Raw genomic sequence first — 461373 nt, forward strand, 5'->3', positions numbered from 1 at the left:
TTGCGCGGGGCGAGATGGGCGCGCGGGTTGAAACGTCTGACAGCCGCCTGGTTTCCCGCCTGGCGGCGGCGTTTAACGGAATGGCGGAACATATCCAGCGTCTGGTGGGGGTACAGAGAGAAATGATCCACGCCGTCTCACACGAGCTGCGAACGCCCGTGGCCCGCATCCGTTTCGGGGTACAGATGATCGAAACCAGCCGGGATCCGGACGCCCTGCAGAAACAGCTTGACGGTATCGATGGCGACATTCAGGAACTGGATGAGCTGATTGACGAGATCCTGACCTATGCCCGGCTGGAGCAGGGCGGGCCGGTGTTTGCTCTGCAGGAGTGTTCGGTTACCGATATCGTGCGCCAGGTGGTGAGTGAGCAGCAGCTGATTCGCACGGAACACGTGATTGAAGCGGATATCGATGACGAATCCGAAGCCTGGTCGCTCTCCGATGTTGAACCGCGTTATCTGCACCGTGCAATCCAGAACCTGGTGGGTAACGGCGCCCGTTATGCCGCCAGCAAAGTGAGAGTTCACTGCCAGTTGGACGAGGACAACTGCCGGATTGATGTGGAAGACGATGGCCCCGGTATACCGGAGGAGGACTGGGAAAAGGTCTTCACCGCCTTTGCCCGGCTGGACGACAGCCGTACCCGCACCTCCGGCGGCTATGGCCTCGGGCTTTCAATTGTTCGCCGTATTCTCTACTGGCACGGCGGGCAGGCCTTCGTGAGCCGCAGTGAAGACCTTGGCGGCGCAAAGTTCAGCCTGGTCTGGCCCCGCAAGAAACCGATTGAACCGTCGTTATGATTCATCTGTGTAGGTGAAAGGACGTTACTTATGCCTCAGTATCTGCTTGCCATTGACCAGGGAACCACCAGTTCCCGCGCCATCGTTTTTGACGCCTCGGGTCATTCCGTTGCCACTGCCCAGCAGGAGTTTCATCAGTATTTTCCTGAAGATGGCTGGGTAGAGCATGACGCCCGTGAAATCTGGGAGAGTACCCTCGCCGTCTGCCGTGAGGCGCTCAAGTCCGCCGATGTCCCACTGTCATCCGTTGCCGGTATCGGCATCACCAATCAGCGCGAGACCACGGTCATCTGGGATCGGAAGACCGGCGAGCCCGTTTATCGCGCTATCGTGTGGCAGGATCGTCGCACCGCCTCGCTCTGCACCAAGCTCAAGTCCGACGGACATGAGGATACGGTGGTTGATCGCACCGGTCTGCTGATTGACCCTTATTTTTCCGCGACCAAAATTGCCTGGATTCTGGATAATGTCGATGGCGTGCGCGCCCGCGCCGAGGCCGGTGAGCTGGCGTTCGGAACTGTTGATAGCTGGCTTTTGTGGAACCTGACGGCAGGGCAGTGTCATCGCACCGATGCGACCAACGCGTCGCGCACGGCTCTGTTCAATATCCACCAGCAGGACTGGGACGAAGATCTGCTGAAGCTGTTTCGTGTGCCGCGCTCGTTACTGCCCGAGGTCCTGGATTCGGCTGCGGACTTTGGCCGGACCGACCCTCAATGGTTTGGCGAGTCACTGTCGGTAGCCGGTATCGCGGGGGATCAACACGCGGCGCTAATAGGCCAGGCCTGTTTCACCCCGGGCATGGCGAAGAGCACATACGGTACCGGCTGTTTCCTGATGGTAAATACCGGGTCCGAGGCGCCCCGCTCGGAGAACCGACTGCTGACTACCATGGCCTACCGGCTGAACGGAAAGCCATGCTACGCCATGGAAGGCAGTATTTTTGTGGCGGGGGCCGCGATGCAGTGGTTGAGAGATGGCCTGAAGCTGATCAGCCACGCCAGTGAGTCCTCCCGCTACGCGTCCGAGGTGGGGGTTGAGAACCCTGTCTATCTGGTGCCCGCGTTCACCGGGCTGGGAGCCCCTCACTGGGACCCTCATGCCCGTGGCGCCATTATGGGGCTGACACGGGATACCGGCATTGCCGAGATTGTAACCGCGGGGCTTCAGTCGGTGTGCTATCAGACCAAGGATCTGGTGCGCGCCATTCAGAACGACGGTACGTCACTGAAATCCCTGCGCGTGGACGGTGGCATGGTGGTAAACGACTGGCTGATGCAGTTTCTGGCAGATATTCTCAATGTACCGGTCGAGCGGCCCCAGGTGACGGAAACCACGGCGCTGGGCGCTGCCTACCTGGCCGGCTTGCAGACCGGCATCTACGAGAATCTTGAGCAGATTGCCGGGTTGTGGGAGCGGGAGCATTATTTCGAGCCGGCGATGAAACCAGTGCTGAGGGAATCGCTCTATGCAGGATGGCTGGATGCGGTCGAGCGGGTATGTAACAACTGAAAGCTGTCAGACTCTTTCGAAGGCAATCAGGTGGTCCGCTTCAACGCGAACGGGCACATGCTCGCCCAGGTGAAAATCCAGGTGGCTGCGAAACAGCGCCTCAAATTCCGTATCTTCCGAGCAGCGGAACCGGTAGAGCGTGGAGGTACCTGCAAACGTCTTTTCCACCACCTTGGGCCTGAGGTCGGAATCGGCGTCGTAAACAATGTCGTCAGGGCGGATCAGCACATCCACTAGCGTGCCGGGGTTCCATGGGTAGGCCCGGTTGCCACTGATCACGCCCAGTTCCGACTCGATGGTATCCGGGCCGAGGGTTTTGCCCGGAATAAAGCCGCCCTGACCCACGAAGCCCGCGACGAACCGGTTGGCCGGCTCGTGGTAGAGGTTATAGGGCACGTCCCACTGCTGAATGCCACCGTCCTTCAGGACGGCAACCTGATCACACATGGCGAAGGCTTCCTGCTGATCGTGGGTGACCAGTATCGCGCTAATGCCCAAGGTTTTCAGAATGTCCCGCACGTCCAGGCTCAGCCGCCGGCGCAGGTCTGCGTCCAGGTTGGAAAAGGGCTCGTCCAGCAGGATCAGGGTAGGTTCCGGGGCAAGAGCCCGGGCGAGGGCGACACGTTGCTGCTGGCCGCCGGACAACTCGTGAGGGTAATTATTTGCCAGGTCCTGGAGGTGGACCACCTGGAGCAGCTCACCGACCTTCTGTTTTTTCTCGTCCCGGCTTTCGCTGCGCAGGCCAAAGCCGACGTTCTCAGCAATGGTCAGGTGCGGAAACAGCGCGTAATCCTGGAACACCATTCCGATGCGGCGTTTCTCGGGGGCAAGAGTCTGGCCCGGCAGGCTGATGGACGAACCCTGCAGCCGGATCTCACCACCGTTGAGCGGCAGAAACCCTGCCAGTGCCCGAAGAATCGTGCTTTTACCGCAGCCGCTGGGACCCAGCAGGCAGCCAATGTCCCCGTGGGACAGGGCGAAGCTGACCTCCTTGACCACTGAGCCGTCACCGTAACCGCAAGACAGATTGTTGACTTCGAGAAGCCAGTCGTCGGGTTGGGTCAGGCTTTCGATCATCGGATCAGTCCAGGCGGTTGAGGATCAGGAATTCAAGCAGTGCCTTCTGGGCATGCAGGCGGTTCTCGGCTTCATGCCAGACCACGGAACTGGCATGTTCCATCATGTCTGCCGAGATCTCCTCGCCTCTGTGGGCGGGCAGGCAATGCATGAACAGGGCATCCCTGTCAGCGGTGGCCATCAGTGCCGGATTAATCTGATAGTCACTGAAAGCCTTTTCCCGGGCTTTCTGTTCGTCTTCCTGGCCCATGGAAGCCCATACATCGGTGACCAGCAGGTTGGCGCCCCTGGCCGCTTCCGCCGGGTCCCGAAGGATCTCGACGCGGTCAGAGTGAGTTTTCAGAAGCGACATGTCTGGTTCATATCCCTCAGGACAGGCCACGCGCAGGTTAAAACCGAACTGGTCTGCGGCATTGATGTAGGACTGGCACATATTGTTGCCGTCCCCGATCCAGGCCACGGTTCCGCCGCGTATGCTGCCCCGGTGTTCCCGATAAGTCTGCATGTCGGCCAGAAGCTGGCAGGGGTGGTAGTCGTCCGTCAGGGCATTGATGACCGGTGCCCGCGAGGCGGCGGCAAATCGCTCGACGATGTCGTGATCGAAAGTCCGGATCATCACGGCGTCGACCATGCTGGAGATAACAATGGCAGAGTCTTCCACCGGTTCTCCGCGACCCAACTGGGTGTCTCGCGGTGACAGAAACAGTGCTGAGCCGCCGAGCTGTGTCATTCCGGCCTCGAAAGACACCCGTGTGCGTGTGGATGATTTTTCAAAAATCATTGCCAGCACACGGTTTTTAAGGGTCTCGCGCACAACGCCCTGGTGCCATTCTTTGCGAAGCTTTGAGGCGTGGTCGAGCAGAGCTTCCAGCTCGTCAGGGCTCAGGTCATTGAGAGTAAGAAAGTGTCTTGCCATGAAATGGCCCTTCATTGATCTATGGACGCGTCGGAACTAGCTGCTGTGTTGTGTTTGGCGTTGTGCCTGATACTGTGCCTGGCGAGCGGCGGCCTGCCTTGCAGAGGGCCACAAGTCTAGCGGGTCAGCGGTTTGATGACAACGCCGCAACACGGGCTGATTGGTCTTTGGTGTTTGGTCCGGATCAGGCGAGCCGTGTACAATAGGGGTAAGTCGTTGCCAGCAGGCAACACATGATTCCTGCGTGAGGTAAGTGTCAATGGATATTAACGAAACCATCAAGAACCAGCTTGAAGAAAACCCGATCATTCTTTACATGAAAGGCTCGCCCCAGCAGCCCCAGTGCGGCTTTTCAGCAAAAACCTCCCAGGCGCTGATGGCCTGCGGTGAACGTTTCGCGTTCGTTAATATCCTGGATAACCAGGAACTGCGCGAGGCGCTCAAGGTTTACTCGAGCTGGCCGACCTATCCCCAGCTCTACATCAATGGCGAGCTGGTCGGGGGCTGCGATATTATCCTCGAGATGTCCGAGAGCGGCGAGCTTGCTGAGAAAGTCAAGGCAGCCGCAAAACAGGCGGAAGCCTGAGTCCGGCAATTGCCGCCAGTCAGAATGTATATCTGACCTCCACCCTGAATCTCCGCCGGCCTCCTTCGGAAGTCGGCGGCTCGGGGTAGGGGCTTGCCGATAACGCCGCCCGGTAAACCCGCCTGTCCAGCCCCTCGTTACCTGATGATTTTGTGATTCTCGCGTCGATCAGCGCGCCGTTGGCCATCAGGTTCAATTCCAGTTGCACTCCCAGCACCTGTCCTTTTTCGTATTGGTCCAGCTTTGGAATTTGTGCTTTGCGCGCAATGGTCTGAACCAGAAGCGAAAGATAAGCGCTCTCTTCGCTGGGCGCTTCGGACTTGAGCGTCACTTCCTGTTCCGATTCTTCCTGCCGTACAGACTTTTGCCCCGCTACACTCGGGGCCGACTGAAGGCTGCCCTCTGACTGCTGCGGCTGTGTCTCCCTGAGGGGCTGCGTTTTGCTGTCAACCGTGGTCTCAGGGGCTTCGCTTCCGGAGGGCTCCGGAACTGTACGGGTTTGTGGTCGCGATGTTCGGGGAACGTCCCGCGTCGGCTGAGTTGCCAGAATGTCGTCAACGGTGAAGGGCGTTACTCGGACCGGAGCACTGGTTTGCGCGGGGGCACTTTGAGTTGCCGGAGTGCCGGCTTCAGGAACCAGTTGAACCCTGACCGTTACCGGATTGTTGTTGTGTTCCGGCAGGTCAAACGGAAAGCTTGCCATCAGCAGAGTATGAAACAGAAAGGCGACCGAGAGCGCCAGAGTAATCCGGTAGGCTCCCGGAAGACCGGTGCTTTGTTCGTGCTCCAGCATTTAGCCTATCCGGTCTTGCTCCGCAGACTGCCGACGACGGCATCCAGCGCCCGGTCGATCAGGGCGCCCTGTTCGAGGACGGTCAATCGGCCCCGGCGTAACTCGTGAGCCAGATCAGAGCGCGTTTTCTCGATCACCTTGAGCCCCATCCGGTTGACGAACACGAAGCACTCCGCCTCCTCGATAATGGCTGAAAGTTTACAGCGGAAGCTGGCGCCGTTGACCAGATTGAACTCGACCCAGTTGCCGATCTCGATCTGGTCAATCTGGGCTATGTGCTCGGCAATCGCTGCGTTTTCAAGCTCCTGCTGGCGCTCAATCGCCGTCTGGGGCCCCTTGGGCTCTTCGTCCTCGGTCTCTGGCGAGTCTTCCATGGCTTCGACCAGGGCATTGGCCCGGAAGGCTTCGGTCAGCTCGTGTTTCAGGTCGGCCATCATTTCGTCAAGCTTGGAAGAGTTATAGGACACTTCCTCAAGACCGGACCTCAGCGATTTTAATAGCCCAGGCACCACCCGAACCCACTGGTCCCGTTCCTGGTCTTCCTGGTGCGGGTGCAGGCACCAGATCAGGTCATCAACCACCCGGACCGTCTGCGCCCAGCGGTGCTCGACATCGTCCCGCAGATAAGCCAGAAACATTACCCGACTCCAGCCGTTCAGCAGAATGTTTCGCACCGGCTCATTGAGCTTGTAGCGGGAAAGCTTCTTCTGAAGCAGCTTATCGACGGTTTCCTGCGCTTTCTGTGATTTGATGCGGCCGCGCTCTGACTCGCGGGTGCGCTGCTCAACCAGGGATGATTTGCGATTTTCCCGAGCCAGAAACTGATCGAATTCGTCGCCCAATGTCTCGAAAAGGCTTACATCACCATCGAACTCGTTGAGGATGCGGGCGACGATAGAGTGTATCTGGTCATACAGTTTGTCCCGTGACTTCTCATCACTGTCGCTCCAGCCTATCCCCGCGCGAGCCAGGCTGTTCAGAAGCCGGCGGGCGGGGTGGGTGGCCTTGCTGAAGAAGGTCTTGTCCTTGATCACCACCTTGAGAATAGGAATCTGAAGGCGGCTGATCAGCACCTGAACGGGCGCCGACAGGTTGTAGTCGTCAAGAATGAACTCGAAAAGCATGGAGACCAGGTTGATCAGGTCCTCGTCCATTTCGTTCAGTGCGGGTTTCTTGCCCTCTTCGGTGGCGTTTGTCTGTGCCAGCAGTTGCTCAACCACCGAGCGCAGGTCGACCATGGTCGGCCTGCCTTCACTGAGGTTGCTCCAGTTGCGGATTTCAGCGGTTTGCTGGGGAAGCGCACTGAGCAGGCTTATCAGCTCTGCGCCACCAATAACCTGAATGTTGGGGTCGGCGGATCTCGGGACCTGTCCGGAACTGGCGCGTTGAGAAGCCAGCATCTGTCGGATCTGGTCAAACATCTCGCCTTCATGGTGGCCCTGGGCGCCGGAAGTCGCGGCGGCGGGGTCCGTGCTATCGCTTGCCTGGGCTGTGCCTTCCTGGCCGGGCCTGTCGTGCTGCTTGCCAGTCTTGCCGTGGTAGCGGAAATTGGGGATAACGCCGGCCTGGACAAGAATCCGGTTGGCCTCATCCAGCAACATGCCCAGATTGGATACCACATAGCGATCAAACTGCTTCAGCAGAATCAGTCGCTCCCGAATCTGGATTTCCAGGGCTTGAATGGCTTCGACAAAGGCGCTGCAGAGGTGTTCCGGTGACATGGGGTTGACCGGTGTTTCCTCGGTCACACCCGGATAGATTGAACTGAACCGGGCTTGAAGCTGCAGCAGGGGCCCCTGAAAGTGAACCTTTGATTTGGAAATCATGGCGTTCAGCGCGACCTGCTCTTCAAGGTCGTCGTCGCCCACAAGGGAAAGGCTATCAGCGCTGGCTGATTGGGACGCCAGGTCTTCGGTTGCTGCAGCGCCGCTTTGAGGTGGGTGCGAAAACAGCTGGCTGACGGCGTTCTGAAAGTGTTTTTCGACGCCTTTGCGCTTTATGCGGATTTCACGCATGGCTTCAAAGTAGCGGTTCTGTTCGTTGTTACTTCTGGCGTTGTTGGCCAGTTCGAACAACGAATCATCCACTGCGTCAAAGGCACCCTGCAACAAGTCTCCCAGCCCGGCCACAACGGTGTCGCGGATGCGTACAACCTCAGTTGGCAAGGGGCTTGAGCTACCGGCTTCCCGGTGCTCCCGGAGAAAATGTATGCCGGACTGCTTGTTCATGGCCGACTCCTGTGTGCGCCTCAACCGGCTGCAAAACCGAGCAGAATCTGTTTGATCTTTTTTTAGAACAATCTACCGCATTTTAACACGCGGTGACATAGGCGAGTGTGAACAAAATCTGATCACCCGTCCACAGGATCAACAAAAACAGGCAATGGCCTATCGTGCAGCCCTTTTTTTCTTTCGTTTGATCGGATGGACAATGGCAGCCTTCACCACATTGTCCTTTATCTGGAGTACTTCTACCCGGTGCCCGCCTACCCTCAGGCAGACGTTGGTATCCGGAATGTTCTCCAGTGTTTCGGTGATCAGTCCGTTCAGGGTTTTGGGGCCGTCCAGGGGCAGTTTCCAGCCCAGGGTCTTGTTGATGGTGCGAACGGCGGATGTGCCGTCGATGATAAAGGTGCCATCGTCCTGAGGGATGATGTCCGGGCTTGTGGAGGCGTAGTCCGTGGTGAACTCACCCACAATTTCCTCAAGGATGTCCTCCAGGGTTGCCAGCCCGAGAACGTCGCCGTACTCATCCACCACCATGCCAAATCTTCGCTTCTCTTTCTGGAAGTTGATCAGCTGGGTGTTCAGCGGTGTGCTTTCCGGAATGAAATAGGGCTCCCGGCAAAGCTGCATCAGCATCGCCTTGTTGATGTCCTCCTGATGCAGCAGTTTGGTTGCGTTGCGAAGGTGAAGCACGCCCTGGATGTTATTGATGTCGCCCTTGAACACCGGCAACCGGGTATGTTGACTGCTTCGGAGCTGGCGCAGGATGGTGTCGAGGTCGTCTTCCAGATCAATGCCCACCACCTCGTTTCTCGGCACCATGATGTCATTGACGGTGACTTTCTCCAGGTCAAGGATGCTCACCAGCATGTCTTTGTGCTTGGTGGGAATCAGGGCACCGGCTTCGTTGACCAGGGTGCGCAGCTCCTCACGGCTCAGGTGGTCAGTGGCGGCGTCGTTTGCTGATACGCCGAGCATCTTGAGAATGGCGCCGGTAAACAGATTGACTGCCCAGACAACGGGATACAGCAGTTTGAGCAGAGGCCCCAGCACATGGCTTGCAGGGAAGGCGATTTTCTCGGGAAATAACGCTGCCAGGGTTTTCGGTGTGACCTCGGCAAAAATCAGTATGACGATGGTGAGCATCACCGTGGCAATGGCGATACCGGCATCGCCCCAGATCCGGATGGCAATCACGGTGGCGATAGAAGAGGCAAAGATGTTGACGAAGTTGTTGCCGATCAGAATCACACCGATCAGCTGGTCCGTCCGGTTCAGCAGTCCCTGGGCGCGCTTGGCACCTTTATGGCCCGTCTTGGCCATGTGCTTGAGGCGATAGCGGTTGAGCGACATCATGCCGGTTTCGGAACTGGAGAAGAAAGCTGAAAGCAGAACCAGGCCGGCCAGGATGATAAACAGCGCGGTGAGCGATGTCTCGTTCAAGAAAAAGAGTCCTTTCGTAGCGGGGATGAAGTTAAGGTGGTGTTTGCGGTGTCTGGTGTCAAGTAATGGTCGCCGGGATCTGGGGCGTTCATACGCCGCGCTGGAAAATCAGCTCGAGGACGAACTTGCTGCCATAAAAGGCCATCATCAAAAGGGCGCAGCCCGCCAGCGTCCAGCGGCTTGCGGTAACGCCGCGCCAGCCCCTGATGTACCGGCCGACCAGCAGAGCGATGAATACCACCAGCGACAGCAGGGAGAACACGGTTTTGTGGGCCAGATCCTGGGCAAACAGGTCTTCCACGAACAGGGCTCCGGTGGCGATTGCCAGAACCAGCAGCGTAACGCCCGCCCACACCAGCTCGAACAGCACTGATTCCATGGTCTGGAGTGGTGGCAGGTTTCTGATCAGCAGGCTGTTATAGTTACTTTTCAGGCCCCGGTTCTGCATATACAGAAGAACGGCCTGCAGCGCTGCCAGGGTAAAAAGGCTGTAGGCGGTAATCGAGAGCGCGATATGAGACAGCATGCCGTAGCTGTATCCGGGCACGGCGCGGGACGATGAATGGTTAACCAGCACCATTATTATGGTCAGCCCCGCCAGTGGATAGACCCCGAGAAAAAGACTTTGAACCGGCTTGCGGAGATTCAGGATCAGTAGCAGAAAGACAATCAGCCAGGAAATAAGAACCGAGCTGTGGAAGAAGCCGAAATCAAAGGCGCCCTGACGGTAGACGGTCTGGGCCGTCAGTAGGCCATGGCTGGTCAGCGCGAGGAGGCCGATCAGTGAGGTTATTGCCGTATTGGTGTGGACCCTGCCACGGAAGCTGAGGGCCTGGAGGGCGGTGCCAATGCTGTAGAGCAGTAACGAGGTGACCGCGAGGATCAGCGTTCCCATGACTTCCTTTAACCACATTCAAACAGAGAATCGGCGGGGATTGACACCGATTTGACCGGGCTGGTCGTTTCAAGGCGCTAGTCTGGTTATAATGTCGCGATTATGCAACAGGAATCAAGGAGACCGACTGGGTTTCTCCTTGTTTTGCAATCAATTTATCCGGGTACGGAAGATCAGCATGTTTGAAAACCTTCAGGACAGACTTTCCGGCAGTTTGCGCAAAATCTCGGGCCAGGCGCGACTGACCGACGACAACATCAAGGAGACCCTGCGGGAAGTTCGCATGGCTCTGCTGGAGGCAGACGTCGCCTTGCCGGTCGTCAAAGAGTTTATCGAAGGGGTTCGTCAGCGCGCGGTTGGTCAGGAGGTCCAGCGTAGCCTGACGCCCGGCCAGGTTTTTGTAAAAGTGGTCCAGCAGGAGCTGGAGCGGGTGATGGGGGATGGCAACGAGTCCCTGAACCTTGCTACCCAGCCGCCTGCGGTGATCATGATGGCGGGTCTGCAGGGCGCGGGTAAGACCACAACGGTGGCCAAGCTTTCCCGTTTCCTTAAAGAGCGGCAGAAAAAATCGGTGATGGTGGTCAGCGCGGACATATACCGTCCGGCGGCGATTCGCCAGCTTGAAACCCTGGCCGGGGAGGTGGGCGCCGAGTTCTTTCCCAGCTCCGCCGATCAGGATCCGGTGGATATCGCCAATGCCGCCATGGACGCGGCCCGTAAAAAGCATATCGATGTGCTGATTCTCGACACGGCGGGCCGGCTGGCCGTTGATGAGCAGATGATGGGCGAGATCGGCCGGCTCCATAAAGCCGTTCAGCCCATCGAAACACTGTTTGTTGTTGACGCCATGACGGGTCAGGACGCGGCGAATACTGCCAAGGCCTTCAACGATGCGCTTCCTTTAACAGGTGTTGTTCTTACCAAGACCGACGGCGATGCCCGCGGTGGTGCGGCGCTGTCTGTTCGCCACATTACCGGCAAGCCCATCAAGTTTCTGGGTGTGGGTGAAAAATCCGATGCGCTTGAGCCATTCCATCCGGATCGGGTGGCGTCGCGGATTCTGGGTATGGGCGACGTGCTCTCCCTGATAGAGGAAGCCGAGCGCAAGATTGACCACAAGAAAGCCGAGAAGCTCACCAAGAAGATCAAGAAAGGCAAGAGTTTTGATCTGGAAGACTTCCGCGACCAGTTGCAGCAGATGAAAAGTATGGGCGGCATTGGCGGTCTGATGGATAAGCTGCCGGGTATGGGGCAGATGGCCCAGATGGCCCAGCAGCAGGTCAATGACAAGTCTATGGGGCAGATGGAGGCGATCATCTGTTCCATGACGCCCAAGGAACGCCGTTACCCGGATGTGATCAATAATTCCCGCAAGCGCCGTATTGCCTCTGGCTCTGGCACCCAGATCCAGGACATCAACCGCCTGCTTAAGCAGCACAAGCAGATGCAGAAAATGATGAAGAAGTTTGGCAAGAAAGGCGGAATGGCTAACATGATGCGAGGCCTTGGGGGTATGATGCCGCCCGGCGGTGCAGGAGGCGGTATGCCTCCCCGCGGACGTATGTAGAAACCGGGACGTTTTCCCTGTTTTCTTTGGCGTTTAATTAGCATAGAATAGCGCCCCTTTCGAGTATGGGTCTTCGCGCCGGCCAGTGTTTTCGATGCTTGGCGGGTGTGAATCGTACAAAGTTCGTACATCAGAACAGGATATTGGTCGAAATGGTTATAATCCGTTTGGCTCGCGGCGGCTCAAAGAAGCGCCCGTTCTATCATTTGACAGTCACTGACAGCCGCAAATCACGCGACGGTCGTTTCATCGAGCGTGTTGGCTTCTATAACCCGGTCGCTCGTGGCCAGGAAGAAAGCCTGCGTGTTGATCAGGATCGCGTAAATCACTGGCTGAGCCAGGGCGCCCAGACCAGCGAAACGGTTGCGAAGCTGCTGAAAGACGCTGCCGCCGCCTAGTGTAAGAGTAATAAGCGTTTACCGGGGTGCCGACATGACTAAAGATTCGCAGGAAACTGTGATTGGTCAGATTACCTCGGTTTTTGGGGTCAAAGGATGGCTTAAAGTCTATTCCTACACGGATCCCAAAGACGGAATTCTCGATTATCAGAACTGGATTCTGGTCCACAACGGTAAACGGATTTCTGCAAAGCTTGAAGAAGGTCGTCGTCAGGGTCAGGGAATCGTGGTCCGGCTGAAAGGTATCGACGACCGGGATGTTGCCCGCACCTATTGTGGCGCCGATATCACAGTCCCTACAACTGAATTGCCGGAATTGCCCGAGGGGGAATTTTACTGGCATCAGCTCGAAGGACTGACGGCTTACACGGTGGACGGTCAGTGTCTGGGTTTGGTCGATCATATGATCGAGACCGGCGCGAACGATGTGCTGGTGGTCCGCGCGACCGATGCGTCGATTGATCAGCGTGAACGCCTGATTCCCTACCTGCCAGACCAGGTGGTAAAGCAGGTCTCGCTGGCAGAATCGACAATCACGGTGGACTGGGACCCGGAGTTTTAGGGGTGTGGATTGGCGCAGTCAGTCTGTTTCCCGAGATGTTTGCCTCGGTCACTGACGTTGGAGTAACCGGCAGGGCGTTCCGGGACGGGTTATTGACGTTTCAGACGTGGAACCCGCGGGACTTTACCCACGATCGCCATCGAACCGTGGACGATCGGCCCTACGGTGGCGGCCCGGGAATGCTGATGAAAATTCAGCCCCTGAGGGACGCGATCCACGCTGCCAGAGCTGCATCCCCTGGCAGAACCTGCGTGGTGTATCTGTCACCCCAGGGTGAGCCACTGAATCAGAAGGTGGTCGAGTCGCTGGCTTCAGAGCAGAATCTGATACTGGTGGCAGGCCGCTATGAAGGTGTTGATGAGCGCCTGATTTCGGCGGAAGTCGATCGGGAAGTGTCGCTGGGCGATTTCGTGTTGTCCGGTGGCGAACTGGCAGCCATGGTTGTCATGGACGCGATTACACGTCTCATCCCCGGAGCGCTGGGTCATGCGCAGTCGGCAGAGCAGGATTCCTTTGCAGACGGATTGCTGGATTGTCCGCACTACACCCGGCCTGAAGTCTATGAAGGCCAGACAGTGCCGGAGGTTTTACTGGGCGGTCATCATGATCAGATCCGGCGTTGGCGGCTCAAGCAGTCGCTGAGGCGAACCCGGGAGCGACGCCCCGACCTGCTCGAAAAGCGGGTGTTTACGGATGAAGAGCGTGAGCTACTGGAAGAAATTTTAAACGAACCGGGTGCCTTCGAATCATCAGGGCATTAAAGATTGGGTATCAGGAGCAATACGATGAGCGGCAAGAACAACATCATCAGTCAGATTGAAACAGAGCAGATGGCCAAAGAAGTTCCGGCCTTTGCACCGGGCGACACCGTGGTCATTCAGGTTCGCGTAACGGAAGGCAACCGCGAGCGTCTGCAGGCGTTCGAAGGCGTTGTGATCGGTAAGCGGAACCGCGGCATGAACTCTTCTTTCACCGTGCGGAAGATTTCCTACGGCGTTGGCGTTGAGCGTACCTTCCAGACCTTCTCCAAGCTGATCGAAAGCATCAGTGTGAAGCGTCGCGGTGATGTTCGTCAGGCCAAGCTTTACTATCTGCGTGACCTGTCTGGTAAGGCAGCTCGCATCAAGGAAAAGCTGGGCTGAGCATCCACCAGTGCCCAGGGCAGTGGATGGTAAGACAGTGAAAGGAGAAAAGGCGGCCGATGGCTGCCTTTTCTTTTATGTATGACCGATAAACGCAGAACCCGGGAAATCGTGCGGGCGCCGGATGCGGCCATCGTTGAGCGCTTCTGTGATGCCATCTGGCTTGAGGATGGCCTGGGTGAGAAAACCCGCCAGGCCTACCGAAGCGATCTGGAACGGCTGGCGGCGTGGCTGACGAAGCAGCCAGGCCAGCCTTTCTTGACGGATGTCTGCCGGGGCGACCTGCTGGGATGGATTTCCAGCGGGCTGGCGGACGGCTTCAAGTCGTCCACTGCGGCAAGACGCCTGTCGGGGTTGCGCCGGTTCTATCGCTACCTGCTGCGTGAGGGCCTGATTACCGAAGACCCGACTCTGCGGATAGACAGCCCCCGTTTACCCCAGAAATTACCGGATTCGCTCTCGGAAGATGACGTTGAGCGTCTGCTTGCGGAACCGGACCCGGAGCTGCCCATTGAGCTGCGGGACAAGGCCATGATGGAAATACTGTACGGCTGCGGTCTGAGGGTTTCCGAACTGGTGGCGCTGACGGTGGACGAGGTAAACCTGCGGCAGGGGGTCATCCGGATTATCGGCAAAGGCAATAAAGAGCGCCTGGTACCCATGGGGGAAGAAGCCGTCGACTGGCTGCTCAGATATATGCGCCACGGCCGCAAAGAGCTGCTGAAAAGCCGGCCCTGCGACGCGCTTTTTCCAGGTAACCGGCCTGCGGCGATGACGCGGCAGACCTTCTGGTACCGGATAAAGCATTACGCCCTGCGCGCGGGGATTCGCAAGCATTTGTCTCCCCACACCTTACGGCATGCCTTTGCCACCCACTTGCTTAACCACGGTGCTGATCTCAGGGTTGTGCAGATGCTGCTGGGGCACTCCGACCTATCGACAACCCAGATATACACTCATGTGGCCCGTCAGCGCTTGCAGTCCCTGCACCAGTCTCATCATCCGCGGGGCTGACAACCGGGCAGGCAGTGGCGTGACGCTGGCAAATTGGTGATGGGCAGGTTACTTTTGGCTTCTTGCCAGTGAACTTTAACGGTGCCTTTCTGTCGCAGCCTCTGCCGCTTCTGGCCCGAACTCTCTTAACCCTGGATGACCGGAAAAGTCTATGCCCACATATAAAATGCCCGCTCTATTGAACATCTGTCTGGCTGCAATGGTCTCTGGCCTGTTCAGTGTTCAAACAATGGCTGGTGAAGCCGAAGACGCTATTGCAAAAAAACTCTCCGCGGCAATACCGCAACTGAACATTACCGGCGTCAGCAAATCTGAGGTGCCTGGCCTTTACGAGGTATCGAGTACCAATGGCGGCAGCATTCTGGCCACTGAAGATGGTCAGTATCTGCTGACGGGCGATGTGCTCAAGGTAACTTCCCAGGGCATTGCCAACCTGTCGGAAGAGAAGCGCCTGAGCGAGCGAACGCAAACCCTGGCCGAGTTCGGCCAGGAAGGCATTATCAGCTATCCGGCCAATGGCGAGCAGAAGGCCTCCATTGCCGTCTTTACCGATATTGATTGCCCCTACTGCCGCAAGTTTCACGACGAAGTGCCCCAGCTCAACGACATGGGAATCACGGTCAACTATTACGGATTCCCCCGCTCCGGGCCCAATACACCATCTTTTGCAAAATATGTGTCGGTATGGTGCTCGGACGACCAGCAGGCTGCGATGGATGCCGCCAAGCAAGGCCGGAGCATCGACAGCAAGACCTGCGAGAACCCGGTGGCAGACCAGTACCAGCTTGGGCAGCAGGTGGGCGTGACGGGAACACCGGCAATCATTCTGGACAATGGCCAGGTGGTGCCCGGCTATCGTCCTGCCAAACAACTGGCTGAAGTGTTGGGAGTGCTGTAAGCGACCCGCTCTGACGGGGTTATTCGGGCGGGCATTTACCGTTATACTGTCGCTCGCTTGAGCAACCTATCGGGAACAGAGGTGAAAGTTTGAAACAGGTCAATGTCGGAATCTGCGGATTGGGCACCGTCGGTGGCGGTACATTCAACGTTCTGGAGCGTAACGCAAAGCTGATTTCGGGCCGCACCGGTATTGATATCCGGGTTGCCCGGGTGGCGACCCGCACACCCAGAACCGATATTAATCTGGGCGATATTCCCTTCAGCACCGATGTGTTCGATGTGGTTAATGATCCCTCAATCGATGTGGTTGTGGAGCTCATCGGTGGCTATGACACCGCGCGGGAACTGGTGATGTCGGCCATCGAGAAAGGCAAGCACGTGGTCACCGCGAACAAGGCGCTGATTGCTGTGCATGGTAACGAGATCTTTGCCGCCGCGGCGAAGAAAAACGTCATCGTTTCCTATGAAGCCGGTGTTGCCGGCGGTATTCCGGTAATCAAGGCGGTCCGTGAGGGCATGGCGGCAAACCGGCTGGACTGGATCGCCGGCATCATTAACGGCACCGGCAATTACATCCTCACCGAAATGCGTGCAGGCCGTGAATTTGCCGAAGTGCTCAAGGAAGCCCAGGCCCTTGGCTACGCTGAAGCGGATCCGACGTTTGACGTTGAAGGCATTGATGCCGCGCACAAGCTCACCATCCTGGCCTCCGCCGGTTTCGGTGTGCCACTGCAGTTCGAAAAGGCCTACACCGAAGGCATTTCCGAAATTACCCCTTATGACATTACCCACGCCGAAGTTCTGGGTTATCGCATCAAGCATCTGGGTATTGCCCGTCGCCGTGAAGGCGGCATCGAATTGCGCGTGCATCCAACGCTGGTTCCCCGGAGCCATCTGATTGCCCAGGTTGACGGCGTACTCAATGCGGTCCTGGTGGACGGCGATGCGGTCGGCCAGACCATGTACTACGGTCCCGGCGCAGGCGACGAAGCCACGGCATCAGCGGTGATCGCGGATATCATTGACGCTGCCCGTACGGTGGCCGCGGCCAGCGACCAGCGGGTCCCGTATCTCGGCTTCGAGCCAGAGGCGATGGAAGACCTGCCGGTGCTGCCAATGGAAGATATCCAGTCCGCTTACTACCTGCGGATCACTGCGATGGACCACCCCGGCGTACTTGCCAAGATCGCCTCGGTTCTGAGCGAGCATGGCATCAACATCGAATCCATCATGCAGAAAGAATCCGAGTTCAAGGACGGGCGCATCCCGGTCATCATTCTGACCCACACGGTTCAGGAGCGTCAGATGAACCGCGCCATCGAGGAGCTGGAAGCGCTGAGCGATATTGATGGCCGCGTTGTCCGCATCCGCGCTGAAAATTTCGAAGGCTAGACCCTCAGTTTAGAGAGACATACACGGTGAGATACATCAGTACACGGGGCCAAGCGCCCTCGGTGGGTTTTGAGGATGTCCTGCTGACCGGGCTGGCCCCGGACGGCGGCCTCTATGTTCCCGAGTCCCTGCCGCACTTCAGCCTGGAAGAAATTCGCAGCTGGCGGGGACTGTCCTACAGCGAGCTGGCATTCAACGTCATGCACCCGTTTGTGGACGACGCCGTGCCGGAGGAAGACTTCCGGGCGATGCTCGACGAAACCTACAGCGTGTTTGCCCATCAGGCGGTGGCCCCGCTGGTTCAGCTTGATACTAACGAGTGGGTGCTAGAGCTGTTCCGCGGGCCCACACTGGCGTTCAAGGATTTCGCGCTGCAGTTGCTGGGTCGGCTGCTGGATTACGTGCTGGAAAAGCGCCAGCAGCATGTGGTCATCATGGGTGCGACCTCGGGGGATACCGGTTCGGCAGCCATCGAAGGCTGTCGCCGCTGTAAACACGTGGACATTTTCATTCTGCATCCCTATGAGCGGGTGTCGGAAGTCCAGCGTCGGCAGATGACCACCGTCAAGGGCGACAATATTCACAACCTGGCGGTGCGCGGCAACTTTGACGACTGCCAGCGCATGGTCAAGGCCAGTTTTGGTGACCAGTCGTTTCTGGGCGGCAAGACCCAACTGGCGGCGGTAAATTCGATCAACTGGGCGCGGATCATGGCCCAGATCGTCTATTATTTTCATGCGTCCCTGGCTCTGGGCGGTCCGGACCGGAGCATGGCGTTCTCCGTGCCCACCGGCAATTTCGGCGATATTTTTGCCGGCTACTTGGCCAGAAACATGGGGCTGCCCATCTCCCAGCTGGTGATTGCCACCAACCGCAACGATATCTTGCACCGGTTCATGAGCGGCAACCGCTATGAACAACAGACGCTGGAGCACACGCTGTCACCCAGCATGGATATCATGGTCTCCAGCAACTTCGAACGGCTACTGTTTGATCTTCATGGCCGTGACGGGGCGGCGGTTAAAGAGCTTTTGGAGAACGCATCCAAGGGGCCGGTGACGATTGAAGACTATCGCTGGAAAGCGGCGCGTCGGCTGTTCGACAGTGACGCGGTGGATGATGCCAGCACAACCGAGACCATTCGGGATATTTTCGAGCGCAACGAATACCTTCTGGATCCCCATACCGCCATCGGTGTGCGGGCCGCCAGAAACTGCCGCCGCGACCCGTCGGTACCGATGATTACCCTGGGCACTGCCCATCCGGCCAAATTTCCGGATGCGATTCTGGAATCCGGCGTGAAGGCCAAACCGGAACTCCCGCTGCACATGGCGGACCTGTTCGAACGGGAAGAGCAGTACACGGTACTGGACAACGATCTGCCCAAGGTCCAGGAATTCATTGCCAGGCACTGGAAAAATACCTGAGCGGCATGACACCCAAAAAAATCCTGCGTCGCCCCGGCCCGTCTGATAGCCAGCCGGACTGGGGCCACAACCTGCCTCCACTTCTGCGACGCCTCTACGCCGCCCGCGGCGTCACCTCTGACGAACAGCTCAGCTACACCCTCAAGCATCTTGCCTCTCCGATGGAGCTACAGGGTATTGATCGCGCCGTCCAGTTACTGGCGACCGCCATTATTGAGAAACAGAGCGTGATGGTGCTGGGGGATTTCGACGCCGACGGCGCTACCAGCACTGCTGTGGCCATGCTTGGTCTGGGTATGTTGGGCCTTGAGCGGGTGGATTTCCGGGTACCGAGCCGGTTTGCGGACGGATACGGCCTTACACCGGGCATTGTAGAAAGGCTGAAGGAAGAGGGCGCCCTGCCGGATCTGTTGGTCACCGTGGATAACGGCATTGCCGCTATAGAAGGGGTGCGGGCGGCAAAGGATCTGGGCATCAATGTGGTGGTCACCGATCATCACCTGGCGGGGGAGGTGCTGCCGGATGCCGACGCCATCGTTAATCCGAACCAGCCCGGCTGTCCCTTTCTGAGCAAACACGCCGCCGGCGTTGGCGTGATGTTTTACGTGCTGACCGCACTGCGCAAACATCTGCGGGAACTGGATAAGCTACCGGTGCCGGAACCCAATCTGGGCAGCCTGCTGGACCTGGTGGCCCTGGGCACCGTGGCCGATGTGGTGCCGCTGGACCATAACAACCGGATTTTTGTCGAGCAGGGCCTGCGAAGAATCCGACAGGGAGAAGCCAGGCCCGGGATTCTGGCGTTGCTGGAAGTCGCCGGCCGAGACCACACGGAAATCAGTTCTACCGATCTGGGCTTTGTGGTCGGCCCACGTCTCAACGCCGCCGGGCGTCTGGATGACATGAGCGTGGGCATCGCCTGCCTGCTGGCGGACAGCCGGGATGAAGCCATGAGACTCGCCCGGGAGCTGGATACCTTCAACCGGGAACGCCGGACGATCGAAAAAGACATGAAAGCCCAGGCCCAGGACCTGTTAGCGTCCATGTCCCTGGATCTTGAGGGGCTGCCATGGGGCCTGGCCCTGTTCGATACGGACTGGCACCAAGGCGTGATTGGTATCCTGGCCGCCCGTATCCGGGAGCAGACCCATCGCCCGACCATTGCCTTTGCGCCGGACGAAAATGGTATCGACATCAAGGGCTCGGCGCGGTCAATCCCGGGCCTGCATATCCGCGATGTGCTGGCGGTGGTGGATGCTCGTCATCCGGGCATGATGAAAAAATACGGCGGCCATGCCATGGCTGCCGGTATGACCATGCTCCGGGATGATCTGGATGCCTTCAGCGAGGCCTTCGACCGCGCGGTACGCGATACCTTGCGAGCGGAAGACCTGGAAGCGGCCATCACCACCGACGGCCCGCTGAATCCTGACGAACTCCATCTGGATACTGCCACACTGCTCAAGCGCGCTGGCCCCTGGGGACAGCATTTCCCGGAGCCGCTGTTTGACGGCAATTTCCGCGTGGTCAGCCAGCGCATTGTCGGCGAGAACCACCTGAAGCTGGTGCTGCAACCGGAAGACGGGGGTGGCATCATCGACGGCATTGCCTTCAACACCGGCCCGGAAGTGCCTGACTACACCCGCACCGGCGCCCGGGTGGTCTACAAGCCTGACGCCAATACCTTTCGTGGCCGGACCAATCTGCAGTTGTTGATTGATTACCTTGAACCTTTGGAGTAGCTGACCTTTCAGGACTGGGAGTCCGGGGGGTGGAACGAGGGTGGAAGCTCTTTTCTTTCGGGAAAAGAACTCGCTTCGCTCAGACACCTTTATCCCTGCAGAAAAGGGCCTCCACCCCCGTGCCGATCGGACTCTTGCGGTAACTCCTAGCTTTCGGGCGTTGGGAGGTCGTGACCGCCCGGCGCCTGCACCAAGCTTAAAACCACTGGCTGATTTAATGACCGATTTCCGGTAGAATCTCGCGTCTGATTTTGATCGCTCTCATTTCCCAATTGCGAGTAAGGCATTCATGGAAATTAATCCCATTGTTACGAAGATAAAAGAGCTTCGTGAGCGCACTGAAGCGCTCAGGGGGTATCTTTGACTACGACCAGCGAAGTGAAAGACTGACCGAAGTCGAGCGTGAACTGGAAGTACCCTCAGTATGGGAAGACCCCGAGCGGGCCCAGGCGCTGGGTAAGGAACGCTCCGATCTGGAATTGATTGTCCGCACCATCGACAACCTCACCACCGGCGTGAACGACGCAGACAGCCTGCTTGAAATGGCCGCCGAGGAAGAGGACGAAGGTACGGTTGCGGAAATAGAAGCCGATCTGGAAAGCCTGGACAAAGAGCTGGAAAAGCTTGAGTTCCGCCGTATGTTCTCCGGCGAGATGGACTCGAACAACGCCTATATGGACATACAGGCCGGTTCCGGCGGCACCGAAGCCCAGGACTGGGCAAACATGCTACTGCGCATGTATTTGCGCTGGGCCGAGCACCGCGGCTTCAAATCCGAGATCGTCGAGCTTCAGGAAGGGGATGTGGCCGGCATCAAGAGTGCCACCGTTCATATTCAGGGTGACTATGCCTACGGCTGGCTGCGCACGGAAACCGGCGTTCACCGCCTGGTGCGCAAATCGCCGTTTGATTCCGGCAATCGTCGTCACACCTCCTTTTCATCGGTGTTTATTTCGCCGGAAGTGGATGACAGCTTCGAGATCAACATTGATCCGTCCGATCTGCGGGTCGACGTTTACCGGGCGTCCGGCGCCGGTGGTCAGCACGTTAACCGGACCGAATCCGCGGTGCGCCTGACCCACAACCCGACCGGTATTGTGGTGGCCTGCCAGGCTGGCCGAAGCCAGCATCAGAACAAAGATCAGGCCATGAAACAGCTCAAGGCCAAACTGTATGAACGTGAAATGCAGGAGCGTAACGCGGCGAAGCAGCAGGCCGAAGATGCCAAGGCCGATATTGGCTGGGGCAGTCAGATTCGCTCCTACGTGCTGGATGATGGCCGGATCAAGGACCTGCGTACCCGGGTCGAGACCAGCAACATCCAGAACGTGCTGGACGGCGATATCGACAAGTTTATCGAAGCCAGTCTGAAGATGGCGCTGTAACCGGCGCCGGCAAGGCCGTTTTGATTTCCGACAGCTTTAACATTCCCGAAACAATCCCGATTTTAGTGAGCCAACATGACTGACCACCCACAGAACGCACCGCAAGAGGACAACAAGCTGATTGCCGAGCGCCGCGCAAAGCTGTCTGACATGCGTGAGCAGGGCAATGCCTTTCCTAACACCTTTCGTCGTGACGCTTCGGCCGCCGAGCTGCAGGCAAAATACGGTGACAAGACCAAGGAAGAGCTTGCCGAGATGGGCATTCAGGTGGCGGTTGCCGGTCGCATGATGCTCGACCGCAAGGCGTTCAAGGTGGTTCAGGACATGACCGGCCGCATCCAGATCTATGCCACCAAAGACGTGCAGAAAGACACCAAACACTGGGATCTGGGGGACATCGTCGGGGTACGTGGAATCCTGTGTAAATCCGGCAAGGGCGACCTGTACGTCACCATGGACGAGTATGTGCTGCTGACCAAATCCCTGCGTCCGCTGCCAGAAAAGCACAAGGGCCTGACGGATACCGAGGCCCGGTATCGTCACCGCTATGTGGATCTGATGGTCAACGAAGACAGCCGTCGTGTGTTCTTTGCGCGGTCAAAAATCATCAACACCATGCGCCAGTACTTTACCGACCGGGACTTCATGGAAGTGGAGACACCCATGCTGCAGGTCATCCCCGGTGGCGCAACGGCGCGGCCGTTTGTGACCCACCACAACGCGCTGGGTATGGATATGTACCTGCGCATCGCCCCGGAACTTTTCCTGAAGCGCCTGGTGGTCGGCGGCTTTGAGCGTGTTTTCGAAATCAACCGCAACTTCCGCAACGAAGGTCTGTCGACCCGGCATAACCCCGAATTCACCATGGTGGAGTTCTACCAGGCCTATGCTGACTACAACGACCTGATGGACCTGACCGAAGACATGCTGCGCACCATTGCCCAGAAGGTCCTCGGCACCACGACCGTGGTCAACACCCGCACCCTGGCCAACGGCGAGGAAGAATCGGTGGAGTACGACTTCGGCAAGCCTTTCGAGCGCCTGACCGTGGTCGACGCCATCCTGCGCTACAACCCGGACATCCGTGCCGAGCAACTGGCCGACGACGCCGGCGCCCGCAAGGTGGCCGAAGAGCTTGGCATCAAGCTGAAAGACAGCTGGGGCCGTGGCAAGGTACAGATCGAAATCTTCGAAGCGACCGCCGAGCATCGCCTGCTGCAGCCCACCTTCATCACCGACTACCCGAAGGAAGTGTCACCCCTGGCCCGCTGCAAGGACAACGACCCGTTCGTGACCGAGCGATTCGAGTTCTTCGTGGGTGGCCGCGAAATCGCCAACGGCTTCTCGGAGCTGAACGACGCCGAAGACCAGGCCGAGCGCTTCCGTGAGCAGGTGGCCGAAAAAGATGCCGGCGACGACGAAGCCATGTTCTACGACGAAGACTACGTCATGGCCCTGGAATACGGGCTGCCGCCCACCGCAGGCGAGGGCATTGGCATCGACCGCCTGGCCATGCTGCTGACTGACAGCCCGTCCATCCGCGACGTCATCCTGTTCCCCGCCATGCGCCCGGAACATAAAGCGGACCAGACCAAAGCCAAAGAGGCCGAGTAATCATGCACCCCGCGGACGAGCTGGCAGGCCACCTGCGGCCAGACCGCGGGTGGCTTGAAAACCTGGAAGGCGAATTCCGCCAACCCTACATGCGGGCACTGGCGGAATTCCTGGCCGCCGAAGACGCCACCGGCAAAACCCTGTTCCCGCCCCGGCGATTCGTATTCAACGCCCTGAACAGCACGCCCCTGGAAAACGTTTCCGTGGTGATCCTCGGCCAGGACCCCTATCACGGCCCCGGCCAGGCCCACGGCCTGTCGTTCTCCGTCCGCCCCCATGTTCCGAACCCCCCGTCACTGCAGAATATCTTCAAAGAACTGCGGGAAGATGTTGGCTTCTCACCGCCGGATCACGGCTGCCTGCAAACCTGGGCAGAGCAGGGCGTGTTGCTGCTGAACACGGTACTGACCGTTGTCCAGGGCCAGGCAGGCGCCCACCAGGGACAGGGCTGGGAAACGTTCACGGACCGTGTCATCGACCTGGTCAATCGCGAGCGGGAAGGGGTGGTGTTTCTACTCTGGGGCAGCCACGCCCGCAAGAAAGGCAAAAGCATCGACCGCGGCCGACACCTGGTTCTGGAAGGTCCACACCCGTCACCTCTGAGTGCGTATCGCGGTTTCTTCGGGAGCAAGCATTTCTCAAAGGCGAACGAGTGGCTCGAACAGAAAGGTAAGCAACCGATTGATTGGGCGCTGCCATCAAAACAAGAACTGTTGAAGCGCTACGGCAAAGCCTGAACTCCAGTAAGTGGGTTGGCCTTACCAAACCGTGCGGAGCCATGGATGGCGGAGCCCGAGCGTACATGGAAGTATTTACAGCGTGTTAGGGAAGGCCGACCCACTTGCTGGAAGGCCCCCAAGGCAACCAAACTAACGAGAGTCGCTTACTTCAAAAGCGCCATAGCCGCTTCCATCTGGGCATTCAGGTCCTCTTCCTCGTTCATATCCGCTTCCGGATCCAGCCCCAGCCGACCGAACGCCGAAATCGAATGGCGATCAATCTCGTTCCAGGGATGATCCATGCCTGAAATCAACTGCAAATTGGCGATCATCACCAGATCAGCGTAATCCGCAGACGGCACCTCACGCTGGAAATTGGCAAATTCCAGCGGCACATTCTGTAGCTCCTTGGGGAAATCCCACTTCTTCAGAATGGCAGCGCCAATACGCGGGTGAAGCTCATCAATCACATTATCCAGCATGATACTGCTGATCTGGATATCACTGTCCTCAACGTAGCGCAGAATGGGCAGCACCCCAATCAGGTGTACCAGCCCCGCCAGAGTCGCCTGGTCAGGCTTCAGCTTGGTGTAGTTCTGGGCCAGTACGTGACAGACGCCTGCCACCTCGGTACTGGTCTGCCAGGTAGCGCGCAGACGCTTGTCTATCATCTCCGACGTGGCCTGGAACATCTGCTCCATGGCCAGACCCATGGCCAGGTTACTGGTGTAGGCCATACCCAGCCGGCTGACTGCCATGTTCAGGTTTTCAATGGCCCGGCTGCCCCGGAACAGCGGGCTGTTACAGACCCGGATAATCCGCGCGGAAAGCGCAGTGTCGTTGCTGATAACCTTGACCAGATCCAGTATTGCCGAATCCTCGTTCTCGGCAATTTCCCGCACCTGCAAAGCCGCCTCGGGCAAGGTTGGCAAAACGAGCTTGTCGTTTTCGATGGCATTGGTCAGATCGGTTTTTATTGTTTCAACAATATTCGACATGGTCAGTCACGGTCCGCGCATTGTTAGAGACTTGGCCGCCCCGGCCGGTGAAGAGATTGAGGGTCGGGGCGAATGTTTAAGATGTGCAGTCAGTTATAGCAAATTTTGAGGATTCTTCCTGTGATCTTATGTATCAGGATTCGGCGGGCTGCTCCCGCTCCGGCACGGCATAAGGCAACGGGAGTTGTTTTAGCAGTATGCCAGGCGCATGTTTGAGTGCCAGGTCTGAGTCTGAGGCATCGTGTCTTACCACCGCAAGACATTCCGAATGACCATCAGACAGTTGCACGGCATTGACAATCTCGCCCACCGCCTTGTCGTTCCTGACGAGCGCCATGCCGGGCGACAGCCGCTCGCCTTCAGCAGGGCACCACAAGCGGAACAGGCTCTTCTTGAGCTGACCAAGAAAATGCATGCGGGCAATGACTTCCTGACCGGTGTAACAGCCCTTTTTAAAGTGCACGCCACCGAGATGTTGCCAGTTCAGCATCTGGGGCACATAGCTTTCCCGGGTGTCCGGCGACAGCGCTGCCACGCCGGCCGCGATCTCCGATGCTTGCCAGGTAACGGGCTGATCTTCTCTCAGGGCGTCCAGCGCTTCCCGACACTCGGCGGACATTTCACCAGTCTGCCAGAGTTCAAAACGTATCAGCCCGTCACCGGTATCCATGGTGCGAATCAGGCGACCGCCGGGAAAGCCAAGAGAGTCTCCCGGAGCCGGCAGTTTTCCCACCGGATCCTCCGTGACTGCTTCGGCCGCCGGCTTGCCCAGCAGTCCGATTAGGGTCGCGCTCTCATCCACCTCCATCGACGTGCCGCGAAACAGCATCAGGTATTTGCGCAGATGGCTGATGGTGTCTTCCGCTAATGACGCCGGCAATGCCATCAGCACATCCTCGCCGTCCCGGACCATACGGGTCAGGCAGTAGGCGCGCCCCTTTGGTGAACAGGCGGCCGCTCTTGGTGAATACCGCTCGGTGACATCCGCCATCTGCTGGCTGAACTGCCCTTGCAGGAACTTGTCGGTGCCCGCGCCGGAAACCCGCACAATCACCTGGTCAGATACAGTGATACGTGAGGCATCCGGTAACGGGAATGTGGCGACCGGAGCTTGCGGGTCAGACATGACGTTCTCCTGAACTATTGGCTTTGAGTGGAACGCTCGCCCGCGGACCCCAGACGCAACCAGGCTCTCAACTGGCGGTGCAGGTCACCGGCGATGTTTCCGGGGCTGTCGACGGACTGCCCGTTTCTGGCCCACAGTAACACTGAACTCGACTTGTATGTGGCGTCATCAGGATTGAGTTTCAAGATTATCAGGGCGGGATAAAGCCTGCTCTGTGGCCCGACGCTGGCAAGGAACTGCATGCCATTGCGCTGTTGCACCTGTAACCCTTGATCAGTGATGGTCAGGCGGGTGATGGAGCGTTCCAGGCAAAGGCGCCCGTTGAGGTTCCACTGGTACAGGGCCCCGGCCAGGGCAATTGGCAGCAGCATCAGGAACGAAACGCCATGGGTTCCGGCAAGGATCAGAATAAAGCCGCAAAGTACCATCCAGGGCAGGGCCGCCAGACAACCGACCCTCCCACTCGGACGAAGCGGAATATCAATCCGGCTGGACACGGCTGAGAATAATATCAACGATGCGCTGGAGGTCCGGGTCATCGGGCCGGTTTCGTTGCATGAACCATTCAAACATATCGTTGTCTTCGCAGGTGATCAGCTTGTGGTAGCAAGCCTGATCTTCAGCGGGAAGATCGCGGTAGGCCTGCTCCAGAAAGGGTATGAGCAGAACGTCCAGCTCAAGCATGCCTCTTCGGCTATGCCACCATAGGCGATTGAATTCGGCGTTATCAGACGCGTTATCAGACATTGTGCCTCTCGTTTAAGCGGTCGATGTTCGATGACTGAACTATCAGGGCCTGGGGCTCCGGTAGGTCGAGGGAGTCAGTATGGTGTCTTTTGCCTCATTGAGCAGGCCGGGGAAGTCCAGAGTGTAATGCAGGCCCCGGCTTTCACGGCGCTGCAGGGCCGAGCAGATGATCAGGTCGGCAACGGTCACCAGGTTCCTCAGCTCCAGCAGGTCATTGGAGACCCGGTAGTTGCTATAGAATTCCCCTATTTCCCGCTCCAGCAGGTCGATACGGTGTTTCGCCCGTTGCAGACGCTTGGTGGTCCGCACGATGCCCACATAATCCCACATGAAGTGTCTGAGTTCGTCCCAGTTGTGGGAGATTACCACGTCTTCGTCGGAATCCCGTACCTGGCTTTCATCCCAGTCCGGCGCCTGCGGTGGCGCCGGAATGTCGGATTCCCGGCGGGTAATGTCGGCGGCGGCCGCGCGGCCGTATACAAGACACTCCAGGAGGGAATTGCTGGCCATGCGGTTGGCGCCATGAAGGCCGGTGAAGGCGGCCTCACCCACCACGTACAACTGATTGATGTCAGTGCGGGCGCGTTCGTCGCTTACAACACCGCCGCAGGTATAGTGGGCAGCCGGTACCACCGGTATCGGTTCCCGGGACATGTCGATGCCGAAGGTCAGGCACTTTTCATAGACGGTAGGGAAGTGGTGTTTGATGAAGTCCCGGGATTGGTGGCTGATATCAAGGTACAGGTGGTCGGCACCCAGGCGTTTCATCTCGTGGTCAATGGCCCGGGCAACAATGTCCCGGGGAGCCAGCTCTGCCCGTTCATCGAACCGGTCCATAAAGCGTTCACCGCCGGGTAGCCGCAACACCCCGCCTTCACCCCTTACGGCCTCGGTTATGAGAAACGACTTGGCATGGGGGTGATACAGGCAGGTGGGGTGGAACTGGTTGAACTCCATATTCCCGACCCGGCAACCCGCGCGCCAGGCCATCGCAATGCCATCGCCGGAAGCACCATCGGGATTGGTGGTGTAGCGATAGGCCTTGCTGGCGCCGCCGGTGGCGATGATGGTAAAGCGGGCGCGGAAAAGCTCAACGTGGTTGTCTTCCAGATTAAGGATGTAGGCACCCACGCAGGCATTGCCGGGCAGAGCCAGCTTCCGGTTGGTGATCAGGTCCACCGCTACCCGGCGAGACATCAGGTGGATGTTTTCCCGTGCCATCGCCTGGGATGCCAGGGTCGTTGACACGGCGTGGCCGGTGGCGTCGGCGGCATGAATAATCCGACGGTGGCTGTGGCCACCCTCCCGCGTCAGGTGATACTGGGCTTGCTCGTCGCGGCTGAAATCCACGCCGCTGTCGATCAGCCAGTCAATGCTTTCCCGACCGTGCTCCACGGTAAATCTGACGGCGTCTTCATGGCACAAACCGCCGCCGGCGTTGAGCGTATCGGTGATGTGGTTTTCCAGCGAGTCGGTGTCGTCCAGCACCGCTGCAATGCCGCCCTGGGCCCAGAGGGTCGCGCCGCTGCTGATGTCGCTTTTGCTGATCACTGCTATCTGAAGGTGAGCCGGCAGATTCAGGGCGACCGTCAGCCCTGCTGCGCCGCTGCCAATTATCAGTACATCGAATTCGTGGGAGTGTGGCATCAGGTTGTTATCGCGGGCCATAATGTGGTTGTGTATTGAACTAAACTTTGCGCCTGCTGTCTATTTGGCCGAACGGGATGCCGCAGTTTAAACGGCATGAAACGGAATCGGACGCTGGGCAGGTGCATGAATACTCCAAGTCGCATTTACTCCGGCCAGTCGGCTGGAGCCCATCGGAGGCCGGGCGCTTCGTCCATGACAGCGGATTCTGAAAAGTACAAAGAGGACCAGAGCGACAGCCAGACGGACCTCCAGCTGGTGCGGAAGGTTCGTCATGGTGACCGGTCGGCGTTTGATCTGCTGGTGGTCAAGTACCAGTCCAGGGTTGCCTCCATCATCGGACGTTATGTGTACGACCAGCCGGAAGTGATGGATTTGACCCAGGAAACCTTCGTTAAGGCGTTCCGTGCTATTGACCGTTTCAGGGGCGACAGTGCCTTCTACACCTGGCTCTACCGGATCGCCGTTAACACGGCTAAGAACTTTCTGGAGTCCAGGGCGCGCCGGCCCCAAAGTGGCGCTGATGCGGCCGATGCAGAGAATTTTGAGGATGGCTTCCGGCTTCGGGATACGGCTTCTCCGGATCGGCTGTTGCATAGAGACCAGTTGGAGCGGGAGCTGGAAGCTGCTATCGCGGCTTTGCCGGAAGAGCTCAGATCAGCGTTCCTGCTGCGCGAATACGATGGACTGAGTTATGAAGATATTGCCGGGATTCTTGAGTGCCCGATCGGCACGGTGAGGTCCAGAATATTCAGGGCGCGGGAGTCGGTTGACCGGCACCTGGGCCCGTTACTGAGCGACACGCGGACTTAAAGAGGTTGCATCCCATGGATGATCGTCTGAAAGAAACCCTGTCAGCAATGATGGACGATGAGGCTGATGAGCTGTCGGTTCGTCGGTTGCTGTCCCATGATAACCAGGATGAAGTATGCACCCAGTTCCAGCGTTGGCAGCAGGTGCGTGATTTGATCCAGCACAGGCATCCGGCCGTTGACTCCATCGATGTGAGCGAGGGCGTACGGGATGTGCTTGAAGGTCAGGGCCGCGCGCCCGGTCCATTACCGAAACCCATGCAGATTCCATTGCGCCAGACCTGGAAGTGGCCGGCGGCTGCGATGGTGGCTCTCGCTCTTGCCGTGGGATTCAGCGCCGGTGCCGGATGGAACTCGGATCCTCTTCAAACAGAGCAGGCAGCTGCGGCCGCAGAGATTCCCGATCTTTCACTTCAGGGACTGGACGAGCAGCAACGTGAACAATTGAACCGCTACCTGCTTAAACATGCACAGCACAACAGTATCGGCGCCAGCCACGCGTCGGTTGGGTACGCGCGGGCGGTGAGTGCCTCGGGGACCGGTAACTGATGCGCTTTTCCCGATGTCTGCTTTTTACACTTCTTTCGTCTCTTGCATTGCCGGCGTTTGCGGCGGCGGAGGGCCCGAGAGATCCGGAATACTGGTTGCAACGGATGGGGCCGGCGCTGGCGAAAACCTCCTATCAGGGTGTGTTTGTTTACGTCCGGGGTGATCAGGTCAGCTCCATGCAGATAGCCCATCGTTTTCAGAACGGGCAGGTTGAGGAACGGCTGGTGATGCAGGATGGCAAGGCCGGCGAGATTGTCCGCAAGGGTATGAATGTGGTGTGTGTCCTGCCGGAGCAGGGCCGCCTGGAGCTGAATCACGTGATGCCTTCGGGGCCGTTTGCAGGCGCCTATACCCGTCAGCTTGCGCCGGTTGGCCGGTTTTACCGCCCCGAGGTTGCCGGGGATGACCGCATTGCCGGGCACGAAGTCGTAAAGCTCATGCTCAATGCCACCGACAGCCTTCGATACAGCCATCAACTCTGGCTTGAGAAGTCAACGGGCCTGCCCATCAAGGGCAAGGTATTGTCCGGCTCGGGCCAAGTACTGGAATACTTTCATTTTACCAGCCTGACACTGAGTGACAGTCTGCCGGATCAGGCGTTCAGGATTCAGTCAGAGGGCCTTGAAGTGAGCAGAACGCTGTTACCACAGGCGTCTTCAGAACCCGACGCCGGCGCAACAAACAATAACGGCTGGGCCCTGGGCTGGAAACCGCCGGGTTTTCAGCCGGTGGCTGCCACGGTCCCGGGCAGTGAAAATGCCGTGGCCTTCTCTGATGGACTGGCATCGTTCTCCGTGTTCGTGGAGCCGGCGACGGGGATTGAAATGCCATCTGGCTCCTCAAAAATTGGCGCTACCACGGTCTATATGCAGAAGCTGGAAAGTAAACCGCAGGAGTTTCTGGTGACCGTGATCGGGGAGGTGCCGCTGGAAACGGCGCTAAAGGTAGCCCAATCCGTAACCATTGAGGACTCAGGTGTTCTCGGGAGCGCTCAGCCGTGATCACGGAGACGGGAAAAGTGATTGCCCTCAAAGGACAGAAAGCATGGGTACAGACCATCCGGGCCAGCGCCTGTGAGTCTTGCTCGGTACGTAACGGCTGTGGCCAGCGCGTGCTTGCCAGTGCCTCCAGCGGCCGGGCAAATCAGGTGCTGGTTGATAACCATCTCGGTGCCAGGGTGGGCGATGAAGTCACTGTTGCGATCGCCGAATCGGCGCTGCTCTCGGCCTCGTTGCTGGTCTATGCCTTGCCGCTGCTGCTGATGGTCGTGGGCGCAGTGCTGGGACAACAGTGGTTTCCGGCTGAGGATACCGGGGCAATCGTCGGTGCCATTGGCGGGTTGGCCGGCGGGTTTGTTTTCGCCCGGTTTGGCCAGTCCCGCGTGGGCGCCCGCTTCGAGCCCGCACTGGTCAATATTGTGCCCGTCAGTCAGATGCCGCCAGGATGAAGCTTTGGTAAGGCTGTTGAAATTAAGTCCTCAGCCCACACAGTAAATTGAATACCGATGTTTAATGGGAGTTCGGAATGCAGACGATTAACCCTCTCCGCCAGTCTATGCTGGTGATGGTCTTTATATTCGCGGTGCTTGCTCCTGCCGTTTCGGCCAGCAGCCTGCCCGATTTCACTGATCTGGTTAAGGACAATTCAGCTGCCGTGGTGAATATCAGTACCACTACAGAGCGCAAAACCGCCGGTGGCGCGCAGGGCAGCCCGTTTGACCAGCGTCAGTTCGAACAGCTTCCGGAATTTTTCCAGGACTTTTTCCGCGGTCCCCAGTCGCCCTATGGTGGCGGTGGTCCCGGTCAGCAGGCCCCTCGTCAATCTATGGGGTCCGGTTTTATCGTGTCCCGTGATGGCTACGTGCTCACCAACAACCATGTTGTTGAAGGCGCGGATGAGATCATCGTACGGTTGAATGACCGCCGTGAACTGCCCGCCAAGCTTGTGGGCACCGACCCACGGTCAGATATGGCCGTTCTCAAGATTGAAGACTCGGAAGACCTGCCGGTTGTGCAGATCGGCAAGTCCGAAGATCTTGAAGTGGGCGAGTGGGTGCTGGCTATTGGCTCGCCCTTCGGCTTTGACTACACGGTAACCTCAGGCATCGTGAGCGCCCTGGGTCGGTCCCTGCCGTCCGAGAACTATGTGCCCTTCATACAGACGGACGTTGCCATCAATCCCGGTAACTCTGGCGGCCCCCTGTTCAACATGGACGGTGAAGTTGTCGGGATCAATTCCCAGATCTACACCCGCTCCGGTGGTTTCATGGGCGTGTCCTTTGCCATTCCCATCGATACTGCCATGAATGTGTTCCGCCAGATCCGTGATGAAGGTTCGGTATCCCGAGGCTGGCTTGGCGTACTGATCCAGGAAGTGAACCGGGATCTTGCACAGTCCTTTGGTCTGGACAAGCCGCGTGGCGCGCTTGTGGCCGAGGTCATGATGGATTCTCCGGCCCGGGCTGCAGGGCTGAAGCCGGGCGATATCGTGCTTGAGTATGAAGGTGAGCCGATCACGCTTTCCTCCGATCTGCCGCCAATGGTGGGTCGCACGCCCGTGGGCGAGACGGCGACTTTGAAAGTCATGCGCAATGGCGACATCATCACCGTGGAAGTGGAAATCGGCCAGTTGCCAGAAGAGGGTGAGGTGGCAGGCAAGTCCCAGTCACCGGACAACAACCAGCCGTCGTCCGCGCCACTTGGGCTGACGGTAGAGCCAGTACCTCAGGATATTGTCGATGCCTGGGGGCTGTCGTCCGGCGGTGTTGCAGTAACCCGTGTGGCGCCGGGCCCGGCCCGGGACGCCGGAATTCGCCCCAGCGACGTGATTACCGAGCTTAACCGCAAAAACGTCAGTTCGGTGGAAGACTTCCGGCAAGCCGTGGAGTCACTACCTGACGACAGCGCGGTATCAGTCCGGGTTGTTCGCCAGGGCAGGCCTTTGTATCTGGTCATGAAACCCTGACCGACAGGTTGCTCATTTAAGTGATGACCGAAGGCCCCCGGAGCTGTCGATGGAAACGACAGGCCCGGGGGCTTTTGTTATAATCCCCGCAAACAACAACGCTGTTCAGGGAACGGACTAGACGGTCATGATGAACAACAGGGAATTTCCGCTACGGACCCTTCTCAGGCCCCGCTATTCATGGGTAGCCTGGTTTTTGCTGGTCGCCTCGCTTGCCGTTACGTTTCTGTTGTGGGAGGTTTCCATCCGTCTGGTGGATGACCGTACACAGGCCCGTTTCAAAACCCAGTCTTTACAGCTTAAAACGGCCATTGATGAACGGCTTCTGAATTATGAGCAGGTGCTGGCGGGAAGCGCAGGTCTTTTTGCCGTTGCCGGCGAGGTTAGCCGGGATGAATGGCACGAATATATCGAAAAGGTGGATATCAACCGCTATTACCCCGGCATTCAGGGGATTGGTTATGCCCAACGGGTTGATGTGCGGCAGATGGCCGAGCACATTGCTTCCACCCGTCGTAACGGCATCTACAATTATCTGGTCAGGCCCCTGAGCAGCGGCCCGGATTACTATCCGATGGTCTATCTTGAGCCGGGAAGCGAGCGAAACCAGAAAGCCCTTGGCTATGACCCGTTCAGTGATCCGGTACACCAGGTGGCCATGGAAGCCGCCCGCGACAGCGCCAGGCCAAAGGTGACCGGCAAGGTGGTACTTGTTCAGGAGGAAGTGGCCGAGGATCAGGCCAGTTTTCTGATGTATTACCCGGTTTACCAGGGCGGAGTGGCACCGGACAGCCGGTTTGAGCGGCAGATGATGCTCTCGGGTTTTGTGTTCAGCGCGTTCCGTATGAACACCTTGCTGGACGGTATTGTCGGTCTGATTTCCCCCTTCCTTGACGTGAAGATCTATGACAACGGCGTTGTCTCCCGGGAGACGCTGATGTACGGCTCGAATCTTGGCTCCCTTGGCAATGACTTCAGCTTTGAAATGAGCCAGACCATTTCCCACGGCGGTCGGGACTGGTTGCTGCAAACCCGGTCGACGCCGGCCTTTGATTACCTTGCAGCGGATCCTCGGCCCCCGATTGTGCTCAGTGCTGGTCTGCTGATCAGTCTGCTGCTCTTCGGATTTGCGCTGACCCTGACCCGCAGCCGGATCATGGCGCAGAACAGTGCGGGCCGTTATCGGGCCATCACCGAAGGGGCAGCCAATGTCACCCTTGTGCTGAAGAAAAACGGCGAGCCCGAATACGCCAGCCCCTCCAGCCGAGACATTCTGGGCTTTGATCCGGATCAGGTTTCCAGCATGGATCTGAAATCCAAGGTCCATGAAGATGACTGGCCCAAGTTGAAGGCGCGATTTGAAAAAGCCAGGCGTATGCCCGGCAAACAGATGTCTTCTCTACAGGTCAGGGTGGTGGACGGGGAAGGGCAGTGGCGCCACCTGGAAGGCACCTTTACCTCCATGCTGAGAGTGCCCGGTGTGCGGGGTGTGGTGCTTAGCCTCCGGGATCTGACCCAGCTGAAGACAGCCCAGTCGGAACTGCATCAGCTTGCGTTTTACGACCCGCTGACCGGGCTGGCCAATCGCCAGCTGTTCCGTGACCGTCTGGATCATGTGGTCCAGCGCAGCAAGCGGAACCAGGAACCGGCAGCGTTGATGTTTCTGGATCTGGATGGCTTCAAGCGCATCAATGACACCCTGGGCCACGACGCCGGGGACGACCTGCTGAAACAGGTGGCCCAGTGGCTGCTCGGATGCGTGCGGGAAGATGACTCGGTCGCCCGGCTTGGTGGCGATGAATTTGTTGTCCTGCTTTCCAGAATCAGCAGCCCGGATGCCGCTGGCAAAGTGGCGGATACCATCCTGCGCCGGTTGTGCCAGCGGATTCGGCTGAACGACCACGAGGTCGGGGTCACCGTCAGTATCGGGATCACCATGATCCCCCACGACAGCGAAGATCCGATTACTTTGATGAAATACGCCGATCTGGCCATGTACCGGGCAAAGGACATCGGCCGCAACGCCTATCAGTTCTTCACGCCGGCGATGAATGCCCAGGCCGCCCGCCGTCTGCTGCAGCAGGAGGAATTGGCCAGAGCGCTGGACGAGGACCGGTTTGTGCTGCACTACCAGCCCAAGGTTGAACTGGACAGCCAGCGGGTTATCGGTGTGGAAGCCTTCCTTCGCTGGCATCATCCGGAAAAGGGTCTGGTGAACGCTCAGCAGTTTATTGGTCTGGCGGAAGAGACCGGCTTGATCATTCGCCTGGGCGAACTCGCCCTGCGCCAGGCCTGCATTCAGGTTCAGGCTCTGGAGAGGGCAGGTTTTGAATCTCTGAGGATGGCGGTCAACCTGTCGGTGCGGCAACTGATGGATTCCGGCTTCCTGGATATGGTTCGCCAGGTGATCGTGGAAACCGGCGTGTCGCCGGACCGGCTCGAGCTGGAAATGCCGGCACAACTGCTGAATGAGGATTCGCGGTACATCCATGACCTGCTAACGTCCCTGCATGATCTGGGCGTCTGTCTGATTCTGGACGATTTCGGTACCGGTGCCTGTTCCCTGGTGTCCCTGCAGCAATTGCCTCTGGACGTTATCAAGATTGATCATCGCTTTATCCGCGATATTCCCTACAATGTCAGCGCTACCGATGTGGCATCCGCCGTTATCGCGCTGGCGCGCAAGCTGCACCTGACCGTTGTGGCCGAAGGGGTAGAAACACCGCAGCAGCTCGAATTCCTTCAGGGCGCCGGTTGTGCCCAGTGCCAGGGCAACCTGTTCAGCTACCCGTTGGACGAGGATGCTCTGATTGGCTTCCTGATCCGGCAGTACGAAAGCCCGCTGATTTCCTGATCATGGCAATGCAGCCCTGTTACCGGTAAAATCACGCCGTTCCCGGGGGCAAGCTCCCCGGTGGTGGCCTTTCCGGCCCAATTCTTCGTTCTACTTGAGTAGCCTTTGTCTGTGACTGAACTGAGCCGAATCCGTAACTTTTCCATCATCGCCCACATTGACCATGGTAAATCCACGCTGGCGGACCGTTTTATCCAGCTCTGTGGCGGCCTGACAGATCGGGAAATGAACGAGCAGGTTCTTGATTCCATGGATCTTGAGCGTGAGCGTGGCATCACCATCAAGGCCCAGAGTGTCACGCTCAATTACACCGCCCGTGACGGTATCGAGTACAAACTGAATTTTATCGACACCCCCGGTCACGTCGACTTTTCCTATGAGGTTTCTCGGTCGCTTTATGCCTGCGAGGGCGCACTGCTGGTTGTGGATGCCGGGCAGGGTGTCGAGGCACAGTCTGTCGCCAACTGCTACACCGCCATTGAGCAGGGCCTGGAGGTGGTACCGGTTCTGAACAAGATGGACCTGCCCCAGGCAGAGCCGGACCGGGTGGCCCAGGAAATTGAAGACATAATCGGTATCGAAGCCACTGAAGCCGTGCGCTGCAGTGCGAAAAGCGGCATGGGCGTGGAAGACGTGCTGGAAGATCTCATCAGACGGATTCCGCCGCCGGCCGGCGAAGTGGACGCACCACTCCAGGCCCTGATTATTGACTCCTGGTTCGACAATTACCTGGGCGTGGTGTCGCTGGTGCGTGTCACCCAGGGCACGATCAAGAAAGGCGATAAGATTGTAATCAAGTCCACCCAGAAGGGCTGGACCGCGGACAAGGTGGGTATATTTACCCCTAAACCCACGGAGACCGGCGGCCTCCATGCTGGTGAGGTGGGCTTTGTCATCGCCGGTATCAAGGATATTCATGGTGCCCCCGTGGGCGACACTATCGTTCAGCAGAAAGACTGGGAAAACATCCCGCGCCTGCCCGGCTTCAAGAAGGTCAAACCGCAGGTTTACGCAGGCCTTTTCCCGGTCAGCTCTGACGACTACAACGATTTCCGGGATGCTCTGGAAAAACTGACCCTGAACGATGCATCGCTGTTCTTCGAACCGGAAAGTTCGGATGCCCTGGGTTTCGGCTTCCGCTGCGGTTTTCTTGGCATGCTCCATATGGAGATCATCCAGGAACGGCTGGAGCGCGAGTACGACATCGATCTGATCACGACCGCGCCAACAGTTATCTATGAAGTGGTCACGAAACAGGGTGAGACCGTGACCGTGGCCAACCCCTCAAGCCTGCCGGATATCGGTTCGATCGAGGAAATGCGTGAGCCGATCGTCGAGGCTAATATTCTGGTTCCCCAGGAACATCTGGGGAATGTGATCGCGCTCTGCGAAGAAAAGCGCGGTATCCAGAAAAATATGCACTTCCTGTCGACACAGGTTCAGGTGACCTATGAACTGCCCATGGCAGAAGTCGTCCTGGATTTCTTTGACCGGATCAAGTCGGCCAGCCGCGGTTTCGCATCACTGGATTACCACTTTGTGCGTTTCCAGGCGTCAAACCTGGTTCGTCTGGACGTATTGATTAACGGAGAGCGGGTGGATGCGCTGGCGCTGATTGTCCACAAGGAGCAGTCCCACTATCGCGGGCGAGCCCTGATCGACAAGATGAAAGAGCTGATTCCCCGGCAGATGTTTGATATCGCGATTCAGGCGGCCATTGGGAATCAGGTGGTTGCAAGGGTGACCGTCAAAGCACTGCGCAAGAACGTAACGGCGAAATGTTATGGCGGTGACGTCAGCCGGAAGAAGAAACTTCTGCAAAAGCAGAAGGAAGGCAAAAAACGCATGAAACAGCTGGGCAATGTAGAGGTGCCGCAGGAAGCATTCCTTGCCGTACTGAAAGTGGATAAATAAAAGGCATCTGAATGGATATCAATTTTCCCCTGGTCCTGGTTGTTTTGACCTTCACCACCGGTCTTATCTGGCTGCTGGATATCCTCCTGCTTCGTAAGCGGCGTCTGGCGGCTCAGCCGGAAGTGGGCCATGCGGAAGATCTGGAAGAGCCCAAAGAACCCTATCTGGTCGAACTGAGCCGGTCTTTTTTTCCTGTGCTGGCCATTGTGCTGGTGTTGAGGTCCTTTCTTGTCGAACCTTTCCAGATTCCGTCCGGCTCCATGCTGCCAACGCTTGAGGTAGGCGATTTCATTCTGGTGAACAAATTCGCCTATGGCGTTCGCCTGCCCGTTGCCGGCACCAAAATCCTGGAAGTAGACGACCCCGAGCGGGGTGACGTGATGGTGTTCCGTTATCCCAAAGACGGCAATACCAACTATATAAAGCGGGTGGTGGGCGTACCCGGCGACCGTATTCGCTACCAGGATCAACAGCTTTTTGTGAACGGCGAGCTGGTCGAAACCGATTTTGTGGCCCGTCTGCCCCCGGTTGAAATGTATCGTGAGTACCTGGGCGACACTGAGCACATGATTTTCCGCACCATGGGACGCACCGGTAGTAATGGCGAAGGCACATGGGTTGTGGGTGAGGAAGAATACTTTGTCATGGGCGATAACCGTGACAACAGCAATGACAGTCGCTACTGGGGCATGGTTCCGGATGAGATGGTGGTGGGCAAGGCATTTGCAATCTGGATGCACTGGCAATCGCTGACCAGTCTGCCATCCTTTGATCGTGTAGGTGGCATTGATTAATGGCGTTGAACTCCAGGGGTATACCGAATATGAAGCGAAACAGTCTTTCTTCCATGCACAGGCAATCAGGCGCATCCGCACTGGTTATTCTGATCATGGTCCTTTTCTTTGGCGGCCTGCTGACGCTGGCGTTGAAGCTAGGGCCCGCCTACCTGGACGATAAAACCATCAGCGAGGCGGTGGAAAGCATTCGTGACACCGAAGGTCTGTCCCAGATGGGACCCGCCCAGATCCGCAGCCTGATCAACAAACGGCTGATCGTTAACAACGTCCGCAGTCTGGAGGCTGAAGCCATCACCGTCGAGAAACAGGGCGATGTGGCCGTCATCAAGGTAGAATACGATTATCGCACCAACCTGTTCAGCAATGTCGATGCAATTGTTCATTTCAAGCACGAGTATGAGATGAGCGGCCAGTGAATTCCCAACCTGATCTCGAAGAATTGCAGCGTAGACTGGGTTACCGGTTTCAGGTGCCGGAACGACTGTTGCTGGCGTTGACCCATCGCAGCCACGGCAACCAGAACAACGAGCGCCTGGAATTTCTGGGTGATTCTATTGTGAACATGGTCATTGCCGAATATCTTTACCGGCATTTCGAGAAGGCCCGCGAGGGCCAGCTCAGCCGTCTGCGTGCCCGTATGGTCAAGGGTGTGACGCTGGCGGAAATCGGGCGTGAGTTCGAACTGGGCAAGTATCTCCGACTGGGCTCTGGAGAGCTGAAAAGCGGCGGATTCCGGCGGGAGTCGATTCTGGCGGATGCCGTGGAGTCGGTCATCGGAGCCATCTACCTGGACAGTGATTTTCATACCTGCCGGGAGCAGATTCTGCGCTGGTTTGAGCCACGACTGAAAAAACTGGACCTTCAGGATACCCAGAAGGACCCGAAGACCCGTTTGCAGGAATACCTTCAGTCACGGCAGTTCCCCTTGCCCCGGTACGATGTGATGTCTGTCGACGGTGAGGCCCATGCGCAGACGTTTCATGTGTCCTGCGCACTGCCGTCTCTTGATCGTAAAACCTCCGGTGTTGGCAGCAGCCGCCGCATTGCCGAACAGGAAGCCGCCCGCAACGCCCTAAAACAACTGGGTGTGGAGAACGACTGATGAATGATATTACCCGTCCGGAAAACCCGGACAGCCGATGCGGATTCGTGGCCATTGTTGGTCGCCCGAACGTGGGCAAGTCCACCTTGCTGAACCATATCCTGGGCCAGAAGCTGAGCATCACGTCCCGCAAACCACAGACCACGCGACACCAGGTGTTGGGGATCAAGACCGAAGGGCTTTCCCAGGCTATTTACGTGGACACCCCGGGTATGCACGAAGAAGAACCACGGGCACTGAACCGGTATATGAACAAGGCAGCCACCTCTGCGCTCAAGGGCGTGGATGTGGTGGTGTTTGTGGTTGATCAGATGTCCTGGACCACGTCCGACGAGATGGTGCTGGAAAAGCTCAGCAGCCTGACATGCCCGGTGATCCTGGCGGTTAACAAGGTCGACCGCATCGAACGCCGGGAGTCACTGTTGCCCCATCTGGAGATGTTGTCGAAGAAACGGGATTTTGCCGAAATTATCCCGTTATCCGCGTTGAAAGAGATGAATCTGGCCCCCCTTGAAGAAACTGTGGCCCGTTTTCTGCCCGTGAGCGTGCATTTCTATCCCGATGATCAGATTACCGACCGCAGCGAGCGCTTTATGGCCTCGGAAATGGTCCGCGAGAAGATCACCCGGCAGTTGGGCGCCGAGCTGCCTTATTCCGTCGCTGTCGAGATCGAGGAATTCCGGCAGGATGGGAAAACCCTGCACATATCCGCCCTCATTCTGGTAGAACGCGAGGGCCAGAAGAAAATCATTATCGGCGATAAGGGCGAGCGCCTGCGCCGAATCGGCCAGGAAGCCCGGGTTGATATGGAGCGGCTGTTTGACGGCAAGGTTATGCTGCGCCTCTGGGTCAAGGTGAAGCGGGGCTGGGCCGACAGTGACCGGGCGCTTAAAAGCCTCGGAATGAACGACTTCTGAGCCATTCATGAGCAGGCCAGTTCAGCAGGAGCCGGCGTACGTTCTTCATCGCAGGCCTTACCGCGAAACCAGCCTGATGGTTGACCTGTTTACGCTCAACGCGGGCCGAGTAACGGTGATTGCCCGCGGCGCCAATTCCGCCCGCAGCCCTCTCAAAGCCCAGCTCCAACCCTTCCAGCCACTGCTGCTGGACTGGACCGGGCGAAGTGATCTCAAGACCCTGACCCAGACGGATGTCCGTCCAGGCCCCTCGTTGACCAAAACGCTGGCGCTCTATAGCGGTCTGTATATCAATGAGCTTCTGCAGCGAACGCTGCCTCTGGCGGATCCCAATCCCCGGCTGTTTGCCGCCTACATCCAGCTTCTGGAAGATCTGTCACGGGTGTCGGACGTTGAACCGGTGCTGCGACGGTTTGAAAAGGCCTTTGCCGGCGAGCTGGGTTACAGCTTCGCCTGGGACCAGACCACCGATACCAATGAAGAAGTGGTAAACCACGGCCAGTATTACTACGATCCGCAGCAGGGCATTCTTGCATTGCCATCCGAGACCGCCCGCCTGCAAGGGCTCTCGGGCGAGGCGCTCAGGGCTCTGGCCGCGGGCGACCTTGAATCAGTGGAGTGCCGCCGGGTGGCCAAACGGGTGACCCGTGTGTTGGTGGACTTCCTGTTGCAGGGTCGTGAACTGAACAGTCGCCGGCTATTTTCCAGTCATCTTTCCAGCTCTCAAGGAGACCGCAATGACCTCTAGTGCCTCGAACAGCCCGACGAACGCCCGCGTTCTGCTTGGTGTTAACATCGACCATGTCGCCACCCTGCGCCAGGCTCGTGGCACCCGCTACCCGGACCCGGTCCAGGCGGCGTTGCTGGCAGAGGAAGCGGGAGCGGACGGCATCACCATCCATCCCCGGGAAGACCGGCGTCATATCCAGGATCGGGACGTGTTCCTGCTCAAGGAAACACTGAACACCAAAATGAACCTGGAAATGGCGGTAACCGATGCCATGCTCATGTTCGCGGAACAGATCCGTCCCGAGTGCGTGTGTCTGGTTCCGGAGAAACGGGAAGAACTGACCACCGAGGGCGGGTTGGATGTGGAAGGCCAGGAGGCCCGGGTGGCAGAGGCTTGCGACAGAATGGCCCGGATTGGCGCCGAAGTATCCCTGTTTATCGACCCGGACCGGGCCCAGATCGACGCGGCCGTGCGTTGCGGCGCGCCGGTGATCGAACTGCACACCGGAGAGTATGCTGAAGCGGACACCCCCGCAGCGGAGAATGAGGCGTTTGACCGAATTGCCAAAGCACTGGCCTACGCCCGTAAAAAAGGATTGATCGTAAATGCCGGTCACGGCCTGCATTATCACAACACCGAGCGGGTGGCTTCACTGGCGGGCATTAATGAATTGAATATCGGGCACGCGATCGTTGCCCGGGCGCTGTTCGTCGGTCTGAAAGAAGCTGTTCGGGACATGAAGGACATCATCCATCGCGCTAACCAGTAAACCGGCTCTGGCTGACCCGTCTATTCCGTGGTTGCGTCCTGATGCTGGTTTCTGAACAGGCGCTGCCAATCGGTCTGCTCACTCCAGATCAGCAGCCGCTCCATGGCGGCCAGCAGCTGTTCTTTCTGGTATTCCCTGTCAGCCGTTTCCTGCTTCAGAGCGGTTTCGAACTGGTTGGCTGCGGCCCGCAGCTCCGGAACACCGCAGTAACGTGCGGCGCCGTGCAGCTTGTGAACGCATTCAAGCAGGTCCGCTAACCGGTTGTCAGACCAGAGCGCCTCGACCCGCTCCGTATCCGTGTGCAATTGCTCCACCAGCATGCTGAACAGTTCTTCCGCCAGGTCGGCTTTGCCAGCAGCCAACTGAATGCTCTCTGTTACGCTGACGCAGTCTTTCTGCTTTTTGCGGGTGGACGGACGAATCGCGCGACGGGTCTCGGTCAGTTCCGGAACCTGAGAGGGGCGGCGCTGCGTGTCGGGCTGGCAGACATAGCCGGTGTATTCCCGGATGGTCTGTTCCAGTTGGGTGTTGCTGATGGGCTTTGGCAGATAGCCGTCAAAGCCCTGGCGAGTCAGTCGCTCCTGTTCATCGGCCAGGGCGTGGGCCGTCAGCGCAATTACCGGTGTGCGTTGGTGATTGCCGTCCATCTCCCGCAGGCGCTCGGTGGTTTCAACGCCATCCATGCCTGGCATCTGAAGATCCATGAACACCAGATCGAACGGGCCCTGCCGGGCCTTGCTCAGAGCCTCAAAGCCGCTGCTTGCGCCCTCGGCGTGCACCTTACAATCGTTCAGGAGCGTCATCACCAGCTTCAGGTTGGCCTCATTGTCGTCCACTGCAAGAATGCGCGGAGCTCTGGCAGAGCCACTGGGCTGGAGCGGCTGCTCCTGCCCGTATTCAGGCAGGGTTGGCTGATTCTGTGTAATGCCGTGAATCAGAAGCAGCAGCTCGTTGTAGAAAGAGTCCCGGCAGACAGGCTTGGTCAGGTGTCCGCTGGCCAGACCCGAAAGCGGAGTGTCATGGGTGTCCAGGGTCGGAGTCAGCAGCAGGGTGCGGCAGTCGCGTTCCAGTTCAAGGGTGCGTACCAGGCCGCAGTACTGGCTTGAATTGAGCAGATGGCGGGTTATTCCGATAATCGCAAGGGCATAGCCGGCCTGATCCCGCTGGGCTTCTTCAATCTGTTCCTGCAGCGCGCCAGGCGATGACACGCGGTCGACTGTCATGCCCCAGTCCCTCAGTATATGTTCCACCGCCAGTCCCGTGGTTTTCTGATGATCCATATAGATCACTCTTTCCCCACGCAACGCATCCCTGGGAGACACCGGCTCACCGGTAGAGGACAGCTCCGAAGTGAGCGTAAACCAGAAGGTCGAGCCTTTTCCAAGCTCACTTTCAAGGCCGATATTGCCGCCCATTTCTTCCACCAGGCGTTTGGAAATAGCCAGCCCCAGCCCGGTTCCTCCGTACTGTCGGGCGGTTGAGGCATCGGCCTGACTGAAGGCATTGAACAGGGATTGCTGCTGGGCCCGGGACAGCCCCACGCCGGAATCGGAAATGCTCAGACGCAGGGTGATGCGGTTGGATTCCTTGTCCTCCTCCTCAAGGCTCGCCCGCAGCACCACTTCGCCGGTTTGGGTAAATTTGATCGCATTGTTGACGAGGTTGGTGATGACCTGCTTTACCCGCAGAGGGTCGCCCATCATGTTGTCCGGTACATCGTTGTAGACCAGTGGCACCAGGTCCAGGTTTTTGCTGTGGGCCGCTGGCGCAAGCATCACCATGACTTCTTCCACGATATCCCGCAGTTGGAAGGGGATGCGGTCCAGAATCAGTTTGCCCGCCTCGATCTTGGAGAAGTCCAGGATGTCGTTGATGATGGTCAGCAGGATTTCCGAGGATTTGCGGATGGTGCTCAGGTGGTCCCGCTGCTGGCGTGGCAGCGGGCTTTTCAGCAACAGGTCGGTAAAGCCGATAATGCCGTTCAGCGGCGTGCGTATTTCATGGGACATATTGGCCAGGAACTCGGATTTGATGCGGCTGGCCTCCAAAGCTTCCTTGCGTGCAAAGTCCAGTTCGATGTTCTGGATTTCGATGGTTTCCAGTGTTTCCCGCAGGTCTTCGGTGGCCTGGTCAATGTTCTGCTGCATTTCGGCCTGAGCTTTGCTTAGTTCTCCGGCCATGGCGTTCAGGCCTGATTCAAGCTGCTCGAATTCCGGGCCGGCCCCGGTGTATACACGGGTGTCCAGCTTGCCTTCTTTGAGCTTGGCCACGGCTTCGTTCAGCTCGAACACCGGGTCGGTAAAGGCCCGACTTAACCGCAGGGCAATAGCCAGGCTTAACAGTACGCCGCCGAGCACCAGCAGAAGCGAAATCAGCAGGGCCTTGTAGGTTTCCTTTTCTGTCCGCACGTGGGACATCTCGACCATGACCCAGCCAATCGGCTGCTTGCCCCGCCCGCCCATGGCCTGGCGGGATTCCGGGTCGAGCATGCCTTCTATCATCAGGTCCTGAAGATGAACCGGGCTGACAAAGACTGTACTGTTTTCGCGGGTGATCTGCGTGGGTTCGGGACTTGCCAGGGCCTGTTCGCTGATATCGTCCGGACCACCGGGGCCGGTATGGAGCAGGCGCTTGCCTTCGCTGTCGAAAAAGGTAATGGAGCGAACATCCTGCTCTTCCAGCAAGGCATTGGAGAGACTGCTGAGCAGGCTGCGGTTAGCGGTAAACAAGCCGTATTCAGAGCCGGCCGAGAGTTGACGCGACAGGGATTCACCGCGGTCTTTCAGCAGGCTCTCGATGTTGTTCACCCAGCTGTAGGTAAAGAACAGACCCAGCATCAAAGTGGTCAGTAGCGTGGGGACGAGTGTCACCACCAGTACTTTTTTGCGAATGCCCCAGCGTCGCATAGCGTTTTCCTGATTTGCCCGGACTGAAGTCCGGCCAGCCGATCATCCCTGTCAGAATAGCTGATTTCCGTCGACGAGACGGTGTTGATGTTCGCGGTTATAGCCCCAAGTCATGGATATAGCTATATCCTGTATTGGGCGGCCACGGCCATTGCGCGTATCATGCGAGGCCGAAGTGTATCACCAGAAGGTAAGCGCATGCAGTTTCCGACCATTGAAGATTATGTTGGGCACACGCCACTGGTCCGCCTCCAGAGGTTGCCGGGTGACTCCAGTAATGTGATTCTGGCCAAACTTGAAGGTAACAATCCGGCCGGGTCGGTCAAGGACCGCCCGGCCATCAGCATGATTCAGGAAGCCGAACGACGGGGGGAAATCCATCCCGGGGATACGCTGATTGAAGCCACCAGCGGTAATACCGGCATTGCCCTGGCCATGGCGGCTGCCATCAAGGGTTATCGCATGAAGCTGATCATGCCGGAGAACCTGAGCGAGGAGCGTCGCGCGTCCATGCGCGCTTACGGCGCCGAGATCATCTCGGTCACCAAGGAAGAAGGCATGGAGACCGCGCGGGATCTTGCCCAGCAGATGGAGTCCGAAGGCAAGGGCAAGGTGCTGGACCAGTTTGCCAACCCGGACAACCCGCTTGCCCACTACCGCACCACCGGCCCGGAAATCTGGGAACAGACCTCAGGCAGAGTGACCCATTTTGTCAGTTCAATGGGAACGACTGGCACAATCATGGGGGTGTCCCGGTATCTCAAGGAGCGCAATCCCGATATCCGCATCATTGGATTGCAGCCCAAAGACGGCGCCTCGATTCCCGGCATCCGCCGCTGGCCCGAACCTTATCTTCCAAAGATCTTTGACGCGACGCGTGTTGACGAGATTCTGGATATCGGTCAGGAGGAGGCGGAAGAAACCATGCGCGCTCTGGCCAGCAAAGAGGGAATTTTCTGTGGCGTCTCTTCCGGCGGCTCGATTGCGGCTGCCCTTAAATTGTCAGAACAGGTTGAAAACGCCGTGATCGTTGCCATCATCTGTGACCGTGGCGATCGCTACCTGTCTACCGGTGTTTTCCCGGCCGCCTGAAACCCAGTAAGAGATTGATTCATGAGTAAACGACGCAGGAAGCCGCTTCCCCAGGAGCCCGTGCGCTGCACGATAGAAACTCTCAGCCATGACGGCCGCGGCATTGCCCGGGATAACGGCAAGACCCAGTTCGTCGATGGGGCCTTGCCGGGCGAGACGGTGATGGCCAAGGTTGTCGGCTCGCGCAGCAAGTTTGACGAGCTGCGCGCGCTGGAGGTTCTGGAATCCTCTGACCAGCGGCTGACACCTCCCTGTGATTTTGCGGATCTTTGCGGCGGCTGCAGTCTCCAGCATATGGCCGGCGATGCGCAGATTCAGTTCAAGGAACAGACTCTGCGGGAACATTTTGCCCATTTTGGAGGCATAGAACCGGAGGAATGGGTGTCCCCCATGCGTTCCGAGCCCCTGGGATACCGGCGCAAAGCCCGTCTGGGCGTGAAATACGTGCCGGCCAGAGAATCGGTATTGGTGGGCTTCCGTGAGAAGCGCAATAGTTTTCTCACCGACATCGACCGTTGTGTTGTGCTGGACCCGCGAATCGGTGAGCGCATCATGCCGTTAAGGGAACTGCTGCACAGCCTTGAGGCCTTTCGCCGGGTTCCCCAGGTGGAAGTAGCCTGCGGTGATGACGCCGCGGCCATGGTGTTCCGGAACATGGACGAGTTGAGTGAAGCCGACACCAATGCGTTGATCCGTTTCGGTCAGGCCCACGATTTGCATATCTATCTTCAGCCGAAAGGCCCGGATACTGTCTACCGGATCTGGCCGGAATCCGGCCCAGAGCGACTGAGTTACCGGCTGGAGGAGTTCGACCTTACGCTTTCGTTCCATCCCATGGACTTCACCCAGGTGAATGCGGAGCTGAATCGCAATATGGTTCACCGGGCGATCGAATGGCTGGATGTGCAGCCGGATGAGCGGGTGCTGGACCTGTTCTGCGGGCTGGGTAATTTTACACTGCCATTGGCCCGGAAGGCGGCCCACGTGGTTGGTGTGGAAGGCGATGAGTCAATGGTCGTGCGGGGGCGTGAGAACTCTGAGCTGAATCAGCTGTCGAATCTCGAATTTCACGGTGCCGACCTGCAGGCAGACTTTACCCGCCAGAGCTGGGCCGTTGAGGGTTTCGACAAGATCCTGATCGACCCGCCCCGTTCCGGTGCGCAGGAAGTCTGCGAGTACCTGACGGCATTCGGTGCCCGGCGTGTTGTCTACGTGTCCTGTAATCCGGCCACGCTGGCCCGGGATGCAGGGGTGATGGTGCGCAACGGTTATCGACTGGTGCGGGCAGGGGTCATGGATATGTTCCCACATACCACCCATGTGGAGTCCATGGCGCTTTTCGAGCGCAGGAACTGACAGCGGGAAGAACAAAAGCACGATGGTCAAAGTCCGAGAAGAATATACGGTTTCCGGTGATGGCACGGTCGACATCGACCGCTGGGTTGGTCAGATTGAGTCCCAGACCCATCTGGAAAATCCGGATCAGTTTCGCCGTGCCTGCGAGTTGGCTGCCGAAATTGATGTGAAGGCGGTGCGTGAAGACCGCATCTGGGCCCCCGGCACCAGCAGTTTCCGCACCGGTATCGAAATGGCCCAGGTGCTGGTAGAGCTGCATCTGGACCAGGCCAGCCTGGTCGCCGCTATTCTGTATCGGGCCGTGCGTGAAGAGCGTATTCCACTGGCGGACATCCGCAAGGAGTTCGGTGATGAAATCGCGGGGCTGATCGACGGTGTGCAGCAGATGGCGGCCATATCGTCCATTCACCATCCGCTGAAGGGCAATGTCCTGGGGCAAACCGAAGGCCAACTGGACAACGTCCGCAAAATGCTGGTCACCATGATTGACGATGTCCGGGTGGCGCTGATCAAGCTGGCGGAGCGGACCTGCGCGATCCGTGCCGTCAAAAACGCGCCGGAAGAAAAGCGGATGCGGGTGGCGCGGGAAGTTTTTGATATCTACGCGCCCCTGGCGCACAGGTTGGGCATTGGCCATATCAAGTGGGAGCTTGAGGACCTGTCTTTCCGTTACCTGCACGAGACTGCCTATAAAAAAATTGCCAGGCTGCTGGATGAAAAACGGCTTGACCGTGAGGATTACATCAAGCGGGTAATTGCTGCGCTCCAGGAAGAGCTGGTTGCCTCCGGTATCGAGGCGGATCTATCCGGCCGGGCCAAGCACATTTTCAGCATCTGGCGGAAAATGCGCCGTAAGGGTATCGATTTCTCGCAGGTTTACGACGTTCGTGCGGTGCGGATTCTGGTGCCGGAGGTACGCGACTGTTACGCCGCCCTGGGCATTGTCCACACCCTGTGGCGTCATATTCCCAACGAATTCGACGACTACATCGCCAACCCCAAGGAAAACGGATACCAGTCGCTGCATACTGCGGTGATCGGACCCGAGGGCAAGGTGATGGAAGTGCAGATTCGTACCCGTTCCATGCACGAAGAAGCCGAGCTGGGCGTCTGCGCCCATTGGTTATACAAAGGGATGGACCGGGGCAACAAGTCGGTGGGTTACGACGCCAAGATCAACTGGCTGCGTCAGGTGCTTGAGTGGCAGGAAGAGCTGGGTGATATCTCCGGGCTTGCGGACCATCTCAAATCGGATATCGGTTCAGATCGGGTTTACGTGTTCACTCCCGAGGGCCATGTGGTGGATTTGCCCCAGGGTGCAACGCCGGTTGATTTTGCCTATCGGGTGCACACCGAGATCGGCCATGCCTGCCGTGGCGCCAAGGTCAATAACCGCATTGTGCCGCTGACCTATCCGCTGCGCACGGGCGACCAGGTGTCCATCCTTACGTCCAATAAGCAGGCGCCCAGCCGTGACTGGCTCAACCCCAGTCTTGGCTATATCCAGACCTCCCGGGCCCGGGCAAAAGTCACGCACTGGTTCAAGCAGCAGAATCGCGAGCAGAATATCGCCGATGGTCGCGCCATCCTGGAAGACGAATTCAAGCGGCTCTCGCTCTACGACATTGATCTGGACGAACTGGCCCGCAAGGTGAATTACCCGGCGGCGGAGGATATGTTCGCGGCGACAGGGGCCGGAGATCTGCGGCCCACCCACGTGGCGAATGTGGCCCAGCAGATGCTGGAGCCCAAGTCCGAACAGCTGGACCTCAAGCTGAGCTCGAAACCACGCAAGCCCTACGATACCGAAGCCGATATCCAGATCCGCGGTGTGGGTAAGCTGAAAACCCAGGTGGCCAAATGCTGCAAGCCGCTGCCGGGAGACCCAATCGGTGGCTACATCACCGTGGGTCGTGGCGTGACTGTACACCGGCAGGACTGCCTTACCTTCCTCAATCTCAGGGAATTCGAGCCGAATCGGATCATTGAGGTCAGCTGGGGCGGGCAACCGGTGGCGGTTTATCCGGTGGATATAGAGGTGGAAGCCTACGACCGCTCGGGCCTGTTGCGGGATATTACCCAGGTGCTGTCCTCGTCGAAGAGTGACGTGCTGGCCATGAACACCATCTCCAACAAGGACGAGAACACCGCGACCATGACCGTGACCCTGGAAATATCCAGCCTCGAGCAACTGGCGCGCCTGCTGGCCCAGATTCGCAACCTGCCCAACATTATTGATGTCAGGCGGAGGCGGGCGTGACCTATTCCGTCGACGATCTGAAATACCTCATGGCCCGCCTGCGGGACCCTGACACCGGTTGCCCCTGGGACACCCGCCAGACCTTCCGGACAATTGTGCCCCATACCCTGGAAGAGGCCCATGAAGTGGCTGATGCCATAGATCGGGAAGACTATCCCCATCTTGAGGATGAACTGGGAGATCTGCTGTTTCAGGTGATTTTCTACAGCCAGATGGGGCAGGAACAGAATCACTTTGATTTTGATTCGGTGGTGGACAATCTGGTCAGAAAGCTGGTCCGCCGTCATCCCCACGTGTTCCCGGAGGGCACCCTTAATAGCCGCATTGATCCGGGCAACCGGCCGGGTGAAGACTGGATCAAGGCAAGCTGGGAGCGTATCAAGGCCGAGGAAAGAGCGCTCAAACCAGAGGCCGTAGCGGATGATAGCCGGCTCAGTGGTATCGCCCGAACCCTCCCTGCCATGGTGCGCGCTGAAAAGCTTCAGCGCAGAGCCGCCAATCATGGTTTTGACTGGCCGGACATCGAGCCGGTGTTCGAGAAACTCCACGAGGAAATCGATGAGCTCAAAGAGGCCTGGTATGACGCTCGTTCAGGCCGGGGTGAAGTGGAGGCGATAGAAGACGAACTGGGTGATCTGCTGTTTGTCTGCGTTAATCTGGCACGGTTTATGAAGATAAATCCGGAACAGGCGCTGAACAGCACAAATCATAAATTTGAAGCCAGATTTCGTGCTATTGAACAGCACCTGGAAAAGGAAGGTCGCAATTTTGACGACGAGACGCTGGAAGCGCTAGATGTCGTCTGGCAGGCTGTGAAAGGCGTTGAGAAAAAGGCTGACAAAAAGGGCAAAAAAGGGATAAAAAATAACGGATAAGTACAATCCGTTACCATTATACCTGCACCGGGCGTGACCGCTTCGTCTACACTTTGGGTTAAGGATGCACTCCGTTAGTGCACCGGTGGGCCACCAGAAAAAAAGCAGGAGTAACGGCACCATGAAAATTAAAGATCTGGTCAATTACTGGGACAAGCATGCACGAGGGCGCCTGACCCGCGATGCCTACTATGCCAACCTGTCCGACCAGCATCGCAAGCGGCTTGAGAAACTGGCTGCTCTCTACCCGATGAAATCCTCACAGGATCTGATGCGCGATCTGATTTCCGCTGCACTGGATGAGCTGGAAACCAGCTTTCCTTACGTCCAGGGTTCCAAAGTGGTGGCGTTCGATGAAGACGGCTTCGAAATCTATGAAGACAGCGGCATGACCCCGCGCTTTATCAGCCTGAGCCAGAAGCACATCCAGGATCTTAAAGCCCGCCAGTACGAATCGGTGGCTTGAGGAAGGCCGGCTGGCCGCCTGAAATGGGCCAGCGCTGATTTCTCCTGCGGGGTGGTTGAACATCACCCCCGATGAGCATCCCTCGCTCTATTTATCCTTGTTTTCCAGTTTGTCCTTCAGCGGGCTGAGCCTGACCAGGTCGTCCAGCGCTGCCGCAATCATGTCATTCAGAATGTCCGCCTCTGAGCGGTCCGGGTAGAGTTCCGCAAGGGCGGCAATGCGCGCGGCATCTTCCAGTGGGAGTCTCAGGTTATAGTCGTGACTGCGTTCAACCGGTTCTTTTTCGCTTTCCCAGTGCTTGGGCAGATCGGTTACTTTCATGAATACTCCTTGCGGCAAAAGGCGTTAATCGTTATTAGTATCCTTAGTTTACTTCGCTTCCGTCAATTTAAAAGGACGCTATTGTGACAGAGCTGCATCCCGAACTCCGAGAAAACGTTCGAATGCTGGGTGAACTGCTGGGGCAGAGTATTCAGCGCCATCCGGGACAGGAATGCTACGACCTGATTGAAGAGGTTCGTGCTGCCGCCAAGGCAGACCGTCGTCAGGAAAGCGGGTCCGGACAGCGCCTGGTCAACCTGCTGGGCAAGCTTGGCGATGACGAGCTACTGCCGGTTACCCGCGCTTTCAACCAGTTTCTGAACCTGGCAAACCTTGCCGAACAGTACCACAGCATCCGCCGCAAACGGGGCCACGAGTCCGACCTTATGGTGGAGTCGTTAAGCGAGGTTTTTCACCGGTTGATGGACGGCGGTGTCAGCCCAGACGAGCTCCACAAACGGGTGTCGGAGTTGCGCATCGAATACGTGCTGACAGCGCACCCGACGGAGGTGGCCCGCCGCACGCTAATCATGAAATACGATGAAATGTCCGACTGCCTGGCGCGGCTCGATCACGAGGATCTGCTGCCCACCGAGAAAGAGGAAATAACCGACCGTCTGACACAGCTGGTCAACGAAGCCTGGCACACCGATGAAATCCGGCATGAGCGGCCAACGGCGGTGGACGAGGCGAAGTGGGGCTTTGCCGTCATCGAGAACAGTCTCTGGACCGCGCTGCCCAAGTTTCTCAGGAGTCTGGACCGCGCGCTGTCCGAGGCCACTGGCAATGGCCTTCCGCTAGACGCCACCCCCATTCGCATTGCGTCCTGGATGGGAGGCGACCGGGATGGCAACCCCAACGTGACTCACGAAGTTACACGCAAGGTCTTTCTTTTGGGCCGCTGGATGGCGGCGGATCTTTACCTGCGGGACATTCAGTCGCTGCGGGCCGAGCTGTCCATGTGGCAGGCCAGCGACGAACTCAGAGCCGTGGTCGGTGACTCCCGGGAGCCCTACCGTCAGGTCCTGGCAGACCTGCGCGAGAAACTCATCAGAACCCGCGACTGGGCGGAAGCCCGGATCGAGGGCAAATCCGCGGATGATACCGGCATCCTGTTCGAGAACAGCGATTTCACCGGTCCCCTTGAGCTGTGTTATCGCTCACTGGTGGATTGCGGTCTGGAAACCATTGCCAGGGGGCCTCTGCTGGATACCCTGCGCCGGGCCCACACCTTTGGCCTCCCGCTGATCCGTCTGGATATCCGGCAGGAATCCTCCCGCCATGCCGAGGCGGTGGCGGAAATGGTGGACTACCTGGGGCTGGGTGACTACCTGGCCTGGAGCGAGGACGAGCGCCAGGCGTTCCTGGTCAAGGAGCTCCAGGGTCGTCGACCCCTGGTGCCCCGGAACTGGACACCGTCGGAGGAAGTCAGGGAGGTGCTGGCCACCTGCGAAGTGGTGGCCAAGCAGACGCCGGAAGCGCTTGGCTCCTACGTGATTTCCATGGCCAGCAAGCCCTCGGATGTGCTGAACGTCATTCTGCTTCTGCGAGAGGCGGGTATGACCCACCCCATGGGCGTTGTGCCGCTGTTCGAGACCCTGGACGATCTGCGTGGCGCACCGGACAGCATGGCAGCCCTGTATGAAGTGGACTGGTACCGGGAATACTGCAAGGGCAGCCAGGAAGTCATGATCGGGTATTCGGACTCGTCCAAGGATGCGGGCCAGATGATGGCGGCTTGGGCGCAGTATCAGGCCCAGGAGCAGCTTACCGAGGTGGCCGGGCGTTACGGGATCCACCTTACCTTGTTCCATGGTCGTGGTGGCACGGTCGGCCGGGGCGGCGGCCCAGCCAACCGGGCCATTCTTTCCCAACCACCGGGCTCTGTGAACGGCAGTTTCAGAATTACCGAGCAGGGCGAGATGATCCGCTTCAAGTTCGGTCTGCCGCGGCTGGCGGAGCAGAGCCTGACGCTCTATACCACGGCAGTCATTGAAGCCACCCTGGCGCCGCCCCGTGGCCCTGAACCGGAGTGGCGCGAGGCCATGGACTGGCTGACGGAACGCTCGCTCAATGCCTACCGTTCGGTCGTGCGGGAAAACCCCGATTTTGTGCCCTATTTCCGCCAGGTCACGCCGGAACAGGCGCTGGGCAAGTTGGCGCTGGGTAGCCGGCCCGCCCGCAGAAAGCCCGGTGGTGGCGTGGAGAGCCTGCGGGCCATTCCCTGGATTTTCGCCTGGACCCAGATGCGGCTGATGTTGCCGAGCTGGCTGGGCAGCGATGTGGCACTGAAAGAGGCCTTTGCCAACGACAAGGTCCCCGTACTCCGGGAGATGATGGACCACTGGCCTTTCTTCAAAACCTATGTCGATATGCTGGAGATGGTGCTGGCAAAGGCTGACCTCCGGATCGCCAGTCACTATGAGAAAACCCTGGCGGATGATCCACAGCTGCTGAAATTGGGGGAAGATCTGAGGGAGCGCCTGCGCGGATGTATTAGTCATTTGCTGGAACTCAAGCAGCAGGACACATTGCTTGAGCATGAGCCGGTCTTTGCCCACTCGATGAAGGTGCGAAACCCCTACACGGATCCGCTACACTATCTGCAGGCTGAGCTGTTGAAGCGCGATCGCGAAAGCGAGGGTAAGGGTCAGGTTCCGGAGATGGTCGAACGCGCTCTGAAGGTTACAATGGCAGGCATTTCCGCGGGTATGCGTAATACCGGTTAGCGTGCATAACAACAAAGAACTGGCAGAATAGGAGAGCTTCCTTGCCAATAGCACCCAGACTCGAGCGTTTTCTGAGCCTCAAAGGCATTCCCTTTCGGGAACTGCCGACGGAGCCGGCGGCAAATTTTGACGCTGCTGTGACCGCCTCCGGGCGATCTCCCGACGAGTTTGTTCGGGCCAGTCTGATGATTGATATCAACGGTCCGCTGATGGTGGTGCACGCCTACAACAGCAATATCGACCCGGAGCTGGTGCACCGGCTCACGGGTCGTCGCCTCCAGCCATTGACCGCGCGCCAGGCGGCCCGGCTCTTCCTGGACTGTGATGCGGGCTTTATCCCACCGGTGGGCGCGTCCTACGACATTCCGGTTGTGGTTGATGACGACGTTTTCGGTTATTCCAGAGCTGTTATGGCGAGTGGTGCCGATAATGCCCTCTTGGAATTGGACCGAACCTCTCTGGCGAGGGCCCTGAGCGGAGCAACGTCCGGGCATGTGGTGATCCGGGGGCAGAACAATGGGGAAAGAGATGCCCTGACTCTCGAGGAAGTGGCCGATCAGCTCCAAAAGCTATACCGACTGCCGCCCATGCCTGCCCTGGCTCTAAGGATTCTCAGGTTGACGACCAACACCGAGGCATCCGCGAAAGAGCTGGCCGACCTGATCGAATTTGATCCCAGCATGACGGCGCAGATCATGCGCTATGCCGGTTCGGCGCTGTTCAATTATCCCGGCCAGATCAACTCGGTACAGGAAGCCGTGACCCGTGTTCTCGGCTTTGACCGGGTGGCTCACATCGCCTTGGGTATTGCGTCGGTCCGGGCATTCGAGATTCCCCGCAAGGGCATGCTGGGCATGGATGAGTTCTGGCGGCATTCACTCTACTGTGCGTTTCTGAGCCAGCGCCTGGCATCACGTTGCGGTGAAGACAAAGGGCTGGCCTACCTTTGCGGCCTGCTTCACAATTTCGGACTTCTGCTGATCGGGCATCTGTTCCCCTCCGAATTCGACGAATTGAACCAGCTCCGCGAATCCAACCCCGAAGCCAGCATGCAATCCCTGGAGCAACAGGTATTCGGCGCCGGTGACCGGCAGCAATTGCTGGCGGTCGGGCACGGTGCCATTGGCGGTATCCTGCACCGCCTTTGGGAACTTCCAGACCCCGTCGTTAAAGCCGCGGGCATGCACCAGCACCCGGACTACCACGGTGAGCACGAGCAGTATGTGCTTATGGTGCAACTGGCCAATGGGCTGCTGAAAGAGCGCAACATCGGTGACGAGTTCAATCCTGACGATCTGCCGGCCCTGGCTGAATCGCTCGGCCTGACGGAGCAGGATCTTGACACGCTCCGGGACGAGGTCGAGCAGGTTTCCGGGGATCTGGACGCGCTGGCCCGATCCCTGTCATCCTGACGCCCTGTTGCAAACTCCGGAAATGAGTATCTGTGTTGCCCATACGACGGAGGTCCACTTTCTCTGGGGGGTGCGAATTCGTATAATGCTTGGCTTTCTTTGTCAGGTACCGGTGTCAGAGACCCCCTATCTGAACCCTGCCGGAATCGCACCGGAATGAGAGGATGTCGCAAAGCCCGAGGGTTTTGCCGCAGCTTTTCTAACGATAAAGACTATAACGGGAGCAATACCTATGAGAATCATCATGTTGGGCGCGCCAGGCGCCGGCAAGGGGACCCAGGCCCAGTTCATTACCGAGCGTTTTGATATTCCCCAGATCTCCACCGGGGACATGCTTCGGGCGGCGGTCAAGGCCGAGTCTGAACTGGGCAAGCAGGTCAAGGAAGTGATGGCCTCTGGTGGTCTGGTTTCTGATGACATCATTATTGCGTTGATCGAAGAGCGGGTTAAGCAGCCTGACTGCAAGAACGGGTTTTTGCTGGACGGATTTCCCCGCACCATCCCTCAGGCCGAGGCGCTGAAGGATCAGGGTATTGCCATCGACTATGTGGTCGAAATTGCCGTTGACGATGAAGAGATCGTCAGCCGTCTGTCCGGACGCCGGGTGCATGAAGCCAGTGGACGGATCTATCATGTCAAATACGATCCACCGAAATCCGAGGGTAAGGATGACCAGACCGGTGAGCCTCTGATGCAGCGTGAAGACGACAAGGAAGAGACCGTTCGCAAGCGCCTTCAGATCTATCATGAACAGACAGCACCTCTGGTCAATTACTACCAGGACTGGGCGAAAAGCGATCCTGCCAGCGCGCCAAAATACGTTCGGGTTGAAGGCGTGGGCGGCCTGGATGACATCCGCGACCAGATTCTGACGCAACTGAAGTAATCCTGTGAACCTGCTTGCCGTCGATACATCCTCGGAAGGATGTTCTGCCGCGCTGATCTGTGGTGGGCAGGCAACCGGCCGCTCGGAAATCGCTCCCCGCGGCCACACGCGTCTGCTGATGCCGATGATCCGGGGGCTGTTAACCGAAGCCGGCATCACGCCTGCTGATCTTGATGCACTGGCCTTTGCCTGCGGCCCGGGTTCGTTTACTGGTGTACGCATTGCCACCGGTGTTATCCAGGGGCTGGCTTACGGGCTCGAGATTCCGGTTGTGCCGGTATCGTCACTCCAGGCTGTAGCCGCGGGCGCTGTGGAAAGATTTGGTCTGGCAGACGGCGATGGTGTTGCCGTTGCCTTTGATGCCCGCATGGGCGAAGTCTACTGGGCCTGTTTCCAGTGCCGCTCTGGCCGGCCGGAACTTCTGGGCGCCGAGCGCGTGTGCCCGCCCGCAAACGTGTCCCTTGCGGCTGATGTAACCCGCTGGTGGGGTGCAGGTAGTGGCTGGGCCCTGCAGCAGGATTTTCCGGCTGACGTCGTGGCTGCGATGGTCTCTGTAGACGACAGCCTGATTCCCCAGGCCAGTCGCGTCGCGCAGCTTGCGTCCGAGGCCTTTGTTGCAACGGGCGGCGTTGCGGCTGCCGAAGCTCAACCGGTCTATATCAGGGATGAAGTGGCGTGGAAAAAACTACCCGGCCGCTGAGTTTCCCGTCTTTTCCTACCATACGGATCTGATCTCCATGGAATTATGGCAAATCATTGTGCTTGCAGTGCTGCAGGGAGTGACCGAATTTCTGCCCATCAGCAGCTCGGCGCACCTGATTCTGCCCTCCCAACTGCTGGGCTGGCCGGATCAGGGGCTGGCTTTCGACGTGGCGGTTCATGTGGGCACTCTGGCGGCAGTGATCTGGTATTTCCGCCAGACCGTGGCCCAGCTTACCGGTGCCTTGTTCGTGGATACCACCCAGCGCCGCATCGGCCCGGATAGCGGTCTGGCCTGGGCGGTGATTGCAGGTACCATACCCGCCGGCCTGGCTGGCATCCTTCTTAACGATGTTATTGAAACCACACTGCGCTCGGGGCTCGTGATTGCCACCTCCACCATGGGCTTTGGTCTGGTGTTGTGGTGGTCAGACGCGGTCGGTCGCCGTGCCCGGTCCCTGGATAGCCTGAGGCTGAAAGATGCTCTCGTGATTGGTGTTGCCCAGGCTCTGGCACTGATTCCGGGAACTTCCCGTTCCGGCATTACCATTACTGCCGCACTCTTTCTGGGGTTTAATCGCGAGTCGGCGGCACGTTTTTCATTTCTGCTTTCAATTCCCCTGATTCTTGCCGCAGGGCTGCTGAAAACCCTTGAGTTGATCGAGCAGGGTGGGGCCACCGATTGGGCCGGCATTGCTCTGGGAACGGGGCTGTCTTTTATCAGCGCTGTCATCTGCATCCACCTGTTCCTGACCTTTCTCGAGCGCCTTGGCCTCCTGCCCTTTGTGATTTACCGCCTGCTGCTGGGCGCGATCCTGTTCCTGATGTTGCTGTAACAAATGCTTTCATAACAGGTGCTTTTAAATCACTCAGGTATCTTCCATAATCTGGATTCTGTGACTGATAACCCGGTGTGGCATCGATGATCGGCGGAATTAATCCCAACAGTAACCTGGCTTACCAGGCTGGCAATAACTCGCCCGCCCGTGAGCGTAGTGATGTGGCCCGGGCGCCGGCGTCGACCGCGGACGACAGCCAGGCCCGCGTTCGCCGTGACCTTGCCGATGCATCCCCTGCCGCCGTTGAATCCCGCCCCGGTTCGCCGTCCGACTCTACAGACCGTCGGGTTGAGGCACGCCGTGCCGCTGAGGATATCCGCCTGGAACGATTCCGGGCCGATGATGTCCCACTGAATACCTCCCGCGCTCTGGCTACGTTTGCGAACGTAGCTGCCCCTTCAGAAGCTCCTGACGGCCTCATTACCGGCATTGATATCCGCGTTTGATGGTTTCCACGCCTGACCCATCCGGTCTGGCCATCGGCCACAGTGCCCTGGGCGATGCCTGGCAGGCGAAGGCGCTGGCGGAGGATCTGGCGGTTCCCTTTCTGGGACAGGTGAAACCAAAACAGGTGAACAGCGCCTCGCTCCTGCTTTATTCCGATGATCAGGGCCTGTCCCTGCAATTGACCGGCAAGGGCGCTCCTGGCCCGGTCCGGGCGGAATTTGTCAGCGGTAAGGCCGGTTACCGGCGGGAGCACGGCGGCGGAACCGGCCAATTGATCGCCAAAGCCGTGGGCCTGCAAAAGACCAGACAGACCCTGCACATCCTTGACGCCACCGCCGGTCTTGGGCAGGACGCTTTCGTGCTGGCGTCACTGGGGTGCCAGGTTACGCTGTTTGAGCGTTCGCCAGTCATTCACGCGATCCTTGCGGATGGCCTGGCAAGGGCAGCAATGAATGAACAGTGCGCCGATATTGTCGGGCGCATGCGCCTTGAAGCCGGAGACAGCCTCGAATGGCTTCAGAGGCGAGAGGCAGACTCAGTGGATGTTGTCTATCTGGATCCGATGTTTCCCCACCGGGACAAATCAGCTCTGGTAAAGAAAGAAATGCAGGTGTTCCGACAGGTGGTGGGGGATGATGACGATTCTGACGCCCTGCTCGAGGCGGCCCTCGCAGTTGCCCGATACCGAGTTGTGGTCAAGCGCCCCCGCAAGGCCGAGCCGCTGAACGGCCCGGCAGTCACAGCGCGTATAGAAGGCAAGAGCAGTCGCTTTGACGTCTACTCCCTGAAGGCATTGCCGACCGCCACCTGAATCGGTCAGGCGCCCAGCATGGTTACCTGCTGGATGGCCTGGCGCTTCTCCACGCTCAGCACCAGACGGGCATCTTCCGCCACTTCATCCAGTGCCTCGCTGTAGCAGAGCAACCCGTCCTCATCCCTGGTGACGACGCCGTTGTTCTGCAGACTTTTGATAAAGTTGCGGAACAGGGTCTTGTCGAAGAACTCCGGCGCGTTCAGGCCGAACAGGATCGACATGCGTTCGGCCAGCAGGGTGCACTGGTCTTCCAGTTCTTCCGCAGTGACCTTGCCGGACCCGTACCGGCGCAGCACGCCAATGGCGATGTGGTAGCGCTCGAGGGTCTGGATAATGAAGCGGGACAGCACACGCAGGCGCAGCATGGCGTCGGTGCCTTCTTCCGGCCGGCTGACAATGCCTTTGCCCTCTTCGAACAGCAGCCCCTTCTGTACCAGCACGTCGACCCAGTTATTGATCACTTCCGGGATGTCTTCATTGGAATATTTGAGGAACAGCTCGGATTTCAGGTAGGGGTAGGCGACCCCGGCCAGGAACTCGATCTTTTCGCGGCTCAGGGACTGCTTGTTCTCGAACAGGCTGGCGATCAGCGACGGCAGCGCAAACAGGTGCTGGATGTTGTTCCGGTAGTAGGTCATCAGAATGGCGTTGCTGCCTTCCAGCGCGATGATGTCGCCAAGTTTCTGGGGCTTGCGGGTGATCAGGCCCATGTTCTCGCAGTAGGCCACCCAGCTCTCGCCGTTGCCTTCTGGCAGAGTTACTGTGTCGGCGTAAGGGTAGCTACTCAGCAGGTCAGCGTACTGGTCCATCAGGCGTGTCAATTGCATCTCGTCCATCGCAAGCCGTTCTGCGCCCAGCAGCGCCGTGGCGGTCAGCCCGATGGGGTTCACCGCAACCGAGGCGTTAATATGCGACGCGACCCGGCTGGAAAGCTCGCTGACGACTTCGTTCAACCAGAGCGGCCGGTATTCCGGGCCATAGGCTTCCTGGCGCCAGCTGGGATGCACCTCGTCCAGCACGTCTGCCAGTGGGATGGCTTCGCCGAAGTTCACCGCCACCTGTCCGAAGGAGTTACTCAGTTTCCGAACGGTTTTGGCCAGGGTGAAGATGTTCTCTTTTTCCTTTTTCTTGCCCCGCAACTCACCCAGGTAGGAGCGACCTTCCATAACCTTTTCGTACCCGAAGTAGACCGGCACGAAAACGATGGGTTTGCGATGGTCCCGCAGGAAGCTGCGCACTGTCATCGACAGCATGCCGGGGCGGGGCTGAAGCATGCGCCCGGTGCGGCTGCGCCCGCCTTCCACAAAGTACTCCACGGAATAGCCGCGGGAGAACATAACGTGCATATATTCGTTGAACACGGTGGCGTAAAGCGGGTTGTCCTTAAAGCTGCGGCGCATGAAGAAGGCACCGCCACGGCGGAGAATGGGCCCGACGATTGGCATGTTCAGGTTGATGCCCGCGGCAATGTGCGGTGGCATCAGGCCGTTCTTGTAGAGCACATAGGACAGCAGCAGATAGTCGATGTGTGAGCGGTGGCAGGGCACATAGACCACGGCATTATCCTGAGCGGCTTCCTTTGCCACGCCGATATTATTAACGGCAATGCCTTTATAGATGCGGTTCCACAGCCATGACAGCACCACTTCCAGAAAACGGATGGTGACAACCGACATGCTGGCGGCTATTTCGTCGGCGTACTTGTACGCTTTCATCCGCACCTTTTCAGGTTTCATGTCTTTCTCTATCGCTGTCTCCCGGATTGCCTCCTTGACCGCCGGCGTGCGAATCAGGCCGCCCACCAGAGTGCGGCGATGGGACAGGTCCGGGCCCAGAACCGCCTGGCGAACCCGGCGGAAGTGGGTACGCAGAATTCGGGCCAGTTTGCGGTTGGCCCGCTCCTGGCTGTGTCGATACTCGGAGACGACCTGTTGCAGAGACAGGGGCGCGTTGAACTGAACATAAGTGCTGCGCCCGTGAAGCAGAATGATCAGCAGCTTCTGCAGTCGACCGGCCACGGACCAGCTGTCGGACAGCACCAGCTTGACCAGCGACTTTTCCTTGTCCGGCGAGCGCCCCCAGAACAGTGATACCGGTACGATCTGCACATCCTGGTCCGGGTGTTCCAGGCCGTGGTGAACCAGTGCCCTGAATTCGCTGGTCTGAACCGGTGTGCGCCGACGCCGCGAGCGCCCGTTACTGCGTCCGTAGAGAAAGAAAAACGAATGGTTGGGGCCGTTTTTGACCGGCAATGATGACTCGGCGCCGGGCAGATTCGCGCGAAGCACTTCCTGCTCCAGCACCAGGCGGCTGGACAGGGACGCGTACTGCAGAACGTAGCAAACCGGTTTGTCGGGATCGATTCCCAATGCCTCGGGATCAGCGCCGCTGACGTCTGTTCGAACCCAGAGAAACAGGATCTTGCGCAGAAACGTCAGGATCAGGCTGTAAAGGCCCTGAAAAAATCGCATATAGGATGGCTCCGGTTCACCAAAACAGGCGCTAAGTTTACTCGCTTGCGAGAAGCGCTGAAAGCCGTGTTCGCGTTCGGTTGTCCTGCGGGTGTGTGGTACATTTCAGACTTTAAACCAATTCTTTTCTGGATTCTGACTATGACGCAGTGGACTCCCGGTTGGTCTGAAGCAAGCCCGGCCGCTTCGGATTTTGTCCTGGCGGTTGCCGACGGGCAGATTGCACGTCCCCGTGAGGGATGGCTGCACAGCTGGGAAGCCATTGAGCCCCTGACAACCGGCGCTCTGGGGCCGGTGTACGTAGGGCAATTCAGTGATCGTCCCGTCTTCGCTGCGGAGGTGGCAGTGGCCGGTCTTCCGCAGACTGCGGAGCTGGTGAGCCTTCGCGATGCCCTGATCCTGACGGAGCAGGCGCCAGCTGAACTCTTGAGTACCGGGTTCCAGGTATTGCAGTGGTGGCGGGATCACCAGTTTTGCGGCCGCTGTGGATCTACCACCCAGAGTCATCCGCGGGAGAGAGCCCGTTGGTGTGAGATCTGTAGCATCCCCTGGTATCCCCGGTTGGCACCCTGCATCATCGTCGTGATCCGCCGTGGCGATACCCTGCTGCTGGCCCGTTCGTCGCGCATCAAGCGGCACTTTTTCAGCCTGATCGCCGGCTTCGTGGAGCCCGGGGAAAGTATTGAAGCGGCGGTTGCCCGGGAAGTGAAAGAAGAAACTGGGCTGGACGTGACAGGCATCCGCTACCAGCATTCCCAGCCCTGGCCGTTTCCCCACCAGCTGATGCTGGGTTTCTTTGCCGACTACGCCGGTGGGGAGCTGGTTCTGCAGGAAGATGAGCTGGCCGAGGCGGACTGGTTCCGGCCCGGTGAATTGCCGCCGGTCCCTCCGGTAACCACCATTTCGGGTCGGCTGATCCGGTCCATGGAGGAAGAGATTCTGGCGTCGGGGACATCCTCGTGACCAGTCCGCGGGTGCTGGTATTTGACTCCGGTATCGGCGGGCTAAGCATTGCCGGCTGTATCCACCGGGCTTTGCCATCCGTGCGTCTGGTTTATCTGGCGGACAGCGCTGGGTTTCCCTATGGCGGCCAGTCGGAAGCCGTGGTGGTTGACCGCAGTCGGACGCTCATCCGCCAGGCCCTTGAAGACTTTCCCTGTGACGTGGTGGTGGTGGCCTGCAATACCGCCAGCACCGTGGTGCTTCCTGCGCTCAGGTCGATGACGAACATCCCGGTTATCGGGGTGGTTCCGGCCATCAAGCCGGCGGCAGGGGTATCGTTAAACCGCCGTATCGGCATTCTGGCTACGCCCGCAACCGTTGCCAGGCCGTATCTCGCCGGGTTGATCGACGACTTTGCCAGTGACTGCCTGGTCGAGCGTATCGGCCTTCCGGACCTGGTGTGCTGGATCGAGGGTCAGGTCTGCGGCGAGACGCTGCCCTCGGAAGCGTTGAGCGAGGGACTTCAGCCTTTCCGGGATACAGGGGTGGACACAGTCGTTCTGGGCTGCACCCATTACCCACTGGTGGCGCCACTGCTGAAAGAGCTGCTGCCGGAGGTGAAGTTCTGGGTGGATTCCGGCGACGCCATTGCCCGTCGGGTGATCTGGCTGCTGGAACAGGGTGGATATGAACCTGATGATCAGGCCGCACCCGAACGCCAGATGCCTTTCGAACAGGTTCTTTTTACCGGCCGTTTGCCGGCGGGGCTGGAGAAATATCTGGAGGAATTGGGGCTGCCGGCCGGCCAGTTATTGGGCAACTGGCCGGCAGAGGGCAGAATCAGATCAGCCGGGTCAGCCTGAACATGGCAAGGAATTCCAGCGCCGGGATCGAACGGCGATGACAGCAGTAAGTCTTGAATACCTCACCCCGGAATCGTGACTTGGTAAATTCCAGCCCCTTGAAGTTGTAGAGGAAATTTCCTTTCTCATACACCCCGTGCATGATCTTTTTCAGCAGACGGCTTTCCTGGTGCTCCGTTTCCGAGTGCAGCGACAGGGGGATCAGCCCCAGGTCCAGGAAGGGCACGCCTTCTTCCCGGAATACTTCCATGGCGTGGGCCATCAGTGTATAGAAAATGCCCTGACGGAAGTCCGCATTGGCCCGGGAAATATTGGGCACGTAGCTGACGATCTCGTTATTGCGATAGATCGGGTCGAAGTAGATAAAGCCAACGGCTTTTCCGTCCTGGTAGGCGTAGAAATGGCGCTCGTTTTCCCGGTATTCCATTTCCATGGGACGGATCAGAAAGCGGATTTCCTTGCTTTTGCACTTGCGGGTGCGAATCCACGCGTCAGAGATTTCCCGGGTGTGGTCATCACTGAAGCGTTCCTTGACGGAGATTCCGTTTTTTTCGGCCTGGTTCAGGGCGGTTCTGAGAATCTGCTTTTTCTTGCCTGACAGCGACCAGCTTTTCAGATTGATGCGGGATTCGCTGCCGAACTGGGTGCCATAGAGACCGAAACGACGGTAGAGAAAGTCGACGACCGGCTTGGAAACCTGAATATAGCAGGCGTTGGGGAAACGCTGATGGAATTTCTCCAGGATAACCTCGAACTGCTCCGGGTCGGCGACCGGGTCCGACAGAACAAAAATCCCGCCCCATTTGCGCATGTAGGCAATGTAGCCGATGCCTGGTACATCGAAATAGGCCATGCCCGGCTGCAGGGTAGAGAATGACTGGGAGTGCAGACCGTGCTTTTTCAGGTAGCCGACCCGCTCGGAGTGGGTAAACGCACCTGCGTCGGTTGATCGTATGCCGTCCAGCGATAGAATCTGATCCGTCATTGTGAATTCTCCCCTGTTATTGTTTTAGTGCCCTTCCAGTCGTTCGGCCATCAGGCCCGCTTTTGCCCGAGAATTGACCAGTAGCAGTTCATGTTCAGCAGTTTGAAATGCTTCTTTTCGGTGACATCCAGGCCAAGGCGCTGCATGTGCTCGGGGTAGTTGTAAATCTTGTGGAAGGCATTGTTGGCCAGCAGCCAGAAAGTGAAAACGGCCATGTACCAGTAGAGCTTCTTGAACATCCGGGCAACGATATTGCCGGTGGGGTAGCAGAAGTCGCCTACGACAATCCGTGCCTCTGGCTTGCCCAGGCGGATCAGGTGTTCCAGAACCCGCACCATCATGTCCTCGTCAAAGACGTTCAGGAAAAAGTTGGCCACCACCATGTCGTACTGGTCGTAGTCGTCAACTTTCATGATGTCGCTGTGGATGCGACGGATAGTCAGATGCGGCGCTTCCTCCTGCTGGGCATCACCAAACTTGCGCAGCATGGTTTCCGACAGGTCGACAACCGTGACGTCGGCGCCGAGCTCCGCGGCGCGAATGGCATCGCGGCCGTGGCCTACCCCGGCGAAGAGAATGCGGTCGCCGGGTTTGACGGTTTCCACATCCAGCATGGCGGTCTTGCAACGGTGGATGTTCTTGCCGCTGTACAGGTTGCTGAGAAAATCGTAGACCGGTCCGATGTATTTGTATTTATCGCGCATGCCACTTCCGCCTGTTCAGATCGATTCGGGGATTTCCCGAGAAAGCACTTAATGATTTGAGCTTAGAGAAGTGACAGGTCCAATTGTGTGCAGTACTGCGCATTTCCGGATACACAAAGTTACGCTTGGCAACATTTTGCAAACCAGATCAACATTTTAAATCAGACTGTCCGACAATGGATTATCGAAAAACAGAGCCATTGGAAGAGGGCTAACGCGGGGGTGTTCTGATGGGTATTTCGCTCAGAAAGAAGCAGCGCGGGCGGGTACTTGACCCAGGATTTTTTCAATGACCTCTTTCGGCCGGGCCGGGCCGTAGTAAAAACCCTGCACCTGATGGCATCCGAGATTTTTCAGATAGGCCAGCTGTTCATCAGTTTCCACGCCTTCGGCCACAATTTCCAGGCGCAGGCCGTGAGCCATGGCAACAATAGCGTTGACGATACAGGCCTCGTCTTCGCCGCTGCGGATGCCTTTGACGAAGGACTGGTCCACCTTGAGGGTGTGGATGGGCAAGCGGTGGATATAGTTCAGTGACGAATAGCCGGTGCCAAAATCATCAATTGCAATACGCACACCCAGGTTAGCGAGTTCCCGCAGCTTCTGACTGATGTGCTCCAGGTCTTTCATGATCACGTTTTCCGTGATCTCGATTTCCAGGTTTGACGGCGGGAAATGATGCACGCGAAGCTGGTCCATCAGGGTGCTGACAAACCGCGGGTGTTCAACCTGTAGGGGCGAAAGATTGACCGCAAGCCGCAGGTCCTTGTGGCCGTCCCGGATCCACTGACCAACGTCGCGGCAGGCAATATCCAGAACCCGTTCACTGAGGCGCCCGATCAGTTTGGTCTCTTCCGCCAGGGGCAGGAAGTCCCGAGGATAGAGCAGGCCCTGTTCCGGATGTTCCCAGCGCACCAGAGCTTCCAGACCGACTACGCAATCGGTGGTGGAGCACACCTGGGGTTGGTAGAAAACCCGCAGTTCATCACGATCCAGCGCCAGCCGCAGATCCCGCTCCAGGTTGAGGCGGTCGGCCGTATCGACCGACATGGTCTCTGAGAAGAATCGGTAACCGTCCTTTCCCCGCGCCTTGACGTGGTACATGGCGATGTCGGCGTTCTGAATCAGCTGATCCATGGAATCCCCGGCCTCGGGGTAGATGGCAATGCCAATGCTGACGCCAACGAACACTTCGTGACTGCCGAGCTGGAACGGCTCGCGCAGGGCGGTGATCAGCTTTCTGGAAATCTGGCGGGCGTCTTCATGACTGTGGATCGACGGCAGCAGCAATGTGAATTCATCGCCGCCAAAGCGGGACAGGGTGTCGCCCTTGCGCAGGCACTGCTCAAGGCGATGGGTGACTGCCTGAAGGAGTCGGTCGCCCATGGCATGCCCCAAGGTATCGTTGATCACCTTGAAACGGTCCAGGTCCAGGAACATCACCGCCAGTTTCTGTTCGCTTCTGCGTGCGTGGGTAATGGCGAGATCCAGACGGTCCTTGAACAGAGCCCGGTTGGGGAGTCGAGTTAGCAGGTCATGGTAGGCCTGGAAGTTGATAAAGGCCTCGGCCTCCTTGCGTTCGGTAACGTCCCGGGCGGTGCCATAGTAGCGCGCTTCGCTGCGGTGGCTGATCTCTCCGTCGTCCTGGGGCCAGGTCTCGGGAGATATGGGAAACGCGGTAATCTCAAAGTGTCGCGTGGCCTTGCGGCTGCCACGGGTTTTCAGCCGTACCTCAAGGGTTCTGGGGTTGTGGGCGGAAATATTGGGGCCGGTGAGGGCATAGGTGCCCCGGGCCAGATCACGGTTGTCGAGGATCTGACGAAAGTGCCGCCCCAGAAGTTCAGACTGCTGATATCCAAGCAGGCTTTCGACCTTGCTGTTCACGAAACAGAAGCGGCCCCGCTCGTCGAGCATGAACACGATATCCGGCGAGCTGTTAACGATATAGCGGTGCAGTTCCTCAGATTTTTCCAGCCGCATGCTGACGTGCTCGTGGGCACGGATCAGCGAACACTTACTCAAAACATTGTGTACGGTGGCCAGCAGTTCTTCGGGGTCAAAGGGTTTGCGGATGTAGTCCAGAGCGCCGCGGCGGAGGGCCCGGCTGACCGCGGCGAAGGAGCTTTCACCGCTGACAACAATCACCCCGCAGTCAGCCTGGGCCGCAGAGAGTTTCTCCATGACATCAAAGCCGTCCACGTCCGGCATGCGAAGGTCGAGCATGGCAAGATCGAAGGTGTGGTCCTTGATCACCCGGAGCGCCGCGCGGCCTCCCTCGGCTTCCGTCACGTCATGGCCTTCCTGCGTGAGCAGTGAGGACAGGCTTTTGAGTAACCTCGGGTCGTCATCAACCACCAGGATTCGTGCTGCCTGTCGTTCGCCAGGAGTCTTCTCGATGCTCACAGGTGTCATGTCAGTTCGCTCGTCGTCTATTCTTCAGCCACTTTGTTTTTATCTGCCATCGGAAACAGCACTCTGAATGCCGTTCCCGCACTTCCTGTGCGGCAGTTAACGATGCCCTCCATGTCATCCACAAGTTGTTTCACAACGCTCAGACCCAGGCCTCCATGGCCCCGGCCTTTGGTACTTTTAACCGGAGAGAAAAGGTTTCTCTGTATGTCGGGGGACAGGCCCTCTCCGGTATCTGATACTTCCAGCTCGACCCAGGTGCGATTACTTTGCCACACCGGCGCAACGCTACGAATACTTACCTTACCACCGTCTGTCATATCGTCCAGAGCCTCGGCAGCATTGCGAACCAGGTTGATAACGATCTGTCGGACAATGGCCGCGGGCGCTGCGATTGTTGTTGGATCTTCGCACAGTTGTAAGCTCAAAGTCTTTTTTTCGTCGCTGAACAGTCCGTCTTCCAGCAGGTCCCGCAGAACCTTGAGTTCTTCATTGAGATCGCAGTCTTCCGAGTGCCCGGCGCTCGGATTGTGCCAGCTCTTGCCGATCTGTAGCAGCAGGTCACCGGCGCGGTCCAGTTCTTCACGGATGACGTCCAGTTGCTGGTGCACATCGGTGTCGTCCAGTCGGTTACGCAACTGGTAGATATACTGGCGGATGATGGTCAGCGGATTACTGACTTCATGAACCTGACGGCGGATCGCCTGTTGCGCCAGTTCGTCGGTCATGGCGTCCTGACGGTTTTCGGCACCTGCCTGAAGATCGCTCAGTACCCGGGATAGCTGAAAGCAGAATAGCCGGCCGATTTCCTCTGCCTGCTGCGCCCCCTCGGTGTCGGTGCCGATGATGAACACGCCGGCGCATCGATCGCCCCCGGTTACCGGTAGCGCCACCAGCGAGGGAGCATGCAACAGGTTCATCAACTGGCGGTCGAGAACGCTGGGCTCCCGGTCGCCCAGAATGAGCGGGGCGATGGTTGTGTAGGCTTCGGTCAGCAGGCTGCTGGCAGGGCTGGCACTGACGCTCAGGTCTGCGGGTTCGCCGTTGCTGGCGGAATACAGGGTCAACTCATTATCCGTGCCACCAAAATAGAGTGAGGGCAGGCCGGTGATCAGCGTCAGGCTGGTGACCGTTGCGGCGAGACATGCCTGGGTGCTGTCCTGCAGCGGAGACAGGTCAAGGGCCTGTGTTGCCATGGCCTGGCGCAGAACCGTCTGTTTGAGTTTCTCATGAGAGGCGCGGGCGTCATAATCCGCTGAAAGAGGGATCCCCAGAGACTTGGCAACCCCCTCGACTTCCTGATCAATGCGGCGGTTGATTTCCCGGGTCAGCTCTTCGTTTAGTCCGAAAATAGTGCCGGCGGCTGCAATCCCGGCGGCATCTGACTGGGCCAGCCTTGTCGCCAGGCTGATCAGCTTCACCAGGTGGCCGGCATCGCGGATGTCTGCGGGCAGTGCCTGCTGGTAAAGCATGGCATCGGAAGCCATGGGGCCAAGGCCCCAGTCACTCACCAGCTTGGCGGCGATTTCCGACTGATGGTCAAAATAGTATTGCTGGATATCGCCCGGCGGTGTTTTCAGGGCAATCAGCTCACCAACGTTGTGCAACATGCCCAGCATGAAGGCCTGGTCCGGCTCGGGGTAGCGGGTCAGGGTGGCCAGGGCCCGTGCGGTCATGGCGGTAGTGAGGGAGTGCCGCCAGAAATCCCGCAGTTGCTGCCACTGGTCAGCTCCCAGTTCGTAGAGAATCTGACGCAGCGCCGCCGTCAATACGAGGGTATGAAAACGGTGAGTACCCAGGCGCAGTAGCGCCTGATCAATGGATCGTATCTGGGTATAGGCGCCGTAGAGAGAAGAGTTGGCCAGAGCCAGAATGCGTGATACCAGGGCCGTATCGGCAGAAACGATTTCGCTGATGGTGCGATAACTTTCCTCCTGATGACAGGCTTCCAGGGCACGAAGGGTTACCTCCGGCAAACTGGGAAGCTGGATGTCAGGAGCGATTTCCATAAACCTGCCTGTCCTTTGGCCTGGCCTTTTTGCCAAGTCTGACTGTTTATTGATCACCAATCATTTTGAGATTAGTCAAAAAAACGCATTATTAAAGAGTTAGCGCTGGTTTTTTGAGCAAAGTATTAACCAGGATGTGACGCATGTAAACTTTTTACACGTATTTTTTTCCGCTTGCGACCGTTTATTTGAATGTTTATGGGGCCCGTTTGGCTACAGTCTTTCAATCGTTACGGGTACACTGTTTTGAATACTCCAGTTTGGTTTATTAAAGCAAAGGCTATGGACTCGCTCGCTGATCAAAAGGGACTCATGACGGATCGCACTTCAGCCCCACAGGCTCGCAGGCAGCCCAGGACGCTGGCCATTACCGGTGGCAAGGGCGGCGTGGGCAAAACCTCTGTGGCGCTGAACCTCGCACTGACTCTGGCCCGCGACGGGTCGAAAGTTCTGCTGCTGGACGGCGACACGGACCTTGCCAATGTCAGCATCATGCTGGGGCGCTACCCGCAACGTACACTAGCTGATGTGATGGCCGGTACCAGTTCGCTGGAAGACGTCATAATGACGGCGGAATATGGCATTCATATTATTCCCGGCGCCTCCGGGGTCGACCAGTGCGTTGATATGGAGGCTGCAGACAGCCTGCGGGTGCTGAAGGCACTGTCTCAACTTGAAAAGCGCTATGACTATGTGATCACCGATACCGCCTCCGGCCTTCAGGCCACTGGTATGCACATGATTGCAGCGGCGGAACTGGCTTGCGTGGTGGTCACGCCGGATCCGGCTTCACTGACCGATGCGTTTTCACTGATCAAGCTGCTGATTCGCCGAGGCTACCGCCGTACACCCAGCATTCTGGTGAATATGGCCCAGGGAGCCAGTCAGGCGCGAACCGTTTTTCAGCGTCTTGAAGGGGCGGCCCAGCGACACCTTGGCATTTCGCTGCATTATCTGGGCGGTATCTGGCGGGATGAAACCCTCCGCCAGTCTGTTCTTAATCAGCGTCCTGTGGCGCTGCTGCCCGAATCCGATCCCTCCTGCCGCCAGTTCCGCAGTCTCTCGGACATGCTGAATGTGCGCTTCCGGCAGATCTCTCCCAAGAAGGCAGGTGTCGCCGCCTACTGGTACAGGGTGTCCGGCAAGGGCAAGGTGGCAGAGCCTTCAGCTGTATCAGAGCCTTCAGCTGGATCGGAGCCTTCAGCAAGCACCCAGTCCGCTCCGACATCATCCGAGCCCGAGGCGGTTGCCGAATCGGATATTCAGGCCTGCCAGAGACTGATCGGGGATCTGAGCGAATTGATCGCCGCCAGTGGCGATGCATCATTGCTGCGTTATGAGGCGTTTAACCGGTTTTTTGCACTCTTGGGGCGCACCATGGATGAGGACACGGTTGAAATCCTTCAGACCGGTTTGGCCTCTCTGCCGTGGGAAAATCTCAACCAGGATCAGCGCCGCCAGTTCGCGACCCACCTGCGCCATCTTGCCAGGGAGGTCGAGCCGGTTTCAGCTGCCGCCAGGGCGTCAGCGCCGACACCACCTGCCGCATCCTCGCGTCAGGAGCCCTACTACGATCGCATCAGCTTTGGCGAGCAGAGCCGCCTGATCAGGGCCCTGAAGGAACAGCCTTCCGACATCACGCTGGATCAGCTTCTGCGATCCCTCTCCAGAGACGACAGGGACCGAAACTGAGCAATATCGCGCGGTTTCGGAATGTCTGTAGAAATACGTCATTTTATTAACGATTTTTGTAGCGTAATTTTGCTGTGTGTCACCGCGCCGTCATGGCACCTGTGTAAAAATGATGTCTGTATAAAAATTGGCCTACAAAATGCAGTTCATGGAATGAACAGGCGTTGACCTTTCCCGCAGTCGTTGAAGCACGGTCGCGGACAAATACTTCTGCAAACACATTTGGATGAGATGGAGTTCTCGATATGGCGAATAAACAGACCACCTCTGGGGAATCAGCCTCAGGCGTTCTGGAGCAACTGAGCGGTAAACACGTGCTGATTACCGGCACTACCGGCTTTTTGGGCAAGGTTGTGCTGGAGAAGCTGATCCGGGCAGTACCGGAGATCGGCGGCATTCACCTGCTGATCCGTGGCAACCGGAATCACAGTGATGCCCGCAGCCGCTTCCTCAACGAAATTGCCACCTCGTCTGTTTTCGATCGCCTGCGGCACGAAGATAACGATGCCTTTGAGTCCTTCATGGATTCCCGAATCCATTGTATAACCGGCGAGGTTACCGAACCCCGCTTTGGAATGGACACAGCCGCATTCAAAAAGCTGGCCGGCAACATTGACGCCTTTGTTAACTCTGCCGCCAGCGTCAATTTTCGTGAAGAACTCGACAAGGCCCTTCAGATCAACACGCTCTGCCTCAACAACGTGGCAGCTCTGGCCGATCTGAACCCGGACATGGCCGTCATCCAGGTGTCCACCTGCTACGTCAATGGCAAGAATTCCGGCCAGGTCACCGAGTCCGTCATCAAGCCCGCCGGCGAAGCCATTCCCCGCAGCACCAACGGCTACTACGAGATTGAAGAGTTGGTACATCTGCTGGAGGACAAGATCGCCGACGTTCGGGCCCGCTATTCCGGGAAGGCTCTGGAGAAAAAGCTGGTGGAACTGGGTATCCGTGAGGCCAACCAATATGGCTGGAGTGATACCTACACCTTTACCAAGTGGCTGGGCGAGCAGTTGTTGATGAAGGCGCTGGCCGGCCGGTCACTGACCATCCTGCGCCCGTCGATTATCGAGAGCGCCCTGGAAGAGCCGGCGCCGGGCTGGATTGAGGGCGTCAAGGTGGCCGATGCCATCATCCTTGCCTATGCCCGCGAGAAAGTGTCGTTGTTCCCGGGCAAGCGCAGCGGCATCATTGATGTGATACCGGTGGACCTGGTCGCCAACGGCATCATCCTGTCTATGGCAGAAGCGCTGGCGGTCCCCGGTAAACGGCGCATCTACCAGTGCTGCAGCGGAAGTTCCAACCCACTCTCGTTGGGTGAGTTCATTGATCATGTCATGGCGGAAGCCAGGCACCACCACGACGATTACCAGCAGCTGTTTTACCGTAAGCCCACCAAGCCGTTTCTCGCGGTCAATCGCCGGCTGTTCGATATGGTGGTCGGAGGACTTCGCGTGCCCCTCTCTTTTGCCGATCGGGCGTTGCGGCTGACGGGCCAGAACCGGGAGCTGAAAATGTTGAAGAACCTGGACACCAGTCGTTCACTGGCGACCATTTTTGGATTCTACACAGCGCCTGACTACATCTTCAGAAACGATTCATTGCTGGCGCTGGCCTCGAGAATGGGAGAGCTGGACCGTCTGCTATTCCCGATCGATGCCCGCCAGATTGACTGGTCTCTGTATCTGCGAAAGATCCATATCGGTGGTCTGAATCGCTATGCTCTGAAAGAGCGGAAAGTCTACAGCCTCCGCTCCGCAAAAACTCGCAAAAAAGCGGCCTGAAAATCGCCCTGCCTTCGACTGAGTTTGCCGGGCATCTTGCCCGGCAAACGCCTTGTTGTTTCCGGGACTGCGTCTATCCTTAAAGCAGGTCCCGAAGCAAAGGAAATCCCGCAAGCTGTTACTCTGGTCCTGACCAAAACTGTCGGCGCATTAGTACGTTAGTCTAATTCATTGTTCACTGGTGCGCGTGTTGAACTAGAGTCATCCGTCTTCAGGGCCTTCGAGCCCGCACGCTCAGAACTAAAAATAATCAACAATTACGACAGACTTTGACTCTGAATCGAAAAGGGGAGTGCTATGACTGCTAAACAGGTGTATCCGGTTAGCCCGGAGGTTGCAAAACGGGCGCTGGTCAATCAGGAGCAGTATGAAGAAATGTACCGCCAGTCGGTTGAAGACCCGGAAACCTTCTGGGGCGAACACGGCAAGCGGATCGACTGGATCAAGCCCTACAGCAAAGTCAAAAACACCACGTACGATTACGACAACCTCTCCATAAAATGGTTTGAAGACGGCCAGCTGAACGCTGCGGCAAACTGTCTTGACCGTCACCTGGAAAAGCGCGGTGATAAAACCGCCATTATCTTTGAAGGCGACGACCCCGCTGATTCGCGGCACGTGACCTATCGCGAGCTTTATGAAGAAACCTGCAAGTTTGCCAATGTGCTGAAAAGTCAGGGTGTCAAAAAGGGCGATGTGGTGACCATCTACATGCCCATGGTGGTGGAAACCGGCGTCGCCATGCTGGCCTGTGCCCGCATAGGTGCCATCCACTCGGTGGTGTTCGGCGGTTTCTCGCCGGAAGCTCTGGGTGCCCGGATTGCCAACGGCAAGTCCCGGTTCGTAATAACCGCGGATGAGGGTGTTCGCGGTGGTCGCAAGATTCCGCTCAAAAAGAATGTGGACGCTGCGCTGACCAAAGAAGATGCCGCCAAGGTGGACACGGTTATCGTGGTCAAGCGCACCGGCGCTGACGTGCCCTGGAAAGACGGCCGCGACGAATACTACGAAAACCTGATGAAAGGCGCCTCCACCGACTGCCCGGCCGAGCCTATGAACGCGGAAGACCCACTGTTCATGCTGTATACCTCTGGCTCTACCGGCGCGCCGAAAGGTGTTCTGCACACCACCGGTGGCTACATGGTGTTCACCTCCATGACCCACGAATACGTGTTCGACTATCATGAAGACGATGTGTATTGGTGTACCGCCGACTTTGGCTGGGTGACCGGCCACAGTTACATTCTTTACGGGCCTCTGGCCAATGGCGCGGTTACCGTACTATTCGAGGGCGTACCCAACTATCCGGATACCTCACGGATGGGTCAGGTAGTCGACAAGCACCAGGTGAATATCCTCTACACGGCGCCAACGGCAATCCGTGCGCTGATGGCAGAGGGTGAACACTGTATGGACGGCACTAAACGGGACAGCCTGAAGCTGATGGGTTCGGTTGGCGAGCCCATCAACCCGGAAGCCTGGGAGTGGTACCACCGGGTCATTGGTAACAGCAAGTGCCCGATTGTGGACACCTGGTGGCAGACCGAAACCGGCGGCATCCTGATCTCGCCGCTTCCGGGCGCCACTGACCTGAAGCCCGGTTCCGCTACCAAACCGTTTTTTGGTGTTAAGCCCGCTTTGGTAGATAACGAAGGCAAGCAGCTGGAAGGCAAGGCGGAAGGCAATCTGGTCATTCTGGACAGCTGGCCGGGCCAGATGCGCACTATTTTCGGCGACCATGAGCGCTTCAAGCAGACCTATTTCAGTACCTATCCGGGCATGTACTTTACCGGTGACGGTGCCCGCCGCGACGAAGACGGCTATTACTGGATTACCGGTAGGGTAGATGACGTGCTGAACGTCTCAGGCCATCGCCTGGGTACCGCCGAGGTCGAAAGTGCCCTGGTGGCGCACAACAAGGTCGCCGAGGCGGCGGTTGTTGGCTATCCTCATGACATTAAGGGACAGGGCATCTATGTCTATGTCACCCTTGTTCACGGTGAGGAACCCAGTGAGGAGCTTCGCAAGGAGCTGGTGCAGTGGGTTCGGCAGGAAATCGGCCCGATCGCGTCACCGGACGTAATCCAGTGGGCTCCGGGCCTGCCGAAAACCCGGTCCGGCAAAATTATGCGGCGCATTCTGCGAAAGATTGCGTCAAACGAACACGATCAACTGGGGGATACCTCCACACTCGCGGATCCGGGCGTGGTTGATGATCTGATCAGTGGCCGTGAAAACTCTTGAGGAAAAATCTGAATGTCACAATCCATTATCGTCGCTGATGATCATCCCCTGTTTCGGGCAGCCCTGAAGCAGGCAGTCAGTCAGGCGGTACCTGATGCTGAAACAGTGGAAGTGGACAGCATCAAGGCGCTACAGGCAGCGGTTGAGTCGCATCCCGATGCAGACCTGGTGCTTCTCGACCTCAATATGCCGGGCGCCCACGGCTTCTCCGGGCTTGTCTTCATGCGGGGGCAGTACCCGGGGCTGCCGGTTGTGGTGGTTTCAGGTTCAGAGGAAATGCAGGTGATGCGGCGGTCGATTGACTACGGGGCGTCGGGTTTCATTCCGAAATCGGCGCCTCTGCCGACCATCACCAAGGCAATCCAGGCGGTCCTGGAAGGAGATGTCTGGTTGCCCGATGGTGTTGCCGACAAACTGGAACGGATGCAGTCCGACACCACTGACTTCTCCGACAAGCTGGCATCGTTGACGCCCCAGCAGTTCCGGGTGCTTGGCATGTTGGCGGAGGGGCTGCTGAATAAACAGATTGCCTATGATCTGGATGTGTCGGAAGCCACCATCAAGGCTCACATCACGGCGGTTTTCCGCAAGCTGGGCGTACGCAATCGCACCCAGGCGGTGATCGCCATCCAGCAAATGGAAATCGATCCCTCCGATACCTCGCTGTCAGGATAAGGCTGGCCGTCAGGCGCCGCAGTTCGTCGGCTGCGCCTGGCCAAACAGTTGGTTGGCAGTACTCATGTGGTTTTTCAGGGATTCAATCCGGCTGTCGTGGTTGGGATGGGTCGACAGAAACTCCATCGGCTGCGAGCCGGAAGCCTGAGCCATGTTCTGCCATAGCTTTACACTCTGACCCGGGTCGAAGCCGGCCCGGGCCATGATTTTCAGTCCCATCAGATCAGCTTCTTCTTCATGGGCCCGGCTGAAAGGCAGGGTAATCCCCAGTTGCGCGCCGATGCCCAACGCCTGCTGGATCTTGTCTTCGGCAATTTCACTTTCGGCGAACAGCCCCACCACCATCATCACCGCCTCAACGCCCATCTGCTGGGTCAGGCGTTCATTGCCGTGACCGGCCATCACATGGGCAATCTCGTGACCAATGACTGTCGCCAGCTGGGCTTCGTTTTCCGCCAGCCGAAGCAGCCCTGAATGCACCCCGATCTGACCGCCCGGCAGAGCGAAGGCGTTGGGGGCGGGATTATCGAAAACCGCCACCTGCCAGGATTCCGGCAAGGGCGCACCGGGATATTGGGCTTCCGCGGCTTTTATAAGCTCCCGGGTAATGCACTGGACCCGGCGGTTGATCGCAGGCTCGGAGATGACGGGGTTCTGCTGTTTCATCTGCTCAAAGCTGTCCTGGGCCATGTCGGCCAGAACGTTTTCGGGAACCAGCGCCAGTCTGTTCCGGCCGGTGGGGGATTCCTGGCAGCCGGTCAGGAGTAACACGGCCAGCAAAGCGAGGATCAGCGACTTCAAGTTTAACTCCGGTTTGTGAATGACCAATGGCAGTACGCACATTATGGCGATTTCCAAAGGCTAAAGGAAAGTAACTACAGTTGTACTCAAAACTATAAATTAATTTTCTATACGGCAATGAAAGTCATTGTATTATTGTCAGTCATCCTATAAATTCAGCGCACATATGTACTCTGAAATATATTGGATGGAATAATCATGAACGCTGCTTTACAACCTGAGCCGACGGTGGCGACATTCGGTGCGCCGGACGAGCGTGCCATCAGGGACCGGATGCGAAAGGAATTGCCGGCGGACACCTTTCAGCCGCAGACCCGGCGGGTTGTCTGGTTTCTACCACTTCAGCTTCTTACCTGGGGTGGTCTGACGACCATACTCACGGCGGGCCTGGCCTGGTACTGGAATCTGGCGCTGGCAGTGCTGGTGGGGCATACCATCGGCTGTCAGGCGTTTCTGGCGCACGAGGTGTTGCACGGTGCCCTTGGCATGAGCAAGCGCTGGCAGAATTTCTTTGGCTGGCTGGGGTTTGGTCCTTTTGTTGTGCCGCCGGAGTTCTGGCGCAAGTGGCATAACGTGGTCCATCACGGCAACACCAATATGGGCGACGCCGATCCGGACAGTTTCGGCACTATGCGCCGGTACCAGGCTGACCCGAAACAGAAAAAGTTCACACTTCTGGCGCCGGGTTCAGGCACCTGGTACAGCTACCTTTTCCTGTTCTATTCGTTCACCTTCCACGCTCAACTGGTGCTCTGGCTTCAGGCCAGAAAGCGCAAACAGTTCCAGGGATTCAATCGGCGCAAGGCGATTCTTCAGTCACTGATGTGCGTGGGCGGATGGGCAATACTGGCGATCGTATCGGGGCCGCTGGCGGTCTTTACGGTTGTGGTTCCGTTCATGGTGGCGAACGCGCTGGGGCAGGGCTACATACTGACGAACCATTTCCTGCGGCCACAAACGGCGACCAATAATCCGCTGGATAACTCCATGAGCCTGCGGAGTCGGCCGCTACTGGACCGTCTGCATTTCCGCTTCAGCCATCATGTGGAGCACCATTTCTTTCCGAAAATGGCGTCCAACAAGGCGCCGCGGATGCGGAAATGGTTGGAGGCTAACTACCCGGAACGCTATGTGGCCATTCCCCACGGCACCGCGCTGAAGCTGCTGTATTCAACGCCACGGGTTTACCAGTCGGCCACGGAGCTGGTGGACCCGAACAGGCCTGACCGAGTGGTAGATCTGCTGCCTTTACAGCAGCAGTACAAGGCGGGCTAGAGCAAGGGCGCGTCAGCCCTTGCTTGCATATCCCAGTTTCTTGTCCACCAGATTGAACAGTTCCTGGCCTTTGTGCCAGCGGTCCAGGTTGTCCAGGAACTGGTCGGTCAACGCCCGCTTCCAGCCGATGAAATCGCCGGACATATGGGCCGTCATGATCACGTTCTCCATATCCCAGAGTGGGTGATCGGCGGGCAGGGGTTCTTCTTCGAAAACGTCCAGGCCGGCACCGGCAATGTCGCCGTTGTTCAGTGCCTTCACCAGATCGTCGGTTTTTACCACCGGGCCACGGCCGATGTTGATCAGCCGCGCGGACTTTTTCATGGCGCTGAAGGCTTTGGCATCAAACAGGCCTTCGGTCTGTGGGGTCAGCGGCGCAGCAATAACAACGAAATCCGCCAGTCCAAGCTGCTCGGTGAGGTCGTCGTTGCCGTGAACCGCCACAAAGTTTTCGTCGTGTCGGGGCGTGCGGGCAATGCCGTGGGGTTTGAGGCCGGCGGCTTTACACAGCCTGGCGATCTGCCCGCCGATGGAGCCGGCTCCCACTATCAGAACGGTCTGACCTTCCGCCCGCTCGGTGTCCCGGTGCTGCCATTTGTGCTCAGCCTGAAGTCGCAGTGATTTCGGGAAGTCCTTGGCAAACATCAGAATAGTGCACAACACATACTCCGCGATGGTGCGGTCGAAGATGCCCCGGGCATTGGTAACGGTGACATTGCCCTCGATGAGATCCGGAAACATCAGTGCGTCTACGCCGGCACTGGTGGCATGAATCCATTCCAGTTTGTCAGCGGAGGGCCAGGCCGCAGCCAGAGCCTCGGTACGGAAGTCCGTCACCATCATCACGTTGGTGCCGGGCAGTGTGTCATTCAGCGTGGCCTCGTCCCAGGCGAAGCGGACTTCGGCGCGTGCCTTGAGCGCATCCATTCCGGGTGGCTCCTGTTCCCCGGGTGCTGTCAGAACGGTTACAACCGGCTTGGTGTTTTGAGTCATCTGTCCTCCCCTGTGAATGCGGCTCGCATCAAGCCTACAGTCTGGTATCTACCCATGCAGGGGTCAACTGGAAGGGAGCTTATAAAAGCCCTCTTAGCCTAAGGTCTGAGACCCGGTCTGACGGTTTTTGCAGAGGTTTTTCCACTCACCGGAATCTTTCGGTCTTTATCTCTTGTACGGCCTGATCATACTGGCTAACCTGCCAGTAGACTCATTATTCCAATTCCTGCCCAAGGGGTGTTATTTATGGCCGGAACCGTCAATAAAGAAACCAATCAGGCGACGCCGCGGAAAGTGAAATACCGCAAGACCAAGGCGAGCTGGAATCCTGCCATGCAGGCGGTCCCGGTTCCCGGTATTCGCCGGATGGTGAACCTGGCGGCGACCATGAAGGATGTCATTCATCTTTCCATCGGTCAGCCGGATTTGCCCACTCCACCCCACGTGATCGACGCCTATGTTGACGCGCTGAAGGCAGGGCAGACCGGTTACACCATGGACGCCGGTTTGCCGGAGTTGCTGGTTGCGTTGCGGGACTACTACAGCAAGCGATACAACCGCAAGCTGACCCGCGACAACATTCTGGTGACCAGTGGTGCAACAGAAGCCATGTACCTGGCCATTTCCGCCACATCTGCACCGGGCCGCCAGTTTATTGTCACCGACCCGTCCTTCCTGCTTTATGCGCCTTTGATCCGGATGAACGGCGGCGAGGTGAAGTTTGTGCCGACCCGTGCGGAGAACAACCACCAGCTGGATCCGGATGATGTCATCCGCGCCATGGGTTCTCGCACCTTTGCGTTGATCCTGAATAACCCCAACAACCCCACCGGGGCGGTTTACCCGCGCAGCACGGTAGAGACCATTATGGAAGAGTGTGCCTATCGGGGCATTCAGGTCTATGCCGATGAAGTGTATGACCACCTGGTATTTGACGACGATGATTTCGCCAGCGTGCTGAGCTGCTCCATGGACCTGGACAACGTCATGTGCATGAGCAGTTTCTCCAAGACTTACAGTATGGCCGGTCTGCGGGTCGGCTGGGTGATCTCCAGCCAGGCGGCGATCAAATCCCTTCGGCGCTTTCACATGTTCACCACGTCTGTGGCCAACACGCCATCCCAGTTCGCCGGCGTGGCGGCACTGACCGGTGACCAGCAGTGTGTCACGGACATGAACCAGATCTACCGCGAGCGTCGGGATAAAACGGTAGAGTTGATCGAGCAGACGCCCTATATGACCGGTTACAAGCCCGGTGGTGCTTTCTTCGCGTTTCCAGACCTGCCACCCCATGTGGATGGTTCGGATGTCTGCCTGCGCATGCTGAAGGAAACCGGAGTCTGTATGGTGCCGGGGGATGCCTTTGGTGAGCACTGCACCAATGCTGTCAGAATCAGTTTCTCCACCACCTGCGAGAAGCTGGAGGAAGCCTTTGACCGCGTCATCCCCTGGATGGCGAAGCAGCAGTTCTAACCATGTCGGCGCTTGATTCGGTAGTGGTGCAGTGCCCTTATTGCTGGGAAATGCTGGATATCAGTGTGGACCCATCAGTGCCGGATCAGGAATACGTCGAAGACTGCCAGGTCTGCTGCCAGCCCATCGTGGTTCACGTGGTGCTGGATGAAGACCTGGTTCCTACCGTAAACGTCTGGGCCGAAAATGACTGAACAATTCCGTAAATGGCGCCTGCTTTTCGCATCAGTGTTCATCGCTGCTGTGGCAAGCGGCTGCGCCAGCTTCTCCCCCTACTCGGTATCAGAGGGAACCATTGAAGGTTATTTGCAGGACGCCGTCGCCGAGTTTGATCGGCAGCAGTTGGAGAATGGTTCGCCGCTGGGACTGTCCCTGAGCAATGCAGATATAACGTTGGGACCGGACGGGCGGGATGTTGCAGTGATTGATCTGACCGGGCAGGTATCGCTCAACGCCCTTATGATGAAGCTGCCGGTGGACATCTACCTCAAGGTTGAGGGCGCGCCGGTCTATGACAGCGAGGAAAAGGCCATCTATCTTCGTCGGCTGCAATTGCTGGACAGCCGCATTGAGTCGACCTTTTTCAAGGGCGATCTCAAGCCGGTGACGGATAACGTGATGCGAGTGGTTGCCCAGATGCTGGAAACCATGCCGGTGTACCGGCTGGATGAAGGCAACGCGACCCAGCGCATGTTCGGCATGGTGCCACTGGATATCCGGGTGGCACCGGGTCGCATTGAGTTCATAATGGCCGAGTAGCCGTTACCCGGCCCCGTTCAGTCTTTCGCAGATTGCATCGCCGATCTCACGGGTTCCACGACGCTTCCCCGAGTTCTCCGCCAGATCCGCGGCCACCGCATCAAACAGAGCCTCCCCTGCGGCCTTTATTGTGGGGTCCTGGCGGCCAAGCCAGTCCAGCATGCGGGCGGTGGTGAACAACATGGCAGTGGGGTCTGCCAGGCCTTCGCCGGCGATGTCCGGAGCACTGCCGTGGGTGGGCTCGAACATGGAGGGCATATCTGGGTCGTCCGGGTTCAGGTTGCATGATGGCGCCACACCCATACCACCGGATAGCACTGCCGCCAGATCTGTCAGAATATCGCCCTGCAGGTTGCTGGCCACCACCACGTCAAAGGTCCAGGGCGCCTGCACGAATTTCATGCAGGCAGCGTCCACCAGTTCATGGTGGGTGGCCACGTCCGGGTACTCTTTTGCCATTTCCTCGAAGGCTTCGGAGTACATATCACCCCAGTAACGCAGAGCGTTGCGTTTGGTGATCACGCACACCTGGCTTTCACAGGTTTTGCCGTCCAGGGTTTTGAACTGGCGAGGGGTGCCCGCCTCTGCGCGCTCTTTGGCGCGTCTTCTGGCCTGCTCGAAGCCGTAACGGATAATCCGGTCAGTGGCTTTGCGGGTGAAGACTTCCATTTGAGTGGCCACTTCGTCCGGCTTGCCCTTGCGCAGGCGCCCACCCTGGCCGACATATTCACCCTCGCTGTTTTCACGGATAACCAGCATATCGATATCTTTTGCCCGCTCGTCCGCCAGGTATTGCCTCGCACCTGGCAGAAGGCGCGCCGGGCGCTCGCACACCCACTGGTCGAACCCTTTGCGCATGTCCAGCAGCGGCGCCAGGGAAATGCTGTCTGGTAGCAAGTAACGGTTCGGGTTGGAAACCGGGCCGGGGTCGCCCAGTGCGCCCAGCAGGATGGCGTCATAGGCCCTGAGCTGGTCCAGCGCGCCTTCCGGCATGGACTCGCCGTGCTTTTCATGCCAAGCGTGGGAAGGCCAGGGCAGGTTTGTCCACTGCAGCGGCAGCTTGTGTCGGGATGTGAGCAGTTCCAGGCAGCGTACCGCCTCTGCGACAACTTCAGGGCCGATGCCGTCCCCGGGTGTGACCGCAATGCGGAAATTCTTTGCCATACCTGCTACTCCTTTACGTTGATTCTGTCGTAAACCTGATTGTGTGATTCAGTGTAGTCCTGTGAGATTCGGTTTCCACACGATTTAACACGATTGGCATTTTACGATCTGTATTTAGTGTCTATAGTTGCATTCGAAAGACCTGAATCGTATTCAGTCGAAGATGAAATTGAACCGGAGTTCAAGTGTCAGAAACAAATGCTGTATTCCCGGAAAAGCTGTTTGACGAATCAAACTGTGATCAGTGCGCTTGTGGTGAAGGGCTGGATTTTTCTTTCACTTTCGCATTCCAGCCCATCGTAGATGCCGACAACAAATCCGTCTATGCCTACGAAGCTCTGGTTCGCGGGCCGGAAGGGGAAAGCGCCTGGAGTGTACTTTCCCAGGTCAACTCAAAGAACCGATATTCCTTTGACCAGATCTGTCGGGTGAAGGCGGTAAAACTTGCAGCCCGCCTTGATATGCAGGCCATGCTCAGCATCAACTTCATGCCCAACGCGGTCTACAACCCGGAGTACTGCATCCGCACGACTCTGGCCGCAGCGCAGGCGGCAAAGTTTGATACCCGCAAAATCATCTTTGAGCTAATCGAGACAGAAGACCTGGATTCACTGGATCATCTGGTCAACATCATCAAGTCCTATCAGCAGATGGGCTTCAAAACGGCGCTTGACGATTTTGGAACCGGCTATTCTCGCTACAACATCCTGATTGCCAGCCCGCCGGATATTCTCAAACTGGACATGGGCCTGATCCGGGATATTCACCGGGTGCCAAACAAGCAGGCGGTGGTTGCCGGCATTATGACCATGATGAGCCAGTTGGGTGGTAAAGTACTGGCTGAGGGAGTGGAAACGGAAGAAGAGTATTTCTGGCTGCGGTCTCAGGGGATTTCCCTGTTTCAGGGCTATCTGTTTGCCAAGCCCGGTTTCCAGATGCTTCCAGAGCCCTATTTCCCGGATTGATTCAATCCTTCTATGAATTGAGGAAAGCCGTTTGTTCTATCGTTTGATCACTGTTGTCGGCGGCCTTGTCTTTGTTGTGGTGCTGTACGGGCTGGTGTGGTTTTTCTGCAAGCAGTTTCTGCAACGCCATGGTGTGACCGATCAACTGGCCGACCGTACCACAGTGCTGGCCACCTGGACCTTTGCCGGAATCAGTGTAGGGCTGGTGCTGTTTGTGGCTGGCGCTTTCGTGCTTGGCCCTTATGCCTTCTACCGAACCCTGCGCGGCCATGATGCGCCGGTGTCGGACGGTGCTGCCATCTTCTGGGGGCTGGGGGTTGTCGTCGCGTCGCTGCTATTAACGGCCACCGGGTTTATGGGCTTTCTCAAGCTCGTTGGCGCCTACTGAGCCCGAAACAGGCTCAGGCAATCTCCCGCAACAGTTCCCGGAACCAGATCAGCGCCGGCTCCCGCTCGTAGGCCTTGTGCCAGTAAAGATGCACATCAATGGCGGGCAGGTCCGCCGGCGGCGTGAGAATGGCAATGTCGGCCCGCTCGGCAATAATCCTGGCGTAGGTCTCGGGCATGGTCAGCAGCAGGTCCGAATTTTCCACCACACGGCAGGCGGCGTAGTAGTGCTGGCACCGCAGTCGTATCTGCCGTTGCACCCCGAATCTCGACAGCTCGAAATCCTCAATACCCGGTCCTTCGCTGCGAGAAGACACCAGCACATGTTTTGCTTCCAGATAGCGATCCATGGTCATGGATTCCTTCGCCAGCCAGTGATCTGCCCGGGCCAGCACAACCAGTCTATCTTTCCGCAGCCGCTCGTGCGCGGTCTGATTGCTCACCGGTAACAGCACGTCCACGGCAAAATCCAGCTTGCCTGCTGCAAGCTGGGTTTCCATATCTCTTCTGGGGATGCGCTGGCTGCTGATCTCAAGCTCAGGGTAACCTTCCAGGCGGCTGATCAGTTGAGGTAGAAAAGTGGACTCCAGAACATCCCTTAGTGCCAGGGAATAGGTCTTGCGCTGACTGGCGGGGTCGAATGCGTGAAACTGATTCACCGCGCTCTGGATCTGGGTCAGCCCCGGCCGCATGGATTCCAGGAATCGCCGGGCCAGGGGAGTGGGCACCATCTGATTCCCCTGGCGACTGAACAGCGGGTCATCAAAATGTTCCCGCAGCCGCGACAGGGAATGGCTGACCGCAGGCTGGGTCAGATGCAGAGCTTTCGCTGCACGGGTAAGGCTGCCTTCTCGATAGATAGTGTCAAAAACGTGCAGCAGGTTCAGATCCAGCCGGTTGAGGGCCATCCCCGGTTTCTCCTGTTAATAAGCATTGCTTATGTGAAACGATAAGAAAAATTCAGTCGCGTAATAGTATCGACAAATCTAGACTGATTCCATATCGATCAAACTGTTGATCAATCTATTGATCCGAGCAAGAGGATACCGCGATGGACTTTACCATTTCCGAGAAAGGCCAGGACTACCTGAAGCGTGTGAAAGCCTTTATGGAGAAAGAGATTTTCCCCATTGAGGAGGAATACCATCGTGAGCTGATGGCCCAGGAAAATCGCTGGGTGGTGCTGCCTGTTATCAAAGAGCTGAAAGCCAAGGCGAAAGCTGAAGGCCTCTGGAACATGTTCTTCCCGGATGAGAAGAATGGCTGCGGCTTGCTGAACTCCGATTACGCCCTGATTGCCGAAGAAACCGGCCGAAGCTTCATCGCTCCGGAAATCTTCAACTGCAACGCGCCAGACACCGGCAATATGGAAGTGCTTATCCATTACGGCTCGGAAGAGCAAAAGGCCGAGTGGCTGCCGAAACTGCAAAGCGGTGAGGTACGCTCCGCCTTTTGCATGACCGAGCCTGCGGTGGCCTCTTCCGACGCCACTAACATGGAAGCAACTGCAGTTGTGGAAGGAGACGAGGTAGTCCTGAATGGTCGTAAGTGGTGGAGTACAGGCGTCGGCCATCCGGACTGCAAGGTCGCCATCTTTATGGGCCTGACCGACCCGGATGCCCATAAGCATCGGCGCCATTCCATGGTACTTGTGCCCCTGGACACCCCGGGCGTCAAGGTTGAGCGCATGCTGCCGGTGTTCGGCGCGTATGACGAGCCCTACGGCCACGGCGTAGTTGCCTTCGACAACGTTCGCCTGCCGAAGAGCGCCTTTATCGCAGGCCCCGGCCGCGGCTTCGAAATCGCCCAGGGCCGCCTCGGCCCGGGCCGCGTTCACCATTGCATGCGTGCCATCGGCGCCGCCGAACGCACGCTGGAGCTGCTGATCAAACGCGCTACCAGCCGAGAGGCCTTTGGCCGCCCGATTGCCAAGCTTGGTGGCAACCCGGACATCATCGCCAATGCCCGAATGAATATTGAACAGGCGCGCCTGCTGACGCTGAAATGCGCCTGGGCGCTGGACACCAAGGGTATTTCCGGTGCCCTGCAGGAAGTTTCTATGATCAAGGCGGTGATTCCGAAGATGCTTCAGCAGATCGTGGATGATGCCATTCAGATTCACGGTGGTGCAGGTGTCAGCGACGACGACTTCCCGCTGACCCAACTGTTTGCCTATGCTCGGGTTCTACGGCTGGCCGATGGCCCGGACGAGGTTCACCGGGCTATGGTTGCTCGCCTTGAGCTGGCTAAGTATCGGAGCTGAGCGTATTGCCCATAGGCTTTTACACAGTGGAGGTCGCCGGCGGGATGGTTTGGCTTTTGATGTGTCCGGAACAGCTGACTGATATGTCTGGCAGCAGCTCTTCCACCAGAGCCAAAAGAACGCGAACTCAAAAGTCTCAAACGAGGAAAGAACCAGAATGACACAGCGAGTATTTATCACCGGCGGGGCTAGCGGCCTGGGCCGGGCAATTGCATTGCGTTATGCGAAAGAGGGCGCAAAAGTCTGTATCGGGGATATCAACCCGGACCAGGGTGCTCTGGTTGAGCAGGAGCTGAACAAGGCTGGTGGTGAAGGCTACTATGTTGATTGCGATGTGCGCCGACTGACGGATCTGGAGAAGATCTGTGAAGACCTGACCAATAAATGGGGTGGCATTGATGTGGTGGTGAACAACGCTGGTGTCGCCTCGGCGGGTTCCATCGAAGACACCACCATGGCCGATTGGGAATGGATCATGGACATCAATGTGCTGGGGGTCGTTCGGGGTTGCAAAGCCTTCACGCCGCAGTTCAAGAAGCAGGGCGCTGGTGCATTTGTGAACGTTGCCTCCATGGCGGGGCTGATGCTGGCGCCGCTGATGAACAGCTACAACGTATCCAAAGCCGGTGTTATCGCGCTGTCGGAAACACTGAGTCAGGAACTTCGCCACAGTGGTATTCACGTCAGCTGCGTTTGCCCTGCGTTTTTCCAGACCAACCTAACCAGCACCATGCGCACTGACATTCCCGGTGTTCAGCAGAATATCAATAAACTGATGAAGCGTTCTGGCGTCACCGCCGAGGACGTCGCTGACGATGTTTTCCGGGCCGTTGCAAACGGTGACTTCTGGGTTTTACCGCACGTCAAAGAGCGCCGTATGTGGTTGCTCAAACGCCACGTACCCAAGGCGTTTGACTGGCTGATGCAAAAGGAGAGCGAGCGCTGGATGAAAAAGATGGGCGGTGCTGCTTAACTTCTATCTGGCCCACACCGGATAAAAAGCAAGAAAAGAGGAGAGTCCTGAATGACTCAGATTGATCAGGCGGTCGATATTCGCGAAGGCGAAGAGCTGGATGTGGCCGCCGTTGACCGCTTTATGAAACAGGCCATTCCCGACCTGGAAGGCAGCCCGGCGATCAAACAGTACCCCGGTGGCGCCTCTAACCTGACCTATCAGGTGGATTACGGCGATCGCTCCTACGTGTTGCGGCGCCCGCCTTTTGGGCACATCGCCAAATCCGCCCATGACATGCTGCGGGAAGCCAAGGTCATGCGGGCGCTCAAACCGGTCTATCCCTACGTGCCCAACATTATCGCCATCTGCGACGATCATAACGTTCTGGGCTGCGATTTTTACGTCATGGAGCGGCTGAAAGGCATCATCCTGCGACAGGATTTCCCCAAGGATCTGGAACTCAGCGAAGCCGACACCCGCAAGCTGTGCCTGAACGTTATCGACAAACTGGTGGACCTACACCAGGTAGATGCCAAAGGCGCGGGACTGGATGAACTGGGCAAGGGCGCCGGCTATGTTGAGCGGCAGATTCGCGGCTGGAGTGACCGTTTCCGCAAGGCCAAAACCGACGATGTGGGTGATTTCGAGCAGGTGATGGGCTGGCTCAACGACAAGATGCCTGATGATATCGCCCAGGTGGTGATCCACAACGACTTCCGGTTCGACAATGTGGTGCTCAATCCGGACAACCCGTTTGAAGTGGTCGGCGTTCTGGACTGGGAAATGGCCACCATTGGCGACCCGCTGATGGACCTGGGCAACAGCCTGGCTTACTGGATTCAGGCGGACGATGAAGGCCCCTTCCAGATGCTGCGTCGCCAGCCCACCCACCAGCCGGGCATGCTGTCCCGCAAGGAAGTGGTCGCTTACTACGCCGAGAAATCCGGGCTGAAAATCGACAACTTCGACTTCTACGAAATCTACGGCCTGTTCCGGCTGGCCGTGATTGTTCAGCAGATCTACTACCGCTTCTATCACGGCCAGACCAAAGACAAACGCTTTGCCGCCTTTGGCCATGCCGCCAACTACCTGGAGAAGCGGTGCCAGCGATTGATTGAAGCGAGCGATCTGTAATGGCGACGATTTATCTGATCCGCCATGGCCAGGCCAGCTTCGGCAAGGAGAACTACGACCAGCTTTCGTCGAAAGGCTGGGAGCAGGGCCGGGCTCTCGGGCGCTGGCTAAAGAACAAGGTAACGCCGGCGGCGGTGTTCGGCGGCAATATGGAGCGCCACCGGGAAACGGTTGAAGCCATTACAAGTGGTTTTGGTGAGTCGCTGCCGAACATGCAGTCGGTCGAGGGGTTTAACGAGTTTGATCACACCCAGGTGGTGGAGCGTTATCGCCCGGAGTGGGCCGACCGGGAGAAAATGGCGCGGGATCTGGCGGCTTTCCCCAAACCCGCAAGTGCCTTCCAGCAGGCATTCGAGAAGGCCATGGGTCGTTGGGTGGGTGGCGAGCATGATGACGAGTATGCGGAAACATGGCCGCATTTCCGTGCCCGGGTTCTAGCTGCCCTCGATGAACTGATTGAGTACGTGGATGGCGGCGACGTGCTGGTGTCCACCTCCGGTGGTCCGATTGCAGTGATTGCCCAGCACCTGTTGCAGTTGAGCGACCGTAAGACCCTGGAAATGAACAGCGTGATCGCCAATTCCAGTGTATCCCGTGTGCTGTATTCCGGCCCGCGCCGGACCCTGGCCGTGTTTAACAACTACAGTCATCTGGAGGCGGAAGACCCCTCCCTGGTGACCTTTCGCTAACCACCGAAACCGTTCAATAACTGAGGGACAGCATGAGCAAACCAGACCTGTTTGATATGAGTGGCAAAGTCGCCCTGATTACCGGCGCCAGCCGTGGTATCGGCGAGAGTATTGCCCGCACCCTGGCCGCTTACGGCGCCCATGTAATCGTCAGCAGCCGTAAAATCGATGGCTGTGAAGCGGTTGCCAGCAGCATCCGTGATGATGGCGGCAGTGCCGAAGCCTACGCCTGCCATATCGGCGAGATGGATCAGATCGAAGACATCTGGAAACACATCGAAACTACCCACGGCAAGCTCGACGTGCTAGTGAACAACGCCGCAGCGAACCCTTACTTCGGGCCGATTGAGGACACCGATCTGGGTGCCTATCACAAGACAGTAGACGTGAATATTCGCGGCTATTTCTTCATGTGTGCCCGTGGCGCGCAGCTGATGAAAAAGGCCGGCGGCGGTTCCATCATCAACGTCGCGTCCGTAAACGGCGTGAACCCCGGGCATTACCAGGGCATCTATTCGGTGACCAAGGCGGCGGTGATTTCCATGACCCGCTCTTTCGCCATGGAACTGGGCCAGCAGAAGGTTCGGGTGAATGCGCTCTTGCCGGGCCTGACCGACACCAAGTTTGCCAGTGCCCTGACAAGCAACGAAGCTATCAAGAAACAGGCCATGGCCCATATTCCGATGAAGCGCGTAGCGGATCCGGATGAAATGGCTGGCACGGTGCTTTATCTGGCATCGGGCGCGTCCAGTTACACCACCGGCGCCTGCATCAACGTGGATGGTGGTTATCTGACCATCTGATCGGTCAGTACTGGCTGACCTGGCCGGCGGTGCTCTCGCCGGTGCAGGCGAGAGTGTTGAAGTCACCCCGCAGGGAAGAGGCCCGCTCCAGCAGGAAATCTAACTGGTCCGGGTCCGCCTCCTGCAGGAGAGACGTCATCAGCGAGGCCATGGCCTCGCGGCTCTCGGCCATCATTGCCTGATACCTGGGGCCGCGCACCACGTCATTGTTGTCGATGAGGTAGTCGACTTTCTCTCCGAAATCGTCCTGATTTCTTTGCTCCAGGGCATCCAGAAGTGCCGTTTGCCAGTTCCGGCGGCCCTCCAGCCAGATTTCGGTCTGTTTGCCCCGGGCGTCTGACCACTGCTGCACAGTTTCGACTTGCTGTTCGTTCAATTCGCCCAGCCAGCGCTCGACCCTTTCCCGGGTTCGTTCGGCCCTGGCTTGCCGGGTCTGTTCCGGGTTTTCCGCCAGAAACTCCTCCTCCAACTCAGCCTGACTTTCAGCCATATTGTCCGCAAGGGCCTTTACCTGTTCGTCGGAAAGGCTGGAGAGCAGGCGGGTGGCAGCGGGTTTGGCCCGGTCCATCAGAGGCGGAAAAAAGGAGAACAGCTGTTCCTGATGATGGGCAACGGTGGCCTGATCCAGGTCGCCGGACCGGACATCCTGCTTCAGCTCAGTAAGCCAATCTGAGTATCTGGGCAACTGGGTACTGCAATGCCAGTCCCGAATATTCCGTACATCCCGTTCCAGTTGGGCTTCCTGCTGGTCGGTCATGGGGATGTAATCATCCACCCACCAGACAATGCCCCAGTCGGCGTATTGGTAGGCCAGTTTTGTCGAGCTGCAACCTGTCAGCAGCAGCGCCAGGCCCGCAAGCACGGCGACCGCTTTTAGTCTGCCCGGTAACGAAAGCAATAGAAATTTCATAATTTATTTGGTTACTCACCTGAGTCGGCCAAAACGGCTGTCGAACATTCCATGATGTGCTCGTTGACAAGCTTAGCCATTTTATACGACTGCGCCTATTGATCAGATGCGGACCGAGAGGCGACAGGCTTCAAGAGGTACGGGGCTGGGCTAACAACTGTAAACTGAACTGTAAAATACTGTAAATCTGATTATCCGCGACCCCCGTATTTGCAAATGCGCACAATTCAGGGACTGACATTGTGCAGGTTCGAACCATTTAACCCTGGTAATCAACCTCTGCAATTCAGGAGCGGATAACATGAAAATAAATTTTGCAGTAGCCATAGCTTTGGCCGGAAGTTTTCTGGTGGCCGGATGTAGCGATAGTGATGGTGTTGCCCCGAAGGGCCCTACAGCCAATGTAAGAGTGCTACATGCTTCGCCGGACGCGCCGGCTGTTGATGTGGCGATAGATGGTGATGTTGTGCTGACCAGCGTCGAATTCCAGCAGGGAACAGGCTATCTTGAAGTGCCTGCAGGCGCCCGCGAGGTCAGTATTCTGGTCGGTGGCAGCGAGGTGCTGAGCGAGACCTTTGATGTTCAGGACGGTGAATCCTATTCGATTATCGCCCAGGACGTTGTAGCAAATCTTGATTTGGTGGCTTTGAACGATACGGATCGCCGGGCAAACGGCACGGCCGATGTTACCGTGGTGCATGCCTCTCCTTCCGCAGGTGACGTGGATATCTATATCACCGCTGCCGGTGACCCATTACCGGGTACAACACCGTTGGACGATGTCCCGTTTGGCACCAACGCAACCCTGGGAAATCAGCCGGCGGGCGACTACCAAGTAAGGATTACTCCAGCTGCAGGGACGGACGTCGTGTATGACTCGGGGACCCTGCCCATCAGCAGCGACGTAACCGCAGTCGCCGTGAACAGTGTCAAGGGTGTTTCCCCTGTGAGTCTGTTGATCTGGGCCGAGGCGAATCCGGCCGTCACAGCAGTGCTGGATAACACCGCGGAAGTGCGTGTTGTTCATGGAGTCGAGGATGTGGCCGTCGACGTATTTGTGGACGGGGATGCGGTGGCGAGTAATTTCATGTACACCAACGTCTCTGGCTACCTCGTGGTACCGGCGGGAGATCGTGACGTTGCGGTTGCGCCGGCAGGACAGGGTGTTGGAAACGCCCTGGCCAGTCTGTCGGATACACTGACTGTCGAACGTGGCGAATCCTACACGGTCATTGCTGCCGGAGACTCCAACAATCTTTCCGATACCCAGCTGATTGTATTGGGTGATCGCCGGTCTGCTTCAGACGACACCCAGGCCGACGTAAGGCTCGTGCATGCGGCAGCGGCGCCTGGCGCGCAGCCAGTGGACATTTTTGTGCTTCCGGCTGGTCAGGCTCCGGTTGTCGGTGATGACACCTTTGGAGATGTCGTAATTGGTCAGGATACGGGCTACACCAGCCTTCCTCCGGCCTCCTATGATGTGACCATCTCGCCCGACGGTACAACCACACCGGCGATTTCAGTCCCCGGATTGAGTCTTGCTGCGGGTGATGTGAAGACGGCGATCGCAATCGGCGCAAGCGATGGCACTCTGGATGCGTTGCTTTTGGACGATCTTCGTCCTTGACGGAATTGGTTATCGATTGATTGCCTGAAAATAAAAACGCCCCGTCTCGACGGGGCGTTTTTATTGAATCGATGTATCCGGATTGGCTGGAGTCGCCCGCGACAGGGTCGTGCCCGTCGGCGGCCTGAAATGAAGCGAATACAGCACCCGGTCCAGCACCGCCTGGCCGTTCCAGGCCGGATCGTTGTTGACCATGCCAACTACTGCCCAGGTGGTGTTGTTGCCATCACGGGTAAAGCCGGCAATGGAGCGTACCCCTTCCAGGTAACCGGTCTTGATCCGGCCTTCGCCGTCCATGCCGGTGTTTCTGAGTCGGCGGGCCATGGTGCCGTCCAGGCCGATCAGTGGCAGGGAGGTTAACAGGTCTGCCGAGAAACGGCTGTTCCATGCCAGCTGCAGAATCTGTGCGCCCTGACGGGCACTGATGCGACCCTCGCGCGTCAGCCCGGCGCCGTTTTCAATGACCATACCAGCGGTGTTGACGCCTTTTGATTCCAGCCACTCGGTGATGATTCGTACGCCGGTGACACGGTCGCTCTGCTCTTCGTCGGCCCGATATTCCGCGCCGATGGTCAGCAGCAGCTGGCGGGCCATGACATTGCTGCTCCACTTGTTAATGTCCCGCACCATGGAGGCCAGATCCGGGGACGTAGTGGTCAGCAGCAGGCGGGCCTCTTCCGGTGTTTTCCCCAGGCGGTCCCTGCCGGTCAGTTCAATGTCCAGATCGGCAAGCAGCGAGCGAATCATCGACGCGGTGTATTCTTCCTGAGGAAGCAGCGACAGATAGCCTGAGGTACGACAGCCTCTGGGCAGATCGCCGTTAACCCGGACGGTGACCCGGCCATCGTCGTGGAATACCGGTTCCCATTCAAAATAGCGGCGGGCCGGGCAGGGGGCTTCGGCGCTGGAGGTTACGCGATTATCAATCACGATCTGTTTCAGCGCAGGCGTGCTCCAGGCCTGGGTGCCCCGCTCGTCAGACCGCACCTGGAAGTGGATCAGGTTGAGGTTGCTCAGATAGGGCGACGGCTGCACCAGAAAGGGCGCGTGGGGGTTGTCGCCGTTGTCTTTGAAGACGGGCTGTTCGTCTGTTAGCTGGAATACATCGCCGTCCAGCACCAGGTCACCCTTGATGGTGCTGATACCCATGCCCTGAAGCTCGCTCAGCAGGGTCCAGAGCCGCTCGATGGTTAGCTTCGGGTCGCCCCCCATGTCGACATAAAGATCACCTTCCAGGGTGTCGCCAGTGAGAGTTCCGTCAGTGAGGAAACGTGTATCCCAGCGGTAACTGGGGCCCAGCAGTTCCAATGCGGCGTATGTGGTCACCAGCTTCATGATCGAACCGGGGCTCATCAGCTGATCGGCGTTGATGTATTGCTCGATGCCGGGGCCGTTTAGGGGAATCGCGGCCATGCTGAGTGCTTCCTCGCTGTTAAGCGAGTTCTCGGCATAGTCCCGCATCTGGCTTGTCCAGGTGTCTATGGGTTTGCCGGAAGTGCCCGTACTTTCGGCACTTTCGTCCGCGCTGACCGGGGCAGCAGCTAAGGACATAACCAGTGCCAGCGATAGACCCGCAAGCATTGCCTTCAGGGATGGCCTGACGGCGAGGCTTCCGGACTTCCGGTTGTCCGTGTTCTCTTGTCTGAAGACTGATGGCATCATGCGGCGCTGACTCGGTGTTTCGATGTACGTTAACAATAGCCCATATTGGTTCAGGCTACTATGTGATTTGGCTCTACATGACGTTAAAAAATGCCAGTAGTGCCGCTGTTTTTATTGCCGTTTTGTTACCCTGTGTAAGTATCGATGTTCAGCGTTTCAAGCATCGCGGATGCGAAAGGACTGTTTCAAAAGGATTCATTAATGATCAAAGCAATCACCCATAACCTGAATGTACTGGGTTCGGTTACCACTTCCTCGTTGACTGCCTGGCGGGGGTGCCTTGTAGTGCGGCCGGTGGCGCAGCCCGAAAAGCCTCTGGTGCTTTACGATATGGAAGCCTGCCCATACTGTCGGCGGGTTCGCGAAGCGCTGACGGCTTTGCATCTGGATGTCGAGATTCGTCCCTGCCCAAAAGGCGGCCGCAAGTTTCGCAGTGAAGCCGAGGCGCTGGGCGGTAAGCAGCAGGTTCCGTTGTTGTCCGACGAAAATACGGGGGCTGTGCTTTACGAGTCAGCGGATATCGTCGCCTATCTGTTCAAGACCTATGCAAACCGGCCGGTGCCGAAATACTATCGTTCGAAAGTTCATCAGAGTGTGCTGGGTTCAATCGCTTCGGCGGTCAGTGCCATGCGGGGACAGCGGGCCCACCCGGCGAAGGCGGTAGGGCAGCCGCTACACCTGTGGAGCTTTGAGGGCAGCCCCTATTCCCGCCTGGTGCGGGAACGGCTTTGTGAGCTGGAAATTCCCTATACTTTGCATAATCTAGGCAAAGAACACTGGACCGAGGTGGGGCCGGCAAGGCAGCGGATAAAGCCGGGGCCCTATACGCCGGTGCCAGGGGGCAAGCGGGATGAGTTTTTCCAGGTACACAAGCGGGTGCAGGTGCCTTATCTGGAAGACCCCAACACCGGGGAAAAGCTTTTCGAGTCGGCCAGGATTCTGGAGTACCTGAATTCCCGCTACGGGAACTGATTACGCCCCGGGGCTGTCAGGCTCGTTACTGTCCACCATTCGTCCAGGCAGCATATCCGCGAAGGAGGCAAAACAATGGGTCTGAACAGACGTAGTTTTCTTCTGGGTGCCGGTCTGACCGGGCTGGCACTGAACTCACCCTTGTTGTTTGCAAATGCCCCGGAAATGCCCGGCTCGTCTCCGATTACCCGCAAGATTGCGGGTACCGGCGAGTCCATTCCGGCCATTGGCATGGGCACCTGGATTACGTTCAACGTCGGTGGCGATCCGCAACTGGTGGCGCAGCGGACCCAGGTACTGAAAACCTTTTTCCAGTGGGGCGGCTCCGTGGTGGATGGCTCACCGATGTATGGGACGGCGTCGGATGTGGTTGGGCAGGCCCTGGATACGCTCAATGCCCATGACAAGATATTTGCGGCAACAAAAATCTGGACCGGGGATGAATCCGAAACCCGCGAGGCAGCCGCCCGGTCGCTTCAACGCTGGGGCGTGGAACGTTTTGATCTGCTTCAGGTGCACAACCTGGTGGCCTGGCAGGGTCACCTGGAAACCCTGAAAGCCATGAAGGCCGAGGGCGAGGTGCGTTACATCGGCATCACCACTTCCCACGGCCGTCGACATCGTGAGTTTGCCCAGATTATGGAGCAGGAGCCGATTGATTTCGTCCAACTGACTTATAACGTGCTGGACCGGGAAGCCGAGGAACGGCTGCTGCCCCTGGCCCGGGAACGGGGCATTGCGGTGATCGTGAACCGGCCGTTCCGGGGTGGTTCGCTGTTTTCGCGTTTCCAGTCGGAGCCGCTGCCGGACTGGGCTGCTGAGGCCGGCGTTAAGAACTGGGCTGAGTTCTTTCTGAAATTTATCATCTCCCATCCGGCGGTCACCTGCGCTATTCCCGCGACAACCAGCATCCAGCACATGAAAGAAAATATGGGCGCCATGTATGGCGATCTGCCATCCCCCGCCCAACGACAGCAGATGGCGGACTACGTGAGGTCGCTGTGAATCCCGGCCTCTGGCTGAGCTATTCCCTGCAGGATTTTGTGATGTTCGGACCCCAGGTGTTCTTGAGGCTGTTCATCAGGATTAATCAGGACTTATGGCCGTATCCGGTCTTGGCGCTGCTGGTGGGTCTTGCCGTGCCGGCGCTGCTAATGAACCGCCAATGGTGGACCGGACGTCTGGCCATGCTGCTGGTCGCGGCGGCCTGGTTCTCCAGCGGCTATGGCTTTCTGGTGGGCTATTTTGGCCCGATCAACTGGCCGGCGGCCTGGTTTGGCTGGGCGTTTGTCGCCCAGGGTGGTTTGCTTGCGCTGTTGGCGGTCAGTGGCGCATTCTCCCGGTCGAGTCGGCAAATTGCGCTGATGACCGCGTTCTGGCTTCTGGCTTCGCTTGGCCTGCCATGGCTGACGGTTGTCGAAACCGGCCAGTGGCAGGCGCTGGCAGTCTTTGCCCTGGCGCCAGGCACCACCACCGCTACTAGTGTGCTGGTGGCGGGGCTGCTGCAGGGTCCCTGGCGTTGGATCTATCTGATCATTCCAGTGCTGTGGTGCCTTTTCAGCGCCGCCATCTTCTGGGTACTGCAGACCTGGTGGCTACTACTGTTTCCTCTGGCCACGCTTTTGCTGGCCGTTACCGGTTTATGGCTCAGTCCCAGGTCGGCGCGAAGCTCGGGTTAGCAATGCGCTCGTTGCGGTCCAGAGCGTCGATCCGGGCGATTTCCTCCGGCGTAAGCTCCACATCAAGGGCGTCCAGGTTTGCCTTCTGGTGGCTGGGCCGTGTTGACGATGGAATCACCACAATGCCCCGCGAAGCTACCCAGGCAAGTGCAACCTGTGCCGGGGTCAGGTTGCGGGCCTCCGCAATCTGGATCAGTGTCTGATCTTCCATAACTTTGCCCACGGCAAGCGGCATATAGCCGGTGACGGTGATGCCCAGCTTTTGCGCGTGGTCCACGACCTTTCGGTTGGCCAGAAACGGATGCACTTCCACCTGGTTGGTCATGATGGCGTTCTCACCAAGAATGCTTATGGCCTGGTCCATTTGGGTACAGGTAAAGTTCGATATGCCGATATGCGTCGTCAGACCCTCTCGCTGGGCGTCTCGAAGGGCGCCCAGGTATTCCTCCATCGGCACTTCATCATCCGGCGATGGCCAGTGAATCAACGTGAGGTCCACATGGTCGGTTTTCAGCCGCCTGAGGCTCTCCTGCAGACTGTTGATCAGATCGTGTTTGGCGAGCTGGTCATGCCAGATCTTGGTGGTGAGGAAGACCTCGCGGCGGGGAATGCCGCTGGAAGTGATGCCATCACCCACCTCGGATTCGTTCTCGTACATCTGGGCGGTATCGATATGGCGATAGCCCAGGGATAGTGCGCTTTTTACGGCGTCCCTGGCTTCGTTGCCTTTCAGACGAAAGGTGCCCATGCCAATTCTTGGAAGTGCGCTCTCTGTCATTTTCGTCTCCTCTGCAAGCCCGTTGTATAACCATAAGTGGACGCGGCTGCCTGGTTCTTCAAGTGGCCCGCCGTTATCATGTGCGGCTTGTGAATTCGCAGCGTTAGAACAGGGTGGCTATATGATGACCGGGCAGTGCCTTTGTGGCAGCGTCAGCTTTGAATACGACGGACCGCTGGGTCCGATTGCCCTGTGCCACTGCAGTCAGTGCCGTCGTGCCCACGGAAGTGCATTCTCGGCCAGTGCGCCGGTACAGAAAATCCGTTTCCGGTTCATCACCGGTGAGGAAAGTATCCGGGAGTACGAATCGCGTCCGGGCAAATACCGGGCCTTCTGCCAGAATTGCGGCAGCCAGCTATACAGCCGGGTGGACGCCATCCCGGGCATTCTTCGCCTGCGGGTCGGCGTCATTAACGAGCCGCTGGGCAAGGGCCCGGCCCAGCACGTGTTCGTCGGCTCAAAGTCTGACTGGTTCGAAATTACCGACCAGATTCCGCAGTTCGAGAAGACCGAGAGAACCAACGATCCCCATTAGGGGCGAGGCCCGGCCGGGGATCACTTGGCCGGCACCATCCGGTATACCTTGCCTTTGCTGGAATCCGTCAGCAGCCAAAGTGCCCCGTCCGGTCCCATATTGACCGCGCGGATACGCTCGTTCAGGTCCGGCAGCAGGTCTTCCTCCTGCACCACGTCCTTGTTATCAAACCGCAATCTCACCAGCTTTCGCATTTTCAGCGCCCCGACAAACACGTCGCCCTGCCATTCAGGAAACAGATCACCGGTGTAGAACGCGATGCCGGAGGGTGCGATGGACGGGTCCCAATAATGCAGCGGGTCAGTTATCCCCGGCATGGTGGTTTTGTCTGAAATCGGGATGCCGCTGTAGCCTATGCCATAGGTGACTTTGGGCCAGCCGTAATTTGCGCCTGCCTTGAGGACGTTCACTTCATCCCCGCCACGGGGACCATGTTCATGGGTCCAGATCTCACCGGTCTGTGGATGCCGGGTCATGCCCTGGATGTTGCGATTGCCATAGGTGAAAAAGGTGTCGTTCACTGAATCATCAGTCAGGAACGGGTTTCCCGGCGCCGGTTCGCCGTTGATCGTCAGCCGGTGGACGCCGCCCGCGTCGTCGCGGGTGTCCTGGGCCCGTGGTTTATCGCCCCGGTCGCCCACCGAAATGTAGAGGTTGCCGTCGCTGTCGAACTCCATGCGTCCGGCAAAGTGCCGGCTGGTGCCGCTGCGGGGCAAGGCTTCAAAAATAACCTCAACGTCCTGTAGTCGTTCACCGTCAAAACGGGCCCTGGCCACCCGGGTGGTCATGCCTTCAGAGTTGCCATGGGCATAACTGAGAAAAAGCAGGCGATTGTCGGCAAACTCCGGGTGCAGCAGCACATCCAGCAGGCCGCCCTGGCCGGCAACAACCAGCTCAGGCACACCGGGGATCGGTTCGGGCTGCAGTTTGCCGTTTTTGATCAGCCTTAGTTGCCCGGCCCGCTCGGTGATCAGTTTTGAACCATCAGGCAGAAAGGCCAGGCTCCAGGGGTGGTTCAGGCCTTCGGCGACGGTTTGCAGGCGGAAATCGGCAAGGTCCGATGAAAATGTCTGCTGGGCCAGGGCGTACGAGCCGAAGGCCACCCCTGCCAGAAGAATCAGCGTCCTGAAGATGAACATGGTTGTCTCCCTACCAGTCTGCCAAATAATTTACTCTAAACCATTATAGACTCGCAGTTCGAGACTGGATGACCGGCGGACCAAAACGGTTGGTCCGCGAGAAGGTGCCAAGATCGTTGAACCGAACCCCGTTTGCCCGCATCACCCGGTGCGCTTTCGCAGCTGTTAGTTGGCGGATGTAGAACGGTTCGCCCACGACAAAATGATGGATAGCGTGGGTGCTTCCGAAGTTGAAACAGAACAGCTGGAAGGGCCACAGGAACCAGGCATTCAAGACCTGAGTCTGTTTCAGCAGTGAATCCACGTCGCCATAGTAATGCATGCTGGAGCTGATGAAGTTCAGGCAGAAAGAGCGCAGGTAAAATGGGGCGATCAGGACGACGACCACATTATTGACGTACGCCATGATGCTTTCGGTTGTCGCGGACCACGCGATCGGCGCGCCGGCTGCGGCGGCCATGCCGTCGATCAGATGGAAGGCCAGAAAGCCATACCAGGTGAGGGCGCAGGCAACCGCGAAGGGAAAGTTGGCCGCCAGAATGCGTAATACGAAGTGCAGCTTTTTGCCTTTGGGCGCGGCCACCAGCGCGCGGGTAATGTTTCCCACAAGCGTGTCGTACATGACCAGCCAGCGCAGCCAGTTACCGTAGGGCTGACCGTTGCCGATGCCTTGCTCTTCGCGATCTTCGGCAGTGCCGGACTTTTTATGATGCAGGAAGTGCAGCTGACGACGAATCCAGGGGTTGATGGTGCCTGGCCTCAGAGCCCAGCATACCAGCAGCATCCCGTTATGGATGGGCTTATTGTTTTTGAAGTACTGCTTGTGGATCAGGTCATGTTCCAGTTCGTGCAGTAGCGAGGTCAGAAAAGCGACCAGCGGAATGCAAAGCCAGGCGCTGATGGCACCGACCCAATAGGCCCAGCCACTGGCGACGATGCCGGTTACGGCAAACAGGAAGATGCCCAGCCCCACGGCGTTCTTGTTTCGCATCCAGGGATACTGGCTCCGAATGTCCTCGCCGCTTTGGCGGATAACCTGGCAGATCTCATCAATCTGCTGTTGTTCGGACCGGTTTGCACCGACGTCTGTATCCGTCATCTATTGTTCTCCTGAGACTCGGTTTTAACGCGGCTGGAAAGCCGAAGCGTGCACATGGGTGTTGGTGAGCTAAAGGTAGAGTGAAGTGGCGATAAAGGCCATAATAATGAATAATATTGGCCGTTTTACCATTGATTAATGGCCACTCTGGCTATCGAATGCGGGGAAACACTGTGTCAGATTTCGAGAATCAAACCATTTTTCCGGCAGCCGAGCTGTTCCTGATTCGTCGATATATGCGCGCGCAGGGCTTTTCGCCAGGGCAGTGGTTGCTGGGGACCGGGCTGGACGAGGAAGCAATCGGTCGGCCGGATACGCTAGTGTCCTCAAACCAGTTCGATATCGTTTACCGCAATGTCTATCGGCTGGTTGAGCGGCCGGAGGTGGGACTGCATTTTGGTCTTTCTCTGAACCTTTCGCGCTGGGGCATGCTGGCGATGGCATTGATCTGCGCCCGCTCGCTGGGCGCGGCTCTGGAAACGGCCAACACCTATCGCACACTGCTGCGCAGTCGATTCAATCTCCACCCTGAAGTTGAGGGGCAGTCCGTCTGCATCACCGTAACACCGAGAACTGACATGACGTTCCCGGTGAATCCTTCGTTTGCTTACGAAATGCTTCTGGGAACACTTCAGAGCCAGATCAGTGACCTGTTGGGTCGAGCTTTCAGGTTCCAGCGCGTTGCGCTTCACTATCCGCCTCCGAGTCATCACGGAGCCTACCAGCGATACTGTCACTGCCCGGTTGAATTTGACGCGGCGAAAACGGTTTTGTGGGTGGCGGTTGAAGACATGGAGCGCGCTCTGCCACTGGCTAATCGAGTGGCGGAATTGCAGGCCAGGGCGGTGTTTGAGCAAGAAATCGAGCGCGTTGCCCAGGTGGAAAGTGGCGACATTGCCTGGCTGGTGCGCAACGAACTTGGCCGGGATCAGAGGTTGCCGCTCCCGACCCTGGACGCCATGGCAGAGCGTTTGGCCATGAGTTCTCGAACCTTGCGTCGACGGCTGAACGAGGCCAATACCCGTTACCGATTGCTTTGCCAGGAGCACCAGCTTCAACTGGCGTTAAATGAGTTGGCCAGAACGCGGCAACCCATCAGTCTTGTTGCGGCCAATTGCGGGTTCAGCGATCCGGGCAGTTTTCGGTCGGTTTTCAAACGATGGATCGGGATGACGCCGCGGGAGTACCGACTGCAGTTCGGGGAGGGTTAGCATAGCCACCCATCAGAGGGTGGCTATGCCAGACTTCAGCTGATCGATCAGAACTCGTAACTCAGAGTGCCGATAACGGTTCGTTTGCTGCCGATGAAGCAGTCACCCCGAGCCAGACAGGAGCTGAAGTAGGTTTCGTCGGTAATGTTGTTCACATTCACTGCCAGTTCCCAGCGGTTAATACCGTAGGCGACCATGGCGTCCCAAAGGGTCTGGGATGGTGTGCGGATTTCATCGGCGCCGCCCCAGCTTTCGCCCTGGTAGCGCAGACCGGTCCCGACCCGAAGGCCTGGCAGGCCTGCAGCGGTCAGATCGTGCTGCGTCCAGATCGAGGCCGTCTGCTCCGGAATGGCAGCCAGACGTGCACCTTCGTTGGTGCCTTCCTTGACCTCTGTGTCGGTGTAAGCGTAGTTGGCGATCAGATCCCAGCTTGCAGTGACTTCAACCTTGGCTTCCAGCTCGACGCCCCGGGCGCTGGTTTCGCCGTTCTGGATCTGATTGTTCGGATTGTTCGGGTCAGGGGCGCGCCGGTTTTTCTCCCGCAGATCGTAGATGGTTGCCGTGTAGAGGCTATCTGAGCCGCTGGGCTGGTATTTTGCGCCCACTTCCACCTGTTCGCCTTTCAACGGCTCCCAGGGATCGCCGTTATTGTCCAGGCCCGTAATTGGCTGGAAAGACTCGGAGTAGCTGATAAAGGGTGTCAGTCCGGAAGCGAACTGGTACATCAGGCCGACACGGCCGCTGGTTTGTTCATCGGTGAAGGTTCTGCCGCCTTCGGTCTTGTTTTTTGCGTTGTCGTAACGAAGACCCAGCACCGCAATCCAGCGATCATTGATAGTCATTTGGTTCTGGGCATAGAAGCCGCTCTGGATGACCGTGTTTTCCGGTTTGTCACTGAAATCGCTGGCGGTCAGTGGGGTGTAGTTGCCGTAGACGGGATCGAAAACGTTAAGATCGCCCACGTTTTTCTTATAGGCTGAGCGTCCATCACTGACGGCATGCTGATAGTCCCAGCCCGCCAGAAAGGTGTGGTCCACATTGCCGGTGGTGAAGAGCGCTTCTGCCTGATGATCGGCCGTCAGCGAATCAAGGTTGGGTTTGTTGGCATAGGCCACCCGCGCAATGTCACCGTTGGGCTGCAATTCCGGGGTGAACTGGGGATAAATGGACTGGTAGTCCACTTCGCTTTCCGAGTAGCGAAGGTTCTGGCGCAGAGTCCAGGTCGCGTTCAGGTTGTGGCTGAGCAGCGAGGTAACGGCGGTTTCCTCGGTGTTATACCGGTCGAAGTCCGGCTCACTGATAAACAGATCTATGGGAATCTGCGGCAGCCCGTAAGGCGAGGGTTTCAGGGTGCCTTCAATTGGCAGGAACTGCGCCGTCGTGCCGGTTCGATCCTTCTGATGCAGCGCCATCAGGGTCCACTCAGTCCGATCGTTGGGGCGCCAGGTGATTGAGGGCGCAAGAACAACCCGGTTGTCCTCAACCTTGTTGACCTGGGTATCGCTGTCACGGCCAACCGCAATAAACCGGTATAGTAGAGAACCATCGTCGGTCAGAGCTCCGGTTGTATCAATTGCTGCCTGCTTCCTGGCATTGTTTCCGAGCTGCAGCTCAAGCTGGGTCTTCTGCTCTTCCTGGGGGCGTTTGCTTACCAGGTTGATAATGCCGCCAACGTTACCCTGACCATACAGGACGGACGAAGGGCCCCGGACAACCTCAATCCGTTCCAGTAGGAACGGCTCGGTCCGAGGGCTCTGGTAGAACCCGAAGGTTTTTTTCAGGCCATCAAGAAAAATAACAGGGTCGCCGCCGCGGACTGATTGCCAGTCCCCGCGGCTGTCCAGCCCATACTGTTCGGCGCCAACGCCCACAGTATATCGCAACGCTTCCTGCACGCTGGTTACGCCCTGGTCATCCATCTGATCGGCGGTGACCACAGAGATGGACTGCGGGGTTTCGGTAATGGGCGTGGAGGTTTTGGTCGCGCTGCGGCTGTTCTTGGCGACATAACCGTCCACGGGGCCGGTCGGGTCCTGGTAGGCGTTGGTGGTTACGTCCAGGGGGCTGAGGGTTTCCTGGGCCTGAAGGGGCAGGCCGAGGGTCGCAGTGAGGGCAAAGCTGGCTGTCAGAAAGGGGCGCATTACTTCGTTACCTTGAACTCGAAGGTTAATGGATTGAATGCGCGTATAGTAATGATAAGTATTCGTATTTGCAATAAAGAATGCCGTGGTTTAGCCCCTCTGGCAGGTTCCGGTCGACAAAGGCTCAGGCACGGCCATGACGGCTGAGCCCCCAGAGGAAGTAGAGGCCACCCACCAACGCCGCCAGCAGCCCGGCGGGAAGCTGTGCCGGATAAATGACAACCCGGGAAATATAATCGGCCAGGCCCAGCAACAGCCCGCCGGCGAGGGCCGCAACGATCAGTTGCCGGCCAATGGTTTGCTGGCCCAGTACCCGTGCCAGGTGCGGGGCGATCAGGCCGACAAAGCTTAAAGGCCCGATCACCACGGTTGCAGATGCGGTAAGCAGTGCGGCAAGCAGCAACAGCAGAATCCGAGCCTTTACCACCGGCAGACCTAGTGAAGAAGCCGACGTATCACCGAGGGGAAGAATCGTCAGTGGCCTCAGCACCAGCACCAGGGTGGCAGTGATGGCGAGAATCAGCACCATCAGGCTCATTGCTTCGGTTTCGGAGACCAGCCAGGTTGAGCCATACATCCAGTTGAGCAGTTGCGAGGCGACGGTGCCGCCGGAGGCCATCACCAGTCGCAGGCCGGCGTCCATGAAGACGTAAAGTGCTAGGCCGCCCAGCAGCAGCTGATTGCCGGCGAAGTTGTGTTTCCGGGCCAGCAGAATCAGCAGCCCCAATGCGGCAGCCGCACCAAGCGTCGCCCCGCCGAGTTGCCCGGCGCGACCTAGATCAACTCCTGACAGAACGATCAGCACCATGACGACGGCCGCACCACCACTGATCCCCAACATTTCGGGGCTGGCCATGGCATTGCCGGTCATCCGCTGGATCAGCGTACCGGCTAGCCCCAGCGCTACGCCGGCCAGAATGGCCGCCAGCATTCTTGGTCCGCGCCATATCCATGCTTCATCCCATTGCGTGAGGGTAGTCCAGTTCCAGCCTTCCAGTCCCGGAGACCAACCCATGGAAATAACCATGGTAACCAGCAGCAGCGCAGCCAGAGTCCCCGCGATCACGGTGACCGGCCGACGTGAAGGCAGGAAGCCGGCTGGGCTGGATTCCTGCCCCGGCATGTGATGACTGTTTTTGAAACCCTGCAGCGCCATCAGGATTATCGGGCCGCCGATCAGGGCAGTTGTGGTGCCGGTGGGCACCAGTGAACCGTCGCCCCAGGTGGACGCCCAGTGAGCCAGGGTATCAGCCAGAAGCAGCAGGCCACCGCCCAGCAGTGTGCCCCAGAGTAGGCGTGACGTCAGGGTCCGGGCACCCAGCAAGCGGGCCAGGACCGGTGCCGCAAGACCGATAAAGGCCACCACGCCGACCCGGCTGACCACCGTTGCCGTCATCAGTACCACCAGCAGCAGTGCCAGCACCCGAATCAGTCCCACCTTTGCCCCCAGCGAACTGGCCGAGGTCTGCCCCAGCTGCATGACTTGCAGCGGGCGCATCAGCAGTAGCATTAACGCGGCAATCACCAGAACCCTTGGCCAGAGTTCCATGAATGGCTGCCAGTTATTCTGAACCAGGGAGCCGGCACCCCAGATGAACAGGTTACCGAGCCATTCTCCCTTTAGCAGCAGGAAGGCCATGTTGACCGCCCCCATAAAAAAGGTGATCACCAGGCCGGCCAGAATCACCGTGACCGGGGAAAATCCAAGGCGCCAGGTCAGCGCGATGACCAGCCCGATGGCCAGCAGGCCGCCGGCAACGGCGACCAGGTCGGGGCTGAAGGCCAACAGCCCCGGGAAAAACAGCGTAGCCAGCGTGACGCCGAACTGGCCACCGGCTTCCACTCCCAGTGTGGTCGGGGAGGCCAGGGGGTTGCCCAGTATCTGCTGCGTTACCGCGCCGGCCAGCCCCAGGCCACAACCGATAAGAATCGCGATGGATACTCGTGGCGCCCAGCTGAAATGGGCCAGCACCGACCGGTAATTGTCTTCATTGAAGGTCCAGAACGTAGCCAACAGACGCGCCGGCTCAAGCTCGCCGATCCAGGGCGCGGCGCTGGCCAGCAAAGCGCCGAGCCAGAGTAAGCCGGCTGCCAAAGGTAAGGCCGCAGGCAAGGCTGGTGGCGCTGATATTGTGGTAGGTTCAGCAGAGTATTCACCGGACATTATCGGAGCCTCCGGCCAGCAGACTGTCTGTCAGCAGGGTTGCCAGTCTCTTGACGGGGAAAACGCCGCCAAAGGGCCAGACAGGTTCAATCCGGTAAATCTGTTCGCGCTGAACCGGCGGCAGGTAGGTCCAGAACGGGCTGGCGGACAGTGTCTCTGCCAGGCCTGGCAGGGTAGGCTCGATCACCACAATGCGGCTGTCGGGGTAGGGTGCAATGGCCTCCAGCCCGACCACCGAGAACCCCCAGTAATTACCCTGGTGAGGCCAGGCGTTCTCCAGACCCAGCGCTGTCAGTGTTCTCTGGTAGAGTCCGTTGGGCGCATAGATCCGAACGTGGCGGTCGTCCAGAAAATTGACCAGAGCGACGGGTTGTTCAGTCAGCCCCGCTTGCTCCAGCCGGCGTTTCTGGGTTTCGAGGGTCTGCTCGATATCCCTGAGCACCGATTCCGCCTGTGCTTCCCGATTCAGCATGTCGCCCAGTGTCGTCAGCATTTCACTGGCTTTTGCGAACGGTTGGCTGTCCTGTTTGTAGACGCTCACAACATAGGTTGGGGCGATGCGCTGAAGAAGCCTGGCGGCGGGTGCCATTTCCGAGCTGGTCACAATCAGGTCCGGTTCAAGCTGGGCGATGGCCTCAAGGCTCGGGGCAACCCGGGCGCCCACATTGGCAACCCCTTCAGGCAGCTCCGGTTCTTTTACCCATACTCTGTAGCCGTCCCTGTCTGCTACGCCGACCGGTTCCACGCCAAGTAGCAGCAGCGCCTCGGTTGCAGCCCAGTTCAGGGTGACCACCCGCTTTGGTGTTTTGTCGAGAGTCAGCGTGCCCTGTTCGTGCTGCCAGGTGTCTGCCAGGGCAATGGCCGGCAGCACAATGAGCGCAAGGATGATGGTCAACAGGCGCGCCAGCGGGCCCTTAGTGAACATAGGAAACCCACTGCCCGGGCGCCCGCTCCATGACACCCATGGGCACACTGTAAATGGTTTCCAGAGTCCGGGTGTCCATGATATCCCGGGGGCTGCCATCGGCGATCAGCCGGCCGGATTTCAGGGCCACCAGACGGTCACAGAAACGTGCCGCCAGATCCACATCATGCAGCACCACGATGACCGTGAGTTCCCGTTCCGCGGCAAGGCGATGAACCAGGCGCAGCGTCTCAACCTGATGTTTAACGTCCAGAGCGGAAATAGGCTCGTCCAGCAATAAACACCGGGTCTGCTGGGCCAGTAGCATGGCAATCCAGGCTCGCTGGCGCTCGCCCCCGGACAATGTGTCCACCGAGCGGTGGCGAAAGGGAGCCAGGTCGGTATCGTCTATGGCCTGGTCTATCAGTTGATGGTCTTCGGTGTTGTAGCGACCCAGTGGGCCCCGCCAGGGATAGCGCCCCAGTGCAACCAGCTCACGCACCGTCAGGCCATCAGTACCAGGGGGATGTTGAGGCAGGTAGCCCACTTTGCGGGCAAATTCCCGCGCGCCGGTGGTCTGGAAGGGTTTGCCGTCCAGCCTTGTGTCGCCGGAGGAGGGGGCAAGCTGCCTGGCCAAAACCTTTAGCAGGGTGGATTTACCGGAGCCATTATGGCCGAGCAGTCCAGTGACCTCGCCCTCATGAAAGCCAAGGCTGATATCGCTGAGGATAGCGTTGTCACCGATCTGCACATTCAGGTTGGATACGTCGAAGAAAGCAGGCATGCGGGCTCCAGAAAAACTGAGGCCCGCAGGATAATCTAAATGCGAATCACTATCAATATATTGATTAGCTGGCCTTAAATCAGACCTGCCCGGTCTGCACCCGCCACTGGGCGGTATAGGCTCCGTCCTGTTCAAGCAGTTCCTGGTGGGTTCCCTTTTCAATCACCTTGCCGCCTTCGACCACCGCAATGGTGTCGGCCTCCACGATGGTGGACAAACGGTGGGCGATCATGATCACGGTGCGGTTATGACCGATGCGTTTCAACGAGCGCTGAATGGCGGCTTCGGTCTCATTGTCCACGGCGCTGGTGGCCTCATCCAGCACCAGAATGGGCGGGTCCTTCAGCAGGGCTCGGGCCAGGGACAGCCGCTGGCGCTGGCCACCGGACAACCGGATTCCGCGTTCGCCCACCGGCGTTTCCAATCCTTCCGGAAGGGCTTCAATGAAGGACCAGGCTTCCGCTGTTTTCGCCGCTTCAATGATCTCGGCATCCGAGGCAGCGGGATTGCCGTACGCCAGGTTTTCGCGAATGCTACCCTCGAACAGGTAAACATCCTGGCTGACCAGCCCGATGGCGCCGCGCAGGGAATTGAGGGTGACGTCCCGAATGGGCTGGCCGTCAATCCGGATTTCGCCCTGGCCGGGGTCATAGAACCGCAGTAGCAGTTTGATCAGCGTGGACTTGCCGGAACCGGTCGCGCCGACCAGCGCCAGGGTGTTGCCGGCCGGAACCGTCAGGCTGATATTGCTGATGCCGGCACCGCTGGATGCATAGTGGAAGCTGACGTTGTCCAGCTCGACCATGCCCTTTACCGGTGACTGCAGCGCCTTGCTGCCTTCGTCCCGAACATGCACGGGCTCGGCCAGAAGGTCGAGAATACGCCGTGTGCTGGCCATTGCGCGCTCGAACAGGTCGATCACCTCGGCCAGGCCGGTCAGGGGCCAGAGCAGGCGCTGGGTCAGAAACACCAGTACGCCGTAGGCGCCGACGTTGAGTTCACCCTTCAGCGCCATCATCCCGCCTACCGTAAAGGTGGCGAGGAAACCGGCGAGAATGGCCATGCGAATAATCGGAATGAAGGCGGAGCTAATGCGGATAGCCCGGCGATTGGCCTCCACATAGGCCTCGCTGCTTGCCTTCAGGCGCTCCGCTTCCCGCTGCTCGGCGGTGAAGCTCTTGATGGTGGCAATGCCGCCCAGGTTATTGGCCAGCCGGCTGGAAAGGTCACCAACTTTTTCCCGTACATCTGCATACAGTGGCCCGGCCTTGCGTTGGAAGTAGAAAGCGCCCCAGATAATCAGCGGAATCGGGGTAAAGGCCAGCAGGGCGATCAGTGGTGAAAGTACAAAGAACACCGCGCCCACGGCGACCACGGTGACCACCACCTGGATCATGGCGTTGGCACCGCCGTCCAGGAAGCGTTCAAGCTGGTTAACGTCGTCGTTCATGGTGGCCACCAGCTGGCCGGAGCTGCGGGCTTCGAAGAAGCTCATGTCCAGGCGCTGGGCGTGTTCGTAGGCATCCTGCCTGAGATCCGACTGCAGCCGCTGGGCCAGATTGCGCCAGAGAATCTGGAACAGGTATTCAAACAGGGATTCGCCGGCCCAGATGAAAAAGGTGAGCACCGCCAGAATGGTGATTTGCTCCTGGGCGGTCTCGAAGCCGAGCCCGGCGACAAAGCTTTCTTCCTGGTTGACCACCACGTCGATGGCCACACCGATCAGGATTTCCGGCGCGATATCGAACAGTTTGTTGATGATCGAGCAGGTGGTGGCCGCGATGATCTGTCGGCGATATCCTCGAGCGTATTTCAGAAGGCGGGCCAGGGCGGAGAAACTGCTGGTGGCTTGGTATTCGTCGCTGGTCATGGGGCGCTCTTGACGGTGATCGTAAAGGGGGGCCGCAAGGGGGCGGCCCTTAAAAAAGAAGCAAAGGGTAGCTGCTTCGAAGATCAATTAAAAGAGAATCATTATCATGAAAGGGCTCTGAGCCCCGGTCATTCAGCGTTTCTGGTTGCGTTGCAGCCAGCGGTCCAGTTTGTCGGCAAATTCCTTGCGGTCGGTCTGGCTGAAGGGCGCTGGCCCGCCGGTAACCTGGCCGGCGCTGCGCATTTCTTCCATGAAGTTGCGCATGGCCAGGCGCTGGCGGATATTTTCTTTGGTGAAGGCCTGTCCCCGCGGGTTGAAGACGTCGGCGCCTTTTTCGATGGCTTCGGCGGCCAGGGGAATGTCCTGGGTGATAACAAGGTCGCCTTCGTGCATCTGGTCCATGATTTCGTTGTCGGCGACGTCAAAGCCCTGGGGCACCTGACGGCGTTTGATGTAGGGGCTGGGGGGCAGGGTGATAACGTGGTTGGCGATGAATGTGGTGTCGATCTGCCAGCGGGCGGCGGCGCGGCAGATTATCTCCCGGATGGGAACGGGGCAGGCGTCGGCGTCGACCCAGATTGGCATAGTGGTTCCTTCATGAAATCCTATTTTGGGCAGTTTACCTGTTGTCGTTGTGAGCCTGCCAATTGGAATCCGCGTATTTGTTAGAAGGCCTGCAGATTGAGCGGGCTTGCAAGGTTGGGACAGGATCCGGAGATAGCTCCGCGGAAGTGCGGGTTGGCCCCGCTTGGAGGACATTGAAAATGAAAGCTCGGATTGTTTTAGCAGCGGTCTTACTGTTCGTTATAAGCACGAGTTTTGTGGCGCCGCGCGTGAGTCAGGCGAACGAGGCTGCCGCCTGGGAAGCCCTGCGTAACGGGGACGCGATTTTAATGATGCGCCATGCCTTGGCACCGGGAACGGGTGATCCTGCCAACTTTGAGTTGGGTGACTGCAGCACGCAGCGGAACCTGAATGATGCCGGGCGCGAGCAGGCCCGGTCCTGGAAGCCGTTTCTGGCTGAACACGGCATTACCGAAGCGCGGGTATTCAGTAGCCAGTGGTGTCGATGTATGGATACCGCGACAGAAATGGATATGGGTAAGGTCACCGAGTGGCCGTCCCTGAATTCGTTCTTCCGGGATCGTAGCAGTGCGTCAGAGCAGACCCGTCAGACCATCACGAACGTGAACACCCTTGAGGACGGAGCACCGGTGATTCTGGTGTCTCATCAGGTGAACACCACGGCTTTGACCGGCATCTACCCATCCTCGAATGAGGGCGTGATCCTCGCCAGGCCATTGACTGAGAATCCCACCATCCTGGCGCGGGTGATGCCGGGGCGTTAATCCGGCTCAGCCAGCTGCGGCCTGGACCTGTTGTTCCAGCTCGCGGGTAAGGGCTGGTTCTAGATTCAGGGCGCTGGCGAGCTGATCCAGCCAGGCGCGTTCCATGGGGTTCTGGTCGTCGATAATCGCAGCGCTGACGATGTAGATCTCCCGGCTTGCCTGGGGTGAGTCAGCGCTGCGGGCCAGGGTCCGCGCGTCCAGCGGGGCGTCGAACTGTTGCTGGATCCAGGCATGAAGTTCGTCGTCCGGTCTCAGGTTTTCGATTTCCCGGGTCAGTAGCGCACGCTCGTCGCCATCGATGTGGCCGTCGGCGCGGGCGGCCATGATCATGGCTTGCAGGATCTCCAGCCCCCGTCTTTCCTGTTCCTGTCCCTGGAGCTGTTCCAGTGGTTGACCCTGGGATGACGGAGCGTAAGCTCCGCCTTGAGCATTCTGGTTGCCCGCCTGGTAGCTCTGGTAGGCCTTCCAGGCGAGTACGCCCACTCCCGCCACGGCGCCATATTTCAACGCTTTGCCGCCCATCTTCCGACCGCGCTTGGAGCCTACCATCAGACCAAGTGCGCCACCGCCAAGCAGGCTTTTCATATCAATGCCCGAGCCTGAACTGTCAGCCCCTTTATATTGGCCGCTTTGGGCCTGCTTCATGACCTGATTCAGCACTGACATGACGTTCATGATTCGCTCCTGTGCGATGGGTTCGCGGATTGTCGAAAGTACCAGTATAGGAAGCCAGCGTTTCCGGTGCATGGCAGCAGAATTACTCTGTTGTCATTCAAATGCCCGTTAAGTTCCCCAGAGGCAAAGTCGTGTTGATGAATTGCTCCGGATCGACTAAATAATAATCAGGGCACCTTGGTGTTCTCTGATGATCCCGACAGCGTGAGACCCACGCTCAACAACAAAACGATCAGCCTTGATGCTGCCGGTACGTCTGCCACAAGCGGGCCTCCAGGAACGCAGCAGGACCTTTTACCCAAGGGCAGGGCGGGGAGAATGGGATGAAGACAATCCACGAGTTTCGTGTGGATAGCACCTGCTATCTGGACGATCAGGGGGCGCCGCTGGGCGACCTGCCACCACAGGCTGAAGACACCGAACGGGTGCTGGCCGCCTACCGCAACATGGTGCTGACCCGCACCTTCGATTCCAAAGCCATCGCACTGCAACGCACGGGGAAATGCGGTACGTATCCGTCTGTGCTGGGCCACGAAGTGATTGGTACTGCCATTGGTCAAAGCATGTCAAAAGACGATGTGTTTGTGCCCTATTATCGTGACCAGGCGACCCACATTCTGCGAGGCGTATCGCTGACCGAATTGCTCCTTTATTGGGGCGGAGATGAGCGCGGCAGCGCCTGGAAAGACTGCCCGCATGACCTGCCGATTTCGGTACCCATCGCTACCCAGTGCTGTCATGCGGTCGGTGTTGGCGCCGCGATGCGAATCCGTGACGAGGCCCGGGCTGTGGTGTGTTGCATCGGCGACGGGGGCACCTCCAAGGGGGATTTTACCGAGAGCATCAACCTGGCCGGTGCCTGGCATCTGCCGGTGGTGTTTATGGTGATAAACAATCAGTGGGCCATTTCCACACCCCGTAGTATTCAGACCGGGGCGGAGACCATTGCCCAGAAGGCGATTGGTGCAGGCTTGCCCGGGCATATTGTGGACGGCAACGATTATTTTGCCGTGACCGAGGCGCTGGACAATGCGCTGGAACGGGCACGGGCGGGGAAAGGCGGCGCGGTGATTGAAGCGATGACCTATCGCCTGGGTGATCATACGACCGCTGATGACGCCACCCGTTATCGCTCGTCCGACGATCTGAAACAGGCGTGGGAGAAAGACGGCATCAAGCGCCTGCAGAATTACCTTCACAAGGCCGGATTCTGGACGCCGGAGAAAGAACAAAGCCTGCAGGCTGACTGCCGGAAAACCGTCGACGAAGCCGTGGATGCCTATCTTGCCACCGAAGCCGAGCCGCCCACGGCGATGATGGATTATCTGTTCGAAACCCTGCCCGAGGCGATGAAGCAACAGCGCGAGCGGATTGCTGCCAAATACCGGGGAGGTGCGCTATGAGTACTTCAGACAGCCGCGACGTTACCCTGGTGGAAGCGATCAACATGGCTCTGGCCTGGGAAATGGAACAGGACGAGTCGGTGGTGGTGCTGGGGGAGGATATCGCCACCAACGGCGGCGTTTTCCGAGCCACAGCGGGGCTCAAAGAACGGTTTGGCTTCAAGCGGGTGATGGATACCCCGCTGGCGGAAAATCTGATTGCCGGCACGGCCATTGGCATGGCGACCCAAGGGCTCAGGCCGGTTGCCGAATTCCAGTTTATGGGGTTCATCTATTCGGGGATGGAGCAGATCATCAGCCACGCCGCGCGAATGCGGAACCGCACCCGGGGCCGCTTGCACTGTCCGCTGGTGTATCGGGCGCCCTTTGGCGGCGGGATTCACGCCCCGGAGCATCATTCGGAAAGCACCGAAGCACTCTTCGCCCACATTCCGGGGCTGCGCGTGGTGATCCCCAGTTCACCCCAGCGAGCCTACGGCCAGCTTCTGGCGGCGATTCGCAATCCGGACCCGGTGATCTTTCTCGAGCCCAAGCGAATCTACCGCGCGGTGACCCAGAGTGTGGAGAACAACGGTGAAGCCATTCCTCTGGATACCTGCTTCACCCTGCGTGAAGGCAGCGACGTGACGCTGATCAGTTGGGGCGCTTCCATTATGGAAACCTTGCAAGCGGCGGATCGGCTAACCGAGCAGTCCGTGTCGGCCGAAGTGATTGATGTAGGCACCATCAGCCCGCTCGACCGGGAAACGCTGCTTTGTTCGGTGACCAAGACCGGGCGGGCTGTGATTGTGCACGAGGCCTGTCGCAACGGTGGCGTGGGGGCGGAAGTGGCCGCGTCTATTGCCGAGGGCGCTTATCTCGAGCTGAAGGCGCCGGTGGCCAGGGTGACCGGCTACGACACGGTGATGCCCTATTATCGTAACGAGCAGGCCTATCTGCCGCAGGTGGACGACATTGTAGAGGCGGCCAGGAGGGTCATGGCGTTATGAAACATTTCAAACTGCCCGATCTGGGCGAGGGTCTGCCAGAGGCTGAAATCGTTGAATGGCATGTGAAGGTCGGGGATACGGTGGAGGTGGACCAGGTACTGGTCAGCGTTGAAACCGCCAAAGCGATTGTGGAAGTGCCATCGCCCGACGCCGGAACGGTCGCCAGGCTGTTCGGTGAGGCAGGGGACATAATCCATACCGGTGAACCCCTGATGGCCTACGAAGGTGAAGACGACGACAGTGGTACCGTCGTCGGTGAATTGAAAAAAGCTGATACCGGAACCCGCAAAGACAGCTTCATCGTCGGTGCCGCCGAATCCAGCAAGCGGGCGCGGGCCAACCGGGCGAGCTACCGGACGCGGTCGTTGCCCGACGCGGAATCCCTGCGCGGTACCCGCCGTACCATGGCCAAGAACATGGCAGCTTCCCACGCTCAAGTGGTACCGGTGTCGATTTTCGAGGATGTGGATATTGGCGACTGGAAACCCGGAACCGACATCACCATGCGACTGGTGCAGGGCATTGCCAGCGCCTGTGAGACCTCGCCGGTGATGAACAGCTGGTTCGACGGCGAGACCCTCAGCCGACGCCTGAAGGACGAAGTGCATATCGGCATAGCTGTGGACACGCCGGAAGGGCTGTTTGTGCCGGTGCTGAGGGATGTAAACCACCGCACCATGGCTGATCTGCGCAAAGGGCTGCAGAATCTGAGGGACGCGGTCGCAACCCGCAAGATCCCGCCCGCCGAAATGCAGGGAGCCACCATCACCCTGTCGAACTTCGGTACCATGACCGGCCAGTACGCCAATCCTATTGTGTCACCGCCGCAAGTCGCTATTATTGGGGCCGGTTCCATCCGTGAGAAGGTGGTTGCCCGCAAGGGAAAACCTGCCGTGCGCCGCGTGTTGCCCTTGTCCGTTACCTTTGACCATCGGGCGGCCACCGGCGGTGAAGCCTCCCGATTTCTGGGAGCGCTGATTCAGGCGCTGGCAAAACCATGATGCCGTGACAACAGAAACCCGACAGCGAGACGCCATGACAAGCTTCAGAAACCTGGTTGCAGCAGCACTTATCGGTGTCGCTGCACTCCCTGTATCTGCCCATTCCATCAGCGAGGGTGACATCACCGTTACCCATCCGTGGACCCGCCCGACGCCTCCCGCGGTTTCTATTGGAGTGGGCTATATGGCCATTTCCAATAACGGAAAAACGGAAGTTACCTTCACCGGCGGTAAAACGCCTAAAGCCAAAGCCGTGTCCATTCATCAGAGCAGCATGAAGAACGACATGATGACCATGAAGCCGGTGCCTGATGGACTCCCGATTCCCGCCGGTGAGACCGTGCTGTTGGAGCCGAGTGGCTACCACCTCATGCTGGAAGGTCTGACCGGCGCCATCACCAGCGGTGAAACTGTTCCCATGACCCTGACCTTCGATGGTGCCGGGCCTGTGGAAGTTGAACTACAGACGATGGACATGGATCCGACAGAGCATAAGCACTGAACTGATAGAGTCACTTCCTCGCCCGATCCAGCATTCCGGATCGGGTTAGTCCCCGAACAGGTCAACGGAGATGAGACGTTCGAACTTCAGCTTCTGCACCTGGCCGATATGGATGGTTCAAATGTGGACGCCCTGGCCAATGTCGGTCCCATGGCGGCCATTGTTGACGGGCTGCGCAAGCAGTACCCGGACAGAACCTTGTTTGTCAGCTCTGGCGACAATTACATCCCCGGTTCACGTTACACCGCCTCAAGCGACGATTCCTTCGCTGCGGTAACCGGCGTCGCCACCCCGGGGGATGGCCGTGCGGATATTGCGTTTCTGAATGCCATGGGGCTGGAAGTGTCCGCCGTGGGTAATCACGATCTGGACAGTGGAACCAGTGCTTTCGCCGGGCTGATTTCCGCGGATGGGAATTGGCCGGGAGCACAGTTCCCCTATCTGAGCGCCAACCTGGATTTTTCCACCGACGCCAATGTCAGCCCTCTGGTGGTTGCAGATGGCCAGGAAGCCAGCGCGATTACCAACAGCCTTGCGGCTCATACAGTGGTAACGGTTAATGGCGAGCCCATCGGTATCGTCGGTGCTTCCACACCCACCCTGGAAAACATCACATCCACCGGGGACATCGCGGTTTTACCAGCCAATGACAGCGTTTCCGGACTGGCCGTTGAAATCCAGGCGTCTGTCGATGAGCTGACGAATGCGGGCATCGACAAGATTATCCTGCTGGCCCATATGCAACAGATTTCCGTGGAAAAACAGTTGGCTGGCCTGCTGGAGGACGTAGATATCATTGTTGCGGGCGGATCGAACACACTGCTTGCGGATTACAATGACCGGCTGCTTGCCGGTGATACCGCAGCGGACACCTATCCGTTGCTGTATAACAGCGCGAAGAACGAGCCCGTTCTGCTGGTCAATGTCGATGGCGACTACAAGTATCTGGGGCGGTTGCTGGTGGAATTCGACGGCGAAGGGCGGGTACGTCTGAACAGCCTGAATCCGCTGGTCAATGGTGTCTATTCGGCGGAGCAGGAAACGGTGGCCGCTGTCGGTGGCAGTGCCAATAACACCGTGGATAACATCGTCGACGCCGTCAACGACGTGCTGATTGCCCAGGAGAGCACGATTCTCGGCAACACGTCGGTCTACCTGAACGGTCAGCGCTCATCCGTGCGATCTGAAGAAACCAATCTGGGTAATCTCACGGCAGATGCCAACCTCTGGTACGCACAGCAGTACGACGCAACCGTCGAAATCTCTATCAAGAATGGCGGCGGCATCCGCGCTGATATCGGCAGTTTCGCCTTCCCGGCGGGCTCGACTGACGTGGCTGATCTGGAATATTTCCCCCCGGAGGCATTCCCGGCGGCGGGCAAGGAAAACGGCGATATTTCCCAGTTTGATATTCAGAGTTCGCTGGCTTTCAACAACAACCTGGCGCTGGTCGATGTGACGGCACAGGAACTGAAGGACATTGTCGAGCATGCCATCACCACGGTTGGTGCAGGCGCCTTCCCTCAAATCGGGGGCATGAGCTTCACCTATGATCCGGATGCCGCGGCAGGCAACCGTGTGATGGAATTGAGTGTTGGTGCGACAGTGGTCGTCGCTTCCGGTTTGGTGCAGGCTGTCGGTCCTTTCCGTCTTGCCACCCTGAGCTTCCTGGCTGACGGCGGTGATGGTTATCCGATCCCTCAGACCAACAGAGCAGACCTGGTTCTTGACGCAACCGTTGCCACCAGTGTGGATATGAGCGCGGACGACCCCGGCGCTGCCAACTTTGCGGATACCGGCACCGAGCAGGACGCCCTGGCGGAATATCTGCAGATGCTCTTCCCGAATGACGGTTCACCGTTTACCAACGCTGACACAATTGCCGAGCCTTCGGCCAGCGATACCAGAATCACAACGCTCTGATCCGGGGTGTTGATCTGAACAAAACAGCGGTCAATTCGACCGCTGTTTTTTTTGCATCAGTTTTCTTCTGATGCCCAGCTGTCGAACGCCAACTTTGAAACCCGCTCGATCTCGTCTTCTGGTATAGCGTCAATATCGCCCAGCTCGAGTTTGTCGTAGTGGAATGCGTAAAGCCGTGAGGCGAACTCGGTAATCGGCAGGGAGGCTTCCCCGCGAATTTCTCCATGGCCCCGGGTTGAGCAGTTAATGCCCTGGCCCCAGTCCTGGCCACTGTCGTTGTTGGGGTTGAAGAAATACACCCGCATCTCGTTATCGGGGCTGAGGCAGACGCGCTGGATCACAATGGCATGACGCCCGACGAAACGGGCGGCGCTGTCGGTGACGGCGATGCCGGCGGGCTGTGGGTGAATCAGCGGCATGTTGTCGTTGTAGAAGGGGTGATAGCTGGCGTAGAAATGCCGGATGAACCCATCATAATCCGTGATTTCCCCGGTGGTCACGTCGCTGACCACCTTGAAGCCGTGGTTGACCCACCAGCCGTAAAACTCGGGGTTGATCCAGCGGTGAGCGTCGTCGTCCCGATCGCTGCATCGGCGCCACATTTCCCCGTAAATCCGGTCAAGGTGGGGAATCAGGATCAGTGAGACCGGGTCGACGTCCACCGGGTTTTCGGTCACCAGTCCGGCTTCCAGATCCTTGGAAGACACTTCTTCGCCCTCGAACCGTATCAGGATTTCGTTATCCCGCGCGGCCCAGGCCAGAAGCTGCAGCAGATAATCGGCTTCGTGATCAGCCCAGAGCGACAGGCCAATGGCGGACTGGCAGCTGGGGTTATTGCCCTGGCCAACCCCAAGAGGCTGCCCCAGCAGATTCAGCACGCCCGCCAGCAGAAACACCCGGGGACGGTGGGCATCACCAAACACCGAGCGTATCAGCTCCCGGTTTTCGTCCGAGACCCGTAGTTCGATCTGTCTCCAGAGCGCCTGGGCAACCGCTGGTGTGAACAGAGAGCCCCGTTCCAGCATCATGGTCAGGCCATAGACGGCCTGGCAGGTCTCCGGATGGATGGCTTCATCGATCAGCTTCTTGACCAGCTGCGTGTAGCAGACCAGGTCGTCCCGTCCGGTCATGGTCAGGCCCAGTGCCTCGGGCAGGAGGTCGTCATTACCCCGTTCCCGCAGAAAACGGATGAAGACGGCGTGATAGGGCGAGGCCAGGCCGGTGTCGTGCATGGTGTCGGCGAAGCTGGACGCCTCCCTTGCCAGGGATTTCTCGTCCATTTCGCCCAGTCTGTCCAGATAGTCGGCCAGGCCGGGATCTTCTTTGCTGCCGGGAGTCGGTCCGAAAAGCGTGCGCACCAGCCGGGCCGCATCCTCATTGCCCGAGGTATCCAGCGTCGGGTCGTAAAGACATGTGGCAATCTGCCCGATCATTTCACGGATGCTGTCCACCTGAACCGGTCGCTGCTCCAGCAGGCGCCATACCTCGTCCACCAGGCTATCCAGCAGGCTGGCATAGCCCAGATGGTCCACCAGGTACTGGTAAAGCGACTGCACAATCTCACCCAGTTGTTTGGGCCGTTCCCGGTCTGCTTCGGACAGGGTGCCGGATAGCAGATCCAGATTCAGGGCCATCACCTGGGTCAGAAAGTGTGAAGCCTGTTCCGCTGAAATGCCGGGATGGAAATAGTCGCCACGGACCACCGCCAGCATGCGCAGCTCGCTGATGCATTCCACAATGGTCGTGACGGCGCCTGATGCCCTGAGTGACTGCTTGGCCAGCACCGGTTTTAACAGCGCAGGCCGCGACCAGTCGCTGGTCCCGAATATGCCGGCGGCCTCCAGGGTGGCAATACGGCGATAGAGCACATCAAAACCGCCGGGCATGGTCATCAGCTGACGCGCTCGTTCCAGCAACCCCATGCTTGAGGCCCTGTTATCAGACCGGCGGGCGCGGGCGAATTCGGCAATGGCGGCGTCAAATTGCATTGACGCATTGGCTAAAGCAGGATTAGCGGATAGGCTCAAACGTGGAAATCCTTGTTAATGTGATCGGGATACAGGATCAGGGTAGCCATAATATAACGCAAGGCAAACGGGCGGGTTCGTTTCATTATGTTTCCATGGGGCGCGCATCCTGGCGGTAATCGGACAGAAGGAGTTGCAATGAAAACCATCGGGCTTTTGGGTGGAATGAGCTGGGAATCCACCCAGTCCTACTACCGACTACTCAACGAAGCAGTGCGGGAACGCCTTGGTGGCCTTCATTCTGCACGATTGCTGCTCTACAGCGTGGATTTTGCCGAGATAGAGGCCCTGCAAAAAAGCGGCGACTGGGACAGGGCAGCCGACATTCTGTCAGAAGCGGCCCGCTCGCTTGAAAAGGCGGGGGCGGATTGCCTGCTGATTTGTACCAATACCATGCACAAAGTGGCTCCACAGGTGGCTGCGAGTATTGACATACCGCTACTGCATATCATGGACGCTGTTGGTGATTCGGTGATAGCCGACGGACTGGATTGTGTTGGCCTTCTGGGTACCAGATTCACCATGGAGCAGGATTTCTGTATCGAACGGCTGGCATCAAAAGGGCTCCGTGTGCTGGTGCCTGAGGAATCGGAGCGTGAGCAGATCCACCGGGTGATTTTTGAAGAGCTGTGTCTTGGTGTTGTTGAACCCGGGTCCAGAGATCAGTTTCTGGGTATTATTGAGGAACTTCGCGCGCGCGGCGCGCAGGGCATCATTCTGGGCTGCACAGAAATTGGACTGTTGATTGCGCCAGAGGACACCAATGCGGCCCTCTACGACACCACCGAACTGCACGTGGATCTTGCCGTTGGCTATGCATTAAAGAACGACTGAATAATTCGACCCACCTTCGAGGAGCTGCCCAGTGACAGCTTATTTTGTTCAGGCATTCATCTATCTGGCCGCTGCGGTTATTGCTGTGCCAATGGCGAAGCGTTTCGGGCTCGGGTCGGTACTCGGTTATCTGGTTGCCGGTGTCGTCATTGGGCCCGCTACCGGGCTGGTTGGCCAGGAAACCACCACCATTCAGCATTTCGCAGAATTCGGCGTTGTGATGATGCTGTTTCTGGTGGGTATGGAGCTGGACCCGAAAGCACTCTGGGCCATGCGCATAAGGCTGCTTGGTCTGGGTGGATTGCAGGTGTTATTGACCGCGGCGGCCGGAACCCTGGTGGCACTCTGGCTGGGTCTGGTATGGCAAACGGCGCTGACCGTCGGGTTTGTGTTCGCTTTGTCTTCAACAGCGATAGTGCTTCAGACACTGAATGAAAAAGGTCTGGCGAAAACAGAAGGTGGGCGAAGCGCGTTTTCGGTGCTGCTTTTCCAGGACATTGCCGTTATTCCCATGCTCGCCATCATTCCCTTGCTGGCGCTGCCTGAATTGATGGATGGCAGTTCTGCCGCAGCGGCGGAGCACTCTGAGCTCAGTCTTGTCGCAGACCTTCCTGCATGGGCGCACGGCGTTGTTGTTGTCATTGCCATTGCGCTGGTTATCGTGGGCGGTTACTTCCTGAGCCGTCCGCTCTTCCGGTATGTGGTCAATTCTGGGTTGCGGGAAGTCTTTACTGCGACGGCCCTGATGCTGGTCATCGGCATTTCCGCATTGATGAGTCTGGTGGATCTGTCGCCTGCATTGGGCGCTTTCCTGGCGGGCGTCGTGTTGGCCAACAGTGAATTCCGTCATGAGCTTGAAGCCAACCTTGAGCCGTTCAAGGGGCTTTTGCTCGGGCTGTTTTTTATCACTGTCGGAGCCGGTATCAACTTTCAGGTTTTAGCGGACGAGTGGGCGCTGGTGCTTTCCCTTGCGGCAGCCGTTCTGCTGGTGAAGGCGCTGATCCTTCTTGTTCTGGCTCTCATTTTTCGCATCAAGGGCAGTAACGGTTGGCTGTTCACGCTGGGGCTGGCCCAGGCCGGTGAATTCGGTTTTGTGCTTTTGACTTACAGCCAGCAGAACAGCGTGATACCGGCTGACCTTGCCCAGATTCTGTCGTTGGTTGTGGCGCTGTCCATGTTCCTTACGCCGCTGCTGTTCATTATTTACGACCAGGTTGTACTGCCCCGTTACCGGCGCAGGAAAAATGATGAGAGGGAAGCCGATCTCATAGAGGAAACCGCACCGGTCATTGTCGCAGGTGTGGGTCGATTCGGTCAGATAGTCTGCCGGCTTCTGCGTGCCAACAACATCCCGATTGTGGTGCTCGATCACGAAATCCAGCAGATCGACAACGTCCGTCGTATCAATATCAAAAGTTATTTTGGCGACGCCAGCCGGCCTGAATTGCTGGAAACTGCAGGAATCAGCGAGGCAAGGTTACTGGTGGTCGCCATTGATGACCGTGACCGCTCAACCAGAATGGTCGAGCATGTGAAAAAGCTCTATCCAGGCGTCTGGGTATTGGCCCGGGCGTTTGACCGTGGTCACGGCTACGAACTGAGGGAAGCCGGCGCCGATGATGTGGTCAGCGAAACCTATCATTCGGCCCTGGAACTGGGCGGCCATGCATTAACGGCCATGGGGGTGCATCCACTGCGTGCCAAACAGATGACCTGGGCGTTTTATGAAAACGAGGCGGCCCACGAAGATGAGCTATACGATGCCTGGCGGGAACTGGAAGAGGGCATCAGTTTCAGTCCGCGTTACGGCGAACTGTTTATGAAGCTGGAAGAGGCTCTGAGTTCGGTGATGCAGAAAGACTGGGATGAGCCAAAACAGGAAGATGTGCCCGTCTGGACGCCACCGGAAGCAGAAAAAAAGGCGTGACCGTTGCCGGCCACGCCTTCTCTTACTTGCAGAGTGATTACTTCAGATCAAAGCGATCTGCGTTCATCACCTTGGTCCAGGCTGCAACGAAGTCTTTTACAAACTTCTCTTCGTTGTCGTCCTGGGCATAAACCTCCGCGTAGGCACGAAGGATGGAGTTGGAACCAAACACCAGATCAACACGGGTCGCGGTGAACTTGGTGTTGCCGCTCTTACGATCCACGATGTTGTACGAGTTTTTGCCCGTGGGCTCCCAACGGTTCGCCATGTCGGTGAGGTTCACAAAGAAGTCGTTGGTCAGTTGGCCAACGCGATCCGTGAACACGCCGTGCTTGGTGTCACCATAGTTGGTGCCCAGCACCCGCATACCACCGAGCAAGACAGTCATTTCAGGCGCGGTCAGGCCCATCAGCTGGGCGCGGTCCAGAAGCATTTCTTCCGGCTTGACCACATAGTCCTTCTTCTGCCAGTTACGGAAACCATCGGCCAGGGGCTCCATAGGCTCGAAAGACTCTGCATCAGTTTGCGCGTCAGTGGCGTCACCACGGCCTTTGTGAAAGGGCACGTGTACGTCATGGCCGGCAGCCTCGGCAGCCTTCTCGACGCCCAGGTTACCGCCCAGAACGATGACGTCAGCAATGCTGGCGCCGGTCTCGGCAGAAATCTTTTCGTACACCTTCAACACTTTGGCCAGGCGGCCTGGCTCGTTGCCTTCCCAGTCTTTCTGCGGTGCCAGACGGATGCGCGCACCATTGGCGCCACCACGCATATCGGAACCGCGGTAAGTACGAGCACTATCCCAGGCGGTGGTGATCAGCTCGTTCAGGCTCAGGCCGGCTTCCTCGATTTTCTCCTTGACCACTTCCTCGATGTAGTTGGTCTCGCCCTGGGGAACGGGATCCTGCCAGATCAGGTCTTCATCGGGTACACCCGGGCCGATGTAACGGGATTTCGGGCCCATATCACGGTGAGTCAGCTTGAACCAGGCGCGGGCGAAGCAATCCTGGAAGTATGCCGGATCCGCCATGAACTTCTCGCAGATCGCGCGGTACTTCGGGTCAACTTTCATCGCCATGTCGGCGTCGGTCATCATCGGCCGGACACGGGTCTTCATGTCCGTAGGATCAACCGGCATGTGCTCTTCTTTAATGTCGATCGGCTCATACTGGTTGGCACCGGCCGGGCTCTTGGTGAGCTTCCACTCGTAGCCAAACAGCAGATCGAAGTAACCCATGTCGAATTTGGTCGGGTTGGTGGTCCAGGCGCCTTCGATACCGGAGGTCACCGCATTGGTGGCTTTGCCATCCAGATTGGGGTTCATCCAGCCGAAGCCCTGGGTTTCCACGTCTGCGCCTTCCGGCTCCGGACCAAGAGCGTCCGCATCGCCGTTACCGTGTGCCTTACCGACGGTATGACCGCCGGCTGTCAGGGCAGCCGTCTCTTCGTCGTTCATCGCCATACGGGCGAAAGTGGTGCGCACCTGTTCAGCCGTTGCCTGAGGATCAGGGTTACCGTTAACACCTTCCGGGTTCACATAGATCAGGCCCATCTGGACGGCAGCCAGCGGGTTTTCCATGGTATCGGGCTTGGTGACGTCTTCGTAGCGACTATCTGAGGGGGCCAGCCATTCTTTTTCCGCACCCCAGTAGATGTCCTCTTCCGGGTGCCAGATGTCCGCACGGCCGTAAGAGAAGCCAAAGGTTTTGAAACCCATGGACTCGTACGCAACGTTACCAGCCAGAATGAACAGGTCGGCCCAGCTGATCTTGTTGCCGTATTTTTTCTTCAACGGCCACAGCAGGCGACGGGCTTTGTCCAGGTTGCCGTTGTCTGGCCAGGAGTTTAGCGGAGCGAAACGCTGGTTGCCGGTGCCGGCACCACCACGGCCATCAGCCAGGCGGTAGGTACCCGCCGCATGCCACGCCAGACGGATCATCAGGCCGCCGTAGTGACCCCAGTCAGCGGGCCACCATTCCTGGCTGTCAGTCATCAGCGCGTGCATGTCCTTTTCCAGCGCTTCGTAGTCCAGTTTTTTGACTTCTTCACGGTAGTCAAAATCTTCGCCCATCGGGTTGGTCTTGGCGTCGTGCTGATGAAGAATGTCGAGGTTCAGGTTTTCAGGCCACCAGGCCTTTACGTTCCCGTGCTCTTGGGTGTGCGAACCGTGCATTACCGGGCACTTTCCACCGCCCGCGCTGTTATTCTCGCCCATATCTCTCTCCGATCATGACTGGTTTGTTGTGAACTACTTATCTCAGACTTGGGTTTTGAGGTCGGGCCAGTGACGGGAGCGGTGATGCATCTGGACATCACGTCGGGCCAATGACCACTGAGATCTTACAGTTATAGCAATGGTTATCCATTGTCACAATTAAGATTTAGTGACTGTTGCTATAGCTTTCCTTTATCGGAAACGATTCCTCGTACATAGAAACGCTACGGCTGCAAACCCGTTAGTGGGTCACCTGTCAGAAATGAAAATCTAGTTGCTGTTTGAACATCGCGCCATTTTGTCGAGGAAAGGCGGGCTAAAGTGTCTGGAAATTTTACACAATGTCTATGTTGTGAGTGTGTTTTCTGAGCTAGCGGTTTGAAATCTTGACAGTTCTGTGGGTTGGCACGGGACATGCTGCTAAAAGAGCATCCAACCTGCCCAGAATCGGTGCCGGTGAAATCAAGGAGAGAAGAATCATGAGAAAAACAATTCTGGCGGCAGGCATTGCCACGCTGATTGCAGCGGGTCCCGCCTTTGGTGGGCTGACGCTTTCTGGAACGATCTTTGACAAGAAAATTGAAGACCCCGATTTTCAGGACGGCATCAGCGGGCTGACTACCGGTATGGTTGAAAGCACCCTGGGCGCCGATGGTAATCCTGTCTACGTTCCCGGTAGTGGTGGTGCTGTTGATAGCAGCGCGACGTTCAATAACTGGTGGCAAGACACGGCGGGCTCCAAGGCAATCAGCTTGAATCTGGGTGAGACAGCCCCCGGTTCTGGTTTGTTTGCGTTCAATGATTCTTCGTTTTTCCCCATTGATAACGAGCTTTTCGGCAACGAAGGCAACAGCCATAACTACCACTTCACCATGAAGCTGGGCGGCACTACGTCTTTTAAGTCCACTGACTCCTTCAATTTTACCGGTGACGATGACCTGTGGGTATTCATTAACGGCACGCTGGTCATGGACCTTGGGGGCGTTCACGCTCCCGTCAGCAAAACCATCACCGGCGCTGACCTGGTGGGCCTGGGGCTGGCCGAAAATACTGCCTACGATCTCGATATCTTTTTCGCTGAGCGCCACACCACCCAGTCGAATTTCAACATAACCACATCGTTCCGTGTTGAGGACCGTGTTGAAGTTCCTGAACCGGGCTCGCTTGCGTTGATGGGCTTGGGTCTTGCGGGTCTTCTGACCCTGCGCCGCCGCAGAGTCTAATCGCCCTGAGCAGGCCTGGCCTCAGAAGTCAGGCCTGTTCTATAGCTTTCAAAAGAGACTCCGGGCCCCAGGGCCTGGGGTCTTTTTCCTGTTGGTGCATTAAGTCCACGAGCTTCTGATTTACCGGCGCTTGGGCACCCAGCGATTCGGCCAGCCGCACCACTTCGCCGTTGATCCAGTCCACCTCCGTCGGACGACCGGCCTGGAGGTCTTCCCACATCGAAGAGCGTGCTACCGGGTCAATGGTCAGCATCTTTTTTGCGACGCGGGTGAACACCCAGTTTGGCGCCGACATCAGAACCGGGATCAGTCGGGTGGGCAGGCCGGTCAGGTTTATAGTGGGAATGCCGGCCTGTTTCAGCAACTGAAGCGTTTCTTTCTGGGCCATGGCCAGCACCAGCCGGTAATCTCTCTGGGAAAGCTCTTCCAGCAAGGGAACCCCCGACAGAGCATTTACCGGGTTGTTCAGGTTTAGCAGAAGCTTTGACCACATCACTGATTCGATATCGGGCCGAAGCTCAAGAGGCAGGCCGGCTTTGTCGAACCAGGGTAGGGCGGCCTGCAATATTTGGTTTTCTGCCGCCATCAGATGCCCTTCGGTGCCCTGGTGGAAATGCCCGGGCGCCTGTTGCAAGACGTTGAACGGCACCATGCCGGCAAGCACGGTGGCATTGGGCATGGACTTCTGGAGTTCCGACGCGTTCGATATACCATTCTGCAGGCTGATGACCGGCACACCGGCGCGTACGAACGGTGCCAGGGTCTGGCCGGCCTCTCGCGTGGCCGCAGACTTCACGCAGACCAGCACCAGATCGGCGCCTGCTGCCACATCGGCCGAGGAGACATACCGGGTCTCAGGAACAGAATGCTCGGCGCTGAAACCTTCGTAATCAGTGACTTTTAGCGGATGCTCTTTGAAGACGGCCTGCATTCGGGGGCGGCCGACCATAGTGACATCGGCGCCAGCCGCCAAAAGCCGTCCACCGATATAACACCCGATACTGCCTGCACCGAAAATCACTACGCGGTAGGCGTGTTCGCTCATCAAACTGCTCCGTGATATGAATCTGGCTTCATTCTATGCATGTTCCGGTTGAAAAGTCTTTTCCTCGCACCGCTGGTTTTAATTGGTCCTGCCCGTCACCATAGAGGAAGCTTCAATTGAAACCTTCAGCCACCAATTTGATAGAGGGTGCAAACGCTATGTCAGAGAAAAAGACCGCTGTGATCACCGGCGCCAATCGTGGAATCGGCCTCGAACTGGCCCGCCAGTTTGCAGACCGTGGGTTCGCCATTATCGGGGTATGCCGTCAAACTTCTGATGAACTCGATGCCGTTGCAGACACCGTTATTGAGGGTATCGACGTCACCATTGACGACAATGTGCAGTCTTTGGTCAGTCAGCTGAAGGGAACAACGATTGATCTGCTGATCAACAATGCCGGCCTGCTGCAGGACGAAAAGTTGGGCAGTATCGATTTTGATTCCATCCGTACCCAGATGGAAATCAACGCCTATGCTCCGCTTCGTGTTGCCGAAGCTCTTGCGCCTCGTATTCCGGAAGGCGGCAAAATCGCCAACATCACCAGCCGCATGGGATCCATTGCCGACAATGATTCCGGCGGGCGCTATGGCTATCGGGCGTCCAAGGCAGCCCTGAACGCCTTTGGCAAGTCTCTTGCGATGGACCTGAAGCCCCGCGGGATTGCAGTGGCGCAGCTTCACCCGGGTTATGTCCAGACCCGTATGGTGAATTTCGGCGGGCTGATTTCACCGGAGGAATCGGCAAAAGGGCTGGCGGAACGGATCGACGGGCTGAACCTGGAGAACACCGGCTCCTTCTGGCACAGCAACGGCGAAGAGTTACCCTGGTGATGCGCCGGTACGCCTATGTCCCGGCAAGCTAACCGGATCTCGACTGTCGCGGCCCTGGGCTTTCAAGGCGCTATCGCGCTGATTGGCTGGCTTGCCGTCTGGTTGATGGGCATTGGTAGCCTGTCTGCTGGTCTGGGCTGGGCGAGCGCTGTGGCCTGGGGCATTGGCGGCAGTCTTGCCACCTATGTACTGCTAAGCGCCCTGGCCCGTGCGCCAGGGCGTATCCGTGATTCCCTGTCAGGCCATATGCGCCAGCTACAAACCTTTGCGAACGATTATTCCTGGCCCGTTCTTGCGGGGCTTTCCGTGCTGGCCGGGGTGGGTGAGGAGTTGCTGTTTCGCGGGGCTGTGCAGGGCTGGCTCGCTTGGCACCTGAACGATGCTGTGGCCATTGTGCTGGCATCCATGCTGTTCGGCCTGGTTCACTACCTTTCGTTTACCTATTTCGTAATGGCGACAGGGCTTGGACTTGTGTTGGGTGTTACCTACTGGCTGACAGACAGCCTGCTTCTGGTGATGGTCTGGCATGGTGTGTACGATATGATCGCGCTGTACAGCCTGCGGCGCCACCCCCACTGGTTCGGTGTTCAATAGATTGTCAGATAATTTGAGAGGCACGGTGTGAACAGAGATTTTTTCAGAAAGGTGTTCTGGCCCATTCTGTATTTCTTCGAGAATGGCAGTGATGCCCAGTCCGCCGAGGGTTACCGCCCCTCCCACCGGAAAATACTGTTTGCCGTGGGGTTCCTGTTTTTCGTGCTGTCCATGGCCACGCTCTTTTTTGCTCTGATATACGGCACGCTGGGAGCGCTGTTCCCCATTATCGTGTTTTTTGCCATCAGCCTGGTCTGCGCAGTGGTCGCCACCCTGGGAAGCGACAGTGCGGTGGCGAAAATATGGGGTAATCAGCAATCGGGAAGCTGAATTACTGTTGTTTATTCACATAAATCAGAAAAATTGATTCGCGGAATAGCCGAACCGTTTCCATAATCAGGTCACTAAAACGATAACAAGCAGTGGTGATCCTGAATGACTGAGCGCAAAGAACTCCCGGGCTGGCGTTGGGGCCCGTTTACCTTCCGATTGCCGTTTTATCACTCAAAGCTCTGCTGGTCGGAGTTTCTTCAGGGGCTAATGGTGTCAGCCGCGACCGGCCTGGCATTGGTTCCTGTGATGATCGCTTACTTCGGTTTCAGTTTTGAAGAAGCCGTTGCCCTCTCAATGATCCATGCCTTTCTGATTGCCTCGGCAGTCATCGTGTTTGGCGAACCCTACGCCGGTGGCTGGATTACGCCCGCTCTGCCGCTGATCCTTGCGTTTGTGATCGGTGGCTATGAGGATCCGTCCAGCCGTTTTCAGGCCATGACTGCCCTTACGCTCGTGTTTACAACGCTGGTGTTTTTATTGGGCATCACCGGGCTGGGGCGACGATTTGTTATCTGGCTGCCGGAGACCCTCAAAGCCGGAATCATCCTCGGTGCTGCAATCGCCGCCCTCAAACGCGTCTTCATTGATGATGCAGACAAGTTTTTGCTGGAGCAGCCCATCGCGACTACTCTGGCCTGTGCCGTCTGTCTGGTGTTCACCTTTTCCCTTCCTATGCAGAAGCTCAAGGAACGCAGCCGGTTCTTCATGACTCTGGGTGCCCTGGGGCTGTTGCCCGGTTTTCTGATTGCGGCACTGGTGGGGCCGCTGGTGGGCGAAGTGAGTTTCGATATCCAGTGGGGCTTCATGATTCCGCCTCTGGGCGAGGCGTTCGCCAAGGCATCGCCATTGGTGAATGGCTGGCCCTCTATGGAAATGGTGGCCCAGAGTGTGCCTCTGGCGCTGATCGCCTACATCATCCTGTTCGGCGACATTGTCACCGGCAACGAAGTGCTTCGGGACGGCATGGCTGTCCGCAAGGATGAGCACATCGACATCAACCTGAATCGCACCCACTTCTCACTCGCCATTCGCAATGGCGTGATGGCGATAGTGGCGCCGTTCTTCCCCACCCAGGGTGCGGTCTGGACCGGCGTGCACGTGATTGTGGTGCAGCGCTGGAAGCAAGGGCCGGCAGCCATGGGCAGCCTTCACAGTGGCCTGGCGTCCTACTATCTGATGGGGCTGCCGTTCATCTACTTCCTGCTGCCACTGCTGACCGGTCTCAAGCCGCTGCTGGGCATTGCACTGTCATTGACGCTGGTGCTCACTGGCTTTGCCTGTGCCTACATCGCCATGTCGATTCCGCGCAGCAACGCTTCCCGGGGTACGGTGGTTCTGATCGGTGCGTCACTGGCCTTCTTCGAGCCCTGGATTGGTTTGTTGATTGGTGTGGTTGCTACCCTTGGGCTGGTCGGATGGGATCGCAGTCCGGACCCCATTCCCCACGATTGAGGGTGGTCCGCCGGAAGTCAACGCTATACAGTTGTGGTACAGCGTTGATAATGGAATGAACTATGTTGCGAGTTTCCGACTCGGTGACCCTTGGCGACTGGGAAATTGATTTGTCGCAGATCAGGGCGCAGGGTGCCGGCGGCCAGAACGTCAACAAAGTGGCGTCTGCCGTGCACCTGCGCTTTGATATCCCAAACTCAAGCCTGCCCCCTTTCTACAAAGAACGACTTATGAAGCTGTCGGATCAGCGCATCAGCAAAGAGGGGGTGGTGGTGATCAAAGCCCAGAAATATCGCACCCTGGAACTGAATCGCGAGGATGCTCTCGAGCGACTGAAAGAGCTGATTCAGGGCGCGACCCGTCTGCAAAAAGCCCGTCGGCCGACCCGGCCCACCAAAGGTTCCCAGCGGCGACGTGTGGACCACAAAACCCAGAAAGGGAAGACCAAGGCCTTGCGTGGCAAGGTGAAAGTCTGAACCCGGGAGGCCTGTCATGCTGATTGCCTATCGTGCCCGCGACATTGCCGAAGCCCACATTGTGTCCGGGATGCTGAACGCCCGCGGTATCGAATCCCACGTTGGCGGGCACTATCTGCAGGGTGCCATGGGTGAAATCGGTGCTGCCGGTTTTACCAATGTCCACGTGCAGGACGAGGATTATCCGCTGGCACGGGACCTGGTTGCCGAGTATGAAGCAAGCCGCCCGGAGGAAACCTCTGCCAGCGCTCCCTCCGGAAGCCGGGTTGAACGCTATGCGATCGGGTTTCTGCTGGCTGTGGCGGTGCTTGTTGCCGTTCTGGTGGGTGCCATTTGAGAGATACCTGCCCGGTCTGCGAACAGGCCGCGCCCGAGGAATTCCAGGTCGTCAAAGAATTCCGCTACCTTCGTTGTCCGGTCTGCCTGGCTACCCTGATGGCCCCGGAAAACCGGTTGGACAGCGCCCGGGAAAAGGCTGTCTATACCCTGCACGACAATAATCCGGACGACCCGGGCTACCGCCGCTTCCTGTCTCGCCTCTCGGAACCTCTTCTGGAGCGCCTGCCTGCCGGCTCATCGGGCCTGGACTTCGGTTGTGGTCCGGGGCCAGCCCTCGCCCGGATGTTGGAGGCTGCGGGTATGAAAGTGGCGCTTTACGATCCCTATTTCAGTCGCGACCAGAGCGCGCTTGCAAGCCGCTATGATTTCGTCACCTGTACCGAGGTCATCGAACATCTTTACCATCCGGCGGCCGTATTCCGGCTGCTGGATTCGCTGATCCGCCCCGGCGGCTACCTGGGGGTGATGACCTGTTTCCAGACCGACGATGCCCGCTTTGCCAACTGGCATTACCGGCGTGACCCGACCCATGTAGTTTTCTATAAAGAGGCCACGCTAAAGTGGCTGGCCGACCGCCACGGCTGGCATATGGACGTGCCGGCCAAGGATGTCGCGATTTTTACCAAGCCGCTCAGAACGTAGACAGCCCGGTTGCTTCCATGAACCGATACTGCCAGTAGCGCAGTCTGGAATGATCGGCCCAGGCCCGATAGGGCAGGCTCATCACGGCCGGGTTTCCTGGGCCGCTCTGCCACTGCTCCTCGAAAAAAGTATTCGCTTTGGCAATGCTGGAATGGCCCCGATAGGCCAGCACAAGCACATCGGTTTCCAGATTCAGGTCATCCAGATTGCGTCGGGTAAAGTTGGCGGAGCCCAGTAGCATCTGCGCCCGACCGTTTTTGTCCTGCCTTAACAGCAGCTTGCTGTGGCACTGTTCGCCGTGGGTGTTGCACCAGCGAACAGACACCCCGTTGTTGGTTAGCTCCATGGCGGTCTGACGATTGGGGATGCCGTTTTTCTTCCGACCGAAGGCGTCCTGGTTGGCGTCCAGCAGCACCCTGACAGCAACGCCCCGGCGGTGGGCCTTGACCAGAGCCAGTACGATGTCCCGGTGAGACAGATAGAACATGGCTATATCAAGCTGATCCCCGGGTTCGGCGGACGTGATCATTTCCAGAGCGGCGTCCCGGATGGCCGATTCGGTCAGGACTCGTATTCGCGCTTCTTCCGCCGGTGCAGCCTCGGGAATCCGGCCCAGGGCGTCGTCCACGGCACTGGTCGGTGCGTCAGAGAAGGCAAGTACGGCCCGCTCACTTCGCAGCAGGTCGGCAACGGCCGGACCCGCGAAACTCAGCCCGATGTTGCTGTGGCGGCTGCTGCCATCGTGAGGGTTGGCCGATGACACCAGCGCCCGGAATCCTGTGTCTCCCTCGGTCACCAGCACTTTGCGATGATTGGCCTTGAAATTCAGCAGGCTGAGATAACTGCGCAGCGTCACCGGTTGGTTGCCTATAGGGTTGGGCAGCCAGCCGGATTCCGCGGAATTACCCAGCCACTGGCAGCAAAGCCGCCAGATACCGGACCAGAGCGGGTTGCTGTCCCTCAGTGCTGTCAGCCTGGTCTGGACAACGGAAATGCCGGCTGCCTCAAGGCGCTGGAAGTTTTCAGACAGAAGGCCGCCGTAAAGGGTGTTGATAGGGTCGGTTATCACCACCACCTGCAGTTCCGGGAAGTTCTCGCGCTGGCGTATCAGCGCGTCGGTGAGCTCTTTCGCAAGCGGACGGTCTGCGCTGTCTTCGCCCCTGGCGCTGGTGCTGTTGTACAGGAACATATCCACCAGAATAAAACGCCTGGCCGAGCGCACCATCGCCAGGGCTTCATCGAAGATCTCGTGATCCAGCCGGGGGCCGCCGTTGCCATAGTCACCGTGGTGAAGCGTCTGGTCGATCAATAGCCGGGGTTTTATCAAAGGGTAGGTCTTACCTTTATAGGCAATGCCCGGGGGTAGGGGTTTGAAGGCGTGATACAGGCCGGTTCCGGTAATCGCCAGTATCAGAAGTGCCAACAGCAACTTGATCGTCATCGAAGATTTCCCTGTTTCTATATCAGTTTCCTTTCCAATTCAGCACTATACGTAACGCGAGGCATCAAGTCCCTTACCTGAACGTTATTGACCGGATTCTGCGCGCCAGGCGTTTGTGGCCCCGTGAAGCCAGTCCCAATCGAACAAACACTTACAAAAAACCTTCGACCTCTTCTATCGCCGGGCCCCGACAATTTCTAGACTGTCAGTTTACAAGGACCCAGGCTTGACCCGTGTGAACCCCTTGCGCTTTGTTTTGCAGAGAATTTTCAGCCTCAGGCTGCTTGTGGTTATCGCAGCGGTGGTGTTCGCCTTTGCCGGTGAATCCCTGTCGCTGCTCAGCTATGTAGATCGTCTCCTGTTCAGTGCGTTTGGCACGGCTTCCGTCACTGCAGAAGGCGCCTCCTTTGCCGTTATGCCCCCCGATGCTCTCAACGCTGCAATCAGTGCCCGTGCTCTGGACGAGCCGGCCTGGTCGCCCGCAGCGGTTCGAGGCGGGCTGATGGCGGTTGCGATGTTTCTGGTACTTGGCGTGCCGCGCCTGGGGGCCGCAGTCTCGCTTCCTGTGGTTCTGCTGGTATCCGGCGCTCTTGTGGTTTTGCAGGCCGCTTTGATGTTCTATCAGAACGCCTGGCTACCCCTGGGGGAAGTCGTGACCTTGCTGCTTGCAGGCTATCTGGTGATGCTGTTCTGGCTCCAGCCTCATCGGGTTATCGTATCGCTCACCGATAATGTCGTGGATGCCCGCACCCGCCTGGGCAAACTGCTTCTGCGCCAGGGCCAGCCAGACGATGCACTGGAAGTCCTGGCCGAGTGTCCCCCGGACGAGCACACCTTAGAGCTGCAGTACGACATTGCCATCCAGCAGGAACGCAAACGGCAGTACGATAAAGCCTGCAATACATTCCGGCAGATTCTGGCCAGCCGGCGTAACTATCGGGACGCCGCCAAACGTCTTGCGGCACTGGAGTCCATGGCTAACGAGGCAACCCGTGTCAGCGCTTCCGGATTCGACAGCACCCGAACCCTGGTCCTGCCCGAGCAGAGTCTCAGCCGTCCCACGCTCGGGCGCTATGAAATCGAGCGGGAAATCGGCCGGGGCGCCATGGGCGTGGTGTATCTGGGTAAGGACCCGAAAATTGCCCGCACAGTAGCCATCAAAACCCTCAGCTACCAGGCTTTTGACCCGTCCGAACTGAATGACCTCAAATCCCGTTTTTTCCGCGAGGCGGAAGCAGCCGGGCGCCTGAACCATCCGGCAATTGTGACGGTCTATGATGTGGGTGAAGAGGCAGACCTGGCGTTTATTGCCATGGACTATGCCCATGGCCAGCCACTCAGCGATTTCTGTCGTCCAGACCGGCTATTGCCTATCGGCACGGTACTAAAGATTGTCGCCCGCGTGGCCGAGGCCCTGGGTTATGCCCACAGCCAGAACATCATTCATCGGGATATCAAGCCCGGCAATATCATCTATAACCCAGACAACGGGGACATCAAGATTACCGATTTCGGCATCGCCAAGATTTCCGATGACTCCCGCACCCGCACCGGCAGCGTGATGGGCAGCCCGCTTTATATGTCGCCGGAACAGCTGAAAGGCCAGAAGGTGACCGGCGCGTCAGACACCTACAGTCTGGGTGTTACCCTGTACAAACTGGTCACAGGCGAGACGCCCTATCAGGGGGATACCCTGGCGGCGCTGACCTACCAGATTCTGAACAAGCGCCCGCGCAGCGTTCGGGAGTTCAACAAGGATCTGCCCAATGGCGTGGTGCGGCTGATCAACAAAGCCATCCAGCGGGAGCCGGAGAAACGCTTCGCCAATGCCGCCACCATGGCTGAGGCGTTGAAGCGACAGGCCGCCCGTGACGCAGAGGAGGTGTCCTGATGGAGCTTCTGATCTCCGGTCAGACCGATATCGGCGCCGTGCGCAAATCCAACCAGGATGCGATCGACTGGTGTCTCAATGACGGCTCCTCAGAGGCGCTGCTGGTCGTTGCGGATGGCATGGGGGGTTACCAGGGTGGTGAGGTGGCAAGCGCCATCGCCGTGGATACCCTGACGGAGGTGCTGTGTCCGACCCTGGGAGACTCTGCTTCCATTGAAAGCCGTGAATCCCTGGTGCAGTCAGCCCTGAACCTGGCCAGCGAGCGCATTGATGCCCGCAAAGCGCAGGAGCCGGAGCTAGCCAAAATGGGCACCACCATTGTGCTGGCCTGGGTGTCGGGTGATCGGGCGCTGCTGGCCCATATCGGCGATTCCCGATGTTACCTGTTGAGACAGGGCCGTCTGGAATGCCTGACGCGGGACGACACGGTGGTCCAGAACATGCTGGAAGATGGCAGTATCCGCGAGCGCGACGTGCCCAATGTGCCGTTTCGCAACGTGCTGACCCGGGCGCTGGGCGCGGCGGATATTACGCCTACATTCAGCGAGCTGACGCTGGAGTCGGGCGATCAGCTGCTGCTCTGTTCCGATGGTCTGACCGATGCGCTGGACGAAGGGGTATGGCTGGACATCCTGTCTGCTGCGGATTCGGTCGAGGCCGCGGTGAAATCATTGATCACAGCGAGCCTCGAGAGACAGGCAAAAGATAATGTGTCTGTGGTCCTGCTATCAACAAACTGAATCAGATCAAGCTGGAGGAAATAAGGGAATGGCGTCACTTTCGCAACTGGTAGACAGTGTGGTGGTCACCACCTTTGAAATTGACCAGCCCGAAGTCAGGCTGGGGCGTCGCGGTGACAATGATATCCGGATCGACGAGATTTCCGTCAGCGGCCATCATGCCGTGATTGAAAGTGTCCCCAACGCCTACCTGGAAGGCACGGTGGATTACTACATTACCGACAACAACAGCACCAACGGCACCTTCGTGAACGACCTTCGCATCAGCGAACGCCAGCGCCTGAACAGCAACGATATCGTGCGCATCGGCTGGAACGAATTCCGCTTTGTTGACGAGGATGAAAACGCGATGGAGAAGACGGCCTATATTCTGGACTAGCGGTTCTGTAACACCAGGTCGCAGAAACGCTGCAGCAGGGAAGAAGCGTGGGGCGCGTCGTCGACCTGGTCTGTAAGAGCCTCCGGTGACAGCCCCTCCTTCACCAGATCCGGGGTCTGCGCCTTCAGGTAGGCCCGCATGATGTCAGCGGTAAATTCCGGATGAAACTGCACGCCCCAGGCACAAGTGCCCATGCGAAACGCCTGATGGGGCTCGAAGTCATTGCTGGCCAATAGCACAGCATTGCGAGGTAGCTCCAGAACCGACTGGCGGTGGGTCAGCTGGGCCTTGAAGGCGGCGGGCAATGCATTGAACAGGGGGTCATCCTTCGCAGTTTCATGAAGGTTGACCGGGAAGGTACCGCTCTCGCGGCCGTCCGGGTGATAGCCGACCTTTCCGCCCATGGCGTGGGCCAGCAACTGATGGCCATAGCAAACGCCCAGCACCGGTACGCCTGCTTCAACCGCCCCGGCCAGCCAGGCCGCGGCGGACTCGCTCCAGGGCGCCCGATCACTGACCATGGCCGGGGACCCGGTCACCACGATGCCGTCCCAGTCACCCGGCTCACCGGGCAGAGGTTCGCAGGTTATGTCCACCACCTGGCGGTCCAGTTCTTCCGAAAGGCCGTTCAGAAACCAGCGGTCGAAATCGCCAAAGGCATCGCGGATCGGTGGCAGGGTGTTACCGGTTTTCAGGATGACCAGGCGGGCCGGTTTCATGGTGGTTATTGATCCTCGAATACGGCGTTGTGGTAGACGTTCTGAACATCGTCCAGATCGTTCAGCATGTCCATGAATTTCTCGAACAACTCCACGTCCTCGCCTTCGATCTTTGTGGTGGTCTGCGGCAGGAACTGGATGTCATCCACCTCGAATTCGATGCCCTCGAAAGCGTCCTGAAGAGCCTGCTTGGCCTTGGCGTATTCGGTATGGGGCGCGAATACGGTAATCATGCCGTCTTCGCATTCAATATCGGTGACGTCCACATCCGCTTCCATCAGGGCTTCAAGTACGGCTTCCTCGTCTTCACCCGGGAATCCGAAGATGGCGCAGTGGTCAAACATGTGACTGACGCTGCCCTGGGTGCCGATCTTGCACTTGGTTTTGGTGAAGGCCAGGCGTACATCGCCGAAGGTGCGGTTGGGGTTGTCGGTCAGGCAATCAATAATGGCCATACAGTTGCCGGGGCCGAAACCCTCGTAGCGGGCGGGGGAAAAATCCTCTCCGGCGCCGCCTTTGGCTTTTTCAATGGCTTTTTCAATAACGTGTGCGGGCACCTGGTCTTTCTTGGCGCGGTCGATCAGGCCGCGCAGTGACAGGTTTGCTTCCGGGTCAGGGCCGCCGGACTTGGCGCTGACGTAGATTTCCCGTCCGTATTTGCTGTACACCTTGGTCTTGGCGGCGGCCGTCTTGGCCATGGAGTCTTTGCGGTTCTGATAGGCTCTGCCCATGCTACTGCCTCAATCCTGTTTTTCCGAAAACGGCGATTTTACTCAACAACCGGAAGCGGTGACAGCCTTATTTGACCATCTTGGGCACACGACGCATGCCCCGGCGAAGCGCCTGGTGGAGCGCCGACCGGACCAGTGCGCCGGTCATGGGAATGGCATCTTCGAAATACACCGTGTAGTGCACACGGGTCTCGTTTTCAGACGGGCTCTGAAAACGGATACGCCCGTAATGGTTTTTCAGCGGGCTGATGCTGGTAATGGCGTATTCAATCAGTGCTTCCGGTTCGAAGCCGGTAATGGTTTCCTCCACGCCAAGAGGGCCGATGCCGATTTTGCGAACTGAACCGATGCCGTTGGGGTCGGCCTGATCACTGTCCCGAATCCGCCGGGCCGGCGCGCCCAGCAATCTGCCAAACTGTTCGTGATCGGCAAAAAGGGCAAAGACCTGATGACAGGGAAGCAGGAAGGTTTCGTCTATATCGATCGTGTAGCTGGCCATAAAACAACTCTGACAGAATTTTTCCCAGAGTATCCGGTTACCGACATCAACAAAAGCCGCCATCCTGACATAGAGACCTATCTGACCTATTCTGACTGGATACAGTGGAGACAAGGAGGGCTATCCAATGATACCCAAGACCATGCACGCCATGTTACTGACCGGCCACGGTGGTGTTGAAAAACTGCAGTATTCGCAGACCACGCCGACTCCGGAACCAGGACCGGGCGAGGTGCTGGTCCGGGTGACGGCCACCGCCAAAAACAACACTGACCGCAAGGCCCGGGAAGGGCTCTATCCCACCAAAGACAAGGGCGAGGTGACGTCCTTCCAGATGGGTGGTTCACCCACACTGACCTTTCCGCGTATCCAGGGTGCGGACGTCGTCGGCCATGTCGCGGCCGTGGGTGCCGGCGTTGATGAAGCTCGAATCGGCGAGCGTGGACTGCTGGATTTCAATCTATACGCCGACGAACGCCGGGACATCAACCTCACACCAGACTACTACGGGCACGGTGCTGATGGCGGTTTTGCCGAATACATCGCCGTGCCTTCTGATCAGTTTCATCACGTTGATAATTCCGACCTGGCGGACGCCGAACTGGCCGCCATGGGCATGTGCTCCTATCAGACTGCCCTGCATATGCTGACCTCTGCCCGGGTCAAGGCTGGCGAGCGCATTCTGGTGACCGGTGCCAGCGGCGGCGTGGGCACTGCGCTGATTCAGCTGTGCCGCATCATGGGCGCCACGCCCTATGCGTTGAGTCAGGCCGACAAAGCGGAGGCACTACTGGCACTGGGTGCGGAAGCGGTGCTGGACCGATCGAGCATGGGCAGCTTTACCGAGCGGGCCAAAAAAGTGACTGGCGGCCATCCGTTTGACGCAGTCATGGATCTGGCCGGCGGCGAAATGACCAACGCGTTCATCGACGCCATGATCTTCAATATGAAAGATCGCGCAGACTATCCCCGCCTCAGTATTGCCGGGGCCAGCGCGGGCAACCTCAGCGAAATCATGTGGACCCGTGTTTACCTTTATCAGGTGCAGATTTTCGGTGTGTCCCACGGTACCCGGGAAGAAGCAGAACAGCTGATCGCATGGATTCGCGGCGGGCAGCTCAGGCCGGTATTGCATGCGGCTTTCCCGCTGTCGAAGTTGCACGAGGCCGAGCGCTACTTTGTTGACCGTAACAGCAACTACCTGGGCAAGATCGTGATTGTTCCGGACGCCCAGTGGGAAGAGCATGGTGCTCCGTTTGCGTTGTCAGCCAGCCCGGAGGCAAATTGATGAAACCTGAATTGACGCTGCAGTTGATGGATACCCACGCCGGCGGGGATGTAAGCCGTATCGTGACCGGTGGCATATGCGAGCTTCCGGGATCGACCGTGCGGGCCCAGATGGAATATCTGCGGGATGAGGCCGACGGTCTGCGCAGGTTGTTGCTGGAAGAACCCTATGGTCTGCCGGAAATGTCCGTTGACCTGCTGGTGCCGGCAACTGACCCGGAAGCCGTAGCCGGATACATCATCATGGAAGTGATGGGGTATCCGATATATTCCGGCTCGAACACTATTTGCACGGCTACTGCCGTGCTGGAAGCGGGTATTGTGCCCAAGCGTGAAGGTTGGCAGAGCTTCGTGCTGGAGGCTCCCGCAGGTCTCGTCAATATTGATGCATTGGTGCGCGATAATGTGGTGGAAGCCGTCACCTGCGGCGGGCTACCCAGCTATATCGATACCTATCAGGCCACTATTCATGTTCCGTCTGTGGGTGATGTGACCTACAGCGTGGCCTACAGTGGTGGTTTCTACGCGCTGGTGGATGCAACCAGCCTGGGATTCTCGCTGACGCTGGAGGAAGAGCGCAGGCTCAGCGACTGCGCCTATCATATTGTTGAAGCCATAAAGGCTGAGCGCGGTTTTTCCCATTACACGCTGGGCGATGTCGGGCCGTTGCCATTTCTTCATTTTATGGGGCCTGTTGAGCAGTTGTCCGATCACTCCTACCGCTCCCGGTCTGCGACCTACGTTCACCCGGGAGTGATCTGCCGCAGCACAACGGGCACGGGCACGTCCGCAAGACTTGCCCTGATGCACTACGAGGGCCTGATCAACCCCGGTGATCGCCTGGAAACGGTTTCTCTACGAAAAACCAAATTCATCGGCGAGTTCACCGGGGTGCGTCAGGAAGGCGCCCATCAGGTGGTGGAAAACAACATCACCGGCAAAAGCTATGTGCTGAGCCGCGGCGACATCATCGTCAACTGCGATGACCCGATGGTGGAATGTGGCGGACTGACACACATCCTAACCGACGAGATCCGAGCCAAAGCCGAGGCTGCTCCCGACTCGACCTGAACCTCCGGGCAAGGCGACGCTGGCCACGGTGTGCAGTTTTTCGAGTTGGGATTGCAGCATGCCGATGGGTCGCGTGCCCTCCAGCGTCAGCTCGATATCGAGTTGGTCGCCGACGCTTTCGACCGCCATGCGGGCAATGCGAAAGCCGCGGATACGAATCACCTGGCAGAGCCGCTCCAGTGCCGCTGCTTCCGAGTCCATGCGGCAGTTGAGGGTGTGGCTGGCCGGGGACTGCCCGGGCCGGCTGTCCGATTGGCATTGGGGCTTCATGCGATCTGCTCCTTGATAGGTCGGCTGGTACGTCTGGATTCATCGATCATGTCGGTGTTTGTGGCGCCAGGCCGGACAATAGGCCAGACGTTGTCTTCCCGATCGACGGCAACATGCAACAGCATGGGGCCGTTGTAGGCGAGAATGGTCTCGATGCCACGGCGGATCTGGTCGGTGCGTTCGATCTTCAGTGCCGGGATATCGAAGGCCCGGGCCATGGCCACGAAGTCGGGGTTGTCGTCCAGGTTTATCTGACTTTCCCGGTTGTTGTAGAACAGCTCCTGCTGCTGGCGGACCATGCCCAGGCACTGGTTGTCCATGACGATCAGTTTTACCGGCAGGTTGTAACGGCGGATGGTAGCCAGTTCCTGAGCGTTCATCATGAACGAGCCATCCCCGGTGACGTTGATGACGGTGTTGTTGCGATCCGCAAATTGGGCGCCGATGGCTGCGGGCAGGCCGAAGCCCATGGTGCCCAGGCCGCCGCTGGTAAGATGGTGGCGCGGGTGATCGAAGTCGTAGTGCTGGGCCACCCACATCTGGTGCTGGCCAACGTCGCAGGCGATGACCGTGTCATCCGGGGCAATCCGGGAGAGCTGGCGGACAAAGGCCGGGCCGGTAATCGGTGCCAGGGGTTCTTCATTGTCCGCCGCGTGGAACCCGCCGGTGGTATACCAGGTGCGGCACTGTTTCTGCCAGTCCCTGATGGCCAGTGGTTCGGCCTGCAATGCGTCAGCCATTGATTTCAGGATGGCGTTCAGATCACCGCGGATGGCCAGGTCGGCATTGCGCAGCTTGTTGATTTCGGCGGCGTCGGCATCAATGTGGATCATCCTGGCGTTGGGGGCAAAGCCGTCCAGTTTGCCGGTGGCACGATCGTCCAGGCGGGCGCCGATGACCAGCAACAGGTCGCATTCGTCGACGGCCCTGTTGGCCGCCCGGGAGCCGTGCATGCCCAGCATGCCGAGGTTGTAGGGATTATATTTGCCGGGGTTGCCGATGCCCTTCAGAGTCACAACCGCCGGCAACGCAGAGGAGTCGGCGAAGGCCCGGAAACTGTCCTCTGCATGGGCCAGGCTGATGCCGCCGCCACTGTAGAGCAGAGGCTTGCGGGCAGCGTGCAGCATCGCCAGAACGTCCGTCAGGTCCGTCGCAGCCGTTTCACGCGGCTCAGGTTGAGGGAAGGGCGCATCGGCCACGTCAGTCAGCAACAGATCCTTGGGAATATCAATCCAGACCGGGCCGGGCCGACCGTTCTGGGCCAGCTCGATCGCCTCTTCCATGATCGAGGGCAGGCTGTCCGCATCGTCGATCAGGTAGCTGTGCTTAACGATGCCCAGGGTCATGCCCAGTACGTCGGTTTCCTGGAAGGCGTCGGTGCCGATCAGGCCCGAAGGCACCTGGCCGGTGATCACCAGCATGGGAATGGAATCCCGGTGGGCGTTGGCAACGCCGGTGATCAGGTTGGTGGCACCGGGGCCGGACGTGGCGATACACACCCCCAGCCTGCCACTGGCCCTGGCATAGCCGTCTGCTGCCAGGGCGCAGCCCTGTTCATGACGGCAGAGCACATGTTCCACTTCCGGGGCATCCACCAGCGCGTCGTATAGCGGCATAATGCAGCCGCCGGGATAACCGAAAACCGTGTCGATCTGGTGACGATGGAATGCTTCGAGAATGTGCTCTGCGCCGTTCATGTTCTGGAGTCCTTTTTCGTCTTTTTTACGGGGCAAAAAAAAGCCCCCGGGACCTTTCGGTGCCGGGGGCTTTGGGTGTTCTGTCGAGCTGTTGCTATCTCACTCGGCTGTCCACGCGCAAGCCCCCGGATGGCACCACGACCACCAGGACAAGCTTCACTAGGACAATCACTGAAATGAGATTCATAAAATGGGCAACGACTCTGAATCTGTATTTGATTTAAGTGTAGAATCTACCCCACGTTTTTAGCCGTTTGCAACCTTTTTTCTCTTCCTGTGTGTGAGCAAGTCATGACCAAAGCAAAGCTGGGATCCATCGGGCTGTCTCTTTTACTGTTAATCGCCCTGATCGTTTGGATGGCAACCGGTGAGGTGAAAGTGGCCAAACAGCAGGCGCCGGACGCGGCGCAGTCCACCGACACGGAATTGCCAGCGGTGCAGGTAGCGCAGAGACAGACGCAGTTGTATCAGCCCGGTCTGCTTCTGCAGGGACAGATCGAGCCCTGGCAGTCAGTCACCGTTGCGGCGCGGGTGCCGGGAACCGTGGAGTCTCTGAACGTGGAGCTTGGGGATTCGGTCGAGGCCGGCCAGGTGATGGCGACGCTGTCAGAGGATGGCCGGCAGGCCGCCGTTACACGCTGGCAGGCCCGCCTTCGAAAGCTTGAGGCGGATCTGGCTGCGGCCAATCGGTTGCGGAGGCAGGATCTGATTTCCGAATCGGAAGTTCTGGCCCTCCAAAGCGAGATGGCCACCGCCAGGGCAGAATTGGCAGAGGCACAGCTGGCCATTGATCACCTGACCCCCAGGGCGCCCTTTGCCGGCACCATCAACCACAAGTCTGTTCAGGAAGGTGACCTGGTACAGGTCGGTTCACCCATGTTTGAACTGGTACGGATTGACCGACTGAAAGCGACCAGCCAGGTACCCCAGCAGTCCGTCAGCAAGGTGGCGGAAGGCCAGCCGGTCATCGTTGAGACACTGGATGGCGACACCCTTGAGGGAGAAGTCCGCTTCATCGCCAGTGCCGCCGACGCCCAGACCCGCAGCTTTGCCGTCGAGATTGCCGTGGAGAATCCCGACCGCAAACGGATTGCCGGTGGCAGTGCCACACTGCGCGTTGCCCTGCCGGAAGTGCAGGCCATGTTTGTATCGCCAGCCTACCTCAGGCTTGGGGACGACGGTCGCCCGGGTATCCGCCACGTCAACGATGACAACGAAGTGATTTTCACCAGGGTCAGTCTGCTGAGTGTTACCACGGAAGGCGCCTGGGTAACGGGCCTGCCCTCTGAAATACGCCTGATTACCCGCGGCGCGGGTTTTGTGTCCCTTGGGCAGAAGGTTCGCCCGGTCTCTGCTGATACCGAGCGGGGCTGAGCCACATGCGCCGGATCATTTTTGCGGCCCTTGACCGCAGTCGTACCGCCTTCCTGACTCTGCTGTTCCTGATTATCGGCGGTATTGCCGCCTTCCAGGCCATTCCCAAGGAAGCCAACCCCGACGTCACCATCCCGATGATCTACGTGTCCATGACTCTGGACGGCATCAGCCCGGAGGATTCCGAGCGTCTGCTGATCCGGCCCATGGAACAGGAGCTGCGCTCCCTTGAAGGGATCAAGGAGATGCGGTCCACCGCGTCTGAAGGACATGCCTCGGTAATGCTGGAGTTCGACGCCGGCTTCAACCCGGACAAGGCGCTGCAGGACGTTCGCGAAAAGGTGGACACTGCCCGCAGCAAACTGCCGCAGGAAGCCGACGAGCCCCGGGTGAACGAGATAAACGTCTCGCTTTTCCCGGTTTTGTCGGTGGGGCTTTCCGGCCCGCTGTCAGAGCGCGAACTGGTGACCATTGCCCGGCGCCTGCAGGATGCCATTGAGGGCATACCGGAAGTACTGGAAGTGGATATCGGCGGTGACCGGGAAGACCTGTTGGAAGTGGTGGTGGACCCCCAGGTACTGGAAAGCTACGGCGTCGACTACGACACCCTGGGCCAACTGGTAACCCGCAATAACCAGCTGGTCGCCGCAGGCAGCCTGGACACCGGCGCCGGCAGGATGACCATCAAGGTGCCCGGCGTGATCGAAACCGTCGAAGACGTGATGACCATGCCCATCAAGGTGGATGGCGACACAGTGGTGACCTTCGGCGACGTGGCCATGCTGCAACGTACTTTCAAGGACCCCACCGGCTTTGCCCGAATCAACGGCGAGCCGGCACTGGTGCTGGAAGTGTCCAAGCGCGCCGGGGCGAACATCATTGAAACCGTGGAGAAGGTAAAGGGCCTGATCAGCGACGCAGACAGCCAGCTGCCGGATGAACTGGAAGTACGTTACATCATGGATCAGTCCGGCGAGGTCCGGGACATTCTGGGTGACCTGCTGAACAACGTGCTGACAGCCATTGTGCTGGTGGTGGTGCTGATCATCGCTGCCATGGGCCCACGATCCGCCTTGCTGGTGGGTCTGACCATTCCGGGCGCGTTCCTGACTGGCATTCTGGTGATCTGGGCGATGGGGCTGACCCTCAATATCGTCGTGCTTTTCAGCCTTATTCTGGTGGCCGGCATGCTCGTGGACGGGGCCATTGTGGTCTCCGAGCTGGCCGACCGGAATCTGTCGGAAGGCCAGCCGGTGAAAACGGCCTGGGGTGGGGCTGCCTCCAGAATGGCCTGGCCAATCATTGCCTCGACCGCCACCACCCTGGTGGTCTTCATGCCCCTGCTTTTCTGGCCCGGGGTTGTGGGCGAATTCATGAAATTTCTGCCGATGACGGTCATCATTTGTCTGGCGGCCTCCCTGGCCATGGCGCTGGTATTTCTTCCGGTGCTCGGCAGCCTCGCTGGCGGTAAACGCGCGAAGCAGAGCCAGCACACCGGGCCCATGGGCAAAGCCTATCGTTCGGTTCTGGCACGGCTGCTGTCGGCACCATGGCTGACTCTGTTTGGTGTTCTCGCTGTGGTGGCCGTCATCTACGGCGCCTACGCAAAATTCAATTATGGCGTCGAGTTCTTCCCCAGCGTGGAGCCGGATTCGGCACAGGTTCAGGTCAGGGCGCGGGGCGATCTGTCGGTCTGGGAACGGGACGAAATCGTCCGGGAAGTGGAATATCAATTGCGCGGCATGCCGGAAGTGAAAGCCCTGTATGCGCGTTCCATGGTCGCGGCGGGCAATCGCATGGCGCCGGACGTGATCGGGGTGCTGCAGTTCCAGTTCACCGACTGGGACGAGCGCCGCCCGGCCAATCTGATTCTGGAAGAACTGCGCGACCGTACCGCCGACATACCGGGCATCGAACTGGAATTCCGTAAGCAGGAAGGCGGTCCGGCGGATGGCAAGCCCATTGAGTTGCAGGTCAGCAGCCGTGACAGTGCCGGGCTCAACGACTACGTGGACCGGATCAGGTCGGAAATGGACACCATGGACGGCTTTGTAGATGTCGAGGACGACCGCAGCCTGCCGGGCATTGAGTGGCGCCTGAACGTAGACCGTGCGGCCGCTGCACGATTCGGTACCGATGTACTGGGCGTAGGCAGCGCCGTGCGTCTGGTGACCAATGGCCTTGTGCTGGCCACCTATCGCCCGGAAGATGTCCGCGACGAAGTGGATATTGTGGTCCGCGTGCCCAATAACTGGCGGGAACTGGATCAGTTCCAGCGCCAGACCATCAATACCGCCCGTGGCCAGGTGGCGCTATCGCAGTTTGTCGAACTGGAACCGGGCGACAAGGTGGGCAGCATTGTGCGGGTCGATGGCCAGCGCACCGTTACCATCAAATCGGATGTGGCACCGGGTAGCCAGGCGGCGGCATTGCTGAAAGCACTGCAGGAAAGAATGCCGGAGACGCCTGAGGGCGTGGCCATCAGCTTTGCAGGCGAAAATGCTGACCAGCAGCAGGCGGCGAATTTCCTGACGTCGGCGTTCCTGGTGGCCATTGGTTTGATGCTGCTTATTCTGGTCACCCAGTTCAATTCGCTTTACCAGACCCTGCTGATCCTCTCCGCCATTGTACTGTCTACCGCTGGCGTGCTGCTGGGGCTGCTGCTGAACGCCCAGTCATTCGGCATTGTGATGGTGGGTATGGGCATCATTGCCCTGGCGGGCATTGTGGTGAACAACAACATCATTCTGATCGACACCTACAACGAAATGCGGACCAGTGGGCTGGCTGCCTATCACGCGGCCCTCGAAACCGGCTGCCTGCGTATGCGACCGGTGCTGCTCACCGCGGTGACTACCATTCTGGGCCTGATGCCCATGGTGTTTGGCGTTAACGTGGATATGCTGACGCCATCACTGGGCATCGGTTCGCCCTCAACCCAGTGGTGGACGCAGCTTTCCAGTGCCATCGCCGGTGGGTTGGCGTTTGCCACTATCCTGACCCTGTTTCTGACGCCGGCATTGCTGGTATTGGGTGCCCGTGTGGGCCAGCGAATTTCGGGATGGCGAAACAGCAGCGCCACCGAATTGTGAACTTCTGTTGGCAAATTGCGTTATTTTTCATCGGCACAGGCGGAAAAGCGATTTCTATCGCATAATTGGTACCAAATATGAATTGAAGTTCATACTTTTAGTTCCAAAGAAGGAATTACTGGTGCAGATCTGGAAGCGTTTGCTGTTGAGTCTGGTAATACTGTTGCCCGCTTTGGCTCTGGCGGATGTTGCGGTCTGGTCGGAAACAACGGAACGGCTTGACCTGGCGGGCCAGGTTGATTACTGGCAAGAGCCTGATGCCCGGGCGTCTGTGCAGGAGGTTATTGCCCTCGACGACAGCCAGTGGCAGGCGGATGGTGGCGAGAGCATCAGCTTCGGTTATGGCGACCAGGTTTACTGGTTCCGGTTCCAGTTAAGTAACCCGCTCGCTGAACCTCAGTCCCCGTTGCTTGAGATTGCCTATCCGGTTCTGGACCATATTGAGGTCTATGTACTGTCCGATGACCGGATGGTGCAAAGCCTCATGCTCGGTGACGAGAAACCCTTCTCCGAGAGGCCGGTTCTTCACCGTAACTTCCTTATTCCCCTGACGTTGCCTCCCGAAGGCCTGCAAACGGTTTATCTGCGCGTGGACACGACGAGCTCGATGCAGGTGCCACTGATCCTCTGGGATCAGGCCGCATTTTTTGGCTCGGCGCAGTCCCGCAATCTTTTCGAAGGCATCTATTACGGCATCGTGCTGGTGATGATCCTGTATAACCTGTTTGTCTACCGCGCGGTGGGCGAGCGGAGTTTTCTCTTTTATGTGGGCTATATCGCCGCCATGCCGCTGTTTCTGGCCAGCCTGCATGGGGTCAGTTTCCAGTATCTCTGGCCTGATGCGACCTGGTGGAACGACCGGGCGATCATCGTTTTCCTCAATCTGGCGGTCTTTTTTGGTGGTGCCTTCACTCTGCGTTTCCTGACTGTGCGCCGTGAAATTCACCCGATTCTGAACCGGGTGGTGGTCGCGTTGATGGCCATGGCCGGGGCACTTGCCGCTGCTGGTGTGTTCGTACCCTATGCCCAGATGGTGTTACCCACCATTGTCGTCGCGGGGCTTGGGTGCAGCGCGATGCTGGTGATTGGCGTGGTGCGCTGGCTGAAAAACGATCCGGCAGCCCGGTATTACGCCATAGCCTGGTTTTTCATGCTGTTCGGCGGCATTGTCCTGGCGCTCAGCAAGTTCACGCTTCTGCCCCGGAATTTCCTGACCGAGAATGCCACCCAGGTAGGATCGGCGATCGGAGTCATTCTGCTGTCGGTCGCGCTGGCGGACAGGCTGAACCAGGAAAAACGGCGGGCCTTTGAAGCCCAGCAGAAACTGCTGGCCGAAGAGCGCAAGGCCAGGATCGCCCAGGCCAAATCGCTGCACGTTCAGCAGGAAGCCAACACCATGCTCGAAAAGCGTGTCCAGCAACGCACCCACGACCTTGAATCCCTGAATATAAAACTGATGGAGCTCAGTGCCACCGATTCGCTCACCGGCCTGAAGAACCGTGGGCATTTCGACCGGGTATTTAAATCCACAGTGGTCAAGGCGTTCCGCTTCGGCCAGCCCCTGTCCTTGCTGATTCTGGATATTGATCATTTCAAGAAGTTCAACGATACCTATGGCCACCTGGTGGGCGACGACTGCCTGCAGATGGTGGCTGGCTGCATTGGTGAGTTTGTCACACGTCCCCAGGACTTTGCAGCCCGCTACGGCGGCGAGGAGTTTGTTGTGCTGCTGCCCGATACCCCGAATGAGGGCGCTATGCGGGTCGCGGAGAAGATCCGGAGGAAGATTGAAGAAACCGGCTTTCGCGTGTCCGAGGAGATTCTGCATCTGACTGTCAGTATCGGGATCTGCACGGTAACGCCGTCCCGGGCGGATGCCACCAAGGAGATATTTACCAGGGCTGACGAAGCGCTTTACGAAGCCAAGGGTGCGGGCCGTAACCGAGTCGTCTCCAGTGCCTCCAGTGCAAATGCCAGCTCCAGCAGCGTTCTTTCACCACCATGACGGCCCATCAGTTGAACCCCAATGGGCAGATTCTGTTCCGTCAGGCCGCCGGGCAGGGTAATGGCAGGCGCACCGCTGGTGTTGGCCAGGGGCGTGAAGCTGACATACCGGAATAACCGTTCGAACAGTTCATCGAAAGGCACGTTGGGGCTGAGGTAGCCAATCTCCGGCGTGGTGTGGCCAACGACCGGCGTCAGTACTGCATCGAAGCCGGCAACGGCTTTTGCGTAGTCATGGTAGGAACGTTTGAGGCGCCAGAGTGCAGCGGGCAGGCGGTAGAACTGTTTCTTGAAGAGCCGGTAAAGCCCTTCAGTCAGACCATCCACTTTGCTTTTGTCAAAGCCCGGGCCAATCAGGCGCTTGCCGTTACTGCGCACCCCAAACGCCAGCATTCCCCAGTAAAGGGCAAAATCGGCAGGGAAGGTTTCTGGTACGGGGACCGGCATCGGTTCCAGGTGGTGCCCCATGCCTTCCAGGCTTTTTGCCACGGACGCCACGGCCTGATGGGTGTCTGAATCCGTCGGGTGGCCGTTGATTGAATCGAAAACCAGCCCGATTTTCATTGCCCTTTCCGGTGGGGCCTCCACCTTGCCAATGGCAGGCAGTTTCGGGTTGCGATAATAGCGCTCTGCACCAGCATAGAAGTTGGCAGTATCCCGCACGCTCCGGGTCACCACGCCATCGGTGACGATGTTGATGGGCAGGGATTTGGCCGCGTCGTTATCGATCAGCCGGCCGCGTGAGGGTTTAAGACCCACCAGGCCGCAGCAGGCGGCGGGGATGCGAATAGACCCGCCGCCATCGTTGGCATGGGCAATGGGGACAACGCCCGCCGCAACCAGCGCCGCCGACCCGCCTGACGATGCGCCGGAGGAGAATGCCGTGTTCCAGGGGTTGCGGGTGGGTTCGCCGTGGGCCGGTTCGGTGGTCGCATTGAACCCGAATTCAGGCAGTGTGCTTTTACCGATACAGACCAGGCCCTGGGCCAACAGCAGCTCTGCAAACGGGCTGGTTCTGGCCGCGATGTATGGTTCCATTGCTGCTGTGCCATGCCCGGTGGGGAACTTCTCAAGGTCGGTGTTGTCCTTGATCAAGGTTGGAACACCTGAAAATACGACGTCTGGATGGGCGTGGTGTTGCCCTGAATGGCCGGCAATTGCCTCAGCGTCATGTGGTATGGGTGTAGCGAAGCCGCCGATGACCGGCTGGGCATATCTGGCCCGGTCAAGGCTGGCATTGATCAGTTCGCTCCGGGAGCATTCGCGCCTGCCCAGCATGCCTGCAAGAGCGGTTGCGTCGTGTTGTCCCAGTACATCGTCGCAGAAGGTGTGAAAGCGGGGATGGCCCGGAGTCATGAAAAAATTCCTTACGGTTTTAATCCTTTGTATCAGGCGATAAGCTTAAGAAAGCTATAGTCAGAATTACTAGTGAATTTAATGTTTGAATCATCAATCGACGCGTTTGCCGAGCCCCTGGTGCGCCACTTTCTCGGAATATTTTTCCTGATGATCGGTGTTCAGTTCACCGCTCGCAGCCTGGGCCTCTATGCGCGCAATGGTTTTTCCTACATCCATTATGGCGAGCGTCGGTCAGCGGGCTGGTGGCACCGGCAGCTGTTCAATGTTTTCCGCACCCTGATTCTCGCCGCCGTCGTTGCCCGCATCTTTGTCGACATTGACGGTTGGTTCGGAGTCTTTCCGGCGCTTTATCACTGGCCCGTGCTGGTTGCGGGTATGGCCTGCCTGATTACTGCTTTCGGCCTGGTCAATTACTTTCAGGCCTATATGCATGAGCAGTGGCGTTCTGGCGTTGACCACAGCCAGGGCCAGCACTTGCTGACCGGCGGCCCCTACAGCCGCAGCCGCAACCCGGTTTTCATGTCGGTCATGCTGGGGCAACTGGGCTTTTTTCTGGCATTGCCCTCGGTATTCTCCCTGGTCTGTCTGGTGACCGGGGTTGTGGTGCTGATGCGTCAGGCCCGGGTGGAAGAGCGCGCGCTGTCAGATATCTTCGGCGACGCCTACGAAAGCTATCGCCGCCGCGTTCCGCGCTGGATCTAGCCTCGCCCCGGGGGCTAGGCTTTCTGTCTTGCGGTCTTGATCACATCATAGGCGTTACTGATTTCCCGCGTTTTCTGTTCGGCCATTTCCCGCATGCTATCTGGCAGGCCCCGCCCGGCCAGTTTGTCCGGGTGGTTCTCACTCATCAGTTTGCGGTAGACCTTCTTAATGTGGTCGTCGCTATCCGAGGAAGAGACTCCCAGTACCTTGTAGGCGTCTTCCAGCTGACTGGCCGTTGAGCGCTGCGCAGAACCGGCCTGGCCGCCCTGGGACCCTCTCAGCATGGCTTCCAGCTGGTCTACCTGGGATTCCGGCAGGCCAAGCCCGCGGGCAATTCGAAGCAGCATTTCATGTTCGGCCGGATGAACCACGCCATCGGCGGCCACGGCAGAGACCTGCACCTGCAGGAACATCTGCAGCAGCGCCGGTTGGCGACCGCTGATTCTCAGGAAATGCTGTAGCTCGGCGTCCAGGTCAAAATCATCGGCTTTGCCGCGATTAAAGGCTGCCTTGGCTTTGTCCCGGCTCTCGTCTGTGAGGCGGAACTGCTGGAACAGGCGCTCCGCAACCTGGATTTCGTCACGGGTGACCACACCGTCCGCTTTACAGAGCGCGCCCATTACCGCGAACACAGATTCCAGAAACCCGGTCTGCACGTTACTGATTTTTTGCCACAGCCGGTATTTGATGTAGCGGGTCAGAAATGCGCCCGCGGCTGCGCCAATCAGAAGTCCCGGCAAGCGCCCGAACAGGTAGCCGATCAAACCGCCAATAAACAGGCCGAACATGTAGGGTTCCTTATAATGGGTGAAATATCAGATGAATAACTTCACAGCATAGCGCCGATTGGCCTGAGACTGAATGATCGGATGCAAGATCGCCCAGCGTAGATGACCTCGATAGGCCGTTCCCGGGAGGGTAGACTGAACCCATGACATCAGATCTTTTTGACGAATCGGAAGCGCCCTGGGTCGAGTCCCTGGGTGATGGTGCAGTTGTACTCAGGCGATTTGCACGGGCCATGGCGCCGGATTTACTGAACGCCATCAACCAGGTAACCGGGCAAGCCCCCCTGCGCCAGATGAAAACACCTGGCGGCCACACCATGTCCGCTGCCATGGCCTGCTGCGGCACCTGGGGCTGGGTAACCGATCGCCAGGGCTATCGCTATCAGCAGACCGACCCGCTGACGGATAAGCCCTGGCCGCCAATGCCGGACGCATTAAGCAATCTGGCCCGACAGGCAGCGGCGCAGGCCGGCTATCTGAACTTTCAGCCGGACGCCGGCCTGATCAACCAGTATCTGCCGGGGGCAAAAATGGGGTTGCACCAGGACAAGGACGAAACGGATTTCACCCAGCCTATCGTGTCGGTGTCTCTGGGCGCGCCGATTGTGTTCCAGTTCGGCGGTAACCGGCGCAGCGACCGCCCACAGAAAGTACCGCTGGAGCATGGAGACGTGGTGGTGTGGGGTGGTACATCACGGCTGCGGTACCACGGGGTGCTGACACTAAAATCCGTGGAGCATCCCCTGACCGGCGCCTGTCGTTACAACCTGACCTTCCGCCGCGCCATGTAGGCGGTTGAAGGAAGCCGGTTATAGGTGGCTTGTCAGTATCCACCCGCCAACGCCGATCAGGGTCAGGCCGCCAAAGATTTCCGCCCGATGTCCCAGAACCGACCCTACGATCCGCCCGAGCATCACGCCCAGCGTCACCATGATGGTGGTGGCCAGGCCAATCAGCCCAGCGGCCAGCAGGATATTGACGTTGATAAAGGCCAGCCCCACGCCCACTGCCATGGCGTCGATGCTGGTGCCAACGGCGGTCAACGCAATTTTAAGAAAGGATTGGCCGTTGGGCTGTTCTTCGTCTTCCGAGACTGGCTTCATGCCCTCATAGATCATGTGCAGGCCAAGGGCGACCAGAAGCGTGAATGCAATCCAGTGATCCCAGGCTTCCACATGGGCCGCCGCCGATTTGCCGATGAGCCAGCCAATCAGAGGAGTGATCGCCTCGATCGTGCCGAAGATAAGACCCAGTTTGAGGGCATCTGAAAAACGCGGGTACTTCTGGCTGGCTCCTTTACCAATCGCGGCGGCAAAGGCATCCGTGGACATGGCCAGGGCAAGCAGGAGAAGGGCAAACAGGTTCATCAGGCTAGCTCCGGTCAGGCAATTTGAAACCACGATATATCCACGCGCCTGACCATCAGGCATGGATACATCGATGGTCTCGCCAACCGAGAGGTGTCCGTACCATGGCATGTGGCCAATTATGTTGACACGGACTCTTCCGGTAACCGGAAGCAGGCTACTCCCCAACGAGCGGCTAATTTACCAAGGCTCGTCGGCAATCTCAAATCGGCTGCCTGTTCCCCTCAAGAATCCGGGTCAGACGCTGGAGTAATTCGCCACTGTGGCGCCAGAAATGCCAGTACAGGGGAACCGTAAGCTCATGGCCCGGTGCCAGGTTGATCAGCTCGCCGGAATCTATCCACGGCTGCGCCTGCATTTGTGGAATCATGCCGTAACCGATGCCGGCACGGGCCATCTGCACGAATCCCTCGGAAGAAGGGCAAAGATGAAAGGGAAAGCGCCCCTGGTAGCCGCAATCCGCCAGAAAGCGATGCTGCAACTGGTCGTTGGGGCCAAAGATGATGGCGGGTGCTGAGGCAAAGGCTTCCGGCGTTAGACCCTCCGGGAAATAACGTTGCCGGTAGCCACCAGTCGCCAGCGGCCAGTAGCTGACCTCGGTAACGGGAACCGCCCGGGCACCGGCAATGGGCTGGCTGCTGCTACACAGGCAGGCGGCGACGTCGCCTTCGCGCATCCGTTTGAGTCCCACGTCCTGATCTTCGATCACCAGATCCAGCAGGAGTCCCTCGCGGGTGCAGAATTCACCCACGGCCGCAGCCCACCAGGTGGCAACGCTGTCGGCATTGATGGCAATCCGCAATCGCGATGACTCTTCCGTCAGGGTGGGGATGGCGGTGTGCAGATCCCGCTCCAGCAATTGAACCTGCTGGAAATGGTTCAACAGCTTCTGTCCGGCGGGGGTAGCCTTCAGCTCCGGATGGCGGGTCAGCAACGGCTGGCCCAGCCTGACCTCCAGAGATTTGATGCGCTGGGATACCGCCGACTGGGTAAGGCCCAGGGCTTCACCAGCGCGCTCGAAACCGCCGTTCTCAATGACTGATGCCAGCGCCTGAAGCAGTTTGTAGTCCAGCATAAGAAAAACTTATAGGGCATTAAGAGTATGATTTTTAAGTATAGCGCCAGATGGGTAAGCTTGCAGCCAATATTCAGGAGTGCATCATGCTGACAAGTTATCTCACCGGGCTGATTGTATGTGGCGGCATCATCGTCGCGATCGGCGCTCAGAACGCCTACATCCTGGGCCAGGCTATTCGCCGCGAGCACCACTGGAAATGCGCCGGCATCTGCATGAGTGCGGACATCCTGCTATTCACGGCGGGCATGTTCGGCGTCAATGCAGCATTGATGGCAGTGCCGGAAGCGCTGGAAATACTGCGGTGGATGGGAGTAGTGTTTCTGGGCTGGCTGGCGGCGCTGGCCTTCGCCCGTGTGGCCAAAGGTCGCGACGCGCTGGACGCGAACACCAAGGCGGCATCCAGCTCGCGGGCGGTGATCCTGACAACCCTGGCAGTGACCCTGCTTAATCCCCAGGTGTATCTCGACACCCTGCTGCTGATTCCGGCCATCGGGGCGCAGCAATCCAGTGCCTTTGGCTTTGTCGCGGGGGCCAGCAGCGCCTCGGTGCTCTGGTTTGGCCTGGTGGCGTTCAGTGGGGCTGCGCTTTCACCCTGGCTGGCAAAGCCTAAAGCCTGGCGGGTAATCGACGGCACCATTGGCGCTATGATGGCGGCCATAGCCATCCATCTGGCCCTTAACGGCCTGTAAACTGACTATTTGGCTCTGGTGTTCTTGCCCCAGAGTTCGGCCTTCATCTCAGACCAGAGCTGGCGGTAGGCTGCCGCTGGAGTGGAACGGGGGCTGAGCACTTCCAGGGGAAGCCCCTCCTCGCCCATACGTTCAACGGCGCTGGAATAGGGAATCATCGCCTTCGAGGGCCGGTCGAAAAGTTCGGCGCTCTTTTCTGTCAGTTCCCTGTGAAGCTTCTTGCGCCGATCCACCAGGGTGAAAAACGGCCGCAGTTTTTTGAGGCCGAGTTTCTTGTCCTTGACCAGATCCTGGAATTGATACCAGCTGTTCAGGGAAAGCCAGGTGGGTACCAGCGGCACGTACACCAGGTCGGCAATTTTCAGGACCTGTTCCGTCAGGCGCGACTGACCGGGTGGGCAGTCAAGCACCACCAGACTGGTGTCTTCCGACAAGGGGCCCAGTATGGTTTTCAGGGGGTTTGTCCGGTCGTCATCTTCCAGCTTGATATCGAAGTTCCGGAAACTGGGGTGAGACGGCAGCAGGTCCAGGTTCGGGTAGACGTTTTCTTCAATAAAATCTGCGATCGGAAGCCGGCCGTCCAGCAACTTGGAGATCTTCCTGCCTTTGGTACGGGAGGCACCGGAAAGATAGAAGCTCGCGGCGCCCTGCGGGTCAAGGTCCCAAAGCAGAGTAGAGCAATTGCCAGCATTGGCCAGATAGGCGATGTTGACGGCCGAGGCTGTTTTCCCAACTCCGCCTTTCGGACTGTAAAAAGCGACGATTCTCATGGCGTGCTCCATCTGTCGGCCGGTCATTGAACCACAATTTACATTGTGAAATATGACATTCCCGTGAAACATGTAAACTTCGGCATTCACGCATCATTTCCCGCCGCTACACCCGACGCCCAGGCCCACTGAAAATTATGGCCACCCAGGTGGCCGGTGACGTCCACGACTTCGCCGATGAAATACAGATTGGGTTTTTCCAGCGCGGCCATGGTTTTCGATGACAGCTGGCGGGTGTCGACACCGCCGAGCGTGACTTCTGCTGTCCGGTAACCCTCGGTTCCCGACGGTTTGATCTGCCAGCGGCTGAGGATGTCAGCCGCGGTATCAAGATCCGCATTTTTATAACCCTGCAGCGGGCCGCTCCAGCCGTTGAGATCGTTGAAGGCCTGGGCAAATCGCTTTGGCAGGTGCTGCATCAGATACTGGGCGATGGTGGACTGGGGTTTTTGTTTGCGCAGGGCGTAGAGGTCTTCCCGGGCGTTCTGACCGGGCAGAACGTTGACCGACAGGGCATCCCCCGGTGACCAATAGCTGGAAATCTGCAACATGGACGGCCCGCTCAGGCCTCGGTGGGTCACTAGCATGGGTTCCAGAAAGTGCGCCTGGTTGCAGTGCACATCCACCGGGCAGCTGACGCCGGAAATCGGTTCCAGCTTTTCTTTCAGTTGTGGCTGCAGGGTAAACGGCACCAGTCCTGCCCGGGTGGGTAGAAGCCTTAGCCCGAACTGCCGGGCAACGTCATAGCCGAAACCGCTTGCGCCCATGGTCGGAATTGAAAGCCCGCCGGAGGCAATCACCAGGGATTCGCACCAGAGTTGCCCGGCTGTGCTTTCCAGGCGGTAGCCGCTGTCCGCTTCATGCACGGCCTCAACGCTCGTCTTCATGCGGACTTCGGCACCTGCCCAATCACATTCGGTCAGCAGCATGTTGAGAATGTCCTTGGCGCTGTCTTTGCAGAACAGCTGCCCCGCTGCCTTCTCTTCATGCTCGATGCCGTGGCGTTCCACCAGTTCCAGAAAATCCTGGGCTGTGTAGCGTTTGAGCGCGGAAATACAGTAGCTGGGGTTGTCCGACAGAAAGTTGGCCGGCGTGCTGTTCAGGTTGGTGAAATTGCAACGGCCACCGCCGGACATCAGGATCTTCTTGCCCGGTTTGTTGGCGTGATCCAGCACCAGCACCCGGCGGCCACGGTAGCCGGCGGTGGCCGCGCACATCAGCCCGGCGGCGCCGGCGCCGATGATAATAACGTCGTAGTCGTTACCTGATGGTGTCTGGCTCATGGCAGGTAAACGTTACCTTCCATGTAGAGTACGGCCTGGCCCGCTATGGCGACCCGGTCGCCCTTCAGTTCGCAGCGCAGCCGGCCGCCCCGGCGTGAAACCTGGCGAGCGTCAAAGCGGGTTTTGCCCAGTCTTTCCGCCCAGTAGGGCACCAGAACGCTGTGAATGGAGCCGGTGACCGGGTCCTCGTCAATGCCGGCGCCCGGGGCGAAATAACGGCTGACGAAATCGCAGTCCTGTCCCGGGGCGGTAATGATCAGCCCCTGGTTGCCCAGGCTTTTCAGGGTCCGCATGTCCGGCTCTGCAGCCCTGACCGCGGCCTCGTCTGCCAGCACCACCATGTAGTTGGTGTCGTTGGGCACGAAAAAGGCGGTTTCCGGCGCGCTTTCAAGCGCTTCCGTGATGGCAGACGGCGTCGGCCGTTCTTCGCAGGGCAGATTGGGGAAGTCCAGTGTCAGCCAGCCATCCTTGCCTCTGCTCACGCCCAACAAACCGCTTTTCGACTGGAAGCGCAGGGAATCCGCGGGCCAGTCCAGGCGGTTGAAAATAACCCAGGCGGTGGCGAGGGTGGCGTGTCCGCAGAGCGGCACTTCGGTGCCGGGGGTGAACCAGCGAATCCGGAAATCGGCATCATTCCCTTCCGGTAAGGCGGTGAAAAAGGCCGTTTCCGACAGATTGTTTTCGACGGCCAGCGCCAGCAGGGTGTCGTCCGGCAGGTCTGATTCCAGCGGCATAACAGCGGCCGGGTTGCCGCCAAACAGCCGGTCGGTAAAGGCATCCACCTGATAGATGGGGTAGGGCATGGGACGTTCTCCGGGCATCGGTAAGGCGCCTATTCTGAACAAAGATGTCATTAAGTGACAAACTTTCCGGCGCAATGGCTCCTGGCTTCCACTTCTATTGAAAACAGTTGTAAGCTGAGCACAGCTGTAACAGGGCTCCATAATCATAAAAAACAGGAGGCTGCCATGACCATCAGCTCAACCCCTTCCGGCGTGTCCGTTGCGCCGCGTCATATGCATTTCAATGTGGACCGTGATCTTGAAACCCTCTGGCACGGGGGCGACGTGTTCCGCACCGCTTTTTTCAATGCACTGTCACTTCAGTTCCCGGACGGTGAGCAACAGTTCATCAATGCCGTTCGCCTTTACCGGGACAAGGTGGATGACTCCAAGCTCAGCAAGGAGATTCGCGGGTTTATCGGGCAGGAAGCCCTGCACAGCCGTGAACACAAACAGTACAACGACGCGCTGAAAGCCCGCGGTTACGACATCGACGCCATCGACCAGCGTTTCCGCAAGCACATGGCCTGGGTGGGCAAGTTACCGCCAAGCCGCCAGCTGGCTGGCACCTGTGGTGCCGAGCACTATACCGCGGTGTTAGCCAACGCGATTCTGGAACACCCGGAGTGGATGGCGGGGGCAACGCCGGAAATGTCCCGACTATGGCGCTGGCACGCCATCGAGGAAACCGAGCACAAATCCGTGGCGTTTGACGTGTATCAGCACTGCGTGGGTGATGAAAAGTTGCGCCGCATTGTGTTCCTTTTTGTGAGCTGGAATTTTTTCAAGTTCACCTTCCTGAATACCTGCGCATTGCTCAAGGCCGACGGCAAACTCTGGAGCCTGACCACCTGGGCGAGCGGCATGAATTTCCTGTGGGGCCGGCCGGGGGTAATCAGGAAGTGCCTGCCCGGCTTCCTCGGGTACTTCAAAAGAGGCTTTCATCCCTGGCAACACGATAATCGTGACCTGATCGATAAAAATCTGGGCGATCTTGAGTTAAAACAGTAGCCTTAATACAACAATAACGATCAGTTCAGGGGGCGCAGCAGCCCCCTGTGTCTTTGGAGGCACCTATGCGCGTTGGTTTGATTGTCGATTCCGCTTGCGATCTTCCCTATGAATTCTCCCGGAAGAACGATCTGTTCGTGCTGCCGGTCACCGCCGTGATAGATGGCCAGACCTACATCGACGAGCACGACCCCGTCCGCACCCAGGAGTTTTACCAGAGCGGGCTGCTGCAAAAAGGCCACCATGCCGAAACCCAGGCCTTTACCCCCGAGCAGATTCACGATCTGTTCATGGAAAAGATCGTCACCGAATACGATGTGGCCTTTTGCGAAACCGTCGCCCGCAGCCGGAGCCTGATCTTCCAGAATGCCACGGAAGCCATGAACAGCGTGATGAGCCACTATCAGGAGGCCCGCAAGGCCGCTGGTCGCGAAGGCAAATTCTCCATGCGGGTGATTGACAGCAAACAGATTTTCGCGGGGCAGGGCCTGCTGGCGGCCCACACCCTCAAGCTGATCGACCAGAAACTGTCCAAGAATGCCCTGCGCAACGAAGTGGAGGAATTCACCGGCAAGATCTACACCTGCGTGATTCCCCGGGATCTGCACTATATCCGCGAACGGGCCCGGCGCCGGGGCGACAAGAGCATCTCCGCGTTCGGGGCGTTTCTTGGCAAGGCGCTGAATATTACCCCGGTGGTGTTCGGCCAGGGCACTGATGGCAAGCCGGTGGCGAAAACCCGCAGCTTTGATGCCTCTGTCGAGAAGGTCATGAACTATGCCATTGGCCGCGTCGAGGCGGGGCTGCTGACGCCCTATGTTTGTCTGTCCTGCGGTATGAACTGGACCGAAATCGAAGAGCTGCCCGGCCTGAACCGGCTCCGCGATGCCTGCGAGGCGGCAGGCGTCGAGTTGTTGCTGTCCCAGATGGGAATTACCAGCAGCATTTATGTGGGCCCCGGCAGCCTTTGTCTTGCCCTGGCGGCAGAGCCCCATCAGTTTTCGGACTTCCAGTAAGGCGGCTGTTGGCCGCCGTTCTTCAGATTTCTGCTTCCAGGGCAAAGGTTTTTAACCGGATGGGGTGTTAGCCTCGGTTTGATATTTCCGGGGCCTGTAAACTCACGCCAACTCTATCTGGATACCGACTATGACCACGGCCAGTACCGATCTTGCCGACGCGCTGCTGCAGCAGCACGTCAAACACGAGCTTTCGTCACTGAAGGGCGCAAAACTGCGCCGCTTTCTGTCACGGGAAGTGGATGAACTCTTCGACTACGCCAGCCACATCACCCTGGGGCGCATTACCTCGGCCGAGCAGGTGATGGGCCTGATCCATCGCGTCGTAATGAACATGGAACTGGACCCGGGCATACCCGAAATGGCCGCCGAGATGGCCACCGAGGTGCTGAATGCGCCGGTCCAGAAAACCACCACACTGAGCGAGATCATCACCCGCGAGCAGGCTACCGGGTTTCTGGAAGAAGCACTGGAGCTGAAACAGCAGCGCCAGCGGGTGATCAGCGAAATCATGGAACACCCGGTCTACCAGGAGCTGGTGTCCAACCTGGTCTATCAGGGCGTGGTGAACTACCTGTACGAAGACAACCTGCTGACCAAAAACGTGCCCGGCGTGGGCTCCATGATGAAATTCGGCAAGCGCATGGCTAACCGGGCGGTGCCGGGGCTGGATGAGTCCTTTGAGCGGCGGTTCAAAGCCTGGCTGTCGGACAGCCTGCCGGGCCTGATCGCCCGCAGCGAGCAGTTCCTGCACAAGTCCCTGACCGACGATGAACTGCGTGACAGCGTAATGGCCGTCTGGGTCTCGCTGGAAGACCGGACCGTTGCCGAGCTTCAGGAGGGCCTGGGGGATATCCAGCTTCAGGAGTTCGTGGTTCTGGGATACGAATTCTGGCTGCAGTTCCGTAAAACCCCCTATTTCGAGGGTTGCGTGGAAGCGGTTGTGACCCACCTGTTCGAGCTTTATGGCGACCGGCCGCTGATGGATCTGCTCAACGATGTGGGCGTGAACCGCGAGCTGGTGATGGCGGAAATCGACGGTTACGCGCTACCCGTAATAGACGTGCTGCGCGAGGAAGGCTACCTTGAGGCTTTGATTCGTCGTCGTCTGACTCCCTTCTACAACTCGGCCGCGGCGAAGAAACTTCTTTCACAAGGAGCCTGAGTCGGAATGTGGATACCCGTTGAGCTGCTCTGGGCCTACCTGGCGGCCATCACTCTGCTGACCGTGACGCCGGGCGTGGACACCCTGCTGGTGATGCGCAACACCGGCCGTGGTGGCTTCGGCGACGGTGCCATGACCAGCCTGGGCATCTGCTGCGGGCTGTTTCTGCACGCGGCCCTGTCGGCTCTGGGTATCTCGATTCTGCTGGTGGAAACCGCCTGGGCGTTCACCGCGCTCAAGTGGGCGGGCGCCTGCTATCTAATCTGGCTTGGGGTTATGTCCCTGCGACAGGCCTTCGCCCGTAGAGCCAATGCACAGGCGCTGGCTCCCGCCGAGGCACAGGCCCGGCAAATGCCGGCTTCCCGCGGTGCTTCCTTCCGTGAAGGTGTGCTTTCAAATCTGCTTAACCCGAAAACGGCTCTGTTCTACATGGCGCTGTTACCGCAGTTTATCGACCCTGCAGGTCCTGCGTTTGCTCAGTCAATGGTTCTGGCCGGGCTTCACTTTGTGCTGGCGATGGTCTGGCAGTGTGTGGTGGCGGCAATGGTCATTCAATCTCAACAGTTGCGGCTCAACCATAAGCTAACCCGCCTTCTCAATGTCGCCACTGGCGGCGTTTTCATCGCAATTGGAGTCAGGCTGGCTCAAGAATAGCTGTACTTGGTTGGCATCGTGAAACAGCTTTAAAACGCGAAATTTATTTACCTTCATTGCCTTTTTTTAATTCCCTTGTCTATATTCATGTAGTTGCAATCATTATGTAGTTCTAAGTGATAGATGATTGCGCGTCGATGTGTCGGTCCGAGCACGAGGGTTCGACGAAATGAAACTTTTATACAAAAAGGGAAATGCCCATGAAGCACCTATGGTTGCTCATGGCGTTGACGGTGGTTCTGGGTGGTTGCGGCGGGGGAAGTTCCAGCTCTTCTCCGGAGGAAATAGCTTCAACAACCATTTCCGGCGCAGTGGTCAAAGGGCCTGTCGGTGGTGCTACCGTTAACGTCTTTAAAATGGATGATGGGGGTGGCGCAATCAGCCCACCCGTTGCAGGCCCCATCACCACCAATGCCGACGGCTCCTGGTCTGTCGAGATACCTGATTCAGTTCCCCGCCCACTACTGGTTATCGCGACCGGAGGTAGCTATACCGACGAAGCGACAGGAGGAAATATCGACGTTGGTTCTGCGGAACTGAGTTCCTTCCTCAGCGAGGGAGCGACTTCGGCGGCAGTCAGCCCCTTGTCCGAATCGGTTGTGCGTGCCGCACGCCAGTATCTTCAGGATAATCCGACAGCCTCTGTAAACGATGGTATCGCCGATGGTGTGACCAAGGTGCAACAGGTTTTCGGTACCGGTTTTGATCCTCTGACCGACCAGCCTGATCCGACAAGCAGTTCTCCCGAAAGCGTTAAATACGCAGCTGCACTGGGCGGTCTGTCGCAGTTGGCTGCAGATCAAAGCCCGTCAACGGATCCGCTGGCGACGGTGCTTGCGTTTGCTGAGGACGCGTCAGACGGCACTCTCAATGGCCAGGTAGGCACAAATCCGGTGTCCATTGATGAGACCACCAGTTTGCCAACCACCATTGGAGTCGCGGATTACTCGAACTCTCTGAACACCTACATAGCCTCTGACAGTAGCGGCTCCTTTGACAGCTTGGTGTCTTATACCATTGCAGGTTCAGTATCTTCTGGCCTGGGTTCAATAGCCCCTGCCGAGGTGGTTGTGTTCGAGGGTGACACGGCCCAATTCACTATTGCGCCAGCAACAGGCTATCAGGTTGGAGCTCGTTCCGGGTGCAGCGGGGAAATCAGTGGTGGTGTCTTCACAACGGACCCAGTGTTGGCCGCATGTGGCGTTAGTTTTGCCTTCGATAAAATCCCATACACAGTGACCGTGGAACCAGCAACAGGCGGCTCGGCCTCTTTGACCTCCGCGACAGTTCTTTTTCAGGACGTCCAGGTCATCGACTTTACGGCGAATGAAGGTTTCGATCTGGTTTCAGTGTCCGGTTGCAGTGGGTCTCTGGGCGGTGCGCAATACACAACCGGCCCGGTTATCGCAGACTGTACGGTGACGCCGGTATACGAGCGGCAACAGCGTACGGTGAGCCTGGCGCTGAACCCGACAATTGGCGGTAGCTTCGATGTTTCAGGACCGCTGACTGCCCTCTATGGAGACTCAGTGACTGTCACCGCAACGGCGAACAGCGGCTATAACCTGCTCGGTGTATCCGGGTGTGGCACAGGTAGCCTGACGGGCAACGAATATACCTCTGGGGCTGTTACGGCGGATTGCACCATCACTGCCAGCTTCGCAGCAGTTCCTACCTATACGGTTACTGCTCAGCGCTCGGGGCCAGGCACAGTGAGCCCGACATCCCGCGTGGTTAACGAAAATGCTACTGCAACGTTTGATCTGACGCCTGATTCCGGGGCGGCGCTCGGTGCGGTTTCAGGATGTGGCGGCGCCCTGGACGCAGGTTCTCCACCAAGCTACACCACTGCACCTGTGACCCAGGCCTGCACCGTGACTGCTGTATTCGAATCTATCTACTCAGTGACAGTGAATCCTGGCGCTAACGGCAGCGCGAGCCCGCTATCGGTTGAGGCATTGGCCGGAGAGCAGCCCGAAATATCCATTACAGCGGACGAAGGCTTTGAGATCGACGCGGTGACGGGCAGCTGTGGTGGCACTCTTAGCGGCTCGATCTATACGCTTGCTGCCGTAAGTGCTGATTGCACCGTGGATATCAGCTTCGTCGAACAGTCGGTCAGCACCCCGGCGGTGTGGGACCAATTCAATTGGAATGAAGCCAACTGGCAGTGAGGCCATTGGTTATGACGTTAATAAAAGAGGTAATCATCATGAAAAAACTGATCCTAACCGGCCTCACCGCGATGGCGTTGTCGGTCTCAGCTTCCGCTGCAAGCGTTACGGGCTATTCGGCGCCGACCGCCAACACACCGGCGAATGCCGCCGAAGTGGACGCAAACTTCCAGGCACTGATCACGGCTATTAATGACAACGCAGCCCAGATTGACGCCTTGAACAATCAGGTAGCGGCACTGGAAAACTCCAGTGTTTCCGACAGGACCTATGCTTTCGAGCAACTCCTGTTCATTCTTGGAGCACAAAAAGCCGTAGATCCAGCGCAATCACCGGAAAGTCAGGAGTCTGGCCCATCCGGTGGCAGTTCGGTTCAACAGGGGTTCGCACGAATTGGCATGTACAAGGCTTCGCACACTTTGGCCTTCGCTGGGGACGGCACTCTCACGTTGACTCTGGACGGAAGTGAGGTGGAGTTCTGGGTGAACAGTGATTCGGATATCGGACTGACTATAACTGATACCGGGTCTGTCACTGGCACCTGGAGCCAGACTGGCAACATCGTGACTGTAAATTTGCCTGGCGGGGATGTTTTTGATGTAACCGTGGCTAATGGCGGCGGCGCGATAACGATTCGCGATGCGCTGATCGGCGGCTTTGATACCGATAATGGCTGTAACGGTGATGGCACTGTCTGCAGCTACGAATACGAAACAAGCATTAATTTCGGCTTGGAAACCACTCAGTAGACAACGCTGATGGCCGGCAGCAGGGCGTCTCTGCTGCCGGCCATTACGGAGCTACCTTTCCAGATACTGCAGTTTGTCCGGCTTGCCATCCCACTCTTCCGCATCCGGCAGCGGGTCTTTCTTCTCGGTGATGTTTTCCCATTTTGCGGCAAGGTCTGCGTTGATCTCGATAAACTGTTCCTGACCGGCGGGCAGCTCATCTTCCGAGAATATGGCCTCGGCGGGGCATTCCGGCTCGCACAGGGCGCAGTCGATGCACTCGTCCGGGTCGATCACCAGAAAGTTGGGGCCTTCGTAGAAGCAGTCCACAGGGCAGACTTCCACGCAATCGGTGTATTTGCACTTAATGCAGTTATCAGTAACGACAAAGGTCATGAGCAGTCCCCTGGTCCGGTAGTCAATCTCATCGGTATAAGAATTAGTGCGCGATATTGTAGGGAGGCCCCCGCAGGGGCGCAAGCGATAGTGTCCCGTGGGGCTTATCTTCTGGCCATAATATCCCGCAGTTCATAGAGCCGGTTCAATGCCTCTCTCGGGGTAAGGCCGTCCAGGTCCATCTCCGACAGGGCTTCTTCGACCTTGCTGGGCTCCATGGACGAAAACATATCCCCCTGAAACGCGCTCGCCTGGGCGGCTTTTGATGATCCCGAAGCAGAAGGCGCAGTCGGTTCCGGCCGGGCTATCATCGGGGCAACGGGCTCGGCACTGCCTTCCAGATGGGCAAGCTGGGCCTTGGCGTGGCGGATCACGTCCTGGGGAACGCCAGCCAGTTTTGCCACCTGAAGGCCGTAGCTCTGGCTGGCGGGCCCGTCGTGAACGTTGTGCAGGAACACGATAGTGTCGTCGTGCTCGGTGGCGGTCAGGTGCACATTAACCGCGTGGGTCAGTTCGTCGGCCAGCTGGGTCAGTTCGAAATAGTGGGTGGCAAACAACGTATAACAGCGAATGTGTTTTGCCAGATGCTCCGCCGTGGCCCAGGCCAGCGACAAGCCATCAAAGGTGCTGGTGCCTCGCCCGACTTCGTCCATCAGCACCAGGCTGTGTTCGGTGGCGTTATGCAGGATGTTGGCGGTTTCGGTCATTTCCACCATGAAGGTCGAACGTCCGCCGGCGATGTCATCGGATGACCCCATACGGGTGAAGATCCGATCCAGCGGGCCGATCACCACGCGGTTGGCGGGCACGAAGCTGCCGGTGTAGGCCAGTAGGGCAATCAGCGCGGCCTGGCGCATGTAGGTGGACTTACCGCCCATGTTGGGGCCGGTGATCACCAGCATTCGCCGCTGGTCGTCCATCAGCAGGTCGTTGGGCACGTAGGGATCGCTCAGCAACTGCTCCACTACCGGGTGACGACCCTGCTCAATATCAAAGCCCGGGGATTCGCTGAATTCCGGCGGGTTGAAGCGCAGGCTGGTGGCTCGTTCGGCGAAATTGCTAAGCACATCCAGTTCCGCCAGGGCCTGGGCGGCGTCCTGCAGCGGGGCCAGCTCGGCAGCGACGGTTTCCAGTACCTCGTCATACAGGGCTTTTTCCCGGGCCAGAGACCGGCTCTTGGCGCTCAGGGCCTTGTCTTCAAATTCCTTGAGCTCCGGGGTGATAAAGCGCTCGGCGTTTTTCAGGGTCTGGCGGCGGATATAATCCACCGGGGCCTCCTCGGCCTGGGCCCGGCTGATCTCAATGTAATAGCCGTGAATCCGGTTGTAGCCGACTTTTAACGTGCTGATTCCGGTGCGCTCCCGCTCCCGGGTTTCCACATCCAGTAGAAACTGGCCAGCGTTCTCACTGATGTTGCGCAGGTCATCCAGTTCCGCATCGAAGCCCTCGCGGATCACCCCGCCGTCGCGGATAACCACCGGGGGATTATCGACGATCCCCCGCTCCAGCAGGTCCGCCAGTTCCGGGTATTCGCCAATAGTGGTGGCCAGTTTCACGATCAGGTGGGAATTGACCGGTGTCAGCACCTTCTGTAGGTCCGGCAGGGCGTGGAAGGCGTCCCGCAGCCGCGACAGATCCCGGGGCCGTGCAGAGCGCAGGGCCACCCGCGCCAGTACCCGTTCAATATCCCCCACGGCTTTGAGCAGGTCGTGGACCGGCTCGTAGTGGAAGCCGTCCAGCAGCGCCGATACGGCCTGCTGGCGTTGCTCGACAACAGAAACGTCCCGCAGTGGCCGGTTCAGCCAGCGCCGCAGTTGTCGCCCGCCCATGGAAGTGGCCGTGCGGTCCATCACCCAGGCCAACGTGTGCTGGGTGCCGCCCATCAGATTGATGTCGATTTCCAGATTGCGGCGGCTGGCAGCATCCAGGATCACCGCCTCTTCCCGGCGCTCGCGGCTGAGTTTACGGATGTGGGGCAGGGCGGTGCGTTGGGTTTCCTTGGCGTACTGCAGCAGGCACCCGGCGGCGCAGATGGCCAGGGACATGTCCTCACAGCCAAAACCGGTCAGATCCTTTACCTGCAGCTGCTGGGTCAGCACCCGATGGGCGGTATCGGATTCGAACAGCCAGGGGCCCTGGCGGCGGATACCGGTATAGCCATCCAGTACTTCCTGGAAGGGGAAATCCTCGCTGATCAGGATTTCGGCCGGCCGAAGCCTCTGCAGCTCGCCCTGAAGGCTTTCCAGGTCGTCCAGTTCCGATACCGCAAAGCGGCCGCTGGAAATATCCAGGGAGGAAAACCCGAACTTTTCCTGGCGGTTGTAGATGGCCACCAGCAGGTTGTCGCGGCGGTCTTCCAGAAAGGCGTCGTCGCTCAGCGTACCGGGTGTGACGATGCGCACCACCTGCCGATCCACCGGGCCTTTACTGGTGGCCGGGTCGCCAATCTGTTCGCAGATGGCGATGGATTGACCAGCCCGAACCAGACGTGCAATGTAACCCTCAGCGGAATGATAAGGGATACCGGCCATGGGAATCGGGCTGCCGCCGGACTGTCCGCGGGCCGTCAGAGTAATGTCCATAAGCTCGGCGGCTTTGCGGGCGTCGTCGTAGAACAGCTCGTAGAAATCCCCCATGCGGTAGAACACCAGTTCATTCGGGTGCTCGCCCTTGATTCTGAGGTATTGCCTCATCATTGGCGTGTGCTGGGAAAGATCGGTCTGGGCTGCTGACATGGAGGGTTCCGGATCTATGGCATTTGGTGAAGGCATGGATTGTAAGAAAATACAGCCCAGGATGAAACGAGGGGGCCATTATGTCACTAAACGACTCCGTAACAGATGAAGCCCTGACCGAAGCAGGGGAAAACCTTGCCAGCCTGCTGCTGGCACGGAAACAGACGATTGCCACGGCGGAGAGCTGCACCGGTGGCTGGGTGGCAAAAGTACTGACCGACCGGGCCGGGTCCTCCGCTTATATGCTTGCCGGTATCGTGAGTTACAGCAACTCGGCCAAGCGAGACCTTTTGGGTGTTACCGAGACCTCACTTCAGGACTATGGCGCTGTAAGTGAACCGGTGGTGAGGGAGATGGTCGCCGGGGCTCTGGCAACAACCGGCGCAGATGTGGCGGTGTCTATCAGCGGCATTGCCGGCCCCGATGGCGGATCGAAGGACAAGCCGGTGGGCACCGTCTGGTTTGCCTGGGGGCTCTCCCAAACCGATACCGAAGCGGTGGTTGAGCACTTCAGCGGGGATCGCGATACCGTTCGCCGCAAGGCGGTCCTGTTTGCGTTGCAGGGCGTACAGAGTTATCTCGAAAACAGATGATCAGCAGGGCTTGGTCTTGAGTTCGGCTTGTGTTTTAATACTGTTCAAATATACAGGAAACTGGTGACAGAGGCGTGAAATAATGGAAGACAACCGCAAAAAAGCATTGGGCGCAGCGCTCAGCCAGATCGAACGTCAGTTCGGTAAAGGCGCCGTGATGAAAATGGGCGATCAGCCCCGGGAAGCGATTCCCGCTGTTTCCACCGGCTCGCTGGGGCTGGACGTTGCACTGGGCATTGGCGGCCTTCCATACGGGCGCATCTGCGAGATCTACGGCCCGGAAAGCTCCGGTAAAACAACCCTGACGCTGCAAGTGATTGCCGAAGCCCAGAAGGCCGGCAAAACCTGTGCGTTTGTGGACGCCGAGCACGCATTGGACCCGGTCTACGCCGAAAAGCTGGGCGTTGACGTGGACGAGCTGCTGGTTTCCCAGCCGGACACCGGCGAGCAGGCACTGGAAATCTGCGACATGCTCGTGCGTTCCAACGCTGTTGACGTCATTATCGTGGACTCCGTAGCCGCACTGACGCCAAAAGCCGAAATCGAAGGCGAAATGGGCGACAGCCACGTTGGCCTGCAGGCACGCCTGATGTCCCAGGCGCTGCGCAAGCTGACCGGTAACGTGAAGCACGCCAACTGCCTGCTGGTGTTCATCAACCAGATCCGTATGAAGATCGGTGTGATGTTCGGCAGCCCGGAAACCACCACCGGTGGTAACGCCCTGAAGTTCTACTGCTCCGTACGCCTGGACATCCGCCGCATCGGTGCGGTGAAAGACGGCGACGAAGTGATCGGCAACGAAACCCGCGTGAAAGTGGTCAAGAACAAGGTGGCCCCGCCTTTCAAACAGGCTGAGTTCCAGATCATGTACGGCAAGGGTATCTACCATATGGCCGAAGTGGTCGATATGGGTGTTAAAGAAGGGTTTGTGGACAAGGCCGGCGCCTGGTACGCCTACAAGGGCGACAAGATCGGCCAGGGCAAGGCCAACGCCTGCAAGTTCCTGGAAGAGAACCCGGATATTGCCAACGAGATTGAAACCGCTGTCCGCGACAAGCTGATGCCCAAGCCCGCCAAGAAAGAGGCGGCAGCAGAGGAAAAAGCGGAAGAAGCCAATGGTGAGCTCCTCTAAGACCTTACTGATTGTTGCTCATGCACCCTCCGCCAACACGCTGAAACTCCGTGAGGCGGTTGAGCGGGGGGCATGTCATGAAGACATTGAAAACGTTCGGGTGAAAGTGATGGCTCCGCTGGATGCCGGCCCGAACGACGTCCTTGCCTGTGATGCCATTATCCTGGGTACCACTGAAAACCTGGGATACATGAGCGGCGCGTTGAAAGACTTTTTCGACCGCACCTATTATTCGGTTCTGGAAGAAACCCAGGGCCTGCCTTTCGCCTACTACATCCGCGCCGGCCATGATGGCACGGGTACCAATCGGGCCATTGAAACCATCACCACGGGTTTACGCTGGCGCCTGGTACAGGAGCCGCTCATCTGTCGCGGTGAATACCGGGATGAATTTGAAGGCCAGTGCCAGGAACTGGGGATGTATCTGGCGGCCAGCCTGGACGCCGGGCTTTTCTGATACCGACGGTTTCAGCTGCTTTCCTGCCGTTTTGCCAGAGCACCCAATACCTTTGCCAGCGCCTTGTCGTAAAACGGCTGAACCTCCGACAGTATTTCTGCCCCGGCCGTTGAAGGGTGGCCACCCTTGAAGGGCGGGTGCGGGTTGTATTCCATTCTCAGTTGAATCGAGCGGGCCAGGGTTTCACCCCAGACTTCCGCAATAACCGTCAGGCTGAAATCAATGCCGGAGGTAACACCGCCGGCGGTAATCAGGTTGCCATCCACCACCACCCGGCCTTCGGTAAATTCCGCACCGCAGACCTTAAGGGCCCCGGTATAACCCCAGTGGGTCGTTGCCCGCTTTCCCTCGAGCATGCCCGCTGCCCCCAGTATGAAAGCCCCGGTACAGACCGAGGTAATGTAGGTCGCGCCTTGGCAATGTCTGGCCACAAAATCAATCAGTGGCTGGTGATTGATGGCTTCAAACACGCCGGGCCCGCCGGGTATGCAGATCATGTCTGCCGGTGGGCAGTTGTCGAAGCTGAATTCGGGAAGGATGCTGAATCCGCAATCGGTCTGAACGGGTTCGGCGTTTTCAGACACCACGCAAAGCTGCACATCCGGCACGTAGGTCAGCATCTGGGCGGTGCCGGTAAAATCAAGCTGGGTAACGCCGGGAAAGAGGGGGAAAACGATGTTGAATGCCATAGCCGGCAGGCCTCCTGAAGCTGGAAAGTCTGCTCAGTATAGCCGCTGTTTACGGCTGAATATCAGCCGGCAAACCGGTTATAGAAGCCTTCAATGCGGCACAGGGCATTATCCACGGTGCGGGAATAGCCTTTTTTCTCGAAACAGTAGCTGAACTGGATGCTGACGCGGTAACCGGTCTGGAAGGGCTGGCAGGTCACCACCCGGGCGGCCACGCGGGATTCGCGAATGTATTTGCCGTCAAAGTTCAGGTACAGCCGGGCGCCGGGCTCAACGGGGCGCGGGCATAGCACGGCCATGCCATAGCGGTTCATGTCCAGGCAGGTCACCGAGGTTGAATTCTTCCCACGACCAAAAAAGCCACGCTCCTGCAGCTCAACCTTCAGGCAGTTGGCGGCGTAACGGTCTTTTATTCGGCGGTCTACGGAATCACTCGTCATTCGTTGGTATCCATCCATTACTGAGTGTACTTATTGTTGTCCCACTTTCCTGGTGGGGGACACGAAGTCTAGTCGGCAAAGAACTGCCTGAAAAATGACCATTCGCTAAATTGTGACAGGGTTATCACTGATCAAAAAGTCGCCATTAACGCGACACGACGAGCAGAGCTACGCCCGGAGCCTAGGCTCGGGTGCTCAGTAAACGTCCCCGGCGGTCTTCAGTCGGAGCGGGTTTCCGGGTGCGCGGATGCAGAAGGCCCGGGCTGCGACGGCTTGGGCGCTTGCGCCGGTCCGGCCCCTGGAATTCTTTCTGGGCACGGCGGCGATCCGGTTGCAGGCGCCGGTCGTTTGTGGGTTTGCGCGGTGGCGCTGCTGATGCCTCCGCCGCGGGTGTGCGCTGGGTGCCCTGTTTACGGATGGCCTCCATCACGCTGATGCCGTGTGGCTGGTTGCGATAAATATCCATATTCCAGTGTTCCCTGAGTTTTCCTTGCTGCTGTGAATCATGGGTGATTGATCAGAATATCGGCAGATTTGCCGGATTCTTTAGCAAGAGCGCGACAGGGCCCGCCCCAGATTCTACAATGGCCGGCCATTAACGTTTGGTTTTCAATCGCTACAGGACCCCATCTTGAAGTCACTGCCTCTGAACCAGTTATACAAAGTCTGTGTGTTGAAGGACTTGCCGTTCAAAACCACCCGCCAGCTTGAGCCGCTTGCTGAAATCGTGGGCCAGAACCGGGCCCAGTCGGCGGTTCGTTTTGCGCTGGCCATGCCCCACGGCGGTTATAACGTGTATGCGGTGGGTCGTCCCGGCCTCGGCAAAAGCACCATGATGCTGCGCTATCTCAAGCACCACGCCGACCTGGAGCACCAGATCCACGACTGGTGCTACGTGGCCAACTTTGAGGAACCCCGGGTACCCCGGGTGCTGAAGCTGCCAGCGGGTAAGGGCAACGAGCTCAAGCAGGACATGGACAAACTGATGACCCGCCTGATGAAGATGGTGCCTCAGACGTTTGATAGCGACAGCTTCCTGGAGCGGGCCGAGCTGCTGAAAAGCGGCTTTGCCAAGAAGCAGGAAGATGAACTGGAAAAGGTGGCAGCCCAGGCCCGGCGCAAAAAGGTCAGCCTGAACATCACCACACCGGGCGGCTATCGCCTGGTGGCCATGAACGGCGACGAGCCCCATACGGCGGAATCCTTCCAGGCACTGACTGAAGCCCAGCGGGAAAAATTTGAAACCGAGATCAATAAGCTGGAAAAGAAGCTTCGCCAGACGCTGCGCAAGGTCGCCGACTGGGAGCAGGAATACGCGGAAGCTCAGCATGCACTGAACGAAGAGACGCTGGAGAGCATCTCTGGCGACCAGATTGATGAACTGATTGCCAAATATAGCGACCAGGCGGACGTGGTGAGCTACCTCAAGGGTGTGCGTGCCGATCTGTCGGAAAGCCTCGACATCTTCCTGGAGGAAAACGAGGAACAGGCCGCCATCGCCTACGCCTCGCTGGACAAGAAAACCCCGCGCCGTTACCTGGTCAACGTGCTGGTGCACCAGAAAAGCGAGGACGTGCCGGTGGTGGTGGAAGACAATCCCACCTACCACAACCTGTTCGGCTATGTGGAAAACGTTACCTTCAAAGGCACAGTGTTCACGGATTTTTCCCTGATTCGCCCAGGCAGCATTCACCGGGCCAATGGCGGCTACCTGCTGATGGACGCCATCAAGGTGCTGGAGCAGCCTTTCGTGTGGGATGGCCTTAAGCGGGCGCTGCGCTCCCGCTCACTGCAGATCAACTCCCTGGAGCGGGAACTGACGCTGTCCGGCACCATTTCCCTGGAACCGGAAGAAATCCCGCTGGATGTGAAAATCGTGCTGTTTGGCGACCGGGAAACCTGGATGCTGCTGCAGGAATACGATTCCGAGTTCGCCGAGCTGTTCCGGGTGACGGCGGATTTCGAAAACGAAATGATGCGAACCGATGAAAGCCAGGTGCTGTACGCCAAATTCATTGCCAGCCTGGTGAACGAAAAGAAACTGCTGCACTGCAACAATCGTGCGGTGGCGCGGATTATCGAGCACAGCGCGCGCATGGCGGAACACCAGGATCGGCTGTCCTTGCATGCGGCGGACATCGCCAACCTGCTGCGGGAATCCGACTACTGGGCGCGGCAGGCCGGCGCCAAAATGATCAGCAACACACATGTGGATCAGGCGCTGGAAAGTGCCGAATACCGCAGCAGCCGGATACGGGACCATTTCTACGATTCCATCCGCGACGGCACCACGCTGGTATCCACATCCGGCACCTGTGTCGGCCAGGTGAACGGCCTGTCGGTGTTATCGACCGGCGGTTATGAATTCGGGCTGTCCAACCGCATCACCGCCACCTGCTATTATGGAGATGGTGCCGTGATGGATATCGAGCGGGACGTGAAGCTGGGTGGCAACCTGCATTCCAAGGGTGTGATGATTCTCAGCGCCTGGCTGTCGGCCCATTTCGCGGTGACCGACCCCATGCATCTTTCAGCCAGCCTGACCATGGAGCAGAACTACGGTGAAGTGGACGGCGACAGCGCCTCCCTGGCGGAATTGTGCGCCCTGGTGTCGTCCCTGTCCGGGCTGCCGGTACGTCAGGATCTGGCGCTGACCGGCTCGGTAAACCAGTTTGGCGAGGTTCAGCCCATCGGCGGCGTGAACGAAAAGGTTGAGGGATTTTTCGCCACCTGTAAGCTGACGGGAGGGCTGACCGGTTCCCAGGGTGTGATTATCCCTGCCACCAACGTGCAGAACCTGATGCTGAACGACGAAGTGGTTCAGGCGGCGCGCAACAGCCAGTTCTCGGTTTACGCCGTGACCCGGGCCGAAGAAGCCATCACACTGCTTCTTGGTAAACCCGCGGGCAAGGCGGACGAAAAAGGCCGGTATCCGAAACAGAGCGTATTTGGCATGATTCAGCAGCGGCTAGAAAAAATGCGGGAACACGAGCGGCAGGAACATGCACGGGACGATTCCAAGGATCCTTCGATACATTAAAGGGACTCGTCTATTCATTAAGAAATGTATTGGCGTTAACCAACAGGAGAGGCAAAACCCATGGCGGACAGTCAGCAAACAGTTTACGTGGTGGAAGACGACGAAGCAGTGCGGGACTCCCTTGAGCTGCTGCTGAAATCTGATGGCAAATCCGTCAAAACCTACGAAAACGCCAATGCTTTTCTGAAAGACTATTCGGAGTCCATGACGGGCTGTATCGTGCTGGACATCCGCATGCCCGGTATGGACGGCATGGAGCTGCAGAAAAAACTCAATGACCGGCACTCCATCCTGCCCATCATTTTCGTCACCGGCCACGGCGACGTGCCCATGGCAGTGGACGCGATGAAAGAGGGCGCCGTTGATTTTATCCAGAAGCCCTACCGTGAAGAGGCCCTGCTGGAAAAAATCGAGGCGGCGCTGCAACAGGACGAAGAACAGCGCAAGACCCTGGGGGAGAAGCAGGAAATCCTTCGCCGGGTAAAAACCCTGACCCCGCGAGAGCATGAAATCATGGACCGCATGATTGAAGGCCAGGCCAACAAGGTCATCGCCATCGAGCTGGAAATCAGCCAGCGCACGGTGGAAATTCACCGGTCCCGCGTGATGCACAAGATGGGAACCCACTCACTGGCACACCTTGTGCGCATGATCCTGTCAGTAAAGGACCTTATCGACGCGCGTTAAACCCGGCGGCATGATGAACCTATCTACGCAACCGGCAAGGCTTATATGACAGATGCTGTCCAGGAGACAACAGACGTAACGGTTCTGCTTGTTGACGACAACCCCCAGAACCTCAAAGTGCTCTATGAAACCCTGAAAGACAAGGGTTACCGCCTGCTCATTGCCAACGAGGGCGAGAAAGCACTGGAGCTTGCCCATCGCCACACCCCCGAGGTGATCCTGCTGGACATCATGATGCCGGAACTTGACGGCTATCAGGTGTGCCAGCGACTGAAAGCTGATCCGGTAACAGCGGACTGCGCCGTGGTGTTCCTGTCCGCGCTGGATGACGTGGACGCAAAGGTGCGAGGCTTTTCACTGGGCGGTGCCGACTACATCTCCAAGCCTTTCCAGGCGCAGGAAGTGATTGCCCGGGTAAAAACCCACGCGCGGGTAATTCGTCTGGAGCGCGAGCTGCTGGCCCGCAACCGCCAGCTCGAGAATGACCAGGCAAGGATTCTGAACTCCATTAGCGAGGGCATTTACGGCCTGGATAACGAAGGCCGTATCGTGTTTGCCAACCCGGCTGCCGCCATGATTGTGCGCAGTACCGCTGGCGAGCTGATCGGCAAGAACTTTTTCGAATTGCACTTCGGCAAGCCCGACCACAACCTGGAAGATCTGCCCGCCCATGCCACCTGTTGCCAGGGCCTGCCTGAGAACCAGCGGGGCGTGGAGCTGTTCCGCGCCGATGGTACACGCTTCCCCGCGCAATACTGCTCCACCCCCAAATGGGACGGTGACGAGCTTCACGGCGCCGTTGTGGTCTTTCGGGACATCACCACAGAACTGGAAAACGAACAGGCCCTGGAAGAAGCCCGGGACCTGGTTCAGGAACAGCGGGACCAGCTGGCCCATGTGTCCCGCATGACCACCATGGGGGAAATGGCTGCAGGCGTCGCCCACGAGGTCAACCAGCCCCTGACCGCCATCACCAATTACGCCCGGGTGGCCAAGCGTGTGATGTCCAAGGACGAACCGGACCTTACCCTGCTGGCGGAAACCCTGGAAAAGATCGAGGCTCAGTCCCACCGCGCCAGCGAAGTGATTCGCCGTATCCGCCGCTTCATGAAAAAACCCGCCGCCGGCAAGGAAGTGCTGTCGCTGGCCGCGCTGCTGGAAGACACGCGGCAGTTTGCCGAAGTGGATATCCGCAACAACGATGGTGGAGTAGAAGTGACGGTGGCGGACGATGTGCAGGACGTCTACGCCGACCCGGTGCAGGTGCAGCAGGTGGCACTGAACCTGATCCGAAACGCCCTGGAAGCCACACGCAGTGCCGATTCCACCGACCCGGTCAGGGTCAGCGTCACCATGGCAGACAGCCGGTTCGCGCGGGTGGAAGTGACCGATTCCGGCACCGGGCTGTCTGAAGAAAACGAGGCCAAACTGTTTCTGCCGTTTTTCACCACCAAAGACGAAGGCATGGGCATCGGCCTGCCTACCTGTCGCTCACTGATTCAGGCCCAGGGCGGCGAAATTGGCTACCGGCGCCCCGAATTCCGGGGCGCCTGCTTCTACTTTACCTTGCCGGTTGCCGGCGTTGACGTTGAGAGCGTTGATCAGGCTGAAGGCTCTAACCAGGCTGAAGGCTCTAACCAGGCTGAAGGCTCTGCTCAGGCCTGATCAAGCCACTCTACGCGGCCGCTGAGATGCGGCGCGTTGCCCTTGCCATTCAGCAACTGATAATCCAGCCCCGACGTCCGGGCCTGCCAGTTCAGCAGCGCGCTGCCCGGCAGGAAGAGCGGCTTCTTGAAATCACAGTCGATGCTGAAAGCGCCGCCTTTCCAGTCCCGCTGCTGCTCCAGCAGGCTCAGCACCCGGGCCTTGCTCCACATACCGTGGGCTATGGCCCGCGGAAACCCGAACAGTTTTGCGGTAAGCGGATAAAGGTGAATCGGGTTGCGGTCCCCGGACGCCGCGGCATATTTTCGGCCGGTGGATTCCGGCACCGTGATGTCCAGGGTATTGGCGAAGGTCTCCAGTTCCGGCGGTGCCTTGCGGGTTTTACCACTGCTGGCCTCGGGCTGACGGAACAGCGTGGTGCTGCTCTCCTCCCACACCAGGCGACCTGCTGACCGGGCCTCGGTGATCAGGTCAAATTCCACACCTTTGGAGGTCTTTTTGGCCTCGCCCAGACGGACATCCAGATCCAGGGTCTCGCCCTCACCAATAGGGCGATGCTGCACAATGCGGTTGCGCAGGTGCACCAGACCAAGCAGGGGGAAGGGCACGCGGGAATCCGTCAGCACCTTAAGATGCAGGGGAAAAGCCAGCACATGGGGCCAGGTGGCGGGTACTGCGCGGTTCCGCATAAACCCACACACCTTGCGGTACCGCTCCAGATCCGCGCCTCCAGTGGACACACCAATCAGCTGCGCCGACACATCCGGAAGGGTGGTAGAGCCGCCCTTTTGTTTGCCCTTCGGTAGCAGGGCTTTGCTGTACATGGCGAGCAGCCCGGGCGGCCGGTTATGGTATTTTGCGTTATGAGTCATTTTGTTACAGCTCCTGATACACCTGTGCGAGTGTGGCCTGATATGCTCTAATAAGTTCAACGGTCTCACAGTTTGGCAAACCCGGCCAGCGTGAGCATTGACCTGGCCTCACCAGCACTGCGTTATGCCGGCCAAGCCGATTCATCAACAACTATAAAGCGGGAAGCTATGCAGGAACTTCGCGACGCCGGCGTCATGCTGCGCCTGATCTACCGAGCCATGAAAAAGAAGGGCATCGACACCGACGCCATCTTTGCCAGGCTGGGGGTGGACGAGTCCTACGTATACACCGAGCAGTTACGAACACCCCACAGCGCGCAGCTGTATTTCTGGCAGGTCGTTGAGGACGTCTCCGGAGATGAAGACATCGGCCTGCATCTTGGCCAGCTGTTGCCGGCCTACAATGGCCAGGTGCTGGAATATCTTTTCCTCAGCAGCCCCACCTTTGGTGAAGGCCTTCGTCGGGCCCAGAACTACCAGCGCTTGCTCAGCGACGCCGCAAGAACCGACTTTTTCATCGAGGGGGACGAGGCCTGCATGGTGCTTGATGCCGCCTCTGATGAAGTCAGCCGCCTTCAGCATTTCAATGAATGCTTTGTGCAGGGCCTGATTACGTTCTTCAAATCCATCACCGAAGACCGCTTCTACCCCTCACGCATCGAGTTTGAACACCAGCGTTCGCGCGGCGAGGACCACGCCCGCGAAGTCCTGGGCTGTGACGTGGTGTTCGGCGCTGAGGAAAACCGGCTGTATTTCCCCGCCAGCTTCCTTGATCACCCATCCCCCCATGCCGAGCCGGAACTGCTGGACCTGCACGAACGCTTTGCCAGCGAGCAGGTCGCCAGGCTCGAGAAAAAAGACATCGTGGGGCAGGTGGAGCGCATCGTGGCAGAGCTGCTCGACAGCGGTGAAGTCACCCTGGACGCCGTGGCGGAACGTCTGGGCATCAAATCCAGAACCCTGCGTACCCGGCTGACCGAGGCGGAAACCAGCTTTAACCAGGTGCTGGCGGATTTCCGCTACCGCTTGGCGCGCCAGCTTCTGGCCACCACCGATGAATCCATTGACGAGATTGTGTACCTGACCGGCTTTTCCGAGCCCAGTACTTTCTACCGGGCGTTCAAGCGCTGGTCGGGCATGACACCCATTGAATACCGCAAAACCGCACAGGGCAAAGACGCCATGGTTGATGCCATGTAAAGAAGCGGCCAGAACGATTTTTTTGATAAAAATCGTTGACATGGCAGGCCGCCTCTTTATAATGCGCCCTCGTTGTCACCAAGCATTCACACCCTTGAATGCGCCTGAGGTGGCGGCCAACGCGGAGCGGTAGTTCAGCTGGTTAGAATACCGGCCTGTCACGCCGGGGGTCGCGGGTTCGAGTCCCGTCCGCTCCGCCATTTTTCATCTCTTCGAGATTCCCGGGTGGTTAGCTCAGCTGGGAGAGCATCGCCCTTACAAGGCGAGGGTCACTGGTTCGATCCCAGTACCACCCACCATTTTCAGGCTTACTTACCAATCAGCGACTGACCGCACACGCGGACCACGTTGCCGTTTACGCCGTTTGACTCCGGATGGCAGTACCACGCAATTGCCTCTGCCACGTCCACCGGCAAACCACCCTGCGACAGACTGTTCATGCGCCGACCCGCTTCGCGGATCGTCAGCGGCATGGCCGCCGTCATCTGGGTTTCGATAAAGCCGGGGGCAACCGCGTTAATGGTCACGCCTTTCTTTACCTGCTTTGCCATCGCCTCCACGTAACCGATCACGCCGCTCTTGGCTGCGGAATAGTTGGTCTGGCCGAAATTACCGGCAATGCCGCTGATGGACGAGATACACACAATGCGGCCGTTTTCCTTCAGCAGGTCCTGCTTCATCAGCTCTTCGTCGATGTGTTCCTCGGCGGTCAGGTTGACGGCGATGGTCATATCCCAGAAATGCTCCGGCATATTGCCCAGGGTCTTGTCCCGGGTAATACCGGCGTTGTGAATCACCAGGTCCACGCCATCGAAATGCTGCTTGATAAAATCCGCAATCTCGGTAGGGGCGTTTTCGTCAGTGATGTCACAGGCCAGCGCCTTGCCGCCGATGCTGTCGGTGACCTTCTGCAATTCGTGCATGGTCGGCGCAATATCCAGGCCGATCACGGTGGCGCCGTCCCGGGCCAGGGTTTCGGCAATGGAGGCGCCAATACCGCGGGACGCACCGGTCACCAGGGCGACCTTGCCGGACAACGGCCGGGCCGCGTCTACCGGTGGAACCTCGGCGGTTTTGCCCACTTTGGCCACCTGGCCGGATACATAAGCCGAACGGGCTGACAGGAAAAACCGAACGCTGGAATCCAGCGCCTTTTCCCCACCGGGCGCCTGCAACAGCAGATTGGCGGTGGCGCCTTTCTTACCCACTTCCTTGGCCACGCTGCGTACAAAGCCTTCCAGCGCCTGATGGGCTGCGGCTTTTGCCGGCGCCCGGCAGCTCGCCGGGTCCTGCCCAATCACCAGAACCCGCCCATGGGCCGCCAGCTTCTTGATGGTGGGATGGAAGAAGTCGTAAACCGCGCGCAGGTCCTCGGTGCTTTTCATGCCGGTGGCATCGAACACCAGGGCCGAGAAACGCTGTTCGATGTCGTCATCCAGCGACAGCGGTTCAGCCCTGTTGCCCACCTTCGCCGAATCCTTCAGAGTATCTACAGAGATACTGCTGGCGTGGAAGACTTTGGCCGGGCTGGCCTCAAGTGCCAGGCCCAGGTGGCTGACCGCCTTGCTGTCGCCTACCGCGCCGACCAGGACATTGCCCTCGATAAAAGGCTGGTCGCCGCGTTTCCAGCGCTTCAGCGGCACCGGCGAGGGCAGGCCCAGTGACTGGGCGGCGGTTTTGCCAAAAGCGGTATTCACGAACCTGAGATAGACATCAGACATAGCGTTTTCCTTCTGAATTGCGATTAGGGCTTATAGTAAAGAAATGGCCCCGGTTTGAATTGACTCAACCCCCTTTGGCAGATGTCAGCGTTGCCAATGAGCCAGGCCCGGTTAGCGCTAGACTGCAAACCATCGCGTTTACTTTGAAATACAGGACATCATCATGGCACAGGCTCCGAAAAGCACTCAAAAGAAAACTCCCGCGTCCACTGCCAAGCGGACAAAGAGCACACCCAAGTCTGCGACATCCTCTACAGCGCCCTCTCCATCAACCCAGGGCGTTCGGCGGGTCGCGATTATCGGTGGCAACCGCCTTCCCTTTGCCCGCTCAAACACGGCCTACAGCAAGGTCAGCAATCAGGAGCTGCTCACTTCCAGCCTGCGCGGCCTGGTGGACCGTTTCGGGCTACAGGGCCAGCGCATGGGTGAGGTGGTGGCTGGCGCTGTCATCAAGCATTCCCGCGACTTCAACCTGACCCGCGAATGCGTACTCAGCAGCGGCCTGGCCCCGGAAACCCCCGCCTATGACATCCAGCAGGCCTGCGGCACCGGCCTGGAAGCGGCCATACTGGTGGCCAACAAGATTGCCCTGGGCCAGATTGACTGCGGCATCGCCGGCGGCACAGACACCACCTCCGATGCGCCCATCGGCGTCAGCGAAGGCCTGCGGGAGATCCTGCTGGACCTGAACCGTGCCAAGACCGCCGGCGAGCGCCTGAAAGCGATTTCCCGCTTCCGCCCGAAACATCTGGCGCCTTCCATTCCAGAAAACGGCGAACCCAGAACCGGCCTGTCCATGGGCGGCCACTGCCAGATCACCGCCCATGAATGGGATATCCCCAGGGATGAGCAGGACAAACTGGCCTACGAAAGCCATCAGAAACTGGCCGCAGCTTACGATGAAGGCTTCTTCGACGACCTGATGACCCCGCTGGCCGGCCTGACCAAAGACAACATCCTGCGCCCGGACACCACCCTGGAAAAGCTGGCCACCCTCAAGCCCGCCTTTGACCGGGAAAAGGGCACCATGACCGCCGCCAACAGCACCGCGCTGACCGACGGTGCATCCTGCGTGCTGCTGGCCAGCGAAGAATGGGCGAAGGCCAACAATAAGGAAATAAAGGCCTACCTGACCTTCAGCGAAGTGGCCGCCGTAGATTTTGTCGACAAGAAAGAAGGCCTGCTGATGGCCCCGGCCTACGCCGTACCCAGAATGCTGGAGAAAGCCGGCCTGACCCTGCAGGATTTCGACTTCTACGAAATCCACGAAGCCTTCGCGGCGCAGGTGTTGTCTACCCTCAAAGCCTGGGAAGACCCCACCTTTTGCAAAGACCGGCTGGGCCTGGACAAACCCCTGGGCAGCATCGACCGCAACAAGATGAACATCAAAGGCAGCAGCCTGGCCACCGGCCACCCCTTCGCCGCCACCGGTGGAAGAATTCTGGCCACAATGGCCAAAATCCTGGAACAAAACGGCAAGGGCCGCGGTCTAATTTCCATCTGTGCTGCCGGGGGGCAGGGTGTGACTGCGATTGTGGAACGGTAAGGTAAATAGCGGAGCGGTAAGTTTCCGGAAAACCGGAAGTTTTCTGTGGTTTCCTTTGACAAGCACCACCCCGATCCTTATCATGCGCAGCACATTGATGCGGGGTAGAGCAGTCTGGTAGCTCGTCGGGCTCATAACCCGGAGGTCGTTGGTTCGAATCCAGCCCCCGCTACCATTATTGAAAAAAGCCAGTCCAATAGGACTGGCTTTTTGCTTTCTAGCGGGGGCTTTTGAGTCGCCAACTTTTTATGGGCACTTGCGTGCCGCATTGTTGGCGCCGCGAACGCTTGAGCGCGTCCGCTCCCCGCTACCATATTCAGGAAAGGCAGATTGGCGAAAGCTGGTCTGCCTTTTTTGCGTTTGCAAAGGCTAAAACTGCCTGTTTCAGAAGCAGTTGCTATACCAAACTCAACAAATGTTTACGCGAGTGTTCAATCCTTTCTGATACTTTGGCTACATGTAATCCGGTTAGACAGCTATCGAAGATTCTCTAATAAAAATCAAAGGATTTACCCTTCTATGTTCCTGAATCGACTGTCACTTGCGGAAAAAGAAGCCTTTCTCTTTCTTGCCCATCATATTGCTCATGCTGATGAATCGTTCTCTCGGGAAGAGCGAAGAATTATCGATAAATATTGCATGGAAATGCAGATTGATGACGTTGACTATAAACATGAAGAATTCAACTTCACAGAAGTGCTTTCAGCATTTAAGTCAGAAAGCCATCAGAAGATTGTGCTTCTGGAGATTATGGCTCTGATCTTTTCAGATGGACATCTGCACCATTCGGAGCAAAAGACCCTGGACGATATTGTCGCTTTCTTTGAACTGAATCCGAACCTTGCCATTGTCTATAAAGAGTGGGCCAAGAGCATCCTGTCATTGTTTATCCAGGGTGAGGCACTTATTCATTTATGAGCTTCCCTTGTACCGGGTGTGGCCTTTGTTGCCAGCAGTTGGCTGAGGTATCGGCTCTCGGGCATCTGGACCGTGGCGATGGAACCTGTGTCAATTTTAGTACCGCATCGGGCTGCACGGTATACGAAACCAGGCCTTTGGCCTGCCGGATTGATGAGGGCTTCAGGGTGTTTGCCTCAGATCAAATGACACTGGACGACTTCTATCACCTGAACGCCGACGTGTGCAATCAGCTTCAAGAGGCGGCAGGTATGTCGCCGACCTTCAGGGTATTTGTATGAAAAATAAATGGAAAACGGTCCCCGAAATACTGACCAACACCCTTCCAGGTTCAAAATCAAACTTTAAACGACTGGCGATGTTGATGAACAGCGACGACCTTCCAAAGGTCGCTGTTTACGGGAAGTACAACCATGGCAAAAGCAGCTTGTTGAATGCTCTGGTCGGGGAAGAAAAATTCAAAGTCGCTGATAAGCGTGAGACCGTGGACGTCACTGAGTTCGAGGCTAACGGGATTGTCTGGATTGACACTCCAGGGCTGGACGCGGACGTGGATGGCGAAGATGACCGCAAAGCCCACGACGCTGTCCGATCGAAAGCCGACATTCTTTGTCTGGTACACAGTGTCGATGCCGGAGAACTGGATGACAGCGAACTGACGCTGTTCAAATCACTGATGCGCCGGGACAACAATTATCGTCAGAAAACCCTTCTGGTACTCACGAATATTGACAGGAAAAACCAACAGGAGATCGAGCAGACGCTGGAGTTGATAAGACGAGACTTCCCGGATCTAACCATCCTGCAAACTGCCGCAAAGGATTACAACCTGTGGGTGAAGGATGGAAAAAACGCCCTCATCAAGCGAAGCGGTATCTCCGAGGTAAAGAGCTACCTGGAACAGCTGAAAGCCGGGGTTGGTGAGCTCCGCCGGAAAGAGGCGCTCAGGCTGATTCGCAAAGCCCGATTGGAGTTATCAGACCTTATCAAGGATAAAGAAATGGCCATTGCCAGCGCTGAAGACAAACACAAAAAATTCAAGGCGAAGTTCTGGGCGGATGTTGGGGCGGCACGAACCAAGATCCATCAGCGAGCCAAATCACTGGACGCCAGTTAAAGGAGATAACTCATGCCTATACCGTGGTTAATCGGCGGGGCCGTTGTTGCGGCTGCTGCAGCGGTGACAGCAGTCGTTGCGTCAGACAGTGGCAGCTCATCATCAAGTTCCAAGACCAAGTCAGCCGGGGCCAAAACCCGTGAGCAGGATCGTGAGCGCAGCAAAGAAATCGAGCGCGTATCAAAAGCTGAATGTGTGAAATACACCAATAAACTGCTTAAGAATCTTGCCAAAAAGTACCAGGTCGCCGATGAAAAGGCTTTGATTCCTTACCTCATTACTAAAAAGGTAAACGGATCGATCAAGGACATGCTTGAAGGCTTTACTGGCGCGGCCAAAGCTTATGGTCCCAAAACCGGCAAGGATCCCGAATTGCTAGAAAAAAGTGGGTTATACCAGGAGAGTGTTACAAAACTGGCGGAGCTTGATGAAGAGTTGAGCGACCTGGAGGACGCATGGCTGACACTGGAGGATATCGATGCGCAGTTCCGATAATCTGATCACCGCGGTTTCTACATTTGCGGATGATTTTGCACGAATCAGTGATGATGAGGATGCCCTGATCGGGCTACGTAATGACTTCGTGGAGAACGTCGAGGCCGTCACCGGCCAATCTGTCAGGGGCGCAGGAGACAATCCTCTAACAACAGCAGGGGTTGCGATTGATCGCGGATTGACATCAATGATTGCCCGGTGGGCTGAGGATTGGGATGCCACCAAGGTTACGAAAGAATTTTCCGACCACTTTTCCGACAAGATCATTTTTCTGGTGTTTGGAAAAGTAAATGCGGGGAAGAGCGCGTTCGGTAATTTTATTGCGTCGACTTTTCCACCTGACCAGGTTCGTTATTTCTTTCTTCAGGACGGAAGGGTGCAATCCACCAACGAGCCATTCAAGGAAGGCACGGTTGAGACAACCGCAAGAATACAGGGCGTTGAGTTAGGCGGGAAGCTGGTGTTGCTGGATTCACCGGGCCTTCACTCGGTGACAGAGGAGAACGGTGACTTGACCCGGCGGTTCACCGACAGCGCAGACGCTGTGCTCTGGCTGACGCCTTCGCTTTCACCCGGACAGACACTTGAATTGAATGATCTGTCCAGGGAGCTGCAATCGGGTAAGCCATTACTTCCCATCATAACCAGAAGTGATTTCCCCGACGACGATGAGGAGAACGGTGAGATAGTCACTACTCTAGTCAATAAAAGCCGCACTAATCGTCAGGCGCAAGAGGAAGATGTGCTCAAGCGTGCGCAGGCAAAGCTGAAAGGAGAGACAGAGGTTCGTCAACCGATATCCATTTCTGTTTTTGCCTTTCAGAAGTCAGGCAGGCGCGAACAAGATTTCGAAGAAAGCGGTCTGGCGGCAACCTTCGACGCAATGGCTTCTCTGGCAACCGATGCGGCGGTTTACAAGCCACGCAAGGCCCGGCAACAAATCGTCAACTATCTCGATCAGTCGGTACTGGAGACCATTCAAACCACTCTTGTCCCCCAACTGGATGATTTTGAGGCGCTGATTGAGGAAGAGTCAGCATCACTAACCATGCGACGCCAGGAAATTCTAAGCAAGCTTCGACAGGAACTTACAGACCGGGTTACCGACTGGGCTGAAGAGCTGAAGCAGGATAAGGATCGCGGAGCGCTTGCGCAACGGATCAATGAGCTGGTTGTTCAGCGTCTTACTGTGGAGCTTCAACAAACAATCGAGAAATTTGCAGGTGAGGCCCGGCAGATCATCGTCAAAATCGACGAGAAGGACATTGGTGAATTCCAGGACGTTAACATTGAGTATCAGCAGATCACGGGTAAGGCCATGCAGGCGACCGCTTCATCTGCGTTAGCTGTCGCCGGCGGTGCCATTGGCTTTTACTTTGGTGGTCCTTGGGGCTCTGCGCTTGGCGGATATCTCGGCGGTTTGTTGGGAGATGCCGGAGGAAGCCTCCTTGTGGAGACCGAACGGGTCACCGAAACCGTTGGGGTGGATGCGACAAAAGCCGTCGAACAGACGCTGGAGAAACTGGACAGGAAATTGCCGAAGATCATTGATCGAGCCATGGCGCCTTGGGATGAAACACTTGATGAAATGAAAGGCAGGGCAGCTGCAATTCGGAAACAGATCAGAAGTTTCAATAATAATCTGGACCGTGTCAGGAAGGAATTTAGCGATGAAAGCAATTGAACAAGTCGATCGCCAGGCAGAACTGCTTCTGAATATGTCTGGTCCGTATCTGGGCAAGGATCAGGTGCAGGGACTCAGGGACGAGTATGAAGGTAGGCGCTCGGAGTCCCTGCTACAGGTGATGATTTTCGGTAGCTACAATGCAGGGAAAAGCAGTCTGATTAACGTTCTTCTGGGTGAAGAGGTGGCAGAAGTCGGAGATATTCCGAAGACTACAGCGGCTGCTCACTATGAATGGAATAATTGTCGCCTGCTGGATACCCCCGGAGTCAACGCACCGATTGAACATGAACAGGTGACTACGTCTGAGATAGACCGTTCCGAACTGATCCTTTTTGTCATTCGGGAAGGTGATCAGGACGTAAAGGATATTTACGAGCGAATGTTCGATTTACTGGAACGTGATAAGGAGATCTTTATTGTCTTCAATCACCAGCTCCAGGCGGATGAGCTGTCGAATGCCCTGCAACGGCTGAACAATATTATTGCTGATTATGCACAAACCCGTGGCACGGATCTGTCCCGGGTAGCGGAAATTTCGGTGGTTCCTGTCAACGTGAGAACTGCATGGACTGCAAGCCTCAAAGATTCAGAGCGGCTGGCAGAGCACTCCGGCATATACGACTTTGAAGATGCTTTTATGGGTTGGCTGCGCCGTTTTGATAACGAAAAAGGGTACCTGGACAGGCTTAAAAAACATGTAAGTCAGTGCATCGGGGCTCCACTGACTACCGGGATTGAGCAAGAGATGGGCTCGCCTGATAATCAGGAGCTGGAAAGCCTCAAATACGAGCGGGAAGAAACCATACGGCAATTCGACTTGTTGGACGCGCAAGTCGCTAACCATATTCGCGGTGAGGCTGTTGGTCTGAAACCCCGGGTCGCGGGCGCCATGGGCAACGCGTCTTCAAATTTTGATCTGAATGCGGACATGCAGAGCCTGGGGAATGAATTGGCCCAGTCCACAGCAGATTTCCTGAAGCAGCGCACTGACATCATTATCGAAGAGCTTGGATCGATTTCGCCATCGGCTAATTTTGATCTGCCGAATGATAAAGATTCGACATCCAGGATGAGTGAGGCAGCAGAGCGGGCAGTGTTGAACGGCGTTAAAAGCCTTGATCAGGAAGCGATCAAAAAAGGCCTGTTGGCTTTGCGAAAGTTGAAACTACCGGGTGTTAAGGGCAGATGGGAAAAAACCCTTGGCAAATGGGCACAGAAAGCAGGCTGGTTTATTACTGCTGGCGTTTCGATCTACGAAGTCTGGTCGGCTTCATCCGAACAGGACCAGCTCAATAGTGCAGAGCGTAGACAACGGCTGCAAGTGCAGCAGGCTGTTGAAGAGGCTACCCACCTCCTGACAACTGCCGTTCTGACGGAGTCCCGGGAACTCATTCAGAATGCACGTAAACAGACTGTTGAAGAAATAGACGGGCGTATCGGAGCTCTTGTCGAAACCGCCGATCAACTCACCAAAGACTATGAAGCTGCCAGCAGGATTCTGGGAGATCTCGAGGTAATTTATATCTAGTGTCCCGCGACCACGGGCGAGCTGGCGACACCAACTGTCGTGGCGTGGTCGTACTCTCTCTACGAACTGGATAGATAGGAAAGAGACCAATGTCAGAAACCAATCCATTCTGGAGAGTTGGCAGTGCGTTCCGGATGGACTGCCGCCGGCCCCAACTTGCCCAGAACCAAAGAATGTTACTCGATCGCCCCACCATCAGACGGTTTTCACTCGCATCCGAGACGCTTTTCGAAAGCCCCGTCATAGTGACCGCGTCACCTGACTGGAATGCCATCGCTATCTATTCCTTATGCTGGTGGGATGAGTTACTTCCCAGGTTATGGAAGTTACCGAAAGACAGTCAGAATGTCCGTCGATTCATGAGCATCTTCCTCGGTAATGCTCTTCGGTTTGAGACTGACGCGCCTCTGGATATCCCGGTGAACCTCGCTTCTTATGCAGGCTTTCCGGATCAAGGTGTGTTCCTGGCATTTGATGAAAACTATGCGGAGATTTGGGCTGAATCACGTTTGTCGTTTTCTGGCTTAGACTCACGAATGGACTGACCCCGGTGGACAGTTACAAATTAGAAACCCCGAACGGAATATGCACAAGCGGAATATCCCCCGCATCCGATTCCAGATGCGACCGCTGGTCATCGAAGAACATGTGCGGCTTCAGCACATTCAGAATCCTGTCCTTCTTCATGCCTCCCAGAAAGAACACCTCATTGGCATTCACGCCCCAGTGCTCCAGGGTCGTTATCACCCGCTCGTGGGACGGCGCGTTCCGGGCCGTGACAATGGCGGTTCGTAACACCCGCCGGTAATCCGGATCGTCCGCCACCGCCTGGTCTTCCAGTTTCTGCAGGTGAGAGATCTTCTGGAACAGATCCGCCAGCGGGCCGGGGCTGTGGGGAATGTGGGAACGGGAAGTTTCATGGGCCTGAAAATCCTTCAGGGAGCCGCCCTTGTACACCCGCTCCGACGCATCGTCTGCAATCACGCCATCGAAGTCGAACGCGATGCGCAGCTCCTGGTCAGCCTCATCATCCACCACCTTACTGGGTAAGACAGTACCCGCCGGATAGCCATAGTCGATCGCCCGGGACACATCGGATTCATTGGCAGACAGAAACAGCGACGCATTGAACGCCGGAATGTAGGAGTAGGGCGACTTGCCCTCCAGAAACGCCGCGCGGGAGATACCCAAGCCGTGATGGTGGATGGAATGGAACACTCGCTTGCCGGTGATGGCCGAGTTCCGGGACAGCAACACCACCTCCACCGGGCATTTCTCCGGAAACTTCCGGTTGATGCTCAGAAACCGCCGCACAAACGGAAACGCCACACCCTTGCCCAGGGGCTCGTGCAGATGGGCTTCCTGATATTGCCGGTAGGCCTGCTCTCCCTCCTGACGGAACACGCGGTCTGACTCCTTCAGATCGAACAGGGCGCTGGAAGCCACGGCGATGACGAGTTTTTGTTCTATGGGGTAGGGCATGGGCTGGTTGGCTCTGTGATCAGTGCTCTGTTTAATTGGGTTTTATGTCTCTATCCTACGCACTGTGGACGGAATGGCCACCTGGAAGTTTCCATCAAAAAAGGACGCATTATGAACCTGAATAAAAACGCACTGCTGCTTTCCATCGCGGCTATCGCCAGCACACCCGCTTTCGCGGTCAGCGCCAACCCGGGCTATTTCGGCATTTCCGGCGGCCAGGCGACTGTTGAAGATTTCTGTGGCGGCGGCGAATCCAGCTGCGATGACAGTGCACCAACCTTCCGCATCCATGGCGGCAGCGAGCTGAGCAATTTCGCCAACCTCGAATTCGGTTACCGCTATGTTGACGATGTTGAAGCATCAGGCGTGATCAGCGGTATAGGCTTTGCCGCCGCCGTAAACGGCCATTTTATCGATACCACCCTGCAGTTGGGCATGCCCGAATCCGGGCCATTCCGGATCTTCACCAAAGCCGGGCTGATGTACTGGCGCCTGAACGTCGAAGCTGCCGCCAGCAATGGCTTCCAGACGGCCACAAGCAGCGATACCAGTACCGGCGTCGGTTTCAGAACCGGCCTGGGCATGAGCTTTGAGCTATCGGAACAGGTTAGGCTCCGCGCAGACTGGGATTTTCTGGTGAACGTCGGGGATGAAGACGAAACCGGGGAAACGGATATCAATGTGTTCTCGGTGGGGCCTGAGTTCAGGTTCTAGAGCTTTTACCTTCCTGAATGGCCCCGGATTGGGGCCATTCATAATGGGGCTTTGTTTTTGAACCTTTCTTGAGTCTGCTATTGTCTCTTCAAGCTGTTGCTCTCGAGGGATACGTTGAATAATAAAACGGAACAAGCGTCACCCAACTTTGGTTTTCTCGCCGAACACGATCCGCTGTTTGCAGATCTGGCGGGTGCGGCCGAACAGGTATTCTCCAGCGACCCAAACTCCACCCTGATCAAACTTCGCCAACTAGGTGAGGCTTTAGCCCAGCATTTAGCCGCCCGGTCCGGTATCGACTTCGATGAGCAAACCAGTCAGTCCGACCTGCTTTACCGACTGAATCGTGAGCTTCGGCTTGAGCCCCAGGTAAAAGAGCTTTTTCATACCCTGCGAATTGAGGGCAACAAAGCTACTCACCAATTTCGCACCCGCCATAAAGAAGCAATGGATGGTCTCAAGCTGGCGCGAGAATTGGCCATCTGGTTCCACCGCTCCTTCGGTAAAGCAGGTGCAAGCTTCAAGCCTGGTCCCTTTATTCCACCGCCTGACCCCAGTGCTGAATTGCGACAGCTCCATGGGGATATCGAAAAACTCCGTCACGAGCTTCAGCAGGCAAACATGGAGCTGGACAGCAGCCAGCAACTGAGCCAGCTCATTGAAAAAGAGAAAGCAGAATACGAAGCACTGGCTTTGGAGATGGATAAAGAGTCTCGCGCTCTGACCGAACAGGCGCAGGCCCATGAGCAAATTCTCGAGCAGCAGCAAAAAGACTACGAGAAGAAAATAAAAGCGCTGCAAGATCAGCTGAGCGAGCAGGGCGAGGATTCGGTCAAAGAACAGCGCCAAGAGGTGGCCAAGCAAACCAAGGCGGCGAGCGACACCCTGGTTTTGAATGAAGAGCTCACCCGCATTCTTATCGACCAGCAACTCGTTGAGGCAGGCTGGGAGGCGGATAGCCAGGAACTCACCTATCAGAAGGGTGCAAGGCCAGAAAAAGGCACTTATCGGGCGATTGCGGAATGGCCCACCAATCACAACGGTGAGAAAGGCCGCGCTGATTACCTGCTTTTCGCCGGGCTAACGCCCATTGCGGTGGTCGAAGCCAAGAAAGAAAACACCAACGTCGCAGGCAAAATCGGACAGGCCGAGCGTTACAGCAAGGGCTTGAAAGTAGAGCAGCCGATTATCGGTGCGTGGGAATTAAACGGCAGGACCATTGCATGGCCTGCGGATGAGCAAGGGCACTACATGGTGCCTTTCGTCTATTCCTGCAATGGCCGCCCCTATATCCCGCAGCTTGCTGAGCAATCAGGTACCTGGTTTCGAGACGTTCGCGACAGCAGTAACACCCGTCGAGCTCTACCAAGCTTCCATACCCCCGGTGGGTTGCTGGACCTCCTGGAGCGGGATAAGGAAAACGCCGAAAAACTGCTGAAAGACGAACCTTTCGGTTACCTCAAACTGAGGGACTATCAGCAGAGCGCGATCAAAGCGACGGAACATGCGTTGGCGCAGGGTGTCCGCTCGGCCTTGTTAGCGATGGCCACTGGTACCGGTAAGACTCGCACCATCATCGGGTTGATGTACCGGTTCCTGAAAACCGAACGGTTCCGGCGGATTCTATTCCTGGTAGATCGAACCGCGCTGGGCCAGCAAGCCATTGATGCGTTCAATGAAGCGCCCTTGGAACAAAGCCATACCCTGAGCAAAATCTACAATGTTGCCGAACTAGGGGACATGGCGGCAGAGGCCGAAACCCGGGTGCAAGTTGCCACTGTTCAGGCCATGGTGAAGCGCATCTTCATGAGCGACGAGCCACCGCCCATTGATCAGTTCGACTGCATCATCATCGACGAAGCTCACCGGGGGTATACACTGGATCAGGAGATGACCGAGGGCGAACTGGCAACCCGTGATACCAGCCAGTATATCTCCAGCTATCGGCGCGTCCTGGACTATTTTGATGCTGTGAAGATAGGCCTGACGGCGACGCCAGCCAAGCACACCAGCGAAATTTTCGGCAAACCCGTGTACACCTATTCCTACCGGGAAGCGGTCGCGGACGACTGGCTCATCGACCACGAACCGCCTATTCGTTATGAAACCCTGCTCACCCAAAATGGCATTCAGTTTGAGAAGGGCAAACCCGTCGAAGTTATCAACACGAAAACCGGCGAGGTGGATACCACAGAGCTGGAAGACGAATTGAACTTCGAGGTAGACACCTTCAACCGACGCGTCATCAACGAAAACTTCAACCGCGTGATCTGTGAACAACTGGTTCATGAACTGGACCCATTCGGCGACGAGAAGACCATGATCTTCTGTGCGACGGATCTGCACGCGGATATGGTGAAACGGTTACTGGATGATGCGTTCAAGGAACTCTACAACGGCGATTATAACGAAGCGGCCGTCGCCAAAATCACCGGCCAAAGCGATAAAGTGGGGCAGCTTATTCGCCGCTACAAGAACGAGCGTTACCCCAACGTCGCCATTACCGTAGACTTGTTGACCACTGGTATCGACGTACCCAAAATCTGCAACCTGGTCTTCATGCGCCGGGTACGCTCCCGTATTCTCTACGAGCAAATGATTGGCCGCGCGACCCGCCGTTGCGACGAGATTGGCAAGACCGTTTTTCGCATCTATGACCCCGTGGACATTTACGCCGCGCTTCAGGATGTGAGTACCATGAAGCCCCTGGTGCGGGACCCAAATATCACCCTAGAGCAGCTGGTTGATGAACTAACGGACGACCGCCAGCTTGAGGCCGCCCTCAGCAGCCCCGGTGAGCAAGAAGGTGAAACCCAAGCCGACGCCGTGCTCAGCCAGCTTAGCCAAAAGCTGATGCGGGTTTTACGAAAGGCGGACAACAAAGCCGAAACAAAGCCTGAGCTGAAACACAAACTCGAAGAGCTGCATCAGACTTGGGGCGTGGAGCCAAAATCCTTGCACCACCACCTTCATAAACTGGGCCCTCGCCAGGCATCTGAGTTCATCCGTGAGCACGGCGGCCTGATGGATCAGTTAGCCGAAGTGAAGTCACTGGCAGGCAGTGAGTACATGCCCCTGATCTCGGAACACGAAGACGAAATCCGGGAGCGTACCCAGAGCTACGGACCTCATGACAAGCCTGAGGACTACCTGGATAGCTTCAACCAATTCGTCCGCGAACAGATGAACCAGTCAGTGGCATTGTCTGTGGTGGTTAACAAGCCCCGCGACCTCACGCGCGAACAGCTTCGGGAAGTAAAGTTGCTGCTGGATAATCACGGCTATTCAGAAGCAAAGCTGCAAAGTGCTGTGCGCAATCAGACCAATAAAGACATTGCAGCCAGCATCATCGGCCACATCCGTCGCGCAGCGTTGGGCGAACCCTTGAAGCCGTTTGAGCAACGTGTGGCAGAAGCTATGGACCGAATTCATACCCAACACAACTGGACTCCCGCTCAGCGAAAATGGTTGGGTCGCCTGGCCAAACAGCTAACACATGAAGTGATTATCGACCGTGAAACCGTCAACCAGCTGCCAGCATTTCAAGGCGGTGCTAGGCAGCTAGACAAAGTCTTAGGCGATCAGTTAGATACGGTGTTAGAAGAACTGGGCGACGCAATGTGGCCGCGCGAAAGCGCCTAAAAAACGATCCCTGAGATAAGCGAATTTTCAGCCTTGCCCCTACAGGAAAAAGCATGACCAATAACGACATCGTCCAAAAACTTTGGAACCTCTGTGACGTCCTGCGGGACGACGGCATTAACTATTCGGATTACGTAACCGAATTGGTCATGTTGTTGTTCATCAAGATGGTCCACGAGAACACCGAGGCCGGCACCCTCAAGAAACACCCATTGCCCGAGGGCTGCCGCTGGACGGACCTGAACACCAAATCCGGCATAAACCTGCTGAACGACTACAAGCGTATCCTGCTGAGCCTCTCCACAGGCAAGGACGGCGACGGTAACATTGTGCATGATGATCCACTGATCAGCGCCGTCTATGCCGACGCTCAAACCCGTCTGCGCGAGCCCCGTCATTTGGAACAGATGATTAAGGCCCTTGATCAGATCGACTGGTTCAATGCGCAGCAGGACGGTTTGGGCGACCTTTACGAGGGCCTGCTTGAGAAAAATGCTAACGAAACCAAGTCCGGGGCTGGTCAGTACTTCACGCCTCGCGCACTGATTTCCACCATGGTTCGCTGTTTGAAGCCGCAGGCCGGGGAAGTCATTCAGGACCCAGCCGCGGGAACGGCAGGCTTTTTGATCGAAGCTGACCGATACATCAAACAGCAAACGGATGAGCTGTTTGACTTAAATGCGCAGCAACAAAGCTTTCAGCGCAACAAGGCCTTTGTCGGCATTGAGCTGGTCCCTGGCACTCGCCGCCTGGCGCTGATGAATTGTCTGCTGCACGGCATGGAAGGGGACGACGAAGGGGTCGTTCACCTTGGGAACGCTCTAGGCCAGACTGGTGCTAGTTTGCCGAGGGCCGATGTGATCCTGGCGAATCCGCCATTTGGCACCTCCAAGGGCGGCGACGCAAGCATTACCAGGGACGACCTTACCTACAAAACCAGCAACAAGCAGCTGGCGTTTTTGCAGCACATCTATCGCAACCTTAGGCCCGGCGGTCGCGCCGCCGTGGTGCTGCCGGACAACGTGTTTTTTGAGGCCGGTGTCGGCACCGATGTGCGCCGGGATCTAATGCACAAGTGCAACCTGCACACCATCCTGCGCCTGCCCACGGGTATCTTCTACGCCCAGGGCGTGAAGACCAACGTGCTGTTCTTCACCAAAGGCAGCCCGACCAACAAACAGCAGGAAGAAAACTGCACCGAAAACGTTTGGGTCTACGACTTACGCACCAACATGCCCAGCTTTGGTAAGCGCACGCCTTTTGGGGAGCAACACCTAAAACCCTTTGAGACTGTCTACGGCGAAGATCCCGACGGCCAGAGCCCTCGAAAGGAAGGCGAATGGAGTTTTCATTCTGAAGACATAGATCTGCCGGAAGAAACCAAAGCGACGGACGAGAATCAGGGCGTGGATGAGCGCATGGTGCACAGCCGCTGGCGTTGTTTCTCGCGCAAGTGGATCGCTGAACACAAGGGCGACTCGCTGGATATTTCTTGGCTGAAAGACAGTGATAGCGTGGATGCTGCTAACTTGCCGGAGCCGAGTGTGTTGGCCGGCGAAGCGATGGGTGAGCTGGTGCAGGCGCTGGGAGAGCTCGATTCGTTGATGCGGGAATTGGGGGCTGAAGAAGAAGCTGATGGGCAGCAGTTGCTACTGAGGGAAGTTTTAGGAGAGGTAAGGTGATGTCTCCGTGTTTTTACCCAAAGACATGGGGTGAATCATCGCTTGGCGAAATTGGTGCCTGGGGGAGCGGTGGAACGCCTAAAAGAACTAACCCTCAGTACTACGGCGGATCCATCCCATGGTTAGTCATTGGCGACTTAAATGACTCTGTCGTTACGACTTCAAAAAACACAATTACGGAGGCAGGGCTGAAAAACAGCTCGGCAAAGCTCGTCGGTAAAGGAACGTTGCTTATCGCAATGTATGGTTCCATTGGCAAGCTTGGGGTTACCGGAATGGAGTGTTCGACTAACCAGGCGATTGCGTCGTGCGCTGTGAACCCATCTTTCGCTGATTTGAAGTTTGTTTTTTTCTACTTGCTCAGTCAAAGGGCTAAGTTGCTCTTGGCTGGAAAAGGAGGGGCTCAGCAAAATATTAGCCAGACCGTTCTGAAGGCTTACGAATTCCCCGTCCCCCCCCTCGCCGAACAAAAAGTCATCGCCGACAAACTCGATACCCTGCTGGCCCAGGTGGAAAACACCAAAGCCCGACTCGAGCGCATCCCGCAAATCCTAAAGCGCTTCCGCCAGTCCGTGTTGGCTGCAGCGGTGAGTGGGCGGTTGACGGCGGAGATAGAGCCTTGGCAGTCAAAAAAACTCGAAGAATGCTTTGAATGTATTGATGGGGACAGAGGCCCTAACTACCCGAAAAAGCATGAGTATTTGAACTCAGGATATTGCCTATTTCTGTCGACTAAAAACGTTCGCCCATTCGGTTTCGATTTCAAGGAACAGGTATTCATCTCAAAAGAAAAGGACCAAATGTTGCGAAAAGGGCGCTTAACCAGGGGAGACTTGGTCATCACGACTCGAGGCACTCTCGGTCATATAGCTTCCTTTGATGAAAAAGTCCCATTTTATGTTGTTCGGATAAATTCCGGGATGTTGGTCCTTAGAAAAAAGCAGGCTAATTTTTCCAACGACTACTTTAAGACTCTGATTGCTTCACCGTTGTTCAGGAAATATATCGAAGATCAGAGCACAGGATCTGCACAGCCCCAATTACCCGCGAAAATTCTGAAAGGTTTTGTGCTGCCCGTACCTTCTCCGGAAGAACAAACCGAGATCGTCCGCCGAGTAGACCAACTCTTCGCCCACGCCGGCCGAATCGAACAACAGGTTAACAATGCCCTGAGTCGCGTCAACAACCTCACCCAGTCAATCCTGGCCAAAGCCTTCCGGGGCGAGCTTACCGAGCAATGGCGCAAGGACAACCCGGATCTGATCAGCGGTGAGAACAGCGCGGAGGCGCTGTTGGAGCATATAAAAAATGAGCGTGAAATATCAGGTAAGCAAACAAAGAAGAGTAAGATCGGCATAGAAAAAGACGGGTAAATTCATAGTAAGCAGGCCGAACATCTATTTTATGGAGTCATAGTGATTTTGAACGGCAACAATTCTGTCCAGTAACAGAGTGAAGTCTGAAAAGTCGATGGACTTTTTCTGGGACTTAACGATGTGTTGGGCAAAAGCCGCTTTGGAGAGGTCTTTCGCCTCGTCGCGTTTCTTTACTGTGTTAAAGGACTTCCCGTTGTGTTGCCTCAGCCTGTCTTTATCCTTAAAAAAATATTCAATATCCGTTTCTCCAAGGCTTGAGGTTTGAGGAGTAAGGATGAGATAGAGATTGGCTCTCAGGTGCAAAAATTCGGCCTGTCTGATGTCTTTCTGAATATCCAGGTGGATCGGGTGGATTTGGACTCCTTTCAGGCCCTTAATTCTGCTGATGAGTTCCTGAGGGCCTTTGTCATTGTCCACAAAAATTATAACCGGATGGTTGGGCTTCGGCGCAGTAAAACCTCTGAATTTCTCCAAATAGCTCTCCACGAAACTCTTAAAGTAATCGCCGCCACCGTGGAGTTCCAGAAGGAATTTTGTTCTTTCTGAGTAATTTAGAAATTGACACTGCAACTCGTAGGGGTTCGGCTTGGCCAGCGATGGATACGAGTGACTCAACTCTCGAATAGCAGATTTAAGGTAGGTGTTGTCTGTTTTCCCTTCAGTAAGAATTGTTGTTTTGGTGTTTGCGTAAAAAATCCTGTAAAAAAGAAACTTGCTAAAGGTTTTTTCTCGACTGTTCAGTAAGTATTGCCGCTTCTTTTTCGAGTCTTTATTTTTCGAAAGTTCATCTTTTTTGAGATGATATCGTGGATTTAATGCGGGTTTTTGTCGTAGGCGGTTATAGTGGTCAACTTGATCAATGAAATTGAGTTGGCCCTCTAATTCATTGATGTTTCCTTCGAATATTTGCCCATCGGTTGATTTGGTAAACTTTCCAGTTCGAAATAATGAGTGACATTGAGCTCGAGCTGTCCGCCAATATTCTTTTTTTACACTAGGTTTTTGGTTCACCACCAAGCCAGTTACATCCTGTCGCGAGCTGCGGTAGAGAATTCGAGTCTTCTTGTTGTTGATGGTAAAACCGGACCGACGAATCTCAGATCTCAAACGTTTCCCAGGTTGGTATTCGCCTCGTGTTTCACGCATAATTTGATGTGGAAATGTTTCTTCTCGAGTAGAGAAGGTTATGTCGTCAGCGTAGCGACTGTAGAGACACGAATATTTTTCGGCAAGACCTGCTAATTTGATGTCCAATGAGTGTGTAATTAGGTTTGTGATAACTGGGGAGCTGGGACTACCCTGAGGCAGTTCGTTGTTAAAGCAAGCAATCTTAGCAATTGTGGTCGCAATCTCAGGGGTGAGCGAAAATTCTCGATTTTTTATGAAGAAACCTCGGACTCGGCCAAAATTAAAGCTAGCGAAAAAGTCCTGCAAGTCGATATTCAAAACATTTTTTTGGCCTACATGAACCATCGCATTCGTGAGAATTGATCGTTTGCGCTCGAACCCGTGCGATAAGCTCGGCTGTTTAGTTCTTGCGCTATTGCACTTTATTTTGAGAACTTTGGCGTGTTGCGCTTTTTCGTTGGCCAATTCCGAACGAGGGAAAGTCTCTTTATTTATTTCATCAACACAATCTAATAGAAGGTTGGATAGAGCTGACTGAATAGATTTTAGCTTGGCATCGGGTGCCGTGATGGATCGTAGACCACCAGATTTCTTGGGAATATGGAAGTTCTTGTATTGGCTAGCCAAACCGACTACGTAGAGCTGGTAGGTTAAAAAGGAGGGTTTGATGCCGAGTAGTTTGGCCAGCTCTGACTTTGTTTTAACGGCTCGAAGCTCGTCTAGTCTACCCATATCCCTCCCTTGATGTGAGTTGGCTTATGGGCACTCTTTCGCTCAGTCAGAACGTCAATGTGACACGTGAGATCGTCCATAAGGTGCAATCCCTTCGGGCAATGTTTTCACAGATCGCGAAGCGCGACCCAAAATCTGCCCATAAGCCATGTCCGAACGTAAAGGAATTGTCGTTATATATCAAGACGCTAAGTCGTAGACAATTGTCATTTCTTTGGCGGCGAGATTGTATACGAATCCTAACGGTCGTCGACGGCTATTAATTAGTGGCTCGCCCCAAAACTCACGCTTCCCTGCGAGCTATCCAACAATCCGAGTAGTTCATGCTTGATTGCTTTCCAATCCTGAGAAAGGTCCACCGTGCAAACCCGAACCCGATGACCGTGAATTGAGTAATCAAGCCGCAGCTGTTGATCGACGACTGGATAGAGCAGCATGCCTTCTGAAGCAGCGTCGTTCCCACCTCTTTGTTCTAAGTTTTTTAGATAAGCAAATAGCTGGTACAGGTTGGACGAATGTACTCGCTGTCCGCCGTAATAGTCGGTGAGCGTGCTCTGATAGTACTTCGCATCCATTATTAGGGTTGTCTTAGCGCTGCGTATCGAGATGTCCGTTTCCATAGAGGGAAGGTAAGCCAGATGGGAAGGATCATCTGCCTCGGCCGACCACGATATCCGCTCTTTGCGAATCGATAGATCTGGCCGTTCTGTCCGGTAGAAATTAAAAAGGAACTCTTCAAAGACGCGCGCCATGGCTCTTTCGTCGCGCAGAAAGTCTCTGAATTGGAGGTCGCCTGTTTCCTGATTTATTAACAGTGAGTCAGTGATGACTTCGCAAATGCTGAGGACAAACCGGTAGAAGCGTGCGTTGCTATGAAGTTGGACGGTTCGGAATAGCCTCTTAGATAATCGCGGAACATCAATGCCCTCAAGCTCTTTGTCGAGTACTGAGAGTTGTTTATGGATGATCTTATCCAGCTCTTTGACTTTTAACAGGTGCCTGATAGTAGAGCGGATGATTTGGTTTGCAGGTGTATTTATAGTCAGCTCGTCGAATTCGCAGTGGGCCAATCCCTGGCCTAAGAGCGCCCGTCGAGCCGTAGTGCTAACGTTGATACTTCCGCGAATACCGGGAATGGTTTCAGAGTGAAGCTGATACCCCCTTTCAAGGCCCCGTCGTATTAGGTGACGGGTCCCACGTAAAAGCACCATTCCAAAAAGATCGACTTGTTGAGTTGAGTCGATACCGCTGACATTCACAATCTCTGACTCAGCCAGCCTGTTCCAGGAATAGCAGAGTAGGTAATAGAGATTTTGTATTGGGATGGTGGCAGGCATCGTTAGGCCAACAACTCATCCACGATGTTTTGAGCGGTTGCAGGATCGTCAAACCAGTACTCCCAAATCAAGGGTGCGATCTCAAACCGAACGATTTCCTCGAACCAAGCATCGTCATAAATGTCATTTGCCGGCGACCCGCAGAAGAAACTGTGGCCGATGCAAAAACCAGGACCTAAATTGGCGGTATCGCGAGAGATCCTTTGATTCAACGCCATCATGCGGTTCGTGATTTTTGTGATCATGCGGTCGTCAGCACCGGCTTCTTTCAACTCCCGCACAAATCCCTCGCTTCGGTATTCTGGAAGCAGGTCCACAAACGCGAACCGGCGGCGCAGCGCATAATCGACGATTGCCAGCGATCGGTCAGCCGTATTCATCAGTCCGATCAAGTAGAGATTTTCAGGTATGAAGAAGCGCTCACTGAGAGTTTTGCTGTAAGTAAGAGGAACCTGCCAGTCTCTCCCTCGCTTATCAGACTCAATCAAAAGCAAAAGCTCGCCAAAGATTTTGCTTAAATTGCCTCGGTTGATTTCATCAATGATGAAGACGTAAGGGCGCTCCGGGTCGGCCGCTGCTTTCGTGCAAAATTGGTGAAAGAGTCCATTTTCAAGTTCAAAGCCTGCATCACTGGGGCGATAGCCCTGTACAAAGTCTTCATAGGAATAGGACTGATGAAATTGGATCATTTCGATCCGGTTGAGATCCTTCGTCTTCATCAACGCATAGGCGAAGCGCTTTGCGATGAAGGATTTGCCGACACCAGGAGGGCCTTGGAGCACGATGTTTTTCTTGCGGTGCAGTAAGGCTAAAACCTGATCGATTCGCTCTCGACTCATGAACACATCAGCCATGACGGTCTCAGTGCTCACTGTTCGGGGGCTCTCTTGTTCGGGTTCATATCTCGCCGGCGAGGATTCACTTATTACGTTGGTCGGTTCTTCCTGCGGATTCAAGCCTAAAACTTCGTTGTACTCTTCAATGAGTTCGGCCAAGTCTGAATCGACTTGTTCCTGATCAAGCGGTTCTGAGAGACCATAAACGGCATGCACGTAGGAACCGCCATATCGGATGGCAGGTTTGTGGTACTCGGCTTGAAAAAACTCATCCACTGTCTGGGTTTCTTCTCCGACTTCCCAATTGATCGCCGGGGGATTTGCGGCACTGACGCCCTTGGCAAGAATTAAAACCTTTTCTGCGCGGAAATACAGATAAACGGGATTAATCCCTTTCATGGGGCGCTGGCCAGGACCGAGGAGGGCGATCCAGGGAACATGAGCTTGGTTGCCTGCGCCAAAGCTTACCCGCATCGTTAGCCCTGCATGTTTTCCTGGGTAATCTTTCGTTCTCAAATCGTCTGTATGAGCTTGTTCGAGAAAGGTGAGCAAGGTGGGGTAGATTGTTTGGTCCGTGGATGCCTCGGAATTTGTGGTGTTTTGCCAAAGCGCTTTCAGCGGTGGGACGTACCAGTCAATTTTCGTGTTGGGGAATTGTGCCTCTTGTTCTTCTCGAATCTCAGCTATTTTCTGGTCAACCTGAAAAGCTGACATCTTACGAGCGTCTTTTTGTTCGATGAGCTTAAAATTCTGCAGTATTTTGAATCGATCCCGATTGCCGAAAATTCTCTCGTTAGAATCAGGGAATAACAAATACAGGATCATATGGCGAAACTGTCGATTGTCATTTTCTGGGATCTGCTCGCAGAAGCTTGCAAAGGCTTCTGCGTTGGACAAGAGCTTTAAACGTCCATTTTGATCCTCGGCCAAAAACTTCTTGAACAGAAGAACAGCGTAAACGAGCTCTTTCCAACGAAGGTTGCTATATGCTGTGCCTCCACTGCCAATGCCTCCTAGAGCTTTTTCGCCACTAATGGACCGGTTTTCCGGTAATGATCTGCCTGCCCAGGATAGAATAATCTCTACGTTTTCCCGCTTTTTAGCAGGACCAATGTTGCTGGGACACAGCAGCATGACCCACATGATTTCGGCGCAGAGAATTTTCGCATCATCGCTGGCTGGCTCAAGTTGCTTTTCTAGCTTCTCGACAAAGTTGCCACTGCCGTCGTCGAGGTTGTCTACGTAGTGAGTTATCAGCTCTTCGATATTTTCCTGCGTCCAGATTTTGCCAAAACCAAATACAGATTCGCCTTTGAGAAGTGAGTCTTTTTTCCATATTTCAGCTGCTTTCAAGACCGCTTCTGCATCCATGTCCCCACAAAATCTGCTCACAAATGGACTCCGAATTACTGAAATGAATGGATTATTTGATGGTCCTCACTTTAAACCGCATATTCGAGGATTGCGAGGAGGAGCGGCGACCGTGTCATACGTTTGAAGCGATAGTTCTTCGTGTCTCTGCTGCTGCTCCAAAGGTTGAATTTAGGGCAAGTTTCATCCGAGAGCGCTTTCCTTGATAAGCTGATCGACAATTCAGGAGCGCTTTGAGTTGATGCCTTTATCCCATGGTGGAATAGATACTCGTGACTGACGTCTACAGCCAGAAGGCCAGAGCTTTCTATGACCAGTACCAGTCGCTTACCTTCGAACAGGTTCACCAAGACTGGCTCTCCTTCCTTGGCGATAAATCAGGCCTTGCTCTGGATGTCGGCGCAGGCAGCGGTCGCGATGCCAGCGCCCTTTCAGCGCGGGGCTGGGACGTTGTCGCGGTGGAGCCTGCCGCTGGCTTACGAGAGTTGGGGCAGGACGCCACTCGCAGCCAGAGCATTCATTGGGTAGACGATCAGTTACCCGATCTAGGTAAGATCCGGCAGCTCAGCTATCGCTTCGATCTCATTCTTGTTTCCGCCGTCTGGATGCATATCCCGCCCTCTGATCGTGAACGTGCTTTTCGAATCCTGACTGAGCTTTTGGCACCGGGTGGCATGCTGGTGATTACGCTCCGGCATGGGCCCGGTGATGGCGAACGGCTTTTTTACGATGTCAGTAGGGAAGAGCTGGAGGGTTTTGCCAAGCGCCGGGCACTGATCCCGCTTCCGTTGCCGGTTGGGCGCAATAAGGATGAGCTTCAGAGGGACGAAGTTTCCTGGGAGACCCTGGCATTTCGGTTGGCGGACGACGGCACAGGTGCATTGCCGACCATCCGTCACATCATCGTTAATGATAATAAGTCCTCGACTTACAAGTTGGGTTTGCTGCGAACCCTTGTCCGGATTGCTGACGGAGCGCCCGGCTTGGCGCTTAAGCGTACTGATGACTGGGTGGATATTCCGCTTGGGGCGGTCGGACTGTTCTGGATTATGCTCTATCACCCCTTGGTTCTACGGCATCAACTGAGGCAAGCGCCAGGTAGTCGTGGCTATGGCTTTGCCACCGCGGATTTCTTCAAGCTGCAGAATTTCATGCCTCTGGATTTCAGAGTGGGTATGGCGCTGTCGGCAGATGTTGCTCCGGTAGTCCTTCGTGCTATCCGGGATGCTTGCTCGACCATTCTCAAGAATCCCGCACATTTTACGACCTGGCCCGGCAGTAACCGTCCGATCTTCGAGGGCGGTTCGGCCAGAATGACCATCAAGAAGGCACCAGCGCGTTTGGACAAAGCAACGCTTTCCCGTTTTGGTACCTTCCGTGTTCCTTCATTTCTCTGGGATGCATTCAGTCGCTATGCGTGCTGGATTGAGCCTGCGATTGTTAATGAATGGATTGATTTGATGGGTAGCTGGGATCTGCGTTACCGCATTGATGACTATCATCGTGGTTTGCAGTGGGTTGAAGGTCGTCGCGATACGTCAGTTGTTCGCCAAATGATTAACCAGCAGCTCCAGACAGGCAGGGTGGAGTGTGTGTGGACGGCCAAAAATCTCAAAGCCGAGCGGTTTGACGTCGACCACTGCTTTCCGTGGTCGCGATGGAACAACAACGATCTCTGGAATCTGATGCCAGCGACCCATACAGCGAATGCCTCCAAGTCTGAAAAGCTGCCGGGGGACTTGCTGCTCAAGGAGGCGCACCCTCGAGTAGTAAATTGGTGGGAGCAAGCCATTGTGGGCACGTCTCGTGAGGAGCAGTTCTTCTCAGAGGCTGAGGCCTCGCTACCATTGCTGGGGCAGGAGCGAACCGTGGAAGGCGTTTTTGAGGGGATGCTTCAGCAGCGATTGAGGTTGAAGATCAACCTTCAGTTGGCTGAATGGTTAGGCGTTTAGAACCGTATATCACCGAGACAACACGATCATCACGGGAAGTTCCCTTATGCAAAACGTCCGCATCGCCATTGTTGGCGCCGGCCTGGCGGGTTTATACGCCGCTTATTCACTTGAGAAGAGGGGCATCAAGGACTATGTCATTCTCGAGGCCCGGGAGGTTCTTGGTGGGCGGATTGCTTCTACGATGTCAGGCGTTGGGGGCTTCGATCTCGGGCCCTCCTGGTTCTGGCCCGCATTCCAGACCGATATGGCGCGACTGGTAGAAGATCTTGAACTGGAGACCTTCCAGCAATTTGAAACCGGCGACATGCTGCTGGAGCGTTCATCGAATCAGCCGCCTGAGAGAACCCGTGGGTACGTCAATTCTCCGCCGTCTATGCGCATCGCCGGTGGCATGTATGCCCTCATTGATGTTTTATACCGGCGGATTGATTCAGCACGTGTAGTGACAGGCCAGGCGGTCCGCCAGCTGCGCATGTCAGAACCACATGTGGAGTTAGTGAGCGAAAATGCGAGAGGAGAAACCTTTAGCCATTTTGCAGACCATGTGTTGTTGGCCATGCCGCCTAGATTGGTTGAGTCTCAGCTTACGTTTTCCCCCGCCTTGCCTGACGAGCTTGCAAGCCAGTGGCGAGGGACGGATACCTGGATGGCCCCTCATGCAAAATATATGGCCGTGTTCGACCAGCCTTTCTGGCGGGATCAGGGGTTATCCGGGGAGGCTCGAAGTGCCGTTGGGCCAATGGTTGAGATCCATGATGCTTCTGCTCCGGGCGGGAAGGCGGCCTTGTTTGGTTTCCTGGGTGTGCCTGCTGATGTGCGCTCTAGTGTTTCTGAGGAAGAGCTTATGACTGCTTGCCGCACCCAGTTTATGCGACTGTTTGGTTCGCAAGCGGACAAACCAGAGGCAGAATTTATCAAGGACTGGGCTAGAGAGATTTACACCGCCACCGACTCGGATCAAAGATCCTCTGGCGATCACCCGATGCCTGCCTTGTCGCCGATCTCAGGGGTATGGACTAACCGGGTAACCGGCATTGGCAGTGAGTGGTCACGTGAGTTTACGGGGTACCTGGCCGGCGCTATTGATGCGGTCAATCGCGGCCTGGATTCTTTTTAGGAGGGTTCGCGGAAAGGGGCAGAGCCCCGGCGCGAGCTGAGAGCGTCCGCCCGGGCCCGGGGAATCGTCGCCGGGTTGCTTCTATTTTGCAGCTAATGATTCGTGCTCGCGAATCATGCCAGAAAGCCGGTCTTTCAGATTCAGGCGCTGCTTCTTGAGATCTTCCAGATGCTCGTCAGAGGTGTTCTCTGCACCACCTTCGAAATGGTGAACGGCATGGTCCAGCTCATGGTACTCATCAAACAGTTTCGCGAAATGGTTGTTGGTGGTTTTCAGTTGATGAATGGCTTCTTTTGAGTCTGGGAATTCATGAATCAGATCGTGTTTTTCCAGTGTCATAAAGACGATGCCTTTGATTGCGGAATGTGTTCAGGTTTGCGCTGTTATTGGCAAACCGTACGGCAAGGTGATGACCAGTGACAAGCCGTGCAGGCGTAGGCATTTATGCGCATCCTGCGGCGCCGTTTTACCGAACCGGATTGCCAAAGCCGCCTGCAGACCGTCCGCCAGGCAGTTATTGAATCTGCCAGGCCATGTAAGCTTCAAAAATAGTTCACTTCTGCAAATAGACTGAAAAATCAAAAGCTAAGCCGCAAGATTTTACAAACTAAACCTTTCACTTTTGATCAACCTGACGCATCATCCTACGCATAACGGAAATGTAATGTCTTATTAAGCGACAGTGGATGTCGGCGCCTTCCTGGTTAAAGTCCTCTTCACTTCATAAGCCTGTCTACTTCAACAATGGCGAGTATTGGCACTCGGCGGCGTTGGCGTGTCCGTTATCCAAGCTACAACAAACCTGTTTGAATCCGGTAAACGGTCAAACAAACTGCATTAGCAAAGGGATGTATTCATGTTCAAGAAAGCAGCGATGATTTCAGTACTGGCGATCTCTGCCTCACCTGTCTTTGCAGAAGACTCCGCAGAAGAAAAGCAGTTCTCCATCGGCATTGCCTCATTTGCCACCGTCATTCGCACTGATACGGGTTTTGGAACGGGGTCTGATGACTTTTCAGGGTTTGCGTTGCTCGGGACAGGGGCTGTTAATGACAACGTCGGCTTCCGGCTAACCTACGCCAGCCAAAGCCATGACACCGACTCCAATCTGGATCTGAACGCAATTGAGGGCAGCCTGATCGCAGGTACCGGCCTTGCCACAACCGGTTTCAAGGCCTACGGCTCGCTCGGCTTTTTCAATGAAACACTGGAATATAGCGGCTTTAGCCAGGAGTTCGATTTTAGCGGCCTGATGTTCGGTGGCGGAATTGGCTATAACTGGAACCCGGTGTCCCTGGAGTTCTGGGTCAACTTCCGTGATTCCAGTGATTATGAAGACTTTGTCGGCGGCGGTTATGATGTTACCGCTACGTCTGGTGGCCTGGCGTTATCCGCGAGGTTCTGATGACACTGCCTTATCTCAAGACCATTCTCTGGATTGAGTGAGGCAGGCATCGTGTGATTTCTCCCGGGATTACAGTTGCTTCGAAAGGCCAGGGCATCAGATAGGGCGGGCCACTCGAATCACACGCGGGGAGCGCATGCATGAATTTCGGAGAGAATTTCAAAGAAGCCCGGATTGAAACATCCGGCGCCGCCATCAATCTGGTGCATGGCGGGCAGGGCAGGCAACCCCTGTTGTTGCTCCATGGCTATCCGCAGACCCATGTCATGTGGCACCGGGTCGTTCCTTTCCTGGCACCCCATTTCCACATCGTCTGCCCCGACCTTCGGGGTTACGGCGACAGTGAGAGGCCGCCGTCCGATCCTGATCACAGCGCCTATTCAAAGCGGGCCATGGCTTCGGACATGGCGCAGGTGATGAAAGAGCTGGGCCATGAGCAGTTTCTGGTCGCAGGCCATGACCGCGGCGCCCGGGTGGCTCACCGGATGGCGCTGGATTATCCGGAAAGGGTCAGCCGGGCCTGTGTCATGGACATTGCGCCGACGCTGCACATGTTCAACCACACAGATCAGCAGTTTGCGACCGGCTACTATCACTGGTTCTTTCTGATTCAGCCGGACGGGCTACCGGAGCGGATGATCGGCTGCGATCCCGAGTATTACCTGACTGAAAAGCTGAAGCGATGGAGCGGGCCCGAAGCACAGTTTGATCCAGATGCGTTGGCGGAATATGTGCGGTGTTTCAGCGAACCGGCGGCGATTCACGCGTCCTGCGAGGATTACAGGGCAGCGGCCACCATTGATCTGAAACACGATGAGCAGGACCGGGGCCGTAAGATCGAGTGTCCCTTATTGGTACTCTGGGGAAATCAGGGTTTTGTTCACCGCACTTATGACGTGCTCGAGGTATGGCGGGGCTATGCCAAACAAGTGGAAGGCCAGGCGCTGGACTGCGGGCATTTTCTGCCGGAGGAGGCACCTGAGGAGGTGGCGAGGGCGTTGCTGGGTTTTATCAGATAAGCATGAAAGCAGCGAATCGAACTATAACTTCAAGGATGGAGAGATAGCATGAGTGACGAAAATACCGCCCCAATTGTGATCTATGAAAATGCCGATCATGCAGTTGAGGTGCGCCTGGATGAGGCTCAAGAAACTCTATGGTTAACACAGGCACAAATGGGCACGTTGTTTGGAGTAAAGCCCCAGAACATCACAATGCACCTGAAGAATATCTATGCGGAGGGTGAGCTGGTAGAGGAAGGAACTTGTAAGGATTTCTTACAAGTTCAGTCTGAAGGCGGGCGAGAGGTAAGGCGCAAGCGGAAACATTACAGCTTGGACGCTGTAATTTCTGTGGGTTATCGAATTAGCTCTGCTCGAGCAACCAGATTCAGAGTATGGGCCACCCGCATTTTACGCGAGCACCTCACCCAGGGCTGGACCATTAGCCGCCATCGCTTTGAAGAGAACGCCCAGGAGCTTGAAGCGGCCTTAAGGTTGGTGCGCAAGGCAGCTCAGAGTCCTTCATCAGTCTGTCTTCGGTGAGCCTGCTTACCCCAGTGTGGAGTCGAAGGCGGCGCATCTGTTGTACTTTGTGATCAAGAACCATCCGAATCCGACCCTGCAAATAAAGACACCATGATCCGTCTGATCATGAATATGCTGGCGGGTTAAGGCTATCAGGCGGTGTGTCCGGCCAGAAATGCCGGCATTTGGTCGGCCGGCATTGGCCTCGCGTAGAGAAATCCCTGCGCCAGATCGCAACCGACGTCTTTCACGAGTTTATGCTGTTCAGCGGTCTCCACGCCTTCGACGACGACGCTCAAGCCAAGACTGTGTCCCACGGTAATCATGGCCTGCATAATTGCCATGTCGCTCTCGTTTTCCATGGCATGGTGCAGAAAGCTCCTGTCTATCTTGATGCCGCATACGGGGAGCTTGCGCAGATAAACCAGAGACGAGTAACCGGTGCCGAAATCATCAATAGAGATGTGCACGCCAGACGCTTTCAGTTTTTCCAGCTGAGCTATTTGCCCATCATCGCCGCCAACAACTTCATTTTCAGTCAGCTCTACACCCAATTGCGCGGGTGACAGGTTGTATCGTTCAAGCGTTTGTAAAATCTGATCTGCCAGATGCGGATTAGTGAGCTGCCGGCCCGACAAATTGATATCTACGCGGGTGTTTTCAAGCGCCGTGCCTTTCCAGGCACTGAGCTGCTTGCAGGCGGATTCCAGCACCCAGTCCCCCACACGATTAATCAGGCCTGATTTCTCGGCTATGGGTATAAAAACAGCGGGAGGAACCGGCTGTGAATGTTCATCAAAGCAACGCAAGAGAGCTTCACAGGAGTCGGTGCCGCCGTGCTTCAGATCTATTTGAGGCTGAAAATGCAGTTGTAGGCTGTCTGATTCGATGGCCTTGCGGAGAAGGGCGGTAACATCTTGATAGTGAACAAGGCGATCATTGATATCCGGAGTATAAAAACAGATGCTGTTTTTACCCTTCTCTTTGGCCAGATACATGGCCGCGTCGGCGTTCCCCATCAGTTCCGCGCCCGTTGTCCCATTGTCTGGAAACAGACTGACACCAAAACTGGCCGTTACTGGATAATAGTCGCCTTCCAGGATGAAACCCTGGTCGAGTGTGTCAATCAGACGCCGGAGGATTTCGAGAACTCCCTCAGGCCCGTCGAAATCAAACAGCAACAAGACAAACTCATCGCCACCGAACCGACTTAGCAGGTCGGAGCCGCGGACTTCTCTCTTGAAAGCTTCTGAAACCGCTTTGAGGAGCTTGTCTCCCTGATGGTGGCCAAGTGTGTCGTTAATGAGCTTAAAGTTGTCCAGATCAATGAAAACCACAGCGACAGAATGATCGTTCCGTTGGGCTGCATCCAGGCGTGATGAAAGCTCCGTCTCCATCAAGCGTCTGTTTGGCAATCCGGTCAAATCATCAAAGCTGGCTCTTCTGTACAACTCTTCTCGAGCTTTTTTCTGTTCTTCCAGGCTGATATCAATGCAGAACATTTCGCACTCACCGGTGTCCTGCTTGATCATCACGTGACTGGAGTAGACCGGAACCGGGTGGCCTTCCTTGTGTTGCAACTCCAATTCTTCCGAGGGGATACTGACGTTATTTCTTAACCAGTTGTGGTGTGCCTGAATAACACCTTCACGCATGTGATCGGGGATGATTAAATCTTCCAGTAACTGTCCCTGCGCTTCCTCGCGCGTATAGCCGTACAGGCGTCGGCTTGCGTCATTCCAGTAGATAACCTCGCGTTTCTTGTTATAGCCCTGAACGGCGATCATCGGGAGGCTTTCTATTAATTCATAGAACTTCTGCTCGCTCTGCTCTGCGTAAGACTGTGATTGTCCATCACGGAATTTTGAAGACCCTTGTGTTCCGGCACCCGGCTTGTCTGGCATATTTGTGGCTCCGAAAATCATTTCAGGCACGTTAAGCCAATCGTCATAACGTTGGTATCAGGATAGGTTGGTATGTGTGCGTTTTCTAGCCGCCTATCAACGGTCTTACCTGAAGATCATTCGCTGAACCGAGTGGGGAAGAAAGCGCGTGATCAGTGAAGCAATGTGGGTCTGCGGAGTCACAAAATAACGGGGCTTCGGTCGCTTCGCAGCCGCAGCCTGATGGATTTTTCCAGCGACGTCCGCGGAACTCGCTGTAAATGGCTTTGTGGGGGCGTTCGGAGCAAGGGCGGCTTCCGTAGGTTCATACTTTTTCTGTCTCGCGGGATCGACTTTACTAATCACAGGCTTCAAAGCCGCCAGCGCATGTTCTCTGAACTTGGTCTTCACTGGCCCCGGCAGCACAATTGACACACTCTCCAGGCTTTCACTGCCACGCTCATCAAACCAGAAGCTGTCGTGGGCCGCGTTCATGGCTGACTTGGCCGCGCAGTAAGCGCCTTTCATGCTCTGGGGCAGGATGGATAACACAGAGCTGACGGCGATAACGCGCAAGGGCACATTGTGCTGCTCACACAAACCCAAACAGACAGAGGCCAGTTTGATCGGCCCGAACACGTGGGTGCTGAATTGCTTCTTCCACATGGATTCAGTCAGATCGCGAACCGCACCAAACTGCCCGTAACCGGCGTTGTTGACCAGAACGACCCGTTCGGCGTTCGCGATTTCTGTTCCCAGAACGTCCGCCAGGCTTTGGATCTGCTCAAAGGACTCCAGATCCAGCTTTATCTCCAGATCTGCGGCACTCGCGCCATTGGGCTCTCTCGTTAGAGCGACAACTCGATAGCCGTCCCGAGCAAACAGGGCGCAGGTTTCATAGCCGATTCCGGAGCTTGGGCCGGTTACCAGGGCAACTTTTGTCATGGGGAGATCAATCATCCGGTCTGGCAATCAATGGTAAGGGGGCGGTGTCTCCGCGTCCATGATGCGCTGGCGGACCCAAGAGCGAGCCTGGTCGGCCGGTAATGACTCCATGGCAAAGCTCAGAGCGGCCCAGACTAATGCCAGCAACAAGGTCTGAAGCGGAACACTGCCGTCTGCCGGGAGTATCTGGTCGTCGGTGAGTATAGAGCTAACTTCCTGGATAAGCTCTTGTGAAGGTTGGTGATTATCTGCAAGTCCCTGATCCGTCAGGTCATCTGGAAACGCGGATTCAATGAAGAAGGTGTTGGCCGCGCGGGCACACTCGGTGCGCAAGCGCTCGTTCTTCGAAGTGTCGATGATTTCGCACACGGTGTCGCAGAGTACCTGCATAACCACAAAGCCGGAGTAGTGATTGGCAGAGTCGCTGCGCTGGCCACGCTTTTGGCCACTTCGGTGTCGAAACTGCTCTATGCGTTTGGAGATTGACGTGCCGTATCGGGCGATGTCGTCAACCATCTCTACGCCACTGTCATCAAACGGTTTGGATATCAGGCTCATGAGCTGCTCTTAGAATGATCGGGCGATTCGAACGGCGGAACTGGAACCAGCACCGACCAGCGCAACCCATAATCTCAACAGGGTGTTGGGCTTTGCGGATTGGCGTTGTTTCGCGTCGTCGCGATGATGAACCTCGTCAAGCCGGCATATTTCAAAGCCTGCCAGGATTGCCTTTTCCGAATCTCGCCGTGCGAGAGGCTCCAGGGCCTGAATCTGCTCCTGATAGTGCTGATCGACGAACGTCTCAACGGCCTCGATGGTGGCAAACACGGCCTGCCGGCCTGCAAGTGCAGGGAGGAACCCCGTCAGAAAACCTGCAATCCGCCAGAGTGGCAACATAAAACTCGGCCGATAGCAGCACCGCAACTGTTCGAAAAAGCGGAGGTGTTTGCTTTCCCCCGACAGATGTTCATGGGCGAAGGTCAGCAGTTCCCCTTGCGGGCGAGTGGCAAGAATGCCCCGGTAAATCCAGACGGCACCCGTCTCGCCCGCATGGCTGCAGCGTAATTCCAGTTCGAATCGCTTGCTGACGCCAGAGGCGGACAACTGGTTCATGTGTCTTGGGTCGATCTGCAAACTCGGCATGGTTCGGTGCTCATGACTCTGTACCGAGATTTTACGAGCAAAAAGACATCTGGTCTCACCAGGCCAGGCCGGTTGATCGTTGCCCTTGGTTAGTGGTTCGCCAGATAAACAGCCCGGCCAGACTCCGCCGATTCGAACAGCGCGGACATTACCCGATGGCAGGCTGTGCTGCGCTTGGGCCATTCGTCTTCCAGCTTGCCTGTGAGCACAATGTTCGAGAAGCGCTCAACGAGCTTGACCACATGGTCGCAGGCGGGCACTTGCAGCTCTGTGTCTTTGCCTTCGACATCCCCCAGAACGTAGTGGGTGCTGCCGGTGAATTTTTCACCATAGGCTGCAAAGTTGCCGGTTCTGCCCTGGCCGCCGACCAGGTCGTTGACCCGGATCAGGCCGGCGTCGCCGACGGTTTCGAACTGGGAGCGGTGGGCGAGTTCGCAGCCGGCATCAAAGGTGGCCATGCGGCCGTTGGAAAACCATAGAGTGCCGCCGCAGGCGACGATGGTGTCTACCGAGTTCTTGGACACGTGGGTCATCTGAACGCGCTCGGGCAGTTCGTACCCAAAGCTCCACATGGTGGCGGCGATGGGATACCAGCCCTGGTCACCAAAACAGCCCATGGGTTCGCGGGTCTTGTCTGTGCGGCCGTTGCCGCCTTCGTACCACTCTTTGGAGGGGGCCTTGAAGGTAAACGCGCTTGTGACGCGTTTTACGTCGCCGATGTCGCCGTTGGCAATGTGTTTTTCCAGCTCTTTGGTGCGGGTACTGTGTAGCCACATGGTGCCATCCATGAACTGGACGCCGTTTTCCTTGCAGACGGCGATGGCTTCTTCCACACCGTCGGCCAGAGGCTTTTCCGCGTACACATGCTTGCCGGCGCGGGCGGCCTTTTTGATCCATTCGTTACGGAGTGCGGTTGGTACCGGAAGGTAGACGGCGTCGATGCTGTCATCGGCCAGAAGCTCATCGTAGGAGCCATAGGCCTGGGGCACGTTGTGCTCTTTGGCCCAGGCTTGGGCGCGATCCAGCGCGCGGCTGGCGACGGCCACGACTTCGGCGTTGGCGGCATCGTGCATGCCGGCAACCACCTTGGTTGCGATTTCGGCGGTACCGATGATGCCCCAGCGAACGTTGCGATTTTCCATAATTGCTGTCCTTTTGTTTGATGCGCCATCAGGATTTCGTCAGACTCTTCCACGCTAATACGTTCTTTAACGACCATTCAATAACCGGAGCCCGGCTATGGCGGACGAAGATACTCTCCAGGCGCTTAAAATTGCTTTCACTTTTATGCCGCACCCGATGGAAATCAATAAGTTCGAGTACGGAGACGATGCTGACCGGGTTCAGGCCCAGGTGAAATTTGTTCGGGAAGTACTGACCCACCATGGCGTTGATCCGGAGGAAGTCAGTGGAGATATCAACCCGGATTCAGAGCCCAATTCCTGTTATTGAGGTTTGCCAGCTCAACAGTTTGTCAGTCAGAAAAGCTGCCAGTCTTCCATCTTGAGCAAAAACTCCCCGGCCTGACGCCCGGAGACAAACAGGCTCAGCGACGCGATCTGATGAGCATCCAGTGGCGCGGCTTCGGTGACGGTCTTGCCGCGCCAGGTCGGGATAAAATCGCAGAATGGCAACCGGATGTGTCCCCATTCCCCGGTGGGCGGTGTGAAGCTGTGCTGGTACACGATGGCGCGCCGATCGACGCTGTTACGCAACCCTACCTTGTAGGTTCTGCCATCGCCGTACGCGCGGAATTCGATGCCGGCCCAGCCGGACGCATCGGCCGCCTCTGGCAAGTCCAGTTTGACGGAGGCAAAGCCGCCACCGTTGTCGAGCCGGACGGTGCCATGAAATTCACCGACGCCGGTTTCCGGGCAGGCGATGGCTCCGCTGGAGCGCCCGCCCATTACGCCGTCGCCGATAGGCTGCCAGGCACTTGCGCTGGTTTCGGGCGTGAAGGATACGAGTTTCATGGGCTTCCCTGTGTTTTCCGGCCGAGCAATCAGAATGTTCTATGTTGTCGTAACTATTTGTCTAAACGACATCTTACGACTGAAGAGGAGTAGTCTTGGCATTTTACAACAAAACGAAGCTGGAACTTCAGGCCACGCTGGAGAAGCTGCAAGTCGCCGAAAACCGCATTGATGAGCTGGAGGCGGATTTCCGGGCCATTGAACAGCACACGGCGCTGATGGTGCTTACCCGGGATGGCCTGATCGATCGAGTCAGCCGGCCCTTTCTGAACCTGTTCGGTTATGAGCAGGCAGACGAGTTAATTGGCAAGCACCACCGGGTTTTTTGTGAAGACGACTACGCCAGAAGTGAGGATTACATCATCTTCTGGCGAGAGCTGGTGACCGGGCACGTGAAGGAAGGGCAGTTCTTCAATCTGAATGCGCAGGGGCAGGGTCTTTGGCTGAACGCCAGTTACCTACCGGTGCTGTCGGACAAGGGTATCGTCAAGCGGATCGTCGTGCTTTATCGGTGCTGATGAATTTGCTCAAGCCGCTGCTCGGGCTCTTTGGATTCCTTGTCTGCAACGCCGGAAGGGTCCGGGTTCATGGCGACCAGCACGATGGTCATGATGGCAAAAAGCAGGGGAACGATCAGGCCCGCGATCTCAACAGCATCGAAAGACATGTGCTCGGGTTCGGCAGTGTTGAGTTCGCTTAAGTGTTCCATCGAATCAGCCTTCAAAGTTGTCTGGGCCCTGCGCACCGATTGACGTTTTGTCAGCGGTGGCGAATGCGGCGAATACTATGGGCTGTTGCAGAAACTGGCAATCAATAAAACACAGAAATAAAGCCTCATAGCGGTATTTCCCTACGCCCGTGGGAGCTGGTGTAACGGTCTGTTTTTGAATAATTTATCGTGTAACCGAAGATGTCTGATTGCGTTCGGAATCGGCTCTTCGGATACGTTTATTCTCGTACAGGCGCTTGTCGGCGGCACGCAGTAATGCGTCGGGTGCATTTAGCCCGGGTTCTTCGGAATTTGCCGCGCCCCAGCTGAAGCTTGCCTGCAATTGCTCGCCCTGCCAGTAGAAAGGTGTCTTCTGAAAATGCGCCGTCAGGCGCTGGCCAATAAAAATAGCCGAGGCCAGATTCTGGTTCGGAAGCAACACCACAAACTCGTCCCCCGCGAACCGGTAGACGGAATCGTCCTCCCGCAAGAGCGTCTGGCACTGTTCCGCCACAAAGCAGAGGTAGGCATCGCCGCAGTCACGGCCGTGGGTGTCGTTGACCTGTTTGAAGTCGTCGCAGTCGATGAACAGAAGCGACAGGGTCTGACCATAACGGCGCGAGCGGCTGAGGCCCTGGCCGATGGCATCGTCCAGCTCGCGGCGGTTGCGCAGGCCGGTGAGCGGGTCGCGTGTGGCCAGTTCCCGCAATTGCTCCCGGGCCCAGACGCTGGTCAGTCCGATGGACACCTTTACCGCCAGCTGTTCCAGAAAAAACGCCTCCATGCCCGGCTGGTAACGGGATGCATCCTCGGTTCCCAGAAACAGGCCGCCCACCACGCGGTCATCCATGATCAGGGGCAGCAGCGCCATGGAGCCGACCGTCTCGCGGATGTCTGAGGGAATGAGCTGGCGGTAGCGCTGGGGCCGGTCGATCAGCTCCGGCCGGCGGGTGTTGCCCACCAGGCGAATGAAATCCACGGTCGAGACTTTCAGCGGGGTGACCAGTGCCCCCTGCTCGGTGAGTGCCACGCGAAGTCGGTTGTTGTTATCGATATCCGTCAGTACCAGCCAAACCTCATCAAGGGCAAAGCGGGTTCGAATCAGCCCGGTCAGCCGGTCAATGAACGTGGCGCTGTCGCTCAGGTTCATCACTTCCACTTCAATATCGAAAAGCGCTCGCGCGATCCGCTCGCTGCGGCGGGCGTGTTCGATCAGTTCCTGGAGATCGATTGAATCATCAGGCTTTAGGGGCATTGGCGAGTCGTGGTCCATAAACGTTGTTATGAGCGGCTAACGCCACTTGATAACCTGAACCGGGCCAAAGCGCAAGTGTTGGGGCGGGAAGGGACGAGCAGGGTGCGACCCTAATCAGTGGTGATTAGGAGCGCCGTTGTCTGTTGAACCGATCGCTGAGGGGTTCGCGGATATGCCAGGCTGGGAAAACTCTTCCTGCACTAACTGCCCGAGTTCCTGAAAGCTCAGTGAATCCACATCGCAGCGAATAATGCGAATGCTCGCGGAGTTTTCATCTCTTGCGATGACGGTCTGCTGCCCATCGTCGCAGACGGGACCGCCGATTTTCAGCTGAATGGATCGATCGCGGAAAAATACGCGACCGTTAAACTGTCTGATGCTCATTTTTTTACCTCACTTGTGTTGTTGTCTCTGTTTACCTCACTCCATAAATATAGATAGAGTTTGTTACCATTTGATTCAATGAGTGGTTGTCGCAGTTAATTTATACGTGGCAAAGACGAAATAAGTGCAGGCAGGCCAGGTTCCGTGCCCTCAGAGCGTGGCAAATTCCAGATACCGGCTTGCGGCCTGTTTCTTCTCGTCCTGGCTGTTGAGGAGTTCCAGGCGTAGCTTGTCGATAAGTTTCAGGTAGGCATCAATAGGTGATTCGGGCTTGGCTGATTCTCTGCTCTGTTCAATAAACGCCTTCTGCTTTTCGCGAATCTCGTTCAACTTTTCCAGTGCCGATCGAATCGCCTCGATGCGAGCGCCTTCGACAGGGCTGGCGCTGCTCTCTGGTTCGCCCTGGTTAGTGCTGAGAACGCTTTCCACCGCTGGCACTTCCGACCGGTTCTGAGCCGCCAGATCGATTTCTTCAAGCGTGCGGACTTCGCCGTCGGTGGTCAGATAGATTCCGGAACCCTTGATCTGTCCCAGTGGGACGCCCTGGTTGTTGGTGAGGGTAAAACGGCCCTCGGCCTTATCCACGTACAGTGCCTGGACGCCAACTTCTTCCAGGGACTTCAGAGCCTGTGAGCCGTCGGCGGCCTGTGTCCAGACGGACAGGGCGGAAAAGATCTCGTCATTGGCGTCGATCCAGCGGTTGCCATCGTCGTCGAAGTTGGCAAGTTCCCCGAACCCCGAGCCGCTTTGTGGGCCGAACAGCTCTGTGCCATCGTCCACCTTGCCGTTGTTGTTGCGATCCAGTACCAGGTAACCACTGCCGCTGGCCAGGGTAGCGAACTGATTGGTTTCGCCGTTGCCGTTCAGGTCAAACTCGAAAAGGGTGTCTGTGAGTTGCGCGGTGGCGTTGCCGAAGTTGATCACCAGTGGATCGGTCATCGGGCGCTCCTGAATCTGGACCAGCTCCGAGTACTCATAGGTCAGCGACTGGGATTGCCGGAGCGACAGCGTGAAGTTTATGCTTTGGCCGTTATCCAGAGAGATGCTGCCGGTAGATGTGATGCTTCTTGATTCGCTCTGTGAATAGAACATATAACGCCCGGCGGAGACGGTCAGGCTTCCTTTGGCCTCGACACCCGCACCGCCACCCAGGGCGGCACGGCTCACGGTCAGCGCCTGCTGCCCCATTAGCAGAAGATCGGTGGTTTTTTCGGCCAGCTGCGCACTGGTGAATACACGCTGCTGGTCATTGCCGGTAATGGTGCTGCGACTGCTTGATGCCAGTTGCTCCTGGCTGCTGAAGCGGTAGGCTGCCTGGCGGACCATGGCCAATTCTGAGCCGGCTGCGTTGTCACCGGCCCGAGGCGGTGCGGGGGGTTGCTGGTTGATTCTCAGCTGGGTACGTTCAAAAGCCGATAACTGGCGGGTGTTTTCCTGAAAAAGGGAGATCTGGCTGGAAGTGATCATGGCTTGGGTACCTGTAATTACTACTCAGGTAAATCGGCCACCGGCCTTGAAACTTGAATAAAATCTGATCATTTTTGCGAACTCATAATCCGCTTTCGGTAAGGCAATAAGCACCATGACAGCCCAGCAGCCCGAACAGCTCAATCGCGTTGGCGTGTACGGAACCCTGAAGCGCGGCCATTCTAATCATGGCGTGTTGGCGGGTGCCCGCTATGTAGGACGTTGCCAGGTGAGGGAAATTACCCTTTACGATATCGGCCCATTCCCCGGCGCCAAGCTTCGCAAGAGCCAGGGGGTGAATGTGGAGGTTTATGACGTTTCGGACAGGGTTTTCGCCAGGCTGGATAAGTTGGAGGATTACAAATCCCACGCGCCCGGCGCCGGCGAGTATGATCGGCGGCAGCTTGAAACGCCTTTCGGTCCGGCCTGGATCTACCTCTACAACCCGGATGTGTCTGGTCTGCCGGAGATCAGAAACTTCTGATTGAGGTCAGAACCCTTCCGGCACCTGAAACCCCGCCAGTCCCTGTTTTTCCAGCAACTCTGCAAATCGGATGGTGGTCAGGTCCATACCCGGCGCGCCAATGACCTGAACACTGAAGGGCAGGCCGTTTCTGGTGCGGCCGATGGGGACGGAAGTGGCGGGCAGTCCCAGCAGGGTCGCCAGGGCGATCCAGCAGAACTGGTCCATGTAGGCGCGGGGTTTGCCGGCAACGGTGATGGTGCGTTTGAACACCGGGTTGCTGTGATCGTGGGGGATCGCAGCAGTGGGTGTGATGGGAGTCAGCAGCACGTCAAACTCTTCGAACAGTTCGGTGACCCGGGCGCGCATTTTCTCGCGGGTTTCGCTCCAGGACATCCATTCATAGACCGGCTGGTTGGCGCCGCGGCCGTATTCGCCGATGTGAGCGGTGACCGGGCCGAACAGGTGCAGCCATTTTTCCAGACGGGCGATCCATTTCATTTGCCGACGCTGGGATTTATTGAGTGACGTGCTCAACAGGCTGCCAAGCAGGTTGAAATAGGCTGGCAGGATGTGGGCCATACTCAGCAATTCGTGTCTGGCTTCAGACACCAGCGCGCCCTGGTTTTCCAGTTTGCCTGCAAGCTGCCGGTAGCCTTCGGTCAGTTCTTCATCAACGGGGCAGAGCGGGTCGGACAGCCAGAGCCCGACTCTTGCCTGTTCCAGCGATTCAATCTTCGCCGGCGCCATCGCCAGCTGCCAGCTGGTCTGTTCCCGTTCCGCGGGGCCGGCAATTACCCCAAGCAGAAGCGCCAGGTCGCTGGCGGTTCGGGCCATGGGGCCACCTTCGGCCAGGTCTGGCTGTGATTCGGTGCCGGGTGGCCCGGGTATGTGGCCGCGAAACGACACCAGTGTGCGGGACGGTTTGTGGCCGAAAACGCCGCAGAAATGGGCCGGTATGCGGATGGAACCGGCCAGGTCGCTGCCCACTTCCAGGGGCGTCATGCCAGCGGCCAGGGCGGCTGCCGCGCCGCCGGACGAACCACCGGGTGTGTGGTCCGTGTTGAAGGGGTTGCGGGTAACGCCGAAGAGCTTGTTGTAGCTTTGCAGGTCGGTGGCGTAGATGGGCACGTTGGTCTTGCCCAGGATGATGGCCCCGGCGTCTTCCAGGCGTTTCACAACGTCTGCATGGCGCTTCGGTTTGTGGTTCTGCAGGGCGGGGGCGCCGGCGGTGCAAGTCATGCCGGCGACTTCCCAGGTGTCTTTCAGGGTCAGTGGCAGGCCGTGCAGGGGGCCGGTGTTTTCTCCGCGTGCCAGTCTTGCGTCGGCCTCGGCCGCTTTGGCCAATGCGTCCTCTTCATTCAGGGTCACCACGGCGTTGATCTGTGGATTGTGCTCGCGGATTCTTTGCAGCAGGGCCTGGGTGAGCTCAGTGCTGGTAAGGCTGCCGTTCTTTAACGCTTCGACCAGATCGGTTGCAGGAGCGTAGTGATGTGTCGTCTGTGAAGGCGTCATGGCGACCTCTTGAATAACGGGTTTGTGCGGCTCAGGGCAGGTTTTCCCGCCAGTGTTTGACCCCGACCTGGGTTTTCACCGCTTCCAGAATTTCTGTGACCAGGCTGATCAATGCCTCGTTTCTGATTTCTTCTTCGTTCTCATCCGGCGACGGCAGAAAGACATTGACGATGTCTTCGATAAAAGCGTGGTTAGACGCCGATGCCAGGTCTTCAAGAATCTGATGGATGACGTGGGCGACAATATCGCCGACGCATTCTTCCAGGGTTTCCTGGATGGTTGGCCCCACTACCGGCAGATATTTCAGCCGGGACAGCTCCAGATTCTGTTTCAGTGCGTTGTCTACCCGGTTTTCAAGGTAGCTGCGCAGTGCGCCCCGGTTGGGTACGTATCCTTCCTGGGCGGCTTCCGCCACCCGCTGCGATAGCCAGTCCGATATCATTTCCCGTCTCGGGAAGAGGATGTCGTTCTGAATACGCTCGAACAGGGGCGAGCCTTTTCTGATTTCGTCCTGGGCGCCGGAGAGCACCTTTATAACGATCCGGTCAGACAGCTCCTCCATGAACGCGTCATAGTAGAAATTCAGAAACTGGTAGATCCGGGTCTGGGTTACATCGATAACCTTGTACTGGTGCAGGCGATAGACGATAGAAATCACCCGCAGTATGCGCAGGAAGCGGAAACTGCCCACCGGAATACAGCCGACGATGTCGTACCAATGTATGAACGGATAAAAATACCAGCGATCGTACACTCTGGCCTTGACCGCGTAGCCCCAACGCACGATAAATTCGGTCAGGAAAATGCCGACGAAGATCAGGTCATAAACGATGAAATTGCGGTGGATAGGCCGGTAGGCGTCCGTGATGGCGGGAGAAATGGCTGTCAGGCCGTCGCGCACCACCTCTATCGCGTACAGAGAATCGAAAATGATGAAGGCAAGATTGATAATCAATAGGCCCAGCATCGTAAAATCGATGACGAACCAGATGAGCTGATGGCTCTTCTTCAGGTTTTCCGTATTAATTTTCAGCATTCAGGCGCCTGATTTTCAATGATCTTCAGGGAGATTAGCCTACCATGGATTAACTTGACCTGACCCCGACAAACTCCCAGTGTTGTTCAGGTTCGCAGTTTGCCGGTGCTTCACCCCATTTGAGACGACAAGAAAACGGATGCATTACCACCCAATTTTTCAACGGCGTTTCGGTGCGCTGACAGGCCTGATCCTGCTTTTGATCGCAGCGCCCTTCTGTGCCGCCGAACAGGTGACTGTGGAGGTAAAGGGTGATTACCCCCAGTTGCAGGATAACGCCCAGGCCTTTCTCCGGGATGTTGACGGCCGGTCGCCGGATGGGCTTCGCCGGTATGTCAGCACCGCCAGGTCCCAGGTCAGCACCGCCCTGAAGGCCCTGGGTTACTATAATCCGGATATTGAATGGGAGATTATCCGGCCGGACGGCGACGATGCCCTGGCCCAACTGAAACTGACAGTTGAGCCCGGCGAGCCGGTACTTGTGCGGTCCAGGACGGTTGAAATAAACGGGCCGGGCAGTGATGACCCGGCGCTCACCGCAAATCTTCCCGAACGTCCGACCGTTGGCAATGTGCTTGATCATGGCCAGTACAGTTCGCTGCGCCAGACCATCCAGAACAGGGCTCGGCAGCTGGGCTATTTTAACGGTAGCTTCGAGAAGCGTCTGCTTGAGGTCAATCCCGAACAGAAAACTGCTGACATCACCCTGATCTACCAGACCGGTCCCAGGTTCAAACTTGGCGATGTGAGTTTTGAGGAGGGACACGGGTTTGATGTTTCGTTTCTCAGGCAGTTTGTGACCTTTGAGCCCGGCACACCCTACAACTCCGCGATGATTGCGAAACTGAGCAGTGATCTCTCCAATAGCGGCTATTTTACCGGTGTCGACGTGGATGCGAATCCTTCGGAGGCAGAGGATACGGTTATCCCGGTTGTGATTTCACTGCGCCCGCGCGATCCTCGTTCCGTTGCCGCCGGTATCGGCTTTTCCACCGACGTCGGCCCCCGGCTTCGGGGCACCTGGCGGGAGCACTGGATCAATGAGTGGGGTCACCGTCGGGGCGCAGAAACCGAGCTTTCCAAGCCGCGCCAGAATATCTCCACCTGGTATGAGATACCGCTGGACCCGCCAATGACTGATTCGATCCGCCTTTCCGCTGGTTACCAGCGTGAGGATATTGAAGACGTCGAGTCAGAGTTGATCACCCTGGAGCAGCAGTGGAATCACCAGCTGGAGACGGGATGGATGCAGACAGCTTCGATCAAGCTGGAGGAGGAGCGTTTCCGGTTCGGCGATGGCACCAGGGAGCGCACCCGTCTTTTGCTGCCGGGGCTTGGTTATTCGAAGCTTCAGACAGATTCATCGTTTGACCCGTCCCGGGGGTATCGGCTGTCGGCGAAGGTAACGGGCGCGCACAGAGCGGTGCTGTCAGATGTGGATATCCTGCACGTGCTTCTGTTGGCCAAAGGCCTTTATACAGTGGCGGATGATCATCGCTTTCTGTCACGGGTACGTCTGGGTGCCGTGGCTACCAACCGGTTCGAGGATGTGCCGCCGTCACTGCGGTTCTTTGCCGGTGGCGATCAGAGTGTGCGGGGCTATGGTTATGAAAGCCTGTCTCCTGAAAACAGCGAGGGAGTGGGCGTTGGTGGCCGGTACCTGATGTCTGGCAGTGTGGAATACCAGTACGAATTTATCGACAACTGGCGGGCAGCGTTCTTTGTGGATAAGGGCAATGCGGTGGATAATCTCAATGATCCGCTGGCGACCGGTGTTGGCGCGGGAATCCGCTGGGTCAGCCCGGTCGGGCCACTGCGTCTGGACGTGGCCAAGGGGCTGGATCCTGAATTCGGTGGCGGATGGCGGGTGCATTTTTCAATGGGACCGGAGATATGACCGAGACCCAGAACGCTCAAACTCCCCAAACTCCGCCGCCAGAAAGACACCGGCTGCGGTTCTGGCTGCTGACTTTGCTGGCGGTTCTGGTATTGCTGCCGGTTATTCTGATTGGCGCACTGTTTCTGGTGCTGCGGTCTGACACGGGTACGGCCTGGGTGATTGACCAGGTGCCCGGTCTGCAAGTGACCAATGGCCAGGGTTCGCTACTGGGCCGCTGGCAGGCGGAACAGCTGGTCTGGCAGGGATTTGGAACCGGAGTCGAGGTTTCAGAACCATTAATTGACTGGTCGCCGACCTGCCTGTTCCAGAAGGCGTTCTGCCTGGAGCAGCTGACCGCCGAATCCGTGTCGGTCACCCTGATGTCGCCCCAGACTGACCAGTCCAAGCCTTCACCAATTGAACTTCCGACGCTGGACCTGCCGTTGTCCATGAGGATCGGCTCGGTCGATATCGGCCCACTGACTGTGAACGAGCAGACCGCCTGGGACCGGCTTCAGCTCAGTGCCACCGGGTCCGGTTCCGACTGGAATCTGTCGCAGTTGAGCCTTGTTCGCGGGGCGATTGAACTGGATCTTTCCGGGAATCTTGAAATGCGGGGGGATTGGCCGCTGGGTATGACGGCGAACGTTCAGCTGCCGCCGGTTCAGGATGAAGCCTGGTCCCTCGATCTGAACCTGAGCGGCAGTGTTGCGGAACTGCTGGTCAGTGGTAACAGCAAGGGCTACCTTCAGGCCAGCCTGTCCGGCAGCGTCCAGCCTTTGAAACCGGAGCTGCCGGCCAGTCTGCAGGTGAAAACAGACAGCTTCAGAGCGGCCGACACCCTGCCGGAAACCCTGACACTGCTCAATACCGACATTGCGCTTCAGGGCAGTCTCGAAAACGGATTCCGGGCCAAAGGCAAAGGCCAACTGCCCGGAGCTGACGGGAAGATCGGGCTGGCACTGAGCGGCCTGGTGACCACCACCGGCATCCAGAATCTGGATCTCAGCCTGACCGGCAAAGGCACCGGCGACGCCGAGAAGGGGACTGCATCGGTTGAAGGCAGCCTGAGTTGGGCCGAGGCACTTGCCCTGGATGCCCAGGTGCTGCTGGATGCGTTTCCCTGGTACAACCTGGTGCCCGGCGTAGCGCCGCCTCCGGTTGTTTTGAACCGGCTCAGCGGCGATCTGGCCTATTCCGATGGCAGCTATAACGCCACACTGGAGGCGGTAGTAGATAGCCCCCAGGGCCGGGCAAACCTGGAATCAAAAATCGACGGGGATCTGGAATCACTGACCCTGTCTGAACTGAAGGTCAATTCCGGTGCCGGGTTCCTCAGTGGCAGGGCAAATCTGGGCTTTGCCGGGCCACTTTCCTGGGACGCCAACCTGCAACTCAGCGAGTTCAACCCCGGTTACTGGGTACCGGCTGCAACGGCAAGCCTGAGCGGAGAGGTCACCACTGAGGGCAAGCTTGCTTCGCAAGGCCCACCGTCGATCAGCGCCACCTGGGACCTGCAGGGTACCTGGCGCGCCAGCGACGCGGAGATCCGCGGCAAGCTGCGCCAGTCCGGCGATGCGTTGGCTCTTTCAGAATTTGAACTGCAGGTGGCCGATAACCGGATTGCCGGGCAGGGGCAATGGGGCCAGAAGCTGTCCGGTGATTTCCAGCTGAACATGTCCGAGCCAGAGCTGCTGCTGCCGCAATTGGAAGGTGGGTTCAATGGCAATCTTTCGGTGAGTGGCACACCTGAAGCGCCGCTGGGAAATCTCACCGTTTCCGGGAAAAACGTCGGCTGGGACGATCTGGTGGAAGTGGACGGGCTGGAGCTGACCGCCAGCCTGTCGGAAGGCCAGACGGTAAGCGGCGGCCTGACCGCGACCGGGGTTTCAGGGGCTGGCCAGAAACTGAAAAGCCTGTCGCTGGAGCTGTCCGGAACCCGGCAGGATCACCAACTGACCGTCAGCGCGATACAGGAACAGGCCGAGGTGCTGTTCCGCTTTGCTGGCGGCGCGGGAGCTGACTGGGCAAGCTGGAAGGGTCAGCTTGAGACGGGTGAGATTGATATACCCGGCCAGGATCAATACTGGCGCCTGAACCAGCCGGCGGATCTGGCCTATGACCAGAGTGGCCAGCTAACCTTCGGCCGCCACTGCTGGAGCTGGCAGCAGGCCTCTGTATGCGCTGGCCGTCAGATATTGTTGCCGCAACTGGCCCTTGACTACACGATACGCAACTTCCCCACCACGGCCCTGGCGCCGCTGGTGCCGGAAACCCTGAAGTGGGACACGCTTCTGGACGCAGAGCTGACATTCAATACCAAAGGCTCCGGCCCCGAGGGCAGTCTGAAGGTCAACGCCGGGAGCGGTGAGTTCTCCGTGTTGAACGCCGGTGAATGGGAGAGCTTCAACTACAACACGCTGACGTCCGATGTGAAGCTGTTACCGGAACAGGCAAACCTTTCTTTTGAACTTGAAGGACCCCGGCTGGGGAACCTGTCGGCCAACGTCAGCGTTGATCCGATGTCAGAGGAGCGCACCCTGGACGGGCAATTCCGGATCTCGAACCTCGACATCGCCATGGCTGCCGTATTTGCGGATCTGGAGGAAGTGAAAGGGCAGATCAATGGCCAGGGCCAGATCTCCGGGCCCTTGATGAAACCGGCGATAGACGGGGAACTGGTTCTGAGTGGCGGAGAAATCTCTGACCCATCCCTGCCAATGTCGTTTGAAAAACTGGTGGCCAGCGTCACCTTCAACGGCTACCAGGCAGATCTCTCCGGGCGGTGGCAAAGTAACGCCCGCAGTTCCGGAACACTGGAAGGTACCGCCAGTTGGAAAGACCAGCCAACGCTGACGCTGTCTCTGGCCGGGGATCGCCTGCCGTTTTACTACGAGCCTTATGCCGATCTGGAACTGAACCCGGATCTGGAGATTACCTACCGCACGGGCGAACTCAGCATCAGCGGAAGACTGGCTGTGCCCCGGGGCAAGATCGAAATTACCGAACTACCGGAGCAGGCGGTATCCGTGTCCGAAGACGAAGTGATTGTGGGGCGGGAAGCCCGCGATAGCGGGGGACCGGCGGTCAATCTGGATATTACGGTGGTCGTCGGCGAGGACGAGGTATCATTTAACGGGTTCGAGGTGACCGGTGATCTCAAGGGTACCCTTCGTATCGGCAACGATCTCAATACCCGGGGGTCCCTGCGCCTGATCAATGGCCGTTACGAGGCCTACGGCCAGGAGCTGGAATTGCGTCGCGCCCGGCTTATTTTTACCGGCCCACTGACTGAGCCCTACGTGGATATTGAGGCCATTCGCCGGGTGGATACGGTTATTGCCGGGATTCGTCTATCCGGGCCTGTCACCAAGCCGCAAACGGAGGTGTTCTCCGAGCCGGATATGCCCCAGACCGATGCGCTCTCCTACCTGATACTGGGCAAGCCCCCAGGTGCGCCAAGTCAGGGAGGTGACGCGCAGATGCGCAGTGCGGCGATTGCCCTGGGGCTGAATCAGACGGCCGGGGTTACCCGCGGGATCGGCGAGGAACTGGGGATTGAGCAACTCACCCTGGAAACCCAGGGGTCCGGAACTGACTCTGCAGTGGTGGCCAGTGGTTACCTGAGCGAAGACCTGAGCGTCCGTTACGGCGTGGGGATTTTCGAACCCTTCACCACCGTGGCACTGCGCTACGACCTGGGAAGGTACTTCTATCTTGAAGCTGCCAGCGGGCTTGCGTCGTCCCTCGACATTTTCTATACCAGAGACTTCTAGGCCGCTGGCGGGGTCAGGGTGAGGGCTCGTCCAGCCGGATGAGCTTGCGCTGTTCCGCAGCCTGGACAAAGTGGCGGAATATCCGCCGATGCCCGCGATGGTAAAACAGATACTCCGGGTGCCACTGAATGCCCATCAGCCACTGGCCGGTGGTGTTCTCGATGGCTTGTACGAACCAGTCCTTGTCGATTGCCACCACCTGCAGATGTCTGCCCAGCTTCTTGATCGCCTGGCTGTGAATCCGGTTGGCGCCAATCACCGAGTCATCCATGACTTCCCGCAGGCGGCTGCCCTTGGCCAGGCAGACGGTCTGCCAGGGCAGCAGTAGTGGCCGGTGCCGGGTATGTTTACGCAGAGGTGTGACGTTCTGGCAGAGCGATCCGCCTCGGAAAATATTGATCAGCTGCGCCCCTCGACAGATGCCCAACACCGGAATCCCCAGGCTTTCCGCGTGGGACAGAATCCGGAAATCCGTCTCATCCCGCCTGACATCATAATTGGCGGTGACCATCGGCTGCTGGCCGTAGCGGGAGGGATGAACGTGGGTGCCACCGGACAGCACCAGGCCGTCCAGCAGCGCTACATCCACCCTCGAACCCGGCCTTATGGTGTGGGTGCGCGCGCCTTGAAGCCGCAGGGCAAGACTGATCAGCCGGTGGGCCAGGCTGCGCCGCGACGGGCCGCTGATGCCAATGGTCAGGCCGGGATGTTCCGGCTTTTCAACGGGCGTTTCAGACATAGTTCCTTTCATGAAGCATCTGTTCGGTGGTTTCGGGCCAGCTATGGGTCAGGTTGCGAAGGCGGATTTTCCGGCTGTCCCGGAATGCCCTGACCATGTGCGCAAGATCTTCCGCATTGGTGACCAGCTGTTCCAGTACAACCCAGTCGTTCCACACTGTCGAGAAGTGCCAGAGCGGGTTGTCAATATCGCAGTCTGGCAGCCGATAGTGCAGCGTGGGCCGGCTCTTGATGCGCGGATCATCAACATAGCGGGCCAGCAGTTCCCGATCAATATGAGCAAACAGTGGCAGCAGGTCCAATGCCTTGTTCCGGGTCGGATTGTGATGAAGGTAATCCTCCATCAGCTGCTTCATATCCGGCGCGTAGTCATAGTCAATCAGCAGATCAATGTAGGCGCTGCTCCACGGCTCTATATAGGTAGTGAGCTTGCGGCTGATGTCCAGCTGATGGCGTGCTTTCAGCCAGTCATAGAGCGCCGCAAACCCTCGCAGGTAACGTAGCAGCGTGGTTGCTTCCAGGTCCGGCAATTCCGGGTTCAGCTGAAGACCGAAGGCATAATAGATGGCCTCGCGGCTGCCCAGGGCGCCGGCTTCCCGCAGCCGGTCGCAGAGCGTCTCGATTCGTTCCACTTCGCTGAATGGCAGCGGCGGGGTGATAATTTCCAGCGGGACGATCTTTTCCGCCGCGGCATCTATCACACTCATGGCGTGACCGCCCAGTTCGCGGACGGATTCCGGCAGACGGCTATCCTGAAGGTCGAGATCCTTGATGGGGTCGGAATCCAGCTCAATGAGGAAGGCGCCCAGATCCGTTTTGACCTCTGAGACATAGCGGTTGACCTGTTGGCTCTGGCCCTCAAGGAGCCTGGTGCACAGAACAACCAACTCCTCATAGCCCAGCCCCGAAAGCTCGACTTCTATCCCCACCTTTCTTTCCGAGCCGTCTTTTGTCTTCAGAATATCCGGCATCTTACATCTGTTAGCCACAATCTCGCCTCTTGGAAAACCTGAACAAACCATAACACACCCATATGACCGGGGCGTGTAGACAGCTGATTGGCATGGGTCCCGGAAAAAATCGGTCACCCGGCTTTACACTGGATGAAACACTGTATATAGTCATTTTACTGTATATAAAAACAGGCACCTTCTGGGGCAAATCAATGAAACTGACAGCAAGGCAATCACAGGTACTGGACATCATCCGCCAGTCCATTGGTGAAACCGGATATCCGCCCACCCGCGCAGAAATAGCAGCGCAGCTGGGATTCCGTTCGGCCAACGCGGCGGAGGAGCATCTCCGGGCACTGGCACGCAAGGGCGCTATCGAAATGGTACCCGGCGCCAGTCGCGGCATCCGCCTGCCGGAGGAAGAGGAAGACCTGGGCCTGCCGGTTATTGGTCAGGTTGCAGCGGGTAGCCCCATCCTCGCCCAGGAACATATCGAAGATCATTGCACGGTTCGCCCCGAGTTCTTTTCACCGTCAGCGGACTATCTGCTTCGCGTTCGCGGTATGAGCATGAAGGACATCGGCATACTGGACGGTGACCTGCTCGCAGTTCACCGCACTCAGGACGTCCATAACGGGCAGGTAGTTGTGGCCCGGGTAGGTGAGGATGAAGTCACCGTGAAACGTTTCCGCAAGGAAGGGACAAAAGTCCTTCTGATTGCAGAGAACGACGAGTTTGATCCCATAGAAGTGGATCTGACAGAGCAGGAACTGTTTATCGAAGGGCTTGGTGTGGGTGTTATCCGGCGGTCGGATTTCCACTAGGTTCGTTTGAAACAACAGTCTCAAGAATCGGTTGAAAGGCACGTGAGGCACATCATGGAACAACTCAGCTTTAATCAGAACCTGGCGTATGCCAATGCGGCTGCCAATCCCTCACAGGCGATCGGGAACGTAACCGAGATTATCCTGCCTGAAGGTCAGGTTGAAAACTTCCAGCTGTTGCTGCCGATGCTGACGCAACTGAACCAGGAAAAGCGGTGGCTGGCCTGGATTGACCCGCCCCAGAGTCTCGTCAGCAAATGGCAGAAGATGCGCGGCATTGTGGCCGGAGAGCTGCTGGTATTGCGCTCGACACCGGAACATCCGGCTGGGGAGTTGGCGGAGCGGGCGCTAAGCGCAGGTACCTGCCACGCGGTGATCATGTGGACCCGCAAGTTGGGCCGCAAGTCCCTGGCGGCTCTTGAGCAGGCGTCCGCGCAAGGCAACAGTCACGGGGTTGTGCTGCGCCAGCGCTAGACCTTCGCACCGCTGCTGGGTGCCAGTGACGGGTATCAGTGAAGGGTATAGGAGGGCTGGACGTTCATGGCGTCCTGTTCCTCGTCCTCGAAATCAATGTCGTGGCTGATATCGCCAGCAGCTTCAATGCCGGCTGCAATCATTGCCTTGGCAACCGCCATATCCCGCTCTTCCATCATTTCCTTTGCTTCTGTGGAAAACGATATCTTGACCAGCGGTGCGCTGTCGTCGTCAACGCGACGCAGGGCATAGTCGCCGTTGCTCAGTTGTACAATTTCGAAAAATGAAGGTGACATGTAAATAACCTTTCAGTGCGTTGCCCTGGAGTGGCGTTGCGATGGATTTACCATTCGCTGTGCCGTTCCTCGAGGGCGTCAGTAAATTGTTTCAGTTCCGCCAGTGCCTGCTTCAGGGCATTGGATGAGCGGTCAGGCCCGGTGTCGGCCGCGACCGCGATAATATTTTCATCGCTGATCGTTTTTTTCGGTGCTGGTGGGCGTGTCTGGTAGCGCTCAAGCTGATCCAGGTACTGCCACCAGTTCGACGCGCCTGCTGACAGCGCTTCGAGTTCGGCAATTTCGGAAGTATCGTTGCCAAGCAGGGCGCGCAGGGCGCCCAGATTTTCCGGCTCGGCATTTTTTTCCTGATACATCCTGGCAACCATCACCAGCAGCAGCTGGCGAGAGCGCAACGCCAGTTCCACCGCCCCCTGCCAATGAGCCTCCTGTACCGGAACGCCATCTGAACGGTCCCGCTGGGCGAGCAAGGTTCTGGCAAGGAAAACTTTCTGGGAAATCAACGAATGCCACTGCGATGCCATCAGGAACCTGCCGGTAGGACTTTCAGGGTGAACTGACCACTTTCAGAATTAGCGACCATCTTACCATTTATCGCATAAAAATTCTTCTGTTCCAGTGAATCCGCCCTGGTGACAATAAAAAACAAACAGGCACTTGAAACGGTCGTTTGAATTTGGCAAAAAGGGAGCCGGATTTCAGGTGAGGGTTAGAGAATGCAGACTTATATAGTGGCAGGATTTGCAGCGTTGTTGATGGGCTTGTCCGGTATTGTCCAGGGCAAGGTGTCAGAGCAGGAGGCAGCGCGGCTGGGAAAAGATCTGACGCCAGTTGGCGCGATACGTGATGCCAATGACGCCGGAGTCATACCGAGCTGGGAAGGCGGGCTGTCAGAGCCGCCCGCAAACTGGCAGCGGGGTGATGTAGAGGTCAATCCGTTCCCTGAGGACAAACCACTGTTTGTGATCACCGATGACAATCTGCATCTTTACCGGGACCGGCTTACAGACGGTCACATCAAGATGCTGGAGCAGTACGCGCCGGAATTCGTGATGCCGGTCTACCAGACCCGTCGCACCGCAGCGTTCCCCGAGTATGTTTATGAAAACTCGAAGCAGAATGCACTCACGGCGGAATTGCTCCGCAACGGCAACGGCGTTCGCGATACGATTACCACCAGCCCCTTCCCGATTCCACAGAACGGGCTGGAAGTCATATGGAATCATATTCTCAGATACCGGGGTGAGGAAATTGCTTTCCGCAGTGGCTCTGCAACGCCTCAGGTTGACGGCTCGTTCAACGAGGTGGTCAACAACTACGATTACTTTATTGCCTATAGCCGTCGCGGTGCCGATCTGGAAAATATTGATAACAAGATCTTCTACCTGAAAACCAATACGGTTGCGCCGGCCTCCCTGGCAGGCACCATAACCCTGGTACATGAAACCCTTGACCAGATCCGATCGCCTCGTCTGGCCTGGCGTTATGATGCCGGCTCCCGCCGCCTGCGCCGGTCGCCAAACCTGGCCTATGAGACAGACCTTCCCAACTCCTCGTCCCTGCGCTCGGTGGACCAGAAAGACATGTATAACGGCGCCCCGAACCAGTATGACTGGACCCTGAAAGGCAAGCGTGAAATCTATGTCCCTTACAATGCCTACAAGCTGCACGATGCCGATGTGCGCCCGGACGATGTGATTCGTCCACAGCACATCAATCAGGAGCTAACCCGCTACGAGCTCCACCGGGTATGGGTTGTCGAAGCAAAACGTCGGACCGGCATCAGCCATATCTATGACCGCCGTGTTTTCTACGTGGATGAAGACAGCTGGCAGGTGCTGGCCACGGAAGAGTACGATAAGGATGGTGACCTCTGGCGAGTGTCCGAGGCTCACAACATCAGTTTCTACAGTGAGCCGGTCTTCTGGACCACTATGGAAATGACCTATGATCTGAAGGCCGAGCGCTATTACATCGACGGCCTGAACAATGGCTACCCGGCTTATGATTTTGATCCGGGGTTCCGTGGCGATCAGTTCTCGGCTTCTGCAGCGCGTCGGGACGCCCGCCGATGATTTAACTCCAGGGGAGAACCAGCAATGACAGAATACCGGCTTGATGCGATCGATACGCTTGTCGGCCACCTTGAAACCGCGCTGGCGGAGAAGGACTGGGATGAGCTCTCACGGCTGAATCAGTTGATTCGGCCGACCATCGAGCCGGTAATGTCAGAGCTGGAAGCCGGGGAGCTGGACCCGGAGCCTGTCCGGGAACGTCTTGCAAAGCTTCAGACATTCTGTGACCGTGCCAATTTATCGGCGAATGACGCCAAGGCGGAAGCCCGGCGCGCGCTTGAGTCGGTCAGCCAGAACCGAAGCGCGGCCAATGCCTATCAGAAAGTCGCCCAGAATCCCCGGAAGTAGCGTCATTAAATTGACTCCGGGGGTCGTTCAGTCTTAAATACGGCAAAACATCCCCGCAAGAGATTCGTTTTGATGTCCAAGAATAATAAAGTGCTGGTGCTCAGCGAGGACGAAGCAAGAACACGCGACATTGTCACCATTCTGGAGTTTATCGGCGAGGAAGACATTGCCTACGGCGAAGAGGCCCGGTCTCTGTTGCTGGAACCGGGGTCTCTTGAAGAAGCGTCGGTGGTTATTCTTGACGGTAACGATGTTTCAGCCAGCAGCACGGTCACTACCATCAGCCAGTCTACCCAGGGTGTTCCAATCCTGATGGTCGGGGATCCGGATCTTCATATGCTGCCGGATGAAGACAGCAACCGGATCATTGCCCGGATGGAATGGCCCCTGAATTACACCAAGTTTGTGGATTCCCTCTATCGCGCCCAGATCTTCCGGGATCAGTACGCCCGTTCCCAGGAACGTGGCCAGCAGCGTGGCCTTCAGTTGTTCCGCAGCCTGGTGGGCACCAGCCGTAAGGTTCAGTCAGTGCGCCAGCTTATGGAACAGGTCGCGGACAAAGAGGTCAGCGTTCTGATCACCGGCGAATCCGGCACCGGTAAGGAAGTGGTCGCCCGTAACCTGCATTATCACTCCAGCCGTCGGGACAAGCCGTTTGTTCCGGTTAACTGTGGCGCCATCCCGGCCGAGCTTCTGGAAAGTGAGCTATTCGGCCATGAGAAAGGCGCGTTCACTGGCGCCATCACCGCCCGCATCGGCCGCTTTGAAATGGCCGAGGGCGGCACCCTGTTCCTGGATGAAATTGGCGATATGCCGCTTAACATGCAGGTGAAAATTCTTCGGGTTCTGCAGGAACGTACGTTTGAGAAAGTGGGGAGTAACCGGACGCAGACCGCCGATGTGCGGGTGATTGCGGCCACCCACAAGCACCTGGAAGACATGATCAGCAGCGGTGATTTCCGCGAGGATCTCTATTACCGTCTCAATGTTTTTCCCATTGAGATGCCGGCTCTGCGAGAGCGGGTTGAGGATATTCCGCTGTTGATCAACGAACTGATCTCCCGGATGGAAAAGGAAAAGCGGGGATCGCTGCGAATGAACTCCGCCGCCATCATGAGTCTGTGCCGGCACGACTGGCCGGGTAATGTCCGGGAGCTGGCGAACCTGGTGGAGCGACTGGCGATCATGCACCCCTATGGCGTGATCGGCGTTCAGGAGCTGCCCAAGAAATTCCGCTATGTTGACGATTTTGACGAGAACCGCCCGGTTGAAGATTCCGGCATGCCCTCGGGCATTCCCGGCCTGGTAGGGCTCGACGCGCCGGCGCTGCTGCCGGTGAACGGGATCGACCTGAAAGACTATCTGTCCAATCTTGAAAAACAGCTGATCCAGCAGGCTCTGGACGAATCCAGTGGTGTGGTCGCCCGCGCTGCGGAAAAACTGCGTATTCGCCGTACAACCCTCGTTGAGAAGGTTCGCAAATACGGTCTCAGGGACGAAGAATCCGAAGAGACCTGATCGCTATTGACAGAATTCGGCGGCGTCAAAGGTTTGTAACCTGCGGCGCCGTCGCTCGTTCAGGGCGACAGAAAACCGTCATCTCCCCACCTCAGTAATTTCCTTCCTGTTGATATTTAAAAGAAAATCAATTCTGGCACAGTCCTCGCTTAGATACTGACAAAGAACACCGAAACGATCCATCCGATTGGTGCGGGCCGGAATCAGGTCCGGTCAGAGGGCGAGTTTATGAGTCAGTTACAGTTTCTGAGTCTGTCAGCAGCGGAAGAGTCTTCCGTGAACGCTGCGGCCGACGTCAACGACAAGGTAACCGCATTGTTTCCGGAACAGGACGATGAGGCCGTGGGTACGGCTCTGGACCTGTTTAACCAGATGTCCCGGCAGATTACCGACTCCTACCGGACACTGGAATCCCGGGTCAATCAGTTATCCGGTGAACTGACGGCGGAATCCCGCCAGCGCCAGGTAGAACTTGAACAGAAAGAAGAGCTGGCAGACCGGCTGTCTACCTTGCTGCAGGCTCTGCCGGCGGGGGTAGTAGTACTGGACAGCCAGGGCGTGGTTACCCAGACCAACCCGGCCGCCATCACGCTGCTCGGTGAGCCGCTGGACGGCGAGCGTTGGGTGGATGTAATTCGCCGTTGCTTTGCCCCGCGCCGGGATGACGGCCACGAGGTGTCGCTGAAGGATGGTCGGCGGGTCAGTATTGAGATCCGTACCATGGAAAACCAGCCCGGTCAGCTGATTCTGCTGACGGACCTGACCGAAACCCGTCAGCTTCAGAGCCAGCTTGCCCATGCCCAGCGGTTATCCGCCATGGGCAAGATGGTGGCCTCGCTGGCTCACCAGATCCGTACGCCCCTGTCGGCGGCGATTCTCTACGGTGGCCATCTGAGCCAGCCCGATCTTGAGGAAGAGCTGCGTCAGCGCTGCGCGTCCAGGCTGATGTCCCGCCTGACCCATCTGGAGCAACAGGTTCGGGACATGTTGATCTTCGCGAGGGGCGAGACCCGGCTTGCCGAGGAACTGTCCACGGAAAGTCTCGCTCAGGCGTTGACATCGGCCATTGATGGCCTGCGTCAGCCTGCTGGCGTGCAGATTGAACTGAACTGCAATGTGGCCGATCAGCCCATGCTGTGTAATCGCGATGCCCTCGTAGGCGCCTGTACTAACCTGGTCAATAACAGTATTGAGGCGGGTGCCAAGCGCATCAGCGTGTCCATGGAGCAGCAGGCAAACGAGCTGACCGTTCAGGTGTCAGACGATGGCCCGGGCTTTTCCGCGGATCAGACCAACCAGATGCTGGAAGCGTTCTATACCACCAAATCCCACGGTACCGGGCTTGGCCTGGCGGTGGTGCAGGCGGTGGTCAAAGCCCATCAGGGCAATTTTGATATTCAGTCACCCGCTAAAGGCGGCGCAGTGGCCATTCTTTCACTGCCGTTACTGCGCGCTTCATCCAGTGACCGGCAGCCAAAAAACAAGCAGAAGAATAGCTAGAACAATAGCAGGTATCGGAGGCAACTATGGCCAGGGCACAAATTCTCATTGTTGAAGACGACCACGACCTGCGGGAAGCGCTGGTCACCACACTGGAGCTGGCGAAGTTCCGGGTGCGGGAAGCCGCGGACGCCGAGCAGGCACTCAAGTGTCTGGGGGAAGGGTCTGTGGATATGGTGGTCAGTGACGTCAACATGCCGGGAATGTCCGGGCACGAGCTGTTGTTCGAGGTTCAGCGCCAGCATCCGGGCCTGCCGATGATGCTGATCACTGCTTACGGCCAGATCAGTCATGCGGTTTCCGCCATGCAGGCCGGGGCCATCGATTATCTGGTCAAGCCGTTTGAGCCGGCGGTACTGGTGGATGCTGTCACCCGGATTGTCGGCGGCAGCCGCAATAGCCGCGGCAGCGACGCGCCTGTGGCCGAAGACCCGATCAGCAAGCGCATGTTCCAGCTTGCGGCCAAAGTGGCTGCCAGTGATTCCACCGTAATGATTTCCGGCGAGAGTGGCACGGGCAAAGAGGTACTGGCGCGCTATATTCATAACCAGTCACCCCGGGCAGATCAGCCGTTCATCGCGATCAACTGTGCGGCGATTCCGGAGAACATGCTGGAGGCGATTCTTTTCGGCCATGAAAAAGGTGCCTTCACCGGCGCGGTGGCGTCCTCACCGGGCAAGTTCGAGCAGGCCAATGGCGGTACCATTTTGCTGGACGAGATTTCGGAAATGGATCTGGGTCTCCAGTCCAAGCTGCTTCGCGTTCTTCAGGAACGGGAAGTGGAACGGGTGGGTGGTCGCAAGACCATTCAACTGGATGTACGGGTGATTGCCACCACCAACCGGGATCTGGGCCATTACGTCCGTGAAGGGCAGTTCCGGGAAGATCTGTATTACCGGCTGACGGTATTCCCCATGCACTGGCAGCCCCTGCGTGAACGCCCCCTGGACATCATGCCGCTGGCCACGTCATTGCTGAAAGCCCACTGCCGCAAGATGAAACTGACCGGCATTACCTTTTCCGCGGATGCCAAACAGGCGCTGACCGGCCACCGCTGGCCCGGCAACGTGCGGGAACTGGACAACGCCCTGCAGCGGGCGCTGGTATTGCACCAGGGTAATGTAATTCAGGCCAGTGATCTGTGCCTGGAGTTGGGTATCAATGGCCGTATGGATTCGAGTGCGCCGGCACCGGCCACTATAATGGACCGCGCCGACAGTTCGAGAACGGAATCATCGGGGTACGATGCGAACGGGTACGAAGATCCCACGGAGACGGCGGATCTACCGTTGCAAAACGAAGCTTTGCGAAGCGAGAGCGGTTCGTCCCTTGGCGATGAAGTTCGTCAGCGTGAGTTCAGAATTATTATTGACGCCCTGCGCAGAGAGCGTGGCCGTCGGAACCGGGCCGCGGAGCAATTGGGCATTAGTCCACGTACTCTGAGATATAAACTGGCTCAGATGCGGGATTCAGGTATTGATCTGTCTGCCGAACTTTCGACCGTCTGAGTCGTTACGGTCGGTTGCGCGCAATAAAGGCTCTGACCGTGTCGACAAAAACCTGCGAGGCAGGTTCACGCCCCAATAGCAAATGGCCGTTACTCTCAAGCCCGACAAATTCAGCATTGGGAATGGCGGCCGCCAGCTCACGCCCCACGGCTACCGGAATTCGCTGATCGCCCACCGAGTGAATCACCAGTGTGGGCACCGTTATTTGTGCAAGCTGGCTTCTCACGTCGATATCCCCAAACACCGATAGAAATCGCGCCGCATTTCCAGGCGATGTGGTCAGGCGTTGAAATTCGTTGAACCACGTCAATTCGCTGGGGCTGGCACTGGGCATGAAAGTAGACGAGAAAATTTGGCGATAGGCCGGGTTTTCCTGGCCCCACCCCGTTTCCGTCAGAGTAATGATCGCCTCCCGTTCCCGGACGACGGCGTCGTCCGCATCGACTCGCCAGCCAGCCGCGTAGCCACCGAACAGAATCAGATGGTTCACGCGCTCCGGGTGTCTTACCGCATAGGCGATGGATACGGCGGCCCCCTGTGAAATTCCGAGCAGGTCGAATTTGCCAAGTCCGCTTGCATTTACAACCGACTCGAGGTCAGCCACAAAGCTCTCGAAGGAAATCTCACTCACATCCCAGTCTGATAGACCGTTGCCACGCTCATCGTAGCGGATGAAATGATGATCATTGGCCAATTGACGGAACAGGGGACTCCAGATGGGAGCGTCCCAGTCGTATTCAAGATGACTCAGCCAGTTAGCTGCCTTGATGATGGGTTTGCCCTCGCCAACAGAGGCATAGGCAATGCGTGCGCCGTCCCGGGCAGTGCAGAACTGGATCTTCTGGCGAGCAAGCAGGGCCCGAGCCGCCGCCTGCTCGTTCTCCGCGCTGATTTGCGGCTGCGCCTTGCCTTTGTCCGCGCGAGCCCTGGAAGACCAGGCAATACCTGCATTTCGAAAGCGTTTGTCCAGTTTGCTGGTCCAACTGGCCAACTGCGGCGTTCTGCCAAGCAGATCCAAAAGCGTGACGAGCTGGGTGGCCGCCTTGGGGTTAAAGGGTTCAAGTGCTTCCCAGGCGGTGGCCCATTTGAGTTGTTCCGGTCTCGAGAGGTCCCCATGACAGGCGAGTCTGGCAAGCAATTTGCCACGCAGCAGATTGATGTCTTCCCGTTCAGCGGTTAGCCATTGTTGAAAAAGCTCGAGTTCCGGAAGGTCGATGCCGTCGAGAAAAGGCTCTTGCAACTGGCCGTACAGATCGAGGATATCGTCAAACGATAAATCCGGCTTCTCGGCCTTCCGAGCCAGACTGGAGGTATCGATGTCTATGTCGGAGGTCATCAGTGCCACGCGCTCGCGGTCCGCGATCAGACGTTGAACATTCTGGTCATTGACCAGCGGCCGCATCTTGCTCAGCGACCACCGCAAAGCTCCGCGGGGGTCTTCAGCAGCAAAGTCCCACAGAACTTCGCAAAGTCGGTCACGACGATGAGGGCGGGCGGTTTTGGCCAGATAGGCCAGCAACGCGCGCGTTCGCTTGGAAGCCGGCAGTGCAATCGGCTGACCATCGCGTAGGACAGTCAGTTCACCAAGCATCTTGATGGACACTCTGGCCATTGGTGTTCCCTGTCTGCGCGTGTTGATCTAAGAAACTACCTGACTTGGTGCCAAATAGACACATAAGCACTTTCGCCTAGTTCAAGTCCTTTCAAACGATGGCTCACACGGTAGCCCGATAACGTTCTCTCCCAAGCCAGTTTCACATGCCCATTTCGGTCAGCCGATACTCTTTAAATGGAATAAGTCACGCTATGTCTATATCGAACATTCACTCTACGGCGCCAACCTTTCACCGCCGTCGACCAATCTCTACTGTCCTTCTGTCCACGCTCTTCATCCTGCTCACTGCCTGCGGAGACGCCGGGATTGAGTACCTGGCCATCGAAGGGAAGGGCAATAATGAGGGACGCCCCGAGCTCATGGCGGCGCCGCAACAGGTATCCCTGAGCGTTGAGGCCAACAGGGCCTTCCGCTTTGACTGGACGGACGCGGAGAACGTCAACGCGACCCGCTACCAGTTACTGATAAACCCCGATGGCCTGCGAGAATTCATCCCGGTCGGCCACTACGTTCCGCAGGGCACCGAAACTCTGGTTTTCGAGGTGCCGCTTCATACCGACATCAACGCCCGGTTCAAGCTGCGCGCCTGCTCCATCCGCAATTGCGCCGACTCCGATCCCGTCTCGTTGGGCGGCGCTCAGGAAGCATACTCCCTGAGCGATGCGGGCTCGGTTTACCTGAATTGAATGAGAACGGGGCCAGGCAAGTGGTTTGGGCCCCAACCCAAGTAGTCCCCACAAATGTGAAAGGAATAGGTTCAGATATGTTGTTATCGAATAACCGTTGTAGTGCGGCCAGGGCTTTCAGTCGCCGATCAGTCGCTTTTGTCGCTCTGCCCGCAGTTTTTGCGCTGCTCACCGCCTGTGGCGGTGGAGGCAGTGGTGGTAATGACGAAGAGATCGTGGCCGTGGAAGCGCCGAACAATGTCTCCCTGAGCGTTGAGGCCATCAAGACCTTCCGCTTCGACTGGACGGATGTGGAAAACGCCACTCGCTACCAGCTGCTGGAAAACCCGGATGGCCTATCGGACTTCACTCGGGTGGGCGAAGACGTTCCCCAGGGCACGCAAACTTTGGGCTTCGAAGTGCCCCTCCATACCCGCATCAATGCCCAGTACAAATTGCGCGCCTGCTCCATCAACAGTTGCACCGACTCGGATCCTGTTTCGGTGAGCGGCAATCTTGCCGAGGGCATTGGCTACTTCAAGGCAAGCAATGCTGAGGAGTTTGATTTTTTCGGAGCAGCCGTCAGTTTGAGCGCCAATGGCAACACGCTGGCCGTGGGTGCCGACAGGGAAGACAGCAGTGCCACGGGTGTCAATGGGGATGAAAGCGACAACTCGGTAACTCAAGCCGGCGCGGTTTACATCTTCGCCCGCACAGACGCTGGCTGGAACCAGGTGGCTTACCTTAAGGCAAGCAACACTGGGGCGTTTGATTCATTCGGAGAAGACGTCAGTTTGAGCGCCGATGGCAATACGCTGGCCGTGGGCGCCCCCGATGAAGACAGCAGCGCCACGGGTGTCAATGGGGATGAAAGCGACAATTCGGTAACTCGAGCCGGCGCGGTTTACATCTTCGCCCGCACAAACGCTGGCTGGAACCAGGTGGCCTATCTCAAGGCAAGCAACGCTGAGGCGTCTGATTCGTTCGGAGAAGCCGTCAGCCTGAGTGCGGATGGCACAACGCTGGGCGTGGGTGCCGGCGGGGAAGACAGCGGCGCCACGGGTGTCAATGGGGATGAAAGCGACAATTCGGTTTCTCGAGCCGGCGCGGTTTACGTCTTCACCCGCACAGACGCTGGCTGGAACCAGGTGGCTTACCTTAAGGCAAGCAACACAGGGGAAAACGACGAGTTCGGAGAGGCCATCAGCCTGAGTGCCGATGGCACAACGCTGGCCGCCGGTGCTCTCGGAGAAGACAGCAGCGCCAAGGGTGTCAATGGGGATGAAACCGACAACACGGCAATTGAAGCCGGCGCCGTTTACATCTTCGCCCGCACAAACGCTGGCTGGAACCAGGTGGCCTATCTCAAGGCAAGCAACGCTGAAGCCGATGATATCTTTGGCGATGCCGTCAGCCTGAATGCCGACGGCACAACGCTGGCCGTCGGTGCCTCCGAGGAAGGCAGCAGCGCCACGGGTGTTAATGGAGACGAAAGCGACAACTCGGCTGACGGCGCTGGCGCAGTGTACGTCTTTGCCCGTACAGCCGGAGGCTGGAGCCAGGCTGCGTATCTCAAGGCCAGTAATACGGATGTGGATGATAGCTTCGGCAATGACGTAAGCCTGAGTTCAGACGGAACGATACTTGCGGTCGGTGCGGACGAAGAGGAAAGCCTGGCCATCGGTATCAACGGTGACGAAGCGGACAATTCGGCGCCACTCGGCTCGGGCGCGGTGTATATCTTTGAGCGCAAGGCCAGCGGCTGGAGCCAGACCAGCTACGTCAAGGCCAGCAATACCGAAGACGCGGATGATTTCGGCGAAGCTCTCAGTCTTAGTGGCAACGGTCGCGTACTGGCGGTGCGCTCGGATTCTGAAGATAGCAGCGCTACCGGTATCGGCGGTGACCAGACCGACAACACGGCAAGTGGTGCTGGCGCGGTCTACCTCTATTGAGGCTATCTTCAACCGGCAAGCATCCCAGGCCCTCATATTGAGGGCCTTTTTTTTTGTCAAAAGATTGTCGCCGGTTTTGCTGGCGGTCAGGAGAAAGGGTGTAACCGTATGAAAAAATTATAATAAATTTGATTGGCCTGCTATTTGCTGAGCTAGAGATAATTCGTGAGCAAAAGTAGGCGTTTCAGAGTCTGCCGGGGAGAGACAAATATGGTTCAACGTGCCGACATCAACAGCGTGCTTTCCGAAATTCGTAATATGCGCTCTCAGATGATGGACAACCAGCGGGTTCAGCAGGACAACGCGGTGCGCGGTCAGATTGACCGTCCCCCCGGCGTGCAGGAAACCCAGCAGACGCCGAAATTCAGCGATATGCTGAGTCAGGCGGTCAGCTCCGTGAACGAGGTCCAGAAAACGTCCAGCGATCTGAAAACTGCTTACGAGATGGGTGACCCGAATGTCGATATTACCCGCGTCATGATTGCATCCGAAAAATCCTCAATTGCCTTCGAGGCACTGACCCAGGTGCGAAACCGCGTGGTGCAGTCCTACGAAGACATCATGAATATGCCGATCTAATAGCGGAGCACACCCATGGCCAGCGTACCTGCCGAAACTTCAGGTTCCAATTACCCCGCCACAGGCTCTGAAGGCTCCGAGAGCCGGAGCGATATGTTGTTCGGGTTCAACCGACTGAATCTGTTGCGCCAGATCGGTCTGATGGTGGGGCTGGCAGCCAGCGTCGCCCTCGGTGTTTCCGTGGTGCTCTGGGCCCAGGAACCGAACTACCGCCCGGTGGTGGCGGATATGTCCGGCTACAACCCCCAGGACGTGATCAGCATTCTGAGCGGCAACAACATCGACTACCGTATGGAGCCCAACACCGGCGCGCTGCTGGTGCCTGCCGACCAGGTCTACAACGCGCGCCTGAAACTGGCGGCCGAGGGTGTGACCGACCAGCAGACCATCGGCTATGAGCTGATGGATCGCGAGCAGGGCCTGGGCACCTCCCAGTTCATGGAAACCATTACCTATCGCCGGGGCCTTGAGGGCGAGCTGGCCCGCACCATCAGTAGCATGCGTTCGGTCCGCGCCGCGCGGGTTCACCTGGCCATACCCGAGCGTTCGGTTTTTGTTCGGGATGCCCGCACGCCAACCGCCTCGGTGTTTCTGGAAGTATTTGCCGGGCGTCGAATGGAGCAGGAGCAAATCGCCGCCATCATCAACCTGGTGGCCGGCAGCATCCCCGAGATGAGCAAAGAGAACGTCACCGTTGTGGATCAGAGTGGCAATCTGTTGACCGGGCAGGATGGCAACAACGACGCCCGGCAGCTGGAAGACCAGCAGGACTATACTCGCCAGATAGAAGAACGGCTGACCAAGCGCATCAATTCCCTTGTTGGTCCGGTGGTTGGCAATGGCCGGTACCGGGCGGAGGTCACTGCCGACCTTGATTTTTCATCGGTCGAGCAGGCGGAGGAACTCTACAACCCGGACCAGCAGGCCGTGCGCAGTGAGCGGACCATGACCGAACAGCGGGTCGCTGGAACCAACGGTGGCATCCCGGGTGCCCTGTCCAATCAGCCGCCGGCGGAGCCAGCAGTGCCCGAGCAGGTGAATGCCGGAAACGGGCAGGATGGTGAAGGCCAGGCGCCGCCAACGCCGGTCAACGTGCGTGAAGAATCCACACGGAACTATGAGATGGACCGCACTGTCAGTTACATACGCCAGGAATACGGCCGGCTTGACCGACTGAGTGTGGCCCTGGCCGTGGACGATATGCGAGTGGTTGACCCACAGACCGGGGAGGTCACCTATGAACCCTGGCCGGAAGAAGAGCTACAGCGCCTGACCATGCTGGTGCGGGATGCGGTGGGCTATTCCGCGGCCCGGGGTGACAGTGTCACGGTCATGAACACGGCGTTTGCCACCGAAGAAGAGATTGAGTTCACCGAGCCGTCTTTCTGGGAGCAGCCCTGGTTCTGGGATCTGATGAAACAGGTTCTGGCTGGCCTGGTGATTCTGGTGCTGATACTCGGGCTGCTGCGCCCGACCCTGAAATCCCTGTCTGGCGGCGGCCGTGCCCAGCGTGGCGAAGGCCGGAGCGACGACTATGACAGCCTCGAGGGCATTGAGGGCGGCGACGAGTTACGGGAAGCCATGAAGGGGCAGGACGATCTGCTTTTGCCCGGTGCAACGGACAGTTATGATAGGCAATTGAACGCCCTGAAAGGTCTGGTCGCCGAAGATCCGGCCAGGGTGTCCCAGGTAATGCGTCAATGGGTGAATGTCGATGACTGATGAAAATACCCGCGAAGGGAATGGGCCGGCAAAGCCCCAGCGGAAAATTCCGCGGGTAGAGCAGGCCGCCATTCTGCTGATGTCTCTGGGCGAAAGCGATGCCGCGCAGATACTCAAGCATATGGGCCCGAAAGAGGTTCAGCGGGTGGGGGTTGCCATGGCCCAGATGAAAGAGGTCAGCAAGGACGACGTCACCTACGTGCTGAACAATTTCGTCGAGGCGGTTGGCGGCCAGACCGGCCTGGGCGTGGGTAACGACGATTATATCCGCACTATGCTGACCCAGGCGCTGGGGGACGACAAGGCCTCCAGCCTGATTGATCGGATTCTGATCGGCGGCAATACTACCGGTCTGGACACCCTTAAGTGGATGGAGCCCAGGGCGGTGGGCGATATTATCCGTTATGAACATCCCCAGATTCAGGCCATCGTTATCTCCTATCTGGATCCGGACCAGGCCGCCGAGATTCTCGGCACCCTGGATGACAAAGTCCGGCTGGATGTCATGATGCGTGTGGCCTCGCTGGAAAGCATCCAGCCCCAGGCCCTGCAGGAACTGAACGATATTCTGGAGAAGCAGTTCTCCGGTGGTTCCGCCGCCCAGACCAGCCGTATCGGCGGGGTGAAGCGTGCGGCGGATATCATGAACTTCATGGAGCGCAGCGCCGAGGGCACCCTGATGGATTCCATCAAGGATATGGACCCGGATCTGGCCTCCACTATTGAAGACCTGATGTTTGTTTTCGATAACCTGGCGGAAATCGACGATCGGGGCATTCAGGCCCTGCTGCGGGAAGTGTCTTCCGAGGTGCTGGTGGTTGCCCTGAAGGGTGCCGACGATGCGGTGCAGGAGAAGATCTTCAAGAACATGTCCAAGCGGGCTTCCGAGCTTCTGCAGGATGACCTTGAGGCCAAGGGCCCGGTGAAGGTCAGTGAGGTGGAATCCGCCCAGAAAGACATTATCACCATCGCACGCCGTATGGCCGAAGCGGGTGAAATCACCCTCGGCGGTGCCGGCGAAGAAATGATGTGATGCTGAACTGATGAAAGACCCGCGCCGCAACCTCGACCGCATTCCCAAGGAAAATCTCACCGCTTACGAGCGCTGGGAGCTTCCGTTGCTGGATGCCCGTGGCAACGAGGTGGCACGGGAAGAAGAGCGGGATGTAAAGCCCCTGACCGCGGCCGATATCGACGAAATCCGCAAGGCCGCCCGCGAAGACGGGCTTGAGGAAGGTCGCAAGGAAGGCTACGAAGCGGGGCACAAAGAAGGCCATGAAGCCGGCCACAAAGAGGGCTTTGCCTCCGGCGAAGCCCAGGGTCGGGAGACGGGCACCGAAAAGGGCCTGGAAGAAACCCGGAAAGACGTTGAAGCCAGGCTGGAGCGCCTGGAAGAGCTCATGGGCGAGTTGCTGGTGCCGATTCAGCGTCATGAGGACGAGCTGGAAAGCGCACTGGTGAACCTGACCACGGTTCTATCCAGAGCTGTGCTGTATCGCGAATTGTCGCTGGATTCCTCCCAGATTACTGCCGTGGTGAAAAAGGCGATGGCCACACTGCCTTCTACCCGTGAAAACGTCCGCATTCATATCCACCCCGATGACTACGAGTTCGTCAGCGAAGTAGCCGAGCGCTTTGAGGCAAAGGCTTCCGTGGTGGAAGACGCGGCCATCATGCGAGGCGGCTGCAAGCTTGAAACCCGGCACAGCCTCGTGGATTTCACCATCGAACGACGCTTCCAGAAAGCCGTGCAGGACATGTTGAGCGAGGAACTGGATCAGGAAACGCCCGGCGACGGCGAAGAGCTGGACGCAATGATGGGCGATCTGACGGATTTCCGTCGCGATGTACTTGATAACCAGGAGAACACCGACAGCGGGGAGGGCGACGACCATGACGGTAGGTCTGGCTGATCGTCTGAACCGTTTGCAGAAAGGTCTGGCCCGGGCGCCCGAACCTGAGCTGTCGGGCCGCCTCACCCGGATGGTGGGGCTGACACTGGAATGCGTGGGTTGCCCGATGGTGGTGGGCGACCGCTGTATTATTACCGGGCAGGGCACGGGCACCGTTGAGGCCGAAGTGGTGGGCTTTGAAGACGAACGCGTCTATCTGATGCCGTTGACCGCCATCGAGGGGCTTCGTCCCGGTGCCCGGGTTGTTCCCATGGCCAGGGCGAGCCGTGTGCCGGTGGGGCCGGAGCTGCTTGGCCGGGTGGTCAACGGCAACGGTGAACCGCTGGACGGCAAGGGCCCGCTGCAAACGGAAAAGCGGGTGGCGCTCAGTGGGGACATCATCAACCCGCTGGATCGAGCGCCGGTTCGCCAGTCAATGGATGTGGGTATCCGCGCGATCAACTCACTGATGACCGTGGGCCAGGGCCAGCGACTGGGGCTGTTTGCCGGCAGCGGCGTGGGTAAAAGTGTGCTGCTGGGCATGATGACGCGCTTCACCGATGCGGATATTACCGTGGTCGGTCTGATCGGCGAGCGGGGCCGTGAGGTCAAGGAATTCATTGAGGACATTCTGGGTGAGGAAGGCCTGGCCCGGTCCGTGGTCGTGGCCTCGCCAGCCGATGATTCGCCCCTGATGCGTCTGCGGGCCGCCATGCTGACTACCCGTATTGCCGAATATTACCGGGACCAGGGTAAACGGGTCCTGTTACTGATGGATTCACTCACACGCTACGCCCAGGCCCAGCGTGAAATAGCCCTGGCGGTAGGCGAGCCCCCGGCAACCAAGGGCTACCCGCCCTCGGTGTTTGCCAAGCTGCCGCAACTGGTGGAGCGCACCGGTAACGGTCGTCCCGGCGGAGGTTCCATTACCGCCTTCTACACGGTGCTGACAGAAGGGGACGACCAGCAGGACCCGATTGCCGATGCCACCCGGGCGATTCTTGATGGCCATATCGTGCTGTCCCGACGGCTGGCGGAAGAGGGCCACTATCCGGCCATTGATGTGGAAGCGTCCATCAGCCGGGTCATGCCCCAGGTGACAGACCCTGCCCATTTCGCGCGGGCCCAGCGATTCAAACAGGTCTACTCCCGCTACCAGCAGGCACGGGATCTGATCAGTGTCGGGGCTTATGTCAAAGGCTCTGATCCGGAAACGGATTTTGCCATTGCCCACATTGCCAATATGCGCCAGTTCCTGCAGCAGGGCCTGAATGACAGCGCCACGCTGGATGAAAGCGTGAAACAACTGATGGCCGTGGTTCCCGAGCGTCGTTCGCCTGATCGTCCCAAAACACCGCCTTCCGGCAATGAAAGCGAGGCCCGCTGATGCTGCGGTCGCAACGCCTTCAAGTGGTGCTGAAGCTGGAAGAGCAGAAGGAAAAACAGGCGCTGGAAAAAATGGCAGAAGCCCAGAAGGCCCACGAGGCCCAGCGCCAGCAGATCGAAAACCTCGAAAGCTATCAGCAGGAGTACCGTGACCAGATCCGCGCGAACCAGCGCGGTGTTGTGCCGGTGTCCCGCCTGCAGGCCTATCAGGCATTTATTGGCCAGCTGGATCAGGTGATTACCCAGCAGCAGTCGGTACTGCAGCAGGCAGAAGCACGGCTGGACAGCTGCCGCGAGGCCTGGCAAAGGGCGTGGGAGCGCCGGCGGGGCATGGAGAAGTATATTGAAACCTGTCGCCGTCAGGAGCAGCAGGACATGGATGCCCGCGAGCAGAAACTGGCAGATGAGGCCGCCAACCGGGTTTACCAGCGTCGCCGCTAACACGGATGCAAAATTCCGGCATTGAACTATCCTTTAGTATAAAGTCCTATCTGCTTTTCGCTTACAATCCATGGATTTTACGGAGGCTCATGAATGCCGATTCAGACACATCGCAGTGATGATGGTCGTACCCTGACCATCCGCATTGAGGGACGATTTGATTTCAGTACTCACCAGGCATTCCGCAATGCCTATGAGCACGAGACCAGCGATGTGCAGAAGTTTATTGTGGACCTCTCCGATACCACCTATCTCGATAGCTCGGCACTGGGCATGCTGTTGCTGCTCCGCGATCATGCCGGTGGTGACAGCGCCCGAATCCAGCTTCAGAACTGTAATAACGACGTGCGCCGGATTCTGACCATTTCCAACTTCGAGCAGCTTTTCTCCATTAAATGACGGGCAACCAGCCACTCAGAATCCTGATCGCTGATGATAGCGACAGTGACCGGCTGATCCTCAAAACCCTGATGAAACGCCTTGGCCATGAAGTCAGGGCGGCGGCCGATGGCGGGGAAGCCGTTGCCGTTTTTTCCGATTACCGACCGGATATTGTTTTGCTGGATGTGTTGATGCCGGTGATGGATGGCATCACTGCGGCACGGAAAATCAAGGATCTGGCCGGCGAGGAGCTGGTGCCTGTCATTTTTCTGACGTCTCTGACGGATGCCGATGCCCTGGCCCGGTGCCTGGATGCTGGCGGCGACGACTTTCTTACCAAGCCCTACAACAAGATCATCATCCAGGCGAAGCTGGGTGCATTTAACCGGATGCGGAAAATGCACCGGACCCTGAGCCAGCAGCGGGATCTGATCCGCGAGCGAAACAGTCAGCTTCTTGAAGAACAGCAACTGGCCAGACGGGTGTTCGACAACATTGCCCATACCGGCTGCCTGGATGCCGACAATATTCGCTATCACGTCTCGCCCCTGTCGATCTTCAATGGCGACATCCTGTTTGCCTGCCCGAGGCCTGCCGGGGGCATGCATGTGCTGATTGGCGATTTCACCGGGCATGGTCTGCCTGCGGCTATCGGGGCGCTGCCGATTGCGGAAATTTTTTACGGCATGACCAGCATGGGCTTTAGCGGAAGCGACGTGCTGCGTGAGATCAACGACAAGCTGTGCCGGATTCTGCCTACCGGCATGTTCTGTTGCGCGGCCCTGGTACAGGCGGATTTTCACCTGAACCAGCTGAAAATCTGGAATGGTGGTCTACCGGATGGCCTGCTGTTCAGGAAGGACGGCATGCGCGAGACCGTCGCGTCGCGGCATCTACCCCTGGGTGTTCTCAACGCAGCACGCTTTGATGCCAGCATGGATCTGTTCCAGACGGACGCCGGCGACCGACTGCTGATGATGACTGATGGCGTGCTTGAGGCAGAGAATGAGCAGTTCGAGCGCTATGGAGAGGCCCGTCTCTGGCGAGCCCTGGAGGCCGCTCCTGACGGGGAGGCGGCAATTGATACCCTGCTTGAGGACATTCGGGCCTTTACCGGTGAACAGTCCAGCCAGGACGACCTGACACTGGTGTCCCTGGAAATGGTGATTGCCTCGGAATTCCAGGAGTCTGCCCAGCGACTGCCGCAATCCTCTTTAATGGGCCCGGCCCAATGGTACTGCGTGTACGAAGTGCGGGATGAGACCCTGGCCCAGTTCAGCCCATTGCCACTTTTGCTGCATATCTGCATGGAGGTACCGGGGTTGAGGCGCAAGACCGCGGATATCTATACGCTTCTGTCCGAGCTCTACAATAATGCGCTGGAACACGGTGTTCTGGACCTTTCCTCCGATTTGAAGCGCTCTTCTGATGGTTTCAGCTATTATTACGAGGAAAGAGAACGTCGGCTCGAGGATGTCAGCGGTCATTTCATAAGGTTCGAGCTGACTCACGGAGCCACGGAGGAGGGCGGACGGCTGACGATCGTCTGTGAAGACAGCGGCCGCGGGTTCAGCCCGGATAATCGGGGGACCTCGGTAAGCCCGGGCGCCGGATACAGCGGTCGCGGGTTGCTGCTGATGAAGAAACTCGGGCATTCCCTGCGCTATTCGGAGTATGGTAGCAGGGTTGAAATTGTTTATGATTGGGAGTTAGCCACCAAACAAACAGGGGGTTGGTCATGAATGACAAACCGCACCTAGACGAAGAGGCGCTTACGGAACTTCAGGATGTCATGGAAGATGAATTCGATGTCCTGATTGAAACCTATCTGAAGGATTCGTCCGATCGGATAAGTTACCTCCGTAACGCCATCGGTAAGGCGGACGCCGACGCGTTTGCCAAAACCGCCCACAGCTTCAAAGGAAGCTCGATCAATATCGGAGCACCCAGACTTGGCGCACTCTGCCGGCGAGCGGAAGAGGTGGGCAAGGACAATCGTCTGGACGAAGCGTCCCATGTTGTGGATGACATCGAGACAGAGTTCCAGCATGTGGAAGAAACCCTCAAAAGATTCCTTGCCTGATTAAACCACTGCGATGATGGCATCGGTTTTGCTCGCTTTACCGGAAGTGCTGACTATCAGCGCACTTTCCAAAGCAAAAGCGGCAAGAGGTTGCCATGTCACAGATGGTTCTCCCACAAAATCTTTCCAGCAAGGCGCACTCCGAGGCCGCCAACACCGCTGCGTCGTCCCGACCGGGCGATGACAAAACCGGTGAAAGTTCCTTTGACGCGGTGTCCCGTTCCGAGAAGGAGCGGCTGGAGGCAAAGGCCAGAAAAGCAGACGCCGAGAAAGCCGACAGCAAAAAGCCGGACACTGAAAAGCCGGATGCGGCGGACACCGCCAAAGCCGGAAAGTCGGATGAGTCCGCGAAGACGGCAGATTCCACCGATCCTGCAGGCGAAAAGTCCGGTAACGAGTCCGGGCAGAATATTGCCGCTGGCAAGGGTGAGGACGGGGCAGAACCCGTTCAGCCCCTGTCGGGAACGGGAGACGTAACAGCGGATCCGGACCAGCTTGCGGTGGACAGCTTGGCCATGACCTTTGCCGACCTGCAGTCACTGGTTGCCGGAGCCCAGCTTCAGGGAGCGGGTGGTACGCTGGCGAGCGGAACTGCCGGGGCGGCGGCGAACGGCACTGGCACCGGCCCGAGCGGCCAGGCTTTGCCCTTTATTCAGGGATCGATCATGTCTCTGGCGGGGCAGGGCGGCACTGGTAAAAACGGAAGTATGGGCTTGCAGGCCCAGAATACATCGACGTCAGGCATGGCATTGACGGAAACTCTGTTGGCCGGCGTCAGTACCGAGGCAGCCAAGGCGTCGGAAAGCCCCCTGCTGCAGAATGCGATCCGGTTTCAGGGCGCTATGGAGTCGGTCAACGCCCAGGCCAACGCGGTGAATACGCCGAAAATGGCCCCAGACGCGCCGGTCATGCGAGGCTACGCCACATCTATTGATGTACCGGTCGGTCACGCCGAGTGGGGCGACAAAATGGCTGGCAAGCTCACCTGGCTGACCGCTGCGAATATGTCCGTCGCCGAGATTCATCTGACGCCACCGGATATGGGGCCCATGGAGGTTCGGGTTCAGGTTCAGAATGAACAGGCGAACATAACGGTTCACTCCGCCAACCCGGCGGTCCGGGACCAGCTTGAACTGCACAGTCATCGCCTGCGGGATATGCTCAGCGAGCAGGGCCTGTCTCTGGAGCAGTTTGATGTATCCGATTCCGGCCGCGACCAGGCCGGTGATGGCGATAATGGTGAAAACGCTGGCAGCGGTAACGGTCTCCTGTCCGATGTCGACGCTGACGAGACCGGTGCCGCACCGCAATCCCTGGACCTTAGCTGGAAAGGCGAAGTGGATGTCTTCGCCTGATTAACCTGCCATAAAGAACTTCCTGCCACAGGCTTTGCCGAACCCCCTTACCAGCGCTAAACTGCTGTTCCGGTAAGGGGGTTTTGCCATTCTGGCCCGCCCTTTGCTTCTTATCCCTTAAACCTGGCCGTTACGACGGATTTCTGGCAGACGATACTTATGGCTGAAAACAACGCACCTGCGGAAGCGCCTCCCAAGAAGGGAAAGCTCAAACTGATCATCATTCTGACCTTGCTGGTGGTGATGGCGGTGGGCTTGTCAGTGGTAGGCACGCTCTGGTTCATTGGCGCCGACATTCCGGGCCTGAGCAGCGAAGAAGTGCCGGCCGAGGAGGCGGAAGAGGCCTTTGTTCCCAGCGGCTACACGGTTCTGGAAAAAGCTTTGGTGACCACGGTCGAGGCAGAGGGGCGCCAACGGTACGCCCAGGTTTATGTGGCTCTGGAAGCTACGGATCAGGACGCCCTTGCCGCCGCCAGCCTGCACATGCCGCTGGTACGCAGTCAGCTTTTGGGCGTGCTGGCAGGCAGTGATTTTATGGAATTGCAGACGCCGGAAGGGCGGAAGCAACTGGCGGATCAGATGCTGGTTGCCGCCAACACGGTACTGGAGCAGGAAGGCGAGCCGCCTCTGCAACGGGTGCTGTTCAGGAACTTCGTGGTTCAATAGCAAGAGATGGCCATAAAAGTCTTTCGGGCTTAACTCAGAGGCTGAGAAACGTATGCAGGACTTACTGTCACAGGACGAAATCGATGCGCTACTCCACGGAGTGGATGACGGCGATATCGATACCTATGAGGAATCTGATGGCGAGGGGGTAAAAGACTACGACCTCGCCAGTCAGGATCGGATCGTCCGTGGCCGGATGCCAACGCTCGAGATGATCAACGAGCGCTTTGCCCGTTACACCCGCATCAGCCTTTTCAATCTGTTGCGCCGCAACGCCGATGTGTCGACTGGCGGTGTCCAGATCATGAAATTCGGCGAATACATTCACACGCTTTACGTGCCTACCAGCCTGAACCTGACCAAGGTTCGGCCACTGCGAGGTACCTCCCTGTTTGTGCTGGACGCCAAGCTGGTGTTCAAACTGGTGGACAATTTCTTTGGCGGCGAGGGACGTCACGCCAAGATTGAAGGCAGGGAATTCACCCCCACCGAAACGCGGATTGTCCAGATGGTGCTGAACCAGGTGTTTCACGACATGCGTGAAGCCTGGCATGCAGTTCTGAAAGTCGACTTTGAATACCTCAGCTCGGAAGTTAACCCGGCGATGGCCAACATCGTCAGCCCGAGTGAGGTGGTCGTTGTGAGCACTTTCCATATCGAGCTGGACGGCGGCGGCGGTGAACTGCACATGGCCATGCCTTACTCCATGATCGAGCCTGTACGGGACGTTCTGGATGCGGGGGTTCAGAGTGATATCGATGATGTGGATGAGCGCTGGGTCAATGCCCTTCAGGAAGACATCAAAGACGTCTACGTGCCGATTAACGCCACGGTTTGCCGTCGCCGCATATCGCTGCGGGATGTAGCGAAGTTCAAGGATGGCGACATTATTCCGGTAGAGATGCCGGAGACGCTGACCCTGACTGCGAATGGCATTCCTATCTACAACGCCACCCTGGGAACCCGGGACGGCAAGCTGGCACTGAAAATCAGGAATCGGGCATCGGTGCCCAAGGTCAAAAAACAATTGAAGGTGGGACGCAATGGCTGACGACGACAAGAAAGACGAGCAGGAGCTCAGCGAAGACGAGAAGCTTGCCGCCGAGTGGGAATCGGCCATGGAAGAATCCGGAGGCTCTGACGACAAGTCCGGTGACGGTGATCGCGAGGACGAGTGGGCGGCCGCCATGGAAGAAGCCGGGGAATCCGGGGACGAGGAAAAGTCCAACGTGCGTTCGGCCCCCATGGAGGAGTTTCCCGAAGGCTCGAAAATCGCCCAGGGGGATGGCCCGGCACCCGACCTGGACGTAATCCTTGATATCCCGGTGACCATTTCCATGGAGGTGGGCAATACCCAGATTCCCATCCGCAACCTGCTGCAACTGAACCAGGGCTCGGTGATCGAGCTGGACCGGCTGGCGGGTGAGCCGCTGGATGTGCTGGTGAACGGCACGCTGATCGCCCACGGCGAGGTGGTGATGGTTAACGAGAAGTTCGGCATACGTCTGACAGACGTCATCAGCCCGGGCGAGCGCATCAAGCGGTTGCAGAAGTAAATGGCGGGTCCGGAGGAGACCGCGGCAGCGGCGTCAGCAGCAGCGACTGGAACCGGCTCGGCACCAGACACCCTGGCCACCATGCTGACTCTTGGTCTGGGCCTGCTGGCGGTGCTTGCCATAATTTTCGGCTGCGCCTGGATCGTGCGGCGGATGGGTGGCATGAGCGGCGGCAATACCCGCGCCATCAAGGTGGTGTCAGTGATGTCCATGGGCACGCGGGAGCGAGTTGCCCTGATCGAGGTGGGCGGCAAGCAGATTCTGGTTGGCGTTACTCCCCAGACCATTCGCACCCTCCACGTTTTCGACGAGGCGGTGGTATCGTCCAGCGAGCCTGCCTCCGGCGATTTTGCGCGGAAACTGCAGGGCATGATCGGCAAATCCTGGGGCTCCGGCTCATCCAACAGGGAAGATTCCTGATATGAGGTTCCGGCTGTCCCGGCAAAGTGTGTCTCTGCTGTCGCTGATTCTGCTTCTTGTATGCGCGCCGTCGGTCTTGGCCCAGTCAGCACCACAGGGGATTCCCGGCATTCCCGCGTTCACCGTGACCCCGGGCGAAGGGCAGGGTGTGGAGGAATACTCGGTATCCCTGCAGATTCTGGCGTTCATGACAGCGCTGACGTTCCTGCCGGCGATGCTGATGATGATGACGTCCTTTACCCGCATCATCGTAGTGTTTGCCATACTGCGGCAGGCGCTGGGTCTGCAGTCTACGCCGTCGAATCAGGTACTTCTGGGCCTGACCCTTTTCCTGACGATTTTTATCATGAAACCGGTGCTTGAAGAGGTGAATACGGTGGCCCTGCAGCCCTATATGGAGCAGGAGATAACCTCTCTTGAAGCGGTTCAGCAGGCCAGCGAGCCCTTTCGGGATTTCATGATGGCACAGACCCGCGAAAGCGACCTGGCGCTGTTCATGGGCATTGCAGACGAGCAGTACGCCAGCCCTGAGGAAGTGTCTTTCTGGGTGCTGTTGCCGGCGTTCGTCACCAGTGAACTGAAAACCGCCTTCCAGATCGGGTTTATTCTGTTTATTCCCTTTCTGATTATCGACATGGTAGTGGCCAGCGTTCTGATGGCGATGGGTATGATGATGCTGTCGCCGATCATTATCTCGCTGCCGTTCAAAATCATGCTGTTTGTGCTGGTGGATGGGTGGTCCCTGATCATGGGCACCCTGGCCGCCAGCTACGGGATATAGCCATGACCCCACAAACCGTTATAGATATTCTCCGCGAGGCGCTCTGGATGATTGTGCTGCTGGCCAGCCTGATTATCGGGCCGGGCCTTATCATTGGCCTGGTGGTCAGCACGTTCCAGGCTGCGACCCAGATCAACGAGCAGACCCTGAGCTTTCTGCCCCGTCTGCTGATCACGCTGCTGACCATCATTGTTGCCGGTCCGTGGATGCTGACCCAGTTGATTGATCACGCTGAGCGACTGATTTCCAGCATTCCCTACCTGATCGGCTGACCGGGAATGCCAACGGAAATCACCGCGGACATCATCAGCCAGTGGATCGGCCAGCATTTCTGGCCGTTTTTCAGGCTGGCCAGTTTCATGATGGTGATCCCGTTTATTGGCACCCAGCTGGTGCCAGCCCGAATACGAATGGGGCTGGCGTTGCTGATGACCGTGCTGATTGTGCCCATGATTCCCCAGGTTCCCCAGGTGGACGCCCTCAGTGCCGAGGCAGTGGTCATTACTCTTCAACAGATACTGATTGGCGTCGGCATGGGGTTTGCTCTGACTGCTCTGTTTCAGCTTTTCGTGGTGGCGGGCCAGATGATTGCCATGCAGATGGGCCTGGGTTTTGCCTCGATGGTGGACCCGGCCAATGGCATTAACGTGGCGGTGCTGGCGCAGATCTACACCATAACCATCACCTTGCTCTACCTGTCCATGAACGGTCACCTGGTCGCTTTCGATGTGTTTATCGAGAGTTTCTACACCATGCCCGTTGGTCTCGAAGGCTTGGGGCAGGCCGGTGTCTGGTCGCTGGCCCACCGGATTTCCTGGATTTTCGTATCGGCCGTGCTATTGGCGCTGCCGGCGGTCACAGCGGTGTTTATCGTCAACATTTCCTTCGGCGTGATGACCCGCGCCGCGCCGCAGATGAATATTTTTGCCCTGGGTTTCCCGATTGGCCTGATTTTTGGATTGTTTTCCATATGGGTGCTGCACGCCAATTTTCTGCCACATTTCGAGCAGTACACCCGGGAAACGTTCGAATACATGCGTCAGTTGCAGGGCCTGCCCTGAAGCTGAGCTCAGGGTTCCGAGATGGCCGAAGAGAACGAAAACAGCCAGGAAAAAACGGAAGAGCCGACCCCCCGACGACTTGAAAAAGCCCGGGAGGATGGCCAGACGGCCCGTTCCAAGGAACTGGCAACCATGGCCGTGCTTATCTCCGGCGCCATGGGGCTGCTGGTTTTTGGCGCGTCCATGGGCAAGTCCATGGCCGGCATCATGCGTGACAGCTTTGTGCTTGACCGTACGGATATATTCGACACCGGGCAGATGACCCTTCATCTGCTGGCCTCTGCCAAAGAAGCTACCCTTGCCACTGCGCCTCTGTTAGTTGTGATGCTGATCGCCGCCATTGCCGGTTCCATTGGCATCGGTGGCCTGCTGATCAGCGGCAAGGCCATTGCGCCCAAACTCAACCGCATGGACCCGATCAAGGGGCTGGGGCGGATGTTCTCCATGCGCTCATTGATTGAGCTGGTCAAGGCGATCCTCAAGGTCGGCCTGGTAATGGCCGTGGCGATCCTGATCCTGGATCTGCGAACCGATGACCTTCTGAGTATTTCATCCGAGTCGTTCCGGGGGGCGATGGAGCACGTGCTCTGGACGCTGGGCTGGAGCTTTCTGGTGTTGGCCTGCGCGACGATTGTTATTGCGGTGATCGACGTGCCTTTCCAGATCTACGATCACCAGAAAAAGCTCAAGATGACGATGCAGGAGGTCAAGGACGAGTACAAGGACACGGAAGGCAAACCGGAAGTGAAGGGCCGGATCCGTCAGCTGCAGCGTGAAATGGCCCAGCGGCGCATGATGCAGGATGTGCCGGGTGCCGACGTGGTGATTACCAACCCGACCCATTATGCGGTGGCGCTGAAGTACGACCAGAAGAAGATGGCGGCGCCGATTGTAGTGGCGAAGGGGCATGACCAGACAGCGTTCAAGATTATGGAGATCGCCCGGGAGCACAAGGTAGAGGTGATGCGGACACCGCCTTTGACACGGGCGGTCTATCACAACACCAAAGTCGGCGACGAGATTCCCGACGGCCTCTACATGGCAATAGCCCAGGTCCTGGCCTACGTTTTCCAGCTGCGCCAGTTCCGCAAAGGGCGTGGCGACAAGCCTCATGTTCCGGATTTCCCGATTCCTTCGGATCTGCGGCGGGATGTTTGAGCTTGGTAGCTCGCCCTCGTTAGCCTGCGGATTCGGTGCTGGGTGGTTCTTCGAATGGGCTGCCCAAAACACGCTCCTTGCGGCACATCCATGTGACGCTTGGGCTCCGCCATCCATGGCTCCGCACAGTTTTGGGCAGCCCATCCGAAGAACCACTTCTGGCCATTCAGATACCGTAGGTCGGATTAGCAAAGCGTAATCCGACAACGCCCCTCTCAGACCCCAGCCTCAACAACCCGCACCATAGGATCATTCCTGCTCTCCGGTATCGAAAGCCGACCATAAAAATCCACCGGATTGTGAACCGTCAGCGACGAAAAGCCGCACCCAGCAAAATGCTCCGCCGCCTGCCGATCGTCCTCAAAATGAAAGCTCACATCACTACGCGTGACCGTTCCGAGAATCCCACCCAGCGCTTTCAGGCCACCGCGTAACAGCGGCTGAGTAGGCATCAGGTAGCTCTCTGACAGGTAAACCGAGCCCGGCCGTTCCTGCATCAGGCCGGCCAGGCGTTTCCAGAACTCCGAGATAACCGGCAGCGAAAAATAGCTGGTCAGGCCTTCGGTAATAACAATCACCGGTTCGTTGTTGTCAAAGGTTCGGGCCATCACTGTTTCCAGCGAATGGTCACCAGCGGTCGCCAGTATATCAATGGGCATGACCTGGTGGCGGGCGCCCAGGTGGCCGGATATCAGCAGTCTGGAGGCCTTGCGGGTGGCCATGTTCGGCAGGTCGGCTTCGGCCATGTGGATCTTTGGGTACTTTTCTCGAAGACGGATACCCCTGGGCGACATGCCGCAGGCGATTTCCAGTATCTGGGTGACGCCGCGATCGATTGTCTGTTCAATCAGGTGATCGATGATCAGATGGCGCTGCAGCAGGAAGGTTCGAAGGTTACCCCCCACCACCGCTTTGCTGGCAGCTTCGAAGGGGGTCATCAGGTGGTACAGCCACTTTCCCTGGTCGGTGGCCAGTATGTCATCGGACAGCCCGTGCCGGTGCCAGACGGCACCGGTGTACAGGGCGGTGAAGCTTATGCCGGTGCTGTCCTTTACCGACCGGTCTTTAACGGTTCGGAGTTTCATCAAGGTTTCCCCAGGCTTCTCCTTTGCCGGGCAGTACCAGGTTCAGGAAGATAGCCGCCACGGCGCACAGGGCAATGCCTTCCAGATTGCCAATCGCCATGCCACCGATGCCGAATACCAGGGTAATGGCAACGATCACCAGGTTGCGGGCCTGGGACAGGTCCACCTGGTGGCGAATCAGTGTGTTCAGGCCGACTACCGCAATAGAGCCGAACAGCAGGCACAGAATGCCGCCCATGACCGGTACCGGTATGGTCTGTAATGCCGCGCCGAATTTGCCCACGAAGGCCAGCACAATCGCAATGCCGGCGGCCCAGATCATCACCCTTGGGTTGAAGTTGCGGGTCAGCATTACAGCGCCCGTCACTTCAGAATAGGTGGTGTTGGGCGGCCCGCCAAGGGCAGCAGCGGCGCTGGTGGCCAGGCCGTCGCCGAGCAGGGTGCGGTGCAGGCCGGGCTTTTTCAGGTAGTCCTTGTGGGTGACGCTGCCGATGGCCAGGATGTCGCCGATGTGTTCAATGGCCGGCGCAATGGCCACAGGGACCATGAACAGGATGGCGCTCATGCTGAAGGCCGGCGCGACGAAATTGGGGGCCGCGAACCAGGGGGCGTTGGTGATGGGCGACAGGTCAACGATGCCCATAATAGCGGACAGCACGTAGCCCACCACAATGCCGAACATGATGGGAATAAGGCGGAAGATGCCCTTGGCCCAGACCGACATCACCAGTGTGACCGCCAGCGAGATCATGGCAATCCAGATCGCGGTGTCGTAGGGAATCAGCTGGGTGGAGCCATCACCGGTGCGACCGGAGGCCATGTGCACCGCCACCGGCGCCAGACTAAGCCCGATCACCATGATCACCGGGCCAATGACCACCGGCGGCAGCAGGCGGGTGATGAAGCCGGTGCCCCGGGCCCGCACCAACCCGCTTAGGATGATGTAAAGAATACCTGCCGCCATCAAGCCGCCCAGGGTTTCTTCCAGGCCGAACCGGCCTTTGGCCGCCATGATGGGGGCGATAAAGGCAAAGGACGAGGCCAGGAAGATGGGAATCTGGCCACCAGTCACAATGTGGAAAATCAGGGTGCCGATGCCGGCGGTAAACAGTGCCACGTTCGGGTCCAGCCCGGTGATCAGTGGCATCAGCACCAGTGCGCCGAAGGCCACCAGTAGCATCTGTGAGCCGGCAATCGCCTGTTTCCAGACCGGATCGTTGGTATGGTCCTGCATGCTTAAACGTCCTTCTGCTTGGTGCCGAAAATCTTGTCGCCTGCGTCGCCCAGGCCCGGAAGAATGTAGCCCTTGTCGTTCAGGCCATCGTCAATGGAAGCGGTGTAAATGGACACGTCCGGGTGCTTTTCCAACACCTTTTGCACGCCTTCCGGCGCGGCTACCAGGATCAGAGCGCGGATCTCGGTGCTGCCGGCTTTCTTGAGCAGGTCGATAGTGGAAATCAGCGAGCCGCCGGTGGCCAGCATAGGGTCGACAATCATGGACATCCGCTGGTCCAGCTCCCCGACCAGTTTTTCAAAATAGGTGCTGGCTTCCAGAGTTTCTTCGTTACGGACCTGGCCCACCACACTGACCCGGGCGCCGGGTATCAGGCTCAGGACGCCGTCCAGCATGCCCAGACCGGCGCGAAGAATCGGCACGATGGTGATTTTCTTGCCCTGGATCTGCTCGATGGTTACCGGCCCGGCCCAGCCTTCAATGGTTTTGGGCTGGAGCGAGAAGTCTTTGGTGGCTTCATAGGTCAGCAGCGCTCCCACTTCCTGCGCCAGTTCCCGGAAGTTCTTTGTGCTGATTTCGGCACGGCGCATCAGGCCGAGTTTGTGGCGGATCAGCGGATGTTTTACCTCGTGAATGGGCATGAGCGTACCTTTTAATCAGTCGTTATCGGTCGTTTTTCAGACAGTGTCGAACAGCGGCAGGGTGCAAAAACACCCGCAAAGGCGCAAGGATACCGCATCTGAAAAGGAGCGTCAGGCTACAGGTTAAGAAATTCCTTGAGTGCTGGTACGGATATTGCGGTAGCCAGTGGAAACGGGCCCCTTGTGTCAAAAAAACGACCGGCCCTGTCAGTAACAAACCGCCTATCGGAGACTTTTCCGGCATGGACCGAGCGTTAGCCCTCAGCAGTGTCAAATCCCTGACGCGGGGAAATATTGGTATACCCGTGATGCTGATGGGTTTGCTGGGCATGATGATTCTGCCCATGCCGACCTTCCTGCTGGACGTGTTCTTCACGTTCAACATCACGCTGTCCATGGTGATTCTGCTGGTCTGTGTCTATGCGTTGCGGCCGGTGGAGTTTGCGGCTTTCCCGACGGTTCTGCTGGTGGCCACGCTCTTCCGGCTTGCCCTTAACGTCGCCTCGACCCGAGTGGTACTGCTGAACGGCCAGGAGGGCGGGGACGCGGCCGGTCAGGTTATCGAGGCGTTCGGTGCGGTGCTGATTGGCGGCAACTACGCCGTGGGCCTGATTGTATTCGCCATTCTGATGATCATTAACTTCCTGGTGGTCACCAAGGGTGCCGGCCGGGTGTCGGAAGTCAGTGCGCGCTTCACCCTTGACGCCATGCCGGGCAAACAAATGGCCATTGATGCCGACCTGAACGCCGGGCTGATCAACCAGGAAGAGGCGAAATCACGTCGCTCCGAAATCGCCCAGGAAGCGGATTTTTACGGTTCCATGGATGGTGCCAGCAAGTTTGTAAAAGGCGATGCGATTGCCGGCCTGTTGATCCTGGCCATCAACATTATTGGTGGTGTGGCCATCGGCATGATCCAGCACGGGCTGGATTTCGGAACCGCCATGCAGAACTACGCGCTGCTGACCATTGGTGATGGTCTGGCGGCGCAGATCCCCTCACTGTTGCTGGCCACCTCTGCGGCGATCATGGTGACCCGCGTTACCTCCAGCCAGGATATGGGTGGGCAGATTCTGCAGCAGATGTTTGACGCACCCAAGGCCATTGGCATTGCGGCCTTCATCCTGATTATTCTGGGTCTGATTCCGGGCATGCCCCATGTGGCGTTTCTGGGGCTGGGTAGCATCGCGGCGGTGATTGCCTGGTACATCTGGAAGAAGGACCGGCAGACTGTCGAAGAGGAAACCGTGGTTCCCGCCCGCAGTGGCGGCGCCCGCCCCGCCGGACGGGATATTTCCGCCGACGATCAGGGCCAGGCCGGCCAGTTGCCCGCTCCGGGTGAAACCCGCGAGCTGGGCTGGGACGATGTGTCCACAGTGGACATCGTGGGTCTGGAAGTGGGCTACCGATTGATTCCTCTGGTGGATAAGTCCCAGGGCGGACAACTGCTGAGCCGCATCAAGGGCGTGCGCAAGAAGCTGTCCCAGGATCTGGGCTTCCTGATGCCCTCGGTCCATATTCGCGACAACCTCGACCTGATGCCCAACGTCTACCGCATTACGCTGATGGGCGTGACTATCGCCGAAGCCGAAATTCACCCGGACCGGGAGTTGGCCATCGATCCCGGGCAGGTGTTCGGGAAAATAGAGGGCATCGAAGGAAAGGACCCGGCCTTTGGTCTGGATGCCAGCTGGATAGAGCCGGATAAAAAGGATCAGGCCCAGACCCTGGGTTACACCGTTGTGGATGCCAGCACCGTGGTGGCCACCCATCTCAACCAGATTCTGCAGAAGCACGCCCATGAGCTGCTGGGGCACGAGGAAGTGCAGAAATGGCTCGACCAGCTGGAGAAAATCTCGCCCAAGCTGGCCGAGGAGCTGGTGCCCACCGCCGTGTCTATCAGCGTCCTGCTGAAGGTGCTTCAGAACCTGCTGAAGGAAGAAGTGCCGATAAGGGATATGCGTTCGATTGCTGAAGCCATCGTCAATGTGCATCCCCGCAGCCAGGACCCTAAAGTTTTGACCACCATGGCTCGCCAGGCACTGCGCCGGATGATCATCCAGAGCATTTGCGGCAACGAAAGCGAGATTCCGGTGATTACCCTGGATCCGGATCTGGAACAGTTATTGCTCAAGAGCGTTCAGCAGAGTCAACAATCCGGCGGTCAGGATGATATCGGGCTGGTGTTGGAGCCCAATATGGTCGAGAAGCTGCAACGATCTCTCAGAGAAAGCGTTCAGCGGCAGGAGATGCTGGGCAAGCCCGCTATCCTGCTGGTTTCCGGCCCTCTCAGGCCGGTTCTGGCACGGTTTGCCAGCTACGGTGTCGAGCGCCTGCATGTCCTGTCCTATCAGGAAGTGCCGGATAACAAGCAGATAACAATTGTGGCGTCCGTCGGCCAGTAATGACGACGGTTCACGTAGCGGCCGGCTAGAAACATCGGAGGCCCTGGAGGAAGGTTCATCATGAAAGTAAAACGGTTTTTTGCCCAGAGCATGTCGGAGGCGCTTCGCCAGGTCCGTGACCAGATGGGGGAAGACGCGGTGATTCTCTCCAACCGAAGGGTGGATGGCGGCGTCGAAATCGTCACTGCCCTGGACTACGACGAAAATATGGCGCGTCAACGCCTTGGCGATGCGGCCAAAGATGCCACCAATGGGTCACGTCTGGCCGAGTTGCAGGCAGAACAGCACCGTAAACTGGAAGCCGAGCTGAACCGATCCCGTGATCGCATCCGCGAAGTCCGCGACGGCCAGTCGGAGCAGGGCAGAGCAGAAAAGCAGAAGCCGGCACCCACCGATGAATTCGCCAGGGCTTACCCCGAATCGAATGCTGACTCCGGCAGTGACTTCGCTGATGACCGCTACTCAGGCGAGCTGGCCCAGATGCGCGCCGAAATTAGCTCGCTCAGGGATATGATGAGTGCCCAGCGCCAGGGGCAGGGTGACAGCGCCCGTCGTAATGGCAGCAGGCCGGACGCCGCCGCAGAAAAACCCGCTATCAGCGCGGTTCAGCAGCGTCTTTCCGAACGGCTTCAGGAATTTGGTCTGGCGGCTGAACTGTCGGGCAGTCTGGCCCGGCGTCACCGTGAAGGCAGACTGGAAGACGGCTGGAAACAGAGCCTGAAACTTCTGGCGGCCGGCCTGAAAACGTCCCGCGGCGAGTGGGCCAGCGAAGGGGGTGTTTACGCGCTGGTCGGCCCTACTGGCTCTGGCAAGACCACCACCATCGGTAAGCTTGCTGCCCACTATGTGCTGCGCCATGGCCCCGAATCGCTGGCGCTGGTGACCACTGATCGCTACCGGGTGGCGGCCCATGAACAGCTTTTTGTATTTGGCCGCATCCTTAATGTACCGGTGCGGGTGGTTGATGAACGCCATTCACTGGATGATATTCTGGACGAGCTGTCGGACCGGCACCTGGTTCTGATTGATACCGCAGGACTGACCAGCTCGGACAAAGGCTACGAGGAACAGCTCAATGAACTGGCTCGCAGTCACCACCAGATCAAGACCCATCTGGTTGCATCGGCCACCAGTCAGCCGCGGATTATGAAATCGGTCTGGCATTGCTATAAGATGGCAAATCTTGCAGGTTGCGTGGTGACCAAAACCGATGAGGCGCTTACTCTGGGAGAGGCTCTGGGATTCGTCATGGAGACTGGTCTGCCCGTGGCGTACTACACTGACGGACAGAAAATCCCGGAAGACCTTCACCATGCACAGGCGGTTCCCCTGGTGCGCATGGCCGTGGAAAGGCTGAAGAAACTTCAGCAGCAGGCCCCGGTCGCAGTTTAGGAACAGCGATACGCAAACAGTATTCTAATTACAAAACAGTGACCTCGCTTTTCAGAGGCAAGAGACCAGAGTCAGTATGAGCAGACCACACCCGGTTCAGGTAATTGCGGTAACAGGCGGCAAAGGGGGCGTTGGCAAAAGCAACGTATCAGTCAACCTGGGTATTGCGCTGTCCCAGATGGGGCGGCGGGTGGTGCTGCTGGACGCGGACCTGGGTCTTGCCAACATTGATGTCCTGCTCGGTATTACCGCCAACCGCAATATCCAGGACGTTATTTCCGGTGAGTGCGATCTGCGCGACGTTCTGGTCAACGGCCCCGGCGGCATCAAGATCGTGCCGGCTTCGTCCGGTACCCAGCGAATGACCCAGCTGTCCACCCTTGAACACGCAGGGCTGATCAATGCCTTCAGTGAGCTTGGTGACCAGATTGATGTGTTGATTGTCGACACCGCCGCCGGCATTTCCGAATCCGTTGTGAGCTTCCTTCGAGCCTCCCAGGAGCTGCTGCTGGTGGTCTGTGACGAACCCACCTCGATTACCGATGCTTACGCACTCATCAAGCTGATGAACCGCGATTACGGCACCAACCGTTTCCGAATTCTGGCCAATCAGGTTCGCAACGAACAGGAAGGGCGCCACCTGTTCGAGAAACTGACCCGCGTGACCGAGCGGTTCCTTGATGTAGCGCTACAATATGTTGGTATGGTGCCCTATGACGAAGCGGTCAAGAAAGCCGTCCAGCGGCAAAAAGCGGTTCTGGATGCCTACCCCCGGGCCAAGGCATCACTGGCGATCAAGGCGCTTGCCGAGAAGGTTGACCACTGGCCGCTACCGTCCTCCCCGAGAGGCCATCTGGAATTCTTTGTGGAGCGGCTCGTCGAAGTCTGATTTTGGTCCTGTCACCGAGTAACTGGATACATGACATTGGCGAAAGAACTTGGAATCTACAAGAGAACCGGAAACGGCGGCCCTTCAGCGCTTGTTGAGGAGCACGCACCTCTGGTCAAGAAAATTGCCCTTCACCTGATGGCCCGTCTGCCTCCCTCGGTTCAACTGGAAGATCTGATGCAGGCCGGCATGATGGGTCTGCTGGAAGCCTCCCAGCGATATACGTCTACCAAGGGCGCCACCTTTGAGACCTACGCCGGCATTCGCATCCGTGGTGCCATGGTGGACGAGATCCGCAAAGGCGACTGGGTTCCCCGTTCGGTCCACCGTAATGCCCGCCGTATTTCCAGTGCCATCAAGGTTGTCGAGGACCGTCTAGGTCGCGAAGCCCAGGACTGGGAAGTGGCGGAAGAGATGGGGCTTGATATTAATGACTATTACGCCGGGCTGAGTGATGCCAACAGCGGACGACTTTTTAGTCTTGATGAGCTCAATGAATCCGGCGACCTGCCGATAGACGAACAGAACGTGGGCGATAACCCGCTTGAAGGTCTGGCTTCGGCGAAATTCAAATCCAGCCTGGCGGGCGCGATTGATGATCTGCCTGAACGCGAGAAACTGGTGTTGAGCCTGTATTACCAGGAAGAGCTCAACCTTAAAGAAATTGGTGCGGTACTCGGTGTAAGCGAAAGCCGCGTCAGCCAGATCCACAGCCAGGCGGCGTTACGCTTGCGCGGGCGGCTCGCAGACTGGCATCAGAAATAATGCTTTACATAAAGTAGCGGCTTTCATAAACCGTGGCCTGCTAGACTGTCGGCCAACCGCCGAATATGAATTCCGGGCATTGCTAACTGGAGGTCCCATTGGACAAAAACATGAAAATCCTGATCGTGGATGATTTCTCAACCATGCGACGGATCATCAAAAATCTGCTGAGAGATCTCGGTTTTAGTAACACCGATGAGGCAGATGATGGCAACACAGCTCTGCCGATGCTTCGAAGCGGCAAGTATGACTTTCTGGTGACGGACTGGAACATGCCCGGCATGTCAGGGCTGGACCTTCTTAAAGAGGTCCGGGCTGATGATGACCTGAAGACTCTGCCCGTGTTGATGGTAACTGCGGAAGCCAAGCGTGATCAGATCGTGGCGGCGGCGCAGGCCGGTGTGAATGGTTACGTGGTAAAACCGTTCACCGCAGCCGTTCTGAAGGAAAAGATCGAGAAGATCTTCGAACGGATCCAGTAACCAGAGGTCGGATGGCTCTATGAGCAAGCAAGAGACGGACGGTCAGGGGCTGGAGCCGGAGGCCAAGGCAAAACTTCAAAGCCAGGCTGAACAACTGCTCGAACAGGTAAACGCAGGTGATTATACCGCCGCCATGACGGTGATTAACGATCTGACCGAGGTTAGGGATCAGAGCCTTTACCGCGAAGTGGGCCGGCTGACCCGGAGCCTGCACGAGGCCATACGGAATTTCCAGATTGACCCGCGCAATGCCGAGCAGTCTGAGGCGCTGTCCAAAATGACTGACGCGTCTGACCGGCTTGAATACGTGGTGCAGATGACCAGCAAAGCGGCGAATCGCACCATGGACCTGGTGGAAGATGCGATGCCCAGGGCCAGTGCCATGCGCGATGAGGCGGCGGAATTACGGGATGAGTGGCAGCGATTGCGCCGCCGGGAAATGAAGCCGGCGGAATTCCGGGCCCTGTACAAACGGATCGACAGTTTTTTTGTAACCCTGAATGTCGACGCCAGCGCCACCTATGACAACCTGTCGGAAATACTGCTGGCCCAGGACTTCCAGGACCTCACCGGCCAGGTTATTCAAAAGGTAACGGCGCTGGTAAAAGAGGTGGAAGAGCACTTGCTGAGCCTGGTGGTAATGGCCAGCCACGTTGACCAGATAACCGGGACGGTTTACGAACCCGGTCCAGATCAACGTGAGCCGGAATCGGCCGAGAAGGGCGTTGGCCCGCAGATCAAAGCGGACGAGCGGGAAGACGTAATGTCTGGGCAGGACGACGTAGACGATCTACTGTCCAGCCTTGGTTTTTGAGTAAGAGGATAGCGCATGGCGTTGGATGCTGATGAAGAGATTCTGCAGGACTTCCTGGTCGAAGCCGGCGAGATTCTCGAGAAACTGTCGGAAGAGCTGGTAGAGCTTGAGCGCCGCCCTGACGACAGTGATTTGCTGAACGCCATCTTTCGCGGCTTCCATACCGTCAAAGGCGGGGCCGGCTTTCTTCAGCTTGACGCGCTGGTGAACTGCTGTCATTCAGCGGAAAACGTGTTTGACACTCTCAGGAACCACAAGCGCAAAGTGGATTCGGACCTGATGGACGTGGTGCTTGAAGCACTGGACCACGTCAATTCAATGTTCGAGCAGGTGCGGCAACAGGAAGAACCCACCCCGGCACCGGAAGAGCTGATCAAGGCTCTGGATCGGCTTGCCGTGCCCGCCAGCGAAGACGAAGCCAAAGCCGGGCCTTCCGACGCTGCGTCAGCCGCGGAGCAGGATGATGGCGAAAGCGAAGACGGCGGAGACATCACCGACGACGAATTCGAGCAGCTTCTTGACGCGCTGGAAGACGAGAAAAAGGAAACCGCCAGCAACAGCTCGGACGGGGATGAAATTTCCGACGATGAATTCGAGAGCCTGCTGGACGAACTGCACGGCAAGGGTCAATTCTCCGGCCCACCGGCGGTGGAAAAGCCAGCGGCCAGTGCCCCTGATTCCGGCACGTCATCATCCTCACAGCAAAGTGGCGACCCCGACCTGATCAGCGACGACGAGTTCGAGCGCCTGCTTGATGATCTGCATGGCAAGGGTGGCAGTCCCACGGACGGCGCCGCGGCGAAACCTGCAGACAAGCCCGGCGAGCCTGCCCGGAAGTCGGAGCCAAAGCCGGCATCCAGGGCTGAACAAAAATCCGAACCAAAATCCGAGCCGAAGAAAGAACCGACCACTGCGGCCCCCGCTATGCCTGCGAAGGACGCGGCAGCGCCGGTGGCGGAAACCTCGGTACGGGTGGACACCAAGCGCCTGGACGACATCATGAACATGGTGGGCGAACTGGTTCTGGTGCGTAATCGTTTGCAACGTCTCGGCAGTGAGAGCGAAGACGAACACATGCACAAGGCTGTATCCAACCTGGATGTGGTCACCACCGACCTGCAGTCTGCGGTTATGGCCACCCGTATGCAGCCGATCAAGAAAGTGTTCGGCCGCTTCCCGCGGGTTGTCCGTGACCTTGCCCGTAGCCTCAAGAAAGAAATCAATCTGGAGATGCACGGCGAGGAGACCGATCTCGACAAGAATCTGGTGGAGGCGCTGTCCGATCCTCTGGTTCACCTGGTGCGCAATTCCGTGGATCACGGCATCGAAGCGCCGGATGTCCGCGAGAAAGCCGGCAAACCCAGGCAGGGCAATGTGGTGCTGTCAGCAGAGCAGGAAGGCGACCACATTCTGCTGTCGATCAGCGACGACGGTGCTGGCATGGATCCCAACGTGCTAAGGCGCAAGGCGGTTGAAAAAGGCATTTACGATCAGGACGCGGCGGATCGCCTCACCAACACCGAATGTTTCAACCTGATTTTTGCAGCGGGCTTTTCCACCAAGGATCAGATCTCCGACGTGTCGGGCCGTGGTGTGGGCATGGATGTGGTCAAGACCAAAATCAGCCAGTTGAATGGCCAGATTGCGGTGGAGTCCGAAATGGGCAAGGGCTCGCGGATTCTGATCAAGGTGCCGCTGACGCTCGCCATTATGCCAACGCTGATGATCAAGCTGGGTGAGCAGTCATTCGCGCTGCCGCTGGTCAACGTGGTGGAGATTTTCCACCTTGATCTGACCAAGAAGAATATTGTCGACGGCCGTGAGTGTATTGTTGTCCGAGACAAGGTGTTCCCCCTGTTCCATATCAAGCGCTGGCTGGTCCGCAATGGCGGTGAGCCGGAGCCCGATAACGCCCATGTGGTGATTGTGGCCATGGGTACACGCCGAGTCGGCTTCGTGGTGGATCAACTGGTCGGCCAGGAAGAGGTTGTCATCAAGCCCCTGGGTCGGGCGCTTCAGGGCACCCCGGGAATGGCCGGGGCGACGATCACTGGCGACGGTCGCATCGCACTTATTATTGACGTTCCGAGTCTGCTCCAGCACTACGGTTAGCAATATGCCCGGACATAGGAGAAATGGATGACGGTTTCTGTCCTGGTCGTTGACGATTCAGGGTTTTTCCGCAAGCGACTGACGGAAATCCTTACGGTATCGGGCCAGATCAAGGTAGTGGGTGTGGCAACCAACGGCCGTGAAGGCGTTGAAATGGCCGAAAAGCTCCGCCCCGACGTCATCACCATGGATTACGAGATGCCGGTGATGGACGGCATTTCGGCGGTGCGGGAAATCATGGCCCGGCGGCCGGTCCCTGTGTTGATGTTCTCCTCCCTCACCTATGAGGGTGCCCGCGTCACCCTGGATGCGTTGGAAGCCGGGGCCGTGGATTTTCTGCCGAAAAACTTCGAAGAAATTGCCCGGGACTCAAGCCAGCTCCAGAAGATACTGATCGACCGGATTCTTGATGTGGCGGGCAGCCGTCCTGGTGCAAAGGCACCGTCGGCCGAGAAATCTCCGGCCAGCCCCGCCGCGCCATCTCCCCGAACTGATCGACCTGTCAGGCCTCGCACCCCGGTTGCACCGCCGCCGGTGAAGCCTGCGCAACCCGAAGCGCCTCGTCCGGGTGCGCGCCGCGGGGCGGCAAAAAGATACAGCGTGGTGGCCATTGGCACCTCCACCGGTGGGCCCGTGGCTCTGCAACGGGTTCTGACGGGCCTGCCGGCGTCTTTCCCGGCGCCGCTTCTGCTGATCCAGCATATGCCCGCGAGTTTTACGCCGGCTTTTGCCGAGCGCCTGAACCGGTTGTGCCAGATTGAAGTGCGTCAGGCAGAAGACGGCGATCTGTTGAAGCCGGGGCTGGCATTGCTTGCGCCCGGCGGCAAACAGATGATTGTGGAAAACCGTGGAGGCCAGGGACGCGTCAGAATTCTGCCAGGAGACGATCGCCTGCACTACCGGCCCTGTGTGGATGTCACCTTCGGGTCACTGGCCCGGGGCTTTCCTGGAAAAACACTGGGCGTGATCCTGACCGGCATGGGCGCGGATGGCAAAGAGGGCTGCCGCCTGATGAAGCAGAGCGGTTCGGATGTCTGGTCCCAGGATGAAAAGTCCTCGGTCATCTACGGCATGCCCATGGCGGTGGCCAAAGCGGGTCTGACCGACGAAGTTCTGTCCCTTGACGATATATGTCCCCGGCTTGTGGAAGGGGTCTGCTGATGGACATTCTCAGCCTGCTGGGGATCATTCTCGCCTTTGTGGCGATCCTGGGTGGCAATCTGCTGGAAGGCGGCGCCCTCAGTTCTCTGTTTAACGGGCCGGCGGCACTGATTGTGGTTGGCGGCACACTGGCGGCGACGATTCTGCAGACCTCCTGGCCGTTGCTCAAACGTGCCGTAAGACAGGTTCGCTGGGTGTTTTTCCCGCCCTACATCAGCCTGGAAGACGGCATTGGCAAGGTCATCGACTGGAGCGTGAAAGCCCGCAAGCAGGGCCTTCTGGGGCTGGAAGGGCTGGCCGAGAAAGAACCGGAGCGTTTTGCGCGAAAGGGCTTGCAACTGCTGGTGGACGGTTCCGAAGCGGAAACCATCCGCTCGATCATGGAAGTGGAGCTTGAATCCCGGGAACAACGGGATCTGGAGTCGGCCCGTGTATTCGAGGCCATGGGTGGTTACTCGCCCACCATTGGTATTATCGGGGCGGTAATGGGGCTGATCCAGGTGATGACCAACCTTGAAGATCCCGAGTCTCTGGGCAGCGGCATTGCCACGGCTTTTGTCGCGACCATTTACGGCGTGGCTCTGGCCAACCTGCTTTTTTTCCCCGTGGCCAACAAGCTCCGGGGAATACTCCGGGAGCGAACCCGTTACGAAGACATGATGATCGATGGCATTATCGCCATTGCCGAAGGCGAGAACCCGAAATCCATCGAGCTCCGGCTGAAGGGCTTTTTACAGTGATCCGGCGTCGCAGAATCCAGGATGACGACCTGCACAACAAGGAACGCTGGCTGATTTCCTATGCGGACTTCATAACGCTGCTGTTCGCTTTTTTTGTGGTGATGTACTCGGTGTCCTCGGTGAATGAGGGCAAATACAAGGTGTTGTCGGAAACCCTCACTGGCGTTTTTAACGCCCCCCAGAGATCGCTACAGCCTATCGAGGTGGGCCAGAATCCGCCGGCGGCCGGTATCGGATCGGGAGAGGATGTCATCCAGCCCGCGGTGACTGAAGCGCCCCGTAATCCGGATATGGACGAGGCCGGTCGTACCGAGGCCCTGCGGACGATGGCAGACAGACTCGCGCTGGAGTTTGATGAGTTGATCAACCAGGGCGTGGTGACCGTTGAATCCAACGAAGCCTGGCTGGAGCTGAGTCTTCGCAACAGTCTGCTGTTTGGCAGTGGCGATGCCGAACCCCACTACGACGCGTTCGAGGTGATCGAGACCATCGCCTCGGTTCTGGAAAACCGGGACAACGCCATCCGGGTGGAAGGCTTCACGGATAACCAGCCAATTCAGACCAACGCCTTCCCCTCCAACTGGGAGTTGTCGGCGGCCAGGGCCGCGGCGGTTGTCCGGATGATGTCGATGGAAGGCATAGATCCGGCACGCATGGCAGCGGTGGGATACGGCGAACACCAGCCAGTCGCCCGTAACGACACGGAAGAGGGACGCCGCCGGAACCGCCGCGTCGTGCTTCTGATCTCCCGCGACGCCAGCATTCGTGGTGCGCTGAGATAGCCGCTGATGCACGAGTTGGCACAATATCTGTATTTACCCTCCGTAAAACCCTGTAGTGGCAATTGCTTGCCGAAAAATCTTCAAGTTGGGCGGATGACAGCCGATAATTCTTTGTATGTTCCGGTTGTTCCGGAGCGAATCATTCCGGGGAGTAGACTGTGCGGATCTGGGCTGTAGCCAATCAGAAAGGTGGTGTGGGTAAAACAACTTCTGTGGTCGCACTGGGCGGACTGCTGGCCGAGCGTGGTAAACGGGTACTGGTGGTCGATCTTGATCCCCACGGGTCCCTGACCAGCTGGTTCGGCCACGACCCCGACACCATCAGCCACAGTGTGTTTGATCTGTTCCAGTATCAGGGCAAGGTGCCGGAAGGCCTGCCTGCACAACTCATCACTGACACCAGTTGCGAGGGCCTGTCCCTGTTGCCGGCCAGCACGGCGCTGGCAACACTGGAGCGGAAGATGGTGGGCGTTGAGGGAATGGGGCTGATCATATCCCGCGCGCTGGCCCAGCTGTGGGATGACTTTGACTATGTATTGCTGGACAACACGCCGTCGCTTGGCGTGCTGATGGTGAATGCGCTGGCAGCGGCACAGCACCTGATTATTCCGGTGCAGACCGAGTTCCTCGCGATCAAGGGTCTTGAGAGAATGCTCCATACCCTTGAGATGATCATGCGTTCCCAGAAAAATCCGCTGTCCTATACCATTGTGCCGACACTTTTTGACCGTCGGACTCAGGCCTCGATGAAAAGTCTGAATCAGCTTCGCAAGAGCTATCCGGACAGTCTCTGGCGTTTTGCCATTCCTGTGGATACCCGATTCCGCGATGCCAGCCAGGCGGGAGTTACGCCGTCTGCCTTTGACTCCGAAACCCATGGAGTGCGCGCGTACGCCCGCCTGCTTAATGATCTGACGGAGGCGGCCAGTGTCCGTCCGGAGCGCCGCCGTCATGGCTGAAAGAAGGGCCGACAGAAAATTGACAGAGGTGGCCAGCCCCAGCTCGGCCCTGGCCAGTTATCTTGACGAACTGCTCCATACCGCGACGGATTCGGCCGTCGACATCGAGGAATGGCCGGTTGAACCAGAGGCCCGGCCCGTCGAGCCTGTTCAGCCAGAGCCAGAGCCAGAGCCAGAGCCAGAGCCAGAGCCAGAGCCAGAGCCAGAGCCAGAGCCAGAGCCAGAGCCAGAGCCAGAACTTGTTGCAGCAACGGAGCCGCCGGAAGAGGCACCACCCGGCCGCCCTGAATGGTCACATAAACCGTTTGAGTGCCTGATTTTTACCGTGGCAGGATTGAAGCTGGCGGTGCCACTCATCCTGCTGGGGGCCATTCATCGAATCGATGAACCAGTCAAGCCGATACCCGGCAGCCCGAAATGGTATATGGGAATGAGGCCGGGCCGTGATCGTAACCTGCGGGTGGTTGATTCCGCCGAGTGGATCATGGCCGGTCGCGCCCCGGCCGACGCCCGGGAGAATTACCAGTTTATTATCCGCCTGGACAAGAGCGAGTGGGGGCTGGCCTGTGATGACGTGGCCCAGTCGTTTACCCTCAAGCCGGACCAGGTACGTTGGCGCACGGCCCGCAGCAAGCGGCCATGGCTGGCGGGTACCGTGATTGACCATATGTGTGCGCTGATTGATGTGCGTACTATGGCGGATCTGTTGGTGCGTGCAGAACGCGAGCACCACCTGGATCTGAGCTGATCCGATTGATTGCCGGCAGCGCCCTGCGCTACTGGCACGGTTTGTGCCCTGAACTATAGTAATGGGCGCTGATGATGTTTTTTTGACGATCAGGTTGCCCGCCGGGCAGCCGTACAGGAGAGAAGGTTATGGCATCCGCGAGCGGACAACAGAATCAGGCTCATGATGATCAGGTACTGCAGTACGTGACCTTCAGGCTGGATGATGAAACCTACGGCATTGACGTAATGCAGATCCAGGAAGTGTTGCGGTACACCGAGATTGCCCCCGTGCCTGGTGCGCCGGATTACGTGCTTGGCATTATCAATCTGCGGGGCAATGTTGTAACGGTTATCGATACCCGGCGGCGCTTCGGGCTGGCAGACGCCGAAGTGACGGATTCCACACGCATCGTGGTGATGGAATCGTCCAACCAGGTCATGGGTATTCTGGTGGATTCAGTGGCCGAGGTGGTTTACCTCAAGGCCAGTGAGATCGAGACCGCACCGAACGTGGGTAACGAGGAAAGTGCCAAGTTCATCCAGGGTGTGTGTAACAAGAACGGCGAACTGATCATTCTGGTTGAGTTCGACAAGATGCTGTCAGACCACGAGTGGGCTGAAATTTCCGGACTGTAAGAAGGGCCTGAGGGCCTGACCAGACCGAAGATGGACGTCCCCGTGGTTCCACAAACGAGGACGTTCGTAATGACTGAAATTCTGATTTCACAGGCTCCCTGGCTGCTGACCGCTGCCATTCTCTGCCTGATGTTTGCCCAGGCCGTGTTCGCCCGCCGACAGATTGGCAAGCTGCGCGCGGAGATGAAACAGCGGTGTGAAGACCTGGGGCGCGAGCTCCACGCAACGGCCAGCGGCAGTATGGGCATTGGCCAGCGGGTGGTTGGCTGCGAACGCCAGTTGCACGAACTGCGCGGTACACTGGACGAAATGCGCCAGAATGACCCCCTGCGGATTTCCTATGATGAAGCTTCCCGCCTGGTGGACCTGGGTGCGGATATCGACGATCTGATGAACACCTGTGGTATTTCCCGACCGGAAGCGGAACTTGTGTCGGCCCTGCGCAAACGTCAGGTCGCCTGATGTCCGGAGAGTAGACCTGCTTCCTACTTGTTATCGGGTTTGCGATGGGTTTTGCGGTGGAGGGAGCGGCCCGCGTCCTCGGGTGTCCGCCCCTCCAGATTGAAGGCAAAGGCCAGAATCTCTGCAATCACCCGGTACAGGGTTTCCGGAATTTCCTCATTCAGGTCCAGCCGGGCCAGAATGCCGGCCAGCTCGGCGTTTTCATACAGTGGCACGCCGTGTTCACGGGCAATCCGGATGATTTCTTCCGCCAGTTCGTGAGTCCCCGTGGCGGCAATGGTGGGCGCCCGTTCACCGTCGTATTTCAGCGCGACTGCCGCCGGAGATGGCGGTCTCTGGTTGCTGCCTGTCATGCTCGTGTGTCCACCAGCCGGTGTTCAAGTTGTGTGGTTGCGCCTTTGGGGATGCCTCTGCGGCACTCAAGGTCCACAACCTCCAGCCCAAGGTCGGTCAGGCTCTTTCGCAGTTCCGGCAACAGGTCGGTGGCCTGCTGAAGAGTGGCCTGCCTTTCCGCCCAGACCTGCGCCGATACCTGACCGAATCCCAAAGCTACATCGAAATGCAGGGGGCCGGCGTCGTCAAGGTTCATTGCCAGTGACAGTTTCCATTCGGTTTTCTGCCCGCGGGCCCGTTTGTTGGATTCGTTCTCGCCGGTTTTTTCCTCGAGCCGCAGCTGCATCACCCTGGGCTCGTTGTTCTGGTTCAGCCACGGTAAGTCCACCACCAAGGTGTTGTTCGGCGCTGGCGCATCGGCGGCGGTTCGGGTGGATAACACCTGGCTGTGGAGTTGATTCACCGTGATCCGGTTCAGTACCCCGGCGAGCAGTCGCAGCATCTGACCAACGCCCGTGGGTTCAGCGGAAAACTGCGGCGCCTGGGCGGCAGCCGGATTCGGGAATTGTAGCGGCGACTGGATCAGCTCTGGCGTTGGAATAGGTGTCAGCCGATTGAAGCTATTGAGGTTCTGCCCCTGCTGCTGAAGCAGGCGGTCGATAATTCTGCCGATGGCCAGTTTCAGATCTGCCGGCGGTGCTTCTGCGCTTCTGGCGGTGCGGGACTCCGCAAACAGGCCGCTTTGCTCGACCCATTGCCGAATCTGGTTGGCCACCACCGACTCCGGTGCCCGTGTATAGGTGGCCTGCGGCGTGCCCATTGGCGTCAGCGGTGGTTGAGTGGGTGTCCGGCCATCGGAGGGAGTCGCTGCCGCCAGGGACTGGCGGGAGGGAAGCAGCGATGCAAGCTGGTCGATGGCCTGCCTGACGCTCGGCGGCAAAGGCTGACTGGCTCCGGCCAGCGGCAGTGCCGCCGGACGGGCGGCGGCCGTGTCGGTTTTCACGCCGGTGGTCAGGCTTGCAAGTACCTTGGCCAGGCCCGCATCCAGGGATTGTTGCCAGGGCAGGCGCTGGGCCAGTGCCCGGGCGACGCTGGATTCGGCTGTGGGGGCCAGCTTTCCCATCAGCTGCAGCTCGTTGCCGGCGCGCATCACCTTGACCCAGTCACCTGTCTGCAGCGGCGTTTTACCGATGCTGGCATCGACTGCCAGGTTCTGGCCACGGATATCCAGCAATAGGCGGCTGGCGCCGGAGGACTGCTGACTTACAATTTCCGCGACCCGGGCCAGCACGGTCTCCCGGTTGGCGATCTTGAGATGTGCAAGCTGGGCTTTCGCCGAAGTTGCGGTGCTGGCATCCGTTGCCTGGGTGCCGCCCGCGGCGGGGCCAGCGGGTTTCGGAACCCCGTCAGGATTGGGTGGTGTTGGCGGGCTGGCGTTCGGTACTTTCATGGTGTCTGACATGGTCTCTGAATTGAGGCCTGATTAAAGTATTCCTCGGGCGCTTTCGTTATAATACCGCCCGCCGGCAGCAACTGCTTTGCCAGCTCAATGAATCAGTTCCGGGGCCCTAATGTCCGAGCCACTACTACAGGCTGTCGATCTACACTGTGAGCGGGACGATCGCACCCTTTTCCGGGATCTGTCTTTCTCCATACTGCCCGCTACCCTGACCCGTGTCGAGGGGCCTAACGGTTCCGGCAAGACCACGCTGCTCAGGGTGCTGGCCGGCCTTAATGACAATGCGGACGGGCAGATTCTCTGGCGTGGCCAAAACCGTCGTATCAATCGCGAATCCTTCCTGCGTAATACTCTTTACATCGGTCACCGCCCCGGCATCAAGCCCTTGCTGTCGCCCCTGGAGAATCTTGAAGCCTTGACCGCCGGCCGCAAACCCCGCTCCCGGTGTGATCTGTTGCAGGCGTTACGGGGTACTGGCCTGTCGGGCTTCGAGACGGTTCCTTGTCGCAGGCTGTCGGCTGGACAGCAGCGCCGGGTGGCATTGGCCAGATTGCTGATTGCCGATGAACCCTTGTGGATTCTCGATGAGATCTTTACCGCCATTGATGCCCAGGGTGTGGAAGCCCTCGAAGGGTTGCTGGTTCAGCGGGTCAGGGAAGGGGGCAGTATTATTGTCACGACTCACCACGATCTGCAGGTGCCGGGTATGCAGCGGATCACGTTGGGGGAGGGCCCGGATGAGTTCTGAAATCTCGGCCGGAGTGCCAGCGGCCATGAAAGCGGTGATATTGGGTGATCTCCGGGCCTGGTTCCGCCAGCCCCAGGACCTGTTGAATCCGCTCCTGTTTTTCGTGCTGGTGGTGATGCTGTTTCCCCTGGGGGTAAGCCCGGAAATCGGCTTTCTGCAACAGGCCGGTGCCGGTATCCTGTGGGTGGCTGCTCTTCTATCGGTGCTGCTGTCGCTGGATCATCTTTTCCGTCATGATTTTGACAATGGCACACTGGAGCAACTGGTCCTCCAGCCCCAGCCTCTGTTCCTGCTGGTACTGGCGAAGTCGCTGGCGCACTGGCTGTTAACTGGCCTGCCGCTGGTGCTGCTGACGCCGCTGTTGGCGGTGATGGTGCATCTGGACGGGAACTCCATTGCCATTCTCTGTCTAACGCTGCTGATCGGAACACCGGTGTTAAGCCTGATTGGCGCCATTGGCGCGGCCCTGACCCTGGGGCTGAGGTCCGCTGGAGTGCTCTTGTCGCTGATGATCATTCCGCTGTACATTCCGGTGCTGATTTTCGGCACGGGTACGGTGATGGCTGCCTCCGAAGGCGCGCCAGTCAGCGGGCAACTGGCATTGATGGGCGCGTTTCTGGTGCTGGCACTGACCCTGGCACCCTTTGCGGCCGCGGCAGCGCTGCGAATCAGCCTGTCTAACGGATAACCGAAAGACGCAACGAGGAAGGTGAACACCGAATGTGGCAAATTTTTCACAAGCTGGGGTCTCCCAAGTGGTTCTATGACATCGCGTCCCGGCTGATGCCATGGCTGCTGTGGGCTGGCGCAGCGCTGTTTCTGGCGGGAATAGTCTGGGGGCTGGCGTTCGCGCCACAGGATTACCTGCAGGGCAACAGCTACCGGATCATCTTCATTCATGTGCCCACCGCCTTTCTGGCGCAGTCTGTTTACCTCATGATGGCAGCGGCGGCCGTGGTAACCCTGGTGTGGCGTATGAAACTTGCCGATGTGTTCGTGAAGTCCGCGGCCCCGGTTGGCGCCGTGCTTACGTTTCTGGCGCTGTTTACCGGAGCGGTTTGGGGCAAGCCGACCTGGGGAACCTGGTGGATATGGGACGCCCGGCTTACTTCCATGCTGATACTGCTCTTCCTGTACTTCGGCGCCATTGCCCTGGGCAATGCCATCTCCGATGAGAAGTCCTCCGCCAAAGCGGTGGCCGTGCTGGTGCTGGTTGGCGTGGTGAATATCCCTATTATCAAATACTCGGTGGAGTGGTGGAATACGCTGCACCAGCCCGCCACCTTCAAGCTTACGGAAAAGCCGACCATGCCCGCGGAAATGTGGGTGCCGCTGTTGATGGCGGTTCTGGGGCTGTATCTTCTGTTTGGCTGGCTGGCCTGCCTGAGGATGCAGACGGAAATTCTCGTGCGAGAGGGGCGCACCCGCTGGGTCAGGAATCTGGTGCAACCCGGGGGTAACGCCTGATGGCCTTCGATTCTTTTGAGGCATTTATTGCGATGGAAGGTCACGGGCCCTACGTCTGGGCCTGTTACCTCGTCTTTTTCGCGCTTTCGCTCGTATTCATTGCCTGGTCGAAAAGACAGCGCAGGGTAGCCCTAGAGGGTCTGGCGCGGCGCCAGACCACGGCCACTAAAACAGCGCCCGGTTCTGCCGGCGCTGATTTTGCGCGGGTGGGTTCCCCGGGCAATACGGAAAACCTTCAAACGACTGATGGTAGGCAAAATGCATCCGATTCGTAAAAAGCGGCTGATGATTGTTCTGTTTCTGGTGGCGGGTGTATCCATCGCCGTGGCACTGACCACCTACGCTCTGCGACAGAATATCAACCTGTTCTATGATCCCAGCCAGATTGCCGCGGGCGAGGCACCGGTGGATGTTCGCATCCGGGCGGGGGGAATGGTTAAGGAGAACTCTGTGGTCAGGGACCCCGAGAGCCTGAAAGTCGTCTTCAGCGTGACTGATTTCACCTCGTCAGTGGCGATGGAGTACACCGGCATTCTGCCAGACCTGTTTGCCGAGGGGCAGGGCGTTGTCGCCATGGGCCGCCTGAATGAAAAGGGCCTGTTTGTGGCTGATCAGGTTCTGGCCAAGCACGATGAGAATTACATGCCCCCGGAAGTAAACGACGCCCTGGAAAAAGCGGCTGGCAAACGCGCCAGTGCAAACGCCGGACAGACTGAAACTTCCACCGGTTACTGATACGGCCGACCACAGATTTCTGGAGTAAGTTGATGTATCCCGAACTAGGACATATGGCACTGATATTGGCGCTTCTGCTGGCAGCCCTGCTTGCGGTGGTGCCACTGGTAGGTTCGGTCACCGGCCGGGAGCAGTTGCAGGCGTTTGCCCGGCCACTGTCAACGGGCGTATTCGTGTTTGTGGGACTGGCCTTCGGGTTGTTGACTTACGCCTTCATGACCGACGATTTCTCGGTGGCCTATGTGGCCAATAACAGCAATAGCCTGTTGCCCTGGTACTACAAATTCAGCGCTGTTTGGGGCGGCCATGAAGGGTCTTTGCTGCTGTGGATACTGATGCTTGCCGGCTGGACTCTTGCCGTTGCGGTTTTCAGCCGTCGGCTGCCTCCGGTGATGGTGGCGCAGGTGCTGTCGATCATGGGGATGATCACGATCGGTTTTCTGCTGTTCACCATTCTGACCTCCAATCCTTTCGACCGGATACTGCCCAATGTTCCCGCAGACGGTGCTGATCTTAACCCGCTGTTGCAGGATTTCGGGCTGATTATTCATCCGCCCATGCTCTACATGGGTTATGTCGGATTTTCTGTTGCCTTCGCCTTTGCCATTGCGGCGCTGATTAATGGCCGGCTGGACGCTGCCTGGGCTCGTTGGTCCCGCCCCTGGACCACGGTGGCCTGGTCATTTCTGTCCCTGGGAATCGCGCTCGGCAGCTGGTGGGCCTACTACGAGCTGGGCTGGGGCGGCTGGTGGTTCTGGGACCCGGTGGAGAACGCTTCCCTGTTGCCCTGGCTTTCGGGCACGGCGCTGATTCACAGCCTGGCGGTGACGGAAAAACGCGGCGTATTCAAAAGCTGGACCGTGTTGCTGGCCATAGTTACCTTTGCGCTGAGCCTGTTGGGCACTTTCCTGGTCCGCTCTGGGGTGCTTACTTCTGTGCATTCCTTTGCATCGGACCCGGAGCGTGGCGTGTTCCTGCTGGCGTTGCTGGGCATCACTATCGTGTCGAGCCTTACTCTTTACGCTTTCCGTGCACCGGTGGTGCATGTCCGGGCTCGCTACGCTGGGCTTTCCAGAGAGGTCTTCCTGCTTCTGAACAATGTGTTGCTGGTGGCAGCCACGCTGCTGGTGCTGCTTGGCACACTTTACCCGCTGGTGCTTGATTACCTGGACATGGGTCGCGTATCGATTGGCGAGCCCTTCTTCAGCCTGACCTTCAGCCCGCTGGCCATTGCCGCCGGTCTGATGATGGGCGCCGGTATTTTCTCCCGCTGGAAGAAAACCGATGGCGGTTGGCTCGGACGCAAGCTGCTCTGGCCGCTGGCGGTCAGCATGCTGATTACCGCGATGGTGCTGGTGGGTTACGGTGAGTTTCGACCCTGGGCCTTTGCCGGTATCTTTGCGGCTTCCTGGGTGGCGGTGGCAACCTTTTGGGACCTGTGGGATAAATCCGCGTCCCGTAAGGGCCGGCTGCACGGGCTTACCCGTCAGTCCCGCAGTTATTACGGCATGGTGTTGGGTCATCTGGGTATGGCGATCGTCATGGCCGGCGCGACCGTTGCGTCCAACTACGGCATTGAGCGGGATGTAAGGATGTCCCCCGGTGATGAGACCAGCCTGGGGGACTACCGGGTGGCCTTTACGGAAACGGGCAACCGTCGAGGGGCTAATTTCACGGCCGAATATGGTCGTTTTGAAATCCGCGACAGCAACGGTGAACTGGTGTCCGTCCAGCTGCCGGAAAAGCGTCAGTATCTGGTCCAGCGAAGCGTCATGACCGAAGCCGGCATCGACGCCGGCCTGTTCCGGGATATCTTTATTGCCGTGGGCGAGCAGGTGGCTGATGATGCCTGGGCCATCCGGCTGCAGTACAAACCGCTGGTGCGCTGGCTCTGGCTTGGCGCCATATTCATGGCGGTGGGCGGTTTCCTGGCCATTTCCGATCGTCGCTACCGGGTGAGCGACAAGTCCCGGGCCCCGGCAGCCAGCCAGGCATCCGTCGAGCCGTCCACCACGTCCGGAAAAGCGGCTGGAGCCACTTCATGAAACGGGTTCTGATGTTTCTGCCTGTCGTGCTTGTGGTGGTTCTGGGTGTTGTTCTGTTTGCCGGTATCGGCAAAGACCCCAATCGGCTGGAATCGGCCCTGCTTGGCAAGCCGGTTCCCCCGTTCAGCCTCGCCAGTCTTCGCGACGCCGATCAGACCCTTGGGCCGGACGTTTTCCGTGGCCAGGTGTCACTGCTTAACGTCTGGGGCACCTGGTGCCCCGCCTGTCGGGACGAGCACGACGATCTGCTGTGGCTGGCCCGGCAAAAGGGCGTTCGCATTGTCGGCCTCAACTACAAGGACAACCGGGACGACGCGCTTAAATGGCTTAGCACCCTGGGTGATCCCTATGCGCTCAATATCTTTGATCCCCGCGGCACTCTCGGGTTCGACCTGGGGGTGTATGGTGCGCCGGAAACCTACTTCATCGACCCCGAAGGCATTATCCGTTATCGCCATGTTGGCGTGGTGAACCAGAAAGTCTGGGATGAGAAGTTCCAGCCATTGATGGAAGAATACGGGGAAAGCGGATCATGATGCCGACGGTAAGAGCCTGCCTGATGATGGTTCTGGTGCTGTCGTCTGCGATGGCGGCGGCTCAGTCCCGGGATGTCTATCAGTTCGACACCGAAAGGATGGAGCAGCGTTTCCAGACCCTGACGGCCGAACTGCGTTGCCCCAAGTGCCAGAACCAGAACATCGCTGACTCCAACGCGCCGATTTCCGAAGACATGCGCAATGAGGTCTATCGGATGATGCGCAACGGTGCCAGCGACCGGGAAATTACCGAGGCGCTGGTTGCGCGTTTCGGCGAGTTCGTAAGATATAAGCCGGAAGTGAATCAACGCACCATCCTGCTCTGGGTCAGCCCAGCGTTGATGGTGACGATCGGTCTGCTGGTTGTGGTGTTCACGGTCAGGCGTTCCGGGCGCAAGACTGCCAACGACGACGTGCTGACCGATGAAGAACGGGCCCGGGCTGCCAGATTACTGAATGACCGCGACGAAAACGGTTCCTCATCCTGACGTTTAACCATTGACTGACTGATTTATGACACAGACCTTTTGGCTAACCGCCAGCGTGCTCATCGTGCTGGCCCTCTGTTTTATTGTGGCCCCGCTGGTTTTTCACCGTTCCGGACGCCGTGCCGCTCTGGACCTGAGAAACCAGAATCTGCTGGCTTACCGCAGCCGTCTTGACGAGCTTGACCGGGAACTGGAAGCAGGCGCGCTGGATCAGGAAAGTTACCAGCAGCTTCGGGACGAACTGGCCGCCAGCCTGCTGGACGATGTGCCTGACGCCGACCGTGGGGTTCTGGAGTCGCCGGCCATGATCAAGGGCGGAAGAAGTGCGCTGCTTGTTGTGCTTGGCTGCGTTATCGCCATTCCCGCAGCGTCGGTATTCTTTTATGAGCGCTGGGGCGCGATGGATCAGGTTGAGCAGTTTCTGGCGATGCAGGAAATGGCCACTATCGAGGGTGACCGGCGCAGCCAGATGCAGGGGCTGGCGCAGCAATTGCGGGAGAAGCTGGAGGCCAGTCCGGATAACGTCGAAGGATGGGGAATGCTCGGCCGGACCTATATGAATCTCCAGCAGTACGAAGACGCGGCCTGGGCTTTTGAACAGCTGGCCGGCAACATCGACAATGATCCCCGGCGTAAAGCCACGGCCTGGGGGTTGTCGGCCCAGGCGCTCTTCTTCCTGAATGAGGGAGATCTGGCCGGTGGCGTGTCACAGGCGATTGAAAAGGCCCGGGCGCTGAATCCGGATGAAGTGAATTCACTGGGGCTGCTGGGGATTTCTGCGTTCAGCCAGCAGAATTTCGAGAAAGCCCTTCAGTACTGGGAGCGAATTGTGGAAGTGGCGCCTGACCACCCGCAGCTTGCGGCTATCAGGGACGGCATTGATCAGGCTTATCAGCGTCTTGGCAAGGAGCCACCGGCGGCATCCGGGGATGACCCGGCAAGCTCGGCGGGCGTAACGGTCAGAGTGGAGCTTGATCCGGCGTTCGAGAATGCGGTTGCCGACGATACGCCACTGTTCCTGTTTGCCCGATCGGCAGACCAGGCCGGCGGGCCGCCTCTTGCGGTGGCGCGGCTGACCGCAGGGCAGTTGCCTGCAGTCGTTCGCCTCGACGACCGCAACGCCATGTCGCCTCAGGCCAGTATTTCAGGGGCTGAGGCGGTGCGGGTTCAGGCCCGGCTCTCGCCATCGGGCAATGCCATGCCCCGGCCCGGCGACTGGCAGGGGCAGGTGGCAGACCCGATTCCGGTGACGGCTAATGAATCCGCTCCGGTGACTCTGGTGATCGATACCCAGCTGACGAACTGACCGGCTTAACCCGCGTTCAGTTCATCAGGGTAGAGCGCCGGCAGTGGATTACGGGCGGCCGGTCCGGTTTTCATTTGTTGTCGGCAGTCTGTCAGGGCGGTGACCAATGGTTCGCTGTGCCACTGTTCGGCGTCTGCTCCATTCTGGCTGAAGGTTATGGCCTGCAGCCGCCTCATCTCACGTTCCACCTGCTCGCTGCCCAGCAATTGATACACCTCTTCCAGACTGACGACGGTGCGCTCCGGATAGCAATGCTGGACCCAGCGCACCAGATGCCCCGAGGTTTCCGGTGCGCCGGCCCTGGCTGATTCCCACAGCACCCTGAAAAGGGCTTTTTCGGACTCGTCACCTGCTCTGGCTGCGGGATCGGCGGGCGTGCTGGTTTGCCTTGAACGCCACCACCAGATCAGTGCCGTCGCTATCCAGCCCGTCAGCAGGATCAGTGCGAGGACCTTCCAGGTCCAGGCAGCGTCGGAGGCTGCTCCGGTTTCAGGCATGGTTTGCGGATCGGTTGTGGAGTCGCCGGCTGCTTCGTTTTCCGCAGGCTCCGGTGCGGGTTCCGGCGGGCTCGCTGCCTGACCGGCGACCGGCTGGACGGTAAATCGGTGGGCCGGAATGACGGCCATCTTCTGGGTGTCTGTTTTGGTATCCCACCAGGGAATGCGAATTTCCGGAAGTGTGACTTCGCCTGTTTTGACCGGTACCAGGGCGACGGTCTGCTCCAGCTCGGCGGTCAGACCTTCCTCGGTGGGAACTGTTGTACGCTCGGGGGTTTCTGGGTAGGCCCGGATTCCCTCCGGCGTTTCATTGCTGAAAGGCGGCAGGGCGGCGGCCGGCAGGCCCTCGGCGCTGAGGGTCAGGGTGCGCGAGAGGTTCTGTCCCGCGTCAATGACCCGTTCATTGGTCAGGCCGGATTCGGACAGCGTGAGTCGGGTGGCCGGTAGCCAGGTCTCGCCGGTGAAGCTGTCCGGAATATCTTCAACCGGTACCGGGAAAAGCTCTTTGCTGTCACGAAGGAATCTGAGACGCCCTGCGGCGTCCCTGGTCTGCCCCTCAAAGCGGATGGCCGGTATGTTCAGCTCCCCCGGTTGCTGGGGGAAGATGGCGTAGCGGCGCTCGACAACCCTGTAGCGCACGCCATCGCGATAGCGGTTGTATTCGGTCTGCTTACCGAGGGTTTCGATGATGGCATCCGGGTGCGAGGGTTCCGACAGTTCGCCGCGAACCATGCTGCCATTGAAAAAGAGTTTGACTGTCAGCACCAGCTCTTCCTGTACGTAAACGCTGGCTTTGTTGGTGGATAGCTCGATAAAGCTGTCGCGCGCGCTGTTGGCCTGATCCGGTGGCGTGCCATCCACCACTTCAATGGTGACCGGCTTGGACTCGGCGCCCCGGAACTCCAGTGGAGGAATGGTCAGTTTGCCGGTCTGGCGGGGGGCAAGCTGGTAGGTCCAGGTGACTTCTCCCACCATGTCGCCGTTTACGGTGCGAATGGAATAGCGCTGGTTCTGGCCGAGGATATTGAAATCCCCCTCGACCTTTTCAATATCCGGCTGGGGCAGGCTGGAGGCATCGAAATCAAACAGATTACTGAGGTTCAGGTCGATCTCCATGCTGCCCTTGACGGTCAGGGTAAGCACCTCGCCCTCATAGAGCCGCTTTCGGTCCGGGTCTACCGACAGGGAGGCGGCACTGGCGCTGTTGAGCACTGCCCAGAGAATCGGGATCAGAACAAACGGAAAAACCAGCCGGTTTACCATGGTGTGTCGCCCTCGTCGGTTGGTGTGTTCCTTTGCTGATACTGCTGAAGAAATTTTCGCCGCAGCAGGCCACCGGGGTCGTCGGGAATACGCCTAAGCCACTGTTCCTGTCCCTGGCTCAGGGGTGCTGTCTCGAGTTCAGCCGGCGCCTCGGCCGCTGACTGCTGACCGTCCTGCTCCCGGGCATCGCTGCCGGCTGATGGCGGTTGCTGATCTTCCTGTCCGGAGGCCTCGTCCTCTGCAGATTGCTGACCGTCGCTTTCATTTTGTTGCTGGCCTGAGGGTTGTTCGCTCTGATCCTGTCCGGGCTGGCTCTGTCCGTCCGACTGGTTGTCAGAGTCCTGCTGATTCCCGTCTTGCTGCTGGCCAGAAGGATCGCCGGATTTATCCCCTTTTTCACCGGACTGGTTCTGCTGTTGTTGCTGTTGTTCTAGCAGCTGTTCAACCAGGTTCCGGTTGAAGCGGGCATCCTCATGTTCGGGCTGTTGTTCAAGCACTCTGTCATAGGCTTTCAGGGCTTCTTCCAGCTTGCCGGCCCGGGCCAGTGCGTTTGCCCGGTTATAGAGGGCATCCCGGGCGTCGCCATTGGCAAAGGCTTCGGCAGCGCGGTCGTAATCACCGGAACGATAGAGCGCACTGCCGCGCAGATCCGGGTCTTCAAGGTCGCGGGCCGCCTGTTCCGGATCTTTGCGGATCATTTCCGGGGCTCGCTGGTCTTCCCGCAGCCACAGTTGCTCCCACGACTGGGCCTGGGCGGGCCTGGGTATCAGCGGCAACAGGGTGAACAGCACCAGAATCATGGCCCCGCGACGCCAGCCCAGCAGCGCCAGGGGAATGACAAGCCACAGCAGCCAGTAGCCGTCGTCCTGCCAGCGATTGACGGTAAGTTCCTGTTCGCTCTCGCGCCAGTCCTCCGCGTCTTCCGATCGCAGCTCCAGTGCTCTGATGTCGGCGTTGTTGATGGTTAGCGTGTGGCTGCGGCCACTGCCTGCGTCAGCCATCTCCTGCATGGATGCCGGGTCGGCCCGGGCAATAACCACATCGCCCTGGTCACGGATGAACCCACGATCCGCCAGCGGGATGGGGCCTCCCTCTGTGGTACCCACCACCAGGGTACTCAGGGTGTAGGGGCTGTCGGCCAGCAGGGTACGGATGTCATCCTGATAGCGTTCGGCTACATCGTCAGCAACCAGCAGCAAACGGCCCTTGCCGGGGGCGCCCTGTTGCAACAGCTCGAGCCCGCTGCTGACGCCCAGGTCAGCGCGGTTGCCGGTCGCCGGCATGATCACCGGGTTCAGTGCACCCAGCATGCCTTCGATGGTCTGGCGGTCGTCGGTCAGGGGGGTAACCACATGGGCATCGCCGGCGTAGACCACCAGCGCTGTCAGGCTTCCTTCCCGGGCTTCAAGAATGTCGCGGATCTTGCGTTTGGCAACCGTCAGGCGGTCCGGTTCCTGGTCGGTTGCCAGCATCGACAGGGACAGATCCAGTACGATCACCAGGCTGTCGTCCTGTTGCTGCAACGGCGTCGGAGCCTGGCGCCAGGACGGCCCCGCGAGGGCGATTGCCAGCAGGGTAATGGCGGCTACCAACGGAGCCGTTGGCGAGCGTGCCCCGGCCCCCTGGCTTCCCGATGAGCGGATAAGCGGTGTCAGTAACTGTGGCGGAATGATGCGGCTCCAGCCGCTATCGCTGTTGCGGAACTTCCGCAGTACCAGGGGAAGCACCAGCGCGGCAATCAGAAGCAGTAGCCAGAGCGGACGAACGAAATGGAAATCAGCCATGCTCCCCCCTGCGGTTCTCAATGGCGTTGGCCCTGGTCATAATGAGCGCCCGGCCGGCTTGGAGAATCAGCCAGATCAGAACGGCCAGGCCCGCCGGCCAGAAGTAGAGTTCGGTGACCGGGCGATAGCGCTTGCCCTCAAGCTCGATGGGCTCAAGCTGGTTGATGCTTTCATAGATCATTTCCAGTTCCGGCAGGCTGCGGGCCCGGAAGTACTGGCCGCCGGTCTGCTGGGCCATGCGTTTAAGCAGGCCTTCGTCCAGGTCCCGGGATGGATTGACCCGACGTGAGCCCAGCAGGCCGCGCTGTACCATGGATTCTGCGCCAATGCCGATAGTGTAGATCCGCACGCCGGCGGCTTTGGCGATTTCGGCCGCCTTGTCCGGAGGAATCTCGCCGGCGGTGTTGGCGCCGTCTGTCAGCAGAATGACGACCCGCTGATCCTGGGGCCGGTTGCGCAACCGCTTGACGGCCAGGCCAATGGCATCGCCGATGGCGGTGGCACGGCCGGCCATGCCGATGCCGGCTTCATCCAGCAGGGTCTGTACCGTGCCCAGATCAAAGGTCAGCGGTGCCTGTATATAGGGCTGGGTGCCGAACAGTAACAAGCCAAGCCGGTCCCCCTTGCGGCGCTCGATAAAGTCGTCCAGCACCACCTTCACCGCCTGCAGACGGTTGATGCTCCGCCCCTGAATGACCATGTCCTGTTCGTCCATGCTGGGGGAGATATCCACTGCCAACAGCAGGTCCCGACCGCTGACCGGTAGCTGAACCTGCTCGCCCACGTATTGCGGACGCGCCAGGGCGACGATCAGCAGCGCCCAGACAGTGAGTAGCAACAGGGTCTGAAGCAGAGAGGTGCGGTTGCCGCTGCGGCTGACCCCCGGCAGATCCGACAGCCAGTGGCCGGTGGGCAGTATCGGCGCCTCCACCGGCTGGGCGCGGCGTTTGCGGGCACGCAACAGCAGTGGCAGGGCGATCAGCAGCAGCAACCATGGGTAGGCGAAACTCAGCATTTTTTCCCTCCCATCCAGAGCCGCGCGAAACGGATGGCGTCATCGGGAGAGCAATCCGGCGTCGCCTGATAGCAGCTTTGCACCATGGCCGTGACCGTCGGCCGTGAGGCAATGCGGTCCTTAGGGCTGGTTTCCAGCAGAAAGTCGATCCACTCGGCGCCCGATAGTGCCTCCGGGTGCCGGTTTGGATAGCGGGCCATGGCGGACTGTTTCAGCAGCCCGTTAAGCTCACTGAACCATTTCGCCGTAACCGCGGCGCGATTGGCAAGACGGTCCAGATCGCGGTTGGCGATCCGGTACCAGGCATTTTTCTGGCGACGACGGCGAGCCCACAGGGCGAGGGCAAACACCAGGGCGATAATAACCAGCAACAGCACCCACCAGCCCGGCGCCGGTGGCCAGAAACCGCCGGGCTCGGGAATATGGATGTCTCTGAGTTTGCTCAGCGGGTCCTGTTCCATTGCTATTCCACAAATTTGTCGTTAGCCAATGTGTCCTCGTGGGCCTAGCAGAGCCTGCAGTGCCACCGCGGGTTCGTCGCCGGTCATGACCGTGGCCGGTCTTACGCCGGCGGTGCGAAAGCACTCCGTCAGCTGCGCGTTGTGCCGGCCAACCTTTTCGGCATAGGCGCGCTGGAACCGGGGGTTGCTGCCGTCAAACCAGACCGGTCCGTCTTCCCCGGCGATGGCAAAGCGTCCGGATTCTGGCAGCTTCTCTTCCAGCGGGTCCATCACGCGCAGTGCACTGACCGAGTTGTGGCCTGCCAACGAACCCAGAAGCCGTGAGGTATCGTTGCTGATATGCATGAAATCGCTGATGACGAAGATCCGGCTGCCGGTATGGGCGACCCTTCTGGCCTCGCTCAGAGCTGTATCCAGGTTGGCCGCCGGGGCATCGGACGGTCGTTCCGTGGCTTGCTGGCTGCCGATGCGTTGCAGGCTGGCCAGGGTGTCCAGAAAACGCAGCACCGACTTCTTGCGCCTTGCCGGCCGCTGGACCGTCAGGGTATTGCCATCAAAGACAATGCCGCCAACCTGGTCGCCGGACCATAGCCCGAGCCAGGCCAGGATGCCGGCCAGTTGCGCACAGCGCACCTGTTTATAGGCGCCGGTGCTGGCAAAAAACAGCGAGGGCCCCAGATCGCAGAGCAGCAACACCGGGCGCTCCCGTTCCTCTTCATACAGTTTGGTATGGGGCGACTGCCGGCGGGCGGTGACCCGCCAGTCAATGCTGCGGATATCGTCCCCCGGCTGGTACTGGCGTACCTCGGCGAAGGCCATGCCGCGGCCCCGGCGGGGGGATCGCTGCAGCCCGGCCTGCCGGGAACGTACCGGCTTGGCCGCAGGCAGTTTCAGTGCCCGGGCGTCGGCCTGCAGTCGGATCAGTTGCGGCAGCGCAATGTGGGTGACCGGCGGAGCGAGTGTCATGGTCGCGTCCGTCAGGCGGTTACCGGTACGTGGGCAATCAGGCGCCGGATAATGGCGTCTGCGGTCATGCCCTCGGCTTCCGCTTCAAAGGTCAGGAGAATCCGGTGCCTGAGTACATCAAAGGCAACGGTACGGATATCGTCGGGGCTGACGTAGTCACGGCCGTCCAGCCAGGCATAGGCGCGTGCGCAGCGGTCAAGGGCGATGGTACCGCGGGGGCTGGCCCCGAAGGCCGTCCATCGGGCAAGTTCGGGATCAACAGACGCTGGTGCCCGTGTCGCCAGGACCAGAGCCAGCAGGTACTGTTCGACCGGCTCGGACATGTAGATGTCCGCCACTTCATTGCGGGCCTCGAACACCTGGTTGGCCGACACTTTTACCTGGGCGGCGATCTGCCCGCGACGGAAATCGTTCCGGGCCAGGTGCAGAATCGCTTTTTCCGACGCGGCTGAGGGATAGTCAATCACCACATGCATCAGGAAGCGGTCAAGCTGGGCTTCCGGCAGGGGATAGGTGCCCTCCTGCTCGATCGGGTTCTGGGTTGCCATGACCATAAACAGGCGATCCAGCGGAAAGGTGCGCATGCCAACACTGACCTGACGTTCGCCCATGGCCTCCAGCAATGCTGACTGAACCTTGGCTGGGGCGCGGTTGATTTCGTCTGCCAGCACCAGGTTGTGGAAGATCGGCCCGCGCTGGAATTCGAACTGCCCGGTTTCGGCCCGGTAGATTTCACTGCCCGTGACGTCCGAGGGCAGCAGGTCCGGAGTGAACTGGATGCGGTGGAAATCGCCTTCCAGATGATCCGCCAGGGCTTTTATCGCGGTGGTTTTGGCAAGGCCCGGTGCGCCTTCCACAAGCAGGTGGCCATCGGCCAGGAGGGCGATCAGCAATCGGTCAACGAGTTTTTCCTGGCCGATTATCCTTTTCGCTAACTGAGTTCTCAGGTCGCTGAACGTATCCTGTAACGCCATGGGTGATGTTCACTCCGGTGCAGAGACTGTTTTCGTAGGTAGATGCCGCAGTTTTCGCATCTGGCCAGCAAAAATCAAGGGTTTGACTATCCTTAGGTGACAGTTCGTCGATTACGTTTATTTCACACTGCCAGAGGTTGACTATGAATGCGCTGACAATCGCCAGCAAGGAACAGTTTTTCCAACAGCTGGACGAGGCATTCGCAGAAAAAATTGCGAAGACAGAAGCGAAAAAAATTACCGAGTTCGCCAAGCAGCATTTCGCCCACACACCTCTTGAAGAATTGGCCAGTCGACGATTCTCCGACACCTACGGCGGTATTCTTTCCGGCTGGCAGTTTCTGCAGAAGCGGGAAAAATACGAGTCGCCCGTGTCGGTCTTTAACCCTGATCTGGAAAGTGACGGATGGCAGTCGACCCATACCGTGATCTTTATCCTGCATCCGAATATACCGTTTATCATCGACTCCCTGCGCATTGCCATTAACCAGCGGGAGATCGGAACCCACTCGATACAGCATTCCATCCTGCAGGTGCAGCGGGATGAGCAGGGCAAGTTGCTCAAGGTCTATCCGCCCAAAAAGAAGGTTGAGAACACCGAGCACGAGGCCTTTATTGTGCTCGAGATTGATCGCCACAGCAGCCAGGACGATCTTCACAATCTCGAGGAGATGATCCAGACCATTCTTCATGAAGTGCGTATCGCCGTGCACGATTTTCCGATCGTGACCGAGAAGGTCAACGAGATCAGCAAAGAGCTGGACGGTATCGCGGCTAAAATCGACGATGAGTACAAGCAGGAAGCCAAGGCGTTCCTGGAATGGCTGGTCAAGGATCATTTCACCTTTCTTGGTTACGACGAATACGACTTCGTCAAAGACAAGAAGGGCCTGGTGGTTCGGCGGGTGGAAAACTCCGAGCTGGGTATTCTGCGGGTCAACAACGAGCGGCCGGATATGGTGCGTCTGAACGAGCTGCCCCAGCGCACCCGCCATGAGATGACCCGCACAGACGATATTTTCATTTTTGCAAAATCCGCCCAGCGCGCCCGCGTCCACCGTCCGGCCTACCCGGATTACATCGCGGTGAAAAAGTTCGACAGCAAGGGGGAGGTTGTTGGCGAGAGGCGGTTCCTCGGCCTTTACACCTCACGGGTCTATAACGAGCGTCCGGACGAGATCCCGCTGCTGCGGCGCAAATTCCAGACCGTGATGCGCCGCTCCGGCTTCATGCGGGACGACTATGCGGGCAAAGAGCTTGACCAGATTCTGACGGTCTACCCCCGGGATGAACTGTTCGAGATCGAGCCGTCGGATCTGTTGTCGGTGGCCAAGAACATTCTATATATCCAGGAACGTCGTCGCATCGAACTGTTCATGCGCGAGGACGTCTACGGGCAGTTTGTCACCTGTCTGGCGTTCTTTCCGCGGGATATCTACAACACCGAGCTCCGGCTTAAAGTGGAGCAGGTTCTAGTGGATGCACTGGACGCGGAGGACATCGAGTTTGTCACGCATTTCTCCGAGTCGGTTCTGGCGCGGGTGCAGTTCACCATTCGTGTGCCCCAGGTCGAGAACCGTCAGATCCCCTTCCAGGAGATACGGGAGAAGGTCATCGCCTTGGCGCAGTCTTGGCGTGACGGGCTGCTGGAATCCCTGAACGAGTCCTATGGCGAAGAGCAGGGCAACGAGCTCTATCGGCTCTACGCCTCGGCTTTCCCATCCAGTTACAAGGACATGTTCTCACCCCGGCGTGCGGCCATTGACGTGGACCACATTGCCCAGGCGACCAGAGAAAAACGCCTTACCATGAGCTTCTACCGGGCTCTGGAAGAGGATGAAAGCACGCTTCACTTCAAGCTGTTTTTCCCGGACGAAACTCTCCCGCTTTCGGATGTTATGCCCATTTTCGACAACCTGGGTTTCCGGGTCATTGGCGAGCATCCGTTCGAGGTGAATGATCGCAACGGCAAGGTCGTGTGGATTCACGACTTCACGCTTCAGACCACCGGCGGAACGGTTGTCGATATTCACCGTATCCGCCCGATCTTCGAGGATCTGTTCAGCCGGGTCTGGTACGGCGACGCCGAAAACGATGCCTTTAACCGCCTGCTGCTGTCCTCCTACATGAGCTGGCGCGAGATTGCGCTGTTGCGCACCTTTGCCCGTTACATGCGCCAGATCCGCGTGTCCAATAGTCAGACGTTCATTTCCAACACCCTGGTTCATCATGTGGATCTGGCCCGCCTGCTGCTGGAGTTTTTCGAGGTTCGCTTCAACCCGGAGCGGTACCAGAGCCCGGGTAAGAGCAAGGCAGCGCAGCAGAAGCTGGAAATCGAGTTCAACGCCGGGCTTGATGAGGTGGAAAACCTCAGTGAAGATCGGGTTCTGCGGCTGTTTATCGAGTTGATGCAGGCAACCCTGCGCACCAACTACTATCAGCCCGACGCTGACGGCGGCAACAAACCTTATATCAGCGTGAAATTCGATCCTCACCAGATTCCGGACGTGCCGCTGCCATTGCCCATGTTCGAGATCTTTGTCTATTCACCGCGGGTGGAGGGCGTTCACCTGCGGGGCGGCAAGGTTGCCCGTGGTGGCCTGCGCTGGTCGGACCGGTTTGAGGACTATCGCACTGAAATACTGGGGCTGGTAAAGGCCCAGCAGGTAAAAAATGCGGTGATCGTGCCGGTTGGTGCCAAGGGCGGCTTTGTGGCCAAGCGGTTGCCGGACATGTCGGATCGCGAGGCCTTCCAGGCTGAGGGTATAGAGGCCTACAAAACCTTCATCCGGGGCCTGCTGGATATAACTGATAATCTCGTCGATGGTGGTATCAAGCCGCCGGAATCAGTGATTCGCCACGATGAGGACGATCATTACCTGGTGGTTGCCGCAGACAAGGGCACGGCCACCTTTTCGGATATCGCCAATGGGCTGGCCGCTGAATACGGGTTCTGGATGGGAGATGCCTTCGCGTCCGGCGGTAGCAACGGGTATGACCACAAGAAGATGGGCATCACCGCCCGGGGTGCCTGGGTCTCGGTGGAGCGTCACTTCCGGGAGATGGGTATCAATCCAGCGCTGGATGAGTTTACCGCCATTGGTATCGGTGACATGGCTGGCGACGTATTCGGCAATGGTCTGCTGTCTTCCGAGAAAACCAAACTGGTGGCCGCATTCAACCATATGCACATTTTTGTGGATCCTTCGCCGGATCCGGAGAAAAGCTACAAGGAACGCAAGCGCCTGTTTGAGCTGCCTCGCTCATCCTGGACCGACTACGACACAAAGCTGATTTCCAAGGGCGGCGGCGTGTTCAACCGCAGTGCCAAATCCATTCCGGTCAGCCCGGAAATGAAAAAACTGCTGGGTATCAAGTCGGACCGCGTGCCACCGAACATGCTGATCAGCCACATTCTTAAATCCCAGGTGGATCTGCTGTGGTTTGGTGGCATTGGCACTTACGTCAAGGCGAAAACCGAGAGTCACAGCGACGTGGGGGACAAGGCCAACGATGCCCTGCGGGTCGATGGCAGCGAACTGCGCTGCAAGATTGTTGGCGAGGGGGGTAACCTGGGCATGACCCAGCTTGGCCGCATCGAATTTGCCCTGCGCGGCGGTCGTCTGAACACCGACTTCATCGATAACTCCGGCGGTGTCGACTGTTCTGACCACGAAGTGAACATGAAGATCCTGCTCAACCAGGCCGTGGCCATGGGCGACCTGACGGAAAAGCAGCGCAATCAGATGCTGGAGGAAATGACCGACGACGTTGCTGCCCTGGTGCTGAAAAACAACTATCGCCAGGTCCAGGCCATCAGTATTGCCAGTGTTGGTGCGGCCACCCGGCTGGAGGAATACCGGCGGCTGATGAACACCATGGAAAGCGAGGGCAAACTGAATCGCAGCCTGGAGTTCCTGCCGGACGACGAGACCCTGACCGAGCGCAAGCTCGACAAGAAAGGCCTGACCCGGCCCGAGCTCTCTGTGCTGATTTCCTACGTCAAAGGCGACCTCAAACAGACGTTGATCAACAGTTCATTGCCGGACGATCCGCTGTTGGCCGGCGAGATGTACAAGGTGTTTCCCCAGGATCTGACCCGGAAATTTTCAAAAGAGCTGGGCGAACACCAGCTGCGCCGGGAGATCATCGCCACCCAGATCGCCAACGACATGGTCAACCACATGGGGATTACCTTTGTGGAGCGGCTGAAGCAGTCCACCGGTGCTGATGCGGCATCCGTGGCATTAGCCTGGATTATTGCCCGTGACGTGTTCCGGCTGGATACCTGGTGGGACAAGATCGAGTACCTTGATTACTTTATTCCCGCGAAGCTTCAGATCGAATTGATGAATGATCTGAGTCGCCTGATTCGCCGTGCCGTGCGCTGGCTTCTGCGTAACCGTCGGGCGGAACTGAGTATTCAGAGCCATATGGAGCGGTTTGCTGACAATGTCTGGATGATTACCTCCGATCTGCCAGAGTACCTGGGCGAGCATGCCCGGGACGAGTGGAAACGCCGTCATGATGAACTGGTTGCCGAAGGGCTGCCTGAGGAACTGGCGTCAGTGGCTTCCGGAACCAACTATCTCTATTCATCGCTCGGCATTATCGAGGCCCACGAAGCCACCGGCATGCCGCTGAAAACCGTGGCCAATCTCTACTATGACCTAGGCGACAAGCTCGATCTGAACTGGTTTGCCCGGGCTATTGCCAACCTGGTTCCCGCTTCGCACTGGCAAGCCCTTGCGCGGGAAAGCTTCCGTGAGGATCTGGATTGGCAGCAGCGGGCCCTGACGACCGGGGTGCTGCGGATTGCGGGCAAGCCGGATGACGTTGGTGTGTGTGTCGACGGCTGGATGAAGCGCCACGAATCGCTAGTTCATCGCTGGAAAACCATGCTGGCCGAGCTCAAGGGTGTGCGGGAACCAGAGTATGCCATGTTCTCGGTGGCCCTGAGGGAGCTGCTGGATCTGGCCCAGACCACGATGCATACCCAGCTTGAAGAACTGGTTGGTGAGGTCCAGTGAGCGTTGCGTTGAGGCATCAATTGCCGTTCAATGCGACGGGTAAACGGTAAAAGAGGAGCGTTCAATGGGGCAGCTGGATTCGTTGCTGGAGAAAAACAGGGCCTGGGCGAACGGGATCAAAAAAGAGGATCCGGAGTTTTTCCAGCGGCTTTCGAGCCAGCAGGCGCCGGAATATCTGTGGATCGGGTGTGCGGACAGTCGTGTCCCGGCGAACCAGATTGTTGATCTGATGCCGGGCGAGCTCTTTGTTCACCGTAATGTCGCCAACGTCGTGGTGCACACGGACTTCAACTGTCTGTCGGTGCTTCAGTTTGCCGTGGACGTGTTGAAAGTTAAGCATGTTCTGGTTGTCGGCCACTACGGCTGTGGCGGCGTCAAAGCGGCGCTTCACAACGAAGGTTTTGGCCTGATTGCCAACTGGCTTCGCCACGTGCAGGACGTCCGGGACAAATACCAGGACGTTCTGGACGGTATTAGCGAAGAGCAGGACCAAGTGGACCGGCTATGTGAACTGAATGTGGTGGAGCAGGTGTCTCATGTGTGCCAGAACAACATCGTGCAGGAGGCCTGGCGAAGAGGCCAGTCGCTGAGGGTTCACGGTTTTGTCTATGACCTGAGGGATGGTCTATTGCGGGATATGGGGCTTCATATCGGCTCTGACAGCGAAAAAGACGCAATCAAGCAGAGCAGTGTTGACGATCTGGTTCTGCGGCCGGTACGTTCCGGGCGTCAAAAATAGCGACATGTACACTGTCAAATTGTGTCAAAAATTCGTGATCAGTGTCACTTGATGACCCTCGGCGTCATCACAGTTAGTGGCTCTTCCGGTTGTTACACTGTTGATGTAGCAACTGAGGAGAATGATCATGCGAGAGATGATGCAGAAAGCACTGAGTGCACTCAATGGTCGCAAAGAGACAAAAGTGACGGAGCGGGACCGCCGTTCAGCTGCAGCTCAGTCCTCCTCCCCCTCGTCTGAAGACTGGGGAATGTCTCCCGAGGACGCCCTGAAAGCCAGCATGGTCTCCGGGTACAAATAAAGCCTTTTCGCAGGCAGGCTTCATCCCTGTCCCCAACGCCTTCAGGTCCGGTTCCGTTCCGGGCGTGTTACCTATAAAGTACTCCGCGGATCATTTGGGGAAAGCCTGCTTTCCCGGCCGGTTTTTTGAGGAGTGCTGCCATTCATGTCCGTGTTGCCCAATTCCCACCAGGCGTTGCTTAAAAATCTTGATCGATTGTCAGGGCGTACTACTTTTCTCGGGCTGACCAGCCCTGCGCTTCTGGACCAGGTCGATGTGGATGGCCTGGTGATGACGGACAATGCCGGCACCTACGATCTACTGTCTGCCTGCGAGTCCTGCACCCCCGCTTTTGGTTACGACGACCCGGCGCTTGTTCACGCTAGCGCAGACACCGTTGTTGTGTTTTTGCCGAAATCGCGGACCGAGCTGTCCCTTCGATTGGCGCTGGCCCAGTGGCTGGTGGCGCAAGGCGGCCGGGTAATACTGGTCGGGGAGAAGAAAGAGGGCATTGCCGGCGCTGTCCGCCAGCTTCAGCAGCAATTGCCCCGGTCGGAAAAAATCGACAGTGTTCGTCACTGTCAGGTGTGGCAGGCGAAGTCAGTAACGACATCAGAGGCGTTCCGTCTGGCGGACTGGCTGCAGTGGCACCGGGTGGAAAGGCAGGGCATCGCCCTTGAAGTGGCAGGCCTGCCGGGTATCTTCAGTGAAGGCGAGCTGGACGCGGGAACGGCCATTTTGCTGGATACTCTGGCCGAGAAACCGCTGATGCAGGGGAGGGTTCTCGATTTTGCCTGTGGCTCAGGGGTGATTGGCGCCTGGTGGCAGCGTTTCCAGGCTGAAAATGCCGGCGCCGTATCTCCTGTGGATGGCGTTGACGTCCAGTTTCAGGCGGTGACCTGTGCCCGGGCCACGTATCGGCGAGCCAGTGTTGAAGGCCGCATTCTGGCATCGGATGGGCTGGCGGTCGTAGAGGGGCAGTACCAGTCGGTCGTGACCAATCCACCCTTTCATACCGGTGTGCGAACGGATTCATCCATAACGGAGCAGTTTCTTCAGAGTGTGAGTCGTCATCTTGTGAAGGGTGGGGAGCTGAGGCTGGTGGCAAACCGTTTCCTGCCCTATGAAGCACTGATTCGCCGTTACATCGGGCAACCATCGGTGCTGGCGGAGAACAACCGGTTTGTTGTCTGGTCTGCCCGGAAGGCCTGATTTTCCAAAAAAAAGCCCCTGGGGTGAGGGGCAAGAGGTTTGTGTCCCGAACAAAGGACCAAACGAAAGGGTAGACTGTAAAAAACGTATAATATGAAGCTTATGGTTAATTTCTAGAATAATCAGCCTAGAATGTCGGCTTATGCCGTAATTTCCGCAAAATAACCAAATACTGACCTTCATGTCCGATGAAATGCTCCATATTGCCGGCCTGGGCCTGGCTTTGAAACGCCCGGGGGACGGCGCCAACTATCTGCGTGGATGGGATGCCGCTGATGAACTCCTGCTTGAACACGCCAGTGAGCAGATTGCTGGCCGGCCTGACCAGAGGGTACTGGTCGTGGATGACCAGTTTGGAGCACTGACGCTCGGGCTTGGTCGACTGTTTCCGGAAATTTCACTGGTCAGTTTGGCGGACAACGCAACTCTTGCGACGGCCCTCCAGCTCAATAGCGCCTCTATGGCGCCCGTCGCAGGGCCTGCAAGCTGGCTGGAGCCTCCCCTACAAACCTTTGATCTGGTCGTTCTGCGAATTCCACGCCAGGCGGACTACCTGGCCTGGGTGCTTCGCTGGTGCAACCAGGTATTGGGTCCGGACGGGGTGATCATCGCCGGTGGGATGATCAAACATCTGCCGGACCAGAGTTCAAAGGTATTTGCTGAACTTGTGAATACCCGGATGGTGTCCCGGGCGTGGAAAAAAGCCCGGGTAACGGTCTCAACACCGGGAGACAGCACATTGGAGAGCTGGAACGCCCAGTGGCAGGGCTACGACCTGCCGGAAAGTGGCGTTCGCGTGGACGCTCTGCCAGCGGTGTTCTCCCGGCGCAAGCTGGATATCGGTACCCGTGAACTACTGCCGGCCATGGGAAATCGGGTTGTCGATTTGCCCGCCGGCAGCCGTCTGCTGGATCTGGCCTGCGGCAACGGGGTGCTTGGTCTGGCAGCGCTGTCACTGTGTCAGGATCTGGAGGTGATCTTCTCGGACGTGTCCAGCCAGGCCGTGCTCAGCGCCCGACACAACGTCGGACGGGCGTTCCCTCAGGCGCTGACCCGTTTTGTTCACTGTGACGGCATGCCGCCGGGCACCGCAGAGTTTGATCTGATCCTGCTCAACCCGCCATTCCACGAGGGCGGTGTGGTGGGGGACCATATTGCCCTGACCCTGTTCCGGCAGGCGGCGGCACGGCTTGCGCCGGGCGGGCGTGTGCTGGTGGTGGGTAACCGTCACTTGGGCTATCACCGGAGCCTGAAAACGTCCTTCTCTCTGGTCAGACAGCTGGCCTCAAGTCCGAAATTTGTGGTATTCGAGGCTGGCCATCAGCCCCCGTAGCCAAGGCGGGCCAGGGTATCCACGATTGTCTGTGTCTGACTGTCTATCTCGATATTGACCTGGTCGGCCAGGGCAATGTCAGCAAACGTTGTGGCTCGCAGAGTTTCCGGAATCAGGTGAATGTTGAACCGGTTGCCCGTGACCTCACCGATAGTAAGGCTCGCCCCGTTGATCGCAATATAGCCTTTGGGAAAAATATACTTCGTCCACTGTTCGGGCACTTCGAAGGTGAGGGTGCAGTTGTTCTCTGGCCGGTCGATGGCGACGACTTCAGCGGTGGTGTGAACATGGCCGGACAGCAGGTGGCCGCCAATTTCGTCGCCGATGCGGGCCGCCCGTTCGAAGTTGATCCGGTCGCCAGGGGTGAGCGCACCCAGCGTTGTCAGCCTCAGGGTTTCCTGCATGGCGTCGAAAAACAACAGATCGTTTTCCTGGCGGGTCACCGTCAAACAGGTGCCGTCAATGGAAACGGAGGCACCGATGGTGACCCCCTGAACCCGGTCGGCGGGAAACCGGATGGCGAAACTGCTGAGCCCGGGCGCTGCGTCAATGTCTTCAACCACGGCAACGCCCTGAACAATACCTGTAAACATGCTTGGCCCTCATACGCTGGTTCTGGCTCCGGCCGGTTTTCCGGAACGGATTGCAAAGAGAAAAAGGATACCGACAGGGCATCGCCCTGCCAAGCAGGGTTCGCGCGCGGTCGTGCGGCGCGGATGTGCTATCCGACGTTCAAGTAACGGCGGATCAGGCCGATAATACGTTCATGGCAGAAATCAGACGTTCGCAGACCACAAAACCGGAACCGACCCCCGATGAGCCGCTGCTTCGTCAGGGCCGGCCTGCGGACCCTGTGCCAGCAGAAAAGCCGCCAGAGTCGAAGAACAAGGCGGCTGAGCCCGGTTCAGAGCCTGAGACTGCGGAAACGACGGAGACTGCCTCAGCCGAGCCGGGCAGTTCGAGGGCCGGCATTGAGAAAACGATTGCCGAATCCCGCCAGAAAAAGTTACGTCTGCTGCTGCGGCAATGCGACCGCGTAATGCTGATGGATTTCGATATTCTTGCCATGTCTGACTGGCCCGACAACTACTCCCTCGCCGTGGCCCGGCGCAGCCGTGATCTCTGGCTATTCTGTTCCCTGCTGGCGGCCCTGGTGTTTTTAAGCGGTATGACGGGTTTTGTGCCGGCCTGGATTGCCGGTGGCGGTTTCGGCGCTTTCGTCATTCTTCTGTTGTCTGGCCTGCCTGCGGTGCGGGGGTTGGTGACCAGCAGGCCTTCCTACCTTGATCTGGTTATTCAGCGGCGACGGATGCTGCAGGATGCGCGGAAGCATATTCAGCACCTTGAGGGCAAAGAGGGGCTGGCCTGGCAATGTGCCCAGATGGTGGAGTTCAATACGGCCCTGCGGGCGATGCGATTCAGCGAACTGGTAGCGCTCTCGGAGCGGAGAGTGCTGGCGAAACACCTGACCCGGCGCGAGCATGTCCGGCTGTATCTGATCTACCTGCTGGAGGCTGAAAAAGCCTATCTGCGGGCGGAAAAGGCGTTTTTTGAAGGGCACCAGAAGGCCTTGGACAACGGTTGGGCGCCGGCCCCCTCCAGCCCGGAGCAGAGTGCTTGACAGAATGACCTATCAAACGTATGTTTGAAACAGACGTTTGGTAGAGGCGCTAAAAACAATATGGCTCAGTCAGATACAGTTGACCGGATACTGGATGCCGCGGAAGAACTCTTTGCGGAACGCGGATTTTCGGAAACTTCCCTTCGCATGATTACCAGTAAGGCTAAAGTAAATCTGGCCGCTGTCAATTATCACTTCGGATCCAAGAATGCCCTGATCCATGCGGTTTTCGCCCGCTTCCTGACGCCGTTTTCCGCCACTCTGGAAGACGCGTTCAACGATCTGGAAACCCGATGCGACGGACAGCCACCGACCCTGAATCAGACGCTGTGGGCGCTGACGGAAAGTGCGGTGCGAATGCCCCAGCGCAACGAGAATGGTATTTCCATTTTCATGCGCCTGCTGGGCCTTGCCTATACCCAGTCCCAGGGGCACCTGCGACGTTTTCTTGAGCAGGAGTACAGCCAGCCATTCAGCCGCTTCATGCGGTTGCTGAAAGAATCCACGCCTCAATTGTCGGCGGTTGATCGTTACTGGCGGATCCAGTTCATGCTGGGGGCCACGGCCTTTACCATGTCCAGCAGCGACGCGCTTCGGGACATCCTGCAGAACAAATTGGGGGTGGAAACCACCGTGCAGGAAATCGCCGCCCGCCTGGTGCCGTTCTTGGCGGCCGGCATGCAGGCTGAGGACCCGATGCTGATGATGCCCTCTGCCGGTAAATCCTCGGTTGCCTGAGCATTGCCCCCTCGGTTAGTCTTCGGCTCTGGTTTCTTTGCCGGAGGCTGACCGCCCATGCCGATGAATCCCGCCCGGGATGTCTACCCAGCCATTGAGATAAGTCTCGAGCGTCAGACTCTCACGCTTCGGGAAAATGCCGATGCCGAACCCAAGGTATTTTCGGTATCCACTGCGCTGAATGGTGCCGGCGAACAGAACGGTAGCGGCTGTACTCCCCGTGGCAGACACTATATTCGCGCTATGATCGGCGCTGGCCAGCCGCTGAACACGGTATTCGTGGGCCGGCGCCCCACCGGCGAGATCCTGACACCTGACCTGTCCGCACGATATCCGGAACGCGACTGGATTCTTACCCGCATACTCTGGCTCTGTGGCTGTGAGCCGGGCAAAAATCGCGTCGGTGCGGTCGATAGTTTCCGCCGTTTCATTTACATTCATGGCACGCCGGACAGCGAGCCAATGGGCGTTGCACAGTCCCACGGCTGTATCCGGATGAGAAACACAGAGGTTGCCCAATTGTTCAGCCGGGTTCGGGCAGGAACCCCCGTCCACATTATCTGAGTCCACCATCGAGGAAGCCGATGCTCGAAGAAACACCTCCTATTGTCGATACGCTTGTGCAGGACTGGAATCTGCTCTCGGAAAACTGGCGGGTCGGGCTCGTGGTTTTTGGCCTGGTATTCGGGACGGCTGCCGTCGCCTATATCGCCAGCTTTATTGTGCATGCTCTTGAAAAGCGTTTTCAGCGTTCCAGCAATCTCTGGGATGACGCGCTCCTGCATGCCGCAAGAAAGCCGGTGGTGGCCTTTGTCTGGCTTCAGGGGGTTTACTGGGCGGCCGAAGTTGCCCACCGATACTCCCAGGCGGAAGTGTTCAAGGTAAACGATACGATCCTGCGGCTGGGTTTTGTCTGGATTCTGGTATGGACGGTGCTGCGGCTGATCAAGGAAGGCGAGATCATCCTGTCGTCGCCGGTCAAGATGCAGAAGCCGATGGATTACACCACGGTTACTGCGGTCAGCAAGCTTTCCCGTGCGGTGGTTATCATTACCGCCGTGCTGATTGCGATGCAGTCCCTTGGCTACAGTATTTCCGGCGTGCTGGCTTTTGGTGGCGTTGGCGGTATTGCCATCGGCTTCGCCGCCAAGGACCTTCTGGCCAATTTTTTCGGCGGTTTCATTATCCACCTGGACCGCCCCTTCAAAGTGGGGGACTGGGTGCGCTCGCCTGATCGGAACATTGAGGGCACGGTCGAGCACATCGGCTGGCGCCTGACCACGGTCCGCACCTTTGACAAGCGCCCGCTCTACGTTCCCAACGCCATATTTACCACGATTGCCGTGGAGAACCCGTCGCGGATGTTTAACCGGCGGATTTCTGAAACGGTGGGCGTTCGTTACGCCGATGTGACCCAGATGGCGACTATTGTGGCCAATATCCGCTCCATGCTGGAAAACCACGACGATATCGATTCCGAACAGACCGTGATTGTTAACTTCAATACGTTTAATGCCTCGTCACTGGACATCATGATCTACACCTTCACCAAGACCGTGGACTGGGTCACTTTCCATAGTGTGAAGCAGGACGTGCTGCTGAAAATCAGCGATCTGATCCAGGAACAGGGCGCCGAAGTGGCCTTTCCGACACGGACGCTGCATCTGGCCGACAACGCCCGGGTGGAGCATGGCGGTGAACGGGGAGCGCAGGAAACAACCCCTGCGCACCAGTCACGTCAGGGTGAAAGCGCGGAGGCACAGAGTGATGACGAATAATTCAGCGGGCCCGGTGGGGATTATTGGCGGAACCGGGCTGACCAGCCTTGCCGGGCTGGAGATCATCGGGCAGCGGGCTGTCTCCACACCCTGGGGAGAGCCATCCTCTGCTCTGTCCGAGGGCGTGATTGATGGCCAGCCGGTGGTGTTTCTGGCCAGGCACGGGGACCCTCATCGTATTCCGCCGCACCGGGTCAATTACCGGGCGAACCTGCAGGCGCTATACGATGCCGGTGTGCGCACGGTGGTCGGGGTCAATGCGGTTGGCGGCATTCACCCGGAGATGGGCCCTGCCAGGGTGGTGATACCGGACCAGTTGATTGATTACACCTGGGGCCGGGCGAGCACCTTTTTCGAGGACAACCTGGAGCACACCACCCATATCGACTTCACTTACCCCTATTCCCAACCTGCCAGGAGGGTGCTGGTTGAGGCCGCCGGGGCTGTGTCGCTTGCGGTGTCAGATTTCGGGGTTTATGCCGCAACCCAGGGGCCCCGCCTGGAGACCGCTGCCGAGGTTCGACGGCTGGAGCGCGACGGCTGCGATCTGGTGGGTATGACGGGTATGCCGGAGGCGGTTCTGGCCGCGGAACTGGGTATGAACTATGTCTGTCTGGCGCTGGTGGTCAACTGGGCAGCGGGAAAGACCGATCAGATCATCACGATGGCCGACATTGAAGCGGCCATCGACGAGGGCATGTCCGGCGTCAGGAAGATTCTGGAGGCGTCGGCCCGGCCTCTGGGTTTGCTTTCTCACCCGTAAGCCCGAGTTTCAGAATCATCGGGGCAGCTGCTTCCGGTTCAATTTTCTTGAAGAAAATCAGCACGCCAAGCGTCGGTGAATCCAGAAGGTGCACTTCCTCACTGCGCATCCGGCGGGTTTCCTGGATCCAGGTCAACAGGTCTGCCCGAGGCCAGTTCAGGCCGGCCACCAGTTCTCTTTCCGGCTGAACCTCGTTTTCTGGAGCGATTGCGCCCGCGGAATTATCCGTCGTCGTTGCCGTTTGACCGGCTGTCGGGATGCCAGTGGGTTGTTTTTTGCCGGCAGGCTCGATCGGAATCTTCGGCGGTGCTGGTCGCGAGGGTGTCTCGGCGTTCAGGTCAACGCCGAGCAGGCTATCTCCGGCCGAGGCGGGCAGCCAGTGGTTCAACCGAACGTTGACATGAAGATAGCGCTGCCGGTCAATGGTTATCATCCCCTGAACGTCTGTATGCCCGGCGCCTGGCAGCCATTCGCCAGCGGTGACCCACATCGGTTTGCCTTTGAAGTCCGGTGGGAACGCCTGATACCAGCCTTCAGCCAGAAGCACACGATAACGGCCACTGTTCTCCAGTCTTTCCGCAGCCGAAGCCAGATGCAGTTCCTTGCGAGGCACCAGTTTCATGTTGGTGCGGGCGTTACCGGTTTCGTCGGTATGACGCAGGATTCGTTCTGCTTTGAGATTCGGCGGTTGGGGCAGACGGCCGGCCATCTTTTCGTTGATGGCGTCCGGTTCGATCTTGCGCTCATAAATCACAAGCTCGGCGCGGTAAAAATCCTCGGCCAGAGTTTTCTGAGCGGGAGTCAGGTTTTCCAGCGCGGCCGTTGAGTCCGCCCGGGAAGCCGTGGTGTCCTGCGCAACGGACGCGTTTGCAAACGCCAGAGAGGCGGCAAGCGTCAGAACCAGAGTTCTGGGGGTTGGTCTACCGGACGTCTGCAAAGGTATGGCTCCACTGTGTCTGTGATTCATTGGTTCATCCGGGCCGCGTTACTGGCTCTTTGCCGGGGCCAATTGCCCTAGCATCTCGGAAATGCTCTCGAGTTTACCACTGGTTGACGCATCCTTCAGCCGGAAACGGAAACTGTTGGCCCCCTCCAGCCGGTAGTCGTTGGGCGCGGATTGCACTTTTTTAACCAGAATCAGCGGGTCCACCGGTGTCGAGCTGCCGAATTCAAAGCCCGCCCATTCCTTGCCTGCGTCGACCTTGGTGATGCCCAGGGCTTCAGCGCGGATTCGCAGCTCGGATTGATGCATCAGGTTCTTTGCCGGTTCCGGTAATAAACCGAAGCGGTCGATCATCTCCACCTGAAGTTCTTTTAATCCTTCTTTGTTGTCCACACTGGCAATTCGCTTGTAAAGCATCAGCCGATTGTGGACATCCGGCAGGTAATCGTCCGGTATCAGGGCCGGAATTCGAAGGTTCATTTCGGTTCCGTGGCTCAGCGGTAGCTCCGCGTTTGGCGTGCGCCCCTCGCGAATGGCCTGGACCGCTTCGTCCAACAACTGCATGTAGAGCGTAAAGCCGATGCTTTCGATCTGACCACTCTGTTCCTCGCCCAGCAGCTCACCGGCACCACGGATTTCCAGGTCGTGGGTGGCGAGCATGAATCCGGCGCCCAGGTCCTGGGCTTCGGCAATGGCTTCAAGACGCTTTTTGGCGTCCGCCGTAATGGATTTCGGCGGCGGTGTCAGCAGGTATGCATAGGCCTGGTGGTGCGATCGACCGACCCTGCCGCGCAGCTGGTGTAGCTGGGCCAATCCGAACTTATCCGCCCTTTCGATGACGATGGTGTTGGCGCTGGGAATGTCGATGCCGGTCTCAATGATGGTGGTACATACCAGCACGTTAAAGCGCTTGTGGTAGAAGTCCGACATGATCTGTTCCAGTTCCCGCTCACGCATCTGGCCGTGGGCTACGCCCACCCGCGCTTCGGGAATCAGCCGCCGCAGATCTTCCGCGGTTTTCTGAATGGTGGCCACGTCATTGTGCAGGAAGTACACCTGACCGCCCCGCAGCACTTCCCGCAGGATCGCCTCCTTTACCATGGCCTCATCCCGCTGGCGCACAAAGGTTTTGACCGACAGGCGGCGAGCCGGCGGGGTGGCAATAATCGACAGGTCCCGCAGATGGCCCATGGCCATGTTCAGGGTGCGAGGGATGGGCGTAGCGGTCAGGTTCAGCATGTCCACCTCGGCCCGCAGGGCCTTCAGTTTCTCTTTCTGCTGAACCCCGAAGCGGTGTTCTTCGTCGATGATCACCAGTCCCAGGTTCTTGAACTTCACGTCCCCCTGGAGCAGCTTGTGGGTGCCGATGACAATATCGGCCTTGCCTTCCTCTATGGCCTGCATGGCCTTGCTGGTCTGTCCGCCACTGCGGAAACGGCTGAGCAGTTCAATACTGACGGCGGTGTCGGAAAACCGGTCGCGGAAAGACGCATAGTGCTGCTGCGCCAGCAGGGTGGTGGGCACCAGTACCGCCACCTGTTTGCCGGAATAGGTGGCCATGAACGCCGCGCGCATGGCGACTTCGGTTTTGCCAAAACCCACGTCACCGCACACCAGCCGGTCCATGGGCTGTTCGCTGACCATGTCCTCGAAGACCGATTCAATGGCCAGTTGCTGGTCCGGGGTTTCCTCGAACGGAAAGCCGGCGGCAAAAGCCCGGTAGGCTTCTTTCGGATCTTCAAACGCAAACCCTTTACGCGCCTCACGGCGAGCGTAGACATCCAGCAGCTCGGCCGCAGTGTCGCGGATTTTCTCCAGCGCCTTCTGTTTGGCGTTGCTCCAGCGGTCGGTGCCAAGCTTGTGAAGTGGCGCATGGTCCACATCCGAACCGGTGTAACGGGAAATCAGGTGCAGACTGGACACCGGCACATACAGCTTGGAACCGCCGGCGTATTCCAGCATCAGGAATTCGCTGGCTTCGCCTTCCACGGTAATGGTTTCCAGACCCCGGTAGCGGCCAACCCCGTGGTCGATATGGACCACTGGTGCGCCAATTCGAAGCTCCGAGAGGTCCCGGTAGCCGGAGTCATCTGCTTCGGTGGGCTTCTGGCGGCGCCGACGCTGGAGCACCCGCTCTCCGAACAGAGCCGTTTCAGTAATCAGTGTCAGGCGCTGTTCCGGCAAGACCAGCCCGAGCTCCATGGGGGCGATGGTGATGCCCAGTGAGCAGCCCGTCTCTGACAGGAAGGACTGCCAGCTTTCCAGGGTCTGCAGAGACAGATTCTGGTCCGCCAGAGTGTCAATCAGCGCTTCCCGGCGCCCGGAGGATTCGGCGCAGATCAGGACGCGGCCATCGAATTCCTCAAGGAACCGCTTCAGGCGACCGGCCGGGTCGGCGGCGCGGCCATCCATGGCGATGTCCGGCAGTGGGTCAGTCTCGCAATTCACCGCGCCGGCACCCGCTACAGACTCGGTTGTGGTGGTGATTCGCGGGTAGTGCTTCAGCTGTGCAAACAGTTCTTCGTCTTTCAGGAACAGCTCGGCTGGTGGCAGGATCGGGCGCATGCGGTCATGGCGGCGATCCTCGTAACGGGCCTGGGTGTCAACGGTGAACTGTTCTGCAGCGGTATGCAGCCCGTCGGCGGTGAAAACCAGGGTTTCCGCCGGCAAATAGTCAAAAAGCGTGGCGGTCTGGTCAAAAAACAGCGGCAGATAATATTCAATGCCCGGCGGCGTAATGGCCTGGCTGACATCCTGGTAGATGGGTGAATCTTTGTCTGCGTGCGGGAAAGCCTCGAACCAGCGATTGCGGAAGCCTGACCGGGCCTCTTTATGCCAGGGAAACTCGTTGGCCGGCAGCAGTTCGACTTTCTCGATCCGGTCAATGGAGCGCTGGGTGTCGGGGTCGAACGTCCGCAGGGTTTCAATCTCGTCGTCGAACAGATCGATCCGGAAGGGCCGGCTTGCGCCCATCGGAAAGATGTCCAGAATGGCCCCGCGAACCGCGTATTCACCGTGTTCATAGACGTTGTCGGCATGCCGGTAGCCGGCGGCCTCCAGCTGCATCCGCCAGGAATTGATGTCCAGGGACTGACCCACCTCCAGCAAAAGCGTGCTGCCCTGAAGATAGCTGACCGGCGGTAACCGGTGCATCAGGGTTCTCGCCGGCACAACCAATACGCCGTGGCGGGTCGACGGGAGTCTGTGGAGCGCGCGGATTCGACGGGACGTAATATCCTGGTGCGGCGAGAACAGATCGTAGGGCAGGGTTTCCCAGTCGGGCAGGGATAACAGTTCCAGGCCGTCCTCAGTGACGGCTGCCTGATCTTCCTCGGTGGGAAGGTCCAGATAGAAGCGCATGGCCTGCTCAAGCCGAATCGCCTCGTCGGTGTTTCGCGTGATGACGAGGGTCAGCCCCTGATGCTCGCGGGCAGTTTCACAGATGGCCAGGGCATCACTGCTGCCGTGAAGCCGGCCCCAATGCCGGTGGTCGGCGGGTTTTACCGGCGGCGTCGGGGCAATCAGCGCGGTTCCGGCTGTGGGCTTGGCACCATTGCTGTTTTCACCATTGTTCATGGGCAAACTGAAACTCCTGGTCTGGGTATCAAGCGCATGGCTGGAAGCCGGGCATTCTACCGGCACTACCGGGGTCTGTCATGGCTGGCCGAACTTATAGACTACGAACTCCGGGGCACTGCGTATTTGCTGTGGCGGCAATTACGTTGGATAATATGCGCCCTAATTTCCAGGTTCCAACAGCAGAGGTTCAAGCGTGAGTCACGAGCAGATCAATCAGCACCTGTCTAACTGGACGGAAAGAGAGTCCACTGCGGAAGCCATGATTCCGCTTATCGGTAGACTCTACCGTAAGAATAATGTGGTGACGTCCGTTTACGGTCGTTCCGTGATCAACCAGTCGGTGATCGACATTATCCGGGCGCACCGTTTTGTGCGTCAGGTTGAAGATAGTGAGCTGTCTGTTCACGACACACTGCCTATCCTGCAGATCATGGACAGCATGAAGCTGGGGCGTGGCCATGTGGATATCGGCAAACTGGCGGTAAAGTTCAAGGAAACCGGTGGAGATCTGGAAGACTTCCTGCATCAGGAGATCGGGCCGATTGTCGGGCAGTACGACGCACAGTCCGCCGAAGACGCCGAAAACGGCACCAAAGACGTGGTTCTGTATGGCTTTGGCCGTATCGGCCGGCTGCTTGCGCGCATTCTGATTGAAAAGGCCGGCGGCGGAAATAACCTGCGTCTGCGGGCGATTGTGGTGCGCCAGGGTGGCGCGGACAACGATCTGGAGAAGCGTGCCAGTCTGCTGCGCCGGGATTCGGTTCACGGGCCTTTCAACGGCACCATTACCGTGGATGAAGAGAATTCAGCCCTGATCGCCAACGGCAACTTTATCAAGGTGATCTATTCGCCGGGTCCGGATCAGGTGGATTACACCCAGTACGGCATCAATAAAGCGATCGTCATCGACAACACCGGTATCTGGCGTGACGAGGCCGGTCTTGGTCTGCACTTGAAGTCAAAGGGTGTAAGTCGTGTTCTTCTGACCGCCCCGGGCAAGGGTGATATCAAGAATATCGTGCACGGCATCAACAACGACTGGATTACCGAGGACGATCGGATTCTGTCTGCAGCTTCCTGTACCACCAATGCCATTACGCCCGTTCTGAAAGCGATCCAGGACGAGTACGGCATTGAGGACGGACACGTTGAAACTGTTCACTCCTACACCAACGACCAGAATCTGATCGATAACTACCACAAGGGTAGCCGCCGCGGTCGTAGTGCGCCGCTGAACATGGTAATTACCGAGACAGGTGCGGCGAAGGCCGTCGCCAAAGCTTTGCCGGAGCTCAAAGGCAAGCTTTCCGGCAACGCTATCCGGGTGCCAACCCCCAACGTTTCCATGGCGATTCTGAACCTGAATCTGGGTAAGGACGTAACGGTAGAAGGCGTAAACGATTACCTGCGCGACATGGCGCTGCACTCCGAATTGCAGAAGCAGATCGATTTTGTGAACTCGCCGGAAGTGGTTTCCACCGACTTTGTGGGCTCCCGCCACGCCGGTATCGTGGACGCTCAGGCGACCATCACCAGCGGCAAACGCCTGATTCTCTACGTCTGGTATGACAACGAGGCGGGATACAGTGCCCAGGTTGTGCGCGTTGTCAATCAGATGGCTGGCGTGGAGTATCCAATTTTCCCCAAGCGGGTTCGCGGTTGATCTGAATTCACTGCATTGCCTGAGTCAAACCCCGGACAGTGATGTCCGGGGTTTTTTTTGGCCTCAGCAAAGGTTGCCTATTTGTATCCGGCCATAAACTAGGCGGGGTTTCAGGTGGAAATAGTGTTACTTAAACCTTATAATTGGCACGATTTTGGGTACGTCTGGCACCCGCTTCCCAAGACCTCCTGCAGTCGTTTGTCTGGCACTTTCTGTCGGCATGATCGGCACTGTGGTTTTGCCCTCCGGTGAGAATCCGTCAGGGCCCGGACCGCAGGAGTCGGGCGTTAAAATCCACCGAACAAGTTCTGATGATTGGATGAGGCATGATCAAAATCAAAAAAGGCCTGGATCTTCCCATCAGCGGCGCTCCTGAGCAGACCATTACAGAAGGCAAACCCGTTCGCCACGTGGCACTGATCGGTTTTGACTATATCGGCATGAAGCCGACGATGGCTGTTAAAGAGGGAGACCGCGTTAAGCGCGGAACGCTGCTGTTTACGGATAAGAAGACCGATGGCGTTCGTTACACCTCGCCGGCCGCCGGTGTGGTGAAAGAGATAAATCGGGGTGAACGCCGAGTGTTCCAGTCCCTCGTGATTGAGGTGGATGGAGACGAGGCGGAGTCTTTTGCCCGGTACAGCGAGTCGGATATCGCCTCTCTGGAGCGGCAGCAGGTTGTCGACAACCTGGTAGAGTCGGGATTATGGACAACCTTCAAAACCCGCCCTTACAGCAAGGTTCCGGCTATCGACACGGCGCCGCATTCTATTTTTGTGTCGGTCATGGATACCAATCCGCTGGCTGCCGACCCTACGGTGATCATTGGTGAGAACAAACCGGCGTTCGAGCGTGGCCTTCGCATACTCACGAAGCTGACCAGTGGTAAGGTTTTTGTCAGCGGCAGGCCCGGTTCCGATGTACCTGTGCCTGATTCCGATGCGGTCGAGGTTAACCAGTTTGAGGGCAGGCACCCGGCTGGCAACGTGGGCACCCATATTCATTATCTGGACCCGATTGTCGGCAACAAGGTGGTCTGGAGCATCAACTACCAGGATGTCATCGACATTGCGCGGCTGTTTGAAACCGGCGAGCTGCCGGCGGATCGTGTGATTGCGATCGGTGGTCCGAAGGCGACTAAGCCGCGTCTGGTGCGTACACGGATTGGTGCGAGTCTTCCGGAACTGCTGGAAGGTGAGATCGAGACCGACTGCGACGTACGCATGATTTCAGGATCGGTGTTTGGTGGTCGGCGGAGTGATGGCCCCTGCGCCTATCTGGGTCGTTTTGCCAATCAGGTGTCGATTCTCGAGGAAGGCACCAAGCGTGAGTTCATGGGCTGGCTGTCTCCGGGAACCAACAAGTTCTCTGTGCTGAACATCTACCTGTCCAAACTGACGAAGGGCAAGCTGTTCAATTTCACCACCACAACCAATGGCAGCGAGCGCGCAATGGTACCTGTCGGTGCCTACGAGAAAGTGATGCCGCTGGATATTCTGCCGACTCAGTTGCTGCGTTCGCTGATCGTTGGCGATACCGAGGTGGCACAGCAGCTGGGTGCGTTGGAGCTGGATGAAGAAGATCTGGCGCTCTGCACCTTCGTGTGTCCGGGCAAATACGAATATGGGCCGATTCTCCGTGAGAATCTGACCCGAATCGAGATCGAGGGCTAACTGATGGCAATTCGACAGTTTCTCGATGGCATCGAGCACCACTTTGAAAAAGGTGGCAAGTACGAGCGCTGGTATGCGCTGTACGAAGCAGTCGATACCATTTTCTACACCCCGGGCAAGGTAACCTCAACCACCTCCCATGTGCGTGACGGCATTGACCTGAAGCGCATCATGATCACGATGTGGATGTGTACCTTCCCGGCTATGTTTTTCGGCATGTGGAACATTGGTTTTCAGGCAAACAGTTATCTTGCAGCCAACCCCGATGCCCTGATGGGCGACGGCGGTTTGCGGACCATGTTCATCAGTGCGCTGGCGGGAAATGATCCGTCGAGTATCTTCGATAACTTTATCTACGGCATGGCCTACTTCGTGCCGGTCTACGCGGTCACCTTTGTGGTTGGTGGCTTCTGGGAAGTGCTGTTTGCGACTGTGCGTCGCCATGAGGTAAACGAGGGCTTCTTCGTGACCTCTGTGCTGTTTGCGCTGATCTGTCCTCCGACCATCCCGCTCTGGCAGGTGGCCCTGGGTATCACCTTTGGTGTGGTTATCGGCAAGGAAGTGTTCGGCGGCACTGGCAAGAACTTCCTTAACCCGGCACTGACAGGCCGTGCGTTTCTGTACTTTGCTTACCCGGCACAGATTTCCGGTGACACCGTATGGACCGCAGTGGATGGCTTCAGTGGCGCGACCGCGCTGAGCTGGGCTGCCAGCGGCGGTGTGGAAGCGCTGGAAAGCCAGATCGGCTGGATGTCAGCCTTTATGGGCTCGATTCAGGGATCCATGGGTGAGACATCGACGCTGGCCGTACTGATTGGCGGTCTTATTCTGCTGGCGATGCGCATTGCGTCCTATCGGATTGTTGGTGGTGTGCTGATTGGCATGATCGGCATGTCGCTATTGCTGAACGTGGTCGGGTCGGAAACCAATCCAATGTTTGCCGTACCACCGCACTGGCATCTGGTTATGGGTGGCTTTGCATTCGGCATGATGTTCATGGCAACAGACCCGGTTTCGGCCGCCATGACGGACACCGGTCGTTGGTGTTTCGGCATTCTGATCGGCGTGATGACGGTGCTCATCCGCGTGGTCAACCCGGCTTTCCCGGAAGGCATCATGCTGGCCATACTGTTTGCCAACCTGTTCGCTCCGCTGATGGATCACTATGTGGTTCAGGCCAACATTAAACGGAGGCTTGCACGTGGCTAAAGCAAAAGAAACTGTCTCCAGAACGCTGATGGTAGCGTTGGTGCTGAGCATCGCTTTCTCAGTGGTCGTTTCAACGGCAGCTGTGCTGCTGCGCCCGGCGCAGGTCAAGAACCAGAATCTGGATATCCGCTCGAACATTCTGGCCGCGGCCGGCATGCTCGAGCCGGGCATGAGCCCTGAAGAGATCGAGGAGATCTTCTCGCGTTTTGATGTCCGGCTGCTGGATCTGGATTCCGGCGAGTACGTCGAGCCCAGTGCGGTCGGCGTCGAAGATCCGATGAAGTACGACATGTACAAGGCGGCATCGGACCCGGAAATGTCCACCCGCATCCTGTCTGCGGCGGACGACCCCGCGGGTATCAAAAGCCGTCCCGACGTGGCCAAGATCTATACACTTTCGGAAAATGGCGAGCTGGTGCGAGTGGTACTGCCGATACACGGTTATGGTCTCTGGTCTACCCTCTATGGATTTGTATCCCTGGAAGGTGATGCCAATACCATTGAAGGTCTCGGGTTTTACGACCATGCAGAGACTCCCGGCCTCGGCGGTGAAGTCGACAACCCGCGCTGGAAAAAACAGTGGGTTGGCAAGGAAGTCTACGGCGATCAACTTGAAGAGCCCCAGATCAGGCTGGTCAAGGGCGGCGTGGGTGCCGACGCAGCAGACAAGGAACACAAGGTAGACGCTCTTTCTGGTGCCACACTGACCAGCCGGGGCGTGGAAAAACTGGTCAACTACTGGATGGGTGACCGGGGCTACGAAACCTACCTGAAAAAACTTCGTCAAGGGGAGGTCTGATCATGGCCGATGCAACTGCCAAGCAGGTTCTCTTCGAACCGATATTCAGCAATAACCCCATCGCATTACAGATCCTTGGTATCTGCTCTGCGCTGGCGGTAACCACCAGCATGAACGTGACGCTGGTTATGTGCGCGGCCGTGATTGCGGTAACAGCGTTTTCCAACCTTGCGGTGTCACTGGTACGAAGCCAGATTCCGGGCAGCATCCGCATCATCGTGCAGATGACCATCATCGCATCGCTGGTTATCGTGGTTGACCAGCTCCTCAAGGCCTATGCCTACGAAATCAGCAAGCAGCTTTCGGTTTTCGTGGGACTGATCATCACCAATTGCATCGTCATGGGTCGCGCCGAAGGGTTTGCTATGAAGAATGGCCCCTGGCTGAGCTTCCTGGACGGCATTGGTAACGGTCTGGGCTACTCGGTGCTGTTGATTTTCGTGGCTTTCTTCCGTGAACTTCTGGGCGCCGGTTCGTTGTTCGGTGTCTCCATCATGCCCGTGGTAAACGAGGGCGGATGGTATATCCCCAATGGTTTGCTGCTACTGCCACCAAGCGCGTTCTTTATCATTGGCCTGGCGATCTGGGGACTTCGTACCTGGAAGCCTGAACAGGTCGAGGAAGAGGACTACAAGATGTCCCGTCATACTGCCAAGGAGGCCTTCTGATGGAACACTATATCAGCCTGATTCTGAAAGCTGTTTTCGTTGAGAACATGGCCCTGGCGTTCTTCCTGGGCATGTGCACCTTTATTGCGATTTCCAAGAAGATCGAGGCGGCAACCGGCCTGGGTATCGCGGTCATCGTGGTTCTGACGGTCACGGTCCCGGTGAATAACCTGCTCTACAACAGCGTACTCCGCGAGGGTGCCCTGGGCTGGGCAGGTCTGCCCAATGTGGACCTGAGCTTTCTCGGATTATTGTCGTATATTGGGGTAATCGCGGCGATTGTTCAGATCATGGAGATGGTTCTGGATAAGTACATCCCGGCGCTCTACGCCGCTCTGGGTGTCTTTCTGCCGCTGATTACGGTGAACTGCGCGATTCTCGGTGCCTCACTGTTCATGGTCGAGCGGGATTACACGTTTGGTGAGAGTGTGGTTTACGGCTTCGGTGCAGGACTTGGCTGGGCGCTGGCAATCGTTGCACTGGCCGGCATCCGTGAAAAGCTCAAGTACAGTGACGTACCTGACGGCCTGCGCGGCCTGGGCATTACCTTCATCACGGTTGGCCTGATGTCGCTTGGATTCATGTCGTTTTCCGGCATTTCACTGTAATCCACCCGGTGATTCGATTTAACGAAAAGGCGAGACCATGAATACAGAAATTCTTCTTGGTGTAGTCATGTTCACCGTTATCGTTCTGGCCCTGGTCGCAATAATCCTTGCGGCCCGTTCCAGACTGGTAAGCACCGGTGATGTGACTATTGAGATTAATGATGATCCCGAGCATACGGTGAAGACCGAGGCCGGTGGCAAACTTCTGGGTACCCTGGCGAACAACGGGATTTTTCTGTCTTCCGCCTGTGGCGGCGGTGGAACCTGCGCCCAGTGCAAATGCAAGGTGTTTGACGGCGGTGGCTCCATGCTGCCTACGGAAAAGACTCACTTCACCAACCGTGAAGAAAAGGAAGGCTGGCGCCTGAGCTGTCAGGTTCCCGTGAAGCAGGACATGAAGGTAGAGGTGCCGGAAGAGTTCTTCGGTGTGAAGAAGTGGGAGTGCGAGGTGGTTTCCAACCACAACGTGGCCACCTTCATCAAAGAGCTGATTCTGAAACTTCCCGAAGGCGAGGAAGTCGACTTCCGCGCTGGCGGTTATGTTCAGCTTGAGTGTCCTCCCTATGAAATCGCGTTCAAGGATTTCAACATTGAGGAAGATTTCCAGGGCGACTGGAACAAGCTCGATATCTGGCGCTACAAGGCCATTAACAAGGAAGAGACGATTCGCGCCTATTCCATGGCCAACTATCCGGAAGAGAAGGGTGTTCTGAAGTTCAATATCCGGATTGCAACGCCGCCGCCGGGAACCGACCATCCGCCGGGCATCATGTCCAGCTATGTGTTCAACCTTAAACCGGGCGACAAGGTTACCGTTATGGGGCCGTTCGGTGAGTTTTTCGCGAAGAAAACCGACGCGGAAATGGTGTTTATCGGTGGTGGTGCCGGCATGGCACCCATGCGTTCGCACATCTTTGACCAGCTCAAGCGCCTGAACAGTCAGCGTAAGATCAGCTTCTGGTATGGCGCCCGTAGTGTTCGCGAAATGTTCTACGTAGAAGATTTCGACATGCTGCAGGAAGAGAACGACAACTTCGAATGGCATGTTGCTCTGTCCGATGCCTTGCCAGAGGACAACTGGAAAGGCCCAACCGGATTCATTCATAACGTTCTGTATGAGAACTATCTGAAGGACCATCCGGCTCCCGAGGACTGTGAGTATTACATGTGTGGGCCGCCCATCATGAACGCATCCTGCATCAAGATGCTGAAGGATCTGGGCGTTGAGGACGAGAACATCATGCTGGACGATTTCGGGGGTTAACCAACTCGCATGACATCCGGTATGACACGACCCGTCAGGGCGGTAGTGGCCGGCGCCTTTTTGGCGCTGGCATTTGCCGCGCTGGCGGGTTGTTCGTTTGAGTCAGAGCAGAAAGTCTGGGAAATCTCCGGCCCGGTTTTCGGGACCCGGTATCACATCAATGTGGTGATGGAAGACGATCAGGCCCGGCTTGAAAGCCTGGCCAGCGGCATTGAGAAGGTTCTGGAGGAGGTTGATGCCTCCATGTCCACCTGGCGCCCGGATTCCGAGCTTTCCCGGTTTAACAGCCTTACTGATCAAAGTGAATGGACAGAGATCTCCCCCGCTCTATACAAGGTGCTGGAGCGGGCACGGGAGATTTCCCTACTGACCGATGGCGCGTTCGATATAACCGTTGGGCCTGTGGTCAACCTCTGGGGATTTGGACCTGAAGCCCGTCCGGAAAAAGTGCCTGGCGACGAGAAACTTGCCTCGGTACTGGACGCGATTGGCTATCAAAAGATCGAGTTAAAGGATCAGCCGCCTTCACTGCGGGCAGATCCCCGGCAGTATGTGGACCTGTCGGCCATCGCAAAGGGCTATGGGGTGGATGCGGTCGCGAGCTTTCTCGCCGAGGAGGGTATATCGGCCTATCTGGTTGAAATCGGTGGGGAAGTCAGCGTCAAGGGTCGCAAACCTGATGGCGACTTCTGGCGACTTGCTATTGAACGGCCGGTTTCCGGGCAGCGCCAGGTTGACCGGGTGGTTGCGATCGGTAATCGTGCAATGGCAACCTCTGGGGACTATCGTAACTATTACGAATCGGGCGGGGAGCGTTTCTCCCATACAATAGACCCGAAAGATGGCAGGCCAATTGATCACAACCTGGCATCGGTGACAGTGGTGGCAAATGACTGTATGACCGCCGATGCTCTGGCAACTGCGTTCAACGTGATGGGGCCAGAGAAGGCAAAAGCATTGGCAGTACGAGAAAACATTGCTGCCTATTTCATTGTTCGAGGAGAAGACGGCTTTGAAACGGATTTCACACCGGCTTTTTCTTCGTTCCTGACTCAATAAAGGAGAGGCCTTATGGGGACTTTTCTACTGGTTTTGATGATTGTTTTGCTGCTGGTAGCGGCCATGTCGGTCGGGGTCCTGATGGGACGCAAACCGATCAGTGGCACCTGTGGGGGTATTGGCGCCATGGGTATCAGCAAAAGCTGCGATATATGCGGGGGTAATCCCCAGAAGTGTGATGAGGAAAACGAGCGCGCTTCCACAGACGGGCAGTCCGCAGAAGAACTTACCTACGATGCATCAAAGTCCGGCAAGGGCTGATCCACTGACCGGGCAAAGATAAGGAGTCATTGCGCAATGGCAGAGCACCATTACGACGTTGTCGTTATTGGCGCAGGGCCTTCAGGAGAAGGCGCTGCAATGAACGCGACCAAACACGGCAAGCGGGTTGCCATTATTGAAGACAAGCCGACAGTCGGTGGTAATTGCACGCATTGGGGTACCATCCCCTCGAAAGCCTTGCGTCACTCCGTCAAGCAGATCATCACCTTCAACACCAACCAGATGTTCCGGGATATCGGCGAGCCTCGCTGGTTTTCGTTCCCGAGAGTGCTGCAGAACGCCCAGAAGGTTATTGGCAAACAGGTGAAGCTGCGCACCCAGTTCTATGCCCGTAACCGGGTGGATCTGATCAACGGCCGAGCCAGTTTTCTGGATGCCAACCGCCTGGAGATCCGCGGCAACAAGTCCCACGAAATACTCCATTTCAAGCAGGCGGTCATCGCAACGGGCTCAAGGCCGTATCTGCCGCCGGATGTGGATTTCCGTCATCATCGTATCTACAACTCCGACACCATCCTGAATCTTTCCCACACGCCGCGGACTCTGATCATTTACGGTGCCGGTGTCATCGGTTCTGAATACGCATCAATTTTTGCGGGCCTGGGTGTGAAGGTGGATCTGATCAACCCGGGTAGCCGCCTGCTGACGTTCCTGGACGATGAGATTTCTGATGCTTTGAGTTACCACCTGCGCAACAACGGCGTGCTGGTCAGACATAACGAAGAATATGAGTCCGTGGATGGCGATGACCATGGTGTCGTGCTGTCGCTCAAGTCCGGCAAGAAAATCCGGGCAGACGCCTTTCTCTGGTGTAATGGCCGTAGTGGTAATACCGAGAAACTGGGCCTGGACAATATTGGCCTGACGCCCAATGGCCGGGGTCAGTTGGCCGTCGATGACCACTATCGCACGGAAGTGGAGCATATCTATGCCGCCGGCGATGTCATTGGCTGGCCGAGCCTTGCAAGCGCCGCCTATGATCAGGGGCGTTCAGCGTCTTCCGACATTGTTAAGGACGAATACTTCCGGCTGGTGTCGGATGTGCCCACAGGCATCTACACGCTTCCGGAAATCAGTTCCGTCGGTCATACCGAGCGTGAGCTGACCGAGGCCAAGGTTCCCTATGAAGTCGGCCAGGCCTTCTTTAAGGACCTGGCCCGGGCGCAGATTACCGGCGACCCGGTGGGGATGCTGAAGATCCTGTTCCACCGTGAATCCCGTCAGTTGCTGGGCATTCACTGCTTTGGTGATCAGGCGGCGGAAATCGTTCACATCGGCCAGGCCATCATGAATCAGGAAGGGGAAGCCAATTCCCTGAACTATTTCATCAACACCACCTTCAACTACCCCACCATGGCAGAGGCCTACCGCGTCGCAGCCCTGAATGGGCTCAACCGGATCTTCTGATCAGCTAGCGGGGGAGGGCTCACGGCTGGCATTGTTTGCCAGCTGGAGCCGGTTACGGGCGCGGTTGTCAAAGAACATCCGTGTGCTGGTGGGGAAGTCGGTGATGATGCTGTCAACGCCCATGCCCTCCAGACTCAACATATCGTGAATCCGGTTGACGGTCCAGGTAGACACCTTCATGTCTCTGCGATGGGCGTCTTCCACCATAGCCTGGGTACAGATTCGCCAGTTCAGGCACAGATAATCGCAGTGCAGCCTGGCCGCCGCATTGACCGGGCGCGGAAACTTCTTGTCTGATACCAGGCCAATGGCGACCTTGCGGTCACGCCGCCTGACTTCCCGCAGAAACCAGCTATCCGAGGAAGTGACCACCACGCGACTATAGAGACTGCGCCTCTGTATGATCTCGATGATGCGGTTGCACAGGATGTTCAGACGCTGGCGACCGTCTTTTTTTACCTCAAGCTGAACATGCTCCAGGTCCGGGAACTCGTCCAGAAAGGTTTCAAGCGCCGGAACGCCGGCTTTTCGCGGCCAGGCCGTGGTGTTGCGGCGGGCATCCATCTCCGCAAGCTCGGCCGCTGTGAAGTCGTGTACATCGCCCGTTTGCCAGGTGGTACGGTCGACACTCAGGTCGTGGATAATCACCGGTTTGCCGTCCTTTGACAGCACCAGGTCCAGCTCGAAATGGTTTATGCCCTGGCGGTAGGCGTGCCTGAACCCGGCCAGTGTGTTCTCCGGCGCTTCACCCTTGGCGCCACGGTGTCCGTACACGATCATTCTGACTGCGCATCCTTCATTCGGCGGTAAATCTGTTGGCGTTTTTTCCAGGTGTCGTGGCAGAGGCGGATGTCCTCCAGGTAGGCTGGCAGTTCTTCCATCAGCAGCGCCTGTGGACCGTCCACCAGAGCTTTCTCGGGCCGGGGATGGAAGTCGGCCAGAACCATGTTGGCGCCGGCGATGACCCCTTGGGCTGTCGCGTGCATGACATCCAGCACGCCGTCAGGCGCCTTTTCACGGCTGCCCACCGAGTGGGAAGGGTCGACACAGACCGGCATGCGTGTCAGCCGTTTGACGGCGGGCACGTGGGCAAAATCCACCATGTTGCGATGAGGCTGCCCGGCTTCTGTCTTCATGCCCCGCAGGCAGAAGATGACGTTGGCGTTGCCTTCGCTGGCTAGGTATTCCGCCGCATTGAGGGATTCATTCAGGGTGATGCCAAACCCCCGCTTCAGCAGAACCGGGTAGGTGGTCTGGCGCCCGATGGCCTTCAGCAATTCGAAGTTCTGGGTGTTGCGGGTGCCGACCTGAAGCATCACACCGGTTGGACGGCCCAGCATTTCCAGGCATTCGTCGATTTCCTCGATATGGCTTTCATGGGTGATCTCCATGGCAATCACCTTGATGCCATGCTTGCCGGCTTTCTCGAATACCCAGGGCAGGCAGCCCTTGCCATGCCCCTGGAATGAATAGGGGTTGGTGCGGGGTTTGTAGGCGCCCATGCGGGTGCAGACTTCGCCGTGCTGCTCCAGCGCCTGCATCATCTGTTCAACGTGTTCGGGTACGTCTACCGCGCAGAGCCCGGCAAAGACATTCAGGTTGTTCTGATCAAAGGTCACGCCATTGTAGGTAAAACCGCTCTGGCGGCGATCGTCCTTGTGGCGACCCAGTATCCGGTAGTCATCGGAGATGCGGATGGCCCGCTCGACCGCCGGGAGGGCCTCGATTTCTTCCTTGTTCAGGCCTTTGGTGTCGCCCAGCAGGTAGACTTCGGTCAGTCGCTGACGCTCGCCCTGAACTTCGTGAACCCGTACGGAGACCCCCGGCAGATTCTCCAGGAAGTGCATGGTCTGTCGATAGGCTTCACTTTCAGTGGAGGTATCCGGGTGAAGTATGGCTAGCATGGTTTCTCCTCAGGCTTGCGAAGGCTCAGTTCTGGCCTTCGGCGCGATGACGGGCCTGCATGTATTCACGGTGGTTGAGGTGAAGCAGGTCCGCCATGCGGCGGATCAGATGTTCCTCGTACTTGTCGATGCGACCGTCGGCAAAGGCCACACGCCAGATACTCTCCAGCAGCGCCTGTTTCTCCAGTTGATCCAGGTGTTCATTGATCAGGCCGGTGAATTCGTAAAGCGAGGTGGAGTCGTCCGCTTGCGCCAAGGCGTCTGACAGAATTTCCTCGGCTTCTTCCCGGGTCACTTCCTGGCTGCGCACGGCAAAGTCAACGATAGTTCGTAACTCGGATTGGTCCTCGTCATTGTCCACCCGGGACAGCTGCACCATCAGGGCCGTCGCGGCGACGGTAAGCTGGTGCGCGTCGGGTTTGACCGGTTCATTGTTGTCGGGCGCAAAGAACTGTTTTAGGCGTTCAATCATGGTGCTGTGCGTGCTCCTGTGATCTGGCTCAGGGCTCGGGTATATCAGGCGGCGTCTGACAGTCGCCTGACCCGGTTCTCCAGCTCAATCTGGTCGTTGGTAAAGCGGCGGATGCCGTCTGCGAGTTTTTCCGTGGCCATGGCGTCTTCGTTGGACTCCCAGCGGAACAGTTTCTCGTCGATCCGGCCCGGTCGGTCGCTGCTTCTGGCGGTGTCCGGGGAAAGCTGGCGGGCCAGGTTGCCGGAATCGCCGTCAAGCTCTTCAAGCAGGGCCGGGCTGATGGTCAGTCGGTCGCAGCCTGCCAGCATCTCGATTTCACCGGTGTTACGGAAACTGGCGCCCATGACCACGGTCTTATACCCGTTCGTCTTGTAGTAGTTGTAGATGCGGGACACTGACAGCACACCGGGATCTTCGCTAGCCGCGAAGCTGTCGCGGCCCGAGGCTGCCAGATGCCAGTCCAGAATCCGCCCCACAAAGGGAGAAATCAGAAAGGCGCCGGCATCCGCACAGGCGGCTGCCTGAATGAAGGAGAACAGCAGCGTGAGGTTGCAGTTAATGCCCTCGCGTTGCAGTTGTTCTGCCGCCCGGATGCCTTCCCAGGTAGAGGCAATCTTGATCAGTACACGGCTGGTGTCCATGCCGAGGCTGTCGTAAAGCTCAATCAGGCGGCGGGCCCGCGCCAGGGTTGCGTCGGTATCGAATGACAGGCGGGCATCCACTTCCGTGGAAACGACGCCCGGAACACGCCCCAGAATCTCACGACCGGCCAGCACCGCCAGCATGTCAGTGGCGTAGGTCAGTTGTTCGGCGTCTGAACCGCCCCGTTTCCGAGCGGCGGCAACGGCCTCACCCAGCATGGGCCGGTAGGCCTCTGAAGCGGCCGCTTTGAGCAGCAACGACGGGTTGGTGGTGGCGTCCTGGGGTTTCCACTGGGCAATGGCATCCAGGTCGCCGGTATCGGCCACCACGGTGGTCATGCTTTTCAGTTGTTCAAGCTTGCTGGTCATTCGTCCTGTCATCCCGATAGGTTTGTTATTTCGGCCCGTCCTGCAGGCGCGTGGTCTATACGCCTACAATAACGGGCTGATAACAAGGGAACAAGACGGACAAAGGTGTCAGGCGGGGATTGGCGCCGTTGTTTCCGGTTCCGGAACTCTGGCCATGGCCGCTTCGATCACCTCAATACCAGAACCCGGCCGGTGGGCATTTTCACTGATGTAGCGCCGGAACTGGCGTCCGCCGGGCTGGCCGTGAAAAAGGCCCATGAGGTGACGGGTGATATGGCTAAGATAGACCCCGCGATCCAGCTCTTCCTGAATAAATGGTAATACCCGTCGCAGGGCATTGTGACGGGTGTCGACCGGGGAAGGCTGGCCGAAAAACTCCGTGTCCACCGCCGCCAGTAGCCAGGGGTTATGATAAGCCTCGCGACCCAGCATTACGCCATCCGTGTGTTGCAGATGCCGGTGACACTCATCAAAGGTCTTGATGCCGCCATTAATGATGATTTCCAGATGCGGATAGCGGGCTTTCAGATCGTAGACCCAGTCATACTTCAACGGTGGGATGTCCCGGTTCTCCTTCGGGCTCAGGCCTTCAAGAACCGCAATGCGGGCATGAACAATAAAGGTCCGGCAGCCAGCAGCCGAGACTTTATCAATGAATTCGCAAAGATCTTCCCAGGATTCGTGCCCGTTGATGCCGATCCGGTGTTTGACGGTGACCGGCAGACGGGTAGCAGCGATCATCGCTGATACGCCCTCCGCGACCCGATCCGGATGCTCCATCAGGCAGGCACCGATCATGTTGTTCTGCACCCGATCGCTGGGGCAGCCCACGTTCAGGTTCACCTCGTTGAAGCCGAACTGTTCCGCCAGCGTCGCGCAATGGGCAAGCTCCTCCGGATTGCTGCCGCCAAGCTGCAATGCCAGCGGGTACTCTTCCGGATTGTGCCGCAGGAAGCGGGCCGTATCGCCATGAATCAGCGCGCCGGTGGTTACCATCTCGGTATAGAGGAGGGCATGGCGGCTGAGCAGTCTGGCGAGGTAACGATAGTGCGTGGTGGTCCAGTCCATCATCGGCGCGACGCAGAAGCGCCGTGAAGGGCCGAAGTGCTCAGTAGTCGCGTCCTGTGAAGGTGTTGCTGGCATTGCGTTTACCTGATCGTCTTAATCGCTTTTACCGCGAACTGCTACGTTTTGATTCGTGCCATAGTTTAACAGTGTTGGCACAACGATTTCCGTAGGGCTTTGGCGAAAGGGCTGATCCATTTCCCGTCGCAACTCCTCGCAGACCGGAAAACGGGAGTGATCAAAGACGTCCGGGTAAAGTTACAGGTGCAGATTCTCTGCCTTTGACTTCAACTGAAAGGTAAGGTCGCGCCCGGTAACGAAAGGTCTGATTTGAACTTTTCCCGAGGTGGTAGATACTCCTAGTCTCCAAAAGGCGGTTACGGGGTGATTGTGAAGGACACTATTTTTATCACTGGTGCGGGTGCCGGCATTGGTCGGGAGACAGCCCTGCTGTTTGCGTCGCGGGGCTGGTTTGTGGGTGCTGCGGATGTCGACGCAGCGGCGCTGACTGCGCTTCGGGATCAGGTAGGGGATGACTCCTGCAGCATCCACGTAATGGACGTTGTGGATGAAGTGTCGGTCAGTCAGGGGCTTGCCGACTTTGCCAAAAGGACGGACGGTCAGCTGCGGTTGCTGCATAACAACGCCGGGATTCTGAAAGTCGGGCGTTTCGAGGAGATCGACATGGCCGCACACCGGGCCATCGTGGAAATCAACGTCATCGGTGTGATGAACGCTCTGCACGCCGCCTTCCCGTATCTGAAGGCCACCCCGGGCGCCCAGGTCATCAACATGAGCTCTGCGTCCGCTGCTTTCGGGATTCCGGATTTCGCCTCCTATTCCGCCAGCAAGCATGCGGTTCGGGCGATGACGGAATCCCTGAGTATCGAATGGGAGCCCCATGGTATTCAGGTGGGGGATCTGATGCCGCCCTTTGTGAACACTGCCATGGTGCAGGCCAATGCGGGGCAATCCGCCCTGTTTGGCAATATGGGTGTCAATCTTGGGCCCAGGGAAGTCGCCGCTGCGGTATGGGACCAGTCGCAGCAACCACGTCTGCACCGACCGCTTTCCGCCCAGTTCAGAATGTTGTGGCCGCTCACCAAGGCCGCGCCATCGGCATTGACAAGGTTGGTCATTAAGCGGCTATGGAAATGATTGCCCAGGCTTTGGTGCCGGTTTTTGTCCTGATTCTGATTGGCTACCTGTTCAGGCGCCTGCAGTTTCCCGGTGACAGCTTTTGGCTTCAGGCCGAGCGTTTTTCCTATTACGTGCTGTTTCCGGCCATGCTGATCTTCAAACTGGGGCAGGCCCGGGTGCCGGTCTCCGCCTATAGCGACGTCTTCCTGTTGGTGCTGGCGATGCTTGGCGTAATGACCGTGGCGCTGCTTATTGCCCAGTGGTTTTTCCGCTGGCCGGGGGCGGTGTTTTCGTCAGTTTACCAGGGTGGGATACGCTTCAATTCATTTGTCGCCATTGCCACGGCGGGCATGCTGCTGGGTGACGATGGTTTGTCCACCATGGCGATCATCATCGCGGTGAAAATCCCACTGATCAATCTGCTGTGCATTCTGATGTTTTCCCTGGCCGTCGGGCAGGATGGGGCGAACTCTATGCGCTGGCGACCGGTCGCCTACGCCATCATCACCAACCCGCTGATTATCGGTTCGGTTGTGGGCGCACTGTGGGGCTACTTCCGCATTGGTTTTCATCCGCTGCTGGCGGGTGTGCTCTCGCCCCTGAGTGATCTCGCATTGCCGTTGGGCCTGATGACGGTGGGCGCTGGCCTGCAACTGAAAGCGTTGCGAGGTACGTCGCTCCCGTTTCTGGTGGCGTCGTCACTGAAGCTGGCCGGTTTCCCGCTGATGACCGCCGGGCTGGTGCTGGCGATGGGCCTGGACGGAACCATCGCCCAGGCCAGTATTCTGCTGGCAACCCTGCCCACGGCAACCTCTTCGTATATTCTAGCGCGTCAGTTGGGAGGGGATGCGCCGTTGATGGCTGGGATTGTCAGCGGTCAGACCCTGTTTGCCATAATCTCGATACCGCTGTTCCTGGCTCTACTCTGGTAGTTTTGGCAGGGCTGCCATCACAGGCACTTCGCAACCGCGTTCGCCAGAGATTGCTGGAAGGCCAGATAGCCATCTTGATCGGCTTTGATATCTGTCGCCAGGGGATCCCAGTCGCTGAACGTTACCTTCAGATCCCCGATGATTGGCCTCCAGCTTTCTTTGTTGGCGGTCCGTTCGGTTAACAGGCAGGGGCGGTCGGCGGATTCTAGCTGTTTCTGCAGATTGGCCAGGTGTCGGGCACCGGCAGAGACTTCGGATCCGGGGTTCAGAACACCGGCCAGCGTCAGGTCGTAGTGCTGCGCAAAATGAGTGAACGCATTGTGGTAGGTAAACAGGGAAATGGCACTGGCCGGCTCCAGTTGGCTGCGTATCTCGGATTCCGTCCGGGCGAGGGCTTTTTCGAACCGGGCAAGGTTAGCATCCAGCGTGGCGTCGTCGGACGTGTTCAGGGATTTCAATACCGAGTGAATATCGCGGGCCATTTCCAGAGCCAGAGCGGGATCTAGCCAGATATGCGGATCGGAATCTTCGTCATGACCATGATGGTGATGTCCGTGTGCATCACCATGGTCCTCTTCCGCTTCCCCATCGCCCAGGGCATGGGCGCGGGACCGGAAATCGTCGCCATTCAGCATGCGGCCTAGAAAGGTTTCCATGTCCGGCCCCACCCAGAATATGGCCTCGGCGTCCTGGAGAGCACGACGCTGAGAGGGCTTCATGGAGTAGTTGTGGGGGTTGTCGCCGGGGCCGACCAGTGTAGTTACGGTGGTATCGGGGGTGGCGATAGCCCGAACCAGTAATTCCAGGGGCTTGAGGGAAACCACCACCTGTGTGTTGGCGCTCAGGGAAAGTGGCAAAATAATGAGGGCCAGAGCCAGGACTCGCAAGGCCAGGCGGTGGAATAGTTGGCGGATCATCTCGTGGGCTCCTGAAAAATGTAACGTTATAATATAACAATATTGATCAATCGAAAAGTAAAAGGCGGCAAACTGCCTGGTCATCATGCGAATCTGGTCTGTGATCGTTATAATGCAACGCTTTCAACGCAAGGCCTGTTTCAGGCAGAAATCATCAGGATGCTTTCATGACTGTACGTACCCGAATCGCGCCGTCACCAACCGGTGACCCTCACGTTGGCACCGCCTTCGTCGCGCTGTTTAACCTGTGTTTTGCCCGCCAGCATGGTGGTCAGTTCATTCTGCGAATCGAAGATACGGACCAGGCTCGCAGTACCGACGAGTCGGAAAAGGACATTCTGGGGGCACTGCGCTGGCTCGGTCTTGAATGGGATGAAGGCCCTGATGTGGGTGGCCCCTACGGTCCCTATCGGCAGTCAGAGCGCAAGGATTCCTACCGCCAGTATGCGGAAGACCTGGTCACCAATGGCCACGCATTTTACTGTTTCCGCACACCGGACGAGCTGGAAGCCATTCGCGAAGAGCGCAAGGCGCAGGGTATGAACCCTGGCATCAAGGGGGATCTGGAGCTGCCGCCAGAGGAAGTGAACCGTCGGCTTGAAGCCGGTGAGCCCCACGTGATCCGCATGAAAGTGCCGGAACACGGCGTGTGCGAGATCGACGACATGCTGCGTGGCACCATCGAAATCGACTGGGCCCAGGTTGACTGCCAGATCCTGCTGAAATCCGATGGCATGCCCACTTACCATCTTGCCAACGTGGTGGATGACCACGAGATGAAGATCACCCATGTGTTACGTGGGGAAGAGTGGATCAATTCCGCTCCCAAGCACCAGCTGCTGTACAAGTATTTTGGCTGGGACATGCCGGTGCTTTGCCATCTGCCGCTGCTGCGTAATCCGGACAAGAGCAAGCTGTCCAAACGCAAGAACCCAACCAGCATCAATTTCTACGAGCGCATGGGTTTTCTGCCGGAAGCGGTCACCAACTATCTGGGCCGTATGGGTTGGTCGATGCCTGACGAGCGAGAGAAGTTCACACTTACTGAGATGATCGACAATTTTGATATCCAGCGTGTGTCCCTCGGTGGTCCGGTCTTTGATGTGGAGAAGCTTCGCTGGCTGAACGGTCAGTGGATCCGCGATGAGCTGACCGAAGACCAATTCATCCAGCGCATGCGCCAGTGGTGGTTTAACGAGCAGGCATTGAAAGGGTTGGTGCCCCACATCAAGGGCCGCGCTGAAGTGTTCAGCGACGTGGCCCCTATGGCGTCGTTCATGTTCTCCGGCATGCTGGATCTGCGCCCCGAGGACTTTGCCCACAACAAGTTGGACGAAGGGCAGGTCAGGCGGGTGTTGCAATTCACCCTCTGGAAGCTGGAGGCGCAGCGTCACTGGAGCAAGGAAAACATCTTTGCGGACATCAAGGCCCTGGCGAAAGCCATGGACCTGAAGATGGGGGACTTCATGTTCTCAATTTTTGTCGCCATTGCCGGAACGCCCAATTCCTGGTCGGTGATGGATTCCATGGCGATCATCGGCCCGGACATGACCCGCTCCCGTTTACGCCATGCACTTGAAGTGATGGGAAGTTTCTCGAAAAAGGAGACCAAGCGGGTTGAAAAAGAGTATGCGTCCCTGCTGGCTGAATAATCCGAAAAAAAGCCGGGAAAAAGGTTGACCCCCCCGGGGTCGATCCTTAATATACGCATCCGTTGAGGGGCCATAGCTCAGCTGGGAGAGCGCAACACTGGCAGTGTTGAGGTCGGCGGTTCGATCCCGCCTGGCTCCACCAAGTTTTAGTCCCCTTCGTCTAGTGGCCTAGGACTCCGCCCTTTCACGGCGGCAACACCGGTTCGAACCCGGTAGGGGACGCCACATTTGCCCTTGTGGCAGCGGTCAGTCGGTCTAGTCCACCGGCCGGCCATCAAAAAAACCGCCTTCGGGCGGTTTTTTTGTGTCTTGACGGTTTGTCTGTCTGCTAACGCTGGGCCATGGAACCCTTGCCGACGCCCTCGTAGGCTTTTACCAGAATCGAGTCCGCGGGAAACTCCGCTTTCAGCTGGTCGGCAATGTGGGCCGCGATAAGTTCCACCGTGGTATCCGAATCCAGCATATAAACCCGGGATTCGGGAAGCGTCAGTGAAAACTCGCCTTGTTCCGCCTCGTACTCAAAGCTGATATAGGCTGTGCCATCCACGGCTACCCAGCGGTGGGTGACGTCTTCTTCTGTGCCCACATAGATGTCCTCCCAGCGTTTCGCCCAGCGGCGCTCAAGGTCCTGGTCTCGCTGACCGTTGCGGTCGATCCTGATGGGGGAACGATGGCCATGGGCGATGCGCTGGCAGTTGCCGAGATGCTTTTTCAGGCCGTGCACATAATGGTAATAAGCACCCTCAATCACATCTTCCCGTAAGCGGATATCAATATCGGTAACGTTGCCGGGCAGCACAGCGCGAAGTTCCTGCCGGAGCAGATCCGATACAACGGAAGGCAGCACCCGTTCAGAGGACAGCCAGACAACGGCCTCATCCGGCGAACGGTGTGTAATTGTTGTGCCGTCATCCAGCGCCCAAGTGAAGCTCTGCGGATTGTTTTCATCCCACTGCAGGCCTTTGTAGCCTCTGGGGATAACCAGGCGGTGATCGACCCGCTCGTCAATCACGCGCTTGATGGTGCGTTTGACGTTGCTGAAATCAAACACCATGCCCTGGTCGTCCAGTTCTCCACCCAGAACAACGTCCACGATCCAGCTTTCACCCACCAGACCCCGGGCGGGATGCAGGTAGGCGAAATCGATCACTGTGAGGTTGTCTACAAAAAGGTGGTTCATTGAGAAGTCCAGCGAGGTGGGTTGTATGTTGGGCGGATTCTAGCAAAAATCTGTGCTTCCCTCAGTCTCTCCCGACCGAAAAGGCGCCACAATGCCCCAGAATCCTGATTTTGACCATGAGGCATTCCCCGTACTGGTTCTGGCGGCTGGCGCGTCACGGCGTATGGGGCGTCCCAAAGCACTGCTGCCCATGGGCGAGGGCACAATGCTGGACCGGGCAATCGTGCAGGGCAGGCAGCTCGGCAAGCGGGTGACGGTGATCACCGGCGGGGGCTATCCGCTGGTTCGTTACCGTTGTCGGCAACAGGCCTGGCGTTGGCACTATGCTCGGGACTGGTCTCAGGGCATGTCTGCATCCCTGAAGGCGGGCATTGCATCCCTTGGTGCAGGCGCCAGAGGCGTTTTCGTTGTATTGCTGGATCAGCCCCTGATTGAACGCAGCGATCTCGCCCATCTGGCCATGGCAGCCCGGCAGTGGCCGGATACTCCTATTGCTGCTGAAATCCATGGCAGGCCGGCCGCTCCGGCCTATATTCCGAGGAGTCTGTGGCGAGACATCGGTTTGCTTGAGGGCGATCGGGGCGCGGCCTCGATACTGGCCTGGCACGGGGCGATCACACTGCCCATTGGTGGGGTTCTCAGCGACGTGGATACCATCGACGACTGGCGACGGGTATCCCGGAATTACACAGAGCGCTTCGATAAATTGGCAGAATAGGGTGGGTTGTATTCGTCCAGCCAGTGCCCTAGCTCCGCCAGTGGCAATGGATGGCAGAGCCAGAAACCCTGAATCCGGTCGCATCCGAGGGTTTTGAGCAACTCCGCGCTTTCCTCGGTTTCTACCCCTTCTGCGACCACTGCGTAACCCAGGCCGTGAACCATATTGATGGACGTCTCCACAATGACCCGCGAACTGTCGCTGGTACAGACGTCCAACACGATCGAGCGGTCGAGCTTGATTTCCGTCGCCGGCAACTGTTTGAGATAGGACAGCGATGAGTAGCCGCTGCCGAAGTCGTCAATGGATATGCCTACACCGATGTCTGCCAGGCGCTGAAGCGCTTTCAGGCCGCATTCCGGATCTTCCATTGCGGCGGTTTCCGTCAGTTCCAGGGTGAGCCGGCTGGCATCCACGCCGTGATGCTGCAGTGCTCCCGTAATCTGGTCGGTCAGATCCGGGGAGGACAGGTCCCGGGCGGAGATGTTGACGGACAGCGTCAGGTCCGGATGGGCTTCAGTCAGAACCGCCAGATCCCGGACGCCCCGGCCGATGGCCCAGCGGGTGAGCTGCATGATGACCCCCGTATCTTCCGCAAGGGGGATGAAATCACCGGGAAAGACCCATCCTCGGTCGGGATGGTGCCAGCGAATCAGTGCCTCGATTCCCGCAATCTTGCCGGTTTTCAGGCAGATTTTTGGCTGGTAGTGGAGCTCGGTCCGATTGGAGCCCAGGGCATCGCGGAGATCCGACATCAGGGTCAGACGGCTTTCGTTGTAGATGTCGAACTGCGGTGAGTAAAGGCCGGTTTCGTACTTACTGTGGGGCGTGATTTCCATACCCACGTGCGCATTGCGAATCAGCAGGGCGGCATTGTCGCCATGGCCGGGATAGTGGGCCGCGCCGAACTTGGGATGGAGCTCAATGGCCAGGTTATCCATCATCAGGGGTTCCGCCAGCTGTCGCAGGGCAAGGTTCAGGCCCTGATAGTCATCGTTCACCAGCCGGCAGTTGATCAGCAGCCCGAAACAGTCGCCGGAGAGCTGGAATACACACTCCCGTTGACCCCGGGAATCCTGACTGCAATGAACGCTTTTCAGAGTGGACGCCATTTCAGTCATTTGACGGGCAATACGCTGGACCAGCTTTTCACTTCGGTTCAGTCCCAGCGTCCGGTTGATTTCATCCAGCCGGGTAATACGGGTGACGCCCACAAAGTACTCGCCGTCAGGATCCTCGCTCAGTCGCTGGTTTACCATCCGTTCAAAACGGTTGCGGTTGGGCAGGCCGGTAACGGGATCGTGGGTCATGGCTTCGGTGAGTCGATCCTGGGCTTCACTTCGGGCCTTTTCCTTGAGAAGGCTGTCAGCCTGGGCGGCGATCTTGTCTTCCCGTTCCCGGTAGAGGCGGTCGGCCAACGCCAGCGTCAGGATGAAGGCTTCCAGTCCGGAACCAATCTGCATGGCGTGCTCGGTCATAAAATTCTCCGGGAAGAAGCCAAGCGCGCGTCCGGCCGTGGCCAGTACCCCGATGGTCAGAGGCGTCCAGGCCAGGGTGAAGAATGCGCCTGCGCGCACCCCGGCTGCCCAGGTGATCGGCCCCGCCACAAACAGCAGTGAGAAGAAGAGAAGCGCCGACAGTGAGGACAGAATAATGGCCGAGTTGTAGCTCAGGTTCAGGGCACAGATAAAGTTGAGGATTTCGAAGGCGATCATCGCCCGAATGGCAATATCGAGCTTCGGACTGTGGGACGGGATCTTTAGAAACCGGCGACAGAAAAGCACCGAAAACAGCGCCAGCAAGGGCATGGAGACCAGTAGTGCTCGGGCATGCAGTTCCGGTGACTCCGGGTAGAGAAGCTGAAAACCGTACCCTTTGATGGACGCGAAAAACAGCAGGTAGCCGCTGATCGCCAGTGCGTAATAGAGATATAGCCGCTCGCGCAACGTCAGGAAGACGGCCAGGTTAATCAGAATAATGACGGTCAGGGCGCCGTAGTAGAAAAAATGCAGTTTCTGCTCACCGGAGGCGGCGCCGAAAAAACGGTTCTCACGCCAGATTTGCAGCGGCAGTATCATGGAGCCCGCTGTTTCAACCCGTGCATAGATCGTTTTGGACTCGTCCGGTGCCAGGCTTAAACGCAGCAGCATGTTCGGGTGATCGATCTCCCGGGGATAGAAGGGCAGAGCATCACCGGTTCTGACAACCCTTTGCTGGCCACCGCCAGACATAACATGGAAAGTCACCCTGTCCAGTTGCGAGTATGCCAGCTCCGCGACCAGATTGAGCGTCTCGTCCGTCTGGTTCGCGATGGCAAAACGCAGCCAGTAGGCAGAAGACGTTATGCCAAGAGTGGCACTGCCCTCGGATGCGGTCGCCCATTGATCAGTGGGCTGCTCAAGAATGTCGTCGATGGTGGCGGAGGCGTCGGGGTCTTCAAGATAGGAGAAACGGGACGGAATCTGAGCGTCGTCCGAGATCACGATGGGTGACATGTCCGCATTCGCCAGAAATGACAGGCACAATGCAAGTGATGCCAGAATTGTTCGTAGAGACGATGCTGCTCTCACAGTTCGCTGACCATATTTTTGTTGGCGACGGCAGCACAGGTTGGTCCTGCACCTTGGTGTTGTGGTCGTCCCTTACCCTTTCTTCTCTTTACCTTAGTCCTCTATGGGATAAAACGGAACAGACTACTGTATTGGTCCTGTAGTCAATGGTGACCACCATGACCTCAAACGCCCCGCAAACGGAAAAGGTTCCCGCCGGGGCGTTCTCGCCATCGTCCCCAATCGGTCGGAACTAGCCAAAAAGACCGGAGATGAACGCAATGCCAACGGTAAAGATGCCGAGGCTGGCGGCCAGGCCGATGGTATAGATGCGGGAGGTGGCCGAGCGCTGCTGGGAAATGAAAAGATCAATAGTCCGCTGTGCGATATCTTCTGCCGTCTCTCTGGAGATTTCATGGGCCTGTTGAATGGCCTCGGATTGCAGGGTTTGCCAGAACTCGGTATCGATGGTCTGCACGCTGGTGATGTGATCCTTCAGCTCAGCCATATTCTCCGCGGTAAATCCGTTGTTCTTGGAGAGCTCTTTGCGAACCTGGGACAGCTCCTGAACCAGGTTCAGGTTCACCTCGGCAGCCACGTCGTCCCGCAGGTTGGCGGTGCGCTTGTCGATCATTTCGGTCACGGCGTTCAGCCGTTCTTCCATGACCGTTTCCTGTTTGCGACTGGTCTCATCAAGAACACGCTTGAGATGATCAAACTGCTCATCAAACAGTGAGCTGAGCAGTTCATGCAGGCGGTTGTTGATATGAGTCTTGACCGCAGAACGGGCAATCTGCTCGATCAGGTCGCTGGTCAGCGGCACCACCTGGGGGTGATTCTGTTCGCTGGCGTCCTGGCCGTTGCCTTCGGTTTTGGGGGACAGTTCCAGGGAGGCATCCGCCGGAATATCCAGGGGCTCTTCGTCTTCCGCTTCCTGCGCGAAATCCAGCTCCGGGGGTTCCGGCAGGGTGCCGCCGGACACGTCGATATCCAGCTGTTCCAGAACCGAGCTCAGACCTTCTACCTGGGGCGGTTTGGTGAGGATGTTATAAACGCCAAAATTCCTGGCTTCCTCGGTAAACGACTGGGACTTTTTGGAGGTGCACATAATGATGGGAATGCCGGCAGTCTCCGGGTTGCCCTTGATGGCCTTGGTGGCTTCCACACCGTTCATCCCCGGCATGAGGTGATCCATGAAAATTACATCCGGCCGGTTGTTGGCGTTCAGGTAATCCAGGGCTTCTTCTGCCGAGCCGGCCATGTTCACTTCCATGTCCCGGCTCTCAAGCAGTTTGCTCAGTGCAAACCGGGCTACTTTGGAATCATCCACCAGGAGCGCATTTTTAATCGTCATGTTACAACCTCAACAGCTTACGTGTTCGTTATCGGGCGCAAGCCCGGGGGTTTACCAGCCTTCCAGATTCGGGCACTGGGTCGCCCTGTAACTCTTGTCCCGATAACAAACACCGGGTTCTGTTGTGCGGGCGGTGAATATCTCACCGGCCGCCGTCGTCAGACGAACCTGTCCATAGGGTTCGCCATAGCGGAAGGTCGCCTGGATCGAGCTGCCGTTGGGATTGCTCAGCAGGCCTTTTCCATGGAACGAGCCTTCAATGTACTGGCCTTCGTATTTCTTGCCGTCGGCGAAGACTTCCTTGCCCTGGCCGTGAAATTCGCCGCTGGAAAACTCCCCTTCGTAGAACCGGCCATCCGGGTAGGTGAGAGTGCCTTCGCCGTGGAACTGGTTGTCGCGAAAGCCTCCTACGTACAGCATGCCGTCTGAGGACGTCAGTGAACCATGGCCGTTCAGTTTACCTCCGGCCCACTGTCCGGTCAGAATATCGCCGTTGGCCATGGTGAGAGTGCCCTGGCCATTAAACTGGTCATCGCGGAACTGGCCGGTGTAACGGGCGCCATCCGCGCCGCGCCAGGTTCCCTGGCCGTGGCGTTTGCCACTGCGCCAGCCGCCTTCGTATTTGCTGCCATCCGGGTACCAGGCGGTGCCTTCGCCGTGGAACTTTCCATCCACAAAGTGGCCTTCGTACCTCAGGCCTTTGCTGTTCACCAGCGTGCCATCCCCGGTTTTGACGCCGCCAACCCAGGTGCCGTCGCGATAGTTGACGTTGGTAAAGGCTTCCAGTCGCCCAACCAGAGTGGTTTCGTCGCCGGCATCCAGGGTTACGGTTTTCTGCCAGGGCTGGTAGCCGCTCTTACGGATGACCACGTCGTAGGTGCCGGGCTTCAGTTCCAGATCCAGCCGGGTCGCGCCGTAATTCTTGCCGTTTACCGTAACCTGATCGCCCAGCACGTTGGACCGTAGTACCAGGAGACCGGTTTTTGGTTGCGGTTCGGGTTTGGGCGGTGCTGGTTTCGCTACCTCGGGCTCTGGAGTGGGCTCGGCTGCTCTTGCTGGCTCGGGGGTGGGGTCGGACTTCGGGGTCGGGGCGGGAGCTTCTGCGGTGGCGGAGGCCATGGCGGAAGCCGGTTCAGCCTTGGCGATCAGCTGGGGCTTGTCCTGCATGGGGCTGAGAGTGAAAGACTCTGCGCCGCTTTCCCTTGCCGGAGTATCATTCTGCGCGCTCTGTGGCCGTGTTGCGGTCGCCGCCGGCTTCTGGTCATCAAGGAAGACGCTGTCGGCCTGCTGACTGGTGGCGGCCTGAGTAAATGCGGGCTCTTGCCCGGTATCAAATTCGCTTGCGGTGATCTCCTCCCGGACCGACGCAAATCCCGCCGTGACTAACAGCATGAGCGCGAGGGCGTTGATAAACAGGAGCGGTCTGAAATCGACCATAGGCAACCTCTCAGTACTTGTTCTTGCGTAACAGCACCGCGACCGGAAGGCCACGGAGAACAACATGACACGCAGTTATCTTACCGAGTCAGGCTTGCCTTATGTAACAGAAAGTCACTGAAGTTAACGAGAATGCAGGACAAATCACACTTTGTCCGGAAGCTGATCATGGTTGAGCTGCTCCCAGGATCGCATGTAGACATCCGCCTCGTATTCGTAGGGCGATTTGAAGGGTGTAAGCACGAAATCAAATACCAGAAAGAAGAAACCAATGGAGGCCCAGGCAATGGCCAGGGTGCTGAGCGTGGTTGCCTGTTCCTGGGGATTGGCCTGCACAAAACTCTGCAGCAGGGGAATGAGATCGGTCGCCATCACTACCGGGTTAAAGCTCGAGAGTACAAACGGCAGCCAGAAAGCAATGAATACCGGGAAAAATCCGAACGACCAGAGTACACGCCTCAGCAGGTAGATGCCGACTGCCCGCCAGAATCGTTGGCGAACTTCCGGAACCTTGCGGATCTTCTCAAGATAGCGGCGTCTTTCGGCCCAGTAAGCGGCGACTTCCGGGGCCTGCAAGCCCTTGTGGCCACCCTTGGGGGAAGCGGGCTGCGGCGCTGATCCGGATGGCTCTTCTGGCGTAGAAATCGACATGGAGTATGGTACTACCCTGTTGCTTTGCGTTTATGCATGATAGTTGAAACTACGTGTTACCCTACAAATCCTTTTTCATGAAAGACAGGACAGTAATCAATGGCTGCAGTTATCGAGAGTAAGGTCCACCCGGCCTTTGAGCAACTCCGAAGCCACCGGATCGACACGCTGAATCTGACCGTCGAGGAGTATCGCCACAAAAAAACCGGCGCCCGACATCTGCATCTGGCCGCCGATAACGACGAGAACGTGTTTTTTGTCGCCCTGCGCACCTTTCCGATGGATTCCACCGGCGTTGCCCACATTCTTGAGCATACCGCGCTCTGCGGCAGCGAGCGTTTCCCGGTTCGCGACCCGTTTTTCATGATGATCCGTCGTTCGCTGAACACCTTCATGAACGCGTTCACCAGCAGTGACTGGACGGCCTATCCTTTTGCCAGTATGAACCGGAAGGACTTCGACAACCTGTTGACGGTCTATCTGGACTCGGTGTTCTTTTCCTCGCTTGATCCGCTGGATTTTGCCCAGGAAGGCCACCGGCTGGAATTCGATAAGCCCAACGATCCGTCAACGGATCTGGTTTACCGCGGTGTGGTCTACAACGAGATGAAGGGCGCCATGAGCTCGGCCACCTCCCAGTTGTGGCAGAACCTGTCCAGCCATCTGTTCCCGACCACCACCTATCACTACAACAGTGGTGGCGAGCCCGATCATATAGTGGACCTGAGCTACGAAGACCTGTTGAGCTTCTACCGCCACCATTATCATCCGAGCAATGCGACTTTCGCCACCTATGGCAATATTCCGGCCCACGAGCACCACGAGCGTTTCGAGGAATTGGCGCTCAAGCGTTTCGACCGTCTGGATATCGATCTGCCGGTGCATGATGAAAAGCGTCTGTTTTCGCCGGTTCGTGTGGAGCAGGGTTATGCGGTCAGCGAGCAGGAAGAAACGGCCAACAAGACCCACATCGTTATGGGCTGGTTGCTGGGCCACAGTTTTGACCTGCAGGAAAACCTGGAAGGCCAACTGCTGGCCAGCGTTCTGCTGGACAACAGCGCCTCGCCGTTGATGAGGGCGCTGGAAACCACGGATATCGGCCATGCTCCGTCGCCGATGTGCGGTATTGAGGATTCCAACCGGGAGATGACCTTCGTCTGTGGGATTGAGGGTACCGAGCCCGAACAACAGAAGGCTCTGGAAACCCTGATCGAGGAAACCCTGGCCAACGTGGTGAAAGAAGGGGTCAGCCAGGAACGCCTGGAAGCGATTCTGCACCAGCTTGAACTGCACCAGAGGGAAATTGCCGGTGACCAGTTCCCTTATGGCCTGCAACTGATCATGAGCGCTATTTCCCCGATGATTCATGGTGGCGATCCGGTCGAGCTGCTGGATCTTGAGCCGGTTCTGGATACCCTGAGGGAAAAGATCCGCGATCCCGACTATGTGCCCGGCCTGATCCGTCGCAAGCTGCTGGAAAACCCCCATCGCGTTACGCTGACCCTGCGTCCGGATAACCAGCTGGAATCCCGTCGCCAGGAGGCGATTCGTGAAGCGCTGGCCCGTCGCAAGGCCGAGCTGACGGAAAAGGAAGTACAGGAAATCATCGAACGGGCACAGGCCCTGGAAGAGCGGCAGACACGCAAAGATGACGATTCCATCCTCCCGAAAGTCGACCTCAGCGATGTACCTCTGCAGTTGCCCGAGCCGGAGCGCCGTTATGACGGTGATATGGCCGCATCGCTTTATGCTCGTGGTACCAACGGCCTGGTGTATGAGCAGATCGTTCTGCCTGTGCCCGACCTGTCGGAAGACGAACTGGTGCTTTTGCCCTATTACACCACACTGATTACGGAAGTGGGCTGCGGTGACCTTGACTATCTGGGCATGCAGGACCGGATTTCCGCCGAGTCCGGCGGCGTCAGCGTGTCTTTCTCGGCCAAGGGCGAAGTCGACGATGTCCAGAATCTGAGTGGTTACATGATTTTCAGTGGCAAAGCGCTGGCCCGAAATCGTGGCGCCTTGACCAGGCTCCTTGGCGATCTTTTCAACGGTGCCCGCTTTGACGAGCACGAGCGCATACGGGAACTGGTTGCCCAGGTCCGCGCCCGGCGCGATCAGGCCATCACCGGCAGTGGTCATGGCCTCGCCATGGGCGCTGCGTCCCAGGGCATCAGTCCGGGAGCCTGGCTGGCCTTCCGCCTTGGCGGTCTGGAAGCCATTCGTGGCGCAAGGTCCCTGGACAAGTCGCTGGATGACGACAACGAACTGGCGGCATTCTGTGATCGCCTGGCCGGTCTGCACAGCCGAATCCGGCAACAGAATCGCCAGTTCCTGCTGATTGCCGAAGACGAGCAGCTTCAGCCGATGCTGGACGAGGTTAAACAGCACTGGAGTGGGCAGCCAGAGGGCAAGAGCGAACAATGGCATCTCAGCCAGGCTCCGTATCAGGTCAACCAGGCATGGCTGACCTCAACCCAGGTCAATTTCTGTGCCCGCGCTTTTCCGACCGTCGCGGTGGATCACCCGGACGCAGCAGCGCTGACGGTGCTGGGCGGCTTTCTGCGAAACGGATACCTGCACCGGGCCATTCGCGAGAAGGGTGGCGCCTATGGTGGAGGTGCCGGTCAGGATAGCGTTAACGGCACTTTCCGCTTCTTCTCTTATCGGGATCCGCGCCTGAGTGAAACCCTGGATGACTTTGATCAGTCACTTAAATGGCTTCAGGAAGAGGATCACGATGCTCAGGAACTGGAGGAGTCCATTCTGGGGGTGATTGGCCAGCTGGATCGGCCCCGGTCCCCGGCAGGTGCTGCACGGCACGCCTTCCACAATCATCTGTTCGGCCGTTCACCGGAGCAGCGTTCGCGATTCCGTGAGCGAGTGCTGGCGGTGACTCTGGAGGACATGAAGCGCGTGGCCCGGACCTGGCTGACCCCGGACAAGGCCAGCACGGCGGTGATCACCAGCCACGATAACCGTGAACTGGTTCAGAAACTGGGGCTGGAGCTGCAGGAGCTCTGAGCTCCTGCTGTTACCGGTTCCGTTTCAGTCCGGCGCTGACCATAATCCGGGTGGAGATTTCCTCCACCGAGTAGGCGGTGGTGTTCATGTAGGGAATCCGCTCGCGCCGATACATCAGCTCGATTTCCTCAATCTCGTGCATGCACTGCTTGATTGACGCGTAGCGGGAGTTCGGGCGGCGTTCATTGCGAATGGTCGCCAGTCTTTCCGGGTCAATGGTCAGGCCAAAGATCTTCTGTTTGTGGGCGCGCAGAACCGCGGGCATGTTCTGGTCGTCCAGGTCTTCTTCGGTAATCGGGTAGTTCGCTGCCTTCACGCCGTATTGAAGGGCCAGATAAAGGCAGGTAGGCGTTTTGCCGCTCCGCGAGGCGCCCACCAGGATGAGATCTGCCTCGTCATAATGCCGCGTTCTGGCGCCGTCATCGTTGTCCAGCGCAAAGTTAACGGCCTTGATCCGCTGCTCGTATCGGCCTTCATTGTTGATGGCATGGGATTTACCCACCGAATAGGAAGACGATGACTGCAGCTCCTGCTCCAGAGGGTTCAGGAAGGTGCCGAATATGTCGATCATGAAGCCGTTGGCTCCGGCGATAACATCACGAATGTCGCTGTTAACAATGGTATCGAACACCAGAGGCCGGGCACCGTCGGTCTGCTCCGCCTGGTTGATGCGTTTTACCATCTCCTGAGCTTTTTCCGTATCGTCGATATAGGGAACGGTCACCCGTTCGAATTCGATTTTCTCGAACTGCGCAAGAAGGCTGTGCCCGAGTGCTTCGGCGGTGAGGCCGGTGCCGTCGGAAATGAAAAAGGCGGTACGTTTCATGGTGTCTGGATCGGCTCCGTATTTGGCGGGTACCCTAGGTAATTGCCACAGGTTACAGTATCATACACGCCAAGTTCGATAGCTCGCAGTGCAATGAATCAAGGGAGACTCGCTTTGGAAGATTACATTATCTGGTTTGATCACCTGGGAATGTCTGATGTGGACCGGGTGGGCGGAAAGAACGCCTCCCTCGGCGAAATGATCAGTAATCTTGCCAATGCTGGTGTCACTGTGCCAGGTGGTTTTGCGACAACAGCTCACGCCTACCGCGAGTTTCTGGCCAAAGACGGCCTGCGGGAAAAGATCGACAATACCCTGGACAGTCTGGACATTAACGATGTGAATGAGCTGGCAAGGGTCGGTTCGCGGATTCGCCAGTGGATCATCGATACGCCTTTCCCGGAGGCATTGGAAAAGCCGCTGCAGGAAGCCTTCGCGGCACTGCAGGCAGGAAATGAGAACATGGCGGTTGCCGTGCGCTCATCCGCCACGGCGGAGGATCTTCCGGATGCCTCGTTTGCGGGCCAGCAGGAAACCTTCCTCAACGTGGTGGGGCTGGAACAGGTGCGCATGTCGGTGAAGGAGGTGTTTGCCTCCCTGTTTAACGACCGGGCGATTTCCTACCGGGTCCACCACGGGTTCGATCACAAGCAGGTAGCTCTGTCGGCCGGAATCCAGAAAATGGTCCGCAGCGAGACGGCGTCCTCCGGCGTAATGTTTACCCTGGATACCGAGTCCGGATTCCGCGACGTGGTGTTTGTGACCGGCTCCTATGGCCTGGGTGAAACCGTGGTACAGGGCGCGGTTAACCCTGATGAATTCTATGTTCACAAGCCCACTCTGGACGCTGGCCGCCCGGCGGTCTTGCGCCGCAATCTTGGCAGCAAGGCCATCAAGATGGTTTACCACACTGACTCATCTGCCGGGCAGTTTGTGGAGACCGTCAAGGTTGATCAGCAGGACCGTGACCGGTTCTGCATCTCCGATGCCGAGGTAGAAGAGCTGGCCAGGCAGGCCATGATCATCGAGAAGCATTATCAGCGCCCGATGGATATCGAGTGGGCGAAGGACGGCGATGATGGGCGCATATACATCGTTCAGGCGCGTCCCGAGACGGTCAAGAGCCGGGCCAGCGCCAACGTCATGGAACGGTACCTGCTCAATGAGACCGGCAAGGTTCTGGTGGAAGGGCGGAGCATCGGCCACAAGATCGGCAGCGGTCCGGTCAAGATCATCACCAGCATCAAGGAGATGGATCGGGTTCAGGCCGGGGATGTTCTGGTCACAGACATGACCGATCCCGACTGGGAGCCGGTCATGAAGCGTGCCTCCGCCATTGTCACGGATCGTGGCGGTCGTACTTGCCACGCGGCCATTATTGCCCGGGAACTGGGTATTCCGGCGGTGGTGGGCTGTGGTGATGCCACGGAAGTGCTCAAAGACGGTCAGGAAGTGACCGTGTCCTGCGCCGAGGGTGATACCGGCATGATTTATGAGGGCAGTCTTGATTTCGAGCTGAAGGAAAACACCGTCGATTCCATGCCGGCGATACCGTTCAAGATCATGATGAACGTGGGTAACCCGGACCGGGCGTTCGATTTCCAGTCACTGCCCAACGAAGGCGTGGGCCTGGCCCGGCTGGAGTTCATTATCAACCGGATGATCGGCGTGCATCCGAAGGCACTGCTGAACTTTGACGGGCTGCCACGGGATATCCGCCAGACCGTGGAAAAGCGGATTTCCGGCTACAGTTCGCCGGTGGATTTTTACGTCGACAAGCTGGTGGAAGGCATTTCCACACTGGCGGCGGCCTTTGCACCCAAAAAGGTCATTGTTCGCCTGTCGGATTTCAAATCCAATGAATATGCCAACCTGATCGGTGGCACCCTCTATGAGCCGGACGAAGAGAACCCGATGCTCGGGTTCCGCGGTGCTTCACGCTATATCTCTGAAACCTTCCGCGACTGTTTCGAGCTTGAGTGCCGGGCGCTGAAGAAAGTACGCAACGAGATGGGGCTGACCAACGTCGAGGTGATGGTGCCATTTGTTCGCACCGTGGGTGAGGCCGAACAGGTGGTTAACCTGTTGGCCGAGAACGGCCTCAAACGCGGCGACAATGGCCTGCGCGTGATCATGATGTGTGAGCTGCCCGCCAACGCTCTGCTGGCGGAACAGTTCCTCGAACATTTCGACGGTTTCTCCATCGGCTCCAATGACCTGACCCAGCTTACCCTGGGCCTGGACCGGGATTCGGGCATTATTGCCCACCTGTTTGACGAGCGGAATGACGCGGTCAAGGCCTTGCTGGCCAGCGCCATTCAGGCCTGTAAGAAGGCCAACAAGTACATTGGTATCTGTGGGCAGGGGCCTTCCGATCATCCGGACCTGGCGAAGTGGCTAATGGACCAGGGTATCGACACCGTATCCCTGAACCCGGACTCGGTGCTGGATACCTGGTTCTTCCTGGCCGACGAAAAAATTGACTGATTGATTGAACAAGGAGAGCGCAAACGTGCCTATCGTAACTCCGGACCTGTGCGATGATTACCCTGAAATTCTGGCCGTGGAGCCGGGGTTTCGCAATTTCGGCGGCGTGGACAACTTCGGCGGCGAGATCGTGACCGTCAAGTGCTTTGAAGACAATTCTGTGGTCAAGGAGCAGGTTGCGCTGCCCGGACACGGGAAAGTCATGGTGGTTGACGGTGGCGGCTCAAAGCGGGCCGCGCTGCTCGGCGATATGTTGGCAGAGAAAGCCGTTAGCAACGGCTGGGCAGGCCTGATCATTTATGGCTGCATTCGCGATGTGGACGTGATTGCCAGAACCGAACTGGGAGTTCAGGCTCTGGGCTCTCATCCCCGGAAAACCGAGAAGCACGGCGTGGGCCAGCTGAATGTGCCGGTCACCTTTGGTGGGGTGACCTTCCATCCGGGCCATTATGTCTATGCAGACAATAATGGCATTGTCGTTTCTGAGAAGGCTCTGGTTAACGCTTGACCTGAATGATCTCCACGCCCAGCAGGTAGCCGTGTTCGTCGGGTTCGCAACGCAGAACCCGGCATACTGTCTCGAAGGGCGGGAACTGGTCGCTGGTGGACGGAAGGAGGGTGTGGATTTCGTCGCCCTCCGAAAATGCCTTCTCAACGAAAAGCTGCATACCTGTGCCACTGAGATCGCGGCAAATTCCAGCAAATGAGGCACCGCTGGCGTCGGTCAGTTCAATCTCTGCGTTCATCCTCATGCGATGGAAATCGCGCTTCTCTGAATAGTCCTTCATGGTTGCAGACATCACCGAATCTCCCGCTTGTTGTTTTGATATTTATAATGGCTTCAGGCTGGGGCGTCAAAGAATTCATGGGAATAAAAAACACCCAATACCGCATATTTAGTATTGAGTGTCGAAATTGGCACAACATGTAGGGCTTGCCCGGGTCTTTACTAGACCCAGTTATCGTTCTTTCTGGTTGGCTTCAGAGCAGGAACGATCAGCGCCAGAATGATGCCCAGCAGCACAAGGCCGGCACCGATCAACATGAAGTCCGATTCCTTGTTTGCTTCCAGCCGTTCCTTCTCGGCCGTCAGCACTTCCAGTTCGTTCAACAGCTTCTGGTTCTCATTTCGCAGATCTTCATTGCGACGATTGATGCTCAGCGTATCGGATGCCACAGTCTTTATCTGCTGCAGTTCCTGGCTAAGGCGGCCGGCCCGAGCCTCAAGCGCTTCCTGTGATTCGCGGAGCTCGTTGCGTTCGTTGGTTACCTCTTCCAATTCTGCCCGGAGAGAGCTTACCGTTTCCTGTGCCTTGGCAAGTTGCCGGTTTGCCGACTCCAGTCGGGCGCGGGCAATGGGCGTTTCCGATATATAGCGGGAAACCATCCAGCCCTCGATACCGTCCGGTGTTCTTACCCGGCTGTAGCCGGAGTCTGAGCGTTCGAGGAGCTCCAGCGGGGTGCCGCTACGAACGCCGGAATGCAGAATCCGGTATTCCGTGCCCTGGCCACTGCGGATCGGGGCATAGAGGGTATCGTCCACGTAAACTGTTTCGGCGTATGCAGAGGACAGGGTGGCGAAAAGGATAGTGAAGAAAAATACGCAACGGACAATGGATCTTGAAGCCGGCACTGGTTGTATTCCCTGAGACAGTGTTTTGACGGGCAATTTTGTCATAGTTACCAAGCCATACAAGGTAGGTTTCATTACAAAACCCTCATCCGAAAAGCGGTTTCTCGCCGAATCAGGGCAGTACGGCCTTGAACGGTTTGACCGTGACTTTTTGATACACCCCGGCGTCCACATAAGGATCGGCGTCTGCCCAGGATTGTGCTGCGTCCAGGGAATCGAATTCGGCAATGACCAGGCTGCCAGTGAAGCCCGCATCGCCCGGTTCAAGAGTGTCCAGGGCAGGGTGAGGCCCCGCAACCAGCAGCCTGCCCTCGGCCTTCAGCTGGTTCAGCCGTTCAATGTGCGCGGGACGTGCTTCGGCCCTCAGAGGCAGGCTGTTTTCAATATCTTCGCTGATGATGGCGTAGTACATCCGGAGCTCCGTTTGGGGTTCGTGTGGTTCAGTGCCGACTGGTACACTGTCGACACTGTATCGCTATCTGGAATCCTCGTGACTATACCCCAAGAAACTGAATTCTGCATTGATCTGCATTGCCACAGCACCGCCTCGGATGGAGCCTTGCCGCCGGAGGAAGTGGTCAATCGGGCGGCAGACCGGGGTGTCACTCATCTGGCCCTGACGGATCACGACACGGTTGCCGGTATGGCAGCGGCCGAAACCTCCGCAGCCGCCAGGGGAATCGCGCTGATTGCCGGCACCGAACTGTCCTGCGTCTGGCACAGCAAGACAATTCACATTGTCGGCCTGGATTTCGATCCTGCTGATTCCGGTTTCAAGTCGGCGCTGGAGCGCCAGAATGCCAATCGCTGGGCGCGGGCAAGAGCCATAGCAGACAAGCTGGACAGAATCGGTGTTGAAGACCTTCTCGACAAAGCAACTCGCTGCTCAAACGGAGACGTGCCCGGACGCCCGCACTTTGCCCGGGTGCTAGTGGACGAGGGTGTCGTCACGAACCTTGCACAGGCTTTCAAGCGCCATCTGGGGCAGGGCAAGCCAGGTGACGTAAAGGCCTTCTGGCCCGAGCTGGAGGAGGTCGTGCAGTGGATTGTCGATGCGGGTGGCATAGCCGTGCTGGCTCATCCGAAGAAGTACCGGTTAACCGCGACGAAACTGCGTTCGCTGGTAGCGGACTTCCAGCGGGCCGGCGGTAAGGCCATGGAAGTATCCACGTCCGGTCAATCAAGCGGCGACCTGGGATTTCTAGCGGAGCTTTGCCGTCGGGAAAAACTGCTGGCCTCCCAGGGCAGTGATTTCCATTTTCCGGGAGCGCCCTGGTGTGAGCTGGGCCGGATAACAAAAATGCCAGACGGCATAGAGCCCGTCTGGCATCATTTCAAACAACCTGTGGGGCTTCCGGTTCAGTCCGGAGCGTGAAACAGCAGGTACAGGTCCGTCAGCGAATCCGGAATGGCGTCTGACATCTGTCTTGCCATCTTCTCGTCATTACGGACCTTCTGGAAATCCTCATCCTCGAATAGTCCCGACAGGGTCAGCATGGGCACGAGCAGATCCGCTGTTTCTTTCTCGTCCACTTCCAGCCAGGCATCTTCGTTTTCCAGGAAGGTATCCACAAACCCCGCGCACCAGTTTTCCAGTGCGTTCATCGGGTCGCCATCTTCCGGCTCCGGGAGCTCCAGAGTCTGCCCCATATCCAGTGCATGGGCCATATCCCGGGCCAGCTGATCGACAGCTGACCTGAAGGTCTGAGGCGTTTTCTCCGGTGCCGCGCCCTCGGTACCGGTTGCCAGCGCGAAAATATCATCCGCGCTCAGGGCAACCGGGCCGACCACGCTGGCGCACACAATGCCGTGAAGGCCGAAGAAATCGACGGCCTCATCGCCCCAGGGATCGGCAAACAGGATGTCTTCTAGTGACTCAATGTCCGAGTTGGAAAGCATCCTTTAATTGCTCCCGGCGGTTTTTTTGGCTTCTTCAGCCGCACGACGGCGCTTGCGAACCTCGCGAGGGTCGTTGTAAGCACGGCCCGGAGTAACCGGAGGCTCCGTCGGATCGGGAGTCTCGTCAGAGGCCTGTTCAGACGCTTCTGACTGAGCCTTCTCCGGCTCCGGTGCAGGTTTCGCACTGGCTTCCGGCTCAGGTGCAGGTTCGGCACTGGTTTCCGGCTTGGCCTCCGCCTCTGGAGCGGCCTCCGGCTCTGGCTTTACCGGCTCAGTCGTCGGCTTTTCAGTCTCGGGCTGCGGCGCGTCTGCCGCAGCCGCAGGGGCCTCGGTCGCAGCAGGCGTCTGCTCTTCGGGCTGCTCTGGCTGATCCGCTTTCTTCTCTGCCGCTTTCCGCGCAGATGTCCGCCGCGGCCTTGAAGGCTTTCTTTCTGTAGTAGCTTCTTCTGGCGGCTTTTCAGCGGGAGCTTCGGTCACCGATGGTTGATCTGTTGAAGGCTCTTTTTGCGCTGAGGGCTGTTCCTTCGCTGAAGGCTCCTCTTGCACTGAAGGCTCTTCCTTCGCTGAGGGTTCCTCTTTGGATGAAGGCTCCGCTTTTACTGAAGGCGCTTCTTCCACCGCAGGTTCCGCTTTGACGGAAGACTTTTCTTCGACTGAGGGCTGCTCCTGCTCAACCGGGGGCTGTTGAGCTGCAGATGGCTCTTGCCCTGCTGAAGACTTTTCTTCAGCCAGCGGTTCGTCTTCCGGAGACGGCGTGGGCTCGGCGACGATGTCAGATGCCTTCACGCGCTCTCTTTGGGGCCTTGGAGCTGCCTGTGTTGCAGCTTCTGTCTCGGGCGCACTCGTTGGTGAGGCTTCAACCGTTGGCTGCTGCGATGGTGCTTCAGCCGTTTCTTCTGGCTGGGTGTCTTTCTGATGGTGCTCGCTACGGGCACTCTTTCTGTCAGCTGGAGTCGACGCCGCCGCTTCCACAGGGGAGCCGTCACGGTTCCGGTTGCGACGCGGCCTGCGGCGCTTCTCGCCACTTCCGGATTTCTCCGGGCCGGCATCGGCCTTCTCCTGCGAGGGCGCTTTTTCGGCTACTTTCTGCTGTGGCTGGGCGGAATCGTCGGATTCTTTCTGGTCACGGGCCTGGGGTCTGCCACGGCCACGATTCGGCGATTGGCCATCCTTGCGGCCTCCGTCGCGGCGGCTGTCCCGGGACTGCTCGGCACTCGCACTCTGCTTCTGTTCGCCATCGGCCGTTTCGGCATTGCGATTACGGTTGCGGTTGCCGCCACGGCTACGCCCGCGGCCGTCTTCATTGCGGGCCTGACCCTGGCCACCCTGGCGGCGATCGCTGCCACTGCGCTTGCCGCTGTCGCCGGAGCCACTCTCGTCTCTGGCTACGCGGGTTTTGCGACGGTCCTGCCGGTCCTGGCCCCGGCGCTCATCCCGATTCGGGCGGTTGGCGCTGCGGGTATCCGGCTGGGGGTCGCCAATAATTTCCTCGCCGCTGAAGAAATCCGCAATCTTGCGGCCCAGGCGGCTGAACAGGCCTTCGGTCTGCTCCTTGGAGGTTTCTTCCGCTTTCGCGGCCGGAGCGGCCGCAGGGGAGGGAGCCGGTGCAGACGGGCGAATGGCCTTCACGGCCGCCTGTTCACGAACGGGTGGCGGTGCGACCGGAGCTTCAAGAATTTCTTCTTCCCGCTCACTGTATTCCTGAGCCACCTGGTAGCTGGAGACGTGTTCGGCACCGGTTTCATCGTCGCGCATGCGGACAATTTCGAAATGCGGTGTTTCCATGTGAGGTGCCGGTACCACAATCACCTGGACTTCCTGGCGGGCTTCAATGTCGGAAAGCTGCTTGCGCTTTTCGTTCAGCAGGAAGGTCGCCACGGCGACGGGCACGATGGCACGTACTTCGCCAGTCTTGTCTTTCGAGCATTCTTCGAATATCAGGCGCATGATGCTCAGTGCCAGGGACTCGATGCCACGAATCGTGCCCTGGCCTTCGCAACGGGGGCAGACTTCGCTGCGGGTTTCGCCAAGGGAGGGGCGCAGGCGCTGCCGCGACATCTCCAGCAGACCGAAGCGGGAAATCTTGCCAACCTGAACGCGGGCCCGGTCGATTTCCAGGGCTTCGCGGACTTTCTGTTCCACTTCTCGCTGGTGTTTGGCCGGCGTCATATCAATGAAGTCGATAACGATCAGGCCGCCCATGTCCCGCAGACGCAACTGTCGGGCAATTTCCTCAGCGGCCTCAAGGTTGGTCTGTCGTGCGGTTTCCTCAATATCCTGGCCTTTGGTGGCGCGAGAGGAGTTGATATCGATGGATACCAGGGCTTCGGTCGGGTCGATCACGATCGAGCCGCCGGAGGGCAGTTTCACTTCGCGCTGGAAGGCGGTCTCGATCTGGCCTTCGATCTGGTAGCGGCTGAACAGCGGGATTTCGTCTTTGTAGAGCTTGATCTTGTTCTCGAAGCTGGGCATGACGGCCCGGACAAAGTTGAGAACATCTTCATAGACGGTATCGGAGTCGATCAGAACTTCGCCGATGTCCTGGCGGAGATAGTCCCGGACCGCGCGAATGATCACGTTGCTTTCCTGGTGGATCAGGAAGGGTGCCTTGCGCTCGCCGGCGGCCTGGGAAATGGCTTCCCAGAACTGGACAAGGTAGTCAAGGTCCCACTGGAGCTCTTCGGTGGAGCGCCCGATGCCGGCGGTGCGAACAATGATTCCCATGGATTTGGGAACCTGAACGTCGCTCATGGCTTCCTTTAGCTGGGCACGCTCGTCGCCTTCGATGCGACGTGAGATGCCGCCTGCCCGAGGGTTGTTGGGCATTAGCACCAGGTAGCGCCCGGCAAGAGAAATAAAGGTCGTCAGTGCGGCACCTTTATTGCCGCGCTCTTCCTTGTCCACCTGGATGATGACTTCCTGACCTTCGGAAATCACTTCCTTGATGTTGATCTTGCCTTCGATCTGCCCCGGAGACTTCTTGAAGTACTCCTTGGAAATCTCTTTCAGCGGCAAAAAGCCGTGCCGTTCGGCGCCGAAATCGACAAACGCAGCTTCGAGGCTGGGCTCGACCCGGGTAATCCGGCCTTTGTAGATGTTGGCTTTTTTCTGTTCACGAGAGCTGGATTCAATGTCCAGATCAAACAGTCGTTGTCCGTCGACCAGAGCTACGCGCAACTCTTCAGGGTGAGTTGCATTTATCAGCATTCTTTTCATGGGAAAGAAAGGGTTCCTGTCGTTTTGTGATGACAGAAAACACGGGGGGAATACATCAGCGAAGCAGAACGTGCGTGCCGTGGGGCTCCGATTCAGGGAGCGGGCCGACGGCCAGACGAATCAGATAGTAACTGGGGATTGCCCTGTTAATCCGAGTCCACCGCCGACGATTCGACTGCGTGATCGCAGTGAAGGGTCGTATGAGGTCGATGTCTGTAGACGCATGTTATCCGTTTTCAGGTTCACGCTGGCGCCTTGGGTCTCACGTCATATTCGTATGCTGGACGGCCCGGCCCTGCGTGCTGGCAAAGATTTTTCGCTATGTCGCCCGTCGGTTTTCCGTACGGTTTATAATTCCCGCCTATGCGGCATTTTCCGCGAGTGGGCGGGAGTGTTACTGCCGCCGTGCCCGGTAATGATTGGGCTTCCGGCGTTCAAAGTCTTTGATAGTGTCGGTATACTTTTGCCGCTCCGGCTTCTGGCATGTTGGCCAGGCCGTAGACAAACGGCAAATCACGTCGGAATATAACAGCAATAGTGCGCCCCTTCAATCCCGCGCTCATCGGCAATTAAGGCATCTATGTCCCGGTCCCCAAGACAAAAGCGCAATTCCACCAGGCGCCCCTCTGTGGGTGCGTCAGAAGCCAGAGCCAATGACCGACGTCCAGATTCCCCGGGCGAGGTGCGTCAGGGAGTCCGCAAGGTTGTGGTGGATGAGGACAACGCCGGCCAGCGGGTCGACAACTACCTAATGGCGCAGATCCGTGATCTGCCCCGAAGCATTGTCTACCGTATTATTCGCAAGGGGGAAGTCCGGGTAAACAAGGGGCGGGTCAAGCCCGATACCCGGCTGAAGGCCGGCGACGAGGTGCGGATTCCGCCGGTCACCCGCAAGGAAAAACCGGCGCAGGTGGTGCCGGGGTCGCGGGTTCAGGGCGTCATTGAAGATGCCATTGTGTTCGAGAATGACCAGATGCTGGTGGTGAACAAGCCGTCAGGTATTGCGGTCCACGGCGGCAGCGGCCTTGATTTCGGGCTGATCGAGGTGCTTCGCGCAGCGCGCCCTCAATCTAAGTTTCTGGAGCTGGTGCACCGACTGGATCGGGATACCTCGGGGCTGATCATGGTGGCGAAGAAGCGCTCGGCGCTTCGGTTTCTGCAGGATGAGCTGCGTCAGAAACGGGTTCGCAAGCGCTACCATGCGCTGGTCTCCGGTCAGTGGAGCGAGCAGGTCACCCGGGTTAAGGAGCCGTTGTTGCGGTTCGAGCTTAAGTCCGGTGAGCGCAGAGTCCGGGTGGATGCGGCAGGGAAGGAGTCCCTTACACTGTTCCGATGTCTTCAGCATTTCGGCGGCTATAGCCTGGTCGAGGCGTCTCCGGTTACCGGGCGCACCCACCAGATCCGTGTCCATAGCGCCTGGGTCGGTCATCCGATTGCGGGTGATGACAAGTATATGGATGATGTCAGCCTCAGAGCGTTTCGCTCGGCCGGCGGCGATCGGCTAATGCTTCACGCCCGGGCGTTGGACTTTTCTCTTCCCTCAACCGGAGAGCCGATGCACTTCGAGGCCCCTTACGATGACGCTTTCTCTAAGGTGATTGCCAGACTCGAGGCCCGGCTTGAGGCCCGGCTTGAGGGTGGAAGCTGAAACGCCGGCACGGCCGGGACGTGTAAAGACTGATTGATAACGGGCCACGGGTGTACGTGGCAGAAACCATCCCGTCAGGACAGGGTTCATGGATATAAAGGTAGTAATATTTGACTGGGACGGAACGCTGATTGATTCCGTGGAGCACATTGCTGAAAGCCTGCATCAGGCTGCCACCGATCTTGGTTATCCGGAACTGGAGCGCGAGGCTTATCGCGACATTATCGGACTCGGCATGGTCGAGGCCCTTCACAAGCTTTATCCGGGCATCAGTCACGAGGAAATGACCCGTATTCGAGAGGGTTATTCCACCTATTTCTTCTCCAAGGTGACTACGCCCCAAAACGTCTTCGCCGGAATGACCGAAGTGGTGACAGACCTTCGCGCCGCAGGCCGAGGCTGCTCGGTTGCTACCGGCAAAAGCCGCCGGGGGCTGGCGGAAGCTCTGGTTTCCAGCGGTCTCGGGCCCCATTTCGATACCACTAAATGCGCCGATGAGACCCGTTCCAAACCGGATCCCCGGATGCTGTCGGAAATCATCGAATTCTACAATATCAGGCCAGATCAGGCTGTGATGATCGGCGACACCCGTTATGACCTGGAGATGGCTCAGCGTATCGGCATGCCGTCTATCGGCGTTGAGTGGGGCGTGCACCAGCGGGATGTTCTGCAGCATTATGAGCCACACGCGATCGTTGATACGGTGGCCGATCTTCGCGGCATCCTCGGCATCTAGAGAACAAAGGCGGGCGTTTGTATGAGTGAATGGGATTCAGATCAGAAGTCTGGGTGGGGCGACAAGCCGGTGTCCGGTGGCGAGGGTTCGGCTTCAGGTGGGCGTCGCCCGGTGGAGCGGCCAGAGTCTGCCCGTGACTGGAAGCTGATCGAAAAGCTGGTGATGTCGCTTCAGTCCGAGCAACGCAAGAGCCGCCGCTGGGGCATCTTTTTCAAGCTGTTGACCTTCACCTACCTGTTCGCCCTGTTTTTCCTGATCCAGTTCCCGGGCATGGGCAGTCTCGACAGCGCGACCGGAAAGCACACCGCCCTTGTGGAGGTGAACGGAACCATCGCGGCAGACGAGATTGCCAGTGCCGATCATATCGTCAGCGCTTTGCGTAACGCCTTTAAGGACGAGAATTCGGTTGCCGTCATCATGCGAATCAACAGCCCCGGCGGAAGCCCGGTCCAGTCCGGCTACATCTACGATGAAATGATGCGCCTTAAAGACGAGTACCCGGACAAGAAGCTGTATGCCGTCATATCCGACGTGGGGGCGTCCGGCGCCTACTATATTGCAGCGGCAGCGGATGAAATCTACGCCAACAGGGCCAGCCTTGTGGGTTCTATCGGCGTTGTTGCCGGGGGCTTCGGCTTTACCGGTGCCATGGAAAAGCTTGGCGTTAACCGTCGCCTTTACACAGCAGGAGAGAACAAGGCGTTCCTGGACCCCTTTTCGCCGGAAAAAGAGGAAGAGGTGGAATTCTGGGAAAGTGTTTTGAAAACTACGCACCAGCAGTTCATCGAGAGCGTTCGCAAAGGGCGGGGTGATCGTCTTGTGGACGACGAGCGGCTTTTCTCAGGCCTGGTCTGGAGCGGAGAGCAGGCGCTTGGTCTGGGTCTGGTTGACGGTCTTGGCAGTACCTCCTTCGTTGCCCGGCAGATTGTCGGTCAGGAAGAACTGGTTGACTATAGCCATCGCAAGTCGCCCATCCAGGACATTGTCGATCAGTTCGGGGTATCCATCGGAAGTGGTATTGCCGATTATCTGATGGAATCAAGATTGCAGTTGCGCTAGCGCCTCTCCAGGCTGGACGCCAGAAGCGGATTCAGTCCCCAGTTGCATAACATGGCGTTCAGTGCGATCAGGGGCAGGCCAACCAGGCTGTTCGGGTCCCGGCCTTCCAGTGAGTGGAAAAGAGCAATGCCCAGTCCTTCCATTTTAAAACTGCCGGCGCAATCAAACGGTTGCTCGATGGCGAGGTAGTATTTGATCTCCTCACGGGACAGGTCGCGAAAGTGGGCGGTGAACACCTCGCAGTGGGTCTGTTGCTCGCCATTGGCCGCGTTCAGAAGACAGAGTCCGGTAAAGAAAGTGACGGCCTGCCCGCTGCTGCGGCAAAGCTGATCGATGGCCCTGTCCATGTTGCCGGGTTTGGAAAGGTGCCGGCCGTCTTCCAGCGAGGCGACCTGGTCGGAGCCGATAATCCAGTGATCAGGGTAGGCGGCGGCGAGTGCGCTGGCCTTTTCCCGGGCAAGGCGAACAGCCAGCGTGTCGGCGGCTTCTCCTTCACGGGGTGCTTCGTCAATGTCCGGCGAGGCTGTTTCGAAAGGCAGTCCAAGCCTCATCAGCAGTTCTCTGCGGTAGGGCGATGACGAGGCAAGTAGTAGTGGTTGTGGCATAGCTGACTCCGGGGACGAAAGGAATATTGTAGAATACACTTACAGGTGCCGCTGGCTCTGCTCAAAAACAGAGGAAGTCTTTGACACCGGCGGGTCAGGCCCCTAGAATTGCGCGCCTATGTCAAATGCGTCAAACGCCGAACTGCCCAGAACTGTCGACCCATTCAGGTTGGCAGAGCAAAACGTCACTCTGGAGGGAGCGATTCCTCTGAAGGCGTTGTCTCGTTTTCGGGATGCGGTTTTTCGGACTGAAGAAGGCAGCCAGTGTCAGATTACGCTGTCGTTCTCTCTCGATAGTGAAAGGCGTCGGATGGTGGCTGGCGAGTTATCGGCGCCGGTGGTTCTGGAGTGTCAGCGGTGTATGGGGCCCATGCCTTTTACCCTGGTTTCCCGGTTCACGCTGGGGCTGGTCACAACAGACGAGCAGGCACAACAACTGCCAAAAGAGCTTGAGCCGTTTTTGACCGACGATTTCAGTGCTGATCTGTGGTCGATGGCGGAAGATGAGTTGTTGTTGGCGTTACCGCCGTTCCCGCTCCACGAGCGCAACGAGTGCTCGGCTTCCGCTACTCTCGAGTCGCTGGAGTCGGGCGCTGCGGCAGACGAGCCCGAACAGACGTCTGATGATAACCCGTTCAGCGTGCTGGCGGGGCTGAAGACAAAGAAACATTGAACTGGCGTTGCAGGCTTTCCATCGGGAGCGTGCAGCGCGTTTTTGTGAACATACGTTGATCAGGTCAGGAGCATAATCATGGCTGTACAGAAGAACCGAAAGACCCGCTCAAAGCGCGGCATGCGTCGTTCCCACGATGCCCTCAGCACGGCGGCCCTGTCCACCGATACCACTACCGGTGAAGTGCATCGTCGTCACCACGTTTCGCCTGACGGTTTCTATCGTGGCAAGCAGGTTATTGAGGCGAACGACGAGTAACCAGCGGCCAGCGGGAACCCACTAATGCCAGATCCAGATGGCGGAACGGTAAAGCCGGTCACCATCGCGATTGATGCCATGAGCGGGGATCGCGGCCCGTCCGTTGTTGTGCCGGCAGCCCTGGCTGCCGTGAATGAAAACGAGGCCTTGAGTATTGTTCTGGTTGGTATCCGGAGCGAACTCGAGGCCTTGTTGCGTCAGGGCCATGAGCGCATCCGCATCGTTGAGGCGGCGGATGTGGTCAGGATGCACGAACGCCCCTCTCATGCCCTGCGCCACAAGCGCAACTGCTCAATGGCGATTGCCCTTGGCCTGGTGCGGGACAATGTGGCCCAGGGCTGTGTCAGTGCTGGCAATACCGGCGCCCTGATGGCATTCGGCCGCTCGGTAATCCGTATGTATCCTGGCATCGAGCGGCCGGCCATTGCCAAACTGATTCCCTCGCTCCGCGGCCGTTGTCACGTCCTTGACCTGGGCGCCAATGTCGATTCGTCTGCTGAAAATCTCTATCAGTATGCCCTGATGGGTTCCCTGATGGCCTCTGCTATCTGCAACCAGGCTGAGCCGCGCGTAGCTCTGCTCAACGTCGGCGAAGAGGAAATCAAGGGCAATGAGCAGGTGCGTCTGGCCTCTCATATGCTGGCCCAGTGCGACACCATCAATTATATCGGTTACATCGAGGGCAGCGACCTGTTCCGGGATGTGGCGGACGTGGTCGTGTGTGACGGGTTTGTCGGCAATATCGCCCTCAAGACCGGAGAAGGGGTGGCAGGGCTGCTGATCGAGTTGCTTGAGCAGGCGTTTACCCGAACGCTTTACGGCAAAGTTATCGGCTTTCTGGCACGGCCGATCATCGGCCGGCTCCTGCGTCTTATGGATCCGTCACGCCACAACGGTGCCAGCCTGCTGGGCCTTCAGGGTGTTGTGATCAAGAGCCATGGCAATGCCAATGAGCGTGCCATGCTGGCAGCTATTCGCCAGGCGGTTCGTGAAGTCCAGCTGGAAGTCCCCGGCCGGATCAATGAACGCCTCGACGACCTGATGTTCTGATTTAACGACGCCCGCTTTATGCAAAGGCCAGACCGGCCGATTCAGGAATCGGGGTGGTGAGACTGGCCAACAGCGACTAGAGTCAGTTCATCAACCGTCCGATTCGCCTCACGCAGGCCGGGTTGTACTATTGGCTAATCTCAAGTCACCGACTTAAGCGGTAACATTCTGCCTATGAAATCAGCGTTTCTTTTTCCAGGCCAGGGATCCCAGTCTGTCGGCATGCTTGCCAAGGCAGCCGAGAGCTGGCCGATTATCGAAAAAACCTTTGCCGAGGCGTCCGCCGTGCTGGGCTACGACCTGTGGCACCTGTGTCAGCAGGGACCGGCCGAGGACCTCAATCAGACCACGGTTACCCAGCCGGCCCTGCTGACGGCAAGCGTGGCCCTTTGGCGCCAATGGTTTGTGGCGGGAGGACAGTCCCCGGACTTCCTCGCAGGCCACAGCCTGGGTGAGTACAGCGCGCTGGTGGCAGCCGAGAGCCTGAATTTTTTTGATGCCATCAAGCTTGTCCGGTTGCGCGGCGAGCTGATGCAGACCGCTGTGCCGGCGGGCGCCGGGAAAATGGCCGCTATTATTGGCCTGGAAGACGCCCAGGTGACGGGAGCCTGCGAAGAGGCAGCGGCTGGCGATGTAGTGTCAGCCGTGAATTTCAACGCGCCCGGGCAGGTGGTTATTGCTGGCTCCACTGAGGCAGTGGATCGGGCGATCGATGCCTGCAAGTCGCGAGGGGCCCGTAAGGCGATGCCGCTTCCGGTGAGCGTTCCCTCTCACTGCGCGCTGATGGAAGGCGCCGCCCGTGAGCTGGCGACTGCTCTGGACGAGGTGGATTTTCATGATGCTGTCATTCCGGTGGTTCAGAATGTGACGGCTCAACCAGAAACGGACAGCAAGACCCTGAAAGCCAATCTCGTCAGGCAACTTTTTTCCCCGGTTTTGTGGACGGATTCTGTTCGGACTATGGTCGATCAGCAGGTAGGTGTCGCTGTGGAATGCGGTGCCGGCAGGGTTCTGGCGGGGCTTGCCAAACGAATCGACCGCGATCTCAAGGTCTATGGCATTGACGATCCGGATGCGCTGGCTCAGGCTCTCGAAGGCTTTGAAAAGTGAGTTTCAGAAACATCAAGGGAGTTAAGCATGTCGCTTTCAGGTAAGACTGCGCTTGTTACCGGTGCCACACGCGGCATCGGAAAGGCGATCGCCGCGGCGCTGGCGGAACAGGGCGCCACCGTGATTGGTACGGCAACCAGCGAGCAGGGCGCCGAGTCCATTTCCGCTGATCTGAAAGCGTCCGGTGGCTATGGCATGGTCATGGACGTGTCCGATCCCGCCAGCATCGAAGCCGGGCTCAAACAGATTGCAGAGCAATCCGGCGCACCCGCCATTCTTGTCAACAACGCAGGTATCACGCGGGATAATCTGTTGATGCGTCTCAAGGACGATGACTGGTCGTCCGTTATCGAGACCAATATGTCCAGCGTGTATCGCACCAGCAAGGCTGTGTTGCGGGGCATGGCGAAGGCCCGCTGGGGACGCATTATCAATATCAGCTCGGTGGTTGCCGGTATGGGCAATCCCGGACAGGCCAATTACTGTGCGGCCAAGGCCGGTGTTGAAGGTTTCACGCGGAGTCTGGCCAAGGAAATGTCCAACCGGGGCATCACTGCCAATTGCGTTGCCCCCGGATTTATTGACACGGATATGACCCGAAAACTGGACGACAGGCAACGCGAAGCTATGATGGAAGTCATACCCGCGGGTCGTCTGGGCGAGCCGGAAGAAGTAGCAGCCGTGGTTGCGTTTCTGGCATCGGACGCAGCCGCTTACGTGACGGGTGAGACAATCAACGTCAACGGTGGCATGTACATGGGCTAGCCCGTTTCCGGGCTGAATGCGCAACTCCTTGTTGCGCAACATGTTTGAATGGAACCCCTGCTTGTTCGCAGGTTGGGTTTAAACTAAACTGGCAGCATCCGAGTTGCTTGGTTGACACAAAAGTGAGGACATTATGAGTACAGTTGAAGAGCGCGTTAAGAAGATTGTTTGTGAGCAGTTGGGCGTGAAAGAGTCCGAGGTTCAGAACAATTCTTCTTTTGTAGAGGATCTTGGCGCTGACTCACTGGACACCGTTGAGCTCGTCATGGCACTGGAAGAAGAGTTTGAAACTGAAATTCCCGATGAAGAAGCTGAGAAACTGACGAGCGTTCAGGACGCAATTGATTATATCGTTGCGCATACCTGATCGTCTGATCGGTCTATAAGCCAGGCAAGAAGCCGTCCATGTGAATATTCAATGGGCGGCTTTTTTATTGGATATTCTGATGTTTTTTCTGGAAGGCAATACTGCTTCAGGTGAGGGATTATGACTAAACGACGCGTTGTGATTACCGGTATGGGCATGCTTTCGCCCCTTGGCAACGATGTGGCATCGTCCTGGGATGGGGTTCTGAAAGGTGCAAGCGGTATTTCGCAGATTGATCGCTTTGACACGACGGGCTACAGCACCCGGATTGGCGGAGCCGTGAAGGATCTGGATCTGGAGTCATATCTGTCCACCAAGGACGCCAGAAAGCTGGACGCCTTTATTCACTACGGTCTGATCGCTGCCCAGCAGGCGGTGGACTCCAGCGGCCTTGGAGATTTTCAGGAACTTGACAAAGAGCGCGTGGGTGTGGCGATAGGCTCCGGTATTGGCGGCCTGGAATTCATCGAGAAAAACATCATCAACATGGAAAACGGGGGGCCACGCAAGGTGTCCCCTTTCTTTGTGCCCGCGTCGGTGATCAACATGATTTCCGGCAACGTCGCCATCCGGTTCGGTTACCAGGGGCCGAACATTGCGATTGTTACGGCCTGCACAACCGGTACCCATAACATTGGCTATGCGGCCCGAACCATCGCTTACGGTGATGCAGATGTCATGCTGGCCGGTGGATCGGAAATGGCCACAACCCGAAGCTCCATCGCCGCGTTCTCTGCGGCCCGGGCACTGTCCACCCGGAACGATGAGCCCGAGCGGGCAAGTCGGCCATGGGACAAGGGCCGCGATGGCTTTGTGCTGAGCGACGGGGCCGGCGTGCTAGTGCTTGAGGATCTGGAGCATGCCCGCCGCCGTGGTGCGGATATCCTGGGCGAGGTGGTTGGCTTCGGCATGAGTGATGACGCCTTTCACATTACCTCGCCACCCGAGGGCGGCGCCGGCGCGGCGCGATCGATGGAAAATGCACTCCGCGATGCCGCGATATCGCCGTCGGATATCGACTACGTTAATGCCCATGGCACCTCCACCCATGTTGGCGATCTGGCCGAGGTTCAGGCGGTAAAATCGGTCTTTGGTAGCCATGCCCACCAGCTGGCCGTTAGCAGCACCAAATCCATGACCGGACACCTTCTCGGGGCCGCGGGCGCTGTCGAGGCTATCTTCTCGGTATTGGCTATTCGCGATGGCGTTCTACCGCCGACCATCAACCTTGAAGACCCGGCAGAGGGCTGCGATCTGGATTTTGTGGCAGACGGCAGTCGCAAGGCGGACGTTCGCACCGTGCTGTCCAATTCGTTCGGCTTTGGCGGCACTAATGGCACGCTGATCTTCCGTCGTTTCGAGGACTGATCGGCACCGTGTTGAAGGTCGTGTATGCAGACAGCGAGGCCGTATCCGCAGCCGATCGAGGCCTGGCCTACGGTGACGGGCTGTTTGAGACCATCCGGATGTGCGGATATCAGGCGGTACTGAGGCGCCATCATCTCGATCGCCTGGTTGCGGATGCCGGGCGCCTGGGTATTGACGCCGATTACGCTGAACTGGACAACCAGCTGACTCTGGCTGCCCGTCGTTTGCTGCCCGGGGACGCATCCGGTTCCTGGATTCTGAAGATGATCCTTACCCGCGGCAGCGGCGGCCGTGGGTATCGTCCACCGGAGTCATCAGCCCCGACCCTTATTGTCTCAGCATCCCAGCTGCCGGCCATCCCCGGGCCGGAGGGCGTGGTGGCCAGGTTTGCCAGCTTCCCTTTGACGGTCAACCCGCGCCTTGCCGGCATCAAAACCCTGAATCGCCTGGAGCAGGTGATGGCCAGCCGGGAATTTACCGGTGAGGAGTGGGAGCTGATCATGGCAGACCCCTCCGGCCTGCCGGTCGAAGGCACACGCACCAATTTGATGGTGCATACAGATGATGAGTGGATCACACCCGCCGCAGATGCCGTTGCCGTGGCAGGGGTTATGCGCCAGTATGCCATTGAGTGTCTGCAGGCAGCCGGGGAGACGATTGTTGAGCGATCTCTTCCCGCCCGGATCGACCTATTACCCGGGCTCCGCGGCCTGTACCTGCTCAATAGCGTATTCGGAATTGTCTCCGTGCGGCTGCTTGATTCGGTAAGTTTGCCTGTAGAGGGCACTCTTGCGACAATCTGTGACCCTCTAAAAACCTTGGAATAAATCGCTTGTTCAAGAAGTTAATCGTTGTCGTCGTCTCCTTTGCGTTTCTTCTGGGTTCCGGTCTGGGCCTGTGGCTCTGGCAGGGCCTTCAGACCCTTGAGCAGCCTGTTCCCCTGGAAGAATCCGTGTTGTTCACCGTGCCAAAAGGCGCCAGCTATGACCAGGTTGCCCGTTCGATGGAGCAGGCCGGGTTCGTAAACGACAGCCTTTGGGTGCGGGTTTACGGTCGTTTGAATCCGGATCAGGCTAGCCTGAAAGCCGGCCAGTACGAATTCTCCAGCGGTCTGTCCGGCGTGGAAATGATTCGGAAGATGGTCGCCGGGGACATCAAGCACTGGCAGATTCAGTTCATTGAGGGCTGGACCTTTGGCGAGATGAGACAGGCCATGGCAAGCAACGGCCGGCTGCAAAAGGTAACCACCGACTGGACCGATGAGCGCATCATGGCGGCGGTGGGGGCCGAAGGCGACCATCCTGAAGGCCGATTCTTCCCGGATACCTATCTGTTCACTGAAACCGAAACCGACCTCGATCTATACCAGCGGGCGTTCCGGAAAATGGAGCGGGTGCTCGAGGAAGAGTGGGAGACACGGGCTGAAGATCTGCCCTACGACACGCCCTATGAAGCGCTGATCATGGCCTCGATTGTGGAGCGGGAGACCGGGGCAGTTCATGAACGAGGCGATGTGGCGGGGGTGTTCGTCAGGCGCCTTGAAAAGGGGATGAGGCTGCAAACCGACCCGACCGTTATTTACGGTATGGGAGACAAGTATAAAGGGCGGATCACTCGTAACGATCTTCGTACCTATACCCGGTACAACACCTACCGGATCGATGGGCTGCCGCCCACGCCTATCGCTTTGCCGGGCCGGGAGGCCATTCACGCCGCGCTGCACCCCGCGGAAGGAGATGCCCTCTATTTTGTCGCCCGTGGGGATGGTACCCACAAATTCTCCCGAACCCTGTCGGAACACCAGAAGGCGGTGCGAGAGTTTCAGCTCAATCGGCGGTCAGACTACCGGTCTTCACCGGCGCCGGCCAATGACGGTGAGCCCGAGGATAAGCCATGAGCAGCAGAGGCCAGTTCATAACCTTTGAGGGCACAGAGGGGGTTGGTAAATCCACTCAGCTGGAAAATGCCGCCTCGGTTCTGAAGGCGATGAATATTGACGTGGTGGTGACCCGTGAGCCCGGCGGTACGCCCATGGCGGAATCCATTCGTGAACTCTTGCTGACACCCCGTGACGAGCCGGTGAATGATCTTACCGAACTGCTACTGATGTTCGCGGCCAGGGCTCAGCACCTTCACACCCGGATACTTCCGGAACTGGCTGCGGGTCGCTGGGTGTTGTGTGATCGATTCACCGACGCCACTTTCGCCTACCAGGGCGGTGGCCGGGGTGTGTCTGCAGACGCTATCGCCACCCTGGAAACCCTGGTGCAGGGAGATGTCCGCCCGGACCACGTGGTGCTGCTGGATGCGACGGTTGAGACAGGAATGGCCCGTGCCAGGCACAGGGGTGAGCTGGACCGGTTCGAGCGGGAGACAGTGGCGTTTTTCGAGCGCATACGTCAGACCTATCTGGAGCGGGCAGCCAGCGCCCCGCAGCGGTACCACAGGGTCAACGCTGCCCGGCCGCTGGAAGCGGTGAGCGAAGAGGTTGCCGGGTTGCTGAGGTCCTTTGCTACCCGGTAATCGTGCAAAAAATGACCGCGTCTGTTTTAATGAATCCATATTCTCTGTCCTTGGTCAGCCTGTGACTATGTTGGATGCTCGTCTGCTAAAACTCCCCGCCGCCTCGCACCGGCATCGGCACGAGCACCATCAGATCGTCGTCGGTGTGCGAGGCGAAGCGGATCTCGATGTGGATGGCACCGGCTCACACCTGGACACCTGGCGAGCCTGCCTGGTGCCGACCCAGGCCCGGCACGACTACTGCGGTGACCTGCAGAACCACGTTCTGGTGATCAATCTTGACCCCTCCATGCCGGAGCTCAGCAGCCCGCACCACGGCGATTATGAAAAGCTTGCACCGCTCTTCGAGCGGCCCAGAACACTTGTTCTCGACAGCCGTCTTCAGGGGCTGGTGCAGTTTGTAGCCGGTGAGTTTCACCGTTCTCCCGACAATGACGAAATGAAGCGCCATCTCGGGGCAGGCATTCTTCATTGCATGGCGGAACGAATCAATGACGACCGAAAGGTTCGGCCGAACCGCCACGGAATCAGTCCGGAAACGCTTCGTCGTTACATCATGGAAAATCTTCAAAGCAAGATTACCGTGAGCGACCTGGCCGGGGTGGCCTGCCTGAGCGTCAGCCGGTTTCACGAAATGTTTCGTGATGTCATCGGGGTAACCCCGCATCAGTTCCTGCTTCAGACCCGCCTTGAACAGGCTGTCCAGCTTCTGGCCGACACCACTCTGAGTATTTCCGAAGTCAGTTACCGTACCGGATTCTCCTCCCAGAGTGCGCTGACCAATGCACTCCGAAAGCACAAAGGAACCACGCCTGCCCGGCTTCGTTCGACTGCCTGCGCCCTCTGATAAAGCCGGAAACGGCAACCCCGTAGGATTTTGCAAAATAACCGTAGTTTTCTGTAAGCCCGAATTCTGTCTGACGACTAACTTATGTTGGCCGGTATACAGCCTCGGGATATCCGCCTGTGAAATTAAATCGGTTAAATACCTGAAAAATGCCCATATGGGGCCTATCCTTCATGTAATTCGCTATCGGGGCGTCGAATTGGACGAAATGATCAATAGGAAAACCCTAAGGAGGTCATTACTGACAATCGCGAGCTGTCGTTAGTGAGTGGTATCCGTGCCGTTTTGACGGGGCAGGAGAAAGGGTAAGAAAAACAAAGAGTGCGACTGCCGGGCCTGGCGCGGTAAGCGTACCAAACGGTCAGGATCCGTTCTGGCCCAAAGTACTGGAGGAATTTCATGGCTATTGGTGTTTGGATTAGTCTATTTGGTTATTTTGCGCTCATGATCGCCATTGGCGTTTATGCCATGCGCACATCTACGTCCTCATCTGAAGATTACATGTTGGGCGGACGATCTCTCAGTCCCAAGGTCGCGGCACTATCCGCCGGCGCGTCGGATATGAGTGGCTGGTTGCTTCTGGGTCTGCCCGGCGCGATGTTTGCGTCTGGTCTGGGCTCAGCCTGGATCGGTATCGGCCTGCTTGTAGGTGCTTTCTTCAATTGGACGCTAGTGGCCCCGCGGCTGCGGGAACAGACCGTTCACTACGGCAATGCAATTACCATCCCGTCCTTCCTGGCCAACCGCTTCCCGACACAGGCGCTTTCACTGCGTACCGTGTCAGCCGTTGTTATCGTCATCTTTTTTGCGGTTTATACGGCGTCTGGCCTGGTTGCCGGCGGCAAGCTGTTTGAAAGCGCGTTCTCCGGAATTTTCAACTTCGGCGGAATGAGTGATTACGCGGTTGGTATCGTGATCACCCTGGGTGTGGTCCTGGTCTATACCGTGGTTGGCGGCTTCCTGGCGGTGAGCATGACGGACTTTGTGCAAGGCTGCATCATGATGCTGGCACTGGTGATCATGCCGCTGGTTGTGCTCTTCGGTGAAGGGGGTGGTGGTCTTGCCCAGGCCACGCAGACGCTGAATGAAGTCGACCCCTCGTTGCTATCCTGGACGGAGGGATTGACCTTTATAGGCTGGTTGTCCGCGGTTACCTGGGGCCTGGGTTATTTCGGCCAGCCCCATATCATTGTGCGTTTCATGGCGATCCGCACCCTGAAAGACGTCCCGGTTGCTCGTAATATCGGCATGTCCTGGATGCTGATTTCCCTGATCGGTGCTGTGTCTCTGGGCGTTTTCGGCCGTGCTTACGCGATTCGTAACGGCATGGACATCGAAGATCCGGAAACCATCTTTATTATCCTCTCCAATCTGCTGTTCCACCCGCTGATCACTGGCTTCCTTTATGCTGCCCTGCTTGCGGCGGTCATGAGTACCATCTCCAGTCAGTTGCTGGTGTCTTCGTCGTCACTGACAGAGGATTTCTACCGCTTGTTCCTGCGGAAGGACGCGACCGACAAGGAATGTGTCAGGATTGGCCGGGTCTGTGTTGTACTGGTCGGTCTGGTTGCTGCGGTTATCGCATCCGACCCGGACTCTCAGGTTCTGGCGCTGGTCAGTAATGCCTGGGCAGGCTTCGGTGCGGCGTTCGGTCCGCTGATTATCCTGTCGCTGATGTGGTCGCGGACCAACGGTGCGGGCGCTATCGCCGGCATGGTTGTGGGTGCTGCCACGGTCATTGTATGGATCTCGATGGGCTGGAACGGCTCGTTCATGGGTGGACCGGGTGTATACGAAATCATCCCTGGCTTCATCGCCTCCATGCTCGCCATCCTGGTGGTAAGCAGTGTGACCGCAGATGCTGGCGAGTATCAGCATATCGAGCGGTAATGCTCAGGCGCCTAGCGCCTTAAGTAGTAGCAGGGACGGACACAAACCCTGCTAGACTGCCAACAAACCCCCGCCTTCCAGCGGGGGTTTGTTTCGTTCGGGCTTTGAATTTTGCGGTATTCATTATGACGATTCTGGAAATTCTGGCCCTGCTTGCCCTGGGGGGCCTTGCCGGATTCATCAACGTGCTGTCAGCAGGCGGTTCCATGCTGACCTTGCCGTTGCTGATGTTTCTGGGGCTGCCGCCCCAGGTAGCCAATGGCACTAACCGTGTCGCTATTACATTCCAGAGCATTACCGCGGTAGGGTCGTTCCACCGTATGGGTCACGGTAACCTAGTGGTCAGCCTGTACCTGGCCGTGCCGGCGGTTCTGGGCTCGCTACTGGGGGCCTGGGTAGCAACCTGGGTCGCTGACGCGGTTTTCGAGTTTGTGTTGGTGGTCGCCATGATTGGCGCTTCCGTGTTCATGCTGTTGCCACAGCCAGAGTTGGACACCCGGCCTTTGACGACAGAGCGGCTGGGACCGGTGATCTACCTGGCGATGTTTCTGATTGGCGTTTATGGTGGTTTTATCCAGGTAGGAGTCGGTGCGCTTTTTCTGGTTGTGCTGTACCGCATGCTGCGGATTGACCTGCGCCAGGTGAATGTATTCAAGGTGGCTATCGTTCTGCTGTACACCTTGCCCGCTCTGCTGATTTTCGCCATCAGTGACCAGGTGCGCTGGGGAATGGGCCTTACCCTGGCTCTTGGCAATATTACCGGAGCGTTTATCGCGGTGCGGGTCAATGTAAGCCGTACCGGCGCCAAGTGGGTGAAATGGATCACGCTAGTGATGGTAGCGGCGATTCTGGTCCGGCTTATTGTTTACTGATTCGCATTCTGGAGGTAGCAGTCATGAAAGCCATGGTTATTGAAGCGTTTGGTGGCCCGGAGGTTTTCGTTGAGCGGGAAGTGCCGACACCGGAACCGGGGGAGGGACAGGTGCGGATTCGGGTTGTGGCTTCCAGCGTGAATCCGCTGGAGACCAAGATCCGTTCCGGGCTGGTGAAAACAGGACCAGCCATGCCGGCCATACTCAATGGTGATGTCGCTGGCGTAGTGGATAGCGTCGGTTCTGGAGTCACCGCTTTTGCCGTAGGGGATGAAGTCTTCGGTTGTGCCGGCGGTGTCAGCCAGTGGCAGGGTGCGCTGGCGGACTACATGGTCGCCGATGTGCGCCTGCTGGCGAAACGCACACCGGCAGTTTCTCTGCCTCTGGCTGAATGCGCCGCTCTGCCGCTGGTGTTTTTGACCGCCTGGTCGGCGTTGGTTGACCGGGCAGCGATGGAGCCTGGCGAGCACGTGTTGATTCATGCCGGCACCGGGGGTGTGGGCCATGTGGCCATCCAGATTGCCAAGGCGATGGGTGCACGCGTCGCTACCACGGTGTCCACGGAAGACAAGGCTGCGATAGCCCGGGATCTGGGGGCTGACGACATTATTTTCTACCGGGAAGAGTCAGTGGACGACTATCGGCAGAGACTCACTGATGGAAAGGGATTCAGCCTGGTGTTCGACACCGTCGGCGGGAAAAATATCGACCGCTCCATGGAGGCGGCAGCCATAGGCGGGCGGCTGTGCTGTATCAACACCCGTTCCAGCCACGACCTGACGTTGATGCACGCCAAAAGCCTGACCCTGCATGTCATTTTCCGTTCGCTTCCGCTGCTTCACGGCATCGGCATGGATGACCAGCCAAGGCTGATGGCAGCGCTGACGGATGCGCTGGAACAAGGCAGGGTGCGGCCATTGCTGGATGAGCAACGTTACCGGTTCAGTCAGATTGGCGAGGCCCATCGCCGGATTGAGTCCGGCTTGGCAGTGGGCAAGATTCTGTTGGAGCGCTGAGGCCAGCGCTGACAAGCAAAGCAATTTGCTGCACCCAATAAAAAACGCCAGCCCGGAGGCTGGCGTTTTCGTCTGGCAGAACTACAAGTTGGGCTCTTAGGCGACGGTCGCCTCAGAAGCCTTGCTGGTGTAGTTCTCCATCTGGTCGAAGTTGAGATACTTGTAGATCTCTTTCGACATGCTGTTCAGGTCCTTGGCGTACTCCATGTACTCCGCAGCGGAGGGGAGTTTGCCCAGGACCGCACCCACAGCTGCCAGTTCCGCGGAGGTCAGGTACACGTTGGCACCATCGCCCAGGCGGTTCGGGAAGTTACGGGTGGAGGTGGACAGCACTGTGCTCTTGGCCGCCACGCGTGCCTGGTTGCCCATGCACAGGGAGCAGCCCGGCATCTCGGTGCGCACACCGGCGGTGCCGTAGATGTTGAAGTAGCCTTCTTCCATCAGCTGCGCCTGATCCATCTTGGTGGGAGGAGACATCCACAGACGGGTTTTCAGGGGCTCCTTGTTCTGTGCCAGCAGTTTGCCGGCGGCACGGAAGTGACCGATGTTGGTCATGCAGGAACCAATGAACACTTCGTCCACCTTGTCGCCAGCCACTTCGGACAGGGTGCGGGCATCGTCCGGATCGTTCGGGCAGCAGACGATCGGCTCCTTGATCTCGGCCAGGTCGATTTCCACCACATGCGAGTACTCGGCGTCTTTATCAGCACGCATGAGCTTCGGATCGGCAATCCACTCTTCCATCTGCTGGGCACGACGCTCCAGGGTACGGGGATCGCCATAGCCTTCGGCAATCATCCAGCGCAGCATGGTGATGTTAGAGCGCAGGTATTCAGCCACGGACTCTTCCGACAGGTTGATGGTGCAACCGGCGGCGGACCGCTCAGCAGAGGCGTCAGACAGCTCGAACGCCTGCTCAACGGTCAGGTGCTCAAGGCCTTCGATTTCCAGGATGCGACCGGAGAACTCGTTGATCTTGCCTTTCTTCTCAACGGTCAGCAGGCCCTGCTTGATGCCGTAAAGCGGAATGGCGTGTACCAGGTCACGCAGGGTGATGCCCGGCTGCATTTCGCCCTTGAAGCGAACCAGAACCGATTCCGGCATATCCAGCGGCATAACGCCGGTGGCCGCGGCAAATGCCACCAGGCCGGAACCGGCCGGGAAGGAGATGCCCATCGGGAAACGGGTGTGGGAGTCACCACCGGTACCGACGGTGTCCGGCAGCAGCATGCGGTTCAGCCAGCTGTGAATGATACCGTCGCCCGGACGCAGAGAAACACCGCCACGGGTGCGGATGAAGTCGGGCATGGTGTGCTGCATTTCCACGTCTACCGGCTTTGGATAGGCGGCGGTGTGACAGAAGGACTGCATGACAAGATCGGCCTGGAAGCCCAGACACGCCAGGTCTTTCAGCTCGTCGCGGGTCATCGGGCCGGTAGTGTCCTGGGAGCCCACGGTGGTCATGTGTGGCTCGCAGTAGGTGCCGGGACGAACGCCCTTGCCTTCTTCCAGGCCACAGGCCTTGCCGACCATCTTCTGGCCCAGGGTAAAGCCCTTGGTGCCCGCTTCCGGATCGTCCGGCAGGCGGAAGATGTCTGTGGCGCCCAGGCCCAGCGCAGTGCGTGCCTTGGCAGTCAGGCCACGGCCGATGATCAGCGGGATACGGCCGCCGGCCTGGACTTCGTCCAGGATCACATCGGATTTGAAACCGAATTCGGAGATGGTTTCGCCGGCTTCGTTCAGGATTTTGCCTTCGTAGGGACGGATTTCGATCACGTCGCCCATGTTCATATCGTCAACCGGCGCTTCGAATACCAGCGCGCCGGCGTCTTCCATGGTGTTGAAGAAGATCGGGGCAACCTTGTTACCGATACAGACACCGCCGGCACGCTTGTTGGGCACACCCGGGATGTCATCACCGAAGAACCACAGAACCGAGTTGGTGGCAGACTTCCGTGAGGAGCCAGTGCCAACCACGTCGCCAACGAAGGCAACCGGGTAACCTTTCGATTTTATTTCGTCAATCTGGCTCATCGGGCCGGTAACGCCTTGCTCTTCCGGCTTCAGGCCATCGCGTTCCATTTTATAGGCAGCACGGGCGTGCAGCGGGATATCCGGGCGGGACCAGGCATCCGGGGCCGGGGACAGGTCGTCGGTGTTGGTCTCGCCGGTGACCTTGAACACCACCATTTTGGTGCTCTCGGGAACCTTTTTCTTGTTGGTGAACCACTCGGCGCTGGCCCAGGATTCGATCACGTCTTTGGCGACGGCGTTGCCGGCGTCCATTTTTTCTTTAACGTCGTTGAACGCATCGAACATCAGCAGCGTGTGCTTGAGTTCCTTGCCGGCCAGCTCGGCCAGTTCGCTATCGTCCAGAAGGTCAACCAGAGTGGCGATGTTGTAGCCGCCCTGCATCATGCCCAGCAGCTGCACGGCCTTCTTTTTGTCGATCAGCGGGGAAGTCGCTTCACCTTTGACAATGGCGGACAGGAAAGCAGCTTTTACGTAGGCGGCTTCGTCAACGCCGGGCGGAATGCGGTTTTCCAGCAGGTAAACCAGAGTTTCTTCCTCGCCCGTTGGCGGGTTTTTCAGAAGGTCGACCAGGGCCGCGGTCTGCTCGGGGTTCAAAGGCTTGGGGGGAATGCCCAGGGCTTCTCTTTCAGCAACGTGTTCACGATAGGCTTCTAACACGATAGGGGTCCTCATCAGTTGGAATGTCCCGCTCGGTCGGCGTCGTTGCCTGGCGGGAGTTTTATGGTGGAAAAGGCGTCAAGTTGGCGCTGCATTCTATAGGAAAGCCCCGGCGAAGTTAAGCTGGACGTTAGTGTGCTGCTTGCGCTGAATCCGCCTGCCGAGAGGTCGGAGCGGCTCCTGAGGTCGTGTATACTGCCCACCCCGAATTGCTGAACCGTTGCGAGCTATGAACGAAGCACTGACCGCCATCCATGAATTCCTGCCCTGCAGAACGCCCTTGCGCTGGATAGAAAACGCGCTGGCCAACCAGGATCTGATGCTGATTGATCACGCCCACTGCGAGAAAAAGGCGGCCTCCACAGCACTCAGCCTGATGTATCGCTATGTCGACAATCCGGACCTGCTCAACAAGATGTCCCGTCTGGCCCGGGAAGAGCTGCGTCATTTCGAGCAGGTTCTGGCCATCATGAAAAAGCGCGGGGTCACCTACGATCACCTGACGCCTGCCCGTTATGCTGCGGGACTGCGCAAAGAGGTGAGGGCGGAAGACCCGGGCCGGCTGGTGGATGTGCTGATTGTCGGGGCCATTATCGAAGCCCGTTCCTGCGAGCGGTTTGCCGCATTGGCACCGCATCTTGACAGCACACTGGCGGATTTCTACAACGGGCTGCTGAAATCCGAAGCGCGCCACTATCAGGATTACCTTACTCTGGCGGAGCGTGCCGCGGGCGGCCCGGTGGATGATCGGGTGGAGGCTTTTCTGGCCATTGAAAAGTCGCTGGTTGAATCCCCCGATACCGAATTCCGGTTTCACAGCGGCCCGATCTGACGGGGTAAGCTATTCCGGCAGGGGCGGGTCCTCCAGCTGTTCACATAGATCAATCCAGCGATCAATTCCGGCACTGCGATACTTCTGTTTATGCAGAATGAAATAGAAGGTCCTGTCGAACTTGCGATAGGCTGGTACGCTCAGCGGAACCAGGCTTTTCCGTCGAAACGCGTCCGCCAGACAGACCCGCGAGAGGCAGCCAATGCCGAGATTGGCCTCCACCGCCCGCTTGATGGCCTCCGTGTGTTCCAGTTCCAGCAGGATGTTCAGGTCCGGCAGTAGTCCGTGCATGCCTCTTTCGAAGGTCTGACGGGTGCCCGAGCCCTGTTCCCGCATAACCCAGGTGGCCTGCCTCAGGTCTTCGTCGTTCAGGTCCTTTTTGGCGGCCAGTGGATGCCTGGGTGAACAGAAAACCACCAGCTCGTCCCCGCGCCAGGGCACGACATTCAGCTCTGTTGATTGCAGCTCGCCCTCAATCAGCCCTATGTCCAGTTCAAAATCGCTGACCCGTTTGGCGATGGTGCGCGTATTCGCCACTTCCAGGGAGACCCGGGGATGGGTGGGGGCGCTCATATAACGGGCCATCACCCCGACAGCCAGATAGTTCCCGATGGTCAGGGTAGCGCCGACTTTGAGGGCGCCCACCTCGGTATGCTGGCTGAAGGCCTGCTCCAGTTCACCGGACTGGGCCAGCAGGGCCTCGACCTTGGGCCGATACAGTCGGCCAAGTTCATTGAGCTGAAGCCGTTTCCCGACCCGATCGAAAAGCTGGATATCAAACTGGTTTTCCAGTTCCTTCAACGCGCTGCTGGCGGCGGACTGGGACATGGCCAGGGAGTCTGCTGCTTTGGTAATGTTCTGGTAGTGAGCGGCAGCCAGAAAAACTTCGAGTTGTCGGAAGCTGAACTTCATAATCGATAATTCCGAATAAGGTTATGAGAATATCCCATTTTGTCGATAGGTTACTCCCGCGTTATCATTAGGACAATAGAGTTTCACATTTAACCGGTAAACAGACGGGCAGAATCATGAGCAACCTGAACAAAGAGCGTGTAACAAGTGTTCGTCACTGGAACGACACACTCTTCAGCTTCACGACAACCCGAGACCCGGGGTTTCGTTTCAAGAACGGTCATTTCACCATGATCGGCCTGGAGACGGACGGCAAGCCGCTAATGCGCGCCTACAGTATTGCCAGTGCAAACTATGAAGAAGAGCTGGAGTTCTTTTCCATCAAGGTACAGGACGGCCCGCTGACTTCCCGCCTGCAGAAGATCGAGGTGGGCGATGAAATCATGGTCAGCCGCAAGCCTACCGGCACCCTGATTGCCGACAACCTGCTGCCGGGCAAGAACCTGTGGATGATCAGTACCGGCACCGGGCTGGCGCCGTTTATCAGCATTATCAAGGATCCCGAGATCTACGAGGCATTTGACAATGTCATCGTCACTCACGGGGTGCGTTACAAATCGGAACTGGCCTATCAGGACGAAATTGAAGACCTGCCGAACAACGAATTCTTCGGTGAAATGGTTGATGGCAAGCTGAAATATTATCCGACGGTGACCCGGGAAGACTTCCGCAATACCGGTCGTCTGACCGATGCCATGGAAAGCGGCAAGCTGACCAGCGACCTGGGGCTTCCGGATTTCGATCTGGAGAATGACCGGTTCATGGTCTGCGGAAGCCCGGCCATGCTGAAAGACACCTGTGCCATTCTTGATCGGATGGGATTTCAGGAAGCCCGTCAGGGGCATCAGGGTCATTACGTGATTGAACGGGCGTTTGTGGAGAAGTAAAGTCTGCAGATATTTCGTTCATTAACGCTACTGCCGTTCATAAAACCCCCGGGGCTGCCACTCCGGGGGTTTTTGTTTCCGGTGCAAAAAAGGTCTGATCATGATTCACTGGATTTATCTGATGATTGCCATCTTTGCCGAAGTACTCGGCACCTCCTTCCTCAAACAGGCGGAGGGGTTCACCCGCTTCTGGCCGTCACTGACGGTGGTCGTATCTTATGTAGTTGCGTTCTATTTTCTGTCGCTTACTCTTAGAACTCTGCCGATCGGTATTGCTTATGCGGTCTGGGCCGGCGCCGGGGTGGCGCTGATTGCGCTTGTGGGATCGGTGTTTTTCGGTCAGCAACTGGATGTGCCTGCGCTGGCCGGTATTGCCCTTATTGTGGCAGGGGTTACTGTGATCAACCTCTTTTCATCCGCTGTCTGACCGAGGTGAAGCCTTGAGAAAAGCGTTCTGGGTTTTTCTGCTGGCGCTACTGGTGGCCGTTGTAGTGAGTTATCAATCGGAGCCAGTGCCGGTGGATCAACGGCTGATAGCCATCCACGCCCAGGAAAAACTGGATGGTTTCAGCGGGCTGAAAGACGAACCCATCGAGCTCAAGGCGGCGGTGATCGATCTGGGCGACGACCCGCTTCTGCTGCTGAAGGCTCGCGCAGCCCTGATGGTCTATCCGGAGATGGCCCGGGCCATTTTCCCTCTTTACGCTTCCGAGCCGGAGTTCCAGCGCGTGCTTCGTCTCTACGGCGAGCATGCCCTGCCGCCAATTTATTATTACCTGCGCAATTCTGTGAGCACGGTAGAGTGGATGAACAGCACATCAATCCAGTTCCGGCGGGCCCGCGACTATTTCCGCAGTCTGGGTGAGCAGTCAAGTGATACGCCATCGCAGCAGCCGGACGCTGGCCCCCTCGCACCCGCGGAGCGAGGCTGGTACGCCATTAACTTTATTGATCGTGAGGGTGCGGATTTTCTGGGGCAGTTCCAGGTGGGCCCGGATGGCGAAGTGCAGTGGATCCAGACCGAGAGGATCACCGAAGGTGTCACCGGATTTTTCACCGGCGGTATTCGCCAGCTTGAGTCCAGCTACCGTGCCGACGGAGATGTAACGGCCAGCGAGATTGGCTGGGCGTCGGTGGACGTGCTGGTTTTTGCCAGTGCGGTCAAGTTTCTTCGGGCCGGGCGCGCGGTGGCGAAAACCACCCAGGGCGCCCGGGTATCCACACGCTCAGCGGCGTTGGCGGCTCGAATGACTGGCAGCGCGAGGATTTTGCTGTCCAGCGCACGATACGCCAAATGGCCGGCGGTGATCGGGGTAGGCTACCTGGTGGTGACACACCCGAGCCTGATCAGTGATTTTTTTGCCTCCACCGCTGAGGTTCTGGGGCTGCCGCCCCTTACGATGCAGATTGCCGGTTGGTCGCTGCTTCTGATTCCCGCTTTCTACGTTCTCAGTTGGCTGCTTGTGCCATTGACCGGCCTGCTGCGGGGGCTGACCGGCCTGGTTATCTGGCTGAGAGGTCGGCGTCAGCGTGCAACGTTCTGAATCGTTTTGCGTTTTACTGGTGATGCTGATCCTGTGCGGGTGTTCGGAAAACCCGGGCGAAAGGCAGCTTAACTTCGGGCCGGGCGGCAAACCACTTGATCAGGCATCCCTCGACTGGATTGGTAGTCAGGTCTTCCACAACGAGTGCGCGGGCAAAGAAGCGTGCCTGGTGCACTGGAATCAGGGCGAAGCCTTCCCTTCTCTTGGGATAGGCCACTTCATCTGGTATCCCGCCGGTGTCGAAGGGCCGTTCGTCGAGAGCTTTCCCGCAATGATCGACTACCTGTCTGCACAGGGCGCAGATCTTCCCAGCTGGCTGGCTACCTTGCAGCCTTTTGATGCCCCGTGGGCCGATCGGCAGGCCATGCTACAAAAGTCTGATAGCGGGCAACGTGATGAGTTGCAAGACTTTCTGGCGTCGACCAAGGGCCTGCAGGCGGGTTTTCTGGTGCAGCGTGCGAACGAGTCGCTGGGTCGGATTGTGGCAGCAGTGCCCGCGGCTGAGCGGGCAGGCCTGTCGGACCGAATTCGCAGCCTGATGGCCACACCCGGCGGGGTGTATGCCCTGATTGACTATGTCAATTTCAAAGGCGAAGGGTTGGCGGCCACGGAACGCTACAAAGATGAAGGCTGGGGCCTGCTTCAGGTTCTGCAAGGCATGGACCAGGGTGAGGCGGACAGCTCGCTGCAGTCTTTTCGGGAGTCCGCTGAACGGGCGCTCACGCGGCGTGCCAATAATGCCGATAGAGCCATTGAAAAAGAACGTTGGCTGGCGGGCTGGCTGAATCGTCTGGCCTCTTACCGTGAGCCGGAATAGTATAGGCCTGAGGCATCAGGCAAGAAGCCTCACAAGGCGGAAATGCAAAGAAAAATTGCCGAAAACTGGTTGATTTCGCTTTGCGCTTCTACTTTGTAATAGAGCGTTTTGAAAGATGACCCCAAAACGCCGAAGCGTGCGCTGAACTGAGGCGTTGAGTGCACAGTTTTGTGGCCTGATTCACAAAACAGAATGGACTGAGATTAAAAAAATTAACAAAAACATTGAGATGCATTTGTGGCTCGTTAGTTGCTGGGCAGTTTGTGCTTCTCAAACCCACGGATTTCGGAGAAATGATAATGAATAAGACCAAGTCAATTGCCGCAGGTGCAGTAATGCTGTGCGGTGTCCTGGCAGTGCCATTTGCCAGTGCTGCGACAACTCTTGAAAGTGTAAAAGAAAAGGGGCACCTGCAGTGTGGCGTGACCAGCGGTCTGCCAGGCTTCTCCCAGCCGGATAGCGAGGGCAACTGGACCGGTATCGACGTTGACACCTGTCGCGCGGTTGCCGCTGCCATTTTCGGCGATGCACAGGCGGTCGAGTTTACGCCACTGACTGCCAAGGAGCGTTTTACCGCGCTGCAGTCCGGTGAGATTGACATGTTGTCCCGGAATACCACCTGGACACTGACGCGGGATGCGTCGCTTGGCCTGAACTTCGCAGGCGTTAACTACTACGACGGCCAGGGCTTCCTGATCAAGAAAGAGCTTGGTGTTAACGATGCAACGGAACTGAACGGTGCAACGATCTGTATCCAGGCAGGCACCACAACAGAGCTGAACCTGTCGGACTATTTCCGTGCCAAGGGCATGGAATACCAGCCAATCGTATTCGATACGTCTGAGCAGACCGTACAGGGCTTCGCCGCCGGTCGCTGTGACGTGCTGACTTCTGACCGTTCGCAGTTGGCGGCATTGCGTTCCAAGTTGCAGGACCCGAGTTCTGCCGAAATCCTGCCGAACACCATTTCCAAAGAGCCTCTGGGCCCCGTGGTTCGTCAGGGTGATGATCAGTGGTTCAATATCGTGAAGTGGGTTCTGTCGGCCCAGATCAATGCCGAAGAACTGGGCGTCACCAGCAGCAATGCTGACCAGATGCTGAAGTCGGACAACCCGAATATTCAGCGTCTGCTGGGTACCGATGGTGATATGGGCGCCAAGCTCGGTCTGCGTGACGATTTTGGATACCAGGCTATCAAGCTGGTTGGTAACTACGGCGAAATGTACGACCGTAACGTTGGCCCGGACACTCCGCTGGGGCTGTCTCGTGGTATCAACGCGCTGTGGACTGAAGGCGGCATCATGTACGCGCCGCCGGTTCGTTAAGACCTGAAAGCGTGCAGCGGGCTGGTCCGGATACGGGCCAGCCCGTTGTGTTCGTGATTTACTTCATCGCGGTACAGCTTTCCGGGATAATTCATGAAAAAACAGACGACTGATTCGAGGCCCTCAGGGCCCAAACCCTGGTACGACCCCCGAATACGCGCACTTTTTTTCCAGATTGTAGCCATTGCCCTTGTTTTCTGGGGCGGCTGGACACTGGTTGATAACACTCTCACCAATATGCAAAGCCGAGGCATCAGTACCGGCTTCGGATTTCTGGAAGAAACGGCAGGCTTCGGCATTATTATGTCGTTGGTGCCCTACGACGCCACCATGACTTACGGCCGAACCTTTGTGGTAGGTCTGATGAATACCTTGCTGGTCTCGGCAATGGGTATCGTCACTGCGACCATTCTCGGTTTTATCATCGGTGTTGCGCGGCTTTCCAGCAACTGGCTGGTGGCCAAGCTTGCGCTGGTCTATATCGAAGTTATTCGTAATATTCCGCTGCTTCTGCAGATCTTTTTCTGGTATTTCGCCGTGCTGGGCAGCCTGCCGTCACCGCGCCAGAGTGTGGAGGTGGCCGGCAGCCTGTTCCTGAACAATCGCGGCCTGTATCTGCCCGAGCCAATTCCCCAGGAGGGTTTTGGCCTGGTCTGGGGCTCAATTCTTGTGGCGATTGTTGCCGTGGTTGGCTTGAGTAAATGGGCAAAGAAACGCCAGCTTGCCACCGGTGAAATTTTTCCCACCTTCCGTGTAGGGCTTGCCATTGTGGTGGTTCTGCCTGTGCTGGCCTACCTGGCAGCCGGCTCTCCTATGACCTGGGACATGCCTGCGCTGAAAGGCTTTAACTTTGGCGGCGGTATCACCATCATTCCGGAGCTGGCGGCTTTGTGGGTTGCGCTGTCTCTCTATACGGCCAGCTTTATCGCCGAAATTGTTCGCTCCGGCATTCTCTCGGTCAGCAAAGGCCAGACAGAGGCCGCAAAAGCCCTGGGCCTGCCCAATGGGCGTATCCTGCGTCTGGTAGTGATCCCCCAGGCAATGCGGGTGATCATTCCGCCGCTGACCAGCCAGTATCTGAACCTGACCAAGAACTCGTCCCTGGCAACGGCCATCGGCTATCCGGATCTGGTGGCTGTGTTCATGGGCACCACCCTCAACCAGACCGGTCAGGCCGTGGAAGTGGTTGCCATTACCATGGCGGTGTATCTCACCATCAGTCTGTTAATTTCCCTGTTTATGAACATCTATAACAGGGCCGTGGCGATTAAGGAGCGATGATGGCTGAGAAAATGATGAGGCCACCAAAATTGGCCATCGGCCCTGTGGCCTGGATGCGCCAGAACCTGTTCTCCAGCTGGCATAACAGTCTGCTGACCATTGTGGTGGGTTATCTGGTAATCACCAACGTCGCGCCGCTTTTCAACTGGCTCTTTTTCGAAGCCACTTTTCGGGGCGACGAGCCCAGTGACTGCACCGGCGCCGGTGCCTGCTGGCTGTTCATTAACGAGCGGCTGAACTTCTTTATTTACGGCTTCTATCCCGACGAACTGCAGTGGCGGGTCGATGTGATGTTCGGCCTGCTGGCGGTTTCGTTTTTGCCCCAGTTCATTGAGCGCTTTCCGGGCCGGAAGTGGTTCGGGATTTTCGGCCTGACCGGGCTACCCCTGATCGGCATCTTCCTGGTTCCGGGCGGCAGTTTTGGGCTCGAAATCGTGCAAAGCAGCAAGTGGGGCGGGCTGATGCTGACGCTGATCCTGGCTTACATCGGGATACTGGCGTCGCTTCCCATCGGGATCGTGCTGGCCCTGGGCCGACGTTCGGAGATGCCGATTATCCGCGGCATCTGCGTGGTATTCATCGAAGTCTGGCGGGCGGTACCGCTGATTACTGTGCTGTTCATGGCATCGGTGATGCTGCCTCTGTTTCTGCCAGAGGGTATGAACTTTGAGAAGCTGATGCGCGCGCTGATCGGCATCACGCTCTGGCAATCGGCCTATATGGCGGAGGTGATCCGTGGTGGTCTGCAGGCGATTCCGCGCGGGCAGTACGAGGCGGCAGATGCTCTGGGCCTGGGCTACTGGAAGAAAACCGGGCTGATCATTCTGCCTCAGGCGCTCAAGATGGTCATTCCGGGCATCGTGAATACCTTCATATCCCTGTTCAAGGACACCACGCTGGTGCTGATTATCGGCCTGTTCGATATTCTCGGCACGGTGCAGTCCACAATTACCGACCCGGCCTGGCAGAACGTTGCTATTGAGGGCTATGTCTTTGTGGCCTTCTGTTTCTGGATCTTCTGCTTTGGCATCTCCCGCTACAGCCAGAACCTTGAACGTAAACTAGATACCGGTCACAAGACCTGATGGGTAACACTATGACAGAACAAACCCAGGTAACCGATTCAAATAATCCGGTGCCAAGCCAGACTGAAAACCAGCCGGATATCATCCGGGTCGAGAATATGAACAAGTGGTACGGCGATTTTCATGTGCTGCGGGATATGAATCTCAATGTCCGCCAGGGTGAGCGGATTGTGATCTGTGGACCGTCCGGTTCCGGCAAATCGACCTTTATCCGTTGCATTAACCGTCTGGAAGAGCACCAGAAGGGCAAGATCATTGTCGATAACATCGAGCTGACGGACGACGTTCGCCACATTGATACGGTGCGTCGCGAAGTCGGCATGGTGTTCCAGCACTTCAATCTGTTTCCGCATCTTACGGTGTTGGAGAACTGCTGCCTGTCGCCGATCTGGGTTCGTAAAACGCCCCGGAAAGAGGCGGAAGCGGCTGCGATGGAATATCTGGAGCGCGTGAAGATTCCGGATCAGGCTAACAAGTTCCCGGGCCAGCTCTCCGGCGGTCAGCAACAGCGGGTGGCGATTGCCCGGGCGTTGTGCATGAAGCCCAAGATCATGCTGTTTGACGAGCCCACGTCGGCGCTGGACCCTGAGATGATCAAGGAAGTGCTGGATGTCATGATTGAGCTGGCGGGCAGCGGTATGACCATGATCTGCGTGACCCACGAAATGGGTTTTGCGAAGACGGTGGCGGACCGGGTGATCTTTATGGACAGCGGGGAAATTGTTGAGGAGGCTCCGCCCCACGAGTTCTTCAACAATCCTCAGGAACCCAGAACCCAGACTTTCCTGAAGCAGATTCTGCAACACTGACTGTGGGGCTGGCCCCCGGGTGGGGGCCTTTTCTTTCGGGAAAAAGAACTCGCTGCGCTCAGACACCTTTGTTCCCTGCAGAAAAGGCCCCCACCCGGGGCCGAAATCAAGCGGTGTTGCAGGTATCTTTTTAAAGAGGATATTTTTGGAGTTTTGGTTTCTCGTCTGAAGTGACCTCCAGCCACCATACGTTTTCGTGCCAGTCGCCGAGTACGATTCGCTTTGCAGGTTCGCCATTGGCGGTCAGGTCATGTTCTGCGGGGCGATGGGTGTGGCCGTGAATCATGTGCTGAACGCCATGGGCTTCCAGTTCACGCACCACTTCGTCCGGCGTCACGTCCATGATGAATTCTTCCTTGCCCTGGTTTTTCGCCATGCTGATTTCCCGCAACTGGCGAGCCATCTGTTTGCGGTCTTCGAGGGGGCGTTGAAGAATCATCTGCTGCCATTTCGGGTCTCGCATGTTTTTGCGGAACTTCTGGTACTCCACATCCGCCGTGCACAGGCTGTCGCCGTGCATCAGCAGGTAGGGCGTGCCGTACAGGTTCACCACGGTGGGGTCATCCAGTAGCACAGCGCCGCATCGGTTGCAGTAGTCCTGACCGATCAGAAAGTCGCGGTTGCCATGCATGAAGTAGATGGCGGTTCCGCTTGCATGGACTTTGCTCAAGGCTGCGGCCACGGTTTCCTGTAGCGGCGTGTGTTCGTCATCCCCGATCCAGGCTTCAAAGAAATCACCCAGGATATAGAGCGCATCGATCCCCATGGTCTTTTTTTTCAGAAAGGCCAGGAACGCGTCAGTGATATCCGGCCGGGACTCTTCCAGGTGCAGGTCGGAAATGAAAACCGTGGTCACGCGGGCTCTCCGTCTCCGGCCACTTCTGCCTTGATGATCACGATGTCTTCCGCCGGCACGTCCTGGTGGCCATCACGCATGGTGGTGGGGACCGAGCGGATTGCGTTTACCGTGTCCTTGCTGTCGACTATTTTGCCGAACACGCAGTAGCCCCAGCCTTCGGCGTTTTTGGCGGTGTGGTCCAGAAAGCCGTTGTTCTCGACGTTGATGAAGAACTGTGCCGTTGCGGAGTGGGGGTCCATGGTGCGGGCCATGGCCACGGCGCCCTGCATGTTGCTCAGGCCGTTGTCGGCCTCGTTCTGGATGGGCTCGCGGGTTTTTCTCGGCTTCATGCCGGGCTCGAAACCGCCGCCCTGAATCATGAAGTTGCTGATGACACGGTGAAAAATCAGGCCGTCGTAGAATCCGTCGCGAACATACTGTTCGAAATTTTTGGCGGTTTCCGGGGCTTTTTCGTAATCCAGTTCGATGTTGATGTCACCGTGGGTGGTTTTCAGCAGAATCATCAGGGCTTCCTGTTAGAAATGGGACTTTTCAAGTGAGCACTATTGTACTCAAGAGTTTGCGAGTGTGCATGAGTTGAGCGGGCATTTATGCGTATAATACGCGGTTTCAGAAACATTCCGATGATTGAGACTGTATGAGCGCCGAGTCAAAGAAAGCCCATAATTTTATCGAGAGCCTGATTGGAGATGCGATTGCCGAGGGCCGGCATTCAGGCCAGGTGGTGACCCGTTTCCCGCCGGAGCCCAACGGCTACCTGCATATCGGTCACGCCAAATCGATCTGCCTGAATTTCGGTATTGCTGAAACCTTCGACGGTGTCTGCACCTTACGATTTGACGACACCAATCCGGAGAAAGAATCCCAGGAATATATTGATGCGATCAAGCAGGATGTTCACTGGCTGGGTTACGAATGGGCCGGTGAGGTGCGTTACGCGTCCGACTATTTCGACGCCATTTATGACTTCGCCGTCGAGTTGATCGAAAAGGGCAAGGCGTATGTCTGCGCTCTGACCGCCGACCAGATGGCAGAGTATCGGGGCACCCTGAAGGAGCCCGGGCAGAACAGCCCCTACCGGGACCGCCCGGTGGAGGAAAATCTGCAGATGTTCCGGGATATGCGTGACGGCAAGTACCAGAACGGTGAGCTGGTGCTTCGGGCGAAAATCGATATGGCATCCCCGAACATCAATCTGCGGGATCCGATCCTCTACCGGATTCGCTATGCCGATCACCACCAGACCGGCGACAAGTGGTGCATCTACCCGATGTACGACTTTACCCATCCGATTTCTGATGCCATGGAGGGAATCACCCATTCCCTGTGCACGCTGGAATTCGAAGACCACCGCCCACTTTACGACTGGGTGTTGGAGAACATCACCGCTCCGTGTCAACCGCGACAGATTGAATTTGCCCGGTTGAACCTGAACTACACCATCACCAGCAAGCGCAAACTCAGGCGCCTGGTGGACGAAGGCTTCGTTGACGGCTGGAATGACCCTCGTATGCCCACCATCTCCGGTATGCGCCGTCGCGGCTATACGCCGGAGTCCCTTCGTACCTTCTGCGACATGATCGGCGTGAACAAGGCCGGCGGTACGGTGGATATGGGCATGCTGGAATTTGCCATTCGCGAAGATCTCAATATCCGGGCACCCCGCGCCATGTGCGTAATGCGCCCGCTTAAGGTGACCCTGACCAACTATCCGGAAAACCAGACCGAGACCCTGGTGCTGCCGGTTCATCCCCAGAACCCGGATATGGGCGAGCGGGAAGTGATCTGGAGCCAGACCCTGTTCATCGACCGGGAAGATTTCTCCGAGGAGCCACCACGCAAGTGGAAGCGTCTGGCACCGGATCAGGCGGTGCGCCTGCGTGGCGGGTACGTCATGACCTGCCGAGAGGTTATTCGCGACCAGAATGGTGAGGTTGTCGAGCTGAAGTGTGAATACGACGCCAATACCCTGGGCGTGAACCCTGAGGGCTATAAGCCGAATGGCGTCGTGCACTGGGTGTCGGCCACCGACAGTGTTGAAACTGACATTAACCAGTACGACAGGCTGTTCAACCAGGAGTCGCCGGATGGCGATAAAGAGACTGATTTCGTGGATTCGATCAACCCCGATTCGCTGGTGGTTCTGCATGGCGCAAGAGTGGAAAAAAGTCTGGCGAACCCGAGAACCGACCTGCCGTATCAGTTTGAACGGGAGGGTTACTTCTTCTGTGATCAGGAACTGACCGCCAAGGCGGGCCGTCCTGTCTTTAACCGCACGGTGACACTCAGGGATTCATGGGGAAAGGGCAAGTGATCAGGATCTACAACACCCTCAGTCAGAAGAAGGAAGAGTTCCAGCCGATTGAGCCTGGAAAGGTTCGCATGTACGTCTGTGGCATGACGGTCTATGACTACTGTCACTTGGGGCATGCGAGGGTTCTGGTGGCGTTTGATGTGATTACCCGGTATCTGCGTCATCAGGGTTTTGACGTTCACTATGTCCGCAATATTACCGACATAGATGACAAAATCCTGCGTCGCGCGGACGAAACCGGCGAACTATACAGCGACCTTACCGAACGCATGATTGGCGCCATGCACGAGGACGAATCGAAGCTGGGGGTTTTGTCGCCAACGGAAGAGCCGCGTGCCACCGCCTTTATCAACGAAATCGTCGCCATGATTCACAAACTGGTTACCAGTGGCCATGCCTATCCGGCGGACAACGGCGACGTTTATTTTTCCGTGGAGTCCTATCCCGGGTACGGCAAGCTGAGCAAGAAGAAGCTGGAAGATCTGGTGGCGGGCGCCCGGGTAGACGTGCAGGAAGCCAAGCGCAGCCCTGCGGATTTTGTGCTCTGGAAGGCGGCGAAACCCGGCGAGGTCAGTTGGCCCTCGCCCTGGGGTGATGGCCGGCCGGGCTGGCATATCGAATGCTCAGCCATGTCCAGCTGCTGCCTGGGTGAGACCTTCGATATCCACGGTGGTGGCCCGGACCTTCTGTTTCCCCATCATGAAAACGAAATTGCCCAGTCCGAGAGTGCCAGCGGCCATACCTTTGTAAACACCTGGATGCATGCCGGGGCGATTCGTGTCAACAAGGAGAAGATGTCCAAATCCCTCGGCAACTTCTTTACCATCCGCGAAATCTTCGAAAACTATGCGCCGGAGGTGGTCCGTTACTTTCTGGTGTCCAGTCATTATCGCAGCCAGGTGGATTACTCTGAAGAGAACCTTGCCGAGGCCGGCAGGGTGCTGAACCGATTATACCAGGCCTTACGTGGCTTGGTTCCGGCGAAAGATGTACCGGTTTCAGAGCACGATCGCCAGTTTGACGACGCTATGAGTGATGACTTCAACACCGCCGGTGCCATGGCGGTACTACATAGTGTTGCCAATGAAATCAACCAGCACAGGCGTGTCGGGGACGAGACGGCAGCGTCCGAAAAGGCGGCGGTTCTGGTCAGGCTGGGCGGTCTGCTGGGGCTGCTCCAGCAGGACCCGGAGGCCTACTTCAAGGCCGGTAGCGAGGGCGAACTGAGCGCCGACGAGATTGAGTCCATGATTCAGGCAAGGGCCGACGCCCGGAAAAACCGGGAATTTGCCGAAGCCGACCGTATCCGCGACGAGCTGCTGGACAGGGGCGTGATTCTAGATGACAGCCGCGAGGGCACCAGCTGGCGGCGTGGCTAGAATCGCTGCCCGGGCTGCGCGTGCGGGAATGACCTCATAGGCAATTTCTCGTACAATACTGCCCTCTGATTATAAAGGTCCGCCGGTCATCTCTGGAGCGGGCTGTGAATACAGTAACCTACCGAGGCAAACAACGATGACAGAACGTGTACAAGTCGGCGGCCTGCAGGTCGCAAAAAATCTGCTTGATTTCATCAACAACGAAGCGATTCCCGGCACCGGCGTTGACGCTGATAAATTCTGGGCGGATTTCGATAAAATCGTCCACGAACTGGCTCCGCGGAACAAGGAATTGCTTGCCAAGCGTGATGACATCCAGGAAAAAATGGACAGCTGGAACCGTGACCACAAGGGCCAGAAGCTGGACATGGCAGAGTACAAATCCTTCCTGAAAGACATCGGCTATCTGGTTGATGAGCCCGGCGAGTTCAAGATCTCCACTTCCAACGTGGACCCGGAAGTGGCCACCATGGCCGGCCCGCAGCTCGTGGTTCCGGTGATGAACGCCCGTTTTGCCCTGAACGCAGCCAACGCCCGCTGGGGTAGCCTGTACGACGCACTATACGGCACTGATGTGATCTCCGAAGAAGACGGTGCCGAGAAAGGTCGTGGTTACAACCCTGTGCGTGGCGCGAAAGTTATCGAGTTCGCTCGCAACCTTCTGGACAGCTCCGCGCCGCTGGCATCCGGAAGCCATAAAGACGCAGCCTTGTACTCTGTTGAAGGTGGCAAGCTGGTCGTCAAGCTACAGAACGGCGAGACCACTGGTCTGAAAGACGAGTCCGGCTTTGTGGGCTACACCGGTGCCGCTGCCACGCCGACCGGCATTCTGTTGGTGAAAAACGGTATGCATTTCGAAATCCAGATCGATGCCACCCATCCGATCGGCAAGGACGATGGTGCCCATGTCAAGGATGTGCTGATGGAGTCAGCGCTGACCACAATTATGGACTGCGAGGATTCTGTTGCTGCGGTTGATGCGGACGACAAGGCATTGGCCTATCGCAACTGGCTGGGCCTGATGAAAGGCAACCTCGAGGAAACCTTCGAAAAGGGCGGTCAGCAGATGACCCGCAAGATGCACGACGACCGGACCTACAACAAGCCGGACGGCGGTGAGCTGGTTCTGAAAGGCCGCAGTCTGATGTTCGTGCGTAACGTCGGTCACCTAATGACCAACCCGGCTATCCTGCTCAAAGACGGCAGTGAAGTGCCGGAGGGCCTAATGGACGGGATCGTCACTTCGCTGATTGCCATCCACGACCTGAAGGGCAATGGCAAGCTGCAGAACAGCACCAACGGCTCTGTCTACATCGTCAAGCCGAAGATGCACGGTCCGGAGGAAGTCGCGTTCACCAACGAATTCTTCGGTCGGGTGGAAGACGCTCTGGGGCTGCCTGCATTCACTCTGAAAGTGGGCATTATGGACGAAGAGCGCCGCACAACGGTGAACCTGAAAGCCTGTATCAATGCGGCCAAAGAGCGCGCCGTGTTCATCAACACCGGTTTCCTGGACCGCACCGGCGACGAGATCCACACGTCTATGGAGCTGGGTCCGTTTATCCGCAAGGGCGCAATGAAGCAGGCGACCTGGATCCAGGCCTACGAGCAGTGGAACGTGGATATCGGCCTGGAGACCGGTTTCCGTGGCGTGGCGCAGATTGGTAAAGGCATGTGGGCCATGCCTGACCTGATGGCGGGCATGCTGGAAGCCAAGATCGGCCATCCGAAAGCCGGCGCAAACACCGCCTGGGTGCCGTCGCCGACCGCTGCCACCCTGCACGCGACTCACTATCACCAGGTCAGCGTTGCGGACATCCAGAAAGAGCTGGAAAGCCGCACTCGTGCTAATCTGGACGACATCCTGACTGTGCCTGTGATGGACGATCCGAAGTCTCTGTCTGCGGACGACATCCAGCAGGAGCTGGACAACAACGCCCAGGGTATTCTGGGTTATGTGGTTCGCTGGATCGACAGTGGTGTTGGCTGCTCCAAAGTACCGGACATCAACGATGTGGGCCTGATGGAAGACCGCGCGACACTGCGGATAGCTTCCCAGCTGCTGACCAACTGGCTCTATCATGGCATCTGCACGGAAGAGCAGATTCACGAAACCATGAAGCGCATGGCGGCGGTAGTGGATCGCCAGAACGCCAACGATCCGAGTTATCGCGCCATGGCTCCGGACTTTGACAGCAGCATTGCCTTCCAGGCAGCGATGGACCTTGTCCTGAAAGGTCGCGAGCAACCCAATGGCTACACCGAGCCGCTCCTGCACGCCTACCGCCTGAAAGCCAAAGAGAAATTCGGCCAGTAAGTTCCGGTTGTGTATGAAAAATACCCGCCTTCACGGCGGGTTTTTTTATGCGCGAACAATAAGTTTTTCAGTACTGAGAGCCAGGTCACCCTTTGCTCCAGTTCGGGTTTCAGTTCACGTTAAGTATTGGTATTAAAACAAACCTCTGGATTGAAATCGTGAAATGACGAGGAGAAAGCGAGTCATGGCTGAAAGGCGCCGGCGTAAAAGATTGCCGTGGATATCCATGCAGGCCCAGGTGCGGGTGAAAAAGAGCATGATTTCCAGCGAATGGGTGTCTGTTGAGGTGGTGGATTACAACAGTCTGGGCATGGGTATTCGTCCACCGCAATCGCTGGCAAAGAGTCTGCAAAAACAGGGCACGATCCAGTTGAGCCTGCGACTGGAGACCGAAGTGGGCGAGATTACCGCTGACCGGGTCAGCGCGAAGGTACGGCATATTGCAGAGGAATCCGGTGCCGCGTTCGTCGGCATTGAGTTCGAGCAGGACAGCAAGGCGTCACTTAAGGAATCGCTGGAGCGTATCGAAAGCATCCTGAACCGGCACCAGCATCTGTCTAACAGAATCTATTCAGACAGCAGGGAAGGCTCCTGATAGGCGCCCGGCCTTGCCGCCGCCGGTGCGCTAGTCCCGATGAAGCTCGTTGGCCGCGTAAAGCGTATTCTGCAGCAAAGTGGCGATGGTCATCGGGCCAACGCCCCCCGGCACGGGCGTTATGTAGGCCGCGCGCTCTGCCGCCGCAGCGAAATCCACATCACCGTGAAGCTTGCCATCCTCAAGACGGTTGATTCCGACGTCGATCACGGTTGCCCCCGGCTTTACCCATTCGCCCTTGATCAGTCCCGGCTTTCCGGCTGCAGCGATCAGAATGTCTGCGTCACCCACGAACTTCTCAAGATCCTTGGTGAACCGGTGGCAGATAGTCACGGTGGCGCCCTTGAGTAGCAACTCCATCGTCATAGGGCGACCAACAATGTTGGAAGCGCCAACGATAACCGCGTGCTGGCCTTTATAGGGGGTTCCGATGCTGTCCAGCAGGGTGATGACCCCAGCCGGCGTGCAAGGCCTGAGGGCCGGTTTGCGTTGCATCAGGCGACCGATGTTGTAGGGGTGAAAGCCGTCCACGTCCTTGTCAGGGCGAATTTTTACCAGTATCGGGTCGGCATCCAGGTGCGAGGGCAGCGGCAGCTGAACGAGGATACCGTCCACATCGCCATTTTCGTTCAGCTCGTCAACCAGTGCCTCGAGAGCTTCCTGAGACGTGTCAGCCGGCAGGTCGTATGACAGTGACAGAATGCCTGCCTGGTCACAGGCCTTGCGTTTGTTGCCGACGTAAACCCGGGAGGCGGCGTCGTCGCCCACCAGAACCACGGCCAGGCCGGGTGGTCTGAGGCCCTGGGCACGGCGGGCTTCGGTTCCGGCGGCGACTTGCTGGCGTACGCTGGCGGCGATGTCTTTTCCATTGATGAGTTCAGCGGTCATGTCTTTGTCTTGTCGGTTGTGCGAGAATAAAGAGGCGGCGCATTGTCTCACGGTTACCCTTTCCAGCCAATCGCCACAGTAAATGGTAAAAGCGTGTTGACGGAGAGGTTCGGCGTCGGTAATATTCGCGCCAACTTTGCTGAGGTATCTGTTGTTCAGTTCAGACGGGGTATAGCGCAGTCTGGTAGCGCGCCTGCTTTGGGAGCAGGATGTCGGGAGTTCGAATCTCTCTACCCCGACCACTTTCTGGTCAGTCCGGATGGTTGAACCGATAGACAGTTGAACAGTCAGGTGGGCGAACGGTTTTATGCGCCCGTAGCTCAGCTGGATAGAGCATCGGCCTTCTAAGCCGGTGGTCGCAGGTTCGAGTCCTGCCGGGCGCGCCATACCGCAGACGGTTTGATCCGTCCCGGGGACACCGAATAAGCAAAGTTAACCTGAAATACCTGCTGGGGTCTTCCCAGCGGCAGTCTGAATAATGTGGTGGGCGTAGCTCAGTTGGTAGAGCTCAGGATTGTGACTCCTGCGGTCGAGGGTTCGATCCCCTTCGTCCACCCCAATTTTTCCTGATATTCGCGGATGTGGCGGAACTGGTAGACGCGCCAGATTTAGGTTCTGGTACCGAGAGGTGTGGGGGTTCGATTCCCTCCATCCGCACCATAATTAAAGCCTCTCAGGTTACCCTGGAGAGGCTTTTTTTGTGTCTGTATACCGCTCACTCAGTAACCGGCGACACAACCGTCGCTGCGGGGGTCGGCGGCACCTTCGATAACGCCATCCGGTTTGAGTACCAGCGCGCCAGCATGCCCCATGGTGTCACTGAAGGCCTCGCCCAGCTCTTCCACGTCGTGCCCGGCTAGTTTTAGCCGGCTGATCAGGTCCGGGTCAAAGCGGCTCTCAAACTTCAGGGTTGTGGTGGTGTCTCCCCAGGTGCGCCCGAGCAGCCAGCGTGGCGCAGTAACGGCCTGTTGAAGCGGTTGATTGAACAGGCCGTATCGGCTGAAGATCATCGCCTGGGTCTGTGGTTGCCCCTCGCCACCCATGGTGCCATAGCTCATGATGCGGCCATCGTCGAAGTGCGCCAGAGCGGGATTCAAGGTGTGAAAGGGTTTGCGACCCGGCTCAAGGGCCTGGAGTGCGGCTGGATCCAGTGAGAAGCTGGTGCCGCGATTTTGCCAGTTCACGCCCGTATTCTTGAGCACAACGCCGGACCCGAATTCCCAGAAGATGCTCTGGATGAAGCTGACTGCGCGTCCTGCCGAATCGATACATCCCATCCAGATGGTGTCGCCCGGATTCGCCGGCTCGGGCCAGGGCAGCGCCACCTGACGATCGATGCGGGCGGCCAGTGAAGCCAGTTTTTCAGTGGTCAGATAGGTCTGTGGCAGTTCCGGCAGTCGGTCGGGGTCGGTGACGAGCCGGTCTCGGACCCGAAATGCCTGCTTAGTGGATTCCACCAGGCCATGGATGTAATCAAAACCTTCCGCCTCCGCGACATTCAACTGGTCAAAAATGCCCAGGATGATCAGCGAGGCCAGGCCCTGAGTGGGCGGAGGCAGGTTGAAAATGCGGGCGCCGCGGAGTTTCGTCTGCAGGGGTTCGACAAGCATGGCCTGATAGGCTGCGAGGTCTTCGGCAGTGATCGGGCTGCCCAGTTGGGAAAGTTCGTCACCCATGGCCTTGCCGAGTTCGCCGCGATAGAAATCGTCCAGACCGGCCCGCGCAAGCTGTTCCAGGGTCGACGCCAGCACGGGTTGCGTCATCAGGCTGCCGGGTGGAGGTACCGTCCCGCCCGGCGCGAACGCGTCAAAGAAGCCCGGAGCTTCATCCATCTGATGGGCTTTTTCCGCCGTCAGCCTGGCCTGGCTTTCAGTCACGATAATACCGGCGCTGGCCTGGTCTATTGCCGGCGCGAGCAATCGCGCCAGGGGCAGCGGCTTGCCCCAGCCGGCCGATACGTCCAGTGCCTTCTGCCAGCCGGCGATGGTTCCGGCACTGGTCAGCGCCGCCATCGGTCCGCGGGCGGGAATCTGGTCATGACCTGGGTAGAAATCGCGTGTGGCGGCTTTTGCGGCACGTCCGCAGGCGTCAATAGCGACAGGCGCTTTGCCGGGCTCGTGAATCAGCCAGAAACCGTCGCCGCCGATGGAATTCATGTGGGGATAGACGGTGGCAATCGAGGCCGCGGCAGCAACCATGGCTTCCACGGCGTTGCCGCCGTCTTTCAGCACGTCACGACCGACAAGTGCGGCCTCATGATGGGGGGCGACAAACATGCCATTCTTGGAGTAGACGGTTTTTAGCATTTTGGGGTCTCCGGATGGTTTGTTCTGCGTTATGCACAGGATCTTTGGTTATGCTCGCCCCGGTCACATGACAATGCCGTAGAACATGCGAAGCGACGTGATGAAAAGAAACAGCGCAAATAGTTGCTTCAGAAGGCTGGCATTGATGGCGTGCGCAATCCTTGCGCCCACAGGTGCCATCAGCATGGTAGCCGGTACAATGAGCGCGAGTCCGATCAGGTTGACGTAACCCAGGGTCAGTGGCGGTCTTGCCTCGACGCCGATGCCATTAAACAGAAAGGCCATTGCACCGGGTACGCTGATGACGAAGCCCATTGCTGCACCGGTGCCGACGGCATTGATCATGGGCACTCGCAACGCGCTTAGAATCGGCACGCTCAGCGTGCCCCCGCCAATGCCCATCAGCGTAGATACCCCGCCGATAAAAACGCCCAGGGCGCCGGAGCCTGCCGGCCCGGGTAAGCCGTCTCTGACGCTGAATCCATCTTTTTTAAACGCCATGTTCAGTGCCACCAGTAGGGCAATCACCGCGAAGATCGCGGTCAAAACTTGCCCGCTCAGAACGCCGCTGAGAATGGCCCCGATGGCTACGCCGATGATCACCCCGGGAATCAGCTTTTTCAGAATGCCAGGGTCGAGGCTCCCGCGGTTGTAGTGCGACCGTGATGAAATGATGGAGGTGGGAATGATGGTCGCCAGCGAGGTGCCCACCGCGACGTGCATGCGTACAGCCTCGTCAATGCCCAGAAATGTGAACAGATGGTAGAGTACCGGCACAATCACAATGCCGCCCCCGACGCCCAGCAAGCCTGCCATCAGGCCGGCAATGATCCCGGTAGCCATAAGCGACAGAGCCAGACCTAACAGCCAGCCTGTGGAATAATCCGCAAAAAAATCCATGAACTTGATCCTGTTTTTAAAGGTACTACCAGCCGATGGCTTCCGGGAGCCAGGTGGCCACGGACGGGAATTGAAAGAGTACTACGAGCGCAAGGAGTTGCAAGGCTACAAAAGGCAAGGCGCCGACATATATATCCCGTGTGGTGATGCCCTTGGGGGCCACACCTTTCAGGAAAAACAACGCCCAGCCAAAGGGTGGTGTCAGGAATGATATCTGCCGGTTCATTGCCACCATGATGGTGAGCCACACCATATCGGTTTCATAGTTCATGAACACGGGCAGAAACATCGGCAAGGCGATGTAGGAAATCTCGATCCATTCGAGGAAAAAACCCAGCACAAACAACAGGGCCATCAGGAACAGGATGGCGCCGAATTCGCCGCCCGGTGACCAGCGCAATCAGCAGGGCGCCCAGGGCACCCATGGATGCAGCCTCCGTGGGTGCAGCGATGCCACCGACAATTGAACCGAGCACGGCAATGACCAGAAACTTCCACCATGGCCTGGACTCGGTCGCGGGCGTGGGAGCGGGAGACGTTGAGCTGGCGGGCAATATCGGCAAACGAAGCGCGCCCGTCTTTGATGAGCAGGTTGAGCAAGGCGGTGTCTAGATCTTTCACAAGTGGGTCACCGGTAAAGAGAATAAAAATGGCTTAGCGACGGCCAAGGCGCCATCTTTGTTTGTTCCTGCACAGACAAACGATCCGACCGGACGCAGACGATTCTCTCTGCCGGTTAAATCATGATAAACTGTCGCACTTTATTTTTGAGCGCCTTCCGGACATGTCTGAAGGTTTGGGAAATAAGCTTCAATTTCATTCACATACAGCATCTGTAATTTGAGGATCTTCCATGCAAGCGTCTCTTGAAACGACTTCCAACATTGAACGTCGCCTGACGGTCAGTGTGCCCGCGCAGGAAATTGACCAGGCAGTGCAGGCTCGTCTGCAGGAAACGGCACGTACCGTCAAGATGAACGGTTTCCGTCCGGGCAAGGTTCCCATGAGTGTGGTCAAGCGTCGTTTCGGAGCCAGTGTGCGCCAGGAAATCGTAGGTGAAGTCATGCGAGACAACTACGTCAAGGCGATCCAGGAGCAGGACGTCAACCCGGCAGGCTGGCCGCGTTTCGAGCCTAAGACCATGGAAGAGGGTAAAGACCTCGAGTTCGTGGCCATTTTTGAAGTGCTGCCGGAAATCGAGCTGGGCGATTTCGGCACGATCTCTGTCGAGAAGCCGGTTGCCGAGATTGGCGAGAAAGACGTCGACAACATGATTGATAACCTGCGTCGTCAGCAGGCCACCATGAAGTCCGTCAAGCGCAAGTCCAAGAACAAGGACGTCGTGCTGATCGATTTCAAGGGTTTTGTGGACGGCGAAGAATTCGAAGGTGGTGCTGCCGAAAACCACAAGCTGACGCTGGGTTCAGGCCAGATGATCCCGGGCTTTGAGAAAGGCATCGTGGGCGGTAAAGCCGGTGAAGAGCTGGAAATCGAGGTGACCTTCCCCGAGGACTACCAGAACGAAGAGCTGGCGGGCAAGCCGGCCAAGTTCGAAATCAAGATCAATGACGTTCAGGAGCCACAGCTGCCGGAACTGAACACCGAATTCTTCGAGAAGTTTGGCATCCAGGCGGAAGACGAAGCGGCTTTCCGTGCGGAAGTTCAGAAAAATATGGAACGCGAGCTCAAACAGGCGGTCTCTAACAAGGTCAAGAACGACGTGGTTGAAGGCCTGCTGGAGAGCACCGAAGTGGAGGTGCCGGCGGCATTGACCGATCAGGAAATCGATCGTCTGCGTAAAGATGCGGTTCAGCGTTTTGGTGGTCAGGTAGATTTCCAGCAGTTGCCAAAGGAAATTTTTGAAGAGCAGGCCAAGCGCCGGGTCAAGACTGGCCTGCTGTTCCAGGAAGTCGTCAAGAAAAACGACCTGAAGGCAGATGAGGCGAAAGTTGACGAGAAGATCCAGGAGATCGCGTCAACGTATGAACAGCCAGAGGAAGTTATCGCCCACTTCAACAGCAGCCCCGAGCAGAAGCAGCAGATTGAGTCTGCGGTGCTTGAGGATGCGGTCGTTGATCTGATTCTTGAACAGGCCAAGGTCAAGGAAAAGAAGATGAAGTATGAAGAAGCCATTCAGGCCGGCCAGCAGCAACAGGGCTGAGACCGTTCGCCGGCATAATTTGCTGGTGCGCTTGAAATCACGAACAGCCGGCACGTCCGGCTGTTTTCATCTCGCGCCCTTACTGGCAGAGTATGTGAACAGATTGCACGAGAACGCTGTGGCAGATAACGGCCACTTCCATTGTACTTAAGGAGCTCACGCGCACCATGACGCAAAATCCAATTGATGGTCCCGCAATGGTTACCAATTCCGGTCTGGTTCCGATGGTTATCGAGCAGACTGCCCGGGGCGAGCGCTCATTTGACATCTACTCTCGCCTGTTGAAAGAGCGGGTGATCTTTATGGTGGGTCAGGTGGAAGACCACATGGCCAACCTGATCGTGGCCCAGCTGTTGTTTCTGGAATCGGAAAATCCGGACAAAGATATCCATCTCTATATCAACAGCCCTGGAGGTTCGGTCACGGCCGGCATGTCGATCTACGACACCATGCAGTTCATCAAGCCCGATGTGGCGACCCTCTGTGTAGGTCAGGCCGCCAGCATGGGCGCGTTCCTGCTGGCAGGCGGTGCCGAGGGCAAGCGGGCGTGTCTTCCCAATTCCCGCATGATGATCCATCAGCCGCTGGGTGGTTATCAGGGTCAGGCGACGGATATCGAGATCCATACCCGTGAGATTCTCAAGATCCGCAACACCCTGAACACCATTCTTGCCAGGCATACCGGTCAGGATCTGGAGACGATTGCGAAGGATACCGATCGCGATAATTTCATGGATCCGCAGCAGGCAAAGGACTATGGCCTGATCGATTCAATACTTGATAAGCGCACACCTAATCAATAATACTGGAAGGTGATCGCATCATTCCCTGCCGGCGTAAGCAGGTGAGTGCGTCGGCAAACCCAGCTCAGAGGTATTTCAATGGCAGATGAAAGAAACGGCAGAGGCGACGATAACGGCAAGTTGCTGTACTGCTCGTTTTGCGGAAAAAGCCAGCATGAAGTCCGTAAGCTCATTGCAGGGCCCTCGGTGTTCATCTGCGACGAGTGCGTTGACCTGTGCAATGACATTATCCGTGAAGAAATTCAGGAAAATGCTCAGGAAGAGGCCAGCGACCGTCTCCCGACACCCGCTGAAATCCGCGATAACCTCGATGAATACGTGATCGGGCAGGACCGCGCTAAAGTGGTTCTGTCTGTTGCTGTGTACAACCACTACAAGCGTTTGCGCTATGGTGAGGGCAAGGCCGAGGTTGAGCTAGGGAAGAGTAACATCCTGCTGATCGGGCCCACAGGCAGTGGTAAAACCCTGCTGGCGGAAACCCTGGCGCGGATGCTGAACGTGCCGTTCACCATTGCCGATGCCACCACGCTGACAGAAGCGGGTTACGTGGGTGAAGACGTCGAAAACATAATCCAGAAGCTTCTTCAGAAATGTGACTACGATGTTGAGAAGGCTCAGCGCGGCATCGTCTACATTGACGAGATCGACAAGATCTCCCGCAAGTCTGATAACCCATCAATCACCCGCGATGTATCCGGTGAGGGTGTTCAGCAGGCGCTCCTGAAGCTGATTGAGGGAACGGTCGCCTCTGTGCCGCCGCAGGGCGGTCGCAAGCACCCGCAACAGGAATTCCTGCAGGTTGATACGGGCAATATGCTGTTTATCTGTGGTGGCGCGTTTGCCGGTCTTGATAAGGTGATCCAGGAACGCTCAGAGCGCAGTAGTATTGGCTTCTCCGCGACTGTGAAAAGCCCTGATGACACCAAGAATACCGGTGACATCATTAAGAACGTGGAAACGGAAGATCTGGTCAAATACGGCCTTATCCCGGAGTTTGTTGGCCGTCTGCCGGTAGTTGCCACGCTCACTGAGCTTGACGAAGCGGCGCTGATGCAGATCCTTACCGAGCCCAAGAATGCGCTTACCAAGCAGTATCAGAAGCTGTTTGATATGGAGGGCGTAGAGCTCGACTTCCGTGAGGATGCACTCAAGGCGGTTGCTCACAAGGCACTGGAGCGCAAGACCGGTGCCCGTGGTCTGCGTTCGATTATGGAAGCCACGCTTCTGGATACCATGTATCAGATTCCCTCTGAGCATGACGTGTCCAAGGTGGTGATCGATGAAAGCGTGATTAAGGGGCAGTCAGAGCCCTTCAAGATCTACGCAAACAGCGATCACGCGAAGGCGGTTCCGGACGACTGAGTTCTGGTCGTTATACAGAAAAGGGGCGGAAACGCCCTTTTTTTGTGTCTGTCCGGGAGCTGTTACAGGTTTGCAACCGAAGAGCGATTGTAATTTTCGCTGTCGCCCCAAACAATGGTGATAAGCTGAAACAAATACCGTCAGAGGATTTTCTATGACCCTGATACCTGAAGAAACCGTGCAAGAATACCCGCTGTTACCCCTCAGGGATGTTGTGGTGTTCCCGCACATGGTCGTGCCATTGTTTGTGGGCCGGGAGAAATCAATCCAGGCTCTTGAGGCTGCAATGGAGGGCAGTAAGGAAATCCTGCTGGTCGCCCAGCGCGATGCATCAACCGATGAGCCGGGCGCCGATGATGTCTTCGACATGGGCACGCTGGCGACTGTGCTGCAGATGCTGCGGCTGCCAGACGGCACCGTAAAAGTTCTGGTTGAGGGTAATGCCCGCGCAACCATCAGCGACATCTCGGAAGTCGACTACCTTGCCGGCCGCGCCATGCTGATCGATGAGGAAACGCTTCCCGAGCGTGAGCAGGACGTGCTGGTCAAAACCTTGATGGATGAGTTTGAGAAATACGTCAAGCTCTCCCGCAAAGTGCCATCCGAGGTATCCAACTCGCTTACCGGTATTACCGAGCTTGAGCGTCTGGCCGATACCATGGCGGCGCATCTCGAGCTAAAAATCCCCGAGAAGCAGGAGCTTCTGGAAGCACTGGATATCCGCAAGCGCGTTGATCTGCTTCTGGGCAAGCTGGACGGCGAGATCGACCTGATCGAAGTCGAAAAGCGCATTCGCGGGCGCGTCAAAAAACAGATGGAGCGCAGCCAGCGCGAGTACTACCTCAACGAGCAGATGAAAGCTATCCAGAAAGAAATGGGTAGCCTGGGTGAGGGCAACAACGACTTCGAGGACCTTGAGCAGAAGCTGGAAGAAGCCAGTCTGCCCGAAGAGGCTCGCAAGAAAACCGAGACCGAGCTGAACAAGCTGAAGATGATGTCGCCCATGTCGGCAGAGGCCACTGTGGTTCGTGGCTACATCGACTGGATGCTGTCGATTCCCTGGAAGAAGCGCAGCCGGGTTCGCCACAATATTGAGAAAGCCCGGGACATTCTGGACGAGGATCACTACGGTCTGGATGAGGTCAAGAAGCGCATTCTTGAGTATCTGGCGGTACAAAGCCGGGTCAAGAAGGTGAAAGGGCCGGTCCTTTGCCTTGTGGGGCCTCCTGGTGTGGGTAAGACCTCCCTTGGACAGTCCATCGCCCGTGCCACCAATCGCAAGTACACGCGCATGGCCCTGGGTGGCGTCAGGGACGAGGCCGAGATTCGGGGTCATCGTAAGACCTACATCGGTGCCTTGCCTGGCAAGCTGCTTCAGAAGCTGTCCAAGGTAGGCGTGAAAAACCCGCTCTTCCTGTTTGATGAAATCGACAAGATGGGCATGGACCATCGTGGCGATCCGGCATCGGCACTGCTGGAAGTGCTTGACCCGGAGCAGAACCACACCTTTAACGATCATTATCTGGAAGTGGACTACGATCTTTCGGACGTGATGTTCGTGTGCACATCCAACTCCATGGACATTCCGCCGGCGCTGCTGGACCGGATGGAAATCATCCGTATTCCAGGCTACACGGAAGACGAGAAGGTAAATATTGCGCTGAAGTACCTGCTGCCGAAACAGATCAAGGCGAACGGGCTGCGCAAGGATGAGCTTGAGCTACCGGAGCAGACCCTTCGGGACCTGATCCGCTACTTCACCCGTGAAGCCGGCGTTCGTGGGCTTGAGCGTGAAATTGCGAAGATCTGCCGCAAGGTTGTCAGAAACCATGTTGAAAGTGGCGACAAGGCGTCCGTTACCCTGACACCGGAGCTTCTTGAAGATTACTCTGGAGTGAAGAAGTTCAAATATGGCCTGGCCGAGGAGAAGAACCAGGTCGGGCAGGTGACCGGTCTGGCGTGGACCCAGGTTGGCGGCGAGCTGCTGACCCTTGAGTGTGCCCTGACCCGGGGCAAGGGACGTGTTGTGAAGACCGGCTCACTGGGTGATGTGATGCAGGAATCCATTCAGGCGGCGCTGACTGTGGTCAGAAGTCGCGCGGTGGGGCTTGGTATCAAAGACGATTTCCATGAAAAATACGACCTGCACGTGCACGTTCCTGAAGGTGCTACACCAAAAGATGGTCCCAGTGCCGGCATTGGAATGTGTACCGCGCTGGTGTCTGCGCTGACCCAGATTCCGGTCCGGGCGGACGTCGCGATGACCGGTGAGATCACCTTGCGCGGTCGGGTTCTGCCCATTGGCGGGCTTAAGGAAAAGCTGCTTGCAGCTCACCGTGGTGGCATCAAGACTGTCATTATCCCGGATGAAAACGTCAGGGATCTCAAAGAGATACCGGAGAACATCAAAGAGTCTCTGGATATCCGTCCTGCCAAGTGGATTGACGAGGTTCTGGATATTGCACTGGAATATGCGCCAGGCCCGGGAGTCGAGGCGGCGGTTGCCGAGGCAGGGTCAACCACTTCACGTGATGAGGATGGCGACAGTTCCGAGCGCATAAATACACATTAAACCCTTAGCGTGTTGTTGACAGGCTAGAGAGCCCATTGGTATAACTGTTTCGCCGTGAAGCAGCCAATATCAAGGGCTCCCGCGCAATTAATGCCTATTCCGAACGCCGGTGATAAGCCGAAAGGAATAATAAAAGTGAAGAATGGAATTCTCTGACCGCTTATGCGATAGTCGGGAACGTCCAAGAAAAAACAATCCAACCTACAACATCTTCAACCTAGAATCGAAGGGGTTTAGTGTGAACAAGTCCGAACTAATCGACGCAATTGCAGAATCAGCAGACATCTCCAAAGCAGCCGCTGGCCGCGCTCTGGATTCAGTGACTTCCTCCATTACGGGTGCTCTCAAAAAAGGCGATCAGGTTACTCTGATTGGCTTTGGTACTTTCTCTGTGAAGGAGCGTGCCGCACGTACCGGTCGTAACCCGCAGACTGGTGCAGAAATCAAGATTCCGGCCTCTAAAGTGCCTGGTTTCAAAGCAGGCAAGGCCCTGAAAGACGCCGTTAAGTAACGGACTCTTTCATCTGGCGGCAGCCTTCTGGTTGTTGCCGGAGCCGCCTGTCAGCGAGCCTCTTTCAATGGCACGTGGCTCCGAAAGAATTCCAAGGCGCATTCCTGACAGAATGCGCCTTTTTACGTTAAGCGACCCTTACCGACACTGATCAGGGATCCGGGAGAAACATGCTTCAAGATATTCGGGAAAATTCCCAGGGCACGATTGCCAAAATCATCATTGGCCTTCTGATTGTCTCACTATCAATCTGGGGGATGGATGCCATTATTGGCGGTTTCTCCGGTGAGCCGGAAGTTGCCACGGTCAATGGCCAGGACATCACCGAGCGGGAATTCCAGCGGATCGTGCAGATTGAAAGCCAGCGCCGGCTTTCCCGCATGGAAACACCGGACCCGTCGCTGCTGAACGAAGATCAGATCCGTAAGGAAGTGCTCGAAGCACTGATCCAGCAGGCCGTGCTTACTCAGGATGCCGAAGAGCAGGGGCTGGCACTGTCGGATGCGGATATCGATGCACTGATTACCCAGATGCCCCAGTTTCAGGTGGACGGTGCGTTTAACCGCGACCGGTTTGTCTCCGCCGTCCGTAATATGGGGATGGGCGTCACCGAGTTCCGCGAAACCATGCGCCGGCAGTATGTGATCAACCAGATTCGTACCGGTATTGTTCAGAGCGGCCTGGCAGCAGGAGAGAGTGCGGCCCAGCTTTTAAGAATCCAGAATCAGACCCGTGATTTCCGTATCCTGACGATCCCGGAATCGGCTGTGAGTGATCAGGTAGAGGTCACAGAGGAAGAAGTCGCCAGTTATTATGAACAGAACGCCCAGGCCTACCAGCTGCCTGAGCAGGTAGACGCACGCTATATCGTCCTGTCGCTGTCGGCACTGGCGGAGAACATCGAAGTCAGTGATGAGGATCTGCAGGCTTATTACGATGAACGCGCCGCCGATCTGGCCCGGGAGGAGCGTAAGGCGTCTCACATTCTGATCCAGGATGGTGCCGACGCTGAAGAGACCATAGAGACGATTCAGCAGCGTCTGGCAGATGGCGAATCCTTCGCGGATCTGGCCGGGGAATATTCCATCGATACCGTTTCCGCCGAAGAGGGCGGTAACCTGGGTTATGCTGGCCGCGGTGTTTACGATCCCGCCTTCGAGGAAGCACTGTTCGCCCTCGAGGAAGGTGAGGTTTCCGAACCTGTCTCAACCAGTTTTGGTGTGCATCTGATCAAGGCCACGGATGTTCGCAAGTCCGCTGTGCCGCCGCTGGCTGAGCTCGAAGACCGTTTACGTCGTGAGCTGGCACTTTCCCGCGCCAACGAGCGTTTTGCCGAGGTCCGTACGGACCTCGCCGACCGCGCTTACCAGGCGGATAATCTGAGCGGGCCTGCCGAGGCGCTGGGCCTTGAAGTGCGCTCCAAGGAAGGGATTACCCGGGACGGAGGCGAGCCGCCGTTTGATCACGCAGGCCTTGTCCGTCAGCTTTTTTCCGAGGACGTTCTTAAGGAAGGATTCAATACCGAGCTGATTGATGTGGGCGATAACATGTCGGTTGTTGCCCGGGTGGCCGAGTATTACGAGGCACGCCAGCAGCCTCTGGAAGCGGTTGAGTCCGACATTCGTGCCGAGCTGGTTCAGCAGGAGACCGAGCAGGCCCTGCAGGAGCGTGCGGAAGCCGTCGTAGCCCAGCTACAGACCGGCAAGAGTGCTGACGAGCTTGGTCTGGGAGAATGGACTACCTATACCGATCAGGGGCGCAGTGATCAGGCGCTGAACCCGTCTCTGCTCTCGACCGTTTTCTCGCTGGAGCGCCCGGCTGAAGGATCTGTCTTCGGTACTGACCTGAGCGGCAATGGAGCCACCATCGTGGCGCTCGACGCTGTGGATCAGGGCACGGTTGATCGTGAAAGCCAGGAGTATCAGCAGATTCTCGAATTTCTGGCGACCATCAACGGTCAGCGGGAATACGGTGCCTACCAGGATTATCTGCGCAACCGCGCCGAAGTCGAACGGCCCTGAGTTACCGCGCTCTAAAGAAAAAGCACCCATTGGGTGCTTTTTTTATGTCTCGGTGGAGGCGGTTCTACTTGGGGATTCGCGTAGGCCGCAGGCTTTCCTTGATCTTTTTCAGATGGCCGAGAAAGTCCGTGCCGCGCTTCAGAGTCACGCCCGTGGCCAGGATATCCACCACGGTCATGTGAATGATCCGGGAGGTCATTGGCATGTAGACCTCGGTGTCTTCCGGTGCGGTGACTCCCACAACCACGGTGCAGACTTCTGCGAGCGGCGAGTCTGGCGTGGTTATGCCGATGACTGTCGCGCCACTGGCGCGGGCCGTCTTGGCGATGTCTACGGTTTCCAGGGTTCTGCCGGTGTAGGAGATTAGTACGATCACGTCACCGGTCGCGCTTCCGGCGGCGACCATTCGCTGCATCAGTACGTCATCGTAAAACATCACCGGGATGTTAAAGCGAAAGAATTTGTGTTGTGCGTCCATCGCCACTGGCGCCGATCCACCCATGCCGAAGAAACTGATCTGTTTCGCCTGGATCAGGTGATCGATTGCCAGAGCCAGGGCGGTCGGATCCAGAGCCTGCCGTGCCTTCTCGAGGTTGGCGATCGTGCTGAGCATGATCTTGTCAGAGAATTCATCAACGGTATCGTCTGGCTCGATATTCTGCCCGATGTAGGGCGTGCCGGTGGCAATGCTCTGGGCCAGGCGGATCTTGAAATCGGGAAACCCGGTTGCCGAGAAGCCACGGCAGAACCGGTTAACGGTCGGTTCGCTGACGTCCGCAGCCCGGGCCAGGGCCGCGATACTGTATCGGGTGGCGGCGGTGGGATCGCGAAGGATTGCCTCGGCAACCTTGCGCTCGGACTTGTTCAGGGTTTCCAGTCGGCTCTGGATATCCTCAAGCAGGTTGTCATCGCGTTGGGTCTTGTTGGCAGCCATTGAAGGCACTCCTGAAGCTGATCAGCCAGTAATTAAAATTGTACGGATTATAGCGCGTTTGTTTCCCTTGTGGGGTAGTAAACCTATCATTAATCTGGGTAAATACTTGGAATGCCCGGCGTTTACTGTCATTATTTTTATAAAACTACTACCTGGAACTGTCCTGGGTCCAGAATCGGTAACCCGTATACCTGTGGCCCGGAGTCAGGGAGATTGTGACTAGATGGCAGATCTGAATGAAACCCGCTGTGATCTGATGATGTTTGGCGCGCTCGGCGACCTTGCTCAGCGTAAGCTTTTTCCCGCACTCTACCAGCTTGAACGAGCCGGATTGTTGCATAGACAAAGCCGGATTCTGGCTATTGCCAGGCGCGACTCTGATACGGAAGAGGTTCGGGACCTTTTGCGTCAGCAGCTTCAGAGCCACGTAAAGCAGGAAGAATTTGATCCAGCAATGGCTGACCAGCTGTTACAGCGTGTTGATTATCAGTGCCTCGACTTTACCGATTCAGAGGGCTTCAGGAAACTGAACGCCTGGCGCAGCGCTGAGCCCAGCCATCTGATTGTTTACATGGCGACGCTTCCGGCCATGTACGGTGAGATTGCCCGTAACCTGCGAAGCAACGGCTGCTGTGATCACAATACCCGCGTTGTTGTGGAAAAACCGATAGGCCACGACCTGGAATCCTCCAAGGTGATCAATGACGAGCTGGGAGAGGTATACAACGAGAATCAGCTTTTCCGGATTGATCACTACCTGGGCAAGGAAACCGTGCAGAACCTGATCGCCCTGCGATTTGCCAACAACCTGTTTGCCTCCCAGTGGGACCAGAACCACATTTCCCATGTGGAGATCTCAGTGGCGGAAAGCGTGGGTATCGAAGGTCGCTGGGGGTATTTCGACAAGGCCGGTCAGGTGCGCGATATGGTTCAGAACCACCTGCTTCAGCTGCTCTGCCTGATCGCTATGGATCCGCCGTCCGACCTGTCGGCAGACAGCATCCGCAACGAAAAAGTGAAGGTTCTGAAAGCCCTTCGCCGGGTGACGCCGGATATGATGGAAACCCACGTGGTTCGTGGGCAGTACACTGCCGGTACCAGCGTGGGTAAGCCCGTACCAGGTTACCTGGAGGAGGAAGGCGCTGCCCGCGGCAGCAAGACGGAAACCTTTGTGGCCCTGAAAGTCGAGATCGACAACTGGCGCTGGTCCGGAGTGCCGTTTTATATCCGAACCGGCAAGCGGCTTCCGGAGAAGCTGTCCCAGATCATCATCCACTTCAAGCCGGCGCCACATTACATTTTCGACTCGGATCAGAAACACCTCGCCAACAACAAACTGATCATCCGTTTGCAGCCTGATGAAGGCATGTCGCTGCAGATTCTGACCAAAGACCAGGGTCTGGACAAAGGCATGCGTCTGCGGCAAGGGCCGCTCGAGCTGACTTTTTCCGAGACCTTTGAAACGGATCGCATCCCCGACGCCTATGAGCGCCTGCTGTGGGAGGTCATGAAGGGCAACCAGTATCTGTTCGTGCGCCGCGACGAAGTGGAGCATGCCTGGCAGTGGGTCGACCAGATCATGCGCAATTGGGATGACAGTGGCCAGCCGCCGAAACGCTATGCCGCCGGTACCTGGGGCCCGGTAGCCTCCATCGCCATGATCACCCGGGACGGAAGGAGCTGGTATGAGGACGCATGATCTGCATCTGCCGGAGACGGTAGAGCCGCATTTTTTCAACAGCCCTGATGAAGCCGCAGTAGCCCTGGCGGATGCGGTTGCCCGGCATCTTTCCGAGCGCTTGTTGATCGCCCCTCGAGCCAGTCTGGTGGTCTCGGGTGGCTCCACACCAGTGCCGTTCTTCGAGGCCCTGCGTGACAAGACACTGGACTGGCCCAGAATCGACGTGCTTCTGGCCGATGAGCGCTGGGTGCCGGAGGACGACAAAGCCAGCAACACCCGTCTGGTGAAGGAGAGCCTGTTACAGGGCCCGGCGGCGGAAGCGAATTACCTGCCGCTCAAGGCATCCGGGGAAACGCCGGCCGATGGGCTGGAGGCGGTGAAAGCAAACCTGGGTGATCTGCACCTGCCCCTGGACGTGTTGGTGCTGGGTATGGGCAATGATGGCCATACCGCGTCGCTGTTTCCCGATGCGCCGGAGCTTGACCGCGCCATGGACCCGGATTCTGGAGAGATTGTCGCGCCCATGACGCCTCCGTCCCAAAAGGAGAAGCGGATCAGCCTTACGCTCAGTGCTCTGAAGCAGGCCGGATTCACCGCGCTGCATCTGAAAGGTGATGACAAGCTTGAGACGCTGCAGGCTGCCTGCAGCGATTTGGAAGAGGTCCGGGAAATGCCAGTGCGCGCTTTTCTCAAACCCGGCCTGCAGATCTACTGGAGCGCCTGAATGCATCAGCTGTCGGATTACCATCGCAACCGCGTCCGCGACGTTCTTGCCGCGTCGCCCCTGGTACCGGTAATAACCATTAATCATCCGGATGACGCTTTGCCACTTTGCCGGGCGTTGGTGGATGGCGGTATTCGTGTTCTGGAGATCACTTTGCGCACGCCCCATGGCCTCAAGGCCATTGAGCAGATCAGGAAGGCGATACCTGAGGCCTGGGTGGGGGCAGGTACGGTAACCAGCATCGCCCAGTATCGTCAGGTGGAATCAGCTGGTGCCCAGTTTGTAATCACGCCTGGCGTCACCGAGGCCATTCTGGAATTCGGCGTGACTTCTGAAGCATCCCTACTGCCGGGAATCTCGACCATTTCCGAACTGATGATCGGCCACAACCTCGGCTACCGTGAATTCAAGTTTTTCCCGGCTGAGGTCGCTGGCGGTATTCCTGCTCTGAAAGCCCTCGCTGGCCCATTTCCGGACGTGACCTTCTGCCCGACCGGTGGAATCCGGCGTAATACGGCTAAAGACTACCTGGCCCTTGATAATGTCGCGGCGGTTGGCGGTACCTGGCTGACGCCGGGAGATCTGGTTGCTGCGGGTGACTGGGATCAGATTTCGGAGATTGTTAGGGGGAGCTTGGCTGACCTATGATTTCTCGGTCTGTAGCCTGAGATTTTAGGGGCGCCCTACCTCGCAGCCTCCAGGCACCAAACCTGCAGGCTACCGGAGGCGAAACTCCCAAGTTAAATAGAAGGCAGAGTTCAGCGAATATCCGCCCCAACCCGAACAATCTTCATGGTGTTGGTGCCGCCCTGGGCATTCACGTAATCGCCCTTGGTGATCACCACCAGGTCACCATCTTTCACCACGCCCATCCTGACCAGCTCATCCACTGCGCGTGCATTGGTTTCGCCGGGCTCGATCGCTTCCGAGTCAAACGGAACCGTCTGCACGCCACGGAACATGGTGACCCGATGTTGCGTGGAATGGTGACGGGAGAAGGTGAAAATCGGCAGGCTGGACTTGATGCGGGACATCAGCAAAGGCGTGGCGCCGGTTTCCGACATGCAGATGATCGACGTAACACCCTGCAGGTGGTTTGCCGCATACATGGCGGACAGGGCAATGGCTTCGTCCACATGCTCCATGCTTTCATGGATGCGATGCTTTGACTGATGCATCGACGGCTGCTTCTCGGCGCCGATGCAGATCCGCACCATTGCCTGGACCGCTTCCGTGGGGTAATCACCCACCGCAGTTTCCGCAGACAGCATTACCGCATCGGTGTAGTCCATCACCGCGTTGGCCACATCCGACACCTCGGCCCGTGTCGGCATTGGATTCTCGATCATCGATTCCATCATCTGGGTGGCGGTGATGACGACCGTGTTGAGGGCGCGGGCACGATTGATGATGTGCTTCTGAACGCCCACCAGCTCGGCATCGCCGATTTCCACCGCCAAGTCGCCCCGGGCCACCATCACCGCGTCTGATGCTTCAATCACCGCATCCAGAGCAGCGTTATCGTGGGCCAGTTCGGCGCGTTCAATCTTGGCCACCAGACGCGCTTCCGAGCCGGCATCTTTCAGCAGGCGGCGGGCCACATGCATGTCTTCAGCGGTACGGACAAAGGATACGGCCACGTAATCCGCACCCAGTTTGGCGGCGGTGACAATGTCCTGTTTATCTTTCTCGGTCAGAGCCTCCGCAGACAGGCCGCCGCCGCGCTTGTTCAAACCCTTGTTGTTGGACAGCGGGCCACCAATCAAAACGCGGGAGGAAATGCTGGTATCGTCTACGGACTCCACTTCCATCTCGATTCGGCCATCGTCCAGCACCAGGATATCCCCCGGTTTGACGTCCTGGATGAGCTGCTCATAGTCAATGCCCACCCGTTCGTCATTGCCGGCTTCCTTGTCCATGGCTGCGTCCAGAACGAACTGCTGGCCGGCTTTCAGGGTAACTTTGTTGTCAGCAAAACGGGCGATGCGCAGCTTTGGGCCCTGCAGGTCGGCCAGCAGGGCGACGAATCGGCCGTTGGCCTTTGCGCTTTCCCGTACCCGACGGGCGCGTTCCATGTGATCTTCCGCGCTGCCGTGAGAAAAGTTCAGCCGGGTTACGTCCACACCGGCGGCGATAATGGCCGACAGTGATTCCGGCGAATCGGTGGCGGGGCCTAGTGTGGCGACGATCTTGGTACGCCTGAGCATGGTTGCGGTTTCCTTTTGTTTTTTAGTGGTGATATCAGTTCGCCTTTTTCATCAGGGCAATGGCATTATCCAGCATCCGGTTGGAAAAGCCCCACTCATTATCGTACCAGGCCATGACTTTTGCATGACGACCCATGGCCCGTGTGTGGTTGGCGTCGAAGATGCTGGACAGAGCGTTGTGATTGAAATCCACGCTGACCAGCTTCTCATCGTTGTAGCCCAGTACCGGGCTCTTTTCGGCGGCGGCCCTGAGTACTTCGTTGATTTCTTCGACCGTGGTGTCACGGCTGGCAATAAAGCCGAAATCCACCAGCGAAACGTTAATAGTAGGGACTCTGACGGCCAGTCCGTCAAATTTTCCCGCCAGTTCCGGGATCACCTTGCCAATGGCGGCCGCAGCGCCGGTTTTGGTCGGAATCATGGATTGTGTCGCTGAGCGCGCGCGGTAGAGGTCCTTGTGATAGACGTCACTGAGATTCTGGTCGTTGGTGTAAGAGTGGATCGTGGTCATCAGTCCGCTCTCAATGCCAATCTTCTCATGCAGCGCCTGAACGACCGGCGCCAGGCAGTTGGTGGTGCAGGACGCGTTGGAGATGATGTTGTGTTCGGCCGTCAGGATGTTTTCGTTGACTCCGAAAACCACCATGGCGTCCGCGTCCGGGGAGGGCGCCGAGATGATCACCTTGCGGGCGCCGGCCTTGAGGTGACCTTCAGCCTTGCCTCGAGAAGTGAACAGGCCCGTGCATTCGAACACCACATCCACGTGATAGTCTTTCCAGGGTAGCTCTTCCGGATTGCGGATGGCGGTAATGGCAATACGGTCGCCGTTGACCGAGAGCGACTCGGAGTCGTGGTTTACACTGCCACTGAAGCGGCCGTGCACACTGTCGTACTTCAGCAGGTGAGCGTTGGTTTCTGCATCGCCAAGGTCGTTGATGGCAACCACCTGGACCTGGTCGCGGTAGTCATTTTCATAAAGTGCGCGGAGAACATTGCGGCCAATGCGTCCGAAGCCGTTAATTGCGATACGAATAGTCATGATCGGGCTCCAAATCTGGTTGTTTATTGTTCGTTTGGTTCGTTTATGTAGTAAATATAACAACAAAATCCGGAAAAATGAATGCTGGCCAAGTGAAATAGTCAAAAAAAGACAGTAAACTTACGGGAATTAAAAAGTATCTTTATAACGACATTTCAGGAGACCCACTATGCACCCCACCATAGACGCGGTTACCCTCCGCATCATTGAGCGCAGCCGCGGCTCCCGGCAGGATTATCTGCAGCGAATGGAAGCGCTGAAGGCGCAATCGCCGCATCGCAGCTCGCTTTCATGCGGCAACCTGGCGCACGGTTTCGCCGCCTGTAACCAGTCCGACAAGGACACGCTCAAGTTCATGAACAAGGCCAACGTGGCCATTGTGTCGGCTTATAACGACATGCTGTCGGCCCACCAGCCCTACAAGGACTTCCCGGACGTCATCCGGGCGGCGGCCAATGGCATGGGGTCGGTGGCCCAGTTTGCCGGCGGTACGCCGGCCATGTGTGATGGTGTGACCCAGGGCCAGCCGGGAATGGAGCTGAGCCTGTTCTCCCGGGATACTATCGCCATGAGTACGTCGGTGGCACTGAGCCACAACATGTTTGATGCCACGTTGTTGCTCGGCATTTGTGACAAAATTGTACCGGGCCTGCTGATCGGTTCCCTCAGTTTCGGTTACCTGCCAACGGTGCTGGTACCGGCGGGCCCCATGCCCTCCGGGCTACCTAACAAGGAAAAGCAGCGTATTCGCCAACTGTATGCGGAGGGAAAGGTTGGCAAGGAGGAGCTGCTGGAGGCGGAATCGCAGTCTTACCACAGCCCGGGTACCTGCACTTTTTATGGCACGGCCAACAGCAACCAGCTGCTGGTGGAAGTGATGGGGCTGCATCTGCCGGGATCGGCTTTTGTGAATCCGGGCACTCCGCTGCGGGATGCCCTGACTCGCGCCGCAACCGAGCAGGTTATCCGGCTTTCGAAGCCCCACGGCGGTCAGCTTGGCCTTGGTAATATGGTGGATGAAAAGAGCATCGTGAATGCGCTGGTTGCTTTGCTGGTCACCGGCGGCTCAACCAACCACACCATTCACTGGATCGCCATCGCAAGGGCGGCGGGAATCATTATCGACTGGAATGACTATTCCGAACTTTCTTCGGTGGTGCCCTCCATGACCCGTATTTATCCCAATGGTCAGGAAGACATCAATGCGTTCCACGAAGCTGGCGGTACGCCTTTTCTGATCCGCGAACTGCTGGATGCCGGCCTGCTTCACAATGATGTAGAAACAGTTGTCGGCTACGGTCTCGAGCGATATGCGCAAATGCCAGAGATGGACGGCGATAAGCTTGTCTGGAAGCCGGCTGTCAAAGAGAGTGCCTGGCCGGAGGTGCTGAGTACTGCGAAAGCGCCGTTCGCCCCGGATGGCGGCCTGCGGGTTCTGGATGGCAACCTTGGCCGGGGTGTCATCAAGGTGTCTGCCGTCGCCGAGGAACATCGCACGGTAAAAGCACCGGCGGTTGTTTTTGACGATCAGAACGAGCTGAAAGCCGCATTCGAGGCCGGTGATCTGGACCGGGACTGCGTTGTGGTGGTTCGCTTCCAGGGCCCCAAAGCCAACGGCATGCCGGAGTTGCACAAGTTGACCCCGTATCTGGGCGTGCTGCAGGATCGTGGTTTCAAAGTGGGTCTGGTTACGGACGGCCGTATGTCCGGGGCCTCCGGCAAGGTGCCTGCGGCCATCCACGTCTACCCCGAAGCGGCCAATGATGGCCCACTGTCCAGGGTGAAGAGCGGTGACTTGATCACTCTGGATGCGGTTAAGGGGGTGCTTGAGGTGGATGTTTCGGCAGGAGAGCTTGCCCAGCGGCCTGTTGGAAAGCCGGATCTGAGTGCCAACCGTCACGGTCTGGGTCGGGAGCTTTTCGGATGGATGCGTAAGGCTGCCAGCACCGCGGAAGAAGGCGCCAGTTTTTTCTGGAATCATGACGCATGACCAAAGAAAACTATTCACTGGTCGGGGATATCGGCGGCACGAATGCCCGGTTTGCCCTGGTCCGGTCCGGTGAGATAACGCCGGAAGCGATTGAGGTTCTGCCCTGCAGGGATTATGACAACCTGGACTCCGCCATTAGAGACTACCTTCAGCGGTCCCGTGTGGCAGAGGTGCAGGAGGTTTGCCTGGCAGTAGCGTCCCCTGTGTCCGGCACTCAGGTGAGGATGACCAACAACCACTGGCGTTTTGACAGCGAGGAGGTGCGTCGCCAGTTCGGTTGGGGCGCTTTCAAAGTGATCAATGACTTCACCGCCATGGCTCTGGGGGTTCCCCATGTCGCTGCCGACAAGCTGATTCACGTCTGCGGCGGGCCGGGCAATACCAGCCAGCCACGGCTGGTTATCGGTCCGGGTACCGGTCTGGGAGTGTCCGGCCTGGTGCCATTGCGCAATGGCTGGGTTCCGCTGATGACGGAAGGCGGGCATGTGGATTTTGCACCCACGGACGAGATCGAAATGGCAGTGCTGCGGATTCTCAAGGCCCGGTTTGGTCGTGTATCGGTGGAGCGTATTCTCTGCGGCCAGGGCCTGCTGAACCTTTATCAGGCCCATGCCGAGATACAGGATGTGGCAGCGCCGCTGGATGCACCGGAAAAAATTACGGCGGCAGCGCTGGACCATTCTGACGTACTGGCCCGGCACAGCCTTCAGCATTTCTGCGAAATTCTCGGCCGGGTCGCGGGTAACGCGGTGCTCACTCTGGGTGGCAACGGTGGTGTCTATCTATGCGGCGGCATGCTTCCACGTTTTATCGACTTCTTCCTTGACAGTCCCTTCCAGAAAGGCTTCGAGGACAAAGGCAGGATGCGGTCTTTGCTTGAGGCAACACCGGTTTATGTCGTAACGGAAGATTACACGGGTCTGTTGGGCGCTGCAGAGGCGCTGATCAACCCTGAAGTTCGGGGTTAGGCACAAATGAGCACGGATTATTCCCGAATGCCGTTTGACGACCTGGTAGCTGCTGTACGCCGTTGCCGTATCTGTGAAGCGCACCTGCCGCTGGGGCCGCGACCAGTCATCCAGATTTCCCAGTCTGCCAGAATTCTGGTAGTGGGTCAGGCCCCCGGTCGCCGTGTGCACGAAACCGGCCTGCCGTTTAATGATCCAAGTGGTGATCGTCTGCGGGAATGGATGGGGATCGGTCGTGAGACCTTTTATGACGAAGAGCAGCTGGCCATTCTGCCGATGGGGTTCTGTTATCCGGGCACCGGGAAGTCGGGCGATCTGCCGCCAAGGCCGGAATGTGCGCCGGCCTGGCGGGATCTGTTGCTGGAAAGGCTGCACAATCTGGAGCTGACCCTGGTCATCGGTCAGTATGCCCACGCCTGGCACCTGCCGGGGCCGAAAGCGTCTGTGACCGAGCGCGTCCGGCGCTGGCAGCAAGTGTGGCCCTCCATGTTGCCCTTGCCACACCCAAGCCCAAGGAACAATCTCTGGTTACGTCGCAACCCCTGGTTCGAACAGGAGATTGTTCCAAGATTGCAGCAGCGCGTGGGGAATATACTCGGGCACTGAGCACGGGAGCCACTGTCTGCCGGGTCACCGGGTTGCTTCCCACTGCGCGAGCAGATCTTCATAGCGAATAGTCTGCCCGCGGGGCTTTTCGTTCTGCAGTTTCGCCTTGGGAGCGCCCGGCTGTGCCAGCCACCAGTCACGTCCTTTCGCTTCCTCGTCCGGGGTGATGCGCGGTGGGCAGTTATTCACCAGAAAGTTCTTCTCGATGATCTTCATGGCCCTGTCCTGGCTTTCGGCGAGTTTGTCCAGGGCCTGCTGGGGCGTGCGCTCACCGGACATGGCGTCGGCGATATTGGGCCACCAGAGTTTTGCCAGTTTGGGGTAGTCGGCCACATTGACGCCGGTAGGGGTCCAGTTTTCCCGGGCCGGACTGCGATAGAACTCTACCAGGCCGCCCAGTTCTGCGCTTTTCGCCTGCATCTCCGGCGAGTTCAGGTCAGACTCACGGATCGGGGTCAGCCCGATCAGGGTTTTTTCCAGCGAAACGGTGCGGGAGACGGTGAACTGGGCATAGAGCCACGCCGCTTTCTGTTGGCGCTCGCCCATAACACGGGGAATGGTCCAGGCCCCCACATCCTGGTAGCCGAGCTTCATGCCCTCGGACCAGTAAGCACCGTGAGGGGAGGGGGCCATCCGCCATTTTGGCGTGCCATCCTCATTTACCACCGGTAGTTCCGGCCTGACCATGTCTGATGTAAATGCGGTATACCAGAAGATCTGCTGGGCAATCCGTCCCTGAGCGGGCACGGGGCCTGCCTCTGAGAAGTTCATCCCGGCCGCTTCCGGCGGAGCGTATTTTTTCAGCCAGTCGATGTACTTCTGCAGCGCGTAGACCGCCGCCGGGCCGTTCGTGGCGCCTCCTCGCTCAACCGAAGAGCCCACTGGCGTGCAGCCCTCCATGCGAATGCCCCATTCGTCCACTGGCAGCCCGTTGGGTAGACCAGGATCGCCGGCGCCTGCCATAGAGAACCAGGCATCGGTGAAACGCCAGCCCAGGGAGGGATCACGTTTGCCATAGTCCATATGGCCGTAAATCCGCTCCCCATCGATTTCCTTTACATGCACAGAGAAGAATTCGGCAATGTCTTCGTAGGCAGACCAGTTCAGTGGTACGCCCAGTTCATAGCCGTAGCGCTCCAGGAACTTGGCCCGCAATTCCGGGCGCTGAAACCAGTCATAACGAAACCAGTAAAGGTTGGCAAACTGCTGATCGGGCAGCTGGTAAATTTTGCCCTCCGGGCCGGTTACGAAGCTCAGGCCAATGAAGTCGTCCAGTTCCAGCGTGGGCAGGGTGAACTCGCGACCCTCGCCTTCCATGTAGTCGCTTATTGATAGGGCCCAGCCGGTACGGGAGTGGGTGCCGATCAGATCTGAGTCATTCACGAACGCATCGTAGCGACCCTTGACGGCCATGATTCTTTGAAGGTTGACCTGGCGGATCACCTCGCCTTCCGGCTTGAGATCATGGGTCACTTTGATGCCGGTAATTTCCGAAAATGCCCGCGCAAGCACTTCGGACTCGTAGCGGTGTGTTGTCAGGTTTTCCGACAATACGGAAATTTCCAGACCCTCCAACGGCTCTGCCGCCCGAGCAAACCAGGCCAGCTCCTCCGCCTGCTGTTCTCTTGAAAGAGTGGACGACTGAAAGCGTTCTGAAATCCACCGGTTGATGACTTCTTTGCGCGCCTCCGGCAGCGCGTTAAACGTGTCTGATCCATGACTGGCTGACGCAAAGTTGAGCAAACCTATCAGTGCAGCGGTAATCGGCCAATGTTTCATACGACACCTTTTTTTTTGTTAGTTGTTTGTTGTTTTAACTACATCTATGAGCGTAATGTTCGCGTTGTGGTTCGTCAACGAAAATCATTGAGCTATTTTGTAACTCTGTTTAATCGTTATAAAACAGATATATAAGTAGTTTTTTGGGAGAATTCAGCCTCCGCGTCGAAATAATTTCGAAAAAAATATGTTCTAAAACTTTCCTAAAAGTTCTTTCCGCGCTAAATTTGTGTTGTCTCGAAAACATAATCGGTCCAGTGCCGCAATCAATGTTCGGGATCACAGTGTCTGTCAGCAAACAGAAAGGTAAGTAAATTACTGAAAATACTGATTAAAATGGATTTATAACCACAAAGGTTGCTGACTGACCGAAAAATCTCAAACAAAAACAGGAAGCTAACATGATCGAAAACAACAACCATTCGAACGCAAAAACTTTCAAGCTGTCTGCGCTGGCTGCTGGCATTGCAGTGGTTGCAGGTGCATTTGTCGCACCTGCCTCTGCGGAAACGGCGTTCGAGTCAGACAGTGGCTGGAAGGTCGGATTCAACGGACACATTCCGGTATTTGCGGTTCTGGGTAGCTATGACGAGCCCAGGAACGAAGACTCCTTCACGATAACGACAGGCTTCAACCCTGCGACCCTGCAAACCAATATCTATGCGCCAATGCAGAATGGTGTGCAGGTGTCTGGTCACTTCCAGATGAATGCGGATTTCGCGCCCGGTGATGCCGAGGCCAATTTCCGCAGCCGGGTTTCCGAGATTGCCGTTGCCGGTGATTTTGGTACGGTCAATATCGGTAAGGGCTTCGGCATCTTTGGTGTTCCAGCGATCGGCGATAACGGCAGTGGTCTGGGTGTTGGCCTGATTGGTGGTCCGGATCAGGTTGCTGCGACCGCCGGGCGTATCGGTAATGGCTATTTCTACGCCAACTTCAATCCTCGTGTGATGTACACCTCGAACAACCTGGGCGGCCTGACGTTCAAGGTTGGCTTGTTCAGCCCATCCAAGCTTGATGGCGTGGATGCTGAATACACAACACCACGTATCGAGGGTAATCTGGTTTATAGCACCGACATGTTTTCGCTCTGGTCCAGTGCGTTTACCCAGGATGTTGATTCAAGTGCCGGCACTTTTGACGATTACACCATGTCGGGCATCGATTTCGGTGGCTCGGTATCGGTGGGCGATCTGAATGTCCGGGGTAATTACTCCATGACCTCCGGTACCGGCAATGCGGTTTTCGCCGCCCGCCTGGATCCGAACGAGGAAGATGCCAGCCAGTGGTACGTTGAGACAACCTATGACATCAACAAGACTACTCTGGGCGTAAGTTACGGTGAGGGCGAGGACGATTTCACTCCCGACAGCGCCGACACGGATCTGACCATGATCTTTGCTCGCTATCGTGCAACCGATGCCCTGACGTTGATGGCAGAAGTCACCAGTCTGGGAACGGCAGGTGGCCAGGGTGAATACGATGCCTTTATTGTAGGTTCCCAGTTCACTTTCTGAGAACCATCTCCTCCAAAGAAGGCCGGATACCGAAAGGTGTCCGGCTTTTTTATGGCCTGAATTTACGGCATAAAAAAGCTCCGGGCGGTGACACCGGCCGGAGCAAATGCCTGAGGGAGTAGTTCAGGCGCTGTGGAGAGCAACGGTTTGTGGTTGCGGGGTTGCCTTGCTGGCCAGATAGCGATCCAGCTCGAGGACATCTTCTTCAGTGGCATACAGCCCCTGTTTGGTGCGACGCCAGAGAATATCCTCGGACGTAATCGCCCATTCATGTTTGATCAGGTATTCCACTTCGCGTTCGTAAAGCGTTCCGGCGAAGCGATAGCCCAGGTCCTGGACCGATTCTGCCTTGCCCAGGATGTCGTAGGCCTTGGTTCCGAATGTTCTGACATATCGACTGCAGACGGCTTCAGGAAGCCAGGGGTAATCCTTGGAAATTCGGGCTTCGAGCGTGTCGTGGTTCTCGAAATCACCGCCGGGCAGTATGCCTGTTTTGGTCCAGGCTTTTCCCGCGTGGGGGAAAAACTGACACAGCTTGTCAGTGGCCGCCTCCGCCAGCTTGCGATAGGTGGTGATCTTGCCGCCGAACACGGAAATGACCGGCGCTTTGCCTTTGGAGCGGTCAACCTCGAAGGAGTAATCCCGGGAGGCCTTTTTGGCATCGCCTTCCTCATCGTCCATCAACGGCCGTACGCCGGAATAGGACCAGACCACATCGCTTTCGGTCAGCTGGCGTTTGAAGTGTGAGTTCACAATGTCCAGCAGATACTCGGTTTCTTCCGGAGAAATCTTCGCTTTCTTCGGATCGCCCTCGTAATCCACATCGGTTGTGCCCACGAGAGAAAACTCATCTTCGTAGGGGATCACAAACACAATGCGCTCGTCTTCGTTCTGAAGGATATAGGCCTCGGTCTCGCGGTTGAGTCGAGGGACCACAATATGGCTGCCCTTGACCATGCGGATGGACTTGGGAGCCTTCATGGCCAGGCTTTCGCTGAACAGGCGGCTGACCCAGGGGCCGGACGCGTTGACGATGACCTTGGCTGACACATGGTGAATGCTGTCGTCGGTCATGTCTTTCAGGGAGATGTCCCAGGAGTCCGTGCCGCGCTTTGCGTCCACGCACTTGGTCTTGGTCAGGATGGTCGCCCCGCATTCCTGAGCCTTTTTGGCGGTCAGGACCACCAGGCGGGCATCGTCTACCCAACCGTCGGAATACTCAAAACCTTTGGTGATATCGGCCTTGAGCGGGTCCTTTTCATCAAACTTGATGGACCGCGACCCAGGAAGCACTTCACGCTTGGCGAGGTTGTCGTATAGAAACAGGCCCATCCTGATCATCCAGGCCGGGCGGAGATGGGGGCGATGAGGCAGGCGAAAACGCATGGGCCACATAATATGTGGTGAATTGCGCAGCAGTGATTCTCGCTCTGCCAGAGCTTCCCGTACCAGACGGAACTCGTAATGTTCCAGATAGCGCAAGCCGCCATGGATCAGTTTGCTGCTGCTGGAAGAGGTGGCTGAGGCAAGGTCATTCATTTCGCACAGCAGAACCTTCAGGCCGCGGCCTGCGGCATCCATGGCTATGCCGGTGCCGTTAACGCCGCCGCCCACAACGACCACGTCAAATGTCGTGTTTTCCGAAGTCATCTTGTGTCATCTCCTGACGCCAGTGAAAGGACGCCTCCAGCGCTCTTTCCGGGTTCATACAAACGTATGGTTCTATTATGCGAAAGCAAGTTATATTCGTAAAGGAAAATACAGAAAAAAAACGAAAAAATTTAGGCGAGTGCGAACTGATTCGCGCCAGTTCTGATGCCGATGGGGGAGAAAGCCGGATATCAGGCAGACAGGTCAGACGAGGTGCAGTTCTACGTTGTTTTCCCGCAGAAGTTGACGGATCTCAACGGGTGGTGGTTCATCGGTGAATACGTGGTCTGCCTGGGCGATGCTGCCGAGGCGCACCATAGCGTTGCGGCCAAACTTGGAGTGGTCTGCGGCAAGCAGGACGCTGCCGGAGTTTTCAATAATGGACTGGGCTACGCGTACTTCCCGGTAGTCAAAATCCAGCAGTGAGCCGTCGGTGTGGATGCCACTGATGCCGATGATCCCGAAATCCATTTTGAACTGATTGATGAAATCCCGAGTGGCTTCACCCACGATGCCGCCGTCTCGGTTTCTGACCTCGCCACCGGCAATGATGATGTGGAAGTCTTCTCTGGCCGACAGTATGGACGCCACATGAAGGTTGTTGGTCACCACCTGCAGGTTGTTTTTCTCAAGCAGGGCCTTGGCGATTGTTTCGGTGGTTGTGCCGATGTTGATGAACATAGAGGAATTGTCGGGGATCATTTCCACCAGTGCCGCAGCAATGCGCTCTTTTGCTTCCAGGTCCATGATTTTGCGCGCCTGATAGGCCGTATTGACGGTGCTGGAATCAATGCCGGCGCCGCCGTGATGGCGCCGAAGTTTTTTCTGCTCAGCTAGCTCATTGAGATCCCGGCGGATGGTTTGTGGCGTGACTTTGAACTGATCAACCAGTTGTTCAGTGGTCACGAAGCCATTCTGTTGAATCAGCTCCATGATCAGGTCCTGTCGGCGTCGTTGTGCCATTCAACTTCCTCCGGTTTTTAATTTTTCTCTAACGAACGAAATAGAGAGCTAAAAGTTGTATTTAGTTTAGTGCGTTTTCTGGTTTTGTGCAGCCTTTCTATGGGGTTGTGTCGAAAAGGCTGAGCGATGGGTCACTTTTCTCCCGGAAAAAGGGTTGGCTTTTGTTTTCAAAAAAGTAAAAATACGAAAAAATAAGAACACTAAGGGCCAAATAATCATGACTCAGTACATTCTGTCCATTGATCAGGGCACGACCAGCTCTCGGGCCATCCTTTTCACCCTGGATGGCAATTTACACGCCAGCAGCCAACAGGAGTTCCCTCAACATTATCCCGCCAGCGGCTGGGTGGAGCACGACCCGGAGGATATCTGGCGAACCGTGCAGGAAACCTGTGACGAGGTGATGCAAAAGGGCTGCAAAGACAGCGACGAAGTGATTGCGGTGGGTATAACAAACCAGCGTGAAACCACCGTTCTCTGGGACCGCGCAACCGGCGAGCCGGTGTATCCCGCCATCGTCTGGCAGGACCGTCGCACCGCCAACTGGTGTGAATCCCTGAAAACACAGAGCCTTGAGCCGTCGGTCAATAACAAGACCGGGCTGTTGATCGATCCTTATTTCTCCGCCACGAAGATCCACTGGATACTGGAGAATGTGCCCGGGGCCCGTCAGCGCGCCGAAAGGGGAGAGCTGGCTTTCGGTACCATCGACACCTTCCTGTTGTGGCGGCTAACGGCGGGCCGGGTTCACAGAACTGACGCCACTAACGCCAGCCGAACCATGTTGTTCAACATCCATAAACAGGAATGGGACCACGAGCTGTTGGAGCTTTTCGGCATTCCCGAATGCCTGTTGCCTGAAGTGATGGATTCTGCCGCTGACTTTGGCCAGATTGTTGGCCATGGGCGTCTGGACGGCGCCTCTGTGATGGGGATGGCCGGTGACCAGCAGGCTGCCCTGTTCGGACAGACCTGCTTCGAATCCGGAATGGCGAAAAGCACCTACGGTACCGGCTGCTTTCTGATGCTCAATACCGGCGATCAGGCGCTGACATCGGAACACCGGCTGCTGACGACCGTCGCCTATCGCCTTAATGGGAAACCCGCCTACGCTCTGGAAGGCAGTATTTTTATTGCCGGTGCCGCTATTCAGTGGCTCCGGGACGGGCTGCAGCTCATCAGGGACGCCTGTGAAACCGAGCCCCTGGCGGAAGGTACACCGGTGGATCACGGCGTCTATCTGGTGCCGGCCTTTACCGGCCTGGGCGCGCCCTACTGGGATCCGAATGCCCGAGGTGCGATTTTTGGGCTGACCCGCGACACCGGTATCAAGGAAATTGTGACTGCAGGTCTGCAGTCGGTTTGCTATCAGACCAAAGACCTTCAGAAAGCGATGGAAAAGGACGGCCTAAGACCCATTACCCTGAGGGTGGATGGTGGCATGGTTGCCAATAACTGGGTCCTGCAATTCCTGGCGGATATTCTCGGGGCCCGGGTAGACCGGCCGGCACTGGTCGAAACCACCGCCCTTGGTGCTGCCTACCTGGCAGGGCTGCAGGCCGGTGTTTTCAAATCCCTGGATGACCTGAGCAGCATGTGGCGATGCGACCGCAGCTTCGAACCGCTCATGACCAAGACCCAGCGCGACAAACTCTACGAGGGCTGGATTACCGCTATCCGCAAGCTCTGAACCCGTCCCCTTAGCGCACGCCCAGTTCCCGGAGCCGTTTGTAAAGGGTGTTGCGACTGACCGACAGTTCTTTCGCGGCGCGGGATACATTGCCCATACACTGGCGGTAAATCACCAGTGTATGGCTCATCGGGTCGTCCCTGTTGCCCTCGTTGCCCTGTGGCGACTCGTTGAAGGTTGAGGCGTCAAATACCGGCTTCCGCGCTGTTACTTTGTGCCCTTCATATTCTGCAAGGAAATCCTCCGGCAGGTGCCAGAGCTGCACTTCCTCGCCGTCCGCAATGGCGACTGCCACACGGATGATGTTGGTCAGTTGTCGGATGTTGCCAGGCCAGGGGTGATTCTCCAGTGCCGCCATAACCTCACTATTGAGATGTTCCGGCTGTTCTTCATCCCGATGGGCCTGGTAGATCTGCCGGATCAGTTCGCCCCTGTCCATTCTTTCCCGCAGCGGCGGAATTTCCAGGCTCAGGCCGTTGATCCGGTAATACAGGTCAGCACGGAATCCGCCGTCCTCGATCCGGTGAGCGAGAGGGCGGTTGGTTGCGGATATCAGCAGAATGTCCACCGGGATGCGCTCGGTGGAGCCCACGGGCGTAACTTCCCGCTCCTGCAGCACACGTAGCAGCCGTGACTGTGCCGCGAGCGGCATTTCGCCGATCTCATCAAGGAAAAGAATGCCCTTGTCGGCCTTGCGGATCAGGCCAAGCGAACCCTGGGCGCGGGCCCCGGTAAAGGCGCCTGCCTGGTATCCGAAGAGTTCGGATTCGACAAGCTCCGGGGGAATGGCGGCGCAGTTGACCGAGACCAGTGGCTGGCTCTGTCGCCGGCTGTTGCCATGCAGGGCCTTGACCATGACTTCCTTGCCAACCCCGGTTTCACCGCAGATCAGAATCGGGACACCCCGTTCAAGTACCTTGCTTGCCTGATCGGCGCAGCGTCGCACCAGCGGATCCCCATGTTCAATCTCGTCCAGGGAGACGATATCGCGAACCTGCCGGGAGGCGGGCCGGGGCGACGATGTTCGGGATGTCGGGCCCGAAGGGGCAGCAACGGATGCTGTCATCGAGGCCGGACGTTTCAGCAGGCCGGAAAGCCTTACCCGTTGGGTTGTGGTAAGCCTGATCGGGGCGTTGTGGGAGTGATTCAGTATCTGGTTACGGTTCTCGATAAACAGAGAGCTCAGGTCGCGGCCGACCAGGGCCTCACCAAGCAGTTGGTTGGCCCTCTGATTGAAGGCTATTACCCGCCCGCTGTGATCGAAAGCGATCAGACCGGACCATGGGCTGTCGATATTATCCGCTGTGGTGTTCAGGGTAAGAATAAAATGCTCGCCCCCGAGTTGCCGGACGATCAGGCGATTTTCAACGGACTGGGACAGCAGGCGAACCATGCCCAGGGTATGTGCCTGTGGCAGGTAGGCATCACTGAATGCGCTGAGAACGCCCACCAGTTGACGGTCGGTATCAAAGATGGGGGCGGCAGAACTGATGATGCTGCGGTTGAGCTTGAGAAAATGTTCGTTTCGCTGAACCTGTATCGGCGATTCGGTGGCAATAGAGGTGCCGATAGCGTTGGTTCCGGCGACTTTTTCATGCCAGTTTGCGCCCGGGCGGAACCATGGTCGCAGGTGACTTTCCGTGATGCGCTGATCGCCCCAGCCCTTCAGCACCCGTGCCTGAGCATCCGCAAGCAGAATCAGGCAGCGGCTGTTTGACATGATGTTGTCGTAATAGGGGAGGACTTCGGTCTCGGTTGTGCTGAGCAGGGCCTCATAGCCGTTTTCCAGGGCTTCATGCTGCTCGCTGGTGAGATTGGCTGGCTCTGGCTCATGATCATGATGCAGGCCGTAGCCGATGCATCTGCTCCAGGAATCCGCGATGACGGACTCAGAATCCTCCGGCTGGTGTTTTCGTTTCACGGGAATCCTCCGTGTTTGCGTGGTTTCGTATTGTTGTTGGCATGGCCTTCCTGGCCCATGGATGCCCGGCGCGGCGAGCAGACTGTTCAATAGTGTGCTCAATGGCTGTTCAGGTCAATGTTCAGATTGAACAAAAAGTTTGATACCGAACATTCGTGTTTTCTAAAAAGAAATATCACTAAGCTTTTAGTTCTTTTAAAACAGTAACATGAATAATTAATTCGGGTTTCTACCTATATTGGTATGCTCATTGCCTTTGTGTATTCGAAATCGAATTTTCGACCTGTGTTGCGATGGCCGCAGTCACAGGCGAAGAACGTAATACAAGAACAACAAAGGAAAGCCTATGTCCTTAACACTGGAGAACCTCTCCCGTGTCGTGGATGGTGTGGATTACATCCGGGATGCGGACATCACGTTTGAGGCAGGTTCGTTCAACGTACTGCTCGGGCGCACACTGGCCGGCAAGACTTCACTGATGCGCCTGATGGCGGGGCTCGACAAGCCCGACGAGGGGCGCATCATATACAACGGCGACGATGTGACCGGGCAGAGCGTGCAGCAACGCAATGTCTCAATGATCTACCAGCAGTTCATCAATTACCCGAATCTGACGGTCTACGAGAACATCGCTTCACCTCTGCGTCTGGCCAAGATGAAGGAGAGCGAGATCGACCGGCGGGTAAAAGAAACCGCGAACATGCTGCAAATCGACCCTTTGCTGAAGCGATTCCCGCTGGAGCTTTCCGGTGGCCAGCAGCAGCGCACGGCCATGGCCCGGGCGCTTGTGAAGGATGCCACCCTGATCCTGTTCGACGAACCGCTGGTTAATCTGGATTACAAGCTGCGAGAAGAACTGCGGGCCGAGTTGCGGGATCTGTTCCGTGAGCGGCAGTGTATTGCGGTTTACGCCACTACCGAGGCCAACGAGGCGTTGGCACTGGGCGGATCCACAACGCTGCTGGACCAGGGTCGTATCGTTCAGTCCGGTCCCGTCATGGATGTTTACCGTAACCCGGTGAACACTTTGGCGGCGCAGCTGTTCAGCGAGCCACCCATGAACCTGATCAAGGGCCGGGTGACCGAAACCGAAGTGACCTTCGATGAATACTCCCATCACGCATTGACCCACGATCTGGCCCGGCTTGAACCCGGGGATTACTGGTTCGGTATCCGGCCCAGCCATATCGGCCTGGTGCCCAACAATCCTGACGATCTGGAGATGTCCATGGAGGTCGAGCTGAGCGAAATCAGCGGTTCGGAGACCTTCATGCACGTGCAGAACCGCTATTTCGAGATGGTGATGCAGCTGATGGGCGTGCATCAGTATCACACCGGTTCGCCCATCAAGATCTATCTGCCGATCAGCAAGCTGTTCGTGTTCGATAAAGATGAAAAGCTGGTGTTCACCCCGGCGCAGTCCAAAGGAGGGTCAGTCTGATGGCTGAGATTCACTTGAAATCCCTGGCGCATAGCTACAGCGACAAGCCGGCAGGGCCTGACGACTACGCCATCCGTCATCTTGATCATGTCTGGGAGAAGGGCGGAGCCTACGCTCTTCTGGGGCCTTCCGGCTGTGGCAAGAGCACCATGCTGAACATTATCTCCGGGTTGTTACAACCCTCTGAAGGCGATGTTCTGTTTGACGGCAAGCGCGTGAATGAACTGTCGCCACGCGACCGTAACATCGCTCAGGTTTTCCAGTTTCCCGTTATCTACGACTCAATGACGGTCTTTCAGAACCTGGCGTTTCCGCTTAAGAACGCTGGCGAGCCCAAGTCCCAGATCAATGCCAAGGTGAAGGAAATTGCCGAGATCCTGGAGATTGAGGACGAACTGCATAAAAAGGCCAAGAACCTGACCGCGGACCAGAAGCAGAAGGTGTCCATGGGACGGGGGCTGGTAAGGGGCGATGTCTCCGCCATTCTGTTTGACGAACCGCTGACGGTCATCGATCCCCAGCTCAAGTGGAAGCTGCGCCGCAAACTCAAGCAGATTCACGAGCAGTTCGACATCACTATGGTCTACGTGACTCACGACCAGCTGGAGGCGTCTACTTTCGCAGACAAGATTGCGGTGATGTACGGCGGCCAGATTGTTCAGTTCGGCACGCCGACCGAACTTTTCGAACAGCCCAACCATACGTTCGTGGGCTATTTCATCGGCAGCCCGGGGATGAACCTGATTGAAGTGAAAAGGTGCGCCGGTGGTGTCTGCTTCGGCAGTACCACGGTGCCCATGGACACGCGGCAGATTGAGGCTCTCAAACGGCTGAGCTCTGACAATCTGAAGATCGGCATTCGCCCGGAGTTTGTCCAGGTATCGGACGTGGCAGCGGACGACACCTATGAAGCCGAAGTCCGGGACGTCGAGGACCTGGGAACCTACAAGATCATGACCGCAACGCTCGGTGCCGAGACCCTGAAAATCCGCCTGGCGGAGGATCAGTTTTTCGACGTGGGCAACGCCGTTCATCTGAGTTTCCCGGAGAAATGGCTGAAGCTGTATGTGGACGAGTTTCTGGTAGAGGAGAAGGACCAATGAATAAGGTTCCCAATAATCGCGCCTGGTGGCTCGTTCTGCCAGTTTTCATTCTGGTGGCTTTTTCTGCGCTGATACCGTTAATGACCGTTGTGAACTATTCGGTTCAGGACATTTTCGGGCCGGGTAATGCCTACTATGTGGGTACTGAGTGGTTCGAGGAAATTCTGGCCGACGAGCGCCTGCGTGATTCGTTGCTGAGGCAATTTCTTTTCTCCGGGGCCGTGCTTGCGATCCAGATACCTCTGGGTATCGGGGTGGCGCTGATGATGCCGAAATCCGGTATCAAGGCCTCGCTGTGCCTGATCCTGCTGGCGATTCCGCTGCTGATTCCCTGGAACGTGGTGGGTACCATCTGGCAGATCTTTGGCCGGGGAGACATCGGCCTGTTTGGCTGGGGACTCAATGCCCTGGGTGTTGAATACAACTACACGGGCAACACGGTAGACGCCTGGCTGACGGTGCTGTTGATGGATGTCTGGCACTGGACGCCCCTGGTGGCGTTGTTGTGCTACTCCGGTCTGAGGGCCATCCCGGAGGCTTTCTATCAGGCCGCCGAGATTGACCGCGCGTCCAAATGGGCTGTGTTCCGCTACATCCAGCTGCCGCGTCTGAAAAGCGTGCTGGTGATCGCCGTGCTACTGCGATTCATGGACAGCTTCATGATCTATACCGAACCCTTTGTACTGACTGGCGGCGGCCCGGGTAGCTCAACCACCTTCCTTAGCCAGACCCTGACCACCATGGCTATCGGCCAGTTCGATATCGGTCGTGCGGCAGCATTCTCACTGATCTATTTCCTGATCGTGCTGCTGGTGTCCTGGTTGTTCTTTACCGCCATAACTCACCTCGACAAAGAAAAATAAGGAGAGAGTGATGACTTATTCACGTTCCAAAGGCTTCGGGATGACACTGTTTATCGTGCTCCTGCTGACGCCGATCTACTGGCTGCTGAACATGTCGTTCAAGACCAACCAGGAAATTCTGGGCGGGCTCACACTCTGGCCCCAGCAGTTTACGCTGCACAACTATGCGGTGATCTTCACCGACGCCAGCTGGTACTCGGGTTACATCAACTCGATGATCTACGTGTCGATGAACATGACCATCACACTGCTGGTGGCGCTGCCTGCGGCCTATGCGTTCAGCCGTTACAAGTTCGTCGGCGACAAGCACCTGTTTTTCTGGCTGCTGAGTAACCGCATGGCGCCACCGGCGGTGTTCCTGCTGCCGTTCTTCCAGCTGTACTCGTCTATCGGCCTGTTCGACACGCACATTGCCGTGGCACTGGCCCACTGCCTGTTCAATGTGCCACTGGCGGTCTGGATACTGGAAGGCTTTATGTCCGGTGTGCCCCGCGAATACGACGAAATGGCCTATATTGATGGTTACAGTTTCCCGAAATTTTTTGTGAAGATTTTTCTGCCGATGATCCGGTCGGGGATTGGTGTCGCGGCTTTCTTTGCCTTCATGTTCTCCTGGGTGGAGCTACTGCTGGCCAGAACGCTGACCTCGGTGGACGCGCAGCCTATAGGCGCCATCATGACACGAACGGTGGGGGCCAGCGGTATAGACTGGGGCGTGCTCTCCGCCGCTGGTGTGTTGACCATTATTCCAGGCGTGCTGGTGGTCTGGTTTGTTCGTAACCATATCGCCAAAGGTTTTGCACTGGGCCGGGTATAAGGAGACCTCTCATGATTGCGTGGATGAACTGGACACCAAGCGTTGCTATTTTCTTTGCTGTGATCGCCTGCATCCTGGCGTTTATGACGGTGTATGAAGTGGTCTCGCCCTGTACCGAACGAAAGGGCTTTCTGCCCATATCGACAACACGGGGAGACCGGTTGTTTATCGGCCTGCTGTCTGCAGCCTATATTCATCTGGCTTTTCTGGCCGTCAGCGATATTACCCTCTGGGTAGCGCTGGCGGTGTCCGTGGTATGGCTTCTGGTGCTGCTGCGCTGGGGCTAATCCGTCAGGTAAGGATTTTCGTTTGCCAGGGAGGGCCGAAAAGAATCTCCTGAATTATTGCTGAAAACGGTTGTAAAAATTTCTTTAACGAACTATTTTCAATTAAATGATCGGAACCGAACATGATGATTCGGAACCGGTCGAAAGAATAGCGACTAGAACGCTATGCAGGGAAAAGCGGAGCGGAGGTCAGTATTGATGTCGCGTTTCGCACAAACCAAAACAAGACGAACGAGGTTGGATATGTTCAAGAACAATAAATATCCGAAAACCCTCCTGCTGAGCGCCGCGATTGGCTCGGTTGGGTTGGGTCTCAGCTTCCAGGCAAGTGCAGATCAGTACTCTGACGCCGCCAAGAAGTGGATCAACGAGAAATTTGACGATTCTACTCTTACCAAAGAAGAGCAGATGAAAGAGATGGAGTGGTTCATCCAGGCTGCCGAGCAGTTCCGCGGCATGGATATCAACGTGGTTTCCGAAACCATCGCCACCCACGAGTACGAATCCAACGTGCTCGCCAAGGCCTTTAGCGAGATCACCGGCATCAACCTGACCCATACCCTGATTCAGGAAGGGGATGTGATCGAAAAGCTGCAGACACAGATGCAGTCTGGCCGGAATATCTATGACGGCTGGGTTAACGACTCTGATCTGATCGGCACCCATTTCCGCTACGGCAAAGTGATGCCCGTCGAGGACATCATGAACGGCGAAGGCAAGGATCTGACCCTGCCGACCCTCGATCTCGAAGATTTCATCGGTCTTGATTTTACCACTGGCCCTGATGGCAAACTTTACCAGCTTCCCGATCAGCAGTTCGCCAACCTTTACTGGTTCCGTGCCGACTGGTTCGAACGGGCGGATCTGAAGAAGCAGTTCAAGGACATTTACGGCTATGAGCTGGGCGTTCCCGTCAACTGGTCCGCTTACGAAGATATCGCCGAATTCTTCTCGGTACACGTGAAGGAAATTGATGGCAAGCGTGTCTATGGTCACATGGACTACGGCAAGAAAGACCCGTCACTGGGATGGCGCTTCACTGACGCATGGTTCTCCATGGCCGGTGCCGGCGACAAGGGCCTGCCTAACGGTCTGCCTGTCGACGAATGGGGCATTCGCGTGGATGAGTGTCACCCGGTTGGTTCCAGCGTAAGCCGTGGCGGCGCCACCAACGGTCCGGCAGCTGTATACGCCACCACCAAGTATGTTGACTGGCTGGAAAAGTACGCGCCGCCTGAAGCTCAGGGCATGACCTTCTCCGAGGCCGGCCCGGTGCCAGCCCAGGGCGCAATTGCCCAGCAGATCTTCTGGTATACCGCGTTTACCGCCAGCATGATCAAAGACGGTCTGCCCGTGGTTAACGAAGACGGTACCCCGAAATGGCGCATGGCTCCTTCTCCCCGTGGACCCTACTGGGAAGAGGGCATGAAGCTTGGTTATCAGGACGTGGGTTCCTGGACCTTCATGAAGTCCACGCCGCAGAAGCGTCGTCTTGCCGCCTGGCTGTACGCCCAGTTCACGGTTTCCAAGACAGTGTCTCTGGAAAAAACCATCGCTGGCCTGACACCCATTCGCGAATCTGATATCAACTCTGAACAGATGACCGAAATGGCGCCGCAGCTTGGCGGTCTGGTGGAATTCTACCGCAGCCCGGCCCGGGTGCAGTGGTCACCTACCGGCACCAACGTGCCTGACTATCCGAAGCTGGCTCAGCTGTGGTGGCAGTATATTGCCCAGGCAGCAAGCGGTGAGGCAACACCTCAGAAAGCACTGGATGGTCTGGCTGAAGCCCAGGACCGCATTATGGAACGTCTTGAGCGTGCCAATGTTCAGGAAACCTGTGGTCCGAAGCTGAACGAGCCCCGTGATCCTCAGTACTGGCTGAACCAGCCCGGTGCACCGAAAGCTAAGCTTTCGAACGAGAAGCCAAAGGGCAAGACCGTTCCCTACCAGGAGTTGCTGAAAACCTGGGAGGAAGCTCGCGAGAGCTGATCCCTGACGTAACTCACCAATGGCGTTTTACCTGAAGCGTCCCGCCGCTGCCCCGAATCTTTCCGGCAGCGGCGGTCTCCACGCGTTCAGGTCGGTGGGTCTTGGCCGGTTGCTTTCCTTCCTACCCCCTTTTCTAGCATTTCAGGTGTTTCCGTAATTCTCGGAATCCCTGCCGGCCCTTATTCACCGCCTCTCACTGACGCCATCCTTATCGAAACAGCTCGCTGATTCAGCGCGCATTGTCCGTGGAGATTGTCGGGCATGAAAAACATCTCGGTCATTCATCGTCTTTACTTTGGTTTCGGTCTGCTGTGCCTGATTATCGCGGCATGGGGGCTCTTCAATGGAAACATGATGATGTCCATCTCTGATGGCACATCCAGGGTCAAGGACAGGATCTTTCCGTTTCAGCGCTCGGTTCAGTCTGTCGAGGCAATGACGGGAAACAGCGGGATGGCTGTAATCTCACTGGCGAGAGTCAGAGTTAAAGAAGAACTTGAAATCCGCTATGAAACGCTGAACGGCATGCTGTCAGGGCTGGAAGCCCGGGTGGCGGAGCTGGCAGGCAATGCCGACGGCATTGAGCTGCTTGAAGGGTTCGGCGAACCGGCGGAGCAGTACCAGAAACAATTGGCGACCCTGCGTCAGCAGGCCGCGACGCTTCTAGGGCATCAGGCCGAAGTTATCAGGGTATCGGATTCAGTCAACCGGGATCTGTCCGACTTTCTGGCCAGAGCATCGGAAATGAAACAGCTCCTGCTTCAGGAGGGGGCCGCGCCGGCCGGGTCTGATATCTATCTCAAGGACCTGCTAATGACGGTGATGGGCAACCTGTCCAATATCGAATTGTTGATCATGCAACTGGTCAGTACCGAAGATCCACAGAAGCTGAAACAGGTGGTTGAGAACCTGCGCTTCAACACGGTAACGGTGGAACAGGATCTGGAGGCGATCATTACCGAGATACCTTCTCTGGAGGAACTGACGCCACTGGCAGAAGAGTTCTTCGAATCGGTTAACAGTGAAACCGGTATTGTCAGCCAGTACTACGATTACCGCAGTAACCTGCTGGCCGTTAACTCTACGGTTTCGGAAATCGAAGCACTGCTGAATGCTCTCAATGGCCATATAGACAGGATGGTGGAAGCCGCCGGCCGGGCCGCCGTAAAAACGGTGGACAACCTGGATGCCACGGCCCGCTTTTCCGAACAGCTGGTCTATTACCTGGTGCCCGCCATCCTGTTCATAGCCGTTGTCATATCCGTCTGGCTTGGACGGTTGATCAGTGTTCCGCTGCGGGCAACCGTGAACCATCTTTCGGCCATGGCCAGTGGCGATTACAGCCGCGAACTGACCTTTCGCGCCAAGGGTGAATTTGTCGAACTGAAAGACTCGGCGAACCAACTGGCCGCTGCCATGCGTGAAGTGCTGGGCAGCCTGCAGAAGGCCGGGGGTGAAATCACCGGCGTGGCTGCGTCTAACGCCGACTTCTCCCACGATCTTAGCCAACGTATCCGTGGCCAGTCAGACGACCTGAACTCGATTGCCACGGCGATGACGGAAATGGAATCGTCCTGTCACCAGGTAGCGGAAGCCGTCCGCGATACTCATCAACTGGTGGAGTCGGTGAACAACCGGGTGGACGACAGTAAAGCCACCGCCAGTGCCAATATGGACTGCGTGGTTCAGTTGGAAGAGCAGGTGCAACAGACCTCCGGCAAACTTCGCAAGCTTGAAAGCGCGTCTCAAGACATCGGACGGATTACTGAATCGATTGATGAGATTGCCAATCAGACCAACCTGCTGGCCCTTAATGCGGCCATTGAGTCAGCGCGGGCAGGGGAGTTCGGGCGGGGGTTTGCGGTGGTGGCCGATGAAGTAAGACAGCTCGCCCAGAAAACCACCAGCAGCACCGAAACAATCCGTGGCCTGGTAACCCGTCTCCAGGGCGACGCCGCGGAAGCCGTGTCTTCCATGGACGACAGTTTCCATCGTCTGGAATCGGTGAAGTCACTGATTACCGAGGCGTCGAAGGGGGTTGAAGCGATCCGCGAAGCCGTGGATCAGATACGCGATAGTGCCGAGCACGTCCGTGCCGGCATGGACGAGCAGGAAGATGTCAGCCGTTCGGTGTCGCGCAATGTCACCGAGATCAGCGGTTCGTCGTCCGAGAACCTCGAGCAGATCGAACAGCTGGTTGCGACCAGTGATCAGCTCAAGCGATCAATGTCGGATATCGAGACCCTGATCGGGCGTTTCCGGGTCTAGTAAAGAGTTTAGAAAAACCATAGCAAGGAGTGCCCTGAGCGCTCCTTTTCGTTTTCCATATAACAAAATCATATGGATTTCTTTTCTTTTCCGCTTGTTAATGTTCGCAAACGAATATTACAATCGTGGTATCTGTTCGATAGTGCACTCGAATAGGGCATAACGAGCGCGTAAACAAAAACAACAGCATCAGGCAGGTTATTCATTATGGAACGTATTCAGTCTGTGTTCGCCCGGGAAATCCTGGACTCCCGTGGTTTCCCCACAGTGGAAGTGGAAGTCGAGTTGAAAAACGGCGTCGTTGGTCTAGGCCGTGCGCCGTCCGGGGCGTCCACAGGTTCCAGGGAAGCGCTGGAGAAAAGAGACGGAAACCCCGACCGATATAGTGGCAAGGGTGTTCTGGGCGCCGTTGAGGCAGTCAACCGTCATATTGCGCCAGCGTTGGAGGACCGCGTGGTGTTTGACCAGCTGGTCATTGACCGGTTGATGCGCCACCTGGATGGCACCGATAACAAATCCGGTTTTGGTGCTAATGGCATTCTTGCAGTTTCCCTGGCGGTGGCCAATGCCGCGGCCAATTATCGCCAACGGCCTCTTTATCGGTATCTTGCCGAGCTTTACGGCTGCTCCGGCCCCTGTGTTTTGCCGGTCCCAATGATGAATATCATCAACGGCGGCGCCCATGCCGATAACAACGTGGACCTCCAGGAATTCATGATCCAGCCGGTGGGCGCACCAAGCTACAGTGAGGCACTGAGGATGGGCGTGGAGACATTCCATGCCCTGAAATCCCTTCTCAAGAAAAAGGGCCTGTCCACCTCCATCGGTGACGAGGGCGGATTCGCGCCCGATCTGGGTTCAAGCGAAGAGGCGCTGGACCTGATTCTGGAGGCGGTCGAAACGGCCGGATATCGTCCGGGCACAGACATCGTTCTGGCGCTGGACTGCGCAGCTTCCGAGTTCTACCACGATGGTCGCTACGAACTGTCCGGCGCGGGCGAGAGTTTCGATTCCGAAGGTTTTGCCGATTATCTGCGGTCCCTGGCCATGAAGTACCCCATTGCCTCGATCGAAGATGGTATGGACGAGAATGACTGGGATGGCTGGAAACTGCTCACCGAAAAGCTGGGCGAAAGGGTGCAGCTGGTCGGCGACGATCTGTTCGTGACCAATACCTCGCTGATTTCCGAAGGCATCCAACGTGAGATCGCCAACTCAGTGCTGATCAAGTTCAACCAGATCGGCACCCTGTCGGAAACCTTTGAAGCCATCGGTATGGCCCAGGATGCCGGATACACGGCGGTCATCTCCCACCGCAGCGGTGAAACCGAAGATACCTTCATTGCGGACTTGGCCGTAGCCACAAGGGCCGGCCAGATCAAAACCGGCTCGCTGTGCCGATCCGACCGGGTCGCCAAATACAACCGGTTGCTACGGATTGAACAGGACCTGGGTGCCCATGCGTTCTACCCGGGTGTCGGTGCAATCCGCTGTGCCCTGGACACCTGAGCCGGGTGCCTGCTACCTGAGCTGCGCCCCTGCAAGACCTGACAACAGGAGACAGATCATGAGAAAGCCGATCCTGATTGCAAACTGGAAGATGAACGGTAGTCTGCATTCAAACCAGGCACTGCTGGTGCGGATGCTGGCGAAACTGCGGCCATTCCGCAAAGCCGTCGATATCGCCATCTGCCCACCTTTCCCTTACCTGTTTCAGGTGCGGGATCTGCTGGGCTACACCGGTATTGCGCTAGGGGCCCAGAACGCCAGCAGCGCGGTGTCCGGCGCCCATACCGGTGAGGTAAGCGCGACGATGCTCGAGGAAATGGGCTGTCGCTACGTTCTGGTTGGCCATTCCGAGCGGCGGGCAAGCTATTACGAATCTGATACCGATGTGGCTGCCCGTTTCCGGCAGGTTGTGTCTGCAGGCATGACACCCGTGCTGTGCGTTGGCGAAACCCTGGAGGAGCGGGAGCAGAACGAGACTTTGGCCGTGATAGAGCGTCAACTGCGGGCCGTTATTGACACAACCGGAATATCGAGCCTGGCAGGCAGCATTGTCGCCTATGAGCCGGTCTGGGCCATTGGCACCGGCAAAACCGCGTCGCCGGGTCAGGTGGCAGAAACCCACCGGGGTATCCGCGGGTTTCTTGAAAACTGCCAGCGCGGAGCCGGCGACTCGACGCGGATCGTTTACGGCGGAAGCGTGAAGGCGGTTAACGCCGCCGAGCTGTTCCAGTCTGAGGAAGTTGACGGTGGGCTGATAGGCGGCGCCTCTCTTCAGGCTGAGGAATTTTCCGCCATCGGCTCGGCGCTGACCGGGGCCAAGCCGGATGGATCTTCGGACAGCTTTCCCCCTGAATCGTCAGGACTTGCCATTCCGGATTCCTGACCACCGGCCATATCCTGTAAAATCGACCTCTGGTAACAGAAGGGGTTCGTTATGCGTGGTTTGGCAGGATTGGTTCTGGTCTGGCTGGTGGTGGCAAATCCGGTGCGGGCAGAGTGGGTGAGTGTCAGCGGCACCGCCATGACCACGCCCATAGAAATGGAATACTGGACGGAAGACCCGGCCGTGATTGGCGAAGCGGGGCAAGCCGTACTGGCGCTGTTCCAGAGAATCGATCGCCAGATGAGCCGCTACCGCGAGGATTCCGAACTTTCCCGTGTGAACCGGCAAGCCGCTGAAGATCCGGTCGAAGTCAGCGACAGTCTGTTTACTGTGCTTCAGGAGGCGCTCCGGGTGTCGGAGCTGAGCGAGGGCGCCTTCGACATTACCTTCGGTTCGGTGGGCTACCTTTACGATTTTCGTACCAAACGCCAGCCCACTGATGTAGAACTTGCCGCCGGGTTGGCCACAGTGGATTACCAGTCCGTTGTTCTGGATCCGGAAGCAAAGACCGTGCATTTCCTGACTGACGGGGTACGGCTGGATCTGGGCGGCATCGCCAAGGGATACGCCGTCGACCGTGGCATCGATGTCCTCAAGTCTTTCGGAATTCGCCATGCCCGACTGAGTGCCGGTGGGGATATGCGTCTGCTGGGTGACAAGCGGGGCAAGCCCTGGATCGTGGGAGTGCGGGACCCCAGGTCGGAAAAGAACAATGCCCTGGTGATGCCGCTGTCTGATGTGGCGGTATCAACCTCCGGAGATTACGAGCGGTTTTTCCTGGATGAAGCCGGGGAGCGGGTTCACCATATCCTCTCGCCGGCCACCGGCAAACCCGTGAAGGGTGTGCAGAGTGTGACCATTCTGGGGGAAGATGCGCTGACGACCGACGGGCTTTCCACGGCAGTCTTCGTGTTGGGGGCGGCAAAAGGTCTGGCGCTGATCAACCGGCTGGACGGCATTGATGCCGTAATCATCGATGACCAGCGCCAGGTGCATTATTCCGACGGATTGATGCCGCCGGAGGATGAGGCATGATTGTTACACCAGGCCCTGACGTTATCAGGCGATGGGTTCGAGGCCTACCAGCCTGTCGCGGCTTGAGCCCAGCCCGTGCCCGGGCATAACTTCTTCGAACCTGCCTTCTTCGCCGTTCAGTGCCATATAGTTCAGCACCACCGTCTGAACCAGTTGATTGACATTGTTGGCCGCCGGGCTCGAGGCGGTTTCCACCGAGGCATCGGCACGCATGAAGCCAATCTGGCGATTGCGCACAACCGGCTTGCCACTGGGGTTGTAGACCAGATAGAAAGACGCTGCCGTTTGCTGATTGTCGCCGGTCCACTCGCCCTTGCCGCGCCCGCCTTCTGAATCATCAATACGACCATTGCTGGACACCGAGCCATCGCTGAAAACGTAGAGCATCAGGGGAGTCGGGGTGCCTTCGAGGGATTTGCGGTGGGCGTACTCCAGACAGGCGCCCATACAGCGACCCGCCAGATAGTCCCGGCTTTCGCCGGTGGCGCGCTCGCCAGTGTGGTAGTCATAGCCACCCATGGTAATGGTGCCGGCACCGGCATAACCGTTCTGGACCAGTTTCATTACCGAAGCCGTCTTGCGGAATTCCCGGCCTTCGCGGCTGCCGGACGTGAATTCCGCCTCAGTAAAGATGCTGTCGCCAGCGCCCACAATTTTCAAATCCTTGGACGGGTCCAGAGCCTCCGGATTACCGAAGCGCTCGGTCAGGTCTGCGCTTTTCACGTAACCGCAATCAACCTGTTTTTTGACCTCGCCATCGGCTTCCGTGGCCAGGCCAGTGTTCATGTTGTTCATCTTGCCGAGGCTGATCTCCCGCATGGATTTCATCACCTCTACGGCATCAGACTGGCTGAGAATGGACGTCAAATCGCCCACGTCCACCAGGCCGGTAGCGTCGGTCGGGCGATCCACTTTGGTCGGCCGTGCCTTGGGGTTAATAAGACCCATGGGCGCCATGGAATTGCCGCCACTCTCGGAACTCTGGGTTCCGATGAGCGACAGCAGTTCGCCGTCGGCACCGGCTTTAAGAATGCCGTACATCGGGTTGTGGGGGTTGTTGCCGGTATCGTTTTCGGACCGGGCGGCAATGATGGCGCCGTCGATATTGGCCCGTGCACCGATGGAAACCGTGTCCTGCAGGCCCCGCAGGAAGGCACTGTCGGAGTGAAACGCCAGCCCGAATTCTTCGTTGAAAAAGCCCTGGCTGGGCAGCATGTCACCGGGCAGTCCCAGCTTGTTGTATCCGGCGGTGCTGAGGAAATCCATCTGTCCACCGGACTTGCCCATCAGCACATTGGAACCGGCAATATTGGCGCCTCCGGCCAGGTCAAAGCAGATAAAGGGCACTTTCCCCGAGCTTTCAGTCCGAATGCCGCAACCGTCTTTCAGCGTCTGCGTGAAGGCCTCTGCCCGTCGCGGGCTGGCCAGCAGGCTGAAAAAGGCGGCGCCGGAAACAGCCGCGGTACCCGCCATAAATCCCTGGGCGATAAACTCCCGTCTGGTCCTGGGTCGTGCGTGATCCGGATGCAAAAGAGGTTGTTCCAGCGACATGGCACGTTTGCGTGAAGTTTTGATCAACATGGTCAACGTCCTTTACTGAATCAGGGTCACGGCGCTGCCGAGGACGGCGGCGCAGCTTGCTTTAACAACGGTTTTCGTACGTTCCGCATCGCATCCTTCCGGACAGGCCGTCAAAGTTGTGATCAGACTGTTCAGCTCTGATTCGACGGCGGTATCCGAAGGTTGCGTGTCTATATCCGTCCCTACCAGCTTTTCAAGCAGGACTCCGATGAGCGTCTCGCGTCCGGTCGTGTTGAAAGCCACGGCAACACTGGCATCAAAATCAAAAGACTCGGGGAAGAAGTTCTCACGAGCGGTGTCATTCCGCACCAGCGCATCGCAATACTGGATGGCCAGTTGTGTGATACCCATCTGATGGGAAGCCAAGAAACCCTCAATGTCCGGCACCGTCGGCAGTTGCTGTTTCACCAGGTTGTAGGTGTTGTAAACCGCCGGTTCAGTGGTGGGGACGCCGGTCATCTTCGACATGGACGCATTGATTTCTTCAAAGGTCTTCAGACCGATGGTTGAAACATCACCCAGATCTTCTGGATCCGGCTGAGAGGGCAGGCTGCCTTCAGTACGAACGTCCTGGCCATTGCCAAGCTCCTCGAACGTCAGGAAGAACTCGTCGATTCCCGGGCCCTGTTCCAGTCCAATCACGGTGCCAAGGCTTGACAGCTGCTGACCGCTGCCGGGCACGTAATCCGGGCTGCCGAGGGTTATATCGAGATTGGCAAAGGCCTGGCCCACCGCGGGTTCACGGCCATTAATGCCGATCCGCATGCCCTTCAGCGGAACACCGGAGGGTGCAGCTTCGTCGTTCAGGTCAATATAGAAGGGATTGGAGAACAGATAGCCGAAGCTGTCGAACTGGCTCACCTCGAAGACGATGAAGCTCTGCTCCATGCCGTCGATCAGGTGGGATACGCTGAACAACAGGAAGAACTTCTGGCCCACACCCACCTCGTAGTTGGCCTGAACCTGCTCCGGGGTAAGTGCGCGGTTGTGGATTGCCACCATGCGCAGAGCGCCTTCCCAGGGGGAGTTGCCGTCGGTTTCGTTGCCAAACACCAGGGCAAAGGTGTTGTCCCAGTCGGTCAGAAGACCCGCGGAATCCGGGTCTACATCACCGGTGGGCTGGCCGTTCACGAAGATCTGGCGGCCGCCGTCCGGCGAGTAGTTCACCACGACGTGCTGCAGGGTCGCCTGCAACAGCATGGGATTGCTCTCGGTGGAGAAGGGCTCGTTCTGGTCGCTGGTAGTGCTGCGATGAAGCACGTCGTAAAGCTGCTCGGTCTGTCCCAGGGTAAAGTTACGGGCAGTCGCGCTGCCGGAATAGGTAATGATCCGGGCGTCTTCCTGCACCACATTGCCCGGCACCACCCAGGCTTCGAAACTGTATTCACCCGATGCGGTCAGCAGCGTGTGCAGCTTTCGGCTGTCGTCGGTGGAACCCTGGGCCTTGCCGGCACGGATCATGTCGCCGTCCGTGTTTTCATAGGCGGGGCCAAATTCCACGCCCCAGCCGCCTACCCAGCCCACGTTACCACTCAGGGTCATGTTCAGGGCCGGCGATACACCGCTGGTGTCGAAGGCGGTCTGCCCTTCGCCGGCCTTGAATTCGTAAAGCGCGATCACGTTGTCTTCGAACCGTCCACCGGAGTTGGCCAGCAGGCCGTCCGCTTCAAGATTCAGGGCTTTACTGGTGACCAGCTCCTGCGGAATCGGCTCGGGTTCACCCAGGCTGGCAATGAAATCCTGAATCCTGGCCAGCATGGTGGTGGCCGATTCGGTGCAACTGTTCGCCCAGCAGTTGTGATTGTCATCCCACAGACGCTGTACCAGGCGGGATGACGCATCCCCCGGAAGCACCGTGTCGCCATTCTCATCCTCAAGATCATTCAGGTCGATCCGGCTCTTGGCCTGCTCGTAGGCAATTGAAACGTCGCCACTGGCAATATAGGGGGTCTGCCCATTGCTGGTGTGACACTCGCTGCAGTACTGGGTCAGGGTTGGGTAGATATGAGTTGCAAACTGGGTCGGATCTTCAGGGAAGGCCAGTGTGTCGCCAACGTCCTTGATGGCCGGTGCCCGAAGCTCGACGGTTTTGGCCGAGCCTCCGGCCCCGCCTGCCCAGTTGGCGACGTAGGTGGTCAGGATATCGGCACAGGCGGTCGTGCTGGATAGCCAGCAGTTATGCCCACCGGCAACTTTGGTCACCAGTTCGGACTGAGAAGGGTCCGACAGATTCACGATGGTATTGGCCTGGGCATAGGCGGTGTTGATGTTGTTCTCGTGCACAAACTGCGGCGACTGACCGCCGTCATTGTGGCAGGCGCCGCACTTGTCCTGGGTGGCCAGGTTGTCCCAGACGCTACGCTTGAAGTTCAGCACATCGTCCGTAGCCGGGGCCGGGCCGCTATAGCTGACGCTGGTGTTGTTGCCTGAAGTGTTGGGCAGGGCCTCGGTAGATTCGCCACCGCAGCCGGTCAGCAGCAGGGCGGATGCGATAAGGGCCAGAAATGCCTGTGAGGTACGAATTCCGGATAACAGTGTCATTTTCATAGCCCTCTTACGCTCCCTTGCAGTAGGCAGCGGTTTCGGCGAACACGTCTTTCAGGTCATAGCCCTGCTTGAAGGTCGTCACGATATTGCTCACAGCGGTTCGATCGTCGCTGTCACCGGGTTCACGCAGGCAGACGTTGCGGAATACTTTCTTGACCTGGCACTGGGCGAAGGCGTCCGAATTGGCGAATTCCTCACCCAGGCTTTTTGCGCCACTGCCGGAACCTGGCAGTGTGCCGTCCCACCCCAATCGCCGGTTGGCGCCGGAGCGCCAGTAGTTGTCCCAGCTATCGTCCGGTGTGACATAGCCTTGCTCGAAAGTGGTGGAGTTGATGTGGTACTTCGCCTCGACCCGCGTGCCGGTTGCCGGATCGGTTTCGCCGGTGGCGTTGTAGATCAGCCGACCGGTCTCGATATCGCCGTCATACTCGTAGTCGTAGTAGGCAAAGGCTTGAGCCATGGGGTCCATGCCGGTGTGGCAGCCCACACAGTTGTTCAGGAATACCCGGCTGTCGCCACCCGGGCTACGGGACACGTCCTGGCGGATCCTGTCCGGCGGCAGCGACACGTCCGCCACCTGTTCCAGGTCATTGCACATGTGGTTCAGCAGGGTAAAGCGGAACATGGCGCGGTTGGTACCGGCACTGAAGAAGGCCTTGGCTGCGGCGCGGGTGGTCATGACGCCGGCGGTGGCCCCCACGGGCAGCTCCGGGTTCAACACGGATTGGCTGGCCGGCTCTAGATCGTTCGGATCACTTAACGATACATCGGTGCCGTTGATCCTGGCTTCTAGCTGTTCGTAATGATCGTTGTTGCTATTGGAGTAGCCCGCAAGGCCCAAAGATGAGGCGCCCACATAAACCAGATCGGCTTGAAGAATGTCCCGGAAATCGCGGTTATCCCGCACAATACCGATCACTGTGGCAGTGTAATCGTTCAAAGGCACAAAAGGCGTCATCGCCTCGTTGGTCCAGGGCGCGACGAAATTTTTCAGGGTCACGTCGTAAAAGGCAGGATCGTTCAAGGCCAGGCGCGCGGCTTCCACATCCCTGTTATCTGCGATCAGGTCCTGCATCTCTTGGAGCACCTGGTCCGAGGGCGGCACCCCGGCAATCCGATCATAGATCTGCTTTGCCTGCTCTCTGGCACCGGCGGATACATCGTTTGCCTGAAGCCCTATTGTGGCGATCAGGGCGGGTATGGCCAAAGTCCTTAATACCAGTTGCCTGGTCGCGTGCAAGGCTGTCATGATCGATTTCCTCGATGTCGTTAGCTTTCGCGCATTGATCCGATTTTACAGTTGTTTAACGTTTAAGCGACTCGTATACAACGCTTTTGAGCAGCACGCCACGTTATTACATTGCGTTACCAAAAACGCGTAGAGCGCGAGTCTGCACTGGCAGTAGGTTGTTGAAAGGATTTCAGAACCACTAAAGGGGTTGCTGTCAGTGACTTCACTTCACGAAAACTTCATCGCTGCCTGTCGGCATTCGATGCACTGCGGTCGAGCTATGGCGATGCGCGGGCTTGTTACGGCTTCTGCGTTGGCGCTGGCAGGCTGTCTCGCCGGCACCGGAAGCGGCGGTGGAGCGACGGACCCGGTCGCGGTCGAGAACCCGGTGGTTTTCGTAAAACGCCCACTGCTGTTTGATGAAGACAACGGCATGTTGATTGGTGACAACTTGGCCGAGCCGGCGGAATTTCGCCCGGGAGCCCGCCTTTACCTCAAAGGTCGCGCCGCTCCAGAGGCCCCCTCAGAAGACATCACATCCCGGGCCTTTCCAGACGGGGCCACCTACGACGTCAAGGATTTAAGCGTTTCCTTTGATGGAACGCGCGTGGTTTTCGCCATGCGGGCGCCGGAAATCGACGGTGCTGACGAAGAGGACCAGCCTACCTGGAACCTGTGGGAGTACGATCTCACCGCCAATAGCCTGACCCGCCTGATCTCATCGGATGTTACCGCCGAGGAGGGACAGGATATCGCACCGGCCTATCTGCCGGATGGACGCATTGTGTTCGCTTCCACACGCCAGCGGGCCTCCCGCGCGATTTTGCTGGACGAGGGCAAGCCCCAGTACGCCGCGCTGGATGAAGAGCGGGAGGTACCCGCGTTTGTGCTGCATGTGCTGGACCCGGATATTGAAACCATCAACCAGATTACCTTCAACCAGAGCCATGATCTGGACCCGCTGGTTCAGGACGACGGTACCATCGTGTTCAGCCGTTGGGACAATGCCGGCCAGACAGCCAATAACGGTTTTAACCTCTACCGGGTGAACCCCGATGGCACCGGGCTGACTTACCTCTATGGCCGCCATTCCCATGACTCGGTCAGCGGCAACACCTCCGTGGAATACCTGCGCCCGCGCCTGACCGACTCCGGCGCCATCCTTACTCAGTTGCGTCCCCTGGAAACCGATAATTTTAGCGCCATTCCGGCGACCGTAAATATCGCAGAGTTCGTCGAGGCCGACCTTGCCATCGACGGCTCGCCCGGCTCCGGCCAGACCCCTCTGGTGGGCGGACTCAGCCTTGGGGACGAGATTTCACTGAGCGGCAATTACGGCTCCATTTCCCCGCTGCTGGATGGCAGCAACCGCTACCTGGTGAGCTGGAGCCCCTGTCGGCTGAGGCTGACCGGCGGTGATGGCACCATCGTCAATTGCACCAGTGAGCGCGTGGCCTCTGGCAACTATGAGTCGGCGCAACCAGCCTATGGGCTGTGGCTGCTGGACCCGGGCGCCGGAACCCAGCGTCCCATTGAACCTGCTGACGAAGGGCAACAGTTCGATGAAGCCGTGCTGGTTCGTCAACAGTCGCTGCCGGACTTTATCCCGGAGGCCCAGTACTCGGGCGAGGACGGTACCAGGGCTGACAACGGATTTGGCGTGATTGAAATACGAAGCGTCTATGATCTGGACGGTGCGGACATCTCGCCCCGGGGCATTGCCCAGACTGCCGATCCGGGACAGTTCCCGCCGGATAACCTGCCCAGGCGTTTTCTGCGAATCGAGAAACCGGTATCGATACCCGGTGAAGAAGTTCGGGATTTCGACAATACCGCCTTTGGACGAAGCCAGGCCCAGTCCATGCGGGAAATTGTGGGCTATGTGCCGATCGAGCCGGATGGCTCGGTGCGGGTGAGGGTACCGGCCAATGTCGCCTTTGCCATCAGTGTTCTGGACGAGGAAGGTCAGCGAATCGGGCCCCGTCACCAGAACTGGCTGAACCTGACGCCGGGCGAGACGGTCACCTGTAATGGCTGCCATAATCCCAACAGCGATGTGCCCCACGGCAGGCCGGATGCGTCGCCTGCTTCGGTCTATGACGGAGCGCCTACAACCGGGATTCCTTTTCCCAACACCGATTCCACCCTGTTTACCGATATGGGCGAAACCATGGCCGAAACCTGGGCCCGGGTGAACGATACCCGGGTGCTGGGTTCTGACCTGGTTTATGAGGATCAGTGGACCGATCCGGCTCTGGCAACGCCGGGACAATCGTTTACGCTGTCTTACGCTGGCCTTGAAACGCAGGCGCCAATCCGACCGGAGTGTGAAGTTGAGTGGGCCCGCGCCTGCCGCATCGTGATCAATTACGAGCAGCATATCCATCCGCTCTGGGATCTGCCACGTCAGGTGGAAGTCAACGCTGTGCTCACGGATGTCACCTGCACGGGCTGTCACACCAACACCGACGCTGGCGTTGACCGCATCCCCGATGGACAGCTTGATTTGACGGATGGAGCGTCGGACCAGGAACCGGACCATTTCAAGGCCTATCGTGAGCTGCTGGTTAATGACAACAGGCAGATTCTTGAGGGCGGATTGTTGGTGGATGAACAGCGGGAAACCGGTGAATTCCTCCGCGATGAGGAAGGAAACCTGATTCTTGATCCGCCCGAAACCGGCGAGCCGATTCCCATTCTTGAGCCGGTCAACGTGGCGGCTACTATGTCAGTTAACGGCGCCAGGGCCAGCAATGAATTCTTTGACCTGTTTCGCTCTGGTGGCGCCCATGAAGGCTATCTTAGTCCTGACGAGCTAAGATTATTATCCGAATGGCTGGATATCGGCGGCCAGTACTACAACAACCCCTTCGACGCTCCGGCGGACTGACGGCAACAGGTAAACCAACTGACTATGCGATTTGCTTTTTGCCTGTTTTTTCTCTTTTTACCGCTAACTGTATTGGCGGACTGGCCCTGGAGCGTTGCGGACGAGCCGCAGCCACGGGTTCAGGTAGTGAAACCCTTTATCGAGTGGCGTACCGGGCCGGCGGCTGGCTACCCGGTCTTTCATGCCAGTGAAAAAGGAGAGTGGCTGACGCTTCTGAAGCGCAAGACATCCTGGCTGAAAGTGAATGATCAAAAGGGCCGTGAAGGCTGGGTTCACCTCAGTGATGTACAGGACACAGTGGACGAAACCGGCGAAAAGGTGGCACTGAGTGAGCCGCGGTTTGACGATTTCGAAAGCCGTCGCTGGGAAGTGGGGCTTTTGATGGGGCAGTTTGAGGAAGCCGCGTCTACGGCCGTCTACGGCGGATTCATGATGACCGAAAATCTTTCGGCCGAACTCTGGGCCACGCAGATACTGGGCAGTGCGTCTGAAATCCGCATGTTTAACGCCAACATCGTGCATCAGCCGTTTCCCGAATGGCGGGTGTCGCCTTTCATGACTCTGGGCGTCGGGCATATTTTCATTGAACCGAAATCCACGCTGGCGGTGCCGGAAGACCGGGACAACAGCATCGGCCACGCGGGCCTGGGCGTTCGCGCCTACATCGCAGACAATTATTTTATTCGTGCAGAGGTGAAGGACTACAAGATCTTCACTAACCGGGCCACCAACGAAGAAGCATTGGAATGGAAAATCGGATTAAGCATTTTCTTCTGAAAGGTCCGCTGTTGGCGGGTCTTATGACTATCAGTTGCTTGTCTTTTGCCCAGGAAGGCGAACGCCCCCTGATCGAGCCGGATGTTCAGCCCCGGCCGGTGGACGAGGCATTGATCGATACCGAGAATTTCGAGATCGGCGCATTTACCGGCACTCTGAATATCGAAGACTTCGAGTCTTCTTTCCTCTGGGGCGGCAAGCTCACCTATCACCTGAGCGAGCGGTTTTTCTTCGAGGCCAACGTGGGCTTTGCCGAGGGTGGCGAGACCAGCTTCGAGAAACTGGCTGGCAATGTTCAGGTGTTATCTGATGATGAGCGGGATTACCGGTTTTACAACGTCAACATCGGCTTCAACCTGATGCCCGGCGAGGCCTTTCTGACCGAGAACTATGCGTTCAATACCAATTTCTTTGTAATCGCTGGCGCCGGCGCCACCGAGTTTGCCGGCGACACCCGGTTCACGGCGAACGCTGGTTTCGGTTACCAGGTGCTGCTGACCGACAGCATCGCCATGCAGCTTTCGGTGCGTGAGCACCTGTACCGGATTGACGTGTTGGGTGAGGAAAAAACCTCAATGAATACGGAAGTCAGTGCCGGCCTGTCCGTCTTTTTCTGATGAAGGAGTTTTCTATGAATAGCCTGATGTTTCGAATTGTTCTGTCTGTCGCACTGCTTTGCGGTGCAGCGGTAACCCAGGGCAAGGAAATGAACGAACCGGCCCCGGATTTCACCCTGAAGAGCCGCAGCGGCGAGAACCTGCGGTTGGAGGACTTCCGTGGCCAGGTGGTGATGCTGAACTTCTGGGCGTCCTGGTGCGGTCCCTGCCGCCAGGAAATGCCGCTGATGGACAACATCTATGAGCAGTACAAGGATCTGGGTTTCACGGTACTGGCCGTGAATGTGGACGAGAACCGGGAAGAAGCCCATCGCTTTCTCGACAAGGTGCCGGTGTCCTATCCGATCCTGTACGACCCGGAGAGCCGGGTCAGCGAGCAGTACAACGTTCAGGCCATGCCCACCACCGTGATGATTGATCGCAACGGTAAGGCGCGCTTCGTGCACTACGGCTACAAGCCCGGCTACGAAGACGACTATGAAACGCAGATCCGGCAGCTGGTTCGCGAATAATCGCCGCCTGCCCCCGGGGGGAGAAAAGCCATGATCAGAACTCTGAAAACCGTTTTGCCAGCGCTAGGGGCTGCCCTGATGCTATTGGGTACAGCCGGGTGCAGCGATATCAAGCCCTGGGTCAAACCCTATGAGCGGGATAAGCTGGCGGACCCGGTCATGAGCCTGAGCCGACACGGCAACGCCGATTCCTATATGCATCACGTCTATCAGTCCCGGGAATCGTCCCGCGGCTCCGAGGGCGGTTCCGGGGGTGGTTGTGGTTGTAACTGATCGGCCGTGCAGGTCCGGTTTCACTGCCGGGTTTGCTCTGCTTCTGGTGTTTTTCGGTCAGCTGGCAAGTGCCGCGACGCTGCCGGTGGACAAGGTGGATATGCTCTATCACCGCTACGAGGGCGGAGGGATGCTGATTGACGGGCCTTCGGTGCTGGTGCGCAAGAGCGTGGGGCCCCAGGTGTCGGTATCGGGCCAGTATTACGTGGACTCGGTGTCGGCGGCGTCTGTGGACGTCCTTGCCACTGCCAGTGAGTATGAGGAAGAACGCACAGAGTACACGGCGGGCGTCGACTATCTGCACGACCGGTCGATTCTGAGCCTGGGATACACCATCAGCACGGAGAATGACTACGAAGCCAACACGGTTTACTTCTCCGTTTCCCAGGAGTTCTTCGGCGGCATGTCGACCGTCACTCTTGGATATGCCAACGGCTGGGATGAAATCAGGGAAAGAGGCAACGACACCTTTGAGGCCGAGGCCAAGCGCCGGAACTACCAGCTAGGCTTGAGCCAGGTAATCACCACCAACAGTCTGCTGGGCCTGGACCTGGAAGTAGTGACCGATGAGGGTTATCTGCAGAATCCTTATCGCCAGAATCGTTACATTGACCCCAATGATTCCACCAATTTCCTGTACCAGCCGGAGCGATACCCGGAAACCCGCACCAGCTATTCCGTCGCGGCCCGGGCGCTTTACTACCTGCCTTATCGGGCGTCGGTGCGCGCGGAATACCGGTATTTTAACGATACCTGGGGCATTACCGGCCACACCTACGAGGTGGCCTATGTTCACGCCCTTAACCCCCGTTGGTCCGTGGAGGGCAAGGCCCGTTACTACGACCAGGATCAGGCGGATTTCTACAGCGACCTCTACGCCTTCGAGAACTCGCAGACCCATCTGGCGCGGGACAAGGAGATGAGTTCGTTTTCGGGAGTTACGCTCGGCGGTGGCCTGGTTTATGAGTGGAAACAGACCTCCCTGCCGGGAATAGATCGCCTGCAGGCCAGCCTGCTGATCGACTGGCTGGATTTCGAATACGACAACTTCCGCGATGTCACGGCACCGGGTAATTATCTCCCCGGTGAAGAACCCCTTTACGCATTCGACGCGTTTGTTACCCGCGCGTCGCTGATTCTTGAATACTGACCGGTCCGGACACTTCACTATGATCATTCGCCAATACTCTCAAATGCGTCCATTGCTCCAGGTGCTGTCGTTCTTCGTCGCCCTCTGCTGGCTCTGGTCCGCTCCAGCGCTGGCTCAGGAGTCGGATGATGCGGACTCCGGCGGTTCGGTGGCGCTGAGCGTTGAGGAGCTGAAAAAACAGGTGATCCGCCTCAACCGGGACCTGTTCATTCTGGAAGAGGATTTGCTGTTTCCTGCCAGTACGCAGTTTGCGGTCTTCCTGAGCCTGGATACCGGCAAGTTTCTCAGTCTGGATGCGGTGAAGCTGAAACTGGACGACGACACCGTGGCGTCGCATCTGTACACCGAGCGCCAGGTGAAAGCGCTTCAGCGCGGCGGAATGCAGCGCCTGTACATGGGCAATCTCAAAACCGGCGCCCATCAGGTAACCGTTTTTGTGGAAGGTATCGGCCCCGATAACCGGGCGTACAAGCAGGCCGCAACGCTGGAATTCGAGAAAGGCACTGGCACCGCCGCACTGGAGGTACGCATCCAGGACCGCTCATCTGACTATCAGCCGGAAGTGGCGATCGTCGAGTGGGAGTGATTCTGGTCGTGGCTGTTCGTCGTTTTTATCAGCGTAAGTCGTTCCGGCACCCGGCCGTTGCCTGGCGTAAGCGGCTGCTGGGCGCTCTGCTTGCCTATTCGGTTGCCGGAGCGAGTGCCCAGGAACCGCCCCAGCGGGCCAGCGATACCGGCTATGGCATGGCGCTCTATGAATACCACCAGGGCAATTTCTTTCAGGCGCTGACCCGGTTGAATGTTGCCAATTCAGAAGGTGGCATCGCCGGTCACGGTGATCATCCGTTGCTGGTTGAGGGCGGTCTGATGCTCGCCTATGGTATGACTCGGCAGGCACAAACGCTGTTCCGCAGTCTGCTGGATGAGTCGGATGTGTCTGTCAGCACGCGGAACCAGGCCTGGTTCTATCTGGGCAAGGTGTTCTGGCTGGAGGAAGATGCCGAAGCCTCATCCGATGCCCTTGCGCGGGTTGACGGTGAGCTGCTGCAGGATACGGACACCGGGCTCTATCACGAATGGCTTTATCTTCGTGGACAGTTGCTGCTGCGGCAGAAACCGGCGCCGGACACAGCCAGACGCCTGGACGATCTGATTGAAGAGCTGCCGGAGCAGTCGGTCTGGGGCTGGTATCTTCGCTATAACCGTGCGGTGAAGTACCTTGCGGACGGGAACCTGGAAGCGGCGGTGGGTGGCCTGTCCGCGCTGATTGCCCAATCCCTGCCTGAAAACGAATTACCGTCGGAGACCGCAAAGGAGCGCCTGGCGCTGGAGCAGCAGGCGCGGCTTTCCCTGGGCCGTCTGTACCTCGGCCAGGGTGACTATCAACAGGCGATGGCCGTACTGGACGATATTCCCCTGGATGGGCTGCTGTCCGACGAGGCGCTGTTTGATTACGCCGTTGCCGCCTCCCGGGATGGCCGGAATGGCCTGGCACTCCAGGCGCTGGAAACCCTTCAGAATCGGCCACTGTTTACACCCTGGCTCCAGCAGGTGCCCTATGCCCGTGCCTTTACCATCGAGCAGATGAACCGGCCGCAGGCAGCGCTTGAGGCCTACCGTTCCGCTGCCGAACATTATCTCAGGCTGGATCAGCGCTTGGCCGAAGAACAAACCTCCCTGACCGAAAACCGGCTGGTTGAGGCACTGGAACTTGTCCGGGCCGGTCAGAATGAACCCCGGGCCGGCAGCGCCCAGCCCTCCCTTGGTGAATCCGCGGTGCTTACCGATGCCTACGGCCGGGTTGATGTGCGACCAGCGGATTTCAGCCTGGCCCAGCTGTTGTCCGGCGAGGCTTTCCAATTGGCCCTGCGGGATCTGCACGAACTCTATCGACTGGAAGATTCCCTGGATCAGTGGCGGCAGCAGCTGGCCTCTTTCGATTTCATGCTGGACACCCGACGCGAGCGCCGCGAGGTTCGCATCCGCGAAACCCGGGAGGCGCTGGCTGCCTTGAATGTGGATGAATGGGTCGATCGCCAGTCGGAATTCCGCCGCCGCATCGAACAGGCCTCTGCCGAGGAGGACGCCGCGTTCTTCATGACGGCGAGTCAGCGGGAGCTTGGTCAGACGCTGGACCGCGTTGAAGAAACGCTGACAGCGCTTCCGGATGATGAAAGCACCCGCGAACAGCGCCAGACCTATGAGCGTATGCGAGCCTACTTTGATTGGTGGGTGGCCGACGAATACGGCGTCAATCGTTGGGACGCGGTTCGACAGCTGCGGCAACTGGATGAGGCCATGGACACCTTTGTCAGTCAGCGTGACCTGATGGAACAGGAAATGGCATCGGACGCCCGGCTTGATGAGTTCGCTGCACGCATTGCTGCAAAAAGACAGGAGCTGAACCGGTTGGACAGTGCGCTGGACCAGGCACTGAGCCAGACCCGGCAATCATTGCTGGCGCAGGTAAAATCCGAGTTTGCCGCCCAGCGGCGGGAGATAGCCGGGTATCTGCGGGCCTCCCGCCATGCACAGGCCCGCCTTGCTGACCGGTTGTTCCTTGATGCCAGAGGGCCGGAAAACAGTGCTGCGGTCAAAGGCGGGGAGGGCGCAGATGACTAGGCTGATCGTCGCCATTGCGCTGACCGCTTTGCTGGCCGGGTGCCAGTCAATGTCCGGGCTTTTCTCCGGGGACCGGTCCAATGAGCCAAAACCGGGAACTCTGGCGAGCCTGGAACCGGCTGCATTGCCAGATAGGTCTGCCGCCACCTTGCCCCCGGCAGTGACCCGGGAGCAGGTTACCGAAAGCTATCGGGCCCTGTTGCCGTTGCTTCAGGACCCGGGCAAGCGCGTGGAAGTGCGTCACCGCCTGGCAGACCTGGAGTTCGAGCGGGCGGAAACCGAAATGATCGAAAACGCCGTGGATGAAATGGCCGGCGCCATTGAAGCCTACCAGGCGCTGCTTGCGGAAAATCCGGATCGGCCCAACAACGACCGCATTCTGTACCAGCTTGCCCGCGCCTATGATCTGCGTGGCATGCGCCAACAGCAACTTGACTCGCTCGATCGCCTGGTTGAGCAGTACCCGGACTCTGAATTCTGGGTGGAATCCCAGTTCCGCCGTGGCGACATCCTGTTTCGGGAGAATCGCTACGCCGAGGCCGAAAACGCGTTTGTGAAAGTGATCAACGCCAATTCCGCTGACGGACGGGGTGAGTCTTTTCTGGTCAATGCCCAGTACATGCGCGGCTGGAGCCAGTTCAAGCAGGGAGATTTCCGGTCAGCCCTGCAGAGCTATATGGCGGTGCTGGATCTTGTAATGCCGGGAAAATCTTCCGTGATGGCGGTGGAAAAACAGTACCAGACCCTGACGGAAGACCTGTTCCGGGTATTCGGCCTGTCGCTGTCCTATCTGGACGGTGCCGATACCCTTCAGGCTCTGTTCGAGGAAGCCGGCGAGAAAGCCTACGAAGTGCTGGTGTACGACCGGTACAGCAAGCTACTGCTGGAGCGTGAGCAATACTCCGATGCCATCAGCGTGTATGAGCGCTACATCGAATCCCGGCCCTTCAGCCCGTGGGCGCCCAGATACCACATACGCATTATTGAAACCCTTCAACTGGCCGGGTTTACCACCACCATCGTGGACCGCAAGGCCCAGTTTGTCAGTGACTACGGGTTTTACAGCGTTTACTGGCCCCAGGCAGAGGAAGATACCCTTCAGTTTATACAGCAACAGCTGGAAACTCTGATTCCCGAATTGGCCAATCGCCAGTACGCGCTGGCAACCGACAGTGAGGGGCAGAAGGCGAGGGACCATTACCGGGAAGCCGCGGACTACTATGAAGAGTTTGCCGACACTTTCCCCACGCATCCGCAAACCCCGGAGATGCTGTTCCTGCTGGGTGAATCCCGTCTGGCCCTGGAGCAGTGGCCGGAAGCGATTGCAGCTTTTGAGCGGGTCGCTTATGACTTCCCCTACCAGGGCGAGGTTCCGGACAGGGCCAGGGAGGCGGGCTACGCCTCGGTACTGGCGTATCAGCGCTACGCCGAAACCTGGCCGGCCGAGCCGGAGCAGCAGTACCGGGATTACGCGGAATTTCAGCAGATGAACCGTTTGCGCTTCGCCAACGCGTTCCCCCTGGATCCCCGTTCGGATGATGTGCTGTATACCGCTATCCAGTACCGGTTTGACCAGCAGGGCTACCAGCAAGTGATCAACCTGAGTGAACAGTTAATCGCCCGCGGCCCCCGGGCCGGATTACTGGCGGAGGCGCGCCTGCTCAAGGCTCACAGCCTGTTCGAACTCGACCAGTATGCGGCCGCGGAACTCGCCTACCAGGACGCCCTGCAGGCCTTGCCGCCAGAGGATAGCCGTCGGGACGGACTGATCGAGAACCTGGCCGCCTCGGTGTTCCGGCAGGCGGAAGCGCTGGCGGCGGCGGGCAAAACAGCTGAGGCGGTCAGCGAATTCCTGCGGGTGGGACTGGTCGCGCCAAGCGCCGCGCTCACCGCTAATGCCCTGTACGATGCCGCCACCCTGCTGATGGAACTGAAGCACTGGCAGGATGCGATTAACGTGATGACCGCCTTCCGGGCCGACTACCCTGACCACGAGCAGATAGACACCCTGCCAGCCCGACTGGCGCTGGCCTATCGCGAGACGGAGCAGTGGGAGAAAGCCGGTGACGAGCTGAACCGTCTGTTCGCCATGGCGACAACCGACGAAGAGCGCCGCGAGAACCTGCTGATTGCCGCGGAGCTGTATGAACGGGCGGGCAATCTGACCAAGGCGATTGATACCTGGCGCCTGTATGCCAATACCTATCCCCGGCCGCGAGATGTCTACATGGAGGCGGCAAAGAGCCTGTCCGGACTCTACGAAAAGATTGGTGACGATTCCCGGCGTCGTTACTGGCTGGCGCAACAGATGGCTGTCGTCGATGAGGCGCCGGCTCAGGCGGATGACCGCATGCGTTACCTGGCGGCAGAGGCCTCGGCGATTCTGGCCCGGGAAAAACTGGAAGCCTACAACAGCATAGCGCTTACCCTGCCACTGAATCAGAGCATGAGTGCAAAAGTCAGAGCTCTGGAGGAGGCTGTTGCGGCCTACCAGAAAACCTCATCCTACGGCGTTTCTTCTTTTGCCACCGAAGCGGGCTACCAGATCGCCCATATCTACGGTCGGCTGGGTCAGGATCTGATGGCCTCCGAGCGGCCGACCGGTCTGAGCGAGCTGGAACTGGCCCAGTATGAGTTGTTGCTTGAAGAGCAGGCCTTCCCGTTTGAGGACAACGCCATCAGTATCCATGAGCAGAACGCAAGCCGGACCCGCAGCGGAATCTACGACGAGTGGGTAAAACGCAGTTTCGAGGCGCTAAAACGACTGTTGCCGGGTCGTTACGACAAGCCCGAAATTCTGACAGGAGTTGTCAATGAACTGGATTAGCCTGCCGGCCATTCCGTTACAGAGGATACTGGCGGTCGCCCGTCTGAGTGTCTTACCGGCTCTGTTTTTGTTACTTGCCGGCTGCGCAACGACGCCAGACCCGGAGAAGGACGCCGAGTTGGTCCGGGAACAGGCGAGGCAGAAAGCTTTGCAGCAGGACTTTGATCAGGCCGTCGAAACAATGAAGAGCGGCGATCATGGAGTGGCAAAAGAGCAGTTCGAAGCGCTTCATGAGCAATACCCCGAGCGCACGGGGCCGCTTGCCAATCTAGGGATACTCGCCATGAAGGCCGACGAGCCGTCCCGTGCCAGCAAACTGTTTGAGCAGGTGGTTGCACTGGATCCGTCTCACACTGCGGCGCTGAATCATCTGGGCGTGATTGCGCGGGAAAACGGCGAATTTGAAAAGGCCGAGAAATATTACCGTCAGGCCCTTGCCGCCGATCCGGATTACCTTCCGGCGGTTATGAACCTCGCCATTCTTCTGGACATCTATCTGGGCCGGCCAGGTGAGGCCTTACCCCTGTACGAGCAGTATCAGGCTTCGGCGGAAGAAACGCATCCGCGACTGAAAGACTGGATTTTTGACGCCAAAAACCGCATCTAGGGAGCCCCACTCATGTGGAATGTTCTTAAAGCCTCTGTGATTGCCGTGGTAATGGCAGGGACGCCCGTTATCGCCGCCGCCCAGAGCAACGTGATTACCCTGGAAGGGGCGCGGATTCGTGGCGGCCAGGAAGCACCCCTGGTGCTTTATCTGGTGCCCTGGCAACCGCCCGAGGCCAGATCTCTCGACCGGCCGGACGAGGAGCTGATGCTGGCGCGGCCTGTCAGACCACTCGAAAGGGCCGAATTTCAGCGCCTTATCGGCTATCATGAGCACTTTCAGGCACTGAATCGGCCTGAAACCGCGCCTGACGAGGTCGGAGGCCGCTCCGAATGAGACCTGTGTCACATTTGCTCTGTGCAGCCGCGCATGCAAACACAAACCGCTACAAACCTTTTCGCCAACTTACCCCAAACTCTCCCGTTGCCGAATAGACTCACAACATTCATGGATTATGGAGTGCCCAGATAATGATCGAAACTGCCGTTCGCTTTTTCCAGGAAGGTGGCTTTTTCATGTACCCGATTGCCGTTGTACTGGCTATTGGCGTTATTGTTGCCGCCGAACGATACATCTACCTTTCTGCCCAGAAGATGACCAACCGTCGGGATTTCAACCGGCTGCATCAGATGATCTCCAAGAAGGATCTCAAGGGCGCTCTCAACTACGCCAACGAGGCCGGCAGTGCCATGGCATCCATGCTCGGTTTCGGGCTCCAGCGCCTGGCCCGTCGCCAGTCCCGTGAAGAGATTGAATACGCGATGGAGGAGGGGCTGCTGGAGGTCATGCCCCGCCTGGAAAAGCGCACACAGTACCTGTCCACCCTCGCCAATATCTCGACTCTGCTGGGTCTGCTGGGCACGATTATCGGTCTGATTGCGGCGTTTACGGCGGTCGCGTCGGCGGATCCCTCCCAGAAAGCCAGCCTGCTTTCCCAGAGCATTTCCGTGGCCATGAACACCACGGCGTTCGGCCTGATGGCGGCGATTCCACTTCTGCTGATTCATTCGGTACTGCAGACCAAAACCAACGAGATTATCGACAGCTTCGAGATGGCCGGTATCAAGGTGCTGAACCTGATCAACGACGGCACCGGTGGCAAGCCGGCCGCTGCCGCTAAGGCACCCCAGAACGAACAGCCCGCCAGTCCTGCCGGGTCCATGGCATAAAGTTCACATCAGGGAGCTCAGTCCATGAGGCGCAAGCATCGTCGGCTTCGTAGCGAAACCGACCTGGATATAACACCGTTCATGAACCTGATGATCGTTCTGGTGCCGGTATTGCTGCTGAATATGGTATTCGCCCACACCAGCGTGTTGGAGCTGAATTTTCCAAATGTCGAAAGCAGTTCTACCGAACAACCGAAAGAGCTTCAGCTTCAGGTGATGATCTTTGACGACCAGCTTGTGGTTGCGGATAACCAGGGCGGTGTCATCAAGGCCATCGGTAAGAAAGAGTCGGTCCACGACTATGAAATGCTGGGTCAGGTCATGAAGGAGCTTAAAAGACGCATGCCCGACAAGCGCAACCTGACCATCATGCCCTCAGGAGATACGCCCTATCAGACGCTGGTGTCGGTGATGGACGCCGTGCGCTCTTATGACGCGGTAGTTGCCGGTGATGTGGTAGAGGCCGAGCTGTTTCCCGAAATCTCCCTCGGAGATGCGCCAGAAAGGGTGGAGGCGTCATGAAGGAATCTGCCAGAGCCAAACGCATCAAGCGCCATTACAAGCGCGGCAAACAGCAAAGCAAATTGAATCTGGTTTCCCTGATGGATATTTTTACCATTCTGGTGTTCTTCCTGATGGTGAATTCGTCCTCGGATGTGCAGGTGCTCAACCAGGACAACGCCATCAAGCTGCCCGAGTCGAAAGCCGAGGCTCCGCCGGCTGACGTGCTGGCATTGATCGTTACTGATGACAGCATCCTGGTGAACGGACGGGTGGTCACCGGGTTGGATAGCTTCCGCAGTTTTGATGGCAAAGTAGAGCCTGCCCTGCAGGAAGAACTTAACTATCAGTCGGCCCGTGCGAGTAGCCCGGCCCCTGACGCCGGTCGGCCAATCACCATCCTGGCGGACCGCGAGCTGCCCTATGATCTGTTGAAAAAGATCATGTCCACCTGTGTGGACGCGGGCTATGCCAGTATTTCCCTCGCCGTTAACCAGAAACCAGAGCAGGGGGCCTGACCGTGTCTCAGTATCGACAGGGATTGCCCTGGAACCGGGAGAGCGGCGAGCGCAAACGCCTGCTGTCGGTTTCGTTACTACTGGTGCCTTTATTTGTGCTGGTGGCAGCGTATGTAAGCTGGGTGAAGCTGCCGGAAGTCGAGCGTGCCGAGCGGGAGGCATTGCCTCCGCAGCTGGCCCGGCTGGTGGTCGAGCAGGAGCCGCCTCCGCCACCACCGCCCGAGCCTGAACCGGTGCAGCCTGAACCCGAGCCGGAACCGGAGCCGGTGAAAGAGGAACCGCAGATTGTTGAGGCTGAACCCGAGCCCGAGCCGGCTCCGCCTGAACCTGAACCGGCGCCCGAGCCGGAAGCCGAGATTGTCGAAGCACCTGAACCCAGCGAACAGGAAGTGGAAAAAGCGCGGGAGAAGGCCAGAAACACCGGTATTCTCGCCATGGGTGACGAGCTTTCAAAACTGGCAACTCTGGGCAAGTCAGTGAAACTTGATGCACCGTCGACCGTGACCGCGGAACCCATCGCCCGCAAGACGGGTGATACCCTAGCGCAGAGGGCCAATACTGGCCGCAGTGCCGGCGTTGATGAAACGCAATTGAGTCAGGAGAGCAAGCAGATTGCGCTTGCTGAGCGTCAGCAGGCGGAAGTGGAGCAGGCCAAAGAAATTGTCGCCGAAGCCCGGAAAACCGAACGCGAACGGGAAGTGGCCAAACAGTCCCGGACCCGGGAAGCGGTGGAGCGCACGCTGGACCAGAACAAGTCCGTTATCCTCAGTATCTACTACCGGGAACTGCGGCGTCAGCCTTCGCTGCAGGGCAACGTGACACCGGAGCTGGTGATCGAGGAAAGCGGTGCGGTTTCAAGTTGTGATGTGGTGTCCTCCACCGTGGACGAGCCAAAGCTTGAACAGAAGATCTGCAACCGTCTGCGGCTTGTTAACTTTGGCGAGCGCCCCGGCGTCGAGACCATGACCATCCGCTATCCTATCGAGCTTTTGCCGGGCTAAGAAGTGCCAGCGCAAGGCTGACCAGTGCCGATGCCGCCAATGCGCCGACAAACGGCCAGAGTGTGGGAATCGCGCCGGGAAAGCTGGCAGCTTCAAGGCCCGCCACCAGGCTGCCTCCGGCGATCCAGCCGGGGGCGATGGCGCCGGCCAGGCCGGCAAGCCCGCCCATTACAGCGGCTTGTGTTGTCATCCGGCGCCAAAGCCCCATCAGAACCGGCACAATCGCCGTTGCACACAGCAGGTCCGCAATCAGGAACAGTCTCAGAACCGAGATTCCCTCCAGCGCAACCAGCACCACAGGAATCATCAGTACCACGGTAATCCAGCGGGCCGACGCCAGTGACAGCCCCTGCTTTTCCGTAACGGCAAGAGACGCAAACGCATTCTGAAGGGTATCCACTGAAGAGGCCACCAGGGTTAGCGCCAGAATCAGGGCCGGTAGCGCCAGCCAGGGCGAGGCTCCCGCCAGCAGGGCAAAGAAGGGAATGGGAGGCGACCCCAGGTCCACGCCGCTGGTGGCGGCGACGATGCCAAAGCTACCCACCACAGCGACCACGACAATGGTCGCCAGCCCGCCAATGACAGCGCCGCTGCGCAGAGATGCAACATCCCGAGCAGACCATAGCCGCTGCCAGTAACCCTGGTGAAACAGGTTGGCCGCAGTGACCGCAATAATCAGGGTAACGGCCACTCCGATTGCGCTTCCCACCGGCGCTGCCGGCATCTCTGACAACTCCAGTTCAGGTAGCTGACCGGCCACCGCGAAACCCACAATACCAAGCAGAGCAATCAGCAGCGCCGCCTGCCATTGGTCCGTGACAATACTCGCCCTCAGGCCGCCCCATGCGGTGTAGACCAGTGTCGCGATGGCAACGCCCAGCACCGCCAGATTGCCGTTCACATCTGAAAGCAGTGACGTGATGGCGCCAATGGCGGTCAGTTCCGCGGTTAGGAAGCAGAGCATATATAGCACGGAAATCAGCGACACATAGCGGCGTACGGTGTTGCCGTAGCAGGCCTGGGCAAATTCACCGATGCTGCGGCCCTGAGGCAGATAGCGCCGGATGGCCGGCCCGCAGAGTCCGAAGACGATAAATGGCAGTGCGGCGCCAATGGCATAGCCCGCGAGAGCCACCGGACCCACCAAAGCTCCTATCTCTGGCGGTGCAAACAGAATCCAGCCGCCCATGCCCGATGCCAGAAAAGAGAGGCCAAGCGCTCGGGAACCCTGTGAATTCCTCGCCGTGACAAAATCATCGAGCCCGCCATCAGCCAGTCTGGCTCTGAGCCCCAGCCAGGTGAACAGGAGCAGGGCGGCAGCCAGAGCAGCAATGGTGGTATAGAGCATTCAGTGTTTCTCCGTGGGCAGCAGGGTTGAAAGTGTCATGAACCAGTTCTCAAAACACGGCGACGGGGCGCCTTCTGCACCGACAGATTTGAGGCACAGTTATCTTTAAGAGAGTAACGAATTCGGTATCTTACCGTAACAAGATGTAACTCGGAAAAGGTCATGTCTAATAATAACAGGGACTTCGTCTAACCATGCTGTTGGTACTCGCCGGTTCAATCCTTTCTTTCACCATGGCCCAGGAGGCTGTGGTTGTAGAGCCTTATGAGAAAGGCGCCATTGTGATCGAGCAGGATATCGACGCAAGCCCGATCGAGTTGAGAACTGCCACGCGAGTCGAACCCCTTGTCGAGCAGAAATTCCGCAACATCGTCCGCCAGGCCTATGACTATAGCTGCGGAAGCGCGGCACTGACCACCGTTCTGAATTTCTATCTCGGGCGGTCACTGGGCGAGAGGCAAGTCATGGAAGGCCTGCTTCATTACGGCGAGAAAGAGCGGATCGTTCAGCGACGTGCGTTTTCCATGCTGGATATGAAGCGTCTGGTGACGGCGCTGGGTTATCCCTCCGGTGGCTTCCGGGCAACCATTGAAGACCTGGTCGATCTGGACCACCCGGCGATCGTTCCCATACAGCACGCCGGGTTCAAGCACTTTGTCGTGTTGAGAACCATCCGCGAGGGTCGGGTTTTCATTGCCGATCCGGCGGTGGGCAATCTGTCCTTCACGCTCGCTCAGTTCGAGGAAAAATGGGACGACAACGTGCTGTTTATCGTGTTCCCGGGTGGCGACAAGCCCCTTGATAGCCTGGAGCTAAAAGAAGAAGACCTCCGTTATGTAGACGACCAGACGCTGACGCTGATGGCGCTGCACAAAATACCGGAATTTCATGAGGCAACGGAACGCCGGATACGAAACATGCTGGAACGTCAGAAGAACAATCCGGATGGCACTGTCGAGAATACCCAGAAAGAGCTGTTCTATCGTCGGAACTAACGTTCCCGGACTATCCGGGGTACAGGAACCAATACTCGTAAGAATAAGGGAGTCAGGATGAATCGTTGGGTTATGCGAGTTTTTATCCTTTTTTCCGTGACTGGCCTTTTACCCACCATGGCACTGTCGCAGGAAGGGAATGTTGATGAAGCGAGGGAAGCGCTTGCCCGCCAGGAAGGGGACGAGGATTCTGCGAAGCAGCTTGAGGAGGTTTTTCAGGCGGCCGAGAACAACTATTCGCTGCAGAAAAAGGGAACCCACGCCCTCAACTATTCATTCAATTACACCTACATGGGTGATCAGCGCCTGGATGCGGAAATTCGCGACGGCAGCATCCGCCAACTGGACATTACGCCCACGGCAACCCACAACTTCACCAACTCTTTCTCCTACGATTACGGGTTGCTCGATAACCTCACCGTCGGCGCCCGTTTTCCGCTGGTGGTCAAGTACGATACCCAGGACGAGCTGAGCCTTTATGACGTGGGTGATGTGTCAGCGACGGCCCGCTGGCAGCCGTTTCCTTATGTGCCGGGGAAGATGTCCACCACGCTTTTCGGCTCGTTTTCAAGCAAGACCGGTGTCAGTCCCTACGAGATAGACATAGACGAGCAGCTTTCCAGTGGCAGCGGCTATTACGGCATCTCGGGCGGGGTAAGCCTCTCCAAGGTGCTGGATCCCGTGGTTATCTTTGGCTCAGCCAGTCTCAGCTACAATTTTGACGCCACTGACCTTGATCAGGTTCGTGGTGGCCGACGCCTGGTTGAGGTGTCTCCCGGGTTTGGGCTGTCCGGCTCCGGCGGTTTCGCCTATTCACTGTCCTATGACATTTCCTTGAGTATTTCCGGGCAGATCAGCTACAACGACGAAACCGTGCTGACCTTTGCCGATGACTCCCAGGCGGTTGCCCAGGATCAGATGACCGGCTTTCTTAACATGTCTCTCGGCACGCGTCTGAGCGATACCACCATCGTGAACACCAGTCTTGGTATTGGTCTCACCGAAGATGCCCCTGATTTTTCCCTTGGCGTGTCCATGCCTATTGAATTTTCTGGACTTAAAGAGTGATTGAAGGCTCTGACGCATTACGGGAAGGGAAAACACCATGGTAACGACCAGCCACAAGAAAAGGATGCTTGCAGCCCTGCTGGCGGCATCACTGTCGGGCGGCGCAGAGGCTCAGCTGACACAGAACCTGACCTTGCATCCGAAGGCCCTGGCCCTTGGCAACGCGGTTACGGCGGACCCTCCCGGGCTAATGGCTATTCATTACAATCCGGCGGGTCTCACCAAGCTAGATGGACGTCAGCTTGAAGTGAACCTGATGAACGTCTATCTGGACATCGACGCTGATTTTTCCGCACCTGAAGGCTATGAAATCTTTGGCATTGATGGCCTTGAGACAGACCCCATGACCGGCAAGCAGCGGGATCCGGTGGCAAACTCCAGCAGTCACACCAACAATGTGGCGCTTTATGTACCCGGCTTCGGGATTTTGCGGGCACCCCCGGGACCGGCCGTTGCGCCATCGGCGGGCATCAGCATCAACCCGCCCGGGTCCAAGCTGACCTTTGGCAACATGTTCTATCTGCCGATGGCGGCGGGTTTCTACCGTAAAAAGAACGACCCGGGCCGATACATGCCACAGGCCACGGCGCTGCAGCGTACTACCTACCTGTCGCCGACCATCGGCTACAAGATCAACGACCGATGGTCGGTGGGCGGTGGCATTCATATTTCCCACATGGGGCTGGCTGTTGATCAGTACATGCGCGCCCCTAACCTGCTGTTGGGCGTGGCGGAGACACTGCAGACCGCGTTCAACTGTGAAAGCGGCGACGAGCCCCTGCAGCCCTGGCTGGCGCTCTGTGGCGGCAACATTGGCCCGTGGGATGATATCGGTGTGCTGAGCCTGAACCTGCAGGAGACGGTTTCTCCCACCTATGCTCTTGGCGTCATGTGGGAGCCGCGGGACTGGTTCAGCTGGGGGGCGAGTTATACCTCCGAAGCCCGCATGAACATGAAGGGCACATTTGAAATCCAGTACACCGAGGACTGGTCGGGCTTCTGGCAGCGGCTGAACAATTCGGTTCTGGGTGCCATCTCCTCCGCTATTCTCAGTCTGCCGTCCGGTGCGCCTCGGGAAGCGGGGAACGTTTCCATGGATCTGACCTATCCACAGCATTTCCAGACCGGCATCAGCGTCGACGTTCATCCGAAACTGACTCTGAACGCCGATATTGGCTGGACGGATTTCGCCCAGTGGGATTCATTTAACCTGCGCTTCGACCGCAATCTGGAGTTTCTGGGCGCCGCCCGGATTCTTTCCACCAATGCTACGCAGAGCACTCTGAGCCTGCCGATGGGCTTCACCGATCAGTGGAACTGGGCTTTCGGGATGGAATTCCATGCCTCGCCGCGTCTGGATCTGCGCGCGGGTGTGGAAATCCGGGATTCGGTTATTCCCGATGATCAGCGTCAGATCCTGGCACCGTTCGGTGGCGCCAACCTCTACAGCGTGGGCATGGGCTATCGCTGGGACAAGGATACCGAGATCGACCTGAACCTCAGTTATCTGCAATCCATCGAAACCATCCCGGCCAATGGCAGCTGCAACCTGAACTGCGATAACATCACCAACATTATCTATAACCCCTATGCGGGGCTTGATGTAAAAACATCGCTGCGGGCCGTGGTCGCGGGGCTGAGCTTCCGTACCAAATTCTGAACCGGCAGCGAGCTTGCAGGTGGTGGTCTGAATGTCTAGCCGTTTTCTGATTGTGTTGCCTCTGGCGGCGGCGTTGCTGTCAGGCTGCCAGCTGTCCGGAGAAAAGCCGGCCGGAGCCGATGAGGAGTATTTCACCTGGGTAGACGAGCAGGGACAGGTGCGCCAGACGGTAATACCCCGCACCGAGCCATCGGCCGGCCAGGAAAGCCCACCGTCGGAGACGCCGGTACAACAGTCTGAAGACACCCACGACGAATACAATCTCAAGAACTACCCCGATGGCAATGCCCTTGCCGAGCGCGGCTTTATCCGCCCGGGAGATCCCGAACCCTACTTTACCTGGCGCGATGCTCTGGGCAATGTCCGGGTCAGTTATTACCGTCCGGATACCCGCACGGCCGTGGAGAAAGGGGAAATCGAGCCACCGATTGAACTGACGGAAGCCAGCATCTACCAGACCAGCACAGCCCCCGCCGACGCTGACCTGCCTGCCGATGCAGACCCGCTGGCGGCTGCCGTTCTGGGGCTGGATGACAGTGTCGCGCCTTATTTCGAGCGCTGGGCTGCTGTATGTTGTGAAGAACTGGACCGGTCTGATCCTGTGGAATGGGAGCCCGGACGGGAATTCGGGGTTGATGTAACCGACGCCTCGCCGACGCATGAATTCATCACCGGAACCAGCCACTATCAGCTGGTCAGCCTTCCTGCGGATAAAGACTTTGTAGTCAGGCTAAGGTCCTATGATCAGAAGGGCCTGTTTGTGCCCTCGCTCGCCTTCCTGGACGCCAAATTCAGGCCACTAAGACTGGTGACCGATATGGTCACCGAGTTCACGCCCGAGTCCTGGTCCCGGCATGGCTATCTGAGATTCCATGTTCCCGTTTTTCCCAGCCGCGGCGAGCGTTGGATGTTGATCTACACCACGTCGAGAGCCGCCGCCGGGCAAACCGTGATTGAGACCCGCTATGGGCCCCGGGCCATTCCTCATCAGCGCACTGGTGAACTGGGGCTGAAACACATCCATCAATAGCAGACTGCGGCTCAGTCTTCCGGCTGGCTGAGATCCAGCCACTGCTGGGACAACCAGTAGTAGTTGCCATCGCCTGCCGGATAGGTGCAGTTGTAACGGAACCGTCGGCTGTCGAACGGTTTCGGTGCAGACACCACAACGTCGCCCGCGTCGCTGATAGTGAAATCCACCCGGCCCTGACCGGACGCAAAGCAGCTCAGCCGGCTTGCGCTCATTGTCTCGGGAAGCGGGAAGGTCAGCGTTGGCGGGTTCTCGCTGATCACACCGTCCGGCAACTTTGCGGCGTCGACGGGAAAAGCCCTGCTGGTAAGCTTGGTTTCCAGGTTCTCTATCTGGCCGTAGGTATTGGCCATGGGGAACCGGGGCAGCCGCGTGCCGTCCGATGTCTGGCCGATCGCGCCGGACTGCTGGCCATAACCGTACCAGCCGCGTTCATCGAGCATGGCTTCGAGCGGTTCGCTGTATTCACCGTAGGGGTACGCAAACATCGGGGCCTGTGTGCCCAGTTTTTCATCCAGAGCCTGTTGCGCACCGTCCAGACTGAGCTCAATGCGTTGCCGCCAGGCCTGCCGGGATTCATCCGGGCGTTGGACCAGGTGACCGTGATCCTTGCTGTGATTGGCGATGGTCACGCTGCTGTCGTCTCGAAACTCTTCAAGCTGAGCCCAAGTCATATAATCCCTTCGCCCAACGGCGTCGGTGTTAACAAATACTGTGTAGGGGTAGCCTTTTTCGTCCAGCATCCGGGCAGCGGTGTCGTAGACCGACAGGTAGGCATCATCGAAGGTGATGGCAATCTGTTGCGTGTCTTCCAGTTCTCCGGCCAGTGCCCGCTCTGTGCCTTGCTGAAGCGGCACCACTTCCAGTCCCAGTTCCTCGATCAGATCCAGTTGATCCCTGAACAGGGATACAGTGGTGCTGGTAGATGAGGGCGTGGTGTCACTGACGTGGTGATACTGCAGAACCACCAGGTCAGCGCCTGCCTGAGAGGCCGTCACGGCCATGATGCCCGCGATGACGAGGGATGGCGTAGAAGATCTGGTCATAGGGTGTTTCCTGTTCTGGTCTGTCGGAAATGTGCTTTGAGTACGCCGAATGCCTGGTTCAGGTTCTGTATGGTTTCGGTTTCGCCCCCGCGGTCAGGGTGTGCCTGCATGACCGCGCGTCGGAAGCGATACTTCACATCCTCGAACGAATCGGGGAGATGGCCGAAGCCGAGAACATCAGCGGCATCGTTGACTTCCTGTCGGGCCGGTTGGCGCCCGGCGCGGCCTGACCAGAAATCGTCCATCATCTGGAATATGGAGGATTCCGGCAGCTGGTATTTGGACAGGTCGAGATAGAACGCCCGCAGCTGGTCGACTTCCCCCACGGCTCCGGTACTGCTGACCACATCCTCCCGGGACAGGCGGATAAGCAGCGGTGAAATACTGAGCCTTTCCCCCGACTGGGCAAGCTGGTCCCTGAGCCGGTAAAGAACGTGGAAAACCAGAAAATGAACCGGATAAAGCTTGTCCGGTTCGGCATAATTGACGGTCCCGATCAGCTCCCAGGGCGGTCGCTGTAGGGCCTTGATCAGATTCAGCTCGTTAATCCCCAGGGGATTTTCCCGTAGTATACGCTCGACAGCGATCGACAGGTGCTGTACCTGGAATCGGAGCTTTTCGTCCTGGTGGGTTTGGGTATCCAGTTGGCTCATGGCTATATCCTATGCGACCTTTACATATCAGGAAAGGCCTCGGCGCGGGTTTGTTCCCTGCTACGGCACGCGTATAATTCTGCGCCAACTGAACCGACTAACGATGTGCTTATGTCTGATGCTTTAACCGCCACGCCCGAATTTGTTGCCCTGTCCGAGACAGAGCGAAAGCAGAAACACGAATTCAACAAGCTGCAGAAGCGCCTGCGACGGGAAACCGGACAGGCGATTGCGGATTTCTCGATGATTGAGGCGGGCGACAGGGTGATGTGCTGTCTCAGTGGCGGCAAGGATTCCTACGCCATGCTGGATATCCTGATGAGCCTGCAGAAAAGCGCGCCGGTGGATTTCGAGCTGATTGCGGTGAATCTCGACCAGAAGCAGCCGGGTTTTCCAGAGGAAGTGTTACCTGAGTATCTTTCCGCCCTGGGGATCGAATACCACATCATTGAGAAAGACACCTACAGCATCGTCAAGGACAAGATACCAGAAGGAAAGACCACCTGTGGTCTTTGCTCTCGGCTTCGGCGGGGCATTCTCTACAATTTCGCGGAAGAGCACGGTATTACCAAGATTGCTTTGGGACACCACCGCGACGACATGCTGGAAACCCTGTTCCTGAACATGTTTTACGGCGGCAAGCTCAAATCCATGCCGCCGGTGCTGCATAGTGATGATGGCCGCAATACCGTGATCCGACCGCTGGCTTACTGTCGGGAGAAGGACCTGGCCCGTTACGCGACGATGAAGGAGTTTCCAATCATCCCGTGCAATCTGTGTGGCTCACAGGAGAATCTTCAGCGTCAGGTGATCAAGGACATGTTCCAGAGTTGGGATAAACAGCATCCCGGACGGCTGGAAACCATGTTCAAGGCCATGTGTAACGTCGAGCCCTCCCATCTGGCGGATAACACCCTTTACGACTTCAAACGCGGCGAGCGCAAAGCGTCAGGCAATGCGGGTGGAGTGGAACAGGCCGAGCCGGAGCATATCGACTACGGCCGGCTCAATGTCCTGAACCTATAAAGGGAAGGGTCCATAGCCCGAAGCCGATCAGCAGCACTCCGCCCAGCTGGCGGAATCGGGTGTGGCCCTTGAGCCGGTTGATCCAGCTGGCAGCATAGCCTGTGGCCAGCATGGAGGGCAGGGTGCCCAGACCGAAAAACAGCATGGTGCCTGCGGCACTCTGGACCGACGGCTGCAGCGCTGCCCAGCCTAGTGTGCTGTAGACCAGCCCACAGGGCAGCCAGCCCCAGAGGCTGCCAAGAGCCAGTGCTTTCCAGACCCGATTCACCGGCATTACGTGTCGGGTCATGGGAGAGACCTTACGCCACACCGGCGCTCCCAGCCGCTCCACATACCGGATGCCCTGCCACCACTGCCCCATGGAAAGGCCCATCAGAATCAGCAGAATTCCGGCGATGGACCGCAGGACTGGCCCCAGGCTGGCGTACTGGTCGGCGGCCTGGGTGCTGAGAAAAGCCACCAGCGTGGCGATCAGTACATAGCTGGCAATGCGACCGCTGTTGAAGGCCAGCAGCATCAGGGTCTGGCGCCGCCGGTAACCGGCACCCACGGGAAGGGCCATGGACAGGGAGGCACTGATGCCGCCACACATGCTCAGGCAGTGCGTACTGCCCATCAGCCCGATCAGGTAGGCACTGGAATAGCTGAGAACGAGTTCATTTTCCATCAGGTGCGGCTATTGTCCTCGTCCCGGCTGCTTTCCTGTGACGCTGTGGTTTCGTCTGGCTGGCGGGACTCCTCCGGAATCCGGTCCTCATCGTCGTCATACAGAATTCGGTGGGCCGGGCCTTCAAGGTCGTCGTACTGCCCGTTTTTCACCGCCCAGGAAAACAGCACGACGCCAAACGCCACCAGAATCAGCATCAGCGGAACCAGTACCATCACGATTTTCATAGGCCAGCCTGTAAGGTTGCAGAAGGTTGTGCGTCAGCGTCCTGCCTGAGCGGCTTTGGCCTGGCGCGACTGAGGCGAAGGGCGTTCAGTACCACCACCAGTGAACTCGCCGACATACCGATGGCTGCCAGCCAGGGGGGCACAAATCCAGCGGCAGCCAGGGGCAGGGCAAACACATTGTATCCCAGAGCCCAGATCATGTTCTGACGGATCACCCGGCGCATGGAGCCGCTGATCACCAGCGCTTCAGGCAGTTCACTCAACCGCCCGCTCAGCAGCACCGCGTCCGCATTCAGCTGGGTCAGATCCGCCGCGCCGCCCATGGCCACAGATACCCGGGCCCCTGCCATGGACGGCAGATCATTCAGCCCGTCTCCCACCATCATGACACGGTGGCCCTCGTCGATTAAACGCCTTAGAACCGACAGCTTGTGCTCCGGTGAGGCTTCGCCAATGGCCTCGTCAATGCCCAGCAGCGCCGCAATTCTGGCAACGTGGGCGGACCGGTCTCCGCTGAGCAGAAGGGTGCGCAAACCGCGATCCTGCAATGCCCGGATCGTTTCCGCCGCATCCGGCCTGGGCTCATCGTCCAGGGTGAATCTTGCCAGCCAGCATTCGGGCGTCGCCAGCCAGATTTCCATGCCATCGCCGGTGGCGACCGCAGGAAGCGTCCCTATGGTGCGGCTCTCCACAAATTCCCGGTGCCCGATCGTCAGATCAAGCCCCTCAACCTGTCCCGACAATCCGCCTCCCAAGTGGTTCCGGACCGCGTCTGCTCTGGCAGCGGGGCGGGCGGTAAAGGCCCGGGCAATGGGATGTTCCGATGCCTGCTCCAGAGCAGCGGCCAGGCGCAGGCAATCCTGTGCGGGCATGTCGGTGAAAGCATCGGTGCCGGTAATGCGAAGTTCACCCCGGGTCAGCGTGCCGGTTTTATCGAATACAACGGTGTCAACGCCATGCATGGATTCAAGCGTATGGCCCCGGGTTGGCAAAAAGCCCTGCCGTCGGAGCCTCAGCGTGGCGGAGGTAATGGCGGTGGGCGTAGCCAGCGACAGGGCGCAGGGGCAGGTCACCACCAGCACAGACAGCATGATATCAAAGGCATTGTCGGCACCCGCCAACCACCAGCCAAGGCCGATGAGTGGGGTGATCCAAAGTACCTGGCCAACAAAGCGCCCGGCCAGGCGATCGGCAAGGTGAGCCACCGGCGGCTTCTCCGCCTGAACCCGATCCAGGATTCTTAGGATGCCGGACAGGCGTGTGCTGGCGCCGGCCCTGGTTACTCTCATTTCGAAGGGATGTTCGCCGTTGATGCTGCCGCTGTGGACCTCGTCGCCGGGTCCGCGGGTTTCCGGAAGGTACTCGCCGGTTAGCGCGGCTTCGTCCAGGGTGGTCTGGCCACTGGTCATCACGCCATCTGCCGGCAGCGTCTCTCCGGGCCGGATGCGGATGATGTCGTCTGCCTGTAGCTCATGGATGGGTACCAGTCCGGCTTTGGGGCCACTGATCCGGTTGGCAACTGTTGGCTGGAAGCCGGCCAGACTGTTGCCGCTAAGCCCGGCCCGGTAGCGAGCCCGGCTTTCGATATAGCGGCCCAGCTGCAGGAAGAAGGTGAACATACACACCGATTCAAAATAGACTTCTTCGCCCCCGAACACGGTGACCCAGGCGCTGGCGGCGTAGGCAAGACCGATCGCCGTAGCAACCGGTACGTCCATGGTCAGGTGTTTGCTCTG

At 57.7% G+C, this 461373-nt stretch carries 411 protein-coding genes, 9 tRNA genes, 3 pseudogenes and 1 riboswitch (2 of these 424 running past the window's edge); of the genes and pseudogenes, 286 read left to right on the forward strand and 137 right to left on the reverse strand.

The features are described 5' to 3' along the window. A protein-coding gene (locus FPL19_RS11115; protein ID WP_150912637.1) for an ATP-binding protein crosses the window boundary here: on the forward strand, nucleotides 1-803 show its 3' portion. The gene continues 772 nt to the left of window position 1, outside the view; the window shows 803 of its 1575 coding nt (coding positions 773-1575); the start codon falls outside the window, past its left edge; the stop codon is at nucleotides 801-803. A gap of 30 nt (nucleotides 804-833) precedes the next feature. Beyond that, complete coding sequence (glpK, locus tag FPL19_RS11120) at nucleotides 834-2315, forward strand: glycerol kinase GlpK (protein WP_150912638.1); 1482 nt, start codon at nucleotides 834-836, stop codon at nucleotides 2313-2315. A gap of 6 nt (nucleotides 2316-2321) precedes the next feature. Here glpK (FPL19_RS11120) and FPL19_RS11125 read toward each other — a convergent pair whose 3' ends face one another. Beyond that, nucleotides 2322-3392: an ABC transporter ATP-binding protein gene (locus FPL19_RS11125; protein WP_150912639.1), complete on the reverse strand. Its 1071-nt coding sequence runs from the start codon at nucleotides 3390-3392 to the stop codon at nucleotides 2322-2324. A 4-nt stretch (nucleotides 3393-3396) separates the two neighbouring features. Beyond that, nucleotides 3397-4308 (reverse strand): ornithine carbamoyltransferase, encoded by a 912-nt coding sequence (argF, locus tag FPL19_RS11130; protein WP_150912640.1) that lies wholly within the window; start codon nucleotides 4306-4308, stop codon nucleotides 3397-3399. Between the two features lie 259 nt (nucleotides 4309-4567). On the opposite strand from argF, the gene grxD reads away from it, so the two are divergent. Then, the gene (gene grxD / locus FPL19_RS11135; RefSeq protein ID WP_135801406.1) at nucleotides 4568-4894 is read left to right on the forward strand and encodes a Grx4 family monothiol glutaredoxin; all 327 of its coding nucleotides are present in this window, start codon (nucleotides 4568-4570) and stop codon (nucleotides 4892-4894) included. Nucleotides 4895-4913: 19 nt separating this feature from the next. Here grxD and FPL19_RS11140 read toward each other — a convergent pair whose 3' ends face one another. The 4 genes from FPL19_RS11140 to FPL19_RS11155 all read right to left on the reverse strand — a co-directional run bounded on the left by FPL19_RS11140 (nucleotide 4914) and on the right by FPL19_RS11155 (nucleotide 10250). Continuing rightward, nucleotides 4914-5687, reverse strand: coding sequence for a cell envelope integrity protein TolA (locus FPL19_RS11140; protein WP_150912641.1), 774 nt, complete (start codon nucleotides 5685-5687; stop codon nucleotides 4914-4916). Between the two features lie 5 nt (nucleotides 5688-5692). Then, on the reverse strand, nucleotides 5693-7915 hold the full coding sequence (locus tag FPL19_RS11145; RefSeq protein ID WP_150912642.1) for a DUF1631 domain-containing protein: 2223 nt from the start codon (nucleotides 7913-7915) through the stop codon (nucleotides 5693-5695). A 159-nt stretch (nucleotides 7916-8074) separates the two neighbouring features. Then, the gene (locus FPL19_RS11150) at nucleotides 8075-9355 is read right to left on the reverse strand and encodes an HlyC/CorC family transporter (protein ID WP_150912643.1); all 1281 of its coding nucleotides are present in this window, start codon (nucleotides 9353-9355) and stop codon (nucleotides 8075-8077) included. An 88-nt stretch (nucleotides 9356-9443) separates the two neighbouring features. Beyond that, nucleotides 9444-10250 carry a cytochrome C assembly family protein gene (locus FPL19_RS11155; RefSeq protein WP_150912644.1) on the reverse strand — a complete coding sequence of 269 codons (807 nt, stop codon included), beginning with the start codon at nucleotides 10248-10250 and terminating at the stop codon, nucleotides 9444-9446. Between the two features lie 178 nt (nucleotides 10251-10428). Here FPL19_RS11155 and ffh point away from each other — a divergent pair, with 178 nt between their 5' ends. From ffh to ung, 13 genes are all read left to right on the forward strand, one after another. Beyond that, nucleotides 10429-11817, forward strand: coding sequence for a signal recognition particle protein (gene ffh / locus FPL19_RS11160; RefSeq protein ID WP_150912645.1), 1389 nt, complete (start codon nucleotides 10429-10431; stop codon nucleotides 11815-11817). A gap of 152 nt (nucleotides 11818-11969) precedes the next feature. Next, entirely contained in the window at nucleotides 11970-12215 is a 246-nt protein-coding gene (gene rpsP / locus FPL19_RS11165) for a 30S ribosomal protein S16 (protein WP_150912646.1), read from the forward strand. A gap of 34 nt (nucleotides 12216-12249) precedes the next feature. Next, nucleotides 12250-12777 (forward strand): ribosome maturation factor RimM, encoded by a 528-nt coding sequence (gene rimM / locus FPL19_RS11170; RefSeq protein ID WP_150912647.1) that lies wholly within the window; start codon nucleotides 12250-12252, stop codon nucleotides 12775-12777. Nucleotides 12778-12779: 2 nt separating this feature from the next. After that, nucleotides 12780-13538, forward strand: a complete 759-nt coding sequence (gene trmD / locus FPL19_RS11175) for a tRNA (guanosine(37)-N1)-methyltransferase TrmD (protein ID WP_150912648.1) — start codon at nucleotides 12780-12782, stop codon at nucleotides 13536-13538. A gap of 24 nt (nucleotides 13539-13562) precedes the next feature. Continuing rightward, entirely contained in the window at nucleotides 13563-13919 is a 357-nt protein-coding gene (gene rplS, locus FPL19_RS11180; RefSeq protein ID WP_150912649.1) for a 50S ribosomal protein L19, read from the forward strand. Nucleotides 13920-14000: 81 nt separating this feature from the next. Then, entirely contained in the window at nucleotides 14001-14933 is a 933-nt protein-coding gene (gene xerD / locus FPL19_RS11185; protein WP_191965269.1) for a site-specific tyrosine recombinase XerD, read from the forward strand. A 151-nt stretch (nucleotides 14934-15084) separates the two neighbouring features. After that, a complete protein-coding gene (locus tag FPL19_RS11190; protein WP_318527386.1) occupies nucleotides 15085-15831 on the forward strand; it encodes a DsbC family protein in 747 nt (248 codons plus the stop codon). An 89-nt stretch (nucleotides 15832-15920) separates the two neighbouring features. Further along, nucleotides 15921-17225, forward strand: a complete 1305-nt coding sequence (locus tag FPL19_RS11195) for a homoserine dehydrogenase (RefSeq protein ID WP_150912650.1) — start codon at nucleotides 15921-15923, stop codon at nucleotides 17223-17225. Nucleotides 17226-17251: 26 nt separating this feature from the next. Beyond that, the gene (gene thrC, locus FPL19_RS11200; protein ID WP_150912651.1) at nucleotides 17252-18652 is read left to right on the forward strand and encodes a threonine synthase; all 1401 of its coding nucleotides are present in this window, start codon (nucleotides 17252-17254) and stop codon (nucleotides 18650-18652) included. 5 nt (nucleotides 18653-18657) lie between these two features. Further along, entirely contained in the window at nucleotides 18658-20394 is a 1737-nt protein-coding gene (recJ, locus tag FPL19_RS11205; RefSeq protein ID WP_150912652.1) for a single-stranded-DNA-specific exonuclease RecJ, read from the forward strand. A gap of 289 nt (nucleotides 20395-20683) precedes the next feature. Beyond that, nucleotides 20684-21779 (forward strand): peptide chain release factor 2 gene (gene prfB / locus FPL19_RS11210; RefSeq protein WP_150912653.1). Its coding sequence is split into 2 segments (ribosomal slippage): nucleotides 20684-20755 and nucleotides 20757-21779, totalling 1095 coding nucleotides; the frame shifts between segments, so codons are not numbered across the junction. A 75-nt stretch (nucleotides 21780-21854) separates the two neighbouring features. Then, on the forward strand, nucleotides 21855-23393 hold the full coding sequence (lysS, locus tag FPL19_RS11215; protein WP_150912654.1) for a lysine--tRNA ligase: 1539 nt from the start codon (nucleotides 21855-21857) through the stop codon (nucleotides 23391-23393). A gap of 2 nt (nucleotides 23394-23395) precedes the next feature. Beyond that, entirely contained in the window at nucleotides 23396-24130 is a 735-nt protein-coding gene (ung, locus tag FPL19_RS11220) for a uracil-DNA glycosylase (protein ID WP_150912655.1), read from the forward strand. Between the two features lie 146 nt (nucleotides 24131-24276). On the opposite strand, the gene FPL19_RS11225 is transcribed toward ung, so the two are convergent. The 5 genes from FPL19_RS11225 to nadB all read right to left on the reverse strand — a co-directional run bounded on the left by FPL19_RS11225 (nucleotide 24277) and on the right by nadB (nucleotide 28630). Then, nucleotides 24277-25110, reverse strand: coding sequence for an HDOD domain-containing protein (locus FPL19_RS11225; RefSeq protein ID WP_150912656.1), 834 nt, complete (start codon nucleotides 25108-25110; stop codon nucleotides 24277-24279). A gap of 133 nt (nucleotides 25111-25243) precedes the next feature. Next, complete coding sequence (gene ygfZ / locus FPL19_RS11230; protein WP_150912657.1) at nucleotides 25244-26236, reverse strand: CAF17-like 4Fe-4S cluster assembly/insertion protein YgfZ; 993 nt, start codon at nucleotides 26234-26236, stop codon at nucleotides 25244-25246. A gap of 14 nt (nucleotides 26237-26250) precedes the next feature. After that, the gene (locus tag FPL19_RS11235) at nucleotides 26251-26751 is read right to left on the reverse strand and encodes a hypothetical protein (RefSeq protein WP_191965270.1); all 501 of its coding nucleotides are present in this window, start codon (nucleotides 26749-26751) and stop codon (nucleotides 26251-26253) included. Continuing rightward, nucleotides 26717-26983 (reverse strand): FAD assembly factor SdhE, encoded by a 267-nt coding sequence (locus tag FPL19_RS11240; protein ID WP_150912659.1) that lies wholly within the window; start codon nucleotides 26981-26983, stop codon nucleotides 26717-26719. The genes FPL19_RS11235 and FPL19_RS11240 overlap by 35 nt, the downstream gene beginning before the upstream one ends. 42 nt (nucleotides 26984-27025) lie before the next feature. Beyond that, on the reverse strand, nucleotides 27026-28630 hold the full coding sequence (gene nadB, locus FPL19_RS11245) for an L-aspartate oxidase (protein ID WP_191965305.1): 1605 nt from the start codon (nucleotides 28628-28630) through the stop codon (nucleotides 27026-27028). Between the two features lie 195 nt (nucleotides 28631-28825). On the opposite strand from nadB, the gene rpoE reads away from it, so the two are divergent. The 13 genes from rpoE (at nucleotide 28826) to pdxJ (ending at nucleotide 42038) form a co-directional block, all read left to right on the forward strand. After that, the gene (gene rpoE, locus FPL19_RS11250) at nucleotides 28826-29443 is read left to right on the forward strand and encodes an RNA polymerase sigma factor RpoE (RefSeq protein WP_150912661.1); all 618 of its coding nucleotides are present in this window, start codon (nucleotides 28826-28828) and stop codon (nucleotides 29441-29443) included. Nucleotides 29444-29457: 14 nt separating this feature from the next. Further along, nucleotides 29458-29991 carry a sigma-E factor negative regulatory protein gene (locus tag FPL19_RS11255; RefSeq protein ID WP_150912662.1) on the forward strand — a complete coding sequence of 178 codons (534 nt, stop codon included), beginning with the start codon at nucleotides 29458-29460 and terminating at the stop codon, nucleotides 29989-29991. Then, nucleotides 29991-30992, forward strand: a complete 1002-nt coding sequence (locus tag FPL19_RS11260; RefSeq protein WP_150912663.1) for a MucB/RseB C-terminal domain-containing protein — start codon at nucleotides 29991-29993, stop codon at nucleotides 30990-30992. The genes FPL19_RS11255 and FPL19_RS11260 overlap by 1 nt, the downstream gene beginning before the upstream one ends. Next, entirely contained in the window at nucleotides 30989-31438 is a 450-nt protein-coding gene (locus FPL19_RS11265; protein ID WP_150912664.1) for a SoxR reducing system RseC family protein, read from the forward strand. The genes FPL19_RS11260 and FPL19_RS11265 overlap by 4 nt, the downstream gene beginning before the upstream one ends. Before the next feature lie 107 nt (nucleotides 31439-31545). Continuing rightward, a complete protein-coding gene (locus tag FPL19_RS11270; RefSeq protein WP_318527395.1) occupies nucleotides 31546-32955 on the forward strand; it encodes a DegQ family serine endoprotease in 1410 nt (469 codons plus the stop codon). 127 nt (nucleotides 32956-33082) lie between these two features. Beyond that, nucleotides 33083-35809, forward strand: a complete 2727-nt coding sequence (locus tag FPL19_RS11275; RefSeq protein WP_150912666.1) for a bifunctional diguanylate cyclase/phosphodiesterase — start codon at nucleotides 33083-33085, stop codon at nucleotides 35807-35809. 111 nt (nucleotides 35810-35920) lie between these two features. Then, a complete protein-coding gene (gene lepA / locus FPL19_RS11280; protein WP_150912667.1) occupies nucleotides 35921-37723 on the forward strand; it encodes a translation elongation factor 4 in 1803 nt (600 codons plus the stop codon). An 11-nt stretch (nucleotides 37724-37734) separates the two neighbouring features. After that, on the forward strand, nucleotides 37735-38517 hold the full coding sequence (lepB, locus tag FPL19_RS11285) for a signal peptidase I (RefSeq protein WP_150912668.1): 783 nt from the start codon (nucleotides 37735-37737) through the stop codon (nucleotides 38515-38517). Nucleotides 38518-38546: 29 nt separating this feature from the next. Then, nucleotides 38547-38936, forward strand: a complete 390-nt coding sequence (locus FPL19_RS11290; protein WP_150912669.1) for a DUF4845 domain-containing protein — start codon at nucleotides 38547-38549, stop codon at nucleotides 38934-38936. After that, complete coding sequence (rnc, locus tag FPL19_RS11295; RefSeq protein ID WP_150912670.1) at nucleotides 38933-39622, forward strand: ribonuclease III; 690 nt, start codon at nucleotides 38933-38935, stop codon at nucleotides 39620-39622. Before FPL19_RS11290 ends, rnc begins: the two co-directional genes overlap by 4 nt. After that, nucleotides 39622-40539: a GTPase Era gene (gene era / locus FPL19_RS11300; RefSeq protein ID WP_150912671.1), complete on the forward strand. Its 918-nt coding sequence runs from the start codon at nucleotides 39622-39624 to the stop codon at nucleotides 40537-40539. The genes rnc and era overlap by 1 nt, the downstream gene beginning before the upstream one ends. A gap of 7 nt (nucleotides 40540-40546) precedes the next feature. Continuing rightward, a complete protein-coding gene (gene recO, locus FPL19_RS11305) occupies nucleotides 40547-41287 on the forward strand; it encodes a DNA repair protein RecO (protein WP_150912672.1) in 741 nt (246 codons plus the stop codon). Then, nucleotides 41277-42038: a pyridoxine 5'-phosphate synthase gene (pdxJ, locus tag FPL19_RS11310; protein ID WP_150912673.1), complete on the forward strand. Its 762-nt coding sequence runs from the start codon at nucleotides 41277-41279 to the stop codon at nucleotides 42036-42038. The genes recO and pdxJ overlap by 11 nt, the downstream gene beginning before the upstream one ends. Nucleotides 42039-42058: 20 nt before the next feature. Here the strand turns inward: pdxJ and FPL19_RS11315 are convergent, their stop codons facing one another. Further along, the gene (locus FPL19_RS11315; RefSeq protein ID WP_150912674.1) at nucleotides 42059-44944 is read right to left on the reverse strand and encodes an ATP-binding protein; all 2886 of its coding nucleotides are present in this window, start codon (nucleotides 44942-44944) and stop codon (nucleotides 42059-42061) included. 198 nt (nucleotides 44945-45142) lie between these two features. On the opposite strand from FPL19_RS11315, the gene cysM reads away from it, so the two are divergent. The 5 genes from cysM (at nucleotide 45143) to FPL19_RS11340 (ending at nucleotide 50993) form a co-directional block, all read left to right on the forward strand. Further along, nucleotides 45143-46036 carry a cysteine synthase CysM gene (gene cysM / locus FPL19_RS11320; protein WP_150912675.1) on the forward strand — a complete coding sequence of 298 codons (894 nt, stop codon included), beginning with the start codon at nucleotides 45143-45145 and terminating at the stop codon, nucleotides 46034-46036. 21 nt (nucleotides 46037-46057) lie between these two features. Next, on the forward strand, nucleotides 46058-47392 hold the full coding sequence (gene rlmD, locus FPL19_RS11325; protein ID WP_150912676.1) for a 23S rRNA (uracil(1939)-C(5))-methyltransferase RlmD: 1335 nt from the start codon (nucleotides 46058-46060) through the stop codon (nucleotides 47390-47392). Nucleotides 47393-47414: 22 nt separating this feature from the next. After that, entirely contained in the window at nucleotides 47415-49652 is a 2238-nt protein-coding gene (gene relA / locus FPL19_RS11330) for a GTP diphosphokinase (protein ID WP_150912677.1), read from the forward strand. Next, on the forward strand, nucleotides 49649-50527 hold the full coding sequence (gene mazG, locus FPL19_RS11335; RefSeq protein ID WP_150912678.1) for a nucleoside triphosphate pyrophosphohydrolase: 879 nt from the start codon (nucleotides 49649-49651) through the stop codon (nucleotides 50525-50527). Before relA ends, mazG begins: the two co-directional genes overlap by 4 nt. A 121-nt stretch (nucleotides 50528-50648) precedes the next feature. After that, the gene (locus tag FPL19_RS11340) at nucleotides 50649-50993 is read left to right on the forward strand and encodes a pilin assembly protein (protein WP_150912679.1); all 345 of its coding nucleotides are present in this window, start codon (nucleotides 50649-50651) and stop codon (nucleotides 50991-50993) included. 87 nt (nucleotides 50994-51080) lie between these two features. Here the strand turns inward: FPL19_RS11340 and FPL19_RS11345 are convergent, their stop codons facing one another. Continuing rightward, nucleotides 51081-51314, reverse strand: coding sequence for a hypothetical protein (locus tag FPL19_RS11345; protein WP_150912680.1), 234 nt, complete (start codon nucleotides 51312-51314; stop codon nucleotides 51081-51083). An 83-nt stretch (nucleotides 51315-51397) separates the two neighbouring features. Between FPL19_RS11345 and ppc the strand changes: the two genes are divergently transcribed. From ppc to FPL19_RS11380, 7 genes are all read left to right on the forward strand, one after another. Next, on the forward strand, nucleotides 51398-54043 hold the full coding sequence (gene ppc / locus FPL19_RS11350; RefSeq protein WP_150912681.1) for a phosphoenolpyruvate carboxylase: 2646 nt from the start codon (nucleotides 51398-51400) through the stop codon (nucleotides 54041-54043). 41 nt (nucleotides 54044-54084) lie between these two features. After that, a complete protein-coding gene (locus FPL19_RS11355) occupies nucleotides 54085-55455 on the forward strand; it encodes an aminoacyl-tRNA deacylase and HDOD domain-containing protein (RefSeq protein ID WP_150912682.1) in 1371 nt (456 codons plus the stop codon). A gap of 232 nt (nucleotides 55456-55687) precedes the next feature. Continuing rightward, nucleotides 55688-56341: an adenylate kinase gene (gene adk, locus FPL19_RS11360; RefSeq protein WP_150912683.1), complete on the forward strand. Its 654-nt coding sequence runs from the start codon at nucleotides 55688-55690 to the stop codon at nucleotides 56339-56341. A gap of 4 nt (nucleotides 56342-56345) precedes the next feature. Beyond that, the gene (gene tsaB, locus FPL19_RS11365; protein WP_150912684.1) at nucleotides 56346-57041 is read left to right on the forward strand and encodes a tRNA (adenosine(37)-N6)-threonylcarbamoyltransferase complex dimerization subunit type 1 TsaB; all 696 of its coding nucleotides are present in this window, start codon (nucleotides 56346-56348) and stop codon (nucleotides 57039-57041) included. 37 nt (nucleotides 57042-57078) lie between these two features. Beyond that, nucleotides 57079-57876, forward strand: coding sequence for an undecaprenyl-diphosphate phosphatase (locus tag FPL19_RS11370; protein ID WP_150912685.1), 798 nt, complete (start codon nucleotides 57079-57081; stop codon nucleotides 57874-57876). A gap of 86 nt (nucleotides 57877-57962) precedes the next feature. Beyond that, nucleotides 57963-58325, forward strand: coding sequence for a UDP pyrophosphate phosphatase (locus FPL19_RS11375; protein ID WP_150914169.1), 363 nt, complete (start codon nucleotides 57963-57965; stop codon nucleotides 58323-58325). After that, on the forward strand, nucleotides 58325-59137 hold the full coding sequence (locus tag FPL19_RS11380; protein ID WP_150912686.1) for a class I SAM-dependent methyltransferase: 813 nt from the start codon (nucleotides 58325-58327) through the stop codon (nucleotides 59135-59137). The genes FPL19_RS11375 and FPL19_RS11380 overlap by 1 nt, the downstream gene beginning before the upstream one ends. Before the next feature lie 5 nt (nucleotides 59138-59142). Here the strand turns inward: FPL19_RS11380 and plsB are convergent, their stop codons facing one another. After that, nucleotides 59143-61611 (reverse strand): glycerol-3-phosphate 1-O-acyltransferase PlsB, encoded by a 2469-nt coding sequence (plsB, locus tag FPL19_RS11385; RefSeq protein ID WP_150912687.1) that lies wholly within the window; start codon nucleotides 61609-61611, stop codon nucleotides 59143-59145. Between the two features lie 141 nt (nucleotides 61612-61752). Between plsB and nudC the strand changes: the two genes are divergently transcribed. Together nudC and murI are read left to right on the forward strand one after the other, a co-directional pair. Next, nucleotides 61753-62574, forward strand: coding sequence for an NAD(+) diphosphatase (gene nudC, locus FPL19_RS11390; protein WP_150912688.1), 822 nt, complete (start codon nucleotides 61753-61755; stop codon nucleotides 62572-62574). Further along, nucleotides 62571-63416: a glutamate racemase gene (gene murI / locus FPL19_RS11395; protein WP_150912689.1), complete on the forward strand. Its 846-nt coding sequence runs from the start codon at nucleotides 62571-62573 to the stop codon at nucleotides 63414-63416. Before nudC ends, murI begins: the two co-directional genes overlap by 4 nt. On the opposite strand, the gene FPL19_RS11400 is transcribed toward murI, so the two are convergent. The 4 genes from FPL19_RS11400 to FPL19_RS11415 all read right to left on the reverse strand — a co-directional run bounded on the left by FPL19_RS11400 (nucleotide 63394) and on the right by FPL19_RS11415 (nucleotide 69523). Continuing rightward, a complete protein-coding gene (locus FPL19_RS11400) occupies nucleotides 63394-64401 on the reverse strand; it encodes a DUF2156 domain-containing protein (protein WP_150912690.1) in 1008 nt (335 codons plus the stop codon). The two genes, murI and FPL19_RS11400, sit on opposite strands and share 23 nt — an antisense overlap. Before the next feature lie 50 nt (nucleotides 64402-64451). Beyond that, on the reverse strand, nucleotides 64452-65105 hold the full coding sequence (locus FPL19_RS11405) for a class I SAM-dependent methyltransferase (protein WP_150912691.1): 654 nt from the start codon (nucleotides 65103-65105) through the stop codon (nucleotides 64452-64454). A 243-nt stretch (nucleotides 65106-65348) separates the two neighbouring features. Next, nucleotides 65349-67517: a putative bifunctional diguanylate cyclase/phosphodiesterase gene (locus FPL19_RS11410; protein WP_150912692.1), complete on the reverse strand. Its 2169-nt coding sequence runs from the start codon at nucleotides 67515-67517 to the stop codon at nucleotides 65349-65351. Nucleotides 67518-67534: 17 nt separating this feature from the next. Then, nucleotides 67535-69523 carry an HDOD domain-containing protein gene (locus FPL19_RS11415; RefSeq protein WP_150912693.1) on the reverse strand — a complete coding sequence of 663 codons (1989 nt, stop codon included), beginning with the start codon at nucleotides 69521-69523 and terminating at the stop codon, nucleotides 67535-67537. A 312-nt stretch (nucleotides 69524-69835) separates the two neighbouring features. Here FPL19_RS11415 and FPL19_RS11420 point away from each other — a divergent pair, with 312 nt between their 5' ends. From FPL19_RS11420 to FPL19_RS11435, 4 genes are all read left to right on the forward strand, one after another. Next, nucleotides 69836-71215 carry an AAA family ATPase gene (locus FPL19_RS11420; protein WP_225314399.1) on the forward strand — a complete coding sequence of 460 codons (1380 nt, stop codon included), beginning with the start codon at nucleotides 69836-69838 and terminating at the stop codon, nucleotides 71213-71215. Nucleotides 71216-71460: 245 nt separating this feature from the next. Then, entirely contained in the window at nucleotides 71461-72999 is a 1539-nt protein-coding gene (locus FPL19_RS11425; protein WP_150912695.1) for a fatty acyl-CoA reductase, read from the forward strand. A gap of 297 nt (nucleotides 73000-73296) precedes the next feature. After that, entirely contained in the window at nucleotides 73297-75243 is a 1947-nt protein-coding gene (acs, locus tag FPL19_RS11430) for an acetate--CoA ligase (RefSeq protein WP_150912696.1), read from the forward strand. A 12-nt stretch (nucleotides 75244-75255) separates the two neighbouring features. Continuing rightward, nucleotides 75256-75918 (forward strand): LuxR C-terminal-related transcriptional regulator, encoded by a 663-nt coding sequence (locus tag FPL19_RS11435; protein WP_150912697.1) that lies wholly within the window; start codon nucleotides 75256-75258, stop codon nucleotides 75916-75918. A gap of 9 nt (nucleotides 75919-75927) precedes the next feature. Here FPL19_RS11435 and FPL19_RS11440 read toward each other — a convergent pair whose 3' ends face one another. Then, nucleotides 75928-76719 carry a M48 family metallopeptidase gene (locus FPL19_RS11440; RefSeq protein ID WP_150912698.1) on the reverse strand — a complete coding sequence of 264 codons (792 nt, stop codon included), beginning with the start codon at nucleotides 76717-76719 and terminating at the stop codon, nucleotides 75928-75930. A gap of 198 nt (nucleotides 76720-76917) precedes the next feature. Between FPL19_RS11440 and FPL19_RS11445 the strand changes: the two genes are divergently transcribed. Then, nucleotides 76918-77994 carry a fatty acid desaturase family protein gene (locus FPL19_RS11445; RefSeq protein ID WP_150912699.1) on the forward strand — a complete coding sequence of 359 codons (1077 nt, stop codon included), beginning with the start codon at nucleotides 76918-76920 and terminating at the stop codon, nucleotides 77992-77994. Nucleotides 77995-78006: 12 nt separating this feature from the next. Here the strand turns inward: FPL19_RS11445 and FPL19_RS11450 are convergent, their stop codons facing one another. After that, a complete protein-coding gene (locus tag FPL19_RS11450) occupies nucleotides 78007-78987 on the reverse strand; it encodes a D-2-hydroxyacid dehydrogenase (protein WP_150912700.1) in 981 nt (326 codons plus the stop codon). Between the two features lie 246 nt (nucleotides 78988-79233). Between FPL19_RS11450 and FPL19_RS11455 the strand changes: the two genes are divergently transcribed. Genes FPL19_RS11455 through FPL19_RS11465 form a run of 3 tightly spaced genes read left to right on the forward strand, consistent with a single transcriptional unit; the run spans nucleotide 79234 to nucleotide 81219 of the window. After that, a complete protein-coding gene (locus tag FPL19_RS11455; RefSeq protein ID WP_150912701.1) occupies nucleotides 79234-80460 on the forward strand; it encodes a pyridoxal phosphate-dependent aminotransferase in 1227 nt (408 codons plus the stop codon). 2 nt (nucleotides 80461-80462) lie between these two features. Then, the gene (locus tag FPL19_RS11460; protein ID WP_150912702.1) at nucleotides 80463-80654 is read left to right on the forward strand and encodes a CPXCG motif-containing cysteine-rich protein; all 192 of its coding nucleotides are present in this window, start codon (nucleotides 80463-80465) and stop codon (nucleotides 80652-80654) included. Then, a complete protein-coding gene (locus tag FPL19_RS11465) occupies nucleotides 80647-81219 on the forward strand; it encodes a DUF1439 domain-containing protein (RefSeq protein WP_150912703.1) in 573 nt (190 codons plus the stop codon). Before FPL19_RS11460 ends, FPL19_RS11465 begins: the two co-directional genes overlap by 8 nt. Before the next feature lie 3 nt (nucleotides 81220-81222). Here the strand turns inward: FPL19_RS11465 and FPL19_RS11470 are convergent, their stop codons facing one another. Then, nucleotides 81223-82383, reverse strand: coding sequence for an isocitrate/isopropylmalate dehydrogenase family protein (locus FPL19_RS11470; RefSeq protein ID WP_150912704.1), 1161 nt, complete (start codon nucleotides 82381-82383; stop codon nucleotides 81223-81225). Nucleotides 82384-82568: 185 nt separating this feature from the next. Between FPL19_RS11470 and FPL19_RS11475 the strand changes: the two genes are divergently transcribed. After that, on the forward strand, nucleotides 82569-83348 hold the full coding sequence (locus FPL19_RS11475) for an EAL domain-containing protein (RefSeq protein WP_404802822.1): 780 nt from the start codon (nucleotides 82569-82571) through the stop codon (nucleotides 83346-83348). A 31-nt stretch (nucleotides 83349-83379) separates the two neighbouring features. Beyond that, nucleotides 83380-83736: a hypothetical protein gene (locus FPL19_RS11480; protein WP_191965272.1), complete on the forward strand. Its 357-nt coding sequence runs from the start codon at nucleotides 83380-83382 to the stop codon at nucleotides 83734-83736. 13 nt (nucleotides 83737-83749) lie between these two features. Here the strand turns inward: FPL19_RS11480 and FPL19_RS11485 are convergent, their stop codons facing one another. Next, nucleotides 83750-84643: a LysR family transcriptional regulator gene (locus FPL19_RS11485; RefSeq protein ID WP_150912705.1), complete on the reverse strand. Its 894-nt coding sequence runs from the start codon at nucleotides 84641-84643 to the stop codon at nucleotides 83750-83752. A gap of 143 nt (nucleotides 84644-84786) precedes the next feature. On the opposite strand from FPL19_RS11485, the gene FPL19_RS11490 reads away from it, so the two are divergent. The 5 genes from FPL19_RS11490 to FPL19_RS11510 all read left to right on the forward strand — a co-directional run bounded on the left by FPL19_RS11490 (nucleotide 84787) and on the right by FPL19_RS11510 (nucleotide 89579). After that, nucleotides 84787-85998, forward strand: a complete 1212-nt coding sequence (locus tag FPL19_RS11490; RefSeq protein ID WP_150912706.1) for an acyl-CoA dehydrogenase family protein — start codon at nucleotides 84787-84789, stop codon at nucleotides 85996-85998. A 157-nt stretch (nucleotides 85999-86155) separates the two neighbouring features. After that, on the forward strand, nucleotides 86156-86971 hold the full coding sequence (locus FPL19_RS11495) for an SDR family oxidoreductase (protein ID WP_150912707.1): 816 nt from the start codon (nucleotides 86156-86158) through the stop codon (nucleotides 86969-86971). Nucleotides 86972-87022: 51 nt separating this feature from the next. Next, nucleotides 87023-88087 (forward strand): phosphotransferase family protein, encoded by a 1065-nt coding sequence (locus FPL19_RS11500; RefSeq protein WP_150912708.1) that lies wholly within the window; start codon nucleotides 87023-87025, stop codon nucleotides 88085-88087. Continuing rightward, nucleotides 88087-88776: a histidine phosphatase family protein gene (locus FPL19_RS11505; RefSeq protein ID WP_150912709.1), complete on the forward strand. Its 690-nt coding sequence runs from the start codon at nucleotides 88087-88089 to the stop codon at nucleotides 88774-88776. The genes FPL19_RS11500 and FPL19_RS11505 overlap by 1 nt, the downstream gene beginning before the upstream one ends. Nucleotides 88777-88808: 32 nt before the next feature. Beyond that, the gene (locus tag FPL19_RS11510) at nucleotides 88809-89579 is read left to right on the forward strand and encodes an SDR family oxidoreductase (protein WP_150912710.1); all 771 of its coding nucleotides are present in this window, start codon (nucleotides 88809-88811) and stop codon (nucleotides 89577-89579) included. A 4-nt stretch (nucleotides 89580-89583) separates the two neighbouring features. Here FPL19_RS11510 and FPL19_RS11515 read toward each other — a convergent pair whose 3' ends face one another. After that, entirely contained in the window at nucleotides 89584-90489 is a 906-nt protein-coding gene (locus tag FPL19_RS11515; protein WP_150912711.1) for a DUF6279 family lipoprotein, read from the reverse strand. A gap of 301 nt (nucleotides 90490-90790) precedes the next feature. Here FPL19_RS11515 and FPL19_RS11520 point away from each other — a divergent pair, with 301 nt between their 5' ends. Next, on the forward strand, nucleotides 90791-92116 hold the full coding sequence (locus FPL19_RS11520) for a DUF4397 domain-containing protein (protein ID WP_150912712.1): 1326 nt from the start codon (nucleotides 90791-90793) through the stop codon (nucleotides 92114-92116). Between the two features lie 60 nt (nucleotides 92117-92176). Here the strand turns inward: FPL19_RS11520 and dacB are convergent, their stop codons facing one another. After that, on the reverse strand, nucleotides 92177-93667 hold the full coding sequence (gene dacB / locus FPL19_RS11525; protein ID WP_225314400.1) for a D-alanyl-D-alanine carboxypeptidase/D-alanyl-D-alanine endopeptidase: 1491 nt from the start codon (nucleotides 93665-93667) through the stop codon (nucleotides 92177-92179). Nucleotides 93668-93979: 312 nt separating this feature from the next. Between dacB and FPL19_RS11530 the strand changes: the two genes are divergently transcribed. The 3 genes from FPL19_RS11530 to FPL19_RS11540 all read left to right on the forward strand — a co-directional run bounded on the left by FPL19_RS11530 (nucleotide 93980) and on the right by FPL19_RS11540 (nucleotide 96429). After that, a complete protein-coding gene (locus FPL19_RS11530) occupies nucleotides 93980-94750 on the forward strand; it encodes a glutathione S-transferase N-terminal domain-containing protein (protein ID WP_150912713.1) in 771 nt (256 codons plus the stop codon). A 75-nt stretch (nucleotides 94751-94825) separates the two neighbouring features. Beyond that, a complete protein-coding gene (locus FPL19_RS11535; RefSeq protein WP_150912714.1) occupies nucleotides 94826-95755 on the forward strand; it encodes an aldo/keto reductase in 930 nt (309 codons plus the stop codon). A gap of 41 nt (nucleotides 95756-95796) precedes the next feature. After that, the gene (locus FPL19_RS11540) at nucleotides 95797-96429 is read left to right on the forward strand and encodes a DUF6064 family protein (protein WP_150912715.1); all 633 of its coding nucleotides are present in this window, start codon (nucleotides 95797-95799) and stop codon (nucleotides 96427-96429) included. Here FPL19_RS11540 and dkgB read toward each other — a convergent pair. Beyond that, nucleotides 96398-97207 carry a 2,5-didehydrogluconate reductase DkgB gene (dkgB, locus tag FPL19_RS11545; RefSeq protein ID WP_150912716.1) on the reverse strand — a complete coding sequence of 270 codons (810 nt, stop codon included), beginning with the start codon at nucleotides 97205-97207 and terminating at the stop codon, nucleotides 96398-96400. The genes FPL19_RS11540 and dkgB overlap by 32 nt on opposite strands. A gap of 121 nt (nucleotides 97208-97328) precedes the next feature. Here dkgB and FPL19_RS11550 point away from each other — a divergent pair, with 121 nt between their 5' ends. Next, nucleotides 97329-97742 carry a GFA family protein gene (locus FPL19_RS11550; protein ID WP_150912717.1) on the forward strand — a complete coding sequence of 138 codons (414 nt, stop codon included), beginning with the start codon at nucleotides 97329-97331 and terminating at the stop codon, nucleotides 97740-97742. A 20-nt stretch (nucleotides 97743-97762) separates the two neighbouring features. On the opposite strand, the gene FPL19_RS11555 is transcribed toward FPL19_RS11550, so the two are convergent. Together FPL19_RS11555 and FPL19_RS11560 are read right to left on the reverse strand one after the other, a co-directional pair. Next, complete coding sequence (locus FPL19_RS11555) at nucleotides 97763-98881, reverse strand: PQQ-dependent sugar dehydrogenase (RefSeq protein ID WP_150912718.1); 1119 nt, start codon at nucleotides 98879-98881, stop codon at nucleotides 97763-97765. Nucleotides 98882-98924: 43 nt separating this feature from the next. Then, nucleotides 98925-99980 carry a fatty acid desaturase gene (locus FPL19_RS11560; protein WP_150912719.1) on the reverse strand — a complete coding sequence of 352 codons (1056 nt, stop codon included), beginning with the start codon at nucleotides 99978-99980 and terminating at the stop codon, nucleotides 98925-98927. Nucleotides 99981-100153: 173 nt separating this feature from the next. Between FPL19_RS11560 and FPL19_RS11565 the strand changes: the two genes are divergently transcribed. Beyond that, nucleotides 100154-101191, forward strand: coding sequence for an AraC family transcriptional regulator (locus tag FPL19_RS11565; protein WP_191965273.1), 1038 nt, complete (start codon nucleotides 100154-100156; stop codon nucleotides 101189-101191). A 47-nt stretch (nucleotides 101192-101238) separates the two neighbouring features. Here FPL19_RS11565 and FPL19_RS11570 read toward each other — a convergent pair whose 3' ends face one another. From FPL19_RS11570 to FPL19_RS11595, 6 genes are all read right to left on the reverse strand, one after another. Further along, the gene (locus tag FPL19_RS11570; RefSeq protein ID WP_150912721.1) at nucleotides 101239-103332 is read right to left on the reverse strand and encodes a TonB-dependent siderophore receptor; all 2094 of its coding nucleotides are present in this window, start codon (nucleotides 103330-103332) and stop codon (nucleotides 101239-101241) included. Between the two features lie 124 nt (nucleotides 103333-103456). Then, a complete protein-coding gene (fhuB, locus tag FPL19_RS11575; protein ID WP_263656802.1) occupies nucleotides 103457-105427 on the reverse strand; it encodes a Fe(3+)-hydroxamate ABC transporter permease FhuB in 1971 nt (656 codons plus the stop codon). A gap of 58 nt (nucleotides 105428-105485) precedes the next feature. Further along, a complete protein-coding gene (locus FPL19_RS11580) occupies nucleotides 105486-106421 on the reverse strand; it encodes an ABC transporter substrate-binding protein (protein WP_150912723.1) in 936 nt (311 codons plus the stop codon). Continuing rightward, nucleotides 106411-107184: an ABC transporter ATP-binding protein gene (locus FPL19_RS11585; protein WP_150912724.1), complete on the reverse strand. Its 774-nt coding sequence runs from the start codon at nucleotides 107182-107184 to the stop codon at nucleotides 106411-106413. Before FPL19_RS11585 ends, FPL19_RS11580 begins: the two co-directional genes overlap by 11 nt. Before the next feature lie 79 nt (nucleotides 107185-107263). Continuing rightward, nucleotides 107264-109054: an ABC transporter ATP-binding protein gene (locus FPL19_RS11590; RefSeq protein ID WP_150912725.1), complete on the reverse strand. Its 1791-nt coding sequence runs from the start codon at nucleotides 109052-109054 to the stop codon at nucleotides 107264-107266. A 132-nt stretch (nucleotides 109055-109186) separates the two neighbouring features. Next, a complete protein-coding gene (locus FPL19_RS11595; protein WP_150912726.1) occupies nucleotides 109187-109639 on the reverse strand; it encodes a YaiI/YqxD family protein in 453 nt (150 codons plus the stop codon). A 179-nt stretch (nucleotides 109640-109818) separates the two neighbouring features. On the opposite strand from FPL19_RS11595, the gene FPL19_RS11600 reads away from it, so the two are divergent. Continuing rightward, nucleotides 109819-110403 (forward strand): histidine phosphatase family protein, encoded by a 585-nt coding sequence (locus FPL19_RS11600; RefSeq protein WP_150912727.1) that lies wholly within the window; start codon nucleotides 109819-109821, stop codon nucleotides 110401-110403. A 6-nt stretch (nucleotides 110404-110409) separates the two neighbouring features. On the opposite strand, the gene FPL19_RS11605 is transcribed toward FPL19_RS11600, so the two are convergent. Then, on the reverse strand, nucleotides 110410-111078 hold the full coding sequence (locus FPL19_RS11605; RefSeq protein ID WP_150912728.1) for a tellurite resistance TerB family protein: 669 nt from the start codon (nucleotides 111076-111078) through the stop codon (nucleotides 110410-110412). A gap of 323 nt (nucleotides 111079-111401) precedes the next feature. On the opposite strand from FPL19_RS11605, the gene pdhA reads away from it, so the two are divergent. From pdhA to FPL19_RS11630, 5 genes are all read left to right on the forward strand, one after another. Further along, on the forward strand, nucleotides 111402-112481 hold the full coding sequence (gene pdhA, locus FPL19_RS11610; protein WP_150912729.1) for a pyruvate dehydrogenase (acetyl-transferring) E1 component subunit alpha: 1080 nt from the start codon (nucleotides 111402-111404) through the stop codon (nucleotides 112479-112481). After that, the gene (locus tag FPL19_RS11615; protein ID WP_150912730.1) at nucleotides 112478-113470 is read left to right on the forward strand and encodes an alpha-ketoacid dehydrogenase subunit beta; all 993 of its coding nucleotides are present in this window, start codon (nucleotides 112478-112480) and stop codon (nucleotides 113468-113470) included. The genes pdhA and FPL19_RS11615 overlap by 4 nt, the downstream gene beginning before the upstream one ends. Continuing rightward, nucleotides 113467-114471, forward strand: coding sequence for a dihydrolipoamide acetyltransferase family protein (locus FPL19_RS11620; protein WP_150912731.1), 1005 nt, complete (start codon nucleotides 113467-113469; stop codon nucleotides 114469-114471). The genes FPL19_RS11615 and FPL19_RS11620 overlap by 4 nt, the downstream gene beginning before the upstream one ends. A gap of 34 nt (nucleotides 114472-114505) precedes the next feature. Continuing rightward, nucleotides 114506-114973, forward strand: coding sequence for a copper chaperone PCu(A)C (locus tag FPL19_RS11625; protein WP_150912732.1), 468 nt, complete (start codon nucleotides 114506-114508; stop codon nucleotides 114971-114973). Nucleotides 114974-115081: 108 nt separating this feature from the next. Next, nucleotides 115082-116896 (forward strand): bifunctional metallophosphatase/5'-nucleotidase, encoded by a 1815-nt coding sequence (locus tag FPL19_RS11630; RefSeq protein WP_150912733.1) that lies wholly within the window; start codon nucleotides 115082-115084, stop codon nucleotides 116894-116896. Nucleotides 116897-116952: 56 nt separating this feature from the next. On the opposite strand, the gene FPL19_RS11635 is transcribed toward FPL19_RS11630, so the two are convergent. Beyond that, nucleotides 116953-118884: a hypothetical protein gene (locus tag FPL19_RS11635; RefSeq protein ID WP_150912734.1), complete on the reverse strand. Its 1932-nt coding sequence runs from the start codon at nucleotides 118882-118884 to the stop codon at nucleotides 116953-116955. A 177-nt stretch (nucleotides 118885-119061) separates the two neighbouring features. Here FPL19_RS11635 and FPL19_RS11640 point away from each other — a divergent pair, with 177 nt between their 5' ends. Then, nucleotides 119062-119757 (forward strand): aspartate/glutamate racemase family protein, encoded by a 696-nt coding sequence (locus tag FPL19_RS11640; RefSeq protein WP_150912735.1) that lies wholly within the window; start codon nucleotides 119062-119064, stop codon nucleotides 119755-119757. A 31-nt stretch (nucleotides 119758-119788) separates the two neighbouring features. After that, nucleotides 119789-121684, forward strand: a complete 1896-nt coding sequence (locus FPL19_RS11645) for a monovalent cation:proton antiporter-2 (CPA2) family protein (RefSeq protein ID WP_150912736.1) — start codon at nucleotides 119789-119791, stop codon at nucleotides 121682-121684. A 37-nt stretch (nucleotides 121685-121721) separates the two neighbouring features. On the opposite strand, the gene katG is transcribed toward FPL19_RS11645, so the two are convergent. Then, complete coding sequence (katG, locus tag FPL19_RS11650; protein ID WP_150912737.1) at nucleotides 121722-123896, reverse strand: catalase/peroxidase HPI; 2175 nt, start codon at nucleotides 123894-123896, stop codon at nucleotides 121722-121724. Nucleotides 123897-124375: 479 nt separating this feature from the next. On the opposite strand from katG, the gene FPL19_RS11655 reads away from it, so the two are divergent. Beyond that, on the forward strand, nucleotides 124376-125119 hold the full coding sequence (locus FPL19_RS11655; protein ID WP_150912738.1) for a fibro-slime domain-containing protein: 744 nt from the start codon (nucleotides 124376-124378) through the stop codon (nucleotides 125117-125119). Between the two features lie 28 nt (nucleotides 125120-125147). Here the strand turns inward: FPL19_RS11655 and FPL19_RS11660 are convergent, their stop codons facing one another. Further along, nucleotides 125148-126164, reverse strand: coding sequence for a 2-dehydropantoate 2-reductase (locus tag FPL19_RS11660; protein WP_150912739.1), 1017 nt, complete (start codon nucleotides 126162-126164; stop codon nucleotides 125148-125150). 158 nt (nucleotides 126165-126322) lie between these two features. Here FPL19_RS11660 and FPL19_RS11665 point away from each other — a divergent pair, with 158 nt between their 5' ends. The 7 genes from FPL19_RS11665 (at nucleotide 126323) to FPL19_RS11695 (ending at nucleotide 130830) form a co-directional block, all read left to right on the forward strand. After that, a complete protein-coding gene (locus tag FPL19_RS11665) occupies nucleotides 126323-126994 on the forward strand; it encodes an SDR family oxidoreductase (RefSeq protein ID WP_150912740.1) in 672 nt (223 codons plus the stop codon). A gap of 15 nt (nucleotides 126995-127009) precedes the next feature. Then, the gene (locus FPL19_RS11670) at nucleotides 127010-127588 is read left to right on the forward strand and encodes a CPBP family intramembrane glutamic endopeptidase (RefSeq protein WP_191965274.1); all 579 of its coding nucleotides are present in this window, start codon (nucleotides 127010-127012) and stop codon (nucleotides 127586-127588) included. 27 nt (nucleotides 127589-127615) lie between these two features. Then, nucleotides 127616-127918 (forward strand): hypothetical protein, encoded by a 303-nt coding sequence (locus tag FPL19_RS11675; protein ID WP_150912741.1) that lies wholly within the window; start codon nucleotides 127616-127618, stop codon nucleotides 127916-127918. Nucleotides 127919-128023: 105 nt separating this feature from the next. Further along, nucleotides 128024-129373: a hypothetical protein gene (locus FPL19_RS11680; RefSeq protein WP_150912742.1), complete on the forward strand. Its 1350-nt coding sequence runs from the start codon at nucleotides 128024-128026 to the stop codon at nucleotides 129371-129373. Nucleotides 129374-129435: 62 nt separating this feature from the next. Next, nucleotides 129436-129849, forward strand: a complete 414-nt coding sequence (arfB, locus tag FPL19_RS11685; protein ID WP_150912743.1) for an alternative ribosome rescue aminoacyl-tRNA hydrolase ArfB — start codon at nucleotides 129436-129438, stop codon at nucleotides 129847-129849. Nucleotides 129850-129865: 16 nt separating this feature from the next. After that, on the forward strand, nucleotides 129866-130186 hold the full coding sequence (locus FPL19_RS11690; RefSeq protein ID WP_150912744.1) for a putative signal transducing protein: 321 nt from the start codon (nucleotides 129866-129868) through the stop codon (nucleotides 130184-130186). Next, entirely contained in the window at nucleotides 130183-130830 is a 648-nt protein-coding gene (locus tag FPL19_RS11695; RefSeq protein ID WP_225314401.1) for a class I SAM-dependent methyltransferase, read from the forward strand. Before FPL19_RS11690 ends, FPL19_RS11695 begins: the two co-directional genes overlap by 4 nt. On the opposite strand, the gene FPL19_RS11700 is transcribed toward FPL19_RS11695, so the two are convergent. After that, nucleotides 130820-132271, reverse strand: coding sequence for a phospholipase D family protein (locus tag FPL19_RS11700; RefSeq protein WP_150912745.1), 1452 nt, complete (start codon nucleotides 132269-132271; stop codon nucleotides 130820-130822). The genes FPL19_RS11695 and FPL19_RS11700 overlap by 11 nt on opposite strands. A gap of 235 nt (nucleotides 132272-132506) precedes the next feature. Between FPL19_RS11700 and FPL19_RS11705 the strand changes: the two genes are divergently transcribed. The 3 genes from FPL19_RS11705 to FPL19_RS11715 are packed head-to-tail and all read left to right on the forward strand — an operon-like array spanning nucleotide 132507 to nucleotide 135281. After that, the gene (locus FPL19_RS11705; RefSeq protein ID WP_150914181.1) at nucleotides 132507-134162 is read left to right on the forward strand and encodes a serine/threonine-protein kinase; all 1656 of its coding nucleotides are present in this window, start codon (nucleotides 132507-132509) and stop codon (nucleotides 134160-134162) included. Beyond that, nucleotides 134162-134902, forward strand: coding sequence for a PP2C family protein-serine/threonine phosphatase (locus FPL19_RS11710; RefSeq protein ID WP_150912746.1), 741 nt, complete (start codon nucleotides 134162-134164; stop codon nucleotides 134900-134902). Before FPL19_RS11705 ends, FPL19_RS11710 begins: the two co-directional genes overlap by 1 nt. A gap of 28 nt (nucleotides 134903-134930) precedes the next feature. Next, on the forward strand, nucleotides 134931-135281 hold the full coding sequence (locus tag FPL19_RS11715) for an FHA domain-containing protein (protein WP_150912747.1): 351 nt from the start codon (nucleotides 134931-134933) through the stop codon (nucleotides 135279-135281). Here the strand turns inward: FPL19_RS11715 and FPL19_RS11720 are convergent. The 3 genes from FPL19_RS11720 to FPL19_RS11730 all read right to left on the reverse strand — a co-directional run bounded on the left by FPL19_RS11720 (nucleotide 135278) and on the right by FPL19_RS11730 (nucleotide 137230). Then, the gene (locus FPL19_RS11720; RefSeq protein WP_150912748.1) at nucleotides 135278-136000 is read right to left on the reverse strand and encodes a glutamine amidotransferase; all 723 of its coding nucleotides are present in this window, start codon (nucleotides 135998-136000) and stop codon (nucleotides 135278-135280) included. The genes FPL19_RS11715 and FPL19_RS11720 overlap by 4 nt on opposite strands. Nucleotides 136001-136005: 5 nt before the next feature. After that, on the reverse strand, nucleotides 136006-136731 hold the full coding sequence (locus tag FPL19_RS11725) for a YebC/PmpR family DNA-binding transcriptional regulator (protein WP_150912749.1): 726 nt from the start codon (nucleotides 136729-136731) through the stop codon (nucleotides 136006-136008). Between the two features lie 67 nt (nucleotides 136732-136798). Continuing rightward, a complete protein-coding gene (locus FPL19_RS11730) occupies nucleotides 136799-137230 on the reverse strand; it encodes an SRPBCC family protein (protein WP_150912750.1) in 432 nt (143 codons plus the stop codon). A 127-nt stretch (nucleotides 137231-137357) separates the two neighbouring features. Between FPL19_RS11730 and FPL19_RS11735 the strand changes: the two genes are divergently transcribed. Together FPL19_RS11735 and FPL19_RS11740 are read left to right on the forward strand one after the other, a co-directional pair. Next, nucleotides 137358-138518, forward strand: coding sequence for a zinc-binding dehydrogenase (locus FPL19_RS11735; RefSeq protein ID WP_150912751.1), 1161 nt, complete (start codon nucleotides 137358-137360; stop codon nucleotides 138516-138518). Then, complete coding sequence (locus tag FPL19_RS11740) at nucleotides 138518-139588, forward strand: proline racemase family protein (protein ID WP_150912752.1); 1071 nt, start codon at nucleotides 138518-138520, stop codon at nucleotides 139586-139588. Before FPL19_RS11735 ends, FPL19_RS11740 begins: the two co-directional genes overlap by 1 nt. On the opposite strand, the gene FPL19_RS11745 is transcribed toward FPL19_RS11740, so the two are convergent. Together FPL19_RS11745 and ilvG are read right to left on the reverse strand one after the other, a co-directional pair. Continuing rightward, on the reverse strand, nucleotides 139538-139858 hold the full coding sequence (locus tag FPL19_RS11745; RefSeq protein WP_150912753.1) for an ACT domain-containing protein: 321 nt from the start codon (nucleotides 139856-139858) through the stop codon (nucleotides 139538-139540). The genes FPL19_RS11740 and FPL19_RS11745 overlap by 51 nt on opposite strands. Next, a complete protein-coding gene (ilvG, locus tag FPL19_RS11750; RefSeq protein WP_150914184.1) occupies nucleotides 139855-141555 on the reverse strand; it encodes an acetolactate synthase 2 catalytic subunit in 1701 nt (566 codons plus the stop codon). Before ilvG ends, FPL19_RS11745 begins: the two co-directional genes overlap by 4 nt. Nucleotides 141556-141846: 291 nt before the next feature. On the opposite strand from ilvG, the gene FPL19_RS11755 reads away from it, so the two are divergent. From FPL19_RS11755 to FPL19_RS11765, 3 genes and pseudogenes are all read left to right on the forward strand, one after another. Continuing rightward, nucleotides 141847-142929, forward strand: a complete 1083-nt coding sequence (locus FPL19_RS11755; protein ID WP_150912754.1) for an efflux RND transporter periplasmic adaptor subunit — start codon at nucleotides 141847-141849, stop codon at nucleotides 142927-142929. Nucleotides 142930-142934: 5 nt separating this feature from the next. Beyond that, a pseudogene (locus FPL19_RS11760) lies at nucleotides 142935-145913 on the forward strand (efflux RND transporter permease subunit); the annotation flags it as partial. A gap of 229 nt (nucleotides 145914-146142) precedes the next feature. Next, complete coding sequence (locus FPL19_RS11765) at nucleotides 146143-148026, forward strand: sensor domain-containing diguanylate cyclase (protein WP_225314402.1); 1884 nt, start codon at nucleotides 146143-146145, stop codon at nucleotides 148024-148026. Here the strand turns inward: FPL19_RS11765 and FPL19_RS11770 are convergent. Continuing rightward, complete coding sequence (locus FPL19_RS11770) at nucleotides 147936-149381, reverse strand: amidase (protein ID WP_150912756.1); 1446 nt, start codon at nucleotides 149379-149381, stop codon at nucleotides 147936-147938. The genes FPL19_RS11765 and FPL19_RS11770 overlap by 91 nt on opposite strands. An 81-nt stretch (nucleotides 149382-149462) precedes the next feature. Here FPL19_RS11770 and FPL19_RS11775 point away from each other — a divergent pair, with 81 nt between their 5' ends. Then, the gene (locus FPL19_RS11775; RefSeq protein ID WP_150912757.1) at nucleotides 149463-150086 is read left to right on the forward strand and encodes a methyltransferase family protein; all 624 of its coding nucleotides are present in this window, start codon (nucleotides 149463-149465) and stop codon (nucleotides 150084-150086) included. A gap of 14 nt (nucleotides 150087-150100) precedes the next feature. Here FPL19_RS11775 and djlA read toward each other — a convergent pair whose 3' ends face one another. Beyond that, a complete protein-coding gene (gene djlA / locus FPL19_RS11780; protein ID WP_150912758.1) occupies nucleotides 150101-150874 on the reverse strand; it encodes a co-chaperone DjlA in 774 nt (257 codons plus the stop codon). Nucleotides 150875-151017: 143 nt separating this feature from the next. Here djlA and alkB point away from each other — a divergent pair, with 143 nt between their 5' ends. After that, nucleotides 151018-151665 (forward strand): DNA oxidative demethylase AlkB, encoded by a 648-nt coding sequence (gene alkB, locus FPL19_RS11785; RefSeq protein WP_150912759.1) that lies wholly within the window; start codon nucleotides 151018-151020, stop codon nucleotides 151663-151665. An 18-nt stretch (nucleotides 151666-151683) separates the two neighbouring features. Here alkB and FPL19_RS11790 read toward each other — a convergent pair whose 3' ends face one another. Both FPL19_RS11790 and FPL19_RS11795 read right to left on the reverse strand, forming a co-directional pair. Then, complete coding sequence (locus FPL19_RS11790; protein ID WP_150912760.1) at nucleotides 151684-152241, reverse strand: manganese efflux pump MntP; 558 nt, start codon at nucleotides 152239-152241, stop codon at nucleotides 151684-151686. 7 nt (nucleotides 152242-152248) lie between these two features. Beyond that, nucleotides 152249-152419: riboswitch (yybP-ykoY riboswitch) on the reverse strand. Between the two features lie 24 nt (nucleotides 152420-152443). Beyond that, complete coding sequence (locus FPL19_RS11795; protein WP_150912761.1) at nucleotides 152444-153316, reverse strand: LysR family transcriptional regulator ArgP; 873 nt, start codon at nucleotides 153314-153316, stop codon at nucleotides 152444-152446. Between the two features lie 86 nt (nucleotides 153317-153402). Here FPL19_RS11795 and FPL19_RS11800 point away from each other — a divergent pair, with 86 nt between their 5' ends. After that, entirely contained in the window at nucleotides 153403-154008 is a 606-nt protein-coding gene (locus FPL19_RS11800; protein ID WP_150912762.1) for a LysE/ArgO family amino acid transporter, read from the forward strand. Between the two features lie 5 nt (nucleotides 154009-154013). Here FPL19_RS11800 and FPL19_RS11805 read toward each other — a convergent pair whose 3' ends face one another. The 3 genes from FPL19_RS11805 to FPL19_RS11815 form a co-directional block, all read right to left on the reverse strand. Beyond that, nucleotides 154014-154778 carry a ParA family protein gene (locus FPL19_RS11805; RefSeq protein ID WP_150912763.1) on the reverse strand — a complete coding sequence of 255 codons (765 nt, stop codon included), beginning with the start codon at nucleotides 154776-154778 and terminating at the stop codon, nucleotides 154014-154016. A gap of 86 nt (nucleotides 154779-154864) precedes the next feature. Continuing rightward, on the reverse strand, nucleotides 154865-156061 hold the full coding sequence (locus FPL19_RS11810) for a BaiN/RdsA family NAD(P)/FAD-dependent oxidoreductase (RefSeq protein WP_150912764.1): 1197 nt from the start codon (nucleotides 156059-156061) through the stop codon (nucleotides 154865-154867). Then, nucleotides 156058-156864 carry a PhzF family phenazine biosynthesis protein gene (locus FPL19_RS11815; RefSeq protein ID WP_150912765.1) on the reverse strand — a complete coding sequence of 269 codons (807 nt, stop codon included), beginning with the start codon at nucleotides 156862-156864 and terminating at the stop codon, nucleotides 156058-156060. The genes FPL19_RS11810 and FPL19_RS11815 overlap by 4 nt, the downstream gene beginning before the upstream one ends. Before the next feature lie 165 nt (nucleotides 156865-157029). Here FPL19_RS11815 and FPL19_RS11820 point away from each other — a divergent pair, with 165 nt between their 5' ends. The 6 genes from FPL19_RS11820 (at nucleotide 157030) to FPL19_RS11845 (ending at nucleotide 163612) form a co-directional block, all read left to right on the forward strand. Continuing rightward, nucleotides 157030-157854 carry a metal-dependent hydrolase gene (locus FPL19_RS11820; protein WP_150912766.1) on the forward strand — a complete coding sequence of 275 codons (825 nt, stop codon included), beginning with the start codon at nucleotides 157030-157032 and terminating at the stop codon, nucleotides 157852-157854. 65 nt (nucleotides 157855-157919) lie between these two features. Next, nucleotides 157920-158870 carry a DegV family protein gene (locus tag FPL19_RS11825; protein ID WP_150912767.1) on the forward strand — a complete coding sequence of 317 codons (951 nt, stop codon included), beginning with the start codon at nucleotides 157920-157922 and terminating at the stop codon, nucleotides 158868-158870. A 130-nt stretch (nucleotides 158871-159000) separates the two neighbouring features. Continuing rightward, nucleotides 159001-160035 carry a hypothetical protein gene (locus FPL19_RS11830; RefSeq protein WP_150912768.1) on the forward strand — a complete coding sequence of 345 codons (1035 nt, stop codon included), beginning with the start codon at nucleotides 159001-159003 and terminating at the stop codon, nucleotides 160033-160035. Between the two features lie 6 nt (nucleotides 160036-160041). Beyond that, entirely contained in the window at nucleotides 160042-160689 is a 648-nt protein-coding gene (locus FPL19_RS11835; protein WP_150912769.1) for a LysE family translocator, read from the forward strand. A gap of 200 nt (nucleotides 160690-160889) precedes the next feature. Further along, nucleotides 160890-162863 carry an InlB B-repeat-containing protein gene (locus FPL19_RS11840; protein WP_150912770.1) on the forward strand — a complete coding sequence of 658 codons (1974 nt, stop codon included), beginning with the start codon at nucleotides 160890-160892 and terminating at the stop codon, nucleotides 162861-162863. Nucleotides 162864-162901: 38 nt separating this feature from the next. Further along, nucleotides 162902-163612 (forward strand): hypothetical protein, encoded by a 711-nt coding sequence (locus FPL19_RS11845; protein WP_150912771.1) that lies wholly within the window; start codon nucleotides 162902-162904, stop codon nucleotides 163610-163612. A gap of 51 nt (nucleotides 163613-163663) precedes the next feature. Here the strand turns inward: FPL19_RS11845 and fdxA are convergent, their stop codons facing one another. Beyond that, complete coding sequence (gene fdxA, locus FPL19_RS11850) at nucleotides 163664-163987, reverse strand: ferredoxin FdxA (RefSeq protein WP_150912772.1); 324 nt, start codon at nucleotides 163985-163987, stop codon at nucleotides 163664-163666. A gap of 104 nt (nucleotides 163988-164091) precedes the next feature. Continuing rightward, nucleotides 164092-166722 (reverse strand): DNA mismatch repair protein MutS, encoded by a 2631-nt coding sequence (mutS, locus tag FPL19_RS11855; protein ID WP_150912773.1) that lies wholly within the window; start codon nucleotides 166720-166722, stop codon nucleotides 164092-164094. An 80-nt stretch (nucleotides 166723-166802) separates the two neighbouring features. On the opposite strand from mutS, the gene pncC reads away from it, so the two are divergent. The 3 genes from pncC (at nucleotide 166803) to FPL19_RS11870 (ending at nucleotide 168904) form a co-directional block, all read left to right on the forward strand. Further along, nucleotides 166803-167315 carry a nicotinamide-nucleotide amidase gene (gene pncC, locus FPL19_RS11860; protein ID WP_150912774.1) on the forward strand — a complete coding sequence of 171 codons (513 nt, stop codon included), beginning with the start codon at nucleotides 166803-166805 and terminating at the stop codon, nucleotides 167313-167315. Nucleotides 167316-167397: 82 nt separating this feature from the next. Next, a complete protein-coding gene (recA, locus tag FPL19_RS11865) occupies nucleotides 167398-168447 on the forward strand; it encodes a recombinase RecA (protein WP_150912775.1) in 1050 nt (349 codons plus the stop codon). Continuing rightward, on the forward strand, nucleotides 168431-168904 hold the full coding sequence (locus FPL19_RS11870; RefSeq protein ID WP_150912776.1) for a flavodoxin family protein: 474 nt from the start codon (nucleotides 168431-168433) through the stop codon (nucleotides 168902-168904). The genes recA and FPL19_RS11870 overlap by 17 nt, the downstream gene beginning before the upstream one ends. Nucleotides 168905-168915: 11 nt before the next feature. Here the strand turns inward: FPL19_RS11870 and FPL19_RS11875 are convergent, their stop codons facing one another. The 3 genes from FPL19_RS11875 to FPL19_RS11885 form a co-directional block, all read right to left on the reverse strand. Continuing rightward, a complete protein-coding gene (locus FPL19_RS11875; RefSeq protein WP_150912777.1) occupies nucleotides 168916-169593 on the reverse strand; it encodes a DJ-1/PfpI family protein in 678 nt (225 codons plus the stop codon). 62 nt (nucleotides 169594-169655) lie between these two features. Then, the gene (locus FPL19_RS11880) at nucleotides 169656-170033 is read right to left on the reverse strand and encodes a PilZ domain-containing protein (RefSeq protein ID WP_150912778.1); all 378 of its coding nucleotides are present in this window, start codon (nucleotides 170031-170033) and stop codon (nucleotides 169656-169658) included. Between the two features lie 181 nt (nucleotides 170034-170214). Further along, nucleotides 170215-170499: a hypothetical protein gene (locus FPL19_RS11885; protein WP_150912779.1), complete on the reverse strand. Its 285-nt coding sequence runs from the start codon at nucleotides 170497-170499 to the stop codon at nucleotides 170215-170217. A gap of 165 nt (nucleotides 170500-170664) precedes the next feature. Here FPL19_RS11885 and FPL19_RS11890 point away from each other — a divergent pair, with 165 nt between their 5' ends. The 3 genes from FPL19_RS11890 to FPL19_RS11900 are packed head-to-tail and all read left to right on the forward strand — an operon-like array spanning nucleotide 170665 to nucleotide 175425. Next, on the forward strand, nucleotides 170665-173073 hold the full coding sequence (locus tag FPL19_RS11890; RefSeq protein ID WP_150912780.1) for a Lon protease family protein: 2409 nt from the start codon (nucleotides 170665-170667) through the stop codon (nucleotides 173071-173073). Nucleotides 173074-173133: 60 nt separating this feature from the next. Further along, nucleotides 173134-173760 (forward strand): response regulator FixJ, encoded by a 627-nt coding sequence (gene fixJ / locus FPL19_RS11895; protein ID WP_150912781.1) that lies wholly within the window; start codon nucleotides 173134-173136, stop codon nucleotides 173758-173760. 45 nt (nucleotides 173761-173805) lie between these two features. Continuing rightward, nucleotides 173806-175425 carry an ATP-binding response regulator gene (locus FPL19_RS11900; RefSeq protein WP_150912782.1) on the forward strand — a complete coding sequence of 540 codons (1620 nt, stop codon included), beginning with the start codon at nucleotides 173806-173808 and terminating at the stop codon, nucleotides 175423-175425. Here the strand turns inward: FPL19_RS11900 and FPL19_RS11905 are convergent. Then, nucleotides 175416-176297 carry a MaoC/PaaZ C-terminal domain-containing protein gene (locus FPL19_RS11905; RefSeq protein ID WP_150912783.1) on the reverse strand — a complete coding sequence of 294 codons (882 nt, stop codon included), beginning with the start codon at nucleotides 176295-176297 and terminating at the stop codon, nucleotides 175416-175418. The two genes, FPL19_RS11900 and FPL19_RS11905, sit on opposite strands and share 10 nt — an antisense overlap. A gap of 168 nt (nucleotides 176298-176465) precedes the next feature. Here FPL19_RS11905 and FPL19_RS11910 point away from each other — a divergent pair, with 168 nt between their 5' ends. The 3 genes from FPL19_RS11910 (at nucleotide 176466) to FPL19_RS11920 (ending at nucleotide 177796) form a co-directional block, all read left to right on the forward strand. Then, nucleotides 176466-177497 (forward strand): AraC family transcriptional regulator, encoded by a 1032-nt coding sequence (locus tag FPL19_RS11910; RefSeq protein WP_150912784.1) that lies wholly within the window; start codon nucleotides 176466-176468, stop codon nucleotides 177495-177497. A 123-nt stretch (nucleotides 177498-177620) separates the two neighbouring features. Next, nucleotides 177621-177697, forward strand: a tRNA-Asp gene (locus FPL19_RS11915). Between the two features lie 23 nt (nucleotides 177698-177720). Then, a tRNA-Val gene (locus FPL19_RS11920) sits at nucleotides 177721-177796 on the forward strand. A gap of 9 nt (nucleotides 177797-177805) precedes the next feature. Here the strand turns inward: FPL19_RS11920 and FPL19_RS11925 are convergent. Next, nucleotides 177806-179218 carry a 3-oxoacyl-ACP reductase gene (locus FPL19_RS11925; RefSeq protein WP_150912785.1) on the reverse strand — a complete coding sequence of 471 codons (1413 nt, stop codon included), beginning with the start codon at nucleotides 179216-179218 and terminating at the stop codon, nucleotides 177806-177808. A 163-nt stretch (nucleotides 179219-179381) separates the two neighbouring features. Here FPL19_RS11925 and FPL19_RS11930 point away from each other — a divergent pair, with 163 nt between their 5' ends. The 8 genes from FPL19_RS11930 (at nucleotide 179382) to FPL19_RS11965 (ending at nucleotide 187054) form a co-directional block, all read left to right on the forward strand. After that, nucleotides 179382-180764 (forward strand): acetyl-CoA C-acetyltransferase, encoded by a 1383-nt coding sequence (locus tag FPL19_RS11930; protein ID WP_150912786.1) that lies wholly within the window; start codon nucleotides 179382-179384, stop codon nucleotides 180762-180764. Nucleotides 180765-180862: 98 nt separating this feature from the next. Further along, nucleotides 180863-180939: transfer RNA gene (locus FPL19_RS11935), tRNA-Met, on the forward strand. 155 nt (nucleotides 180940-181094) lie between these two features. Next, nucleotides 181095-181682 carry a tellurite resistance TerB family protein gene (locus tag FPL19_RS11940; RefSeq protein ID WP_225314403.1) on the forward strand — a complete coding sequence of 196 codons (588 nt, stop codon included), beginning with the start codon at nucleotides 181095-181097 and terminating at the stop codon, nucleotides 181680-181682. A 364-nt stretch (nucleotides 181683-182046) separates the two neighbouring features. Next, nucleotides 182047-182799: a GTPase domain-containing protein gene (locus FPL19_RS11945; RefSeq protein WP_191965275.1), complete on the forward strand. Its 753-nt coding sequence runs from the start codon at nucleotides 182047-182049 to the stop codon at nucleotides 182797-182799. 12 nt (nucleotides 182800-182811) lie between these two features. Further along, entirely contained in the window at nucleotides 182812-183294 is a 483-nt protein-coding gene (locus FPL19_RS11950) for a hypothetical protein (RefSeq protein ID WP_150912788.1), read from the forward strand. Then, on the forward strand, nucleotides 183278-184978 hold the full coding sequence (locus tag FPL19_RS11955) for a P-loop NTPase family protein (RefSeq protein WP_150912789.1): 1701 nt from the start codon (nucleotides 183278-183280) through the stop codon (nucleotides 184976-184978). Before FPL19_RS11950 ends, FPL19_RS11955 begins: the two co-directional genes overlap by 17 nt. Further along, nucleotides 184965-186509 carry a GTPase gene (locus FPL19_RS11960; RefSeq protein ID WP_150912790.1) on the forward strand — a complete coding sequence of 515 codons (1545 nt, stop codon included), beginning with the start codon at nucleotides 184965-184967 and terminating at the stop codon, nucleotides 186507-186509. The genes FPL19_RS11955 and FPL19_RS11960 overlap by 14 nt, the downstream gene beginning before the upstream one ends. Nucleotides 186510-186598: 89 nt before the next feature. Further along, nucleotides 186599-187054: a hypothetical protein gene (locus tag FPL19_RS11965; RefSeq protein ID WP_150912791.1), complete on the forward strand. Its 456-nt coding sequence runs from the start codon at nucleotides 186599-186601 to the stop codon at nucleotides 187052-187054. Between the two features lie 13 nt (nucleotides 187055-187067). Here FPL19_RS11965 and FPL19_RS11970 read toward each other — a convergent pair whose 3' ends face one another. Further along, complete coding sequence (locus FPL19_RS11970) at nucleotides 187068-187991, reverse strand: 5'-nucleotidase (RefSeq protein ID WP_150912792.1); 924 nt, start codon at nucleotides 187989-187991, stop codon at nucleotides 187068-187070. Between the two features lie 111 nt (nucleotides 187992-188102). Between FPL19_RS11970 and FPL19_RS11975 the strand changes: the two genes are divergently transcribed. From FPL19_RS11975 to FPL19_RS11990, 4 genes are all read left to right on the forward strand, one after another. Beyond that, on the forward strand, nucleotides 188103-188705 hold the full coding sequence (locus tag FPL19_RS11975; RefSeq protein ID WP_150912793.1) for an outer membrane beta-barrel protein: 603 nt from the start codon (nucleotides 188103-188105) through the stop codon (nucleotides 188703-188705). Between the two features lie 114 nt (nucleotides 188706-188819). Then, nucleotides 188820-192347 carry a type I restriction-modification system endonuclease gene (gene hsdR, locus FPL19_RS11980; protein ID WP_150912794.1) on the forward strand — a complete coding sequence of 1176 codons (3528 nt, stop codon included), beginning with the start codon at nucleotides 188820-188822 and terminating at the stop codon, nucleotides 192345-192347. Between the two features lie 53 nt (nucleotides 192348-192400). Continuing rightward, nucleotides 192401-194029 (forward strand): class I SAM-dependent DNA methyltransferase, encoded by a 1629-nt coding sequence (locus tag FPL19_RS11985; RefSeq protein WP_150912795.1) that lies wholly within the window; start codon nucleotides 192401-192403, stop codon nucleotides 194027-194029. Continuing rightward, a complete protein-coding gene (locus tag FPL19_RS11990) occupies nucleotides 194029-195402 on the forward strand; it encodes a restriction endonuclease subunit S (RefSeq protein ID WP_150912796.1) in 1374 nt (457 codons plus the stop codon). Before FPL19_RS11985 ends, FPL19_RS11990 begins: the two co-directional genes overlap by 1 nt. 24 nt (nucleotides 195403-195426) lie before the next feature. Here the strand turns inward: FPL19_RS11990 and FPL19_RS11995 are convergent, their stop codons facing one another. The 3 genes from FPL19_RS11995 to FPL19_RS12005 form a co-directional block, all read right to left on the reverse strand. Then, nucleotides 195427-197265 (reverse strand): retron Ec67 family RNA-directed DNA polymerase/endonuclease, encoded by a 1839-nt coding sequence (locus FPL19_RS11995; protein ID WP_150912797.1) that lies wholly within the window; start codon nucleotides 197263-197265, stop codon nucleotides 195427-195429. A 263-nt stretch (nucleotides 197266-197528) separates the two neighbouring features. After that, nucleotides 197529-198602: a 5-methylcytosine-specific restriction endonuclease system specificity protein McrC gene (gene mcrC / locus FPL19_RS12000; RefSeq protein WP_150912798.1), complete on the reverse strand. Its 1074-nt coding sequence runs from the start codon at nucleotides 198600-198602 to the stop codon at nucleotides 197529-197531. Between the two features lie 2 nt (nucleotides 198603-198604). Beyond that, nucleotides 198605-200809 (reverse strand): AAA family ATPase, encoded by a 2205-nt coding sequence (locus FPL19_RS12005; RefSeq protein ID WP_191965276.1) that lies wholly within the window; start codon nucleotides 200807-200809, stop codon nucleotides 198605-198607. Nucleotides 200810-201081: 272 nt separating this feature from the next. On the opposite strand from FPL19_RS12005, the gene FPL19_RS12010 reads away from it, so the two are divergent. Both FPL19_RS12010 and FPL19_RS12015 read left to right on the forward strand, forming a co-directional pair. Then, nucleotides 201082-202761, forward strand: coding sequence for a class I SAM-dependent methyltransferase (locus FPL19_RS12010; protein WP_150912800.1), 1680 nt, complete (start codon nucleotides 201082-201084; stop codon nucleotides 202759-202761). 46 nt (nucleotides 202762-202807) lie between these two features. Beyond that, entirely contained in the window at nucleotides 202808-203881 is a 1074-nt protein-coding gene (locus FPL19_RS12015; protein WP_150912801.1) for a flavin monoamine oxidase family protein, read from the forward strand. An 81-nt stretch (nucleotides 203882-203962) separates the two neighbouring features. Here FPL19_RS12015 and FPL19_RS12020 read toward each other — a convergent pair whose 3' ends face one another. After that, nucleotides 203963-204220, reverse strand: a complete 258-nt coding sequence (locus FPL19_RS12020) for a YdcH family protein (RefSeq protein ID WP_150912802.1) — start codon at nucleotides 204218-204220, stop codon at nucleotides 203963-203965. A gap of 517 nt (nucleotides 204221-204737) precedes the next feature. Here FPL19_RS12020 and FPL19_RS12025 point away from each other — a divergent pair. From FPL19_RS12025 to FPL19_RS12035, 3 genes are all read left to right on the forward strand, one after another. Further along, the gene (locus FPL19_RS12025) at nucleotides 204738-205286 is read left to right on the forward strand and encodes an outer membrane beta-barrel protein (protein ID WP_150912803.1); all 549 of its coding nucleotides are present in this window, start codon (nucleotides 204738-204740) and stop codon (nucleotides 205284-205286) included. A 140-nt stretch (nucleotides 205287-205426) separates the two neighbouring features. After that, a complete protein-coding gene (locus FPL19_RS12030) occupies nucleotides 205427-206305 on the forward strand; it encodes an alpha/beta fold hydrolase (protein WP_150912804.1) in 879 nt (292 codons plus the stop codon). 48 nt (nucleotides 206306-206353) lie between these two features. After that, a complete protein-coding gene (locus tag FPL19_RS12035; RefSeq protein WP_150912805.1) occupies nucleotides 206354-206830 on the forward strand; it encodes a virulence RhuM family protein in 477 nt (158 codons plus the stop codon). Between the two features lie 134 nt (nucleotides 206831-206964). Here the strand turns inward: FPL19_RS12035 and FPL19_RS12040 are convergent, their stop codons facing one another. The 5 genes from FPL19_RS12040 to FPL19_RS12060 form a co-directional block, all read right to left on the reverse strand. Continuing rightward, entirely contained in the window at nucleotides 206965-208716 is a 1752-nt protein-coding gene (locus FPL19_RS12040) for a putative bifunctional diguanylate cyclase/phosphodiesterase (protein ID WP_150912806.1), read from the reverse strand. Between the two features lie 105 nt (nucleotides 208717-208821). Next, nucleotides 208822-209640, reverse strand: coding sequence for an SDR family NAD(P)-dependent oxidoreductase (locus tag FPL19_RS12045; RefSeq protein ID WP_150912807.1), 819 nt, complete (start codon nucleotides 209638-209640; stop codon nucleotides 208822-208824). A gap of 27 nt (nucleotides 209641-209667) precedes the next feature. Beyond that, on the reverse strand, nucleotides 209668-210198 hold the full coding sequence (locus tag FPL19_RS12050; RefSeq protein ID WP_150912808.1) for a hypothetical protein: 531 nt from the start codon (nucleotides 210196-210198) through the stop codon (nucleotides 209668-209670). 9 nt (nucleotides 210199-210207) lie between these two features. Continuing rightward, the gene (locus FPL19_RS12055) at nucleotides 210208-210783 is read right to left on the reverse strand and encodes a demethoxyubiquinone hydroxylase family protein (protein WP_150912809.1); all 576 of its coding nucleotides are present in this window, start codon (nucleotides 210781-210783) and stop codon (nucleotides 210208-210210) included. A gap of 89 nt (nucleotides 210784-210872) precedes the next feature. Next, a complete protein-coding gene (locus FPL19_RS12060) occupies nucleotides 210873-211925 on the reverse strand; it encodes a Gfo/Idh/MocA family protein (RefSeq protein WP_150912810.1) in 1053 nt (350 codons plus the stop codon). 97 nt (nucleotides 211926-212022) lie between these two features. On the opposite strand from FPL19_RS12060, the gene FPL19_RS12065 reads away from it, so the two are divergent. Continuing rightward, nucleotides 212023-212235, forward strand: coding sequence for a penicillin-binding protein (locus FPL19_RS12065; RefSeq protein WP_150912811.1), 213 nt, complete (start codon nucleotides 212023-212025; stop codon nucleotides 212233-212235). A gap of 26 nt (nucleotides 212236-212261) precedes the next feature. Here FPL19_RS12065 and FPL19_RS12070 read toward each other — a convergent pair whose 3' ends face one another. After that, a complete protein-coding gene (locus tag FPL19_RS12070) occupies nucleotides 212262-212756 on the reverse strand; it encodes a CIA30 family protein (RefSeq protein WP_150912812.1) in 495 nt (164 codons plus the stop codon). A 95-nt stretch (nucleotides 212757-212851) separates the two neighbouring features. On the opposite strand from FPL19_RS12070, the gene FPL19_RS12075 reads away from it, so the two are divergent. After that, nucleotides 212852-213274, forward strand: coding sequence for a PAS domain S-box protein (locus FPL19_RS12075; protein ID WP_150912813.1), 423 nt, complete (start codon nucleotides 212852-212854; stop codon nucleotides 213272-213274). On the opposite strand, the gene FPL19_RS12080 is transcribed toward FPL19_RS12075, so the two are convergent. From FPL19_RS12080 to FPL19_RS12095, 4 genes are all read right to left on the reverse strand, one after another. Next, nucleotides 213262-213465 (reverse strand): hypothetical protein, encoded by a 204-nt coding sequence (locus FPL19_RS12080; protein ID WP_150912814.1) that lies wholly within the window; start codon nucleotides 213463-213465, stop codon nucleotides 213262-213264. The two genes, FPL19_RS12075 and FPL19_RS12080, sit on opposite strands and share 13 nt — an antisense overlap. A gap of 184 nt (nucleotides 213466-213649) precedes the next feature. Then, nucleotides 213650-214720, reverse strand: a complete 1071-nt coding sequence (locus FPL19_RS12085; protein ID WP_191965277.1) for a sensor domain-containing diguanylate cyclase — start codon at nucleotides 214718-214720, stop codon at nucleotides 213650-213652. 114 nt (nucleotides 214721-214834) lie between these two features. Then, the gene (locus tag FPL19_RS12090; RefSeq protein WP_150912816.1) at nucleotides 214835-215104 is read right to left on the reverse strand and encodes a hypothetical protein; all 270 of its coding nucleotides are present in this window, start codon (nucleotides 215102-215104) and stop codon (nucleotides 214835-214837) included. Between the two features lie 150 nt (nucleotides 215105-215254). Next, nucleotides 215255-216571, reverse strand: a complete 1317-nt coding sequence (locus tag FPL19_RS12095) for a hypothetical protein (RefSeq protein ID WP_150912817.1) — start codon at nucleotides 216569-216571, stop codon at nucleotides 215255-215257. Nucleotides 216572-216686: 115 nt separating this feature from the next. Here FPL19_RS12095 and FPL19_RS12100 point away from each other — a divergent pair, with 115 nt between their 5' ends. Further along, complete coding sequence (locus tag FPL19_RS12100) at nucleotides 216687-217055, forward strand: gamma-glutamylcyclotransferase family protein (RefSeq protein WP_150912818.1); 369 nt, start codon at nucleotides 216687-216689, stop codon at nucleotides 217053-217055. Nucleotides 217056-217061: 6 nt separating this feature from the next. Here FPL19_RS12100 and FPL19_RS12105 read toward each other — a convergent pair whose 3' ends face one another. Both FPL19_RS12105 and FPL19_RS12110 read right to left on the reverse strand, forming a co-directional pair. After that, nucleotides 217062-218549 carry an amidase gene (locus tag FPL19_RS12105; protein WP_150912819.1) on the reverse strand — a complete coding sequence of 496 codons (1488 nt, stop codon included), beginning with the start codon at nucleotides 218547-218549 and terminating at the stop codon, nucleotides 217062-217064. Nucleotides 218550-218580: 31 nt separating this feature from the next. Beyond that, nucleotides 218581-219585: a hypothetical protein gene (locus FPL19_RS12110; protein ID WP_150912820.1), complete on the reverse strand. Its 1005-nt coding sequence runs from the start codon at nucleotides 219583-219585 to the stop codon at nucleotides 218581-218583. Between the two features lie 139 nt (nucleotides 219586-219724). Here FPL19_RS12110 and FPL19_RS12115 point away from each other — a divergent pair, with 139 nt between their 5' ends. Together FPL19_RS12115 and FPL19_RS12120 are read left to right on the forward strand one after the other, a co-directional pair. After that, nucleotides 219725-221482 carry an autotransporter assembly complex protein TamA gene (locus tag FPL19_RS12115; RefSeq protein WP_150912821.1) on the forward strand — a complete coding sequence of 586 codons (1758 nt, stop codon included), beginning with the start codon at nucleotides 219725-219727 and terminating at the stop codon, nucleotides 221480-221482. Next, nucleotides 221479-225240, forward strand: a complete 3762-nt coding sequence (locus tag FPL19_RS12120; protein ID WP_225314404.1) for a translocation/assembly module TamB domain-containing protein — start codon at nucleotides 221479-221481, stop codon at nucleotides 225238-225240. The genes FPL19_RS12115 and FPL19_RS12120 overlap by 4 nt, the downstream gene beginning before the upstream one ends. 13 nt (nucleotides 225241-225253) lie before the next feature. Here FPL19_RS12120 and FPL19_RS12125 read toward each other — a convergent pair whose 3' ends face one another. Then, nucleotides 225254-225979, reverse strand: coding sequence for a gamma-glutamyl-gamma-aminobutyrate hydrolase family protein (locus FPL19_RS12125; RefSeq protein ID WP_150912822.1), 726 nt, complete (start codon nucleotides 225977-225979; stop codon nucleotides 225254-225256). Next, nucleotides 225972-226949, reverse strand: coding sequence for an amidoligase family protein (locus FPL19_RS12130; RefSeq protein ID WP_150914192.1), 978 nt, complete (start codon nucleotides 226947-226949; stop codon nucleotides 225972-225974). The genes FPL19_RS12125 and FPL19_RS12130 overlap by 8 nt, the downstream gene beginning before the upstream one ends. Before the next feature lie 194 nt (nucleotides 226950-227143). Between FPL19_RS12130 and lexA the strand changes: the two genes are divergently transcribed. After that, complete coding sequence (lexA, locus tag FPL19_RS12135; RefSeq protein WP_150912823.1) at nucleotides 227144-227755, forward strand: transcriptional repressor LexA; 612 nt, start codon at nucleotides 227144-227146, stop codon at nucleotides 227753-227755. A gap of 54 nt (nucleotides 227756-227809) precedes the next feature. Then, a complete protein-coding gene (locus FPL19_RS12140; RefSeq protein ID WP_150912824.1) occupies nucleotides 227810-228229 on the forward strand; it encodes a cell division inhibitor SulA in 420 nt (139 codons plus the stop codon). Between the two features lie 35 nt (nucleotides 228230-228264). Here the strand turns inward: FPL19_RS12140 and FPL19_RS12145 are convergent, their stop codons facing one another. Both FPL19_RS12145 and FPL19_RS12150 read right to left on the reverse strand, forming a co-directional pair. Further along, on the reverse strand, nucleotides 228265-228525 hold the full coding sequence (locus tag FPL19_RS12145) for a hypothetical protein (protein WP_150912825.1): 261 nt from the start codon (nucleotides 228523-228525) through the stop codon (nucleotides 228265-228267). A 47-nt stretch (nucleotides 228526-228572) separates the two neighbouring features. Next, nucleotides 228573-229049, reverse strand: coding sequence for a DUF6586 family protein (locus tag FPL19_RS12150; protein WP_150912826.1), 477 nt, complete (start codon nucleotides 229047-229049; stop codon nucleotides 228573-228575). A gap of 192 nt (nucleotides 229050-229241) precedes the next feature. Between FPL19_RS12150 and FPL19_RS12155 the strand changes: the two genes are divergently transcribed. From FPL19_RS12155 to FPL19_RS12175, 5 genes are all read left to right on the forward strand, one after another. Continuing rightward, nucleotides 229242-230600: a DUF1329 domain-containing protein gene (locus FPL19_RS12155; protein ID WP_150912827.1), complete on the forward strand. Its 1359-nt coding sequence runs from the start codon at nucleotides 229242-229244 to the stop codon at nucleotides 230598-230600. Between the two features lie 24 nt (nucleotides 230601-230624). Continuing rightward, complete coding sequence (locus FPL19_RS12160) at nucleotides 230625-230948, forward strand: SOS cell division inhibitor (RefSeq protein ID WP_150912828.1); 324 nt, start codon at nucleotides 230625-230627, stop codon at nucleotides 230946-230948. 72 nt (nucleotides 230949-231020) lie between these two features. After that, nucleotides 231021-232466 (forward strand): sigma-54 dependent transcriptional regulator, encoded by a 1446-nt coding sequence (locus FPL19_RS12165; RefSeq protein ID WP_150912829.1) that lies wholly within the window; start codon nucleotides 231021-231023, stop codon nucleotides 232464-232466. A 228-nt stretch (nucleotides 232467-232694) separates the two neighbouring features. Beyond that, nucleotides 232695-233966, forward strand: coding sequence for a sensor histidine kinase (locus FPL19_RS12170; protein ID WP_150912830.1), 1272 nt, complete (start codon nucleotides 232695-232697; stop codon nucleotides 233964-233966). A gap of 26 nt (nucleotides 233967-233992) precedes the next feature. Further along, complete coding sequence (locus FPL19_RS12175) at nucleotides 233993-235474, forward strand: sigma-54-dependent transcriptional regulator (protein WP_150912831.1); 1482 nt, start codon at nucleotides 233993-233995, stop codon at nucleotides 235472-235474. Nucleotides 235475-235478: 4 nt separating this feature from the next. On the opposite strand, the gene FPL19_RS12180 is transcribed toward FPL19_RS12175, so the two are convergent. Beyond that, nucleotides 235479-237086, reverse strand: a complete 1608-nt coding sequence (locus tag FPL19_RS12180; RefSeq protein ID WP_225314405.1) for an alpha/beta hydrolase — start codon at nucleotides 237084-237086, stop codon at nucleotides 235479-235481. A gap of 194 nt (nucleotides 237087-237280) precedes the next feature. Here FPL19_RS12180 and FPL19_RS12185 point away from each other — a divergent pair, with 194 nt between their 5' ends. The 20 genes from FPL19_RS12185 to flhB all read left to right on the forward strand — a co-directional run bounded on the left by FPL19_RS12185 (nucleotide 237281) and on the right by flhB (nucleotide 255190). After that, on the forward strand, nucleotides 237281-237775 hold the full coding sequence (locus FPL19_RS12185; protein WP_150912832.1) for a hypothetical protein: 495 nt from the start codon (nucleotides 237281-237283) through the stop codon (nucleotides 237773-237775). A gap of 77 nt (nucleotides 237776-237852) precedes the next feature. After that, a complete protein-coding gene (locus FPL19_RS12190) occupies nucleotides 237853-239709 on the forward strand; it encodes an integrin (RefSeq protein ID WP_150912833.1) in 1857 nt (618 codons plus the stop codon). 210 nt (nucleotides 239710-239919) lie between these two features. Then, a complete protein-coding gene (gene fliE / locus FPL19_RS12195; RefSeq protein ID WP_150912834.1) occupies nucleotides 239920-240288 on the forward strand; it encodes a flagellar hook-basal body complex protein FliE in 369 nt (122 codons plus the stop codon). Between the two features lie 15 nt (nucleotides 240289-240303). Continuing rightward, nucleotides 240304-242010 (forward strand): flagellar basal-body MS-ring/collar protein FliF, encoded by a 1707-nt coding sequence (fliF, locus tag FPL19_RS12200; protein ID WP_150912835.1) that lies wholly within the window; start codon nucleotides 240304-240306, stop codon nucleotides 242008-242010. Beyond that, nucleotides 242003-243043 (forward strand): flagellar motor switch protein FliG, encoded by a 1041-nt coding sequence (gene fliG, locus FPL19_RS12205; RefSeq protein ID WP_150912836.1) that lies wholly within the window; start codon nucleotides 242003-242005, stop codon nucleotides 243041-243043. The genes fliF and fliG overlap by 8 nt, the downstream gene beginning before the upstream one ends. A 10-nt stretch (nucleotides 243044-243053) precedes the next feature. Continuing rightward, nucleotides 243054-243923 carry a flagellar assembly protein FliH gene (locus FPL19_RS12210; RefSeq protein WP_150912837.1) on the forward strand — a complete coding sequence of 290 codons (870 nt, stop codon included), beginning with the start codon at nucleotides 243054-243056 and terminating at the stop codon, nucleotides 243921-243923. Next, a complete protein-coding gene (gene fliI / locus FPL19_RS12215; protein ID WP_150912838.1) occupies nucleotides 243904-245289 on the forward strand; it encodes a flagellar protein export ATPase FliI in 1386 nt (461 codons plus the stop codon). Before FPL19_RS12210 ends, fliI begins: the two co-directional genes overlap by 20 nt. Continuing rightward, a complete protein-coding gene (gene fliJ, locus FPL19_RS12220) occupies nucleotides 245289-245729 on the forward strand; it encodes a flagellar export protein FliJ (protein WP_150912839.1) in 441 nt (146 codons plus the stop codon). The genes fliI and fliJ overlap by 1 nt, the downstream gene beginning before the upstream one ends. A gap of 93 nt (nucleotides 245730-245822) precedes the next feature. Further along, entirely contained in the window at nucleotides 245823-246128 is a 306-nt protein-coding gene (locus FPL19_RS12225) for an STAS domain-containing protein (RefSeq protein WP_150912840.1), read from the forward strand. Beyond that, nucleotides 246125-247852: an ATP-binding SpoIIE family protein phosphatase gene (locus FPL19_RS12230; protein WP_150912841.1), complete on the forward strand. Its 1728-nt coding sequence runs from the start codon at nucleotides 246125-246127 to the stop codon at nucleotides 247850-247852. Before FPL19_RS12225 ends, FPL19_RS12230 begins: the two co-directional genes overlap by 4 nt. Further along, nucleotides 247849-248193 (forward strand): Hpt domain-containing protein, encoded by a 345-nt coding sequence (locus FPL19_RS12235; RefSeq protein ID WP_150912842.1) that lies wholly within the window; start codon nucleotides 247849-247851, stop codon nucleotides 248191-248193. Before FPL19_RS12230 ends, FPL19_RS12235 begins: the two co-directional genes overlap by 4 nt. Before the next feature lie 95 nt (nucleotides 248194-248288). Next, nucleotides 248289-249548, forward strand: coding sequence for a flagellar hook-length control protein FliK (locus FPL19_RS12240; RefSeq protein WP_150912843.1), 1260 nt, complete (start codon nucleotides 248289-248291; stop codon nucleotides 249546-249548). Nucleotides 249549-249707: 159 nt separating this feature from the next. Continuing rightward, the gene (locus FPL19_RS12245; RefSeq protein ID WP_150912844.1) at nucleotides 249708-250214 is read left to right on the forward strand and encodes a flagellar basal body-associated FliL family protein; all 507 of its coding nucleotides are present in this window, start codon (nucleotides 249708-249710) and stop codon (nucleotides 250212-250214) included. A 52-nt stretch (nucleotides 250215-250266) separates the two neighbouring features. Then, nucleotides 250267-251265, forward strand: coding sequence for a flagellar motor switch protein FliM (fliM, locus tag FPL19_RS12250; protein ID WP_150912845.1), 999 nt, complete (start codon nucleotides 250267-250269; stop codon nucleotides 251263-251265). Beyond that, a complete protein-coding gene (fliN, locus tag FPL19_RS12255) occupies nucleotides 251258-251770 on the forward strand; it encodes a flagellar motor switch protein FliN (protein WP_150912846.1) in 513 nt (170 codons plus the stop codon). The genes fliM and fliN overlap by 8 nt, the downstream gene beginning before the upstream one ends. Further along, entirely contained in the window at nucleotides 251771-252190 is a 420-nt protein-coding gene (fliO, locus tag FPL19_RS12260) for a flagellar biosynthetic protein FliO (protein ID WP_150912847.1), read from the forward strand. Nucleotide 252191: 1 nt separating this feature from the next. Beyond that, nucleotides 252192-252971, forward strand: a complete 780-nt coding sequence (fliP, locus tag FPL19_RS12265; RefSeq protein ID WP_150912848.1) for a flagellar type III secretion system pore protein FliP — start codon at nucleotides 252192-252194, stop codon at nucleotides 252969-252971. Nucleotides 252972-252973: 2 nt separating this feature from the next. Beyond that, nucleotides 252974-253243: a flagellar biosynthesis protein FliQ gene (fliQ, locus tag FPL19_RS12270; protein WP_150912849.1), complete on the forward strand. Its 270-nt coding sequence runs from the start codon at nucleotides 252974-252976 to the stop codon at nucleotides 253241-253243. A gap of 6 nt (nucleotides 253244-253249) precedes the next feature. Further along, nucleotides 253250-254032: a flagellar biosynthetic protein FliR gene (gene fliR / locus FPL19_RS12275; RefSeq protein WP_150912850.1), complete on the forward strand. Its 783-nt coding sequence runs from the start codon at nucleotides 253250-253252 to the stop codon at nucleotides 254030-254032. A gap of 21 nt (nucleotides 254033-254053) precedes the next feature. Continuing rightward, on the forward strand, nucleotides 254054-255190 hold the full coding sequence (flhB, locus tag FPL19_RS12280; protein ID WP_150912851.1) for a flagellar biosynthesis protein FlhB: 1137 nt from the start codon (nucleotides 254054-254056) through the stop codon (nucleotides 255188-255190). A gap of 215 nt (nucleotides 255191-255405) precedes the next feature. Here flhB and FPL19_RS12285 read toward each other — a convergent pair whose 3' ends face one another. Genes FPL19_RS12285 through upp form a run of 3 tightly spaced genes read right to left on the reverse strand, consistent with a single transcriptional unit; the run spans nucleotide 255406 to nucleotide 258150 of the window. Continuing rightward, the gene (locus tag FPL19_RS12285; RefSeq protein ID WP_150912852.1) at nucleotides 255406-256275 is read right to left on the reverse strand and encodes a class I SAM-dependent methyltransferase; all 870 of its coding nucleotides are present in this window, start codon (nucleotides 256273-256275) and stop codon (nucleotides 255406-255408) included. Continuing rightward, nucleotides 256256-257509, reverse strand: coding sequence for a uracil-xanthine permease family protein (locus FPL19_RS12290; RefSeq protein ID WP_150912853.1), 1254 nt, complete (start codon nucleotides 257507-257509; stop codon nucleotides 256256-256258). Before FPL19_RS12290 ends, FPL19_RS12285 begins: the two co-directional genes overlap by 20 nt. 2 nt (nucleotides 257510-257511) lie before the next feature. After that, nucleotides 257512-258150: a uracil phosphoribosyltransferase gene (upp, locus tag FPL19_RS12295; protein WP_150912854.1), complete on the reverse strand. Its 639-nt coding sequence runs from the start codon at nucleotides 258148-258150 to the stop codon at nucleotides 257512-257514. A gap of 242 nt (nucleotides 258151-258392) precedes the next feature. Here upp and flhA point away from each other — a divergent pair, with 242 nt between their 5' ends. The 14 genes from flhA (at nucleotide 258393) to FPL19_RS12365 (ending at nucleotide 272478) form a co-directional block, all read left to right on the forward strand. Further along, nucleotides 258393-260555, forward strand: coding sequence for a flagellar biosynthesis protein FlhA (gene flhA, locus FPL19_RS12300; protein WP_150912855.1), 2163 nt, complete (start codon nucleotides 258393-258395; stop codon nucleotides 260553-260555). A gap of 60 nt (nucleotides 260556-260615) precedes the next feature. Next, nucleotides 260616-261947, forward strand: coding sequence for a flagellar biosynthesis protein FlhF (gene flhF / locus FPL19_RS12305; protein ID WP_150912856.1), 1332 nt, complete (start codon nucleotides 260616-260618; stop codon nucleotides 261945-261947). A gap of 76 nt (nucleotides 261948-262023) precedes the next feature. Further along, nucleotides 262024-262836 carry a MinD/ParA family protein gene (locus FPL19_RS12310; RefSeq protein WP_150912857.1) on the forward strand — a complete coding sequence of 271 codons (813 nt, stop codon included), beginning with the start codon at nucleotides 262024-262026 and terminating at the stop codon, nucleotides 262834-262836. Nucleotides 262837-262866: 30 nt separating this feature from the next. Further along, nucleotides 262867-263601: an RNA polymerase sigma factor FliA gene (locus FPL19_RS12315; RefSeq protein ID WP_150912858.1), complete on the forward strand. Its 735-nt coding sequence runs from the start codon at nucleotides 262867-262869 to the stop codon at nucleotides 263599-263601. Nucleotides 263602-263699: 98 nt separating this feature from the next. Further along, nucleotides 263700-264083, forward strand: a complete 384-nt coding sequence (cheY, locus tag FPL19_RS12320; RefSeq protein ID WP_150912859.1) for a chemotaxis response regulator CheY — start codon at nucleotides 263700-263702, stop codon at nucleotides 264081-264083. Between the two features lie 19 nt (nucleotides 264084-264102). After that, nucleotides 264103-264897 carry a protein phosphatase CheZ gene (locus tag FPL19_RS12325; protein WP_150912860.1) on the forward strand — a complete coding sequence of 265 codons (795 nt, stop codon included), beginning with the start codon at nucleotides 264103-264105 and terminating at the stop codon, nucleotides 264895-264897. 15 nt (nucleotides 264898-264912) lie between these two features. Next, nucleotides 264913-267009: a chemotaxis protein CheA gene (locus FPL19_RS12330; protein ID WP_150912861.1), complete on the forward strand. Its 2097-nt coding sequence runs from the start codon at nucleotides 264913-264915 to the stop codon at nucleotides 267007-267009. Between the two features lie 27 nt (nucleotides 267010-267036). Next, nucleotides 267037-268170, forward strand: coding sequence for a protein-glutamate methylesterase/protein-glutamine glutaminase (locus FPL19_RS12335; RefSeq protein WP_150912862.1), 1134 nt, complete (start codon nucleotides 267037-267039; stop codon nucleotides 268168-268170). Continuing rightward, nucleotides 268170-268910 carry a flagellar motor protein gene (locus tag FPL19_RS12340; RefSeq protein ID WP_150912863.1) on the forward strand — a complete coding sequence of 247 codons (741 nt, stop codon included), beginning with the start codon at nucleotides 268170-268172 and terminating at the stop codon, nucleotides 268908-268910. Before FPL19_RS12335 ends, FPL19_RS12340 begins: the two co-directional genes overlap by 1 nt. Further along, nucleotides 268910-269692 (forward strand): flagellar motor protein MotD, encoded by a 783-nt coding sequence (gene motD, locus FPL19_RS12345; protein ID WP_150914196.1) that lies wholly within the window; start codon nucleotides 268910-268912, stop codon nucleotides 269690-269692. The genes FPL19_RS12340 and motD overlap by 1 nt, the downstream gene beginning before the upstream one ends. Before the next feature lie 158 nt (nucleotides 269693-269850). Beyond that, nucleotides 269851-270651 carry a ParA family protein gene (locus FPL19_RS12350; RefSeq protein WP_150912864.1) on the forward strand — a complete coding sequence of 267 codons (801 nt, stop codon included), beginning with the start codon at nucleotides 269851-269853 and terminating at the stop codon, nucleotides 270649-270651. Next, nucleotides 270644-271399, forward strand: coding sequence for a chemotaxis protein CheW (locus FPL19_RS12355; RefSeq protein WP_150912865.1), 756 nt, complete (start codon nucleotides 270644-270646; stop codon nucleotides 271397-271399). Before FPL19_RS12350 ends, FPL19_RS12355 begins: the two co-directional genes overlap by 8 nt. 128 nt (nucleotides 271400-271527) lie before the next feature. Beyond that, a complete protein-coding gene (locus FPL19_RS12360; protein ID WP_150912866.1) occupies nucleotides 271528-272016 on the forward strand; it encodes a chemotaxis protein CheW in 489 nt (162 codons plus the stop codon). Between the two features lie 69 nt (nucleotides 272017-272085). Then, a complete protein-coding gene (locus FPL19_RS12365; RefSeq protein ID WP_150912867.1) occupies nucleotides 272086-272478 on the forward strand; it encodes a DUF2802 domain-containing protein in 393 nt (130 codons plus the stop codon). Nucleotides 272479-272501: 23 nt separating this feature from the next. On the opposite strand, the gene FPL19_RS12370 is transcribed toward FPL19_RS12365, so the two are convergent. Both FPL19_RS12370 and FPL19_RS12375 read right to left on the reverse strand, forming a co-directional pair. Next, nucleotides 272502-272831, reverse strand: coding sequence for an EscU/YscU/HrcU family type III secretion system export apparatus switch protein (locus tag FPL19_RS12370; protein ID WP_150912868.1), 330 nt, complete (start codon nucleotides 272829-272831; stop codon nucleotides 272502-272504). Beyond that, on the reverse strand, nucleotides 272828-274261 hold the full coding sequence (locus FPL19_RS12375) for a flagellar hook-length control protein FliK (protein ID WP_225314407.1): 1434 nt from the start codon (nucleotides 274259-274261) through the stop codon (nucleotides 272828-272830). The genes FPL19_RS12370 and FPL19_RS12375 overlap by 4 nt, the downstream gene beginning before the upstream one ends. Nucleotides 274262-274382: 121 nt before the next feature. On the opposite strand from FPL19_RS12375, the gene ccmA reads away from it, so the two are divergent. The 9 genes from ccmA to ccmI are packed head-to-tail and all read left to right on the forward strand — an operon-like array spanning nucleotide 274383 to nucleotide 281595. Then, nucleotides 274383-275018: a cytochrome c biogenesis heme-transporting ATPase CcmA gene (gene ccmA / locus FPL19_RS12380; protein ID WP_150912870.1), complete on the forward strand. Its 636-nt coding sequence runs from the start codon at nucleotides 274383-274385 to the stop codon at nucleotides 275016-275018. Beyond that, nucleotides 275008-275706: a heme exporter protein CcmB gene (gene ccmB / locus FPL19_RS12385; RefSeq protein WP_150912871.1), complete on the forward strand. Its 699-nt coding sequence runs from the start codon at nucleotides 275008-275010 to the stop codon at nucleotides 275704-275706. The genes ccmA and ccmB overlap by 11 nt, the downstream gene beginning before the upstream one ends. A 32-nt stretch (nucleotides 275707-275738) precedes the next feature. After that, entirely contained in the window at nucleotides 275739-276485 is a 747-nt protein-coding gene (locus FPL19_RS12390) for a heme ABC transporter permease (RefSeq protein ID WP_150912872.1), read from the forward strand. After that, nucleotides 276485-276760: a heme exporter protein CcmD gene (gene ccmD, locus FPL19_RS12395; RefSeq protein ID WP_225314408.1), complete on the forward strand. Its 276-nt coding sequence runs from the start codon at nucleotides 276485-276487 to the stop codon at nucleotides 276758-276760. Before FPL19_RS12390 ends, ccmD begins: the two co-directional genes overlap by 1 nt. Next, nucleotides 276744-277220, forward strand: a complete 477-nt coding sequence (ccmE, locus tag FPL19_RS12400; RefSeq protein WP_150912873.1) for a cytochrome c maturation protein CcmE — start codon at nucleotides 276744-276746, stop codon at nucleotides 277218-277220. Before ccmD ends, ccmE begins: the two co-directional genes overlap by 17 nt. 32 nt (nucleotides 277221-277252) lie before the next feature. Continuing rightward, nucleotides 277253-279265, forward strand: a complete 2013-nt coding sequence (locus tag FPL19_RS12405) for a heme lyase CcmF/NrfE family subunit (RefSeq protein WP_150912874.1) — start codon at nucleotides 277253-277255, stop codon at nucleotides 279263-279265. Further along, a complete protein-coding gene (locus tag FPL19_RS12410; RefSeq protein ID WP_150912875.1) occupies nucleotides 279262-279801 on the forward strand; it encodes a DsbE family thiol:disulfide interchange protein in 540 nt (179 codons plus the stop codon). Before FPL19_RS12405 ends, FPL19_RS12410 begins: the two co-directional genes overlap by 4 nt. Next, nucleotides 279798-280289 (forward strand): cytochrome c-type biogenesis protein, encoded by a 492-nt coding sequence (locus FPL19_RS12415; protein ID WP_150912876.1) that lies wholly within the window; start codon nucleotides 279798-279800, stop codon nucleotides 280287-280289. The genes FPL19_RS12410 and FPL19_RS12415 overlap by 4 nt, the downstream gene beginning before the upstream one ends. Nucleotides 280290-280314: 25 nt before the next feature. After that, entirely contained in the window at nucleotides 280315-281595 is a 1281-nt protein-coding gene (gene ccmI, locus FPL19_RS12420; RefSeq protein ID WP_150912877.1) for a c-type cytochrome biogenesis protein CcmI, read from the forward strand. 5 nt (nucleotides 281596-281600) lie between these two features. On the opposite strand, the gene FPL19_RS12425 is transcribed toward ccmI, so the two are convergent. Genes FPL19_RS12425 through FPL19_RS12450 form a run of 6 tightly spaced genes read right to left on the reverse strand, consistent with a single transcriptional unit; the run spans nucleotide 281601 to nucleotide 288555 of the window. Further along, entirely contained in the window at nucleotides 281601-283355 is a 1755-nt protein-coding gene (locus tag FPL19_RS12425) for a BatD family protein (protein WP_150912878.1), read from the reverse strand. Further along, nucleotides 283349-285139 (reverse strand): VWA domain-containing protein, encoded by a 1791-nt coding sequence (locus FPL19_RS12430; protein WP_150912879.1) that lies wholly within the window; start codon nucleotides 285137-285139, stop codon nucleotides 283349-283351. Before FPL19_RS12430 ends, FPL19_RS12425 begins: the two co-directional genes overlap by 7 nt. Continuing rightward, on the reverse strand, nucleotides 285132-286154 hold the full coding sequence (locus tag FPL19_RS12435; protein ID WP_150912880.1) for a vWA domain-containing protein: 1023 nt from the start codon (nucleotides 286152-286154) through the stop codon (nucleotides 285132-285134). Before FPL19_RS12435 ends, FPL19_RS12430 begins: the two co-directional genes overlap by 8 nt. Further along, entirely contained in the window at nucleotides 286148-286615 is a 468-nt protein-coding gene (locus FPL19_RS12440) for a DUF4381 domain-containing protein (protein WP_150912881.1), read from the reverse strand. The genes FPL19_RS12435 and FPL19_RS12440 overlap by 7 nt, the downstream gene beginning before the upstream one ends. Nucleotides 286616-286636: 21 nt before the next feature. Next, the gene (locus tag FPL19_RS12445; protein WP_150912882.1) at nucleotides 286637-287581 is read right to left on the reverse strand and encodes a DUF58 domain-containing protein; all 945 of its coding nucleotides are present in this window, start codon (nucleotides 287579-287581) and stop codon (nucleotides 286637-286639) included. 11 nt (nucleotides 287582-287592) lie between these two features. Beyond that, nucleotides 287593-288555, reverse strand: a complete 963-nt coding sequence (locus tag FPL19_RS12450; RefSeq protein WP_150912883.1) for an AAA family ATPase — start codon at nucleotides 288553-288555, stop codon at nucleotides 287593-287595. Nucleotides 288556-288698: 143 nt separating this feature from the next. Here FPL19_RS12450 and FPL19_RS12455 point away from each other — a divergent pair, with 143 nt between their 5' ends. The 5 genes from FPL19_RS12455 (at nucleotide 288699) to FPL19_RS12470 (ending at nucleotide 297149) form a co-directional block, all read left to right on the forward strand. Then, entirely contained in the window at nucleotides 288699-293585 is a 4887-nt protein-coding gene (locus FPL19_RS12455; protein WP_150912884.1) for an NAD-glutamate dehydrogenase, read from the forward strand. A gap of 64 nt (nucleotides 293586-293649) precedes the next feature. Further along, nucleotides 293650-294324: a carbonate dehydratase gene (gene can, locus FPL19_RS12460; protein ID WP_150912885.1), complete on the forward strand. Its 675-nt coding sequence runs from the start codon at nucleotides 293650-293652 to the stop codon at nucleotides 294322-294324. Between the two features lie 127 nt (nucleotides 294325-294451). Further along, complete coding sequence (locus FPL19_RS17545; RefSeq protein ID WP_191965278.1) at nucleotides 294452-294625, forward strand: hypothetical protein; 174 nt, start codon at nucleotides 294452-294454, stop codon at nucleotides 294623-294625. Nucleotides 294626-294769: 144 nt separating this feature from the next. Next, on the forward strand, nucleotides 294770-295816 hold the full coding sequence (locus FPL19_RS12465; protein WP_150912886.1) for a class I SAM-dependent methyltransferase: 1047 nt from the start codon (nucleotides 294770-294772) through the stop codon (nucleotides 295814-295816). 181 nt (nucleotides 295817-295997) lie between these two features. Beyond that, on the forward strand, nucleotides 295998-297149 hold the full coding sequence (locus FPL19_RS12470) for a class I SAM-dependent methyltransferase (protein WP_150912887.1): 1152 nt from the start codon (nucleotides 295998-296000) through the stop codon (nucleotides 297147-297149). On the opposite strand, the gene FPL19_RS12475 is transcribed toward FPL19_RS12470, so the two are convergent. Next, complete coding sequence (locus tag FPL19_RS12475) at nucleotides 297137-297742, reverse strand: riboflavin synthase subunit alpha (RefSeq protein WP_150912888.1); 606 nt, start codon at nucleotides 297740-297742, stop codon at nucleotides 297137-297139. The two genes, FPL19_RS12470 and FPL19_RS12475, sit on opposite strands and share 13 nt — an antisense overlap. Before the next feature lie 173 nt (nucleotides 297743-297915). Here FPL19_RS12475 and FPL19_RS12480 point away from each other — a divergent pair, with 173 nt between their 5' ends. From FPL19_RS12480 to FPL19_RS12500, 5 genes are read left to right on the forward strand one after another with little or no spacing between them, the layout of a single operon-like run. Further along, the gene (locus FPL19_RS12480; RefSeq protein WP_150912889.1) at nucleotides 297916-298770 is read left to right on the forward strand and encodes a hypothetical protein; all 855 of its coding nucleotides are present in this window, start codon (nucleotides 297916-297918) and stop codon (nucleotides 298768-298770) included. A gap of 60 nt (nucleotides 298771-298830) precedes the next feature. Further along, nucleotides 298831-299508 carry a TetR/AcrR family transcriptional regulator gene (locus tag FPL19_RS12485; RefSeq protein WP_150912890.1) on the forward strand — a complete coding sequence of 226 codons (678 nt, stop codon included), beginning with the start codon at nucleotides 298831-298833 and terminating at the stop codon, nucleotides 299506-299508. A 57-nt stretch (nucleotides 299509-299565) separates the two neighbouring features. Continuing rightward, on the forward strand, nucleotides 299566-300072 hold the full coding sequence (locus FPL19_RS12490; protein ID WP_225314409.1) for a L,D-transpeptidase: 507 nt from the start codon (nucleotides 299566-299568) through the stop codon (nucleotides 300070-300072). 20 nt (nucleotides 300073-300092) lie between these two features. Continuing rightward, nucleotides 300093-301286, forward strand: a complete 1194-nt coding sequence (locus FPL19_RS12495; RefSeq protein WP_150912891.1) for a mechanosensitive ion channel family protein — start codon at nucleotides 300093-300095, stop codon at nucleotides 301284-301286. Continuing rightward, nucleotides 301276-302049, forward strand: a complete 774-nt coding sequence (locus tag FPL19_RS12500; protein ID WP_150912892.1) for an S-methyl-5'-thioinosine phosphorylase — start codon at nucleotides 301276-301278, stop codon at nucleotides 302047-302049. The genes FPL19_RS12495 and FPL19_RS12500 overlap by 11 nt, the downstream gene beginning before the upstream one ends. On the opposite strand, the gene FPL19_RS12505 is transcribed toward FPL19_RS12500, so the two are convergent. Continuing rightward, complete coding sequence (locus tag FPL19_RS12505; RefSeq protein WP_150912893.1) at nucleotides 301994-303016, reverse strand: CsiV family protein; 1023 nt, start codon at nucleotides 303014-303016, stop codon at nucleotides 301994-301996. The genes FPL19_RS12500 and FPL19_RS12505 overlap by 56 nt on opposite strands. Nucleotides 303017-303034: 18 nt before the next feature. Next, nucleotides 303035-306568 carry a transcription-repair coupling factor gene (gene mfd / locus FPL19_RS12510; RefSeq protein WP_150912894.1) on the reverse strand — a complete coding sequence of 1178 codons (3534 nt, stop codon included), beginning with the start codon at nucleotides 306566-306568 and terminating at the stop codon, nucleotides 303035-303037. A gap of 211 nt (nucleotides 306569-306779) precedes the next feature. Between mfd and FPL19_RS12515 the strand changes: the two genes are divergently transcribed. The 10 genes from FPL19_RS12515 to sthA all read left to right on the forward strand — a co-directional run bounded on the left by FPL19_RS12515 (nucleotide 306780) and on the right by sthA (nucleotide 317203). Continuing rightward, the gene (locus FPL19_RS12515; protein ID WP_449806435.1) at nucleotides 306780-308234 is read left to right on the forward strand and encodes a glyceraldehyde-3-phosphate dehydrogenase; all 1455 of its coding nucleotides are present in this window, start codon (nucleotides 306780-306782) and stop codon (nucleotides 308232-308234) included. A 326-nt stretch (nucleotides 308235-308560) separates the two neighbouring features. Further along, a complete protein-coding gene (locus tag FPL19_RS12520) occupies nucleotides 308561-309907 on the forward strand; it encodes a Na(+)-translocating NADH-quinone reductase subunit A (RefSeq protein ID WP_150912896.1) in 1347 nt (448 codons plus the stop codon). A 3-nt stretch (nucleotides 309908-309910) separates the two neighbouring features. Continuing rightward, complete coding sequence (locus tag FPL19_RS12525; protein ID WP_150912897.1) at nucleotides 309911-311116, forward strand: NADH:ubiquinone reductase (Na(+)-transporting) subunit B; 1206 nt, start codon at nucleotides 309911-309913, stop codon at nucleotides 311114-311116. After that, nucleotides 311109-311915, forward strand: coding sequence for a Na(+)-translocating NADH-quinone reductase subunit C (locus FPL19_RS12530; protein WP_150912898.1), 807 nt, complete (start codon nucleotides 311109-311111; stop codon nucleotides 311913-311915). The genes FPL19_RS12525 and FPL19_RS12530 overlap by 8 nt, the downstream gene beginning before the upstream one ends. A 2-nt stretch (nucleotides 311916-311917) precedes the next feature. Continuing rightward, a complete protein-coding gene (locus FPL19_RS12535) occupies nucleotides 311918-312583 on the forward strand; it encodes an NADH:ubiquinone reductase (Na(+)-transporting) subunit D (protein ID WP_150912899.1) in 666 nt (221 codons plus the stop codon). Beyond that, on the forward strand, nucleotides 312583-313191 hold the full coding sequence (gene nqrE, locus FPL19_RS12540; protein ID WP_150912900.1) for an NADH:ubiquinone reductase (Na(+)-transporting) subunit E: 609 nt from the start codon (nucleotides 312583-312585) through the stop codon (nucleotides 313189-313191). Before FPL19_RS12535 ends, nqrE begins: the two co-directional genes overlap by 1 nt. Nucleotides 313192-313228: 37 nt before the next feature. Further along, nucleotides 313229-314455: an NADH:ubiquinone reductase (Na(+)-transporting) subunit F gene (gene nqrF / locus FPL19_RS12545; RefSeq protein ID WP_150912901.1), complete on the forward strand. Its 1227-nt coding sequence runs from the start codon at nucleotides 313229-313231 to the stop codon at nucleotides 314453-314455. Nucleotides 314456-314464: 9 nt separating this feature from the next. After that, on the forward strand, nucleotides 314465-315514 hold the full coding sequence (locus tag FPL19_RS12550; RefSeq protein ID WP_150912902.1) for an FAD:protein FMN transferase: 1050 nt from the start codon (nucleotides 314465-314467) through the stop codon (nucleotides 315512-315514). Nucleotides 315515-315526: 12 nt separating this feature from the next. Next, nucleotides 315527-315775, forward strand: a complete 249-nt coding sequence (gene nqrM / locus FPL19_RS12555; protein ID WP_150912903.1) for a (Na+)-NQR maturation NqrM — start codon at nucleotides 315527-315529, stop codon at nucleotides 315773-315775. Nucleotides 315776-315811: 36 nt separating this feature from the next. After that, nucleotides 315812-317203, forward strand: coding sequence for a Si-specific NAD(P)(+) transhydrogenase (gene sthA / locus FPL19_RS12560; RefSeq protein WP_150912904.1), 1392 nt, complete (start codon nucleotides 315812-315814; stop codon nucleotides 317201-317203). On the opposite strand, the gene FPL19_RS12565 is transcribed toward sthA, so the two are convergent. The 5 genes from FPL19_RS12565 to dusA form a co-directional block, all read right to left on the reverse strand. Beyond that, nucleotides 317204-317983 carry a glycerophosphodiester phosphodiesterase gene (locus FPL19_RS12565; protein WP_150912905.1) on the reverse strand — a complete coding sequence of 260 codons (780 nt, stop codon included), beginning with the start codon at nucleotides 317981-317983 and terminating at the stop codon, nucleotides 317204-317206. It lies immediately after the preceding gene. After that, entirely contained in the window at nucleotides 317980-319107 is a 1128-nt protein-coding gene (locus FPL19_RS12570; protein WP_150912906.1) for a 3-deoxy-7-phosphoheptulonate synthase, read from the reverse strand. Before FPL19_RS12570 ends, FPL19_RS12565 begins: the two co-directional genes overlap by 4 nt. A 25-nt stretch (nucleotides 319108-319132) precedes the next feature. Next, nucleotides 319133-319579 (reverse strand): tellurite resistance TerB family protein, encoded by a 447-nt coding sequence (locus FPL19_RS12575; RefSeq protein WP_150912907.1) that lies wholly within the window; start codon nucleotides 319577-319579, stop codon nucleotides 319133-319135. 44 nt (nucleotides 319580-319623) lie between these two features. After that, on the reverse strand, nucleotides 319624-320589 hold the full coding sequence (tal, locus tag FPL19_RS12580; protein ID WP_150912908.1) for a transaldolase: 966 nt from the start codon (nucleotides 320587-320589) through the stop codon (nucleotides 319624-319626). A gap of 108 nt (nucleotides 320590-320697) precedes the next feature. Then, nucleotides 320698-321732: a tRNA dihydrouridine(20/20a) synthase DusA gene (dusA, locus tag FPL19_RS12585; protein WP_150912909.1), complete on the reverse strand. Its 1035-nt coding sequence runs from the start codon at nucleotides 321730-321732 to the stop codon at nucleotides 320698-320700. Between the two features lie 312 nt (nucleotides 321733-322044). On the opposite strand from dusA, the gene FPL19_RS12590 reads away from it, so the two are divergent. Together FPL19_RS12590 and FPL19_RS12595 are read left to right on the forward strand one after the other, a co-directional pair. Continuing rightward, complete coding sequence (locus FPL19_RS12590) at nucleotides 322045-322812, forward strand: SDR family oxidoreductase (RefSeq protein ID WP_150912910.1); 768 nt, start codon at nucleotides 322045-322047, stop codon at nucleotides 322810-322812. Next, nucleotides 322803-323726, forward strand: coding sequence for an AEC family transporter (locus tag FPL19_RS12595; RefSeq protein WP_150912911.1), 924 nt, complete (start codon nucleotides 322803-322805; stop codon nucleotides 323724-323726). The genes FPL19_RS12590 and FPL19_RS12595 overlap by 10 nt, the downstream gene beginning before the upstream one ends. A 17-nt stretch (nucleotides 323727-323743) precedes the next feature. Here FPL19_RS12595 and FPL19_RS12600 read toward each other — a convergent pair whose 3' ends face one another. Next, nucleotides 323744-324643 carry a metal ABC transporter solute-binding protein, Zn/Mn family gene (locus FPL19_RS12600; RefSeq protein ID WP_150912912.1) on the reverse strand — a complete coding sequence of 300 codons (900 nt, stop codon included), beginning with the start codon at nucleotides 324641-324643 and terminating at the stop codon, nucleotides 323744-323746. 167 nt (nucleotides 324644-324810) lie between these two features. Between FPL19_RS12600 and gltX the strand changes: the two genes are divergently transcribed. The 3 genes from gltX to FPL19_RS12615 all read left to right on the forward strand — a co-directional run bounded on the left by gltX (nucleotide 324811) and on the right by FPL19_RS12615 (nucleotide 326520). Continuing rightward, the gene (gene gltX, locus FPL19_RS12605) at nucleotides 324811-326295 is read left to right on the forward strand and encodes a glutamate--tRNA ligase (protein WP_150912913.1); all 1485 of its coding nucleotides are present in this window, start codon (nucleotides 324811-324813) and stop codon (nucleotides 326293-326295) included. A 66-nt stretch (nucleotides 326296-326361) separates the two neighbouring features. Next, nucleotides 326362-326437, forward strand: a tRNA-Ala gene (locus tag FPL19_RS12610). 7 nt (nucleotides 326438-326444) lie between these two features. After that, nucleotides 326445-326520 (forward strand) — tRNA-Glu (locus tag FPL19_RS12615). A gap of 103 nt (nucleotides 326521-326623) precedes the next feature. Here the strand turns inward: FPL19_RS12615 and FPL19_RS12620 are convergent. Further along, nucleotides 326624-327475, reverse strand: coding sequence for a 6-pyruvoyl trahydropterin synthase family protein (locus FPL19_RS12620; RefSeq protein WP_150912914.1), 852 nt, complete (start codon nucleotides 327473-327475; stop codon nucleotides 326624-326626). 91 nt (nucleotides 327476-327566) lie between these two features. On the opposite strand from FPL19_RS12620, the gene FPL19_RS12625 reads away from it, so the two are divergent. Next, nucleotides 327567-328193 carry a nucleotidyltransferase family protein gene (locus FPL19_RS12625; protein ID WP_150912915.1) on the forward strand — a complete coding sequence of 209 codons (627 nt, stop codon included), beginning with the start codon at nucleotides 327567-327569 and terminating at the stop codon, nucleotides 328191-328193. On the opposite strand, the gene FPL19_RS12630 is transcribed toward FPL19_RS12625, so the two are convergent. From FPL19_RS12630 to FPL19_RS12645, 4 genes are all read right to left on the reverse strand, one after another. Further along, on the reverse strand, nucleotides 328160-330688 hold the full coding sequence (locus tag FPL19_RS12630) for an EAL domain-containing protein (protein ID WP_150912916.1): 2529 nt from the start codon (nucleotides 330686-330688) through the stop codon (nucleotides 328160-328162). The two genes, FPL19_RS12625 and FPL19_RS12630, sit on opposite strands and share 34 nt — an antisense overlap. A 307-nt stretch (nucleotides 330689-330995) precedes the next feature. Beyond that, nucleotides 330996-332096 (reverse strand): response regulator, encoded by a 1101-nt coding sequence (locus tag FPL19_RS12635; RefSeq protein WP_150912917.1) that lies wholly within the window; start codon nucleotides 332094-332096, stop codon nucleotides 330996-330998. A 51-nt stretch (nucleotides 332097-332147) separates the two neighbouring features. Continuing rightward, on the reverse strand, nucleotides 332148-333533 hold the full coding sequence (locus FPL19_RS12640; protein WP_150912918.1) for a PEGA domain-containing protein: 1386 nt from the start codon (nucleotides 333531-333533) through the stop codon (nucleotides 332148-332150). 144 nt (nucleotides 333534-333677) lie between these two features. Then, complete coding sequence (locus FPL19_RS12645) at nucleotides 333678-334184, reverse strand: hypothetical protein (protein ID WP_225314410.1); 507 nt, start codon at nucleotides 334182-334184, stop codon at nucleotides 333678-333680. Between the two features lie 99 nt (nucleotides 334185-334283). Here FPL19_RS12645 and FPL19_RS12650 point away from each other — a divergent pair, with 99 nt between their 5' ends. Continuing rightward, entirely contained in the window at nucleotides 334284-337208 is a 2925-nt protein-coding gene (locus FPL19_RS12650; RefSeq protein ID WP_150912919.1) for an insulinase family protein, read from the forward strand. A gap of 10 nt (nucleotides 337209-337218) precedes the next feature. On the opposite strand, the gene ppsR is transcribed toward FPL19_RS12650, so the two are convergent. Continuing rightward, nucleotides 337219-338034: a posphoenolpyruvate synthetase regulatory kinase/phosphorylase PpsR gene (gene ppsR, locus FPL19_RS12655; protein ID WP_150912920.1), complete on the reverse strand. Its 816-nt coding sequence runs from the start codon at nucleotides 338032-338034 to the stop codon at nucleotides 337219-337221. 93 nt (nucleotides 338035-338127) lie between these two features. On the opposite strand from ppsR, the gene ppsA reads away from it, so the two are divergent. Together ppsA and rraA are read left to right on the forward strand one after the other, a co-directional pair. Then, complete coding sequence (gene ppsA, locus FPL19_RS12660) at nucleotides 338128-340521, forward strand: phosphoenolpyruvate synthase (RefSeq protein ID WP_404802823.1); 2394 nt, start codon at nucleotides 338128-338130, stop codon at nucleotides 340519-340521. 25 nt (nucleotides 340522-340546) lie between these two features. Then, entirely contained in the window at nucleotides 340547-341029 is a 483-nt protein-coding gene (gene rraA, locus FPL19_RS12665; RefSeq protein ID WP_150912922.1) for a ribonuclease E activity regulator RraA, read from the forward strand. On the opposite strand, the gene FPL19_RS12670 is transcribed toward rraA, so the two are convergent. The 3 genes from FPL19_RS12670 to FPL19_RS12680 all read right to left on the reverse strand — a co-directional run bounded on the left by FPL19_RS12670 (nucleotide 341019) and on the right by FPL19_RS12680 (nucleotide 342566). After that, on the reverse strand, nucleotides 341019-341321 hold the full coding sequence (locus FPL19_RS12670) for a PilZ domain-containing protein (RefSeq protein ID WP_225314411.1): 303 nt from the start codon (nucleotides 341319-341321) through the stop codon (nucleotides 341019-341021). The genes rraA and FPL19_RS12670 overlap by 11 nt on opposite strands. Before the next feature lie 149 nt (nucleotides 341322-341470). After that, nucleotides 341471-342154: a TIGR04211 family SH3 domain-containing protein gene (locus tag FPL19_RS12675; RefSeq protein WP_225314412.1), complete on the reverse strand. Its 684-nt coding sequence runs from the start codon at nucleotides 342152-342154 to the stop codon at nucleotides 341471-341473. Between the two features lie 112 nt (nucleotides 342155-342266). Next, nucleotides 342267-342566, reverse strand: coding sequence for a YciI family protein (locus FPL19_RS12680; RefSeq protein ID WP_150912924.1), 300 nt, complete (start codon nucleotides 342564-342566; stop codon nucleotides 342267-342269). A 78-nt stretch (nucleotides 342567-342644) separates the two neighbouring features. On the opposite strand from FPL19_RS12680, the gene FPL19_RS12685 reads away from it, so the two are divergent. Continuing rightward, complete coding sequence (locus FPL19_RS12685; RefSeq protein ID WP_150912925.1) at nucleotides 342645-343529, forward strand: PHP domain-containing protein; 885 nt, start codon at nucleotides 342645-342647, stop codon at nucleotides 343527-343529. Here the strand turns inward: FPL19_RS12685 and FPL19_RS12690 are convergent. Together FPL19_RS12690 and rne are read right to left on the reverse strand one after the other, a co-directional pair. After that, entirely contained in the window at nucleotides 343514-344053 is a 540-nt protein-coding gene (locus FPL19_RS12690) for a YecA/YgfB family protein (protein WP_150912926.1), read from the reverse strand. The two genes, FPL19_RS12685 and FPL19_RS12690, sit on opposite strands and share 16 nt — an antisense overlap. Nucleotides 344054-344056: 3 nt before the next feature. Then, the gene (gene rne / locus FPL19_RS12695; RefSeq protein WP_150912927.1) at nucleotides 344057-347269 is read right to left on the reverse strand and encodes a ribonuclease E; all 3213 of its coding nucleotides are present in this window, start codon (nucleotides 347267-347269) and stop codon (nucleotides 344057-344059) included. A 580-nt stretch (nucleotides 347270-347849) separates the two neighbouring features. On the opposite strand from rne, the gene rluC reads away from it, so the two are divergent. The 3 genes from rluC (at nucleotide 347850) to FPL19_RS12710 (ending at nucleotide 350712) form a co-directional block, all read left to right on the forward strand. Beyond that, complete coding sequence (gene rluC, locus FPL19_RS12700; RefSeq protein WP_150912928.1) at nucleotides 347850-348917, forward strand: 23S rRNA pseudouridine(955/2504/2580) synthase RluC; 1068 nt, start codon at nucleotides 347850-347852, stop codon at nucleotides 348915-348917. A gap of 88 nt (nucleotides 348918-349005) precedes the next feature. Next, nucleotides 349006-349653, forward strand: coding sequence for an HAD family hydrolase (locus FPL19_RS12705; RefSeq protein WP_150912929.1), 648 nt, complete (start codon nucleotides 349006-349008; stop codon nucleotides 349651-349653). Between the two features lie 21 nt (nucleotides 349654-349674). Continuing rightward, nucleotides 349675-350712, forward strand: coding sequence for a S49 family peptidase (locus tag FPL19_RS12710; protein WP_150912930.1), 1038 nt, complete (start codon nucleotides 349675-349677; stop codon nucleotides 350710-350712). On the opposite strand, the gene FPL19_RS12715 is transcribed toward FPL19_RS12710, so the two are convergent. Next, complete coding sequence (locus FPL19_RS12715) at nucleotides 350709-351317, reverse strand: Maf family protein (protein ID WP_150912931.1); 609 nt, start codon at nucleotides 351315-351317, stop codon at nucleotides 350709-350711. The genes FPL19_RS12710 and FPL19_RS12715 overlap by 4 nt on opposite strands. Before the next feature lie 118 nt (nucleotides 351318-351435). Between FPL19_RS12715 and FPL19_RS12720 the strand changes: the two genes are divergently transcribed. The 14 genes from FPL19_RS12720 (at nucleotide 351436) to FPL19_RS12785 (ending at nucleotide 364056) form a co-directional block, all read left to right on the forward strand. After that, nucleotides 351436-351990, forward strand: a complete 555-nt coding sequence (locus tag FPL19_RS12720; RefSeq protein WP_150912932.1) for a YceD family protein — start codon at nucleotides 351436-351438, stop codon at nucleotides 351988-351990. Nucleotides 351991-352068: 78 nt separating this feature from the next. After that, entirely contained in the window at nucleotides 352069-352248 is a 180-nt protein-coding gene (gene rpmF, locus FPL19_RS12725; RefSeq protein WP_150912933.1) for a 50S ribosomal protein L32, read from the forward strand. Between the two features lie 24 nt (nucleotides 352249-352272). Then, nucleotides 352273-353298, forward strand: a complete 1026-nt coding sequence (gene plsX / locus FPL19_RS12730; RefSeq protein WP_150912934.1) for a phosphate acyltransferase PlsX — start codon at nucleotides 352273-352275, stop codon at nucleotides 353296-353298. A gap of 174 nt (nucleotides 353299-353472) precedes the next feature. Further along, nucleotides 353473-354408, forward strand: coding sequence for an ACP S-malonyltransferase (fabD, locus tag FPL19_RS12735; protein ID WP_150912935.1), 936 nt, complete (start codon nucleotides 353473-353475; stop codon nucleotides 354406-354408). Nucleotides 354409-354435: 27 nt separating this feature from the next. Continuing rightward, nucleotides 354436-355173 carry a 3-oxoacyl-ACP reductase FabG gene (fabG, locus tag FPL19_RS12740; protein WP_150912936.1) on the forward strand — a complete coding sequence of 246 codons (738 nt, stop codon included), beginning with the start codon at nucleotides 354436-354438 and terminating at the stop codon, nucleotides 355171-355173. Nucleotides 355174-355306: 133 nt separating this feature from the next. Next, nucleotides 355307-355540, forward strand: a complete 234-nt coding sequence (gene acpP / locus FPL19_RS12745; protein ID WP_150912937.1) for an acyl carrier protein — start codon at nucleotides 355307-355309, stop codon at nucleotides 355538-355540. Between the two features lie 120 nt (nucleotides 355541-355660). Further along, nucleotides 355661-356908: a beta-ketoacyl-ACP synthase II gene (fabF, locus tag FPL19_RS12750; protein ID WP_150912938.1), complete on the forward strand. Its 1248-nt coding sequence runs from the start codon at nucleotides 355661-355663 to the stop codon at nucleotides 356906-356908. Nucleotides 356909-356916: 8 nt separating this feature from the next. Beyond that, nucleotides 356917-357735 (forward strand): aminotransferase class IV, encoded by an 819-nt coding sequence (locus FPL19_RS12755; protein ID WP_150912939.1) that lies wholly within the window; start codon nucleotides 356917-356919, stop codon nucleotides 357733-357735. Between the two features lie 5 nt (nucleotides 357736-357740). Then, nucleotides 357741-358805 (forward strand): endolytic transglycosylase MltG, encoded by a 1065-nt coding sequence (mltG, locus tag FPL19_RS12760; RefSeq protein WP_150912940.1) that lies wholly within the window; start codon nucleotides 357741-357743, stop codon nucleotides 358803-358805. Beyond that, nucleotides 358802-359431: a dTMP kinase gene (gene tmk, locus FPL19_RS12765; RefSeq protein WP_150912941.1), complete on the forward strand. Its 630-nt coding sequence runs from the start codon at nucleotides 358802-358804 to the stop codon at nucleotides 359429-359431. Before mltG ends, tmk begins: the two co-directional genes overlap by 4 nt. A 67-nt stretch (nucleotides 359432-359498) precedes the next feature. Next, nucleotides 359499-360278 (forward strand): helix-turn-helix transcriptional regulator, encoded by a 780-nt coding sequence (locus tag FPL19_RS12770; protein WP_150912942.1) that lies wholly within the window; start codon nucleotides 359499-359501, stop codon nucleotides 360276-360278. Nucleotides 360279-360677: 399 nt separating this feature from the next. Next, nucleotides 360678-362168, forward strand: coding sequence for a sodium/proline symporter PutP (gene putP, locus FPL19_RS12775; protein WP_150912943.1), 1491 nt, complete (start codon nucleotides 360678-360680; stop codon nucleotides 362166-362168). A 125-nt stretch (nucleotides 362169-362293) separates the two neighbouring features. Further along, nucleotides 362294-363040 carry a sulfite exporter TauE/SafE family protein gene (locus tag FPL19_RS12780; protein ID WP_150912944.1) on the forward strand — a complete coding sequence of 249 codons (747 nt, stop codon included), beginning with the start codon at nucleotides 362294-362296 and terminating at the stop codon, nucleotides 363038-363040. 23 nt (nucleotides 363041-363063) lie between these two features. Then, entirely contained in the window at nucleotides 363064-364056 is a 993-nt protein-coding gene (locus tag FPL19_RS12785) for a zinc-dependent alcohol dehydrogenase family protein (RefSeq protein ID WP_150912945.1), read from the forward strand. A gap of 96 nt (nucleotides 364057-364152) precedes the next feature. Here the strand turns inward: FPL19_RS12785 and FPL19_RS12790 are convergent, their stop codons facing one another. Next, on the reverse strand, nucleotides 364153-366747 hold the full coding sequence (locus tag FPL19_RS12790) for a bifunctional aconitate hydratase 2/2-methylisocitrate dehydratase (RefSeq protein ID WP_150914204.1): 2595 nt from the start codon (nucleotides 366745-366747) through the stop codon (nucleotides 364153-364155). A gap of 229 nt (nucleotides 366748-366976) precedes the next feature. Here FPL19_RS12790 and miaE point away from each other — a divergent pair, with 229 nt between their 5' ends. Beyond that, the gene (gene miaE, locus FPL19_RS12795; RefSeq protein WP_150912946.1) at nucleotides 366977-367579 is read left to right on the forward strand and encodes a tRNA-(ms[2]io[6]A)-hydroxylase; all 603 of its coding nucleotides are present in this window, start codon (nucleotides 366977-366979) and stop codon (nucleotides 367577-367579) included. 9 nt (nucleotides 367580-367588) lie between these two features. Here miaE and FPL19_RS12800 read toward each other — a convergent pair whose 3' ends face one another. Continuing rightward, nucleotides 367589-368491, reverse strand: coding sequence for a LysR family transcriptional regulator (locus tag FPL19_RS12800; RefSeq protein ID WP_150912947.1), 903 nt, complete (start codon nucleotides 368489-368491; stop codon nucleotides 367589-367591). Nucleotides 368492-368607: 116 nt separating this feature from the next. Here FPL19_RS12800 and FPL19_RS12805 point away from each other — a divergent pair, with 116 nt between their 5' ends. The 8 genes from FPL19_RS12805 to FPL19_RS12840 all read left to right on the forward strand — a co-directional run bounded on the left by FPL19_RS12805 (nucleotide 368608) and on the right by FPL19_RS12840 (nucleotide 376239). Then, entirely contained in the window at nucleotides 368608-369378 is a 771-nt protein-coding gene (locus FPL19_RS12805) for a ferredoxin--NADP reductase (protein WP_150912948.1), read from the forward strand. A 100-nt stretch (nucleotides 369379-369478) separates the two neighbouring features. After that, entirely contained in the window at nucleotides 369479-369805 is a 327-nt protein-coding gene (locus FPL19_RS12810; RefSeq protein ID WP_150912949.1) for a DMT family transporter, read from the forward strand. 13 nt (nucleotides 369806-369818) lie between these two features. Then, a complete protein-coding gene (locus FPL19_RS12815; protein WP_150912950.1) occupies nucleotides 369819-370922 on the forward strand; it encodes a hypothetical protein in 1104 nt (367 codons plus the stop codon). After that, nucleotides 370909-371739: a hypothetical protein gene (locus FPL19_RS12820; RefSeq protein ID WP_225314413.1), complete on the forward strand. Its 831-nt coding sequence runs from the start codon at nucleotides 370909-370911 to the stop codon at nucleotides 371737-371739. The genes FPL19_RS12815 and FPL19_RS12820 overlap by 14 nt, the downstream gene beginning before the upstream one ends. 293 nt (nucleotides 371740-372032) lie before the next feature. After that, entirely contained in the window at nucleotides 372033-373064 is a 1032-nt protein-coding gene (locus FPL19_RS12825; protein WP_404802824.1) for an amino acid ABC transporter substrate-binding protein, read from the forward strand. Between the two features lie 93 nt (nucleotides 373065-373157). Continuing rightward, nucleotides 373158-374345 carry an amino acid ABC transporter permease gene (locus FPL19_RS12830; RefSeq protein ID WP_150912952.1) on the forward strand — a complete coding sequence of 396 codons (1188 nt, stop codon included), beginning with the start codon at nucleotides 373158-373160 and terminating at the stop codon, nucleotides 374343-374345. Further along, nucleotides 374345-375430, forward strand: coding sequence for an amino acid ABC transporter permease (locus FPL19_RS12835; RefSeq protein WP_150912953.1), 1086 nt, complete (start codon nucleotides 374345-374347; stop codon nucleotides 375428-375430). The genes FPL19_RS12830 and FPL19_RS12835 overlap by 1 nt, the downstream gene beginning before the upstream one ends. 98 nt (nucleotides 375431-375528) lie before the next feature. Continuing rightward, nucleotides 375529-376239 carry an amino acid ABC transporter ATP-binding protein gene (locus FPL19_RS12840; protein WP_263656808.1) on the forward strand — a complete coding sequence of 237 codons (711 nt, stop codon included), beginning with the start codon at nucleotides 375529-375531 and terminating at the stop codon, nucleotides 376237-376239. A 130-nt stretch (nucleotides 376240-376369) separates the two neighbouring features. On the opposite strand, the gene FPL19_RS12845 is transcribed toward FPL19_RS12840, so the two are convergent. Then, on the reverse strand, nucleotides 376370-377095 hold the full coding sequence (locus FPL19_RS12845) for a UDP-2,3-diacylglucosamine diphosphatase (protein WP_150912954.1): 726 nt from the start codon (nucleotides 377093-377095) through the stop codon (nucleotides 376370-376372). Beyond that, nucleotides 377092-377601, reverse strand: a complete 510-nt coding sequence (locus tag FPL19_RS12850; protein WP_150912955.1) for a peptidylprolyl isomerase — start codon at nucleotides 377599-377601, stop codon at nucleotides 377092-377094. Before FPL19_RS12850 ends, FPL19_RS12845 begins: the two co-directional genes overlap by 4 nt. Before the next feature lie 134 nt (nucleotides 377602-377735). Here FPL19_RS12850 and FPL19_RS12855 point away from each other — a divergent pair, with 134 nt between their 5' ends. From FPL19_RS12855 to FPL19_RS12870, 4 genes are all read left to right on the forward strand, one after another. Further along, complete coding sequence (locus FPL19_RS12855) at nucleotides 377736-379412, forward strand: glutamine--tRNA ligase/YqeY domain fusion protein (protein WP_150912956.1); 1677 nt, start codon at nucleotides 377736-377738, stop codon at nucleotides 379410-379412. Further along, the gene (cysS, locus tag FPL19_RS12860; RefSeq protein WP_225314414.1) at nucleotides 379394-380791 is read left to right on the forward strand and encodes a cysteine--tRNA ligase; all 1398 of its coding nucleotides are present in this window, start codon (nucleotides 379394-379396) and stop codon (nucleotides 380789-380791) included. Before FPL19_RS12855 ends, cysS begins: the two co-directional genes overlap by 19 nt. Nucleotides 380792-380927: 136 nt before the next feature. Further along, complete coding sequence (locus FPL19_RS12865) at nucleotides 380928-383108, forward strand: malate synthase G (protein ID WP_150912958.1); 2181 nt, start codon at nucleotides 380928-380930, stop codon at nucleotides 383106-383108. Nucleotides 383109-383292: 184 nt separating this feature from the next. Beyond that, the gene (locus FPL19_RS12870) at nucleotides 383293-383703 is read left to right on the forward strand and encodes a PilZ domain-containing protein (protein ID WP_150912959.1); all 411 of its coding nucleotides are present in this window, start codon (nucleotides 383293-383295) and stop codon (nucleotides 383701-383703) included. A 30-nt stretch (nucleotides 383704-383733) separates the two neighbouring features. On the opposite strand, the gene folD is transcribed toward FPL19_RS12870, so the two are convergent. Next, nucleotides 383734-384591, reverse strand: coding sequence for a bifunctional methylenetetrahydrofolate dehydrogenase/methenyltetrahydrofolate cyclohydrolase FolD (gene folD, locus FPL19_RS12875; protein ID WP_150912960.1), 858 nt, complete (start codon nucleotides 384589-384591; stop codon nucleotides 383734-383736). A 165-nt stretch (nucleotides 384592-384756) separates the two neighbouring features. On the opposite strand from folD, the gene FPL19_RS12880 reads away from it, so the two are divergent. From FPL19_RS12880 to FPL19_RS12895, 4 genes are all read left to right on the forward strand, one after another. Continuing rightward, nucleotides 384757-384833 (forward strand) — tRNA-Pro (locus tag FPL19_RS12880). 67 nt (nucleotides 384834-384900) lie between these two features. Continuing rightward, nucleotides 384901-384977, forward strand: a tRNA-Arg gene (locus FPL19_RS12885). A 97-nt stretch (nucleotides 384978-385074) separates the two neighbouring features. Further along, a tRNA-His gene (locus FPL19_RS12890) sits at nucleotides 385075-385150 on the forward strand. A gap of 16 nt (nucleotides 385151-385166) precedes the next feature. Next, nucleotides 385167-385251: transfer RNA gene (locus tag FPL19_RS12895), tRNA-Leu, on the forward strand. 59 nt (nucleotides 385252-385310) lie between these two features. On the opposite strand, the gene FPL19_RS12900 is transcribed toward FPL19_RS12895, so the two are convergent. The 5 genes and pseudogenes from FPL19_RS12900 to FPL19_RS17850 all read right to left on the reverse strand — a co-directional run. Continuing rightward, complete coding sequence (locus FPL19_RS12900) at nucleotides 385311-386897, reverse strand: gamma-glutamyltransferase family protein (RefSeq protein ID WP_150912961.1); 1587 nt, start codon at nucleotides 386895-386897, stop codon at nucleotides 385311-385313. 63 nt (nucleotides 386898-386960) lie between these two features. After that, nucleotides 386961-387797: a sulfite exporter TauE/SafE family protein gene (locus FPL19_RS12905; protein ID WP_150912962.1), complete on the reverse strand. Its 837-nt coding sequence runs from the start codon at nucleotides 387795-387797 to the stop codon at nucleotides 386961-386963. Between the two features lie 25 nt (nucleotides 387798-387822). Beyond that, nucleotides 387823-388197 (reverse strand): TRAP transporter large permease subunit, encoded by a 375-nt coding sequence (locus FPL19_RS12910; protein ID WP_150912963.1) that lies wholly within the window; start codon nucleotides 388195-388197, stop codon nucleotides 387823-387825. A 16-nt stretch (nucleotides 388198-388213) separates the two neighbouring features. Beyond that, nucleotides 388214-388273: pseudogene (locus FPL19_RS17750) on the reverse strand (hypothetical protein); the annotation flags it as partial. 73 nt (nucleotides 388274-388346) lie between these two features. Then, nucleotides 388347-388418, reverse strand: a pseudogene (locus FPL19_RS17850) (AsnC family transcriptional regulator); the annotation flags it as partial. Between the two features lie 232 nt (nucleotides 388419-388650). On the opposite strand from FPL19_RS17850, the gene tig reads away from it, so the two are divergent. From tig to FPL19_RS12945, 6 genes are all read left to right on the forward strand, one after another. Further along, nucleotides 388651-389958 carry a trigger factor gene (tig, locus tag FPL19_RS12920; protein ID WP_150912965.1) on the forward strand — a complete coding sequence of 436 codons (1308 nt, stop codon included), beginning with the start codon at nucleotides 388651-388653 and terminating at the stop codon, nucleotides 389956-389958. A gap of 167 nt (nucleotides 389959-390125) precedes the next feature. Beyond that, complete coding sequence (gene clpP, locus FPL19_RS12925; RefSeq protein ID WP_150912966.1) at nucleotides 390126-390761, forward strand: ATP-dependent Clp endopeptidase proteolytic subunit ClpP; 636 nt, start codon at nucleotides 390126-390128, stop codon at nucleotides 390759-390761. A gap of 78 nt (nucleotides 390762-390839) precedes the next feature. Continuing rightward, entirely contained in the window at nucleotides 390840-392123 is a 1284-nt protein-coding gene (gene clpX / locus FPL19_RS12930) for an ATP-dependent Clp protease ATP-binding subunit ClpX (RefSeq protein ID WP_150912967.1), read from the forward strand. 154 nt (nucleotides 392124-392277) lie between these two features. Then, nucleotides 392278-394695, forward strand: a complete 2418-nt coding sequence (gene lon / locus FPL19_RS12935; RefSeq protein ID WP_150912968.1) for an endopeptidase La — start codon at nucleotides 392278-392280, stop codon at nucleotides 394693-394695. 238 nt (nucleotides 394696-394933) lie between these two features. Further along, nucleotides 394934-395206, forward strand: coding sequence for an HU family DNA-binding protein (locus FPL19_RS12940; RefSeq protein WP_150914210.1), 273 nt, complete (start codon nucleotides 394934-394936; stop codon nucleotides 395204-395206). 170 nt (nucleotides 395207-395376) lie between these two features. Continuing rightward, nucleotides 395377-397227, forward strand: coding sequence for a SurA N-terminal domain-containing protein (locus FPL19_RS12945; RefSeq protein ID WP_150912969.1), 1851 nt, complete (start codon nucleotides 395377-395379; stop codon nucleotides 397225-397227). A 64-nt stretch (nucleotides 397228-397291) separates the two neighbouring features. On the opposite strand, the gene FPL19_RS12950 is transcribed toward FPL19_RS12945, so the two are convergent. After that, entirely contained in the window at nucleotides 397292-398161 is an 870-nt protein-coding gene (locus FPL19_RS12950; protein WP_150912970.1) for a MurR/RpiR family transcriptional regulator, read from the reverse strand. A gap of 223 nt (nucleotides 398162-398384) precedes the next feature. Between FPL19_RS12950 and zwf the strand changes: the two genes are divergently transcribed. Genes zwf through FPL19_RS12965 form a run of 3 tightly spaced genes read left to right on the forward strand, consistent with a single transcriptional unit; the run spans nucleotide 398385 to nucleotide 401214 of the window. Further along, nucleotides 398385-399860 (forward strand): glucose-6-phosphate dehydrogenase, encoded by a 1476-nt coding sequence (gene zwf, locus FPL19_RS12955; protein ID WP_150912971.1) that lies wholly within the window; start codon nucleotides 398385-398387, stop codon nucleotides 399858-399860. Then, nucleotides 399847-400566: a 6-phosphogluconolactonase gene (pgl, locus tag FPL19_RS12960; RefSeq protein ID WP_150912972.1), complete on the forward strand. Its 720-nt coding sequence runs from the start codon at nucleotides 399847-399849 to the stop codon at nucleotides 400564-400566. Before zwf ends, pgl begins: the two co-directional genes overlap by 14 nt. Then, complete coding sequence (locus tag FPL19_RS12965) at nucleotides 400567-401214, forward strand: bifunctional 4-hydroxy-2-oxoglutarate aldolase/2-dehydro-3-deoxy-phosphogluconate aldolase (RefSeq protein ID WP_150912973.1); 648 nt, start codon at nucleotides 400567-400569, stop codon at nucleotides 401212-401214. A gap of 110 nt (nucleotides 401215-401324) precedes the next feature. Here the strand turns inward: FPL19_RS12965 and pyk are convergent, their stop codons facing one another. Beyond that, on the reverse strand, nucleotides 401325-402773 hold the full coding sequence (gene pyk, locus FPL19_RS12970) for a pyruvate kinase (protein ID WP_150912974.1): 1449 nt from the start codon (nucleotides 402771-402773) through the stop codon (nucleotides 401325-401327). A gap of 34 nt (nucleotides 402774-402807) precedes the next feature. Next, nucleotides 402808-403812: a type I glyceraldehyde-3-phosphate dehydrogenase gene (gap, locus tag FPL19_RS12975; RefSeq protein ID WP_150912975.1), complete on the reverse strand. Its 1005-nt coding sequence runs from the start codon at nucleotides 403810-403812 to the stop codon at nucleotides 402808-402810. Between the two features lie 169 nt (nucleotides 403813-403981). On the opposite strand from gap, the gene edd reads away from it, so the two are divergent. Genes edd through FPL19_RS12990 form a run of 3 tightly spaced genes read left to right on the forward strand, consistent with a single transcriptional unit; the run spans nucleotide 403982 to nucleotide 407376 of the window. After that, nucleotides 403982-405802 (forward strand): phosphogluconate dehydratase, encoded by a 1821-nt coding sequence (gene edd / locus FPL19_RS12980; protein WP_150912976.1) that lies wholly within the window; start codon nucleotides 403982-403984, stop codon nucleotides 405800-405802. Further along, nucleotides 405799-406770: a glucokinase gene (locus FPL19_RS12985; RefSeq protein ID WP_150912977.1), complete on the forward strand. Its 972-nt coding sequence runs from the start codon at nucleotides 405799-405801 to the stop codon at nucleotides 406768-406770. The genes edd and FPL19_RS12985 overlap by 4 nt, the downstream gene beginning before the upstream one ends. Nucleotides 406771-406797: 27 nt before the next feature. Further along, nucleotides 406798-407376, forward strand: a complete 579-nt coding sequence (locus FPL19_RS12990; protein ID WP_225314415.1) for a uracil-DNA glycosylase family protein — start codon at nucleotides 406798-406800, stop codon at nucleotides 407374-407376. 24 nt (nucleotides 407377-407400) lie between these two features. On the opposite strand, the gene FPL19_RS12995 is transcribed toward FPL19_RS12990, so the two are convergent. Further along, complete coding sequence (locus tag FPL19_RS12995; protein WP_404802833.1) at nucleotides 407401-409119, reverse strand: ABC transporter substrate-binding protein; 1719 nt, start codon at nucleotides 409117-409119, stop codon at nucleotides 407401-407403. Nucleotides 409120-409556: 437 nt separating this feature from the next. Here FPL19_RS12995 and FPL19_RS13000 point away from each other — a divergent pair, with 437 nt between their 5' ends. Further along, nucleotides 409557-410672, forward strand: coding sequence for a porin (locus tag FPL19_RS13000; RefSeq protein WP_150912980.1), 1116 nt, complete (start codon nucleotides 409557-409559; stop codon nucleotides 410670-410672). 123 nt (nucleotides 410673-410795) lie between these two features. Here the strand turns inward: FPL19_RS13000 and glpD are convergent, their stop codons facing one another. Further along, nucleotides 410796-412322, reverse strand: a complete 1527-nt coding sequence (gene glpD, locus FPL19_RS13005) for a glycerol-3-phosphate dehydrogenase (protein ID WP_150912981.1) — start codon at nucleotides 412320-412322, stop codon at nucleotides 410796-410798. A 204-nt stretch (nucleotides 412323-412526) separates the two neighbouring features. Then, nucleotides 412527-413285 (reverse strand): DeoR/GlpR family transcriptional regulator, encoded by a 759-nt coding sequence (locus FPL19_RS13010; protein ID WP_150912982.1) that lies wholly within the window; start codon nucleotides 413283-413285, stop codon nucleotides 412527-412529. A gap of 217 nt (nucleotides 413286-413502) precedes the next feature. Here FPL19_RS13010 and glpK (FPL19_RS13015) point away from each other — a divergent pair, with 217 nt between their 5' ends. Then, a complete protein-coding gene (gene glpK, locus FPL19_RS13015; RefSeq protein ID WP_150912983.1) occupies nucleotides 413503-414975 on the forward strand; it encodes a glycerol kinase GlpK in 1473 nt (490 codons plus the stop codon). A 10-nt stretch (nucleotides 414976-414985) separates the two neighbouring features. On the opposite strand, the gene FPL19_RS13020 is transcribed toward glpK (FPL19_RS13015), so the two are convergent. Beyond that, entirely contained in the window at nucleotides 414986-416896 is a 1911-nt protein-coding gene (locus FPL19_RS13020) for a sigma-54-dependent Fis family transcriptional regulator (RefSeq protein ID WP_150912984.1), read from the reverse strand. A 346-nt stretch (nucleotides 416897-417242) separates the two neighbouring features. On the opposite strand from FPL19_RS13020, the gene FPL19_RS13025 reads away from it, so the two are divergent. From FPL19_RS13025 to FPL19_RS13070, 10 genes are all read left to right on the forward strand, one after another. Next, a complete protein-coding gene (locus FPL19_RS13025; RefSeq protein WP_150912985.1) occupies nucleotides 417243-418337 on the forward strand; it encodes an ABC transporter ATP-binding protein in 1095 nt (364 codons plus the stop codon). Beyond that, nucleotides 418337-419440: an ABC transporter ATP-binding protein gene (locus FPL19_RS13030; RefSeq protein ID WP_150912986.1), complete on the forward strand. Its 1104-nt coding sequence runs from the start codon at nucleotides 418337-418339 to the stop codon at nucleotides 419438-419440. Before FPL19_RS13025 ends, FPL19_RS13030 begins: the two co-directional genes overlap by 1 nt. Beyond that, nucleotides 419437-420303, forward strand: a complete 867-nt coding sequence (locus FPL19_RS13035) for a carbohydrate ABC transporter permease (protein ID WP_150912987.1) — start codon at nucleotides 419437-419439, stop codon at nucleotides 420301-420303. Before FPL19_RS13030 ends, FPL19_RS13035 begins: the two co-directional genes overlap by 4 nt. 10 nt (nucleotides 420304-420313) lie before the next feature. Next, a complete protein-coding gene (locus tag FPL19_RS13040) occupies nucleotides 420314-421120 on the forward strand; it encodes a carbohydrate ABC transporter permease (RefSeq protein ID WP_150912988.1) in 807 nt (268 codons plus the stop codon). Nucleotides 421121-421131: 11 nt separating this feature from the next. Continuing rightward, a complete protein-coding gene (locus FPL19_RS13045) occupies nucleotides 421132-421407 on the forward strand; it encodes a DUF2160 domain-containing protein (protein ID WP_150912989.1) in 276 nt (91 codons plus the stop codon). A gap of 243 nt (nucleotides 421408-421650) precedes the next feature. Then, nucleotides 421651-423399, forward strand: a complete 1749-nt coding sequence (locus FPL19_RS13050) for an ABC transporter substrate-binding protein (protein ID WP_150912990.1) — start codon at nucleotides 421651-421653, stop codon at nucleotides 423397-423399. A 261-nt stretch (nucleotides 423400-423660) separates the two neighbouring features. Next, nucleotides 423661-425667, forward strand: a complete 2007-nt coding sequence (locus tag FPL19_RS13055; protein ID WP_150912991.1) for a methyl-accepting chemotaxis protein — start codon at nucleotides 423661-423663, stop codon at nucleotides 425665-425667. A gap of 207 nt (nucleotides 425668-425874) precedes the next feature. Continuing rightward, the gene (eno, locus tag FPL19_RS13060; protein ID WP_150912992.1) at nucleotides 425875-427176 is read left to right on the forward strand and encodes a phosphopyruvate hydratase; all 1302 of its coding nucleotides are present in this window, start codon (nucleotides 425875-425877) and stop codon (nucleotides 427174-427176) included. A 58-nt stretch (nucleotides 427177-427234) separates the two neighbouring features. Further along, nucleotides 427235-428059, forward strand: a complete 825-nt coding sequence (gene tpiA / locus FPL19_RS13065; protein WP_150912993.1) for a triose-phosphate isomerase — start codon at nucleotides 427235-427237, stop codon at nucleotides 428057-428059. A 51-nt stretch (nucleotides 428060-428110) separates the two neighbouring features. Then, nucleotides 428111-429094 (forward strand): FAD:protein FMN transferase, encoded by a 984-nt coding sequence (locus tag FPL19_RS13070; protein WP_225314416.1) that lies wholly within the window; start codon nucleotides 428111-428113, stop codon nucleotides 429092-429094. Between the two features lie 24 nt (nucleotides 429095-429118). On the opposite strand, the gene FPL19_RS13075 is transcribed toward FPL19_RS13070, so the two are convergent. The 3 genes from FPL19_RS13075 to FPL19_RS13085 are packed head-to-tail and all read right to left on the reverse strand — an operon-like array spanning nucleotide 429119 to nucleotide 434471. Next, nucleotides 429119-430675, reverse strand: coding sequence for a general secretion pathway protein GspF (locus FPL19_RS13075; protein WP_150912994.1), 1557 nt, complete (start codon nucleotides 430673-430675; stop codon nucleotides 429119-429121). A gap of 12 nt (nucleotides 430676-430687) precedes the next feature. Then, a complete protein-coding gene (locus tag FPL19_RS13080; protein ID WP_150912995.1) occupies nucleotides 430688-433222 on the reverse strand; it encodes a LamG domain-containing protein in 2535 nt (844 codons plus the stop codon). 7 nt (nucleotides 433223-433229) lie between these two features. Then, the gene (locus FPL19_RS13085) at nucleotides 433230-434471 is read right to left on the reverse strand and encodes a hypothetical protein (RefSeq protein ID WP_225314417.1); all 1242 of its coding nucleotides are present in this window, start codon (nucleotides 434469-434471) and stop codon (nucleotides 433230-433232) included. Nucleotides 434472-434670: 199 nt separating this feature from the next. Between FPL19_RS13085 and FPL19_RS13090 the strand changes: the two genes are divergently transcribed. The 15 genes from FPL19_RS13090 to FPL19_RS13160 all read left to right on the forward strand — a co-directional run bounded on the left by FPL19_RS13090 (nucleotide 434671) and on the right by FPL19_RS13160 (nucleotide 449917). Further along, the gene (locus FPL19_RS13090; RefSeq protein WP_318527388.1) at nucleotides 434671-437343 is read left to right on the forward strand and encodes an HzsA-related protein; all 2673 of its coding nucleotides are present in this window, start codon (nucleotides 434671-434673) and stop codon (nucleotides 437341-437343) included. A 24-nt stretch (nucleotides 437344-437367) separates the two neighbouring features. Then, complete coding sequence (locus FPL19_RS13095; protein ID WP_150912996.1) at nucleotides 437368-438120, forward strand: SH3 domain-containing protein; 753 nt, start codon at nucleotides 437368-437370, stop codon at nucleotides 438118-438120. 23 nt (nucleotides 438121-438143) lie between these two features. Then, a complete protein-coding gene (locus tag FPL19_RS13100; RefSeq protein ID WP_225314418.1) occupies nucleotides 438144-438737 on the forward strand; it encodes an outer membrane beta-barrel domain-containing protein in 594 nt (197 codons plus the stop codon). Between the two features lie 14 nt (nucleotides 438738-438751). Beyond that, nucleotides 438752-439249, forward strand: a complete 498-nt coding sequence (locus FPL19_RS13105) for a TlpA family protein disulfide reductase (RefSeq protein ID WP_150912998.1) — start codon at nucleotides 438752-438754, stop codon at nucleotides 439247-439249. Between the two features lie 30 nt (nucleotides 439250-439279). Continuing rightward, on the forward strand, nucleotides 439280-439522 hold the full coding sequence (locus tag FPL19_RS13110; protein ID WP_150912999.1) for a DUF4266 domain-containing protein: 243 nt from the start codon (nucleotides 439280-439282) through the stop codon (nucleotides 439520-439522). Next, a complete protein-coding gene (locus FPL19_RS13115; RefSeq protein ID WP_225314419.1) occupies nucleotides 439509-440672 on the forward strand; it encodes a DUF3570 domain-containing protein in 1164 nt (387 codons plus the stop codon). The genes FPL19_RS13110 and FPL19_RS13115 overlap by 14 nt, the downstream gene beginning before the upstream one ends. Before the next feature lie 19 nt (nucleotides 440673-440691). Then, nucleotides 440692-441258, forward strand: a complete 567-nt coding sequence (locus FPL19_RS13120; RefSeq protein ID WP_225314420.1) for an AraC family transcriptional regulator — start codon at nucleotides 440692-440694, stop codon at nucleotides 441256-441258. After that, the gene (locus tag FPL19_RS13125) at nucleotides 441249-443294 is read left to right on the forward strand and encodes a tetratricopeptide repeat protein (protein WP_225314421.1); all 2046 of its coding nucleotides are present in this window, start codon (nucleotides 441249-441251) and stop codon (nucleotides 443292-443294) included. Before FPL19_RS13120 ends, FPL19_RS13125 begins: the two co-directional genes overlap by 10 nt. After that, a complete protein-coding gene (locus FPL19_RS13130; protein ID WP_150913000.1) occupies nucleotides 443287-446121 on the forward strand; it encodes a tetratricopeptide repeat protein in 2835 nt (944 codons plus the stop codon). The genes FPL19_RS13125 and FPL19_RS13130 overlap by 8 nt, the downstream gene beginning before the upstream one ends. Further along, nucleotides 446108-446728 carry a tetratricopeptide repeat protein gene (locus tag FPL19_RS13135; RefSeq protein WP_225314422.1) on the forward strand — a complete coding sequence of 207 codons (621 nt, stop codon included), beginning with the start codon at nucleotides 446108-446110 and terminating at the stop codon, nucleotides 446726-446728. The genes FPL19_RS13130 and FPL19_RS13135 overlap by 14 nt, the downstream gene beginning before the upstream one ends. Before the next feature lie 12 nt (nucleotides 446729-446740). Continuing rightward, entirely contained in the window at nucleotides 446741-447064 is a 324-nt protein-coding gene (locus tag FPL19_RS13140) for a hypothetical protein (protein ID WP_225314423.1), read from the forward strand. Nucleotides 447065-447198: 134 nt separating this feature from the next. After that, nucleotides 447199-447897 (forward strand): MotA/TolQ/ExbB proton channel family protein, encoded by a 699-nt coding sequence (locus FPL19_RS13145; protein WP_150913001.1) that lies wholly within the window; start codon nucleotides 447199-447201, stop codon nucleotides 447895-447897. Between the two features lie 24 nt (nucleotides 447898-447921). Further along, nucleotides 447922-448419 carry an ExbD/TolR family protein gene (locus FPL19_RS13150; protein WP_150913002.1) on the forward strand — a complete coding sequence of 166 codons (498 nt, stop codon included), beginning with the start codon at nucleotides 447922-447924 and terminating at the stop codon, nucleotides 448417-448419. Continuing rightward, nucleotides 448416-448916, forward strand: coding sequence for an ExbD/TolR family protein (locus FPL19_RS13155; RefSeq protein WP_150913003.1), 501 nt, complete (start codon nucleotides 448416-448418; stop codon nucleotides 448914-448916). The genes FPL19_RS13150 and FPL19_RS13155 overlap by 4 nt, the downstream gene beginning before the upstream one ends. A 2-nt stretch (nucleotides 448917-448918) precedes the next feature. Further along, on the forward strand, nucleotides 448919-449917 hold the full coding sequence (locus FPL19_RS13160; protein ID WP_150913004.1) for an AgmX/PglI C-terminal domain-containing protein: 999 nt from the start codon (nucleotides 448919-448921) through the stop codon (nucleotides 449915-449917). Here FPL19_RS13160 and FPL19_RS13165 read toward each other — a convergent pair. Further along, nucleotides 449895-451265, reverse strand: a complete 1371-nt coding sequence (locus tag FPL19_RS13165) for a sodium:solute symporter family transporter (RefSeq protein WP_150913005.1) — start codon at nucleotides 451263-451265, stop codon at nucleotides 449895-449897. The genes FPL19_RS13160 and FPL19_RS13165 overlap by 23 nt on opposite strands. A 194-nt stretch (nucleotides 451266-451459) precedes the next feature. Here FPL19_RS13165 and FPL19_RS13170 point away from each other — a divergent pair, with 194 nt between their 5' ends. From FPL19_RS13170 to FPL19_RS13185, 4 genes are read left to right on the forward strand one after another with little or no spacing between them, the layout of a single operon-like run. Continuing rightward, nucleotides 451460-452260, forward strand: a complete 801-nt coding sequence (locus tag FPL19_RS13170; RefSeq protein WP_150913006.1) for a C39 family peptidase — start codon at nucleotides 451460-451462, stop codon at nucleotides 452258-452260. Between the two features lie 57 nt (nucleotides 452261-452317). Continuing rightward, on the forward strand, nucleotides 452318-453328 hold the full coding sequence (locus FPL19_RS13175) for a transporter (RefSeq protein WP_150913007.1): 1011 nt from the start codon (nucleotides 452318-452320) through the stop codon (nucleotides 453326-453328). A gap of 37 nt (nucleotides 453329-453365) precedes the next feature. Beyond that, complete coding sequence (locus FPL19_RS13180) at nucleotides 453366-454988, forward strand: OmpP1/FadL family transporter (RefSeq protein WP_150913008.1); 1623 nt, start codon at nucleotides 453366-453368, stop codon at nucleotides 454986-454988. 31 nt (nucleotides 454989-455019) lie between these two features. Next, the gene (locus FPL19_RS13185; RefSeq protein WP_150913009.1) at nucleotides 455020-456018 is read left to right on the forward strand and encodes a MalM family protein; all 999 of its coding nucleotides are present in this window, start codon (nucleotides 455020-455022) and stop codon (nucleotides 456016-456018) included. A gap of 11 nt (nucleotides 456019-456029) precedes the next feature. Here the strand turns inward: FPL19_RS13185 and FPL19_RS13190 are convergent, their stop codons facing one another. Next, nucleotides 456030-457064 (reverse strand): polysaccharide deacetylase family protein, encoded by a 1035-nt coding sequence (locus FPL19_RS13190; protein WP_150913010.1) that lies wholly within the window; start codon nucleotides 457062-457064, stop codon nucleotides 456030-456032. Next, a complete protein-coding gene (locus tag FPL19_RS13195; RefSeq protein ID WP_150913011.1) occupies nucleotides 457061-457717 on the reverse strand; it encodes a DNA-J related domain-containing protein in 657 nt (218 codons plus the stop codon). Before FPL19_RS13195 ends, FPL19_RS13190 begins: the two co-directional genes overlap by 4 nt. A gap of 111 nt (nucleotides 457718-457828) precedes the next feature. Between FPL19_RS13195 and ttcA the strand changes: the two genes are divergently transcribed. Then, a complete protein-coding gene (ttcA, locus tag FPL19_RS13200; RefSeq protein ID WP_150913012.1) occupies nucleotides 457829-458743 on the forward strand; it encodes a tRNA 2-thiocytidine(32) synthetase TtcA in 915 nt (304 codons plus the stop codon). Here the strand turns inward: ttcA and FPL19_RS13205 are convergent. The 3 genes in view from FPL19_RS13205 to FPL19_RS13215 are tightly spaced (each overlapping or abutting the next) and all read right to left on the reverse strand, a layout consistent with a single transcriptional unit that may run on beyond the window. Further along, the gene (locus FPL19_RS13205; protein ID WP_150913013.1) at nucleotides 458724-459410 is read right to left on the reverse strand and encodes a sulfite exporter TauE/SafE family protein; all 687 of its coding nucleotides are present in this window, start codon (nucleotides 459408-459410) and stop codon (nucleotides 458724-458726) included. The genes ttcA and FPL19_RS13205 overlap by 20 nt on opposite strands. Continuing rightward, nucleotides 459410-459637: a cbb3-type cytochrome oxidase assembly protein CcoS gene (gene ccoS / locus FPL19_RS13210; protein ID WP_150913014.1), complete on the reverse strand. Its 228-nt coding sequence runs from the start codon at nucleotides 459635-459637 to the stop codon at nucleotides 459410-459412. Before ccoS ends, FPL19_RS13205 begins: the two co-directional genes overlap by 1 nt. Then, on the reverse strand, nucleotides 459634-461373 hold the 3' portion of the coding sequence (locus FPL19_RS13215; RefSeq protein ID WP_150913015.1) for a heavy metal translocating P-type ATPase. It continues 720 nt past the right edge of the window; only the last 1740 of its 2460 coding nucleotides appear in the window; its start codon lies off the right edge, out of view; the stop codon is at nucleotides 459634-459636. Before FPL19_RS13215 ends, ccoS begins: the two co-directional genes overlap by 4 nt.

Source organism: Marinobacter halotolerans (assembly GCF_008795985.1).
GTDB classification, from domain to species: domain Bacteria; phylum Pseudomonadota; class Gammaproteobacteria; order Pseudomonadales; family Oleiphilaceae; genus Marinobacter; species Marinobacter halotolerans.

Bases quoted from the DNA above. Each gene is read 5' to 3' on its own strand.
- FPL19_RS12185 (WP_150912832.1), top strand. From the start codon at position 237,281: ATGTCTATATCGAACATTCACTCTACGGCGCCAACCTTTCACCGCCGT.
- FPL19_RS11470 (WP_150912704.1), bottom strand. From the start codon at position 82,383: ATGGCAAAGAATTTCCGCATTGCGGTCACACCCGGGGACGGCATCGGC.
- FPL19_RS11875 (WP_150912777.1), bottom strand. From the start codon at position 169,593: ATGGCATTCAACATCGTTTTCCCCCTCTTTCCCGGCGTTACCCAGCTT.
- FPL19_RS11905 (WP_150912783.1), bottom strand. From the start codon at position 176,297: ATGACTCATAACGCAAAATACCATAACCGGCCGCCCGGGCTGCTCGCC.
- FPL19_RS12900 (WP_150912961.1), bottom strand. From the start codon at position 386,897: ATGCTAAAAACCGTCTACTCCAAGAATGGCATGTTTGTCGCCCCCCAT.
- FPL19_RS11960 (WP_150912790.1), top strand. From the start codon at position 184,965: ATGAAAGCAATTGAACAAGTCGATCGCCAGGCAGAACTGCTTCTGAAT.
- lysS (WP_150912654.1), top strand. From the start codon at position 21,855: ATGACTGACCACCCACAGAACGCACCGCAAGAGGACAACAAGCTGATT.
- FPL19_RS11560 (WP_150912719.1), bottom strand. From the start codon at position 99,980: ATGACGGATACAGACGTCGGTGCAAACCGGTCCGAACAACAGCAGATT.
- FPL19_RS12285 (WP_150912852.1), bottom strand. From the start codon at position 256,275: ATGAAACTCCGAACCGTTAAAGACCGGTCGGTAAAGGACAGCACCGGC.
- FPL19_RS11910 (WP_150912784.1), top strand. From the start codon at position 176,466: ATGCAGGAACTTCGCGACGCCGGCGTCATGCTGCGCCTGATCTACCGA.
- FPL19_RS11315 (WP_150912674.1), bottom strand. From the start codon at position 44,944: ATGCGACGCTGGGGCATTCGCAAAAAAGTACTGGTGGTGACACTCGTC.
- FPL19_RS12810 (WP_150912949.1), top strand. From the start codon at position 369,479: ATGATTCACTGGATTTATCTGATGATTGCCATCTTTGCCGAAGTACTC.
- lepB (WP_150912668.1), top strand. From the start codon at position 37,735: ATGGATATCAATTTTCCCCTGGTCCTGGTTGTTTTGACCTTCACCACC.
- FPL19_RS12360 (WP_150912866.1), top strand. From the start codon at position 271,528: ATGGCATCCGCGAGCGGACAACAGAATCAGGCTCATGATGATCAGGTA.
- FPL19_RS13135 (WP_225314422.1), top strand. From the start codon at position 446,108: ATGAACTGGATTAGCCTGCCGGCCATTCCGTTACAGAGGATACTGGCG.
- FPL19_RS12830 (WP_150912952.1), top strand. From the start codon at position 373,158: ATGAAAAAACAGACGACTGATTCGAGGCCCTCAGGGCCCAAACCCTGG.
- FPL19_RS11375 (WP_150914169.1), top strand. From the start codon at position 57,963: ATGATCGGCGGAATTAATCCCAACAGTAACCTGGCTTACCAGGCTGGC.
- FPL19_RS12160 (WP_150912828.1), top strand. From the start codon at position 230,625: ATGACAGAATACCGGCTTGATGCGATCGATACGCTTGTCGGCCACCTT.
- FPL19_RS13205 (WP_150913013.1), bottom strand. From the start codon at position 459,410: ATGGAAAATGAACTCGTTCTCAGCTATTCCAGTGCCTACCTGATCGGG.
- FPL19_RS12290 (WP_150912853.1), bottom strand. From the start codon at position 257,509: ATGCAGGACCATACCAACGATCCGGTCTGGAAACAGGCGATTGCCGGC.
- FPL19_RS12050 (WP_150912808.1), bottom strand. From the start codon at position 210,198: ATGAGCCTGATATCCAAACCGTTTGATGACAGTGGCGTAGAGATGGTT.
- FPL19_RS12370 (WP_150912868.1), bottom strand. From the start codon at position 272,831: ATGACAGGCAGCAACCAGAGACCGCCATCTCCGGCGGCAGTCGCGCTG.
- FPL19_RS12840 (WP_263656808.1), top strand. From the start codon at position 375,529: ATGAACAAGTGGTACGGCGATTTTCATGTGCTGCGGGATATGAATCTC.
- FPL19_RS11155 (WP_150912644.1), bottom strand. From the start codon at position 10,250: ATGGGAACGCTGATCCTCGCGGTCACCTCGTTACTGCTCTACAGCATT.
- FPL19_RS12835 (WP_150912953.1), top strand. From the start codon at position 374,345: ATGGCTGAGAAAATGATGAGGCCACCAAAATTGGCCATCGGCCCTGTG.
- mcrC (WP_150912798.1), bottom strand. From the start codon at position 198,602: ATGCCTGCCACCATCCCAATACAAAATCTCTATTACCTACTCTGCTAT.
- FPL19_RS12690 (WP_150912926.1), bottom strand. From the start codon at position 344,053: ATGCTTTCCAACTCGGACATTGAGTCACTAGAAGACATCCTGTTTGCC.
- FPL19_RS11660 (WP_150912739.1), bottom strand. From the start codon at position 126,164: ATGAGCGAACACGCCTACCGCGTAGTGATTTTCGGTGCAGGCAGTATC.
- FPL19_RS12355 (WP_150912865.1), top strand. From the start codon at position 270,644: ATGGCTGAAAGAAGGGCCGACAGAAAATTGACAGAGGTGGCCAGCCCC.
- FPL19_RS12680 (WP_150912924.1), bottom strand. From the start codon at position 342,566: ATGTACTACGCCATCATCAGCGAAGATATTGAAAACAGCCTGCCTCTG.
- FPL19_RS11620 (WP_150912731.1), top strand. From the start codon at position 113,467: ATGAAACATTTCAAACTGCCCGATCTGGGCGAGGGTCTGCCAGAGGCT.
- FPL19_RS11140 (WP_150912641.1), bottom strand. From the start codon at position 5,687: ATGCTGGAGCACGAACAAAGCACCGGTCTTCCGGGAGCCTACCGGATT.
- tig (WP_150912965.1), top strand. From the start codon at position 388,651: ATGCAAGCGTCTCTTGAAACGACTTCCAACATTGAACGTCGCCTGACG.
- ttcA (WP_150913012.1), top strand. From the start codon at position 457,829: ATGTCTGATGCTTTAACCGCCACGCCCGAATTTGTTGCCCTGTCCGAG.
- FPL19_RS12575 (WP_150912907.1), bottom strand. From the start codon at position 319,579: ATGATTGAACGCCTAAAACAGTTCTTTGCGCCCGACAACAATGAACCG.
- FPL19_RS12020 (WP_150912802.1), bottom strand. From the start codon at position 204,220: ATGACACTGGAAAAACACGATCTGATTCATGAATTCCCAGACTCAAAA.
- FPL19_RS12670 (WP_225314411.1), bottom strand. From the start codon at position 341,321: ATGTCTGCAACCATGAAGGACTATTCAGAGAAGCGCGATTTCCATCGC.
- FPL19_RS13010 (WP_150912982.1), bottom strand. From the start codon at position 413,285: ATGGCACAACGACGCCGACAGGACCTGATCATGGAGCTGATTCAACAG.
- sthA (WP_150912904.1), top strand. From the start codon at position 315,812: ATGGCAGAGCACCATTACGACGTTGTCGTTATTGGCGCAGGGCCTTCA.
- FPL19_RS11740 (WP_150912752.1), top strand. From the start codon at position 138,518: ATGAAACCTGAATTGACGCTGCAGTTGATGGATACCCACGCCGGCGGG.
- FPL19_RS13110 (WP_150912999.1), top strand. From the start codon at position 439,280: ATGATCAGAACTCTGAAAACCGTTTTGCCAGCGCTAGGGGCTGCCCTG.
- FPL19_RS13045 (WP_150912989.1), top strand. From the start codon at position 421,132: ATGATTGCGTGGATGAACTGGACACCAAGCGTTGCTATTTTCTTTGCT.
- FPL19_RS12600 (WP_150912912.1), bottom strand. From the start codon at position 324,643: ATGATCCGCCAACTATTCCACCGCCTGGCCTTGCGAGTCCTGGCTCTG.
- FPL19_RS13050 (WP_150912990.1), top strand. From the start codon at position 421,651: ATGTTCAAGAACAATAAATATCCGAAAACCCTCCTGCTGAGCGCCGCG.
- FPL19_RS11815 (WP_150912765.1), bottom strand. From the start codon at position 156,864: ATGCCCTACCCCATCTATCAGGTGGATGCCTTTACCGACCGGCTGTTT.
- FPL19_RS13080 (WP_150912995.1), bottom strand. From the start codon at position 433,222: ATGAAAATGACACTGTTATCCGGAATTCGTACCTCACAGGCATTTCTG.
- FPL19_RS12520 (WP_150912896.1), top strand. From the start codon at position 308,561: ATGATCAAAATCAAAAAAGGCCTGGATCTTCCCATCAGCGGCGCTCCT.
- FPL19_RS12080 (WP_150912814.1), bottom strand. From the start codon at position 213,465: ATGGAACACTTAAGCGAACTCAACACTGCCGAACCCGAGCACATGTCT.
- FPL19_RS11835 (WP_150912769.1), top strand. From the start codon at position 160,042: ATGTGGATACCCGTTGAGCTGCTCTGGGCCTACCTGGCGGCCATCACT.
- FPL19_RS12390 (WP_150912872.1), top strand. From the start codon at position 275,739: ATGTGGCAAATTTTTCACAAGCTGGGGTCTCCCAAGTGGTTCTATGAC.
- FPL19_RS11730 (WP_150912750.1), bottom strand. From the start codon at position 137,230: ATGGCCAGCTACACGATCGATATAGACGAAACCTTCCTGCTTCCCTGT.
- FPL19_RS11715 (WP_150912747.1), top strand. From the start codon at position 134,931: ATGGCGTCACTTTCGCAACTGGTAGACAGTGTGGTGGTCACCACCTTT.
- FPL19_RS11500 (WP_150912708.1), top strand. From the start codon at position 87,023: ATGACTCAGATTGATCAGGCGGTCGATATTCGCGAAGGCGAAGAGCTG.
- FPL19_RS12090 (WP_150912816.1), bottom strand. From the start codon at position 215,104: ATGAGCATCAGACAGTTTAACGGTCGCGTATTTTTCCGCGATCGATCC.
- dkgB (WP_150912716.1), bottom strand. From the start codon at position 97,207: ATGACAGAGAGCGCACTTCCAAGAATTGGCATGGGCACCTTTCGTCTG.
- FPL19_RS11145 (WP_150912642.1), bottom strand. From the start codon at position 7,915: ATGAACAAGCAGTCCGGCATACATTTTCTCCGGGAGCACCGGGAAGCC.
- tpiA (WP_150912993.1), top strand. From the start codon at position 427,235: ATGAGAAAGCCGATCCTGATTGCAAACTGGAAGATGAACGGTAGTCTG.
- tmk (WP_150912941.1), top strand. From the start codon at position 358,802: ATGAGCAGCAGAGGCCAGTTCATAACCTTTGAGGGCACAGAGGGGGTT.
- flhB (WP_150912851.1), top strand. From the start codon at position 254,054: ATGGCCGAAGAGAACGAAAACAGCCAGGAAAAAACGGAAGAGCCGACC.
- rplS (WP_150912649.1), top strand. From the start codon at position 13,563: ATGAGCGGCAAGAACAACATCATCAGTCAGATTGAAACAGAGCAGATG.
- rpmF (WP_150912933.1), top strand. From the start codon at position 352,069: ATGGCTGTACAGAAGAACCGAAAGACCCGCTCAAAGCGCGGCATGCGT.
- FPL19_RS12105 (WP_150912819.1), bottom strand. From the start codon at position 218,549: ATGACGCCTTCACAGACGACACATCACTACGCTCCTGCAACCGATCTG.
- upp (WP_150912854.1), bottom strand. From the start codon at position 258,150: ATGCCCATTCACGAGGTAAAACATCCGCTGATCCGCCACAAACTCGGC.
- FPL19_RS13000 (WP_150912980.1), top strand. From the start codon at position 409,557: ATGATCGAAAACAACAACCATTCGAACGCAAAAACTTTCAAGCTGTCT.
- FPL19_RS11595 (WP_150912726.1), bottom strand. From the start codon at position 109,639: ATGCCAATCTGGGTCGACGCCGACGCCTGCCCCGTTCCCATCCGGGAG.
- FPL19_RS11345 (WP_150912680.1), bottom strand. From the start codon at position 51,314: ATGAAAGTAACCGATCTGCCCAAGCACTGGGAAAGCGAAAAAGAACCG.
- FPL19_RS11410 (WP_150912692.1), bottom strand. From the start codon at position 67,517: ATGACACCTGTGAGCATCGAGAAGACTCCTGGCGAACGACAGGCAGCA.
- nqrF (WP_150912901.1), top strand. From the start codon at position 313,229: ATGAATACAGAAATTCTTCTTGGTGTAGTCATGTTCACCGTTATCGTT.
- FPL19_RS11995 (WP_150912797.1), bottom strand. From the start codon at position 197,265: ATGGGTAGACTAGACGAGCTTCGAGCCGTTAAAACAAAGTCAGAGCTG.
- nqrM (WP_150912903.1), top strand. From the start codon at position 315,527: ATGGGGACTTTTCTACTGGTTTTGATGATTGTTTTGCTGCTGGTAGCG.
- FPL19_RS11485 (WP_150912705.1), bottom strand. From the start codon at position 84,643: ATGGCCCTCAACCGGCTGGATCTGAACCTGCTGCACGTTTTTGACACT.
- cysM (WP_150912675.1), top strand. From the start codon at position 45,143: ATGCAGTTTCCGACCATTGAAGATTATGTTGGGCACACGCCACTGGTC.
- ccoS (WP_150913014.1), bottom strand. From the start codon at position 459,637: ATGAAAATCGTGATGGTACTGGTTCCGCTGATGCTGATTCTGGTGGCG.
- mfd (WP_150912894.1), bottom strand. From the start codon at position 306,568: ATGAACAATGGTGAAAACAGCAATGGTGCCAAGCCCACAGCCGGAACC.
- edd (WP_150912976.1), top strand. From the start codon at position 403,982: ATGCACCCCACCATAGACGCGGTTACCCTCCGCATCATTGAGCGCAGC.
- FPL19_RS12500 (WP_150912892.1), top strand. From the start codon at position 301,276: ATGACGAATAATTCAGCGGGCCCGGTGGGGATTATTGGCGGAACCGGG.
- ygfZ (WP_150912657.1), bottom strand. From the start codon at position 26,236: ATGTCTGACCCGCAAGCTCCGGTCGCCACATTCCCGTTACCGGATGCC.
- FPL19_RS11255 (WP_150912662.1), top strand. From the start codon at position 29,458: ATGGATGATCGTCTGAAAGAAACCCTGTCAGCAATGATGGACGATGAG.
- FPL19_RS11290 (WP_150912669.1), top strand. From the start codon at position 38,547: ATGAAGCGAAACAGTCTTTCTTCCATGCACAGGCAATCAGGCGCATCC.
- fliG (WP_150912836.1), top strand. From the start codon at position 242,003: ATGACTGATGAAAATACCCGCGAAGGGAATGGGCCGGCAAAGCCCCAG.
- fabD (WP_150912935.1), top strand. From the start codon at position 353,473: ATGAAATCAGCGTTTCTTTTTCCAGGCCAGGGATCCCAGTCTGTCGGC.
- FPL19_RS12095 (WP_150912817.1), bottom strand. From the start codon at position 216,571: ATGATCACTTCCAGCCAGATCTCCCTTTTTCAGGAAAACACCCGCCAG.
- ung (WP_150912655.1), top strand. From the start codon at position 23,396: ATGCACCCCGCGGACGAGCTGGCAGGCCACCTGCGGCCAGACCGCGGG.
- FPL19_RS13180 (WP_150913008.1), top strand. From the start codon at position 453,366: ATGGTAACGACCAGCCACAAGAAAAGGATGCTTGCAGCCCTGCTGGCG.
- FPL19_RS12650 (WP_150912919.1), top strand. From the start codon at position 334,284: ATGGCTGCAGTTATCGAGAGTAAGGTCCACCCGGCCTTTGAGCAACTC.
- FPL19_RS12035 (WP_150912805.1), top strand. From the start codon at position 206,354: ATGAGTGACGAAAATACCGCCCCAATTGTGATCTATGAAAATGCCGAT.
- FPL19_RS12475 (WP_150912888.1), bottom strand. From the start codon at position 297,742: ATGTTTACAGGTATTGTTCAGGGCGTTGCCGTGGTTGAAGACATTGAC.
- tal (WP_150912908.1), bottom strand. From the start codon at position 320,589: ATGACCAGCAAGCTTGAACAACTGAAAAGCATGACCACCGTGGTGGCC.
- cysS (WP_225314414.1), top strand. From the start codon at position 379,394: ATGGGGAAAGGGCAAGTGATCAGGATCTACAACACCCTCAGTCAGAAG.
- FPL19_RS11465 (WP_150912703.1), top strand. From the start codon at position 80,647: ATGACTGAACAATTCCGTAAATGGCGCCTGCTTTTCGCATCAGTGTTC.
- FPL19_RS12165 (WP_150912829.1), top strand. From the start codon at position 231,021: ATGTCCAAGAATAATAAAGTGCTGGTGCTCAGCGAGGACGAAGCAAGA.
- FPL19_RS12440 (WP_150912881.1), bottom strand. From the start codon at position 286,615: ATGGAACAGGACCCGCTGAGCAAACTCAGAGACATCCATATTCCCGAG.
- FPL19_RS11535 (WP_150912714.1), top strand. From the start codon at position 94,826: ATGGGTCTGAACAGACGTAGTTTTCTTCTGGGTGCCGGTCTGACCGGG.
- FPL19_RS12365 (WP_150912867.1), top strand. From the start codon at position 272,086: ATGACTGAAATTCTGATTTCACAGGCTCCCTGGCTGCTGACCGCTGCC.
- FPL19_RS12525 (WP_150912897.1), top strand. From the start codon at position 309,911: ATGGCAATTCGACAGTTTCTCGATGGCATCGAGCACCACTTTGAAAAA.
- FPL19_RS11990 (WP_150912796.1), top strand. From the start codon at position 194,029: ATGTCTCCGTGTTTTTACCCAAAGACATGGGGTGAATCATCGCTTGGC.
- FPL19_RS11655 (WP_150912738.1), top strand. From the start codon at position 124,376: ATGAGAAAAACAATTCTGGCGGCAGGCATTGCCACGCTGATTGCAGCG.
- FPL19_RS11775 (WP_150912757.1), top strand. From the start codon at position 149,463: ATGTTTGAATCATCAATCGACGCGTTTGCCGAGCCCCTGGTGCGCCAC.
- flhA (WP_150912855.1), top strand. From the start codon at position 258,393: ATGGACCGAGCGTTAGCCCTCAGCAGTGTCAAATCCCTGACGCGGGGA.
- FPL19_RS11615 (WP_150912730.1), top strand. From the start codon at position 112,478: ATGAGTACTTCAGACAGCCGCGACGTTACCCTGGTGGAAGCGATCAAC.
- FPL19_RS11870 (WP_150912776.1), top strand. From the start codon at position 168,431: ATGGTGAGCTCCTCTAAGACCTTACTGATTGTTGCTCATGCACCCTCC.
- recO (WP_150912672.1), top strand. From the start codon at position 40,547: ATGAGCAGGCCAGTTCAGCAGGAGCCGGCGTACGTTCTTCATCGCAGG.
- FPL19_RS12495 (WP_150912891.1), top strand. From the start codon at position 300,093: ATGCTCGAAGAAACACCTCCTATTGTCGATACGCTTGTGCAGGACTGG.
- FPL19_RS11840 (WP_150912770.1), top strand. From the start codon at position 160,890: ATGAAGCACCTATGGTTGCTCATGGCGTTGACGGTGGTTCTGGGTGGT.
- FPL19_RS11455 (WP_150912701.1), top strand. From the start codon at position 79,234: ATGGCCGGAACCGTCAATAAAGAAACCAATCAGGCGACGCCGCGGAAA.
- FPL19_RS11710 (WP_150912746.1), top strand. From the start codon at position 134,162: ATGGAGCTTCTGATCTCCGGTCAGACCGATATCGGCGCCGTGCGCAAA.
- FPL19_RS12965 (WP_150912973.1), top strand. From the start codon at position 400,567: ATGCATCAGCTGTCGGATTACCATCGCAACCGCGTCCGCGACGTTCTT.
- fixJ (WP_150912781.1), top strand. From the start codon at position 173,134: ATGGCGGACAGTCAGCAAACAGTTTACGTGGTGGAAGACGACGAAGCA.
- FPL19_RS12340 (WP_150912863.1), top strand. From the start codon at position 268,170: ATGGACATTCTCAGCCTGCTGGGGATCATTCTCGCCTTTGTGGCGATC.
- FPL19_RS13195 (WP_150913011.1), bottom strand. From the start codon at position 457,717: ATGAGCCAACTGGATACCCAAACCCACCAGGACGAAAAGCTCCGATTC.
- FPL19_RS11635 (WP_150912734.1), bottom strand. From the start codon at position 118,884: ATGCAATTTGACGCCGCCATTGCCGAATTCGCCCGCGCCCGCCGGTCT.
- FPL19_RS12375 (WP_225314407.1), bottom strand. From the start codon at position 274,261: ATGAAAGTACCGAACGCCAGCCCGCCAACACCACCCAATCCTGACGGG.
- FPL19_RS11680 (WP_150912742.1), top strand. From the start codon at position 128,024: ATGACTGAGCGCAAAGAACTCCCGGGCTGGCGTTGGGGCCCGTTTACC.
- FPL19_RS11490 (WP_150912706.1), top strand. From the start codon at position 84,787: ATGGACTTTACCATTTCCGAGAAAGGCCAGGACTACCTGAAGCGTGTG.
- zwf (WP_150912971.1), top strand. From the start codon at position 398,385: ATGGCAGATCTGAATGAAACCCGCTGTGATCTGATGATGTTTGGCGCG.
- FPL19_RS12645 (WP_225314410.1), bottom strand. From the start codon at position 334,184: ATGTCGATTTCTACGCCAGAAGAGCCATCCGGATCAGCGCCGCAGCCC.
- FPL19_RS12245 (WP_150912844.1), top strand. From the start codon at position 249,708: ATGGCTGAAAACAACGCACCTGCGGAAGCGCCTCCCAAGAAGGGAAAG.
- FPL19_RS11530 (WP_150912713.1), top strand. From the start codon at position 93,980: ATGATCAAAGCAATCACCCATAACCTGAATGTACTGGGTTCGGTTACC.
- FPL19_RS11625 (WP_150912732.1), top strand. From the start codon at position 114,506: ATGACAAGCTTCAGAAACCTGGTTGCAGCAGCACTTATCGGTGTCGCT.
- FPL19_RS12225 (WP_150912840.1), top strand. From the start codon at position 245,823: ATGCCGATTCAGACACATCGCAGTGATGATGGTCGTACCCTGACCATC.
- FPL19_RS13130 (WP_150913000.1), top strand. From the start codon at position 443,287: ATGACTAGGCTGATCGTCGCCATTGCGCTGACCGCTTTGCTGGCCGGG.
- FPL19_RS11495 (WP_150912707.1), top strand. From the start codon at position 86,156: ATGACACAGCGAGTATTTATCACCGGCGGGGCTAGCGGCCTGGGCCGG.
- rne (WP_150912927.1), bottom strand. From the start codon at position 347,269: ATGAAAAGAATGCTGATAAATGCAACTCACCCTGAAGAGTTGCGCGTA.
- FPL19_RS11425 (WP_150912695.1), top strand. From the start codon at position 71,461: ATGGCGAATAAACAGACCACCTCTGGGGAATCAGCCTCAGGCGTTCTG.
- FPL19_RS12950 (WP_150912970.1), bottom strand. From the start codon at position 398,161: ATGGCTGCCAACAAGACCCAACGCGATGACAACCTGCTTGAGGATATC.
- alkB (WP_150912759.1), top strand. From the start codon at position 151,018: ATGACATCAGATCTTTTTGACGAATCGGAAGCGCCCTGGGTCGAGTCC.
- FPL19_RS12630 (WP_150912916.1), bottom strand. From the start codon at position 330,688: ATGTCACCCATCGTGATCTCGGACGACGCTCAGATTCCGTCCCGTTTC.
- ccmA (WP_150912870.1), top strand. From the start codon at position 274,383: ATGTCCGAGCCACTACTACAGGCTGTCGATCTACACTGTGAGCGGGAC.
- FPL19_RS12550 (WP_150912902.1), top strand. From the start codon at position 314,465: ATGACATCCGGTATGACACGACCCGTCAGGGCGGTAGTGGCCGGCGCC.
- FPL19_RS12060 (WP_150912810.1), bottom strand. From the start codon at position 211,925: ATGGAAAATCGCAACGTTCGCTGGGGCATCATCGGTACCGCCGAAATC.
- eno (WP_150912992.1), top strand. From the start codon at position 425,875: ATGGAACGTATTCAGTCTGTGTTCGCCCGGGAAATCCTGGACTCCCGT.
- FPL19_RS12310 (WP_150912857.1), top strand. From the start codon at position 262,024: ATGAGCAGACCACACCCGGTTCAGGTAATTGCGGTAACAGGCGGCAAA.
- FPL19_RS12140 (WP_150912824.1), top strand. From the start codon at position 227,810: ATGGAACAACTCAGCTTTAATCAGAACCTGGCGTATGCCAATGCGGCT.
- lexA (WP_150912823.1), top strand. From the start codon at position 227,144: ATGAAACTGACAGCAAGGCAATCACAGGTACTGGACATCATCCGCCAG.
- FPL19_RS13165 (WP_150913005.1), bottom strand. From the start codon at position 451,265: ATGCTCTATACCACCATTGCTGCTCTGGCTGCCGCCCTGCTCCTGTTC.
- FPL19_RS11810 (WP_150912764.1), bottom strand. From the start codon at position 156,061: ATGAGCCAGACACCATCAGGTAACGACTACGACGTTATTATCATCGGC.
- lon (WP_150912968.1), top strand. From the start codon at position 392,278: ATGACCCTGATACCTGAAGAAACCGTGCAAGAATACCCGCTGTTACCC.
- FPL19_RS11445 (WP_150912699.1), top strand. From the start codon at position 76,918: ATGAACGCTGCTTTACAACCTGAGCCGACGGTGGCGACATTCGGTGCG.
- FPL19_RS12855 (WP_150912956.1), top strand. From the start codon at position 377,736: ATGAGCGCCGAGTCAAAGAAAGCCCATAATTTTATCGAGAGCCTGATT.
- pdxJ (WP_150912673.1), top strand. From the start codon at position 41,277: ATGACCTCTAGTGCCTCGAACAGCCCGACGAACGCCCGCGTTCTGCTT.
- FPL19_RS13105 (WP_150912998.1), top strand. From the start codon at position 438,752: ATGAATAGCCTGATGTTTCGAATTGTTCTGTCTGTCGCACTGCTTTGC.
- FPL19_RS11925 (WP_150912785.1), bottom strand. From the start codon at position 179,218: ATGTCTGATGTCTATCTCAGGTTCGTGAATACCGCTTTTGGCAAAACC.
- FPL19_RS11605 (WP_150912728.1), bottom strand. From the start codon at position 111,078: ATGAACGTCATGTCAGTGCTGAATCAGGTCATGAAGCAGGCCCAAAGC.
- fliQ (WP_150912849.1), top strand. From the start codon at position 252,974: ATGACCCCACAAACCGTTATAGATATTCTCCGCGAGGCGCTCTGGATG.
- FPL19_RS12210 (WP_150912837.1), top strand. From the start codon at position 243,054: ATGAAAGACCCGCGCCGCAACCTCGACCGCATTCCCAAGGAAAATCTC.
- FPL19_RS12070 (WP_150912812.1), bottom strand. From the start codon at position 212,756: ATGAAACTCGTATCCTTCACGCCCGAAACCAGCGCAAGTGCCTGGCAG.
- FPL19_RS11690 (WP_150912744.1), top strand. From the start codon at position 129,866: ATGCTGATTGCCTATCGTGCCCGCGACATTGCCGAAGCCCACATTGTG.
- FPL19_RS11755 (WP_150912754.1), top strand. From the start codon at position 141,847: ATGACCAAAGCAAAGCTGGGATCCATCGGGCTGTCTCTTTTACTGTTA.
- FPL19_RS12325 (WP_150912860.1), top strand. From the start codon at position 264,103: ATGAGCAAGCAAGAGACGGACGGTCAGGGGCTGGAGCCGGAGGCCAAG.
- FPL19_RS17545 (WP_191965278.1), top strand. From the start codon at position 294,452: ATGCGAGAGATGATGCAGAAAGCACTGAGTGCACTCAATGGTCGCAAA.
- FPL19_RS11260 (WP_150912663.1), top strand. From the start codon at position 29,991: ATGCGCTTTTCCCGATGTCTGCTTTTTACACTTCTTTCGTCTCTTGCA.
- glpD (WP_150912981.1), bottom strand. From the start codon at position 412,322: ATGACTTCGGAAAACACGACATTTGACGTGGTCGTTGTGGGCGGCGGC.
- FPL19_RS12470 (WP_150912887.1), top strand. From the start codon at position 295,998: ATGTCCGATGAAATGCTCCATATTGCCGGCCTGGGCCTGGCTTTGAAA.
- FPL19_RS11735 (WP_150912751.1), top strand. From the start codon at position 137,358: ATGATACCCAAGACCATGCACGCCATGTTACTGACCGGCCACGGTGGT.
- FPL19_RS12850 (WP_150912955.1), bottom strand. From the start codon at position 377,601: ATGATTCTGCTGAAAACCACCCACGGTGACATCAACATCGAACTGGAT.
- fabG (WP_150912936.1), top strand. From the start codon at position 354,436: ATGTCGCTTTCAGGTAAGACTGCGCTTGTTACCGGTGCCACACGCGGC.
- grxD (WP_135801406.1), top strand. From the start codon at position 4,568: ATGGATATTAACGAAACCATCAAGAACCAGCTTGAAGAAAACCCGATC.
- FPL19_RS13120 (WP_225314420.1), top strand. From the start codon at position 440,692: ATGATCATTCGCCAATACTCTCAAATGCGTCCATTGCTCCAGGTGCTG.
- pncC (WP_150912774.1), top strand. From the start codon at position 166,803: ATGTCACTAAACGACTCCGTAACAGATGAAGCCCTGACCGAAGCAGGG.
- FPL19_RS11370 (WP_150912685.1), top strand. From the start codon at position 57,079: ATGGAATTATGGCAAATCATTGTGCTTGCAGTGCTGCAGGGAGTGACC.
- FPL19_RS12175 (WP_150912831.1), top strand. From the start codon at position 233,993: ATGGCCAGGGCACAAATTCTCATTGTTGAAGACGACCACGACCTGCGG.
- FPL19_RS11845 (WP_150912771.1), top strand. From the start codon at position 162,902: ATGAAAAAACTGATCCTAACCGGCCTCACCGCGATGGCGTTGTCGGTC.
- FPL19_RS11795 (WP_150912761.1), bottom strand. From the start codon at position 153,316: ATGCTGGACTACAAACTGCTTCAGGCGCTGGCATCAGTCATTGAGAAC.
- FPL19_RS12945 (WP_150912969.1), top strand. From the start codon at position 395,377: ATGCTTCAAGATATTCGGGAAAATTCCCAGGGCACGATTGCCAAAATC.
- era (WP_150912671.1), top strand. From the start codon at position 39,622: ATGAATGATATTACCCGTCCGGAAAACCCGGACAGCCGATGCGGATTC.
- FPL19_RS13025 (WP_150912985.1), top strand. From the start codon at position 417,243: ATGTCCTTAACACTGGAGAACCTCTCCCGTGTCGTGGATGGTGTGGAT.
- relA (WP_150912677.1), top strand. From the start codon at position 47,415: ATGGTCAAAGTCCGAGAAGAATATACGGTTTCCGGTGATGGCACGGTC.
- FPL19_RS11190 (WP_318527386.1), top strand. From the start codon at position 15,085: ATGCCCACATATAAAATGCCCGCTCTATTGAACATCTGTCTGGCTGCA.
- FPL19_RS11435 (WP_150912697.1), top strand. From the start codon at position 75,256: ATGTCACAATCCATTATCGTCGCTGATGATCATCCCCTGTTTCGGGCA.
- FPL19_RS11930 (WP_150912786.1), top strand. From the start codon at position 179,382: ATGGCACAGGCTCCGAAAAGCACTCAAAAGAAAACTCCCGCGTCCACT.
- FPL19_RS12455 (WP_150912884.1), top strand. From the start codon at position 288,699: ATGAATGCGCTGACAATCGCCAGCAAGGAACAGTTTTTCCAACAGCTG.
- FPL19_RS11515 (WP_150912711.1), bottom strand. From the start codon at position 90,489: ATGAAATTTCTATTGCTTTCGTTACCGGGCAGACTAAAAGCGGTCGCC.
- FPL19_RS12145 (WP_150912825.1), bottom strand. From the start codon at position 228,525: ATGTCACCTTCATTTTTCGAAATTGTACAACTGAGCAACGGCGACTAT.
- FPL19_RS11600 (WP_150912727.1), top strand. From the start codon at position 109,819: ATGAAAGCTCGGATTGTTTTAGCAGCGGTCTTACTGTTCGTTATAAGC.
- rlmD (WP_150912676.1), top strand. From the start codon at position 46,058: ATGAGTAAACGACGCAGGAAGCCGCTTCCCCAGGAGCCCGTGCGCTGC.
- FPL19_RS11880 (WP_150912778.1), bottom strand. From the start codon at position 170,033: ATGACGAGTGATTCCGTAGACCGCCGAATAAAAGACCGTTACGCCGCC.
- FPL19_RS11510 (WP_150912710.1), top strand. From the start codon at position 88,809: ATGAGCAAACCAGACCTGTTTGATATGAGTGGCAAAGTCGCCCTGATT.
- FPL19_RS11240 (WP_150912659.1), bottom strand. From the start codon at position 26,983: ATGTCTGATAACGCGTCTGATAACGCCGAATTCAATCGCCTATGGTGG.
- arfB (WP_150912743.1), top strand. From the start codon at position 129,436: ATGTTGCGAGTTTCCGACTCGGTGACCCTTGGCGACTGGGAAATTGAT.
- FPL19_RS12025 (WP_150912803.1), top strand. From the start codon at position 204,738: ATGTTCAAGAAAGCAGCGATGATTTCAGTACTGGCGATCTCTGCCTCA.
- FPL19_RS12865 (WP_150912958.1), top strand. From the start codon at position 380,928: ATGACAGAACGTGTACAAGTCGGCGGCCTGCAGGTCGCAAAAAATCTG.
- fliF (WP_150912835.1), top strand. From the start codon at position 240,304: ATGGCCAGCGTACCTGCCGAAACTTCAGGTTCCAATTACCCCGCCACA.
- FPL19_RS12785 (WP_150912945.1), top strand. From the start codon at position 363,064: ATGAAAGCCATGGTTATTGAAGCGTTTGGTGGCCCGGAGGTTTTCGTT.
- FPL19_RS11640 (WP_150912735.1), top strand. From the start codon at position 119,062: ATGAAAACCATCGGGCTTTTGGGTGGAATGAGCTGGGAATCCACCCAG.
- plsB (WP_150912687.1), bottom strand. From the start codon at position 61,611: ATGCGATTTTTTCAGGGCCTTTACAGCCTGATCCTGACGTTTCTGCGC.
- clpX (WP_150912967.1), top strand. From the start codon at position 390,840: ATGGCAGATGAAAGAAACGGCAGAGGCGACGATAACGGCAAGTTGCTG.
- ppsR (WP_150912920.1), bottom strand. From the start codon at position 338,034: ATGAAACGTACCGCCTTTTTCATTTCCGACGGCACCGGCCTCACCGCC.
- pyk (WP_150912974.1), bottom strand. From the start codon at position 402,773: ATGCTCAGGCGTACCAAGATCGTCGCCACACTAGGCCCCGCCACCGAT.
- FPL19_RS12710 (WP_150912930.1), top strand. From the start codon at position 349,675: ATGAGTGAATGGGATTCAGATCAGAAGTCTGGGTGGGGCGACAAGCCG.
- FPL19_RS12620 (WP_150912914.1), bottom strand. From the start codon at position 327,475: ATGAACCACCTTTTTGTAGACAACCTCACAGTGATCGATTTCGCCTAC.
- putP (WP_150912943.1), top strand. From the start codon at position 360,678: ATGGCTATTGGTGTTTGGATTAGTCTATTTGGTTATTTTGCGCTCATG.
- rpoE (WP_150912661.1), top strand. From the start codon at position 28,826: ATGACAGCGGATTCTGAAAAGTACAAAGAGGACCAGAGCGACAGCCAG.
- djlA (WP_150912758.1), bottom strand. From the start codon at position 150,874: ATGTTCGGCCTGTTTATTGGCGGTTTGATCGGCTACCTGTTCGGGCGC.
- FPL19_RS11805 (WP_150912763.1), bottom strand. From the start codon at position 154,778: ATGAGAATCGTCGCTTTTTACAGTCCGAAAGGCGGAGTTGGGAAAACA.
- FPL19_RS13140 (WP_225314423.1), top strand. From the start codon at position 446,741: ATGTGGAATGTTCTTAAAGCCTCTGTGATTGCCGTGGTAATGGCAGGG.
- FPL19_RS12720 (WP_150912932.1), top strand. From the start codon at position 351,436: ATGTCAAATGCGTCAAACGCCGAACTGCCCAGAACTGTCGACCCATTC.
- FPL19_RS12705 (WP_150912929.1), top strand. From the start codon at position 349,006: ATGGATATAAAGGTAGTAATATTTGACTGGGACGGAACGCTGATTGAT.
- FPL19_RS11400 (WP_150912690.1), bottom strand. From the start codon at position 64,401: ATGACGGATCAGATTCTATCGCTGGACGGCATACGATCAACCGACGCA.
- FPL19_RS12450 (WP_150912883.1), bottom strand. From the start codon at position 288,555: ATGGCGTTACAGGATACGTTCAGCGACCTGAGAACTCAGTTAGCGAAA.
- dacB (WP_225314400.1), bottom strand. From the start codon at position 93,667: ATGTCCTTAGCTGCTGCCCCGGTCAGCGCGGACGAAAGTGCCGAAAGT.
- fliR (WP_150912850.1), top strand. From the start codon at position 253,250: ATGCCAACGGAAATCACCGCGGACATCATCAGCCAGTGGATCGGCCAG.
- can (WP_150912885.1), top strand. From the start codon at position 293,650: ATGGGGCAGCTGGATTCGTTGCTGGAGAAAAACAGGGCCTGGGCGAAC.
- fliN (WP_150912846.1), top strand. From the start codon at position 251,258: ATGGCTGACGACGACAAGAAAGACGAGCAGGAGCTCAGCGAAGACGAG.
- FPL19_RS11745 (WP_150912753.1), bottom strand. From the start codon at position 139,858: ATGAAGCCCCAATGCCAATCGGACAGCCGGCCCGGGCAGTCCCCGGCC.
- FPL19_RS11665 (WP_150912740.1), top strand. From the start codon at position 126,323: ATGTCAGAGAAAAAGACCGCTGTGATCACCGGCGCCAATCGTGGAATC.
- FPL19_RS12055 (WP_150912809.1), bottom strand. From the start codon at position 210,783: ATGCCGAGTTTGCAGATCGACCCAAGACACATGAACCAGTTGTCCGCC.
- FPL19_RS12430 (WP_150912879.1), bottom strand. From the start codon at position 285,139: ATGGCTGATTTCCATTTCGTTCGTCCGCTCTGGCTACTGCTTCTGATT.
- acs (WP_150912696.1), top strand. From the start codon at position 73,297: ATGACTGCTAAACAGGTGTATCCGGTTAGCCCGGAGGTTGCAAAACGG.
- FPL19_RS12985 (WP_150912977.1), top strand. From the start codon at position 405,799: ATGACCAAAGAAAACTATTCACTGGTCGGGGATATCGGCGGCACGAAT.
- FPL19_RS11885 (WP_150912779.1), bottom strand. From the start codon at position 170,499: ATGGATATTTATCGCAACCAGCCACACGGCATCAGCGTGATGGAGGCC.
- glpK (WP_150912983.1), top strand. From the start codon at position 413,503: ATGACTCAGTACATTCTGTCCATTGATCAGGGCACGACCAGCTCTCGG.
- rpsP (WP_150912646.1), top strand. From the start codon at position 11,970: ATGGTTATAATCCGTTTGGCTCGCGGCGGCTCAAAGAAGCGCCCGTTC.
- FPL19_RS11630 (WP_150912733.1), top strand. From the start codon at position 115,082: ATGGATGGTTCAAATGTGGACGCCCTGGCCAATGTCGGTCCCATGGCG.
- FPL19_RS12640 (WP_150912918.1), bottom strand. From the start codon at position 333,533: ATGGTCGATTTCAGACCGCTCCTGTTTATCAACGCCCTCGCGCTCATG.
- FPL19_RS13175 (WP_150913007.1), top strand. From the start codon at position 452,318: ATGAATCGTTGGGTTATGCGAGTTTTTATCCTTTTTTCCGTGACTGGC.
- FPL19_RS12150 (WP_150912826.1), bottom strand. From the start codon at position 229,049: ATGGCATCGCAGTGGCATTCGTTGATTTCCCAGAAAGTTTTCCTTGCC.
- FPL19_RS12805 (WP_150912948.1), top strand. From the start codon at position 368,608: ATGAGCAACCTGAACAAAGAGCGTGTAACAAGTGTTCGTCACTGGAAC.
- ccmI (WP_150912877.1), top strand. From the start codon at position 280,315: ATGACACAGACCTTTTGGCTAACCGCCAGCGTGCTCATCGTGCTGGCC.
- FPL19_RS11955 (WP_150912789.1), top strand. From the start codon at position 183,278: ATGCGCAGTTCCGATAATCTGATCACCGCGGTTTCTACATTTGCGGAT.
- FPL19_RS11420 (WP_225314399.1), top strand. From the start codon at position 69,836: ATGACGGATCGCACTTCAGCCCCACAGGCTCGCAGGCAGCCCAGGACG.
- pdhA (WP_150912729.1), top strand. From the start codon at position 111,402: ATGAAGACAATCCACGAGTTTCGTGTGGATAGCACCTGCTATCTGGAC.
- FPL19_RS13055 (WP_150912991.1), top strand. From the start codon at position 423,661: ATGAAAAACATCTCGGTCATTCATCGTCTTTACTTTGGTTTCGGTCTG.
- FPL19_RS12040 (WP_150912806.1), bottom strand. From the start codon at position 208,716: ATGCCAGACAAGCCGGGTGCCGGAACACAAGGGTCTTCAAAATTCCGT.
- argF (WP_150912640.1), bottom strand. From the start codon at position 4,308: ATGGCAAGACACTTTCTTACTCTCAATGACCTGAGCCCTGACGAGCTG.
- FPL19_RS11975 (WP_150912793.1), top strand. From the start codon at position 188,103: ATGAACCTGAATAAAAACGCACTGCTGCTTTCCATCGCGGCTATCGCC.
- FPL19_RS13075 (WP_150912994.1), bottom strand. From the start codon at position 430,675: ATGTTGATCAAAACTTCACGCAAACGTGCCATGTCGCTGGAACAACCT.
- xerD (WP_191965269.1), top strand. From the start codon at position 14,001: ATGACCGATAAACGCAGAACCCGGGAAATCGTGCGGGCGCCGGATGCG.
- folD (WP_150912960.1), bottom strand. From the start codon at position 384,591: ATGACCGCTGAACTCATCAATGGAAAAGACATCGCCGCCAGCGTACGC.
- FPL19_RS12315 (WP_150912858.1), top strand. From the start codon at position 262,867: ATGACATTGGCGAAAGAACTTGGAATCTACAAGAGAACCGGAAACGGC.
- FPL19_RS12045 (WP_150912807.1), bottom strand. From the start codon at position 209,640: ATGACAAAAGTTGCCCTGGTAACCGGCCCAAGCTCCGGAATCGGCTAT.
- acpP (WP_150912937.1), top strand. From the start codon at position 355,307: ATGAGTACAGTTGAAGAGCGCGTTAAGAAGATTGTTTGTGAGCAGTTG.
- FPL19_RS13185 (WP_150913009.1), top strand. From the start codon at position 455,020: ATGTCTAGCCGTTTTCTGATTGTGTTGCCTCTGGCGGCGGCGTTGCTG.
- ccmD (WP_225314408.1), top strand. From the start codon at position 276,485: ATGGCCTTCGATTCTTTTGAGGCATTTATTGCGATGGAAGGTCACGGG.
- FPL19_RS11520 (WP_150912712.1), top strand. From the start codon at position 90,791: ATGAAAATAAATTTTGCAGTAGCCATAGCTTTGGCCGGAAGTTTTCTG.
- FPL19_RS11550 (WP_150912717.1), top strand. From the start codon at position 97,329: ATGATGACCGGGCAGTGCCTTTGTGGCAGCGTCAGCTTTGAATACGAC.
- FPL19_RS12870 (WP_150912959.1), top strand. From the start codon at position 383,293: ATGGCTGAAAGGCGCCGGCGTAAAAGATTGCCGTGGATATCCATGCAG.
- pgl (WP_150912972.1), top strand. From the start codon at position 399,847: ATGAGGACGCATGATCTGCATCTGCCGGAGACGGTAGAGCCGCATTTT.
- rluC (WP_150912928.1), top strand. From the start codon at position 347,850: ATGTCCCGGTCCCCAAGACAAAAGCGCAATTCCACCAGGCGCCCCTCT.
- plsX (WP_150912934.1), top strand. From the start codon at position 352,273: ATGCCAGATCCAGATGGCGGAACGGTAAAGCCGGTCACCATCGCGATT.
- FPL19_RS11125 (WP_150912639.1), bottom strand. From the start codon at position 3,392: ATGATCGAAAGCCTGACCCAACCCGACGACTGGCTTCTCGAAGTCAAC.
- FPL19_RS13170 (WP_150913006.1), top strand. From the start codon at position 451,460: ATGCTGTTGGTACTCGCCGGTTCAATCCTTTCTTTCACCATGGCCCAG.
- fliO (WP_150912847.1), top strand. From the start codon at position 251,771: ATGGCGGGTCCGGAGGAGACCGCGGCAGCGGCGTCAGCAGCAGCGACT.
- FPL19_RS11790 (WP_150912760.1), bottom strand. From the start codon at position 152,241: ATGAACCTGTTTGCCCTTCTCCTGCTTGCCCTGGCCATGTCCACGGAT.
- FPL19_RS13145 (WP_150913001.1), top strand. From the start codon at position 447,199: ATGATCGAAACTGCCGTTCGCTTTTTCCAGGAAGGTGGCTTTTTCATG.
- FPL19_RS11900 (WP_150912782.1), top strand. From the start codon at position 173,806: ATGACAGATGCTGTCCAGGAGACAACAGACGTAACGGTTCTGCTTGTT.
- FPL19_RS12425 (WP_150912878.1), bottom strand. From the start codon at position 283,355: ATGGTAAACCGGCTGGTTTTTCCGTTTGTTCTGATCCCGATTCTCTGG.
- FPL19_RS12155 (WP_150912827.1), top strand. From the start codon at position 229,242: ATGCAGACTTATATAGTGGCAGGATTTGCAGCGTTGTTGATGGGCTTG.
- FPL19_RS12235 (WP_150912842.1), top strand. From the start codon at position 247,849: ATGAATGACAAACCGCACCTAGACGAAGAGGCGCTTACGGAACTTCAG.
- FPL19_RS11570 (WP_150912721.1), bottom strand. From the start codon at position 103,332: ATGCGCCCCTTTCTGACAGCCAGCTTTGCCCTCACTGCGACCCTCGGC.
- fliM (WP_150912845.1), top strand. From the start codon at position 250,267: ATGCAGGACTTACTGTCACAGGACGAAATCGATGCGCTACTCCACGGA.
- FPL19_RS13155 (WP_150913003.1), top strand. From the start codon at position 448,416: ATGAAGGAATCTGCCAGAGCCAAACGCATCAAGCGCCATTACAAGCGC.
- ilvG (WP_150914184.1), bottom strand. From the start codon at position 141,555: ATGAACGGCGCAGAGCACATTCTCGAAGCATTCCATCGTCACCAGATC.
- FPL19_RS12570 (WP_150912906.1), bottom strand. From the start codon at position 319,107: ATGCTAGCCATACTTCACCCGGATACCTCCACTGAAAGTGAAGCCTAT.
- FPL19_RS12490 (WP_225314409.1), top strand. From the start codon at position 299,566: ATGCCGATGAATCCCGCCCGGGATGTCTACCCAGCCATTGAGATAAGT.
- FPL19_RS12120 (WP_225314404.1), top strand. From the start codon at position 221,479: ATGACCGAGACCCAGAACGCTCAAACTCCCCAAACTCCGCCGCCAGAA.
- FPL19_RS11540 (WP_150912715.1), top strand. From the start codon at position 95,797: ATGTTCGGACCCCAGGTGTTCTTGAGGCTGTTCATCAGGATTAATCAG.
- FPL19_RS11820 (WP_150912766.1), top strand. From the start codon at position 157,030: ATGACCATCAGCTCAACCCCTTCCGGCGTGTCCGTTGCGCCGCGTCAT.
- fliI (WP_150912838.1), top strand. From the start codon at position 243,904: ATGACGGTAGGTCTGGCTGATCGTCTGAACCGTTTGCAGAAAGGTCTG.
- rimM (WP_150912647.1), top strand. From the start codon at position 12,250: ATGACTAAAGATTCGCAGGAAACTGTGATTGGTCAGATTACCTCGGTT.
- recA (WP_150912775.1), top strand. From the start codon at position 167,398: ATGGAAGACAACCGCAAAAAAGCATTGGGCGCAGCGCTCAGCCAGATC.
- FPL19_RS12100 (WP_150912818.1), top strand. From the start codon at position 216,687: ATGACAGCCCAGCAGCCCGAACAGCTCAATCGCGTTGGCGTGTACGGA.
- FPL19_RS11585 (WP_150912724.1), bottom strand. From the start codon at position 107,184: ATGCCTGCTTTCTTCGACGTATCCAACCTGAATGTGCAGATCGGTGAC.
- FPL19_RS11450 (WP_150912700.1), bottom strand. From the start codon at position 78,987: ATGACTCAAAACACCAAGCCGGTTGTAACCGTTCTGACAGCACCCGGG.
- FPL19_RS12480 (WP_150912889.1), top strand. From the start codon at position 297,916: ATGGCAGAAATCAGACGTTCGCAGACCACAAAACCGGAACCGACCCCC.
- FPL19_RS11670 (WP_191965274.1), top strand. From the start codon at position 127,010: ATGTCCCGGCAAGCTAACCGGATCTCGACTGTCGCGGCCCTGGGCTTT.
- FPL19_RS11555 (WP_150912718.1), bottom strand. From the start codon at position 98,881: ATGTTCATCTTCAGGACGCTGATTCTTCTGGCAGGGGTGGCCTTCGGC.
- FPL19_RS12405 (WP_150912874.1), top strand. From the start codon at position 277,253: ATGTATCCCGAACTAGGACATATGGCACTGATATTGGCGCTTCTGCTG.
- FPL19_RS12410 (WP_150912875.1), top strand. From the start codon at position 279,262: ATGAAACGGGTTCTGATGTTTCTGCCTGTCGTGCTTGTGGTGGTTCTG.
- FPL19_RS12170 (WP_150912830.1), top strand. From the start codon at position 232,695: ATGAGTCAGTTACAGTTTCTGAGTCTGTCAGCAGCGGAAGAGTCTTCC.
- FPL19_RS13070 (WP_225314416.1), top strand. From the start codon at position 428,111: ATGCGTGGTTTGGCAGGATTGGTTCTGGTCTGGCTGGTGGTGGCAAAT.
- fliJ (WP_150912839.1), top strand. From the start codon at position 245,289: ATGCTGCGGTCGCAACGCCTTCAAGTGGTGCTGAAGCTGGAAGAGCAG.
- FPL19_RS11580 (WP_150912723.1), bottom strand. From the start codon at position 106,421: ATGTTCACTAAGGGCCCGCTGGCGCGCCTGTTGACCATCATCCTTGCG.
- nqrE (WP_150912900.1), top strand. From the start codon at position 312,583: ATGGAACACTATATCAGCCTGATTCTGAAAGCTGTTTTCGTTGAGAAC.
- FPL19_RS11725 (WP_150912749.1), bottom strand. From the start codon at position 136,731: ATGGGCAGAGCCTATCAGAACCGCAAAGACTCCATGGCCAAGACGGCC.
- FPL19_RS12110 (WP_150912820.1), bottom strand. From the start codon at position 219,585: ATGCTGAAAATTAATACGGAAAACCTGAAGAAGAGCCATCAGCTCATC.
- ffh (WP_150912645.1), top strand. From the start codon at position 10,429: ATGTTTGAAAACCTTCAGGACAGACTTTCCGGCAGTTTGCGCAAAATC.
- FPL19_RS12780 (WP_150912944.1), top strand. From the start codon at position 362,294: ATGACGATTCTGGAAATTCTGGCCCTGCTTGCCCTGGGGGGCCTTGCC.
- recJ (WP_150912652.1), top strand. From the start codon at position 18,658: ATGACACCCAAAAAAATCCTGCGTCGCCCCGGCCCGTCTGATAGCCAG.
- FPL19_RS11415 (WP_150912693.1), bottom strand. From the start codon at position 69,523: ATGGAAATCGCTCCTGACATCCAGCTTCCCAGTTTGCCGGAGGTAACC.
- clpP (WP_150912966.1), top strand. From the start codon at position 390,126: ATGACGCAAAATCCAATTGATGGTCCCGCAATGGTTACCAATTCCGGT.
- FPL19_RS12770 (WP_150912942.1), top strand. From the start codon at position 359,499: ATGTTGGATGCTCGTCTGCTAAAACTCCCCGCCGCCTCGCACCGGCAT.
- FPL19_RS12190 (WP_150912833.1), top strand. From the start codon at position 237,853: ATGTTGTTATCGAATAACCGTTGTAGTGCGGCCAGGGCTTTCAGTCGC.
- FPL19_RS12015 (WP_150912801.1), top strand. From the start codon at position 202,808: ATGCAAAACGTCCGCATCGCCATTGTTGGCGCCGGCCTGGCGGGTTTA.
- FPL19_RS13035 (WP_150912987.1), top strand. From the start codon at position 419,437: ATGAATAAGGTTCCCAATAATCGCGCCTGGTGGCTCGTTCTGCCAGTT.
- fabF (WP_150912938.1), top strand. From the start codon at position 355,661: ATGACTAAACGACGCGTTGTGATTACCGGTATGGGCATGCTTTCGCCC.
- FPL19_RS12115 (WP_150912821.1), top strand. From the start codon at position 219,725: ATGCATTACCACCCAATTTTTCAACGGCGTTTCGGTGCGCTGACAGGC.
- FPL19_RS12005 (WP_191965276.1), bottom strand. From the start codon at position 200,809: ATGGATGCAGAAGCGGTCTTGAAAGCAGCTGAAATATGGAAAAAAGAC.
- FPL19_RS11965 (WP_150912791.1), top strand. From the start codon at position 186,599: ATGTCAGAAACCAATCCATTCTGGAGAGTTGGCAGTGCGTTCCGGATG.
- FPL19_RS12465 (WP_150912886.1), top strand. From the start codon at position 294,770: ATGTCCGTGTTGCCCAATTCCCACCAGGCGTTGCTTAAAAATCTTGAT.
- FPL19_RS12085 (WP_191965277.1), bottom strand. From the start codon at position 214,720: ATGCCCCTAAAGCCTGATGATTCAATCGATCTCCAGGAACTGATCGAA.
- nadB (WP_191965305.1), bottom strand. From the start codon at position 28,630: ATGCCACACTCCCACGAATTCGATGTACTGATAATTGGCAGCGGCGCA.
- FPL19_RS12905 (WP_150912962.1), bottom strand. From the start codon at position 387,797: ATGGATTTTTTTGCGGATTATTCCACAGGCTGGCTGTTAGGTCTGGCT.
- glpK (WP_150912638.1), top strand. From the start codon at position 834: ATGCCTCAGTATCTGCTTGCCATTGACCAGGGAACCACCAGTTCCCGC.
- FPL19_RS11590 (WP_150912725.1), bottom strand. From the start codon at position 109,054: ATGACCAGCGACGAATACCAAGCCACCAGCAGTTTCTCCGCCCTGGCC.
- FPL19_RS13100 (WP_225314418.1), top strand. From the start codon at position 438,144: ATGACTATCAGTTGCTTGTCTTTTGCCCAGGAAGGCGAACGCCCCCTG.
- FPL19_RS11770 (WP_150912756.1), bottom strand. From the start codon at position 149,381: ATGACTCCGGGCCATCCCCGCTTTCACACCTTCTGCGACGATGTACTG.
- FPL19_RS11340 (WP_150912679.1), top strand. From the start codon at position 50,649: ATGAAAATTAAAGATCTGGTCAATTACTGGGACAAGCATGCACGAGGG.
- FPL19_RS12505 (WP_150912893.1), bottom strand. From the start codon at position 303,016: ATGAATCACAGACACAGTGGAGCCATACCTTTGCAGACGTCCGGTAGA.
- FPL19_RS11970 (WP_150912792.1), bottom strand. From the start codon at position 187,991: ATGCCCTACCCCATAGAACAAAAACTCGTCATCGCCGTGGCTTCCAGC.
- FPL19_RS12130 (WP_150914192.1), bottom strand. From the start codon at position 226,949: ATGCCGGATATTCTGAAGACAAAAGACGGCTCGGAAAGAAAGGTGGGG.
- fdxA (WP_150912772.1), bottom strand. From the start codon at position 163,987: ATGACCTTTGTCGTTACTGATAACTGCATTAAGTGCAAATACACCGAT.
- FPL19_RS12825 (WP_404802824.1), top strand. From the start codon at position 372,033: ATGATAATGAATAAGACCAAGTCAATTGCCGCAGGTGCAGTAATGCTG.
- FPL19_RS12990 (WP_225314415.1), top strand. From the start codon at position 406,798: ATGCCGTTTGACGACCTGGTAGCTGCTGTACGCCGTTGCCGTATCTGT.
- nudC (WP_150912688.1), top strand. From the start codon at position 61,753: ATGACGCAGTGGACTCCCGGTTGGTCTGAAGCAAGCCCGGCCGCTTCG.
- FPL19_RS11825 (WP_150912767.1), top strand. From the start codon at position 157,920: ATGCGCGTTGGTTTGATTGTCGATTCCGCTTGCGATCTTCCCTATGAA.
- FPL19_RS11800 (WP_150912762.1), top strand. From the start codon at position 153,403: ATGCTGACAAGTTATCTCACCGGGCTGATTGTATGTGGCGGCATCATC.
- ccmB (WP_150912871.1), top strand. From the start codon at position 275,008: ATGAGTTCTGAAATCTCGGCCGGAGTGCCAGCGGCCATGAAAGCGGTG.
- mutS (WP_150912773.1), bottom strand. From the start codon at position 166,722: ATGTCAGCAGCCCAGACCGATCTTTCCCAGCACACGCCAATGATGAGG.
- FPL19_RS11380 (WP_150912686.1), top strand. From the start codon at position 58,325: ATGGTTTCCACGCCTGACCCATCCGGTCTGGCCATCGGCCACAGTGCC.
- FPL19_RS12230 (WP_150912841.1), top strand. From the start codon at position 246,125: ATGACGGGCAACCAGCCACTCAGAATCCTGATCGCTGATGATAGCGAC.
- FPL19_RS11950 (WP_150912788.1), top strand. From the start codon at position 182,812: ATGCCTATACCGTGGTTAATCGGCGGGGCCGTTGTTGCGGCTGCTGCA.
- FPL19_RS12635 (WP_150912917.1), bottom strand. From the start codon at position 332,096: ATGACGATTAAAAATGCGCTCCTGGTGGATGATTCCAAAGTAGCCCGG.
- FPL19_RS12435 (WP_150912880.1), bottom strand. From the start codon at position 286,154: ATGCTGAGTTTCGCCTACCCATGGTTGCTGCTGCTGATCGCCCTGCCA.
- ccmE (WP_150912873.1), top strand. From the start codon at position 276,744: ATGCATCCGATTCGTAAAAAGCGGCTGATGATTGTTCTGTTTCTGGTG.
- FPL19_RS13150 (WP_150913002.1), top strand. From the start codon at position 447,922: ATGAGGCGCAAGCATCGTCGGCTTCGTAGCGAAACCGACCTGGATATA.
- dusA (WP_150912909.1), bottom strand. From the start codon at position 321,732: ATGCCAGCAACACCTTCACAGGACGCGACTACTGAGCACTTCGGCCCT.
- miaE (WP_150912946.1), top strand. From the start codon at position 366,977: ATGAACGAAGCACTGACCGCCATCCATGAATTCCTGCCCTGCAGAACG.
- FPL19_RS12415 (WP_150912876.1), top strand. From the start codon at position 279,798: ATGATGCCGACGGTAAGAGCCTGCCTGATGATGGTTCTGGTGCTGTCG.
- flhF (WP_150912856.1), top strand. From the start codon at position 260,616: ATGAAAGTAAAACGGTTTTTTGCCCAGAGCATGTCGGAGGCGCTTCGC.
- FPL19_RS12065 (WP_150912811.1), top strand. From the start codon at position 212,023: ATGGCGGACGAAGATACTCTCCAGGCGCTTAAAATTGCTTTCACTTTT.
- FPL19_RS11985 (WP_150912795.1), top strand. From the start codon at position 192,401: ATGACCAATAACGACATCGTCCAAAAACTTTGGAACCTCTGTGACGTC.
- FPL19_RS11460 (WP_150912702.1), top strand. From the start codon at position 80,463: ATGTCGGCGCTTGATTCGGTAGTGGTGCAGTGCCCTTATTGCTGGGAA.
- FPL19_RS11830 (WP_150912768.1), top strand. From the start codon at position 159,001: ATGACCACGGCCAGTACCGATCTTGCCGACGCGCTGCTGCAGCAGCAC.
- FPL19_RS13085 (WP_225314417.1), bottom strand. From the start codon at position 434,471: ATGACAGCCTTGCACGCGACCAGGCAACTGGTATTAAGGACTTTGGCC.
- FPL19_RS13095 (WP_150912996.1), top strand. From the start codon at position 437,368: ATGCGATTTGCTTTTTGCCTGTTTTTTCTCTTTTTACCGCTAACTGTA.
- katG (WP_150912737.1), bottom strand. From the start codon at position 123,896: ATGGGCGAGAATAACAGCGCGGGCGGTGGAAAGTGCCCGGTAATGCAC.
- gap (WP_150912975.1), bottom strand. From the start codon at position 403,812: ATGACTATTCGTATCGCAATTAACGGCTTCGGACGCATTGGCCGCAAT.
- FPL19_RS11700 (WP_150912745.1), bottom strand. From the start codon at position 132,271: ATGACGATCAAGTTGCTGTTGGCACTTCTGATACTGGCGATTACCGGA.
- FPL19_RS11275 (WP_150912666.1), top strand. From the start codon at position 33,083: ATGATGAACAACAGGGAATTTCCGCTACGGACCCTTCTCAGGCCCCGC.
- FPL19_RS13030 (WP_150912986.1), top strand. From the start codon at position 418,337: ATGGCTGAGATTCACTTGAAATCCCTGGCGCATAGCTACAGCGACAAG.
- FPL19_RS11225 (WP_150912656.1), bottom strand. From the start codon at position 25,110: ATGTCGAATATTGTTGAAACAATAAAAACCGATCTGACCAATGCCATC.
- FPL19_RS11405 (WP_150912691.1), bottom strand. From the start codon at position 65,105: ATGCGCGATAAATACAAATACATCGGACCGGTCTACGATTTTCTCAGC.
- adk (WP_150912683.1), top strand. From the start codon at position 55,688: ATGAGAATCATCATGTTGGGCGCGCCAGGCGCCGGCAAGGGGACCCAG.
- FPL19_RS11505 (WP_150912709.1), top strand. From the start codon at position 88,087: ATGGCGACGATTTATCTGATCCGCCATGGCCAGGCCAGCTTCGGCAAG.
- FPL19_RS12240 (WP_150912843.1), top strand. From the start codon at position 248,289: ATGTCACAGATGGTTCTCCCACAAAATCTTTCCAGCAAGGCGCACTCC.
- FPL19_RS12485 (WP_150912890.1), top strand. From the start codon at position 298,831: ATGGCTCAGTCAGATACAGTTGACCGGATACTGGATGCCGCGGAAGAA.
- FPL19_RS12565 (WP_150912905.1), bottom strand. From the start codon at position 317,983: ATGATCGTGTACGGACACCGTGGCGCCAAGGGTGAAGCGCCGGAGAAC.
- ppsA (WP_404802823.1), top strand. From the start codon at position 338,128: ATGAATCAAGGGAGACTCGCTTTGGAAGATTACATTATCTGGTTTGAT.
- FPL19_RS11270 (WP_318527395.1), top strand. From the start codon at position 31,546: ATGCTGGTGATGGTCTTTATATTCGCGGTGCTTGCTCCTGCCGTTTCG.
- FPL19_RS12625 (WP_150912915.1), top strand. From the start codon at position 327,567: ATGCCCCAGAATCCTGATTTTGACCATGAGGCATTCCCCGTACTGGTT.
- FPL19_RS11720 (WP_150912748.1), bottom strand. From the start codon at position 136,000: ATGAAACCGGCCCGCCTGGTCATCCTGAAAACCGGTAACACCCTGCCA.
- FPL19_RS12535 (WP_150912899.1), top strand. From the start codon at position 311,918: ATGGCCGATGCAACTGCCAAGCAGGTTCTCTTCGAACCGATATTCAGC.
- FPL19_RS12030 (WP_150912804.1), top strand. From the start codon at position 205,427: ATGAATTTCGGAGAGAATTTCAAAGAAGCCCGGATTGAAACATCCGGC.
- FPL19_RS12800 (WP_150912947.1), bottom strand. From the start codon at position 368,491: ATGAAGTTCAGCTTCCGACAACTCGAAGTTTTTCTGGCTGCCGCTCAC.
- FPL19_RS12330 (WP_150912861.1), top strand. From the start codon at position 264,913: ATGGCGTTGGATGCTGATGAAGAGATTCTGCAGGACTTCCTGGTCGAA.
- FPL19_RS12180 (WP_225314405.1), bottom strand. From the start codon at position 237,086: ATGGCCAGAGTGTCCATCAAGATGCTTGGTGAACTGACTGTCCTACGC.
- FPL19_RS12715 (WP_150912931.1), bottom strand. From the start codon at position 351,317: ATGCCACAACCACTACTACTTGCCTCGTCATCGCCCTACCGCAGAGAA.
- FPL19_RS13190 (WP_150913010.1), bottom strand. From the start codon at position 457,064: ATGACCAGATCTTCTACGCCATCCCTCGTCATCGCGGGCATCATGGCC.
- fliP (WP_150912848.1), top strand. From the start codon at position 252,192: ATGAGGTTCCGGCTGTCCCGGCAAAGTGTGTCTCTGCTGTCGCTGATT.
- FPL19_RS12595 (WP_150912911.1), top strand. From the start codon at position 322,803: ATGGAAATGATTGCCCAGGCTTTGGTGCCGGTTTTTGTCCTGATTCTG.
- fliE (WP_150912834.1), top strand. From the start codon at position 239,920: ATGGTTCAACGTGCCGACATCAACAGCGTGCTTTCCGAAATTCGTAAT.
- FPL19_RS12125 (WP_150912822.1), bottom strand. From the start codon at position 225,979: ATGTCTGAAACGCCCGTTGAAAAGCCGGAACATCCCGGCCTGACCATT.
- FPL19_RS12445 (WP_150912882.1), bottom strand. From the start codon at position 287,581: ATGACACTCGCTCCGCCGGTCACCCACATTGCGCTGCCGCAACTGATC.
- FPL19_RS13040 (WP_150912988.1), top strand. From the start codon at position 420,314: ATGACTTATTCACGTTCCAAAGGCTTCGGGATGACACTGTTTATCGTG.
- FPL19_RS12335 (WP_150912862.1), top strand. From the start codon at position 267,037: ATGACGGTTTCTGTCCTGGTCGTTGACGATTCAGGGTTTTTCCGCAAG.
- gltX (WP_150912913.1), top strand. From the start codon at position 324,811: ATGACTGTACGTACCCGAATCGCGCCGTCACCAACCGGTGACCCTCAC.
- FPL19_RS11945 (WP_191965275.1), top strand. From the start codon at position 182,047: ATGAACAGCGACGACCTTCCAAAGGTCGCTGTTTACGGGAAGTACAAC.